448 protein-coding genes, 4 tRNA genes, 6 pseudogenes, 2 CRISPR repeat arrays and 1 riboswitch (2 of these 461 only partly in view) are annotated in these 461,373 nt (G+C 48.7%); of the genes and pseudogenes, 179 read left to right on the forward strand and 279 right to left on the reverse strand.

Annotation, left to right across the window (positions count from 1 at the left end; genetic code table 11):
- The 4 genes from AC56AD_RS11055 to AC56AD_RS11070 all read right to left on the reverse strand — a co-directional run.
- Positions 1 to 2,476, reverse strand: partial view of an NACHT domain-containing protein gene (locus AC56AD_RS11055; RefSeq protein ID WP_012508868.1) — the 5' portion only. 674 nt of this gene lie to the left of the window's left edge; 2,476 of the gene's 3,150 nt are visible here — the first part of the coding sequence; it begins with the start codon at positions 2,474 to 2,476; its stop codon lies beyond the left edge, outside the window.
- Complete coding sequence (locus tag AC56AD_RS11060; protein WP_012508869.1) at positions 2,473 to 2,769, reverse strand: type II toxin-antitoxin system RelE/ParE family toxin; 297 nt, start codon at positions 2,767 to 2,769, stop codon at positions 2,473 to 2,475. The genes AC56AD_RS11055 and AC56AD_RS11060 overlap by 4 nt, the downstream gene beginning before the upstream one ends.
- Positions 2,766 to 3,056, reverse strand: a complete 291-nt coding sequence (locus AC56AD_RS11065) for a type II toxin-antitoxin system Phd/YefM family antitoxin (protein WP_012508870.1) — start codon at positions 3,054 to 3,056, stop codon at positions 2,766 to 2,768. Before AC56AD_RS11065 ends, AC56AD_RS11060 begins: the two co-directional genes overlap by 4 nt.
- Positions 3,057 to 3,617: 561 nt before the next feature.
- The gene (locus tag AC56AD_RS11070) at positions 3,618 to 4,496 is read right to left on the reverse strand and encodes a DNA-methyltransferase (RefSeq protein WP_012508871.1); all 879 of its coding nucleotides are present in this window, start codon (positions 4,494 to 4,496) and stop codon (positions 3,618 to 3,620) included.
- Between the two features lie 249 nt (positions 4,497 to 4,745).
- Between AC56AD_RS11070 and AC56AD_RS11075 the strand changes: the two genes are divergently transcribed.
- Positions 4,746 to 4,928: a hypothetical protein gene (locus tag AC56AD_RS11075; RefSeq protein WP_011744783.1), complete on the forward strand. Its 183-nt coding sequence runs from the start codon at positions 4,746 to 4,748 to the stop codon at positions 4,926 to 4,928.
- Positions 4,929 to 4,930: 2 nt separating this feature from the next.
- On the opposite strand, the gene AC56AD_RS11080 is transcribed toward AC56AD_RS11075, so the two are convergent.
- Together AC56AD_RS11080 and purU are read right to left on the reverse strand one after the other, a co-directional pair.
- Positions 4,931 to 5,851: a cation diffusion facilitator family transporter gene (locus tag AC56AD_RS11080; protein WP_012508872.1), complete on the reverse strand. Its 921-nt coding sequence runs from the start codon at positions 5,849 to 5,851 to the stop codon at positions 4,931 to 4,933.
- Positions 5,852 to 5,896: 45 nt separating this feature from the next.
- Positions 5,897 to 6,763, reverse strand: a complete 867-nt coding sequence (gene purU, locus AC56AD_RS11085; RefSeq protein WP_012508873.1) for a formyltetrahydrofolate deformylase — start codon at positions 6,761 to 6,763, stop codon at positions 5,897 to 5,899.
- Positions 6,764 to 6,886: 123 nt separating this feature from the next.
- Between purU and AC56AD_RS11090 the strand changes: the two genes are divergently transcribed.
- From AC56AD_RS11090 to AC56AD_RS11115, 6 genes are all read left to right on the forward strand, one after another.
- The gene (locus AC56AD_RS11090; RefSeq protein WP_150085684.1) at positions 6,887 to 7,132 is read left to right on the forward strand and encodes a hypothetical protein; all 246 of its coding nucleotides are present in this window, start codon (positions 6,887 to 6,889) and stop codon (positions 7,130 to 7,132) included.
- Positions 7,132 to 7,758: a phosphatase PAP2 family protein gene (locus tag AC56AD_RS11095; protein ID WP_012508875.1), complete on the forward strand. Its 627-nt coding sequence runs from the start codon at positions 7,132 to 7,134 to the stop codon at positions 7,756 to 7,758. The genes AC56AD_RS11090 and AC56AD_RS11095 overlap by 1 nt, the downstream gene beginning before the upstream one ends.
- Positions 7,733 to 9,280 carry an ArnT family glycosyltransferase gene (locus AC56AD_RS11100; RefSeq protein ID WP_012508876.1) on the forward strand — a complete coding sequence of 516 codons (1,548 nt, stop codon included), beginning with the start codon at positions 7,733 to 7,735 and terminating at the stop codon, positions 9,278 to 9,280. Before AC56AD_RS11095 ends, AC56AD_RS11100 begins: the two co-directional genes overlap by 26 nt.
- A gap of 11 nt (positions 9,281 to 9,291) precedes the next feature.
- Positions 9,292 to 10,224: a glycosyltransferase family 2 protein gene (locus AC56AD_RS11105; RefSeq protein ID WP_041526854.1), complete on the forward strand. Its 933-nt coding sequence runs from the start codon at positions 9,292 to 9,294 to the stop codon at positions 10,222 to 10,224.
- Positions 10,211 to 11,104, forward strand: a complete 894-nt coding sequence (locus AC56AD_RS11110; RefSeq protein WP_012508878.1) for a lysylphosphatidylglycerol synthase transmembrane domain-containing protein — start codon at positions 10,211 to 10,213, stop codon at positions 11,102 to 11,104. Before AC56AD_RS11105 ends, AC56AD_RS11110 begins: the two co-directional genes overlap by 14 nt.
- Before the next feature lie 133 nt (positions 11,105 to 11,237).
- On the forward strand, positions 11,238 to 11,876 hold the full coding sequence (locus AC56AD_RS11115) for an outer membrane protein (RefSeq protein ID WP_012508879.1): 639 nt from the start codon (positions 11,238 to 11,240) through the stop codon (positions 11,874 to 11,876).
- Positions 11,877 to 11,945: 69 nt separating this feature from the next.
- Here the strand turns inward: AC56AD_RS11115 and recJ are convergent, their stop codons facing one another.
- Positions 11,946 to 13,667: a single-stranded-DNA-specific exonuclease RecJ gene (gene recJ, locus AC56AD_RS11120; RefSeq protein ID WP_012508880.1), complete on the reverse strand. Its 1,722-nt coding sequence runs from the start codon at positions 13,665 to 13,667 to the stop codon at positions 11,946 to 11,948.
- 194 nt (positions 13,668 to 13,861) lie between these two features.
- Between recJ and fbp the strand changes: the two genes are divergently transcribed.
- Positions 13,862 to 14,863 (forward strand): class 1 fructose-bisphosphatase, encoded by a 1,002-nt coding sequence (gene fbp, locus AC56AD_RS11125; RefSeq protein WP_012508881.1) that lies wholly within the window; start codon positions 13,862 to 13,864, stop codon positions 14,861 to 14,863.
- Between the two features lie 91 nt (positions 14,864 to 14,954).
- Here fbp and AC56AD_RS11130 read toward each other — a convergent pair whose 3' ends face one another.
- Positions 14,955 to 15,788 carry a TIGR00282 family metallophosphoesterase gene (locus AC56AD_RS11130; protein ID WP_012508882.1) on the reverse strand — a complete coding sequence of 278 codons (834 nt, stop codon included), beginning with the start codon at positions 15,786 to 15,788 and terminating at the stop codon, positions 14,955 to 14,957.
- A gap of 105 nt (positions 15,789 to 15,893) precedes the next feature.
- Entirely contained in the window at positions 15,894 to 17,135 is a 1,242-nt protein-coding gene (locus AC56AD_RS11135; RefSeq protein WP_012508883.1) for an RNA/DNA-binding domain-containing protein, read from the reverse strand.
- 351 nt (positions 17,136 to 17,486) lie between these two features.
- Here AC56AD_RS11135 and AC56AD_RS11140 point away from each other — a divergent pair, with 351 nt between their 5' ends.
- Positions 17,487 to 18,113, forward strand: coding sequence for a murein L,D-transpeptidase catalytic domain family protein (locus AC56AD_RS11140; protein WP_012508884.1), 627 nt, complete (start codon positions 17,487 to 17,489; stop codon positions 18,111 to 18,113).
- A gap of 253 nt (positions 18,114 to 18,366) precedes the next feature.
- Entirely contained in the window at positions 18,367 to 19,041 is a 675-nt protein-coding gene (locus AC56AD_RS11145) for a PEP-CTERM sorting domain-containing protein (protein ID WP_012508885.1), read from the forward strand.
- A gap of 107 nt (positions 19,042 to 19,148) precedes the next feature.
- Here the strand turns inward: AC56AD_RS11145 and AC56AD_RS11150 are convergent, their stop codons facing one another.
- From AC56AD_RS11150 to AC56AD_RS11180, 7 genes are all read right to left on the reverse strand, one after another.
- Positions 19,149 to 21,374: an NADP-dependent isocitrate dehydrogenase gene (locus tag AC56AD_RS11150; RefSeq protein ID WP_012508886.1), complete on the reverse strand. Its 2,226-nt coding sequence runs from the start codon at positions 21,372 to 21,374 to the stop codon at positions 19,149 to 19,151.
- Between the two features lie 388 nt (positions 21,375 to 21,762).
- Positions 21,763 to 22,629, reverse strand: a complete 867-nt coding sequence (locus AC56AD_RS11155) for an enoyl-ACP reductase (RefSeq protein ID WP_012508887.1) — start codon at positions 22,627 to 22,629, stop codon at positions 21,763 to 21,765.
- Positions 22,630 to 22,768: 139 nt separating this feature from the next.
- Positions 22,769 to 24,070 carry an ArsA family ATPase gene (locus AC56AD_RS11160; RefSeq protein ID WP_012508888.1) on the reverse strand — a complete coding sequence of 434 codons (1,302 nt, stop codon included), beginning with the start codon at positions 24,068 to 24,070 and terminating at the stop codon, positions 22,769 to 22,771.
- Positions 24,071 to 24,164: 94 nt separating this feature from the next.
- On the reverse strand, positions 24,165 to 24,749 hold the full coding sequence (gene aat, locus AC56AD_RS11165) for a leucyl/phenylalanyl-tRNA--protein transferase (RefSeq protein ID WP_012508889.1): 585 nt from the start codon (positions 24,747 to 24,749) through the stop codon (positions 24,165 to 24,167).
- A 26-nt stretch (positions 24,750 to 24,775) separates the two neighbouring features.
- On the reverse strand, positions 24,776 to 25,354 hold the full coding sequence (locus tag AC56AD_RS11170) for a nitroreductase family protein (protein ID WP_012508890.1): 579 nt from the start codon (positions 25,352 to 25,354) through the stop codon (positions 24,776 to 24,778).
- An 11-nt stretch (positions 25,355 to 25,365) separates the two neighbouring features.
- On the reverse strand, positions 25,366 to 26,397 hold the full coding sequence (locus tag AC56AD_RS11175; RefSeq protein WP_041526856.1) for a glycosyltransferase family protein: 1,032 nt from the start codon (positions 26,395 to 26,397) through the stop codon (positions 25,366 to 25,368).
- A gap of 44 nt (positions 26,398 to 26,441) precedes the next feature.
- Entirely contained in the window at positions 26,442 to 28,661 is a 2,220-nt protein-coding gene (locus AC56AD_RS11180) for an ATP-dependent helicase (protein WP_012508892.1), read from the reverse strand.
- Between the two features lie 222 nt (positions 28,662 to 28,883).
- On the opposite strand from AC56AD_RS11180, the gene AC56AD_RS11185 reads away from it, so the two are divergent.
- From AC56AD_RS11185 to dxs, 3 genes are all read left to right on the forward strand, one after another.
- Complete coding sequence (locus tag AC56AD_RS11185) at positions 28,884 to 30,326, forward strand: alpha-amylase family glycosyl hydrolase (RefSeq protein ID WP_012508893.1); 1,443 nt, start codon at positions 28,884 to 28,886, stop codon at positions 30,324 to 30,326.
- A gap of 78 nt (positions 30,327 to 30,404) precedes the next feature.
- Positions 30,405 to 30,830 carry a secondary thiamine-phosphate synthase enzyme YjbQ gene (locus tag AC56AD_RS11190; protein ID WP_012508894.1) on the forward strand — a complete coding sequence of 142 codons (426 nt, stop codon included), beginning with the start codon at positions 30,405 to 30,407 and terminating at the stop codon, positions 30,828 to 30,830.
- 96 nt (positions 30,831 to 30,926) lie between these two features.
- Positions 30,927 to 32,858, forward strand: a complete 1,932-nt coding sequence (gene dxs / locus AC56AD_RS11195) for a 1-deoxy-D-xylulose-5-phosphate synthase (protein WP_041526857.1) — start codon at positions 30,927 to 30,929, stop codon at positions 32,856 to 32,858.
- Here the strand turns inward: dxs and AC56AD_RS11200 are convergent.
- The 3 genes from AC56AD_RS11200 to AC56AD_RS11210 all read right to left on the reverse strand — a co-directional run bounded on the left by AC56AD_RS11200 (position 32,837) and on the right by AC56AD_RS11210 (position 36,458).
- Complete coding sequence (locus AC56AD_RS11200; RefSeq protein ID WP_012508896.1) at positions 32,837 to 33,313, reverse strand: phosphatidylglycerophosphatase A family protein; 477 nt, start codon at positions 33,311 to 33,313, stop codon at positions 32,837 to 32,839. The genes dxs and AC56AD_RS11200 overlap by 22 nt on opposite strands.
- Before the next feature lie 7 nt (positions 33,314 to 33,320).
- Positions 33,321 to 33,938, reverse strand: a complete 618-nt coding sequence (gene pgsA / locus AC56AD_RS11205; RefSeq protein WP_012508897.1) for a CDP-diacylglycerol--glycerol-3-phosphate 3-phosphatidyltransferase — start codon at positions 33,936 to 33,938, stop codon at positions 33,321 to 33,323.
- A gap of 138 nt (positions 33,939 to 34,076) precedes the next feature.
- Positions 34,077 to 36,458 carry an endonuclease MutS2 gene (locus AC56AD_RS11210; protein ID WP_012508898.1) on the reverse strand — a complete coding sequence of 794 codons (2,382 nt, stop codon included), beginning with the start codon at positions 36,456 to 36,458 and terminating at the stop codon, positions 34,077 to 34,079.
- Positions 36,459 to 36,794: 336 nt separating this feature from the next.
- Between AC56AD_RS11210 and AC56AD_RS11215 the strand changes: the two genes are divergently transcribed.
- The 5 genes from AC56AD_RS11215 to AC56AD_RS11235 all read left to right on the forward strand — a co-directional run bounded on the left by AC56AD_RS11215 (position 36,795) and on the right by AC56AD_RS11235 (position 41,767).
- Positions 36,795 to 37,193, forward strand: a complete 399-nt coding sequence (locus AC56AD_RS11215; protein WP_012508899.1) for an MbcA/ParS/Xre antitoxin family protein — start codon at positions 36,795 to 36,797, stop codon at positions 37,191 to 37,193.
- A gap of 13 nt (positions 37,194 to 37,206) precedes the next feature.
- Positions 37,207 to 37,920 carry an RES family NAD+ phosphorylase gene (locus AC56AD_RS11220; protein ID WP_012508900.1) on the forward strand — a complete coding sequence of 238 codons (714 nt, stop codon included), beginning with the start codon at positions 37,207 to 37,209 and terminating at the stop codon, positions 37,918 to 37,920.
- 51 nt (positions 37,921 to 37,971) lie between these two features.
- Complete coding sequence (locus AC56AD_RS11225) at positions 37,972 to 38,301, forward strand: helix-turn-helix domain-containing protein (protein ID WP_012508901.1); 330 nt, start codon at positions 37,972 to 37,974, stop codon at positions 38,299 to 38,301.
- A 4-nt stretch (positions 38,302 to 38,305) separates the two neighbouring features.
- Entirely contained in the window at positions 38,306 to 39,595 is a 1,290-nt protein-coding gene (locus AC56AD_RS11230; protein WP_012508902.1) for a type II toxin-antitoxin system HipA family toxin, read from the forward strand.
- Positions 39,596 to 40,045: 450 nt separating this feature from the next.
- The gene (locus AC56AD_RS11235) at positions 40,046 to 41,767 is read left to right on the forward strand and encodes an IS1634 family transposase (RefSeq protein WP_012508904.1); all 1,722 of its coding nucleotides are present in this window, start codon (positions 40,046 to 40,048) and stop codon (positions 41,765 to 41,767) included.
- A 42-nt stretch (positions 41,768 to 41,809) separates the two neighbouring features.
- On the opposite strand, the gene AC56AD_RS11240 is transcribed toward AC56AD_RS11235, so the two are convergent.
- From AC56AD_RS11240 to AC56AD_RS11250, 3 genes are read right to left on the reverse strand one after another with little or no spacing between them, the layout of a single operon-like run.
- Positions 41,810 to 42,307, reverse strand: a complete 498-nt coding sequence (locus AC56AD_RS11240) for a hypothetical protein (protein ID WP_012508905.1) — start codon at positions 42,305 to 42,307, stop codon at positions 41,810 to 41,812.
- Positions 42,304 to 43,323 (reverse strand): AAA family ATPase, encoded by a 1,020-nt coding sequence (locus AC56AD_RS11245; protein ID WP_012508906.1) that lies wholly within the window; start codon positions 43,321 to 43,323, stop codon positions 42,304 to 42,306. The genes AC56AD_RS11240 and AC56AD_RS11245 overlap by 4 nt, the downstream gene beginning before the upstream one ends.
- A complete protein-coding gene (locus AC56AD_RS11250) occupies positions 43,307 to 43,459 on the reverse strand; it encodes a hypothetical protein (protein ID WP_481859615.1) in 153 nt (50 codons plus the stop codon). The genes AC56AD_RS11245 and AC56AD_RS11250 overlap by 17 nt, the downstream gene beginning before the upstream one ends.
- 253 nt (positions 43,460 to 43,712) lie before the next feature.
- Between AC56AD_RS11250 and AC56AD_RS11255 the strand changes: the two genes are divergently transcribed.
- The 3 genes from AC56AD_RS11255 to AC56AD_RS11265 all read left to right on the forward strand — a co-directional run bounded on the left by AC56AD_RS11255 (position 43,713) and on the right by AC56AD_RS11265 (position 44,948).
- Positions 43,713 to 44,198, forward strand: a complete 486-nt coding sequence (locus tag AC56AD_RS11255; protein WP_049759933.1) for an ORF6N domain-containing protein — start codon at positions 43,713 to 43,715, stop codon at positions 44,196 to 44,198.
- Between the two features lie 137 nt (positions 44,199 to 44,335).
- Positions 44,336 to 44,506, forward strand: a complete 171-nt coding sequence (locus tag AC56AD_RS11260) for a hypothetical protein (protein ID WP_223293905.1) — start codon at positions 44,336 to 44,338, stop codon at positions 44,504 to 44,506.
- Between the two features lie 220 nt (positions 44,507 to 44,726).
- Positions 44,727 to 44,948: a type II toxin-antitoxin system HicB family antitoxin gene (locus tag AC56AD_RS11265; RefSeq protein WP_012508908.1), complete on the forward strand. Its 222-nt coding sequence runs from the start codon at positions 44,727 to 44,729 to the stop codon at positions 44,946 to 44,948.
- A gap of 130 nt (positions 44,949 to 45,078) precedes the next feature.
- On the opposite strand, the gene AC56AD_RS11270 is transcribed toward AC56AD_RS11265, so the two are convergent.
- The 5 genes from AC56AD_RS11270 to AC56AD_RS11290 all read right to left on the reverse strand — a co-directional run bounded on the left by AC56AD_RS11270 (position 45,079) and on the right by AC56AD_RS11290 (position 53,469).
- The gene (locus AC56AD_RS11270; RefSeq protein WP_012508909.1) at positions 45,079 to 46,452 is read right to left on the reverse strand and encodes a DUF4062 domain-containing protein; all 1,374 of its coding nucleotides are present in this window, start codon (positions 46,450 to 46,452) and stop codon (positions 45,079 to 45,081) included.
- Between the two features lie 195 nt (positions 46,453 to 46,647).
- A complete protein-coding gene (locus AC56AD_RS11275) occupies positions 46,648 to 47,424 on the reverse strand; it encodes a hypothetical protein (protein ID WP_049759934.1) in 777 nt (258 codons plus the stop codon).
- A gap of 146 nt (positions 47,425 to 47,570) precedes the next feature.
- Positions 47,571 to 50,198, reverse strand: coding sequence for a DEAD/DEAH box helicase (locus AC56AD_RS11280; protein ID WP_482229381.1), 2,628 nt, complete (start codon positions 50,196 to 50,198; stop codon positions 47,571 to 47,573).
- Positions 50,195 to 51,910, reverse strand: a complete 1,716-nt coding sequence (locus AC56AD_RS11285) for a site-specific DNA-methyltransferase (RefSeq protein ID WP_012508911.1) — start codon at positions 51,908 to 51,910, stop codon at positions 50,195 to 50,197. Before AC56AD_RS11285 ends, AC56AD_RS11280 begins: the two co-directional genes overlap by 4 nt.
- A 233-nt stretch (positions 51,911 to 52,143) precedes the next feature.
- The gene (locus AC56AD_RS11290; protein WP_012508912.1) at positions 52,144 to 53,469 is read right to left on the reverse strand and encodes a DUF8451 domain-containing protein; all 1,326 of its coding nucleotides are present in this window, start codon (positions 53,467 to 53,469) and stop codon (positions 52,144 to 52,146) included.
- A 343-nt stretch (positions 53,470 to 53,812) separates the two neighbouring features.
- Here AC56AD_RS11290 and AC56AD_RS11295 point away from each other — a divergent pair, with 343 nt between their 5' ends.
- On the forward strand, positions 53,813 to 54,136 hold the full coding sequence (locus AC56AD_RS11295) for a type II toxin-antitoxin system RelE/ParE family toxin (RefSeq protein WP_012508913.1): 324 nt from the start codon (positions 53,813 to 53,815) through the stop codon (positions 54,134 to 54,136).
- Complete coding sequence (locus AC56AD_RS11300; RefSeq protein ID WP_012508914.1) at positions 54,133 to 54,471, forward strand: helix-turn-helix domain-containing protein; 339 nt, start codon at positions 54,133 to 54,135, stop codon at positions 54,469 to 54,471. Before AC56AD_RS11295 ends, AC56AD_RS11300 begins: the two co-directional genes overlap by 4 nt.
- 61 nt (positions 54,472 to 54,532) lie before the next feature.
- On the opposite strand, the gene AC56AD_RS11305 is transcribed toward AC56AD_RS11300, so the two are convergent.
- Positions 54,533 to 54,748 (reverse strand): Fic family protein, encoded by a 216-nt coding sequence (locus AC56AD_RS11305; protein WP_499052161.1) that lies wholly within the window; start codon positions 54,746 to 54,748, stop codon positions 54,533 to 54,535.
- Positions 54,749 to 54,971: 223 nt separating this feature from the next.
- Positions 54,972 to 55,124, reverse strand: coding sequence for a hypothetical protein (locus tag AC56AD_RS11310; RefSeq protein WP_012508916.1), 153 nt, complete (start codon positions 55,122 to 55,124; stop codon positions 54,972 to 54,974).
- A gap of 78 nt (positions 55,125 to 55,202) precedes the next feature.
- On the opposite strand from AC56AD_RS11310, the gene AC56AD_RS11315 reads away from it, so the two are divergent.
- The 10 genes from AC56AD_RS11315 (at position 55,203) to AC56AD_RS11360 (ending at position 63,297) form a co-directional block, all read left to right on the forward strand.
- The gene (locus AC56AD_RS11315) at positions 55,203 to 55,583 is read left to right on the forward strand and encodes an antitoxin Xre/MbcA/ParS toxin-binding domain-containing protein (protein WP_012508917.1); all 381 of its coding nucleotides are present in this window, start codon (positions 55,203 to 55,205) and stop codon (positions 55,581 to 55,583) included.
- Entirely contained in the window at positions 55,543 to 56,277 is a 735-nt protein-coding gene (locus AC56AD_RS11320; protein WP_012508918.1) for an RES family NAD+ phosphorylase, read from the forward strand. Before AC56AD_RS11315 ends, AC56AD_RS11320 begins: the two co-directional genes overlap by 41 nt.
- Positions 56,278 to 56,423: 146 nt before the next feature.
- Positions 56,424 to 57,134 carry a pyridoxine 5'-phosphate synthase gene (locus AC56AD_RS11325; protein WP_012508919.1) on the forward strand — a complete coding sequence of 237 codons (711 nt, stop codon included), beginning with the start codon at positions 56,424 to 56,426 and terminating at the stop codon, positions 57,132 to 57,134.
- Positions 57,135 to 57,142: 8 nt separating this feature from the next.
- Positions 57,143 to 57,847: an RdgB/HAM1 family non-canonical purine NTP pyrophosphatase gene (gene rdgB / locus AC56AD_RS11330; RefSeq protein WP_012508920.1), complete on the forward strand. Its 705-nt coding sequence runs from the start codon at positions 57,143 to 57,145 to the stop codon at positions 57,845 to 57,847.
- A complete protein-coding gene (gene uppP / locus AC56AD_RS11335; RefSeq protein WP_012508921.1) occupies positions 57,844 to 58,692 on the forward strand; it encodes an undecaprenyl-diphosphatase UppP in 849 nt (282 codons plus the stop codon). Before rdgB ends, uppP begins: the two co-directional genes overlap by 4 nt.
- Before the next feature lie 109 nt (positions 58,693 to 58,801).
- Positions 58,802 to 59,662 (forward strand): PHP domain-containing protein, encoded by an 861-nt coding sequence (locus AC56AD_RS11340; RefSeq protein ID WP_012508922.1) that lies wholly within the window; start codon positions 58,802 to 58,804, stop codon positions 59,660 to 59,662.
- Between the two features lie 44 nt (positions 59,663 to 59,706).
- Complete coding sequence (locus tag AC56AD_RS11345; RefSeq protein ID WP_012508923.1) at positions 59,707 to 60,501, forward strand: MlaE family ABC transporter permease; 795 nt, start codon at positions 59,707 to 59,709, stop codon at positions 60,499 to 60,501.
- 4 nt (positions 60,502 to 60,505) lie between these two features.
- Complete coding sequence (locus AC56AD_RS11350) at positions 60,506 to 61,240, forward strand: ABC transporter ATP-binding protein (RefSeq protein ID WP_012508924.1); 735 nt, start codon at positions 60,506 to 60,508, stop codon at positions 61,238 to 61,240.
- A gap of 23 nt (positions 61,241 to 61,263) precedes the next feature.
- On the forward strand, positions 61,264 to 62,142 hold the full coding sequence (locus AC56AD_RS11355; protein ID WP_012508925.1) for an MlaD family protein: 879 nt from the start codon (positions 61,264 to 61,266) through the stop codon (positions 62,140 to 62,142).
- Positions 62,143 to 62,157: 15 nt separating this feature from the next.
- Positions 62,158 to 63,297 carry a serine hydrolase domain-containing protein gene (locus tag AC56AD_RS11360; protein ID WP_012508926.1) on the forward strand — a complete coding sequence of 380 codons (1,140 nt, stop codon included), beginning with the start codon at positions 62,158 to 62,160 and terminating at the stop codon, positions 63,295 to 63,297.
- A gap of 4 nt (positions 63,298 to 63,301) precedes the next feature.
- Here AC56AD_RS11360 and AC56AD_RS11365 read toward each other — a convergent pair whose 3' ends face one another.
- Positions 63,302 to 65,233, reverse strand: coding sequence for an FAD-dependent oxidoreductase (locus AC56AD_RS11365; RefSeq protein WP_012508927.1), 1,932 nt, complete (start codon positions 65,231 to 65,233; stop codon positions 63,302 to 63,304).
- A 105-nt stretch (positions 65,234 to 65,338) separates the two neighbouring features.
- Between AC56AD_RS11365 and queG the strand changes: the two genes are divergently transcribed.
- On the forward strand, positions 65,339 to 66,313 hold the full coding sequence (gene queG / locus AC56AD_RS11370) for a tRNA epoxyqueuosine(34) reductase QueG (protein WP_012508928.1): 975 nt from the start codon (positions 65,339 to 65,341) through the stop codon (positions 66,311 to 66,313).
- A 202-nt stretch (positions 66,314 to 66,515) separates the two neighbouring features.
- On the opposite strand, the gene AC56AD_RS11375 is transcribed toward queG, so the two are convergent.
- The 8 genes from AC56AD_RS11375 to AC56AD_RS11410 all read right to left on the reverse strand — a co-directional run bounded on the left by AC56AD_RS11375 (position 66,516) and on the right by AC56AD_RS11410 (position 74,952).
- Complete coding sequence (locus AC56AD_RS11375; RefSeq protein ID WP_012508929.1) at positions 66,516 to 67,598, reverse strand: ParA family protein; 1,083 nt, start codon at positions 67,596 to 67,598, stop codon at positions 66,516 to 66,518.
- Between the two features lie 23 nt (positions 67,599 to 67,621).
- Positions 67,622 to 69,199, reverse strand: a complete 1,578-nt coding sequence (gene purH / locus AC56AD_RS11380; RefSeq protein WP_012508930.1) for a bifunctional phosphoribosylaminoimidazolecarboxamide formyltransferase/IMP cyclohydrolase — start codon at positions 69,197 to 69,199, stop codon at positions 67,622 to 67,624.
- A 337-nt stretch (positions 69,200 to 69,536) separates the two neighbouring features.
- Complete coding sequence (locus tag AC56AD_RS11385) at positions 69,537 to 70,145, reverse strand: M15 family metallopeptidase (protein WP_012508931.1); 609 nt, start codon at positions 70,143 to 70,145, stop codon at positions 69,537 to 69,539.
- Between the two features lie 137 nt (positions 70,146 to 70,282).
- Complete coding sequence (locus AC56AD_RS11390) at positions 70,283 to 72,226, reverse strand: LamG-like jellyroll fold domain-containing protein (RefSeq protein WP_012508932.1); 1,944 nt, start codon at positions 72,224 to 72,226, stop codon at positions 70,283 to 70,285.
- A 70-nt stretch (positions 72,227 to 72,296) separates the two neighbouring features.
- Positions 72,297 to 72,770: a hypothetical protein gene (locus AC56AD_RS11395; RefSeq protein ID WP_012508933.1), complete on the reverse strand. Its 474-nt coding sequence runs from the start codon at positions 72,768 to 72,770 to the stop codon at positions 72,297 to 72,299.
- Between the two features lie 163 nt (positions 72,771 to 72,933).
- The gene (locus AC56AD_RS11400; protein WP_012508934.1) at positions 72,934 to 73,230 is read right to left on the reverse strand and encodes a nuclear transport factor 2 family protein; all 297 of its coding nucleotides are present in this window, start codon (positions 73,228 to 73,230) and stop codon (positions 72,934 to 72,936) included.
- A complete protein-coding gene (locus AC56AD_RS11405) occupies positions 73,205 to 73,807 on the reverse strand; it encodes a YiiX/YebB-like N1pC/P60 family cysteine hydrolase (protein ID WP_482229380.1) in 603 nt (200 codons plus the stop codon). Before AC56AD_RS11405 ends, AC56AD_RS11400 begins: the two co-directional genes overlap by 26 nt.
- 380 nt (positions 73,808 to 74,187) lie before the next feature.
- A complete protein-coding gene (locus AC56AD_RS11410; protein ID WP_012508936.1) occupies positions 74,188 to 74,952 on the reverse strand; it encodes an arylamine N-acetyltransferase family protein in 765 nt (254 codons plus the stop codon).
- A 354-nt stretch (positions 74,953 to 75,306) separates the two neighbouring features.
- Between AC56AD_RS11410 and AC56AD_RS11415 the strand changes: the two genes are divergently transcribed.
- Positions 75,307 to 75,834: a DinB family protein gene (locus AC56AD_RS11415; protein ID WP_041526538.1), complete on the forward strand. Its 528-nt coding sequence runs from the start codon at positions 75,307 to 75,309 to the stop codon at positions 75,832 to 75,834.
- Between the two features lie 25 nt (positions 75,835 to 75,859).
- Here AC56AD_RS11415 and AC56AD_RS11420 read toward each other — a convergent pair whose 3' ends face one another.
- The 9 genes from AC56AD_RS11420 to AC56AD_RS11460 all read right to left on the reverse strand — a co-directional run bounded on the left by AC56AD_RS11420 (position 75,860) and on the right by AC56AD_RS11460 (position 81,005).
- Positions 75,860 to 76,006, reverse strand: coding sequence for a hypothetical protein (locus tag AC56AD_RS11420; protein ID WP_012508938.1), 147 nt, complete (start codon positions 76,004 to 76,006; stop codon positions 75,860 to 75,862).
- Positions 76,003 to 76,314, reverse strand: a complete 312-nt coding sequence (locus tag AC56AD_RS11425) for a hypothetical protein (protein WP_012508939.1) — start codon at positions 76,312 to 76,314, stop codon at positions 76,003 to 76,005. Before AC56AD_RS11425 ends, AC56AD_RS11420 begins: the two co-directional genes overlap by 4 nt.
- Before the next feature lie 332 nt (positions 76,315 to 76,646).
- The gene (locus AC56AD_RS11430) at positions 76,647 to 77,843 is read right to left on the reverse strand and encodes a geranylgeranyl reductase family protein (RefSeq protein WP_012508940.1); all 1,197 of its coding nucleotides are present in this window, start codon (positions 77,841 to 77,843) and stop codon (positions 76,647 to 76,649) included.
- Between the two features lie 108 nt (positions 77,844 to 77,951).
- Complete coding sequence (locus AC56AD_RS11435) at positions 77,952 to 78,179, reverse strand: hypothetical protein (RefSeq protein ID WP_041526865.1); 228 nt, start codon at positions 78,177 to 78,179, stop codon at positions 77,952 to 77,954.
- 121 nt (positions 78,180 to 78,300) lie between these two features.
- Entirely contained in the window at positions 78,301 to 78,519 is a 219-nt protein-coding gene (locus AC56AD_RS11440; RefSeq protein ID WP_012508942.1) for a BrnA antitoxin family protein, read from the reverse strand.
- Positions 78,519 to 78,803, reverse strand: coding sequence for a BrnT family toxin (locus AC56AD_RS11445; RefSeq protein WP_012508943.1), 285 nt, complete (start codon positions 78,801 to 78,803; stop codon positions 78,519 to 78,521). The genes AC56AD_RS11440 and AC56AD_RS11445 overlap by 1 nt, the downstream gene beginning before the upstream one ends.
- Before the next feature lie 345 nt (positions 78,804 to 79,148).
- Entirely contained in the window at positions 79,149 to 79,463 is a 315-nt protein-coding gene (locus AC56AD_RS11450) for an addiction module antidote protein (RefSeq protein WP_012508944.1), read from the reverse strand.
- A gap of 266 nt (positions 79,464 to 79,729) precedes the next feature.
- Positions 79,730 to 80,269 carry a hypothetical protein gene (locus tag AC56AD_RS11455; protein ID WP_012508945.1) on the reverse strand — a complete coding sequence of 180 codons (540 nt, stop codon included), beginning with the start codon at positions 80,267 to 80,269 and terminating at the stop codon, positions 79,730 to 79,732.
- A 331-nt stretch (positions 80,270 to 80,600) separates the two neighbouring features.
- Positions 80,601 to 81,005, reverse strand: a complete 405-nt coding sequence (locus tag AC56AD_RS11460; protein WP_223293907.1) for an addiction module protein — start codon at positions 81,003 to 81,005, stop codon at positions 80,601 to 80,603.
- Between the two features lie 72 nt (positions 81,006 to 81,077).
- Between AC56AD_RS11460 and AC56AD_RS11465 the strand changes: the two genes are divergently transcribed.
- From AC56AD_RS11465 to nfo, 6 genes are all read left to right on the forward strand, one after another.
- The gene (locus tag AC56AD_RS11465; protein ID WP_012508948.1) at positions 81,078 to 81,263 is read left to right on the forward strand and encodes an ATP-binding region, ATPase-like protein; all 186 of its coding nucleotides are present in this window, start codon (positions 81,078 to 81,080) and stop codon (positions 81,261 to 81,263) included.
- A 63-nt stretch (positions 81,264 to 81,326) separates the two neighbouring features.
- Positions 81,327 to 81,707, forward strand: a complete 381-nt coding sequence (locus AC56AD_RS11470; RefSeq protein ID WP_041526866.1) for an STAS-like domain-containing protein — start codon at positions 81,327 to 81,329, stop codon at positions 81,705 to 81,707.
- Positions 81,708 to 81,719: 12 nt separating this feature from the next.
- Positions 81,720 to 82,322: a phosphoribosylglycinamide formyltransferase gene (gene purN, locus AC56AD_RS11475; protein WP_012508950.1), complete on the forward strand. Its 603-nt coding sequence runs from the start codon at positions 81,720 to 81,722 to the stop codon at positions 82,320 to 82,322.
- The gene (locus AC56AD_RS11480; protein ID WP_012508951.1) at positions 82,319 to 82,990 is read left to right on the forward strand and encodes a 7-carboxy-7-deazaguanine synthase QueE; all 672 of its coding nucleotides are present in this window, start codon (positions 82,319 to 82,321) and stop codon (positions 82,988 to 82,990) included. The genes purN and AC56AD_RS11480 overlap by 4 nt, the downstream gene beginning before the upstream one ends.
- A gap of 220 nt (positions 82,991 to 83,210) precedes the next feature.
- Positions 83,211 to 84,203, forward strand: a complete 993-nt coding sequence (locus AC56AD_RS11485; protein ID WP_041526539.1) for a glycosyltransferase family 2 protein — start codon at positions 83,211 to 83,213, stop codon at positions 84,201 to 84,203.
- 28 nt (positions 84,204 to 84,231) lie between these two features.
- Positions 84,232 to 85,074 (forward strand): deoxyribonuclease IV, encoded by an 843-nt coding sequence (nfo, locus tag AC56AD_RS11490; RefSeq protein WP_012508953.1) that lies wholly within the window; start codon positions 84,232 to 84,234, stop codon positions 85,072 to 85,074.
- 8 nt (positions 85,075 to 85,082) lie between these two features.
- Here the strand turns inward: nfo and AC56AD_RS11495 are convergent, their stop codons facing one another.
- The gene (locus AC56AD_RS11495) at positions 85,083 to 85,964 is read right to left on the reverse strand and encodes a cell division protein FtsX (protein ID WP_012508954.1); all 882 of its coding nucleotides are present in this window, start codon (positions 85,962 to 85,964) and stop codon (positions 85,083 to 85,085) included.
- A 96-nt stretch (positions 85,965 to 86,060) separates the two neighbouring features.
- On the opposite strand from AC56AD_RS11495, the gene AC56AD_RS11500 reads away from it, so the two are divergent.
- Positions 86,061 to 86,133 (forward strand) — tRNA-Ala (locus tag AC56AD_RS11500).
- Between the two features lie 70 nt (positions 86,134 to 86,203).
- On the opposite strand, the gene AC56AD_RS11505 is transcribed toward AC56AD_RS11500, so the two are convergent.
- Entirely contained in the window at positions 86,204 to 86,728 is a 525-nt protein-coding gene (locus AC56AD_RS11505) for a hypothetical protein (RefSeq protein WP_012508955.1), read from the reverse strand.
- 295 nt (positions 86,729 to 87,023) lie between these two features.
- Here AC56AD_RS11505 and purF point away from each other — a divergent pair, with 295 nt between their 5' ends.
- On the forward strand, positions 87,024 to 88,517 hold the full coding sequence (purF, locus tag AC56AD_RS11510; RefSeq protein ID WP_012508956.1) for an amidophosphoribosyltransferase: 1,494 nt from the start codon (positions 87,024 to 87,026) through the stop codon (positions 88,515 to 88,517).
- A 3-nt stretch (positions 88,518 to 88,520) separates the two neighbouring features.
- Here the strand turns inward: purF and AC56AD_RS11515 are convergent, their stop codons facing one another.
- The 8 genes from AC56AD_RS11515 to AC56AD_RS11550 form a co-directional block, all read right to left on the reverse strand.
- The gene (locus tag AC56AD_RS11515) at positions 88,521 to 88,955 is read right to left on the reverse strand and encodes a TraR/DksA family transcriptional regulator (RefSeq protein ID WP_012508957.1); all 435 of its coding nucleotides are present in this window, start codon (positions 88,953 to 88,955) and stop codon (positions 88,521 to 88,523) included.
- 74 nt (positions 88,956 to 89,029) lie between these two features.
- Positions 89,030 to 92,287 carry an isoleucine--tRNA ligase gene (gene ileS, locus AC56AD_RS11520; RefSeq protein WP_012508958.1) on the reverse strand — a complete coding sequence of 1,086 codons (3,258 nt, stop codon included), beginning with the start codon at positions 92,285 to 92,287 and terminating at the stop codon, positions 89,030 to 89,032.
- Positions 92,288 to 92,460: 173 nt separating this feature from the next.
- A complete protein-coding gene (locus tag AC56AD_RS11525) occupies positions 92,461 to 92,667 on the reverse strand; it encodes a hypothetical protein (RefSeq protein WP_012508959.1) in 207 nt (68 codons plus the stop codon).
- 145 nt (positions 92,668 to 92,812) lie between these two features.
- Positions 92,813 to 94,228, reverse strand: coding sequence for a mannose-1-phosphate guanylyltransferase/mannose-6-phosphate isomerase (locus AC56AD_RS11530; protein WP_012508960.1), 1,416 nt, complete (start codon positions 94,226 to 94,228; stop codon positions 92,813 to 92,815).
- Between the two features lie 22 nt (positions 94,229 to 94,250).
- Positions 94,251 to 95,228 carry a UDP-glucose 4-epimerase GalE gene (gene galE / locus AC56AD_RS11535; RefSeq protein WP_012508961.1) on the reverse strand — a complete coding sequence of 326 codons (978 nt, stop codon included), beginning with the start codon at positions 95,226 to 95,228 and terminating at the stop codon, positions 94,251 to 94,253.
- Positions 95,229 to 95,270: 42 nt separating this feature from the next.
- A complete protein-coding gene (gene rfbB, locus AC56AD_RS11540; protein ID WP_012508962.1) occupies positions 95,271 to 96,320 on the reverse strand; it encodes a dTDP-glucose 4,6-dehydratase in 1,050 nt (349 codons plus the stop codon).
- Positions 96,321 to 96,357: 37 nt separating this feature from the next.
- Entirely contained in the window at positions 96,358 to 97,236 is an 879-nt protein-coding gene (gene rfbD / locus AC56AD_RS11545; RefSeq protein WP_012508963.1) for a dTDP-4-dehydrorhamnose reductase, read from the reverse strand.
- A gap of 165 nt (positions 97,237 to 97,401) precedes the next feature.
- A complete protein-coding gene (locus AC56AD_RS11550) occupies positions 97,402 to 97,584 on the reverse strand; it encodes a hypothetical protein (RefSeq protein ID WP_190273993.1) in 183 nt (60 codons plus the stop codon).
- 382 nt (positions 97,585 to 97,966) lie between these two features.
- Between AC56AD_RS11550 and AC56AD_RS11555 the strand changes: the two genes are divergently transcribed.
- Entirely contained in the window at positions 97,967 to 98,554 is a 588-nt protein-coding gene (locus AC56AD_RS11555; protein WP_150085692.1) for a hypothetical protein, read from the forward strand.
- A 77-nt stretch (positions 98,555 to 98,631) separates the two neighbouring features.
- Here the strand turns inward: AC56AD_RS11555 and AC56AD_RS11560 are convergent, their stop codons facing one another.
- Positions 98,632 to 99,507, reverse strand: coding sequence for an Rpn family recombination-promoting nuclease/putative transposase (locus AC56AD_RS11560; RefSeq protein ID WP_041526541.1), 876 nt, complete (start codon positions 99,505 to 99,507; stop codon positions 98,632 to 98,634).
- 246 nt (positions 99,508 to 99,753) lie between these two features.
- Between AC56AD_RS11560 and AC56AD_RS11565 the strand changes: the two genes are divergently transcribed.
- Both AC56AD_RS11565 and AC56AD_RS11570 read left to right on the forward strand, forming a co-directional pair.
- Positions 99,754 to 99,897 carry a hypothetical protein gene (locus AC56AD_RS11565; RefSeq protein WP_190273994.1) on the forward strand — a complete coding sequence of 48 codons (144 nt, stop codon included), beginning with the start codon at positions 99,754 to 99,756 and terminating at the stop codon, positions 99,895 to 99,897.
- Position 99,898: 1 nt separating this feature from the next.
- Positions 99,899 to 101,368: a hypothetical protein gene (locus AC56AD_RS11570; protein ID WP_012508966.1), complete on the forward strand. Its 1,470-nt coding sequence runs from the start codon at positions 99,899 to 99,901 to the stop codon at positions 101,366 to 101,368.
- Between the two features lie 76 nt (positions 101,369 to 101,444).
- On the opposite strand, the gene AC56AD_RS11575 is transcribed toward AC56AD_RS11570, so the two are convergent.
- The gene (locus tag AC56AD_RS11575) at positions 101,445 to 101,996 is read right to left on the reverse strand and encodes a hypothetical protein (RefSeq protein WP_012508967.1); all 552 of its coding nucleotides are present in this window, start codon (positions 101,994 to 101,996) and stop codon (positions 101,445 to 101,447) included.
- A gap of 219 nt (positions 101,997 to 102,215) precedes the next feature.
- Here AC56AD_RS11575 and AC56AD_RS11580 point away from each other — a divergent pair.
- A protein-coding gene (locus AC56AD_RS11580) for an ISNCY-like element ISPph5 family transposase (RefSeq protein WP_150085532.1) occupies positions 102,216 to 103,696 on the forward strand; the annotation gives its coding sequence in 2 pieces (ribosomal slippage) (positions 102,216 to 102,678 and positions 102,678 to 103,696; 1,482 coding nt in all).
- 415 nt (positions 103,697 to 104,111) lie between these two features.
- On the opposite strand, the gene AC56AD_RS11585 is transcribed toward AC56AD_RS11580, so the two are convergent.
- From AC56AD_RS11585 to bchF, 40 genes are all read right to left on the reverse strand, one after another.
- The gene (locus AC56AD_RS11585) at positions 104,112 to 104,363 is read right to left on the reverse strand and encodes a hypothetical protein (RefSeq protein ID WP_012508968.1); all 252 of its coding nucleotides are present in this window, start codon (positions 104,361 to 104,363) and stop codon (positions 104,112 to 104,114) included.
- A gap of 172 nt (positions 104,364 to 104,535) precedes the next feature.
- Entirely contained in the window at positions 104,536 to 105,123 is a 588-nt protein-coding gene (rfbC, locus tag AC56AD_RS11590; RefSeq protein WP_041526867.1) for a dTDP-4-dehydrorhamnose 3,5-epimerase, read from the reverse strand.
- A gap of 126 nt (positions 105,124 to 105,249) precedes the next feature.
- Complete coding sequence (gene rfbA, locus AC56AD_RS11595) at positions 105,250 to 106,131, reverse strand: glucose-1-phosphate thymidylyltransferase RfbA (RefSeq protein ID WP_012508970.1); 882 nt, start codon at positions 106,129 to 106,131, stop codon at positions 105,250 to 105,252.
- A 117-nt stretch (positions 106,132 to 106,248) separates the two neighbouring features.
- A complete protein-coding gene (locus AC56AD_RS11600) occupies positions 106,249 to 106,461 on the reverse strand; it encodes a hypothetical protein (protein ID WP_041526542.1) in 213 nt (70 codons plus the stop codon).
- Positions 106,462 to 106,685: 224 nt separating this feature from the next.
- The gene (locus tag AC56AD_RS11605) at positions 106,686 to 107,690 is read right to left on the reverse strand and encodes an arsenic resistance protein (protein WP_012508973.1); all 1,005 of its coding nucleotides are present in this window, start codon (positions 107,688 to 107,690) and stop codon (positions 106,686 to 106,688) included.
- 386 nt (positions 107,691 to 108,076) lie between these two features.
- Positions 108,077 to 109,588, reverse strand: a complete 1,512-nt coding sequence (gene scpC, locus AC56AD_RS11610; RefSeq protein WP_012508974.1) for a succinyl-CoA:acetate CoA-transferase ScpC — start codon at positions 109,586 to 109,588, stop codon at positions 108,077 to 108,079.
- A 370-nt stretch (positions 109,589 to 109,958) separates the two neighbouring features.
- Positions 109,959 to 110,825, reverse strand: a complete 867-nt coding sequence (gene lgt / locus AC56AD_RS11615; RefSeq protein ID WP_012508975.1) for a prolipoprotein diacylglyceryl transferase — start codon at positions 110,823 to 110,825, stop codon at positions 109,959 to 109,961.
- Positions 110,826 to 110,898: 73 nt separating this feature from the next.
- Complete coding sequence (gene cobA / locus AC56AD_RS11620; RefSeq protein ID WP_012508976.1) at positions 110,899 to 111,954, reverse strand: uroporphyrinogen-III C-methyltransferase; 1,056 nt, start codon at positions 111,952 to 111,954, stop codon at positions 110,899 to 110,901.
- Between the two features lie 30 nt (positions 111,955 to 111,984).
- A complete protein-coding gene (locus AC56AD_RS11625) occupies positions 111,985 to 112,434 on the reverse strand; it encodes a precorrin-2 dehydrogenase/sirohydrochlorin ferrochelatase family protein (RefSeq protein WP_012508977.1) in 450 nt (149 codons plus the stop codon).
- A 49-nt stretch (positions 112,435 to 112,483) separates the two neighbouring features.
- On the reverse strand, positions 112,484 to 112,615 hold the full coding sequence (locus tag AC56AD_RS11630) for a hypothetical protein (RefSeq protein ID WP_012508978.1): 132 nt from the start codon (positions 112,613 to 112,615) through the stop codon (positions 112,484 to 112,486).
- Entirely contained in the window at positions 112,605 to 113,681 is a 1,077-nt protein-coding gene (gene nrfD / locus AC56AD_RS11635) for an NrfD/PsrC family molybdoenzyme membrane anchor subunit (RefSeq protein WP_012508979.1), read from the reverse strand. The genes AC56AD_RS11630 and nrfD overlap by 11 nt, the downstream gene beginning before the upstream one ends.
- A 9-nt stretch (positions 113,682 to 113,690) precedes the next feature.
- Positions 113,691 to 114,467 carry a sulfate reduction electron transfer complex DsrMKJOP subunit DsrO gene (dsrO, locus tag AC56AD_RS11640; protein WP_012508980.1) on the reverse strand — a complete coding sequence of 259 codons (777 nt, stop codon included), beginning with the start codon at positions 114,465 to 114,467 and terminating at the stop codon, positions 113,691 to 113,693.
- Positions 114,467 to 114,847 (reverse strand): sulfate reduction electron transfer complex DsrMKJOP subunit DsrJ, encoded by a 381-nt coding sequence (gene dsrJ / locus AC56AD_RS11645; protein ID WP_012508981.1) that lies wholly within the window; start codon positions 114,845 to 114,847, stop codon positions 114,467 to 114,469. The genes dsrO and dsrJ overlap by 1 nt, the downstream gene beginning before the upstream one ends.
- On the reverse strand, positions 114,840 to 116,492 hold the full coding sequence (gene dsrK, locus AC56AD_RS11650; RefSeq protein WP_012508982.1) for a sulfate reduction electron transfer complex DsrMKJOP subunit DsrK: 1,653 nt from the start codon (positions 116,490 to 116,492) through the stop codon (positions 114,840 to 114,842). The genes dsrJ and dsrK overlap by 8 nt, the downstream gene beginning before the upstream one ends.
- 2 nt (positions 116,493 to 116,494) lie before the next feature.
- Positions 116,495 to 117,490, reverse strand: a complete 996-nt coding sequence (gene dsrM, locus AC56AD_RS11655) for a sulfate reduction electron transfer complex DsrMKJOP subunit DsrM (protein WP_012508983.1) — start codon at positions 117,488 to 117,490, stop codon at positions 116,495 to 116,497.
- Positions 117,487 to 117,957, reverse strand: coding sequence for an RsbRD N-terminal domain-containing protein (locus AC56AD_RS11660; RefSeq protein ID WP_012508984.1), 471 nt, complete (start codon positions 117,955 to 117,957; stop codon positions 117,487 to 117,489). Before AC56AD_RS11660 ends, dsrM begins: the two co-directional genes overlap by 4 nt.
- A gap of 44 nt (positions 117,958 to 118,001) precedes the next feature.
- Positions 118,002 to 118,295 carry a sulfurtransferase complex subunit TusB gene (gene tusB, locus AC56AD_RS11665; protein ID WP_012508985.1) on the reverse strand — a complete coding sequence of 98 codons (294 nt, stop codon included), beginning with the start codon at positions 118,293 to 118,295 and terminating at the stop codon, positions 118,002 to 118,004.
- 35 nt (positions 118,296 to 118,330) lie between these two features.
- On the reverse strand, positions 118,331 to 118,720 hold the full coding sequence (tusC, locus tag AC56AD_RS11670; protein WP_012508986.1) for a sulfurtransferase complex subunit TusC: 390 nt from the start codon (positions 118,718 to 118,720) through the stop codon (positions 118,331 to 118,333).
- 4 nt (positions 118,721 to 118,724) lie between these two features.
- The gene (gene tusD, locus AC56AD_RS11675) at positions 118,725 to 119,084 is read right to left on the reverse strand and encodes a sulfurtransferase complex subunit TusD (RefSeq protein WP_012508987.1); all 360 of its coding nucleotides are present in this window, start codon (positions 119,082 to 119,084) and stop codon (positions 118,725 to 118,727) included.
- A gap of 47 nt (positions 119,085 to 119,131) precedes the next feature.
- Positions 119,132 to 119,509 carry a hypothetical protein gene (locus AC56AD_RS11680; RefSeq protein ID WP_012508988.1) on the reverse strand — a complete coding sequence of 126 codons (378 nt, stop codon included), beginning with the start codon at positions 119,507 to 119,509 and terminating at the stop codon, positions 119,132 to 119,134.
- Positions 119,510 to 119,556: 47 nt separating this feature from the next.
- Positions 119,557 to 121,293, reverse strand: coding sequence for an NAD(P)-binding protein (locus tag AC56AD_RS11685; RefSeq protein WP_012508989.1), 1,737 nt, complete (start codon positions 121,291 to 121,293; stop codon positions 119,557 to 119,559).
- Between the two features lie 15 nt (positions 121,294 to 121,308).
- Positions 121,309 to 122,388: a dissimilatory-type sulfite reductase subunit beta gene (dsrB, locus tag AC56AD_RS11690; protein ID WP_012508990.1), complete on the reverse strand. Its 1,080-nt coding sequence runs from the start codon at positions 122,386 to 122,388 to the stop codon at positions 121,309 to 121,311.
- Between the two features lie 88 nt (positions 122,389 to 122,476).
- Positions 122,477 to 123,730, reverse strand: a complete 1,254-nt coding sequence (gene dsrA / locus AC56AD_RS11695) for a dissimilatory-type sulfite reductase subunit alpha (RefSeq protein ID WP_012508991.1) — start codon at positions 123,728 to 123,730, stop codon at positions 122,477 to 122,479.
- A 55-nt stretch (positions 123,731 to 123,785) separates the two neighbouring features.
- Positions 123,786 to 124,121, reverse strand: coding sequence for a TusE/DsrC/DsvC family sulfur relay protein (locus tag AC56AD_RS11700; protein WP_012508992.1), 336 nt, complete (start codon positions 124,119 to 124,121; stop codon positions 123,786 to 123,788).
- 231 nt (positions 124,122 to 124,352) lie between these two features.
- Complete coding sequence (locus tag AC56AD_RS11705) at positions 124,353 to 125,747, reverse strand: cobyrinic acid a,c-diamide synthase CobB (protein WP_041526545.1); 1,395 nt, start codon at positions 125,745 to 125,747, stop codon at positions 124,353 to 124,355.
- Between the two features lie 106 nt (positions 125,748 to 125,853).
- Complete coding sequence (locus AC56AD_RS11710) at positions 125,854 to 126,087, reverse strand: sulfurtransferase TusA family protein (protein ID WP_012508994.1); 234 nt, start codon at positions 126,085 to 126,087, stop codon at positions 125,854 to 125,856.
- Between the two features lie 58 nt (positions 126,088 to 126,145).
- Positions 126,146 to 126,613, reverse strand: a complete 468-nt coding sequence (locus AC56AD_RS11715; RefSeq protein WP_012508995.1) for a rhodanese-like domain-containing protein — start codon at positions 126,611 to 126,613, stop codon at positions 126,146 to 126,148.
- 95 nt (positions 126,614 to 126,708) lie between these two features.
- Positions 126,709 to 127,218, reverse strand: a complete 510-nt coding sequence (dsrE2, locus tag AC56AD_RS11720; protein ID WP_012508996.1) for a sulfur carrier protein DsrE2 — start codon at positions 127,216 to 127,218, stop codon at positions 126,709 to 126,711.
- 158 nt (positions 127,219 to 127,376) lie between these two features.
- Entirely contained in the window at positions 127,377 to 127,790 is a 414-nt protein-coding gene (locus tag AC56AD_RS11725; RefSeq protein WP_012508997.1) for a DUF1634 domain-containing protein, read from the reverse strand.
- Between the two features lie 18 nt (positions 127,791 to 127,808).
- On the reverse strand, positions 127,809 to 128,765 hold the full coding sequence (locus tag AC56AD_RS11730) for a sulfite exporter TauE/SafE family protein (protein ID WP_012508998.1): 957 nt from the start codon (positions 128,763 to 128,765) through the stop codon (positions 127,809 to 127,811).
- A gap of 254 nt (positions 128,766 to 129,019) precedes the next feature.
- Positions 129,020 to 129,613, reverse strand: a complete 594-nt coding sequence (locus AC56AD_RS11735; protein WP_012508999.1) for a rhodanese-like domain-containing protein — start codon at positions 129,611 to 129,613, stop codon at positions 129,020 to 129,022.
- 98 nt (positions 129,614 to 129,711) lie between these two features.
- Positions 129,712 to 131,139, reverse strand: a complete 1,428-nt coding sequence (locus AC56AD_RS11740) for an OmpP1/FadL family transporter (protein WP_012509000.1) — start codon at positions 131,137 to 131,139, stop codon at positions 129,712 to 129,714.
- A 296-nt stretch (positions 131,140 to 131,435) separates the two neighbouring features.
- Positions 131,436 to 131,864, reverse strand: a complete 429-nt coding sequence (locus AC56AD_RS11745; RefSeq protein ID WP_012509001.1) for a HEPN domain-containing protein — start codon at positions 131,862 to 131,864, stop codon at positions 131,436 to 131,438.
- A 66-nt stretch (positions 131,865 to 131,930) separates the two neighbouring features.
- Positions 131,931 to 132,440: an LPS assembly lipoprotein LptE gene (lptE, locus tag AC56AD_RS11750; protein ID WP_012509002.1), complete on the reverse strand. Its 510-nt coding sequence runs from the start codon at positions 132,438 to 132,440 to the stop codon at positions 131,931 to 131,933.
- A gap of 14 nt (positions 132,441 to 132,454) precedes the next feature.
- The gene (locus AC56AD_RS11755) at positions 132,455 to 133,279 is read right to left on the reverse strand and encodes an SDR family NAD(P)-dependent oxidoreductase (RefSeq protein WP_012509003.1); all 825 of its coding nucleotides are present in this window, start codon (positions 133,277 to 133,279) and stop codon (positions 132,455 to 132,457) included.
- A 27-nt stretch (positions 133,280 to 133,306) separates the two neighbouring features.
- Positions 133,307 to 134,608: a RuBisCO large subunit C-terminal-like domain-containing protein gene (locus tag AC56AD_RS11760; RefSeq protein WP_012509004.1), complete on the reverse strand. Its 1,302-nt coding sequence runs from the start codon at positions 134,606 to 134,608 to the stop codon at positions 133,307 to 133,309.
- A 139-nt stretch (positions 134,609 to 134,747) separates the two neighbouring features.
- The gene (lsrF, locus tag AC56AD_RS11765; protein WP_012509005.1) at positions 134,748 to 135,629 is read right to left on the reverse strand and encodes a 3-hydroxy-5-phosphonooxypentane-2,4-dione thiolase; all 882 of its coding nucleotides are present in this window, start codon (positions 135,627 to 135,629) and stop codon (positions 134,748 to 134,750) included.
- Positions 135,630 to 135,682: 53 nt separating this feature from the next.
- Positions 135,683 to 137,803 carry a bifunctional aldolase/short-chain dehydrogenase gene (locus tag AC56AD_RS11770; RefSeq protein ID WP_012509006.1) on the reverse strand — a complete coding sequence of 707 codons (2,121 nt, stop codon included), beginning with the start codon at positions 137,801 to 137,803 and terminating at the stop codon, positions 135,683 to 135,685.
- A gap of 81 nt (positions 137,804 to 137,884) precedes the next feature.
- The gene (locus tag AC56AD_RS11775) at positions 137,885 to 138,103 is read right to left on the reverse strand and encodes a hypothetical protein (RefSeq protein WP_012509007.1); all 219 of its coding nucleotides are present in this window, start codon (positions 138,101 to 138,103) and stop codon (positions 137,885 to 137,887) included.
- Between the two features lie 41 nt (positions 138,104 to 138,144).
- Positions 138,145 to 138,618: a 2-vinyl bacteriochlorophyllide hydratase gene (gene bchF / locus AC56AD_RS11780; RefSeq protein WP_012509008.1), complete on the reverse strand. Its 474-nt coding sequence runs from the start codon at positions 138,616 to 138,618 to the stop codon at positions 138,145 to 138,147.
- Positions 138,619 to 138,695: 77 nt separating this feature from the next.
- Between bchF and AC56AD_RS11785 the strand changes: the two genes are divergently transcribed.
- Complete coding sequence (locus tag AC56AD_RS11785; RefSeq protein WP_481859624.1) at positions 138,696 to 138,860, forward strand: hypothetical protein; 165 nt, start codon at positions 138,696 to 138,698, stop codon at positions 138,858 to 138,860.
- Between the two features lie 113 nt (positions 138,861 to 138,973).
- Here AC56AD_RS11785 and AC56AD_RS11790 read toward each other — a convergent pair whose 3' ends face one another.
- The 6 genes from AC56AD_RS11790 to AC56AD_RS11815 form a co-directional block, all read right to left on the reverse strand.
- On the reverse strand, positions 138,974 to 141,301 hold the full coding sequence (locus AC56AD_RS11790; protein WP_012509009.1) for an SUMF1/EgtB/PvdO family nonheme iron enzyme: 2,328 nt from the start codon (positions 141,299 to 141,301) through the stop codon (positions 138,974 to 138,976).
- Positions 141,302 to 141,477: 176 nt separating this feature from the next.
- Entirely contained in the window at positions 141,478 to 141,702 is a 225-nt protein-coding gene (locus AC56AD_RS11795; protein WP_012509010.1) for an addiction module protein, read from the reverse strand.
- Between the two features lie 168 nt (positions 141,703 to 141,870).
- The gene (locus AC56AD_RS11800) at positions 141,871 to 142,005 is read right to left on the reverse strand and encodes an SUMF1/EgtB/PvdO family nonheme iron enzyme (protein WP_150085695.1); all 135 of its coding nucleotides are present in this window, start codon (positions 142,003 to 142,005) and stop codon (positions 141,871 to 141,873) included.
- Entirely contained in the window at positions 141,987 to 143,021 is a 1,035-nt protein-coding gene (locus AC56AD_RS11805) for an RNA-directed DNA polymerase (protein ID WP_012509011.1), read from the reverse strand. The genes AC56AD_RS11800 and AC56AD_RS11805 overlap by 19 nt, the downstream gene beginning before the upstream one ends.
- Positions 142,996 to 143,457, reverse strand: coding sequence for an HRDC domain-containing protein (locus tag AC56AD_RS11810; protein ID WP_012509012.1), 462 nt, complete (start codon positions 143,455 to 143,457; stop codon positions 142,996 to 142,998). The genes AC56AD_RS11805 and AC56AD_RS11810 overlap by 26 nt, the downstream gene beginning before the upstream one ends.
- 203 nt (positions 143,458 to 143,660) lie before the next feature.
- The gene (locus AC56AD_RS11815; protein ID WP_012509013.1) at positions 143,661 to 147,233 is read right to left on the reverse strand and encodes an SUMF1/EgtB/PvdO family nonheme iron enzyme; all 3,573 of its coding nucleotides are present in this window, start codon (positions 147,231 to 147,233) and stop codon (positions 143,661 to 143,663) included.
- A 182-nt stretch (positions 147,234 to 147,415) separates the two neighbouring features.
- Between AC56AD_RS11815 and AC56AD_RS11820 the strand changes: the two genes are divergently transcribed.
- The gene (locus AC56AD_RS11820) at positions 147,416 to 148,036 is read left to right on the forward strand and encodes a DUF4351 domain-containing protein (protein ID WP_012509014.1); all 621 of its coding nucleotides are present in this window, start codon (positions 147,416 to 147,418) and stop codon (positions 148,034 to 148,036) included.
- A gap of 310 nt (positions 148,037 to 148,346) precedes the next feature.
- Here AC56AD_RS11820 and AC56AD_RS11825 read toward each other — a convergent pair whose 3' ends face one another.
- From AC56AD_RS11825 to AC56AD_RS11835, 3 genes are all read right to left on the reverse strand, one after another.
- Positions 148,347 to 148,652, reverse strand: a complete 306-nt coding sequence (locus tag AC56AD_RS11825; RefSeq protein WP_083765330.1) for a formylglycine-generating enzyme family protein — start codon at positions 148,650 to 148,652, stop codon at positions 148,347 to 148,349.
- 150 nt (positions 148,653 to 148,802) lie between these two features.
- A protein-coding gene (locus AC56AD_RS11830; RefSeq protein ID WP_150085532.1) for an ISNCY-like element ISPph5 family transposase occupies positions 148,803 to 150,283 on the reverse strand; the annotation gives its coding sequence in 2 pieces (ribosomal slippage) (positions 148,803 to 149,821 and positions 149,821 to 150,283; 1,482 coding nt in all).
- Between the two features lie 191 nt (positions 150,284 to 150,474).
- Positions 150,475 to 153,858, reverse strand: a complete 3,384-nt coding sequence (locus tag AC56AD_RS11835; RefSeq protein WP_041526546.1) for an SUMF1/EgtB/PvdO family nonheme iron enzyme — start codon at positions 153,856 to 153,858, stop codon at positions 150,475 to 150,477.
- Between the two features lie 182 nt (positions 153,859 to 154,040).
- On the opposite strand from AC56AD_RS11835, the gene AC56AD_RS11840 reads away from it, so the two are divergent.
- Positions 154,041 to 154,646, forward strand: coding sequence for a DUF4351 domain-containing protein (locus AC56AD_RS11840; protein ID WP_012509015.1), 606 nt, complete (start codon positions 154,041 to 154,043; stop codon positions 154,644 to 154,646).
- A 247-nt stretch (positions 154,647 to 154,893) separates the two neighbouring features.
- On the opposite strand, the gene AC56AD_RS11845 is transcribed toward AC56AD_RS11840, so the two are convergent.
- A complete protein-coding gene (locus tag AC56AD_RS11845; RefSeq protein WP_012509016.1) occupies positions 154,894 to 158,454 on the reverse strand; it encodes an SUMF1/EgtB/PvdO family nonheme iron enzyme in 3,561 nt (1,186 codons plus the stop codon).
- 229 nt (positions 158,455 to 158,683) lie between these two features.
- Here AC56AD_RS11845 and recX point away from each other — a divergent pair, with 229 nt between their 5' ends.
- A complete protein-coding gene (gene recX, locus AC56AD_RS11850) occupies positions 158,684 to 159,166 on the forward strand; it encodes a recombination regulator RecX (protein WP_012509017.1) in 483 nt (160 codons plus the stop codon).
- Between the two features lie 21 nt (positions 159,167 to 159,187).
- On the opposite strand, the gene pyrH is transcribed toward recX, so the two are convergent.
- The 5 genes from pyrH to rplM form a co-directional block, all read right to left on the reverse strand.
- On the reverse strand, positions 159,188 to 159,898 hold the full coding sequence (pyrH, locus tag AC56AD_RS11855) for a UMP kinase (RefSeq protein ID WP_012509018.1): 711 nt from the start codon (positions 159,896 to 159,898) through the stop codon (positions 159,188 to 159,190).
- 88 nt (positions 159,899 to 159,986) lie between these two features.
- Positions 159,987 to 160,853, reverse strand: coding sequence for a translation elongation factor Ts (gene tsf, locus AC56AD_RS11860; RefSeq protein WP_012509019.1), 867 nt, complete (start codon positions 160,851 to 160,853; stop codon positions 159,987 to 159,989).
- Between the two features lie 33 nt (positions 160,854 to 160,886).
- Positions 160,887 to 161,654, reverse strand: coding sequence for a 30S ribosomal protein S2 (gene rpsB / locus AC56AD_RS11865; RefSeq protein ID WP_012509020.1), 768 nt, complete (start codon positions 161,652 to 161,654; stop codon positions 160,887 to 160,889).
- A 159-nt stretch (positions 161,655 to 161,813) separates the two neighbouring features.
- Positions 161,814 to 162,203: a 30S ribosomal protein S9 gene (gene rpsI / locus AC56AD_RS11870; protein WP_012509021.1), complete on the reverse strand. Its 390-nt coding sequence runs from the start codon at positions 162,201 to 162,203 to the stop codon at positions 161,814 to 161,816.
- 17 nt (positions 162,204 to 162,220) lie between these two features.
- Positions 162,221 to 162,670 (reverse strand): 50S ribosomal protein L13, encoded by a 450-nt coding sequence (gene rplM, locus AC56AD_RS11875; protein ID WP_012509022.1) that lies wholly within the window; start codon positions 162,668 to 162,670, stop codon positions 162,221 to 162,223.
- 153 nt (positions 162,671 to 162,823) lie between these two features.
- Here rplM and der point away from each other — a divergent pair, with 153 nt between their 5' ends.
- The 3 genes from der to AC56AD_RS11890 all read left to right on the forward strand — a co-directional run bounded on the left by der (position 162,824) and on the right by AC56AD_RS11890 (position 165,454).
- Entirely contained in the window at positions 162,824 to 164,137 is a 1,314-nt protein-coding gene (gene der, locus AC56AD_RS11880; protein WP_012509023.1) for a ribosome biogenesis GTPase Der, read from the forward strand.
- Positions 164,138 to 164,201: 64 nt separating this feature from the next.
- Positions 164,202 to 165,098: an Mrp/NBP35 family ATP-binding protein gene (locus AC56AD_RS11885; RefSeq protein WP_012509024.1), complete on the forward strand. Its 897-nt coding sequence runs from the start codon at positions 164,202 to 164,204 to the stop codon at positions 165,096 to 165,098.
- Positions 165,099 to 165,193: 95 nt separating this feature from the next.
- The gene (locus tag AC56AD_RS11890; RefSeq protein ID WP_012509025.1) at positions 165,194 to 165,454 is read left to right on the forward strand and encodes a NifU family protein; all 261 of its coding nucleotides are present in this window, start codon (positions 165,194 to 165,196) and stop codon (positions 165,452 to 165,454) included.
- A gap of 8 nt (positions 165,455 to 165,462) precedes the next feature.
- Here the strand turns inward: AC56AD_RS11890 and AC56AD_RS11895 are convergent, their stop codons facing one another.
- The 8 genes from AC56AD_RS11895 to uvrB all read right to left on the reverse strand — a co-directional run bounded on the left by AC56AD_RS11895 (position 165,463) and on the right by uvrB (position 176,283).
- Complete coding sequence (locus tag AC56AD_RS11895; RefSeq protein WP_012509026.1) at positions 165,463 to 167,940, reverse strand: DNA translocase FtsK; 2,478 nt, start codon at positions 167,938 to 167,940, stop codon at positions 165,463 to 165,465.
- 43 nt (positions 167,941 to 167,983) lie between these two features.
- Positions 167,984 to 169,081, reverse strand: coding sequence for a glycine cleavage system aminomethyltransferase GcvT (gene gcvT, locus AC56AD_RS11900; RefSeq protein ID WP_012509027.1), 1,098 nt, complete (start codon positions 169,079 to 169,081; stop codon positions 167,984 to 167,986).
- Positions 169,082 to 169,321: 240 nt separating this feature from the next.
- Positions 169,322 to 169,648: a putative signal transducing protein gene (locus AC56AD_RS11905; RefSeq protein ID WP_012509028.1), complete on the reverse strand. Its 327-nt coding sequence runs from the start codon at positions 169,646 to 169,648 to the stop codon at positions 169,322 to 169,324.
- Between the two features lie 68 nt (positions 169,649 to 169,716).
- On the reverse strand, positions 169,717 to 170,361 hold the full coding sequence (locus AC56AD_RS11910) for a TPM domain-containing protein (RefSeq protein WP_012509029.1): 645 nt from the start codon (positions 170,359 to 170,361) through the stop codon (positions 169,717 to 169,719).
- Positions 170,362 to 170,387: 26 nt separating this feature from the next.
- Positions 170,388 to 171,116 (reverse strand): TPM domain-containing protein, encoded by a 729-nt coding sequence (locus AC56AD_RS11915; RefSeq protein WP_223293910.1) that lies wholly within the window; start codon positions 171,114 to 171,116, stop codon positions 170,388 to 170,390.
- Positions 171,117 to 171,142: 26 nt separating this feature from the next.
- Positions 171,143 to 171,730, reverse strand: a complete 588-nt coding sequence (locus AC56AD_RS11920; RefSeq protein WP_041526547.1) for a LemA family protein — start codon at positions 171,728 to 171,730, stop codon at positions 171,143 to 171,145.
- 187 nt (positions 171,731 to 171,917) lie between these two features.
- Entirely contained in the window at positions 171,918 to 174,116 is a 2,199-nt protein-coding gene (locus AC56AD_RS11925; RefSeq protein WP_012509031.1) for a RelA/SpoT family protein, read from the reverse strand.
- 112 nt (positions 174,117 to 174,228) lie between these two features.
- Positions 174,229 to 176,283 carry an excinuclease ABC subunit UvrB gene (gene uvrB, locus AC56AD_RS11930; RefSeq protein WP_041526873.1) on the reverse strand — a complete coding sequence of 685 codons (2,055 nt, stop codon included), beginning with the start codon at positions 176,281 to 176,283 and terminating at the stop codon, positions 174,229 to 174,231.
- 274 nt (positions 176,284 to 176,557) lie between these two features.
- On the opposite strand from uvrB, the gene AC56AD_RS11935 reads away from it, so the two are divergent.
- From AC56AD_RS11935 to AC56AD_RS11965, 7 genes are all read left to right on the forward strand, one after another.
- Positions 176,558 to 179,503, forward strand: a complete 2,946-nt coding sequence (locus AC56AD_RS11935) for a M16 family metallopeptidase (RefSeq protein WP_012509034.1) — start codon at positions 176,558 to 176,560, stop codon at positions 179,501 to 179,503.
- A gap of 36 nt (positions 179,504 to 179,539) precedes the next feature.
- On the forward strand, positions 179,540 to 180,619 hold the full coding sequence (lptG, locus tag AC56AD_RS11940) for an LPS export ABC transporter permease LptG (RefSeq protein WP_012509035.1): 1,080 nt from the start codon (positions 179,540 to 179,542) through the stop codon (positions 180,617 to 180,619).
- 5 nt (positions 180,620 to 180,624) lie between these two features.
- Complete coding sequence (locus tag AC56AD_RS11945; protein ID WP_012509036.1) at positions 180,625 to 181,449, forward strand: SAM hydrolase/SAM-dependent halogenase family protein; 825 nt, start codon at positions 180,625 to 180,627, stop codon at positions 181,447 to 181,449.
- An 81-nt stretch (positions 181,450 to 181,530) separates the two neighbouring features.
- Positions 181,531 to 182,289: an MJ1433 family protein gene (locus tag AC56AD_RS11950; protein ID WP_012509037.1), complete on the forward strand. Its 759-nt coding sequence runs from the start codon at positions 181,531 to 181,533 to the stop codon at positions 182,287 to 182,289.
- Positions 182,290 to 182,394: 105 nt separating this feature from the next.
- Entirely contained in the window at positions 182,395 to 182,607 is a 213-nt protein-coding gene (locus tag AC56AD_RS11955; protein WP_150085699.1) for a hypothetical protein, read from the forward strand.
- 142 nt (positions 182,608 to 182,749) lie between these two features.
- Positions 182,750 to 182,881 (forward strand): hypothetical protein, encoded by a 132-nt coding sequence (locus tag AC56AD_RS11960; RefSeq protein ID WP_263053209.1) that lies wholly within the window; start codon positions 182,750 to 182,752, stop codon positions 182,879 to 182,881.
- Between the two features lie 264 nt (positions 182,882 to 183,145).
- Positions 183,146 to 183,379, forward strand: a complete 234-nt coding sequence (locus tag AC56AD_RS11965; RefSeq protein WP_012509038.1) for an addiction module protein — start codon at positions 183,146 to 183,148, stop codon at positions 183,377 to 183,379.
- A gap of 456 nt (positions 183,380 to 183,835) precedes the next feature.
- Here AC56AD_RS11965 and AC56AD_RS11970 read toward each other — a convergent pair whose 3' ends face one another.
- On the reverse strand, positions 183,836 to 184,072 hold the full coding sequence (locus tag AC56AD_RS11970; protein WP_273278436.1) for a hypothetical protein: 237 nt from the start codon (positions 184,070 to 184,072) through the stop codon (positions 183,836 to 183,838).
- Between the two features lie 349 nt (positions 184,073 to 184,421).
- On the opposite strand from AC56AD_RS11970, the gene AC56AD_RS11975 reads away from it, so the two are divergent.
- From AC56AD_RS11975 to AC56AD_RS11985, 3 genes are read left to right on the forward strand one after another with little or no spacing between them, the layout of a single operon-like run.
- Entirely contained in the window at positions 184,422 to 184,688 is a 267-nt protein-coding gene (locus AC56AD_RS11975) for a DUF4160 domain-containing protein (protein WP_012509040.1), read from the forward strand.
- Positions 184,689 to 184,698: 10 nt separating this feature from the next.
- Positions 184,699 to 184,941, forward strand: coding sequence for a DUF2442 domain-containing protein (locus tag AC56AD_RS11980; protein WP_012509041.1), 243 nt, complete (start codon positions 184,699 to 184,701; stop codon positions 184,939 to 184,941).
- 55 nt (positions 184,942 to 184,996) lie between these two features.
- The gene (locus AC56AD_RS11985; RefSeq protein ID WP_012509042.1) at positions 184,997 to 185,737 is read left to right on the forward strand and encodes a hypothetical protein; all 741 of its coding nucleotides are present in this window, start codon (positions 184,997 to 184,999) and stop codon (positions 185,735 to 185,737) included.
- A 164-nt stretch (positions 185,738 to 185,901) separates the two neighbouring features.
- On the opposite strand, the gene AC56AD_RS11990 is transcribed toward AC56AD_RS11985, so the two are convergent.
- Positions 185,902 to 187,203 carry a formylglycine-generating enzyme family protein gene (locus AC56AD_RS11990; protein WP_012509043.1) on the reverse strand — a complete coding sequence of 434 codons (1,302 nt, stop codon included), beginning with the start codon at positions 187,201 to 187,203 and terminating at the stop codon, positions 185,902 to 185,904.
- Positions 187,204 to 187,265: 62 nt separating this feature from the next.
- Positions 187,266 to 187,424, reverse strand: coding sequence for a hypothetical protein (locus AC56AD_RS11995; protein ID WP_190273995.1), 159 nt, complete (start codon positions 187,422 to 187,424; stop codon positions 187,266 to 187,268).
- Positions 187,425 to 187,525: 101 nt separating this feature from the next.
- Here AC56AD_RS11995 and AC56AD_RS12000 point away from each other — a divergent pair, with 101 nt between their 5' ends.
- Positions 187,526 to 188,488, forward strand: a complete 963-nt coding sequence (locus tag AC56AD_RS12000; protein ID WP_012509044.1) for a DUF4351 domain-containing protein — start codon at positions 187,526 to 187,528, stop codon at positions 188,486 to 188,488.
- A gap of 121 nt (positions 188,489 to 188,609) precedes the next feature.
- On the opposite strand, the gene AC56AD_RS12005 is transcribed toward AC56AD_RS12000, so the two are convergent.
- From AC56AD_RS12005 to clpP, 3 genes are all read right to left on the reverse strand, one after another.
- A complete protein-coding gene (locus AC56AD_RS12005) occupies positions 188,610 to 189,509 on the reverse strand; it encodes a sigma-70 family RNA polymerase sigma factor (RefSeq protein ID WP_012509045.1) in 900 nt (299 codons plus the stop codon).
- 171 nt (positions 189,510 to 189,680) lie between these two features.
- Complete coding sequence (locus tag AC56AD_RS12010) at positions 189,681 to 192,392, reverse strand: valine--tRNA ligase (RefSeq protein WP_012509046.1); 2,712 nt, start codon at positions 192,390 to 192,392, stop codon at positions 189,681 to 189,683.
- A gap of 17 nt (positions 192,393 to 192,409) precedes the next feature.
- Positions 192,410 to 193,087 carry an ATP-dependent Clp endopeptidase proteolytic subunit ClpP gene (gene clpP, locus AC56AD_RS12015; RefSeq protein WP_012509047.1) on the reverse strand — a complete coding sequence of 226 codons (678 nt, stop codon included), beginning with the start codon at positions 193,085 to 193,087 and terminating at the stop codon, positions 192,410 to 192,412.
- Between the two features lie 270 nt (positions 193,088 to 193,357).
- On the opposite strand from clpP, the gene thyX reads away from it, so the two are divergent.
- Entirely contained in the window at positions 193,358 to 194,008 is a 651-nt protein-coding gene (thyX, locus tag AC56AD_RS12020; protein ID WP_012509048.1) for an FAD-dependent thymidylate synthase, read from the forward strand.
- Here the strand turns inward: thyX and accD are convergent.
- Positions 194,005 to 194,844 carry an acetyl-CoA carboxylase, carboxyltransferase subunit beta gene (gene accD, locus AC56AD_RS12025; protein ID WP_012509049.1) on the reverse strand — a complete coding sequence of 280 codons (840 nt, stop codon included), beginning with the start codon at positions 194,842 to 194,844 and terminating at the stop codon, positions 194,005 to 194,007. The two genes, thyX and accD, sit on opposite strands and share 4 nt — an antisense overlap.
- A 185-nt stretch (positions 194,845 to 195,029) precedes the next feature.
- Between accD and AC56AD_RS12030 the strand changes: the two genes are divergently transcribed.
- The 3 genes from AC56AD_RS12030 to bshC all read left to right on the forward strand — a co-directional run bounded on the left by AC56AD_RS12030 (position 195,030) and on the right by bshC (position 200,277).
- Complete coding sequence (locus tag AC56AD_RS12030; RefSeq protein WP_012509050.1) at positions 195,030 to 197,714, forward strand: BamA/TamA family outer membrane protein; 2,685 nt, start codon at positions 195,030 to 195,032, stop codon at positions 197,712 to 197,714.
- A 69-nt stretch (positions 197,715 to 197,783) separates the two neighbouring features.
- Entirely contained in the window at positions 197,784 to 198,581 is a 798-nt protein-coding gene (gene surE / locus AC56AD_RS12035) for a 5'/3'-nucleotidase SurE (protein ID WP_012509051.1), read from the forward strand.
- 4 nt (positions 198,582 to 198,585) lie between these two features.
- Positions 198,586 to 200,277, forward strand: a complete 1,692-nt coding sequence (bshC, locus tag AC56AD_RS12040; RefSeq protein ID WP_012509052.1) for a bacillithiol biosynthesis cysteine-adding enzyme BshC — start codon at positions 198,586 to 198,588, stop codon at positions 200,275 to 200,277.
- Positions 200,278 to 200,289: 12 nt separating this feature from the next.
- Here bshC and AC56AD_RS12045 read toward each other — a convergent pair whose 3' ends face one another.
- Positions 200,290 to 200,610, reverse strand: a complete 321-nt coding sequence (locus tag AC56AD_RS12045) for a transcriptional regulator (RefSeq protein WP_012509053.1) — start codon at positions 200,608 to 200,610, stop codon at positions 200,290 to 200,292.
- Between the two features lie 53 nt (positions 200,611 to 200,663).
- Between AC56AD_RS12045 and AC56AD_RS12050 the strand changes: the two genes are divergently transcribed.
- On the forward strand, positions 200,664 to 201,062 hold the full coding sequence (locus AC56AD_RS12050) for a heme-binding domain-containing protein (RefSeq protein ID WP_012509054.1): 399 nt from the start codon (positions 200,664 to 200,666) through the stop codon (positions 201,060 to 201,062).
- Positions 201,063 to 201,086: 24 nt separating this feature from the next.
- Here the strand turns inward: AC56AD_RS12050 and AC56AD_RS12055 are convergent, their stop codons facing one another.
- From AC56AD_RS12055 to AC56AD_RS12065, 3 genes are read right to left on the reverse strand one after another with little or no spacing between them, the layout of a single operon-like run.
- Positions 201,087 to 201,824 (reverse strand): LOG family protein, encoded by a 738-nt coding sequence (locus AC56AD_RS12055; protein ID WP_012509055.1) that lies wholly within the window; start codon positions 201,822 to 201,824, stop codon positions 201,087 to 201,089.
- 25 nt (positions 201,825 to 201,849) lie between these two features.
- Entirely contained in the window at positions 201,850 to 202,413 is a 564-nt protein-coding gene (locus AC56AD_RS12060) for an aminodeoxychorismate/anthranilate synthase component II (protein WP_012509056.1), read from the reverse strand.
- A 20-nt stretch (positions 202,414 to 202,433) separates the two neighbouring features.
- Positions 202,434 to 203,684, reverse strand: a complete 1,251-nt coding sequence (locus tag AC56AD_RS12065) for a GlmU family protein (protein WP_012509057.1) — start codon at positions 203,682 to 203,684, stop codon at positions 202,434 to 202,436.
- Between the two features lie 296 nt (positions 203,685 to 203,980).
- Here AC56AD_RS12065 and AC56AD_RS12070 point away from each other — a divergent pair, with 296 nt between their 5' ends.
- Entirely contained in the window at positions 203,981 to 204,061 is an 81-nt protein-coding gene (locus tag AC56AD_RS12070) for a hypothetical protein (protein WP_499052212.1), read from the forward strand.
- A 30-nt stretch (positions 204,062 to 204,091) separates the two neighbouring features.
- Here the strand turns inward: AC56AD_RS12070 and AC56AD_RS12075 are convergent, their stop codons facing one another.
- The 5 genes and pseudogenes from AC56AD_RS12075 to AC56AD_RS12095 form a co-directional block, all read right to left on the reverse strand.
- Positions 204,092 to 204,355: a restriction endonuclease subunit S domain-containing protein gene (locus AC56AD_RS12075; RefSeq protein WP_012509058.1), complete on the reverse strand. Its 264-nt coding sequence runs from the start codon at positions 204,353 to 204,355 to the stop codon at positions 204,092 to 204,094.
- Positions 204,348 to 205,454 (reverse strand): PDDEXK nuclease domain-containing protein, encoded by a 1,107-nt coding sequence (locus AC56AD_RS12080; RefSeq protein WP_012509059.1) that lies wholly within the window; start codon positions 205,452 to 205,454, stop codon positions 204,348 to 204,350. The genes AC56AD_RS12075 and AC56AD_RS12080 overlap by 8 nt, the downstream gene beginning before the upstream one ends.
- Positions 205,451 to 205,744, reverse strand: coding sequence for an N-6 DNA methylase (locus AC56AD_RS12085; protein ID WP_499052167.1), 294 nt, complete (start codon positions 205,742 to 205,744; stop codon positions 205,451 to 205,453). Before AC56AD_RS12085 ends, AC56AD_RS12080 begins: the two co-directional genes overlap by 4 nt.
- Before the next feature lie 6 nt (positions 205,745 to 205,750).
- Positions 205,751 to 205,795 (reverse strand): annotated as a pseudogene (locus AC56AD_RS12090) (hypothetical protein); the annotation flags it as partial.
- A 363-nt stretch (positions 205,796 to 206,158) separates the two neighbouring features.
- Positions 206,159 to 207,145 (reverse strand): diacylglycerol/lipid kinase family protein, encoded by a 987-nt coding sequence (locus AC56AD_RS12095; protein WP_223294043.1) that lies wholly within the window; start codon positions 207,143 to 207,145, stop codon positions 206,159 to 206,161.
- Between the two features lie 442 nt (positions 207,146 to 207,587).
- Between AC56AD_RS12095 and AC56AD_RS12100 the strand changes: the two genes are divergently transcribed.
- A complete protein-coding gene (locus AC56AD_RS12100) occupies positions 207,588 to 208,091 on the forward strand; it encodes a helix-turn-helix transcriptional regulator (protein WP_012509061.1) in 504 nt (167 codons plus the stop codon).
- Positions 208,092 to 208,172: 81 nt separating this feature from the next.
- On the opposite strand, the gene AC56AD_RS12105 is transcribed toward AC56AD_RS12100, so the two are convergent.
- From AC56AD_RS12105 to recG, 3 genes are all read right to left on the reverse strand, one after another.
- Positions 208,173 to 209,555, reverse strand: a complete 1,383-nt coding sequence (locus AC56AD_RS12105; RefSeq protein WP_012509062.1) for an NAD-dependent succinate-semialdehyde dehydrogenase — start codon at positions 209,553 to 209,555, stop codon at positions 208,173 to 208,175.
- Positions 209,556 to 209,616: 61 nt separating this feature from the next.
- A complete protein-coding gene (gene rsgA / locus AC56AD_RS12110) occupies positions 209,617 to 210,576 on the reverse strand; it encodes a ribosome small subunit-dependent GTPase A (protein ID WP_012509063.1) in 960 nt (319 codons plus the stop codon).
- A 36-nt stretch (positions 210,577 to 210,612) separates the two neighbouring features.
- Positions 210,613 to 212,733 (reverse strand): ATP-dependent DNA helicase RecG, encoded by a 2,121-nt coding sequence (recG, locus tag AC56AD_RS12115; protein ID WP_012509064.1) that lies wholly within the window; start codon positions 212,731 to 212,733, stop codon positions 210,613 to 210,615.
- Positions 212,734 to 212,832: 99 nt separating this feature from the next.
- On the opposite strand from recG, the gene rpmE reads away from it, so the two are divergent.
- The 3 genes from rpmE to AC56AD_RS12130 all read left to right on the forward strand — a co-directional run bounded on the left by rpmE (position 212,833) and on the right by AC56AD_RS12130 (position 214,105).
- Complete coding sequence (gene rpmE / locus AC56AD_RS12120) at positions 212,833 to 213,060, forward strand: 50S ribosomal protein L31 (RefSeq protein WP_012509065.1); 228 nt, start codon at positions 212,833 to 212,835, stop codon at positions 213,058 to 213,060.
- 48 nt (positions 213,061 to 213,108) lie between these two features.
- The gene (gene frr / locus AC56AD_RS12125; protein ID WP_012509066.1) at positions 213,109 to 213,669 is read left to right on the forward strand and encodes a ribosome recycling factor; all 561 of its coding nucleotides are present in this window, start codon (positions 213,109 to 213,111) and stop codon (positions 213,667 to 213,669) included.
- 100 nt (positions 213,670 to 213,769) lie between these two features.
- On the forward strand, positions 213,770 to 214,105 hold the full coding sequence (locus tag AC56AD_RS12130; protein WP_150085701.1) for a zincin-like metallopeptidase domain-containing protein: 336 nt from the start codon (positions 213,770 to 213,772) through the stop codon (positions 214,103 to 214,105).
- Positions 214,106 to 214,159: 54 nt separating this feature from the next.
- Here the strand turns inward: AC56AD_RS12130 and tnpA are convergent, their stop codons facing one another.
- From tnpA to AC56AD_RS12150, 4 genes are all read right to left on the reverse strand, one after another.
- Entirely contained in the window at positions 214,160 to 214,603 is a 444-nt protein-coding gene (gene tnpA / locus AC56AD_RS12135; protein ID WP_012509068.1) for an IS200/IS605 family transposase, read from the reverse strand.
- Positions 214,604 to 215,054: 451 nt separating this feature from the next.
- Entirely contained in the window at positions 215,055 to 216,011 is a 957-nt protein-coding gene (locus tag AC56AD_RS12140) for a hypothetical protein (protein WP_012509069.1), read from the reverse strand.
- A 1,268-nt stretch (positions 216,012 to 217,279) separates the two neighbouring features.
- Positions 217,280 to 217,540, reverse strand: coding sequence for an ATP-binding protein (locus tag AC56AD_RS12145; RefSeq protein ID WP_223293912.1), 261 nt, complete (start codon positions 217,538 to 217,540; stop codon positions 217,280 to 217,282).
- Positions 217,509 to 217,664 carry a hypothetical protein gene (locus AC56AD_RS12150; protein WP_223293913.1) on the reverse strand — a complete coding sequence of 52 codons (156 nt, stop codon included), beginning with the start codon at positions 217,662 to 217,664 and terminating at the stop codon, positions 217,509 to 217,511. Before AC56AD_RS12150 ends, AC56AD_RS12145 begins: the two co-directional genes overlap by 32 nt.
- A 94-nt stretch (positions 217,665 to 217,758) precedes the next feature.
- Between AC56AD_RS12150 and AC56AD_RS12155 the strand changes: the two are divergent.
- From AC56AD_RS12155 to AC56AD_RS12165, 3 genes and pseudogenes are all read left to right on the forward strand, one after another.
- Positions 217,759 to 217,899, forward strand: a pseudogene (locus AC56AD_RS12155) (tyrosine-type recombinase/integrase); the annotation flags it as partial.
- Positions 217,900 to 218,042: 143 nt separating this feature from the next.
- Positions 218,043 to 218,336: a BrnT family toxin gene (locus AC56AD_RS12160; protein ID WP_012509071.1), complete on the forward strand. Its 294-nt coding sequence runs from the start codon at positions 218,043 to 218,045 to the stop codon at positions 218,334 to 218,336.
- Positions 218,317 to 218,613, forward strand: coding sequence for a BrnA antitoxin family protein (locus AC56AD_RS12165; RefSeq protein ID WP_012509072.1), 297 nt, complete (start codon positions 218,317 to 218,319; stop codon positions 218,611 to 218,613). Before AC56AD_RS12160 ends, AC56AD_RS12165 begins: the two co-directional genes overlap by 20 nt.
- Before the next feature lie 57 nt (positions 218,614 to 218,670).
- On the opposite strand, the gene bchY is transcribed toward AC56AD_RS12165, so the two are convergent.
- Both bchY and AC56AD_RS12175 read right to left on the reverse strand, forming a co-directional pair.
- Positions 218,671 to 219,906 carry a chlorophyllide a reductase subunit Y gene (gene bchY, locus AC56AD_RS12170; protein ID WP_012509073.1) on the reverse strand — a complete coding sequence of 412 codons (1,236 nt, stop codon included), beginning with the start codon at positions 219,904 to 219,906 and terminating at the stop codon, positions 218,671 to 218,673.
- On the reverse strand, positions 219,887 to 220,942 hold the full coding sequence (locus AC56AD_RS12175; protein WP_190273997.1) for an SPOR domain-containing protein: 1,056 nt from the start codon (positions 220,940 to 220,942) through the stop codon (positions 219,887 to 219,889). The genes bchY and AC56AD_RS12175 overlap by 20 nt, the downstream gene beginning before the upstream one ends.
- Positions 220,943 to 221,157: 215 nt before the next feature.
- Here AC56AD_RS12175 and xseA point away from each other — a divergent pair, with 215 nt between their 5' ends.
- Positions 221,158 to 222,366, forward strand: a complete 1,209-nt coding sequence (gene xseA, locus AC56AD_RS12180) for an exodeoxyribonuclease VII large subunit (protein WP_012509075.1) — start codon at positions 221,158 to 221,160, stop codon at positions 222,364 to 222,366.
- Here the strand turns inward: xseA and kdsB are convergent.
- From kdsB to AC56AD_RS12200, 4 genes are all read right to left on the reverse strand, one after another.
- The gene (kdsB, locus tag AC56AD_RS12185) at positions 222,344 to 223,087 is read right to left on the reverse strand and encodes a 3-deoxy-manno-octulosonate cytidylyltransferase (RefSeq protein ID WP_012509076.1); all 744 of its coding nucleotides are present in this window, start codon (positions 223,085 to 223,087) and stop codon (positions 222,344 to 222,346) included. The genes xseA and kdsB overlap by 23 nt on opposite strands.
- A gap of 16 nt (positions 223,088 to 223,103) precedes the next feature.
- Entirely contained in the window at positions 223,104 to 223,397 is a 294-nt protein-coding gene (locus AC56AD_RS12190; RefSeq protein ID WP_012509077.1) for a DUF167 domain-containing protein, read from the reverse strand.
- Between the two features lies 1 nt (position 223,398).
- Positions 223,399 to 223,686 carry an Asp-tRNA(Asn)/Glu-tRNA(Gln) amidotransferase subunit GatC gene (gatC, locus tag AC56AD_RS12195; RefSeq protein WP_012509078.1) on the reverse strand — a complete coding sequence of 96 codons (288 nt, stop codon included), beginning with the start codon at positions 223,684 to 223,686 and terminating at the stop codon, positions 223,399 to 223,401.
- A gap of 74 nt (positions 223,687 to 223,760) precedes the next feature.
- Positions 223,761 to 225,104: a citrate synthase gene (locus AC56AD_RS12200; protein ID WP_012509079.1), complete on the reverse strand. Its 1,344-nt coding sequence runs from the start codon at positions 225,102 to 225,104 to the stop codon at positions 223,761 to 223,763.
- A 150-nt stretch (positions 225,105 to 225,254) separates the two neighbouring features.
- Here AC56AD_RS12200 and AC56AD_RS12205 point away from each other — a divergent pair.
- A tRNA-Asp gene (locus AC56AD_RS12205) sits at positions 225,255 to 225,329 on the forward strand.
- 76 nt (positions 225,330 to 225,405) lie between these two features.
- On the opposite strand, the gene AC56AD_RS12210 is transcribed toward AC56AD_RS12205, so the two are convergent.
- The 3 genes from AC56AD_RS12210 to AC56AD_RS12220 all read right to left on the reverse strand — a co-directional run bounded on the left by AC56AD_RS12210 (position 225,406) and on the right by AC56AD_RS12220 (position 227,443).
- A complete protein-coding gene (locus tag AC56AD_RS12210) occupies positions 225,406 to 226,383 on the reverse strand; it encodes an OmpA family protein (RefSeq protein WP_482229255.1) in 978 nt (325 codons plus the stop codon).
- A 65-nt stretch (positions 226,384 to 226,448) separates the two neighbouring features.
- A complete protein-coding gene (locus AC56AD_RS12215; RefSeq protein WP_012509081.1) occupies positions 226,449 to 227,192 on the reverse strand; it encodes an NYN domain-containing protein in 744 nt (247 codons plus the stop codon).
- A gap of 44 nt (positions 227,193 to 227,236) precedes the next feature.
- On the reverse strand, positions 227,237 to 227,443 hold the full coding sequence (locus AC56AD_RS12220) for a heavy-metal-associated domain-containing protein (RefSeq protein ID WP_012509082.1): 207 nt from the start codon (positions 227,441 to 227,443) through the stop codon (positions 227,237 to 227,239).
- 167 nt (positions 227,444 to 227,610) lie between these two features.
- On the opposite strand from AC56AD_RS12220, the gene AC56AD_RS12225 reads away from it, so the two are divergent.
- The 5 genes from AC56AD_RS12225 (at position 227,611) to AC56AD_RS12245 (ending at position 233,385) form a co-directional block, all read left to right on the forward strand.
- Positions 227,611 to 228,210, forward strand: coding sequence for a tetratricopeptide repeat protein (locus AC56AD_RS12225; RefSeq protein ID WP_012509083.1), 600 nt, complete (start codon positions 227,611 to 227,613; stop codon positions 228,208 to 228,210).
- Positions 228,207 to 229,613, forward strand: a complete 1,407-nt coding sequence (locus tag AC56AD_RS12230; protein ID WP_012509084.1) for an isochorismate synthase — start codon at positions 228,207 to 228,209, stop codon at positions 229,611 to 229,613. Before AC56AD_RS12225 ends, AC56AD_RS12230 begins: the two co-directional genes overlap by 4 nt.
- The gene (gene menD, locus AC56AD_RS12235; RefSeq protein WP_012509085.1) at positions 229,610 to 231,391 is read left to right on the forward strand and encodes a 2-succinyl-5-enolpyruvyl-6-hydroxy-3-cyclohexene-1-carboxylic-acid synthase; all 1,782 of its coding nucleotides are present in this window, start codon (positions 229,610 to 229,612) and stop codon (positions 231,389 to 231,391) included. The genes AC56AD_RS12230 and menD overlap by 4 nt, the downstream gene beginning before the upstream one ends.
- Before the next feature lie 186 nt (positions 231,392 to 231,577).
- Positions 231,578 to 232,300 carry a DUF6345 domain-containing protein gene (locus AC56AD_RS12240; RefSeq protein ID WP_012509086.1) on the forward strand — a complete coding sequence of 241 codons (723 nt, stop codon included), beginning with the start codon at positions 231,578 to 231,580 and terminating at the stop codon, positions 232,298 to 232,300.
- Positions 232,301 to 232,317: 17 nt separating this feature from the next.
- Positions 232,318 to 233,385, forward strand: coding sequence for a hypothetical protein (locus AC56AD_RS12245; protein WP_012509087.1), 1,068 nt, complete (start codon positions 232,318 to 232,320; stop codon positions 233,383 to 233,385).
- Positions 233,386 to 233,578: 193 nt separating this feature from the next.
- Here the strand turns inward: AC56AD_RS12245 and AC56AD_RS12250 are convergent, their stop codons facing one another.
- Both AC56AD_RS12250 and AC56AD_RS12255 read right to left on the reverse strand, forming a co-directional pair.
- Positions 233,579 to 234,136 carry a transposase gene (locus AC56AD_RS12250; RefSeq protein WP_041526881.1) on the reverse strand — a complete coding sequence of 186 codons (558 nt, stop codon included), beginning with the start codon at positions 234,134 to 234,136 and terminating at the stop codon, positions 233,579 to 233,581.
- A gap of 390 nt (positions 234,137 to 234,526) precedes the next feature.
- A complete protein-coding gene (locus AC56AD_RS12255) occupies positions 234,527 to 237,682 on the reverse strand; it encodes an SUMF1/EgtB/PvdO family nonheme iron enzyme (RefSeq protein WP_049759937.1) in 3,156 nt (1,051 codons plus the stop codon).
- A gap of 230 nt (positions 237,683 to 237,912) precedes the next feature.
- Between AC56AD_RS12255 and AC56AD_RS12260 the strand changes: the two genes are divergently transcribed.
- Both AC56AD_RS12260 and AC56AD_RS12265 read left to right on the forward strand, forming a co-directional pair.
- On the forward strand, positions 237,913 to 238,173 hold the full coding sequence (locus AC56AD_RS12260; RefSeq protein ID WP_012509090.1) for a DUF4160 domain-containing protein: 261 nt from the start codon (positions 237,913 to 237,915) through the stop codon (positions 238,171 to 238,173).
- 19 nt (positions 238,174 to 238,192) lie between these two features.
- Positions 238,193 to 238,516: a DUF2442 domain-containing protein gene (locus AC56AD_RS12265; RefSeq protein WP_223293915.1), complete on the forward strand. Its 324-nt coding sequence runs from the start codon at positions 238,193 to 238,195 to the stop codon at positions 238,514 to 238,516.
- Between the two features lie 15 nt (positions 238,517 to 238,531).
- Here AC56AD_RS12265 and AC56AD_RS12270 read toward each other — a convergent pair whose 3' ends face one another.
- Both AC56AD_RS12270 and AC56AD_RS12275 read right to left on the reverse strand, forming a co-directional pair.
- Positions 238,532 to 241,267 (reverse strand): KGGVGR-motif variant AAA ATPase, encoded by a 2,736-nt coding sequence (locus AC56AD_RS12270; RefSeq protein ID WP_012509092.1) that lies wholly within the window; start codon positions 241,265 to 241,267, stop codon positions 238,532 to 238,534.
- Positions 241,264 to 241,920, reverse strand: coding sequence for a helix-turn-helix domain-containing protein (locus AC56AD_RS12275; RefSeq protein ID WP_012509093.1), 657 nt, complete (start codon positions 241,918 to 241,920; stop codon positions 241,264 to 241,266). Before AC56AD_RS12275 ends, AC56AD_RS12270 begins: the two co-directional genes overlap by 4 nt.
- Before the next feature lie 203 nt (positions 241,921 to 242,123).
- Between AC56AD_RS12275 and AC56AD_RS12280 the strand changes: the two genes are divergently transcribed.
- From AC56AD_RS12280 to menE, 5 genes are all read left to right on the forward strand, one after another.
- A complete protein-coding gene (locus tag AC56AD_RS12280; protein WP_273278341.1) occupies positions 242,124 to 242,258 on the forward strand; it encodes a hypothetical protein in 135 nt (44 codons plus the stop codon).
- Between the two features lie 243 nt (positions 242,259 to 242,501).
- The gene (gene menH / locus AC56AD_RS12285; RefSeq protein WP_012509094.1) at positions 242,502 to 243,335 is read left to right on the forward strand and encodes a 2-succinyl-6-hydroxy-2,4-cyclohexadiene-1-carboxylate synthase; all 834 of its coding nucleotides are present in this window, start codon (positions 242,502 to 242,504) and stop codon (positions 243,333 to 243,335) included.
- 1 nt (position 243,336) lies between these two features.
- Entirely contained in the window at positions 243,337 to 244,158 is an 822-nt protein-coding gene (gene menB, locus AC56AD_RS12290; protein WP_012509095.1) for a 1,4-dihydroxy-2-naphthoyl-CoA synthase, read from the forward strand.
- Positions 244,155 to 245,228 (forward strand): o-succinylbenzoate synthase, encoded by a 1,074-nt coding sequence (menC, locus tag AC56AD_RS12295; RefSeq protein ID WP_012509096.1) that lies wholly within the window; start codon positions 244,155 to 244,157, stop codon positions 245,226 to 245,228. The genes menB and menC overlap by 4 nt, the downstream gene beginning before the upstream one ends.
- Positions 245,216 to 246,658: an o-succinylbenzoate--CoA ligase gene (gene menE, locus AC56AD_RS12300; RefSeq protein WP_012509097.1), complete on the forward strand. Its 1,443-nt coding sequence runs from the start codon at positions 245,216 to 245,218 to the stop codon at positions 246,656 to 246,658. The genes menC and menE overlap by 13 nt, the downstream gene beginning before the upstream one ends.
- Here menE and AC56AD_RS12305 read toward each other — a convergent pair.
- The 4 genes from AC56AD_RS12305 to AC56AD_RS12320 form a co-directional block, all read right to left on the reverse strand.
- Positions 246,626 to 247,171: a hypothetical protein gene (locus AC56AD_RS12305; RefSeq protein WP_012509098.1), complete on the reverse strand. Its 546-nt coding sequence runs from the start codon at positions 247,169 to 247,171 to the stop codon at positions 246,626 to 246,628. The genes menE and AC56AD_RS12305 overlap by 33 nt on opposite strands.
- 6 nt (positions 247,172 to 247,177) lie before the next feature.
- Positions 247,178 to 247,924 (reverse strand): 4-hydroxy-tetrahydrodipicolinate reductase, encoded by a 747-nt coding sequence (dapB, locus tag AC56AD_RS12310; RefSeq protein ID WP_012509099.1) that lies wholly within the window; start codon positions 247,922 to 247,924, stop codon positions 247,178 to 247,180.
- Between the two features lie 62 nt (positions 247,925 to 247,986).
- Entirely contained in the window at positions 247,987 to 248,874 is an 888-nt protein-coding gene (locus tag AC56AD_RS12315; RefSeq protein ID WP_041526884.1) for a ParB/RepB/Spo0J family partition protein, read from the reverse strand.
- Between the two features lie 24 nt (positions 248,875 to 248,898).
- A complete protein-coding gene (locus AC56AD_RS12320) occupies positions 248,899 to 249,696 on the reverse strand; it encodes a ParA family protein (RefSeq protein WP_012509101.1) in 798 nt (265 codons plus the stop codon).
- A 435-nt stretch (positions 249,697 to 250,131) separates the two neighbouring features.
- On the opposite strand from AC56AD_RS12320, the gene mgtE reads away from it, so the two are divergent.
- The 3 genes from mgtE to AC56AD_RS12335 all read left to right on the forward strand — a co-directional run bounded on the left by mgtE (position 250,132) and on the right by AC56AD_RS12335 (position 253,536).
- Positions 250,132 to 251,514: a magnesium transporter gene (gene mgtE, locus AC56AD_RS12325; protein WP_012509102.1), complete on the forward strand. Its 1,383-nt coding sequence runs from the start codon at positions 250,132 to 250,134 to the stop codon at positions 251,512 to 251,514.
- Positions 251,515 to 251,529: 15 nt separating this feature from the next.
- Complete coding sequence (locus AC56AD_RS12330) at positions 251,530 to 253,203, forward strand: electron transfer flavoprotein-ubiquinone oxidoreductase (protein ID WP_012509103.1); 1,674 nt, start codon at positions 251,530 to 251,532, stop codon at positions 253,201 to 253,203.
- Positions 253,204 to 253,380: 177 nt separating this feature from the next.
- On the forward strand, positions 253,381 to 253,536 hold the full coding sequence (locus tag AC56AD_RS12335; RefSeq protein WP_190273998.1) for a hypothetical protein: 156 nt from the start codon (positions 253,381 to 253,383) through the stop codon (positions 253,534 to 253,536).
- Between the two features lie 27 nt (positions 253,537 to 253,563).
- On the opposite strand, the gene AC56AD_RS12340 is transcribed toward AC56AD_RS12335, so the two are convergent.
- The 3 genes from AC56AD_RS12340 to AC56AD_RS12350 form a co-directional block, all read right to left on the reverse strand.
- Positions 253,564 to 254,463 (reverse strand): Rpn family recombination-promoting nuclease/putative transposase, encoded by a 900-nt coding sequence (locus AC56AD_RS12340; protein ID WP_012509104.1) that lies wholly within the window; start codon positions 254,461 to 254,463, stop codon positions 253,564 to 253,566.
- Positions 254,464 to 254,607: 144 nt separating this feature from the next.
- Positions 254,608 to 255,486 carry an SDR family oxidoreductase gene (locus AC56AD_RS12345; RefSeq protein WP_012509105.1) on the reverse strand — a complete coding sequence of 293 codons (879 nt, stop codon included), beginning with the start codon at positions 255,484 to 255,486 and terminating at the stop codon, positions 254,608 to 254,610.
- Between the two features lie 26 nt (positions 255,487 to 255,512).
- On the reverse strand, positions 255,513 to 255,629 hold the full coding sequence (locus AC56AD_RS12350; RefSeq protein ID WP_083765333.1) for a CRISPR-associated endoribonuclease Cas6: 117 nt from the start codon (positions 255,627 to 255,629) through the stop codon (positions 255,513 to 255,515).
- A gap of 132 nt (positions 255,630 to 255,761) precedes the next feature.
- On the opposite strand from AC56AD_RS12350, the gene AC56AD_RS12355 reads away from it, so the two are divergent.
- Both AC56AD_RS12355 and AC56AD_RS12360 read left to right on the forward strand, forming a co-directional pair.
- A complete protein-coding gene (locus tag AC56AD_RS12355; protein WP_263053211.1) occupies positions 255,762 to 255,875 on the forward strand; it encodes a type II toxin-antitoxin system RelE/ParE family toxin in 114 nt (37 codons plus the stop codon).
- Positions 255,847 to 256,188, forward strand: a complete 342-nt coding sequence (locus tag AC56AD_RS12360; RefSeq protein WP_481859563.1) for a HigA family addiction module antitoxin — start codon at positions 255,847 to 255,849, stop codon at positions 256,186 to 256,188. The genes AC56AD_RS12355 and AC56AD_RS12360 overlap by 29 nt, the downstream gene beginning before the upstream one ends.
- A 4-nt stretch (positions 256,189 to 256,192) precedes the next feature.
- Here AC56AD_RS12360 and cas6 read toward each other — a convergent pair whose 3' ends face one another.
- The 11 genes from cas6 to cas2 form a co-directional block, all read right to left on the reverse strand.
- Entirely contained in the window at positions 256,193 to 256,987 is a 795-nt protein-coding gene (cas6, locus tag AC56AD_RS12365) for a CRISPR-associated endoribonuclease Cas6 (RefSeq protein ID WP_012509107.1), read from the reverse strand.
- Positions 256,988 to 256,999: 12 nt separating this feature from the next.
- Positions 257,000 to 258,505 carry a hypothetical protein gene (locus tag AC56AD_RS12370; protein WP_012509108.1) on the reverse strand — a complete coding sequence of 502 codons (1,506 nt, stop codon included), beginning with the start codon at positions 258,503 to 258,505 and terminating at the stop codon, positions 257,000 to 257,002.
- Entirely contained in the window at positions 258,478 to 259,776 is a 1,299-nt protein-coding gene (gene csm5 / locus AC56AD_RS12375; protein WP_012509109.1) for a type III-A CRISPR-associated RAMP protein Csm5, read from the reverse strand. The genes AC56AD_RS12370 and csm5 overlap by 28 nt, the downstream gene beginning before the upstream one ends.
- Positions 259,777 to 259,781: 5 nt before the next feature.
- Positions 259,782 to 260,846 carry a type III-A CRISPR-associated RAMP protein Csm4 gene (gene csm4, locus AC56AD_RS12380; protein ID WP_012509110.1) on the reverse strand — a complete coding sequence of 355 codons (1,065 nt, stop codon included), beginning with the start codon at positions 260,844 to 260,846 and terminating at the stop codon, positions 259,782 to 259,784.
- On the reverse strand, positions 260,843 to 261,700 hold the full coding sequence (gene csm3 / locus AC56AD_RS12385) for a type III-A CRISPR-associated RAMP protein Csm3 (RefSeq protein WP_012509111.1): 858 nt from the start codon (positions 261,698 to 261,700) through the stop codon (positions 260,843 to 260,845). Before csm3 ends, csm4 begins: the two co-directional genes overlap by 4 nt.
- Positions 261,701 to 261,715: 15 nt before the next feature.
- The gene (csm2, locus tag AC56AD_RS12390) at positions 261,716 to 262,135 is read right to left on the reverse strand and encodes a type III-A CRISPR-associated protein Csm2 (protein ID WP_012509112.1); all 420 of its coding nucleotides are present in this window, start codon (positions 262,133 to 262,135) and stop codon (positions 261,716 to 261,718) included.
- A 13-nt stretch (positions 262,136 to 262,148) separates the two neighbouring features.
- Positions 262,149 to 264,434: a type III-A CRISPR-associated protein Cas10/Csm1 gene (gene cas10, locus AC56AD_RS12395; protein WP_012509113.1), complete on the reverse strand. Its 2,286-nt coding sequence runs from the start codon at positions 264,432 to 264,434 to the stop codon at positions 262,149 to 262,151.
- 11 nt (positions 264,435 to 264,445) lie between these two features.
- Positions 264,446 to 264,607, reverse strand: a complete 162-nt coding sequence (locus tag AC56AD_RS12400) for a type III-B CRISPR-associated protein Cas10/Cmr2 (protein WP_083765335.1) — start codon at positions 264,605 to 264,607, stop codon at positions 264,446 to 264,448.
- Positions 264,608 to 264,874: 267 nt separating this feature from the next.
- Positions 264,875 to 265,270: a hypothetical protein gene (locus AC56AD_RS12405; protein ID WP_012509114.1), complete on the reverse strand. Its 396-nt coding sequence runs from the start codon at positions 265,268 to 265,270 to the stop codon at positions 264,875 to 264,877.
- A gap of 7 nt (positions 265,271 to 265,277) precedes the next feature.
- Entirely contained in the window at positions 265,278 to 265,850 is a 573-nt protein-coding gene (gene csx15, locus AC56AD_RS12410; RefSeq protein WP_012509115.1) for a CRISPR-associated protein Csx15, read from the reverse strand.
- Positions 265,851 to 265,886: 36 nt separating this feature from the next.
- Entirely contained in the window at positions 265,887 to 266,171 is a 285-nt protein-coding gene (gene cas2 / locus AC56AD_RS12415; RefSeq protein ID WP_012509116.1) for a CRISPR-associated endonuclease Cas2, read from the reverse strand.
- Between the two features lie 153 nt (positions 266,172 to 266,324).
- Between cas2 and cas1 the strand changes: the two genes are divergently transcribed.
- Positions 266,325 to 268,508 (forward strand): CRISPR-associated endonuclease Cas1, encoded by a 2,184-nt coding sequence (cas1, locus tag AC56AD_RS12420; protein ID WP_012509117.1) that lies wholly within the window; start codon positions 266,325 to 266,327, stop codon positions 268,506 to 268,508.
- 250 nt (positions 268,509 to 268,758) lie between these two features.
- Positions 268,759 to 270,802: direct repeats of the CRISPR family, unit length 35 nt; unit sequence CATCATATCTTATTGCACGCATAGCGGATTGAAAC.
- Positions 270,803 to 270,935: 133 nt separating this feature from the next.
- Positions 270,936 to 271,253: direct repeats of the CRISPR family, unit length 35 nt; unit sequence CATCATATCTTATTGCACGCATAGCGGATTGAAAC.
- Between the two features lie 607 nt (positions 271,254 to 271,860).
- On the opposite strand, the gene AC56AD_RS12425 is transcribed toward cas1, so the two are convergent.
- Complete coding sequence (locus AC56AD_RS12425; protein ID WP_012509118.1) at positions 271,861 to 273,051, reverse strand: Fic family protein; 1,191 nt, start codon at positions 273,049 to 273,051, stop codon at positions 271,861 to 271,863.
- Between the two features lie 618 nt (positions 273,052 to 273,669).
- On the opposite strand from AC56AD_RS12425, the gene mnmA reads away from it, so the two are divergent.
- The 3 genes from mnmA (at position 273,670) to metH (ending at position 279,249) form a co-directional block, all read left to right on the forward strand.
- Positions 273,670 to 274,755, forward strand: a complete 1,086-nt coding sequence (mnmA, locus tag AC56AD_RS12430) for a tRNA 2-thiouridine(34) synthase MnmA (RefSeq protein WP_012509119.1) — start codon at positions 273,670 to 273,672, stop codon at positions 274,753 to 274,755.
- Between the two features lie 15 nt (positions 274,756 to 274,770).
- Positions 274,771 to 275,448 carry an alpha/beta hydrolase gene (locus tag AC56AD_RS12435; RefSeq protein ID WP_012509120.1) on the forward strand — a complete coding sequence of 226 codons (678 nt, stop codon included), beginning with the start codon at positions 274,771 to 274,773 and terminating at the stop codon, positions 275,446 to 275,448.
- A gap of 78 nt (positions 275,449 to 275,526) precedes the next feature.
- Positions 275,527 to 279,249 (forward strand): methionine synthase, encoded by a 3,723-nt coding sequence (metH, locus tag AC56AD_RS12440; protein WP_012509121.1) that lies wholly within the window; start codon positions 275,527 to 275,529, stop codon positions 279,247 to 279,249.
- A 142-nt stretch (positions 279,250 to 279,391) separates the two neighbouring features.
- Here the strand turns inward: metH and AC56AD_RS12445 are convergent, their stop codons facing one another.
- From AC56AD_RS12445 to AC56AD_RS12460, 4 genes are all read right to left on the reverse strand, one after another.
- On the reverse strand, positions 279,392 to 279,934 hold the full coding sequence (locus tag AC56AD_RS12445; RefSeq protein WP_012509122.1) for an HD domain-containing protein: 543 nt from the start codon (positions 279,932 to 279,934) through the stop codon (positions 279,392 to 279,394).
- A gap of 245 nt (positions 279,935 to 280,179) precedes the next feature.
- Entirely contained in the window at positions 280,180 to 280,752 is a 573-nt protein-coding gene (locus AC56AD_RS12450; protein WP_012509123.1) for a hypothetical protein, read from the reverse strand.
- A 174-nt stretch (positions 280,753 to 280,926) separates the two neighbouring features.
- Complete coding sequence (locus tag AC56AD_RS12455; protein WP_041526550.1) at positions 280,927 to 281,670, reverse strand: hypothetical protein; 744 nt, start codon at positions 281,668 to 281,670, stop codon at positions 280,927 to 280,929.
- Between the two features lie 120 nt (positions 281,671 to 281,790).
- Positions 281,791 to 282,342 carry a discoidin domain-containing protein gene (locus AC56AD_RS12460; protein ID WP_012509125.1) on the reverse strand — a complete coding sequence of 184 codons (552 nt, stop codon included), beginning with the start codon at positions 282,340 to 282,342 and terminating at the stop codon, positions 281,791 to 281,793.
- A gap of 405 nt (positions 282,343 to 282,747) precedes the next feature.
- Here AC56AD_RS12460 and AC56AD_RS12465 point away from each other — a divergent pair, with 405 nt between their 5' ends.
- Positions 282,748 to 282,975 carry a hypothetical protein gene (locus AC56AD_RS12465; protein ID WP_012509126.1) on the forward strand — a complete coding sequence of 76 codons (228 nt, stop codon included), beginning with the start codon at positions 282,748 to 282,750 and terminating at the stop codon, positions 282,973 to 282,975.
- Positions 282,976 to 283,052: 77 nt separating this feature from the next.
- On the opposite strand, the gene AC56AD_RS12470 is transcribed toward AC56AD_RS12465, so the two are convergent.
- From AC56AD_RS12470 to AC56AD_RS12525, 12 genes are all read right to left on the reverse strand, one after another.
- A complete protein-coding gene (locus tag AC56AD_RS12470) occupies positions 283,053 to 283,526 on the reverse strand; it encodes an SRPBCC family protein (protein WP_012509127.1) in 474 nt (157 codons plus the stop codon).
- Positions 283,527 to 283,530: 4 nt separating this feature from the next.
- Positions 283,531 to 285,180 carry a L,D-transpeptidase family protein gene (locus AC56AD_RS12475; protein WP_012509128.1) on the reverse strand — a complete coding sequence of 550 codons (1,650 nt, stop codon included), beginning with the start codon at positions 285,178 to 285,180 and terminating at the stop codon, positions 283,531 to 283,533.
- 16 nt (positions 285,181 to 285,196) lie between these two features.
- Entirely contained in the window at positions 285,197 to 285,922 is a 726-nt protein-coding gene (locus AC56AD_RS12480; RefSeq protein WP_012509129.1) for a murein L,D-transpeptidase catalytic domain family protein, read from the reverse strand.
- Between the two features lie 200 nt (positions 285,923 to 286,122).
- On the reverse strand, positions 286,123 to 286,740 hold the full coding sequence (locus AC56AD_RS12485; RefSeq protein ID WP_012509130.1) for a hypothetical protein: 618 nt from the start codon (positions 286,738 to 286,740) through the stop codon (positions 286,123 to 286,125).
- A 23-nt stretch (positions 286,741 to 286,763) separates the two neighbouring features.
- Complete coding sequence (locus tag AC56AD_RS12490; protein WP_223293918.1) at positions 286,764 to 287,507, reverse strand: SIMPL domain-containing protein; 744 nt, start codon at positions 287,505 to 287,507, stop codon at positions 286,764 to 286,766.
- A 115-nt stretch (positions 287,508 to 287,622) separates the two neighbouring features.
- Positions 287,623 to 288,117 carry a hypothetical protein gene (locus tag AC56AD_RS12495; RefSeq protein ID WP_012509132.1) on the reverse strand — a complete coding sequence of 165 codons (495 nt, stop codon included), beginning with the start codon at positions 288,115 to 288,117 and terminating at the stop codon, positions 287,623 to 287,625.
- Positions 288,118 to 288,461: 344 nt separating this feature from the next.
- Entirely contained in the window at positions 288,462 to 288,896 is a 435-nt protein-coding gene (locus AC56AD_RS12500) for a C40 family peptidase (protein WP_223293919.1), read from the reverse strand.
- 438 nt (positions 288,897 to 289,334) lie between these two features.
- Complete coding sequence (locus AC56AD_RS12505) at positions 289,335 to 290,501, reverse strand: CapA family protein (RefSeq protein ID WP_012509134.1); 1,167 nt, start codon at positions 290,499 to 290,501, stop codon at positions 289,335 to 289,337.
- Positions 290,501 to 291,886 carry an SGNH/GDSL hydrolase family protein gene (locus AC56AD_RS12510; protein WP_012509135.1) on the reverse strand — a complete coding sequence of 462 codons (1,386 nt, stop codon included), beginning with the start codon at positions 291,884 to 291,886 and terminating at the stop codon, positions 290,501 to 290,503. The genes AC56AD_RS12505 and AC56AD_RS12510 overlap by 1 nt, the downstream gene beginning before the upstream one ends.
- A gap of 65 nt (positions 291,887 to 291,951) precedes the next feature.
- Positions 291,952 to 293,436: an MBOAT family O-acyltransferase gene (locus AC56AD_RS12515; protein ID WP_012509136.1), complete on the reverse strand. Its 1,485-nt coding sequence runs from the start codon at positions 293,434 to 293,436 to the stop codon at positions 291,952 to 291,954.
- Positions 293,417 to 294,829 (reverse strand): SGNH/GDSL hydrolase family protein, encoded by a 1,413-nt coding sequence (locus AC56AD_RS12520; protein WP_012509137.1) that lies wholly within the window; start codon positions 294,827 to 294,829, stop codon positions 293,417 to 293,419. The genes AC56AD_RS12515 and AC56AD_RS12520 overlap by 20 nt, the downstream gene beginning before the upstream one ends.
- 106 nt (positions 294,830 to 294,935) lie before the next feature.
- A complete protein-coding gene (locus tag AC56AD_RS12525; RefSeq protein ID WP_012509138.1) occupies positions 294,936 to 295,631 on the reverse strand; it encodes a YukJ family protein in 696 nt (231 codons plus the stop codon).
- A gap of 94 nt (positions 295,632 to 295,725) precedes the next feature.
- On the opposite strand from AC56AD_RS12525, the gene pgl reads away from it, so the two are divergent.
- Complete coding sequence (gene pgl, locus AC56AD_RS12530; protein WP_012509139.1) at positions 295,726 to 296,637, forward strand: 6-phosphogluconolactonase; 912 nt, start codon at positions 295,726 to 295,728, stop codon at positions 296,635 to 296,637.
- Here the strand turns inward: pgl and zwf are convergent.
- From zwf to AC56AD_RS12565, 7 genes are all read right to left on the reverse strand, one after another.
- A complete protein-coding gene (gene zwf, locus AC56AD_RS12535; protein ID WP_012509140.1) occupies positions 296,628 to 298,064 on the reverse strand; it encodes a glucose-6-phosphate dehydrogenase in 1,437 nt (478 codons plus the stop codon). The genes pgl and zwf overlap by 10 nt on opposite strands.
- Before the next feature lie 12 nt (positions 298,065 to 298,076).
- Positions 298,077 to 298,976 carry a phosphogluconate dehydrogenase (NAD(+)-dependent, decarboxylating) gene (gene gnd, locus AC56AD_RS12540; protein ID WP_012509141.1) on the reverse strand — a complete coding sequence of 300 codons (900 nt, stop codon included), beginning with the start codon at positions 298,974 to 298,976 and terminating at the stop codon, positions 298,077 to 298,079.
- A gap of 40 nt (positions 298,977 to 299,016) precedes the next feature.
- Positions 299,017 to 300,180, reverse strand: coding sequence for a glycosyltransferase family 4 protein (locus AC56AD_RS12545; protein WP_012509142.1), 1,164 nt, complete (start codon positions 300,178 to 300,180; stop codon positions 299,017 to 299,019).
- A 130-nt stretch (positions 300,181 to 300,310) separates the two neighbouring features.
- A complete protein-coding gene (locus AC56AD_RS12550) occupies positions 300,311 to 300,781 on the reverse strand; it encodes an aminoacyl-tRNA deacylase (RefSeq protein WP_012509143.1) in 471 nt (156 codons plus the stop codon).
- Between the two features lie 57 nt (positions 300,782 to 300,838).
- Positions 300,839 to 301,399 carry an outer membrane protein gene (locus tag AC56AD_RS12555; protein WP_012509144.1) on the reverse strand — a complete coding sequence of 187 codons (561 nt, stop codon included), beginning with the start codon at positions 301,397 to 301,399 and terminating at the stop codon, positions 300,839 to 300,841.
- Positions 301,400 to 301,471: 72 nt separating this feature from the next.
- Positions 301,472 to 302,260 carry a patatin-like phospholipase family protein gene (locus tag AC56AD_RS12560; RefSeq protein ID WP_012509145.1) on the reverse strand — a complete coding sequence of 263 codons (789 nt, stop codon included), beginning with the start codon at positions 302,258 to 302,260 and terminating at the stop codon, positions 301,472 to 301,474.
- Positions 302,257 to 303,648 carry an aldehyde dehydrogenase family protein gene (locus tag AC56AD_RS12565; RefSeq protein ID WP_012509146.1) on the reverse strand — a complete coding sequence of 464 codons (1,392 nt, stop codon included), beginning with the start codon at positions 303,646 to 303,648 and terminating at the stop codon, positions 302,257 to 302,259. Before AC56AD_RS12565 ends, AC56AD_RS12560 begins: the two co-directional genes overlap by 4 nt.
- A gap of 177 nt (positions 303,649 to 303,825) precedes the next feature.
- Here AC56AD_RS12565 and AC56AD_RS12570 point away from each other — a divergent pair, with 177 nt between their 5' ends.
- Together AC56AD_RS12570 and AC56AD_RS12575 are read left to right on the forward strand one after the other, a co-directional pair.
- Positions 303,826 to 304,581: a TerC family protein gene (locus tag AC56AD_RS12570; RefSeq protein WP_012509147.1), complete on the forward strand. Its 756-nt coding sequence runs from the start codon at positions 303,826 to 303,828 to the stop codon at positions 304,579 to 304,581.
- Positions 304,582 to 304,643: 62 nt separating this feature from the next.
- Complete coding sequence (locus tag AC56AD_RS12575) at positions 304,644 to 305,399, forward strand: universal stress protein (RefSeq protein WP_397234060.1); 756 nt, start codon at positions 304,644 to 304,646, stop codon at positions 305,397 to 305,399.
- Between the two features lie 83 nt (positions 305,400 to 305,482).
- On the opposite strand, the gene AC56AD_RS12580 is transcribed toward AC56AD_RS12575, so the two are convergent.
- The 3 genes from AC56AD_RS12580 to AC56AD_RS12590 form a co-directional block, all read right to left on the reverse strand.
- Entirely contained in the window at positions 305,483 to 306,292 is an 810-nt protein-coding gene (locus AC56AD_RS12580; protein ID WP_012509149.1) for a TrmH family RNA methyltransferase, read from the reverse strand.
- Positions 306,289 to 307,098, reverse strand: a complete 810-nt coding sequence (locus AC56AD_RS12585) for a hypothetical protein (protein ID WP_012509150.1) — start codon at positions 307,096 to 307,098, stop codon at positions 306,289 to 306,291. The genes AC56AD_RS12580 and AC56AD_RS12585 overlap by 4 nt, the downstream gene beginning before the upstream one ends.
- Positions 307,099 to 307,267: 169 nt before the next feature.
- Complete coding sequence (locus tag AC56AD_RS12590) at positions 307,268 to 307,933, reverse strand: class I SAM-dependent methyltransferase (protein ID WP_012509151.1); 666 nt, start codon at positions 307,931 to 307,933, stop codon at positions 307,268 to 307,270.
- 575 nt (positions 307,934 to 308,508) lie between these two features.
- On the opposite strand from AC56AD_RS12590, the gene AC56AD_RS12595 reads away from it, so the two are divergent.
- The 8 genes from AC56AD_RS12595 to AC56AD_RS12630 all read left to right on the forward strand — a co-directional run bounded on the left by AC56AD_RS12595 (position 308,509) and on the right by AC56AD_RS12630 (position 315,440).
- Positions 308,509 to 309,750: a peptidase U32 family protein gene (locus tag AC56AD_RS12595; protein WP_012509152.1), complete on the forward strand. Its 1,242-nt coding sequence runs from the start codon at positions 308,509 to 308,511 to the stop codon at positions 309,748 to 309,750.
- Positions 309,751 to 309,821: 71 nt separating this feature from the next.
- Positions 309,822 to 310,901 (forward strand): 4Fe-4S dicluster domain-containing protein, encoded by a 1,080-nt coding sequence (locus tag AC56AD_RS12600; RefSeq protein WP_012509153.1) that lies wholly within the window; start codon positions 309,822 to 309,824, stop codon positions 310,899 to 310,901.
- A 53-nt stretch (positions 310,902 to 310,954) separates the two neighbouring features.
- Complete coding sequence (locus AC56AD_RS12605; RefSeq protein WP_041526892.1) at positions 310,955 to 311,779, forward strand: FAD/NAD(P)-binding protein; 825 nt, start codon at positions 310,955 to 310,957, stop codon at positions 311,777 to 311,779.
- 1 nt (position 311,780) lies between these two features.
- On the forward strand, positions 311,781 to 312,557 hold the full coding sequence (locus AC56AD_RS12610) for an NADH-quinone oxidoreductase subunit B family protein (RefSeq protein ID WP_012509155.1): 777 nt from the start codon (positions 311,781 to 311,783) through the stop codon (positions 312,555 to 312,557).
- The gene (locus AC56AD_RS12615) at positions 312,547 to 313,821 is read left to right on the forward strand and encodes a Ni/Fe hydrogenase subunit alpha (RefSeq protein WP_012509156.1); all 1,275 of its coding nucleotides are present in this window, start codon (positions 312,547 to 312,549) and stop codon (positions 313,819 to 313,821) included. Before AC56AD_RS12610 ends, AC56AD_RS12615 begins: the two co-directional genes overlap by 11 nt.
- Before the next feature lie 340 nt (positions 313,822 to 314,161).
- Positions 314,162 to 314,668 (forward strand): methyltransferase family protein, encoded by a 507-nt coding sequence (locus AC56AD_RS12620; RefSeq protein ID WP_012509157.1) that lies wholly within the window; start codon positions 314,162 to 314,164, stop codon positions 314,666 to 314,668.
- A 240-nt stretch (positions 314,669 to 314,908) separates the two neighbouring features.
- The gene (locus AC56AD_RS12625) at positions 314,909 to 315,172 is read left to right on the forward strand and encodes a type II toxin-antitoxin system RelB/DinJ family antitoxin (protein WP_012509158.1); all 264 of its coding nucleotides are present in this window, start codon (positions 314,909 to 314,911) and stop codon (positions 315,170 to 315,172) included.
- Positions 315,159 to 315,440 carry a type II toxin-antitoxin system YafQ family toxin gene (locus tag AC56AD_RS12630; protein ID WP_012509159.1) on the forward strand — a complete coding sequence of 94 codons (282 nt, stop codon included), beginning with the start codon at positions 315,159 to 315,161 and terminating at the stop codon, positions 315,438 to 315,440. The genes AC56AD_RS12625 and AC56AD_RS12630 overlap by 14 nt, the downstream gene beginning before the upstream one ends.
- Before the next feature lie 404 nt (positions 315,441 to 315,844).
- On the opposite strand, the gene AC56AD_RS12635 is transcribed toward AC56AD_RS12630, so the two are convergent.
- The gene (locus AC56AD_RS12635) at positions 315,845 to 316,237 is read right to left on the reverse strand and encodes an IS1096 element passenger TnpR family protein (protein WP_012509160.1); all 393 of its coding nucleotides are present in this window, start codon (positions 316,235 to 316,237) and stop codon (positions 315,845 to 315,847) included.
- 287 nt (positions 316,238 to 316,524) lie between these two features.
- Here AC56AD_RS12635 and AC56AD_RS12640 point away from each other — a divergent pair, with 287 nt between their 5' ends.
- The 7 genes from AC56AD_RS12640 (at position 316,525) to AC56AD_RS12670 (ending at position 320,379) form a co-directional block, all read left to right on the forward strand.
- On the forward strand, positions 316,525 to 316,950 hold the full coding sequence (locus AC56AD_RS12640) for a type II toxin-antitoxin system TacA family antitoxin (protein ID WP_223293921.1): 426 nt from the start codon (positions 316,525 to 316,527) through the stop codon (positions 316,948 to 316,950).
- Positions 316,872 to 317,084 (forward strand): GNAT family N-acetyltransferase, encoded by a 213-nt coding sequence (locus AC56AD_RS12645; protein ID WP_223294047.1) that lies wholly within the window; start codon positions 316,872 to 316,874, stop codon positions 317,082 to 317,084. Before AC56AD_RS12640 ends, AC56AD_RS12645 begins: the two co-directional genes overlap by 79 nt.
- A 204-nt stretch (positions 317,085 to 317,288) precedes the next feature.
- Positions 317,289 to 317,519: a type II toxin-antitoxin system RelE/ParE family toxin gene (locus AC56AD_RS12650; RefSeq protein ID WP_041526552.1), complete on the forward strand. Its 231-nt coding sequence runs from the start codon at positions 317,289 to 317,291 to the stop codon at positions 317,517 to 317,519.
- A gap of 405 nt (positions 317,520 to 317,924) precedes the next feature.
- Positions 317,925 to 319,061: an AAA family ATPase gene (locus AC56AD_RS12655; protein ID WP_012509161.1), complete on the forward strand. Its 1,137-nt coding sequence runs from the start codon at positions 317,925 to 317,927 to the stop codon at positions 319,059 to 319,061.
- Complete coding sequence (locus AC56AD_RS12660) at positions 319,054 to 319,728, forward strand: DUF4276 family protein (protein WP_012509162.1); 675 nt, start codon at positions 319,054 to 319,056, stop codon at positions 319,726 to 319,728. Before AC56AD_RS12655 ends, AC56AD_RS12660 begins: the two co-directional genes overlap by 8 nt.
- A gap of 75 nt (positions 319,729 to 319,803) precedes the next feature.
- A complete protein-coding gene (locus AC56AD_RS12665; protein ID WP_499052214.1) occupies positions 319,804 to 319,953 on the forward strand; it encodes a DUF8612 domain-containing protein in 150 nt (49 codons plus the stop codon).
- Between the two features lie 24 nt (positions 319,954 to 319,977).
- Positions 319,978 to 320,379, forward strand: a complete 402-nt coding sequence (locus tag AC56AD_RS12670; RefSeq protein ID WP_498983717.1) for a DUF4143 domain-containing protein — start codon at positions 319,978 to 319,980, stop codon at positions 320,377 to 320,379.
- A 73-nt stretch (positions 320,380 to 320,452) separates the two neighbouring features.
- Here the strand turns inward: AC56AD_RS12670 and AC56AD_RS12675 are convergent, their stop codons facing one another.
- From AC56AD_RS12675 to AC56AD_RS12695, 5 genes and pseudogenes are all read right to left on the reverse strand, one after another.
- Positions 320,453 to 320,752 carry an antitoxin gene (locus AC56AD_RS12675; RefSeq protein ID WP_012509163.1) on the reverse strand — a complete coding sequence of 100 codons (300 nt, stop codon included), beginning with the start codon at positions 320,750 to 320,752 and terminating at the stop codon, positions 320,453 to 320,455.
- 128 nt (positions 320,753 to 320,880) lie between these two features.
- Positions 320,881 to 321,024 carry a hypothetical protein gene (locus AC56AD_RS12680; RefSeq protein ID WP_223293924.1) on the reverse strand — a complete coding sequence of 48 codons (144 nt, stop codon included), beginning with the start codon at positions 321,022 to 321,024 and terminating at the stop codon, positions 320,881 to 320,883.
- Between the two features lie 718 nt (positions 321,025 to 321,742).
- Positions 321,743 to 322,024, reverse strand: coding sequence for a DUF4143 domain-containing protein (locus AC56AD_RS12685; protein ID WP_498984673.1), 282 nt, complete (start codon positions 322,022 to 322,024; stop codon positions 321,743 to 321,745).
- 132 nt (positions 322,025 to 322,156) lie between these two features.
- Positions 322,157 to 322,357: pseudogene (locus AC56AD_RS12690) on the reverse strand (DUF4143 domain-containing protein); the annotation flags it as partial.
- A 10-nt stretch (positions 322,358 to 322,367) separates the two neighbouring features.
- Positions 322,368 to 322,691 (reverse strand): annotated as a pseudogene (locus tag AC56AD_RS12695) (AAA family ATPase); the annotation flags it as partial.
- 234 nt (positions 322,692 to 322,925) lie between these two features.
- Here AC56AD_RS12695 and AC56AD_RS12700 point away from each other — a divergent pair.
- Positions 322,926 to 323,117 (forward strand): hypothetical protein, encoded by a 192-nt coding sequence (locus AC56AD_RS12700; RefSeq protein WP_499052215.1) that lies wholly within the window; start codon positions 322,926 to 322,928, stop codon positions 323,115 to 323,117.
- Positions 323,118 to 323,145: 28 nt separating this feature from the next.
- Here AC56AD_RS12700 and AC56AD_RS12705 read toward each other — a convergent pair whose 3' ends face one another.
- The 11 genes and pseudogenes from AC56AD_RS12705 to AC56AD_RS12755 all read right to left on the reverse strand — a co-directional run bounded on the left by AC56AD_RS12705 (position 323,146) and on the right by AC56AD_RS12755 (position 326,684).
- On the reverse strand, positions 323,146 to 323,445 hold the full coding sequence (locus AC56AD_RS12705) for a BrnA antitoxin family protein (protein WP_012509164.1): 300 nt from the start codon (positions 323,443 to 323,445) through the stop codon (positions 323,146 to 323,148).
- Between the two features lie 58 nt (positions 323,446 to 323,503).
- Positions 323,504 to 323,644 carry a BrnT family toxin gene (locus AC56AD_RS12710; protein WP_499052171.1) on the reverse strand — a complete coding sequence of 47 codons (141 nt, stop codon included), beginning with the start codon at positions 323,642 to 323,644 and terminating at the stop codon, positions 323,504 to 323,506.
- Between the two features lie 186 nt (positions 323,645 to 323,830).
- Positions 323,831 to 324,238 carry a hypothetical protein gene (locus AC56AD_RS12715; protein ID WP_012509166.1) on the reverse strand — a complete coding sequence of 136 codons (408 nt, stop codon included), beginning with the start codon at positions 324,236 to 324,238 and terminating at the stop codon, positions 323,831 to 323,833.
- Positions 324,217 to 324,633: a hypothetical protein gene (locus AC56AD_RS12720; RefSeq protein WP_012509167.1), complete on the reverse strand. Its 417-nt coding sequence runs from the start codon at positions 324,631 to 324,633 to the stop codon at positions 324,217 to 324,219. Before AC56AD_RS12720 ends, AC56AD_RS12715 begins: the two co-directional genes overlap by 22 nt.
- 357 nt (positions 324,634 to 324,990) lie before the next feature.
- Positions 324,991 to 325,185 carry a PIN domain-containing protein gene (locus AC56AD_RS12725; RefSeq protein WP_498983721.1) on the reverse strand — a complete coding sequence of 65 codons (195 nt, stop codon included), beginning with the start codon at positions 325,183 to 325,185 and terminating at the stop codon, positions 324,991 to 324,993.
- Complete coding sequence (locus AC56AD_RS12730; protein WP_263053213.1) at positions 325,097 to 325,369, reverse strand: PIN domain-containing protein; 273 nt, start codon at positions 325,367 to 325,369, stop codon at positions 325,097 to 325,099. Before AC56AD_RS12730 ends, AC56AD_RS12725 begins: the two co-directional genes overlap by 89 nt.
- Complete coding sequence (locus tag AC56AD_RS12735; RefSeq protein ID WP_012509168.1) at positions 325,366 to 325,572, reverse strand: AbrB/MazE/SpoVT family DNA-binding domain-containing protein; 207 nt, start codon at positions 325,570 to 325,572, stop codon at positions 325,366 to 325,368. The genes AC56AD_RS12730 and AC56AD_RS12735 overlap by 4 nt, the downstream gene beginning before the upstream one ends.
- A gap of 215 nt (positions 325,573 to 325,787) precedes the next feature.
- The gene (locus AC56AD_RS12740) at positions 325,788 to 326,033 is read right to left on the reverse strand and encodes a hypothetical protein (RefSeq protein ID WP_041526553.1); all 246 of its coding nucleotides are present in this window, start codon (positions 326,031 to 326,033) and stop codon (positions 325,788 to 325,790) included.
- Positions 326,034 to 326,078: 45 nt separating this feature from the next.
- A pseudogene (locus AC56AD_RS12745) lies at positions 326,079 to 326,195 on the reverse strand (hypothetical protein); the annotation flags it as partial.
- Positions 326,196 to 326,208: 13 nt separating this feature from the next.
- Positions 326,209 to 326,490, reverse strand: a complete 282-nt coding sequence (locus AC56AD_RS12750) for a helix-turn-helix domain-containing protein (protein ID WP_012509169.1) — start codon at positions 326,488 to 326,490, stop codon at positions 326,209 to 326,211.
- A complete protein-coding gene (locus tag AC56AD_RS12755; RefSeq protein ID WP_083765337.1) occupies positions 326,487 to 326,684 on the reverse strand; it encodes a type II toxin-antitoxin system RelE/ParE family toxin in 198 nt (65 codons plus the stop codon). The genes AC56AD_RS12750 and AC56AD_RS12755 overlap by 4 nt, the downstream gene beginning before the upstream one ends.
- 313 nt (positions 326,685 to 326,997) lie before the next feature.
- Between AC56AD_RS12755 and AC56AD_RS12760 the strand changes: the two genes are divergently transcribed.
- A complete protein-coding gene (locus AC56AD_RS12760) occupies positions 326,998 to 327,471 on the forward strand; it encodes a PEGA domain-containing protein (protein WP_012509170.1) in 474 nt (157 codons plus the stop codon).
- A gap of 424 nt (positions 327,472 to 327,895) precedes the next feature.
- Here the strand turns inward: AC56AD_RS12760 and AC56AD_RS12765 are convergent, their stop codons facing one another.
- The 9 genes and pseudogenes from AC56AD_RS12765 to AC56AD_RS12805 all read right to left on the reverse strand — a co-directional run bounded on the left by AC56AD_RS12765 (position 327,896) and on the right by AC56AD_RS12805 (position 335,848).
- On the reverse strand, positions 327,896 to 329,299 hold the full coding sequence (locus tag AC56AD_RS12765; protein WP_498983727.1) for an IS1380-like element ISPph3 family transposase: 1,404 nt from the start codon (positions 329,297 to 329,299) through the stop codon (positions 327,896 to 327,898).
- Positions 329,300 to 329,421: 122 nt separating this feature from the next.
- Positions 329,422 to 329,736, reverse strand: a pseudogene (locus tag AC56AD_RS12770) (FKBP-type peptidyl-prolyl cis-trans isomerase); the annotation flags it as partial.
- Complete coding sequence (locus AC56AD_RS12775) at positions 329,718 to 330,152, reverse strand: AAA domain-containing protein (protein WP_041526555.1); 435 nt, start codon at positions 330,150 to 330,152, stop codon at positions 329,718 to 329,720. The pseudogene AC56AD_RS12770 and the gene AC56AD_RS12775, both read right to left, overlap by 19 nt.
- A gap of 145 nt (positions 330,153 to 330,297) precedes the next feature.
- Positions 330,298 to 331,062, reverse strand: coding sequence for a four helix bundle suffix domain-containing protein (locus AC56AD_RS12780; protein ID WP_012509172.1), 765 nt, complete (start codon positions 331,060 to 331,062; stop codon positions 330,298 to 330,300).
- A gap of 166 nt (positions 331,063 to 331,228) precedes the next feature.
- Positions 331,229 to 331,504: a cold-shock protein gene (locus AC56AD_RS12785; RefSeq protein WP_498983730.1), complete on the reverse strand. Its 276-nt coding sequence runs from the start codon at positions 331,502 to 331,504 to the stop codon at positions 331,229 to 331,231.
- 762 nt (positions 331,505 to 332,266) lie between these two features.
- On the reverse strand, positions 332,267 to 332,695 hold the full coding sequence (locus AC56AD_RS12790) for an FKBP-type peptidyl-prolyl cis-trans isomerase (protein WP_012509174.1): 429 nt from the start codon (positions 332,693 to 332,695) through the stop codon (positions 332,267 to 332,269).
- A gap of 137 nt (positions 332,696 to 332,832) precedes the next feature.
- A complete protein-coding gene (locus tag AC56AD_RS12795) occupies positions 332,833 to 333,909 on the reverse strand; it encodes a mechanosensitive ion channel family protein (protein ID WP_041526556.1) in 1,077 nt (358 codons plus the stop codon).
- Between the two features lie 57 nt (positions 333,910 to 333,966).
- Complete coding sequence (locus AC56AD_RS12800; RefSeq protein ID WP_012509176.1) at positions 333,967 to 335,160, reverse strand: protoporphyrinogen/coproporphyrinogen oxidase; 1,194 nt, start codon at positions 335,158 to 335,160, stop codon at positions 333,967 to 333,969.
- A 160-nt stretch (positions 335,161 to 335,320) separates the two neighbouring features.
- Complete coding sequence (locus tag AC56AD_RS12805) at positions 335,321 to 335,848, reverse strand: gamma carbonic anhydrase family protein (protein WP_041526557.1); 528 nt, start codon at positions 335,846 to 335,848, stop codon at positions 335,321 to 335,323.
- Between the two features lie 226 nt (positions 335,849 to 336,074).
- On the opposite strand from AC56AD_RS12805, the gene AC56AD_RS12810 reads away from it, so the two are divergent.
- The 8 genes from AC56AD_RS12810 to AC56AD_RS12845 all read left to right on the forward strand — a co-directional run bounded on the left by AC56AD_RS12810 (position 336,075) and on the right by AC56AD_RS12845 (position 342,295).
- A complete protein-coding gene (locus tag AC56AD_RS12810; RefSeq protein WP_012509178.1) occupies positions 336,075 to 336,332 on the forward strand; it encodes a bacteriochlorophyll c-binding family protein in 258 nt (85 codons plus the stop codon).
- A 342-nt stretch (positions 336,333 to 336,674) separates the two neighbouring features.
- Positions 336,675 to 337,205 carry a winged helix-turn-helix domain-containing protein gene (locus tag AC56AD_RS12815; RefSeq protein ID WP_012507847.1) on the forward strand — a complete coding sequence of 177 codons (531 nt, stop codon included), beginning with the start codon at positions 336,675 to 336,677 and terminating at the stop codon, positions 337,203 to 337,205.
- Positions 337,206 to 337,222: 17 nt separating this feature from the next.
- On the forward strand, positions 337,223 to 337,729 hold the full coding sequence (locus tag AC56AD_RS12820; protein ID WP_012509179.1) for a transposase: 507 nt from the start codon (positions 337,223 to 337,225) through the stop codon (positions 337,727 to 337,729).
- A gap of 54 nt (positions 337,730 to 337,783) precedes the next feature.
- On the forward strand, positions 337,784 to 338,788 hold the full coding sequence (locus tag AC56AD_RS12825) for a helix-turn-helix transcriptional regulator (RefSeq protein ID WP_083765338.1): 1,005 nt from the start codon (positions 337,784 to 337,786) through the stop codon (positions 338,786 to 338,788).
- A gap of 80 nt (positions 338,789 to 338,868) precedes the next feature.
- Positions 338,869 to 339,603: an LPS export ABC transporter ATP-binding protein gene (gene lptB / locus AC56AD_RS12830; RefSeq protein WP_012509181.1), complete on the forward strand. Its 735-nt coding sequence runs from the start codon at positions 338,869 to 338,871 to the stop codon at positions 339,601 to 339,603.
- Between the two features lie 36 nt (positions 339,604 to 339,639).
- Positions 339,640 to 341,067, forward strand: a complete 1,428-nt coding sequence (locus AC56AD_RS12835) for an HD domain-containing protein (protein ID WP_012509182.1) — start codon at positions 339,640 to 339,642, stop codon at positions 341,065 to 341,067.
- Positions 341,068 to 341,176: 109 nt separating this feature from the next.
- Positions 341,177 to 341,500, forward strand: coding sequence for a YtxH domain-containing protein (locus tag AC56AD_RS12840; RefSeq protein ID WP_012509183.1), 324 nt, complete (start codon positions 341,177 to 341,179; stop codon positions 341,498 to 341,500).
- 3 nt (positions 341,501 to 341,503) lie between these two features.
- Positions 341,504 to 342,295, forward strand: coding sequence for an alpha/beta fold hydrolase (locus tag AC56AD_RS12845; protein WP_012509184.1), 792 nt, complete (start codon positions 341,504 to 341,506; stop codon positions 342,293 to 342,295).
- A 21-nt stretch (positions 342,296 to 342,316) separates the two neighbouring features.
- Here AC56AD_RS12845 and aroA read toward each other — a convergent pair whose 3' ends face one another.
- The 4 genes from aroA to AC56AD_RS12865 all read right to left on the reverse strand — a co-directional run bounded on the left by aroA (position 342,317) and on the right by AC56AD_RS12865 (position 346,039).
- Positions 342,317 to 343,618 carry a 3-phosphoshikimate 1-carboxyvinyltransferase gene (gene aroA / locus AC56AD_RS12850; protein WP_012509185.1) on the reverse strand — a complete coding sequence of 434 codons (1,302 nt, stop codon included), beginning with the start codon at positions 343,616 to 343,618 and terminating at the stop codon, positions 342,317 to 342,319.
- An 81-nt stretch (positions 343,619 to 343,699) separates the two neighbouring features.
- A complete protein-coding gene (rpsU, locus tag AC56AD_RS12855) occupies positions 343,700 to 343,897 on the reverse strand; it encodes a 30S ribosomal protein S21 (protein WP_012509186.1) in 198 nt (65 codons plus the stop codon).
- A gap of 25 nt (positions 343,898 to 343,922) precedes the next feature.
- On the reverse strand, positions 343,923 to 344,483 hold the full coding sequence (locus AC56AD_RS12860; protein WP_273279128.1) for a hypothetical protein: 561 nt from the start codon (positions 344,481 to 344,483) through the stop codon (positions 343,923 to 343,925).
- Positions 344,484 to 344,665: 182 nt separating this feature from the next.
- Positions 344,666 to 346,039, reverse strand: coding sequence for a pyridoxal-phosphate dependent enzyme (locus AC56AD_RS12865; protein WP_012509188.1), 1,374 nt, complete (start codon positions 346,037 to 346,039; stop codon positions 344,666 to 344,668).
- Between the two features lie 205 nt (positions 346,040 to 346,244).
- Here AC56AD_RS12865 and alr point away from each other — a divergent pair, with 205 nt between their 5' ends.
- From alr to AC56AD_RS12885, 4 genes are all read left to right on the forward strand, one after another.
- On the forward strand, positions 346,245 to 347,393 hold the full coding sequence (alr, locus tag AC56AD_RS12870; protein WP_223293927.1) for an alanine racemase: 1,149 nt from the start codon (positions 346,245 to 346,247) through the stop codon (positions 347,391 to 347,393).
- Complete coding sequence (locus AC56AD_RS12875) at positions 347,390 to 347,908, forward strand: ComEA family DNA-binding protein (protein ID WP_012509190.1); 519 nt, start codon at positions 347,390 to 347,392, stop codon at positions 347,906 to 347,908. Before alr ends, AC56AD_RS12875 begins: the two co-directional genes overlap by 4 nt.
- Complete coding sequence (locus AC56AD_RS12880; RefSeq protein WP_012509191.1) at positions 347,908 to 348,792, forward strand: hypothetical protein; 885 nt, start codon at positions 347,908 to 347,910, stop codon at positions 348,790 to 348,792. The genes AC56AD_RS12875 and AC56AD_RS12880 overlap by 1 nt, the downstream gene beginning before the upstream one ends.
- A 215-nt stretch (positions 348,793 to 349,007) precedes the next feature.
- A complete protein-coding gene (locus AC56AD_RS12885; protein WP_012509192.1) occupies positions 349,008 to 350,465 on the forward strand; it encodes an AAA family ATPase in 1,458 nt (485 codons plus the stop codon).
- A 45-nt stretch (positions 350,466 to 350,510) separates the two neighbouring features.
- On the opposite strand, the gene AC56AD_RS12890 is transcribed toward AC56AD_RS12885, so the two are convergent.
- From AC56AD_RS12890 to AC56AD_RS12910, 5 genes are all read right to left on the reverse strand, one after another.
- Positions 350,511 to 350,717, reverse strand: coding sequence for an AbrB/MazE/SpoVT family DNA-binding domain-containing protein (locus AC56AD_RS12890; RefSeq protein ID WP_012509193.1), 207 nt, complete (start codon positions 350,715 to 350,717; stop codon positions 350,511 to 350,513).
- A gap of 194 nt (positions 350,718 to 350,911) precedes the next feature.
- Positions 350,912 to 351,937 carry an aspartate-semialdehyde dehydrogenase gene (locus AC56AD_RS12895; protein WP_012509194.1) on the reverse strand — a complete coding sequence of 342 codons (1,026 nt, stop codon included), beginning with the start codon at positions 351,935 to 351,937 and terminating at the stop codon, positions 350,912 to 350,914.
- Between the two features lie 6 nt (positions 351,938 to 351,943).
- On the reverse strand, positions 351,944 to 353,002 hold the full coding sequence (gene dusB / locus AC56AD_RS12900; RefSeq protein ID WP_012509195.1) for a tRNA dihydrouridine synthase DusB: 1,059 nt from the start codon (positions 353,000 to 353,002) through the stop codon (positions 351,944 to 351,946).
- 2 nt (positions 353,003 to 353,004) lie between these two features.
- Entirely contained in the window at positions 353,005 to 354,051 is a 1,047-nt protein-coding gene (recA, locus tag AC56AD_RS12905; protein WP_012509196.1) for a recombinase RecA, read from the reverse strand.
- A gap of 45 nt (positions 354,052 to 354,096) precedes the next feature.
- Positions 354,097 to 355,083 carry an SDR family oxidoreductase gene (locus tag AC56AD_RS12910; RefSeq protein WP_041526897.1) on the reverse strand — a complete coding sequence of 329 codons (987 nt, stop codon included), beginning with the start codon at positions 355,081 to 355,083 and terminating at the stop codon, positions 354,097 to 354,099.
- A gap of 422 nt (positions 355,084 to 355,505) precedes the next feature.
- Between AC56AD_RS12910 and AC56AD_RS12915 the strand changes: the two genes are divergently transcribed.
- Together AC56AD_RS12915 and tig are read left to right on the forward strand one after the other, a co-directional pair.
- Positions 355,506 to 356,792: a M16 family metallopeptidase gene (locus AC56AD_RS12915; protein ID WP_012509198.1), complete on the forward strand. Its 1,287-nt coding sequence runs from the start codon at positions 355,506 to 355,508 to the stop codon at positions 356,790 to 356,792.
- A 96-nt stretch (positions 356,793 to 356,888) separates the two neighbouring features.
- On the forward strand, positions 356,889 to 358,169 hold the full coding sequence (tig, locus tag AC56AD_RS12920; RefSeq protein WP_012509199.1) for a trigger factor: 1,281 nt from the start codon (positions 356,889 to 356,891) through the stop codon (positions 358,167 to 358,169).
- A gap of 78 nt (positions 358,170 to 358,247) precedes the next feature.
- Here tig and AC56AD_RS12925 read toward each other — a convergent pair whose 3' ends face one another.
- Together AC56AD_RS12925 and nadC are read right to left on the reverse strand one after the other, a co-directional pair.
- Positions 358,248 to 358,610: a holo-[acyl-carrier-protein] synthase gene (locus AC56AD_RS12925; RefSeq protein WP_012509200.1), complete on the reverse strand. Its 363-nt coding sequence runs from the start codon at positions 358,608 to 358,610 to the stop codon at positions 358,248 to 358,250.
- A 13-nt stretch (positions 358,611 to 358,623) separates the two neighbouring features.
- Entirely contained in the window at positions 358,624 to 359,502 is an 879-nt protein-coding gene (gene nadC / locus AC56AD_RS12930; protein WP_041526898.1) for a carboxylating nicotinate-nucleotide diphosphorylase, read from the reverse strand.
- Between the two features lie 321 nt (positions 359,503 to 359,823).
- Here nadC and AC56AD_RS12935 point away from each other — a divergent pair, with 321 nt between their 5' ends.
- From AC56AD_RS12935 to folK, 3 genes are all read left to right on the forward strand, one after another.
- Positions 359,824 to 360,159, forward strand: a complete 336-nt coding sequence (locus AC56AD_RS12935) for a YopX family protein (RefSeq protein WP_012509202.1) — start codon at positions 359,824 to 359,826, stop codon at positions 360,157 to 360,159.
- A 65-nt stretch (positions 360,160 to 360,224) separates the two neighbouring features.
- On the forward strand, positions 360,225 to 360,602 hold the full coding sequence (gene folB, locus AC56AD_RS12940) for a dihydroneopterin aldolase (protein WP_012509203.1): 378 nt from the start codon (positions 360,225 to 360,227) through the stop codon (positions 360,600 to 360,602).
- A 4-nt stretch (positions 360,603 to 360,606) separates the two neighbouring features.
- Positions 360,607 to 361,134, forward strand: coding sequence for a 2-amino-4-hydroxy-6-hydroxymethyldihydropteridine diphosphokinase (folK, locus tag AC56AD_RS12945; protein WP_012509204.1), 528 nt, complete (start codon positions 360,607 to 360,609; stop codon positions 361,132 to 361,134).
- Between the two features lie 54 nt (positions 361,135 to 361,188).
- On the opposite strand, the gene AC56AD_RS12950 is transcribed toward folK, so the two are convergent.
- From AC56AD_RS12950 to AC56AD_RS12970, 5 genes are all read right to left on the reverse strand, one after another.
- Positions 361,189 to 362,343: an ArsA family ATPase gene (locus AC56AD_RS12950; protein WP_012509205.1), complete on the reverse strand. Its 1,155-nt coding sequence runs from the start codon at positions 362,341 to 362,343 to the stop codon at positions 361,189 to 361,191.
- Positions 362,344 to 362,390: 47 nt separating this feature from the next.
- Positions 362,391 to 363,917, reverse strand: coding sequence for a hypothetical protein (locus AC56AD_RS12955; protein WP_012509206.1), 1,527 nt, complete (start codon positions 363,915 to 363,917; stop codon positions 362,391 to 362,393).
- 179 nt (positions 363,918 to 364,096) lie between these two features.
- Positions 364,097 to 364,339: a bacteriochlorophyll c-binding family protein gene (locus AC56AD_RS12960; protein ID WP_012509207.1), complete on the reverse strand. Its 243-nt coding sequence runs from the start codon at positions 364,337 to 364,339 to the stop codon at positions 364,097 to 364,099.
- Between the two features lie 148 nt (positions 364,340 to 364,487).
- A complete protein-coding gene (locus AC56AD_RS12965; RefSeq protein ID WP_012509208.1) occupies positions 364,488 to 364,907 on the reverse strand; it encodes a chlorosome protein C in 420 nt (139 codons plus the stop codon).
- 127 nt (positions 364,908 to 365,034) lie between these two features.
- Entirely contained in the window at positions 365,035 to 366,261 is a 1,227-nt protein-coding gene (locus AC56AD_RS12970) for a TRC40/GET3/ArsA family transport-energizing ATPase (protein WP_012509209.1), read from the reverse strand.
- Between the two features lie 216 nt (positions 366,262 to 366,477).
- Here AC56AD_RS12970 and AC56AD_RS12975 point away from each other — a divergent pair, with 216 nt between their 5' ends.
- From AC56AD_RS12975 to holA, 3 genes are all read left to right on the forward strand, one after another.
- A complete protein-coding gene (locus tag AC56AD_RS12975) occupies positions 366,478 to 367,284 on the forward strand; it encodes a dihydroorotate dehydrogenase electron transfer subunit (RefSeq protein ID WP_481859616.1) in 807 nt (268 codons plus the stop codon).
- Positions 367,285 to 367,359: 75 nt separating this feature from the next.
- On the forward strand, positions 367,360 to 367,836 hold the full coding sequence (locus AC56AD_RS12980; protein WP_012509211.1) for a single-stranded DNA-binding protein: 477 nt from the start codon (positions 367,360 to 367,362) through the stop codon (positions 367,834 to 367,836).
- Positions 367,837 to 367,986: 150 nt separating this feature from the next.
- Positions 367,987 to 369,027, forward strand: a complete 1,041-nt coding sequence (holA, locus tag AC56AD_RS12985) for a DNA polymerase III subunit delta (protein ID WP_012509212.1) — start codon at positions 367,987 to 367,989, stop codon at positions 369,025 to 369,027.
- A gap of 14 nt (positions 369,028 to 369,041) precedes the next feature.
- Here the strand turns inward: holA and AC56AD_RS12990 are convergent, their stop codons facing one another.
- A complete protein-coding gene (locus AC56AD_RS12990; RefSeq protein WP_041526901.1) occupies positions 369,042 to 370,034 on the reverse strand; it encodes an NAD-dependent epimerase/dehydratase family protein in 993 nt (330 codons plus the stop codon).
- A gap of 237 nt (positions 370,035 to 370,271) precedes the next feature.
- Here AC56AD_RS12990 and AC56AD_RS12995 point away from each other — a divergent pair, with 237 nt between their 5' ends.
- From AC56AD_RS12995 to bchE, 7 genes are all read left to right on the forward strand, one after another.
- The gene (locus tag AC56AD_RS12995) at positions 370,272 to 371,474 is read left to right on the forward strand and encodes an aminotransferase class I/II-fold pyridoxal phosphate-dependent enzyme (RefSeq protein ID WP_012509214.1); all 1,203 of its coding nucleotides are present in this window, start codon (positions 370,272 to 370,274) and stop codon (positions 371,472 to 371,474) included.
- A gap of 322 nt (positions 371,475 to 371,796) precedes the next feature.
- Positions 371,797 to 374,307, forward strand: a complete 2,511-nt coding sequence (locus AC56AD_RS13000; protein ID WP_012509215.1) for a TonB-dependent receptor — start codon at positions 371,797 to 371,799, stop codon at positions 374,305 to 374,307.
- A 152-nt stretch (positions 374,308 to 374,459) separates the two neighbouring features.
- Complete coding sequence (gene bchH / locus AC56AD_RS13005; protein WP_012509216.1) at positions 374,460 to 378,263, forward strand: magnesium chelatase subunit H; 3,804 nt, start codon at positions 374,460 to 374,462, stop codon at positions 378,261 to 378,263.
- A gap of 195 nt (positions 378,264 to 378,458) precedes the next feature.
- Positions 378,459 to 378,866 (forward strand): hypothetical protein, encoded by a 408-nt coding sequence (locus AC56AD_RS13010; RefSeq protein WP_012509217.1) that lies wholly within the window; start codon positions 378,459 to 378,461, stop codon positions 378,864 to 378,866.
- 134 nt (positions 378,867 to 379,000) lie between these two features.
- Complete coding sequence (locus AC56AD_RS13015; RefSeq protein WP_012509218.1) at positions 379,001 to 382,831, forward strand: magnesium chelatase subunit H; 3,831 nt, start codon at positions 379,001 to 379,003, stop codon at positions 382,829 to 382,831.
- A gap of 60 nt (positions 382,832 to 382,891) precedes the next feature.
- Entirely contained in the window at positions 382,892 to 383,590 is a 699-nt protein-coding gene (bchM, locus tag AC56AD_RS13020) for a magnesium protoporphyrin IX methyltransferase (RefSeq protein WP_012509219.1), read from the forward strand.
- 146 nt (positions 383,591 to 383,736) lie between these two features.
- Entirely contained in the window at positions 383,737 to 385,377 is a 1,641-nt protein-coding gene (gene bchE, locus AC56AD_RS13025; RefSeq protein WP_012509220.1) for a magnesium-protoporphyrin IX monomethyl ester anaerobic oxidative cyclase, read from the forward strand.
- 102 nt (positions 385,378 to 385,479) lie between these two features.
- Here the strand turns inward: bchE and AC56AD_RS13030 are convergent, their stop codons facing one another.
- From AC56AD_RS13030 to AC56AD_RS13055, 6 genes are all read right to left on the reverse strand, one after another.
- On the reverse strand, positions 385,480 to 385,761 hold the full coding sequence (locus tag AC56AD_RS13030) for a Txe/YoeB family addiction module toxin (protein WP_012509221.1): 282 nt from the start codon (positions 385,759 to 385,761) through the stop codon (positions 385,480 to 385,482).
- Positions 385,743 to 386,000 carry a hypothetical protein gene (locus tag AC56AD_RS13035; RefSeq protein ID WP_012509222.1) on the reverse strand — a complete coding sequence of 86 codons (258 nt, stop codon included), beginning with the start codon at positions 385,998 to 386,000 and terminating at the stop codon, positions 385,743 to 385,745. The genes AC56AD_RS13030 and AC56AD_RS13035 overlap by 19 nt, the downstream gene beginning before the upstream one ends.
- 165 nt (positions 386,001 to 386,165) lie before the next feature.
- Positions 386,166 to 387,806 (reverse strand): glycosyltransferase family 4 protein, encoded by a 1,641-nt coding sequence (locus AC56AD_RS13040; protein ID WP_012509224.1) that lies wholly within the window; start codon positions 387,804 to 387,806, stop codon positions 386,166 to 386,168.
- 62 nt (positions 387,807 to 387,868) lie between these two features.
- A complete protein-coding gene (locus AC56AD_RS13045; protein ID WP_150085712.1) occupies positions 387,869 to 388,984 on the reverse strand; it encodes an acyltransferase family protein in 1,116 nt (371 codons plus the stop codon).
- Between the two features lie 106 nt (positions 388,985 to 389,090).
- Positions 389,091 to 390,323 (reverse strand): glycosyltransferase, encoded by a 1,233-nt coding sequence (locus tag AC56AD_RS13050; RefSeq protein ID WP_012509226.1) that lies wholly within the window; start codon positions 390,321 to 390,323, stop codon positions 389,091 to 389,093.
- Between the two features lie 106 nt (positions 390,324 to 390,429).
- On the reverse strand, positions 390,430 to 391,035 hold the full coding sequence (locus AC56AD_RS13055) for a class I SAM-dependent methyltransferase (RefSeq protein ID WP_012509227.1): 606 nt from the start codon (positions 391,033 to 391,035) through the stop codon (positions 390,430 to 390,432).
- Positions 391,036 to 391,426: 391 nt separating this feature from the next.
- On the opposite strand from AC56AD_RS13055, the gene AC56AD_RS13060 reads away from it, so the two are divergent.
- The gene (locus tag AC56AD_RS13060; protein ID WP_012509228.1) at positions 391,427 to 393,148 is read left to right on the forward strand and encodes an IS1634 family transposase; all 1,722 of its coding nucleotides are present in this window, start codon (positions 391,427 to 391,429) and stop codon (positions 393,146 to 393,148) included.
- A gap of 61 nt (positions 393,149 to 393,209) precedes the next feature.
- Here the strand turns inward: AC56AD_RS13060 and AC56AD_RS13065 are convergent, their stop codons facing one another.
- The 4 genes from AC56AD_RS13065 to AC56AD_RS13080 form a co-directional block, all read right to left on the reverse strand.
- Positions 393,210 to 396,509, reverse strand: a complete 3,300-nt coding sequence (locus AC56AD_RS13065; protein WP_012509229.1) for a beta strand repeat-containing protein — start codon at positions 396,507 to 396,509, stop codon at positions 393,210 to 393,212.
- Between the two features lie 597 nt (positions 396,510 to 397,106).
- Complete coding sequence (locus AC56AD_RS13070; protein ID WP_012509230.1) at positions 397,107 to 403,022, reverse strand: hemolysin-type calcium-binding protein; 5,916 nt, start codon at positions 403,020 to 403,022, stop codon at positions 397,107 to 397,109.
- A gap of 432 nt (positions 403,023 to 403,454) precedes the next feature.
- Positions 403,455 to 404,384: an NAD-dependent epimerase/dehydratase family protein gene (locus AC56AD_RS13075; RefSeq protein WP_012509231.1), complete on the reverse strand. Its 930-nt coding sequence runs from the start codon at positions 404,382 to 404,384 to the stop codon at positions 403,455 to 403,457.
- Entirely contained in the window at positions 404,375 to 405,631 is a 1,257-nt protein-coding gene (locus AC56AD_RS13080) for a glycosyltransferase family 4 protein (protein WP_012509232.1), read from the reverse strand. The genes AC56AD_RS13075 and AC56AD_RS13080 overlap by 10 nt, the downstream gene beginning before the upstream one ends.
- A gap of 289 nt (positions 405,632 to 405,920) precedes the next feature.
- On the opposite strand from AC56AD_RS13080, the gene AC56AD_RS13085 reads away from it, so the two are divergent.
- On the forward strand, positions 405,921 to 408,791 hold the full coding sequence (locus tag AC56AD_RS13085; protein WP_012509233.1) for a class I SAM-dependent methyltransferase: 2,871 nt from the start codon (positions 405,921 to 405,923) through the stop codon (positions 408,789 to 408,791).
- Entirely contained in the window at positions 408,788 to 409,723 is a 936-nt protein-coding gene (locus AC56AD_RS13090) for a glycosyltransferase family 2 protein (RefSeq protein ID WP_012509234.1), read from the forward strand. Before AC56AD_RS13085 ends, AC56AD_RS13090 begins: the two co-directional genes overlap by 4 nt.
- A 104-nt stretch (positions 409,724 to 409,827) precedes the next feature.
- On the opposite strand, the gene AC56AD_RS13095 is transcribed toward AC56AD_RS13090, so the two are convergent.
- The gene (locus tag AC56AD_RS13095; RefSeq protein ID WP_012509235.1) at positions 409,828 to 410,733 is read right to left on the reverse strand and encodes a lysophospholipid acyltransferase family protein; all 906 of its coding nucleotides are present in this window, start codon (positions 410,731 to 410,733) and stop codon (positions 409,828 to 409,830) included.
- A 120-nt stretch (positions 410,734 to 410,853) separates the two neighbouring features.
- On the opposite strand from AC56AD_RS13095, the gene rfaE2 reads away from it, so the two are divergent.
- The 6 genes from rfaE2 to ptsP all read left to right on the forward strand — a co-directional run bounded on the left by rfaE2 (position 410,854) and on the right by ptsP (position 421,146).
- Positions 410,854 to 411,366: a D-glycero-beta-D-manno-heptose 1-phosphate adenylyltransferase gene (gene rfaE2 / locus AC56AD_RS13100; RefSeq protein ID WP_012509236.1), complete on the forward strand. Its 513-nt coding sequence runs from the start codon at positions 410,854 to 410,856 to the stop codon at positions 411,364 to 411,366.
- The gene (locus AC56AD_RS13105) at positions 411,353 to 415,888 is read left to right on the forward strand and encodes a translocation/assembly module TamB domain-containing protein (RefSeq protein WP_012509237.1); all 4,536 of its coding nucleotides are present in this window, start codon (positions 411,353 to 411,355) and stop codon (positions 415,886 to 415,888) included. The genes rfaE2 and AC56AD_RS13105 overlap by 14 nt, the downstream gene beginning before the upstream one ends.
- Before the next feature lie 63 nt (positions 415,889 to 415,951).
- Complete coding sequence (gene coaBC, locus AC56AD_RS13110) at positions 415,952 to 417,187, forward strand: bifunctional phosphopantothenoylcysteine decarboxylase/phosphopantothenate--cysteine ligase CoaBC (RefSeq protein WP_041526906.1); 1,236 nt, start codon at positions 415,952 to 415,954, stop codon at positions 417,185 to 417,187.
- A 14-nt stretch (positions 417,188 to 417,201) separates the two neighbouring features.
- Positions 417,202 to 417,813 (forward strand): uracil-DNA glycosylase, encoded by a 612-nt coding sequence (locus tag AC56AD_RS13115; protein WP_012509239.1) that lies wholly within the window; start codon positions 417,202 to 417,204, stop codon positions 417,811 to 417,813.
- Between the two features lie 15 nt (positions 417,814 to 417,828).
- Complete coding sequence (dnaB, locus tag AC56AD_RS13120) at positions 417,829 to 419,352, forward strand: replicative DNA helicase (RefSeq protein ID WP_012509240.1); 1,524 nt, start codon at positions 417,829 to 417,831, stop codon at positions 419,350 to 419,352.
- A gap of 9 nt (positions 419,353 to 419,361) precedes the next feature.
- Positions 419,362 to 421,146, forward strand: a complete 1,785-nt coding sequence (gene ptsP, locus AC56AD_RS13125; RefSeq protein ID WP_012509241.1) for a phosphoenolpyruvate--protein phosphotransferase — start codon at positions 419,362 to 419,364, stop codon at positions 421,144 to 421,146.
- On the opposite strand, the gene AC56AD_RS13130 is transcribed toward ptsP, so the two are convergent.
- Positions 421,143 to 423,260, reverse strand: a complete 2,118-nt coding sequence (locus AC56AD_RS13130) for a peptidylprolyl isomerase (RefSeq protein WP_012509242.1) — start codon at positions 423,258 to 423,260, stop codon at positions 421,143 to 421,145. The two genes, ptsP and AC56AD_RS13130, sit on opposite strands and share 4 nt — an antisense overlap.
- Positions 423,261 to 423,285: 25 nt before the next feature.
- Entirely contained in the window at positions 423,286 to 423,948 is a 663-nt protein-coding gene (locus AC56AD_RS13135; protein WP_012509243.1) for a protein-L-isoaspartate(D-aspartate) O-methyltransferase, read from the reverse strand.
- A 91-nt stretch (positions 423,949 to 424,039) separates the two neighbouring features.
- On the opposite strand from AC56AD_RS13135, the gene AC56AD_RS13140 reads away from it, so the two are divergent.
- Entirely contained in the window at positions 424,040 to 424,618 is a 579-nt protein-coding gene (locus AC56AD_RS13140; RefSeq protein WP_012509244.1) for a GIY-YIG nuclease family protein, read from the forward strand.
- A gap of 47 nt (positions 424,619 to 424,665) precedes the next feature.
- Here the strand turns inward: AC56AD_RS13140 and ftsY are convergent, their stop codons facing one another.
- Positions 424,666 to 425,619, reverse strand: a complete 954-nt coding sequence (gene ftsY, locus AC56AD_RS13145) for a signal recognition particle-docking protein FtsY (RefSeq protein WP_012509245.1) — start codon at positions 425,617 to 425,619, stop codon at positions 424,666 to 424,668.
- Positions 425,620 to 425,729: 110 nt separating this feature from the next.
- On the opposite strand from ftsY, the gene thiL reads away from it, so the two are divergent.
- The 5 genes from thiL to AC56AD_RS13170 all read left to right on the forward strand — a co-directional run bounded on the left by thiL (position 425,730) and on the right by AC56AD_RS13170 (position 430,266).
- Positions 425,730 to 426,797, forward strand: a complete 1,068-nt coding sequence (gene thiL, locus AC56AD_RS13150; RefSeq protein ID WP_041526563.1) for a thiamine-phosphate kinase — start codon at positions 425,730 to 425,732, stop codon at positions 426,795 to 426,797.
- Between the two features lie 105 nt (positions 426,798 to 426,902).
- A tRNA-Leu gene (locus AC56AD_RS13155) sits at positions 426,903 to 426,988 on the forward strand.
- Positions 426,989 to 427,067: 79 nt separating this feature from the next.
- Complete coding sequence (locus AC56AD_RS13160; protein WP_012509247.1) at positions 427,068 to 428,177, forward strand: AAA family ATPase; 1,110 nt, start codon at positions 427,068 to 427,070, stop codon at positions 428,175 to 428,177.
- Positions 428,111 to 428,863 (forward strand): DUF4276 family protein, encoded by a 753-nt coding sequence (locus tag AC56AD_RS13165; RefSeq protein ID WP_499052173.1) that lies wholly within the window; start codon positions 428,111 to 428,113, stop codon positions 428,861 to 428,863. Before AC56AD_RS13160 ends, AC56AD_RS13165 begins: the two co-directional genes overlap by 67 nt.
- 29 nt (positions 428,864 to 428,892) lie before the next feature.
- Positions 428,893 to 430,266, forward strand: a complete 1,374-nt coding sequence (locus tag AC56AD_RS13170) for a TrpB-like pyridoxal phosphate-dependent enzyme (protein WP_012509249.1) — start codon at positions 428,893 to 428,895, stop codon at positions 430,264 to 430,266.
- A 57-nt stretch (positions 430,267 to 430,323) separates the two neighbouring features.
- Here AC56AD_RS13170 and AC56AD_RS13175 read toward each other — a convergent pair whose 3' ends face one another.
- The gene (locus AC56AD_RS13175; protein WP_223293928.1) at positions 430,324 to 431,112 is read right to left on the reverse strand and encodes a Fic family protein; all 789 of its coding nucleotides are present in this window, start codon (positions 431,110 to 431,112) and stop codon (positions 430,324 to 430,326) included.
- A 197-nt stretch (positions 431,113 to 431,309) separates the two neighbouring features.
- A complete protein-coding gene (locus tag AC56AD_RS13180) occupies positions 431,310 to 433,850 on the reverse strand; it encodes an ATP-dependent Clp protease ATP-binding subunit (protein WP_012509251.1) in 2,541 nt (846 codons plus the stop codon).
- Positions 433,851 to 434,027: 177 nt separating this feature from the next.
- Here AC56AD_RS13180 and AC56AD_RS13185 point away from each other — a divergent pair, with 177 nt between their 5' ends.
- Complete coding sequence (locus AC56AD_RS13185; protein WP_012509252.1) at positions 434,028 to 434,492, forward strand: hypothetical protein; 465 nt, start codon at positions 434,028 to 434,030, stop codon at positions 434,490 to 434,492.
- Between the two features lie 214 nt (positions 434,493 to 434,706).
- Here the strand turns inward: AC56AD_RS13185 and AC56AD_RS13190 are convergent, their stop codons facing one another.
- The 9 genes from AC56AD_RS13190 to AC56AD_RS13230 form a co-directional block, all read right to left on the reverse strand.
- Positions 434,707 to 435,708, reverse strand: coding sequence for an LbtU family siderophore porin (locus AC56AD_RS13190; RefSeq protein ID WP_012509253.1), 1,002 nt, complete (start codon positions 435,706 to 435,708; stop codon positions 434,707 to 434,709).
- Between the two features lie 177 nt (positions 435,709 to 435,885).
- Positions 435,886 to 436,380 carry a Fur family transcriptional regulator gene (locus tag AC56AD_RS13195; protein WP_012509254.1) on the reverse strand — a complete coding sequence of 165 codons (495 nt, stop codon included), beginning with the start codon at positions 436,378 to 436,380 and terminating at the stop codon, positions 435,886 to 435,888.
- A 181-nt stretch (positions 436,381 to 436,561) separates the two neighbouring features.
- Positions 436,562 to 437,299 (reverse strand): anaerobic ribonucleoside-triphosphate reductase activating protein, encoded by a 738-nt coding sequence (locus AC56AD_RS13200; protein WP_012509255.1) that lies wholly within the window; start codon positions 437,297 to 437,299, stop codon positions 436,562 to 436,564.
- A complete protein-coding gene (locus AC56AD_RS13205) occupies positions 437,299 to 439,458 on the reverse strand; it encodes a ribonucleoside triphosphate reductase (protein WP_012509256.1) in 2,160 nt (719 codons plus the stop codon). The genes AC56AD_RS13200 and AC56AD_RS13205 overlap by 1 nt, the downstream gene beginning before the upstream one ends.
- A 41-nt stretch (positions 439,459 to 439,499) precedes the next feature.
- Entirely contained in the window at positions 439,500 to 439,637 is a 138-nt protein-coding gene (locus AC56AD_RS13210; RefSeq protein WP_012509257.1) for a hypothetical protein, read from the reverse strand.
- A gap of 133 nt (positions 439,638 to 439,770) precedes the next feature.
- Positions 439,771 to 439,962: riboswitch (cobalamin riboswitch) on the reverse strand.
- A gap of 301 nt (positions 439,963 to 440,263) precedes the next feature.
- Positions 440,264 to 441,088 (reverse strand): SDR family oxidoreductase, encoded by an 825-nt coding sequence (locus tag AC56AD_RS13215; RefSeq protein ID WP_012509258.1) that lies wholly within the window; start codon positions 441,086 to 441,088, stop codon positions 440,264 to 440,266.
- 98 nt (positions 441,089 to 441,186) lie between these two features.
- Positions 441,187 to 441,408, reverse strand: a complete 222-nt coding sequence (locus AC56AD_RS13220; RefSeq protein WP_041526907.1) for a cysteine-rich CWC family protein — start codon at positions 441,406 to 441,408, stop codon at positions 441,187 to 441,189.
- Positions 441,409 to 441,435: 27 nt separating this feature from the next.
- Positions 441,436 to 442,887, reverse strand: coding sequence for a glycerol kinase GlpK (glpK, locus tag AC56AD_RS13225; protein WP_012509260.1), 1,452 nt, complete (start codon positions 442,885 to 442,887; stop codon positions 441,436 to 441,438).
- A 286-nt stretch (positions 442,888 to 443,173) separates the two neighbouring features.
- A complete protein-coding gene (locus tag AC56AD_RS13230) occupies positions 443,174 to 443,893 on the reverse strand; it encodes a hypothetical protein (protein ID WP_012509261.1) in 720 nt (239 codons plus the stop codon).
- 448 nt (positions 443,894 to 444,341) lie between these two features.
- Here AC56AD_RS13230 and AC56AD_RS13235 point away from each other — a divergent pair, with 448 nt between their 5' ends.
- The 7 genes from AC56AD_RS13235 to AC56AD_RS13265 all read left to right on the forward strand — a co-directional run bounded on the left by AC56AD_RS13235 (position 444,342) and on the right by AC56AD_RS13265 (position 448,588).
- Positions 444,342 to 445,421, forward strand: coding sequence for a helix-turn-helix domain-containing protein (locus AC56AD_RS13235; protein ID WP_012509262.1), 1,080 nt, complete (start codon positions 444,342 to 444,344; stop codon positions 445,419 to 445,421).
- Positions 445,402 to 445,887, forward strand: a complete 486-nt coding sequence (locus AC56AD_RS13240; RefSeq protein WP_041526565.1) for a PIN domain-containing protein — start codon at positions 445,402 to 445,404, stop codon at positions 445,885 to 445,887. Before AC56AD_RS13235 ends, AC56AD_RS13240 begins: the two co-directional genes overlap by 20 nt.
- 112 nt (positions 445,888 to 445,999) lie before the next feature.
- Positions 446,000 to 446,794, forward strand: coding sequence for an ABC transporter ATP-binding protein (locus tag AC56AD_RS13245; protein WP_012509264.1), 795 nt, complete (start codon positions 446,000 to 446,002; stop codon positions 446,792 to 446,794).
- Entirely contained in the window at positions 446,791 to 447,576 is a 786-nt protein-coding gene (locus AC56AD_RS13250; protein WP_012509265.1) for an ABC transporter permease, read from the forward strand. Before AC56AD_RS13245 ends, AC56AD_RS13250 begins: the two co-directional genes overlap by 4 nt.
- 115 nt (positions 447,577 to 447,691) lie before the next feature.
- Positions 447,692 to 447,835: an addiction module protein gene (locus AC56AD_RS13255; RefSeq protein WP_190274000.1), complete on the forward strand. Its 144-nt coding sequence runs from the start codon at positions 447,692 to 447,694 to the stop codon at positions 447,833 to 447,835.
- A 238-nt stretch (positions 447,836 to 448,073) separates the two neighbouring features.
- Positions 448,074 to 448,292: an addiction module protein gene (locus AC56AD_RS13260; RefSeq protein WP_012509266.1), complete on the forward strand. Its 219-nt coding sequence runs from the start codon at positions 448,074 to 448,076 to the stop codon at positions 448,290 to 448,292.
- A complete protein-coding gene (locus AC56AD_RS13265; protein WP_012509267.1) occupies positions 448,289 to 448,588 on the forward strand; it encodes a type II toxin-antitoxin system RelE/ParE family toxin in 300 nt (99 codons plus the stop codon). The genes AC56AD_RS13260 and AC56AD_RS13265 overlap by 4 nt, the downstream gene beginning before the upstream one ends.
- 113 nt (positions 448,589 to 448,701) lie before the next feature.
- On the opposite strand, the gene AC56AD_RS13270 is transcribed toward AC56AD_RS13265, so the two are convergent.
- Positions 448,702 to 448,896, reverse strand: a complete 195-nt coding sequence (locus tag AC56AD_RS13270; protein ID WP_482229379.1) for an addiction module protein — start codon at positions 448,894 to 448,896, stop codon at positions 448,702 to 448,704.
- 147 nt (positions 448,897 to 449,043) lie between these two features.
- On the opposite strand from AC56AD_RS13270, the gene AC56AD_RS13275 reads away from it, so the two are divergent.
- Positions 449,044 to 449,328, forward strand: a complete 285-nt coding sequence (locus AC56AD_RS13275) for a hypothetical protein (protein WP_150085716.1) — start codon at positions 449,044 to 449,046, stop codon at positions 449,326 to 449,328.
- Here AC56AD_RS13275 and AC56AD_RS13280 read toward each other — a convergent pair.
- The 5 genes from AC56AD_RS13280 to AC56AD_RS13300 form a co-directional block, all read right to left on the reverse strand.
- Positions 449,291 to 449,797, reverse strand: a complete 507-nt coding sequence (locus AC56AD_RS13280; protein ID WP_012509269.1) for a hypothetical protein — start codon at positions 449,795 to 449,797, stop codon at positions 449,291 to 449,293. The genes AC56AD_RS13275 and AC56AD_RS13280 overlap by 38 nt on opposite strands.
- A gap of 2 nt (positions 449,798 to 449,799) precedes the next feature.
- Positions 449,800 to 450,861, reverse strand: a complete 1,062-nt coding sequence (locus AC56AD_RS13285; protein WP_012509270.1) for an AAA family ATPase — start codon at positions 450,859 to 450,861, stop codon at positions 449,800 to 449,802.
- Positions 450,862 to 450,958: 97 nt separating this feature from the next.
- Complete coding sequence (locus AC56AD_RS13290) at positions 450,959 to 451,696, reverse strand: TIGR03915 family putative DNA repair protein (RefSeq protein ID WP_012509271.1); 738 nt, start codon at positions 451,694 to 451,696, stop codon at positions 450,959 to 450,961.
- Positions 451,697 to 451,700: 4 nt separating this feature from the next.
- Positions 451,701 to 452,954 carry a putative DNA modification/repair radical SAM protein gene (locus AC56AD_RS13295; RefSeq protein WP_012509272.1) on the reverse strand — a complete coding sequence of 418 codons (1,254 nt, stop codon included), beginning with the start codon at positions 452,952 to 452,954 and terminating at the stop codon, positions 451,701 to 451,703.
- 85 nt (positions 452,955 to 453,039) lie between these two features.
- Complete coding sequence (locus AC56AD_RS13300) at positions 453,040 to 454,527, reverse strand: phytoene desaturase family protein (RefSeq protein ID WP_012509273.1); 1,488 nt, start codon at positions 454,525 to 454,527, stop codon at positions 453,040 to 453,042.
- Positions 454,528 to 454,548: 21 nt separating this feature from the next.
- Here AC56AD_RS13300 and AC56AD_RS13305 point away from each other — a divergent pair, with 21 nt between their 5' ends.
- Entirely contained in the window at positions 454,549 to 454,707 is a 159-nt protein-coding gene (locus AC56AD_RS13305; RefSeq protein ID WP_190274001.1) for a hypothetical protein, read from the forward strand.
- Here AC56AD_RS13305 and AC56AD_RS13310 read toward each other — a convergent pair.
- Both AC56AD_RS13310 and AC56AD_RS13315 read right to left on the reverse strand, forming a co-directional pair.
- Positions 454,699 to 454,772, reverse strand: a tRNA-Pro gene (locus tag AC56AD_RS13310). The two genes, AC56AD_RS13305 and AC56AD_RS13310, sit on opposite strands and share 9 nt — an antisense overlap.
- A gap of 330 nt (positions 454,773 to 455,102) precedes the next feature.
- Positions 455,103 to 455,783, reverse strand: coding sequence for a DedA family protein (locus AC56AD_RS13315; protein WP_012509274.1), 681 nt, complete (start codon positions 455,781 to 455,783; stop codon positions 455,103 to 455,105).
- A 170-nt stretch (positions 455,784 to 455,953) separates the two neighbouring features.
- Between AC56AD_RS13315 and AC56AD_RS13320 the strand changes: the two genes are divergently transcribed.
- The 5 genes from AC56AD_RS13320 to AC56AD_RS13340 all read left to right on the forward strand — a co-directional run.
- Positions 455,954 to 456,844: an alpha/beta fold hydrolase gene (locus AC56AD_RS13320; protein ID WP_012509275.1), complete on the forward strand. Its 891-nt coding sequence runs from the start codon at positions 455,954 to 455,956 to the stop codon at positions 456,842 to 456,844.
- Positions 456,845 to 456,935: 91 nt separating this feature from the next.
- Complete coding sequence (locus AC56AD_RS13325) at positions 456,936 to 459,203, forward strand: penicillin-binding protein 1A (protein ID WP_012509276.1); 2,268 nt, start codon at positions 456,936 to 456,938, stop codon at positions 459,201 to 459,203.
- A gap of 34 nt (positions 459,204 to 459,237) precedes the next feature.
- The gene (gene guaA, locus AC56AD_RS13330) at positions 459,238 to 460,779 is read left to right on the forward strand and encodes a glutamine-hydrolyzing GMP synthase (protein ID WP_012509277.1); all 1,542 of its coding nucleotides are present in this window, start codon (positions 459,238 to 459,240) and stop codon (positions 460,777 to 460,779) included.
- 54 nt (positions 460,780 to 460,833) lie between these two features.
- On the forward strand, positions 460,834 to 461,277 hold the full coding sequence (locus tag AC56AD_RS13335; protein ID WP_012509278.1) for a rhodanese-like domain-containing protein: 444 nt from the start codon (positions 460,834 to 460,836) through the stop codon (positions 461,275 to 461,277).
- On the forward strand, positions 461,244 to 461,373 hold the 5' portion of the coding sequence (locus tag AC56AD_RS13340) for a hypothetical protein (RefSeq protein WP_190274002.1). Its footprint extends 59 nt past the window's final position; 130 of the gene's 189 nt are visible here — the first part of the coding sequence; the start codon lies at positions 461,244 to 461,246; its stop codon lies beyond the right edge, outside the window. Before AC56AD_RS13335 ends, AC56AD_RS13340 begins: the two co-directional genes overlap by 34 nt.

Consider the following 461,373-nt stretch of genomic DNA (forward strand, 5'->3'; position numbering starts at 1 on the left):
ACTTGTTGGTAACCGTATATTTGGCAACGTAAAGGTCTGGCACTGTTTCCTGCTTCTCAGTCACGGAGAAGGTAAAGGTACCTCCCTCGATAAGGATGTATTGCGCATCGAGTTCATAGGGATTGTATCTGACAGAAATTGCCTTCACACTAACATTCACCTTACAGACGATGTCAGCGGTGATATCAGAGGCAATTTTAACCCCTGGAATTTCATAAGCAAGACGCAGAATATCGGCGTCTTTGGTGCAGTTAGCGTCAATGAACTTCTGTACAGCTTTGACAGCTTCCGGCTTACCGATGGTTTTCAAGCACTCCAAGAGATATCGCTGCCTATTTGGCGTTGTTGCCGGGTCAAGCAACTTCTTTTGCAAGGCGTCAACCTTCCTCTGGGGAGCCTCCTCAACAAGGGCAACAAGCAAGTCCTGCTGCTTTTGAGTCAAGTTTTCTGTAACCGGCGAATCAAAAAGCATCTGCATAAAGCTGTCGAACAGTTCCGCATCATCAACATGGCCGATAAAAAAGCGAAATACCTCCTGCCACCAGTCGTCACCAAAGCGGGTAACAAGCGTGTCAAGATAACCTGGCCGGTGCATGTTTTTCACAAGCTGCACACCCGCCAGGTACTCTCTGAATGATTTGTGCCGGAAAACATACTCTCGGTCACCATATTCCACGAGCACCCCGGCCCGATCAACAAGGTTACGGCAGAACTCCCCTGCGGGAAGCGAGTTGCAGAGGGTATCAAGCAGTTCCTGCATTTTTAACTGCATGTCAATTCTACCAACCTCGTCCTTTTTAAGCTCCTCCTGCATCCAGAGTGAGACCGGACTCAGAACGCGCCGGGCATCTTCTGCCCCAAGCAATGGGGATATTCCTCTACGCCGGTCACGATAATCGAGCATAAAATTCAATGCCGCATCATAGAGCTTCAACCGGCTACCCGGCATATATTCTCGCTCTTTCCAGAGCATGGCCATAATCTGCAACAGCAAGGGAATCCCTGCGAGTGTTTGCATACTTCTATTTTTTTCCTGTGCCAGAAACGCAATAAGAGCATCTGCTTTTTTCGTAGCCACATGTTCCTGCTGGCTTCGCCACGCCGCCTGATATCCTGCTGGAGGAATCTCTCCCAAGTATGCAGCCTTGAACCACTGCTGTAAAAATTGCGCCTGCTGCTCTTTTGTAAAATCCATGATATCAGCCCTCAAATGGCCAGCTTCAAGCTCAATGCCATCCCCTTTCCGATAACCCGTGCTTCGTGACGTCACAACAAAACGGGCATTGGTAAATCCACCAACCGTGCGGTCTATCCAGCCACAGACCGCTATCCGGTCGTGAACATCGCTGATTTCGTCGAGACCATCGAGAAGCACCAATGTTGACGGCTTGTCAAGCCAGCCGGAAAAGAGTGTTTCTTCAATCTTGAGAAAATGTTTTTCCGACCATGCCGCCAGGTTTTCCGATAATGACATGTAGCCGGTATCACTTTTCTTGAGTTCACGCAACGGAAGAAAAAAAACATTGACTGGTTCACGAAAGCCAAACTCCTGATAGCGTTTGTTATCGAAGCAGGAGAGTGCATAATATTTGAGCAAAGTTGTCTTTCCCGAACCGGGATCACCGATAACGAGCAGTAAAAGATTATGCTGAAAAACAAAGCTCATCACCTCTTCAGGGGTACTGTTGCGTTCATCCTTCTGCGGTTCGCACAAAGCCTCCCCTGCACGAAATCGCTCTTCGCACCGCGATGAACCTGAGAGAGTTAACGAAACGAAGGTGTCGGATAGTTTTACTGAAAAACTTTCAAGGGCGGGAGAGCCTGTCAGGGTGATATTTCCGAGTTGTTGTTTCAATGTGGATTGGTAGCGGAACAAATCAGCCGCAGCGTTGCGGGTATGCGAGCAAATACGATTGCCTGAAAAAACGACATCCGAATTTTTTTGAGCGAACCAGTTCTGAATCTGAAGGTCAAGATGTGTGACAAGATCGCTCTTGAACATGGAGAGATCATCATATTCCCACAAAAGAAGATAATTTTGCAATGTTTTCCGGAAAGTCTCAAGCTCTCCAACCTGCCGGGAAAATTCTGCCACCTTGCCTGCATCAGAAGTGTCAAGAGGATACTTTGCTCTGGAAAAATAGAGCATGACCTGTTTTTCATCGTTCATCAGGCGCTGTACCTCTTCAACTGCTCCTCCCGGCGCAACACCTGTATCGGTGCCAATCCTTGTCCAAAAAATAGCAATGGCAAAATGGCATTGATCTACGAACTGTCTGTTGAGAATTCCCTGCGTCCGTTCCCCGCTTTGAGGAGCAGCGCGTTCCTCCCACAATACAGGATCAAGTATGAGTTCAGACTCTGGATGTCGGTGATTCCAGCCCAATATTACCTCTTTGGCAATATCCCGCTCTTCTGCTACATCTGAAGGCGAAGCAACAAGAACTTTTATTTTGCGATACAATTTATCACTCATTCTTCCTCGAGCCCCATTAATCGTCTTGTATGATAAAGAGAGATAACAACAACCCGTGATACTTTTTCGTCTACTCTGTAAACAATCCGGTACTCTCCATGCAACAACTCACGAAGAGAATCTTCAGAAAATTCCGGAACAACTCTTCCGATATAAGGGAAATCAGCAAGTTTCATAACGGATTGCCTGACAGATTCCGCCCAATTTCTGGCTGCACCGGGTTTATCAACAGCAATAAACCGCACAACCTCTTCAATCTGAGAGGCCGCACGTTCTGAAAATTCGACGATCATCGCTTTTCAGCTTCGGCAATGATCTTTTCAAGCGAGGCAAAAACCTCCTTTGCTGGTACAGTGCGGTTGTTGCGATAATCTTCAAGCCCTTCGGTAACCGACTGCATAAATGCTATTTGATCAAGCATCTGTTGATATGATTCCGCATCAAGCAGCACAGCCGAACCTCTCCCTGTCCGCGTTAACAGCAGCGGTTGTTTGCTGACGCTCAGCTCCTCCATATACCGTTCGATATTGTTTCCGAAATCTGTTAATGGAGCAACGTTCCTGACTTGAATGGTATGCATGGCATTCACAAGAAGTAATAAGGTGACACTATCTTGTACAAGGTAACTCCATTCATACAAAAATCATTACCCGTTTTATGAGAAACAACCCAATCCCAGCGAGCGCAAAAGGTTACTGATATCGGCCTGCCGGGCTTGATGCTGTTTCACCTCTTCAAGCTTCGCTTACAATCTGCGCAAGTGGACTGCTCATTGTTTTTACTGGTTTCCGCTTTTGTCAAGCAATTTTCGGAGGCTGGATTGCCGAGGAGTTGAAGGCTACAAGCTTGTGCCAGTTGATAGCACCACTGTCGTCGCAATACTCGATACTGAATTGGCGGGTAAATTTATTGAGCATCCTGTCATAGGAGTCCTGAAACTCTTCGCTTTTTTCCTGGGCCTTGTGACCCAGCGGGTCGATAAGCTCGGTGTAGAGATTGGGATCTGAAGAGATAAACTCCCAAAAAGTCTGGCCGCAATATTTGAAATAGTCGCCCTGATCGGGGGTACTAACTCTGCCGTAACAGCAGCCATTAACGGCAACAACCTATTCTTTTCTGATGAAAGGTGCCGATGTTCTCTTCAACGTAGGTCAATACGTCGTTCAGGATAAGTGGTTTCATGCTCCTCCTTTTGTTCCAGCAGATAGAGTTCAACCGGTTTCAGCTCCGTTTTTACCATGTCGTAGTACTCTGGCACAATTTCAATGCCGATAGAGTTTCTTCTCATTCTTTGCGCTACCGCATTGGTTGTTCCTGACCCCATGAATGGATCGAGCACAGTATCTCCCTCTTTGGTAAAGAGCTTGATAAACCATTCCGGAAGCCCTTCAGGAAAGGCTGCGCTGTGTTTTTTGTTGTTGCATTCTGTGGCGAGGTGCAGCACGTTGGTCGGATAGGCCATCTCCCGATCCAGCCAGTTTGAGATATTTTTTCCGAACCCGCTGCCGACCTTCGATTCATCACGCGTTTTGTCGGTCTCACTCAGGTTTTTCAGGCGGGTTTTCGACCAATCGCCCATTGGCACCATAACGGCTTTCTGGTCCATATAAAAGTGCTTGCTTTTATTGAACTGGATCAACCGTTCCCAGGAATCCCTGAATCGGTTTGGCCATTTACCGGGATAACAGTTTTTTTTATGCCAGATAAATTCTTCTGTCCAGAACCAGCCCTGCTTCCTCATTTCAAGAATGAGTTCCATCACGTAGGTACTCCGTTCGCCATTGACAACCTTCTCCTTGATGTTCAGGACAAAGGTACCTGTTGGTTTCAGCACCCTCAGAAGCTGCAGGGATATCGGTAAAAACCACTCAACATAATCGTCCGGATGAAAGCCGCCATAGGTTTGTTTTCTCTGGTCAGCATAGGGCGGGGAGGTAAATATCAGGTCTACCGAATCATCCGGCAACGTTTTGAGCAGTTGTGTGCAGTCTCCAAGGTAGAGATCCGTTTTTGTTTCCATGCGTATAAGCTTTCAAAGTCGTAAGATGTTCATCTCTCGCAGTAGTTGTGTCGCATTCGATACTGCACTGGCTGAAACTTACATTATTTTTTTGATTTATCCGGTTGAGAGGCCACGCTGCTGCAACCCGATAAGGGTGCTGGGGCATGGAGCAACAACTTTTCTCCCGAAAAAATGAGCCCCTCATAAAAATGGGATAATTCCGTATACTCCCCTTTTTATGACACAACCAAAACGGGAGAAGCAACCATGGCAATGACTGTAGAGATCAAGAACAACAAGCTTTGTATTGAAATCGATCTTGAAACCCCTACCCCTTCGGCTTCTGGTAAGACCCTTGTTGTTGCAAGCACGCGCGGCAATGCAGTCACCACCGCAGAGGTGAATGGCAAGCCAATCATTATCGGTCTGAACGCCTATATCAAGCCTTAAGGCTAAAGGAGATTCCGGCACGCCTCTCCGGGATATTCGATTTCAACGGTTGAGTGATACAGTCCGTATCGCTCAACCAGCGCTCTGATAAGCTCCTTGAGTTGCATGTAAGCTTCGGCGTCGAGAAGGGCATCGACTTCGAGGTGGGCGGTAAAGACGGTATGAACACCGTCGAGTGACCAGATGTGGGCATGATGGACAGCATGAATATGCTCCATCGCTTCGATCTCTCTGGTAATGAGAGCGATATCAAGCTCATCGGGCACGGCCTGCAGAAAGACCGGCAGCATGGCTTTGAGGTTTTTAACCACACCGGAGAGAATGTAGAGCGTGATGATGACGGCAAGAAGCGGGTCGAGCACCGGAATATTCCAGAAGTAGAGCACAACGGCAACAACAAGCACGGCAACCCATCCGAGCATATCTTCGAGCAGGTGCAGGGCAACCACTTTTGCATTCAGACCACTCTCTTTCGAAAGTCTTGCCATGGCAATGCCGTTGACGATAACACCAATAATAGCCAGAAGAATCATCCCTCCGGCATCGGGTTTTTGTGGTTCAAGAATGCGGGGTATGGCGTGGGCAAGCACAAAGAGTGAACTGGTAAGCAGCACCACTGTACTGATGAGCGCTCCAAGCAGGGAGAAGCGTTTGTAGCCGTAGGAGTAGCGCGCGCTGCTCTTTTCTCCTGATTTTTCCTCAAAATACCATGCCTGGGCAAGAGCAAGGGAGTCGCCGAGATCGTGAACGGCATCGGCGAGGATTGCAGTGCTGCCGGTTAACAGTCCACCGACAATTTCAACCAGGGTAAAGCCCACATTGAGAAAAAAGGCCACCTTGATGTTTCCTGACGCATGATGATGATGGTGATGATGCGTCGAATCATGGGTATGCGCACACTCTCCCGATGTTGTGTTGCTCATAATGGCATTCAATTTTTCTATGACGTTGACCTCTCCCTGGCTCTTTCAATCAAACACAACCGTTTTTTTGCCGTTCACAAGAATTCGGTGCTCGGAGTGCAGACGAAGGGCTTGTGCAAGCACCAGCCGTTCAAGGTCGCGCCCTTTGCGGACAAGATCGTCCAGTGTATCCTTGTGGCTCACCCGCACAATGTCCTGCTCGATAATCGGTCCCTGATCGAGTTCTTCAGTCACGTAGTGGCTTGTGGCTCCGATGATTTTAACGCCCCGTTCATAGGCCTGCCGGTAGGGACTGCTGCCGACAAAGGCTGGCAGAAAGGAGTGATGAATGTTGATAATCTGACCCGGATAGCGGTCAACGAATTGTGATGACAGTATCTGCATATAGCGGGCAAGCACAATGGTGTCGATCGAGTGCTTTTCAAGAAGCTCTCTTTCCTGTAATTCAATCTCCTGCTTGCTGGCACTGCTGACAGGGAAACAATGATACGGGATTCCATGGTGTTCGGCAAGCGGAGCAAGATCGGGATGGTTTGAGATAATCAGCGCAATATCGATGGCGAACTCTCCGATACTGTTCCGCCAGAGAATCTCCTGGAGACAGTGATCGTAACGGGAGACAAATATTGCAATACGGGTTTTTCTACCGGTAAAACGAATTTTCCATATGGCGTTGAACTCTTTCGCCAGAGGCATAAAGGCCTCAACAAGCTCAGAGGGGGGAATCGAAAAGTTTTCAGTACTCCATGATACCCTGATAAAAAAAGTTTTTTCAACAGGATCCACATGCTCGTCGAGATCCAGAATATTGCCCCCCCGCTCATAGATAAAGTGTGAAATGCGGGAAACCAGACCGGGTCGGTCAGCACAGGAGAGAAGAAGAATCGCCACCGTATCTGATTTTTTCATCATCTTTATTTTGAATGAAAGAAGTTTGCATTTGCAAAAACAAGAAGTTGCAAAGAGGAAAAAATTTAATGTATTTTTTCGGCCAATCGTTGGTCAAAGATAACTCCTTGCGTGATGGCTGAAACTATGAAAGTTTTATTGAAAAAAGTACCGGTTTTCTGGATTGTTCTCAGCCTTACTGCACTTCTCTATCTCATCAATTTCAGTGTCAATGACATCTGGACAGAAAATGAGAGCTTTTATGCTGAATCGGTGCGGGAGATGGCTGAAAAGGGGAATTATCTTGAAATCAACAACAGTCGTTTTTACCAGCTTGCGGCTGTTGCCCTCCCTTGGCTTGACTTACAGCCTGATCTACAAAAAATAGTTTGATGATGAATCGTTCCCTGCAATGGAGTATCAGCTCTGCGACGGTTGCCCTGCTCTGTTTCGTCAGTTTTACCTCTGCGGATATTGAGACTGCGTTGTGGTTCCATGCGCTCGACAACACCGCGCTTTACACCCTCTTCAAAAAAATAACGCTCTTTGGCGATTCAACAGGCTACCTTGTCGGGGGGCTCTTGCTCTTTGTTGTTTTTCGCAACCGCAACCCGTTCAGGGCTTATGCGGGCCTTTTCCTCTTCTCTTCCGTCGCTCTTTCGGGTTTGAGTGCTGACCTTGTCAAATACCTTGCCGGTCGGGCAAGACCGAAACTCTATTTCAGTGAACAGCTCTACGGATTTGCCGCTTTCCATTGGGAACACGCATGGACCTCCTTTCCCTCCGGCCATTCTGCAACGGCGCTGAGTGTGGCTACGGTTCTTGCAACCCTTTACCCGCGCTGGCGCTTTGCCGCCCTCTTTGGCGCTCTCCTGATCGCTTTCAGTCGTATTTTTCTTGCCCAGCACTATGTCAGTGATGTTATAGCCGGCTCTTTTTTTGGTATTGTTTCAACAGTGCTGCTCTACCATCTTTATTTCAAAACAAAGTTTGATGACTCCTTACACAACAAAATCTGAAACCGGCTGGTTTCTGGCTGCGCTCATCATCCTGATCCTTGTCAGTTTTTTTCTGGGCCTTGGATCTGCTCCACTTTTTGACGTTGATGAGGGGGCTTTCAGCGAGGCTACGCGGGAGATGATGATCAGTAAAAATTATCTGACCACCTGGCTAAACGGCGCTCCCCGTTTTGACAAGCCGATTTTGATTTACTGGCTGCAACTGGCCTCCGTCAGGGTGTTCGGATTGAGTGAGTTTGCGTTCCGGCTCCCCTCTGCCCTGGCTGGCAGCGCATGGGCACTATCAATTTTTCTGTTTGTGCGAAAAGAAATCGGCAACCGCCAGGCCTTTCTTGCTGCGGCGATGATGGTGCTCTCGATGCAGGTGATGGTTATTGCCAAAGCGGCCATAGCAGACGGCCTCCTTAACTGCTTTCTTGCCATAACCATGTTCGGGCTGCTCCATCATTACAAAACAGGCTCGAAGCTCGCCCTGCACCTCTCCTTTGCTGCCGCTGGTTTCGGTATGCTTACGAAAGGGCCGATTGCCCTCATTATTCCCCTTGCCGTGACATTTCTTTTTTCACTGCAGGAGAGATCCTTGAAACAATGGTTGCGCATGATCGTCAACCCGACAGGGATCATACTCTTTCTCGCCATTGCCTTGCCCTGGTATCTGCTCGAATACCTTGATCAGGGAATGGCTTTTGTTGAAGGATTTTTCTTCAAGCACAATATCAGCCGTTTCAACTCCTCTTTCGAAGGGCACTCGGGCTCACTGTTCTACTATGTTCCGGTCATCATGCTCGGACTCATGCCCTTTACCGGTCTTTTCTTTACCCTGCTTTTCAACATCAAGCCACTGCTTTCCGACCGGATGAACCGTTTTCTTCTTATCTGGTTCGCCTTTGTCTTTCTCTTTTTCTCCCTCTCGGGCACCAAATTGCCGCACTACATGATCTACGGTTATACACCGCTCTTTATCCTTATGGCAAGGGTTGTGCCGATGAACCGTCATCCAAAAAGCCTTGCACTCTGGCCGCTGCTTTTGCTCGCCGCTTTTGCCTCCCTCCCGCTGCTCCTGCAGGTGGCATTGCAAAAAATCGACGACAGTTATATCAGGGCAATAGTCGAGGGGGGCGTGCTGCTTACAGACCAGAACTATCTGCTGATCATTGGGGCGGCCATGGCCGGAGTCTCTGCCATACCCTTCCTGCCCCGTTTTTCTCTTGAGGGGAAACTGGTTGCAACCGGTGTGATCTTTGCTCTTCTTATCAACCTCTATCTTATGCCCTTTGCTGGTAAACTCATGCAGGAACCCGTGAAGGAGGCTGCTCTGATGGCAAAAAAGAGGGGGTATAAAATTGTCATGTGGAAAACCTATAACCCCTCTTTTTTAGTATATTCGGAATCTTTTGTTGAAAAACGTATGCCTGAGCCGGGAGAAATTGCTCTGACAACCGTCAAAGAGCTTCGGACGTTTGATAATCCTGCCGTACTCTATCGTAAAAACGGTATTGTGCTGGTAAAATTGAGACCATGAATTCTGAGATCATGAAGTTATCGGTGGTCATACCGGTTATGAATGAGGCTGAGAACATCAAGCCGCTCTTTGCCGCTCTTGCCCTTTCCCTGGCAAATGTCGAGCATGAGATTGTTCTGGTTGATGATGGTTCTACCGACAACACCGTCGCCGAGATCCAGGCAAACGCTCCCGCCAATGCACAACTTGTTGTCCTGAATAAAAATTACGGTCAGACAACCGCAATGGCCGCCGGTATCGATCATGCACGCGGGGAACTGATAGCCACCATCGACGGTGATCTGCAGAACGATCCTTCGGATATTCCCATGATGATGCAGTACCTCTATGACCACGATCTTGATGTGGTTGCTGGCCGACGCGCCGGACGGCAGGATGGTATGATTCTGAGGAAAATACCGAGCAAGATCGCCAATGCGCTCATCAGAAACCTGACCAATGTGCACATCCACGACTATGGCTGTACACTGAAGGTGTTTAAAAAGGATGTTGCTAAAAATCTCGGTCTTTATGGTGAGCTGCACCGCTTTATACCGGTTCTGGTACAACTCTATGGTGCAAATATGGAAGAGGTTGATGTCCGCCATCATCCCAGGATATTTGGAAAATCGAAATACGGCATCGGGCGCACCTTCAAAGTGCTGAGCGACCTGCTCTTCATGCTTTTCTTCCAGAAATACAGCCAGAAACCGATGCATCTTTTCGGCACCCTTGGCTTTCTCTCCCTTTTTATTGGAATAGCGCTGAATCTTTACCTGCTGGCCCTGAAAATTATTGGTGAGGAGATTGGTGGTCGTCCGCTGCTCTCGCTTGGCATCATCATGACCTTTATCGGCATTCAGCTCATTACGACCGGCTTCATTGCTGAATTCATCATGCGCACCTATTACGAATCACAGAACAAGAAACCCTATATCATCAAAAAGATCGTTGGCAAACAGTAAAATCAACCCGAAAAAACTGCTGAAAACGCTTCTGCAGATCCTTGTCACCAGCGCGGCTCTTTATCTGGTACTGAGAAAGACCGATGTTGCCAAACTTGGGAGCATCATCCGAAATGCCAACCCCTGGTATCTTCTGCTCTCTCTCCTTTTTTTCAATATCTCAAAAGTTATCAATGCGGTGCGCCTGAACCGCTTTTTCAAGGCTATCGGCATTGAGCTTTCCGCGATGTACAGTCTTAAACTCTACTATCTCGGAATGTTCTATAACCTTTTTCTTCCGGGAGGTGTTGGCGGTGATGGCTACAAAATCTATGTGCTTCAGAAAAACCACGGCCTGAAAATGATCAATGTTTTTCATGCTGTTTTCTGGGATAGGGTATCGGGAATCATCGCGCTGATCTTTCTCTCACTCATCCTGCTGCAATCAAGCACGTTTGCCACGCACCTGCCCCAGTTTGTGCCCTATGCATGGGTAGTGCTCATTACCATCTACCCACTGACTCTCCTGCTGAACAAGCTCTTCTATAAGCAGTTTGTCGAGGTTTTTACCATCACCTCAATCGAATCGCTGCTGATTCAGATAGCCCAGGTTATCTCGGTCTTTTTTATCCTGAAAGCTCTTTCACAGAATGCACACATGATCGACTATCTGGCGATATTCCTGATATCAACGATTGCGACCATTATTCCAATAACGATCGGAGGAGCTGGAGCCCGGGAGATAACCTTCTTTTATCTGCTTGGATTTATACAGGTTGAAACTCACGCGGGTGTCGCGCTGTCGCTCATCTTCTTCGCTGTTTCTGCCCTTTCCTCACTTGCCGGAATTCTGACAAAAATCAGCCACGAAACAAGCGTTCCGGAAACACAGAAGAGCTGAGCCTAAAAAAACAGCTCTTCGGCTTCATTATGACGAAACCGCCCTTCTACCACATTAAATCTTTTTTCGTACATTTCCCTTCAGTCCGTACAAATATTTATCCTTCTCTGGTTAAAAAAAATCAAACCTCCTTATGAAGAAACATCTTGCCTTGTTGGGAGCAATTCTTGCTGCAGGCACTCTTGCAGCGCCCTCCTATGCCGCATCATCACCTTATGTCAGCGGCAATATCGGAGTCTCATCGTTCAATGATACCGCATTCAAAAGCCCTTCGACCAACGCTACCCTGGCTGAAATGACCTTCAAATCCGGTATCGACCTGCGGTGTGCTGCCGGACTCGATTTTGAGGATTACAGGATCGAGGCTGAACTCAGCTATCAGAAGGGCGACGTGAACAGAGGCACAGAACATGGAGGTACTGCCGATATGCAAGGCTTTAAATCAGTAACCTCCCTTATGGCAAATGGCTACTATGATTTCAATCCAGAAGGCATTAACCCATATCTCACTGGGGGCCTTGGCTGCAGCAGGGTAAATTTCGATAACGTAAAAGTCAAAGGCGCTCCCTATCCCGGACTTACCGAGCACCATACCGTACTTGGTTATCAGCTCGGTGCAGGCATTGGTATTCCAATAACGAGGGAAGTCACCGTTGATGCACAGTACCGTTATTCCGGACATAGCCGCATCAGCATGGAAAATCCTGATTTTCATTACGATTTCAAATCATCAGGCAGCAGTTTTCTGCTTGGTCTGAGGGTTGGACTGTAACATTAGCACCTGTTTGTTGCCAAAAAGCCGTCTCACCAACAATAGCGTGAAACGGCTTTTTTGGTTGGGTTAACTGCCAACATGCCGTTTGGTAAGCTCAAGATCCTTGAGTTTGATCTGCCATTGTTCACGGTTATTCCACATCCTTTTTTCTACCGAATAGACCATTGTAAATACCGGACGGGAGTGTTCCTTGAGTTCGGTGTAGATGTCAAGACGGTCAAAACCGATCACGTCGAAGGTGCGTCCATTTTTATCCCTGACGGTAAACTTGACATGCCTCTCCTTGAGAAGTCTTGGCTGACCATACGGAACAATTCCTTCTGAGAGAAAGAGCGGCTCACGATTACCATGACCGTAAGGTGCGAACTGTTCGAGCACATTGATAAACCGCGAAGTGATATCCTCAAGGGCAATTTTTGAATCAACCACCAGCTCCTTCTGGCGTTGACCTATGGAAAGAAGAGTGGAACAGACCTCGTTGAACTTTTTGCGGAATCCTGCAAAGTTCTCCGGGCGAAGGGTAATACCTGCTGCCTGATGATGCCCCCCAAACTGTTCGAGGTAGTCACCACACTCCTGCAGTGCCTCATAGATATTGAGCCCCTCAACGCTTCGTACCGAGCCCTTGATAAGACCGTTCATGCCACCAAGAATGACCGTCGGCAGATAATGTTTTTCAATCATTTTTGAAGCGACAATACCAAGGACTCCGATATGCCATGATTCATCATAGAGCACAATTGAGGAGCAATAGGAGGCAAAATGGCTGTCGAGCATCTTTTCTGCCTTCCCCATGATATCAGCATCAATTTCGCGGCGCAGCGAGTTTATACGGTCAAGTTCATCGACATGGCGCTGTGCATCAACCGACGTATCAGAAAGAAGCCATTCAACCGCCAAATGTGCAGAGTGCATTCTGCCTGCAGCATTGATACGTGGAGCAATACCAAATGCAATATGAAACATGCCCAGTTCTGCCGGAGCAATTTTCATGAGTGAAAACATCGCCATTAAATTGGTTCTGGGCTTTGTGCGCATTCTCTGCAATCCCTCTCGAACCAGCGTCCGGTTTTCCTGTTCAAGAGAGACCATATCGGCGGCCGTAGCAATGGCAACAAAATCAAGATATTTCTGCCAGCTCTCCGGTTCGGCGTGCACATGCTCGGCGATGGCCTGAATGAACTTGAATGCCACACCGCACCCGCATAACTCCCTGAAGGGATAGGTGCAGCCCGGAACCTTCGGGTTCAAAATAGCATAGGCCAGAGGAAGCACGTCCGGCTCGTGATGATCGCAGATAATGACATCAATACCATGAGCTGCACAGCGCAGTACCGCTTCATTCTCGTTTATACCGCAATCGACCGTGACAAGAAGCGTGACTTCCTGCTCAACAGCCGTATCGATGCCTTCCGCCGATAAACCATAGCCCTCCGTAAAACGGTCATTGATATAATAGGAAACCAGAGCCCCCTGCTCTTTCAGAAAGAGCAAAAGCAGCGCTGTCCCGGTTGTGCCATCAACATCATAATCACCATAAAGCATTATTTTTTCATGATCCCTGATGGCCTGCACAACGCGGTCAACCGCCTTGCGCATATGGAGCAAAAGATAGGGGGATGGAAGAGAGAGAATTGAGGAGCGAAAATAATCCCTTGCTTCGTCAAAGGTCTGAATACCGCGATTGAATAATGCTCTTGCAACGGGCAGACTCACATTGATTGCCTCCGAAAGAACAAGAACAGCCTGTTCATCAGGAGAGAGCAAATTCCAGCGGAATCGTTTCATGGGAGATTGAAAAAGTGCTAATGGAAATCACCAATTTAGAGAAGAGTTCACCATTTCCTGATAAAAAATGTTCAGACCACGATCTCCTGCTCTCTGCGCTTGAAAGAGGGTGTGAATATTTTTACATTAAACTTCAAAGTGAACGCTTAGTCCATCAGTCAATACATGAACACTAACAATCAGGAACACAGAACATGAGTAATCTGATCACCATTGAACGCCACATCCTCGAACAGCAGAAATTTTTCCCGGATGCACAGGGCGAGCTGACCGACCTTCTCAATGATGTGGCCTTTGCCGCAAAGCTGGTCAGGAGAGAAGTTGTGCGAGCAGGACTGGTCGATATTCTTGGTTTCACAGGAAGCACCAACGTCCAGGGTGAAGAGGTCAAAAAACTTGATCTGTTCGCCAATGAAAAAATCATCTCCGCCATCGGCCAGCATGGAAGGTTTGCCATTATGGGTTCCGAAGAAAATGAGGGCGTCATTATCCCGCCGAAAAATGAGAGCGGCAACTATGCCCTCCTGTTTGATCCCTTGGACGGCTCCTCAAACATCGATGTCAATGTCAGCGTGGGCACCATCTTCTCTATCTATAAACTGAAAGGTGATGATCCCGGCAAGGCAAGCCTCAGTGACTGCCTGCAGCATGGTTACGAACAGGTTGCTGCCGGTTATGTCATCTATGGTTCATCGGTCGTCATGGTCTACACCACCGGCCACGGGGTGCACGGCTTTACCTACGACCCGACCATCGGCGAGTTTCTCCTCTCTCACGAAAACATCATCACCCCGAAAAGCGGCAAATATTACTCGATCAACGAGGGCTCCTACGCGCAGTTCAACGAAGGGACAAAAAGATATCTCGACTATATCAAGGAGGAAGACCCTGCAACCAATCGTCCCTACAGCACCCGTTACATCGGTTCACTGGTTGCCGACTTCCACCGCAACCTTCTGACCGGCGGTGTCTTCGTCTATCCGCCAACCACAAAGCACCTCAAGGGAAAGCTCCGGCTCATGTACGAAGCCAATCCCCTTGCCTTCATCTGTGAACAGGCTGGTGGACGCGCAACAAACGGACGGGATCGCATCCTCGATATTCAGCCACTTGAACTCCATCAGCGCACTCCGCTCTATATCGGCAGCGTCGATGACGTTATTCTTGCAGAGGAATTTGAGCAGGGAATCAGGTAATATACGGTTTTTTGATACCCCGTAGGGGCATGGCATGCCATGCCCTTACGAATGCGGGGTATTAACGATTACCCATTATTTCGATCATCCATTATCCCTGTATTACACCACGGTCGAATTCCGGATAAAAAATCCGCTGGATACCTACCGTTTTTCCGCTTGCCACGTCCATTGAGAGCAGTACTCCTGAAAAATGGACATCATCTTCTGCGCACTCATATTTGTGGGGTGTCTGGTAGAGCATCCGGTCTGTTGCGGACTTGATCTGCATACCGATGACGGAGTTATGCGGCCCGGTCATGCCTGCGTCGGTGCAGTAACCTGTCCCTTTTGGCAGAATGCGTTCATCTGCCGTTGGCACATGAGTGTGAGTACCGATCACAGCCGACACCTTTCCGTCAAGATACCAGCCAAGCGCTATCTTTTCAGCGGTAGCCTCTGCGTGAATATCAACAAAAATATGACGCACCTTATCCTTGCCCTGCTCCTTGATCTGCTTGATCGCCCAGTCTGCTGTTCTGAAGGGGCAGTCAATGGAGTACATGAAGGTCCTGCCCTGAAGGTTGACCACAGCAATATCTCCCAGCCCGTTTGGCAGCTTGTAGATGGCGTAACCCTTGCCATAGGTGCCTTTGGGATAGTTCAGCGGACGCAACACCTGCGGATGCGTTTTCAGGGTATCAAAAAAGTTGAAATTGCTCCAGGTATGGTTGCCTCCGGTCACCACATTGACGCCAGCCTCAAGAAGCTGGTTGAGCGCTTCGAGGCTCATCCCCTTGCCATGATGGGCGTTTTCACCATTACAGACAACAAAATCAACATGATACTTGCTGATAAAACTCTTCAGCATCCGGCCTACCATCTGGAGACCCGGAGTGCCAACAACATCACCGATGAACATGACGTTCAGGGTTTTCTGTGCCATACCTCTTTCTTAACCTGTTCTATTTCTTAAAAACGACTGTGCGGGGAAGTTACACAAAACAACAATCACTCCACCATGGCTTTCAGCAAGAGAGAATTTATGCCCCTACTCGCCCGCTCTTTTCCGATAAAGTATCGTTTTCAAATAATCCTCTGTAGCCTCAAATACCGGTTCTGCCTGATTGAACGTACGCATCAGGGGAATAACCTTGGTGCGCACTCCCATACCTCTTGCATCAACATACCCATAGTCACGCAGAATTTCCATGATCAGGGTATTGCGTGGAGAGCGTTGTCCGGCAACCATTTTGCTGACCGTCATTGAATTCTGGAGTTTCCCCGGGCTGATAACCTCCAGTCGATCAGAGTAGTTTGTCACCTCAATATCGACCGACCTTGTCCAGTCACGGTGAGCCAGAGCATTGACGACTGTTTCTCGAATGGCTTCCCATGGATAAAACCAGCTCTTTTCCCGCCGCATATTCTTATCAATCCCCGATGCCTCCTGAGTGATAAAAGGTTCTATAAGAGAAGAAAATTTTTCAATCAGACCTTCATCAATCAACTCTTTTTGCCCCGATGCAGAGCGTTGCCATCGCCCGACCAACGGTGCATCAAGCACAACATCGAGCAATGCCTGGTACTCTTTATCATTCCCCCGAAAAGCCATCATTCGCAATCCTGCCTGTCGAAGAAAACGGCGGGGCTTTATGCCAAAGCAGATCAATCCTGCTATCGAACATACGCTGTTTCCCATGCCATCATCGGCCATCAATCCCAGACCGATAAGGCGTTCAACCCACTCACTATCGGTTTGTGGAATCTCAGGGTCCTTGATTATGTCTTGCAGATAATAGGTAAGCCTGCTTTTATCAATAGTAGACAATGAGGTGCCCGCAACTGGCAAAACCTCAACATGAAGCAACCCGCAACTTTCAAACAGGCGAAGTTGCTGTTCACGTGAAGCAAGTTCAGATCGGTCGCCCATGCGGATATAGACCTCTTCGCGGTTGTTGTGGCGCACCACGTAGGGTTTTGATATTCCGGCAGCAATCGTTATCACCCCGATTCGTAAACCCTTTTCCAGCTCAATCTCTTCATAGTAAGGAATGATTTGCGGGTGTACCTTGTCCCTGAATGCATTCAAAATCCACTCCTGGGCATGAGCACGCTGGAGGCCGGTAAACTCTCCATTATCCTCAACGCCAAGGAAAATCCGGCCACCCTGAACATTTGCAAAGGCAACAATCTCTTTTGCCAACTGCTCAGGCCGGATATCATCACGTTTAAATTCAACACCTGAATTCTCACCATTGGCAACCATTTCGAATAATTCAGCTTTCAGCATAAGTCACCTTACCATCCATACTTTGTTTTTCGTTGATTCAATACAGTTGTGCTGCTTTTTTCACTTGCTCCGTTGGTGCGTACCCATTCATCAATCTCATCCTTTTTGAACTTCCATAAACGCCCTCCCCAAGAACGTATTATCTGTTTAAACGGGTATTAAACTGAATTTTTCTGTCGTCTCAACCTGTTCTTATCCGGTTTTATCCGACTAAAACGGGATAAAACTACACTATAAAAAGCGGAATGTCAAAGGCAGATGCAGCAAGAGTTGCAGCAAGGGAATTGAAAAGTAGTATTTTCGGTATAGACGCAAGACACATCGCAGAGAACATACAAAAACGGATAAAAGATGAGCGCTCAACAAAAAAAAGCCTTTTATGGCGCTCTGGTGGCGCTCCTGCTTTTCGTTCTTGGTGGAACTGTATTGCTTTACCTCCCGGAAAAAGTATCTCCACAGGCTTACCGGGCGGCGATTGCGGCTCTCGAAACCTATCGAGCAGCTCATCCGGAAATGGGAATCCGATACCTTGCGGTGGTGGATTATTCGAAGCCCTCCTACATAAAGCGCATGGCGGTGATTGATCTTGTGAGTGGTGAGGAGTGGTTTTACCGGGTAGCGCATGGAAAAAATTCCGGCGACCTGTATGCAACCCGCTTTTCCAATACCCTTGATTCGGGTATGAGCAGTACCGGACTTTATAATGTGCTTGATGCGTACACGGGAGACCACGGAATGGCCGTGCGCCTTGAAGGGCTTGAACCAGCAAGAAACGGCAATGCATTCAGCCGCGATATTGTGCTGCATTCGGCTGATTATGTCTCACTGGGCTATATCATACTGAACCTCGTCACCTTGAACGGCCCGAGAATCGGCAGAAGCAATGGCTGCTTTGTGGTATCGCCCGGCGATATTGATGATGTGGCACAAAAACTCAGCCACAAGGGACTTCTTTATGCCTGGAGTAGCTCCTGGTAACTCACTCCCCATACACATCCCTGTTATCCCCGCACTTCTTTCCATCCCTTTCCAGTATATACGGCGCATATATTGCTCCTATACAAAACAAATGCATCATATAGTGCGCAGTTGATGTTTTTTCCATCTGAATACTTGGTACGAAATATATTTTTATATACATTCTCTATATATAAAGACACTACTCGCATATAATATATATGCGCCAGACACTACAACCCTATTGCCATTTAAACTTAAAAATCCCGAAAAAATGAAAACGATTCTTTATGCGATTATCGCAGTTGCAATCATGACAATGAGCGGGATGGCTCATGCAACAGAGGTGATTAATCTTCACATAGGCGGATCCTACTCAAACATTAAATCTATCGTGAAGGGTGTCCATAAATCAGAGGGGGGAGGTTCTATTGACCCATCTTATCTTAACGAAAGAGCGCTCAAATATCTCTACTGTGTTGATCTTTTTACTCCTGTCAATGTAAATGATAATTATCCTTATACCACCGTAAATAACTCAGCTATAATCCATGGCAATCCTGTAAAAAATGCAGGCAAGGTCGCTTATCTGTTAGGAAATTATGGCATTGGTGGACAGGGAGAGCAGGCAATAGCTCTTCAGGCCGCTATTTGGCATGTAGTTAATGAAACAGGAGTGTATGATCTGGATATTGAGTCATACGGATCCACCTCCAACATAGCAACTCTGTACAATAAATACATCAATGAAGCGACTACTAATTCCAGCGACGTGTCGAAATTCCTCTGGATCAATCCCGGAAAAGATGTAAAACATACAAACTACCAGGGTCTGGTTTCCAACAGCCCGAATCCCGAGCCAAGTACATATGTTCTTCTGTGTCTCGGCGGTTTGTTTGTAGCATTCCGCCTCAGGAAATCTTCAGGAACGTCAGCAGTTACCGTTTGAACTCTTAAAAAAAAGATGATTGCTGAATACCGAGAAAAAAGAAACAACAGAAAAGCCCTGAATAAACCGGGCTTTTCTGTTGTTTCAATGCTTTTGTAATCAGATAATCAGAGGACGTCAATAATAGCGTTAAAGGTGGCGCTGGGACGCATGGACTGTGTCGTCAGGGCTTCATCCGGGTTGTAATAGCCACCCATATCGACTGGTTTTCCCTGTGCGCCAATCAGCTCTTCGTTGATTTTTGCTTCATTGTCGCCAAGTTGCTGTGCAACAGCGGCAAAACGGCTCTGCAGTTCCTGATCTTCCTGCTGTGCGGCAAGCGCCTCTGCCCAGTAGAGTGCAAGGTAGAAGTGGCTTCCCCTGTTATCGATCTGGCCAACTTTACGGGCTGGTGACTTGTCGTTGTCGAGGAACTTGCCAATGGCCTGATCGAGAGTCTCGGCCAGAATCCTTGCCTTGTCGTTGCTGAACGATTGGGCCACATGCTCAAGCGATGCGGCAATTGCTGAAAATTCTCCGAGGGAGTCCCAGCGCAGATAGCCCTCTTTCTGGAACTGCTGCACATGTTTTGGAGCGGATCCGCCTGCACCGGTCTCAAACAGACCGCCACCGTTCATGAGAGGTACAACCGAAAGCATCTTGGCACTGGTGCCAAGCTCGATGATCGGGAAGAGATCGGTAAGATAATCGCGAAGCACGTTACCGGTGACCGAGATGGTATCCTTGCCTGCCCTGATTCTTTCAAGAGAGAAACGCATGGCCTCAACCGGAGTCAGGATACGGATATCGAGACCGGTGGTGTCGTGCTCCTTGAGATATTCTGTCACTTTATTGATGATCTCTGCATCATGAGCCCTCTTGCTGTCGAGCCAGAAAATTGCAGGCACTCCGGTTATTCTTGCCCTCTTGACGGCAAGTTTTACCCAATCCTTGACCGGAGCATCCTTTGCCTGGCACATCCTGAAAATGTCACCCACTTCAACAGCCTGTGCGAGCACGGTCTGGCCAGCAGCATCAACAACATTAATTGTCCCGTTTGCGGGCGCTACAAAGGTCTTGTTGTGTGAACCGTACTCTTCTGCCTGCTGAGCCATAAGCCCAACGTTTGGCACACTGCCGATGGTTGCCGGATTAAAGGCGCCATGTTGTTTACAATCCTCAATGATGGCCTGATACATGGTTGCATAGCAGCGGTCGGGAATCATGGCTTTCGTATCGTGAAGCTTGCCGTCAGGGCCCCACATCTTGCCGGAATCACGAACAACCACGGGCATGGATGCATCAACAATGATATCATTCGGAACATGAAGATTGGTGATACCCTTGTCGGAATCAACCATGGCAAGTGCCGGACGGTTGGCATAAACGGCATTGATATCAGCTTCAATTTCAGCTTTTTGTGCCTCAGGAAGTTTCTGGATTTTGGCATAGAGGTCACCAAGACCATTGTTCACATTCACGCCAAGCTCTTTGATAAGTGCGGCATGTTTTTCAAACACATCCTTATAAAAAACGGTAACGGCATGACCGAACATGATGGGATCAGAGACCTTCATCATGGTGGCTTTCAGATGCAGCGAAAGCAGCACACCGGTAGCTTTTGCATCGGCAATCTGCGCTTCAAAAAAGTTGCGGAGTGAGCGAACATTCATAACGGATGTATCAATAATCTCACCGGCAAGTAACGGAGTATTCTCTTTCAGAACGGTTGACTGACCTGCATTGTCGACAAACTCTATGGTAACTGCGGTTGCTTCGCCCACCGTAACAGACTTTTCACTGCCATAGAAATCACCGGCACTCATTGAGGCGACATGTGATTTGGAGTCGCTGCTCCATGCGCCCATCTTGTGCGGATTTTTCTGTGCAAAGGCTTTTACCGAAAGCGGCGCCCGACGATCGGAATTTCCCTCACGCAAAACCGGGTTTACAGCGCTGCCAAGAACCTTGGCAAACCTTGTCTGAAGCTCTTTTTCTGCTTCATTTGCAGGCGCTTCAGGATAATCAGGGATGTTGTAACCATGCTCCTGAAGCTCTTTGATAGCGGCTCTCAACTGGGGAATTGAGGCACTGATATTCGGCAGCTTGATGATATTTGCTTCGGGAGTCAGTGCAAGAGCACCCAGTTCAGCAAGGTAATCGGGTATTCTCTGGCTTTCAGTCAGATTTTCAGGAAAGTTTGCAATAATTCTTCCTGCAAGTGAGATATCCCTGGGCTCAAAATCAACGCCAGTACCCCTCGCAAATGCATTGAGAATGGGAAGGAGAGAGTAGGTCGCCAAAGCAGGAGCCTCATCGATCTTGGTATAGATAATTTTTGCTGTTTTTGCCATCTGTAATAGTGTCGTTTTAAGTATTTTTGGAAATTATTCGAAAAAGATACTCAGGAAAAAGAATCTCATGAAATCGCACAGAAGCGAGCGCCGCTCCAACTGAAACGAAAACGAAATATAACTGCTGTGAAAGCCTCCGACAAACATCTACACCGACCATACAAAAACGGACGCTGATAATCAATGCGCCCGAAGCGGGATGGTGAAAAGAGCCGTCAGGCGATAAAATACGTAATAGTACTGACCGTATTTTTCTGTGCATCACTCAGAATGCACAGAAAAACAGAGCGGCCATATCATCTTTAGAGGGAACCCGGACACTTGTCTGTCAAACAAACGAAAACAACGCTACGGCCTCATCCTCCTGCATACAGAAGGAAGGAGGAGGTCACTCATCGAGACCCACCCGTAATGCAAGCTCCTTGTCATTGAGCACCTCATGAGCAAGCTTGATCATGGGAATGGTCGCTCCCATCGAACTGTAACCGCCATCGTGGAACAGGTTCTGCATGGTGACCTTGCGGGAAAGATCACTGAGAATAGTCATGCAATATTCAGCACACTCTTCGGCAGAAGCATTTCCAAGAGGCGACATGAGGTCACTATACTCGTACATTTTTTCAAATCCAGGAATACCGCTTCCTGCCTTGGTATAGGTTGGACTCTGCGATATGGTGTTAATACGGATCGCCTGCCTTGCAAGCCTTGGTCCATAACTGCGGACAATGGATTCAAGCAGCGATTTGGCATCACCCATATCAGAGTAGGTCCAATAATTTCTCTGTGACGCGATATAGGAAAGAGAGAGAATACTGCCGCCCTTATTGATTGCCTCATTCTTCAAAGCATAAGAGACGAGCCGATGCAACGACAAAGCAGAAACATCAAGGGTTTTGATAAACCACTCATAGTTCAGATCTTCATAGGGCAACTGCTTGCGAATATTCTGTGACATCCCGATTGAATGGACAATAAAATCGACCGAACCCATTTTTTCCTTAAGTTCCTTGAAGCATGCATCGACGTCCTCATTTTTCGACGCATCACAAACAAACATCGGAGCATTACCGCATAGGGTCGAGAGTTCTTCAATATTGCCGAAACGCAACGCGGCCGCAACATTCGAGATGGCGATCTCTGCGCCCTCCCTGTAGGCATGAAGCGCAATCTGCCAGCCGATACTGCTTTCATCAAGCGGGCCGAATACGATTCCCTTCTTCCCTTTCAACAAACCATAGTGCGCTTTCTCGGGCATGATATAAGCTGATTCTTTAACAAAAATTGGGGTAAATTGCCGTTAATTCAATGTTTTAAACATTGAAGATACAAGATTCCCGTGAAAACTTAAACTCTTTCCCCTGAATTTTTCTTCCTGCGGCTGTTCCCCACTTTTACTACAGCTTCATTCGCCTCATTGAACGCAGTTTATCAAGCACATTTTTATTCACGCTCAACTCCTGCTCCTCTTTTTCAACAGGAATATCTCTGAATACCACGCGAAGAAGATTATCCTCCCGGATATACTCTTCCATTTCAAGACTGTAGAGCGCCCTTGGAAGAGTTATGATTCTTTGTGCCCTGTCTACAGTGACAACGATGTCCGTACCCATGCGGGTGACAAGCACCTCTTCGGCATCCTTGAGAAAGGGTACCTTGATACAAAGAACTTCGCGATGATCTTCCGTTGCTGCATTTTTTTTGCTCTCAATCCAGAAGTTCTTTCCGGAATAAAAAATCTTGTCAGGAAGCTGTTCGCCAAAAACCAGTTTGCTGATATCATGCAACGCATCCGGCCCGATCGGTTCTGTTCTCTGCAAATGACAGCGGAAGACCGGAGTAGGGTAAAAGGAGCTGTCGATCTCCATCAGATATTTACTGTGCAGATCGGCCCAGAACTCAAAATACTCGCCGACCGTTTTTGAGGTAGGCAAAATTTTGTTGATCACAATACCGTCAACATTGATACCGTAAAGATGCACGAAAGTATAGGCGCGCTTTGTTTCAAGAATGGAGAGCTTCTCAGGGTTCAGCACCAGTCGGAAAGTAACCTCGGGACTGAGAATAAACTTGTTGATATCCTCCATCTGCTTGAGAAGCACATTGACCTCATTAAAAAAGTCATCATCCGGGATGGATTTTCCGCTCAACGGACGAGCCAGTGACGACATACTTTTATAGAGCTTGAAAAACTGCTTGCCCATATTTCCGCCAATAATGATTTCAGGGTAGGCGAGCAGGCGAAGCGTATTCCCTGTAGGAGAGGTGTCGAGCACCACAGCATCCCACTTCCCTGATTGCGCCTCATCCAGCAGACGACTCAAGGCAAAAATTTCATCAAGACCTGGCTGGGTGGTCAGCTCGGTAGCCATACCGCTGTCAATACCCTTGTTTTTGTAAGAGGTAGAGACGAATTTCTGAAAACCGGACATGTTCTTTTTAAGCTCGTACACCGTATCAACTTCAAGACCGTAAAGATTTTCTTCGATCTTCTGGGGATCATTGCGACTGATACGAACATTAAAAACATCCGAAAGCGAATGAGCAGGATCGGATGACATGATCAGAACCTTTTTGTTCTGCCTTGCCAGTGCGACCGCTGTTGATGATGAAATGGTAGTTTTTCCGGTTCCCCCTTTTCCTGAATAAATGATAACTCTTGTCTGCGATTGATTTTCCGTTAAGTCCCTCGACAACATAAAAACTCCCCGGTTAAAGGTCAATAATCCAAAAAGGTCTCCCCTCTTCGGGAAGGTAAAACTATCGTTGCACAAAGTACGATTTTTCGCCTGCTTAGAGAAAAACAATCTTTTTTTGCAATGCATGAGCGAGTTGCCGCATATACTCCTCATGTTCAATCTCAACAGCGCCCAGCCTCTGGAGATGGGGGTTCATGATCTGGGCATCAAGCAACAGGTACCCTTTTTCTCTCAAATGGAAGACCAGATGGTCAAATGCAATTCGTGATGCATAAGAGCGGCGGGAAAACATCGACTCCCCAAAAAAAGCGCCACCAAGGGCAATACCATACAAACCTCCAACAAGCTCACCCTGATACCAGCTTTCAAAACTATGGGCAATACCGAGGCTGTGAAGCTTGGTATAAGCCTCAATAATCTCATCAGAAATCCAGGTCTCATGATCATTTTTTCGTGGCGCAGCACACCCTTTGATCACACCCGCAAACTCTTTGTCAAGAGTCACAGTGAACTCTTTTTTTCTGGTCAGGCGAAGAACATCACGCGAAGGGCGATAGGAGTCGAGACAAAAAACAGCCCTTTTGTACGGTTGACACCAGTACACTTTTTCATCCTCAGGGTCTGACATCGGGAAATAACCGCGCCGATACGCTCTGAGAAGTTCGTCAATACGGATCATAAGCCGTAAAATAACACCATAGGGGGTTAAAGAAAGTTCAGGAGAACATCATCAACCACTCTTTTTGGAACATGATGAAGAGCGTTCGCATCCCTGTAATAGCGAACCGAATCATCATCGCCCATCTGGTCAATAACAACCGTTTCGATGGGTTTTCCCAGAGCAATAACCATGAGAAGAGCAAACCTTTCCGGGATTTTCAGCAACTCTCTGATTTTTTGGCGATTGAGAGAGCCAAGAATGCATCCTCCCAAACCCGAAGCTGTTGCGCCAAGAAGGATGGTTTGGGCTGCGATGCCACTGTCGCAGGCAAAGTCACTGCTTATTGAGAGATCACCAAGCATGACAATATAGGCCTGGGGACGCTCACCCTCAGGCGGGCCTGACCAGTCAGCAAGGTAACCTGCCCAGGAAAGAGAGGGGTAGAGGGCCGTGGCGAGAGAAGGCTCACAAACAGCAATAAATTTCAGGGGCTGAAGATTTTTCGACGAAGGAACATAACAGGCCAGCTCCACAAGATCCCGCACAACATCTTCGGCAACCGGTGTTGCCCCGTCAAATCTCCGGTAACTCCGGCATTTTGTTACAAGCTCCCTGAAATGCATGATGATGCTTGTCAAGACTGATCCGCCCAGGCGGCATCAGTATATTTCGAAAGCTGATCCCACTGGCCACTGCCTATCCATTCAGCAATATAGTCGACCGTTCTGGCGTAGAGCAATGGCTCACGGCAGGGTTTCTGCAGCCACTCTGCAAGAAGAGCGCCATCAAGCGTATCCATCGCCATACCATACCCAAGTTCTACCAGACCAAGTGCATTGGATTGCTGTTCAATCTGACCATCGAGAGGCCTGAGCAACAGCTTTTTTCCAAGATGAAGCGCTTCACCAGGAAGCTCAAATCCGGCATTGCAGACAACGCCATTGCAATCCATAAGATCGGCGAGAAAACCTGCGCGGGAATACCCCCTGAAATGCAAATGGCCCTCATCACGATCCTCATGCACCTTCCCGTAGATATAAAACTCATACGCGCCAAATGGAGCCAGAAAGAGCTGAATGTCTTCAACCTCTTCAAAAGGAAGATAGACAAGAATTTTTTTCCCGATTACCGTCACACTCCGATGTGCATAGAGCGTAGCGGGAATAACCGGCGGGAAAATTGGCTGGTCAAAATGGCTCCAATGGAGACCTGCATTGTAGCGGGCAGGAGCAAAATTCAGGAGGATCTGTTTTTCAAAAAAAGTTCCCCGGCCCATTGGAATATCATATTTGAAAGCATATTGATGACCGAAACCTACAGAGGGAATATTTCTTGTTCTGGCCACCATTGAGGTAATCGGATCGAAATCAGTAATAATCAGCTCTGTCCCTTTGGTATCAAGCGTCACAATATCCGCCATCAGACGAACGAGGTCAAGCTGAAGCATCGTTTCGAAATAGTCCATCTTTCCCTTGTAGGTGACCAGTGTCATCCCCTTCATCACCCGGTATGGCTCAAATACCTCTACCTCTTTCAACTCCTCCTCTTTTCTGCCGCTGATAATCACCTCAACATCGTGACCATCCTCCTTGAGCTTTCGAACAAGCTCCCGGCTGCGACTGATATGACCATTTCCCGTACCCTGAACACCGAAAAGAATCTTCATACTGCGGAACATTTAGATGTGAAGTACAGGAACTCCGACACGGGTTACTGCTGAATCCTGAGATTGGCATACTGAACCATCAGCGTCTTCTCCCCTGCATTGCGAAACGTTATCCGGACTTTCTGCTTTGCGCCGCTACCCTGCACATCAAGCACAACTCCTGGACCAAAAACAGCATGATGCACCATCGTTCCCTCACGAAAAGCGGGCTGTGAAGACTTTGGCAATACCCCCGCAACAGCAGAGGAGGAGGTTGCCGTTTTTGACTGATACCCTCTTGAAGGAGATGAAAAACCGGAAGCCACTTTTTCCTTTGCCTGACGATCAGAAAGAAAATTACCACTCTCTGTCTGCACAATCGAGGCATCGATCTCACCAATAAACATCGATCTGAGGCAATGGTGCTGCTGCCCGTACTGATAACGGCTCTGCGCCCAGGAGAGAAATATCTTCTCCTGCGCCCTCGTCATTGCAACATAAAAAAGCCTTCGCTCCTCTTCAAGCTCTTCAGGCTCATAGCAGTGCAGGGGAAAAAGCCTCTCCTCAAGACCTGTAATAAAGACAACAGGAAACTCCAGGCCTTTGGCGGCATGTACCGTCATCAAAGAGACGTAATTATCCGATTCCTGTGTTTCATCATAATCAGAAGCAAGCGAGATATTCTCCAGAAAATCACCAAGAGAGCCTGTATCCGGATTGTGATCAGAAAAATCCCTTGCCATGGAGAGCAGCTCCTGAAGGTTTTCATAACGCACCAGCGATTCAGGAGTATTTTCTGTCTGCAAAAGAAGAGGAATGGAGGTCAGCGTAAAGAGTTCTGTCAAAACTTCGTACACCGTGCCATCTACCGCCACTTTTCTGAGCGTTTCAATAACAGCGCTGAATGAGCTGAGAGCATTGACAAGTCGCGGCTGAAAACCACCCTCACCTGAGTGCAGAATAGCTTCATAGAGGCTTATTTGACGATCTTCGGCAAATTCCCTGAGTTTGGCGATACTGACATCACCGATTTTTCGGGGCGGGAAATTGATAATCCTTAACAGCGATTCGCCATCACGGTCATTAAGAATAAAACGCAGGTAGGCGACCGCATCCTTGATCTCTTTGCGTTTGTAAAAGGAGACGCTGCCGAAAATCTTGTAAGGAATCTTGTGCTGACGCATGACATCTTCAAGCACCCTCGACTGGGCATTGGTACGGTAAAAAACCGCAAAGCTCCGAAATTCGAAGCCTTGCTTCAGACGCAGATTGCGAATCTGCTCCCCCACCCTTTCAGCCTCATTCCGCTCATTATAGGCCTCAATAAGCGTCAGGGGTTCACCCTCATTACGGTGTGAAATCAGCTCTTTTTTGATCTGCCGCAGGTTACAACTGATCACGTTGTTTGCTGCCTTGAGGATATTTCCCGTACTGCGATAATTCTCAACGAGCTTGAAGGTCAACGCATCATGGTAATCGTCCTGAAAGTTCAGGATATTGGAAATATCTGCGCCCCGCCAGGAATAGATCGATTGTGCATCATCACCAACTACAAAGATGTTGCGATGTTTTGCCCCAAGCATTTTTGCGACAAGATATTGTGCCCGATTGGTATCCTGATACTCGTCAATCATGATATAGCGGAAAGTCTCCTGCAACTCCTGGAGCACCTCGGGGTGCGCATTGAAGAGCTCAAGCGGCTTGATAAGCAGGTCATCAAAATCGAGGGCATTGTTCTCCTTCAGCTTTCTGGCATACAATTCATAGATCTGCGACGCCTTTTGCTGATTGTAGTCGCTGGCATTGCGATGAAACTCTGAAGGAAGAATAAAACTGTTTTTTGCCCGGCTGATAAGTCCCTGAACCGTATTGACGGGGACCGACTCAACAGAAATATTGAGTTCAGCCATCGACTGCCTGATCAGGCTTTTGCTGTCCTCACTGTCGAAAATTGAAAAGTTTTTGTCATAACCAATCAAATCAATGGAGTTGCGGAGAATACGCGCAAAAATAGAGTGGAAGGTACCAATCCACAGGCCACGGGAACTGCCTTGATGCAACAAGGTGTCAACACGGTGACGCATCTCACCTGCAGCCTTGTTGGTAAAGGTGAGTGCAAGTATATTTTGGGGAGAGACTCCCTCGTTTCTGATAAGATATGCAATACGGTAGGTAATCACCCTTGTCTTGCCGGAACCAGCTCCCGCCAGTACCATTACTGGCCCGGTCGTAGCGATTACGGCATTGCGCTGCACTTCATTGAGATCGTTTAAAAAATCCGTCAATACTTCTCGATACCTGTTAACAGTTAGAGCGCTCTATCCACCCTCGTCCATTCGGAGAACGCCAAAATCTCCAGTTGAATTTCGTACATCTTTGCCCCTTTTACAAATCAGAGCAAAACAAATCCTTTTGCCTCTTTTTTAATGAGTAGCCCACTCACTTTTGGCTTTCAGAGTTACTATATTTGAGCGCGATGTTATTGCCACCTAAACGATCAAAACTCAATGTTTCCTCTTGTTTACGAAATCAATACAAGAATCTGGCTACAAAAACTGAGCAGAGAGCATAACCGGCCTGTAACGCTTGGGAATATACCGGACTCAGCATTCAACTTCTTTACAAGCTGCAATTTTGACATGGTATGGCTGATGGGTGTATGGAAGCCAAGTCAGTACAGCAAGGCAATTGCAACAGCACACCCCGGTCTTCGAAGCTCGTTCCTTGAGCACATTGCTCTCATTGAGCCTGGCGATATTGCATCATCACCCTATTCCATTCCTTCATACACCGTCAATGACGCTCTGGGAGGAGAAGAGGAGCTGATTGTATTCCGCGAAAAACTTCGTGATTACGGCATCAAGCTTATGCTTGATTATGTGCCAAACCACCTTGCACTCGACAATGAATGGCTCCCGGAACACCCGGAATACTTTATTCCTGTATCCAAAGCTGAACAGAGCCAGGATCCCCGATCCGGTTTTGAATATATATGCGGAACATATCTGGCTTACGGCAAAGACCCTTATTACGACCCTTGGACAGACACACTTCAGCTCAACTATGCAAGAAAAGAGACCCGGGAAATGATGACGGAAAATCTTTTCAAAATCAGCACACTCTGTGATGCCGTCAGATGCGATATGGCCATGCTGATTCTGAAAAGTGTTTTTAATACCACCTGGAGCAACCTCGGTGGCGCCATGAAGGAGGAGTTCTGGTACAACGCAATCACTGCGGTCAAGCGCCGTCATCCCGACTTTATATTTCTTGCCGAATCTTACTGGAACAAGGAGTGGGAACTGCAGCAGCAAGGTTTTGACTTCACCTACGACAAACCCTTTTATGACTATATCAGCAGCTCCCCCGTCAATGTTGAAAAGCTTGATGGACACATGCAGGCACATTGGGAGTACCAGCGCCATCTCTGCCGCTTCCTTGAAAACCATGACGAACCAAGAGCTGCCGATAAAATCGGTCTCAACAACAAAGCTGCCGCTCTGGTGCTGCTGACTGCTCCGGGAATGCATCTTGTCCACCAGGATCAGATGGATGGCTTCCGGCAGAAAATTCCGGTTCAACTTATCCGGCAGGCTCCCGAACCTGATAACATCGACCTCTCTGTGCTCTATCAAAAGCTTTTTACGCTTCAGAAAAAAAAGGTATTTCAGGAAGGAGAAGTTGAGCAGCTTGAAATGCACAGTGCCAACAAATCAAACTGTCTGGGATTTCACCGTTTTACCGCCAATGAACACGCCTTTGTTCTGGCCAATTTCAGTGCAACCGGAATTGCCATAGAGTTCGAACATCCCTCGATTGATCATATCGCCATTGAAAGGCTGACCCTCCAAAGCACACTTGCTGACAAAAAAATCAGCGATATTCATTGTGCAGAGAACGTTACACGGGTCAATCTCTCTCCTCACGAAGGAATTGTCATCACCTGCTGAAAGCAAAACCAACGAGTAATAAAATCCCGTTCTGTCGGGAGAAAGATGTTTGAACGCAATTATTGACCTTTTACAGCAATGCGCATCATTACGCACACGATCAGGATACAAACCACAAAGCCCGTTGAAATCATCGACATAACCCCGGAAGTAACAACAGCTCTTGTATCATCAGGGCTGCAGCAGGGGCAGGTAACCATCATTAGCCAGCATACCACGGCCTTTATCAATATCAACGAAAAAGAGGAGCGACTCCTTGAAGATATGGAGACCTGGCTCAAGCGTCTGGTACCGAAAGATGGAAACTATCTCCACAATCTCAACCCGATTGATGGCCGCCACAATGCGCACTCCCACCTTCTCGGCCTCTTTATGAACAGCTCTGAAACCATTCCCTTCTCGGATGGAAAGTTGCTCCTCGGAGAGTGGCAGTCACTCTTCTTCGTTGAGCTTGACGGAGCACGCAAAGAGAGAAAGGTGCTCGTTCAGATATCAGGCATATAAAGGCCGTTAATGGCTCATTGCCCGGCATGGAACCGGGAAGCCTCAAGCATGGTTATCGTTAGCAAAAGTACAATGAACCCGAAGCCCGAAAACACCATGCCAGATTCCCTCCCGGTCACCATTTCCCAGCAGATGACTCTTCTTTCTGCAATCCGTTCGACTGACGATCTTAAAAAGTTAACCATCGCTGAGCTCCAGACGCTGGCAGATGAGTGCCGTAAAGAGGTCATCAAAATTGTCTCCCTCAATGGCGGCCATTTTGCATCAAGCCTTGGCGTTGTTGAGCTGACCGTGGCGCTGCATCATGTCTACAGCACTCCGCACGATAAAATCATCTGGGATGTCGGACACCAGGCTTACGTGCATAAAATCCTGACAGAAAGAAGAGAGCGGATGCAGACCAACCGGCAATTCGGAGGGTTGGCAGGTTTTCCAAAAAGATCGGAAAGTGCTCACGATGCCTTCGGAGTCGGTCACGCCTCAACCTCGATTTCCGCTGCCGCAGGAATCGCTGTGGCGAGTGATCTCGCGGGCGGCGATGAAAAGGTTATCGCGGTCATAGGAGACGGCAGCATGACCGGCGGCATGGCCTTCGAAGCGATGAACCATCTCGGAGACCTGAAAAGTGATGTGCTTGTCATTCTCAACGACAATCAGATGGCCATTTCCTCCAATACCGGTGCATTAAGGCACCATCTTGTCAACATAAGCCTGAACAAAACCTACAACAGAGCTCGAAAATTGGTCTGGAAATCACTTTCGCTCCTCAACAACGGACTGGGAGACAAGGCAAAAAAGGCCGTTCGTAAAATTGAGGACGGAGTCAAGGCTGCATTGACGCCCGGTGCATTTTTTGAGGCCCTTGGATTGAGATATTTTGGCCCGATTGATGGCCACAACATGGAACAACTCGTCAAGGCGCTCAAAGAGATGCAGACGCTTCCCAACCCCAAGCTGCTGCATGTGATCACGACAAAAGGTAAAGGGTTCAAGCCGGCAGAGGAAAACCAGAGCAAGTGGCACGCACACAATGGCGGGTTCGATACGACAACCGGCAAATTGCTCAAAACCGCTGATACTTCGCTTCCCCCGAAATATCAGGAGGTATTTGGCGAGGCACTGGTTGAGCTGGCCCTGAAAGACTCCACAATAACTGCTATTACTGCCGCCATGCCAAGCGGAACATCGCTCGACCTCTTCCAGAACGCCATCCCGAATCGTTTTTATGATGTCGGCATCGCCGAAGCACACGCGGTCACCTTTGCTGCGGGACTTGCCACACAAGGGTTCAAACCCGTCTTTGCCGTTTACTCAACCTTTCTGCAGCGTGCCTATGACCAGTTGATTCATGATGTGGCGCTTCAGAACCTGCACGTCGTTTTTGCCATTGACCGTGCAGGACTTGTCGGCGAAGATGGCCCGACCCATCACGGGGCATTCGATCTCTCCTGGCTTCATGCCGTACCGGGTCTTGTCATTATGGCTCCTGCGGATGAGCAAGAGCTGCGCGACATGCTCTATACCGCCCTCTATGAGGTGAAAGGCCCGGTTGCCATCCGTTATCCGAGAGGCAATGGAACGGGCATAACCCTCCACAAAAAATTCACCTCTTTGCCCATCGGCAAGGCCGTTATGGCGAGGGAGGGAAGCGGACTTGCACTGCTCTGCATGGGAACCATGACGGGAAAAGCCCTTGAAGTGGCCACCATACTGGAAAAAGAGGAGATCAATGCCACCGTCGTCAACATGCGCTTCCTCAAACCGCTCGACACCGAAGTGATCGAGGAACTGGCCTCCCGATCAACCCATTTTGTTGTTCTCGAGGAAAACAGCGCTATCGGTGGACTCGGCAGCGCCGTTATCGACCACATCAATAGCAAAGGGCTCAACCGCCCGGTACTGAAAATCGCCCTTCCCGATGCATTCGTAACGCATGGCAACATGAACGCCCTCTACAAGGAGATCGGCTTCGACACCCCAACCATGACGGAAAAAATCAGGCAGTTTTATAAAGAGGGCCAGAAATGAAAAAGAGAGAGAAGCAAAAGCAGAGCCCGTACGGAAAGATTGGCAAATAAACCGGCAAGCAGATCATCGAGCATGATCCCCCACCCACCCGGCAAGCGCTGGAGAGCGTCGACTGGCCCCGGTTTAGCGATATCAAAAAGACGGAAGAACGCCAGCGAGAGCAGAAGGGGCAGCGCCCCTTCCGGCAGGGCAACAAGCGCCAGCCACTGACCGGCAAGCTCGTCAATCGTAACAATTGATGGATCGTTTCCATACTGCTCCTCCATCACTCCGCCAGCCCATATGCCAACGCCACTGCAGAGCAGAACAAGGGAGAACAAGAGCAACGGATTGTGCAGTGCCGGAAGAAAATAATAGCAGAAAACGGCCACAACACTCGTAAAAGTCCCAGGCGCTACCGGAAAAAAGCCAATTCCGAAACAGGTCGAGAGAATTTTGGCAGTGAGGAGCTTCATCTTGTCATCACTCCTGGAGTGGCTTCTGAAAATATATTTTCCAGTTACTCACCAGATAGGATATGCCTGTATAAACAGTAAAAACGGTTACAGCAAGCATGACGAAATCAAGATAGCCGGAACCAAGAAAACCATTAATCATCACAGCAACACTCTTGCCGGAAAAAGCGGACTCTTTCATCAACATCAGCACCATGATCGCATAGACAAAAACATTCTGTACCACCGTTTTGTACTTTGCCTCCACGCTCGTCACAACAGGTTTGTTTTTATATTCAGCATAAATTCTCAACGCTGTGATGACAACATCACGAACTACAACCAGAACGACCATCCAGAGAACAAGATAACCCATCCAGACATAGAGAAGAAAAGCTGCAGTGATCAGCAATTTATCGGCAAGAGGATCAAGAAAAGCGCCGAGACGGGTTTCAACACCGTATTTCCTTGCATGATAACCATCATAGATATCAGTCAGGGAGGCTACGGCAAAAACAAGCACACCGAACAGTTTGAACCAGGGATCAACCTGCAGCAGCAGCACCACAAAAACCGGAACCAGCAAAATTCTCAAGGCAGTCAACTGGTTGGGTACAGTGAAATATGTTTGGTACTCTTCTTTCAACTCCTGCAGGATTATAGTGCGTTATCGGTTAAAAACCGGAAAATGATGTGAGCTGCGTTGCAACCCCTGTTGGGCACAAGATACGGTATTGAACGCTGTTTTTCAATGCATCTGCCCCGATCGGAAAGAAAATGGTTCTTACTCCAGCTCCACCACCGTCACTCCAGCCCCTCCTTCGCCCCACTCACCAAGACGAAAACTCTTGACCGCGCTGTGCTGCTGCAGGAACTCCGCCGTCCTCTGCCGGAGTGATCCGGTTCCCTTGCCATGAAGGATCATCGCTGAATGAATACGGTTAAGGCGCATCGTATCAATAAACCGGTCAATTTTCATGATCGCCTCATCACCACTGAGCCCCCGCAAATCAAGCTTTGTTGATTCAACACCTGAAGTCGTAGCCGACCAGGAGACCTTTTGCTGCCGGGGCAAAGGCTCCTTGTGAATTTTTTTAGCCTGAGTTTTTGATGTTTTCTCAAGATTTTTGAGCGATGTGGTCAACCTGAAATTACCGCACAGCACCACCACACTCTCCTGATTAACACTCTCAACCTCACCGGAGGTACTCGTATCAAGAATCCTGACCAGGTCACCCTCACGGATAGTCCGATCAAGAGGCACTGCCATTTCGGCTTCAGCCCGAAGAGAAAGCTCACTCTTTTCAGCCTCCTGCTTTTTCAATCCAAGTTTTTTTCTGGCCTCCTGCACGGCTTTTGCGTCAGTTGGTGTGCTCTTGACCTCCTGAACAATCTCTTTGATCTCTTTTCTGGCAGATTCCACCTCTTTCTGGAGTTCCCTTGAGGCGCCAAGTTTCAGATCCCTGCGCTTCCGCTCCATTCGAGCCTCCTCAGTGCGCAGGGAGAGTTCGCGTGCCGCAAGATCCGCCCGCTCTGCCTCAAGCTGCTGCTTCAGCAGGCGATTCTCCTCAAAGAGGCGGCTCAGGTCATCAAGCATCCGATCAAGCCCGATACGCTCATCCTGCATAAATCCCGATGCCCGCTCAACCATGGTTTCAGGAAACCCCATCCGCTTCATCATTGCAAAGGCAAAGCTGTTGCCCGGCAACCCCTTGACAAAACGGAAGGTAGGCACCAGCCCTGCCCGGTTGAACTCCATCGCGCCGTTGACCACTCCCTCGCGCTCATGGGCATAGGCCTTCAAATCGCCGAGATGGGTGGTCACAATGGTTTTGGTGCCTCGATTGAGCAGCTCCTCCATCACCGCACGGGCAATGGCTCCACCCTCCTCCACATCAGTTCCGGCGCAGAGCTCATCAATCAGCACCAGATCACTGCTCCCGGCAACATCAAGAATGGTTTTGATGGCGCCAAGATGGGAACTGAAGGTGGAAAGGTCATTCTCAATCGACTGATCGTCGCCAATCTCAATAAAAATATCGCCAAAAAGAGGAAAAACCGAGCTCTCGCTGCAGGGCAGCAGATAGCCGTGCACCAGCATACAACAGAGCAGACCGGCCGTCTTCATCGCCACCGATTTTCCACCCGCATTGGGGCCTGAAATCACAAGCACCCGGTCATCCTCATCCAGATCAAGATCGAGCGGCAAAACCTCTTTTTGATGATGCGAAATCAGGAGCCAGGGATGAAACCCCTTCACAATGCGCAGCGAATGCCCTTTGGCAATACCGGGAAGCACCGAGTTCGTTTCAACGGCAAAGCGTGCCCGTGCATACAAGGCATCAAACTCACCGAGGATAGTTTCATTATACCTTAGGTTTTCAATCTCGGGCCGCAGCTCTTCAGTCATCTCCTTCAGAATGCGCTCAATCTCCCTCCGCTCACTGATCTCCAGATCCTGAATGCGGTTACTGATCTCAAGCGTTTCGGCAGGCTCAATAAAAACCGTCTGCCCGCTCCCCGAATAATCCTGGATGTAGCCCGCTATCTTGTACTTGTACTCCACCCTGAGGCCAAGCGTCAGCCGCCCGTTCTTGATGGCTATCGTATCCTCCATCAGCCAGCCACTCTCCTGGCAACGCCTGAGCAGCCGCTCCATCTTCCGACGGATCAGCTCACGGCTGCCACTCAGCTCACGGCGGATCATCAGAAGCGCCTCGCTGGCCGTATCACGCACCCTCGACTGCTCATCAATAATCCGTCGGATAGAGGCCTGCAAACTCTTCTCAAGCCAGAGCCTGATGGTGAACTCATTCAGCAGCGGATAAACCTCACGGTTGAGGAACATGAACTTGCGCAACTGCACCGATGAAAAGAGCAGATGATGAATATCCTGCAACTCCTCCGGCTCAAGATAACTCTCAAGAATTTCCAGTTTTTTCAGGAGCGGGCGCGTATCCGGCAACCAGGAAAAAGGGAGCGCACTCCCCTCCTGCAGCAGATTGCGTAACTCAAGCACCCGTTCAAGCTCCGCTACCAGCGCTTCACGACCAACCTGCGGCACAGCCTCAAGAAGCCGGTCGCGCCCCATCGCGGAGAGGCAGAACTGCGTTGCGTAGTTGGCAACTTTATCAAATTCGAGTTTTTTCAGGCTAACGGCATTCATTGATACAATCTAATTCTATAATCCTTTACGGCAATTGCGCCACAACTCATCGACACACAAAAAAGAGAGAGCTGTTCATAAGCATCACGTTCAAAGCCAACATAATAAAATTATATAAAGTTGAACGGGTTCAGGGAATAAAAAAGCCGGGGAATGTTCCGGCTTTTCCCGTTGCGGTAACTCGTCCAATAATATTGTGTTGAGAGGTTGTCATATCCGGGAAATGAGAAGTCGTCAGGCAAACTGCCACAAAAAGCACTATTAAAACATTTTTTGTTCCAATAGAAACTACTCTTTATATTGGTTTCGTAGAGTTCAAAACAAAGGAGGGAAACAATGAACACGGTACTTGAGCGCCAGATCATCACGTCGAAAGATCGTGGAGCATTAGCCAAAATGGTGATGACGCTTTTCGACCACTGGAAGCTGACAACGGAAGATCAGGCCCTGCTTTTAGGGCTTGCGCCAGCCAACAGAGCCGCCTTGACTCGCTATCGCAAAGGCGAAGCAATCGGAACCAGTCGTGATCAGTATGAACGGGTCGGTCATTTGCTGGCCATCCACAAGAATCTGCGTATGCTTTTTCCGAAAAACCGCGATCTTGCCTATCGCTGGATCTCCACACGGAACAAAGCATTCGATAACCTCACCCCGGTAGAGGTCATCAAAGAGTGGGGTTTTGCCGGTCTTTTGATGGTGCGATTCTATCTTGACCGCGCCACAAGCGAAATGTAATCGGCTACATACCATGGATCACCTATTCACCCGTCTCGCGGTAGCCGATATTCATCACGACTTGCTGCGCAATATTGTATCCCTGAATGAATCAGAGAATCCTTTCGACGACCTGAGCAGCAACACGGAGGAGTGGGTTCTGGCTCGTCAGGTAGAATCCGACACCAGACCGCTGCCTTATCATTCGCACACTCCTGAGATCCATCGCCCCTTTGAAGAGGCCCTGTGGCTCAATGCTATACACTGGCAATTTAAATACCGGCAGACAAGCCGATTCTCTGATGGATCATTCGGAGTCTGGTATGGCAGCGATACGCTCCAGACATCAGTCCATGAATCGGCTTACCACTGGTTTCGGGGCTTACTCTGCGATGCCGGCTTTGAGCATGAAGAGGTTACCATTGAGCGCACACTCTACGCTGTGGCGTGCGATGCGATACTGCTTGATTTTCGCTCTGCCGCTGACAACTATCCAAATCTCCTTCATAAAACTGATTACACCTTCACCCAAGCTATCGGAACGAGAATTCACCGGGAAGGCCATCCCGGCCTGCTCACCTTCTCCGCTCGACACCAGGGAGGAATAAATTATGGCGTTCTGAACCCCAATGTTCTCTCCAATCCACGGCAGCAGAGCCAACTGAGCTATCGCCTTCATGGGCAAAGCATCACGGTAGAGGAAAAATCTGGAGTTCCCTGCATGGAAATCACGATTGATGCTTTCTGAAAAGCATAATATTGCCTATCATACAAATATCAAGTATCAAAAGACACTATTATGGCTTCAGATATAAACTCCTTTTCATCAGATGAATGGGAACTTCTCGTCGGAGATCAGTTCCGGGCCCTGCGTATCCGGGCTGATCTGGAACAGACCGAACTTGCTACCCTCGCATCCATCAGTGTTGGTGCGCTGAAAAATCTTGAAGGGGGCAAAGGTTCATCACTCAAAACAATCATCAAGGTTTCGAGAGTTCTTGGTCGAACTGACTGGCTGAACGCTTTGGCGCCAACGGTTTCAGTAAGCCCTATGCAACTCTTGAAAGGGCAACGCAAGGATAGGGTACGAAAAAAGGTTTCCCGCTCCCGCAAACCGAAAACGGAGTAAGAGCATGTACCACCCCGTCAAGCTCATCGAAGTCCGTGCCTGGGAGAAAACTGTTGGCGCCATTTCGCTTGATTCCGGAACCGGTTACTACGTTTTTGAATACGCACCCTCATGGCAGGTCGGAGGCATTGAGCTGGCACCGATGACCATGCCGGTAAAAGAGAGCATTCACATATTCCCGCTCCTTCCTGAAGCAACATTCCGGCGACTTCCAGCCATGCTGGCCGACGCCATTCCGGACGATTTCGGTAATGCCCTGATTGATGCTTATTTGGCAAAAGCCGGTATGCAAAAAGAGGCCATTACCCCCCTCGACCGTCTGGCATACATGGGCAAACGCGGCATGGGCGCACTCGAATTCAGGCCGGTTCGGGGCCCGCGCCATACCAAAGCCACCGCCGTTGAAATCTCAAAACTGGTTATCAGCTCCAGAGAGGCGCTTTCGGGCACCATTGATGGCGACAGGGATACGCAAGCGGCCATCATGAACCTCATTCAGGTCGGAACATCCGCAGGCGGAGCACGTGCCAAGGCGGTCATTGCCTGGAATCCCGAAACCAAAGAGATTCGCTCAGGGCAACTGCCTGCAGATCCCGGTTTTGAACAGTGGCTGCTCAAGCTTGACGGTGTTGGGGAAGGGGAGGATCTCAGCACAGGAAAAGGGTACGGGCGCATTGAATACGCATACTACCTGATGGCCCGTGCTGCCGGAATAACCATATCAGAATCCCGATTACTCGAAGAGAATGGCCGTGCCCACTTCATGACACGCCGTTTTGACCGTTCAAACGGCACAAAGCTGCATCTCCAGACACTCTGCGCCATGCAGCACCTCGACTACCGGCAGCGGGCCACCCACGATTACAGCCAATATTTTCAGACCATCAAAGCACTCAATCTGCCCTTGCACGAATTGGCCGAGGCATATCGCCGCATGATCTTTAACGTCCTTGCCGCAAATTGCGATGACCATACAAAAAACCACTCCTTCCTCATGGAGAAAACCGGAGAGTGGCATCTCGCACCAGCGTACGACCTGACCCACTCCTTCAACCCCAACGGAGAGTGGACATATCAGCACCTGATGTCGGTCAACGGCAAATTCCGCAACATGAACCGCAGCGATTTCCATGCCGTCGGCGACCGCTTTCTGGTACCCGATTACAAAGGAATAATCAGTAGTGTGAGTGCCGCCATAAAACGCTGGCCCGAATTTGCTGAAGCAGCAGGGTTGCCGATGAGAGAGGCTGAGCGGATTCAGAACGACTTTATTCCATCGGCTGAGCGGGGGTGATAGCATCAAACCCCGTTTCGAACAGAACTCCCTCTTTGGCGCTGCCATCTGATGGAAATTTTAAAAAACACACAAATTCTTCCCATCATTCAATATATTTGATACTTGTCGCCAGTCGCATTACAACAAAGAGTGAACGAAAAATGCTTGCACGTATCATTGTAAATTGATTTCGTGACATCCATCACAACGGGGTAAAGTAGATCCGCGCTCTTCGTCTCCGGGCTAACCTTGGAGCAGACTGAACTTGCTGAACTTTCATACATTTCGCCGATTGTCCCCCTCATCATTTCGACCAACCAGACCCTGTTTTTTAGCCCGAAGTTCCTTGACGTAAAATCGTATAACATATTGAATTTCGATAAATTGCAGGGAATTTACGTATTTTGTACCCATGTAAAATACATCAAGCCGCTTGTTTTATTTGGGTTTTAGTGATATACTAAACCCATGCACGTTGATATTATTCCAAATAGAAACTCTCGTCCCGCCATCTTGCTCCGTGAGTCTTGGCGTGAGAACGACAAAGTCATGAAACGCACCGTGGCTAATATTTCGAACTGGCCTCCGGAACAGGTTACTGCGTTACGACGGGTTTTGAAAAATGAACCGCTGGTCTCACCCAGTGAGGTATTTTCAATTGAACGCTCATTGCCTCATGGTCATGTTGAAGCTCTTCTTGAGATGATTCGTCTTATCGGTTTTGACAAAATGATCGCTGCCCGACGGACTCGTGAGCGTGATCTCGTTTTGGCAATGATCGTCGAACGCCTGATTGCGCCATCTTCAAAATTGGCCACTACGAGGTTATGGCATAGCACAACTCTTGCGCAGTTACTCAATGTTGAGGATGCTGATGAAGATGAATTGTATGCAGCCATGGACTGGTTGCTGGAACGCCAACCTGTTCTTGAAAAGAGATTTGCAAGCCGTCACCTTGGTGAAGGTCAACACGTATTTTATGATGTGAGCAATAGCTCTTATGAGGGCCATTGTTGTCCCCTGGCACGTTTAGGCCACGATAAACAGGGTCGGCGAGGCAAGCCAATTATTACCTACGGAGTACTGACCGATGTCAAGGGGCGTCCCATAGCTGTTGAGGTTTATCCGGGTAACACTGGTGATCCCAGTACCGTAGCAGACCAAGTGGAGAAGCTGAAAGAGCGTTTTGCCTTGCAGCGAGTGGTTCTGGTTGGAGATCGTGGTACATTGACTCAGACACAGATTGATATCCTGAAAACTCATCCCGGGATTGGGTGGATTTCAGCGTTGCGAAGTGAAAACATTCGCAAACTTGCAGCAAATAATCATTTGCAGTTGTCATTGTTTGATGAAAAAAATCTGGCAGAAATAACTTCGGCAGATTTCCCCGATGAACGCCTGATCGCCTGCTTCAACCCCCTGCTCTGTGATGAACGGAGGCGCAAGCGCCAGGAGTTATTGGATGCAACAGAAAACAAGCTACAAAAAATTGTTGATGAGGTTCATCGTCGCACGAAAACCCCGCTGAGTGCATCGGAAATTGGTCAAAAGGTTGGCAAGGTGATCAATGGGTATAAAATGGCCAAACACTTTGAGCTATCGATTGCTGACGGAGAGTTTTCCTTCAAGAGGAAAGCTGAATCGATCGCACAAGAAGCGGAGTTGGATGGCATCTATGTTATTCGCACCAGCGAAAGCCGACAGAACCTGTCGGCAGAGGATACCGTAAGAAGCTATAAGAATTTAGCAAAAGTTGAACAGGTTTTCCGCACCTTCAAAAGTATTGACCTGCAGGTACGGCCCATATACCATTATTATGCCGAACGTGTTCGTGCCCATATCTTTCTGTGCTTGCTGGTTTATTATGTTGAGTGGCACATGCGTCAAGCACTTGCTCCTTTGCTCTTCGATGATGAAGAACTTGCTCAGGACAGGAAAGAGCGCGATCCGATCAAGCCTGCAGTCTCATCCAAATCGGCAAAAAAGAAAAAAAGTACAAAAACAAACAAAGAGGGATTCCCCGTTCACAGTTTTCGCTCGCTTATCATGGAACTGGGCACTCGCAGTCGAAACCGGTGCAGACTGAAATCTGCTCCAGGAAGCCCTGTGATTTCCCAGGATACCGAACCAACACCACTTCAAACCCGTGCAATGGAATTGATTCGTTTGTACCCAGTAGATGGAAGTTGATTTCACGTCTTTTTGCTTTTTATATAATAGGTTATCATTTTTTTATACAGGGAACTTCGGTTTAGCCCTGCTTTCATTCAACACACTGATATCTGAGTATCGGATTGCCCAGATCTTCTGCTCTGCCGACAGTGATTGCCTGAACTTATCCGAAAGCTGTGGCAGCATGGAATCCGGAGCTTCCGGAATCACCAGATACATTTTCAAAGGGAGCTTTAAATGCTCAACCTTGTTCAGATTATCCGGTATAACTTTCAGAAGTTGCTCATGACGCCCGCAAAGCGCTGTAAACCAGACAGTGAGCGCATGAATCATTTTCAATCGAACTTCAGCAAAAAAAACATCTGATTGACGAGGAACGGAGCGCTTTGCTTCCACAAAAACAACCGCAGCACTGCCCAAGCCATAACGCACAATAAATTCGACTTTTGAAACATGGTCACCGAATTTCAGTTCAGTTAACACTTTTTCAAACTCGAAAACGTCATTTGGAGCAAAACGGCCAAAGGTCATCCCCGATTCAGTGATTGAGATACTCATCCCGCAGAGACCTCAAGCTCTTGATCAAAAAGGCGAATGGATTCATTAATGATTTCATTATCCGGAATGCCTTGCAGTAAATCTTCCTGATGCCAGCCTCCGTCCTGGTCAGCAAGAAATACCGGGATATGTATATTTTTTGATAAGGCTATCAAATAGAGCTTTTTCACCACAAAATAGGAGTGTGATGCAATAAAAAACTGAATTCCTGCATCAGAGAGTTGATAGACAATGTCGAGCAACTGACTGATCGCTGTTGGATGCAATGCTGACTCAGGCTCATCAATAAAAACAACAGAATCCGGGGTTAAAAAACGATTCCCAAGGAGCGTATCAAGAATGGCTATTTTTTTTATTCCCTCCGCCGTCGTATTCAGCGAAAAACGACTGTTTCCCTTTTTGTAGACCCATCGTTCAGCATCCGGCACATATTCAATCTTTCCCTGAAACATCCGCTCCAACTGCTGGCGTGAACGAGTAAAGCCGTTGAAAGTTCGCTCTCGCTGCGTCGGATTTTGAAGAGCAAGCACCAAATCGACATAGGTTGCATCAAAACCAAATGCCTTGTCTTGCAGACCTGACTTCAAAATGACCCTGGCAAGTGTCAACACCTCTTTAGGCGGTAAAAAAATAGAATTGGCCTCTCTTGGCGCCAAATTGTTGTGTAACGGCACTACCTTGCGACTGGCATCAGGGCCAAACTCGTAAGCCAGACTACAGTTATTCTGCATAGTAACGGAAACAGCAAGACGATTACCGACACCTTTTTGCACCAAATCACCTAACTTATCAGCCTGAAATGTCCAGTACAGCTTGTCACCCAGCACCTCGGAAAAGTCACGGGGATCTTCTCCCCTTCCGCTCTCTTCCTGTGCACGCATCGTTGCATACAGCGCCTTGAGAAGAAAGGTCTTTCCGCAGCTATTGGCGCCAAGCACCAGGTTGAGCTTCCCCAAACCCTCTCCCCGTAGAGACGATAACGGTCCGAAGTTTTTAATATCAAATGACGTAATCATCCTGTTGTTCTCTTGCTGATGTTGATGAATAGCTTACTGGCGTCAAACTCTCCGTATGCATGAACCATTGCTTCAGCTCAATCACGAAAGTGGAGATGGCCAGTCTATCGACCATTTCCAACCAAACGGTGAACATTGCGACACATGACTCAATGTAAAGAATATTTCTTGATTGATACTGCGCTTCACAGAGAGTCCCCCGCCACCCACGCAGATGGAATTCCGCGCCTTGCGTATCCCGGACTGAACCTGAAACAGACTGAACTTGCAGCCTTGGTAACCATCAGTGTTGCCGCACCTCGGGAACGCCGAGCCCCAGCTCAGAAAAAAACGAGGACAACGCACTAATCTGAGGCTACACACACCAATACAACTTGCGCATAAAAACAATGACCGATTTAGCATATCTCAACATCCAGAGCATGATTGTAACCATGCGAGGGGTTCAGGTAATGCTTGACAGGGATCTGGCCGTTATCTACGGGGTTGAAACCAAAGTGCTCAACCAGGCGGTCAAGCGCAACATGGAACGCTTTCCACAAGAGTTCAGATTTCAGCTTACCCAGAGTGAAGATCAGGAGCTGGCCGCAAAATGGGAGCAATTACACTTGAGGTCACAAGCTGTGACCTCAAGCAGGCATGGTGGCAGAAGATACCTTCCCATTGCCTTTACCGAACAGGGAGTCGCAATGCTGTCAGCCGTGCTCCACAGTGACACGGCTGTTAAAGTCAGTATCAAAATCATCAACGCCTTCTTTGAAATACGGCGTTTCATCCAGAACAACGCGCAAGTGTTTGCCCGGCTTGATTCTGTTGAGCAGCGTCAGCTTGTTTTTGAATCCGAAACAGAGAAAAAATTTGAAAAGGTATTTTAAGCAAACGATCTTCCGCTGTCTCCTGCACGATTTACACAAAAGCTATTTCAAAACAGCTTGCACTGGACATAGAAAAGCATAACCAGCAATACCCGACTGTCGTCATCAAATCTTTCAAAGAGGCTCATGACCGTTTTTTGAATATTGACGGAGCCGAGATTTACCATATTGGAGCATCTCTCAAAGATTTAGGGAAAAAGTGGTTCGCCTTTTCACGATTTGAAACCGGAGCACTTGAGATGCTTAAAAAGCTTGACAATAATAAAGATGAAGAAACTGAAAATGCACCCGCCAAACCTGACGGATGAGAATACTCTTGTGGCATGTTTCGATTCCGATCACACCGCTTTCTGATGCCCTATTACAAAGATGAAATAACACTCTTGGTCAAGGAGCGGCTAAGACTCAATCATCAGCTTTGCTGTTCATTATTTTTATTACCTTGTTACTACAACTTCATGGGGCGATTCAGGTTCCTACTTCTATAGAAAAGAAGCTCAATAATTTTCAAATCAAGCGGACAAATCCATGCAAAAGCAACTGACAGTCATTATCACACATGAAAAGGATGGGTATGCTTCCATTTGTCCCGAATTTGATATTGCAAGCCAAGGAGAGAGCATTGAAAACGCCCGCGATAATCTTCGTGAAGCCTTGGAGTTGTTCTTTGAAACCGCATCCAGTGAAGAGATCCGGACACGCTTGCATGAAAAGGTATATGTCACCCGGATGGGGGTTGCTGTTGGGTAAACTTCGCATCCTTTCGGGGAAACACAGATCTGCGCGATTCTTATGAACCCACGGCTTTGCCGAAGAGCGTCAACGAAGTAGACACATTGTCATGCAGACTGGCAGATATTGCTGCCTTATACCACTATCTTTATCCCGGCTTTCTCCCAACAACAATATCATACTTCCAGTCCAAAACAAGATTTTCCATAGCCGGAAAAATCGTCACCGGCATAAATCCCGCCTTTTCCATTTCCATCTTTAACATCACTGAAGGTAATGGATAATATGGTATTACGTGGACACATGGATTGATAGATTCCCCATAAATCGTAACAACAATTAAAGCCCTACAGACCGGATGAGTAAAAGCAGGGTCATTGTCATACATCAATCTTGTATGGAATTTTACGTTCCCAAGGCCCTCAATATTCCGAGGTTCTTCTCTCTCAGATCTTAATATCCATTCTTGTTTTCCCGCGATGTATCGCAACTCTTGGTATGTCTCTATATCATTTAAAGATCGGGTTTTTATATATTTCTTTGTATCAATGATAAGCAACCCTCCTGGTGCTAAAAGGTCGTAAAAATTATTCAGAGCAACATCCATATATCCCGAAACAGGTGGTATATGACAAAACGAATTCGCAGTATTAATAATTACATCAAAAAAACCAGAAGAAAATTTAGCATGATAAGATTTATTATCTGTCCAATTAAGCGGCTCTAACTCAATATGATCCGTCGATACCCCTATGCTATCACAATTATTTTTTGCTTTTTGAAGCATATAGCGGGAGCCATCAGTGCCATAAATATTATAGCCATTCTTTGTGAATGAAACATAGGTGTTGCCGGTACCACAAGCACAATCCAATATTTTTTTCCGTAGTATATTTCCCCGTGAGCCCTCATCATAGGCTTTTATTATAGATACAATAGTCTTAAATGGATCATCAAGCTCCCAATGATCTTTATACCAATGATCATACCAATATGCTAATTTGTCATACGCAGTTTCTCTATACTCCCCTATTAAACTATTTTTTCCCCTGTGTGTGTTTGTGTCTTTTTCTATTCGAAGAAGATCTCTAGCTAAAATCACCCCCAATTCCTCAGGTGTCACATACTTCTGGACAGAATACTTATTACTTAAATAATTAATTAATGCGTCCAAATCTGATTTGTTTTTTCCCGAGTCAACATGTTTTATTAACACAGGCTGTCTATCTGTATCTAAAATATAAATCAGAATAGGCTTTCCAAGCCTTTCAGCCTCCCTTATTTCCAATTCCGTAAATGAGTGACTATTGCAATCTGGACGTGAACCATAACGAGTACCTAAAAGAACAATCATTCGATCTGATTCTGCAATATTTTGGAAGCAAACATCAATAGGAGTATTTTCTGATGCGCCAAAAAACTCCATTCCGCGATATATCATTTCATTTCCACGCAATACCTCCATAACCGAGTTACGATATTCGATCATATCCTCATATGTACTTGAAAGAAATATCCTCATACTTCGTCATATTTTTGTTGTATTATTCAGAAATCTTAAATTAAATCGCTATAGGATACATTCCTCAAAGCTGTGCTTTGTGAAAGTATTCTTAAACATGACGTTATACCCCGTAGCTCTGCTGCGGGGTAGTTGATTATCAAGCAGCTATTTTCATTTTTATTGCCCAAACCCGGAATTCTATCGTTCAATTTTTTATGGCAAAAACAGTCTACCTACACCACTACCAAGCATTGCTGTGTTGGACACAAACGTCATAAGCTCGTTAAAAACCGTGATAATTTCATATAATTTTTTAATTATTTCAGTTTCTTTCCCTTGAAAATTATTACGCATATATAGAGAAATTGAATTTATTTTATAACATGAATTATATATCGCATGTTCTCCAAAAATATCTTTTTTATTATTAGTATCTTCGATAACTATACCAATTTGTTTTATATACTCTTGTTCATTGTTGATATTATATCCCCCATTTATATTATTAACATCTTTTATTGCTGAATTAACATTTCCCCATTTTATAGAATTAAAATATGGTGTACCATAAGATCTATCGAGCTGTTCAGAAGAGTAATCAAGTTCATTTAGTGCTGGAACTGATATTGCATTTCTATAATCGTCCCATGACCCATATTGTAAAAAGCTCATCATTGATTTTTCGATTCTACTAATATTTGTAATATGTCGACTATGATTTATATCAGGAATATCAGAAATCCTGCGTTTTAGTCCAGCAATCAAATTCTCAATAAAGATAAAATCTTTCATCACCGCAGTTAATTCTCTTTCATTTGATGCGTTTTTCCCAAAAACCTTTGAGCTGCCATAAATAATAAAATTAGAGTGGAAATAATTATCACTGTATCGAAATTCATCAATATTCGTCGTTTTTATTTTATTTGCTATACCCTTAAGGGCATCAGCATAGTTGAGCACTTTTAATTGCGTTGACTCGGTGTTTGGCATAGTTTTCTTCCTCCAATTAAGCATTATCTATTACCTCCAAAAAAACGAAAATTTAAATGGCGCACCACACGTATACAATCAGTTCATAGCAATACGACCAGAATAAAAATTATACACCGACAAACTACCGTTTCTGGACTTTATAATCAATCACTTTCTTTATTTTTGAACTTTACCTTCCCCCCAATCCCCGCCAAGTCCCGCCCCTTCGGCATCACAAACAGGCAGGTGCCATTGCTGCGCTTCTCCCACAACTCCCCCAAGGCGAGTTTCTCTCGTGAATCTTCATTGCTCCATGATGTCTCCGCTTTATATTCGACAACGAAAAAGCGCCCATCCTTGAGTTTGCAGACAAAGTCGGGGTAGAATTTGTCGGTGGATGTCTGGAGCCAGAAGGAGTGGAACTCGCGCCGTTCGATGTTGCGTACCCAGAATTCAACTTCGGGGAGTTGATCGATATAGATTGCGCACTCCTCCTCTTCGCCGTTCAGGGAGGCAATCTCTTTGTAGTAGTGCTTCTGGAACTTGAAGCTGCCCTTATATTTTGCATTGCAGGGGTATTCGTCGGGTTTGAATGTAAAGCATCGGGCTGGTGTCACCACAATCGGGGTTGCACATTCCGGCAGGAGAAATGCCTGATAAGCTTTCTGCCGCTCGGCTTTGCGCAGAGTATCTATTTTTGCAACAATCCTTTGGCGCAGGGTGTATTTGTCGTGGAAAAGCTCCTGAAGGGAGATAGTTCTCTCGTTCAGGAGATAGTGAATAACGCCGATGAGCCAAGGGCCGCTCTCTGACGGGAAGATATCAGCGCGGTTCGGGATGTTCCGGTCAATCCAGTGAACCAGCGTTGCCACACTTTCATCGTCATCTGGCTCCAGAAAAGAGATCTGATGGCGCAAATCCTTGAGGAATGACTTTGAGACCTTGCCGCGATCATCAACGTCAATGTCAATCACCTTACCGTCAAACTGCTTTGCTGCATAGTCTGACTCGGTGAAGGCGGGCGGGTATTTGGAGAGTCTCCACGGAATTTCAAGGAAATGGCTCTCCTCGAAGGGTTCAAACAGCTCACCCTGCTGCACGGAGAGGAGAGGAACCGAGAAGTCAATGCCGAGTTCAGCCGCTGTTTTTGGCTGTTCCGGCGGTATGCCACAGCTTTTGCGATAGAGCCTCTCGATAGTTGCCTTGGCTTCCGGCGTTGTGCAGCAATCAAGAATCGCGTACTTCTCAGGCTCTTCCATGATACCGACGAAGGTGCAGGTTTTGCTCGCCTCGTCGTAGGTGAATTTATTGGCAACGGTTTCGGGCAACCCTGCAAGGAGTGGCACTTCTGCGAGAGGTTCCGAGACCTTGAAGAAGAGGTCAAGCCTGCCCTGTTCCCCGGCTGGCATACGGGTTATCAGCTCTTTGGCCTCCTGCCGGTTGAAGCCGTTTTGAATCAGCGCATCTTCAAGGGCGTTGGCCGCCTCAACAAAGTTTTTCGATGCTGAAAAGGCATAAGCCATGTTCAGCTCTGCCCGCTGCTTCCGCTTTGCAAGGTGCAGCCGCATGATACGGCCGAGAATCTGTTCGACCGCCGTGGAGGAGCGCATCTCGGCAACGGAGCAAAGGACGTAGGCAAAGGGGCAGTCCCACCCCTCCCGCAATGCCTGCACGGTAATGATAAAGCGTACCTTGCAACTCGATGCCGCAAGGTCAAGATTTTCCAGCCCCTTGTCGGTTCCGGTAGCCCGGCGAATCTGCTCCGCCGGAATGTTAAAATCATCAATCAGGCACTGCTCAACAACCTCAACGGTGAGCGTCTCATGCGTCTGGCTTTTGGCCTGTGCCTGAATGAGCATGATCGGCCTGATGTACTCGCCTGTCGCCTGCTGCTCTTCAAGGGCAAGCTGTTCAAGATGCTTGCGGCAAGCGATGGCATCCGTCAGCAGCTCCTTCCAGTTTGGCCTTGTTTCGAGCCGGATGGGCATCTTGATCATCTGGGCCGCCTTCAGCTCTGCCGCCGAGACGGAGTAGAGGATGTTGCTTGGATTGTGCTCGGTGGCCGGTGTTGCTGTGAACTCAATGATGCAGGAGGGGTTGAAGCGGGCGAGCGTTTCAAAGGAGAGCTGCGTCCGGGAGTTGTGCGCTTCGTCAACAATCACAATTGGACGGTGCATTTTCAACAGATTGGCCAGCGACTGAATCGGCACGCCGTTGTCGTAGGCTTCAAGGGTTTGGGCGAGAGCGGTGTCGAGATCAGTGAAGTGCTCCATCAGAACGCCGGATTGCTCATAGACCTTTCGCCCCTCCGTTTCATCGACCCTGAAGGCCTGAATGGTGGAGACAATAATGGTGGCATTGTTGGCAAGCGTCGGACGAGTGACGTAGAGCGCCTCCGGCATGGTCAGCACCGCAACCGAGGGCATCGACTCCTCAACCGCCTGCCGGTAGGGGTGGTTCCGATCTTTCAGAGCATTACAGGTCTGCTCCTTGATGGTATTGGAGGGAACAAGCCAGAGAACAACCGGCGTTTCCGTGTGCATCAACTCTTTGGCCGCAATACCGATGGCATGGCTGGCAACAATGGTTTTGCCTCCGCCAGTGGGCATTCTGAGGCAGATATAGGGCAGCCCCGGAAGCTCCTTCACCTCCCGATAAGAAAGCGCCGCGCCAAAGGAGTGCCGGGTGACAGTGGCATAAGCCATCCCGGCACTCTCATCCTGCTGAAAGGCTGTAAAATAGTCGGAGAGGGCCGATAACGACCGCCACTGGTAATCCTTGAGGGTTATCATGAGCACCTCACTTCGTAGGGGATTTGGCGGAAAATGATATTCTCCCGGTTGAGATGCGATGAGCCAAGCAGGCAGCCATTGCCGTAGACAATTTTTGTGCCCTCATGTTTCGGCAACCGGCTTAACACAGAACGGGTAAGCACATTGCCGCCCTCATCCTCGTTATCGCCGAGAATTCCGTTGTAGAGCAGATAGACTGCGATATTGTTCAAGATGCCAAGAAACGGGGTTGAGAAATCGGTGGCCGGTGGCAGAGGCTCCCCGGTCGCAATGAAAAAGATGTGATGCGCCAGCTCCTTGAAGGTGACCGCCTTGTTGATGGAGCCGTCTGCGGAGAAGAGGGGTTCGCCGAGTTCGCAGAAGCGAAAACCGCCACCGAGGCCCTTCACTGATACATTCTTTATACTTTCATACCCTTCAGAAACTCGTCGGATACGTTCAGCCGTGATATCGCGGGCTATCTTCTCTTTCATTTCGATAAGAATAAATCGCCGGTTTTGACCATCACTTTTGTTCAATTTCAATACCGCATGACCTGATGTTCCCGAACCCGCAAAAGAGTCCAAAATCAGATCATCACCTGATGTTGTAAAACTGAACAGCTCTTCCAGTAATGTCGTTGGCTTTGGGAAATCAAAGGGGCGCTTATCGTAATGAAGAATGTCCTTGATTTCGTTGGTACCGACCCGTCCGTCGAGAGTAAAAAGACTGGAGAGCTTTGCTCTGTAATCTTTTACGTAGACCTTCAACTCGATCAGCTTCGTTTCATCATTGCCAAAAATGACACGTTTTTCGGATAACAACCTGTAATAGGTTTCTTGCGGAAATCTGTAACCCATCATGGGCTGCTTACATGGTAGCTCCGTTGTTGGGTGAATAATATCGTACCGATACCCCTCTTTACCAGGGTTATGAACGCTTTGACTTCCTGTGTATATCCCGTCTCCGTCAATGAATTTATACCTGTCAAAAGGCCACAAGTAATCTTTGTTTTCTCTAAACCACTTTGTATACGCTTCTTGGCGTTCTTTCTGATCTGGATATTGCTCCACGAAATCATCCCCGATTTGAAGAAGCTTCGTTTTTACCGCAAGATTTGGCGATTTCCAGACTGATGGGAGCTGACTCTTGTTTTTTGCGTAACAAAGAATGTATTCGTGCTCCATCGCAATATTGGTCGGGTTGTTGTCGGTGGCATTGTCCCAGATTATTGTTCCAACACGATTTCCAAGCCCAAAAATCTCATCAAAAAGCAGACGGAGATTCGCGTATTCTGTTTCATCAATACTTGCAAAAATCACTCCATCTTCTTTCAGGAATTCATGTAACATCATGAGACGCGGGTACATCATGCACAACCACTTGTCGTGGCGAGAAAGATCTTCCGCCTCTGCCCCGACAACCTTGTGAAGCCAATCTTTGATTTCAGGGTTGCTGACATTATCGTCATAGACCCATCCGGTACGTTTCCCGCTTTCATCACGCTCATCCACTCCGGTGTTATACGGCGGGTCGATATAGATGCACTTCACCTGCCCGGCATAGTATGGCAGCAATGCCTTCAAGGCCACAAGGTTATCCCCCTGCACCAGAAGATTTTTTGAATCAGGGTCACCAGCCGACAACTCCATATTCTGACGCAACAAATGAAACGGCACCTGCTTGTGGTGGTTTACAACAGCTTTTTTCCCAATCCAGTCAAGTGACGGCATTTATTTGATTCCCGTAAGGTTTTGTGGTAAACTATTCTGTTTCAGAACGTCTGGCAAATATCCACAGGTCTGCTGCACAGACTATTACTTTAAACATTCAGAACTATCAGCTATTTGATCGTTTCGTAAAACGCTTATAAAGTTCAACATTTTACGAGAACGTAAATACCTAATTTAATACGACTTAAAAAGATGTTATTACGTATTTCCTTTCTTAATTTTTCTTTCCCGTTCTATTTTACGAGAACCCACTGAGGAGTAGCCATGCTACCTTTATTGACAGTCACTTGATTCCTGCGAAGCTCTCCCATCAGATTGCCTATCTTATACATCTTCTGCTTATCACTCATCCAATCAGGCAGTTTATTCCAAAGGAGATCATTAATATCCTTGCGGTTCAATGAACCATGTTCGCCAATCGCTCTGCAGATCATATCAAGGTAGTACTGTTTGTCTAAAGCCCTGTTTTTACTGTATGATGCTTTTTTACCGATCTTCTGCGCCACCTTTTGAGAGATATAAAAATTCGGTTTGCGCCCTTCGATAAGGAATTTTGCTTTAAGCAGTTTTTCTTCATCGTTACTGAGTGAAAGCTTCTTTTGCACCTTGTCGAGCGCCATGATTTCGCTGAGAGTCAAGTCGCCGGTGCTGGCAAGCAGACGGGCATAGTCCATGTTCAGCACCTTGCCAGTGAGTTTCAATTTTACACGATTGCTTGAAAGCTCATAATCGGGCAACGGAAAAAACCGGGCACTCTGCAACAGAAACAACTTCCGGATTCCGCCGCCTGCCGTCTCCACCATCTTCAGGTTGAACATAGCCGTCGCTAAAAAGCGGTTCCGGTAATACTCCTCCGGGGCGTCTTCCATCACCACGCGCTTTACATCGCCAGGCGCAAAACTCCCGAGGTTGGTGAAGGTCAGCGTCTCGTCTCCTTCAATCACATTGATACGCCCAGCCAGAGAATAATCCTGATGGGCAAGGCAATTATTTACAGCCTCACGAATTGCATAAGGCTCATATTGATCAATCTCTTCAGGAAAGAGTGTGCCTTCAGGGAGATAGCGGTATTTCAGATTGCGGATTTTGGCATAGACCTTGTCAACAGCAAGCAGCATCGGCAAACCAAACAAGGCATAGTCACGGTCATTACCCAAATGATCTTTGAGTATCCAGCGGATTTTGACATCAGCAGGCAACAAAAAATGTTCAGCTTCATTGTTGCCCAGCAATATCAGGGCGGTACGGGTCAACTTTCCTTTGATGGATAATTTGGCCTTGTTCAAAAAGGTCGCATTGTCCCATGCGTCAACGTCAACCGCTTTATCAGGGAATTTGCTCTTGAAGTTGTTACGCGCGACCCGGAGAGCCTCGTCGTCCAGATCATCCAGCCCCGCATCGGGTACTATTGCCGCACTCCAATCCTCCAGAGTTGCCTGTGCACGGATGCGTTCGATCTCTTCCAGATTAAGCTCCTTGAATTCTACCACCTCGCTCTCAGCAGTTAAGGCAAGCAATGCGTCAAGTTTTGACGCAGAATCAAGATGCTGAATGTTCATACTGCTACCCTTGCTTCTTCTTTCAGAAATTCATGTACCATGGTAAGGAGAGGATCTGAAACATTACCCTGTGACAGCCTTGTTCGTTGTTGAAACTTCGGAAGTCATTTCTTGTTCAAGAATATAACTCAACCGTTACTATTACCGCAGTGCGGGCACTCCGTTTTACCGATTGCGCTGGAACCAAATCCCGCATTTGTTGAATAGAGAAACATTTGACAGAAGAGCCTGACAATGATCGGAAGCCCAAACGCGGACAATCTTGAGACGAGCGACCTTTACAATAAAAAGAAATTATTTTCATCGCCCCTTGAATGTTATAGCTTGTGAGCTATATTGACGAATGAGCTATCAAATTCTGTTTTTCAATAAATCCGTCCAGAAAGAGATTGAAGCCTGGCCAATCGGCATCAATGCGAGCTTTGTCCGGATTACAGAGCAAATCGTGATCTCTGGGCCAAATCTTGGGTTACCCTACACCCGACCATTTGGTGATGGATTGTTCGAAATTCGTGCAAGAGGTGCTGAGGGAATTGGACGAGCTTTTTTCTGTTGTCTGGTTGACCGGAAGGTTGTCATTTTGCATGGATTCATAAAAAAGAGACAGGCGACACCAATCAAAGAGTTGAAACTTGCCAGAAAACGGCTGAAGGAGATTACACCATGAGTGACAGCAACACCTATAATCCTGTAGCCTTTGACCCAAAAGCTTATGCGGCTCATAACAGCTCAAGCGACCCAAAGTTCAAAATAGCCTACGATGCACTTGAAGATGAGTTTGCGGCTCTCAGGGCACTTTTGCATGCCCGTACGCAGGCGGGCCTCACCCAGGCTGAAGTGGCTTCACGTATGGGAGTTTCGCAGCCTGTTCTGGCACGCATTGAGGCAAGCCTGGGCAAGCAGGATCACTCTCCATCACTCAATACCTTGCGCCGATATGCAAACGCATGCGGCATGAAACTGGTCATCCAGATGGTTTTGCCCAATACACCCGTTCCATAGGGAAATCTTCATCATTACACAGCTTCCGTTCCCCACACCGTTTGTAATGGAATATTCCGTCTCAGGACGTCTTTCGAATATCCGCCAGCAATCGCCTGCCTTTTTCGGTCAAGGTGTACTGTTGACGGGAACTGGTCGGTTTCTCCGAGACGGTCATCGCCAGAATATCCTCCTCCAAAAGTGGATTGACATATTTTTCCCTGAACTTGCTCCGGTCTTTCCACTCCATGATCGTCATCAATTGCTGAACTGTCGCAGGTTTTTCGCATGAACTCAAGACAATTTCGACTTGATGCCAACCTGGTGCCAACTTGGTGCCGACTTGGTGCCAACTTAGTCCCGATTTGACAGAAAACTGCTCCCGGCACTTTCTTCCATCAATTCTGCGATTCTATCAGGTCTGTAATCCTTTTAAAAAACTACGACGCCTCGCAACTCCCGCTGCAGCAACAGCCGAGTTTGCCGGTACGGGCTTTTTCGAGCGACTCTTTTCCTTTGCTTCAGGCAAACCAGGCAATGCCAAACGATCCGGCGGCATCGAACAGAGCGATATGAAAGAATTCATAGAGGATACTCAACTGAGAGCAAGAGAGAGTCAGAATACCGAGTGCCAGAGCAACATTCAGGAGTGAGGATGTTGATGGTACTTTCATAACGAACAATTATATTTTTCTACAGAAACAAATCGACTATATTATTTCCACAGAAATCATAAACGAAGATAGATACCCATGCAGCAATCCACACAGTTTCATCCGGAAAACAGGCAGGCTGTGCTTTCCAAGGCAGTGCGAAACACGGCACTCTATCTTGGTCTCCCGAACACAAAACTTTCCAGAATTCTCGGACTGAGCCCGGCAACAATCAGCCGTCTCAATACAGGAACTTTTTTACTTTCGACCGACAGAAAAGAGTGGGAATTTGCTGTGCTGCTGGTCAGGCTCTTCCGATCGCTAGATTCGATTGTGGGAGGATCATCAGAAGCGGCCAAAGTATGGCTGAACAGCGAAAACAAGGCACTTTCTGGCCGGAAGCCAGTTGAACTTATTGAAACAACGGAGGGACTTGTTCATGTCGTCACCTATCTGGACGCCTGCCGAGGTATTGTCTGAAGCCTGGAATCATCAGAGGACAATATGGAGAATCGTTGAGGCGCAGCACGTGGTCTCGACCATGAAAATTGTAGACTCACTTGCTGAACAGGCGCTGCTTGAAGAGATTCTTGAACAGGGAAAGCCGCCCGTACCAACTGAAACGGCAGGACTGCACTATCTTCTCTCAACGCCATTTCGTTATAAAACCCTCTACCCTAAAGGCTCACGGTTTCGGGCTCCAAGTGATCCCGGCGTTTTTTATGGGGCAGAACGGGTAAAAACTGCTGCGGCTGAAATTGGGTACCATCGCTGGCAATTTCTTCAGGATTCCTTGAATCTCGACAGGCTTCCGCCCGCTCAATTCACCGCGTTTTCTGTGCAAGTGAAGGGAATAATGGTCGATTTGCGACTGGCTCCTTTCAAGAAAGATACACTCTTCTGGACTGATCCAGGCAACTACAGCGCAACACAAGCATTTGCAAAAGTTGCACGGCAAGCATCTCTTTCAGCAATTCTCTACCACTCCGTCCGTGACCCCAAGCCTCATTGCTGCACCGCTGTGCTCACACCCGGAGCATTTGCTGCAAAAAATCCTGACAAACCTATGCAGACGCTGACGCTCACCATCCTCCAAAAGGAGGCCGTCTGGCAGGGACAAAGGATTCAATCTTTTGCATTCAATCCCGCATTCTGGGCCAACCCACTCATATAACCGAGGTATAAAGAATTGCCAGCTCAAGCTACCTCTCTGCAAAAATTGCCCATTGTATCATTTTTCATTACCTTCGCTTAAGAAAATAAAGCAGGAGAACCTGCAGAGAAAAGCTTCCGATTGCTGACCATTGACCTTTCGATACCATGAGATTAGCCGTTAATATTGATCATATCGCCACCCTGCGCAACGCTCGGGGCGAGCAGGAACCTGATCCGGTTGCCGCTGCCCTGCTTGCTGAAAAGTGTGGCGCTGCGGGCATTGTCTGCCACCTGCGTGAGGATCGTCGCCATATTAACGACCATGATCTTGCCCGACTCCGCGAAGCGGTGACCACAAAGCTTGATCTTGAGATGGCCATGACCCCGGAGCTGCAGCAGATAGCGCTGAAAACAAGGCCGGAGCTCATCACCCTTGTGCCTGAAAAAAGGGAGGAGCTTACGACTGAAGGCGGGTTTGACATTGTCCGCCACTATGCGGTACTGGCAGCATATCTGAAACCGTTCAATGCTGCGGGAATAGAGGTCAGTCTCTTTATCGAACCCGAGAAAAAAGCTATCGACCTTGCCAAACAGGCTGGGGCCGATCTGGTAGAGCTGCACACGGGCCTTTATGCCCTGAAAAAAGAGGGTGAGGCACAATCGAAAGAGCTGCAAAGAATCCGTGAGGCCGCCATACACGCCAGAAGCCTCGGGCTCAAGGTGGTTGCGGGCCACGGGCTTAATTATCTCAACATCGCTCCTTTCAGGGAGATTGAGGAGATTGAAGAGGTCAGTATCGGTCATGCCATTATTGCCCGTGCCGTACTGACAGGTCTTGAAGAGGCAATCAGGGAGATGCTTCGTATCATAAAATAGAACAACCCATGCCAGCAACTGCCGATAAAGAGATTACCATTGTTCTTGCCACCGCCAATCGGGACAAGGTCAAAGAGCTTCGTCCTCTGCTTGAAACAATCTCTCCCCTGTTCACTGTTCGGACACTCCATGAGCTTGGTGTGGATGTCGAGATTGAGGAAACAGAGGAGACGCTCGAAGGAAATGCCCTGCTCAAGGCAAGGGCGATTTTCGCCATTCTCTCTGAACGCTTCCCCTTTATGATTGCACTGGCAGACGATACCGGGCTGGAAGTGGATGGGCTTGATGGAGCGCCGGGTGTTTACTCTGCACGATTTGCTCCTGTGCCGGATGGCCAGAGTCCAACGTATAAAGACAATGTTGCTCACCTGCTGCACTGCATGAAGGGTATCGCCAACCGAGAGGCTCGTTTCAGAACCGTTATTGCGCTGAAAGGCGCTCTCCCGTCTGCGGAAGGATGCTTCCGGTTTGAACACACTGCTGAAGGAGTGGTTCCCGGCAGCATAACCCTTGAAGAACAGGGTGTTGAAGGGTTTGGTTATGATCCCCTTTTTCTGGTACACAACACCGGGAAAACCTATGCTGAAATGAGCACGACAGAAAAAAACAGGCTCAGTCACCGCGCCCTTGCCGTTCAGCATGCTGTAAACTACCTTAAGAACATTCTTCAGCAGAAAAGCGTTCTGCCAACCGATACAACGACACATCCATGACCCTCTTTGAAGCTATCGTTCTCGGTATCGTCCAGGGACTGACGGAGTTCCTTCCGATCAGCAGCACGGCACATCTGAGAATTATTCCTGCTCTTGCCGGATGGGAAGATCCCGGTGCCGCATTTACTGCCATCGTTCAGATCGGCACCCTCGTAGCTGTTCTTCTCTATTTCTGGAAAGATATTTTCATCATCGTCGCCGCTGTCATTGAGGGCATCGTACAGCGCAAACCGCTGGAAAACAGTGACGCCAAAATGGGGTGGATGATTGTTGCCGGAACGATACCGATTGTCATTTTTGGCAAACTCTTTGAAACGCAGATTGATACCACACTCCGCTCCCTTTACTGGATCAGCGGGTCACTTATCGGGCTGGCGATCATTCTCTTTCTGGCTGAAGGGAAAATAAAAAACCGGATCAAAAAAGAGCTTCCACTGAAAGCAATGGAAAATATCGGATGGAAAGAGGCTCTTCTGATCGGTCTGGCTCAAAGCATCGCCCTCATACCCGGCTCATCGCGTTCAGGGGTAACAATTACCGGCGGCCTTTTTTTAAATCTTGACCGTGCAACCGCTGCACGTTTTTCATTTCTACTTTCCCTGCCAGCGGTATTTGCCGCAGGACTCTACAAGCTCTATCAAACCTGGGATATTATTGTCGCATCTCCTGAACACATCACCAACATCCTCGTTGCAACCCTGGTGGCTGGTATTGTCGGCTATGCATCAATAGCCTTTCTTCTCAACTACCTGAAAAAACATACGACAACCATCTTCATTGCCTACCGGCTCGTGGCAGGTACAGCCATACTCTACCTTGTCGCTACGGGAGTCCTGCAACCCTAAAAAGAGGGAGTACACAACTCTTAAAAAATAATTAAGTTTTCTGCAGAAGCAGGCGGAAAATTTTTCTTATATATCAGTTAATCTAAATTAACAGTTTAATAATCCAACCGTGCCATACAGCTTATCCGGCGTAGGGCATAATGGTTTTGAAAAAGCAGATTTACATATACATACCAAATGTTCAGACGGGATCTTTACACCGGCGGAGATTGTTGAAAAAGCAGCACTCGTCGGGCTGAAGGCCATTAGTATTACTGATCATGATTCTGTTTTAGGTATTGACAAAGCAAAGCCATTAGCCTCAGAGAAAGGCATTGAGCTTATTCCTGGTGTAGAAATGAGCTCGACCTACAAGGGCAATGATATTCATATCCTTGGTTATTTTTTTGATTATCAGCATTCAGAGCTGAAAGAATATCTGGATCACTGCCGCCACCTGCGCACCGAACGGGCTGAGCGCATGGTGAGCAAACTCGCCAAAATGGGCGTAAAGATCGGTATTGAGCAGATCATTGTCAAGGCACAGAACGGCAGTGTCGGGCGACCGCATATTGCAGCGGTGCTGCAGGATGTCGGCTATGTAAAAAGCTTCAGCGAGGCATTCAGCAAATATCTCGGCTCACACAGCCCGGCATATGTCAAAAGCATTGAAACGCATCCAGCGGATGTCATAAAGCTCATCAACAAGGCCTCGGGCCTCTCTTTCCTTGCGCATCCGGCGCAGAATGTCTCTGATGAGACGCTGAAACAGTTGATTACGTTTGGCCTTGATGGCATTGAAATTGTTCATCCCTCTCACGATGCCTACCGCCAGAATTACTACCGTGAAATTGCGAATGAGTACTTTCTGCTCTTTTCAGGAGGTTCTGACTTTCATGGAATGCGTGAGCGCGATGAAGATATCTTCGGCAAGGTCACCATACCTTGCGAATGGGTAGCGAAAATGAAAAGCCGACTTTTACACGCATGAAAACAGGACAACAAGCGCTCAGCTCACCTCATCACACTCTTTTTATGCCATTATCCTTCATGCGCAATCTGGAAAAAAAGCTTGTCCTGCGACTGAAAGATTTTTTCCTCACCATGCAGGATTTTTTTCTCTTTTCGCTCAGGGCGTTTATGGCTATGCCGAAAATAAAGCGCTACTGGAGAGACTTTCTTGACCAGGCTGGCATCTGCGGTACCGACTCGATTCCCATTGTACTGGTCAGCGCCATTTCCATTGGGGCGCTTCTTGCCATCGAAGTTGGGAACCTGCTTGAAGATTTCGGCGCCAAAACAATGCTCGGACGCTCAACCGCCCTCTCCGTAATCCGCGAACTCGGACCGCTGCTGATGGGCCTCATGCTCTCCGCACGCTTCGGATCGAGAAATGGTGCTGAACTCGGCGCCATGCAGATATCGGAACAGATCGACGCCCTTCGTGCTTTCGGTACCGATCCCATTGCCAAACTGGTTATGCCGCGCCTTGTTGCTGCACTCATCATGTTTCTGCCACTGACCGCGCTTTCCGACTTTGCCGGACTGCAAAGCGCAGCCTACATGGCCGAGCACTACCACCGGATCGACCCTGGAATATTCTGGAACGCTGTTTATCCCCGGCTTGCACCAAAAGACTTTGTGGTCGGGTTTCTCAAAGCTCCTGTCTTCGCCATTATTATAACGCTGGTCAGCAGCTTCAACGGCTTTTCGGCAAGGGGAGGTACCGCTGGTGTCGGGCGTGCCACCATCAAAGGCATTGTTGTATCATCCGGGCTGGTACTGATTGCCAATTTCTACGTTTCAAAGATTGTGCTGGAAAACATGTAAGTGGATGATTGAATTACGAAATGTAAGCTTGAAATATGGCGAGAAAGAGATCCTCAAAAAGGTCTCCCTGACCGTCAAAGACAACACCATCAAGGCAATTCTTGGTCCCAGCGGCGTTGGAAAGAGCACCATTCTCAAGCTGATGCTCGGCCTCATCAAGCCCAACAGCGGTCAGGTTATTGTTGATGGCACCGATATAACCGGCATGAAAGAGAGTGCCCTTTACGCTATACGGCGCAAGATGGGGATGGTTTTCCAGGGAAATGCGCTCTTCGATTCGTTGACCATCAGCCAGAATCTGGGCTTCTTTCTTCGTGAAAACATGAAGCTTCCGGAAGAGGAGATAAGCCAAAGAGTTGCCGAGCAAATCCAGTTTGCGGGGCTGGAAGGGTATGAAGATCAACTGCCTGAAAGTTTGAGTGGAGGAATGCGCCGAAGGGTTGCCATCGGAAGGGCGATGATTTTCAAGCCACACATGATTCTTTTTGATGAACCAACCGCAGGACTTGATCCGGTCAGCTCAAAAAAAATCCTCTCGCTTATCAGTTCGCTGCGCCATAACAACAACCTTGGAGCCGTGATTGTTACCCATATTATTGATGATGTCTTTAATGTTGCCGACTCCGTTGCCGTACTCTATCAGGGTGAAATGATTTTCGACGATGTAACCGAAAAACTGCATGAGTCAAACCATCAGTTCATACGCTCAATTCTTTCCGATAAAATTCTTGAACTATAACATCACTTAAGACTTTCACCTGTATGAAAAATCCGAACGCTTTGAAATGGAGCGATCTGAAAACCGGCATATTTTTTGTTTTCGGCGTCTGTTTTGCCGCCTATATGGGACTGGTTATTGGGAAAAACAGCAACCTGTTTACCGGCGTGACGAACATTAAAATTCTTTCTAGTGATGTTCAAAGCCTCGCAGAGAACAACTTTGTCTCGGTTTCAGGCAAAAAAATCGGCACCGTTTCAAAAATGGACTTTGAGAGAAGAAATGGTACCCTTTTCGTCGTTGCCACGCTCAGACTGAAAAATGAGTTTGCCCACCTTGTTACCAAGGATGCCAGGGCGACCATCAAATCCCTCGGTATACTGGGCGACAAATATGTTGATATCAAAACAGGAAAAGCTGCAGCCGTTAACGATGGGGATTTTATCTCTCTTGAAACCGAGGACGGAATGGCAAACCTCACGGCCAGTGCGAACAACGCTTTTGTCAAAATCAATGAGCTCCTCGACCACCTGAACAGCGGCAAAGGAATGGCTGGAAGGCTTATTTCAGATGAAAAAATGGGCAGTGAACTTGCTGAAACAATTAACAGTCTGAAAACCACAACGGCAGAGCTCTCAACACTGACAAAGAAGGCCTCCCATGGCGATGGTCTCCTTCCAAGACTCCTTAATGACAAGGCATTGGCGGAAAACAGCAGCGAGACCATTGAACGTCTCAACCAGGCTGCGTTGAAAACCGAAACACTGATCACCAAGCTCAGCAATGACAACGGAACCCTTGGCCAGCTCTCTTCCAATCCGGCGCTCTACAACAACCTCTCCAGAACGCTTTCATCGCTTGATTCTGTCCTGGTTGACCTGAAAGCGAACCCGAAACGCTATGTCAAATTTTCGCTCTTTTAAACTGCCAATAACCCGATGCCCCGACTGCTCCGCTTTGTTATTGCATCATGCATACTCTTTGCAGGATCAGGCGGAGCGCTTCCATCAAAGAGCATGGCTTATGATTTCAAGCCGCTTGAAGCCGTCGTGCAAAAAGCCGTAAGCGATACGGTCTTTCCGGGAGCAAGCCTCGCCGTTCTTTACAAGGGAAAGGTTGTTTTTCATAACGCATTCGGAAGGATGACCTATGACCCGAAAAGCAGCCCGGTAGAGACGACAACCATGTACGATCTTGCCTCTCTGACCAAAGCTATTGTCACCACGAGCATTGCCATGCAGCTTGTTGATCGGGACTCACTCTCTATTCAAACTCCAGTATCCCGTTATCTGCCAGCTTTTGCACAGAAAGGCAAGGATGCAGTGACGATCGAGCAGCTCCTGCGCCATACCTCCGGATTACGGGCCCACACGTTTTATGCAAAAAGCTGCCGTACCCCCGAAGAGCTTTTCCGGGCCATTGAAGCCGATACGCTGCTCTCACAACCCGGCAAAACCACCCTCTACAGCGATCTCAACTTCATGCTTCTTGGCAGAATCATTGAGATGATAACCGGCAAAACCCTTGCCGCTAACTTTCATCGACGTTTTGCTGAGCCACTTGGCATGAGTTCGACCATGTTCACCCCACCACCATCGCAGAGCGGACGTATTGCACCGGTGGACAAGGATACGCTCTGGCCATTGGAGGCGCCAAGGCCCCTCGTCAACGATCAGAATGCTGCGCTGCTCGGAGGCGTTGCCGGTCATGCCGGACTCTTTTCAACCACAGGTGACCTCCTTGGCATGGTCTCTATGCTTATGGATGGAGGAAGCATCAATGGCCAAACGTACTTCCGAACAGCCACACTCAGGAAATTTCTCTCCCGAAACGGCTATCCAAGAGCGCTGGGATGGGATTTACGCTCTCCGGATGGTCACTCTTCAGCGGGAGACTACTTTTCCGCATCCTCGTACGGCCATCTTGGCTACACGGGAACCAGCATCTGGATTGATCCCGAAAAGGAGCTTGCAGTCATTCTGCTCAGCAACAGGGTCTATCCCACATCAGAAAACATCAAAATCCGCACTTTTCGCCCCTTGCTTCACAACACCGTTGTGCAATGCCTGGGGGATTAGTACGTCAGGCAAATAAACCCTTCATCGGCACAATCGGAAGCGGAATCGGCTTCAGCGACTCCTGACGGAAGATCAGGTTGGCAGCCATGCGCCCGGTAAAAGCCGCAGCCTCCATAAGAAAAACCGGCGCATCAACCTTTACCCAGTCTCCGGCAAGAAAGAGATTTGAAAAAGGCGTTTCAATGCCGGGACGACGGGCATGATCACCCGGAGCCCACCTTGAAAAGTTGGACTGCAGCATAAAGAGTTCGTGCAAGAGCTTCGCTTCGCGGGTTTCCGGAAACATGGTATGCAATTCCTGAAGCATCGTTGCCTTGATCTCCTCTTCCGGTCTGATATCCTTTGGAGCAATGGCATAGGCGTGCAGTTCAACGACAGTGCCACCATGCTTTTTTGCCCACGAAATGAAGGGCTCCTGAAAATGCGAATAGAGAGATATCGAGTCGGTATAGGTATAACCCGAAACCGTATAAAAAGGAAACTCCGCAGAATCAATCTTCCGGTCAATCCAGAGGCGGTAGACCGCATAGGGATCCGCCTCCCCGAGCGAAGCAACCTTCGACTCAAATTCAGGACGAGCCAATTGCGAAGCATGAACCAGCCCTCGGGTACCCCGCACATCGGAAGCGATAACGCAATAATCACATGCGAGAAGTTCACCCTCTCCTCCACCAACTATTCCTTCGCGCTTCACAACCAGTTTCTCTCCCTCAGGAAGCACCGCAAGTCTTGCAAGTGGAGCCTCGGGCGGCCCACTGACCGGAATACCTGATGCGTCGTAACGACCTGCATGGCAGGGACAGTAAAAGCCCCCGGTAAGAGCATCGGGAGTAACCGGGCAACCCATATGCGTACAGCGCCCGTCGAAGGCAAGATAACCGTTCCCTTTACGCCCAACCATGACCGGCACACCATCAACTGTAACAAACGCAGCAAAACCCTCTTGCGGAACCGCAGCAGCATCAAGAATTAAATAGAGGGCGCTACCACTATCCGGCGAATCCACCACAACCCCCTCAACCCTCTTCCCCTCAACCTTCAGCCTCCCTGCCGAACATCCCTTCCGGAGCGTCACCCCAAGCTCCTTCAGTTTAGCCTCAAGGGGATTGATGAGGGCGGTCATACAATCACGATTGGTAATTTTAAAAGAGAGCCCTTCCGGACTGCCCATAAAATAAAAATGAAAATAGCGAAGAGCCTCCGCCGCCGACAACACCTCCATACGGTTCATGGTCGCATCCGCAAAAGGGTGCAGCACCGTATCAACAAAAGCGGGAAGAGTCTCACCTTGACGGCAAAAGGTCATAAAATCGATAGCGTCATACTTCTGAAAGCTCTTTTTATACTCGTACCGGAACAACTCTATGGTCGAGAGCAACCCTTTGGAATTTTTCAGAAAAGAGATCAGATCCAGTCGGCGGGACTGACCGATAATAGCAAATACATTAAGCGGAAATAATTTCGGTGTCTGACCAAAAATCTCTTCCGGAGAATTTTTAAAAATCACCGGATATCCGGGAGAGGCCAGAAAAACATCCGGCTTGATGCCAGCAGAGGCAAAAAGCTCATTGAGATTGTAATACTGGTCAAAAAAGCCATGAAAGCCGTGCTCCACCGGAAAGCGTTCACCAAGAGCCTCAAGATCCCAGCCGGTAAGCTTGCCGCCCAGAGAGGCAGAAGACTCCACAAGCGTCACCGCAAAACCCTTGCGGGCCAGCTCAAGGGAAGCGGTAATACCAGCCAGACCCCCGCCAATAACCACCACCTTTTTTGACAGCTCAAGCCTCTCCTTCCCCTCCGCTCCTTCAGCCGACTGGAGATAAAACTCCTTTCTCGGCTGATAATAGCCAACCAAACCTGCGGTACCTGCCACGGCAACACCAGCGCCAATACCAGTGCGCTGCAGCATTTTTTTTATAAACTCACGTCGTTCCATACAATAAAGAGAACGTTAAAGCGAAAGGGAAATCAATTTTCTAACCTGTATATTTATTTAACGATAAATAGTTGTTTAAGCAAGCCTGCAAACCTTTATCCCGTAATGGCAGACCCTTCCACCACGCTTGCCCGCCAGATCCGCAAAGAAGCGGCGCGACTTGGATTTGCGGCCATCGGGTTTTCCGCTCCTGTACGGCAACCCATTGCTATGCAGCATGTTACCGATATGGTCCGTGAAAAACGGCATGGGGAGATGGGCTACATGGAAAAGCAGATGGAGGAACGGAGCAATCCTTCCCTGCTGTTTACAGGGTTGCACACCATCATCTCTACTGCCATCTGTTATAATTATCCTCTCAGCCATGATGATGGCCTGCCGAAAATCTCGAAATATGCACTCATCGACGACTACCACAGGGTTGTCAGGAATAAACTGGAGGCGCTTGTTGCAGCAATACAATTGCTTGTGGAAGAGCCTCTCCAGGCAAGAATCACGGTTGACAGCGCGCCACTTCTTGAAAAAGCGTGGGCCGAAGAGGCCGCTATCGGAAAAACCGGAAAAAACACCCTTCTGAAGGTGCCCTCTGCCGGGTCGTATGTTTTTCTTGGAGAAATTCTTGTTGACCGGGAGATTATCTCTACAAAACTTTCCTTGCCCAACTACTGTGGCAGTTGCAGTAATTGTCTTGAGCGCTGCCCTACCGGGGCATTGCTTGAACCGGGAAAAATTGATGCCTCAAGGTGCATCTCCTATCTGACAGTGGAGCTGAAACGGGATTTTACGGCTGAAGAGGCGGCGATGATCGGCGACTGGTTGTTTGGATGCGATCTCTGCCAGGAGGTCTGCCCCTATAACCGGCAGGCAAGCATCACCGCAAATGAATCATTTGTGTTGCGGCAGAATCTCATCGGCATCACAACAGAGGAGATATTGAACCTGACCAAATCAAGCTTCCGCGAACTCTTTTATGGCACCCCGATTTTCCGCATCGGCCTCAGGCGTTTGAAACGTAACGCCCTGGCTGTTGCGGATAATCTGAAAAAGGCGAAAGAAGACACGATACCTACCAATTTCTGAACAAGTTGAGTTCGAAACTTGTCCAGAATGAAAACAAATAGAAAAAACTAATAACGAATATCCAAGCGCACAGTCATTCCATAATTTCAACTTATGGCATGAATCTTCAGTATCTTGCCTTATTTTCTATGGAATCTATTTTTATAGAGTACTTATAATGACTCTTGCCTGTATGAATAGGAGTTATATGTTATGGAATTATTTACTCGATTATTGCGACAAGATCCCTGATATTTGGCCGTTGCTTGTCCAGTTGAGATTGATTAACATTCACACTTTTTCCATTCACACTTATGAGACCAGCATTTAAAGACATTATTGGTATTCCGAGTGTACTTGATACCACTGAAGCAGTATTTGCATCCACTATCTCAAATTGAAACATATTTGTAAACGCACGGCGACTTTGTGGCACACCTGCAGATACAGGATGGACACAAAATCTATTGGAATTATGAAGCCATACGTTCCAGATTTCTTCGCCAATTTCCCGAACAACTTGCCCGAAAGCACTGGCGGATTTTACATACTGTGTGAGTCTGTTACCGATATAGCAATAAATTTGAGGTAACGCCATAGTAAATCGTAGCGAGTTATTGAAAAACTCTGATTGTTGTGTACCAGCCTGCCTTGTAATACCAAAGAGAAGCGCCAATACTGCCCGAACAGCTCGTTTTGAAGAACCATCCGCTGAAAACGGAACAAGTACTCTTTGAGCCGCCGACATGGCAAGTTCAGTATAAATTGAAAAGCTTGGATTACAATCAATAAATACCGTTACATCTGCTTGATCCCAAGAATTTTTAACGTCATTTATCAAGTCTGAAATCCAGGAATGGACAATACGCCACGCATCTGCCGGGCCCGGCTGAGTTGCACCATAGACACGAGACGCTTGAATTTCTAGGGTTTCGTCTCCTGCAATCAAAAAGAGATTTACAGGAATCGCACTGTTATACTGTGAGATCTGTGTTAAATATTGAGCCCCGGTATTGGGGTTAACATACGGACTGACAATACGATCTTCGATATATGTTGAAATTGTACGTGACGGACTTAACTCTGATAAAAGCCGTTCTCCGTTGATCATTCCACCAAGCAGCATACCTGATGCATTAGCTTGAGGGCATAAATCGATAACAAGGATTTTCTTGTCCGCATGAGTGCGAGCATATTCACATGCGACTTGAAAAGTCAGATAACTCTTTCCAACACCACCCTTGTTGTTCCAAAAAGCATATACCGCCATAGGTTCACCCCAATAGTCATTTTTTTCCCAAACCATTACTTCTCCGACTTTTTGCTTTCTCAATGCTTGAAGTGACGCATTCCGGTAAAGACCATCGCAAGGTTGTTGGCATCGGCTGCTTCAATCACCTCGTTATCGCGAATGGAGCCACCAGGCTGAATGACTGCGGTAACACCAGCTTCGGCAGCGGCAAGCAGGCCATCAGCGAAGGGGAAAAACGCATCCGAAGCAACAACCGATCCATGCAGGTCGAGACTAACTTCAGAGGCCTTCCAACGTGCAATTTTGGAGGAGTCAACGCGCGACATCTGTCCAGCGCCGACGCCGTATGTCTGACGATTCTTGACATAGAGAATGGTGTTCGACTTGATATGCTTGCAGATTTTCCAGGCAAACATCAGGTCGGCAATCTCCTCTTCTGTCGGCTGCCGTTTGGTTACAACCGTCAGATCCTCTTTTGCAACGATTTTGCTGTCACGTTCCTGAACAAGCATCCCGAACGGGGTTGACTTGAACTCCCAGCCACCTTTGGGCAAAGCGTTCGTCTGCAGCACCAGCCTGCGATCTTTTTTCTTCATCAGCATCTCAAGCACGCCATCCTCAAAAGCGGGAGCAATGAGAATCTCGGTGAAAATTTCATTGACCGCCTTTGCTGCCTCCATATCGAGAGGACGGTTAAAGGAGATAATTCCACCAAAAGGAGCCTGGGTATCGGTTGAAAATGCCCTGCGGTAGGCTTCGGCAAGGGTCGGGGCCTGAGCGACACCACAGGGGTTGGTGTGTTTGACAATGACCACTGTCGGCTCCTCTCCACGGAACTCCTCAATCAGGGAGACTGCTGCAGCGATGTCGAGCATATTATTGTAGGAGAGCTCCTTGCCATGCAGCTTCTCGAAAAAGTCGCCAAAGGAGCGTGTTCCGTTCTCATCGGTCAGGCGGTAAAGCCCTGCGCTCTGGTGCGGATTTTCACCGTAACGCATATCGAGCTCACGCTCAAGAGTGACCGTCATCTTTGAGGCCGCACCCTGCTGCTCTCCTGCGACTGCTCCGGCAAGGTAAGAGGCAATGGCACGGTCATAACGGGAGGTGAGTTCAAATACTTTCAGGGCAAGCGTCAGACGGGTCGTTCTTTTTGTCGCACCGTTATGCTCACGCATCTCCTGCAGCACAAGAGCGTAGTCGGCACTATCGGTTACCACCGTTACCGATTCGTTGTTCTTGGCTGCACTGCGCAGCATGGATGGACCACCAATATCAATATTCTCTATAGCATCCTCGAAGGTTACATCCGGCCTTGCCACTGTAGCCTCGAAAGGATAAAGGTTGACGACAACAAGATCAATGAAGCTGATACCGTTCTCCGTAGCCTGTTTGACATGCTCCGGATTCTCCCTTACGGCAAGCAGTCCACCATGTATTTTCGGGTGCAGGGTTTTGACCCGTCCATCCATGATTTCCGGAAATCCGGTAATGGTGGAGATGGAGGATGCGCTGACTCCTGAATCCTGAAGCGACTTCAAGGTACCCCCTGTTGAGAAAATTTCAACGCCCATGCCACTCAACTCCCGGCAAAATTCAACAATACCGGTTTTATCAGATACAGAGACCAGCGCCCGCTTGATGACAGGATCAGACATTTGCAGAAAATTTATTTATTGATCGTTCGTTTTAAAGCTCTTCGGTAAAGCGGGAATTTAAGAAAAAATCTCCAATTATTTGAGGGCGATCTGCTCCGGGAGAAGCCGAAACCGCACAGAGATGCTTTCATAAAAGACGGGAAAGCCAGAGGTTGAGAGCATCATATTACGGAGTAAAATTTCGTGCTATCGCTCCTCTTCAGTTGCACCATGCGTGTGATGCTTTCCCCCCCAGGCGATGAAACCCGTCAACGTCCGGGGAGGTGATGCAAGATTCACGGAACAGAAAGTAACCTATCCCGCAACGAAAGGGAGTCGAGGGAATAAAAACAGCGGCCTATGCGTAAATTGGCAAGTTACCAGCCACGCGGGTTCTCAACTCGGCCAGCATCTCCGACTCCTTCATTTTAGACGCCCAGGCAGGGCGAAGCTGAAAGTGCGGCTCATCGACAATTGTTTTCCAGTTTCCTCCCCACTCTAATCCGAGGTCTGTGCCAATAACACCCACAGCCTTGTACTTTGGTGAATCACCGAGATACTTGTTTCCCTCAAAAACCCCGATATCAAATGCAATGCCGAAGTTGTGATTTGAGAAGCCCCCTTTGGCGTTGGTAACTTTATTCCCCGGCACCGTTCGACCTTGCGCGTACAAGGCATCTTGTTCTGCATAGGTCCTGAAACCACAGATTATCTTTATGCTAATTCCGCTCAAAGCGGCTTTCTGGACAAGAGCACGCGCTAATGGTTGTACCTGGGGCAACAGTGTTGCGATGACCTTTTCACTTCTTTGATCGACTGGGGCTATATCGGGCACTGGCGGAGCATCAGGAAGTGTGGGAGTGACAATATTCTTGTAAATGGCACTCCAGGTTTCCGGTCCAGCCTTGCCATCGGCATCAACACCCAAAACTTTTTGTACCTCGGTGATCAGCTCTTCGATTTTCATCTTTCCTCCTGTAACAGTTATGGAAGTGGGAAATGGAAACTGTGAGCGCTTGCCCCATTGAAACCAATCCGTAGCCGGAATAGAAATGAAGACGCTCAGTTCATCAATAATACGGCACAAAACAGACAAATACTACATCACACCGTAAAACGGTCGAAAAGCTTGAGACGCCAACCCTGCTGCCAGAGCACATCGTAGCGCGCCCGCAAGTCGGCATACTCCCAACCATGAACCCATAGTTCCAGCTCCTTCGTCTGACGCCACACGGCCGTTATCTTCGTTCCACCTGAGTTGCAGGTCGAAATGAACTTGAGCCTCCAGCCACCTGACCAGAGCTCGTCGTAGCGTGCCTTGAACTGTGCAAATGTTGCTCCGTATATCTGGTATTCACCCTCCTTCGAAGGCTCCCAGGCGGCCGTATAACTGAGCGTACCGTTGACGTCGATGACATCAATCAGTTTTAACCGCCAGCCCTGCGGCCACAACTCATCATAGCGTGCGCGGTAACTCGCATAAGAGGCATCATAGATCTGATACTCGCCGCCCGTTTTGGGGGCCCAAACAGCCGTGTAGCGGATTTGTCCACCAATCACATATCGCGTCAGGAGCTTTAATCGCCACCCCTTTGCCCACAGTTCGTCATAGCGTTTGCGGTAACTTGCATAAGAGGCGTCATAAATCTGATATTCGCCGCCACTGCCCGGGCGCCAAACGGCTGTATAAAGCGGTACATCGTTCACAACGACGATGCTGAGGCTGTAAAGACGCCAACCCTGCGGCCACAACTCGTCGTACCGTGCACGGTACTTCGCATAGGGCACGTCATACATCTGATACTCACCGGTAGTATTCGGCGTCCACGCTGCTGTATAGCGAACGGGCGACTTTGGTACCGGATTCCTGACCCATTGGCCCTTCTTGAGGTAACCCCGGATAACATGATGCCAGGTTGCACCACTGTCATCAGAATACTCATAGTTACAGAAAGGAAAAGCGATTGTTACAAAGTGAGAACGATCTGCCGTATGCTCCCCGAGGTTCGTCACTGCCTGATGCAGGTGCGGAGAGCCCGTTCCCGACCTGCCAACCGTCGCCAGATCCGTGCCATAACTCACGTGCTCTCCACTCTTCACTCCGCAGCTATTCTGCTGAAGATGCAGGTAGTCGCAGAATTCGGTAGCGCCCTGTTGAATGGTCACAAAATTGGACGGGCCCTGACTCGTGTTTGGCCCACCTTCCCAGACGTGCGCAACCGTTCCCGGGGAGGAGGCCCTGAAGGTATGGCCATTGATATCACCATCAGGAAACATGAAGTCATAACAGAATGCCGCATAGCCGGAATGGCTGATTGTCGGATCGCCGAAAGCTTGCGAGATAGTGACAATACGCCCTTGTTCAAACGGCAGACGCATGTGGCTCACCAGGCTCAACGGCAACAGCTTGCTGTCGGCTGCGTTGTCACGGCTATTTGAGACCGTTACGTTATGAGCCCCCGGAACACAGGTTACAGGTCGCTTCAACGTCGCTGGAACCGGTTCGCTCACTCCGTCGCCAAAAATAAACCCTGCCAGCAAATTCACCTCTTTTCCCGTCAGCGTTTTTGCCGCTGCAAGCAGCGCAACCTGAGATGTCGTCAGTGCCGCAGTGAACACCGCCACATCGTCTATGAAGCCGTAAAACTGTTGATGAATCTCGTCACTTCTTCCCAGACGGAGTGTGCCACTTGGTTTATTGGACGAGGGAACCGCCAGGGTTCCTTTCGACACGCCGTCAAGGTAAATGGTGAAAGTCGAACCTTTTCGGACAACCGCGATATGATGCCAGCTCTCCTGAAAACTGGAGGCAACAGGAATATCGAGCAAACCTGTGCCGATGCGGATTGAGAGCTTATTGTTCCCGCCACGGCCATCACCATTACCAATGAAATAGAGCCCGCTGCCATGAACGGCAAGCAGAGGGCCATCATAGGCGTTGACAAACTGCATCATGAATCGTACAGCGACAGTGTGGTCACTGGCAAAAAACTCGGAAAAGGCAACAGACGTATCAGCGCAGCCACCCCACGTCAAACTCAGTGCCATAGTTCACCTCCCCATGATTTAGTATTGAAATAATCGGCCAGACTTCATTGTTGCAGATTCTCATATCACGTCATTCTCCACAACCAAAAGAGATCCTCTTCTTCATCTCTGAACCACCACCCTTGCCAATTAGTTTTGCTGTGATGGTTACTGGTGCACATCCGGTATCATCAATCAGAATGCCATAACAATTGGTTCGATTCTTTTCAAAAAATCCAGGCTTAAATCTCTTTTTTTGAATCGACCGACCATTCATAACGATAACATCCAGAGATAGAGCCTCCGCATTTGATTGCCCATTCCCTGAGGCATGTACAAATACCTTTACCAGGGTTTGATTCGATGGACCCTCTGCAGAACCCTCACCGATAACCACATTCCGCAAAACAAAATCGGGATTATCAACTATGTTACCGGAAAATGTCGCTTTGTCAGAATAAAAAAGAGCAGCCTCAATTTTTGAAACCTTGTAGATGATCCCGGATTGAGCATTACTTTGCCCAGAGAGAAAAACAAACAGCATTGCAAGAAAAAGCACTTTCATTTTCAATCTTACCAATTTTCAAACCGCTGATTCATGCTCATTCCCTTGTATCTTCCTGACCTTTCATCGTGCAGTTATACCGTTACAGGAAAAAAGTTAACTGAATTATTAACTCATTATGAGCACCCATTCATATTTTCAGAAAAGAAAACAAGTGCAGTTGTCACTTATTCATACTTATCTGGATTTTCCAGTCTCCCTCTTCCTTGATCAGATCAAATGCCCCATCTTCAACGGTCGCATCACTATAGGTGACCTTATATTTAACTTTTGCCAGATCACCGGTTATACTTTCTTCAGTATCGATGGATTTGATTCCACCCTTGTTTTTGATGATACCGACTTGATGAGCCATCATTGAAGGTAATTTCGAACCAAAAGACTGTACGGACTGTTTTGAAAAGAGCTTTGTAGCATTCTCGACCTCTCCCTTTTCAACATATTGAAAAAAATTCTTCACCACCTTCGAGGGGCTTGGCTTGAACAGGCTGCATCCCACCATTGAAAGCATTACGATGATCAACAAGAGAGCGGGCATTCGTGTTTTTTGCCTTGCGATATGCCCACCAGACAAGTTCCGTACAATAAAGCTTATCGTGGTTCGTATTATTCATATCGTAATCATAACGAATCCCTTGTTTGAAAAAAGAAACTGCACAATCGACAGCTCTGGATGAAATCTTATCCTTACTTTTTGATAATCGATACAAAGCAAAACCGGATGTTCTTTCCGGTGATAAAAAATCGCCAAGAAGTTCCATTTTTACAAGCCCATCTTTTGACTCATTACTCTCCGGCAAAATATGGATGACAAAAATATGGCCATGCGACTTACAAATAATACCAACATGGGAATAACCAGATTTCGAATCAACAGATACAACAAAAGAACTGGCAATATTGATTCCTCGCTGAAAAATGATATCTCCATTGCTGAATTCACGTTCTGCATATAATATTTTTTTATCAACAGCCCGCTCTTGCTGATAAACAGAACCATTACAAAAAAACAGGATAGTCAAAAGTAAAGCCGACAAGAATAGTGATCGGTAAATCATGTCATAAAATCAGCTTTTGGAGATTACTGACTACTTGTGATTGCAATACAATAAACGATGCATCTATCTTGAAAAAGATAGCGCATGGCATTGAAAAAGCTCTGTACAGCGAAAATCAGTTCGATCTTCGGTTATCTTCTTCACTTTACAGATGAATAGAAACTAATCACAACGTTTAAGGCAAGTTGTTTCAGCTTTCTCATAGGGATCGATATAAAGCAACAAGAATCGTAACAACAAGGCATGTCAGCCAGAAACGCATTGTTCGGCAACAAATTACGTTAAAGATATGAAGATTGCGGGCAATAATGAAAAGGCATCTTGCGAAATGGCGTATAATCACACATCATCCCGACTCATCAGTACCGGAGGGAAAAGTGCTGCTGCAGTATCGCAGGAATCTCTTCATGCTTGAGTGTCCACCCCTTTGTTTTGCCTTCTGACACGGACTGGAAGCGGTCACCAAAAAGCACCTCCTTACCTGAAGGGTTCTGCAGAACGACCATCAGCCACTGGACAAAAATCGAGTCCGGATGGGTCGAGTTCATATAATTGGCCGGTTCAAAATCCACCCACTCCTGCGGACTGAGATTGAACTCATAGAGATTTTTCGAAGCGCCATCGATAAATGACTGCAAGAGATAGTCCCCTTCCAAGCTTAAGGTCAGTTTGAACGTATCGCAATCCTGTCTGATTTCCCGGTCAATCCAGTTCAGATTAACCGGTTCGCGTATGCCGTAGCTGCCGAAACCCAGGTCACAGAGCCATTGTTCGCCCCCTATGGCAGCAACAATCGCCATATGCGTCTTCGGACGACGGACAGGATAGGTCATCGGACGGGCCGCGACAAATTGATAAGAAAATCCCAACGCGTCAAGAGCCATGGCAAAGAGGCCATTCACCTCATAGCAGTACCCTCCCCGCTGCCGTTCAACAATTTTACGATAAATCTCTTCTGGTACAAGAGAGACAACTTTCCCCTGCTGAACGTCGAGGTTTTCAAATGGCACCGAAAAGAGCTGGCAGCGCATCATGCGTTTCAGTGTAGCAAAATCCGCAGAGGCATCACACTGAAAACCGATTCTGGAGAAATATGCCTGAAGATCAAAATTTTGAGCTTTCATAACGAAAAAAGTCACGAGCCCGTTCGGCTATGATGAAATTGCGATCACAACAATTTCTGGAAAGATACGATTTCGGTACACGAATCGTTGACTCAACACTCCAAAGTTCAACTGTAGCATTATTTCTTCAGCTCGCCCGGCAAAAATCGGCAGAGATCCACCATTCCATCTCAATAGCAGTATCACCACTGTGAGGGATAATTCGCTGCCCACCCTGAACGAGGAAACCTATTGGCAGGTAGTGCGGTTGTAGTGCGTACCGGTAAACGAGACCTGAGTAGCGAGGGTTGTTTATCCGGAAATGGTCGTGAACTCGTAAAGCATCTTAACTCTCCACAAATCACCTTCACACTTATGAACTGGAAAGAGCTTCTTGAAACACAACTCGAATCCGCCTTCAAGGTGGCAGAACGACTTGTCAGGCTTCTTGACGAAAAGGATCTCGCATGGAAACCAACCGACGGCAGCAACTGGATGACGACCGGGCAACTGCTCCTCCATATGGGGAAATCCTGCGGCGTTCCCATCAAAGGATTCGCTACAGGAGATTGGGATATGCCAGCCCATAGTGAGATGGACGAGAAGAAAGCTGAAAGGAAAATGCCGCCTCCGGCTGAAGAACTTAAGAGCGTCAGTACCATCGAGGAGGCCCTTAAACTTCTCACTCTCGACAAAGCCATTGCCTTTGAGACACTGAACCATTGCAGCGAAGAAGAGCTGGAATCAAAACGAACGCCAGCCCCGTGGGATCCGACCCCGATAAACCTCGGCTTGCGCATACTGCAGATGATCGATCATTTGAACCAGCACAAAGCACAGCTCTTCTACTACCTGAAGCTGCAAGGCAAACCGGTCAACACCTTCCATCTTTACGGCAAGTAGCAATACTTGCCGGATGGCAAGCCTGCTACATATTCCTGAGCAGACGGTCATAGAGGTCATGAGCTTGAGGATTGATCTGCCATTGTTCATAAGCTCTGTCTGCACGACACTGTACCTCTTCCGGTAATGCGTCATAGAGTTTCCAGAACTGTGCAGTCGTGACTGATTTCATCCGGGCACAATACCGCCTTTATGATTGAATGACATTGGTCTTGTTTTACCTGCCCGATGTTCGGCCAAAGCTTCACCTGCCATTTTTTCCAGCAAAGCCTGCGATTCATCCGTTGCCATCAGTGCATCCCATTGCTCATTATCAGCTTCTATCTCCGTGAGACTTTCTTGTTTGATGAGATCCTCACTCAAAATCTGAGCTTCAAGAAAACGGGCAAAATCGACCAGTTGCTCTACCCGACTGGATGGTAAAACACGCGCAATCCTGATTAACATCTGCTCATAATCCCTGTGCGTAACTGTATTCATAATCTCTCCCTGGTGGGATGCTATCTGATTCGAATATTATTTATTATGGAAATCCCGTTTCTCTTTTTAGAATGCCCGGGAAAAACAACACATCACCACAATACAAAACCAAACACAAAACAGCAAGTATTCAGCACGTAATCGCCGCATGAGTCGTTGAAAACTGGTTAAGCCAACAAGCACGATCAACCTTGCCAAATGGAAGGAAATCCCCAACCCCATCTAAACACTTGGCTGGAAACCACTATTCCTGCATGCCCGGCACCCGTAATACCCGCTTTGGACAGCAACGATAGATGAGAGACTGAATCTTCATGACATCGAGACGACCTTCACGAAAAAGGAGGTATTAATTTGAGCAAATCACGTTTTTTAAAATTATGACCGATGACCCCGGCTAACAAGTTTGCCCGTGTTTGTTTTTTAGCCGCAAACCTCATGAGCGACTCCAGTAGAAACTCATTATTCAGCAAAGGCTGAAGAGCATACCCAAGAGTAAACTCGTGAAATGAAAACTCTTTTCGCCAGAGCTTCTCGTAATACATTGAAGCCCGAATTTCCTCTTCATCCAGAGCCCTTGCAGCGGCCTCTGCAGCATACCGGCCACTTTTCAACGCATAATATATCCCTTCACCATTCAGAGGATCTACAAAACTGCCAGCATCCCCGGTGAGCAGCACATTACCACGACCTCTTTTTCCCTGAAAAGAGCCAAAAGGAAGAGGCCACCCTTTGAGTGTTCCCGGCTCCATAACAGCATGTTTCAACTTTGCCGATGCAAACGCATTCTCACCAACAAACCGCTCAAACAACTGCTTGAGACCGCGCTGATCTTTGAAACGGGTCATAAGGCCCACCCCGACATTGGCTCTCTGATTACCTAAAGGAAATATCCAGCCATAACCAGGAACCATGGACTTGTCGTAATGGAGTTCTATGGAATCCGTCAACCCCTCAACCTTTGAGTAATAGGCACGAATGGCAAACCCCTGATGCTTTTTCTCCTTGTTTGCCAGATGCAACCGGGAAGCTATTGGAGAATAGGCCCCGTCGGCAGCAATGACAACACGACCGAACCAGTCACCTCCGGAACTTCTTACACCTCTCGCTCTGTCACCTTCCATGATGATATCGGTAACGGTCGTATTTTCGAGAAGGGTGATCGAAGAGTGCTCTTTCACGCAGGCAATAAGGCAGTCATCAAATTCTTTTCTTGGAATAACATAGGTCGCACCAGTCAAACTCCCGGTTTGCAAGATTCTCCCCTGCAAAACAGTCCCGGCAGGAGAAAAGATGGTAACGCCTTTACATACCATCAATGGGCCCAGCCGAAGGCGAAGACGATCCATAACGCCCATCTCTTCAAGAAGAGTCGAAGAAGCTGCAGTGATACCGTCTCCGCAAACCTTCTCTCTTGGAAACGTCGCCTTGTCGAGCAGCAAAACACGGCACCCTTTTTGGGCAAGAAACAACGCAGACGAACATCCCGCAGGACCAGCGCCTGATATAACAACATCATAGGATTTCATAACTCACCTGTCTTCAATTTTCACCATATAGCCGACCCAGCCGAGCCCAAAGCTCGATCAGTCCTGATATCGTGCGATGCTCCACAATACCTGCAAGATATTCATTCGTCAGGAACCTTCGACAAGACGAGCTACTTGATTACCACAAATTGCGCAGTTTCCTTTGAGACGCAGATCACCGCTCACAACTGAACCGGAATAATCAACGATTCTGACAGCGTCACGACAATGCGAACAAAAGACGTTATCAAGTATCTCCTCCTGGAACTCTACAGGAATTTCCTCCCATAGTTTGGCAGCTTCCGGCGAAAATTGGGGAAATTGGAATATGGTCATGGGAAATAGTTCTTTACGGTATAACATGGCGTTAACCTGTCTGTGTGTGGTTGAGCCCGCCCGCTCATAGCGAAACTCGACGTTGAGCCAAGCCCGATAAGGTTGAACGCTATGTTAACGCTCACTCAGTCCAATTGAAATTTGGCTTTCTGTGTGTCAATACACAATCTCTCAGATAGAGATTTATCAATGACTGATAGGGAAGGCCCATTTCATCAGAAAGTGACTTGAAGTAGTCAACAACATCTTCACCAAGACGGATTGTTACGGGTTTTTTCAATTTTGCAGCAAACGGGTTTTTTTTACGCTGCATCTTTGAGAGATCGTATTCTTCTTTCATCAGTTACCCCTGTAGAATCTGGTTTCGCTTTTGGTTGCTTTTCGAGCTGAGATGATTCTGATCACTTCATCAGATTCTCTGTAGCAGTGGCAGACCATCAAAACTCTGGAGTGAACACTTCTTCCAAGCAGAAGGAAGCGATCCTCTTCGCCGGAATTTTTTTGATCAAAAAATTGATCAGCAAATTCGTCATAGAACACTGTTTTTGCTTCTTGAAAAGTTATGCCATGTTTCTCAGAATTGATCCTGGCTTTGTTGTCATCCCATTGAAATTCGATAGACATAATTGTAAATATAAATTATGTACAGAGGAAAAACAAAGCAAAAGGGTGAACTGTATCAGCCGTTTTCGCCAGTAGAAAGCTTTTCTTTTTTGGGTAAGTAAATTATTTTATTACCACATTTGCGGTAAAATAATACCTGTTGGCGGATGAAAATGAACGTTTCAAGCTGGTCAGGGCCGATGCCATCCGGATTTTTGAAGTGTTCGAGCAATTAACTCACTTCCAGCAAAAAATGGGGAAATGGCGTATGGTCATGGAGAATAGTTCTTTAAGGTATAACGGCGCGTAGCCACCGAGCCATCAAAAAAATCAGCCGAAGCGTAGCGAGCTGGTGGATTGCTATTGTCAGGCTGTTAATTTTGTTGTCTGTGCTGCTTCTGCATGCAATTTCAAACCCAAGGCACTTATTACTTTAAGAATGGTATCGAACCCCGGACTTCTTTCCCCGGAAAGAGCCTTATACAGACTTTCCCGAGACAAACCAGCATCCCGTGCCACCTGTGTCATACCTTTTGCCCTTGCAATGTCCCCCAATGCCTTTGTAATAAACGCTGTATCACCATTTGCCTCTTCAATGCACACTTCCAGATAAGCGGCCATTTCTTGAGGAGTACGAAGATGCTCGGATACATCATATTTTATTGTAACGGTCTTTGCCATATTTCACTCCTATCAATTCCTTCACCCTAAGATTGCCCAGCCAGGCACTCAATTCTTGCCTGAATGCGTGCACGTGCCCGAATATCTTGCAAACTGTCGATCAATCAATTGCCAAGAGAGGTTGGTTTTCTGAATTTCAATACCCCAATGTAGCCTATAAACAACACCTTATAAACAAGATTATGATGGTAAATAATGCCCAACGTGAAAGTAACCGGCGCTGCGCAGCTTTACGCGCAGCATCCAGTTGACTATAAGGTTCTGCGTCATCGCGTCAGAATCTTGGCGGTGATAATGGCAGGGTCGTTTTCATACCCACGATCAGCAAGTGATGTGACCTTTTGCTTGATGTCTTCGGGCGACCAAAATAGCCACTTCCTCTTTTCCATGAATTCGCGGATTGGCTCACTCTTTCCTTGGTAGACCTTGCCAGCAGCAAGACCGAGGGAAATTGTTGTTTTTGAGTTGGCCATGCCGCAAGCGATGAGGTCTTGGTACAACCTTGACAGAACGATCTTGCGATAGCGCTCAGAAGTAAAGAGCTTGTATCGGCCCTGAGGTACTTCATGTTCCTCATTCAGTTGTGCAAGTTTAACGCCAGGCGAATCAAGGAATGACTTTGCTTCAAGGGCAACCACTTTATTATTGGAGAAATGAAGCGCGAGCAAGTCAATCTCAGGGCGCGGAATTGAATGCTTCCCGATTTGCCGCTTTTCTTCTTTTGTGACATTCACCTTAAACGACCTACGCACCCAGTAACCCTCGGCTTCAAGCAGCGTGGCAATGATGCTCTCAAAGTGATCCATCTACGACTCCGTGACGCATAACAATAATTAGATTGATCCGACTAAACCGCAGATTATTGAATTGCAATCCATATAAGACGCCTATCAATAACCTCTTGAAATACAGTTAATCTTATGATGATAAATTAGTTATAGCACTGAACATATTTTATTTCAAAATTTTATATGGATCAGCGTATAAACGTCGTTTTACAACCCGCCAACAGGGCTCTGAACATCAGTTTGGACACAGTTTGAAACATGATTGTTCATCTATCACTTCAGTCGTTTTCGCCAGTAGAAAGGTCGTCGTTTTTGGTGAGCGCACGCAAGGATCAAAATCCGATCACTTTCATGATATAGCAGCCCGCGCTCGAAGAAGAACTTCTTTATCCGGTATCTCAACGACAATACCTTGCTCCAACTCATCAAGGCGACACTCCGCCTCTTCAGCCCACAAAGCATCGGCCTCAGCTTGTGTCAGTTCATCGAGGCTCTCAACTATCCACTTCGCGAGAGAAGCACGTTCGTTCAATTCCAGCTTCTGAATCTCGACTTCGATCTCTTTGATACCCATATCCATGCCATTAAAAGTATTTATCTTTGGAATAAAACTTACAGCAAAGGTACGGATAATTCCAGCAATAATGAGAAATATGGACAACCAAACTGGAGAATTGAGAGAACATGCAGACACACAGCCTCGAAAAGCGGAAAAGCTTGGAAATGGATGGACGTTATGATAAAATCTATCCATGTGCTGAACAGTTGACGGTTAACACACGCCCGGTACACGCCAACCATGACAAGTTCTCAAAACAAAAACTTGATGCAGGAAAAAATTGGTGACATACGTAATGATTTGAGCGGATTTACTGCGCTTGCTGCTCTTTCGGAGAAAGCCAAAGGAGTGTCACTGGAAAAAGTCGATCTTGATTTTCAGTCATGTAACTTTTTTGAGGCAAACATGGCGGCACCGTTCTATGCTGTTATGACAAGGTACTATGAGCAGTAACATAACGTTTAGATTATAGATACACACACTGAAATGCGGACAATTCGAGCAACAAGAGAGACTGTGATAAAAAAAGTCCCCATAAAAGTTATTGACATAATCGGCACTGATCTCTGCATAGCATCAGAAGATGGGCAGAAGGTGTTCGATAAAACAGTACCGTTGCTGAAAGCAGGTAAACATGTTGTTGTCTCTTTTGATGGGGTATCAATGTTTATTCCGCTTTTCATGAACGTAGCAATAGGACAACTCTACAGCATGTTCAGTGAAGGGGAAATTCGGGCACAGCTTGAAGTCAGCGGATTGGCCAGTGACGATATGGAAATTCTGCAACGGGTAGTGGAAAACGCAAAGAGGTATTATGCCAACCCGAAAGCGTACGATAAGGCTTGGGCAGCAATAACAGATCATACCAGTGACGCAGAAAATAACATCAGAAAATAATACTACATCCACATGACTACCAATAAAACCCGTATTGCGGTTTTCTGCTCCGGCGGAGGAAGCAATTTTAAGTCGATTTACCGCTCAATTGCGGAAAAGCCGCTCAATGCGGAAATCGTGCTCTGTCTTTCGAACCGTTCGCAGTGCGGAGCGATGGAGTTTGCACACGAACAGGGCATTGCGACGGTGCATATCACGGAAAAACAGTTCGACTCATTTGACGAGTTTGCTGACGCGATGGTAACGCGTCTCAAGGATGCGCAGATCGACGTTGTTCTGCTTGCGGGCTATATGCGGAAGGTGCCGGACGCGGTCGTCAGGGCGTTTCCGGAGAGGATGCTCAATATCCATCCTGCCCTGCTGCCGAAGTTCGGGGGTGAGGGGATGTATGGCATCCATGTGCACAGTGCGGTGATTGCGGCTGGCGAAAAAGAGAGCGGTGCGACGGTGCACTTTGTCAACGAGGAGTATGACAAGGGGAAGATCCTGCTGCAAAGAGCGGTACCGGTTTTACAGGGCGACACGCCGGAGATTCTTGCGGCGAGAGTGCTTGCATGTGAACACCAGCTTTACCCGGATGCCCTTGAAAAACTACTTGCGGAACAGCGCTCATGAGCGCCGGAACGCTGAATATCAGTGAGATTTTTCACTCTATCCAGGGGGAGTCATCCTTTGCGGGATGGCCCTGCGCTTTCATACGGCTTGCGGGGTGCGGTCACGGCTGCATTGGCTGCGATACCGCCTATGCTGAGCATGACGGGATCAAGCTTGGGATAGAGGTGGTTGTGCAAAGAGCGCTCGCTTTTCGGGCGCCTTTGATTGAGGTTACCGGGGGTGAGCCGCTTTTGCAGCCCGCCGTGTACAGCCTCATGCGGCAACTCTGCGATCTGGAGCAGAAGGTGCTGCTGGAGACCGGCGGCTTTCTCTCTGTTGCCGAAGTTGACTGCCGGGTGCATAAAATTATTGACCTGAAACCGCCATCATCGGGGGTCTGCGATCAGAACAATCCTGAAAACATTGAGCTTGCGCTTGCCGCTGTGCTCCCCCACCGCCAGAACTTTGAGTTCAAGATTGTTGTTGCCAGCAGGGAAGATTATGAGTGGGCAAGGGCGCTTTTGCAGGAACACGGTTTGATGGATTCTTTTACCATTATGATGGGTGTTTCGTTTGGGAAACTTGATCCGGCTGAACTTGCCGAATGGATGCTGCGCGACCGGCTCCGGGCGAGGATGCAGCTCCAGTTGCATAAATATATCTGGGATCCTTGCAGGCGGGGGGTATAAACGAGATGCATTTGGCTTTGGGCGGTTTCATCCTTACTTTTGTTACTGTTCGTTGTGCTTAATGATGCGGGGCGGGGGGTGGCATCGGCCGTATGTGTTTATTGTTTACGAAGAGGGGCGGGGACACTGGCCGAGGGTTTTATGTTTGTTATGCACAGAGAGGGGGGCGGGATGACCCCGCCCCTACGGTTCATTTTCATTGTCAATTATCCATTTTCATTTGATTTCTTTGTCTGTTATTGTTCCGCTCTTTAATGAACGGGAATCGCTTCCTGAACTTGTCGGGCAACTGTATGCTGCTTTGGGTGAGAATGAGATGCGGACTCTCTTTCCTGCGCCGTTCGGTTTTGAAATCATTCTGGTTGATGATGGTTCTACGGATGATTCATGCGCACTGATCGGCAGTATGATTGCTGAACGGCCGGAATTGCGCCTGATCTCGTTTCAGAGAAACTTTGGCAAAACAGCGGCACTTTCGGCGGGCTTCATGGCTGCAACGGGCGATTATGTCTGCACCATTGATGCCGATCTGCAGGATGACCCTTTTGCCATCAAGGAGATGATCAAAAAAGTGCAGGAGGGGTATGATCTGGTGAGTGGATGGAAACAGCAACGCAAGGATCCGCTCTCCAAAACCATCCCGTCGAAGCTTTTCAATACGGTAACGCGCCTTTTTACAGGGATCACCATTCACGATTTCAACTGCGGGTTGAAGGTTTACCGCAAAGAGGTGACCCGTCGGCTGGAGCTGCATGGCGATATGCACCGCTATATTCCGGTGCTGGCCAAATGGATGGGGTTCAGGATTGCCGAGCTGCCGGTAAGCCACCGTGCAAGAAAGTTCGGCACGACCAAATATGGCTCCTCACGCTTTTTTTCAGGGCTTTTCGACTTTTTATCGGTGCTTTTTATAACGCGCTATCTTCGCCGTCCCATGCATTTTTTTGGCATGGCGGGTCTCATAAGCTTTTTTTCCGGCTTTATCATCAGCCTCTACATTACGCTCGATAAAATCCTGCTGAACAAACCGGTCAGCAATCGCCCGATTCTTTTTCTCGGCATTTTGCTGCTCATTCTCGGGGTTCAGCTTTTTTCGACCGGGCTGCTTGGCGAGATGCTTTCAACATCCTCCTCCAGAGGGAGTTCATTCGCTGTCCGTGAAACCCTGAATCTCACTGCCGGACAGGCAAAAAAATTCGGCGCTGCCGACTAACTTTTCCTCATATTTTTTACTTCTGATTATGAAACGGGTTGGAGCACATGTCAGTACTGCCGGAGGGGTGGAAAATGCTCCCCTGCAGGCGACCAGCATCGGGGCAAAAGCTTTTGCACTCTTTACCAAAAATCAGCGGCAGTGGAAAGCACCGAAACTGACGACCTCCTCAATTGAGGCTTTCAAAAAAAACTGTGAGGCTGGAGGATTCCGCCCTGAACACATCCTGCCGCACGACAGCTATCTGATTAACCTCGGCAGCCCTGATCCTGAGAAGCTCCAGCGTGCACGTGAAGCTTTTATTGAGGAGATGCAACGGGCTGAAGAGCTTGGATTGCTGCTGCTGAACTTTCATCCGGGTAGCCATCTCAAGGAGATTGCGGAAGAGCGATGCCTGGAGCTGATTGCTGAATCCATCAACAGGGCGCTTGATGCAACCAAAACCGTTACTGCGGTGATTGAGAATACCGCCGGACAGGGCACCAATCTCGGCAACCGGTTTGAACAGTTGGCATTTCTTGTTGACCGGATTGAGGATAAAACGAGAGTTGGAGTCTGTCTCGACACCTGCCACCTCTTCGCCAGCGGCTACGACCTGCAAACAACCGCAGCAATTGAGTCAACCTTTATGGAGTTCGACCGGATTGTTGGCCTCCGCTACCTGCGCGGGATGCACCTGAATGACGCAATGCAGCCGCTCGGCAGCCGGATTGACCGTCATGCGGGTATCGGCAAGGGAACGATAGGGATGGATGCTTTCAGATGGATCATGAATAATCCTGCCTGTGAAGAGATTCCCCTGATCCTTGAAACACCGGATTCTGCCGCCTGGAGCGAAGAGATCAGCCTTCTCTACGCTCTTGAGCAGTAAGTTGTGGGCTATCGCTTTGAAGCTGCCCTGAGATATTTGTTCACCGAAAGTGCACTGCCAAAAATACCAAGGAGAAGGCCAAGCACGACCGTGGCGGGTAAAACGAGGAGCGCTGAGGGTTGCACCACCTCATACAGAAGAGGCTCATAGCGGAAGAGCAGTTGATCGGAGAGCAGCCAGAGCGCTCCTGCCGCAAGCAGTCCGGAAAGAAGACCCTGCAAAGCCCCTTCAATGATGTAGGGTGCGCCGATAAACCAGCCGGTTGCACCAACCAACCGCATGGTTCTGATCTTTTCCTGCCTTGAATACATGGCCAACCGGATGGTATAGCCGATAAGCACGATGGTTGCCAGTGCAATCAATATGCCTATGCCACCGGTCACAAGGGTAAAGAGGCGTGCATTCTGCTCGATCTGATCGAGGAATACCTGATTGTAGCGAATATCAACGTCTGGAGCTATTGCCTTGATTTCAGGCACAAGCAGCTTCAGACTGTCGGGACATGCATAGGCGGGCAAAAACTTCAGCCTGATGGAGCGCGGCAACGGGTTTGAGCCAAGAATCCTGACAATATCCTCGCCAAAATCATGAGCAAACGTTTTTGCGGCTTCATCCTTCGAGACATAAAAAGCCTCACTCACCCCCTTGACCATTTTTATCTGTCGAACAGCATCCATAGCCTGGGGATCGCTGATTGATTCACCGAGAAATATCTCAAGCTCTACACGACTCCTCAACTCCTGGATAACATCAAGAAAACTGAGAGAGACGGTACCGAACAGTGCGAGCAGCACAAGAGCAAAAAAACTAATCGTAACCGTAATAGCCGCAGGAAGTTTCGCCCTTCCAATACTCGAAAACCCTTCCCTGACGACAAACAAAAGTGACATAACAGTATATTTTGCATTGATAACAGTTTCCCATCAAAGAATCAGCAAAACAAGTTGCAAAAACAAGTTTTTTTTCTTTTAATTAGAGCTGGAAAAGGGGCTATAGCTCAGTTGGTAGAGCATTTGCATGGCATGCAAAGGGTCAGGAGTTCGAGTCTCCTTAGCTCCACATAAAGAAAACAGTTTAAGCGCAGTTATGATACTGCGCTTTTTTTGTTCTGGATCTCCCGCCAGCATCTTCAACTCTTCTTCCTGCCCACTTTCGCAATCAAAAAAATCAGACCCACAATCAGTGAAGCTGCAATACCTGCTGCAATATTGAAAAGAGCCGCAAGCAGCACAACCGGAATGGTAAAGCGAACCGCAAGACCAACAAAACCGGAAGTTGCAAGAAAAGTCAACGCAGTCAGCGTCGTAAAGAAAAAACTGGTCGCAAGGCTTCCGGCAAAAGAGATAAAGAGCTTCTCCCCCTTGCCTTCCGAAATATTCTGCCACCGCTCTATCTGTTTTTTACCTCCCGGTTCGAAGAGATTTTTTACCATCATGGCCACCAGGCCAAAAAGGATCAGCACAACAAACTGAATACCATACACCTGCCATTGTTCATTTTTCGACGGGTTGAATGGCCCCTCTCCAAGCCTGAATGAGGCAAGCTGGAGCATAAAAATTGATGTCCAGTAAAAAACGGTACCCCAAAGCAGGGTTACCGAAACCCATATTGCTACTCCTGGAGGAGTTGAAGACTTTTTTGTCGGTACTGCCATAACTGTTCCCTATTCAAATGAATTGTTTGAAAAGCCCCATCTTCCTTTGCTCGTTGTCGAAAATATAAACCTCTTCACGGATAAGACAATTCCCCAGGAAGAAAAACAAAAACAGATTAGTAACCTCTTTTTACTCCACGAGCAAAAGCTGATCAACGTTCAGAGCGGATTGAGCACAATGAAGCAGGAACAACTGCAACGAATATTTTCAATTTAGAGTTTGAATGGTTATGTTCATTCGCTATTGTGTACTTGTTGTTCTGCCAGTTTATTCAACGTCAAGATCCCATTGCTTATGTGTGGAGTTTTCGGTGTCTTTAATTCAAAAACTCCCGCGGAAGATACCTTCTATGGACTGTACTCACTGCAGCACAGGGGACAGGAAGCCGCAGGTATAGTCGTCGCAGAATACAATAAAATCAAAAAAAAGACCCTCTTCAAGCAGCACAAGGGGATGGGTCTGGTGGCAGAGGTTTTCAGGGATGAAACGGTGTTTGAACGGCTCGGAGGTTATGCCGCGATAGGTCATAACCGCTATTCGACCACTGGCTCGGCCTCATCGGCAAGCAACATTCAGCCCTTTTCCCTCACCTATCGCTCCGGAAGTCTCGCGATTGCCCATAACGGAAACCTCACCAACTCCCGCACACTGCGGCGTGAGCTGACGGAGCTCGGCGTTATCTTTCAGGCCTCTTCGGATACTGAAATCATCCCCCATCTGGCTGCACGAAGCCGTGAAAAAGAGCCGATACACCAGCTCTATGAGGCTTTGTTACAGGTGCAGGGCGCCTACTCGATGGTACTTTTGGCCAATAACCAGATGATCGCCGCCAGGGATCCCTATGGCTTCAGACCGCTCGCTCTCGGCAAAAAGGTTGATCCTCTCACCGGTGAGCTTGCCTATATTGTTGCCAGTGAAACCTGCGCCTTTGATATCATCCAGGCAGAATATATCCGGGATATTGAACCTGGCGAAATTCTCTTGATCGACCATCTGGCGGTCGCAAATGAAAAGCCAACCTCGCTTTTTCTTCCACCTTCAGAGCGCAAAGCCCGCTGTATTTTCGAATATGTTTACTTTGCCCGCCCAGACAGTTTTATTTTCAAGCATTCGGTTGACAAAATCAGACGCAATCTCGGAAAAAACCTTGCACGGGAATCCTCTATTCAGCACCAGCCCGGTGAAAAAGAACTGACCGTTGTCAGTGTTCCCGACTCATCCAATACCGCCGCACTCGGCTTTGTGCGGGAAAGCATTAAAATGGAACGACCGGCAAGGTTCGAGCACGGCCTTATCCGCAACCACTATGTCGGCAGAACCTTCATTCAGCCAGGTATTCACAGCCGTGACATCAAGGTGCGTTCCAAGTACAACATTGTGCGTGGCGTACTTCTCGACAGGCCAATCATTCTTGTCGATGACTCCATTGTACGCGGCACAACGGCAAAAATGCTCATCAAACTGATTCGTGAGGCCGACCCAAAGGCAATTCACCTGCACATCAGCTCCCCGCCTATCACCAATCCCTGCTTTTATGGTATGGATTTTCCGACCAAACGGCAGCTCCTCACCCACATGTTCGACAGTCTTGATAATGATGAGGAGGAGATTGAAAAAATCAGGGAATATATCGGCGTTGATTCGCTGAAATACCTTTCCATGCAGGGACTGATGAACAGCGTCCCTTCATTTGAGGGAGAAACCTGCAGCTACTGTACTGCATGTTTCAGTGGTGACTACCCTATCGAAGTCAGCGATGCGACAACCGATAAAGATGAGAACGACTGAGAGCTACTTTTTCCCCTGCTTGAACTCAATCCTCACCGAGGTATGCGGCACAGCCTCAAGCCTTTTTTTCGGAATAGGCTTGCCTGACTTGATACAGATACCATAGACCTTGTTCCGTATCCGGTCAAGAGCCTGGTCGATATAGCCAATGTATTTCTCATCCCGGGCAATAAACATGAAGCGCTGCTCACGATCCATGGTATCGGTACCGTGATCAGCCATGTGCATGGAATAGTTTGAATTTATGGAATCTTCAACGTTCTCGTCCGAGAGCGAGGAACGGAGAATATCCAGGTCACGAAGCACCTCTTCACGTCTTTTAAGCAACAACAGCCTGAAATGTTCGAGCTCTTCATCGGTTAAATAAGTTTTCGTCAGGACGGGTTCTTCCATAACCTCGTTGTCCTTTTTTGAAGCGCTATCGTTTTTCTTTGCCATAAGTAAACCTTGTTTAATGCTAACAGAATGCCTGCCAACAGAATGCCGTAAAAACAGTGCGTTAAATAATACTATTAACTATCATATTTTTCAAGCGATAACCAACAGATTTCACCATTGACCTTCTCCTCCTTCCCTTGAGGCAGAGAGAAAGGGTCAAATGCTGCAACAACAAGGGTTGTGGCAAGAGTTTCCGCCTTGATATAGGGTTCATTACCCTTCACCGCATCAAGTACTTTTTCCGAGCCCTGAAGAGAGAGCGCAATGCGGTCGGTAATGTCGAGGCCGCTCTCCTTGCGAAGCGCCTGGATTCGGCTGACCAGCTCTCGCGAAAGTCCCTGCATTTCAAGCTCTTCAGTCATCTCGGTATCCAGTGCGACCATAATGCCATTGGCTTCATCAGAGGCTACCAGCCACCCCTCGATATCTTCGTGCATGATCTCAACATCCTCACGCAGAAGTTCAAAAATCCTGCCATCAAGCTCAAGCGACAGTTGACCCTCTTTTTCAAGATGCGCAATCTGTTTATGGCTCATGACCCTGATCGCCTCGGCCAGCGCTTTCATCTCTTTGCCAAAACGGGGACCAAGGGTTTTGAAGTTGGGTTTTACCTTCTTGCTGATGACCGAGCCTTCCTCTTCGATATACTCTATCTTCTGGACATTGACCTCTTCCATGATGATAGCACCAACCAGTGCGTACTCTTCCCTTGCAGCAGCGTCACTGACTGCAAGCAGGATACGTTTGAGCGGCTGACGCACCTTGATCGAAGCCTTTTCGCGCATAGTCCGCACAAGCGAGGTGATAATCTGCGCTTTTTTCATGCGCTGTTCAAGCGGACGATCAATGGCCGAAAGATCAAGCAGCGGAAAATCGGCAAGATGAACAGACTCCGCAGAATCAAGTCCACTGACTCTGTTCAGGTTCAGGAAAATCCGCTCGGCAAGAAAGGGGGTAAAGGGAGCAAGCAATTTCGAAAGCGTCTCAAGAACACCGTAGAGCGTCTGATAGGCCGCAATCTTGTCTGGCCCCATGTCACTTTTCCAGAACCGTTTTCGTGAACGGCGGATATACCAGTTTGAAAGATCATCAACCGTAAAGTCGTTGATCAACCGCACTGCCCCGGTCAAATCATACTGCTCCATACGCATATGAACCGCATCAACAAGCGAGTTCAGGCAAGAGAGTACCCACCGGTCAAGCTCTGAACGCTCCTGAACGGGAATAATCGGCTCAGCGAAGGTAAAGCGATCAACATTGGCATAGAGCACAAAAAAATTATAGCTGTTGATGAAGGCGCGGAAAAACTTGCGCTGCTCCTCCTCAATCTCATCAGAATTAAACGATTTTGGCCTCCAGGGAGGGCTGGCCACAAGCAGGTACCAGCGAAGGGCATCGGCGCCATAGCGCTCCATCGTCTCAAAAGGATCAACCACATTCCCTTTCGACTTCGACATTTTCTGACCACTCTTGTCAAGAATATGGCCATTCACGATAAGATTTTTATACGCCGGTTTATCAAAAATCAGCGTTGCAATGGCGTGCAGGGTGTAGAACCACCCTCGGGTCTGATCGACCCCTTCAGCAATGAAATCAGCCGGAAAGGAGGCATCGAACTCTTCGCGATGCTCAAAAGGATAGTGCAGTTGAGCGAACGGCATGGAGCCGCTGTCGAACCAGACATCAACCAGCTCAGGCGTACGGTTGAAGCGTTTGCCATCCCTGATAAAATAAATCCTGTCCACAAAAGGCTTGTGCAGATCAAGCTCCACCGCTCCCCGATCGAGCGCATCTCCAAGCCTGCACTGTTCGTCCTCAATATCAATAAATCCCTCGCGCAGCTCTGCAACGGAACCAACAGCAAACATCTTGCCCGAAGCAGCATCGTCACCAATAGCAAAATCCTCCGAAACCCAGAGCGGCAGTGGCGACCCCCAGAAGCGCTCTCGTGAAAGCGCCCAGTCCTTGTTATCCTCAAGCCAGTTACCGAAACGCCCTGTACCAATCTCGGGAGGGCACCAGTTGATGGTTTTGTTGAGTTCCACCATACGGTTGGCAATGGCGGTCGTCCGGATATACCATGACTCCCGTGCATAATAGATCACCGGAACATCATAACGCCAGGAGTAAGGATAAGTGTGGGTGATCATCTCCTTGCGGTACAATTTTCCCGCATCCTTGAGCTGACGGATCACAAGCGGATCGGTATCCTTGAAAAACATGCCATCATAATCGCTCACCTCGGCCGTAAAGCAGCCGTTCCGGCCAACCGGCTGGAGCATCGGCAGATCATATTTTTTGGCAATCTCATAGTCATCAGCGCCGAAAGCCGGGGCAATATGCACAATACCGGTACCATCCTCGGTTGAAACAAAAGAACCTGAGGTAACGTACCAGCACTTTTTTTCAGGATGCATGTAGTCGAAAAGCGGCTCGTAGTCAAGCCCCTCCAGATCCCGACCTTTCAGTTCAGCAACAACCGTCCAGAGCGATTCTCCGGCATCATTCTTTTCGAGCAGCACCTGCAGGCGCGACTTGGCAAGAATCAGCGTCTCTCCGCTCTCACGATGGGAAACCTTTACATAATCAATATCGGAACCCACACAAAGGGCCACATTTGAAATCAATGTCCATGGTGTCGTTGTCCAGACCAGCAAGGAGTCAACAGAGTCCCTGAGCCTGAATTTTACATAAATGCTCGGATCAGTCACCTCTTTATAGCCAAGGGCAAGCTCATGAGAACTCAGCACCGTCTCCGACTTGGGATCCTGAGGAACAATTTTATAATCTTTGTAGATAAGTCCTTTATCGAAGATGGTTTTCAGCGCCCACCAGACCGACTCGATATAGTCATTGGTACAGGTAATATAAGGGTGCTCCATATCGACCCAGTAGCCCATCCGCTCGGTCAGCTTTCCCCACCCTTCGCGATTATCATCAATGTGATGGTAAACCAGCGCTTTAGCCTCAGCATTAAACTCGCCATCGCCATAGGCAACAACCTGCGCCTTATTCTTCAGGCCAAGCTTCTTCTCCACCGAAATCTCTACCGGCAATCCATGCGTATCCCAGCCAGCCTTGCGCGGCACCCGGTAACCCTGCATGGTTTTGTAGCGACAGACAACATCCTTTATGGTACGGCTGAATACATGGTGAACACCCGGCTTGCCGTTTACCGTTGGAGGACCTTCATAAAAAGAGTACAGCCGGTCTCCCGGTTTTTCTTCAAGGCACTTGTGAAAAATCCCGTGTTCATTCCAATATGCTAAAACCTCCGCCTCTACCGTACTGTAAGGCACATTTGAGGGATACTCGACAAATTTAACGTCCATAGTTCTTTCGAAATCATTCAATCAATAACCAGGCACAAGACCTGCAATTATATAAAAAAAAGTTACACGACAGGAAATGAGTATTAAAACAGCACAGGCAAGCCTTTCTGTAACGAAAAAGCTTGCCTGAAAACATGTATGAACAAAGCCCGGCGGCCAAACACTTTCAACGCCTACTTCTTGCCTCCAAGTGATGAATTTACACCTTCAAGAATCTGTTTTGCAACCAAAGTAAGAGAATCGAGGGCCTGAACAACAATCTTGCTCAGAGGATCAATTGTACTATCGATCAGGTTACCCACACCGACAAGGATCGTTGAAAGATCCCCTTTGACAACATCACCCTGACTCTGACCTGAATTTTTTGTTGGCTCAGCCATATACACTGATATTTAGGGTTACCGCAAACAAAACAATACTCTGAAAATGTAATATATTTAATCCTGCTTTCAAAGCAAATCAGGCAAAGCCCGGCAAATCATTCCCTGTGATTATTGCGACGTCAACAAAGCCAAAAGCCTCAGTTTACTGACGTCCATAGCGATCCTCAACCCGAACAATATCATCCTCTCCCAGATAGCTGCCCGACTGCACCTCGATCAATTCAAGCGGAATTTTTCCACTATTTTCAAGACGATGGAACTGTCCGATCGGAATATAGGTCGATTGATCCTCACAGAGCGTAATTTGTTTCTCCCCGATCGTTACCGTGGCGGTTCCCCTGACAACAATCCAGTGTTCTGCCCGATGATGATGTTTTTGCAACGACAGCGCCGCTCCAGGATTTACCGTAATGCGCTTGACCTTGAAGCGCTCTGAAAAATCAACAGTTTCATAGGTACCCCAGGGCCTGCAGACACGCCGGTGAATTTCAACCTCATCCCTCTCCCTTCTTTTCAGCTCTTCAACGAGTACCTTGACATCCTGGACACACTCCCTTGAAGCCACAAGCACGGCATCGGCTGTTTCAACAATGATATGACCATCAAGCCCGACGGCAGTAACCAGACGACTCGTAGCGTGGATATAGCAATTCTTCACATCATGTACCAGCACATCACCCCTTTTGACATTACCCGCATCATCACGCTCCTGCACATCCCAGAGTGCAGACCAGGCCCCTACATCATTCCATCCCGCATCAAGAGGCACAAGCGCAGCCCTCGTAGTTTTTTCCATCACCGCATAATCGATGGAGTCGGAAGGAGAGGCACAAAAAGCCTCGGCATCAAGCCTTAAAAAGTCAAGATCTGCAACCGCTTTCCCGAGCGCCTCCCTACATGCCGCAACAATGGCTGGCGCCTGCGCTTCAAGTTCGAGAAGATAGGCTTCAGCCTTGAAGAGAAAGATGCCACTGTTCCAGAAATAGTCACCCGAAGCCAGATAGTTTTCTGCCGTCTCCTTGTCAGGTTTTTCGACAAACTCATCAACAGCATAAACACCTTTTTCACCATCACTCTTCACAGAGGCCCTGATATAACCATAACCGGTTTCCGCTGAGAGCGGGAGAATACCAAAGGTGACCAGCTCCCCCTTTTCAGCAGCAACCTTACCGACAGAAACCGCGAGACCAAAGGCCTCCGAATCACGAATAACGTGATCCGCAGGCAAGAGCAGCATAATGGCTCCAGGATGTTTTTCAGCCACCAGCATTGCGGCTATGGCGGCTGCAGGAGCTGTATTTCTTCCTTTTGGTTCAAGAATAATCTCCCCGATATCAGTCTCTATTTCATGGAGTTGCTCGGCAACCAGAAAACGATGACTCTCATTGCAGATACAATAGACCGGCCCAATATCATCGGTTGCGGCAAGACGAAGCACCGTCTCCTGCAGCATGGTCTTCTCCCCGGCAAGTGAAAGGAGCTGTTTCGGGTATAATGCACGGGAAAGAGGCCACAATCTTGTACCCGATCCGCCACTGAGAATCACAGGAATAATCATGAAGAAAAAAGAGATTTGGATATTAACGGGTTACATACTTCTCATACATCTTCCACGTCGATGAAACAAGGGTATCGACATCGCTATACTTCGGCACCCAGCCGAGAAGCTCCAGAGCCTTGCCGGACGAGGCCACAAGCTCGGCTGGATCTCCAGGACGCCTCGGCGCCATCTCTGCAGGAACAGCGCTCCCGGTAATGGCACGGGCCCGTTCAACCATTTCAAGAACACTCACACCGATCTGGCTGCCAAGATTCACCGTCAGACTTTTGTCGTGCGTTCGAATATATTCAAAGGCCGTGACATGCGCCTCTGCCAGGTCACTCACATGCACATAGTCACGAATGCAGCTTCCGTCCCGTGTCGGGTAATCAGTGCCATAGATGGAGAGTTTCGGACGGATACCGGCAGCCACCTCCATCACAATCGGCAGAAGATTCTCCGGATTCAGCTCAAGTCCCTTGACCCGCCCCTCAACATCGTAACCAGCCGCATTGAAATAACGAATCGCAGCAAAACGCATCCCTTTAAGCTGGTCATACCAGCCAAGCAGACGCTCAATTTCAAGCTTGGTGAAGCCATAAAAATTTTCCGGCTCCTTTGGATGCACCTCATCAATCGGCAGATATTGGGGACTCCCATAGACAGCAGCCGAAGAGGAGAAGATAATCGGCGACAATCCCGCCTCAGAGGCCTGATTGAGGATATTGATCGTCCCGGCAATATTGGCTTCAGCATAGGCCTCCGGGTTCAGCATCGACTGACCGGCAGCTTTCAGGGCTGCAAGATGAACACATCCATCAAACCCTTCAGCCATCACAGCCCGCAACTGCTCGGGACGCATAATATCACCATAGACAAACCGGGCATCACCAAAAAGATTCTCCCTCAGTCCGCTCTGCAGATTATCAAACACCGTCACCTCATATCCGCGATCAAGAAAAGCTCTTGCAACATGGCTGCCAATATAGCCCGCGCCCCCGATAACCAGAATTCGCATAAAAAATACCCTTTCATTCAATGTTTATGGTGCAAACAACACTCAGCGGTTGCCATACATCTCTTCGTAATAACGCTGATACCCCCCTGAAGTCACATCGTCAAGCCACTCCGCATTCGAAAGATACCACTCAACCGTCAGTTCAAGCCCTTTTTCAAAGGAGATCGAAGGAACCCATCCCAATTCGCGCTGCAGTTTCGAGGAATCGATGGCATAGCGAAGATCATGGCCAGCCCGGTCAGTCACATAGGTAACAAGCTTTTCAGACTCTCCCGAAGGACGACCAAGCTTCCCATCCATAATCCGGCAAAGAAGCCTGATCAGGTCGATGTTGCTCCACTCGTTATGACCGCCGATATTGTAGGTTTCACCACTCTTCCCCTGATGAAATATAACATCAATCGCCTGCGCATGATCAACAACCCAGAGCCAGTCGCGAATGTTTTCACCCTTGCCATAAACCGGGAGGGGCTTGCGGTTGACGATATTATTGATAAAAAGCGGGATGAGCTTTTCCGGAAACTGGAATGAGCCGTAGTTGTTTGAACAGTTGCTGATCACCACCGGAATACCAAAAGTATCGTGATAGGCTCGTACAAAATGGTCGGAGGAGGCTTTCGAGGCAGAGTAGGGACTGTGGGGATCGTAAGAAGTCTCTTCGGTAAAGAGTCCCTCACTACCGAGAGAACCATAGACCTCATCGGTTGAAATGTGATAGAACCTCTTCCCCTCATAATCACTCTGCCAGGAGGCTCTGGCGGCATTGAGCAGATTGACCGTACCAAGCACATTGGTCACCACAAACTCCGTCGGATTGGCAATCGAGCGATCAACATGCGACTCGGCTGCAAGATGGATCACTCCATCAAACTGGTTCTCCTGAAACAACTGCAGCAGAAAATCGCCATCAGTGATATCCCCCCTGACAAACCGATAGTTCGGATTGCTCTCAACATCGCGAAGATTGGCAAGGTTTCCGGCATAAGTCAACTTGTCAAGATTGGTAATCGTATACGAGGGATAACTCTTCAGGAAATGGCGGACAACATGTGACCCGATAAAACCTGCCCCTCCTGTAATCAAAATATGCATAAGTGTAACTGTTTGGTTAGAGTTGCCAATCCCGCTCTCATCCTTTATTCGCTCCATGCTGCAACTTCTCAAGCATGGCAGCCAGCGATACCCGCCAGTACGGAATTTCAAGCTTCCACTCATCCTTTATAGCCGACTTGTTCAGAACGCTATAATGCGGTCTCTCGGCAATCTGGGGATACTGACTGCTTTCGACCGGCACCACCCTGCAGGGCAGTTCAGCCAACTCCATGATCGCCTGGGCAAAATCATACCAGGAGCAAACCCCTTCATTTGAATAATGATAGCGTCCTGCGTAGTGGTTATTCTTGTCGTACCGCTCAAGCATTGAAACAAGAGCGCCTGCAAGATCAGCCGCCCAGGTTGGCGTACCAATCTGGTCAGCCACAACGTTCAGCGTCGAACGCTCGGCGCCAAGACGCAACATCGTCTTGACAAAGTTGGCGCCATAGATCGAATAGAGCCATGAGGTACGGATAATCCAGTGAGAAGGCGCAATATCGCGGATACGCTCCTCCCCTTCCCATTTCGACACACCGTAAACACCAAGCGGAGTAGCGGGATCAGTTTCCCGATAAGGAATATGCGACTTGCCATTAAAAACATAATCAGTTGAAATGTGCACCAGAAGAGCATTGCGCTCCTTTGCACAGGCCGCAAGCACGGCAGCACCATCCCGGTTCACCCTGAATGCCGCATCAACATCCGACTCCGCCTTGTCCACAGCCGTATATGCCGCACAATTGATGATCACCTCTATCTCATGCTCACGGCAAAGCTCAGCAACACGCTCGGGAGAGGTAATATCGAGATCAGGAAGGTCATAGAAAAAAAAACGGTGGTTGTCAGAGCGGGTTGAGAGTTCCTGCAACTCAGAACCAAGCTGACCCCGACTGCCGGTAACAAGAATATTCATAAAAAAATGAAAGTTGAAGGTGACAATCAGAGCGCTGAAGCCTTGAGACAGCGTACTGTTACGAGTTCAACCCAAGACCGAGAATCAAGATATAAAAATGAGAGCGAAAAAGATACTCATTACTCCTTGGATATCGACCTCTTTCTCTGCCCTCCAGCTCCCTCATCAGCAGCGTAGCCATCGGTGATCTGGAACAAGAGAGGCGCTGAAGAGGCGAAGCGGATTGTTACGCTCTTCTGCAGTTGCGCACCAGTTCATGAACGCCACGCTTTCACGCCTGAGCACTATCCACATTGGCGGCCTCGCTTGCATCAGCAGAGCAACGAGATAGTAAAAGCGGTGCTCCACAATCACAAAAATATTAGCAGGAAAGAGTATTATTATCTTGTATTTATGCGTAACTTTAACTGTTATTTGACTCTATTGAGGAACAAAGGTCTGTACAGCTTAACGATGCCCATACTTTCAAAAAGAAAGATCCGGTTTGAATTGTCTTGTATGGTTTTAGGCTGATCGGTATAAATCGGGATGATACTGCCATTATATCTCATTTTAAAACAATTATTTAATTGGCTTATCGGAATAATTTTGAAGTCGTCTTATACAGAAAGGAGCGTCTGGTTTTTCCGAAATATGCTGATCGTCTCAACAATGTTAGACCACGATGAGGAAAATGTCACAAATGGATACAGAGAGCACACAAAACACTTCGCAGAACGAATCAAAGCACATGGAAACTCGCATTGAGGACTTGAAATGGGGTATTGGCTTGTTTGCAGGCGTATTGAGTTTGTTAGTCGCTGGTCTATCTATAATGGTCGGGTTGAATCTATCGTCTGAAAAGTCTTCTTTAGACACTTTGAAAAACGAACTCCGGACAGAGGTACGCGAATATCTTGGAAAATCCTCAAAACCAAATCTTGTTCTTATGGGAGTTGACGGACGGGAACTCCAAGGGGAAACGGTGGATGCATGGTTGGCGCCAAACGAAAAAGGTGCTCAGATACACTTTTCTTGGGTTATTAAAAACGTAGGCAAAGGACGTAGCGGTAAAATATTCGCGAGATTTTACTCTTCCAATGTGCTTTTTCCAGACCCAGATGTCGAAGGAACGGGGTACAAATTCTCCACATTTATTGAACCCAGTAAGTTCCAACCTTCCGAAGTGTTTGGAGGAGCTTCTGTTCTGTACACGGCAAATTTAGGTGTTGACGAATCGATGCAATCTCTTGATAGCAAACCAGAGATTCTTGTCAGGCTATTTTACGGTGATGGGCAGTCTGTTGATGCCAAATTCAGAGTAAGACAAAAGAAATGACTGTGTCTAACAAGGAAAATCCAACTGACGCGCAAAGACGGCTTAGCTTGGTCGTTAGAAGGAGTAAAAAGAAAGGTTCAATGGCGTAGCAGCTCTGCGTCTATCCCGGCAACAGCAGCAGCTTCTTCAGCACTCATTCCCTTTTCTACCAATCGGTTGGCAACTTCAAGTTTTCCTTCAATCCGTCCCTCCTCCTTGCCCTCCATCCGACCGAGACCATAGTTTGATTCTACAAGACTGGCCTCATAACGCAGGTCATCCTGATAACGGGCATAGGCTAACTGCTCTTCTTCCGGCATACTCATGAGGGAAAAAGATTGTTTTGCTTTCTGAATTCCCTTGGCTTTGAACTCATCCTTGATCTCTTCGTTTTTGAGAAAGTAGATCCACTCGTCAAGTGATGTTGTGGCCATCCGGTTAAAGTTATTGATCCTGATCAGGTAGTATTCAGGATAAATGTGGTTGATCTGACTCTTGCCGAACTGCTTCTGCTGGCTGATATTGAGTTGCAGTTTGTCATGGTCATGGGTCCCCGTGAAGCTGGTGGTACCATGATAGATGTAGTCGGTGCCGTGGCCGAGATCAAAGTAGAGGATATTGACAGAGATAACCTTGACCAGTTTGGCATAGGCTTCGCCCTCTTTTTGATGTTCAGTGATGACCCGTGAAGTGCCGTAAAGCATCCGCTGCAGATAATCAAGTTCCCGCTCAAACTGTACTTCAATAATGATAATTTCGCCCTTTCTGTTTTTTACCTTGAGGTCAACACGGTTGAATTTGTCGCTTCTCCTCTCCTTGTTGCTTTCGCTTTCGAGAATGTCAAGGACAAGAATGTCTTCGCCGAGAAGCTCGCTTAAAAAACCTTCAAGAATCTCAAAGTTGGCTTTGCTCCGCAGCAGGCGCTTCATTGCCCAGTCGAAAGTGATCAGTTTTCGGGATGATCGGGTACTCATGGCTTTACAGTTCACAGGTTACAAGTTGAGGAGAGGCGCATACCCCTCTCTTCTATAGTACGTTTTTTATTCTTGTACAAAAAAGCGTGTTCTCATTTATGCCATAGCAGCCGATGCTCCTGTTCTGCAGCGGAAGTTCCGTTTATCAAGAATGGAGTCCGGAATAGAAATCAACGGAAACCCTTAAAATAAAACAAGGTAGATCATTATGGCCGATACTGCTGCCTGAGGGAAGTTGCGACTGTTATGTGCATTGTCGATATTGAAGGCGGTGCACTCTCTGTTGCATTTGTTGAAGAGGCGGATGGTGACTTTTTCCTGATGACTCTGTTTTCAGAGAGAGAGCACAGAACGCACTTGAAAAAGAGACTCTTTGCCAGTCACTCATAGAATGAAATACTGCTGGATTGCCGTTATTGTTTCTGGAGCTGCGGCTGCGCGTCTATGGCTCCTTTTCAGCACTGAGCTGGTGCCGGGAATCAACGGAGCCTATTACCTCATACAGGTACGCGCATTACTGGAACGGCAAGAACTTGCGCTGCCTGATCTGCCACTCGTTTTTTACTTTGAGGCGCTCCTCGCCGGATTGCTGCAAAGGCTGACGGGTAATGGAATTAATGAAAGTGTACTTCTCGCGGTAAAACTTATCGATGGTATTCTCCCTGCGTTTGCAGCGTTACCGATCTTTTTCCTGCTTGAACGTTGGAACCTTAACGCTATGGCTCCACGCTGGATCTCCGCACTCGGGGCCTTGCTTGTGGTCATGTGCTTTCCTGCGCTAAGCGTGGTCGGAGATTTGCAGAAGCATTCACTCGCCCTTGCCTTGCTTGCCGCATTGCTCTGGCAGATTAATGCCTGGATGAAGAGGCCATCGGCAGCTCATCTCCTTGGAATTGGACTCTCTGGTGCACTGATTGCATTGACACATATTGCCGTATTTGGAGCAACAATGCTTTTGCTTGCAGGTATTTTTCTCGCATCCCTCTTCGTTCGAAAGCGATTTCCGTGGAAAGCACAGCATCCGCTGGTTGTTGCTGCCATCGTTGTTCTTGTCATGATTGTCGGGGCTGTTTGGTGGCGGTTCGATGCTCAACGTCTGTATCGCCTGTTCTCTGTGGTGTCTAACCTGGCAAACCTGGTGCAGAATGGGGCGTTCATGCCTGGGGCTACAGGCGTACCATCTCCAATAACCTCATACCTGCTCTGGTTTTTTGAGCTACTGGCGGCTTTTGGAATTGTGAGCATAATCTGGAGAAAACGCCAGCAGTTGCCGATTGAGGTTATCTCTATTGTTACAGGAGCCACGCTTTCCATCCTCGCTTTGACTATGCCGTTATTCTCTCAGGATATGGCTCTGCGGCTGGCGCTTATTGCTGTTTTGCCAGGTATACTGGTTCTCTGCTTCGCAATGCAACAGATCAGCAACCGCTGGTTACGTAACATTCTTGCGTTGGGAGTCGCACTTGTGCTTCTTCTGCCAAGTGGATCACTTGTAGTCAACGGCGGGCAGGCTATGCTCTCTTCAGCCGCTATGCAGGAACTGAAAAGCCTGTCGGCGCTTGTTCACTCACCGGCAAAAACATTGATCATTGCGCCCCACGGTCTTGAGTGGTGGACGGCATGGACATTAGGGACAAAAATCAGCAACCCTGACGCTGTTGAAATTTCAGACTGCCGCAACTATGCCGAAGTGTTCGTTATCGAACAAAAGCAATGGTTTCTCCACCGGATGCCACCACCACCACTCATCAGGAGTGCAAGGACAATACCTGCCGTCAGTGAGATTGTCCATGATGGAAAATATTTCAAACTTATCCGGGCGGATATAGCACACAACCTGACCCGGCAGGGCAAGGAATGACAAAGACAAAAAAAGAGGCCACTCATACCTTGCACTGCTTTTTTCGTGACCAGATTACCGGGCTGAAACCCCTGCGCTACTTCAAGGCCTTCAGCTTTGTGACCGCCATTTTTCCCGCCTCAATCAGCTTGTTCCGCACGGTTTCATTGTTGTTGTTGCCTGCTCCGATCTGGATGTAGTAACCATCGGCGAGAGTAGAGAGGCCACCGGTTGCAAAGAACGCTTCGTCTCCTACTCCCTCGACATCCTTTCTCATACCTTCGAAATTATCCTTCAGACTCTTGTAGATCGAAGCGGAAGTGATGCCCTGAGGCGGCATGAAGGCGTCCTGGGTCAGCACAACCTGCAGGAATTGCGTAGACTGGGTATCTACCGGGTTGTACAGGCAGAGTTTCTGGCCAACTACCTGATTGTCGGTTTTTTCTGCAGGCTTGACGGCCTCGCCGAGCATGGTTTCCGCATCCTTTGCTGTAATGAGATCACAGGGTTCGATGATTTTTGATGCCTGCTGCTGTACCGTGGCGTTTTCGCTGCCGGTTTCAGGTTGCCCGGGGGAATTGCCGCTGCATCCGGGCAACAGCAGGAACAGGCAGAGTGGAAGTATGCGGATGATGTGTGCAGGTCGCATGAGATCGAATAATAAAAAGTTTACGTAGTGGATGAACGAAAAACTGTTATGATATTATAAAATAATAGTTTATATTGTTATTTCATGGTCAAAGATATTTGACGGACCCTGAGCTAAAGCGTAATAATACCCCATTAGAAGCATTTTTGATAGAGAAAAGGTGTTGCAGGGTGCCCTCAAAGAGAAACAGACTCCAAACTTCGTTTTTTGAAATCCACTATGCGTAGCGTCATCAACCACCAAATGATGTTCGGTCGTACCGATATTTCTGCCATTGTTTTCGATCCGAAATCACGAGATGATATCCCAAAAATCTTGAGGGGCCTTCAGGGCATCTACACCGACGAGGAGTTGCGCAAGCGTGTTTTTGCCATCCTCGAAGAGGTTCGTCCTGAACGGAAAAAAGGAGAAGGAAAAGCTGACCCAAACACAGGGCGTCCCGGTATGGAGCAATGGGCAATTTTGGTACTGGGTGTCGTTCGACTGGGAATCAACGCTGATTACGATCGGCTTCATGAATTGGTCAATCACCACGATACGCTTCGCCAGATGCTTGGTCACAACGATTGGACTGATAAAACATCTTATGAACTCCAGACCATCAAAGATAATGTCCGACTGTTTACCCCCGAATTGCTTGATCGAATCAACCAGGAAATTGTCCGTGCAGGTCATACGTTAGTAAAAAAAAAGAGGAAGAAAATTTCCCTTTAATGGCCCGAGGTGATTCGTTTGTGGTGGAAACCAACGTTCACTTTCCTGCTGATACAAGCCAGTTGTTCGATGCCATTCGCAAAGCCATTGAGGTCTGTGCGAAATGGTCTTTTGATGAAGGATTAAGTCAATGGCGCCAATACGATCATAACATCCGGCATATCAAAAGAATGCGTCGTATTGTGCAACAGCTCAAGCACTCGACATCAAAAAAGCCGGAAAAGAAAGCTCTCAAAGATCAACAAATAAAGCAAGCACTCCTCGATTACCTTGCGGCAGTCGATTATCAGTTACAACGGGCAGTGCGTACCGGCGCAGAACTGGGTGGCTTAAATCCGTTGCGGCTCAGCCAGCTTAACGGCTATATTGCTCATGCTGAGGTACAAATGGGGCAAATTCGTCGTCGGATAAATGACGAGGTTATTCCGCATGCGGAGAAAGTCTTTTCAATTTTTCAGCCACACACCGAGTGGATCAGTAAAGGCAAGGCGGGAGTGCCGGTTGAGTTGGGATTACGGGTCTGTATTATCGAAGATCAGTATCGTTTTATCCTGCATCATCAGGTCATGGAAAAAGTTGTCGATAGCGACATCGCAGTGTCCATTATCGAAGAGACCAAGCAACGTTTTCCAAACTTGCGATCGATCAGCTACGACAAAGGCTTTCATAGCCCGGATAACCAACGCGACCTGAAAGCGCTTCTTGAAAAAGTTGTTATGCCGAAAAAAGGCAAGCTCTCAAAAATCGACAAAGCTCATGAATCCGAGCCGGAATTCAGGAGACTGCGACGGCAGCATTCGGCAGTTGAATCAGCAATCAACGCACTTGAGGTTCACGGCTTGGATATATGCCCTGATGATGGCATCAAAGGATTCAATCGCTATGTTGCCCTTGCAGTGCTGGCTCGCAACATTCATCGTTATGGAGCACTCTTGTACAAGCAGGATGCGAAGCGACATCGAGGGCCCTACAAAAAAGCTGCCTGAGTTCTCTCCCCAAAAAAAGAGTTTTTTACCAATTCGCAGGGAGAGATCCGTTCGTTATGACGCTTCCTGGAGCAAAATTCGGTAGTTTACCCATGGCGTGTCACGATCAGCACAAAAACGCCTTTTGTTGATCATTAAAAATGGTTTTTAATCCGGCGGGAGGTTGTCAAATTTTCAAAAAACAGGGGTTTTCTTTCTGGCACTACGTAACACTCCCCAATATCAAAACAGTTCAATATCCCGGTGCTTTTTTACAATGAGCAAGCGGTTTAAAAGTGGTTACAGGTTTTTGAAACGGATCCGAAAGCGTGTTATCATGTCCTTTGAGAACGCATTCAAACAGAAGAAATCGGCTATTGAAACCGTAACCTTCATGGCTGACAAAGAGCGAAAATGGTGTGGTTTCGTTCAGGCCTTACTGCACAGAGATATGATCCTTCTCTTTTGTGGCATCCTCAATAACCGGCACCCCGAAAAACATCTCTGTATCGCCAACACTTTTCGGCGCAATCACTTTATCCTTAAAATCAGCCCTTATTCTCATCATGAGGTCAGGATGAACCGTTATGGATACGGGCTCTTTGATGGTACGAAATCCATAAAAAATCGCCGCTATGATCTTTTCACGAAAAAAATCGCCGCTGCCCACCTCATAGCTCTTTCCCATTTTCCTCCCTGTTTTAATGCTGTAACGATTTTTAATTTACAAGTAAGCGGTCATACTCCATAACCAGCTCCGGGAAATATACCAAAAGCTGTTGGTTGCTAAGCTGAAATCAGACTGACTCCGAAAAGAGCATCTCTTCTCCCCTGACGGAGAAAGCTGGAATCTGCAAAAACTATTTCCGGGGATAGAGCTTGTCCTGCCGGAACGCTTCATACGCAAAGGTGTCAACTGAGGAGAAGGCAGGCTGTTCGGCATCTTTGCCAGAGACCCTGATCACTTCCGGCGGAAGCTGCCAGTCGACGGCGAGGGATGGATCGTTCCATCGAATACCGGCATCATGCGATGGCGTATAGTAGTTATCGCACTTGTAGGCAAAAACCGCCTCTTGGGAGAGCACAAGAAAGCCGTGGGCAAACCCTTTTGGAACCCAGAGCATTCGCTTCCGCTCGGTATCGAGCAGACAGGAGACGTGACGACCGTACCAGGGGGAACCAAGACGCAGATCGACAGCAACATCAAGCACACTGCCATAAAGGGCACGAACAAGCTTGGACTGCGTAAATGGCGGTTTCTGAAAATGAAGACCGCGAAGCACTCCGTACCCCGACTTCGACTCATTATCCTGCACAAAGGCAACATGACCGACATGCTGCTCAAAAAGATCCTGCCGGAACGATTCAAAAAAATAGCCCCGATCATCGCCAAAAACCTTCGGTTCAAATATCAGAACATCTGGTATGGCTGTTATAATCACTTGCATAAGCGCTTCAAAAAAAATTGAACCGGCAATCACACAAAAAATGTATCGGCAAAAGAGTCCTGTTTTTTTTCAGATAACAAATGAACGGCAGAAAAATACGAACCTGTATAGGAGCAAAGAAAGAACTCACTGTTTCTGAACAAGCAACTGCCGAAGATACTGGCCGTAATGACTTTTCATCAGAGGCTCGGATAACTGTAACAGCTCATCACCCGTTATCCAGCCATTTCGCCAGGCAATCTCTTCCGGACAGGCAATTTTAAGCCCCTGTCGTTTTTCAACGGTCTGGATAAAATTCCCTGCCTCCTGGAAAGATTCATGCGTGCCGGTATCCAGCCAGGCGAAACCGCGTCCCAGCATGGAGCACTTGAGCTCTTTCCGCCTCAGATACTCCTCATTGACCGAGGTGATTTCAAGCTCTCCCCGATCTGATGGACGTACCTGTTTTGCAATTTCAACGACATTGTTCGGATAAAAATAGAGTCCGACAACGGCATAATTTGATTTCGGCTTCTCCGGCTTTTCCTCCAGAGAGAGCACATTTCCTTCCGCATCAAGCTCCGCCACACCATAACGCTCCGGGTCACTGACATAGTAACCGAATATGGTTGCCTTTCGCTCTTGTTGTACGCTCTGAACCGCTGCCTCAAGCATGGGACTGAAAGCATAACCGAAAAAAATATTGTCTCCAAGGATCAGGGCGACGTCATTACTGCCAATAAAATCCTCACCAAGAATGAAGGCCTGGGCAAGTCCGTCAGGAGAGGGTTGCACAATATAGGAGAGCGAAATACCCCACTCATGACCATCTCCAAGCAGTTTCATGAACATCGACTGGTCTTCAGGAGTGGTGATAATGAGAATTTCCCTTATCCCCGACAGCATCAGTGTTGTCAGGGGATAATAGATCATCGGTTTGTCATAAACAGGAAGAAGCTGTTTTGATACTGCCCTGGTGACGGGATAGAGCCGTGTGCCAGAGCCCCCTGCGAGAATAATTCCTTTCATAACCGCCTTTTAGTGTTATAAGCCACCCAAGCACCTGCAACACAGATCAGTTGCAATCGAAGAAAAACAAGAGCTCTTTCCTGTCAAGAGTCTCAACTACAGGTCAGCAACATCCACTTACTCCTCATCCTCATCCAGAAGTTGTGTCTCCAGTCCTGTAATGAAGCCCATCATAAAGACTCTTTTAGCAATTTCAGGTATAATTTTGTCAAGATCATCAAGAGTAAACTGGTAATCAGCTTCAATGGCCTCATTCAGACTCTCCCTCGCATTTTCATACGTCTCTTCGGCCAATTCCCACAACCGCTCCACTGACTCGTTCTCGTCCATATCCCCTCCAGATAAAATCCCCCGAAGCGTGCAGCACTCCAGAGAGAATAACTGAACCTGTCAGCCAACGCTGCACTCGCCGACTCTCTTCAGTATAAATAAAATTCTTCGGATTAACTGTTTGAATTGTGCAATCATCCAGCCCAACATACCCAACCTGAAATAATTTTTTCCCCGGAAAACAGGCTTGGAGAGTTGAGTGGTGAATCATGGCGTTGCCCGGTTCAGCCTCCTTTGACAGATTCGGACGCCATGGCAGGGCTGGAAAGCGGGGCTCCGAAGAGGCGGTCGGTTAACTTTACATACCATGCCGCAGCCTGCACTTGAACGATATAGGCCAATGCAATCAACAGCGCAGCATCAGCGCCCTTTTCGCGGAACACACCAAGGGCAATCGCAAGCGCAATCGAGAGGTTCCTCATAACAGTACCATAAACAAAAGCAATGGCATCGCTTCGCTTGAACAGGCTCTTGCCAACGAGCGTACTGATGATAAAATTGATCGTATAGAGCAACACCAGCGGTAAAAGCAGATTCGGCAGCATTGCCGGGTTCGCAAAGATACTTTTTGCCTTGAGAGCTATGGATACAAACACAATACCGAGAACGCCCAACGTCGAAAAGGGAGGAAACTTTGGCTTGAAGCGCTGATTAAACTCCCGCTCTCCATAGCTCTTCACCAGCCAGCGTTGGGTAACGGTACCAAGCACCAACGGCAGGAAAACAATTAACCCGATTTGCATGAATACCTGTAACAGCGGGATTTCGACCACCGCACCCAGAAGCACATTGAGGTAGAGCGGCGCAAGCAGAGAACCTGCGATCAAACCAATCACCGTCATTTTGACCGCTGCAGGCACATTCCCTTTGGCAAAACCTGTCCAGGAGATGGTCATGCCGGAGGTAGGCAGCAGTGATGTCAGCAGCAGTGCAAGCCTGACCATGGGCTGATCGGCGAAAAACAACAGGCCAATTCCATAACCAATGGCGGGCATCACGAGAAAATTGAGAGCAAGCGTAACGCCCTGCAGTTTGTTGCCGCCAGGATTGAGAAGCTCTCGCACATTCATCGTAACCATCATAGGATAGACCATGAGAAAGGTAAGCGGAAGAATGGTCCAGCGCAGAAAAGCCGCGTCGGTCGCTAATCCGAACAACAGCCCGGCCAGCATGGCGAGAGGAATGCTCCAAACCAGATGTTTCTGGAGCAAAGAAAGTAATTTCCACATAATCAATGTCCTTTCCGGAAAATGAGTTATTGGTGTGACCACAGCAGAGTCACCCTTCGCAAAAGAGTTGCACTATAATTATTGTCATATGCTCATTAATATAAAAAATTAAAGCCGGTTGTCAAGCTTCGGCCAGAGGAATTCACCTCCTGACCGTAATTACCGGGTAACCTATCTCTAACTTATTTCAGAATAATACGTTGCTGACTCTCGCTGATTTTGCTTGCTCAATGCCCTGAAACGGTCAGTGCAAGCCCGGTTTGCCAGGCTTGCACTGCAGGAGGGGTTGTGTGCCGAAAAAAAAAGATGCCTGAAAAAGGGACTTTCTGCCAAAATCAGCCCGGCTCCGGCAAAGGGTATACTTCGTGCAAAAAAAACAGTTTGCCTTACATCTGGCCGGTAGTAAGGTATCGCTGATGCCAGCTTAATGCTTCGTCAAGCAGATGGGGGGTATGTTTCCCGAAAGAGTGCTCAAGTGCGCGTTTGTGGTAGTCCCGCAATGCTGGCTTGAAATTCGGGTGAGCACAGTTTTCAATAATCACTTTTGCTCGCTGGGTTGGAGAGAGGCCACGCAGATCAGCAAGTCCCTGCTCGGTCACCAGGATCTGAACATCGTGTTCCGTATGGTCGACGTGGGATACCATGGGCACAATGCAGGAAACCTGACCATCCTTTGCCTGGGATGGTGTCATGAATATGGAGATATAGGCATTGCGTGCAAAATCACCTGAGCCACCAATGCCATTCATGATAGCGCTGCCCATCACATGGGTCGAATTGACATTACCGTAAATATCAGCCTCGATCATACCGTTCATGGCAATGACCCCCAATCGACGAATAATTTCAGGATGGTTGCTGATCTCCTGTGGTCGCAGGATAATCTTGTCCTTGTATTCATCAAGATGGGCGTAGAGTTGTACCAGAGCCTTATCGCTCAAGGAGAATGCCGTCGCTGAAGCAGAAACTAACTTGCCGGAATGAAGAAGTTCGAGCATACCATCCTGCAGCACTTCGGTATAAGCGGTCATGTTCTCAAACGGCCCATGGTTCAGACCAGCCATGACAGCATTGGCAATATTGCCAACACCCGACTGTAACGGCAGAAGGTTCTTTGGGAGGCGTCCACGCTTCACCTCATGTTCAAGAAATTCGAGGATATGACCGGCAATCAGGCGAGATTTTTCATCAGGTGCCGAGAAATCAGAATTTCGATCAGGACTATAGGTTTCGATGATAGCGATAACTTTGTCAGGATCGCAATGCAGGTAGGGGTCACCGATCCGGTCATGCGGGTGTACCATCGGGATCGGTTGACGATTCGGGGGCAGATTGGTACCATAATAAATGTCATGCATTCCCTCCAGACGAGAGTCTTGCCATGAGTTCACTTCAAGGATCACCTTGTCGGCCTGTTCCAGCCAGGTTTTGTTATTACCAATCGAACTCGAAGGTATGAGGCGCCCATCTTCGAGAATACCCGCAACTTCAACAACAGCAATATTCAGTTTTCCGAGAAAGCCGAACCAGACGAACTGGGCTACATGAGAGAGGTGAATATCGATATACTCCATCTCTCCGGCATTAATACGCTTCCGGCAAGTAGGGTCTGATTGATAAGGAAGTCGCATTTCCACACCATCTACCTTGGCCAACGCTCCATCCAGTTCGGGTGCGGTGGATGCGCCGGTCCAAACTCCGATCCTGAATTTCTCTCCGGCGCTGTTGGCCGTTTCAATACGTTTGGCGAGCGCTAAAGGCACCGCCTTGGGATAACCTGAGCCGGTAAACCCGCTCATACCAACGTTGTCTCCGGAAGAGATAAGGGCTGCGGCCTCTTCCGCCGTCATGATCTTGCTTTGTAAAGCTTTACAATGGATGCGGGATACTTTGTTCATTTTCTGCACAACTCCATTCAAAATTTGTGACCGACAATATTGCAACTCATAACTGCAACCCGCATGTTACCCTCAAGGGCGCTGACCGAAACAAAAGCTGAACAGAGCACCAACACGCACCGCAGATCAGCGCTGGATTTACAGATGTGGAGAACATACCATTTATTTTGGGCAATAAAAAAGTGCCCGCCCGCGGCCTCGCTGGCGACTTTGTTCTCTCTCTTCCGCTGTGTATCGTTTTTTCAGAGATCTCTTCTTTGCACCAATCTGAGAACATTTTTCGTCATTAACAGGAACGGCAGCCCGCTCATCACTGTCGTTCCAAAGAATATTGTCACCCTGCAGCAGTGAACATGGCTCCCGTGCTCTTTCAGTATCGGCGATTGACGAATAACGAAATACCTGATGAAATGATAACCTTGAACAACAGGGCAAGGCCTGCGATCATCATGACACAGCAGAGGAGCTGACCCATGGAAAAGTTGAGAAAAACGAAGCCGAGCTGAATATCGGGCTCACGAAAAAACTCGATAAAAAAGCGAACAAATCCATAGCCAAAAAGGTATATCCCGGAAAGCGAACCCGGCAACGGCAATTTTTTTCGGAGTGTCCAGAGAAGCACAAAGAGCAGGATTCCCTCAAAAAATGCTTCATAGAGCTGCGAAGGATGGCGAAGTTCACTGGTGGGTGCAGAGGGGAAATACATGCCAATGGCTGCCTCCGTTACTCTGCCATAGAGTTCACCGTTGATAAAGTTTCCGATCCTCCCAAAGGTATAACCAAGCGGAATGGAGGGAATAAAAAGGTCGAGCGTTTGCAGAAAAGCTCTTTTTTGTGACCTTGCAAACAACCACATGGAGAGCATGACTCCAAGAAGTCCGCCATGATAGGACATACCGGTTATACCTGTAAAACGATAACCCTCGGCAGTTGCGGCAAAAGGAAGAAGCGTGCCGACGGGATCGGCAAGAAAGCTGTGCAGTCCGTAAAACAAAATGTAGCCGATCTTGCCACCGAGAACGACACCGGCCATAGCCCAGGTGAGGGCATCGCCGATGAATGGGGGATCAAAAGGGAGTTTTTCCGAGGAAAGACGATAACGAGTAAGCAGAAAAACAACGCCAAAAGCAATGATGTACATCATTCCATACCAGCGAAGAGGGAAATTACCGAGTGAGAAGAGAACCGGATCCATTTGCGATGGCAAATGCTGCCACCAGACGGTAAAGTTATCCATATAAACGGTTTTGAGATAAACGTTAAGAGGTCGTGACAGCAATTTCGGTCAAGGGGATCAAGAGTGATCCTGTTCAGACACTGAGCAGCTTCCTGTACTCGGCATAGATTTCCTGATCAGCCGCTGTTACCCTGATCCCTTGCGGCATGTTCTGGTAATGCTCTTTAAAATCCCGGACACAGGCTGTTGAGGAAAAGTAGACCTCATCAATGAAGTCAAGATCCGGGATCTCATCCTGCAAGCCATGATGAACGGATAGCAGCGGACTCTCCCCGATGCTCTCTGCTCCCTCAACCGGCTTGCATGGAAAATGCACGACCAGATAGGCGTCACTCCCATACATGGCACAATCCCCGCCCATAACGAGCACTTTTTGCTTTTTGGAAAACCAGTTCTCCCGGACAAACTGGTTGATCGTCTCGCCAACAATAAGCAGTGCCGGTGAATAAACCGCCTTCTCACTTTTTCTCAATTCACCGAGAGTTCCCGTAACAACTTTCTGGTTGTAACGTGTTGCATTCTGAACAATGGCAACCATGGTACCCTCACTCCGGCCCTTTGCAGCGACAGCATCAAGCACATCATGCACGGTCGATGCTACCATGTAGTAAACAAGGGTATCAGCATCCGGAACCTGGATTTTATTGACCGGGTGACCCGTACAAAAAGCAACAGAAGAGGAGACCTTTCTCATGGTCAGTGGAATTTCAGTGTACGCACTTGCGCCATGTGCGGCTGTAATACCGGGAATGATTTCATAGCCTATTCCGTGTTGCCTTAATACGTCGATCTCTTCGCCTCCACGACCAAAAATAAAGGGATCTCCACCCTTTAATCGGCAGACTGTTTTGCCTTGCAGGGCATGATGAATGATCTCTGCATTAATGGCATCCTGCTCAAAATGATGGCAGTCCTTTCTTTTGCCTGTGTAAATTTTCAGGGCATCAAACAGGGCGACAAGTTCAATGCTCACCAGATCATCATAGAGAATGACATCTGCTGTATGGAGAACTCTCTCAGCCTTTATGGTCAGTAATTCCGGATCACCAGGACCCGCGCCAATGATGTAGACGTACCCTCTTTTTTGAGGTTCAGCAACAGTGATACTGCTCTCTTCTCTTGATTTCATTACCTCGCCCTTCTGTCGATTATGATTTGTTTACAAATGAGCCTGTTCCAGCATGGATTTTATGATCTCCCGCCATTCTACAGACTTTTTAACATTTTCTCCATTGGAAGAGATGGCAATGGTCATCTCATCTTTTTTAATGACCGCCGGGGAGATAAAATCAGACAACTCCCTGTTATCGACAACATTGACCAAAATTCCACATTCAGCGGCATCCTGCTTGATCACCCTGTTCAACTCAAGATTGTTCGTACATGCATAGACGAGAAAAAAACCGGCAAGATCCGATTTTTCATACTCTTTATAGATCTCTTCAAATCCTGAACCTTTTAAATCCTCATGAATTTCAGGAGCAACAAGCGTAATGTTCCGTGAATACTGTTCAACCGTCTTTATTTTGTGCATGGCGATTTTACCGCCTCCCACAAAAAGAATTTTCTTGTCATCAATCCTGACGTTAATCGGCAAAAAAACTTTCATGGTTCCTCATATTTGACTGCTTGAGAAAAAAGATACGAACAACTCTCCCTCAGGATGCCCGCCTGCACTCCTGCTTGACAAGGGCAAGCCCTGCATCATGTTCTTTGCGGAGAAAGGTTATGTTTCTTCGACTGGAGAGAGAAGAGTCAGAGAGAACGATGAAATCCCGTTCATCGTTCATTTACCGCTTTGACAGAAACAGTCACCTTGAGAAGCATGGTAAAAAGAAGCAGACCAAAAGAGCAGACTCCAAGCGTGATGGAAAGTTCTGTTGATGTGGGAGTATAGGCTGCGATTCCACCCATTGGCGCATGAAGCAGGGCGACACTTTTTTCCATCCAGATGGCCAGCACCACTCCCGCAGCGGCGGCAGCAAGCCAATTGGTGGAACTGATCAATTTTGGTGCCAGCAATACCGCAATCGACGCTATCCCCAAAAGGAGTGAGAGGAGGAGAATGGGGGCCGCCTGACTTGTGCAGATAAAACAATTGATGCCCGAAAAAAGGAAATTGAGCGATCCTGCATAGACAAGGAACAGAACAAGCTGACTGGTTACCTCCTTTCCCGCATCAAAGGCGGCTGTTCTTTTCAGAATCAGCACAATCAGCAACAGCAGCGCTGAGCCGGCGGCAAAGGCAGAGAGAAGAAAACGGGGTGCAAGTAACGAAAGTGTGCCGGAATCAACCGGAAACGTTGATGAGGAGAGTCCCGTAACAACAGGAATGCTGATTGCAAAAGGAATGGAGAGGTAATTGAGGGATTTGACCCAGGTCGCTGCCGGAACATCCTTTCGTTCAGCGCCAAGAGTGGCCCAACTGCTTGCAAGGTTGATGAAAAGAAAAGCATTCAACAGGAGAAAAGCCCAGGAATAGAGTGAATGCGGAGTTGCATAGCGCAACAGATCGAAGATAAGATGCGGCTTGCCCATGTCAACAAACAAAAAAAGGAGGGCGGTCGCCGCTGCTGAAACTGCAAGAAATTGGGCAATGACCGCAATTTTTCCCAGTGGCTTGTAATCATGGAGGAAAAAAGGCAGCATCACCAAAACAGAGGAGGCTGAGAGGGCCGCCATAAAGGAGTATTGCATGAAGGAGAGCCCCAAACTGGCATCCACTCCCAGCCCGGTTACAGAAAGACCGAGTCGCATCTGCTGAGCATAGGCGGAGATGCCAAATGCAATAACCGACAGAAGGGAGATAATCCATATCCAGTAAGGTCGGTTTCCTTTCAAGGCTTTCTCAATCATGGGAAGTCATTAGATGATGTAAAAAACTGAAGGGAGTGTTCCCAGTTCAGGTTTTCTTTGCATGGTCTGATTGCTTGCAAGAAGCTTGCGAATCCCGGACTCGGGATCATTAAGGTCACCAAAAATCAGTGTTTTTTCAGGACACGCTTCAACACAGGCGGGCAAAGCCCCCTTCAGCAGACGTTCGGAACAGAAGTTGCACTTTTCGGCAACCCCCATCTCCCTTGTTGGATAACTCTCACTGATTGCCTTGAGGGCTGGCCTCGGTTCTCTCCAGTTAAAGCTGACAGCTCCATAGGGGCAGGATGCCATACAGGAACGGCAACCAATACAACGGTGATAATCAAATGCGACAATACCATCATTGCGTTTGAATACTGCCTCGGTCGGACATGAACGGACACAGGGTGGCTCGGCACAATGATTGCAAAGCGATGGAATGGTTCTGTTGCCTCTCTCTTTATCGGCAAACTCCTGGGGAGCCGTTGGAAAGAGTGTGCTGTACGGGCTTTTCTCTATCCACTTGATTTCATGCCGTGAATGGCCGAAGTCGGGGACATTATGGCTTTTGTGGCAGGCATCAACACACTTTTGACACCCTTCCCTGCATGTTCGCATATCAATCAGCATACCCCAGCGGGTAGTGCCGGTGCTCTTCCTGTCAGAGAAAACGGACGCATCCGTCTGTTCCATCGGTATATGCAGAAAAAGACCTGAAGCAGCTCCAATGCCTGCAAGGATTCCTGCTCCGGTTTTCTTGATAAATCCTCTTCTCTCTTCGTTCATCACGGTTTTTCTAAAGGGGATTGATGACAATTCCAGCAATTCGGCTTGGCGTCGGCATACATATGGCAGCTTATGCAAAAATATCGGTTTGTTCCATGACAGCCAAGACAGGTATCCAGACTCTTCTGAAATTTTCTGCCGTCGGGGGTAACATAAGGATGACTATCCCGAGCGCCGGTACGACGCCAATTGTCAAGAACCTGCATGTGACTGTTCCGCATATACTCCGTTGGGGCAATACAGACGGTACTGTCGATCGGGGCCGATGCAACGGCGTGCACCGAAACATTTTCCGCGTTTACGGTTGGCCGGAAAATCCAGAGTGCCGCAAGAATGAAAAGGGCCAGCACGGCAAAAAGAACTCTCTGATCTCTATTCATCATCATCCTCCTCCCCTTCGAAACCTGCCATAGGACTCTCCCTCAGGTCACTGCTTCTCTTTTTCTCCCCTTCCATGACAAGGGCGTTGCCTACCAGTTCGTGAAGACCATATACCGAAACTCCGGGGTTCCAGTATTTCATCAGTGTGGGAAGGCTGGCCCGGTCAATGGCACAGATGGTAACCAGGGTGTTTACATTATATTTTTCCTTGACCTGTTTGACTGCGCTCGCTCTTGGAAAACCTCCCCGCATCCTGATATCCATGAACTCTTCTGCATTCAGGCCACTTCCGGAACCACAACAGAAGGTCTGTTCCCTGATGGTATTTTCAGCCATTTCATGAAAAGTATTGCAGACGTTCCGCAGAACAGAGCGAGGCTCTTCAAACATACCCATGCCTCTTGCGACATTGCAGGAATCATGAAAGGTTGTGCGAAGATGATCGTTACGTTTCGGATCGAGCTTGAGTTTTTTATGATGAATCAAGTCAGCGGTAAACTCAGCAATATGCACCATTTTGGTCGCTGCAGCATTATGGAATTTTGTACCGGTGATTGGCGAAACCGGCACCTGGAGAAAATCTGCCGGACCGTTCATGGTACCCATATATTGATGCACCACACGCCACATGTGACCGCATTCACCCCCAAGAATCCATTTAACACCAAGTCGCTTCGCCTCATGGTACATTTTTGCGTTCAGCTTTTTCATCATCTCGTTGGAGGCAAACATGCCGAAATTACCTCCCTCCGATGCGTAGGTGCTGATGGTATAGTCGAGCCCGATGTGATGAAAAAGAAGCAGGTAACCCATCATGGTATAGACGCCGGGATCGCCGAAAACATCGCCGGATGGTGTTACAAAGAGGACTTCTGCACCCTTGCGATTAAAGGTGGGGTTTACTTTAACACCCGTGAGATCCTCGATATCTTCGACGAGAGACTTGATATTCTGCACGAAGGTGTGCGGTTCAATGCCGAGATGGTTCCCTGTGCGATTGCAATTGGAAACGGGAGCAAGAAGCCAGTTGTTGTTGACGCCGATCAGGTTCAGAAGTTCACGGCCCATCATCGTGATTTCGGCTGTATCAATGCCCATGGGGCAAAAAACAGAACAACGGCGGCACTCGGTACACTGATTGAAATACATGTGCCACTCTTTGATCACCTCAACCGTAAGCTTTCTTGATCCGGAAAAACCTTTCAGGATTTTCTCGGCCAGCGGAAAATCGTTACGATAGACCGAACGAATAAGCTCAGCCCTTAAAACCGGCATGTTTTTGGGATCTCCGGTACCAAGAAAAAAATGGCACTTGTCGGCACAGGCCCCGCAACGCACACAGGTGTCAAGAAATAGCTTGAAGGAGCGGAAGCGCTTCAGACGGCTTTTCAGCCCATCCCTGACGGTCTTCTCCCATCCTATGGGCAATTTCCAGTCTTCGTCTGTTGCCGCCCATTTGCGCGGATTTGCAAAACCGAGATCTTCGAGTATCTCCGGCTTGGCAGCAAAGCACCAGTTCCCGTCACGGAACTCAACGGGCAAATCCCACCACTCCTTGCCGGAATAGTCCTCCTTGAGAAGGGCTGGTTTTTTCTTTTCAAACTCCTGCTTGAGTTCGGACTGTTTTGTGACGTATTTAGACATAGTTATTGCTTTTCAACCGGTAGACCCGCTTTTTTCATTTTGTCCCGGAACTCATCCTCATACTCGGAATAGCTCCTGAATTTAATGTCAGGATTCCATGGATTGATGTGCCTTTTCTCCCTGCTGTTGTTACAGAGGTTGCGTGTCGGGCTTAAAAAGATTCCTCCCATATGCATGAGCTTGCTGAACGGAAAATAGATCGCCAGCATACACACCAGAAAAAGGTGCACTGAAAAGAGCATCCCGGTTTCACCAGGAAGAGTAAAATCAAAATCCATGAGCAACAACATCTGATCCTTTACCGGCATCACGTTAATTTTGGTAACATAGCGCATGAGCATCCCTGCAAGCGCAATGGCCATGATCAAAAAGAGCGGGAAAAAATCAGTCGGCAGCGAAATCAGACGCAGCTTGGCATCGCTCAACCTGCGGAAAACAAGAAACGTGATGGCGGCAAGAACAAGTGCATCAGTGAGATAAAATGCCGGAAGCGTAATATCGAAGAATCGATCAGCATTTTCAAGAACATCAGCAAACCCCGGAATGGTAGCAAAAAAGAACTTGGTATGCCGCAGAACAATAACCAGCAGCGACCAGTGAAACAACAGGCCTCCAAGCCATAACCATTTGGTTGAACCATAGGCAAGTTTCGGTCCTGCGTGCAGTTCTGCTTTCGTGTTCCTGAAAAGGGAGCGAAAAAGCAGCACTTCACCCAATACCCTGACAACTACCTGCCAAAGGTGTGACGGACTTTCAAATTTCTCCTGCCTGATCCAGTCAAGGGATTTTTCCTGTCCGCAGGTTGTGGGAATACGAAAAGGAACAGGCCTTATAAACCAGTTAACCAGGCGCAGAAGGAAACCGCCGATCAGTATCGTCAGAGAGGCAAGAGGAATGACAACAGCGAAAAGATATGCCTGTCCTAAATATTTGATACCGACATAGGGAATGAGGCAAAGAACGCCGACCATGACGAGGGGCATAATTACTTTTTTCATCCTTCAGCCCTCCGTAACTGCATAAAATGGTGACGTTTGTTCTCATCGACCTTAAGCTGTGCAATTTTTTCACGATGCATCATATAACAGTCAAATGCCTGAAGGGTGATCTCTTCAAGGCGGCACTGCAATGCATCCAGCTCACCCTGTTTCAACGATTTTTTCTGACCTCCTCTCACAGAGATCTCCTGAATCATTCTTTTCAGTTCAAAAAAAAGCGACAACGACCTTGAAGGCGGCAAATCCTGAACGGCAAGAATCCTTGAAACCTGTACCAGAGCTTCCGTGAGGAGCTCGCTGTTTTTTTCACAATGATCGAGAACCATCTCAAGAGCTTCCGAAAAAGCCTCCGCAACGGGTGAATGCGGAGCCATTTTTCCGGAAAATAACAGCAACTCACGCTTCACCCAGCCGTCAAGAATCTCCTTCCTGTTTTCCTGAAGCAGTTTAGCCCATTCTATAGTCATAAGGCACGGTAATAACGGTTTTCAAAGCTTGCCATACCCGCTTGTCAGAGCCAGTTGTTTACCTGGTGTTCCTCAACCAGTCCAACAAAACCCTCATAATCGATTAAGCCAATCCCACTGATAACATCCTCAATACCCCTTGCACTCAGGTCTGGCTGAAGGGCAAAGAGTGGATTATTTTTCTGAATCGTTTCAATCATCGGAGAAAACCTGTTGCCTGCCTGAACGGCATAAACAGCATCCTCAATGAAAAGAACAGGATCACCCGGCGCAAGAAACCTGAAGCAGGTCTCCATCGTGCAGGTTTCAAAAGGAGATTTGTTAATGGTATGTAGCATAGTAACGGATAATGTTTTATAAGTTCAGGGAGTGTTCAGTGATGAATAATGACATCCTGTTCTTTCATCAACATGCCGATCTCTTCAGCATTCATCACCTCGACATCAACAAGCAGGTCATCTTCACTCAGTCCCCTCTCTTCAAGTGAGTGCTGATCGACATAGAGTTTTTCTACATCATATCCATCAAGAGCCATGAAGGTGCGCGAAAAACCCTTGATACCGATAGCCGTTGTATCCTGACCTTTTTTAAGGGCATAGACCCCGTCACCAATGAAGACAACCGAGAGGTCTTGCTCATAGGCGGCCATGATCAGAATCATCTCCAGTCCCTCATACGTATAGATCGTGCCATGTGGCGCATGACGCAACACATGCATGATTTTTTTTACATTCTCGTTTCCCTCTAATTCCATGCTTCCCATAATTTTAGTCTCCAAAGGTTACCAGGCGGTCGTTACGGATGGCAATGTCGGTGAGCGTTCCAAGTCCGGTAATTAATCCTCCCTTAATGAGAAGATCATCATTTATTCCCCGACGTTTTGATGCCGCTATACAGGCAAGGATCTCGACGCCATGCTCCAGGCTTAATGCACTCCAGCGGGCGGCAATATTACGGTCATCCTGGGGTGGATCCATAAGCTTCGTAACATTGGTGACCCCATCATTGTAGAGAAATACAGCATCAACTGTATGTCCTTTTTTTATGGCTGCAGCGGCAAACTTGTACGCTGTATCTGATGCCTGATGGTTGTATGGCCCTTCTTTGAGCAGGATTCCTATTTTCACCCTATCTCCTTTCTTTTTTTAATGTTATAAACAAGTAACGACGCTGGTCACACAACCTGTTTCTCCGCCATGTCCTGCTTCAGGGCTTCATACAAAGGAGCCCAGGTAGCGGAGCTGGCAGCAAAAGGTTTCTCGATATACTGCGACAGATAGAGCGCATCGGCAGCGGCCTGCAGATTACCCTCTTTCAGGGCTGCCAATGCCTTTCTGCCGGCAACAGCAGTATCGTTTCCTGTCAGCAGAACCTGTTGCCAGTAATTCACAGCCTCATCGCGGTAAACAAAATTCCGGGGAAGAGCCTGGGCCTGTTTGAGAGTTGAAACCTCAATATTGTTTGGTCCAAACGTAACAGGCCACCCCTTCTCTGCCCAACTTCCGGAGTATGCAATTGCTTCCTGCACCTGATGGATTAAATCATCGTACATAACGTTGTTGCCTCCTTGATTTTCATGATTGTCTCTCACAAAAAGAGTCAAAGACCTTCTCCCATTCCCATCTGAATGTAACCGGAGGGACACACCAGTGCACAGATATGGCACCCGACACATTTTGAATAATTGGTATAGACCACCTCGCCAACAGGGTTATCCCTGAAACGGGTGACCGCCTCCTGGGGACAGAAAGAGAGACACTGTTTACAGTCAAAACAGAGTCCACAACTCATGCAACGCGCAGATTCCTGCTCGGCCTGCTCCTTTGTCAAAGCCTGAAGCAGCTCATCATGGTTGCCAACGACCTCTTCAAGTTCAACACTCTCTCTTTTGAGTTGATCAGAATGTTCAAAGTAAAGAATATCCTGTTTCTGTACCTTTGTCACCTCCTGATACCCCTGGTCGGAAAGCGCTTCACCTTTCAGGAAGGCATCAATCGAATTTGCAGCCTTGCGCCCATGACCGACCGCCGTCGTAATCAAATCAACGCGTATGGCATCGCCTCCACCAAAAACTTTTTCCTTTCCGGAAAGACGAAAATAACGATCAACCTTGAGCCAGGGACGGCCCTCTGTAACGCTTTCAAAACCTCGCATATCGGTTGTCTGTCCAATTGCAGCAACAACCATATCGGCCTCAAGCTGGAAGCTCTCTTCGGTATTGCGATAACGGAAAAAAGGTATCGGTGAATTCCATCCCTCCTCCCCTTTTACCTTTTTGATCATTCTGGAGCAAAACAACCCGCTCACGGCGTTGTCGGCAACAAGAACTTCGAGTGCGCCTGTTGTATAGTGAATTTGGGCGCCTTCCCTCACGGCATCATCAAACTCATCTGAAAAACAGGCCATCTCCTCCCTTGGCACTCCTGAAATCACAATGGCTTCCGAACCAAGACGGAGGGCCAGGCGGGCCACATCCATGGCTACGTTACCGTCACCGATAACAACCACCTTTTTACCAATTGAGATTGCATCTCCCTCGACCTCATATTTGGTCAGAAAGTCAATAGCGTTTGTCGCTCCCGCAGTATCGGCAAATCCTGGTATCGGCAATCCACGACCGACCTGGGCGCCAACTCCCATGAAAACGGCATCGTACTCTTTTTCCAGCTCCTCAAAAGAGATATCTCTTCCGACGCGAACCCCCATTTTTGTTTCGACACCAAGCTTTATGATGCGCTGTATCTCGGTTTCAAGAACTTTCCTGTCGACGCGATAGCCCATAATACCGTAGAGAACCATGCCACCAAGTTTTTCATTAGCATCGTAAATCGTTACGGCATGACCTTTTCGACGCAACTGATAGGCTGCGGAAAGCCCTGCAGGACCACCTCCGATAACCGCAACCCGTTTGCCGGTGTCGGACCCTGGAGCGGGAAGTTCAAGACCCGTTTCAATACCATAATTACCAATTGCCTGCTCAACAGCATTGATTCCAACACTTTCATCATGGTACTGACGATTACAGGCGCTTTCACAGGGATGCGGGCATATCCGGCCCATAACAGCAGGGAATGGATTGGCCTGAACCAACAGTTCCCATGCCGCTTTCCACGCATCATCAGATTTGTCAACACCCTTAAGCAGACGGTGATAGCCACGGATATCCTCTCCTGCCGGGCATTCAGCCGTGCATGGAGGAAGTTGCCGGACATACACAGGGCATTTATGACTATGATCTCCAAAAGCGACAATCTTGTCAACTCCCGTCAGTTCACTGAACGCAGGAAATTGGTAATTTATCGCAAAATCAAGATATGGATTTGATTCTACCTTCATGAATTTCTCCTTTATCTAAAAGCGAACATGAGCCGACTGATTGAACGTGCTTCTTGCATGACGGTAACTGTCAATCATGTCCTCATCAAAGGTAAGCCCGGTCTCTTCAAAAAAACGTTTCCAGCCAATCCGGTTAATCCATTCACCCACTCTTTCCCAGGGACGCCCGCCCTCTTTGTAAGCAGAAAGAATTTTACCGACCGCCTCAGTGACCTCAGGCCAACGGGGTGGATTATTCGGCAGATTATGGGCAACTATACTCATTGTTGATGGCTTTGATCGGGCATTGCTGTTTTTCCCGCCGACCCAGATTGCAAATTTGGAATGTTCCGGGTGGTTGATCTCCATGGAAGGACAGGCGCCAAAGCAGGCTCCGCAGCAAATACACTTGGCCTCATCAACCATCAGTGAGCGTTTGCCATTGACCATGGTCGGGCGTATGGCTGCAACCGGACAACGGGTAACGGCTTTTGGCAACTCACAAATCATCGACAGGTTATCGTGATTAATACGCGGCGGACGCGTGTGCTTCACAACGACCGCAATATCTGCCTGGCCACCACAGTTTATCGAACAGCAGGAGGTAGAGAGACGCACCTTGTTAGGCATCTCCATATGGCGGAACTCATGATAGAGAGAGTCCATCATTGATTTGACGACACCGGATGCATCGGTTGCCGGAATATCGCAATGAAGCCAACCTTGTGTATGAGAAACAGAAGAGACGCATGAGCCGGTTCCCCCAACAGGAAAACCCATCTCTTCAAGTTCCTTGATCATCAACTCAACATTTTCTTGCCGGGGTGTGAGGAACTCAACATTGTTCCGTATCGTGAAACGGAAATAGCCATCACAATATTTATCGGCAATATCACAAAGCCTGCGAACCATATCGACGGTATCCTGACGGGGAGTTCCCGCCCGAACGGTATAGATGGCATCGCCGCTTTCGGCCACATGCTTCAAAACGCCGGGTTTTGGAATTTCATGATATTTCCACTTTCCGTAGTTTTTCCGAACAACGGGATGGAGTGCCTCCTCATAACTGTGAGGCCCCGACTCAACGGTTTTCCACTTTTTTTCAGGACTGCTCATAAAATAGTATCCTTCCTTTGGGGCAGTTTACTGCCTTTTTATAGAGAATTGAATTTTTCGGCGCTTCAGCCGCAGCCAACCGGAATTATCAGTATTTCGCCTTGAAGTATGGATTATCACGCGGCCTTGTCACCATATTGATATCCACATCCATGCCCACACCCTCAAGAAACTGCTTGAGACCGACACGCTCAATGGTTTCACCAATTCTTTCGTGATCCAGTCCGTTATCATCCCACCAGTCGATAATTTGCTCTGTCAGCTCTGTAAACGCTTCAAGATCCTCTTCGCTCTCCATTTTCATGAACGGGACAATCATCGACCCCATATTGACACCGACCTTGAGGGTATTTTTGCCACCCATCAAAAGAGAGATACCCCGCTCCTTGCCGGGAGAAAGCGCTTTTGGCATAGCATTCAGGCAATGCATGCAACGCACGCAATCCCTGCTGTCGATAACCATCTCACCCTCTTTGAGCGCGATTGCCTTGGTTGGACAGAGATTGATAACCTGGTTAACAAGAGCGTCGATACCTTTCTCTGCAATCCATGCCTTTACCTCATCAGGCTCAACCTGAATGGCATCTTTCCATGTACCAATGACAGCCAGATCGGAACGCATGATCGAATTTGTGCAATCATTGGGGCATCCGGAGAACTTGAATTTGATTTTATAGTTCCACTCAGGACGATGAAGGGCTCCAACGAAATGCTTCAGAAGTTTCAAATGCACTTCAAGGTTGTTATAACAGGCATTTTCACAACGGGCTTGACCAATACAGGAAACCGCTGTACGCATACCCGCACCAGCGCCACCAAGATCCCATCCTGCCTGGTTCAGCTCATCGAAGCAAGCCTGAACCTTGTCCTGTTCAATTCCCTGCAGCATGATATCACCGGTCTGACCATGCAAGGCTATCACACCACTGCCATACTTCTCCCAGATATCACAAAGCTGACGCATCATGGTTGTGTTGTAGTGCAACCCTGGCGCAGGCTGAATACGCATGGTATGGAATTCGGTAGCCTCCGGAAATTTGTCTTTAATCATTGAATAACGAGTGATGACACCGGCGCCATATCCATCAACAGTAACAAGACCGCCTTTCCAGTAGCCCATCTTGGTGTTGTAGGAGTATTCAAGCTGATCCATCACACCCCGGAGCATTGGCTTCCGGGTTCTTTCGGCAAGTTCCTTGAAACCGCTGATAAAACTCGGCCAAGGACCTTTTTCCAATTCGTCAAGCATGGGTGTCGGGTGCAGAAATTGTTCATTCCCTGCCAGACCGGCATCATTGCCATTATTTACCTCTTGTGAAGCAGCATCTTTAGCACCTTCCATTAGTAACCTCCTTTGATTCACAGTAAATTCGGGTCAGCAACAAGCTTTCCGTCTCTTAAACGCAACCCGTGGGCTTTGGTAGTCCTGCAACCTTACAAGCCTGCAGACCCGGACCTTTCGGAAAGAGGCCATAGAGGAATTCAGAAGCAGCTTTTTTGTCCATATTATTTTCAGCAGCAATAGCCTTGGTAAGCACCTTGACAGCAGGAGCGATCTGATACTCATCATAATAACGACGGAGAAACCTTACAATATTCCAATGCTCTTCGGTCATGTCGATCTCCTCTCCTTCTGCCAATATCTTCGCGAGATCCTCCGACCAATCATCAAGGTTAATCAGATAACCGTTCTCATCAGTTTCATAACAGACGCCATTAAACTCAATTCCCATGGTTCTCTCCTTCAGTGATATTTTATAAAAAAACTATTTTCCCCTTCTCTTGATCACGAACAACAAAAAGCGTGCTTCGTGTAAAACAAGCACTTAACGCAACGGTATGGGTACATGATCATATAGTGATGTATGCTAACAGTTTGTCACTAATTTTCCAAACGAAGCAAGAATATTTCGGGATAAAAATCCGTTTTTTTTATGCTGATTTTGAGGTGGCCTTCACCCCTCTCAACGGCCGCTCTCCTTGAATGCTGATGCCAGAGAGAGAAACGTTTCAGCCCACTCCGGATTACCGATAACATGCAGGTGCGCAAACGATGCAAAAAGATTACGATAAAGAACCCCGTCACTCTCTCCGGTTATTCCGCTTCCCCGCGTAACATCAAACTGATAGGAACAGCCAGCGGGCGGCATAACAGGCCTTGCATAATGAAACTCATGAGCCCTGATCTGCGTACCCTTTCGAAACCAGGGGGAGTCCGTCCTGCTCCTGAGATCAAGATATCCATGCCCTGCAGGATGACGGGCAAAACCGATATCAATGGGCAGAATACCGGCAAGGGAGACCGTTTTCCCTCCATAAGAGGCATTCCGGCAAAGATAGATCAACCCTCCACACTCTGCATAAAGCGGCATACCAGCTTCCACCCGTTCGCGCACATCCCTCAAAAGTCCCCTGTTGGCGCTTAAAACATCAAAAAAAAGTTCCGGGAAGCCTCCCCCCAGATAGAGCGCATCAAGATCCGGCAAAGAACGCTCCTCCAGAGAGTTGATAAAAACCAGATCCGCTCCATTGTTCTTCAGTGCATCAAGGTTGTCAGGATAGTAAAATGAGAAGGCTGCGTCCAGGAATACGCCTATCCTCGCTCTTCCTGTACACCTCTTCCCAAAACAGTCAACCTTCCCCATCAGCATCGGTGGCGCCTGATAAAAAAGCGATTGAATTGCCTTCATGTCACAATAATGCGCTATCCGATCTGCTGCACCCCGAATAAACCTTTCGGCATCAGTAATCTCTCCGACTGTTGTCAGTCCAAGATGGCGTTCAGGAATAACCAGTTCCTTGTCATATGGAAGTGCACCCAACACGGGTACGTTGCAGTACTGCTCAATCGCTGCTTTCTGTTTTTCACCCTGACGTGAACTTGTTACCTGATTCAAGATCACACCGGCAATATGCACCTTCGGCGGCATTGCCTGCATACCCAGAACAAGCGCGGCGATCCCCCTGTTCATTTTTCTGCTGTCAACGACAAGCAAGACCGGTGTATCAAGCAATTGGGCAAGCCCGGCGCTACTGTCGGAACCATCGAGAGAGAGACCATCATGCAACCCATGATTACCTTCAACAAGAGCAAGGCAGTTCTCCCCAATACAACTCTTCCCCTGAAAAGAGGCAAGGCACCCGGCCCTCCCCATCAGGTAGGGATCAAGATTATAGCATTCGTTGCCGGAAGCAAGTTTATGCCACATTGGATCGATATAGTCCGGCCCCTTCTTGAAACTCCTGACAGAGACTCCCTGCGCTGAGAGATACGACGAAATACCGAGGCTGAGCATGGTCTTGCCGGCACTCTTGTGTGGAGCCGAAATCATCAAACGTGGCAAGTTTTCCAAATGCATTTCATCCCCTTGCGGCCCTCTAAAGAAGGACTCATGTTTAACCAGCTTCTTTATAAGACAGAACCAATCAACAAAACAAGAGAGTTACGCTCTTCTCATCCTCAGCTTATTTCTTCCTGATCATGAAGGTATGCACATTTGAGGCCTCGGTATGAGAAACAAGCTCATGACCGGTACGCTTTGCCCATGAAGCCATATCATTGACTGAACCAGGATCGGTAGCGGTCATTTTCAGTATCTCGCCACTGTTCAGTGAATCAATAGCTTTTTTTGTTTTCAGAATCGGCAGGGGACAATTCAGCCCTTCGCAATTCAGCTCGATGTTTGCAGTTTCACTCATATCAATGCTCCTGATTCTATATTGTTAGATCTCTTTTATTCCAATGCAAAACACACTTCTAAACCCCTGGTGACCGTTGATCGGCGCGAAGCTTTGCCATAAAGTAATCGTCTGCTTCTGCAGGCTCAACCATGCTCCCGGCACTGCTCCAGAGAGGTTCTTCATAATCATTCCACCCCCTCAATCCCGTCCGCAACGAAACCGCATGTTCATAACCAAGCAACTGCATGGAGTGCACCGCAAGAACACTGCGATACCCTGAACGGCAAACCACGATAATCTCCCGCATTCTGGCTTTAACCAGTTCCGGCACAGTTTCCTCATAATCCCATTCACAGGCAGATTCAAGAATACCCCTCGGAACATTTACAGACTCTCTGATATGCAGAAGAGCAAACTCATAAGGCTCACGTACATCAAGAATCAGCAAATCAGGATTCTCTCCAATGCGCTCAACCAGATCCCAGGGCATAATCTCTTTGACCCCAGGCAAACAGTTCCGAACAAGATCAAGATAACGCAACATATCTTTCTGTGGTCAGTTACCGTTACTCACTGCGGAGAGGCGTTTGGCGATTCAACACGCTGCGCACCGCCTTGACAGAATGCGTTCCTTTTTTTTCAGATAAAAAGCGAGATATTGGCATCGGCAGCATACTCGAGAAAAGTGGCCGCTCCACCATACTCAACACCATCAATAAACTGCTCCTTTTCAAATCCAAAAACCTCCATGGTCATCTGGCAGGCAATGAATCGAACACCAAACTCCTGACACATGCCCCTGAGTTGCTCAATTGTGGCAACACCTTTCTTTTTGAAGGTCTCCTTCATCAGCATGGTCGCCATGTTATCAAAACCGGGAACATTACCGGAAATGATGTTCGGCACCGGCCAGTTAAAAGACTGAAACTCCTTGCTGCCGAAGGGCATTTTCATGGGCATGGCAGGATTACTGTGAGGAGAGACCTTGGCGTCGATCTCTTTTTTCAGCAACGGCAGCCCATAAAAGGTAAAGAAAATAACCGCTTCCATATCCATGGCCGCAGCAGTTGAAGCAAGAATGAAGGGAGGATATGCCCAGTCAAGTGAGCCCTGTGATGCAATGATTGCAAGTTTTTTTGTGTCAGCCATGCTTATTCTCCTTGATTACGCTTTCCTGAAATTAATTACCTGTATTTAGCGAGATCTCTTCTTTGGAACCCGACAGAAGAACTATATATCCATATAACCATACAGTTGCAAAAAAAACTCATAAAAACATACAAAGCAAAGTCGAACCCTGTGCGAGGTCAATGACCCCCGGAGATTATCCCCGTAGCAGCAAAAACAAGAACCAATACCTGCAGCAGCGCAATCAAAGTATAAATACGATCTTTTTCCCTGAAAAACAGCGGTATAATGACGACAAGGCAGAGCATCGTTACCGATGAAAGGTAGATGATTGAGAGATAACTGAGAACATCACCCCGGCCCAATTGTGTAACCCAGTCCCATCCAGATGGCACCGGTACCGCTTTGTGCAATTCTGCCGCCCGAAGATGCCAGTTCATGGCTATTTCGGCAGGAGAAACGGCGGAAGGAAGCAATTGAAAAACATAGATCACATAACCCGCTGCAACAAAAATCATTCCCAAGGTCGAAGTCCATGAGAGGACATTGGCATAGGTCAACTGAATCCGGTTTGCGTGAAGTTGTTCTTTCATGGTAATAATTAATCGTCGTCAGATTCCGAATCCTTTTAAAAGCGCTCTCAATCCCGCTGCTGCAAGCAAAGTAATAACAAGGCGTCTGACAACACGGGTATGCACCTTTGTCAAAAGCTTTGCCCCAATTTTTGTGCCGATCATCATGCCGGCAACCGATGGAATTGCGATAAGAGGAAGTACCGCTCCCTTGTGCAGATAGACCCATGCTGCAGCGGTATCATTGATAGAAAGCACAAAAATACTGGTAGCAACCGAAACTCTCAGCGGAACGCCAAGAACAAGATTGAAGACCGGTACATTCGCCCATCCGGCACCCAGCCCGAACATTCCTGCCATAAATCCAATCACAACAAAAAGAAAGAGACCAATTGGCGTACGATGGATCTGCCAACTGACATCCTTACCAAGCTGTTCATCGTAATAGATGCCATAGATATGCAATATTTTGGACAGGTTATCCGGCTCTGTGATCTCAGGATATGCTGAATTTTTTGAAAGAAGCATGATTACTGAAATACCGAGAATTGCCGCTCCAAGAGACAATTGGACAATATTTTCCGGCATGGCCAAGCCAACCATCGCACCGGCTATTGAACTGATTGAAGCAATCAATGCCATGGAAAGAGCCAATTTGAGATTGGCAAGCCCTTTCTTGAGCAAGGGAGCCCCGGCTGAAAGAGCTCCGGAAAGCGCCACAAGCAATCCCGCACCCCGAACAAAGTCAATATGAAACGGGAAAAAACTGCTTACAATAGGAACAAACAGCACTCCCCCTCCAACGCCTCCAATAACGGCAACGATACCGAGAAAAAAAGAAAAGATAAACAGCGCGATCTCCCAAACCCACCATGCGGTCTCCACAACAGGCTCAGGTGGCACGGCAAAAACTGCTGTCGGAAAAAAGAGCAGCATCCCTGTCAGCATGACCGGTAATAAAAGAGAGGTGATTGATGAATGACCTTTTTGAATCATGGCTGTACACTCAATTTTTGAACGATAAACGTTTTTTTCATCAGATCACGCCAAAACGAAGGAAGATGGCCGAAAAAACACCAATTAAGTTACTGTATTGTTATATAATTGAAGATTGTTATTTTAAGAAAAGAAATTTGCTCTTCAAAAAAGAAAATGAGAACAAGAGCAAATCTCCTCTCTTTGCTGGTCAACATTCGTGCCGGATGGTGCAGAGCAGAAAGCTGCCCGGAACAACCCCTGGAACAACCCACTTACCGGGTGGAAAAGTATGCCCTCTCCTTGTTGAGAGAATAACCCCAAGGCAAACCCGCATTCTTCCATCCGTTTACCAGGCGGCGACCTTTGTTCACTCCCTCTTTTGCCATATCGCCCTCAAAACCATCATAGACAGAATAGACATTGGTATAACCAGCCTGACTCAGGAGATTGGCTGCGCCTGCACTGCGATCACCAGAGCGACAGATCAGAACAACAGCATCAGAATTTTTCAAGCCCCGCACTTGCAATGCCTCGGCAACCTTCAGGGTAAAGCTGGAGTTGGGATTCATCAGAAAGCGCTCTTTTTTACTGTCCCATGTTGAGTAGTCATCCTGCATGAAGGGAATATTGATATCTACCTGATCAGCAATGCCAACATATTCGGTTTCTGCTGCTGTACGTACATCAACAAATAAAACAGTGGCGGGGTTGTTGCCCTTCATCTCAAGAGCCTCTTTTGCCGAGAGATATTTACCCGATACAGTTTGCTTGGTTACCGGCAATTTGGCGGGATCAAAGGTATCCGCCTGGACTGCAGAACAGGAAAGCAAAAAAAGTGTTGCGAAGAGCAGCGTAATTTTTCTCATAATACAAGTTGAATTATTGTTAAACAATCTGTTGCCTTATCTGAAAATCTTCGTTTTGCTCCTTCCTGGAGCAGAAAGATGAGCACCCCTCCCCACCGTTACAATTGGTGTGCATAGTTCAGCGACCAGTTCATCTGGCTGTGACTGATGACCAGACCATCGGCATTGGTTGCCGTTACTTCCGGGACAAACACAAGTGCGGCGGAAACTGTTGATTTATCCGTCAACTTATAACCGAAACCACCGGTATAATGATTTTCGGTAATCGCAGGAAACATCGGATTAAGATAGCTGTCCGGAACAGGATTGGTCGAAAAACTTGCCCCTGCACGAAGTGCAAGCCGCTCCGATGCCTTATACTGCACACCGATTGAATAAATCCACTGATCATCCCAATTCTGGGTCATATCCACATCAAGTGTCTGTCCCTGAAACGGGCCGTTCGATGCAGAATTGTCGGCAATAAAAGTGGTGCTGAATTTGCTCATTGCCCATGACCAGTCCAGATATTTGACATCACCGACAATCATCCAGCGCTTTGCCGGATAGAGGGCAAGACCTGCCGCCCAGGTTTCCGGCCACCCAAAATTCTTGACCTTGATGGTGCCACTGACCGATACCGGATCGGATTGAGTGAATGCCGGCCCTGCTCCTGAAAAAGAGAGCGTCGCCCTTGAACTCTTCATATCAGAGAGCGCTATCCTTGAGTGATAAGTGGCCCCGATGGTCAGAAGATTGCTGAACTTGTGTGTAAATCCCGTCTTGAACCCCGATCCATACCCGACCGCCTCACCCATAAATGGAGTGCCATTGGAAAAGTCAAAACGAACATAATTAACGTCAGTAATCGCGCCAGAACTGATGAATGAACCGAGTGTATTAAACATGGAGCCACTGACCGAGCCACCCTGGCCCTGCATTGCCATCCCGGCAAAATGAGCGCCATCCATATCCATCTGCAGATCCATGCTTCCCCAGATAAGATCGAGTGATGCACCAATGGTCGTATTTGGAGTGAGATTCCAGGCAAGAGGAAACATCAGGCGACCGATACCAACTTCTGATCGAATAGCCTCGCCACTCAGAGGAACTGCTCCACTCATAGACATGGGCATCCCGTACTGGAAAAGGGGGGAATTTTTGCCATACTCCGTTCCCATCCCACCCTGGGCAAGAACAGCCACACCCCAGGCAATGCTGCCATCTTTTCTCATATAGGAAAGAGAGGGCATGTAGTATGCTGTTCCTTCAGACTTGTCTGACAAAGAGCCATACCCGACCGACACATCTGGGTGAAGCCCCCTGATACCAAGGCCAATCTCTTCCTGGCCATTTTTCATCATCCCAAGTGTCGCCGGATTATTCATCACGGCAGAGTTACCCGTATCAAAGGCCATACCAGCTCCACCGAGAGCATGTGATTTGGCGCCATACCCCTCAAGGTTCATGCCGTTCGTAGCAAATGCTGTTGATGACTCCAGGAGCGCGACCAGAAGAGTCGCACATACTACAAATTTTCTGGTCATATTACTTCTGATTGAGGGTTATGGCATACCCGACTTCATAGCAGCAAATAACCCGTAACGATACCATTGTCCGTAAAAAACGGCGAAGAACCGATAGCAGCCTGCAGAACTCAAATCTGGCAGGAAGGCAATCGTTTCGGGTTATAAAGGGAACAAAAGAAGTCGAGAATAACCTGGAATTAACTATATAGCCGTAAAAGCATATGACTATATAGTTAATTTAACCGGCTTTTTCAAGCACTGTTTTTCCAGGAAAAAAAAGGTGGCGCCGGGTTACCTGATGGCTCTTCCCCCTCTTACTGAACCAATTCAGCCAGTTCGGAACTCACACGCATCGACTTGCGGGCAGCCTCAATAGCCGTGATACCCTCCTCTTCATGAAAGAGCGCCCAGGGAAGCTGGTATGACGACTCGTTGCCATACCTCGCCAGCATCTTTTCATGGGAATCATATTTTTCAAAATCAGGCAAAATCTGTTCAATCAAGGCAGCAACCTCTTTGGTGACCGTACCTTCCATTATCAGTTGTGATAAATGCTTGCCCGGCTTATGGGTCAACGGTGAGACACCAAAAAGCATTAATACAGCAAGACCGGTATTTTCAAGAACAAGTATGGAGCCCGAAACACAGGCACGCCAGCGCCCGAGAGCGTAATCCTGCTCCGCCTCCTGCAAGAACCCGCGGGCGAGTTCAAGCCGATAGTCAATATCCTTATGCAATCCCATAAACAACCTCCCTTAATGATTCCTGACAACTGCAGGAGTTACTTGACAGGTAACGATTCAGACAGATCACCAGCCGGAAACCACCCTGTCAAAAATCTCATCAATAATCTGGTCAACACAAAATCGGAGCGCCTCCTGCTGGCCGACAGGGTCACCAGTACGATAATCGGAAAATCCGACAAATGATTGGGTAAACATCGCTGTTTTTTTCACCCGATCAACCATTGTAACCTGTACAACAAGCGTAACCCGATTCGTCATCGCCCGCTCGGTTATGCTCGAAAGCTGGCTCGGAGCATCAGAAAAGGAGATAAGGGCACCTTCCAGCAACGCATCGGCACGAGCCAGAGAGGGAGTAACGCGAAGAGGGCTTTGCGACTCGATTCGATTGACAAGAGAGCCGGTCAACTCCCCCCTGAGCTGCGCGATACCGGCTGCGCTGCGATCTTCAAACACCGGAATGGCAATCGTTTTCAGATGTGCAGGCAGCGATGAACCTGCAAAGCTGTAACAGCCCTGAAGGGTTGCCAGAACAAGAACAAACAGCGTGATTATCGGTGCAGCAGCTTTCAGCATGACGATCCTCAATATTAATAGGTTCGGCGGTCAATCCTGTTCATCATTTTACGGAAGGGATAGGTGAGGAGCAACCATTTTTTTCTTCTTCCACGAAGAGCGGAAAGATAGATACCGGTTTTGGAGTCGCTCCAGTCAGAAGCCAACTGTACCGCAAGCTTTGCGGCGACCGACGGCGACTGGGCAAAAATATCAAGAATGGTACTGAAGGTGGCCAACTGCCGGGAAAGTTCAGGTGTCGGGTTATCGGAACTGACCATCCCGGTACGCACCAGACCAGGATGGAGCAGCATGACAGAGATCCCGGTATGTTTATACTCCGCAGCAACCGCATAGGTAAAACGGGCTATGGCAGCCTTGGTGGAACCGTAGGCACTCATCCACGGTGTGTTTGAGCCACTGTCTGTGCCCGAACCAGCCATATTGATAATCTTGCCTGGAATATCTTCCCTGAGAAAATAGCTGATTGCCGCACGACAGCCATTATAGGTACCCTTAAGATTGGTATCAATAACCCTTCCCCATCGCTCAGGATCACTCTCTGTAATGTTCATGAAGGGATCAGAGATTCCCGCATTATTGATAAAACAGTCTATCCGGCCAAACCTCTTTGTCGCCGCATCAATCAGGCGCTCCATATCAGCAGCCGAAACAACATCACAGACACAGCCGAAGGCGCTGCCCGGAGGAAACTCCGCAACAGCCGCCTGAACATTGGCATTCGAAGAAGAGGTTATAACCACCTTTGCGCCCTGGCGCACAAACTCATGAGCTATCGCTTTACCGATTCCTCTGGTTGAACCGGTAATGACGGCAACCTTCTCATCCAGTCTCCCCATGAGCAGACCTCTTCTTTTTACTGATACTTACTTTTTTCTGTTTATCCCATCGACCATCACCTCAAGCTCAGGGCGGCCAACAGCATAAGTTTCAAGAGAGATACCCTGCTCAATAGCCTCCCATGCCTGACGGATACTCATGGCTCCGGCTCTGGGGCCCATAGGATGGCCAAAAATCCCCCGACCCGGTACAAAACCAAAATCGACACTCCCCACTTTCCGGTAGACGGTTTCAAGCGTAAGCGCTGAATCACTGCCTCCTGGAACGGGAAGCGAACGCCTGATATGACCAAACTCCTGCAGACACTCGGCAATATTGTCCTTTACCTCCTCTTCAGGGGTCATCATCCTGCTGCCAAAACCGGGCATAATAATCGAATCAAGACCGGCAAGGCGCTGAAGTTTGGTCATAACCCTTGAATGGACACCATATTTTTCCATCCTGCTGAAAGCCGCAATAAAGGGAAAATGGCCAATAAGTGGCACCTTCGTATGCCGGGCAAGCATTCTGACAGCGCTGAGTCCAACCGGCAGAGCATTGATCAGCAAAGCATTCGCTCCATTGCTGACGGCAATGTCGTGCTGCTCAAGAAGTCGGTCAACCTCATCCGTAACATTTGCAAGATAAATTTTTGGCTCTCCGGTCTCCTTTTCCGCCCGAGCTCTTGCCTCTCCCAGTACTCGGGATCGCTCAATCAGGGAAGACCAGTCAACATCGGCAAGCATTTCGTCATCCTTGGCAATATCAAGCCCTCCAAGCCAGCTCTGATAGGCAATCTCGGCAAAATTGGCTGGACTGAGTCCGATATTTGGCTTCACTACTCCGAAAAAAATCGGGCGGTCATAGGCCTGAAGAAGATCACGAATACCATCAATACCAAATTTGGGGCCATCAAAAGCCCTCAGATAAGCCTCCGGAAAACCGATATCAAGCAGCTTCACCACCGGCACACCGGGAGTAAAAAAAACTCCCTCCCCACAAACAGCGGTGAGCAGATTCGGCAGCTTGGCGCCAAAATTCCGATGCGGGTGGGCAATAGTGACGCGGCATGCATGAATAGGGCCTGTTTCGAAATGCACGACCGGATAGCTGAGAGCCTCAAGCTCCCCCTCTATCGTCAGACTGATCACCCTGGCGGCATACTTTGGACGAAAATCTTCATCATGATCAACACGTTTCCACTGTGCTGTCGATTGTTCACTGCAGAAATGGGCAAGCGCCGTCTCTATATCTCCCACACACTCCAGGTAGTAATCCAGCGTCAGGTAGTCAGCCATATCGAGCTGCTCCCTTGATGCAAAGAAACCTTTTATATCCTCAGTATTCATAGAAAAACGTCATACCCCCCCCCGCTATTCCGGCCTGCCGGATGCTGCAAAAGGGTGCCCATTAAGAAAATCGAACGCTACTAAGACTACCACAGCAGGCGCTCAAGCCTGCTGCAGCGATGATCATTACTCCCTGCAATTATCCTTCAGCCTTTATGGTATTGAAATAGTCGAAGGCATCCTGCGGACTCATCTGCTCATGAACAACCTTGTTGACCGCTTTCATCATCGCAAGGGGAGCATCACTCTGGAAAATATTGCGCCCCATATCAACACCTGATGCGCCTTCATCAATTGCACGGCGAGACATCGTAAGCGCTTCGAGTTCAGGAAGCTTCTTTCCACCGGCCATCACAATCGGCACCGGACATGAAGCGGTGATGGTATCGAAATCTTCAGGCACATAATAGGTTTTAACAATCTGGGCGCCAAGCTCGGCAGCCATCCTGCAGGCCAGTCTGAAATATTTGGCATCGCGCACCATATCCTTGCCAACCGCAGTCACCGCCATGGTTGGAATGCCATAACGCAGCCCCATATCAACAAGCCTTGTCATATTGTGAATCGAGCGGGTCTCAAATTCACCGCCAATAAATATCTGGAGGGTGATTGCCACAACGTTCATACGAATGGCATCCTCAATATCAACAGCAAGCTCTTCATCAGAGAGCTCCTTGAGAATACTCGGGCCTCCGCTGCAGCGCATGACGACCGCCTTGGTAAGAGTTGGAGGAACCGTGGTACGCAAAATACCACGGGTCAGCATAATTGCATCGGCGTAAGGCATGAGCGGAACAATATTGACATCAGGACGCTCCAGACCAGTAGTCGGGCCCTGGAAATAGCCATGATCGATAGCAAGCATCACCGTTTTTCCGGTATCTGGCCGGAAAATCCTCGACAGGCGGTTTTTCATTCCCCAATCAAGAGAGTGTGCCCCCTTAAGAAAAAATCCATAGTTATTGACCGGCGTATCGAGATAATACTCTTTGGCCTGCTTGTCTTTATCGTATTCCGCCATGATGATGGTTCTCCTCTTTTCAGTTGTTTTTATTATACCTCTTCTCTCTTCATTCAGCGAAGCGCGGCTGCAATATTACCGCCATCCACTGTAGTAATTGAACCGGTCGTCCTGATTTCAAGCGCAAGATGAACAAATGCCTCGGCAACATCCTCTGCCGTTACCTCAAGCTGCAGCAGGTTTCCGGCCATATACTCCCTCTCACTCAAGCCACGTGCCGCTGAGCGGGCTTTGATCATCTCCGCGGTAAGCAGACCACTGCGAATGCGGTCAGCATTGATACCATTTGAACGAATACCATCGCGACCGTGATCAAGCGCATATTGCCGTACAAGAAACATGGTCGCCGCTTTCGCCAGACCGTAAGGGCCAAAGTCCGGACCTGGATTGACAGCCTGTTTTGAAACATTGAACAACAGCACACCGCCCGTACCCTGAAGTTTCATCACCCTGACAGCCTCCTGGGCAATGGAGTGGTGTGAAAAAAAGTTTATTTCAAAACTTTTGCGCAGCAACTCATCAGAGACCTCACCGATGCGCCCCTGGATGGCAGCTCCCACATTGGAGACAATAATGTCCACGCCTCCAAACCGGCGACAGGCGACATCGAAAGCTGCACGAACATCTGAGCGTGAAGTTACGTCACAGGTGAGGGTAAGAACATTGCCGCCAAACTCCTCCGCTGCACGATCGAGCGCTTCACGAGTCAGATCAAGAAGCACCAGCTCGGCCCCTCTCTGACGGAAAGCTTTAGCCGTTGCCAGACCAATACCACTTGCCGCCCCGGTAACCATAACAATTTTACCGGCAAAAACATCATGCGTAACCTTGGTCATCTTGGCCTGCTCCATATCCCAATACTCGATCTCAAAAGCTTCACGATCGCTGATGGATTCAAAGGTGCCAACCGATTCAGCATCAAGAATGGCCAGAGCAGTACCCGTTGCAATATCGGCATTAACTGCAGCCGATTCCGCATTCCTGCCAAGGCCAAACAGCCCGAGACCGGGAACAAGCACCACTCTTGGCAGTGGATCAAGCATGGTTACCTTCATATCGGCAGCAGCCTGCTGCTGGGTATTGAAATAGTCGATATACTCCCGACAATAACGCTGCACAGCCTCATGCACCGCAACCTTGAATCCTGCAATATCCCCCGCATCGGGAGCAGGAACAACAAGCGGCCTGTTTTTCGTCCGGACAATAAAATCAGGGGTCATGGAACCCTTCTGACTCATGGCAGCAAGATCAGCGCTGTTCACATAGTCAAGAATGGCGGGAGAAGTACGGAAATCAAGAATAAACTGATGGTACTCACGCGTACCCGGCGCCTTTTCATCAACACAGGCGCCCCTGATGACAGGAGCCACCACCTCAACCGGGGCAATCTCTGCTGGCAAGATGACGGATGGAAAGGTCTTTCTTCCGGCTGCGGCAATCCGCTCTTCAAGCGTACTGACCGCATCAATCATTCGGCAATAGGCCTCCCTCGCCGTAGCGCCAAACGTTACCAGACCATGCTTCTGCAACACAAGCCCCTTCATCTCCGGGTTTTGCTCATAAACCAGAGCTGCCGAACGGGCAAGGCCAAGGCCAGGCTTGATATAGGGCACAGAACCAAAGCTCTCACCAAGAGTCTCACGGCAGAGCCTTTCGCCATCGGGCTGATTGCTGAGGGTGAGCAGGGCAAACGAATGAGTATGAAAAATAAAGCGATGCGGCAGAAAAGCGTGAAGGAGAGTCTCAATTGAAGGAGTCAACCGATGCTCGGCCATATGATCAGTCAAACTGAACATATTCAGGAGCAGGAGATGCTTGAACTCTTTGGTTGAAAAACGCCGAAGAGCCTCTTCACTCATCAGATCGTTGCGGCTGAAAAGCTCCCCCAGCTTACGCAACGGCACCAGCCGGAGTGGCGTGTAATCACAACCGGTAACACGGCTCAAATCAACACCGCTCGCCTTGATCAACAGCACTTCAGCCCGGTTGCCAACCATATCAACCAGCTCACATTTCACGGAAGTATTCCCCCCGCCATGCATCACCAGCGAACTTTCGCTGCCAAGCAGACGGGAGGCATAGACCAGCTCTGCAAGTTCTGTCTGTACCCCGGTTGAGCTGCACTGCTCTTTGACGGAGCACTGAAGATCTGCGTCATTCCATAGGTTCTGCATAAAATATCAAACTTCTCACGCCGAAAGTCGGCATGTATGGTTGAAAAATAACGATAGCAAAAAAAGAGAACTCCCCCGGCCTCACTGTCTGCCTTTTTTTTTCTTCTCATGCCACCCCTCAATCAAAAAGCCGGAACCGTAAATAAGCAGAAAACCGGGGATTACCATGCCAAGAAAAGAGATCTTGTCGCCAATGTCCTGCAACTGACCCGAAGACCAGATCATCCATACGAGGAGATACCAAGCTGGGCCAACAAACAGAAACATGGTATTCCAGAGCTTTCTAAAATGGTATTTCATGATGATATTGAGCGTCTTGACAGAAAGAGAGAGATATCCGGTCAGATCTGACCATCAATCCGCAGCTTCCGTTCATTGAGTTTTTCAAGAATAATCCTGATCAGATACTGCAGCGCATTGAGCACATAGGTAAAATAGGCGAGAAAGGCTTCCCAGATAAGAACATGCTCAGGATAACCAAGGTAGGCCATGACAAAATAGAGCAGATGAAACGCCGCCGCAATCGTGCTCCCGATATCTTCCCACAGAAACTCTTTTGAATAAACCCATTTATCGAAAACCTCCTTCTCAAAAAACATACCAGTGATGAAAAGCAGGGCAAAAAAAAGCGTTTTAAAAAGAATAACCACACTGACCCAGTAAAAACTGGTGACAAACAAACCGTTTGCATACAGGGCTGTAGTGGTAACTCCACCGACAAAAAAGAGGAATTGGATCGGGGCAAGAATAATCTGAATATCGGTCCAAACAGAAGCATTTCTTTTGACAAGCTGTTCCGGAGTATAACGGGCCATCTTCTTTTACTCTTAACTGATAAAAAAAATATTTGTGGACATCACGAATGCCAGACCGACACGCTCACCATGGACGCATGGAATATAGTAAAATTGAAGAGAGAGAAAAAGCCCCCGAAAAAGGGAGTATTGCATGGCAGAGTGGAATTGTGATAATTGAGCGGCATGGTGCACTTTTCTTTTGCCATTCACTGCCGAAAGAGCTCCAATCGTCGGACCACCTTCGGTGGTCGTTTCTGTAGTCGGTTGTTACCGAAAATCATGGCGCACGGCAGTTCGTCCCTCACTGCCGTTCACCACGATTTTGTAACTGCCCTCTCGCTCAAAAACAAAGACGGAATGAGCTGCCAACTGACTACGGGACGAAAACCGGGCGGAAGCCCACGTTGCTGCGCCGGTTGCCGGGGGCGCAGCTGCCCCGATACGCCGACCGACAGTACTCGGCATCGTAGCGCCAGCACCCGCCACGAAGCACACGGAGCGAAAGCTTTTTTTCCTCCCACCAACTATCCGTCCATTCCCATACGTTACCAGCCATGTCGTACAGCCCTTCGGGTGTTGCTCCATCGGGGTAACTGCCAACCGGTGTTGTTGCCCCAACAGTACTATTGTAATTGGCCAATCGAACAGAGATATCTCCTTCTTCTTCCGGCCAGGGATAATCTCGAACTTTCTGCGGAGTCGTTTGCCGTATTCCTCCTGCAGCCCACTCCCACTCAATTTCCGTTGGGAGCCTATAACGCATAGTACTCCCTTCAAGCATTGAAAGCCACAGACAGTATGCACGGGCAGCATACCAAGTTACACCAACCACGGGTTGATTATTACCCTTAAATTTTGCTTCCCCATCGAAACTTGATCGAAACAAAGCGGCAAGGTCGTTTTTACCCTCATAAAGATAATCTCCCAACTGTGGCCACCAGAGGTTTCGTTTTGCAATTGCCTTAAGCTCTTCCCTGATAGATGAGACCGATACAGAAACGCCTTGAGACGAACCATCTGACTGCAAAAATTGTATAAAATCACGATAACGTTGGTTGGTCACGGGATACTTGGCAAAATAAATATCAGACACTTGTTCCTCCTTCTCTGTTGCGGAATAAAGGTAACTCCCACCCGGGATCAGGATATACTCTGCATTCTGTTCATTCGTATTTCGAAACAATTGCTGGCGATTTTCAACCTTCACAATCGGTAGCGTTGTCGAAAGTAGCCTGAAAGGAATCTCAGGCATACGTTGCATTACGGGCGGTGGTTGGGGATGTGAATTAAGGAGTGCAGCAAGCAAACGAGGATAGTCGCGTTCATCTTCTACCGGGGTGCTTAAATCAACATAAAATTTACCTTTCAACCATGATGGAGCGCTTTCATCCCAGCTCCCTTTCGCAAGTACTGGAATAAATTTTCTATGATTTTTTGTTGTAAAAACCTCGGCAGTCATAATGTCGCCCTCATACCCGGCGCCACCATCACGTTTATCGCATTTACTACGATACTTTGGGGTGCAAATAATCAGCACATAATCATTATTGCGGATCTCCTTTTCCATAAAATCCGGAAGCTGATCTCCCGGCACGGCATGCCATTGATCAAGAATAGTTTCAACACCACTGTGACGAAGGCGAGTTGCAAGATCGGCAACCCATTTTTTATGATTATCGTCTTCCCAGGAATAAGCTATAAAAGCTTTTGGTGCACTCAATTTTGATAAGAGATCTTTATCATAACCCGTGCCAAGGCGGCGAGGAAGCACAAAGCTCCCTGTATATGATGGAGAAGGATAGAGACTGGTATCGAGCGTCCATTTCTCACCGGGTTTGTCCTCATAGCGTATCGGAAAAATCGTTACCCCGCTGTTTTCGAAGGTGACATACATTGCTGTGTTTGGCCACTGTCGGGTCTGATATGAGGCCCCTGCAGCAAGCTTCAAGTAACCACCATTGGCTGACACAATACCTTTAACCGCAACCTGATGGAAATGCCCTTGAAGCAGGAGATCAACCGACTCTTCAAGAACAGCCTCAATGTTTGATTGCTCAAAAGGGCTTAACCAGTCGAGAGGATGATGAATCAAGGCAACTTTGAGATCGGCTGCTTCAAACTGCTTCCTTGCCGCATCAAGACATCGGCAACCAATGAAGAGCTTCTCATGATCATGATCGTCAATACAGAAGAGCGCACTGTTCAGGGGCAGAACGGCAAGACGGAGTCCGTTGATCGTTACGAGTTCTACCGGACTGCATGTTGTGTTTGTCGGGAACGAGCGGATGGCTTTGAAATAGTCGTTATACCATGACGAGAATGCTTGAAACTTATCTCTCAATTGTGGAAAAGTCGATTCAGGATCAAAGTACTCGTCGGCTTCTTCAGCATTATCAAGATGGCGGTGACTCCATTTCCCCATTTTGCGGTCAACATCATGGTTGCCGGGAATGATGAAAAGGCGATCGCGATTGAGAGCGGCGGCTTCGAGCAGATCATCGAAAAATTTCGTGGCAGCATCATACTCGTTGGCCTTTCCGTTTTGCGCAATATCACCAGTTGCAAAAATCAGGTCAGGAACATGCCCTTCTTCACGGAATCGCCTGACCGATTCAACAAGAGCACGAAGTATAACCACCTGATCATAAGGAGCACCATTGCTCAGATGGAAATCCGAAACATGCAGCCAGGTAAGAGCCATGTGATGAAATTGAAAGAATTAACCGCAACGAAAATGAAGTGGCTGCAATATAGTGTATTCTTTAGGAAATGGGCAAGTAATGGCAGGATGCACTGTAGATCATGCCGAAAATGTGGGCGGCACCAAAAGCCCAAGTTAACGGAGATTTGGATGTTATGAAGAGAGAACGAGAATATTCATCTCTGATTGATCCTTGCAAAAACATCTTCTGCTGATGAAGCTTTGATTTCACCACGGTCTAAAGCCTCAAATCGAGATTCGACCTCTTCTGCCCACGCAGCATCTACGGCATTGCGTGCGGCACAATCAAAACTCTGAAAAAGTTTTTCGATAAGTTCAGCCCTCTCTACAGGAAGCAAATCAAGAGCATCTTTGAAAATACGTTCTGCAACTGCTGTCATATGTTTATCCTGAAAATTATCCTGAAAAAAAATGCCCGTCATCTTCGAAACGGCTATCCGGCTCGTCCTACCAATGCCGGGCATGGGTGGTGGCTCTTTTTGCCCTGATGCTTACAGGGGCGGGGTCATCAATCTGTTCAGAGGCAGTCATCCGACTTTGCTTTTGAGCTACGGGACGAAAACCGGGCGGAAGCCCACGTTGTTGTTCCGGTTGTCGGGGGTGTTGTTGTTCCGATACGCCGACCGACAGTTCTCGGCATCGTTGTTCCAGCTCCCGCCACGAATTACACGGTTCGAACCCACGACTGATGCCCGTTTTCTTCAATGGCCACCATTGCAGAGTACACATTTTTTCTGAATTCTCTTGCATTGGCGTATTCAGTACAAGCGACCATTGGCATCGCATGGTTTGCAAACTCTTTTTGTGACCATCGCCCTGTTTGCAGGTAACCTTCATAAAGCCAGGATTTCTGGATAAAGCGTTTTTTGCTTCGTCGGGCAAGGCGCACAGAGCCCGGAAAGAGCAGATAGCCCAAAAAGGGCAACCCTTTTCTACTTTCGTTCAAACAAAAGGGTTTGAGCTGAAGCCGCAACTCCCTTGCAAGATAGTCCTGAAGGCGGTATCCAGCTTCGAGCAATGCCTCTTTATCATGATGCCATAACACCATATCGTCCATATAGCGGACATAGGCTGGAATGCACAGTCTTTGTTTGACATAATAATCGGCGACCAACAAATAGTGGTTGGCAAAATACTGGCTGGTCAGGTTGCCAATCGGAACACTTTTACCGGCTTCGGTAGCGTAGCTGTCAATTATGTTGTCGAACATCAACAGCACATTCTTGTCTTTGAACATGCGATAAAGCTGCTGTTTCAGAATTGAGTGGTCAATGCTCTCAAAATATTTGCGAACATCAAGTTTCAAGAACCAACGGAAGTGGCGATGATACTCCCTTGCCTTGTCGAGCGCCGCATAGGTACCTTTTCCGGGGCGGCTGGCAAAACTGGTGACAATCTGCTGCTTTTCGAACGAGGCATGGCAGACATTCATCAAGGCATGGTGCAGAACCCGCTGCGAAAAAGGGGTGGCGCAAATCAGCCGTTTTTTGGGATCGTAAATAGTGAAGGTGTGATACCCTCCCGTTTCGACTTCTCCCGAAAAGAGTTGCTGTTGCAGCCGTTGCAAATTTTGCGGCAACTGCTTCTTATAGGCGCCTACATAGTGTTTGGAAACTTTGCCTTTTTGCGCCTTGTAGAATGCCTCATAGAGATTCTTCAGATCAGCAATCTCTTCAAGCAACTGCCCCTGACGTTTCATTGGTTTCCGGCTTATCCATGAAATAGTGAGCAAAACGCTCAACTTTCTTTTCACCAATACCCTTTATACCAAGCATGCTCTTGATGGTGATCTCTTCAAGTTTTGCAAGCTCCGCAAGCTCTTCGTCGGTAAAGACGATAAAAGCGGCAACACCTTCCGTTATCGCCACTTTTTTCCGTATTGCACGCAGATGCGAAAATTTGCGGAATGTTGGCTCATCAAGCATCTCACGGTAATCAACCTTTGCCTTGCTCCCGTGTGCCGGGTTGAATGTTTGCTCAATGTAACGCACACAAAAACACCAGTTGGCTCCATTATCGTTGCTGATCAGCTTATGCTGGATTTCCAGAACTTTATGCGCCTTCAGAAAGGTGTTCATCTCCTGCAAAGCGCCCCCGCTGTCACCGATGGATATGGTAAAGAGTTTTATCTGCATAAGCGTATAGCGGCTGATTTGATAACCCTGGAAGAGATACTCGCTTTTTCAAAAATATCGTCGGACCACCTGCGGTGGTCATTTCTGTTGTCGGTGGTTACCGAAAATCGTGGCGCACGGCAGTTCGTCCCTCACTGCCGTTCACCACGATTTTGTAACTGACCTCTCGCTCAAAAACAAAGTCGGAATGAGCTGCCAACTGACTACGGGACGAAAACCGGGCGGAAGCCCACGCCGCTGCGCCGGCGACCGGGGGTGTTGCCGTTCCGATACGCCGACCGACAGCGCACGGCACCGTAGTTCCAGCTCCCGCCACGAATCACACGGTCCGAACCTACCGAATCATTGCACCATTCCCATACATTACCTGCCATATCGTACAAACCTTCCGGAGTTGCTCCTTCGGGGTAACGGTTAACGGGTGTTGTATATCCAACATTCATACCAAAGTTGGCCAACGTTGGTGTTGGTTCACCCTTCTCATCTGACCAGGGATACTCCCGAACTTTCTGCGGTATCGGTTCCCGTTTTCCACCTGCCGCCCACTCCCGCTGGATGTCGTTTGGCAAGCGATAAGAGTCAGGCTTGCCTGCACACAGTGAGAGCCAAAAACAGTAGGCTTGAGCAGCATACCATGTAATACCAACGACAGGCTGTTCGGCGCCGCTGAATTTTCGATCTTCATCATAGGTTGAACGACACAAAGCTGCAAGGTCGTTTTTACCCTCTTTGAAAAAATTTGCAACAGTTGAATGCTCTGTATTGTTTAATGCAATTTTGAACAGCTCTTCCTGTAATGCTACCGATTCCTCAAGTGCTGCAATAAAAGAGCGATAGAGTTTGTTTGTTACCGGATACTTGGCGACATAGAGTTCCGGCACACTCACAATTTCTTCTGTCACCGAATAAATATAGCTTCCTCCCGGTATCAGGATGTACTCTGAGTTTTCTTCATTGGAATTCCGGAAAGAGAGAGGATTTCCGCTGACACTCTTTTCAATGTTTCGCTCAAGCGCTTTGCCGCCGAAAGCAAGAATCACCTCCTCCGCTCGATCAGCTACATCATCGTTTTTTGCAAGTTTTCCTGCTCTGAACTGATAAAGGGTATTGAGTGCTTCGGGATTCCCAATTGTCTTCAGGCAGTCGAGAATCACCTGCTGTCGGCGTAGTGTTGTTTCGGAATCCAGAAGCTTTTTACATAACGTATCAATCTTTCTTTTTTCCTTCGGGGTTTCCTCTATGATGGTTTGCAACAGCTCTTGTTTTGACTGAATCACCTCTTCACTCACTACATCGAAGAAGTTTTGCATAAAGGTATTGAAGCTCTCTGCATCAATCTGACCAAAAAAGAAGCGGATGGGTTCTTCCCAAAAGGGTTCGCTGAAATGCTCAATCAGTTTCTGTAAGGAGAGATCCATTACAGGATTTTTCATGAGCTGAAAACCGGTCAGATATTCGCGGAATGACTTGTGACGAAAGGCATAATCAGTCTGACCATATCTCACCAACAAACCGGCACGATCAATCAGGTCGTCACTGAATGCCTTTGCTTTTGGCGGCTTCTGCTTCTTTGGTATCTTGTTTAATTCTTTCTGCATTCTTGTCTTCATAACTTCCTGATCGGCTTCGTCCTTTTTCAGCTCCTCCTGCATCCAGAGTGCAACTGGAGCGAGAACTCCAATGGCATCTGCTTCGGGAAGCTTCGGGACTATGTTTCGCCGCTTGTACTGATAACCAAGGAGATAATCCAGTGCTTTTTTATAGAGAGTAGCCCGGCTTTCCGGCAAGGTATCGTCCTCGTTCCAGAGCATGGCCATAATCTGCAACATTAACGGTATTCCGGCCAGCTTCAGTAAACTTTTATTTTCATCCTTGTTCAAAAATTTGATAACAGCACTTGCTTTATCGAGGGCTTTTTCTTTCTGACGGTTCTCCCATTCCGGATCTTCAGTGTCTCCACTGTCGGTTGGAATTTTGCTGAGAAAGACTTCAGTAAACCAGTTTTGTAAAAATGTTTTTTGTTGTACAGGCTTGAAATCAAGGATATCAGCTCTCTTTAAAGGAATTTGAATCTCAATGTCATCAACGGGACGGTAGCCTGTCGGGCGTGAGGTGACAACAAAGCAGGCTTTGGGAAAGTCAGTAATGGTATTCTTGATCCATTCACACACCTCTTTTCTCTCTTCCAGCTCACTGATTTCATCGAGCCCATCAAGTAAAACCAATGATTTTTTTTGACAGAGCGATTCGAAAATCAATGTTTCTAAATTTTCCGGTCTCTCTTTCTCTGACGATGGAACAGTATGCGCCCATGCCAGAATATTGACAGGAAGTGCTGAATAACCAGTATCTCCTTTTTTCAAGTCGCGTAATTGGAGATAAAAAACCATGACCGGTTCGGGAAAACCAAAATCTTTACATCGCTCTTTGTCGATGCATGAGAGTGCATAATGCTGGAGCAGGGTTGTTTTGCCTTGACCAGGATCACCAATGACAAGCAAAAGGCGATTTTTTTTAAATGCCGCACGCATAACGGCTTCTGCAGTAAAACCGTCTACCTCTTTTTGCCTGTCATACACTTTTGTTTCGGGAGAATAACGCTCTTCACTCTGCCATGTATCAGAAAGACTCAACGAAACAAATATTTGGCTTACTTTTGCTGAAAAGCCTTGAACCGCTGTTGGAAGCACGTGATCCAATGCCGCTATAAGAAATTCCTGATAACTCGTCCCATATTTATTTTCCGGATGTCCATTTGTTTCAGTTGTAACGACCGGGTCTGGTGCGGCGGAATTCCGCAGGCGCAGAATCTCGAAACTTCTGGTTGCCTCTTTGGTTTTGTAAAAAACGTTGGGATCATCCGACCATTGAGAACTCTTTTCATAATAGCAGATTGGATAAACCTCTATTTTTTTGCCATCAAACCGGCAATACATGGCATTTTTTGAGCTATTAGCGCTGAAGTATGCAGCCCCCGAACCAAGCTCTACCAGTTCACCGAAATTCACTTCTGTCTGATGCAAGTGACCATTCAAGAGAATGTCAACCTGTGAGGACAAAACATTCTTGAGTGCAATGCTCTCGAGTGTATGGAGCACAAAAAACGGATGATGTATCATCGCAATCACAAGCGAGAGGTCACCTTTTTTCCTCTCCGATTCGAGTTGCTCTATAAGTGGGTTAAGACAAAAACGACCAATACAGAGTTTTCCAATGTCTTTACTGGCATCTTCACAAAACAGGGCGCTGTTGATAAGCAGCAGTTTAAGCGAAACTTCATCATCATTTTTTCTGAGCGTGTAAGGAATTAGTTCACAAGTTGATTTGTCGGGAAAAGTTCTTTCAGGTTTAACAGCCTCGAAATAATCATTATACCATTCAGAAAAGGCCTGAAGCTTCAGAAAATGATAACGCTTACTTTTCTCAAAGTAGTTATTAATATCTACTTCTGTTTGAAAGGTGGGTGGAACAAGCCCTTGATCTCGCTCAACATCATGGTTGCCTGGAACAATAAACAAGCGCTCCCTGCCTTGCCCTGCAGCTTGAAGCAGTTTGTCAAAAAATTTGGTAGCGGGAGCATCGTCACCGCCTTTAAAAATCGCAACATCTCCCTTTCCTGCGATATCACCTGTAGCAAAAATCAGATCCGGTTTCCACTCTGTTGTTTGCCGAAATCGTTCAACAGATTCAACCAGCGCTTTAAGCACCTGATTAACGTCATAGGATCCGAGAGGGCTCAAGTGGAAATCCGAAACATGCAGCCAGGTAAGAGCCATGTGATTGAATTGAATGAATTAACTGCGACGAAGATGAAGCGCCTGCAATATAGTGTATTCTTTGGGGATCGGGAAAGTAATGGGTATCCCTGTAATGGAGGTCGAGGGGGCTGGGAACCTGAACTATTTTGTTTTGATGGGCATCATGGATATACTACAAACGGCCTGTAGCAAGTTTGGCGGTGTTGGCTGATGAAAACAAGCAGTGGAAACCCACCTCTTATGGTTTTTCTGTACTGGGATGCCGCCATACGCTGGAGTTTCCGGTAGCCAAGCTGACCGATTATGAGGAAAAACTGGATGAGCTGCTGGCGTCGGAAAACGCTTTTGGATGGATTACGGCAGCACACATCCTGACCCAAAAAACCAGAGCAGAGGATCAGGAACGGTACAACGCCAAACTCCGCCTGCTACGAATACTGTATGAACGGCATTGGGATAAACAACGGGTGATCAATTTATTCAATGTCATTGACTGGTTAATGCAACTGCCAGAATGGTTGAACAGTCAGGTCTGGCAAGAACTTGAAACAATCGAGGAGAGGGAAAAAGTGCAATACATCACCAGCATAGAACGAATTGGCATCGCCAAAGGCATAGCAAAGGGCGAAGCCAGGTTACTGAAAAGGCAGCTTGAACGCCGCTTTGGCCTGTTGCCCAAGTGGGCATCTGAGCGGTTAGAACGCGCTAAAGAGGAGGAATTGGAAGCCTGGAGTGAAACGATTCTCACAGCCCCGACCCTGGAGGCCGTTTTCAAAGATGCAGACCCTCATAACAAATTTACAGTCTCCGAAAAACTGTAGAATACACGCAGTGTGTTTTTTTGGAAAAAAGATTGGGATGATGAAAGAGGGAATGATCCATCACTCTGTTCAGAGGCATTCATCCGGCTTCGCTGTGTTATCTGCATAAGCGTATAGCGGCTGATTTGATAACCATGGAAGAGATATTCACTTTTTCAAAAATATCGTCGGACCACCTGCGGTGGTCGTTTCTGTAGTCGGTGGTTACCGAAAATCATGGCGCACGGCAGTTCGTCCCTCACTGCCGTTCACCACGATTTTGTAACTGCCCTCTCGCTCAAAAACAAAGTCGGAATGAGCTGCCAACTGACTACGGGACGAAAACCGGGCGGAAGACCACGTAGCTGCGCCGGTAGTCGGGGGTGTTGCTGCCCCGAGCCGCCGACCGACAGACCTCGGCCGCGTAGTCCCAGCCCCCGCCACGAACAACACGGCGCGAACCCGTTTCATTCCACAAATTATCTGTCCACTCCCAAACATTACCGGCCATATCGTACAGCCCTTCGGGGGTTACTCCTTCTGGATAACTGCCAACGGGTGTTGTTTCTCCGACATTGTAATTAGTGCCAGAAAGAAAACCCCTGTTTTTTGAAAATTTGACAACCTCCCGCCGGATTAAAAACCATTTTTAATGATCAACAAAAGGCGTTTTTGTGCTGATCGTGACACGCCATGGGTAAACTACCGAATTTTGCTCCAGGAAGCGTCATAACGAACGGATCTCTCCCTGCGAATTGGTAAAAAACTCTTTTTTTGGGGAGAGAACTCAGGCAGCTTTTTTGTAGGGCCCTCGATGTCGCTTCGCATCCTGCTTGTACAAGAGTGCTCCATAACGATGAATGTTGCGAGCCAGCACTGCAAGGGCAACATAGCGATTGAATCCTTTGATGCCATCATCAGGGCATATATCCAAGCCGTGAACCTCAAGTGCGTTGATTGCTGATTCAACTGCCGAATGCTGCCGTCGCAGTCTCCTGAATTCCGGCTCGGATTCATGAGCTTTGTCGATTTTTGAGAGCTTGCCTTTTTTCGGCATAACAACTTTTTCAAGAAGCGCTTTCAGGTCGCGTTGGTTATCCGGGCTATGAAAGCCTTTGTCGTAGCTGATCGATCGCAAGTTTGGAAAACGTTGCTTGGTCTCTTCGATAATGGACACTGCGATGTCGCTATCGACAACTTTTTCCATGACCTGATGATGCAGGATAAAACGATACTGATCTTCGATAATACAGACCCGTAATCCCAACTCAACCGGCACTCCCGCCTTGCCTTTACTGATCCACTCGGTGTGTGGCTGAAAAATTGAAAAGACTTTCTCCGCATGCGGAATAACCTCGTCATTTATCCGACGACGAATTTGCCCCATTTGTACCTCAGCATGAGCAATATAGCCGTTAAGCTGGCTGAGCCGCAACGGATTTAAGCCACCCAGTTCTGCGCCGGTACGCACTGCCCGTTGTAACTGATAATCGACTGCCGCAAGGTAATCGAGGAGTGCTTGCTTTATTTGTTGATCTTTGAGAGCTTTCTTTTCCGGCTTTTTTGATGTCGAGTGCTTGAGCTGTTGCACAATACGACGCATTCTTTTGATATGCCGGATGTTATGATCGTATTGGCGCCATTGACTTAATCCTTCATCAAAAGACCATTTCGCACAGACCTCAATGGCTTTGCGAATGGCATCGAACAACTGGCTTGTATCAGCAGGAAAGTGAACGTTGGTTTCCACCACAAACGAATCACCTCGGGCCATTAAAGGGAAATTTTCTTCCTCTTTTTTTTTACTAACGTATGACCTGCACGGACAATTTCCTGGTTGATTCGATCAAGCAATTCGGGGGTAAACAGTCGGACATTATCTTTGATGGTCTGGAGTTCATAAGATGTTTTATCAGTCCAATCGTTGTGACCAAGCATCTGGCGAAGCGTATCGTGGTGATTGACCAATTCATGAAGCCGATCGTAATCAGCGTTGATTCCCAGTCGAACGACACCCAGTACCAAAATTGCCCATTGCTCCATACCGGGACGCCCTGTGTTTGGGTCAGCTTTTCCTTCTCCTTTTTTCCGTTCAGGACGAACCTCTTCGAGGATGGCAAAAACACGCTTGCGCAACTCCTCGTCGGTGTAGATGCCCTGAAGGCCCCTCAAGATTTTTGGGATATCATCTCGTGATTTCGGATCGAAAACAATGGCAGAAATATCGGTACGACCGAACATCATTTGGTGGTTGATGACGCTACGCATAGTGGATTTCAAAAAACGAAGTTTGGAGTCTGTTTCTCTTTGAGGGCACCCTGCAACACCTTTTCTCTATCAAAAATGCTTCTAATGGGGTATTATTACGCTTTAGCTCAGGGTCCGTCAAATATCTTTGACCATGAAATAACAATATAAACTATTATTTTATAATATCATAACAGTTTTTCGTTCATCCACTAATTATAGTTGAGCAGTGTCGCGCTTGGCCCGCCCTTTTCGTCTGCCCAAGGATAATCTCGAACTTTCTGCACAGCTTCACCCTGCCGTCCCCCTGCGGCCCACTCCCACTCAACTTCCGTCGGCAGGCGGTAAGAGTCTGGTCTATCCTCAAGCTGCGAGAGCCAGAGACAGTAGGCCTGGGCGGCGTACCAAGGAATACCAACAACCGGCTGTTCGTCACCACCGAATTTCCGATCTTCATCATTCTCCGAACGAAACAATGCAGCAAGGTCGTTTTTACCCTTTTTGAGCCATGGGGCAAAATCCGTACCCCATCGGTCATTTTGTGCAATGTCTTTTATTTTTTTCTGTAGTGCGGTCTCTTTCCCAAGTGCAGCAATAAATGAGCGGTAGAGTTTATTGGTTACTGGGCACTTGGCAAAATAGAGATCTTCTACACGTTTTTCTTCGTTTGTTTTCGAGAAAAGGTAACTCCCTTTCCTTATCAGGATGTACTGCACGCCATCTTCATATGTATTGCTGATGATACGGGGCCGTTGTTTTGGCTGGCTGTCATGGTTTGTTTTCTCTTTTTCTCTCGGCGGAAGATTACGCTTGATACCAGCTCTCCGTTCAAGTTGGATAATAAGCCCATCAGCTTTATCAAGTACCCGCTGTTTCAGGTTATTATCAGGTTCTTGCATTTTTTTGGCTCGCTCGTGAAAATTCCGAACAGCATCAAGTGCAGCAGACTTATTGATAACCTCAAGACAATCAAGCACATGCCACTGTACTCCCAGTGAAAGTTTACTGTCTTTGAGCTTTCGGCATAACGCCCCGGTTGAGCACTCCCTGGATTCCCGGATCAAGGTTTTCATCAACTGCAACTTTCGTTGCAACACATCGGTCGTTATTTCCGGATTGAACAACTGATTCATAAAGCCGTCAAAAATATCCGCATCGATCTGGGCGAAATAAAACCGCAGCGTTTCATCCCATTCCCACTTACGGTCATCATAATGCTGAACGATCGAGCGGATAAACGCATCCGATTTGCTGCAACGCAGCATCTCCAAACTTGCCAGATATTCCTGAAACGTCTTGTGCCAGAATCGGAATGCCTTCCCGTTCGGTTTCAGAATTCCACTTCTGTTTACCATAAAACCGAAAAACGTGTCAAGCCCGACTGTTGTATTGATCGATTGAAAACGGCTTTCCATAATCTCTTTCATTTCGCCCTCAGAAAGATCGAGACAGGTTTTTTTTTGCATGGTATAGGCAAGAAGTCCGAGAACCGTTGCTGACTGTTCCGGATCGATACCATACGATATCTGCCGGGCGTTATCCCTGCCATGAAGCAGATACACGATGACAACACGATACAAGGCTATTCTGGAATCAGGTTTAAAATCCCGCAGCTTGTAGAGCAAAGCCATAAGCTTCAACAGCAGAGGAATACCTGCAATCTGCTGCAAACCCTTTTTCTTCTTTTCCGTTTCCTCGCTGTTCATCTCTTCGCTCTTATCGCCTTCTTGAGGATAGAGATATGCATATAGTTCCCTTGCCTTATCGTCCGGAGGGGTAGTATCGTGTATCGTGAAGCCCCGCTCCTTTTCAAATTTCGAAGCAGCCCTGAACCACTTCAATAAAAAGTCCCATTGCTGGTCAGGCTCAAGATCATCCAGAGCAGCCCGCCTGTGACTTTGAATGAGTTCAACGCCATCACTGGTCACATATCCGGTTTTGCGTGTGGTTACAATAAAAAAACGATTGGGATAGGCATGACCTTCTTCGTCAATCCATTGGCAGATGGCTTTCCGTTTTTCAAGTTCAGTGACCTCGTCAAGACCGTCAAGCAAAACAAGAACCCTCTCCGTTTCACCCATCCCCCGCCACCATGTTTCCGCTTCATCGGCAGCAAGAGATAACGACCTGTTAAGCTCAACAATCTGCGCAGCCAACCGCACAGGTTTATTGTGGGCATCAAAATTCAGTTTGCGCAATTCAAGAAACAGAACCCGGACGCTGGCAGCTTCGGGAAAAAGTCGCCCATGATCACCTTCGAGGCAGAGCATCGCATAATGCTGCAGTAACGTGGTCTTGCCAGAGCCTGGATCGCCGATCAGAAGCAGAACATTGGTACGGGCATTCCCATGAAATATTTCCTGAAGCAGTGCATCCTGTGACATTTTTTTCGTTTCAACGGAATGCCCTTTATCATGAGCATCCACTTTGCCGTACAGCTCACTGATGTGAAGATCGATAAACACATCCTCAAGTGGAATCTCGATATCCTGATAATTGTCGAGCCCGCGTGATGCAACTATTCCGAACTGGTTCCTCAATGATTCACGGTAGCGCTCGTAGCTATTTATCTCTGGTCGCCCTGAAGCAGTAACCATACCGTTATCACAAGCGATCAAAGGTAGCGAGCTGACTTGCTGATCAGCATTACGCCCCGGAACAGGAAACTGTTTCGTATATGATGGTAACGGATAAAGACTGGTATCAAGTGTCCAGACTTCACGAGGAGTACCCTCATAACGGATGGGGAAAATCGTTACCCCGCTTCCGTCGAAAGTTGCATACATGGAGGACTTTGACCATTGCCCTTTCTGGTATGCAGCTCCTGCAGCAAGCTTCAGATATCCGCCATTTTCGGCAACAATGCTTTTCGTTGAGGTTTGATGGTAATGCCCCTGAAGCAAAAGATCGACTGACTCTTCAAGCTTTGCTTCGATATTTGACTGCTCTATCGGACTCAACCAGTCGAGAGGGTGATGAATCATGGCAACTTTGAGATCGGCTGCTTCAAACTGCTTCTTTGCAGCATCGAAACAGCGGCAACCAATGAAGAGCTTTGCATGGTCATGATCGTCAATGCAGAAGAGGGCACTGTTCAGGGGCAGAACGGCAAGACGGAGTCCGTTGATCGTTACGAGTTCTACCGAACTGCATGTTGTGTTTGTCGGGAACGAGCGGATGGTTTTGAAATAGTCGTTATACCATGACGAGAATGCCTGAAATTTATCCCTCAGTTGTGGAAAAGTTGAGTCAGGATCAAAGTACTCGTCGGCATCTTCAGCGTTATCGAGATTGCGATGGCTCCACTTGCCCATCTTGCGGTCAACATCATGGTTACCGGGTATTATGAAAAGGCGATCACGATTGAGCCCAGCAGCTTCAAGCAGGTCATCACAAAATATTGTGGCCGCGTCATACTCTTTTGCCTTTCCGTTCTGCGCAATATCACCGGTTGCAAAGATGAGATCCGGGACTTGCTCCCCTTTTTCGCGGAACTGCCTGACTGAAGAGACAAGGGATCGAAGAATAACCTCCTGACTGTAAGGGCCTTTGTCACTCAGGTGGAAATCCGAAACATGCAGCCAGGTAAGAGCCATGTGATTGAATTGAATGAATTAACCGCGACGAAGATGAAGCGCCTGCAATATAGTGTATTCTTTGGGGATCGGGAAAGTAATGGGTATCCCTGCAATGGAGGTCGAGGGGGCTGGGAACCTGAACTATTTTGTTTTAAGGGGCATCATGGATATACTACAAACGGCCTGTAGCAAGTTTGGCGGTGCTGGCCGATGAAAACAAGCAGTGGAAACCCACCTCTTATGGTTTTGCCGTGCTGGGATGCCGCCATACGCTGGAGTTCCCGGTTGCCAAGCTGACCGATTATGAAGACAAACTCGATGAGCTGCTGGCATCAAATAACGCTTTTGGATGGATTACGGCGGCACACATCCTGACACAAAAAACCAGAACGCAGGATCAGGAACGGTACAACGCAAAACTCAGCTTACTGCGAATACTGTACGAACGGCATCGGAATATACAGCGCGTTATCAATTTATTCAATGTCATTGACTGGCTGATGCAACTGCCGGAGTGGTTGAACAGCGAGGTCTGGCAAGAACTTGAAACAATCGAGGAGAGGGAAAAAGTGCAATACATTACCAGCGTAGAACGAATTGGCATAGCCAAAGGCATGGCTAAAGGACGTGTTGAGGGTAAATCCAGCCTACTGAAAAGGCAACTTGAACGCCGCTTTGGCGTGTTGCCCAAATGGGCATCAGATCAGTTAGAGAATGCCAAAGAGGAGGAACTGGAAGCCTGGAGTGAAACGATTCTCACAGCCCCGACCCTGGAGGCCGTTTTCAGAGAGGCTGACCCCTCATAACAAATTTACTGTCTCCGGAAAACTGTAGAATACACGCAGTATATTTTTTGGAAAAAAGACCGGGATGATGGAAGAGGGAATGGACCATCATTCTGTTCAGAGGCATTCATCCGGCTTCGCTGTGTTATCTGCATAAGCGTATAGCGGCTGATTTGATAACCCTGAAAGAGATACTCGCTTTTTCAAAAATATCGTCGGACCACCTGCGGTGGGTTTTGTTGATTGTGCGGAATGAGCTGCCAACTGACTACGGGACGAAAACAGGGCGGAAGCCAACGTAGTTATACCGGTAGTCGGGGGTGTTGAAGTACCGATACGCCGACCGACAGAACTCGGCATCGTAGTACCAGCTCCCGCCACGAATAACACGGTTCGAACAAGTCTCTTCATTGTACCAACTATCCGTCCATTCCCATACGTTTCCAGCCATATCGTACAGCCCTTCGGGTGTTGCTCCTTCGGGATAACTGCCGACTGGTGTGGTTGCGCCGACATTGCCATCATAGTTGAGCAATTTCGAGTCAGGTTCTCGCTTCTCGTCTGCCCAGGGATACTTTCGAACTTTCTTTCCGATTGTTCCCTGCCTGCCTCCTGCGGCCCACTCCCACTCAACTTCCGTCGGCAAACGGTAAGAATCTGGTTTATCTTCACACTGCGAAAGCCAGAGGCAGTAGGCTTGAGCGGCATACCAGGTAATGCCAACAACCGGCTGATCGTCACCACCGAATTTCCGGTCTTCATCATTCTCCGAACAAAATAATGCCGCAAGGTCGTTTTCACCTTTGTTGAAATAGCCGGAAAATCCTGCATCCCAACTGTTGTTTTTTGCAATTTTCTTCAGCTCTTCCTGTAATTTTGATGATTCCCCAAGCGCAGCAATAAATGAACGGTAGAGTTTATTGGTTACCGGATATTTTGCGAAATAGAGATCCTTTTCTGCATTCTTCTGCTTTTTTGTCTCCGAGTCAAGGTAACTCCCCTTCTTTATCAGGATGTACTCGGCATTGTGTTCGTTGGGGTTGCGGAACGATATTGGCCGGTTTTCAAAATTGATGATCTGCGATGTAATCGTTTTCGGCGCTGCTTTTTCCATATTACCCGATTGAGCTGTTTTATCTTTCAGCTCTTGCAGAGTATACATCACCTCATCAGCACGATCGGCAACATCCTTGTTTTTTGCAAGATCTCTGGTTTTGAACTGTTCCAAAGTTTTGATGGCAGCAGATTTGCCGATGGTTTTCAGGCAGTCGAGAATCACCCGCTGACGACTTGCCGTATTTGTGGCGACAAGCAGTTTTGTGCAAAGTGCATCAACCTTTTTCAGGGGCGCCTCTTCTATGAGCGTCTGCAACAACCATTGCTGCTTGGGAGTCAGCTCGTCACTGACTGGCGAGTCAAAGAGCTTTTTCATGAAAAGATTGAAGATCTCTTCATCTCCCTGTGCAATAAAAAAACGGATCGGTTCATCCCACCAATCGTTGCCAAAGCCTGCAATCAGGTTTCCAAGATACCTGGTTGAACGCACTTTGGTAACGAGTTGAACTCCTGCCAAATATTCACGAAATGATTTATGGCGAAAGAGGTAATCGTGTGCTCCCGTCTCCACCAGCAAGCCTGACCGTTTAACCAGATAGTCGCAAAAATCATCAACCGAGGGCGGCTTATCCTGTTTATCAAGTTGCTCCTTCATCTTTTTGTGCATCTCTACCCTCGAAGCCTCATCCTTTTTGAGCTTTTCCTGCATCCAGAGCGAAAGCGGAGCAAGCACCTGTCGGGCACGTAGCGCTGAAAGAAGTGGGACAATCCCTCGGCGCTTGTCGCGGAATTCAAGCAGATAATCGAGTGATGCCTCATAGAGCTTTACACGACTGTCCGGCATATACTCTCTATCCTTCCACAGAATTGCCATGATCTGCAGAATCATTGGAATAGCCGCAAGCTGCCGCAGTCCCTTGTTCTTCTCCGCGTTAAGATGCTCAACAATGGTGATGGTTCGCGCCTCAGCCTCTTTTTGCTGCTTTTCCTGCCACTCCGCTTCCTCAAATCCCTTTTCACAAGGCTCTTTCAAAAATGCTGCCTTGAACCAATTTCTCAAAAACCGCTCCTGCTGTTCCGAAGTGAAATCCTGCACGTCGGCCCGTTCATAATCTGCCGCAAGCTCAACTCCTTCATCTTTGCGGTACCCCGTCGCTCGTGATGTGACCACAAAACAGGCGACAGTAAAGGTATTCAAGGCCGCATCAATCCACTTGCATACCTCAATTCGCTCTTGCGTGTTGCTGATTTCATCAAGACCGTCAAGCAGGACAAGTGAGGTTCCACTTTGCAACCAATCAACAAAACACTCTTTCTTGATGGCATGATGTTGCATGACAGACCAGCTTGCAAGGTTTGCCGGCAAGGTGTCGTAGTGACCTGCATGACTTGAAAGCTCTCTCAGTGGCAGATAAAAAACGTTGACCGGATCGGAAAAACCAAGCCTCGCAGAGTCTTCAAGTGCACGAAGGGCATAATATTTGAGAAGTGTTGTTTTGCCAGAGCCGGGATCACCGATAACGAGAAGCATTCGGCAGCCTCTCCGATCGCGAAATGCCCGCTTCATGATCTCATCGGGAGAAAAGATATGCTCACCCCCTTGCCAAAAACTCTTTTCAGGAACTGAATTGCCTTTATCCTGCCTGTCGGACATGCGCAGAGGGACAAAGGTATCGTCATTCAGGTTGACTTTGACGCTCTCGACACCCGGCAAACCAAGCATACGAATATAACCGAGCTCCTCTTTGAGAGTCGCCTGATAACGCTCTTTGCAGGGATGATGGAGTTTATCAGATTCTGGTGACTCGGCAGATGTACCTTTTGATAAAAAGAACGTTCCGGTATACAAGGGCGAAGGAAAGACGCTGGTATCAAGTGTCCACTTTTCATTTGGACTATCCTCATAGCGAATTGGAAAAATGGTCACCCGATTACCCTCGAAGGTAACATACATGGCGCTGTTTGGCCACTTACGTGTCTGATAAGCTGCGCCAGCAGCAAGCTTGATGAACCCACCATTAGCAGAAGCAATGCTTTCCGCATCGATCTCATGGCAGTGACCATGCAGCAGCAAATCAACCGATTCGCCAAGAGCCGCTTTTATGTTGCGTCGCTCCACCTGGCTTAACCAATCGAGAGGATGGTGAATCAAGGCAATGGTAAGTTCTGCTGCTGCCTGCCTCTTTAACTGCTCCCTCGCATTATCAAGGCAGAGACGCCCTATGAAAAGCTGTGCAACATCACGATCGTCAATGCTGAAGAGTGCACTGTTCAGGGGCAAAACAGCAATACGACAGTTGTTGATTGTGAGAATTTCTACAGGGCTGCATGTGGTGTTTGTGGGAAACGACCGGATACCGCTGAAATAGCTGTTATACCAGGATGAAAATGCCTGGAATTTCTGCGTCAGGTGAGGAGTCGGCGTCTGAGGATCGAAGTACTCATCAACGTCATCCTTCGTATTGAAGGTTCGCTCAAGCCCCTTGCCCATCTTGCGGTCAACATCATGGTTACCGGGTATTATGAAAAGGCGATCACGATTGAGCCCCGCAGCTTCGAGCAGATCATCGAAAAATTTTGTGGCCGCATCATACTCTTTTGCCTTTCCGTTCTGCGCAATATCACCGGTTGCAAAGATGAGATCCGGGACTTGCTCCCCTTTTTCGCGGAACTGCCTGACTGAAGAGACAAGGGATCGAAGAATAACCTCCTGACTGTAAGGGCCTTTGTCACTCAGGTGGAAATCCGAAACATGCAGCCAGGTAAGAGCCATGTGATTGAATTGAATGGGTTAACTGCGACGAAGATGAAGCGCCTGCAATATAGTGTATTCTTTGGGGATCGGGAAAGTAATGGGGCAAGCACAGGGTATAGTGTGATTTTCGCAACGGCAGCAACCTCGGGACATGAGGTAAGCGCCCTTGATTTTCTGATTAACATGATATGGTTATATTTGCCGGGGAAGCTGCCCCGACAAACCGAAGTCTCTCCTGGTTCTGATTATGACCGACAACAATGCGCCTGGCGCGATGACATTTGCCCTTAAACTGCTTGGACTGCGCAGCCACAGTAAGGATGAACTGAAACGGAAACTGCTGAAAAAGGGATATTCTGCTGAGGGTATCGAACCGGTAATTGAAAAATTGAGCCGGATGGGAGCGCTTGACGATCATGCTTTCGGCATGGAAGTGATCAGAAGCAGGTCAAGAAGAAAGCCCTCTGGAAGGTTAAAGATTGTTGCGGAACTCAGGAAAAAGGGTGTTGCTGAAACCATTATCAGCGAGCTCCTCAAGGAGTATGACAGCGTTGCGCTTTGCCATCGGGCGGCAGAAAAAAAATTGGCCTCATTGCGTGAGATGAGTGAAGCGGATCGGAAAAGAAAACTTGAAGTCTTCCTTTCCAACCGGGGGTTTGAGTGGCAGGAGATTCAATCGGCGCTCAGGTTGCTCGTTCTACCCGGCGCCGATGATGATGAACCCTGTTAAGCCACCCTGTCAAAGCGGGTATCACCCATGAACCAAAGAACCAACCTTCTCTCCGCGCAGCAGTCTGCTCAAATTCCCTTTTTCGTTCATGTTCATGACTACAATGGGCAGCGTGTTTTCACTGCAGAGGGTGATTGCTGTCATATCCATAACCCTGAGGTTTTTTCGGATCACATCCTGATAGGATATATCCGCAAAAAACTCTGCATGGGAATTTTTTTCGGGATCGGAATCGTAGACTCCCTGAACCCGTGTGCCTTTGACAATAATATCGGCCTCAATTTCGATGGCCCTCAGTGAAGCTGCCGTGTCGGTGGTAAAGTAGGGGTTTCCTGTGCCTGCGCCGAAAATAACAACCCGCCCCTTTTCAAGATGACGGACTGCCCTGCGCCGGATAAAGGGTTCTGCCATCTGCTCCATTTTTATGGCTGTCTGAAGTCGGGTAAAGACTCCTTTTCGTTCAAGGGCATCCTGAAATGCAAGGGCATTGATAACCGTTGCGAGCATCCCCATGTAGTCGGCCTGTACGCGATCCATATTAGCCGCTGCTTCGGACATGCCACGAAATATATTGCCTCCGCCAATCACCAGTGCAATCTGGGCGCCCATCTCGCGAGCCTCCTTGATTTCCTCTGCATACCGTTCAAGCATCGCGGAATTAATGCCATAGCCGTCCTCTCCGGCAAGTGCTTCGCCACTCAGTTTCAGCAAGATGCGCTTGTAGTGGAGCATATCCTTATCCTCAGGAAGAAAGGTTTAAAAAAACAAAACCATCATTCTATGTACAAAAAAAAAGCCTCGCAACAACGAGGCTTTTTTTTTACTCTCCCAACTTGCAGCGGACAAATCCGATCACATCAACCTTTACTTGATGCTTTTTTCGGAACTCATTGAGCACGTCAGATACCTTGACGGTGCTGTCCTTGATGAAGAACTGCTCGCTGAGCACAACGTCCTGATAATACTTTTCAAGTCTGCCAAGAACAATCTTGTCGACAAACGCCTCTTTCTTTCCCTGTTCGAGAGCCTGCTGACGATAAATTTCCGCCTCTTTTGCGATGTAATCGGCTGGAACAAAGGAGCGGTCAACAACAATCGGAGCTGCTGCGGCGACCTGCATGGCAAGATCCCTGGCCAGTTCGCGAACAGCATCGGGCTGATCGGTAGCAAGATGAATGATTGCGCCAAGCTGTGCACCGGGATGAACATAGGATTCGACCACACCGTCACCTGCGTCAATATAGACCAGACGTTTGAGGCTGATCTTTTCGCCAAGCTTGCCGGTCATGGTTTTGATGGCATCATCAACCGTTTCGCCGCCATACGCTTCGCCAAGTGTCAGCGTCATTAAGGCTTCAGGTGATGAGATGCACTTTGCAAGGGCAAGCTCACCAAGGGCAACCGTAAAATTGGTAAAGTCCTCACCGCGGGCAACAAAGTCGGTCTCACAGTTCAGTTCAAGAATAATACCGGCCTTATGGTCGGCGGTCATTTTAATTTCGACCATACCCTCTCTGGCATCCCTGTCTGCACGCTTCGCAGCAAGTGCAGCGCCTTTCTTGCGCAGATAATCGATAGCCTGCTGCATATCCCCTCCAGTTTCATCAAGGGCTTTTTTGCAGTCCATCATGCCTGCACCTGTTATATCACGAAGATTTTTTACATCTTTTGCTGAAATCTGGCTCATTGAAATTTCACTCTTATTGATTATAGACACGGATTATTCGCTGATCTCTTCCTTTTCGACGTCGATATCGCCATCCTCTTCCTCTTCATCCATACCGGCAAGCACTTCATTTTCCACTTTCAGCGCCCGTGCGTTGATGACGGTATCGGCAACAGCCTTGACCATCAACTGAATGGAGCGGATTGCATCGTCATTGGCTGGAATGACGAAATCAACCAGTTCAGGATCGCAGTTGGTATCGACCATGGCAATGATGGGAATACCGAGTGAGCGGGCTTCCTTGATGGCAATATGCTCTTTCTTGATGTCAACGATGAAGAGCGCGGCTGGAAGCCTTGTCATGGTGGCAATACCACCGAGAATCCTCATGAGCTTCTCTTTTTCACGGCCCAGCATCAGGCGTTCTTTCTTGGTAATCATATCATACGTTCCATCCGTCGCCATCCGGTCGATGGAGTTCATGCGCCGGATACTCTGCCGAATGGTCTGGAAGTTGGTAAGCATACCACCCAGCCAACGCTCGCAAACGTAAGGCATCCCTGCACGCTCTGCCTGTTCGGCAATAATGTGTTTGGCCTGTTTTTTGGTACCGACAAACATGATCTCCCTGCCTGTCTGTGCAATTGCTTCAAGCGCCTTCAGTGCCTCATCGGCAAGAACGACGGTTTTCTGCAGATCGATAATATGAACGCCGTTTTTTTCCATGAAAATGTACGGCTTCATTTTTGGGCACCAGCGACGTGCAAGGTGACCGAAATGGACTCCTGCGCGGAGCATCTCTTCAAGCTGAAAATGTGACATACGTGCTTTTTTGTGATTTAGTTGTTCCTCTATCATGCCTGTACTGCCCGGTATCCGGCGCAAGGCGCCGAACACTTCCGGAGAGCTTCATCTGAACGATTTTCAGAATAGCATGATATGCGAAGTTGTATCTTTGAAATAAAACGAAATAACACCGGATTAACGTTTCGAGAACTGGAAGCGTTTGCGGGCCTTTTTGCGTCCGAATTTTTTCCGCTCAACCATACGGGGATCCCTTGTCAGAAGCTTCTCTGTTTTGAGGATAACACGGGCGGTTTCATCAAATTCGGTAAGTGCACGAGCAATGGCAAGGCTGACTGCGCCGGACTGACCACTTACACCGCCACCCTGAACATTGATCTTGATATCAAACTCTTCCGCTCTTTCGGTAATAACGAGAGGCCGAAGGGCTTGCTGGCGCTTGAATTCATCCTTGAAATACTCTTCAATCGGCAGTTTGTTGACAATAACCCGGCCTTTTCCCGGAATCATAAAAGCTCGAGCCACCGAGGTTTTACGGCGGCCTACTGTATCGATAACCTCTTTCATTCCCTATGCTTTAATATTTAGTTTACCTTCATTTCAACAGGAGCCTGCGAAGCATGCGGGTGCTCGGAACCGGCATAAACCTTGAGTTTTCTGAACAACTGACGGCCGAGATTGTTGTGCGGCAACATTCCCCACACAGCATTTTCAATAATCCTTTCAGGTCTTTTTTTCAGAAGGTCCTTGACATGGTCAATCTTGACACCACCCGGATACTGGGAATGCGAGAAGTAGCTCTTCTGCTCCTCTTTTTTGCCGGTTAGGGCAACTTTTTCGGCATTGGTTACCACAATGAAATCACCGGTATCGATATGCGGCGTAAACTGTGGCTTATGCTTGCCCCTGAGGACCTTTGCAATTTCAGAAGCCATTCTGCCCAATACCTGACCCTCGGCATCAACAACGTACCACTTCCTGTCGACCTCTGCAGGCTTTGCCGAATATGTTTTAAAACTTAACGTCTTACTCATGCTCTTACTATAGATTAACTGGACTTTTCCGAAAAATAAAGTTTATCAATGTAAATTATTCCACTTAATTCTACAAATTATACCTTATATCTGTTACAGGGAATTCCCTGGCAGAGCTCTGCCATTTTTTTTACCAAGACCGTATCTGTTCTTATGAAGCCTTTAATCGCTCTGGTGGGCCGGCCTAACGTCGGCAAATCAACCCTGTTCAACCGAATTCTGCGCCAACGAAGCGCCATTGTAGATCCTACCCCCGGTGTAACGAGAGATCGGCACATCGCAGAGGGAGAGTGGCAAGGCAAGCAATTTCTCCTGATGGATACCGGAGGCTATAATGCCGATGGCGACACCATCAGCATGGCAATGCTTGAGCAGACGCTGATGGCTATTCGTGATGCCGATATTGTTATCTTTTTGACCGATGTACGTGCCGGACTCTCCTACGAGGATCTTGAACTCGGAAGATTGCTGCAGCGAACCTTCCAGCACAAGCAGCTTTTCTTTGTGGTAAACAAGGTCGAAACCCCGCAACTCTCTTTGGACGCAGAGTCGTTCATCAAAACCGGTTTCACCGCCCCCTATTTTATTTCAGCAAGAGATGGAAGCGGAGTTGCCGATATGCTTGACGACATCCTTGAGTCGTTACCTGAAACAGAAAAACAGCTTCAGGAAAAAGAGAGCGCCATCCAGCTTGCCGTTGTCGGAAGGCCAAATGTCGGGAAATCAAGTTTTGTCAACTCCCTGCTCGGCTCAAACCGCCTCATTGTATCCAACATACCCGGCACAACACGGGATGCTATCGACAGCCGCTTCATACGCAAGCAGCAGGAGTTCATTCTCATTGATACGGCAGGACTGAGAAAACGGACAAAAATCGATGCTGGTATTGAGTACTACAGCTCGCTGAGAACGGAGAAGGCCATTGAGCGCTGCGACGTTGCACTCGTCATGCTTGATGCTGCGCCAGGCATTGAGAAGCAGGATATGAAAATCATCAATATGGCAGTTGAGCGCAAAAAAGGGGCGCTCCTGTTGATCAATAAATGGGATCTGATTGAAAAGGATTCAAAAACAAGCAAGATCTACGAAGAGACCCTGCGTTCCAACATGGGCAACCTCTCCTATGTCCCCGTCCTCTTTATTTCGGCGCTCACCAAAAAGAACCTTTACCGGGCAATAGACACGGCTCAGCAAATCAGCCAAAACCGCTCCCGTAAAATCAGCACCAGCGTGCTCAACAAATTCCTTGAGGAGGCGCTTTCACATACACACCCTTCCACAAAATCGGGCAAAGAGCTCAAGATCAAGTACATGACCCAGATCAACGCCGCATGGCCGGTCTTTGCCTTTTTCTGCAATGATCCTCTCCTGGTTCAGGCCAATTTCAGGAAGTTTCTTGAAAACAAGCTTCGCGAACATTTCAGCCTGGAGGGAGTACCCATTTCCATGCGTTTTATGCAAAAATGAACGCATCTATCAGAACCAAACCATATCATTTCTCTATTTTCTGTAATTTTCAAACGAACACGCTATGACAACAAATCATGATGAATCAACACATGCGTCCTGCAGCCATAATCAAGGCAATGGAGAAGCTGCACATGCATCCTGCGGCCATCATCACTGCGAGCATGAACGTCCGCTGCAGCAGGTAAAACACATTATTGCCGTCGCATCAGGGAAGGGAGGAGTTGGAAAATCAACCTTCGCCGTAAACCTCTCCATTGCACTTGCCCAGACAGGAGCAAAAGTTGGCCTGATTGACGCTGATCTTTACGGCCCGAGCATTCCAACCATGTTCGGACTGCTCGATGCCAAACCGGAAGTAACTGAAAAACATCTTGTCCCACTGGAAAAATGGGGTGTCAAACTGATGTCCATCGGTTTTCTGATCGAAACCGATACGGCGGTTATCTGGCGCGGCCCAATGGTTTCGAACGCCATCAAGCAGTTTATCAGTGAGGTAGATTGGAGCGAGCTCGATTACCTGATCTTCGATCTTCCTCCCGGCACCGGAGATATCCAGATCACAATCGCCCAGACCGTTCCCCTGACTGGCGCCATTATTGTTACAACACCGCAGGATGTAGCCATTGCTGATGTATCGAAGGCTGTCAGCATGTTCCGCAAGGTCAATGTGCCGATTCTTGGAGTGGTTGAAAACATGAGCTATTACGAACTGCCGGATGGAACAAAAGACTATATTTTCGGACATCATGGAGGAGAGATATTTGCCCGTACCCAGGGACTTTCCTTCCTCGGCTCCATTCCGATCGATCGTGCTGTACGCGAGGGTGGAGACAACGGAACACCCTATATGCTCAGCCATCCCGATTCGGCGACATCAAAAGCCATCAATCAAGCCACAATGGAGGTTGCACGCAGGATTTCCATCACCGAAGCGGAACGGGGAAATAAACAATCATAAATTTCGTATTGTTTTTTTCCGCAAGAGGTTTGATATTAGATTTCGTAAAGATGATAACGGCCCTTTTTTTCACTCAATTGTAAACCAATTATACCATGAGCTCCACCAAGGATTACCTTCCAAACAGCGATGCGCTTTACGACAGGGTTATTGCAGCACTTGAAACCGTACGTCCCTATCTGCAGGTTGACGGAGGAGATTGCCAGATTGTCGGCATTACCAAAGATATGACCGTTGATGTAAAACTGCTTGGCGCATGTGGTTCATGCCCCATGAGCACCCTTACCCTGCGTGCCGGTGTCGAACAAGCTATCAAAAAAGCAGTTCCGGAAATTGTACGCGTTGAATCAGTGTAACAAACTCATCAGTCAAGATTACGCAATAAAAGTTCCAGGGAGTCTTCATTCTGAATGAGGACTTCTCTGGCTTTACTTCCGTCTGCCTCACTGACAATCCCGCTGAATTCAAGCTGATCCATCACTCGCCCTGCGCGGCTGAATCCCAATCTGAGACGCCTTTGCAGCAGCGATACACTCGCCTGCTGGTGCGTCACCACAAGCCTTGCCGCCTCCTCAAACATACTGTCCTTGCCATCTTTTTCCTGATACCCCGATGATGATATCCCGTTACCTTTGTTGATATCAGGGGAGGGAAGCACATACATGTTCTTCAGCGCATGTTGTGAACCGATAAAGGAGGTAATCTCTTCAACCTCACCCGACGAGACGTAAGGCCCCTGAATACGCATCGATTTTGGCTGATTGGATGGCTGATAAAGCATGTCGCCATTACCAAGAAGCTGTTCAGCCCCTGAGCCATCGAGAATGGTGCGTGAATCAACCCTGCTTGCCACCTGAAAAGCGATCCTGGCAGGAAAGTTTGCCTTGATGATACCGGTAATGACATCGACCGATGGCCTCTGAGTCGCCACAATCAGATGAATACCGACGGCACGGGCAAGCTGGGCTATCCTGATGATGGGCTCTTCAACTTCCCGTCCTGCCGTTATCATGAGATCGGCAAGCTCATCAATGACCACAACAATGTAGGGCAGAGCCTCCTCGGGGATACGGCGATTATGGTCTCCAATATTGCGAACACCTGCTTTTTCAAGGGTCTCGTAACGGATCTCCATCTCTTTGACAACACACTTCAGCGCATAGACCGCCTTCTGGGGATCCGTGATAATCTGCTCCTCAATGCCGGGAAAACGCATGAGAAAATGGTTTTTCAGATGCTGATACTGAAATAGCTCAACCCGTTTTGGATCGATCAGCACAAATTTGACCTTGTCGGGACTGCAGGCATAGAGCAGGCTTGAGATAATGACATTGATGCAGACCGACTTTCCGGCTCCGGTAGCGCCAGCAATCAGGAGATGCGGCATGGTGGCAAGATCGGCAATATAGACCTCATTGGCGATAGTTTTACCGAGCACAATCGGCAGCATCATGGTGCTGTTCTTGAATTTTTCAACCTGCAGCACCGACCGGAGCCAGACCGTTTTCGGCTTGCCGTTGGGAATCTCCACACCAACAGCATTCTTTCCCGGAATCGGTGCAATAATCCGGATACCTCTTGCCGACAGCGCCATGGCAAGGTCATTTTCAAGGGATTTGACCCGACTGACCTTGACATCCGGTTCAAGTTCGAGTTCAAAAAGGGTCACACGAGGCCCAACCGTTGTTGAAATCCTCTTCACCTCAATCTTGTAGATCTTGAGTTTCTCAAGCAGTTTCCGCTTGCTTTCGTCGAGATGCTGCTGATCGATCTGATCATTGTCATCGGGGACTTTTTCCAGCAAGTCGATCGACGGGAAACGATAAGGCTCCCTGTCCTTGGTCTGCACTTTCAGACGACGCTCATCAAGATCAGCCTCTTTTTCACGGACAGCCTGGTGAATGATCATCTCCGGCTCTCCGGGAATCTTCGACTGCAGCGCCAATGGAGTTCTCTCAGCAGCAGAGGGCTCCGGCAAAGGAGGTTCCGGCAGCAAAAGCTCTTCCTGAAACACCGGGGTAACCAGTGGAACAGCAGAGGCTGATACAAAAGGTTCGGATTCAGGCTCCTGCTTCAGTGTCTGTTTTTTCAACTCCTCTTTTTTCTGAGCCTCCTTTTTCAGTGCAAGCTTTCTCTTTTCCTCTCTTTTCTCCTCTCTCTTTTTCTCTTTCAGCTTCTGCAGTTCAGCCTTTTTCTTACGCTTCTCAGCACGCTTTGCCCTGAAAGCAGCAAACGACCTGACACTGCTTTTGACGGCAGCGAGCACCAGCCTCATACCTTCAGCCAGCGCAGTCTGCCCCATGTAGAGAGTCAAAACCAGAGCAATAACGGAGAGAAGAACAAGCGCTGCGGTAAAACCAATCACGACAGAAAGAAACTCCGCAAGCATCCGCCCGATTGCTCCAGCCATCATATCGCTGAACGGCGCAGAGGTAAGGCCGAACATCGTTGCGATATCAAGTGAAAAGGCGAGGCTGTAGAGAGAAAAAAGAATGGCTGGTTTCAGGCTTTTCGCCCGCAGAAGCAACCATCCCCATAAAAAAATGGCTGTTAACGGTAGAATTACCGAATAGCCAAGAAATGAACGGATAAAGAACGCGGAGATCCTTGCTCCGAATAATCCGAATGGATTGTGAATGCTTTCAGCCACATCTCTGGCAGATCTACTGAAAATATCGTGCCATGCAAGGGTACCAAAACTTGCCTCATCATCCGGATGAAAACTCAGAAGGGCCGCAATCAAAAAGAGAGCCAGCAACATAAGTACCAGACCGCCGATCTCTTTTTGCAGCGCCTTCATGTCGAGAGGAGTCCCCTTGACACCTTTGTTGTTATTTTTCATTTTCACCTGTGCAGTCACTCCTGTAATACCTATGGGGTTGCATTCAACTCAAAGAGGTTGTAACAAACGGCAACCTCCTGATCACACCCGTATGAAGGCTTCCGCGAACCTCAACCAGAATTGGAGTACCCGGCTTCAGGTACTCACGCACCACATTGCAGGTACCAACCGGCTCCTGGAGTGTCGGCGAAAGTGTCCCGCTGCAAACCCAGCCAATCTCCTGGCGGTCACTGTTGTAAAGCTTGAAATGCTGGCGGGGAAGAACGCGGCCATCAAGGCTGAAACCAGCAACTCCCCGCTTCAGATTACCTTCAACCTGCTGGCACGCCTCCTTGCCCATAAAATGTCCTTTACCCATTTTTACCACCCATTTCAAACGCGCTTCAAGCGGGTTCGTATCCTGGTCAATCTCGTGGCCATACAGTGAGTACCCCATCTCAAGGCGGAGTGTGTCGCGTGCACCCAGTCCTATGGGCTGAATGCCGCTCTCTTTACCCGCTTCAAACAGCGCCTCCCATAACGGCAGAGCCATCGCATTCGGCAAACAGATCTCAACTCCCTTCTCACCCGTATAACCTGTTCCGGCAATCATCACCTCCGTTCCCTGGAACAGAACCTTACAGAAGCGGAATGCCCCAAGCGCAGGAACATCAAGCGCAGGAAAGACCGTTGCAAGAATATTCAGGGCAAGCGGACCCTGCAGGGCAATCAAAGAAAGTTGATCGGTATGATCCTCAAGCACAACCCCTTCAAATGCTGCGATATGCTGCTGCAGCCATTCAAAATCTTTTTGGGCATTACTTGCATTGACAATAAGAAAAAACGTTTCGCTGTCGATGCGGTAGATAATCAGGTCATCAACAATGCCGCCATGAGGATAGAGCATGAGATTGTACTGCGCCTGACCATCCTCCGCGTTGTCGAGGTCGTTGGTCGTCATGTACTGAAGAAACTCTTTTGCCCGTGCACCCCTGACATAAAAGTTGCCCATATGCGACACATCAAAAAGCCCGGCCGCACTGCGGACAGCATGATGCTCAGCAATAATTCCCCTGTATTGTACCGGCATCAGGTAACCACCGAAATCGATAATTTTAGCTCCGGCTTCTTCATGCCAGGAGTACAATGCTGTTTTTTTCATAACGACCCTTCACGAAAGTTATTGAGTGGAGTTACAACTGACTGTAAAAAAACATTTAAACAGGAAAATCAAAGCTTTTTTTCCAATGGGCTGAATTTTCCATTGCAGATCAGCTCCATGCGCTCACCCGTCACAGCCAATATAAGAATACTGATTTCTTGCAGAAGAGGTTGGAAAAACATTTTTTAGCAGCAATGCTGAATAGATATCGGATTACATGATGTTCAACCCAACGGGCTGTCATGTTTCGTAACGTTGTTTCCCGCACTGCCAGCATGAACTGAACTGACCTTCAATCGTTTCGCCACAATCCGGACAAACCCATTGACTGAGAGTTTCAGCCTGAGAACTTCGCCAAGCCTCTATCAACTCAAGGGCTTTGGGGTAGTCCGCATCATTGAAAATCCAGAGTGCCGGGAGGCACTCCTGAGGCGAAAGTTCACCCACTGCAATAAAAAGATGTTCATTGCGGATGACACAGGCTACCTCTTCCTTTTCGAGCAGGCTCTTCAGCACATAAACCTCGCCCGATTCGCTCATCGTATTTGGTGCAAACAAGTATTTCATAGGTTACTCCCCAAGGATTACAATACCTGAAGTAATCCTCAGCCCAATACACTTGTTGTTTCGGTACTTCACTTACCCCGGCCAATAATCACCTCATTGCCAAGCTCATTACGATCTCCGGCTTTCAGGGGAAAATGGGCGGCAAGAATTGCAGCGCACCGGTCAACGGCTCCCGCTATTGCTGCGGCCTGGGCCTTGCTTTTGATCCCTCCAACAATGGTATCGACAATCTCCTGCCAGACCGCCTTGTCAACTTTGGCATTAATGCCTTTATCGGCAATCACACGAACATGATGCTCAAACAGTGAAATATAGATGAGAATGCCGGTATGATCAACGGTCTGGTTAATATCCTTCTGATAAAAGGCGTTGATGGCAGCCTCTTCGACCTCCTCCTTCATATCCGATGCCGTGACAAAGAGACGTTTGAGAAGAGGAATTCGTTTGAGCAGTTCGTGAAGCACGATAAACGAAAGGCCAAAGAGTTCAAGAAAAAACCACATACTCTCGTGCCCGGTAAAAAAGGCCACGGCAACACCAAGGAGTATCGCCAGAAGCGAACTGCCGATCATGCTTGCAAGAGGATAGTGATAACTTGACGGAACGACCATAACCACAATTTCACCTGAGGTGCGCATTTCAGCTTCCGCTATTCGCGCCTCAATCTGAAGCCGTTCTGCCGCTGCAAGAAATTTTTCTGCCGGATCTTTCATAAGCTGTTCTCTTTTTTTCACTGCTTCTACCAATCACCTGACGCTCCACCGCCGCCGAAACCACCGCCGCCGCCGCCAAAGCCACCTCCACCGCTTCCACCACCAAAGCCGCCACCATAGAAGCCACCACCAAGACCGCCGTTTGCCATTGGGCCGCCTCTGTGGCCACGAAAAATCTGGCTGATCAGATATATAAGAAAGAGAATACTGAAGAGGAGGGGAAATGAAGTTTTATCCTTTTTCTTCACTGGCTTTGCCTTGTACTCTCCATGAACAGCCGCAATAATGGCATCGACCCCTCGGGTAAATCCGGCATCGAACTGCCTGGACTTGAAGGCTGGAACAATCTCGTCATTGATAATTCGTCCTGCAAGAAGATCGGTCAACCTTCCCTCCAAACCATAGCCAACCTCAATGCGCACCTTTCGATCATCGCGTGAAACAATGAGTAGTACACCGTTGTCGGTACCCTTCTGGCCAATCTTCCATGCCTCGACCGCCCGTATCGAAAAATTTTCGATGGGGTCGCCCTGAAGCGATGGAATGGTCAGAATAACAATCTGCGTTGACTCGGCAGCCTCAAACTGCTGAAGCTTTGCTTCAAGCTCCGCCTTTACCGGTGCGGAGATCATGGAGCCATAATCGTTGACCCGTCCTGAAAGAGCCGGCACCTGAATTGCCGTATGGCCGTTGAGCGGCACAAACTGAATCAGTGCAACCATCAAAAAGAGCAGAACCCTCAGAACGGATCTCATGAATTGATTCATAACAGTTAACAGAATCAGAATTTAACAGCAGGCACCGCTTTGGCAGCTTCATCGGCCTTGAAGTACTCCTTGGCTTTCAGCTTCAGCGCCAGACTGTTGGTCAACGAGTTCGGAAACTTCCTTATCGAGAAGTTGAACACTTCTACCGCCCCGTTATAACGCTGACGGGCAACGCTGATACGGTTTTCGGTTCCCTCAAGCTGATTCTGAAGATCGCGGAAGTTCTGGTTAGCCTTGAGTTCAGGATACCGCTCTACCGCCACCAGCAGACGCGACAGGCTTGAGGAGAGACCACCCTGGGCGCTGGTGAATTTTGCCATCGCCGCCGGATCGCTGAGCATAGCGGGAGTAAGCTGAATCGAACTCGCTTTTGCCCTCGCTTCCACCACTGCCGTCAGGGTCTCCTTTTCAAAATTTGCTGCTCCCTTGACCGTTGCTACAAGATTTGGCACCAGATCACCCCTGCGCTGCAACTGGGACTCAAGATCACCCCATGCGCGGTTTACAGCCTCTTCATTCTGCTGAATGGTGTTGTACCCGCACCCGGAAAGGGTACTGAAAAAAAGAAACAGTGCAATAAGCCTTGCCATGGTCACCTTCATAATGTTCTCCTTGATGTTTGTTCTGTCAGTTTAAATAAATGCAAAAAAAATATACCATCTTTCCGTTTTCGATTGTCATCCGCTCCCCCCCCTCTGCAGCACTTTCCCCAGGCAGCCAATCTGGGGAGCCGGGGACTGGAACATCTTATCCAAGATGAAGTTCCAGTGCCATACTCCTCCAAACCTTTCAGCTTACAAGCCGTTCGACCGTAAATATTCCCTGCACCTTTTTCAGTTTGTCCATAAGGGTATTCAGTTTTTCCGCATTGCGAACGTAGATCATCATGGTACCGACAAACATCCCGTCATGCGCGTTCAGCGAAATGGTACGGATATTGGTATCGAATTTTGAGATGACCGTTGTAAGCTGATTCATGATGCCGAGACGGTCTTCTCCAACAATCTTGATACCGGCAAGAAAATCGGTCTCAACTTTTCTGTTCCACGAAACCGAGACAATGCGCTCGCTTTTCAGCAGATTCTCATTACTGACATTGACGCAGTTTTTACGATGTATCTTGACCCCCTCAGCGGTAACAAAGCCGATCACCTCATCACCGGGAACAGGCTGGCAGCAATTCGCATAGGCATAGGCGATATTGTTCATACCTGCAATAACAACATCGTCCTTTTTAGCCGGAACACCCTCCGCATCCAGTTCGTGACGCGCTTTCTGCAGATAATCTTCAACCTCACGCGCCTCTTCAGTGAGTGTTTTTGCTGTCGGCTCCTCCTTGCGGGAATTGTTGGCCCGCTCAATAACCTCTTCACCATTGATCTGCTGGCTCGCAAGAGCGCTGAAGAAATCTGCTGGCGTTTTAAGGCCATACCCTTTAACATGCTGGATGATGTCGCTGTCCGATAAAAGCTTTTTGGTACCAGCAACCATCTTCTCCCACATACCCCGCCCTTTCTCGACCTGCAGACGGCGCTCCTCATTGATGGCTGAACGTATCTTCAGCTTGGCCCGCTGGGTTATGACCACCTTAAGCCAGTCAGGTTTCGGCTTCTGGTTTTTCGAGGTGATAATTTCGACCCGATCACCCGATTTAAGCTGCGCATTCAAGCGAACGATCTTGCCATTCACCTTGGCCCCGATACAGCCGTTGCCAACCTCCGTATGAATGGCATAGGCAAAATCGATCGGTGTAGCCCCCGCAGGCATGGTTTTCATATCTCCTTTCGGAGTAAAAACATAGATTTCGTCGTGGTAGAGGTTAAGTTTGAACCCCTCCATAAAAGAGGCCGCCGAATCAGCATCCTTGATCAGCTCTCTGGCCCAGCGAAGAAACGAATCGATGTTGACATCATCGCGCGATATCTTCTCCTTGTATCGCCAGTGAGCCGCAACGCCGAGTTCTGCAAACTCATGCATACGCTTCGTGCGAATCTGCAACTCAACCATATGACCCTTCGGGCCGATAATGGCCGAATGAAGGGACTGGTATCCGTTATGCTTCGGTACCGAGATATAGTCCTTGAAATACTGCGGAACCGGAGGATATTGCTGTGTAATAAAACCGTAAACCGAAAAGCAGTCAGCGATACGCTCGGTATCAATAATCACCCTGATACCATAGAGATCATGAATATCTTCAAAGCTCTTGTTCTTGTTGCGCATCTTGTTGTAGATCGAAAAGAGATGCTTTGCCCGTCCCTGCACCTCCACCTTGAACTCCTGCTGCTCAAGATCATCTTTGATGGGAGCAATCATCTTTCCGAGATAGTTGACCCGGTCACCTTTACCCATACGGATTTTCTGCTGGAGAAATTCGTACATCTCCGGATCGATGAATCGGAGGGCAAGGTTTTCAAACTCGACCTTCATCTTTCCAAGACCAAAGCGGTGCGCAAGAGGTGCATATATGTCCCGCGTTTCAAGCGCAATCTTCAACCGTCTGTGCTCAGGAAGCGATTCAAGTGTTCTCATGTTGTGCAGCCGATCGCAGAACTTGATCAGAATAACGCGGATATCCTTGACCATCGAGAGCAGCATCTTGCGAAAGCCCTCTGCCTGGGTCGTCTCCCGGTTGATCATGATACCGGAAATCTTGGTCAGCCCTTCAACAATATCAGCAACTTCAACGCCCAGCTCAGCAACAATATCCTCATAGGTATAGCCGCTGTCTTCAATGACATCATGCAATAAGGCTGCCGCTACAGAGACGCCATCAAGAGGAAGTTCCTTGAGCAGAATGGTGGCAACTTCAACAGGATGGTAGAAAAAGGGTTCACCTGAAGCCCGTTTTTCTCCCTCGTGTGCCCGATAGCACATAAAAAAAGCACGCTGAATCAGCGATTCATCAAAATTTTTGAGATTCTTGCGAGAAAGCTGAAGTATCTCGTGAAGCTTTTTGTAATGATCTTTCCCTATCTGTGCTAACATTGCAGATGAACTCTGGTGAACAACATATGAAAAAGGTAACGGACGACAACCGATGCACTATTATATAATGTATTTATGCATAACAACACAAACAGCAGCACCCCGGAAAAAATTATTCTCCTGCCGGTAATCGCTCCAGAGCCTGTTCCAGCTTTGTGATTTCATCACGCAGATAAGCTGCCTTTTCATACTCCATCTGAACAGCAGCTTCCTGCATTTCAAGGCGGAGTTCCGCTGCGAGGGCATAACCCGCTTCAGGAGTCAGTGTATCAATATGACCGGAAAGCACCCTCTCAGGTTTCGGCTCAAGACCGAAGCGCTTTCTCCGGTAACGCTCCTCGGCATCAGCCACACCGGTGGTGTCGAGAATCTGGTCAACCGATTTGATGATTGAACGGGGAGTAATGCCGTGCTCTTCGTTGTAGCGTTGCTGGATGGTACGACGCCGGGCAGTTTCATCAAGCACTTCACGAATGGAACGGGTTACCACATCGGCATAGAGCACAACCAGACCATCAACGTTGCGGGCGGCCCTGCCTGCGATCTGCATAAGCGAACGGGTATTGCGCAAAAAGCCCTCCTTGTCGGCATCAAGAATCGCAACAAGAGAAACTTCCGGAAGATCAAGCCCTTCACGAAGAAGGTTGACCCCGACAAGCACGTCAATGTCCCCTACCCTGAGCTCACGAAGAATCTGCATCCGCTCCAGACTCTTGATCTCCGAATGCAGATAACGCGAACGAATACCTGTCTTTCTGAAAAAGTCATGCAGATCTTCCGACATTCTTTTGGTCAGCGTCATGACCAGAACCTTATTGCCCTTGGCGGTATGAATACGGATTTCGGCCAGAAGGTTGTCGATCTGGCCTGTAACAGGACGAACCTCCACCGGAGGATCAAGCAGACCGGTAGGACGGACAAGCTGCTCCACCACCACACCACCCGAGCGCAGCAGTTCATGTTCACTCGGAGTAGCGCTGACACAGATAACCTGCGACGCCATCTCCTCAAACTCCTCGAAACGCAGCGGACGATTATCGAGAGCGGAAGGCAACCGGAAACCATGCTCAACCAAAATGGTTTTACGGGAACGGTCTCCCCCATACATCCCCCGTATCTGCGGCAGCGTCACATGGGATTCATCAATGATGACCAGAAAGTCCGAAGGAAAATAGTCAAGCAGACAACAGGGGCGCTCACCGGGAGGGCGAGCCGAAAGATGCCTTGAATAATTTTCAATACCGGAACAGTAGCCAAGCTCCTTCATCATCTCAAGGTCATAACGGGTACGTTCTTCAATCCTGCGAGCCTCAAGAAGACGATTTTCAGAACGAAAATAGTTCAGCCTCTCGGCAAGCTCATTTTCAATAGCGAGCATGGCAACCTTAAGCTTCTCCTCGTCAGCAACAAACTGGCGGGCCGGATAGATGAAGGCATAATCCTCAACCCCAAGCACCTCTCCGCTATGAATATCAAAGGTCTGAATACTTTCAATCTCGGAGCCAAAAAACTCGATGCGCAGAGCAAGCTCCTCATGTGCAGGGACAAGATCGATAATATCCCCCCTCACACGAAACTTCCCCGAACTCGGCTGCACATCATCACGAATGTAATGGAGAGAAATCAGCTCCTTCAAAAAAAGATCCCGATCCTTCTCCATTCCGGAACGCAGTTCCACAATCTGCGCTTTCCAGTCTTCAGGAGAGCCCAGACCATAAATACAACTGACAGAACTCACCACAATCACATCCTTCCTGCCACTGAGCAGGGAGCTGGTCGCCTTGAGCCGAAGCCGTTCAATTTCGTCGTTGATACGCAGATCTTTGGCGATATACTTGTCGAGAGAGGGGAGATAGGCTTCAGGCTGATAAAAATCGTAATAACTGATAAAATACTCGACCGCATTGTCGGGGAAAAACTGTTTGAGTTCCCCATACAACTGGGCAGCAAGCGTCTTGTTATGGCTCATCACCAGAACCGGCCTGTCGAAACGGGCAATAACGTTCGAAATGGTAAAGGTCTTGCCCGAGCCAGTGACACCAAGCAACGTCTGGTAGGGGTTCCCCGACCTTACACCGTCGCAAAGCGCCTCGATGGCTTTCGGCTGATCGCCGGCAGGACTGTAAGGACTGACAATTTTATATATTCCGCTTCCGTTCACCTCCATAAACAACTCTCCAAACTTGATAATTATTTTCACTCCTTCCATTGCAGCAACTAAAAGAACTATTTATGCTATTTGTTAGTTCTTCCACAATGATTATCTACCGTAATAGCTAATGGACTTCCCTCTTGTACAAGCCCCTCTTGAACAACAGGCCTTTCAGGGGATTTTACAGCTCTCGTACACCCTTAGCCTGCGTGGACTGTTTATTTTCAGAAAGGCGGGTGAAGGCGGTTGCAATTATCCGCTTTAAATACCATTATTATCTTTATTTCTGATGACCGATACCTACACGACCGCCATAAAACGCCGTATCCCCATATTCACCATCGGGATACTTTTTTTGCATCTAATTTCCTGTAAGCCCATGATCAACGAAGAGAGACCCTATCCATACACAACCGTTCCCGGAGACTCACTCCACACCAGAATCTACACGCTCAAAAACGGCCTGACCGTCTACATGAGCCCTTACCTCGACGAACCAAGAATATACACCTCCATTGCAGTCCGCGCAGGAAGCAAGAATGACCCCGCAGAGACAACCGGTCTTGCGCACTATCTCGAGCATATGCTCTTCAAGGGGACCGATTCAATCGGCTCGCTTGACTATGAAAAAGAGCATGTCGAGCTTGAAAAAATTTCCGAACTCTACGAACAATACCGAACAACAACAGACACGGAAAAACGCGCCGCAATCTACAAGGATATCGACAGCATCTCCAACGTTGCCGCAAGCTATACGGTGCCTAATGAATATGACAAAATTTTAAACTCCATCGGCGCCCAGGGCACCAATGCCTACACCTGGGTCGAACAGACCGTCTATGTCAACGACATCCCGTCGAACAAACTTGACCAGTGGCTTACCATGGAGGCGGAACGGTTCCGCAATCCGGTCATGAGACTGTTTCATACCGAACTCGAAACCGTCTATGAAGAGAAAAACATGACCATGGACAGTGACAGCCGGAAAATATGGGAAAATCTCTTTGCCGGACTCTTCAAAAAACACACCTATGGCACCCAGACCACCATCGGCAAAGCGGAGCATCTGAAAAATCCCTCCATAAAGAACGTCATCAACTACTACCGGACTTACTATGTGCCAAACAACATGGCGCTCTGCATCGCCGGTGATTTTGATCCGGATGCAACCATAAAACTGATCGATCAGAAATTTTCAGTCCTGCAACCCAAAGAGGTTCCGCACTTTACACCCGCAGTGGAAGAGGCAATAACGGAGCCCTCCATCATCAAGGTAAAAGGGCCGGAATCGGAAGAGCTGGTCATCGGATTCCGGTTCGATGGAATCAACAGTTCCGAAGCCGATTACCTCACCCTTGCCGACAAGGTGTTGTTCAACCAGACTGCCGGACTGATTGATCTGAACCTGAACCAGCAGCAGAAAGTACTCGATGCCGGTTCAATGCTCGTCATGATGAAAGATTATTCCACCCATATTCTGAGTGGAAAACCAAGAGAGGGGCAGAGCCTTGAACAGGTAAAGGAGATGCTGCTCGCACAGCTTGAACTGCTCAAAGAGGGGAAATTTCCCGACTGGCTGCTTGAAGCTGCAATCAATGACCTGAAAATTGAACAACTGAAACTCTACGAAAGCAACCGCGGTCGTGTTGAAGCCTATGTTGACGCCTTTGTCTGGGGTATGACCTGGCCCGACCACGTCAGCCAGATAGAACGGCTCGAAAAAATCACCAAAAAAGAGCTTGTCGACTTTGTCCGCAACCATTACAGCTCGAACTATATCGCCGTTTTCAAGGAGCATGGCACCCCGAAAAGCGAAACAAAAATCCAGAAACCACCGATCACACCCCTGAAAGTTAATCGGGACACCTCATCGCAATTTGCCGAGAAACTGCTGGCCCTGAAATCAGAAAAAACCGAGCCACTCTTTCTCGACTATAAAAAAGATATTGGCTTCTTTGATGTCAATCCTTCCATCAAACTGCACTATCTGCAGAACAAGGAAAACGAGCTTTTCTCGCTCTATTATGTCTTCGACATAGGAAAAAACAACAGCAAAAAGATCGAACTCGCACTCGACTACCTCTCCTATCTCGGCACCTCAAAACTCACGCCAAAAGAGTTCAGCCAGGAGCTCTATAAAATCGGTGCAAGCTTCTCGGCATTTACCTCCGACGACTACGTCTACCTGAAGCTCTCCGGACTGGAAAAGAACTCCGCTGCAGCCATTCGACTGCTTGAAAATCTTCTCGTTGATGCCAGACCCGACCAGGAGGCGCTTGAAAAGCTCAAAGAGGGCACACTCAAAGAGCGTACCGACGCCAAGCTCTCCAAAAAGAAGATCCTCTTTGAGGCCATGACCAGTTATGGCAAATACGGTCCATCCTCTCCTTTCACCAACATCCTGAGCAACAAGGAACTTGAGCAGGTCACTTCACAAGAGCTGCTGGGAGAGGTGCACGATCTGTTGCAATACCGCCATCGGGTACTTTATTACGGCCCAGCCTCTTCACAAGAGGTGCTCAGCGAACTGCGCTCCGTACGCCATTACCCCGAATCAATGAAGACCCCGCCGGTCGCCGACCTGTTCCGTGATCTCGAACAGCAGAGCAATCTCGTCTATGTCGTCGATTACGATATGACCCAGGCAGAGGTTATCCTTTTAACAAGAGATGAGTTGTACAACCCATCCATTCTCCCCCTCTCCACCCTCTTCAACGAATATTATGGTGGAGGAATGTCATCGGTGGTTTTCCAGGAGCTGCGCGAAGCCAAAGCGCTCGCCTACTCGGTCTTTTCCGTCTACAAAACACCGAAACAGAAGGACGAGCATAACTACATTGTCAGCTATATCGGCACCCAGGCCGACAAGCTCCCCGAAGCGCTCGACGGCATCAGCATCCTGATGAACAAGCTGCCGAAATCACCCGAACTCTTTGCATCGGCATTGAACGGCATTCAGCAGAAAATTTCAACCGAACGGCTGACAAGAACAGAGATCCTCTTCAATTACGAAGAGGCCGTACGACTCGGGCACGACCATGATATCAGAACAGACATCTACCGCGAAACAGCCCGGATGAGCCTCGCCGATATCGAACAATTTCACAGTGCCCATTTCAGAAACCAAAAACATGTCATGCTGGTGCTTGGCAAGAAAAAAGATCTTGACATGACAACCCTGAAAAAATACGGAACGGTAAAAGAGCTGACGCTGAAAGATATTTTCGGCTATTAACAGCTTTGCAGCAACCACCCGACAGGGTTTTTGACTATGAAAATTCTTAACAAGTATATACTGGGGCAGTTTGCAAAGGCATTTCTTTTTACATCAATAGCCTTTGCCTGCCTCTTTATTCTCATCAACATGGTTGAAAAACTGGATGAGTTCATCGACAAGAAGCTTGGCCTGTGGCAGATTGTCCATTATTACCTGCTCTCAATACCCTCCATTCTTCTGGTCGTCTCTCCCGTGAGCGCTCTGCTCTCCTCAATCCTTGTCGCAGGGAAGCTCTCCTTTTCAGGTGAACTTCCGGCAATACGCTCCGCCGGTGTCAGTATGCGCCAACTGCTGACACCCTTTATAACCGGAGGAGTGCTGATTCTGCTCTTCAATCTTCTCAATGCAGGATGGATCTCCCCATCAACATTTGCCGAAAAGAACCATTTTGAACAGCGCTATTTGAAAAGAAATCCAGCCCAGCCCCAGGAAAACCGCAACATCCACATCCTCGAACCGGGAAACCGTATGCTCTCCATTGGAACCCTTGATCCTGACCAGGCAGAAATCAGCGCCGTCTCCATCGAGGAGTTCAGCGGCGCACGCCTCAAATCCCGAACCGATGCCGACAGTATGCGCTACAACCAGAAAACAGGCGAATGGATACTGCTGAATGCCGCAAAACGCAGTTTCACCGGAAAAGATGAAACCTTTCATCTCACCCCTGTAACATCAGTAAAACTTGCCCTTTCGCCCCGCTCTCTGTCGGAACTCAACCTCCAGCCGGATGAAATGAACCTCATCCGCCACTACCGCTACCTCACAGAAAAAGAGGGAGCCGGTTTCGCCGGACTGGAACGATCGACAGTAAAATTTCACAACAAAATCGCACTCCCCTTCGCCTCGCTCATCATCATCCTCATCGGAGTCCCCCTTTCCGCGAAAAAAAAACGGGGCGGACTCGCATCTGAAATAAGCATCACCCTTTTTGCAGGATTTCTCTTTATGGGAGTGCAAAAGACCATCGCCATCGCCGGATACCAGGGAATGATCAACCCCATGCTCGCCGCATGGCTGCCAAATATCCTCTTTTTGGGCATCGGCTACGCCATCTATAAAACCGCTATCGACTGAACCTCATGCAGACCGGACACCCCCCTGTCATCGTCCTGATGACCGATTTCGGCCTCGCCGACACCTATATCGGCCAAATGAAAGGTGTCATCCTCTCCCTTGCGCCATCAGCACAGATTATCGACCTCACCCACGCCATAAGCGCCCAGAACATTGCGCAAGGCGCCTTCCAGCTCGGCAAGTCAGCCCCCTTTTTCCCTGAAGGAGCAATCTTTGTCGCAGTCGTCGATCCGGGAGTCGGCACCTCACGCAAGGCAATTGCCGTACAATGCGGAAAACAGAGCTTTCTTGCCCCCGACAACGGCCTGCTCACCGCCCTCTTCCAGACCGGGAAGGTCACTCAATGTGTCACCATCACCAATGAACGCTATATGCTTCCTTCCCGCAGCTCAACCTTTCATGGGCGCGACATATTTTCACCAGCAGCCGCACATCTCGCCTCCGGCGTTGCGCTCCGGGAGCTTGGCTCAAAGATGGAGCTGGCGGAATGCACCAAAATCCCGTTACCGGGATGCGAAAGCGGAGACAACGGCGCATCATGGGAGGGAACAATCATCTGCACCGACCACTTCGGCAACCTCATAACCTCACTCGACGCGGAAGTGCTTGACCGCTCAAAAGAGTGGCTGATAGGCGCCGGAAACCATCAACTGCCCATCTGCCGCACCTATGGAGAAGTTGCCGACCAGCAGCCACTCGCCTATACCGGAAGCAGCGGCATGATCGAAATCGCCATCAGAAACGGCAACGCAGCAGAGAGACTCGGGCTGAGGGATGGAGATGCGGTGAGGGCTTCCGCAGCATCCTCCATGCCATTCTCTCCTCGGTGAACGGTAAACTGTTTTTGCCTGTTTGGTTAGGGTGCACGGGTATTTCAGGTTGTTTGGTCAGGATTAACATAACGGCTCTTCATGTTACAAAAACTGTTTATGAACAAGGTGTGGACGGTCTTCACCCTCTTCACCATTTCGCTGGCCCTGTATGGTATTGACTTCAGCATTTACGGCAACCTGAGGGAGATATCAGCCAGCTTTCTCGGCAATCTCGCCTTCCTGCCCATATACATCATCGTCGTCACGCTCCTCTTCGAAAGGGTGCTTCGGGAAAGAGAGCGCAAATCGGTCATGAGAAAACTGAACATGGTCATCGGCGTCTTTTTCAGTGAATTCGGCAACCACCTGCTGAAAGAGCTGTCGGTACACGTAGTCGAAAGCGAAGAGCTGAAACAGCGCCTGCATATGAACGGATCATGGAAAAAACAGGATTTTGACGAGGCGCTCGACTATCTGCGCCAAAACAACCAGAAGATCAGCATCGACAGCGACGCCCTCCCCAGCCTGAAACAGTTCATGACCGGAAAACGAAGCTTCCTTTTGAGCCTGCTGGAAAACCAGAATCTGCTTGAGCATGAAAATTTTACCGACCTGCTTTGGGCAGCGTTTCATATCACGGAAGAGCTTGAGGCCCGCAAATCGTTCGATCGTATTCCTCCAAGCGACAAAGAGCACATCAATGGCGACATAAGACGCGTTTTCGGTCATCTGATCAGGGAATGGATCCTCTATATGCAGCATCTCAAGGAAGACTACCCCTATCTTTTCTCTCTGGCCGTTCGTCTCAATCCCATGATAGACTCGCCGGATCCGGTGGTGTATTCCGAACACTCCTGAAGAGGTATAACAACTGTAGCCCGGTACGGCTCCATCCTGCTTGCATAAGCTCAGAAAAAGAGTCCAGAATCACAACCGAATAAAATCGAATCACAAGGAACACCTATGACTACATCAAGTACACAAGCACCGCTTTCAGCTCAGCAGCAACAAGCTCAAAATCCGGCTCCAAACCCAACACCAACAGCATTGGCAACACAACCCGTTGTGGTACAACAGGTTCGACCACCGTTTCCGACACGCAAAATTATTTGCGATTCTGTTGTAAAACCTACAACGCCAAGTGCTAAAATATTGAATGAGGAAAACAAGAGATGATGTTGGGTCTACCAACGCACTATGTCATGGTATTAACATCGGCGGTGAGTACCTGCCTGTGAGATAATTATCCGCAGGAACAGGTAACCGCAGAACACTCCTGACGTACGATTTCTCACCAGTACGCATTGATGAAGTAATTGTGGAGAGCACAACCGGATGGGCAGGAAACGTGAAACGCCAGCGACACATCGGCGATTTCACCCAATGGAAACAGCACGACGCCTACCAGGCAGCATTCGACCGCCTCTTGCGGGATTTGAAAGCTGTGTAATGTCTCTGATAACTTACACTTGTGAGAGCTGTCCACTGATACCCACCTTTACACAATGCACTTGTTTTATGCCGAGCTGGAGCCCGGTGTCCACAGGGGTGCGGGATTTGAGAGCTGGATAAATGCCCATATTTCATCAGTTCTGACCTTTTCTGCAGCGGCACTGTTTTTTATGTTTTGCTGAATTATCTGTACCGGTTTCGTACTTTTCGGGATAAGTTAACCTCGCAAGTGTTTCATAAAAAGTAGAATACCTTATCCAACATGAGCACAATTTCTATTGCCGACATTCTTGAGCTTCCAGTGCAAGAGCGCATTCGTCTCGTTGAGCTGATCTGGGATAGCGTTGCTGCACTGCCTGAAGCAGTGGAAATCTCGCCTGCGCTCAAGGCTGAGCTTGAAGTACGCCTTGCGGAGTTCGAAGCAAACCCTGAAGCTGGCTATTCCTGGGATCAAGTGAAGTCACATCTTAAAGAGGGTTCATGGCGTACCGTCTGAAATTCTCTGCACGAGCTTTGCGTGAAACTGGCGAAGCTCAAGAGTGGTATGAATTGCAGAGCCCCGGCCTTGGTGCTGAATTTATGGCCGGGAGTTACAGCTAAAACGGCTTGAGCAAGCTCCGTTACTTTATTCCGAAGTTATCCCAAATGTCCGCTGCGCTCTCCTTCCCCGATTTCCTTACGGTTTATTTTATGTAGTGTAGAGTAATTTTGTGCATATTTTGGCAGTGTTACATGATGCTCGAAATCCGGGTTGTTGGCCTCAAAAACGGTAGCCATCAGCCATGATTATCATTCGTTCTTTTCGGAAATTATTTCGTTGTTGATGATCTCATGAATGTTGATAACACCTATAACCCCATACGCCTTAACCCTGCTGAAGCGCCTGCGGGATGATACTGGTCATCCAGATGGTTAAACCAAACGCGCAGTAATCACATTTTTAGAATCCACATTATTCCAAATTCAAACGTTGTTCCGCTTCGCCCTGTGGAGCTCGTTCAAGCGGCTCACCTTTCCATGCTCCCGCAGTATGCTCAAAAAGCTCTGATGCCCGCCCAGCTCCATATCGCCCGCGTACAAATAACAAGAAATCCAATACCTCTTGAGCTAATGATTCTGTAAGAAGCTCGGCTTCATGTCTCAGTTTTTCGATAACGGTCACCCGCGCCACATCGGCGATTTCACCCAATGGAAACAGCACGACGCCTGTCAGGCAGCATTCGACAGCCTCTTGCGGGATTTGAAGGCTTGACAGAGGATCATTTCGTTAATACCACCGATATGATCCCGTTGGATGAATAATAAAATGAATAATCCGGAGCAAGCATGACGAAGCTTCTGCTTTTTACTCATCCCGGAACACTTCGTTTCCAGGAGTCGAGGGTAAACCCATGGCGGCAAGGCCAATGCTCATATACTTGTTGACAGGGCTAACCGGGAACATCGGAGCCGTGTATGCAAAAACAATCACAGGAAAACGTACATTTCCGATATAATAATTGCCCTGTTCAATGAACCGATAATCAACAAGAGGTGCTATGCCAACAATAGCAATGTTCTATGGAATTATTATCAGAATGTATTGCTCACCGGGTGAGCATAATCCTCCTCATATCCACGCTTATTATCAGGAATTCAAGGCGATTATTGATATAAAAAACTGTGAATTGTCGGAGGGCAAGCTGCCGTCAAAACAACTGAAGCTTGCTTTGGCTTGGGCCGAAATTCATAAAGAAGAACTGTTGGCAGATTGGGAGCTGGCTTCGAATGGCGAGCTTCCGTTTCCCATCAAACCGTTACAATAAGGAGATTGTCATGTACCCTTCAGTGATAAGCGTAAGTCCGTTAAACGATTACAAGTTGTTGCTTGTGTTTGAAACCAGTGAAAAAAGAATTTTTGATGTAGCTCCCTACCTCAATACCGGTAAATTTGCAGAACTGCGAAACCCATCGGTATTTCATACGGTAACGGTCAAGTTCGACACGATAGAGTGGTCAAACCAGTTGGATATCGATCCGGAATTTTTGTACGAAAAAAGCGTAAAAGCTGAAGCCTGACATCTGGTTCTTTACGGATACCCCAAGAAGCAATAAACTCAAAACAGGTGGCCCGATGAAGAAAAACCGTTTGTTTCAGGCGAAGAGGTTCACTCTTTTTCTGCTTGTATCCTACCTCTTTTCAGCCTGTGTTGCCCAGAGTCCGGCGCTTGAGCAGGCTGACCTGCAGAAGGCATACCAGAGCGCCATCGTTGATGCGGAAAGAGCCGATCCATCAGAGATATCGAACAATCTGGTTGCGATTGTTCCCTCAAACGAGAGGCTGATATGGAAGAACAGGGATGATGCCAAAAATGCCATGCTGCTTGTTGTCACCTGGACAAACTATAACGGCTATGACAGTATCGTCGGGCAATCGCTCAATCTGTCGAGAGAGGTTTGGGTTACAACCGCGCCGGAGGTGAAGAATTTTTGTAAGGGGCTGAAAGAGAACCGGTCGTTGCGACTGGAGCAGCTTTTGGGGCTTCCACCGAGGGCGGGCAAAACGAGGTTTGTGGAGATGTGGGTCAAGCCGGGCGATCTTTTCAGGCCGAGCGCCGACCCGGAGATCAGTGACCGTGAAGCGGAAACAGAGTTCAGGACATCCAATAAATTTGTGACGGTGAGTGCCGACTATGTCAAGTGGTACAATGAGTTGAAGATGCAATCATACGGAACCAACGGCTATCCGTGGACCAGACTGGGTTATACCTATGACTGGGGAGATCGCCGCCGTCACATCGGGTTAAGTGAATTTGTGATCATGCCGGGCGCCACCGTCGAGATCAATGCGGTTGCACCAACGTCTGACTATTAACGAAATTATGCTCCAATCGTCGGCCCACCTGCGGTGGGCGATTCTGTAGTCGGTTGTTACCAGAACATTTTGGCGTGCGGCGGTTCGTCCCTCACCCCCGCTCACCAAAATGTTGGTACTGCCCTCTCGCTCACAAAGCAAAGACGGAATGAGCTGCCAACTGACTACGGGACGAAAACCGGGCGGAAGCCCACGAAGTTGCTCCGGCCGCCGGGGGTGTAGCCGCGCCGAGACGCCGACCGACAGTACTCGGCATCGTAGTTCCAGCTCCCGCCACGAAGAACACGGTTCGAACCGGTTTCAGGCGCTGGCCCACCGGGGTTTTCAACAAGCCCTTTTGCCTTGCATTCGTCATAGTATGTACCGCTATAGACATCATCGCACCACTCCCAGACATTGCCGTGCATATTGTACAGGCCCCAAGCATTGGGCTCAAAACTCTCTACCGCAACCGTCCTGGCGCGGTATTGGCCTTTCCGGTTCTTGTTGTAGGGATAGTTACCGTCATAGTTGGCCTGTGCTGTTGTGATATTTCCACCCGTATTGAACGCTGTTCTGCTTCCTGCTCGGCAGGCATATTCCCACTCTGCCTCGGTTGGCAGACGATACCACTTGCCTGTTTTTTCGGAGAGCCATCGGCAATATTCAACGGCATCATTCCAGCTCACATGCACCACCGGATGGTTCTCCTCACTTTTGGTGCGTACCTTGCCAGAGACTCCATGACGCCAATTCACCCCTTTTGTGAGTACGGCTTCGCTTCCATTCCAAACATAGCTATCCCCCGCTTTTTCTGCATCTGTCCGATAGCCTGATTCAGCGATAAAGCGTCTGAACTCGGCAACGGTCACCTCATATTTGCTCATATAAAAGTCATTCACTTTTACCTGATGCTGCGTTTCATCGCTCTCGTGGCCAACTTCCGTTTCAGGGCTCCCCATGGTAAATTCACTTCCGCGTATCAGCACAAAATTGGCTGGCGACTGCATGGAGGAGAGGCCCGGGAATGCTGCGCTGAATACCGTAAGCCCGCCAAAGCAGATTCCCGTAAAGCAGAAAAGGCTGGCGGCTAACAACCTGCGCCGTTTGGAGCGGGCGCTGGCCAGGTAGAGCGCTTCGACATTTACGGGTTTGGTGCCTGCGGCACTGCTTTTCGCTGCTGTATTGCGCTTGCCTTTGCCGGAGAGCAGGGCAAGGAGGCTCAATATGAGGGAGAGAAACCAGCTCAAAAATGCCAATCCCATGAGCCAGATGCCACTGGTGGATGCTTCCGTTCCTTCCGCACCTGAAAAAAACTTTAAACCAAGAGCATAGAGCACTGGCACAACGAAGCTGAGCGTGAGGATCACCCGTGCCAGTTTGTCGAGCTGTTTGGGCTGCTCAATGAGATCTGAAACAAAGGCTTTTTCAAGCTCTTCGTCACGGTTTGACCGGGAAGCGGTTTGCTGCGGGGTAGAGTCATCCATATTCAGTTCCGGTTTGGTGTGTATGATACATTACCGTTATGGCATGTGCCGGAATTTACTGTTTATGCAGGTGTTACCCATATACTTTGCACAATAAAGCCGTAAAACGTAAAGTAGAGCAGCGCTATTTTGTGCCGCGCAGAAAAACGCTTGCCGATTGCCTCATCATCTCCGAATAGCATTACCGTAATGATGTGAAGGTACAGGGTAGCTAAATGCATTTTGTTTTAAGCGCCATCCCCTCTATATTTGATTTGATAACGGCTTGGAATGACTCATACCGATTTTTTCTGATTGATACGTTGCCCGAATAAGAGATCGAATGGAAAACTCGAACGATCATTACGACAGCCCGTGGAAGGAGGCCATTGAGCATTACTTCGAGGAGTTTATGACCTTTTATTTCCCGGATGCTTATGCACAAATTGACTGGTCGAGAGAGCATGTTTTTCTTGATCAGGAGTTGCGGGCGGTGGTGCAGGATGCTGAGCTGGGTACACGCTTTGTTGACCGGCTGGTCAGGGTGACCGAGCTTTGTGGCAATGAAAGCTGGATATATATCCACATTGAAGTGCAGGGCACAAAGCAGCCGGAGTTTGCCGAACGGATGTTTGTCTACAACTACCGGATTTTCGACCGTTACAAAAGGCCTGTTGCAAGTTTGGCGGTGCTGGCCGATGAAAACAAGCAGTGGAAACCCACCTCTTATGGTTTTGCCGTGCTGGGATGCCACCATACGCTGGAGTTCCCGGTTGCCAAGCTGACCGATTATGAAGACAAACTCGATGAGCTGCTGGCATCAAATAACGCTTTTGGATGGATTACGGCGGCACACATCCTGACACAAAAAACCAGAACGCAGGATCAGGAACGGTACAACGCAAAACTCAGCTTACTACGAATACTGTACGAACGGCATCGGAATAAACAGCGCGTTATCAATTTATTCAATGTCATTGACTGGCTGATGCAACTGCCGGAGTGGTTGAACAGCGAGGTCTGGCAAGAACTTGAAAAAATCGAGGAGAGGGAAAAAGTGCAATACATTACCAGCGTAGAACGAATTGGCATAGCCAAGGGTATAGCCAAAGGCCGTGTTGAGGGCCGTGTTGAGGGCGAATCAAGGTTATTGAAAAGGCAGCTTGAGCGCCGCTTTGGACTGTTGCCCGAGTGGGCATCAGAGCGGTTAGGAAGCGCCAAAGAGGAAGAGCTTGAAGCCTGGAGTGAAGCGGTTCTTACTGCCCCGACGCTTGATGCTGTTTTCGGGAAAACTGACCTATCATAACTCTACAGCCGCTGGACAGTGTACTCGTCAACAAAAAAAAGCACCGGGTTTTTGCCGATGCTTTTTTGCTGAGAGGGTTGTACCTCCATGAATCTTTGGAAGTCAAATTCTTTTTTGACAATCAGCTTCCAATGTACTCCTTCAGAATCTTGCTGTATGCCGACTGGCGGAGCCTGCGGATTGCCTTCTCCTTGATCTGGCGAACGCGTTCACGGGTAAGACGGAACTTTTCGCCGATCTCTTCGAGGGTGAGGGGGTTATCCATGCCAATCCCAAAGTAGGACTTGATGACATCGGCTTCTCTTGGAGCAAGGACGGAGAGAGAGCGCTCGACCTCAAGGGTAAGTGAGTCGCGGTTCAGGCCGTAATCGGGCAGATGGCCGTCGTTCTGCAACACATCGAGCAGTCGGTTATCATCACCCTGTGCAAACGGGGCATCGACGGAAACATGACGTCCTGCAATTTTCAGGGTATCGGCAACGTCCTGCGAATCCATTTCAAGCAGGGTGGCAAGCTCCCTGGTGTTGGGGTCGCGTTCAAATTCCTGTTCGAGCTGGCTGTATGCCTTGCTGATTTTGTTGAGCGTTCCTACCCGGTTCAGGGGAAGCCTTACAATTCGTGACTGTTCGGCCAGAGCCTGGAGAATGGACTGGCGGATCCACCATACGGCATAGGAGATAAACTTGAAGCCACGGGTTTCATCAAAGCGCTTTGCGGCCTTGATAAGACCAAGATTCCCTTCATTGATCAGGTCTCCGAGGGTTAACCCCTGATTCTGATACTGTTTGGCGACAGAAACAACAAAGCGCAGGTTACCCTTGATCAGCTTGTCGAGAGCGCGTTTCGCCCTCTTGTATTCGGTCGTATCGACAGGCATATCAAAACCCTCCTTGATCGCCTTCGTCAGTTTGACCTCATCTTCGGCTGTCAACAGGTCATATTTTCCTATCTCCTGCAGGTAACGGTCAAGCGAGAGACTCTCTCGATTGGTTATCTGTTTGCTTATTTTGAGTTGCCTCATCTATTACGTCTCCTTGAGAACTTCAGCATTTTAAACCTTCCCCTGCAATTTGCATGACAAACAGGAAAAGTCGGAAGATATCACTTCAGAATGATTAAACCAAAAAAAGTTATTTTCTTCTCACCACGATCCGCCATACCTCCACAAACAGCCTCAGTACTTCACCCTTCGTCAGTCGCTGAGAACAGCGAGATTACTTTTGAGTTTTTCGAGGGTTTCCCCGGCCTCTCTGAGCTTTTCACGCTCTTTTGCAATAACATCGGCAGGCGCGTGGTCAGCAAATCCTCCGTTCGACAATTTTTTCTGAAGCGAGAGAACATAGGAGGAAACATTAGCGATCTCTTTCTGAAGGCGTTCACACTCTTTGTCAAACGATATCAACCCTTCAAGCAGCACAAATAGTTCATTCCCCTCGACCACGGAACCTGCAGCATGTGGTGGACGCTCACCGCCATCCATGAGTTGCGGATTACATTGAGCCAGCGCAGCAACCAGCGCCAGATTGGTTTGCAGAAGTAGCCGGTCACCCTCATTGGTCGGTCTGAGAAGAACCTCTGCCCTGCTTCCATGAGGAACACCAAAGAGTGATCGGAGGCTTCTGATTTCGGTAACGACTTTCTGTATCAGGGAAAAACCACGGAGATCAATCCCTGCAAGTGCACTGTCGGAAAGGGGCATCGGCGAGAGGGCAATGCTCTCTTCCGCCGAACGCTGAAGCACCTGATGCCATATCTCGTCGGTAATGAAGGGCATAACCGGATGCAACGCTTTCAGGGTACCCTCAAGCACATAAACTGCAAGGCAAACCGTCTGTTGAGCATCCTCTCGTGTCAACTCTCCTGAAAGCCTGACTTTGAGAGCTTCCAGATACCAGTCGCAATAGTCGCGCCAGAAGAAGTCATAGAGATTCTTGACAATATCGTTGACCCTGAACTGCGTGAATGCGGTGTGATAGCGTTCCAACATGCCATGATATCCTGCAAGGAGCCACTGACCAGCCAGATCAGCAGTTACTGAGGAGGGATCAAAGTTGAGATAAACGGCCGCAAACTCTTCGTGGTCGCGGAAATACTTTTCGCGCTGCATGAAGACAAGCCGGGAGGCGTTCCATATCTTGGTGGCAAAATTCCGCCCGAGTTCGCACTTTTCCTCACCGAACAAAACATCCTGCCCGAGAGGAGCGATATAGATAATGGTGAAGCGCAGGGCATCGGTGCCGTAGGTATCCATCACCTTGATCGGGTCGGGTGAATTACCAAGTGACTTGGAAAGCTTGCGCCCCTTCATGTCACGGATAATGCTGGTAAAATAGACGTTGCGGAAAGGAACCGCCCCCTTGAAATAGAGCCCTGCCATCACCATTCTGGCGACCCAGAAAAAGATGATGTCCGGCCCGGTTACCAGTGTGTCGGTTGGATAAAAGGCTCTGAGATCGTCATTATCACTCTGTTTCTCTGTCCATCCGAGCGTTGTCAGAGGCCAGAGCCATGAAGAGAACCAGGTGTCGAGCACATCATCATCCTGCACCAGTTTGTCGGTACCGGCAAGATGACAGGCCTCTTCGTATGATGCGGCAACCCATACCTTACCCTCACTGTCGTACCAGGCAGGAATGCGGTGTCCCCACCAGAGCTGACGGGAGATGCACCAGTCACGGATATTGCCCATCCAGTGACGGTAGGTGTTGATCCAGTGCGGGGGGTGAAAGCGTATTTCGCCATCATTAACAACCTGCAGGGCCTCTTCGGCCAGCGGTTTCATTTTGACAAACCACTGCTCGGAAAGATAGGGTTCAACCACCACGTCAGCCCGTTCGGAGTAGCCGACATTGTGTTCATACTCTTCAACCCGGACAAGGTTACCAAGCTCTTCGAGATCCTTGAGAATTTTTTCGCGTGCAACAAAGCGGTCCATCCCGCCATACCCGAACTCATCGGTCATTTTGCCATCTTTGCCGACAACGGACAAAATGGGAAGATTGTGGCGTTTGGCCACCTCATAGTCGTTGGCATCGTGTGCCGGAGTGATTTTCAGCGCACCGGTACCAAACTCAATGTCAACGTAATCGTCCGCAATAATGGGAATATAACGCCCCGCAACCGGCACAATGGCAAGCTCGCCCACCAGATCGGTGTAACGGGGATCAGCGGGGTTGACGGCAATAGCAACATCGGCCAGAATAGTTTCAGCCCTGACGGTTGCGATGGTGATAAATCGTCCGGGGTGGCTGACAAGGGCATATTGAATGTAGACCAGACTGTCCTTGCGCGACTTCATGATCACCTCTTCATCAGAGAGCGCCGTCTGTGAAACGGGGCACCAGTTGATGATACGGGTACCACGATAGATCAGTCCGTCACGGTAGAGCGTGATGAAGGCGTTGATGACCGCTTTTGAGGCGCCCTCATCCATGGTAAAGAGGTTGCGCCGCCAGTCACAGGAGATACCGAGCCGACGGAGCTGCCGGAGAATAAGGTCACCATACTCCTCCCTCCATTGCCAGACATGGCCGAGAAACTCTTTGCGTCCAAGATCGTGGCGGGTAATTCCCTCTTTTTTCAGCTTGCGCTCCACCACCGTCTGCGTTGCAATGCCTGCATGGTCGGTACCGGGAAGCCAGAGGGCCTCTTTGCCCGTCATGCGGCTGTAGCGGATAAAAATATCCTGCAGGGTATGGTTCAGCACATGGCCAAGCGTCAGGCTTCCGGTCACATTGGGAGGAGGCATGAGCACGGTATAGGGCTCCTTGCCCGTTTCGAGTACGCGGGAGCTTTCGGCATGGAAACTGCCAAGCTCCTCCCAGTGCGCACTTCCCCACCGCTCTTCGACGTCGTGATGATTGTAAATTTTTTCCAGATTGAATACTTCGGTCTGATCGCTCATGATAACATCGTTGCGGGTTAGTCCTTCTTTTCGGGTGCGGGACGTTTCTCAAAAATAGCATCAATAATGCCGTAATCGAGCGCCTCCGGTGCGTTCATCCAGCGATCACGTTCTGAATCCTCCCTGATCTGCTTCACATCCTTGCCGGTATGTTTGGCAAGCAGCTCTTCAAGCAGGGTACGAATCTTCTCGATTTCACGCGCCTGAATAACAATATCACTCTCCTGACCCTGCGCACCGCCGGATGGCTGATGAATCATGATTCGTGAATGGGGAAGCGATGCCCTTTTGCCTTTGGCTCCGCTGGCAAGCAGAAATGCGCCCATACTGGCGGCCATCCCGACGCAAACCGTCGAAACCTCCGGACGGATATACTGCATCGTATCGTAGATTCCGAGACCGGCAGAGACACTGCCACCCGGAGAGTTCACATAGATGTAGATATCACGCTCAGGATCTTCCGACTCAAGAAAAATAAGCTGGGCCATGATGAGCCCGGCCACATGTTCGTCTATCCCGCTGCCAAGAAAAATGATCCGTTCACGCAAAAGCCGTGAAAAAATATCGAAAGCCCGCTCGCCGCGCCCTGAAGTTTCTATAACCATAGGCACAAGAGAGTTGGTAATTCCCTGCTCTATTGCCCCTGAATACATTTTTCTTGCATGGTGCTCAAAACCAAAATTAATATTTGCCATAACTGCCCTGTCGTTTGAGTTTGGTAAGTCATTGTACAACCACAAAGAGGTCGGATCAGCGTTGCTGTTGATACAGCCTGGAATCCACACTCCTGATTACGAATGGTTAAAATACGCAGTGCTAACAACAATTCAAGAATTCAGTTCCCAATTAGCAAAAAAGATGCTCTCTGCCAAAGCGGAAGAAGAGGAAAATGAATCCATTTCAAAATGAATCTGTTAATTCTATATTGTTTGTTGTCAAAAAAAACAACAAAACCATTAAGGAACATGCAGGTACGGCTCATCTCGGTCACCTCTCCACTGATCAAGGTTGAGGGTCAGCCGCTCTCCCCGGAAGGGCTTATCGCATACTGCGCAAGAGTATCGAGCCCTCATCAGGAGACTCCCGATTATGAAAAGCTGCTCGCTTACTGTATAGCGCACAAGCACTGGAGTGTCTTTGAAATGGTGGACATGACGGTGGAAATTGTGACATCAAGAGCCATTTCGCCGCAGATTCTGCGCCATAGAAGTTTTCAGTTCCAGGAGTTCTCACAACGGTATGCCAAAGCCCAGGAGATTGAGCGATACCAGCCAAGACGTCAGGACAGCAAAAACCGGCAGCACTCGCTGAATGATCTTGATGAAGCCACAAAAGAGTGGTTTGATAAGGCACAGGAACGTGTTGCCCAAATGACGCTTGAAACGTACAATGAAGCTCTTGAAAAGGGAATCGCCAAAGAGTGTGCACGAGTACTCCTGCCGATGGCAACGCAGACAAAACTTTATATGAAGGGCTCTGTCAGAAGCTGGATCCACTATCTGGAGGTGCGAACCGATAAAAGCACACAGCAGGAACACCAGGAAATTGCCCTTGCCATCAAAAAAATTTTCATGGAACAATTCCCTGTTACGGCAACCGCGCTTGCCTGGCGCTAAACCTTCAGCATGGAAAACAGAGTGACCAGCTCATTTTTCAGATCACGGCGATGAATAACACGATCGAGAAAGCCCTGTTCCAGCAAAAATTCGGCTCGCTGAAACCCTTCCGGCAGATCCCTTTTGATGGTATCGCGGATCACTCTTGGACCGGCAAACCCGATAAGGGCTTTCGGCTCACTGATATTGATATCGCCAAGCATGGCAAAAGAGGCGCTGATACCACCCATGGTCGGGTCGGTCATCAGTGAAACAAACGGCAGTTTTCTTTCGCTCAGCCGGGTAAGTCGCGCAGCAGTTTTGGCCATCTGCATGAGACTGAAGGCGCCCTCCATCATCCGGGCTCCGCCTGACTGGGAAATCACAAGAAGAGGAGCGTCCAGCTCAAGCGACTTGTCGACGGCTCGCGCTATTTTTTCACCGACAACAGAGCCCATGGAACCACCGATAAAACCAAAATCCATCGCTGATACAACAAGGGGGCGGCCTCCACTCTCTCCATGAGCATTACGGCAGGCTTCCGTTTTTCCACTTTTTTCAATGGTATCATGCACCCTGTCGGGATATTTTTTGGTATCGACAAAGCCAAGAGGATCGGCTGACCGCAGATGATCATCAAACTCGACATACTTGTCGTCGTCGAAGAGGATCGAAAAATATTTATAGGGAGATATTCTGAAATGGTGACCGCATTCCGCACAGGTAAAGAAATGATCTTCAAACTGTTTTTTATGAAGCATCGCTCCACACTCTTCACATTTCCACCACAACCCTTCCGGCATATCACGTTTGTCGGTTGGACGTATTGATGGTTTTACCCGTTTAAACCATGCCATTATTCAAAATAAGATGTAAAGGTTATACATTAAAGCTGAAGATATGAAGTCCACAGGAGATTCTCAAAAGCAGTTGCCAGAAACAACCCTTATCACAGGCTTATGAACCAGGAGCATCACCATTGCTGAACCTCAGATCCGTTTTGTACCTTGCAGCTCTGATAGCTGCCCTTTTGCCGGAAATAATGGCGCCTTCACCGGTTTTGGCTTCGCCAGCCTCCCCTGCCCTTGTCTATCCCGACACTTTGAAGCTTCCCGTGCGCCGTTTTGCACTGCATCACGCCATGAGAGCAGCAAGAAAAAGCGTCGGGCTTGCCTTGTCAGGAGGCGGCGCCAACGCTCTTTCACAGATAGGGCTCCTCAAAGCTCTTGATGAAGAGAGGGTTCCTGTTGATTTTATTGCCGGCACAAGCATGGGTGCCATTATTGGAGCGCTCTACAGTTGCGGATACAGCCCGGATGAACTTGAAACGCTTGCCCATAGCCTGAACTGGCAATCCATGGTCACGCTCCAGAAAGATTACAGCCGCTCCAACATCTTTCTTGAACAGCAAAAAATCCGTGACCGCGCCTCAATCGCTATCCGCTTCGACAAGCTGAAACTTCTGATGCCCAAGTCGCTTAATTCCGCTCAGCCGCTCACAAAAACTCTCGACCTTCTGGTTTTAAACGCCCTTTATAAAACGTCAGGGGATTTCTCTACCCTTCCTGTCAATTTCAGGGCTGTTGCGACCGATCTGGTTTCAGGAAAACGGATCACCCTCACCACAGGCTCACTCTCTGAAGCAATACGGGCAAGCAGCACCGTTCCGATTCTCTTTGAACCGATTCTCCGTGATGGCTATCAACTCGTTGATGGCGGACTCGTTGCAAATCTTCCGGTCGATGAACTCAACACGGTCAACGTGCAATACAAAGTTGCCGTCGATACACACGGAAGCATGTACGCAACCGGCGGAGAACTTGATCTGCCCTGGAAGGCGGCCGATCAGACGATGACCATTCTGACCATGCAGCAATATCCTGCACAGTTGGCAAAAGCAAACATCATCATCACTCCTGACCTCGAGAACCATAAGGCAACCGATTTTTCAGATATCAAGGCTCTTGTTGATGCCGGTTATACCAAAGGGAAAATTTCAGCAAGCATTATCAAACGCAGTATAGAGAACAAAACTCCACACGGCACTGCAATCGGGAAGTATGCAAAAAGCCTTCTGTTTGCTGGAGAGGGCCCCGAATTCCGGGAACACTACCTTCTTGTGTCATCCATTATTCACCATGCAACGGATCTCAATCAGAGCCTTCAGGAACTCCTCGAAACGGATCTCTTCACCAGCGTCTATGCCGAACTGGACAGCCGACGCCAGACAGTTCTCTTCCACCTTGCACCGCTTCCGGCAATACGGACGGTAACTGTCAGCGGAGGGCCCGCCGAAGCACTTGCATCCGAAGAGATCGACACCTGCTTCAAGCCAATAGTAAACCGACTCTACACCAATGAGGCTGGCACAAGGGCTCTTGAAGCGCTGGTAAAAAAATACCGGGAAAAAGGGTACAGCCTTGTCACCATCAACAGCACAGCAATAGAGAGTGGCAAACTCCAGGTAAACGTTTCATCGGGAAAAGTGGATGGTATCGACATACGCCGGGACAAAAATATCACCGGCATCACTCCTGTAGAGCGCGAAATCAAAATCGATACCACGCAATCGCTCAGCATCCAAAATGCCGAAGAGTCTGTCGATAATCTTTACGACACCGGCTCCTTCAGCAATGTCTCCATCTCAACAGAATCACCCGCGACATTGCATCCCGACGAGCGTACGCTCCTGAGATTTTCTCTTGAGGAAAAACCATCGTCAGTACTTCGGCTCGGGTTGCGCTATGATGAAACAAACAATGCCCAGTTTCTTCTTGATGTCAGAAACGAAAATCTCGCAGGGACAACAAGCTCAATCGGTGGCTGGCTGAAAGCAGGAAGAAAGAACAACCTCGTCAACATGGAGTTCAATATGCCACGCATAGGCCCCTCCCATTTGACGATCTCCTCACGCCTTTTTTATGACCAGCATCTGTTCGAACAGTGCAATACCGCAGGCGAAACAATAAATTACGGAATCCAGAAATATGGCTTCAGTCCGGCTTTCGGTGTGAGAATCCGAAAAAACGGACAATTTATAGCCGACATGACCCTGCAAAATGCACAATCCTATGCTGAAAAACATAACGACACCCTGCTGAAGACAGCAACAACCAACATGCTCTCTGTGGGAGCACAGTTTACCCTTGACTCAAGAGACAACCCACTGATTCCCTCCACGGGAAGCTATACCAACATCAGATATTCGATGACTCCGATACTGCTCGACAATCACGATATATTCTGGCAGGTATCGGGTAACCACGAAGAAAATATCCATCTCGGAAAGAAAACGACACTGCAACTCACGGGCCTTTTCGGACTGAGCAGCAGCAACATGCCACTGTCAGAGAAATTCTTCCTTGGAGGGCCGGGAACAACCTACAGTCAGCGCTTCATCGGCTTGAAAGAAAACTATCTTCCCTGCAATAACATGGCTGCTGCCGGAATGCATCTGCGCTACAAGCCCTCATTCGCCATTCTCTTTCCGGCATCACTGCTCCTGCACTACAATGTCGGGAATATCTGGGAAGAGCAGAACGATATCTCCCTGGCGCACCTTATTCATGGCTATGGAAGCAGCATCATATGGGAAACCCCTCTTGGCCCGGCAAGATTTACGGTTTCAAAAACGGTTCCATTTCCCGAAAAAGATCCCATTAAAGAAACAGCATCATTACAATTTTCAGATACCATTTTTTATTTCAGTATCGGTCACAACTTTTGAGCCAAACTTTTATGTATTTTTACGCGCCTGAAGTTACAGGTACCACACATCAGAATCAGAAACACGCTTATGAAAAACGAACCAGAAAACGTCGATACAGCACAAAAACCTCATATACTGGTTTGTAATGATGATGGCATCGAGGGTGAGGGGATTCATGTTCTGGCAGCCGCAATGAAAAAAATCGGCAGGGTTACGGTTGTTGCGCCTGCCGAACCACACAGCGGCATGAGTCATGCCATGACCCTCGGCGTTCCGCTGCGCATCAAAAAATTCATGAAAAACAACCGATTTTTCGGATACACGGTATCAGGAACCCCTGTTGACTGCATCAAGGTTGCACTGAGCCATATCCTGCCCTCAAAACCAGACCTTATTGTTTCAGGTATCAATTACGGCAGCAACACCGCAACAAATACCCTCTATTCCGGCACCATCGGAGCCGCTCTTGAAGGCGCTATTCAGGGAATCACTTCACTGGCCTTTTCGCTGACCACCTATGAACATGCCGATTTTACCTATGCAGGAAAATTTGCACGCAAACTGGCAAAAAAAGTGCTTCTTGAAGGGCTGCCGCCCGACACCATTCTTTCCGTCAATATTCCAAATGTTCCGGAATCCGGGATCACCGGCATCGTAATTACCGAACAGGGACGTTCACGCTGGGAAGAGGATGCCATTGAACGAAACGATATGTTCGGCAACCCCTACTACTGGTTGAATGGAACCCTGCGCCTGCTTGATGAGAGCTTGCGCAAAGATGAATTTGCCATACGGCAAAACTATGTAACCGTCACACCTCTCTCCTGTGATCTGACCAACCATCCGTTTATCGGAACCCTTGAACAATGGAACCTGCAAAAGTAAAAGAGTGAATACCTATCTGCTTGAATACAAACATATCCTGACACCCAAAAAAGGATTTTCGAAGCTTTTCCGTGACTATACATCGGAAAGCTCAGAACGCTCGGAATTGATCGCTGCCTGTTTTCACCTCGATTACCAGAAAGAGGCTGATTACTATCGGCAACTTGGACTGCTCGGATCGAGAACGTTTGAGAGGGAGAGCCTTGTGCGACTGCTTTCGAGGCAAAACACCCGCTACGGCGCGACCGCGCTTCACCTCCGGGAGATTGAAAAACTGCGATCCCCTCGATGCATGGCCATCGTTACCGGTCAGCAACTCGGCCTTTTTACCGGTCCGATCTATACCATCTACAAAGCTCTGACCGCCATTATTTTTGCAAAACGACAAAAAGCGCTCTTTCCTGAATACGATTTTGTACCGATTTTCTGGCTTGAGGGTGAAGACCATGACTATGACGAATCGGCCCAAACCGCAATTTTTTCTGAAAATCAGGTCGTTCATTTCAAGGAAGAGCCATACCGGCGTCTGCCAAACCAGATGGTTGCCAACAGTTGCTTCGGAGAAGAGATCAGCCGCACCGTTGAAGAGTATCTTCGACTGCTGCCAGAGACGACCTACAAAAAAGAGGTCTCGGAGATGCTCAGAGAGTTTTATTATCCGGGCAATACCTTTGAGATGAGCTTTGCATGCACCATGATGCGTCTCTTCAGGGAGCAACCCTTGATTCTGCTTTCAAGCCAGGATCCCGATTTCAAGCAACTTTCATCCAGGATTTTTTTACGGGAGCTCTCATCTTCACCGGCCTCCTCCTACAATGTGGTTGCACAAAGCTCCTGCCTCGAAAATCTCGGCTATACAGCACAAACAAAACCGAGAACCGTCAATCTTTTTCACGTCAACCATCTTGGCCAGCGCCAGAAAATTGAACACCCTTCAGAAGACTCTTTTTCAATTCTGCCCGACAAACAGCGTTATTCAAAACACCAATTCCTTGAACTCTGTCAGGATCACCCTGAACAGTTCAGCCCCAACGTCGTTCTCCGACCGATTATCCAGGACTTCGTCCTGCCGACCTTTGCCTGTATTGCCGGACCTGGTGAGATCAGCTACCTTGCGCAATACCGAAAAAACTACGAGCACTTTGGCATCAGCATGCCCTTTATCATTCCGAGGGGGAGTTTTACGCTGGTCGAACCGAAAATAAGCCGGATCATGGACAAACTGCTCCAGGTTATCGGAAAACCAGGTGTTTCACGCAAACAAATTTACCATGCCGTCTTCGGCGACCTTCAGCAATTGAAAAAAAATGCGGTTGGCGTCACGGAAAACCCGCAGCTTGAGACTTTGTTCGAAGAGACAAAAACAGAGATCCGTCGGGCGTTGGCCGCCCTCGGGCCCTTGCTTTCCAAAATTGATCCCACTCTTGAACCACTTCTGGCAGCATCAACGGTACAGTCAGCAAAAATTATCGAAAATATTGAACAGAAAACCTGGAAAGCGAGCAGACGCAAACATGAAGAGCTTCTTGAGCAAATCCTGAAAGCAGAAACTGCCCTTTTTCCGGACGGATTACCCCAGGAGCGACTGATCAATATTTTTTATTTTCTCAATAAATACGGCACAGAGCTGATTGACACCCTGAAAAATCTGTTGAACGGTCACGCAACTGAAGCGCATATTATCGTGGAACTATAGAAATCACAAGCTTTAATCACCACCGCACACAACATGTTCACCCTCCTCTTGCAGCAGACGACAGCAGTTGCAGACAATCCGATGAAGATCATTGGAGGAGGCATCTTCAAGGATTTTCTGAACTGCAATATCAATCTCCTTGCGGTAGTTTATGCTTTTCAGCAATTGCATGCCCCGTTTTTTATGAATATACTGGGAGACAGCAGCAGGCGTAACGCCAAGCTTTTTCGCCGCCTGCGACTGGGTCAACCCCGTTTTCACCAATTCAATAGCAAGATCAGCCCTGATTTGAGGAAGATGATACCATACGGCTTTTTCACAAGGAAATATCACAATAACACTTTTTTAAGATTAACAGGAATTGCGTTCAGCACTTCAGGGTAATAATGACTTTTTCGCTCAAATCCACAACAAGCTGGGCTCTGCTTGTACTGATACTCATGCAGTTCACGCCACTGAAACGCATCAACCCACCGACCGTTTCGGCCATTCAAGCACCTGATAACGTCAAAATCGCCCTGAAAAAGAGCTGTTATGACTGCCATTCCAACGAAACCCGCTGGCCCGCCCTTGCCTGGATAGCTCCAGCATCATGGTTAGCCTCCGGCATCGTCACTTCAGGCCGGAATGCCCTGAATTTTTCAACATGGAACAACAAAAAGAGGGCAAAAATCCGAAAAACACTATCCGAAGGCTCTGCTCACCAGCAGCTCTACTATCTCTTGAGACCGGAACGACAACTGACGGCTACGGAAACCGGCACGATCCTGCAATGGCTGAAATGAAACTTGAAGAACAACGATTCAACATTAAAAATTCAGGGAATAACCATCCGGATAAAATCTCTTGATAATTGCTATCACCTCGTCCGGACTATCTTCCAGATAAATGAATCCAAGATCATCAGCATGGATATAGCCCTTATCACGGCACATGCTCTCCTCAATCCAGCGATAAAACCCCTCCCAGTAACTTCTTCCGACCAATATAACAGGAAAGCGCTCACTCTTCCCGGTCTGTATCAACGTAATAGCCTCCATCACCTCATCAAGTGTACCAAAACCACCTGGCAAAGCGATGAATGCCTGGGCATATTTCATGAACATCACTTTGCGCACAAAAAAATACTGAAAACTGACCAATTTATCATGATCAATGTATTTGTTCGGCTGCTGCTGGTTTGGAAGCTTGATATTGAAACCGATTGATACCCCGCCAGCGCCTTGTGCTCCCTTGTTCGCTGCCGCCATAACACCCGGCCCACCTCCGGTTATCACCGAAAAACCTTCAGCAGCAAGGAGACTCCCAAGCCTCTCGGCAAGAAGATATTCAGCACTCTCCGCTGGCACCCGCGTAGAACCAAAAACAGCTACCGCCGGAGCTGCATCAGACATCATCTCAAAGCCACTGACAAACTCCGCCATGATCTTGAACACCCGCCATCCATCAGCCATGAAATCAGTTTCCCGGCTCGAACCCGAAGAGGGCATCAGACCCTTGCCTGACCCCTCCTCCTCTCTTTCTGAAGAACGGCGATAAATGTCCATAGGTTCAACCTCGCTCAATCACATGCTACAGTTTCAGAAAATTCCTGATAATTTTTTTCCCCTCACTGGTCATGATTGATTCAGGGTGAAACTGCACTCCATAGAGCAAAAACTCCTCCGAATCCATCCCCATGATGACCCCCTCCTCAGTCCATGCACGGATGACCAAAGAGTCGGGCAGCGTCTCACGCTCCACAATGAGAGAGTGATATCTGGTAGCCACAAAGGGGTTGTCAACTCCGCTGAAAATCCCGTGACTGTCATGGTAAACCTGTGAGGTCTTGCCATGCATGATAGAGGCGGCCCGCACCACCCTTCCCCCCAAAGCAGCGCCGATCGACTGATGACCCAGACAAACACCGAGAAGGGGGATCTTCCCCTTGACGGCATGAATCAGCGGCACCGATACACCAGCATCATCGGGAGTACCGGGACCCGGTGAAATGACAATCTTTTCCGGTGAAAGGGCAACAATCTCAGCAACAGAAAGCTCATCATTGCGGTAGACCTCAACACAGCCCCCCGACTCTCCGATATACTGAACAAGATTATAGGTAAAAGAGTCATAATTGTCGATAACAAGAATCATACCTCTCCATGCTTAATAATTTAGACAAACAACCGGGATGCGCTCTCCACGCTGGCAACAAACCGGAACATCGCTTCATAGGCACGGCTCATCACAACCTGACGACGCTCCATAACCCTTCTTGCTGTTTCGACGGCTTTTTCAACATCATACGGCACGATCCCATCAATGCCGCCCCAGGAAAAAGAGGGCACCTCCCTCGGCGGAAATCCAGAACCAAATATGTTCGAACCTGTACCAACAATCGTTCCGGTATTAAACATCGAATTGATGGAACTCTTGCTGTGTTCACCCATCATCAGACCGAGAAACTGCAGGCCGGTCATCTGCAACTGGCCATTGCGCAACACCTTTACCCGACCATAATTGTTCTTGAGGTCACTGGTGTTGGTACCGGCGCCAAGATTGCACCAGGAGGAAATATAGGAGTGTCCCAAAAAACCATCATGCTGCTTGTTGACAAAGGGCTCAATCAATGCATCTTCAATTTCACCGCCAACCCGCGATGCCGTACCCACAGCAACGTTACTGTACAGTTTTGCACCAATCTTCACCCTCGACCAGGGCGCAAGAAAAACATTCTGCATCAACACCGCCTGCGGATCAACAATCGCGCCAGCCCCGACGGCTATAAACCCGTCATCGGCATCAAGAACCGCACCTGCCCGAACAACAGCTTCAGAACCAACATAGATATTTGAACGATTGACAAGGGCTACAGAAGAGTGGACATCCCCCAGAATATGACCAAGTTCAAGCGTTTCCGCATCCCGCAAAAGCTCATCAGGATGGAACGCAATCATATCCCAGATATCACGGATAACCGTGAAACCCGTTACCGACTCTGTAACAAGCTCTCCGGCAAGCGCTGAGGTATCAAGAAGATCAGGCATCAGGCCGTTGTTATCGGTAATCAGGGAGCTGTCTACCCGTGCAAACAGCAGATCATCACCCTGCATATACGCTCTTCCCGGATCGATCCCACCCTCTGTGATTACCCTGCACGCCGCATCATCAAAAACAATACGACCGTTGACCAATAACAGATCCCTCTCTTCAAGCCGGTTAACCACTGCGTCAGGATGCTGTTCAGCATACACCGAAGCAAGATAACGTCGAAGATGCCAGGCAAGCTTCACCTCACCCCTCAACGAGTACTCAAGCTTCTCCCTGAGAGAGCGAAATCCGGTATAAAGAGCATAAACCGGTTTAAGATTGACGAGAGGCCTCAGCTCCAGAACCCTGGTATCTTCAAATACGATAACCTGCATTTTATAAGTGGCGTAATTTAAAATCAATAACTGATAGCGGTGTCAGTTTTCTCATTGACGTTTATCATAACGATTATGGCCGTTTCCTTCAGGCAACCGGGATAAAGGTTGACCCAAAAAACCGGAAGCTCTCTAAACAGTCAAAAGCTGACGTTCTGGACAAGATAAGAATAATCGAAAAAGATTTACAGTTTGATGCCGCAACTGTGTTCAACCGAAAAGGTTGCCAATATCAAACCAACTGATATTCAGAGGCATTTTTGTTGACATTTACCGATGAAAAAGTCTCACCACTGGTGCGACAATTGTCATGGACTCATAATTTGATTATTCTCGGACAGGGTAAGCGTCAAGAAGAGCGTGAGTTTTATCTGTAAATATCAAATAAATAACATCTAAATCCTCAATTATGTTTTTTGTATAAAACGCTGTAACTCAATAACAAAGAATGGATTGTGTGATAAATGAACACCTCGATATGCACCTTTTCTTCCGATGATTAATGATGACTTATCATATAGGAAAGAGTTTGTCAAGCCTATCTTTCCATTTGTTCCAAAAACAACATAAAGACCTTTTCCATCTCGATAATTTTGTAATGCCTTTCCATATTCAAGTTTTATAAGCTCCCCAAGCTTACATCCCCGCCACCCACTCAATCCCTCACTCATCGCCACCTCCCAATTCAGCTTCAATCTGTTCGATACTCGGCAGGGATGACTGATATTCTGCGGGCAGGTTTTTGGTAATCATGTATTCACTGACACCAATCGGCTTGTGAATATCCTTGAGTGCGTATTCGACCACCACGTCATTTTTTGACTTGCAAATGATGATGCCTATGGTGGGGTTATCCTGTTCGGTTTTCAGGATACCATCAACTGCCGAGACATAAAAATTCAGTTTTCCGGCAAACTCCGGCTTGAACTTTACCGCTTTGAGTTCAATCACCACAAAACAGTGCAGACGGGTATGGTAGAACAGGAGGTCAATATAATAGTCGTCGCCACCGACTACGAGCTTGTACTGCCGCCCGATATATGAAAAGCCTGCGCCAAATTCCAGTAAAAATCGGGTAACATGCTCAATCAAGGCATCTTCAAGCTCTTTTTCGTCGTGCTTTTTTCGCAGTAAAAGAAAATCGAAATTATAGGGGTCTTTGAGAATTTGCTGGGCCAAATCCGATTGCGGGGCTGGCAGGGTTGCCTTAAAGTTGGTGATTGCCTTACCTTCGCGCTGGTAGAGGCGGCTTTCGATATGGTGGGTTAATACAGCCCGCGACCAATTATTCTGAATGGTTTGCTGCACATAAAAGAGCGCTTCATCTTGCTCCTTGATCTTGCTGATGATGACAAGATTGTGACTCCACGGTATTTGGGCAACAAGCTGCTGCCCAAATAGTGAGTTTTCAAATTGGGCAACAGGCTGTTGCCCAATTGCAGATTGGTTCAATTGCGTAGCAGCCTGCTTCGCAATTGCATTCGTTCCTGACCAGAACCGATACCACTGGCGCATATATTTCAGGTTGCGCACGGAGAACCCTTTCATATCGGGAAATTCGGACTGCAAATCGCGGCTTATCTGCCCGAGAATGCCGTCACCCCAGGCCGAGGCCTGTTGACGGGCAATAATGCGTTCAGCCAAATCCCAGTACAACTGAAGCATAGTCTGATTGACCGAAACCGCAGCTTTGAGTTGTGCCGATTGAATCCGGTTTTTGAGTTCCTTGATAAACTCCCTGTACTCTGTTGTGTTGAGCGGTGTGTTCATATTTTTATCCTCGCCAGATTCTCCGCAATTGCCTTGTTCAGCTCAGCTTCTTCCAACAACTGGGCCTCAAATTCAGCCTTCAATGAGACGAAACGTTCTGCAAAATCAAAATCATCCTCTTCTTCAGCGAGACCAACATAGCGCCCCGGTGTGAGCACGTAATCGAGTTCGTGCACTCGTTCCAACGGGACGGAGGCACAAAAGCCTTTGCTATCCTCATACTCACCTTCGCCTGCCTGAAGTATGGCGTACATCTCCTCGAAAGAGTCGGAGATGTATTTAAGGAACATGAGCCCAAGCACGATATGTTTGTATTCGGCGGCGTCAATGTTTTTGCGCAGCTTGTCGGCGGCTTTCCAAAGCGGCTTGCTTTTTTAAAAAATGTTATCTGAAGCGAAATTTTGTTCCAGAATTCTTCATGAACAGGATCGGGGTTGCTGAATGATCTTAACGGAAAATGTACGTGATAATATACATATATGCTTTGATTTACAGCGGTTTTGGGGAGGGGTGTTTTTTTCGATTATCCGGCGTTTCTGTTGGTATGTGGGTGCATGCGGGTTTATGAGGGCGGGGAGACCCCGCCCTTACGAGGTGGATCGAGGGTGGATCCGGGGGTGGATCGGGGTTCCGGGGTTACGGGGGTGGATCGAGGGTACGGGGGTGGATCGGGCCTTGACGGTGGCGTAGGCAGGGATAACTGCTTATGGTTCAGCTTCGGGCAGCAGATCGCAAAGGAGACGAATACCGTCGGGAAGAACCGAAATACCGACCTTGCCGAGAATGTTATCATAGACCTCTCCATCCATATGCATCACCTCTGGCGCCATCAACGTCAGGGTTACAGCCTTCGCCTTGCAGTAGAGAATTTTCGGATCGTTGATATGGGTTCCATTAAGGTATTTGAGTACAAAACGAAAAAATTCGTACCTCCGAATATCTTTGAGAATACAGATATCAAGCAAACCATCCGACAACTCGGCATGGGGCGAAATGATGAATTTTCCCCCTTCGATCTTTCCGTTTGAAACCGTAAAGGCGAACACCGGCTCATGAAGCTCCAGCACCGAATCTTCGAGGGTAATGGTGATATGCATATTCAGGGAGGAATAACCGGCAAGCACACTGAAAAGCGCATACACGTAGCCAAGTTCTCCTTTCAACCAGGGGAGACGCTTAACAGCCTTTGCAACTCTTCCGGTAAAACCAATACCAAGAGAGTTGACAAAATAGCGGTGATTGGCAACACCGAATGAGACACTCCCGAGATCAACCTTTTTACTCGTCCCTTCGAAAAGATGAGCGATACCCTTGTGATGTTCCTTTCGGGGATTAAGCGTCTTGATAAAATCATTTGCCGAGCCGATCGGCAAAATTCCGACCGTACGTTCCTCTCCCGCAACGGCATTGACCACTTCATGAAGGGTACCATCCCCGCCACAAGCAATAAGACAACTGCTCTCCCTGATCCCGGAACGGGCAATCTCTCCGGCATGTCCGGCATAGTCCGTAGTGGCCATTATGGAATCATTCCTGTCGGCAACAAGCGCCTTCAGCCACTCCGCCTTGCGTGAAGCCCGGCCTTTATCTGCCGCAGGATTAAAAATAAAAAGGTAGCGGGAACTGTTGTTCATCATCCTGAAAACGAAAAAAAGGAATCGTGTGCTCTCTTGCTCATGGCGCATTACCATCACAGACAAGATACGGGTATTCTTTGAACCCGCAACAAACGCTACATGAAGGAGTCAATCAAGAAGTGAATGGAGTATTAAGCGGGCAAAACAGAATAAAATATTCCTCCCGAAACGCAGATAATTTACTTTTGCACTGTAATTTTAAAAAAAATAACGTGTTTTGTTATAGAAATACGAATAATTATTGCTTTTTTAATAAAAAAAAACAATATTACTTCCCGTAACACGTCAGACATACCAGTCTGGATGAACGAGCCTCCATCCCCCTCCCGGCTGGAAGCGGTTACGGAAAAAGAAGCTGATTGCAATGAGGTGAGCTGGGAGGAACCCTCGAATAATAAAGGGCAATATTCTCGAAGCTGTTTAGAGAATTTGTCGGTTGAACGATTTGGAACAGCGTAAAGATGTTACCATAAAAATAACCAGGATGATAAATACTATGAACGCACAAGCAGAACAGACTACAAAAAGCGTCGTTGATTATGAAAAGGAAATTGGAGCCCTTCGGACAAGAATCGCTAACCAGGATTTGGAACTGACAAGAGTTTCCACGGCAATCGCAGAAAAGACCAATGCGTTGCGTAATCTTCTTGACCAGATTCATGCTCTTGAAATTGATACTGCAGTGAAAAGATCGATGACCGATTCATGCCTGAGCCTTATTGAAACCGAGACCATTGAAAAGCGTCTGAACATAGAGCTGACCGAGTCTGACTCCGTCTTTTTGTCAAAACTTCAGAAAAAACATGCAAACCTCAACCAGCGTGAGCTGAGAATAAGCCTGCTTGTCAAGCTGAACTACGACACCAAGGAGATTGGACGCTCTGTAGGTATCTCAACCAGAGGAATGGAAAGCATCCGTTACAGAATGCACAAAAAGCTGGGCCTTGGAAAACATCAGTCAATCAAGACCTATCTTTCAGATCTCGCTGTTGCTTTTTAAGCTTTAGCGAACGCTCCGGGTATACAATCAAAAGCCTCTGCTTCGAGAAAAGCAGGGGCTTTTGTGCGTTCTACCTCCCCGTCACCCACCGATAATGCAAAACCCTTTGATGTTGACAAATTCCCTGATACCGTAGCTTGAAAGTTCGCGACCATATCCCGACTCTTTAACGCCACCGAAGGGCAGGCGCGGATCGGATTTTACCATGCCATTGATAAAACAGTTCCCGACATCGAGCTGGTCAGCAATGGCAAGGGCCCGCTCAGTGTTGCCGGAAAAAACGGCTGAACCCAGCCCATAAGGGGTATCGTTGGCAATCATAACCGCTTCCTGATCATCCCGTACCTCAATAAGGGTTGCAACCGGCCCGAAGGTCTCTTCACTATAGACTGCTATCCCTTTGTGCACACCGGAGAGAATGGTGGGCGGGTAAAAAAAGCCTCTGCCGGAAGGTATTTCTCCACCACAAAGCAATCGCGCACCTTGGGCAACGCTCCGTGAGACCTGGTCGTGAAGCTGATCACGAAGATCAGAACGCGCAATCGGCCCCACCTCAACCGCCGGATCGAAGGGGTCGCCCATTACCGCCGACTTCATGCGATGCAGAAGACGGGCTTCAAACTGCTCCATGACGGCGGTATGCACAATAAAGCGCTTGGCCGCAATACAGCTCTGGCCGCTGTTCAGAAGCCGTGCTGCACTGCACTGATCAACCGCAAGGGCAAGATCAGCATCATCAAGCACGATATAAGGATCACTGCCTCCAAGCTCAAGCACGCTTTTTTTCAGGGCACGTCCCGCTTTGGTTGCAACAGCCCGGCCCGCAGCGGTACTTCCCGTCACCGATACCGCTCCAACAGCAGGATGATCAATCATGAAGCCACTCAGACGATCCACATCGTCAAGAGCAATATGCACGGTACGGAAAAGATTTTCAGGAAAACCTGCCTCCCGGAAGAGCTTCTCAATGGCAATGGCCGAACCGGTCACATTGGGAGAGTGTTTGACAATAATGCCGTTACCTGCCATGATGGCTGGCGCTGCAAACCGGAAAACCTGCCAGAAAGGAAAATTCCACGGCATGATGCCAAGAACCAGACCAAACGGCTCAAATTTCACCACTCCCCGTGCCCCGCCATCAAGAATGCTCTCTTCCGGCTTTAAAAAAAGTGAGGCCTGTTCAGCGTAAAAATCGCAGACCCAGGAGCACTTCACCACTTCGGCCACCGCCTGCGCAAGGGGTTTGCCCATTTCACGACTGATCAGCGCTGCATGATGCTCTTTCTGGTCGCGGAGAAGCGCTGCAAGACGCTTCATCAGCAGAGTGCGCTCCTGCATGGAAACCCCTCTCCATGCAAGGAAATCACCATGAGTGCGGTTGATAATCGCTTCAATCTCAGAGGATGACATGGTCTGATATTCGGCAAGCACCTCTTCAGTGGCCGGATTGATGGTTGAAATCATTGGTCAGAATGGTTTATGATGGCAAAAACTATAGATATTCAGGGGAGTTACTGCAAGAGAGTCAACTGTCGCGGTCAATACTCTCGTAAATGGCAAGATAACTCTCATAACGCTCAGGATCAATATGGCCCGACTTGACAGCCTTCTGAATTCCGCACTCCGGCTCTACCGTATGGGTACAGGAAGAGTAGGCGCACTCCGGCATATGAGGAAGAAACTCCTTGAAATAGAATCGCAGATTTTCGCGCGTAATCCCTGAGAGATTGAACTCCCTTATCCCCGGCGTATCGATGATGTAGCCGCCACGGGGAAGGGCAAGCATGATCGCACTGCTTGTGGTATGAAGACCTTTTCCGGTCTTCTCATTCGTTTCACCGGTTCGAAGCAGCTCCTCTCCAAAAATTTGATTGATCAGGGTTGACTTGCCGACCCCCGAGTGACCACTTAAAGCAGAGAGCTTGCCGGCAAGAACCTTGCGGAGCGCTTTCATCCCGCTTTGCTCTTCGGCGCTCGTGTAGAGAATCCGGTAATCAAGGATGCGATAGGGCTCCATCAGCTCCCTGGTCTCCTGCGACTCTTCAAGATCCATCTTGTTGACCACAATAACCGTCTTCAACTGTTCGGATTCAGCAAAGACAAGGTAACGGTCGATAAGACGGGTACTGAGAGGAGGATCAAAGGCAGAGACAACAACAACGAGTTGATCAATATTGGCGGCAATGACCTGTACCTTCTCCTTGCTGCGGTTCCGGCGGAGATCCCTTTTTCGTGTCAGGGCACTCCGCCGACGCTCCACGAGGGTAATAACCGCTTCAAAGAATTCCGTACCCGTTTCCGTCTCCTTCAGCACCACCCGGTCACCAACGGCAACGAGAGAAGAAAAATCATTCTCCGTCTTCGTTCCGGGGAACGTCCGGCACCTGAATACCTTGCCCCCATCGGTAATAACCATATAGGTTGAACCGGTAACTTCAACAACCATCCCTTTCATCACCTCACCAGCCACTCTTTTACGCTCCATGTTCACACTGTACGCTCCCCTTCATTATCAAAAAAATTACCCGATATCAGCCAGAGTAAACCGGTCATGGTATTGACGGACATAACACTCTCGTATCATGACATGCTCCGCACTCCGCAACTGGCCATCCTCTTCAACAATCCTGAATGCCGCCGCACGGGCCGACTGCATGATATCAAAATCCTTGTTGAGATCAGCAACTCTTAATCCACTCAGTGTTCCGGACTGTTCTTTTCCGAGAATATTTCCAGCCCCCCTTATTTTTGCATCAATTTCAGAAATAAGAAAGCCGTCCGTTGTGGACTCCATGGCCGAAAGCCTTTCGCGGGCATCCGCACTCATTTTGGCATAGAGCAGAAAACAGGTTGAACGATGCTCGCCCCGGCCAACCCTTCCCCTGAGCTGATGCAATTGGGCAAGGCCGAAACGTTCGGCATGTTCAATCACCATGACCGTGGCATTCGGCACATCTACACCAACCTCAATCACCGTCGTTCCCACCAGCAGATCAATCTCTCCGCGCCGGAACTGCTCCATCACGCTCTCCTTTTCATCCGGGCTCAGTTGACCATGAATCAACCCAGAACGAAGATCCGCAAAAAGAGTGGAAGAGAGCTCCTGATAACTTTCAACCGCAGCTTTCAGATCCATTTTTTCCGACTCCTCAACAAGAGGGTAGACAATATAACCCTGCCGTCCCTTCGCAATCTCAGCCCGGAGAAAATCATAAACCTTCCCCTTCTCCTCTTCAGAGCGCACAATAGTCCTGACCGGTATCCGCCCGACAGGCATCTGGCGGATAACCGAAACATCAAGATCACCAAAAACACCCATGGTAAGGGTTCTCGGTATCGGTGTCGCCGTCATCAGCAGCACATGCGGGTGTATCGCCTTCTCCTGAAAAGCTTTGCGCTGTAATACCCCGAAGCGGTGCTGTTCATCAATAATAACAAGACCAAGAGTGGCGTAGCTCACCCCCGGCTCAATCATGGCATGAGTGCCCACCGCGATATGCAACTCGCCCGAACCGAGCGCCGCCAGTACCTCCTGACGCTCTTTTTTCCTCTGCCTGCCGGTCACGAGACCAACCTGCAGGCCGAGTGGATTGAACAAGCGCTTCATGACCAGATAGTGCTGCACCGCCAGAATTTCAGTAGGCGCCATAAAAGCTGCCTGCAATCCGTTATCGACAGCAAGAGCCATGGCAAACATGGCCACAATGGTTTTTCCCGAACCAACGTCACCCTGCAACAGGCGATTCATCGGACTCCCGCTTCTGAGATCCCGATAGATCTCGCGAACCGCCGTTTTCTGCGCCTCGGTCAATGCAAAGGGCAGAGTTGCATAGAGCTTTTGGGTGACCTCACCGGAATGGGTGAACTTGACCGCAGCCCGGTTCCGCCTGATTTCACTGTGGCGCAGGGCAAAGAGAAGCTGGGCATAAAACAGTTCCGTCCACTTCATCCGGTAACGGGCCCTTGCGAGCTGTTCATGCGAGGAGGGAAAGTGCATTTCACGATAAGCCTCCGCAAGCGGCAACAGATTGTTATCGGCAAGCATGGAGGAGGTGAGATTTTCCTCTTTACCCGGAGTACACAGCTCAAAAGCACGGGCAATAAGGGTACGCAACGACTTTGAACCAAGACCCGCCTGCTTCATCGCCTCGTTTGTCGGGTAGAGCGGAATAATTTTACCGGTATTGTAGAGTTCAAAATCGCTGCACTCCCCATTGCGAGACTCAATAAGGTCAGGAGTGAGACGATCATAATCGGGATGCTGCATCTGCGCATGATGGCCGAAATAGCTCACCTTTCCATGAACAGCAAGCGAATCTCCCTGAACAACGCTGCGGGAAAAATAGCGAACACCCCTGAACCAGGTCAGTTCAAGCACACCCGTCTGGTCACCAAGCCATGCCTTGAAACGCGCCCGACCGGGAGAGTCTCCGTCAAGCTGCGTTTTGATCACCGTACCAACAACCGTCACCGTCTCACCATCCGCAAGGCTACTGATGCTCTTCATGGCGCTCCGGTCGAGATAACGACGAGGAAAATAATCGAACAGGTCATCAAGGGTCACCATACCGGCCTCCCTGAGAATTGCTCCCTTTTTTGTGCCAACTCCTTTCAGGTAGGCAATTGACGTGGCGCCAGTCATCTTAATGGTTGTAACTCGATTGAAATTCTTGTATATTTGCACCTTTACTATTTTATTGCCGTCCATATCACTTATTGTACGATAAAGTCAACGAAAGTCATGAAACAAGATATTCATCCAAAGTATAAGGAAGTCACCGTCAACTGCGCCAACTGCGGCAACTCCTTCGTCACCCGCTCAACCCGTCCAACCATCAAGGTTGACATCTGCAACAACTGCCACCCCTTCTATACCGGAAAGCAGACCCTTGTCGATACCGCCGGACGCGTCGAACGCTTCAACAAGCGCTTTGCAAAATCAACAGCCGCACAGGCCAGCGCTCAATAAAAGAGGACGCACGTTTCAGCAAACCAACACTAATCCATCGGAACCGCTATGAGTGTCAGGGAGGTCTATCAGAAAATTGAGCCCAGGATGAAAAAAACCATCGAGGCATTTCAGCATGAAATCGCTTCGATCAGAACAGGAAAGGCAACAACCGCACTGCTCGACCGTGTCAAGGTGGAAGCCTATGGCCAGCAAATGCCGCTGAAACAGGTCGGCAACATCAGTGTTCTGGATGTTCACACGCTTATTGTTCAGATCTGGGACAAATCCATGGTATCGGCTACCGAAAGAGCTATCCGCGACGCCAACCTCGGACTCAACCCTGCCGCCGACGGCCAGAATATCAGAGTCAGCATTCCTCCGCTCACCGAAGAGCGCCGGAAAGAGTTTGTCAAACTCACCAAAAAATTTGGAGAGGACTCAAAAGTATCCCTTCGCAACCTTCGCCGCGACATGATTCAGGAGATTGAAAAACTTGAAAAATCGAAAGCAATCAGCGAAGACGACAAGAACAAGGGCAAAAAGGATGCAGACGAAATGCTCCACAAATTTGAAAAACAGCTTACCGAACTGATCGTCCATAAAGAGAAAGAGATCATGGAGGTGTAGGCTTCTGGCGGAAAAGAGTCTTCAGTTCAGCGAAAAGCCGGGTTCATCCCCGGCTTTTTTGCGTTTTTATGGGCGGCTTTTACCACTTGAGCGGGGAAATTTGCCAGAGTTACAGGCATTCAGAAACAGCGAAAGCTATTACGCTACCGCCACCCATGAAATCACGCACTGGACTCGGCACCCGTCATGCCTTGACCGGAGTTTTGACCAAAAGCGTTTTGGGGATTCCGGTTATGCGATGGAAGAGCTTGTTGCCGAAATCGGCGCAGCGTTTCTTTGCCCCGATCTGGAAATTACCTTGGTGCAGCGGGAGGATCATGCTGCCTATATCGCTTCATGGCTGAAGGCATTGAGGAACGACAAGAAGGCGATTTTTACTGCGGCGTCCCATGCACAACGCGCTACGGATTATCTGTACAGTTTGCAGCAGACATAGCGGCCAGATAAAGAATCCCCGCCGCAAGCAGCGGGGTATTGAAGATTTCCTCTGCTAAAACATTGACAACTGATAATCACTGTAGCGCTTCTGATACGTACCGCCCTGCCCTTTGACATACTTGCCTATCATGTCTTCATTTCCATGCTTTCCTACCGTTCCAGCATAATACCCATCCGTCCACATCTCGCCACCCCACAACAGTTTTTTTACTTTGGGACAGCGCCTGAACACTTCTCGAGCAGAAATACTCTTTATCATCGTCACGACTTTCGTGACGATGTACGTTGGCACTGATTGCAAAAAAAAATGCACATGATCTTTATCTGTACCAATTTCCAAGAACTTGATCTGATAACGATTCTCTATCTCTAAACACACATCTTTCAGGACTTCATCCACCTCATCATCAAAAATCACGCGTCTATACTTTGCTGGCAGCACTATGTGATACATCAGAACGGTGACATTATGGCTCTTGTGAATATATTCGCTCAAGCCAACTAATATACATCATGTCACGCCGCAAGCGGCGGGGAATATGACCCGTAGAGATTTAATCTCTCAGTGTTAAATGAAGCTCTTCGCTACGAAATATTATTTTTAAAAATATTAACACCAAAATCGAATGCAAGCCATAGCTTTCCATTGTATGGGTAATTGTTCATTGAGTTTACAAATCCCAACCACCGACTATTCCAAAATTGAGTCTCGGTAAAAATTATGGAATGACTTTCAGTTAAGCGCTTTACGCTGTATCGGAAGGCCTGAAAAGCAAAATTCAGTTGCACAAGGTGACTAATCGATTATTTCGTGACTCTTCGAAAGCTACAGGACAAGAATACTCTTTTTTTCCGCAGAAAACTGGTTATGCAAATCTAAATGGTGCAGTAAATTAAAATCAGCAAAGAGCCTAATTTTCCAACCCCCTTAATACTATCTTATTGTTTCATGGTGTGGTCGCGTTTTGCTTCATAGCATCATCCACATGGGTATAAATTGCATTAAATATATCTCTATTTGCATGAAAATAATTATGTTCAGCTATATATGTGATTAATATATGATTATCATCGTTATTATGATTCCAAATACATTCAAAATGATTGTTATATTCAGTTTTTGTAAATTCATCTGTTATTTTATAAACGCCTGATTTTGAACCTACTTCTCGAATAAAATAATAACCTATCAACACCTCATTACCTTGCCTGTGATATGCAAAATAAGGCATATCACTGTAAAGCATGATAGTTATATTTCCAGTTAATCTGTCAATATTTTTTTTATTATCTATTAGTTTTCCTATTTTATCAGCTATAGCGAAAGAAAATTTTATATCTCTCATCATCTCAAAGTATCGAACTTGTTGACTTTGACCATTCATTGTTTCTTCAGACGTCAATAAATTTATAACAACAGACCTTGGATCAAGAATAAGTATTTTTATAGTAGTTCCTTCTTTTAATTTTTGTAAAATAGCATCTTCTATACCGTTATACTCAGACCGCTTTTTGACATATTTTTCTATGGTATGGAGAACAGATCGTCCAGCAAAAAACAACTCGTCATTTTTTTCATTAATCCATTTTTCATATCCATGATAACCAGAGCGTTGTTGCGCAACAAGCCGCATACCCATTAAATTACAATCTTTCAAACCGTCTAGAATATTCTTCTGTATATATTCAACAGTTTCTTCCACCAATTTTTTTCTTAATACGGTTTCATGTATTAGCTCAAGCGTAGTAACTGAAAATAAAACAATTCCAACCTCTTTAATAATAGCAGTAAACGATTCATCCCATCCCCATACAGCACCTAAAATACTTAGTCCTATAAAAAACAAACCAGATATCAATAATGAATAAGTAATAAGTCCGATTAGGAAATTTCTATTTTTCATTTTTTAGGCCTATTTATAGGTTCATGCGAAAGGTTTTCGTGATTTATTATCTTTTTTTTAAATACTTAAAAAAATGAATTCTTTTGTCTAATTGCCCTTATTTTTTCCGTTTCATGAGCAGATACCTAAATAACAAAACAAAAACTGCATTATTTTTTTATAATTTAACCTAAGCCTTTTTGAGGTAATATATAAAGAGCCATAAAGAACAACAACTTAATCCAAATTGCTTTATTGTTCTTATTGAACGCCTGCTTTCAATCTCTTGCGTAAATTCCTCTAAATAATTTTCTAATCCTTTATGTGTAAAACTCAACGTACATAAAATAATAAAATGAATATAAGTAGATAAATCGCCATTTACTGTATGGTGAAGTATAGAAGATAATATTAGTAACAAAGCAATAAAAAAAATTATTGACATGTCAATTATATTAATATTTTTTTATCTGCATATCATTGGTGTTCAGTTATTGAAAATATAATTCCCAGTAATATATTATAAAATAACGTTTTATAGGTATTTATTGGCGTGATCGACTTCAGAAAATCTCAAATATTTAGACCACAAACAAAAACAAGTAGTGATTAAAGTAAGAAATATAATTCTTGATAAAAAAGGATAATGTCTTGAGACAGATATAGCTACACAATATTTGTTTAATCTAAATACTGATAGCTCAAAGTACTGGTAACTTATTATTATTTAAAGGAATAAAATATTTAACAAACATACACTCACAATTAAATAAATAAAAAATCAATATAAATTGAGGATTAAAACTTCTAATAAGACATAAATAAATTCCATAAATATATATCTTGCTCTTCAAATAGAAAAAATTAATATTTATTTGATTTTCTACACTTTTTGGGATCCGTCTATATGGTTTGTGATTTAATAAATATATATCTTAAAACAAGTTAAGAGTCGCGTATCCCAGCCTAAATTGATCACATCTGTAACTTATTTAATTTAATCGATTTATAACCGGACAGTAGTGTCTGCATATCTTAAAGTGTAAGTATTTTTTATGAGTTTAAATAATGGACATAATGTATCATTTTGTCTAATTTTATATTATTTCCTTTTTTAAGTCCATAGACTCCCGCTTCTGGTAATTCATCCCATTTTGAGTAACGTCCTCCGCCACCTCCACCACCCTCCTCCCACAACCATAAAGGACACCTATATCGCATCATTGTAGTCGGAAATTAAAAATCAACCAATTTCGAAAATTAGCAATCACCCAAGCATCTGCTTCAGATTACGTCATTTTACAAAGATTTCCTACTCTTTTTTTTAAGTGATAGTTGCTTTTTTTTACGATTGGATCTCCTTCCAGCGATTGTTGTTGTTCGAAGATGGTTGTCCGGTGTTCCAGCCAGTAGCTCTTTCCGGTCAGTTTGATGACTTCGTATTTGTAGAGCAGCCGATCAAGCAACGCCGTCGCAAGAACCTCGTCACCAAGCATCTCTGCCCACTCTTTCGGGCTTTTATTGGTCGTAATGATGAATGATTTGTTCATGAAGCTGGTTGACAAGCTGGAACAGGCCGTCTGCAACACTTTTTTCAAGCGGGAACATCATAATGTCTTCGATAACCAGCAGATGCGCACTCAACAATCGCTTGTACTCTCTTGCAGCTGCCACTGTAATCTCTTTGAACCTGATGGTCTGGATGAGAGGTCATCCATGGTGCGGAACAGGGCGTGATAACCGAGTTTCAGTGCTTCATGGCAGAGTCCATCCGCACATGTTGCGTCATGCTTGCGGTTTCGCTTTGGCAGATCAAGGGGCAGACACAAGGCTCATTCAGGACTATCCTGGACACCGGAACATACAGCACACCGTCATTTACACGGCGTCAAAATCCGGCAAGGTTTGAAAAGTTGTGGCGGTAAGAGCCACCGCAGCCCGCTTTTTCTTGATTAACAGTTTTTGATGAGACTGATAAGCAAAGGAGCGCGGTGAATTAAGAGTTGCATTTGCATATGCAAAATGATATGCATATTTTGTGGGGGACGACGGATGAAGTTTGATGGATTCGACTGGGATAGCGGTAATCGCGCTAAATGTCAAAAGCACGGAGTCTCGATTGCTGAAATCGAAAGCCTGTTTTTAGGAACGCCATTAGTGGCACCGGACGTTCTTCATTCGAGCAACGAACAGAGATTCCGTGCTGTAGGGCGGACAATCAAAAAGCGTTATTTGTTTATCGTTTTCACATTGAGGAACAAAGGCGAAACGCTCCTCATCAGGCCGATTAGTGCGCGGTATATGCACACAAAGGAGATAAAAGCTCATGAAAAAGAAATTCCCTGATTTTAAGACTGACGACGAAGCCGAAGCCTTCGTAGAGAGTGCCGACTTGAGCGAGTATGATTTTTCAGGAATGGTGCCAATGCGTTTTGAATTGAAACGCAAGGATACGTCAATAAGTCTCCGTCTACCTGAAGAGTTGCTCAACGAGGTGCGCATGAATGCAAAGCGCCTTGGCATTCCGTATCAACGCTTCATGCGGTTGGCAATTGAACGAGCAGTGAAGCCGAGTAAACACCCGCAGCACACAGACGGTACTACAAAGGATCAACAGTTTTAGAGACTCAATTTCTCTTGCCTTAAGGCAATTAAAGCCGCACGCCCCTAATGCCGTCGATCATGCAAAATAGTCCTTCATCTTCCGGAACACCTCTTTTTTGCCGAGCAGGCCACCGATCATGCCGAGCACGGTTGCGGCTCCGGCAGCGAAGAAGAGTGGGCGGGCGGAGATGTTGTTGGTGTAATAGATTGCCGGTATTCCCCGCTCCTTGGCAAAACTGTCGAGAGAGGTGGTGCCGATCACCAGATCGGGTTCATAATCAATAACCGCCTGCATATCCTCTTCAAGATATTTTCGGTATCGGATTTCAGTACCAAGCATGGTAAGCACCTTGTGCTCCTCCTCACCAAGCGCCATCCGTGCAATGGAGGTTGAGGCATAGGGCACCTCAAGACCAGCCTCAAGCAGAAGACGAACCAGCGGAAGCTCATTGCCTTCATAACCGGCAACAATCACCTTCCCCTTCAACTGGCTGAACTGCGAAAGCACCGCTCGGGTTTTCTCTGCCTCCTCTTCGGCGACAGCCTGAACCGTCACGGGATCAAGATCAAGAGCCTCTCCGATTCGGCGAATCCATTGCGCCGTTGCATTCGCCCCGATCGGGTTTCCTTTGACAATCTTCATCCCCTTCCCTTCAAGCAGCGATACGGTTCTCTCATAAAAGGGATGGAGCACCGCACAAGCCTCAGCCTGACCGGCCTCGATATAGTCTTCAAGCGCCGTGCCGGGCAGCGTTATGACCGACTCGACACCTATTTTCTGGAGAACAGCGCCTATGGTCATGGCATCAACCGGGAAAATCTCGCCGAGCACAACGAGTGATTTGACCTTTTTCGGGCCTTCAAAGCGGGCAAATCGCTTCAGCAACGTCGCCACGGCAACATCCTTTGCCTCCGGATGTGTCCTGATCTGGAAGGCAGGCAAACGCACCAGCAGAACCTCTGCATTGCCAGCCTTCCGGGGAAGCAGCTCCTCGGCAATTCCGGCAGTTTCAGCCACACAGGTACTGACCACAGGAATAAAGCGCACCGCCGGGTCACGGGCAATTTCCTCGATGGTGCGACGCACATCATCAATCATGGTTCCGCCTGAAATCTGCACATTCATCAATTCAGGCGAAATGATCGATTTGCGTGCGGCATAAAAATGCGAAACAAAGGTGAGCCCATAGAGGCACCCCTGATCGGCAACCAGGCAAACCTGAACACCGTCAATTCTTGTCAGTACCCTCAGTCCGCCGAATGCCGGACACATCGACTGGGGATGCAACGTGTTACAACCCTTTTTCTCCATGAAGCACAACCCTTTTTATGACATGTTGGATATAAGCATTGGTGGCATTTTTTTCAGCCATCTGCCCGATACGCTCTACGGCTGCATTGCGGTCTGAAAAAGCGCCTGTAACAAGTCTGTAATATTTTATTCCCTTCTCATATGCTGGCCAGACAAAAACCGTGATGCCTTCTGAACGATAACGCGCCACCTCTTTGCGGATAGTCTCCTCTTTGCGAAAGGTAACCAGAACGATGGTATAACTTTCCTGGGCAAGAACCAGAGAGTCATTTGCCACCTCCCTTCCGGAAGAAGGAGGCGAAACAGAGAGTTCCCGGTGCGGTGCGGTGCTTCTGTGAACAACTGCTGCCAGCTTCTCGCTGTGATCGGCAACTCTTTCTATTCGTACAGGTTGCGGCTCTGCAGACCGGGAAACAATGGTTTTTGGTTTCATGACAGAGAAGACGCCAAACAGCAAAGCGACAAGAACAAAAAGCGAAAGAGGGATGATGTAACGAAGCTTTTTTCCTGTTTTCCCCTCTTTCTTGTCTTGAGTTGGTTCGAGCTGCGGCAGAACCACCTCCTGCAAATCCTGATACTCCCTGTTCAAAAGCTCCTCCAGAGAGCGTTCAGGCACAAAGCTATAGAGTCCCTGCTCAAGAGCAAACCGGCCGATTCCGTTCAGGCGGATCTCTCTCTGCTGCTGAGCCGCACCGGAAAAGAGGGAGGCAAGGGCCCCGGTAAATCGTTCAGCATCTGTCGGATTCATTGAAAGCTTCGTCACCGCCAGACGAACGGTATCATCAGCGCCCGATAGCTGGCGGCTGAAGGTGAGCCTGTCAGAGGGTGGAGTATAAATAATGGCTGATGCTGTATTTTTTTTTTCTGCAGGATGATGCGTCACCGTAAAAGAGCCAAGCCCCTTGAGCGAAAGCTTCCGCACAGCAAGGAGTTCAGCCACCATGGCCGATGAAAAGTCAATCAAAAAAGAGCTGGCAACCTGCCTCTCAACGTCAAGCAACCCTGCAAGCTCTCCTACACAATCATGATTTGTCATAACAGCACCCATCCCCCGATCGAACGGCTAACCGCCCACGGTTAATAAAAATCGAATATAACACTTCCCCTCTGAAAACCCCCTCTCCCGGCCATTTCAAGCCTCGCTCACCCTCAGCGAGAGAAGAGGCTCAAGATGGATACCATTTTTTTTCAAACCAGATTTATCTATACTGTAAGGATTGCGAATGTTCAACAAACTCCCCCCCACAGGTTATGAGTGCAGAGATTCTTTCGGTCAGTGAACTGACGCAACAGATCAAAACAAGGCTTGAAACTCATTTTCCACAGGTCAGACTCAAGGGAGAGATCTCCAACTGCAAGCGACATGGTTCGGGCCACATCTATCTGACACTGAAAGATGAGGGGGCCCAGATTCCGGCAGTTGTCTGGAAAACGACTGCCAGCCGCATGGCGGTTGCACTGAAGGATGGCATGGACGTTATTGCCGAAGGGCGTCTTGAGGTCTATCCCCCATCAGGCCGCTATCAGCTCATCTGTACCTCAGTCACTGAAGCAGGTCAGGGCGCCCTGCAGCAGGCTTTTGCCGAGCTTCTGCAGAAACTTGCAAAAGCAGGTTATTTCAATGCTGAAAGAAAAAGAGCAATTCCGGCCATCCCGGAAATCATCGGCCTCATCACCTCATCTACAGGAGCAGTAATCGAAGATATGAGCAAGGTGTTCGAGCGCAGATTCCCGGCGGCACAACTCCTTCTCTATCCGGTCAAGGTGCAGGGCAACAGTGCAGCGGAAGAGGTTGCTGCCGCAATAGCCTGGTTCAACAGCACAAAAAAAAGAGCGCACCGACCTGATATCATCATTATTGCAAGAGGCGGCGGTTCACTGGAGGATCTGCAGGCCTTCAATGGAGAGATTGTTGCCAATGCCCTCTATAACTCGAAAATCCCGGTCATCAGCGCCATCGGCCACGAAACCGATCTGACCATTGCCGACATGGTAGCCGACCTGCGGGCCGGAACGCCCTCCATTGCCGCCGAACTTGCCGTCCCCGACAGGCAGGAGCTGCTCCGCCATATCAGCAATCTCCAGTCGCGACAGGATCGGCTCCTGCAGGCAAAGCTTGAAGGCACAGAACGTCAGCTCTCTTCAATCTGCAGCAGTTACGCCTTCAACCGGCCACCTCTTCAGATGTTGCAGTTTCATGAGCGGCTCGACTCGCTCGTCAGCCAGATGTCACGAGCCATCACCAACCTCTTCAGCCAGCGGGTACAGCACTACGCCGCAGTCAAACAGCAGTTGAACACGCTTGATTACCGTAAAACCCTTGAACGGGGATATGTGCTTGTCAAAAAAGAGGGGAAATTCATGACTGGTTCGCAGAAACTAAAAGCTTCCGACAACGTGGAGCTGCTGTTTCATGACGGAATGCTGCCAGCAGTGATCAGCCCGGCAAAGAGCTCCTGATAATACGACGCACCTGCTCAAGATCTTCAACCGTATTGACACCCGGATTGTCAACAAGCGTTGTGACGCACTGAATGCGAAAACCGTTCTCAAGAAGCCGGAGCTGCTCAAGCGATTCTGCTTCTTCAAGCATGGAGGGAGGAAGTGAAGCAAATTTCTGAAGCACATCGGCACTGAAGGCATAGAGCCCGATGTGACGGTAAACAATGGTTGTGGGTCGCATATTGCGCTGAAACGGTATCGCACTGCGCGAAAAATAGAGGGCGAACCCCTTTGCATCCATAACCACCTTCACCTGATGCGGATCCTCGATCTGCACATGATCATCTGGACGCAGGGGCAAAACAAGGGTGGAACAATCGGGAGGATTTTCGGAAAAGAAGGGCTCAAGGGCCAGATCAATATTTTCGGGGCTGATGAGTGGCTCATCTCCCTGCAGATTGACAAAAACATCCCCTTCGATATGGCGGGCAGCTTCGGCAATCCGCTCGGTACCGCAACTCGCTGTGGGAGAGGTCATGACAACCTCAGCCCCGCACGCATCAAGAACAGCGGCTATCTCGCGGCTGTCGGTAGCAACAACAACCTTTTCAGCCAAACGGGATTTGAGCGCCTGTCGCCAGGTTCGCACAATCAGCGGTTCACCTTCGAGATCGGCCAGCATCTTGCGGTCGAGACGACTCGAATCGAGCCTTGCGGGAATAAGTATAACAGCTTTCATGAGCAGTCAGGAGTAATCAACCAAAGGGTTCAAGAACGAGGGCTGCAGCTTTGGAACTGATCCCTTCAACCATCACTGTTTTTGTCCGCGAACTCTGGCCTGAGAGGATATGAACCCGCGATGGAGGAATGCGAAAGAGCTTTGAAAAGAGTTCACAACACTCCCTGTTGGCTGCGTCATCGACTGGCGCAGCCTTCAGGTTCACCTTTAAACCACCGTTATAGAGGCCACAAACCCTGCTTTTGGACGATCGGGGCTGTGCCTTGACAACAAAGACTGCACTGCCATTTTTTTCGCGAAGCTCTATCACCCTATCCGATCACTTTCGGCACCTTGAAAAAGCGATCCTGCCGGTCAGGAGCATTCAGCAATACGGCTGTTGAGGAGAGCGGCTGATGCTCAACATCCTCGCGCAGCACATTGACCGCATCATGAATAGTGCTCAGAGGCAGAACACCTTCGGTATCAACTTCATTGAGCTTTTCAACATAGTGCAGGATATTGTTGAGCTCGCTGGTCATCGTCAGCATCTCATCATCGCTGAACTTCAGCTTGGCCAACTCGGCGATATAGGTAACATCTTTGGTGGTAACCGACATAACAAACTACGTAAAATTAGAAAAACACCTTTTTCAACTGCATTTCTGCAAAAAAGCAGGTTTTACAGCTTGACCTACAACCTGCAGAGTACCGCTTTCTGCTCATCAAAATGGTTTTTTGGACGCAGGTCAATCGGAACAAAATTCCTTTCTGCTTCGCCAAGATAGATCTGCCGGGGTCTTGCAATTTTCTGCTCCGAATCCTTGACATGCTCAGTCCACTGTGCAAGCCATCCGGGAATCCTGCCGATAGCAAAAAGGACCGGAAACATATCCAGCGGAAATCCCATCGCCTGATAAATCAAACCGGAATAAAAGTCAACATTGGGATAGAGCTTCCGATTAATAAAATACTCGTCTTCAAGTGCAATACGCTCAAGTTCAAGAGCAATATCAAGCAGCGGACTGCGCCCGGTCTCTTCAAAAACCTGAAAGGCAATATCCTTGATAATTTTTGCCCTTGGGTCATAATTTTTATAAACCCTGTGACCAAATCCCATCAAACGACCTTCACCCTCCTTGACCGATTTTATGAAGTCAGGAATTTTGTCAATTGAGCCGATTTTGAGCAACATGTGAATAACAGCCTCGTTGGCCCCGCCGTGCAGCGGACCATAAAGCGCCGCACAGCCAGCGGCTATTGCGGTATAAGGATCGACGCCAGAACTGCCAACCGCACGAACCGCATTGGTTGAACAGTTCTGCTCATGGTCTGCATGAAGAATAAACAGAACATCGAGAGCATGTTCAAGAATCGGATTCGGCTCGTAATGATGTTCGGTCATTTTGAACATCATGGAGAGGAAATTGGCCGTATAGCTCAGCTCATTGTCAGGAAGAACGTAGGGAAAGCCCAGACTGTGACGGAAACTCATGGCCGCGAGAGTAGGTATTTTGCCAATAAGGCGGCGTACCTGAAGTTTGCGCGACTCTTCACTGTTGATATCCTTCGCGTCACTGTAAAAGGTCGAAAGTGCGCCGACCGTACCAACCAGAATACCCATCGGATGTGCATCATAACGGAATCCATCCATAAACTTGATAATATTGGAATGGGTCATGGTATGATTCCGAATATTGTAGGTCCATTCTGCCAGCCTCTCCTTGTCCGGCAACTCTCCCTTGATCAAAAGATATCCGGTTTCCAGAAAAGAACTCTTCTCTGCAAGCTGCTCAATGGGATAACCGCGATAACGCAAAATCCCCTTGTCACCATCAATGTAGGTGATGCGGCTTTTGCAGGATGCTGTATTTAAAAAACCCGGATCATAGCCCAACACCCCGAAATCTTCATCTGATATCTTGATCTGACGAAGATCCATCGTATTCAGACAACCGTTTTCAAGCGGAAGCTCATAAGCTTTTCCCGTCCGGTTATCCGTAACGGTGAGCGAATTTCTGGAATCGATAACGGCCATAATGGTCACAGTCTTGATGGTTGAATGCCTTTAAGAAAAAAAGGATTACGGGAATGCCCCCCACTTTTCTGTCGTTTAATATAAACAGAAATAAATGAAAATAGTTTTTGGATATTACAGGGAGTCTGCCTACATTTACAACTTCTTAATGGAGCTGTAGCTCAGTTTGGTTAGAGCGCCTGCCTGTCACGCAGGAGGTCGCGGGTTCGAACCCCGTCAGCTCCGCAAAAGAATAAAAAAGGCACTGCAATGCGGTGCCTTTTTTATTTTCCCCCTCCCGGATTTCTTGCCATTCAAAACACTATCTCGGCACCAGTTCAACACGGCGATTTTTAGCCCTTCCTGCCTCCGTGCTATTCGACGCAACAGGAGCAAGATAGGCCGCCCCATTTGCCGTAAGGCGAAGCGCTGAAATACCAAAATCCTTGACAAGAGAGGCGGCAACGGCTTCAGCCCTGCGCTTGGAGAGCACGGTATTAGCCTCATACCCGCCAACATTATCGGTATGCCCCACAACATGCAGTCTCAATGTCGGCTGTTTGTTCAGAAGTATCGCAATTTCCTTCAGCGCAGGACGAGACTCAGGTTTGATATCCCATTTATTGGGGTCAAAATAGATGCCATAGAGAGCAACCTTGCCAACAGCGCTCAATGACTGCGACATTTCAGCAGCAGTGACCGTCACCATTTTCTGCACCATGGGCTGAGTTTCAATAATATCGACAGCAAGGTAGGCGCCGCGTTTTGCCTTATACACCGCATCACTCTTCCCCCACTCCACAGCAGTCAAATGAACATAGACATCTCCTTCCGGACGCTTCTTTTTAGCGCTGGCGACACAGATACCCGCCTTTTCGGCCGCAAAAAAGATATAGTTGCTGCGATTGGTCTGAATATCCATAGAGCCAAAGGGGGCAAGATAATTGGTCCAGCGAACGGCTGCAGGATCTTTCTTTGAGTCGTAGAGGATAACAAACCCTCTTGCTGTCAGCTCATTGAGGTAGTTCCTGAAAACTTCAAGAGAGCCGGTATCACCAGCCGCTTCATACCAGATCCGCGTCAAACGCCCTTCCGGTTTCAGGGGCAGGGTAACATACTCCCGTTTTTTACTCTCAAAGCTATAACGGCTGAAGGTTGAGGTCTGCAGCTCATACTCATCAAAACGCTTTGCCTGGTACCCCACAATTTCCGAGCCAGCAAAGCGGCGCAACAAGGGATGATCTTTGGAACCGGCAAGATCAGCGGCGACAGCATCTTTGCACGACAGAAAAGCTATCATGAATAAAAAAAACAAAATGAGCCTGGGTGATTTCATGGGGAATACTCCTGTGGGTTAGTGGTGAATCAAACTTTTTTGCGCTTGTCGCGCACATAAATAGCTTTCGATTGCCCATCGCCAGCAATGCGTTCCTCAATATCGAAAAGTTTTGTCGCGGCCAGCAACTCTCCAAGCCTGATATAGCCATAATTACGCGGATCGAACTCGGGTGACTGTTTTGCAATATTACTTCCGGTCGTTGCAAGATGCGCCCAGCCGCTTTCGTCCGAAGAAGCCTCAACGGCATTCCTCAGCAAGCGAACCAGACGGGCATCCCGCTTGAGTTCCGTCATCGTTTTCTTTGCGATCGACTCATTTTCATTGATTTTTGCCCGCAACACCTCGATATAGATGAATTTGTCACAGGCAGAAACAAATGCCGACGGAGTCTTTTTCTCTCCAAACCCGTAAACAAACAGCCCCGACTCCCTTATGCGTGAAGCAAGTTTTGTAAAATCACTGTCGCTTGAGACAATGCAGAAACCGTGAAACCTTCCCGTATACAAAAGATCCATGGCATCAATGATCATGGCGCTATCGGTAGCATTTTTGCCTTTGGTATAGCCGAACTGCTGAATGGGCTGAATGGAATACTCCAGCAGCACCTCCTTCCAGCTTCTCAAAGCCGTCGATGTCCAATCGCCATATATTCTTTTGACGCTCGACGTTCCATACTTCGCGACCTCAGCCAAAAGACCTTCGATAATGGTCGCCTGTGTATTATCGGCATCAATCAACACCGCGAGCCGCTCCGTTTTTTCTATTGCCATGGCACCTTCCGCTCTTTTGTTCTTTCCAAAAAAGGCAAACAGCCTCAGCTTTTCACCGTGAAACCCTGCCCCTCAATCACCGCAGTCACCAAGGCAAGGCTCACCACTTCCGGTTCATATTCCACAACAACAGAGCCCTTGAGGAATGAAACTTCCGCAGCACTGATCCCTTCTACCTCTTCAAGCGCCTCTTTGACAAGCAGCTCACAACCGCCGCAATGCATACCGCTGACCTGCAGTTCGTTTTTCATGGATATTTACCTGATAAAATCATTTACATTATCATCTCCGGATGCGCAGCCACTTTCAGCGCAACAACTCACCAAGGAAGAAGTTACGTACACTACCGGCAATTTTAAAATATTTCCGTCAAATGAGGATTGGAAGATCATTCCTTGAGTGGTTATATTGAGATACTATGAAACATGCACAAACACATTCAAAAGCAGGCATATCATGCCTTTTTGTGATCATTCTCCTGGCAGGAATGACCATACTCACTTCATGCAACCGCACCCAGAACGAGATCGACAACCTGCAGCAGCAGGTCTGGAAAAACCCGGATAATGCCACCGACTATCTGCGTCTCGGCAACGCCTATGCACGCTCCAAACGCTACAGCGAAGCCACCGATACCTACAAGAGGGCGCTTGCCATCAATCCCGGACTTGACGAAGCCCTGCACGCACTTGGCGCCGTAGCCTTCAACCAGAAAAAATATGCTGACGCTCTGGGATATTTTCAGAAGCACCTCGATCGCTCACCAAAAGACTCGCTGAGACTCTACGATCTCGGCAACGTCACCATGCAATTGGGACAGTTCGAAAAGGCAGCTACCCTTTACAGTCAAGCCATAGAGAACAGTGATGCATTTACCGATGCCCACTACAACCTTGCCGTCTGCTATCTGCGCACAGGACGCAGAGCCGAAGCCGAGGCGATTTATGAATGGCTTCTTGTGAAAAACAACTATCTTGCCCTCTCTCTGCAGAAACATCTCAAAAAAGAGGCCCGGTGATTATCCCTTCAGAGGAACCTTTATCCATAGAAAAGGCCGTTTCAAGCCTTGCGTCGGCATTAGCCCTGTATGGTGACAAGCATGTTGAGCCCGATCAACGGGAGCAACACCTGCTTGTAACATTCCGTCAGCCACTGCAACCGACTGAACCTGATGAATGGCTCAGCTCTCAGAGCGTTTATCCCAGACTCTTCTGGATGAACCGGGAAAGAGATTTTTCCGTAGCCGGTATCGGAATTGCCGACTCCATTGCCTGTGAAGGAGCAGGAAATAATGGAGACAATTTCCGGCAATTCGCCCTTTCTGTCAAAGACAAAAATCCCGATGCCCGTTATTTCGGCGGCTTCCGTTTCAACAACGAGGAAAAACAGGATCCCATCTGGCAACCCTTCTCCTCCTTCTCCTTTGTCCTTCCGCTTCTCCAGTTAACCTTTGAAAACGGCGCCTTCGCCCTCTCATGCCACCTCTGGGTTGAAATCGGCGATGACATCCATAAAAAAATCAGCGCCCTAACCGACCTGCTCGACCGTGTTGTAACCGACACAAACAGCACAGTCATGAAACTTCCGGAGCTGCTGCACCTCAGCTATAATCCGGATGAAAAAGAGTGGATGGAAGAGTGCCGGAAAGCGCTGCTGACCTTTGAGTCCGGCGAGATGGAAAAGATCATGCTGGCACGGCAGACCACGCTCGAATTCACAAGCATCTTTTCACCGCTCCTTTTTCTGCTGCACTACCCCTACAAGCAGAACACCATCTTCCGGTTCTACTTTGAACCCGCCCCAAACCACGCCTTTTTCAGCTTTACCCCTGAACGGCTCTACCGCCGGGACGGCAATATGCTGCTCACGGAGGCTCTGGCTGGCACCTGTTCAAAAGAGTCCATCAACGGCGATGACCACCTCGCCTCTGAAGTACTTCTGAACTCGGAAAAAGATATCCGTGAACATAACTTTGTCAGGGAGATGATCTATCAGGAGCTGCAAAAGATATGCAGCAATATTGATATGGAAAAAGAGGTCAACGTCCTGCAACTGAATCGTCTTGCACACCTCTACACCCGCTGTACCGCCCAACTGAAACCCGAATTCGAGTACGACAGCGCCATCCTGCAACTGCTCCACCCCACTCCCGCTGTAGGCGGAGTGCCCAAGGCTCCGGCCATGCAGCATATCATGGAGCTGGAACCCTTCAGCCGTGGCTGGTACGCCGCTCCAATTGGCTGGGTAAGCCGGGACGCAGCAGAATTTTGTGTCGGAATCCGTTCAGCCCTTGTCCATGGCCGTTTTGCCTACCTCTACTCCGGGGCCGGCTTGGTAAAAGGATCAAATCCCTTTGCTGAATGGGAAGAGGTTGACCAGAAAATCGGGGACATTCTGGCCATATCCCGGCAAGAGGCATGAACAACCGCCAGATAAACTCACTCTGGAGCAGCATCATCATTGAAGAGCTGATCCGTCAGGGCGCTGATTTTTTCTGCATCTCGCCAGGCTCACGCTCAACGCCCCTCACCGTTGCCATTGCAAGAAACCCGAAAGCGCGATGGAAAATGTTTGCCGATGAACGCTCAGCCGCCTTTTTTGCCCTCGGTTACGGACGGGCAACTGCCAGGCCAGCCGTACTCATCTGCACCTCCGGCACCGCTGTCGCAAACTACTTCCCTGCCATTGTTGAGGCATCGATGGACTTTCAGCCGATTCTCGTGCTTTCCGCCGACCGCCCCTTCGAGCTGCTCGAATGCGGAGCAAACCAGACCATCCGCCAGGAAAACATCTTCGGAAGTTATACCCGCTGGCATATGCAACTGCCTGTGCCATCGAAGGAGATTCCCCTCAAGGCACTGCTCTCCACCATTGCCCATGCCGTAGTAAAAACCATTGGATCGCCCGCTGGGCCCGTCCATCTCAACCAGCCCTTCCGGGAACCGCTTGAACCGGAAATACCTGACCTGAAAGATGCATGGGCAGCGCCCCTGCAAGAGTGGCTGGAAAACGGAAAACCATCAGGAAAATCGGCGCTTCCTGAAAAAGAGCCTGATGCCGAAACGTTGTCCTTGCTGCGCGAAGCCCTCGCAGTGGCAAAAGAGCCCCTGATCATTGCCGGAAACATGCAGAAACCCGAAGAGGCTGAAGCAGTTGAACAGCTTGCCCTTGAACTGCAGATACCACTTTACACCGACTTCTCATCGGGGCTGCGACTGAAAAGCACCACCCGTCCCTGGCAACTGGCCTTTGCATCGCCACACTTCACCCGCCACTTCAAGCCCGATCTGGTACTCCATTTTGGAGGCCATATCATCGCAAAACAGCCGGCAGCAGCCATCAGAGAGTGGAAGCCAAAGCACTACATTGTCGTAAAAAACCACGCCAACCGCCTCTCGCCCGACCATAATGTAACCCTCAGCATCGAAGCCTCCATTGCCTCGACCGCAGCCAAACTCAAGGGATGCCGCACACTTTCATCCGGCATAATAAACGCCGCAACCGAAGAGTTCTTCAGGCGGGCTGAAGAAGAGATTGACGCCGAATGCATAGGCAACAAACCGGTCACCGAAATTTCAGCCGCACGACTCGTTTCGCGTCTCATTACCGCCCAACAACGGCTCTTCCTCTCGAACAGCATGCCCGTCAGGGATATGGACAACTTCGCCTGCAGCAGCCACCCTCACGCCATCCGAAGCGCCATCAACCGGGGAGCAAGCGGCATAGACGGCATCATCTCCACCGCAGCAGGCTTTGCTGAGGGAGATGGCAAAAGCACAACACTGATCATCGGCGATATCGCCTTCCTGCACGACCTCAACGCCCTCTCGCTGCTCGGCGCCATGACCGTACCCCTGCAGATCATCGTCCTGAACAACAACGGCGGCGGCATCTTCTCCTTCCTTCCTATTGCAGAGTACCGTGACCTTATGGAAACCCATTTTGCCACACCACAAAACTACAGCATCCGTTCAGCCGCCGAAACCTTCGGGCTCGACTACGCCTGCCCGCAAACCAACCAGGAATTTACCCGCTGCTACCTCGAAGCAACCGGCAGCCCCCGGAGCATCATCATAGAGCTGCGCAGTAACCGGGCAGAAAATCTTCACCACCACCGCGCCCTGCAGGCGAGAATCGAAACCCTGACCAACCACCTCTATCAAGGTTTTATTGAAAAGATTTCTGAACAGCCGAATTAAATAGCGTTATAACAGTAACCCAACTGTACAAACCGCATCCAAGGCAAGGATTCAGGATAAACGCGTGCAAATACCCGTGTATATTTTTGTAATTTTCCTGTTCACACTCCAAAGAAAGTGATCTACATCAGTATTTGTTTTTCCATCAGAAACTCTTGACGCACACCAGAAACAGGGAGATTTATTATGGACAAAAAACATCTTGTTGCTCGCAGAAAAAAGCTCTTTTTCTGTCTGCTTCTCCTGCTCTTCACCTCTTCGCCTCTCCGGACAGCATCTGCGGTTGATCACTGGGAGGGTGGATATGTCGGCAGTAAAACCGAAGGCGATGCCACAACTCCGGTATGGAACTTTATCAATAATTTCAGCTATGATCAGTATTACTGGGCTGAACCCTTTCAATTTACATCCTCCAACAATGAACGGGTCGACAAAATGGACTTTTCCTACTTTGTCGGTCACGGCAGCCCATGGCAAATCAAATGCCAGTCAACCTGGGTTGACCTGACAACTGCGGGCTCAACAACGCATAAGGGGTGGGGTGATTACAATGCGGAATTTGTTACCCTGCACGCCTGCAATGTTGTCGCAAGCCCTCTGGAAGTTGCCGACTGGTATTCTGCCTGGACCGGCGGTACCGGTGTCTTCGACGGCGTTCACCAGGTCTGCGGTTTCCGTACCACAGCATCGATGTCCTGTGATCAGGATATTTCAGCCTATTTCGGCAGCCGCATAAAATCAGGGGCAGCCGTCTGGCAGGCATGGTTTGATGCCATCTCGCTTTACGGCGACGGAAGTGAACGAGGTGCGGCAGTAATGTATCCTCCCTGTGAGGGTGATTCGTATGCAACCTTCAGCGCTGATCCACCCGCGACTCATACCTGGCTTAAAATCTGGTATCAATACTAATTGAGAGGAGACTAATCATGAAAAAAATGACATCCATTGTTGCCCTCATAACGATGACTCTTGCTCTGGGAACGAACGTTTCTGCCGAAGAACTCACACGGAAAAACCCTCTCCCCGATCAAAGCTTCCTGCATCTGGCAGCGAGGAGTAATAACTATATCGGCAACAAAGAGCTGATAACCTATCAGGCAGTTCCCGTCAAAATGCTCAATCAGAGCGATGCGCAAGAACTATTGGGACGAATCATGAAGAGTTCGCGTGAAAACAACAGCTCTTTTGAAAACGTTCAGCAACTGACTGGTCGCTTTATCTTTACCTCCGCAAACGATCCTTCTGCGGTCTTTGACATCGATCAACAGAACGGCAGCTTTCTGCTGAACTTCGGTCTCGGAAAATATGCAGCCGAAGAGTCAACAAGCAACCTCCCTTCAGTGCAGGCGGCTCCGGAACTGGCCAGAAAATACCTTTCAGAAACAGGCAATATGCCAAAAAAGAGCAAAGAGATGCTCGTGGCACATGTTGGCGGTCTCGACATGAGTGTTTCGAAAGAGGGGAAAAGTACCGGCGCCTACAAAAAGCTGGTTACGGTGCAATTCAGCCGCAAGTTGAATGGTCTGCCTGTCCAGGGGCCTGGCTCGCGAATAGTGATGCATCTGGGTGAAAATGGCAACCTGACCGGTATGATCCGTAACTGGCCTGAAGTGGAAGCACGAAAAATTCAACCAGCCGAACTGAAAAGCAATGAGCTCATCCGGAAGGATATCCAGAATCAGCTCTGCATGTTGACCGGACATTCGGAAAAAAACACCGCTCAAAAATCAACCCTCGTGCTCTTTGATGATGGCAGAGGCGTTATCGAACCAGCACTCTTCGTTACTGCCAAAGCTCTCTATCAGGGCCCGAATAATCGTGAAGTCATAGAGATCCCTGTTGATTTCTACGTCCCGCTTCTCAGAAAACCGAAAGCCTACTATCCATTCATGCAATCCCTCGACTCCAAAATCCCCGGAATCGACAAACAGCAAAAACCATCAGAAACCATTCTTTCTCCCAAAACCGGAGAAGGACAATCAGATATGCGATAACCATTATCACACAGCGTAGGGGCACGGCATGCCGTGCCCCCGTGCCGTTACCCCCCACAATGCCGTGCCCCTACACGTTTCACAATGCCACCACCATCCGGGTGCGGCATGGAAGCCAACACACCATATCCCCGCATCGTAGGGGCACGGCATGCCGTGCCCCCGTGCCGTTACCCCCCACAATGCCGTGCCCCTACGACGAATACAATTGATCGATTTCCCAATGCAGAGGATTATTGCGGATGTATTCCCTGATTCTTTGCAAGGTGGGTTCATCACGGATCAGGTGTTCCCAATAATTGCGTTGCCAGACAACACCTTTCGCGGACGTTTGAGAAAGATCGTTAATCCCTTTGGTCACCGCCGATTTGAATGAACGAATCACCGTCGGAATTGACCCGGAAACCGGCACCCCGAATTGTTCGAATGCCGTTGTCGTTGTCGCCATCGCAGGGTCACGGCATGCCGTGACCCTGCGGGTTGCATCATCATTGTCCCCAACCCGCAAAATACCGTGAACATGATTAGGCATGACAATCCATTCATCCAATTCAATATGGGAAAAATGATCCGGAATGGCCGACCAACAGGCAGCAGCAATTTCTCCCTGTACAGTGAGCCGCATCACATCATGCTCAATGGCCCCAAACAGACAAAATCGATTATGCGTACAGATGGTAATGAAATAAAACCCGGATTGGCCGTAATCGTACTGTTGCAAACGGATGCTATGCCGATGATGATCCTGCATTATGCCCCCCCATTTGTTTGATTCGCCGTTCGTTATACGGGTACGCCCGATTTGCATGACACCAACGCATTGTGTGTCCCGCATCGCGAGGGCACGGCATGCCGTGCCCTCACACGTTTCACAATACCACCACCATCCGGGTGCGGCATGACCCCAACACACCGTGTGTCCCGCATCGTGAGGGCACGGCATGCCGTGCCCCTACACGTCACCAATGCCACCGCCATCCGGGGTGCGGCATGGAACCCGACACACCGTATGTCCCGCGCATCGTAGGGGCACGGCATGCCGTGCCCCTACAATCAAAAAAAAATTCCATTCTCACCATGTGAGCCTGCCTTTTTGCGGGGGCTCTTTTTTCAGAGATTCAGAGATCAGATTGCCAGATTTTCAGGAAGAAAAAGGACTGGAACGAATCACTCGAAAACCAAGGCTGACGTACCAGCTCCACGGATCGTTGATGAGCCGGGAGGAGCAGCGCAGAGCATCAGCATTACTGCTATAATACGACGAACCACGCTGAGCTAGCCACTCATTTTCTTTATCATACCAGTTGCCCATCCACTCCCAGACGTTGCCAGCCATATCATACAGCCCTTCCGGGGTAGCTCCTTCAGGATAGTTGCCAACCGGTGTCGTTGTGCCTATGTTTTTATTATAGTTCGCAAGTGTTGAGTTGGGCTTTCCCTTCGCTTCAGACCACGGATAAGAACGTACTTTCTGCCCAGTTGTTCCTTGCTTTCCACCCGCTGCCCACTCCCACGCCATTTCATCAGGAAGACGGTAACATGTCTTATCACCTTCAAGCAAGGAAAGCCAGAGGCAATAAGCTCTGGCAGCATACCAGGTAACCCCAACCACCGGCTGATCCTCTCCATCGTATTTGCGATCTTCATCATACTTTGAACGAAAGAGTGCCGCAAGATCACTTTTACCGTTATTGTAATAGCCGCCAAAATCCGTTCCCCACCTGTTATCATTTGCGATAGCATCCAGTTCAGTGGTGAATGCTGAATACAAAACCGGCATCTCTTTTGCCTGCAACCATGCAATGAAGATGCGGTAAAGCTTGTTGGTTACCGGATACTTGGCGAAGTAAGTATCTGACACATCCACGATTTCGTCTGTAACTGAATACCGGTAGTTTCCGCCCGGTATCAGGATGTACTCCGCATTCTGTTCATTGGGATTTCGGAACGATGCCGGTTTTCCGCTGATGCTCTTTTCAGCTTTTGAAGTTAGCGATTGACCTCCAAGTGCCAGAATCACCTCCTCAGTCCGATTGATAACGTCCCGGTTCTCTCCGGCAAGTTTTTTCTCCCGGAACTGCTGCAACGCATCAAGCGCTACCGGTTTATTGATAGCTTTGAGGCAGTCAAGAATCACCCGCTGCCGACCGCCTGTTGTAGTCGGTTCAAGCAGCTTGTTGCACAATGCGTCAATTTTTTTTCCTTTAGCCTCTTCAATGATTGTTTGCAATAACAACTGCTGCTTTGGTGTCATCTCGTCACTCCATGGCGAATCAAACAGCTTTTGCATGAAGGCATCAAAAACTTTGGCATCAACTGATGCTATAAAAAAGCGGAGTGGTTCCTCCCACCAGTCATCACCAAAATTCGCAACAAGTGTGTTCAGATACTCATAGGGACGATCTTCCTTGAGCTGAACTCCTGCGAGATATTCACGGAATGATTTATGACGGAAGAGGTACTCCTTGCCGCCAGTCTCGACCAACAAACCTGCACGATTGACCAGATAGTCGCAAAAAACTTTTGCGGTTGGAGGAGTATCCAGCGTGTCAAGCCACTCCTTCATTTCACTGTGCATTTCTGTTTTTGCCGCTTCATCTTTTTTGAGCGTATCCTGCATCCAGAATGAAACCGGCCCAAGCACCTGCCGGGCATGAGTTGCCGAGAGCAGCGGTTTAATATCCCGGCGTTTGTCGCGGAATTCAAGCAGATAGTTGAGCGCTGCATCGTAGAGTTCAACACGGCTTTCCGGCATGTACTCCCTCTCCTTCCACAAAATAGCCATGATCTGCAGAATCATGGGTATGGCGGCCAGTTGGCGCAGCCCCTTGTTCTTCTCGACCTTGAGATGCGCAACAATGGTGGTGGTGCGTTTTTCGGCCTCCTTTTTTTGTTTCTCCTGCCACAACTCCTCGTGAACTCCTTTTTCACAAGGCTCTTTCAGAAATGCAGCCGTGAACCAGTTTCGTAAAAACCGCTCCTGCTGCTCCGGGGTAAAGTCCTGTACATCGGCACGTTCATAATCTGAGGCAAGCTCAATACCCTCATCTTTGCGGTACCCTGTCGCCCGTGATGTCACCACAAACCAGGCCTTGCTGAAGCCGCTGAAGGCGTTGTCAATCCACCGGCACACCTCTTTTCGCTCTTCGATGTTGCTGATTTCATCAAGACCGTCAAGCAACACCAGCGAGCTGCCGTGGTTCAGCCAGTCATTGAAAACCTTTGCATCAATGGATTGGTGATGCTTTTCTGACCAGGCAGCAAGGGTTGCTGGCAGATTTTCAGTGCAACGACCCTCCTTGTCGCGGACAAGATCACGCAAGGGCAGGTAGAATACATTGAGTGGAGCGCTGAATCCAAGCTTCGCGAAATCCTCAAGCGCACAAAGGGCATAATACTTGAGAAGCGTTGTTTTGCCAGCACCAGGGTCACCGATAACGAGCAGCATCCGGCGACCTCTCCGGTCGTGGAAGGCCTGCTTCATGATCTCGTCAGGATAGAGAATATGTTCACCTCCCTGCAACTCGCTCTCTTTTGAAAAAAGCCCACCTCTTGCATAACTGTCGGAGAGTCGCAAGGGCACAAAGGTGTCGTTGTTCAGGTTGACCTTGATGCTCTCAACACCCGGAAGCCCAAGCATACGAATGTAACCCAACTCCTCTTTAAGGATAGTCTGGTAACACTCTGCGCACTCTTCATGTTTTTTGTCAACGGATTGAGAAGTTTCCTTGCCTGCTTCAGGTGCCGATGGGGTTGCATGAAAAGCAAGGCGCAGATCGGAGAGCGCTTTGGCCGCCTTTTCCCTGAACTCCTCAAGGCTGTTGAACTCGGCATAAACACGATGCACTTTCGAATCCGGCCCCATATTCTTTGCCCTCTCACGGAAGGCGTTCAGCTTCTTGCGATTCAAGGCTTTGAGTTCAAACTCGGACTCAATGACTTTGTGCTCATTCCCCATGAGGAACAACAGAATGGGCCGACCGAGACGTACCGCTTCGTTGAATTCCAGTTCAGTGATTGAAACACTACGAGGATTACGAGTGGGACATTTTGGCATCTGGCCAAGCTTCTTTGCGATGATTCCAATATAGACGGCACTATCCCGAACCATCTGTAGCGAAGAGTCGATCACATCCACGCCAGACTTGGCTGAATCATGCTCCATCACCACAGCTTTAAACCCCGCGCCATCGATAATGTTGATCAGCGCAGCACGATGCTCCTTCAGGTCGGTGAAGGTGCTCGAAACCATAACTCCCTTATAATCAAGCGGCATAGTGGATGTTTCGTTTGGCATCAAATTTGGGAAAGGTTGTTAACTGCTTGCACCTGTCAATCAAAACGAAATCAGTCCCGTTCACTTCTCACGCAGCAATACCGGCTGTTCCACAGCAACAAATATTCCGGTCTAATAAATTACTCTCGCATGTTGCAGATAATAGCTATCTTACCCTTACATAGCTGGCTCCTGTAGTCATACACTCCATCCATGATTCAATATGTGATTTTAAAGATTACATTGAAAGTGTGCCTGAAATCTCCCGATTTTTTGGAATCATCATAAGAATGTTTCATCAGGAGCACAATCCTCCTCATTTTCATGCGGAATTTCAGGGTAAGAAAGCTGTTTTTGATTTTCAGGGGAACATTTTGCGTGGTGATCTCGGTTCAAAAACCGCAGTAAAACTGGTAAGAGAGTGGGTTGACCTCAGAGTTGCTGAACTTGAAACAGACTGGCGTTTGGCAATGACAGGTCAGGAAATCAAGAAGATTGAACCTTTAGACTGATTTTTTGCCGATGTGGAACATGAACGACATTGTGCGTATCACCTGTAAAGAGGGGTATATTTACCATATCATCTTTGATAACGGCATAAATGGCGACGTTGATTTTTCCGAATACCTCTCAACTGGCCCTGTTTTTGAGCCGTTGAAGGAGATAACCTTTTTCCGGAAAGCATCAATTGAGGGAGGTACCATATCATGGCCAAATGGTGCCGACATTGCGCCTGAAACGCTCTACGATAAAATCATACAAGCTCAAAGCAATATCAATCCTGGGCGATTTCTTCCGCAGCCTTCGTATCATTTTCGAGAAGAAATACAAGATCCTCTTTCGCTTCAGGGATAAAACGGGTGGCGAATTTCACGACCTCTTCTTTTTTTCTGCGAGAAGCATCTTCTGAAGATGCTCAACAACCGCCTGAGCATCACTATACTCTCCGGTGCTGCGGGCACGCTCACGCGATGCAAGCCCTCGGACAATGAACTCCGATGTGTCTGCAAGAATGGTACGAATAGCTTCGGTCAGTTTATCGGAGCTCTGTTGCGCTGACTCAGTCAAGTCAAGCAGAAATGCGGTGGCTTCTGGATTGATGCGGCCATAGGTCAGAACTTCTGCAAAATGACCCTCCTGAAGAGCGCGAAAGAGTGCACGGGCAAAGAAGAATTCAAGGAAACTGCGATGCGAAAAACGATAATAACCATCCGCGCTGCGCACAAGGAACGAGGCGGTACGCAGTTCAAGGTCAACCCGCTCACTATCGAGGCTGCGGGCAAGTCCCCCTTCATGATGCAGCAGCACGGCGAGGTCGGTGTAGTGGATCTGGTTGCGTGGCCTGCTCCAAAGCTCACAGGCCATGCGCTCAAGCAGGTCACGCATATGCTCGACGTTTACCTCCCCCTGGCTCAGCCGAATGGTGTTCAGCCAGCGGGTGGTGTAGGTCAGGTAGAGTGACCCGGTGGTTACTTTTTCGCCCTGTTTTATCAAATCGGGAAGAGAGGCGACAATCATGTCGAGCAACTGGGGTGTTGAAGCGATATCCTGGAGGCCATATCTCTCTTCGATAAACCGCCGTGCCTGATCACCCTCAACAATGCCGAGGCGCTTTTGGAGGTACTCTGCAATCTGCTCCTTTGTGAAAACGGGCAACATATCGAGCGTAGCGTCGAAAGCTCGTGCAGCTTTACCCAGAGCTGAATCCGCTTCGAAGAGCTTGTCGCCACCCTGCACGGCTTGCCTGGCGCTGCTGTTGTCGCGGAAGAAGTGGCTGCGAGAGGTGATGAGCACCCGGTTGGCACGTGGGTTACGACCGGAACTTGCTGTCGGACGCACCAGTTGGCGGAACTGCTCTTCGACACTGCGCCCAGCCTGGGCAACGCCCATTTCATCGAAACTGTCGAGCAGGAGCACTACCCGGCCCGCTTCGAGCAGGTGCAGCACAATCTCCGGATTGAGCACGGTGCGCAGTTCGGCTTCGAGATGTTCACGGATAAGGCTTTCGAGCGAAATTGCATTTGGAAACTGGCGCAGGTTGATTTCGACCGGAATCGGACTTTCGGAATTATTTTCGCAGTTGCGGGCAAGTTCGTAGGCAAACCGCTCAACCAATGTGCTTTTACCGGTACCGTAATCGCCGAGCACAAGCCACAATCGACTTCCCGCTCCCGAAACCCATTCAAGAGCGTGAGGTAACATCAATACCGTTTTTTCGTCGGGCTGCTTTTCAAGAATCAGATATTGATCGACATAGTTACTGGCAAGAGCGCTTGCTTCGTAGCGCTGACGGATGCGGGCAAGGTAAGGTGAAAAATCGAAGAGGCTGCGTTCCAGTTCATCAAAAGTAAGCGCCTGAATGCCCTGTTCTCGCGCAAAACTACGGGCCGCCGGGCTGAAGTCGCGTGCGGCAACCACCATGCCACGAGCCTGCATCTGGCTGGCAGTCGGGCCATCGAGCCAGGTTTTGAAGATCTGTACGGTCTCTTTCGGGATGACGCTTTGATGATCTTTGCATTCCACAAGGTAGAGTTCTTCACGCCCGAAATCGGCACGCTTGCGAGCGACAAGATCAACCCGGTTGCTGTCGATCAACTGTTCCCGTTCAACGCTATAACCAAGCAGACGCAAAAGGTGAGCAACACGCTCTTCAAAGCTCTTGCCTTGCTCATGACGATCTTTGTTACGGCGGACGACCAGATCGGGACGGGCATCGTCGCTGCGGCGGGCCGACTCGCTCTCGGCGATAACCTGTTGGCGTACCTTGTCAATTCGGCGTTCCAGATCGTTATAGGCTTTGGCTACCGGAGTTTCCGGGCGTGTTGCTGCGTAAAGTTCTTCGGTGAAAAGCAGACGGGAATCAAAAGGGATGGTGTCCAGCTCAGAGAGTGTCAGACCAAAGGACTCTTTCCAAATCTCTTGGCCTTGGGCACGCAAATCTGAAATATCCGGAATCGGCGATGCAACCAGCAAGCGGGTAAGGCGCGGCAGCGTACCCCGTGCAGCAATACGCCCCTCGCTTGCCGAATGAAGGGCTTGCCAGACATGGGCGAGGCCCCTGGTATTCTGCCTGCCGTAGTTGCCAACAAGAACGGTGGCATGTGGCAGCAGGGCGGCAAGCAGACCACCGATGTCGGTGATACCGGTTCGAGAGTCAAGTAACACTGTTTCAAATCCAGCCTTGCCGAAAGCATCAAGGATACCGCGAAAGAGTGCGAGGCCGATGTCGAGGTCACGAACCAGAAAATCATCCCAGCGGATGCTCTGAAAAAGCCCGGCAAAGTCCTTGTTATCGCCATAGGCAGGCAAGATGAAGAGACGATCCTGTTCCGGCGTCTGGCAAGCGAGTTTCAGAAGTTTGCCGAAATCAGCTTTGTTCGATGCTTTTCCGGATTCCTGCCATGCAATCATCCATTCAAAAAAACCCTCTTTGACAGGTTTTGATGGCGTCAGCCCTGGAATGTTGTGCAGTCCTGGCGCTTCGATATCGAGATCCCACAACAACGTTTTGCCACGCCGAGCGCAAAGAACACCAATATTGGCGGCAAGCAGGCTGCGCCCGACGCCGCCCTTGTAACTGTAGAAGGTGACGGTGAATGGAGTCATGCGGCAATCAGTTTTCCAATTTTCACGTGCGACTGAATCGTAGCGTCTGTTGAGAGTAACCCGCGAAAACCTGTCACAGGTGCTGCCATCTTTGGTGCGCTTGCTGCATGCTTCCGCCCGATATCAGTGAGTTGCAAAAGAATATCACGACCCTGTTTCCGTTTGGTTACAAGCCCGCAAGATTCGAGATTCCCAATAAGCTGTGTGACCCGACCCGCACTGACTCCCAGTTTTTTTATAAGGTCCAGTTGAGGGAGTTCACGATTTCCTGTTTCGAGAAGCGATTGCAGAATTTCGGGAACATGGCGGCGCCTGAGCAGCACTTCAGGATCAGCGTAAGCGAGGTTAAGGCGTCTCGATTCAAGCATATCGCTCGCTTCCAGCCATCGAAACCTGTACTCTTCAGGAAGCGATGCCGATGAATTCAGACCGTCAAGAGCGCTATGGATAAGACGTTGAAGTTCAGATATACCTTCGCGATCGTTGGGTCGTGCAATTGCATCTGCTGACCAGACCGAGATCAGCAGATTTGCCATATCCAACGCTTTTTCATCCCATTTTTCAAGCTTTTTGATGGCCTCAAGGAGGTCGGAAGGCATCGCACGATCGACAAAAAGAAGCGGATCGCTTGCGTGTAGAGAGAGTATGTTCATGACGACTTCCTAAATGATTCTAAACCTTTCCGCATAGAATAATTTAACATTATTTAGAAAAGAAAAAATCCCGTTTTTATGCTAATTGAAAACAATCAACCTCAAATCCGACTCTTTCTTTGCTATGGAAATTTTTGCAGCCCAATCCAAATATCCTTTTGGCATTCCTGTAACGTCGACAGGAATACCTTGAGGATTGCTGAGTGGAACCGCACGATGGTATTTCAGCCAACCGCGAGTCGGCACAAGCGGGCAAGAGCCTGCCTGTAACTTTCAGCATTTATGAATTCAGCTACCTTTTCCATGCATGGGGTTCACCTGTTATTGAAGCTCCCTGAAAAAACCTGAAGATATTGATGCAATTTTTCGGAGATGTCACACAGCAACACAAAACATAAACCACTGCTGAGTTGTGGTTGCGAAGTCAGATTATCAATTGCAGGTTACGAAGTTTTTTCTCTGCAGGCAATTTTCTTTTTCACCTGCAAAGAGCTTTTTGCACGTCGACAGGGTTCATATATTAATCCAAAATCCTTCCTAATGACCACCGTAAACAGGTACAGCAATCTGTCAACAACATTATGAGCATAACAACCACCACCCCCAAGAGTGAGACCCCACTTGACGCGGAAAGCGTAAGGGATTCTTCCCTTCCCCGCATTCTCTTTCTGCACGGCTTTCTGGGCTCGGGCGGCGACTGGGTTCCATTTGCCCAGCAGCTTGACAAGGAGTACTGCTGCATTCTGGTTGATCTGCCCGGACACGGGGAGAGCGAAATAGAGGCAAATGGTGACCCCGACCTCTTTTTTACCGAAACGGTTGACCTTCTGGCGGAGGAGCTGAGCCGCTCGGCAACTCCCGAACCCTGCTTTCTTGTCGGTTATTCGATGGGTGGCAGAATTGCTCTTTCTCTGGCGCTGCGCTACCCGGAACTCTTTGAAAAAGTCATTATTGTCTCGGCTTCGCCCGGCCTCAGAACTGAAGCGGAGCGCCGGAGCCGCAGGGAGAGCGATGAAGGCATTGCGCGGAAAATCGAGCGGAACTTTGAGGGGTTTATCAAGGAGTGGTATGAGCAGCCGCTCTTCTCCACACTCAAAAATCACCCGATATTCCAGGAGATCGAGAGCGAAAGGATAATCAATAATCCCGGAAACCTCGCCTCGGCGCTCAGGCTGCTCGGCACGGGATGCCAGCCCTCCGTTTGGGAGGAACTGCAAAATAACAGGGTGCCAATACAATTTTTTGTGGGTGAAAAAGACCTTAAATTCGTTGAGATTAACCGCCAAATGGTTAATTTGTGCCCTGAGTCCGAACTTGAGATCTTTCCCGGCTGCGGACACACCCTGCACATCGAAAACCGGGAGCTGTTTCTTGACTGCCTGACAAGATTTTTCAACAAGCATCAACTATCCTGATATGAGCGCTGTTAACTGGATACCATCCGGCGATTTTACCGATATCCTTTACCATAAATCGGAAGGCATAGCCAAAATCACCATCAACCGTCCGGAAGTGCGCAACGCATTTCGTCCGCAGACAGTTGACGAGATGATTGCCGCCCTGTCGGACGCACGAAACGACAATTCGATTGGTGTAGTCATTCTGACCGGCCAGGGAGAGAAGGCGTTCTGCTCGGGGGGCGACCAGAAAATACGTGGTCAGGCGGGCTATGCTGATGCCAAAGGGGTCAATCGCCTGAATGTTCTCGATTTCCAGCGCGATATCCGCACCTGCCCGAAACCGGTCATCGCCATGGTTGCGGGCTATGCTATCGGTGGCGGTCATGTGCTGCACATGCTCTGCGACCTTACCATTGCCGCCGACAACGCCATTTTCGGCCAGACCGGCCCGAAAGTCGGTTCGTTTGACGGAGGATGGGGAGCAAGCTATATGGCCCGGCTTGTGGGCCAGAAGAAGGCTCGCGAAATATGGTTCCTCTGCCGCCAGTACAATGCCTCTGAGGCCGTTGCGATGGGGCTGGTGAACACGGTTGTACCGCTTGAGCGGCTCGAAGAAGAGACCGTACAGTGGTGTCGCGAAATTCTTGCCAACTCTCCGCTCGCCATACGCTGCCTCAAATCTGCCCTCAATGCCGATTGTGACGGCCAGTCCGGTTTGCAGGAACTTGCAGGAAATGCCACGATGCTCTACTACATGAGTGAAGAGGGACAGGAGGGCAGAAATGCCTTTGTCGAAAAACGGAAACCTGATTTCAGCAAATTTCCAAAGAGACCTTGAAAGCATCACATCTCGTCATCTACCGCTATGCCATCCCTTTTACGGAACCAATCACCGTAAAGGGGCATAGGCTTGTGCAACGGGAAGGAATTGCGGTTGCACTGAAAAGCGAAGAAGGGGGCCACACCGCCTGGGGGGAGATTGCGCCGCTTCCTGGCCTGCACCGTGAAACGCTGCAATCAGCCGAAGCACAACTGGTCGGGGTTCTTTCAAGACACGATTTTGCTGCACCAGGCATTTTGCCTGAAGAGCTCTTCCCTTCCGTACGGACAGGGCTGGAGATGGTCATGATCAACCTTGAGGCCCTCACATCAGGAGTGCCTCCCCTGTTGTCGCTGAATGGTCATGTCGCCGCGCAGGTTCCACTCAATGCCCTGCTCTTCGGCGATACGGAGCTGATCATGCAGCGGGCAGAAAAGTACTTCGCCCTTGGATACCGAACCTTCAAGCTCAAGGTTACAGCGGGTGATACGGCAAACGCCATCAGAAGCATCAATGCCCTGCACCGCGCCTACGGAGAGCGTATCACGTTGCGACTTGATGCCAATCAGACACTCACCCTCGATGAAGCGCTCGAGTTTGCACGACATCTCCCGCGAAACAGCATTGCCTATATCGAAGAGCCGCTGAAAGAGGCTGAACTTATCGGCGAGTTCTTCGCTAAAACAGCCATTCAGACCGCGCTCGATGAAACCCTCTGGCAAAAGCCGGATCTGCTTTTTCAAATTCCGGAGGCATCACTTGCCGCGCTGATACTGAAGCCAAACCGCCTGGGCGGCATCAGTGCCACGCGACAACTTGCCCGCTACGCCCGAAAACATAATCTGCTTGCTGTTTTCAGCTCAGCCTTCGAAAGCGGCATCAGTCTGAGCTTTTACACCTTGCTTGCGGCATCAACTGCCGTAAAACCGGCAGCATGTGGCCTCGACACCTTCCGTTACCTTGAGCATGACCTGCTTGAAGCCCCTTTTGGCGCTGAAAATGCCCTGCTTGATCCCCGAAAACTCTACCGGGAGGGGGCGAACGTCCGGGAGAGAAGCCTCAAGCGAGTTTCACTATGGACATTATAAGCCGGGCGGCAGAGCGTTTCGGCAACTCGCCGGCAGTGATCATGGCTGGCAAAACCATCTCTTTCATTGAGTACAACAGGCGGGCCCGGCAGATTGCAGAGAGCCTCTTCTCAAGAGGAGCTCGTCGGGGAGATATCGTTGCAATTGCCGCGCCAAACAGCCCGGAGATGACCCTGCTGCTGGCAGGAGTGCTGAAAGCGGGGATGATCGCCGCCCCACTGAACGAGCGCTTTCCGGAAGAGCGGCTCAGAAAAACGGTTGAAAAACTCCGTCCCCGTCTGCTGGTAACCTCTTCGCAAAAGAGCCTCACCGACGTCGCAAGCAGCGTAACGGTTACCTCACTCCTTGATGAAGCCGCAGAGAGCACAACGCCGGAAGCTGTTGAAGCGCCCGACGGGATGGATCGGCCTGTCACCATTATCCACACTTCTGCAAGCTCGGGAGAGGCAAAAGCGGTCGTACACAGTTTTGCAAACCACTGGTACAACGCTCTCGGTTCCCATGAAAATCTCCCCTTCGGGCCAGGAGATTGCTGGCTGCTTTCCTTGCCGCTCTGCCACATCGGAGGTTACTCACTCCTCTTCCGCTCGCTCATCTTCGGCGGAAGCCTTGCCATTGCTGCGCCTGGTGAAGCTCTCGACCAATCCCTGCTGAACTTCCCGCTCCTCACGCACCTCTCTCTTGTGCCAACACAGCTTTACCGCCTGCTTGCCGACCAGAAAAGCACGACCCTCCTTCGCAAACTGAAAGCCGTTCTGCTCGGCGGCAGCGCTGTGCCAAAATCGCTGATCGAAGAGGCTCTCCGCCAGAAAATTCATCTCTCTATCAGCTACGGCTCTACGGAGATGGGCTCACAAATTGCAACCAGCCCTGCCTCACTCTCCACAATCGAGCAGAACAGTTGCAAAATACTGCCTTACCGGGAGCTGCGTGTTGCACAGGATGGTGAGCTGCTGGTCAAAGGGCCCTGCCTGTTTCAGGGATACTTGCGCAATGGCATCATTCAGCCTCAAACCGATGATGAGGGGTGGTTCCATACCGCCGATATCGGCACGTTATCCGAAAAGGGTGAGGTCACTGTACTTGGCCGAAAGGACAACATGTTCATCTCCGGAGGGGAGAACATCCACCCCGAAGAGATCGAAAAAGCGCTGATGATGATTGAAGGAATCCGGGAGGCTCTTGTTGTCCCCATTCCGGACAAGGAGTATGGCCAGCGGCCAGTGGCGTTCATCAAGACGATTGCAGGGAAAAAAACCGATGAGCAGAGCATAACCGAGGCCATGCACTCGCTGATTGGAAAACTGAAAACCCCCATCCGCTATTTTCCTGCAGAGCAGTGGGTCACCCTGCCAGGCTCACAGAAAATCGACAGGGGGTGGTACAGAAAATTGGCCTCACCCCCGTCTGGCGCTCCTTTTGAGTCTTAAGACCGCATATGCTCCCCCAAGACCGGCAAGGGGAGCATAAAAAGCGCCGGAGAAGAGCATGTTCATCAGGATATCCGTAAAACTCAATGAAACCGGAGCAAGGGCAAGCTTCTCAGCCATAACCAGCGCCTTCACCTGCTCCTGAAGTTCAGGTTTACCCTTCGCCATTTCAGTCACCCAGTCAACAACAAGGGCAAGGCTCTCGGTTCCTGGCCGGTAATTGAAAAATTCCATCAGCATAAAGGTAACAGCCTCGGAGAGAACGCCTCCCGCCAGACCGGCGCCACATCCCAGAAAAAAAGCCTCACGATAACTCAACCGTACCTGAAAACGCAGAATAGTCTGATGCAGCGCAATCGTACCGGCAAGAAAAATACCGGCAAAAAGAAAGACATTCACCATCGTCAGATAGGGCACCGTCGTCGTCAGAATAATGATGGCGGCGCCAAGCAGAACGGTGTAGAGTTTTCCGTCCAACGGCAAAAGCGTACGATTCACATTTTCAACAGCCATATCACCTCAGGAAAACGTTTCATTTAAAAAATCATCCATCGTATAAAATCCCGGTGCAGTTGTATGGCGCCGGGCAAGCCAGATGGCAGCTTCAACCGCACCGGCAGCAAACCCGGAGCGACTTTTAGCCGTATGAGAGATCACAATTTCATCAGCATCCGAATCAATGAAGGCGGAGTGCTTGCCAAAAACAGAACCAAGCCGCAGAGAGGCAACCTGCAGCTCATCCGGCGCAAGCTTTTTATCATCCGAGAGCTGCCGCACAACACTCTTTTTCCGGCTGTTGGCTGAAAGAATCATGTCAGCCGCCCGCAAAGCCGTACCACTCGGAAAATCAGCCTTGGCGGTATGATGCTGTTCAGCAAAGGCAATATCAAACTGCCCGAAGGGGGCGATGAGCCGTGCTGCTTCACGCACGGTGCGCAAAAAGATGTTGACACCAAGCGAAAAGTTTGCCGAATAGAGCAGTGAAGCGCCTGCATCAGAAACTTTCACCTCTATCTCATCGCGGAGATCATCCCATCCGGTGGTACCCACAACAATCGGCACACCCGACTCAAGCATGGCTGGCAGATTGGCAAAAAAAGCCTCCCTGACCGTAAAATCGATAATGGCGTCACTTCCCTGAAAAAGGTCAGGGGTAATGGCGGTATTGATATCAAGAACAGCCGCAGTTTCATGACAGCCCGACTGGGCAATCACCAAAGCGACCTGCTGTCCCATTCTTCCGTTTCCTACAAGGGTAAACCTCATGACTATTGTTTCTTGCTTATGATTGGACTTTTTTTCAATGCAGATGTTTCAGAGGGGAAGATTCAATCGCGGCGCATCAGTTCAAGAAGTCTGTCGAGATCATCATTTGAACAATACGGAATATGAATCTCTCCCTTGCCTCCCTTTTTCTCAACAATACGAACCTTGCTGACCAGTTTCTCCCTCAGATGAGACTCAACTTCGGCAAGACGTGAAGAGCGCTCCGAAGAGGGCGATTGGGGAGTTTTTGACTGCTCCCTCGACATGCGGTTCACCAGCTCCTCTGTCTGGCGAACGGAGAGCTGCTGAGTGATAATCTTTTTCCAGGCATCCAACTGCTCCTGTTCTCCGGGAAGGTTGATCAATGCCCGTGCATGTCCTGATGAGATTTCACGACTTCTGATACTATCCTGAATCTGGAGCGGAAGCTTGAGGAGGCGAAGAAAATTTGTGACCGTCGAGCGGTTTTTACCCACCTTCTGCGCAATCTCCTCCTGGGTCAGGTTACACTTCGTCGTCAGGCTTTTCAGGGCAAGCGCTACCTCAATGGCATTGAGATCCTCTCGCTGAATATTCTCGATAAGCGCAAGTTCAAGCTTGGTCGAATCATCATGAGCATCAATAACATAGGCCGGAATAAACCTGAACCCTGCCAGTGTGACCGCCCTGAGCCGCCGCTCTCCACTGATAAGCTGATAGCCATCACCATCCCGGCAAACCGTAACCGGCTGGATAACACCATTTTCAATGATGGAATTTTTCAGCTCCTCAAGAGCCGTTTCGTCAAACTCCTTGCGGGGCTGAAAAGGGTTGACCGTTATTTTATCTACAGGAAGACTGCCAATAGAACCAACCTCGGCTGGCTCCTCGGCCTCATCTTTCGAAACAGAAACAAACTCCTCTTCATGAAAAAGGGCTTTCAGACCACGTCCCAATACTTTTTTTGGCATATCACCCATCAGCTTACCGGTCAGCTACGGCTGACGAACTTTAAATTTGTCAATATTGCCATCCCTCTCAAAAATCTCCTGAGCGAGATCGAGATAGTCTTTCGATCCTATGCACTGGGCATCATACAGCAGAGCAGGCTTGCCGTGGCTCGGCGCCTCCGAAAGCCTTACATTCCGCCGGATATAGGTCTTGTAAACCTTCTCCTTGAAAAACTTCTTCACCTCCTCGGCCACTTGGGATGCCAGACGAAGCCGGGCGTCATACATGGTCACCAGCACCCCTTCAATCTCCAGTTTCGGATTGAGATGCTTGCGAACGATACTGATGGTATTGAGCAGCTTGCCCAGACCCTCAAGAGCATAATATTCAGCCTGAACAGGAATAAGCACAGAATCAGCCGCCGTAAGCGAGTTCAGCGTGATCAACCCCAGAGAGGGAGGACAGTCGATAATAATATAATCGTAAAGATCGCGAACACCCTTGAGCGCCTTCTGCATCACATACTCGCGCTCCCTCATGTTCACCAGCTCAACCTCCATCCCGACCAGGTTGACATTGGAAGGAAGCACATCAAGATACTCCAGACTGGAAGACTTGATGGCATCCTGTATGTTGCCACCCTTTACCATCACCTGGTAGAAGGTGTTGTCAATCTCATCACCAATTTCAAGCCCGAAACCAGAGGTAGCATTGGCCTGCGGATCGATATCAATAAGCAACGTCCTGAACTCGGAGATAGCAATCGAAGCCGCTATATTGACGGAAGTGGTTGTCTTTCCAACCCCACCCTTCTGGTTTGCAATCGCAATAACTCTGCCCATGTACTAACCAGGGAAATTTACAGCAGTTGAAGTTTAATTATCATTTCTACATTATAATACTTACGTGAACCATTACAAATTATAATCTTGCTTCATGGAGCGGCTCGAAAAACAATTCTATGAAAAATCGACCCTTGAACTGGCTGAACTGCTGCCCCATACATGAGCGTTTCGGTCACGAATTCTTTCTCGAAAATGCTCTACCGCCCTCTCCGGAGATGATTGGCACTTCAACAAGAGTGGGCATTTCAAGAAGCAGGGAGCTTCCCTGGCGAAAATTCATACGCAACAACCCCCATATTTCTCAAGGAAAGGTTACGCAACTGTTAAAAAACGAGAGCTGCATATTGGAAAGTTTAAAAAAATAACTCTTTTTGAGTCTGAGTCCCTCTGTGTCAGGAAGCTGCCATAACTCACACTAAACCCGCTCCGCTTATGATCGGAACTCCACTTTTGCCAGAAATCAGGGAGCTGATCGAACAGCGAAACTTCAGCGCACTGCAGAGAATTTTCAACGACTGGCTGCCGGTTGACCTCGCCGAACTCATCTCCGATCTCCCTGAAAACGAGCAAGCGGTTCTTTTCCGGCTGCTCCCGAAAGGACTGGCAACAGAAACCTTTGAATACCTTGACTTCGACTCCCAGCAGAACCTTCTGACTGCGCTCACCAAAAAACATGTCACCCATATCCTCAACAGCATGTCGGCCGATGACCGAACAGCGCTGCTTGAAGAGCTGCCAGGAACGGTTGTACAAGAGTTGCTGAAACTCCTCTCCTTCAAAGAGTTCAAAATAGCCAAAACCCTGCTGGCCTATGCCGAAGGAAGCGTCGGGCGCCTCATGTCTCCCGACTACCTCAGCGTCAAAAAAGATTGGGATATCAACCAGGTGCTCGACTATATCCGCACCTTTGGACATGATAGCGAAACCCTGAACGTCATCTACGTCGTCGATGACATTGGCAAGCTCAAGGGCGAACTCCTCGCAAGAACGCTCCTGCTCTCCGCGCCCGAAAAAACAGTGAGTGAAATTATCGCCGAAGACAAACTCATCACCCTCACGGCATCACAAGACCAGGCAGACGCCCTCGAAGCCTTCAAGCGATACGACAGCGTTGCGCTGCCGGTGGTCGATTCCAACGGCTACCTGATCGGAGTCGTGACGGTTGACGACATGCTTGACGTTGCAGAAGAGGAGGAGACCGAAGACATACAGAAATTCGGCGGTATCGAAGCCCTCGAAGAGCCCTACATCGACCTGCCAATACCCCAGTTGATCAAAAAACGGGCCGTCTGGCTGGTCATTCTTTTTGTCGGCGAGATGTTGACCGCTTCGGCCATGGCATTTTTCGAGGACGAGATGGCAAAAGCCATTGTTCTGGCCACCTTCATACCACTCATCATGTCAAGCGGAGGCAACTCCGGCTCCCAGGCAGCATCGCTCATCATCCGCTCCCTCTCACTTGGTGAAATAACCATCCGTGACTGGTGGAAGGTGATGCGCCGCGAACTGGTATCAGGGCTGGCGCTTGGCTGTATTCTTGGCACAATCGGAGTCTTCAGGGTGATCATCTGGGCCTCGGTTTTAGGGCATCTCGACACCAAGTGGCTCTACATCGGCTTTACCATAGGCATTTCACTGGTCGGCATTGTCATGTTCGGAACACTCACCGGCTCAATGCTCCCCCTGCTGCTCAAACGGCTCGGCCTTGACCCGGCAGTCTCCTCGGCGCCTTTTGTGGCAACGCTTGTCGATGTAACCGGAATCGTCATCTACTTCAGCGTCGCATCGCTTCTGTTGGGCGGAATACTTCTTTGAAAACCAGTTTGCCCTATGCAACAAGAACGAGAATCCATCGAATTTGACATCGTTTTCGTCGGCGCCGGTCCGGCAAACCTTGCATCAGCCATCCAGCTCCAGCGGCTGATCAGGCAGCACAACCGCCAATCGGCAAACCCTCTCGAAGCCACCATAGCGCTCATCGACAAGGGACGCTACCCAGGCGCTCACCTGCTCTCCGGCGCCCTGCTTGACCCGAAAGCCCTCGAAGAATTTATGCCAGACTACCGGGAGCAGGGCTGCCCGATTGAAGCCACCGTCTCAAAGGAGAGCCTCTGGCTGCTGCAAAGCAAGAGAAAATTCCCCGTCCCCTTTGTTCCCGAACGGTTCAGCAACAAAGGAGCCCTGCTCGTCTCGCTCAGCCGCCTCGGCGCATGGATGGCGGAAAAAGCCGAAGAGGAGGAAATCCAACTCTTCGACAACACCGCAGCTTCAGCCCCCTTTATCGAAAACGGCAGGCTTGCCGGCATCATTACCGACGACAAGGGACTCGATAAAAAAAGCAATCAGAAGCCCGGCTATGAACCCGGTCTGCTGCTCAAAAGCAAGGTCACCGTTATCGGCGAAGGCTCCGACGGCTCACTCTTCCGCCAGCTCTCTGCACACTTTCCGACCGGCAGCCTTCCGCAGCGCTACGAAACCGGAGTAAAAGAGACCTGGCAAATACCCGAAGGGCGGGTCATAGCAGGAGAGGTACACCACACCTTCGGCTTCCCTTTTGAGTCGGACGTCTACGGTGGCGGCTGGCTCTACGCCTTCTCTCCAACACTCGTCTCCGTCGGATGCATCTCCTCGGTGGGGCCTGAATCGCCGATATGCGACCCCCACCTCAACCTGCAGCGCTTCAAACTCCATCCGCTGATGGCCAACATCCTCAAATTTGGAACCATGGTTGAGGCGGGTGCAAGAACCATCAGCTCCGGCGGCCTCGATGCCATGCCACCGCTCAGCGGCCCCGGCTTTCTCATCACCGGCGAATCGGCCGGAATGGTGAACATGCAGCGCCACAAAGGAATACACCTCGCCATGAAATCCGGTCTCCTTGCCGCCGAAACCCTCTTCGAAGCGCTGCTGCACAACGATTTCTCCACCGAACGACTCAACCATTATGAGGAGCGGTTCAAAAGCTCATGGGCATACGAAGAGCTGCACGCCGCCCGGAACTACCGGACAGCCTTCGACAAAGGGCTCTACCCCGGACTCCTTCAGGCAGGCCTCCAGCTCAGCTTTCCCGGCCTCAATCTGAAAAAAAACCAGACAAGCCTGCCAGGCCTCGAACCCATTCCGGTCCCCGGCATGAAAAAAAGAGAGAACGCCAATTCCGCAATCCCGGAATTCAGGGCAGACGGCATCCGGACATTCAGCAAAGAGAGGAGCCTCTACCACTCCGGTGTCATGCACGAAGAGAACCAGCCCTGCCACCTCCATATCAAACCCGAAGATATCGCAGAAATCTGCCTCAAAAAGTGCCTTGTAGAGTTCGGCAACCCCTGCCAGCACTTCTGCCCCGCAGCCGTCTACGAAATCACCACCGAACCCCTCCCGGCGCTCAGGCTCAACCCCTCCAACTGCCTCCACTGCAAAACCTGCGAAGTAGCCGACCCCTACGCCATCATCACCTGGACAACACCCGAAGGCGGCGGCGGCCCCGGCTACAAGCTGAGCTAACCAATCTTTAGAATCTTTGGGGACGTTGTTGACTACGTGTACTTACGATCAAAACAGATAGCGATTCATCTCTTCAACAACAGTCATCGAGAGAGATACTCTTTGCAGCGGCTTTGGTACTGAATGCAAAAAATCTTTTATCTTTATTGAGAACAGCCCATAAGGGTACGCCGTGGCGTGCACCAACGAAACACCGCCGTCACCATACGAGAACAAAGCATCATGCGCCTGACAACAGAACAAATCAACACCACCTGCTGCGCCGTGGCGGGAGAGGGTGCGCTCGTCTGGCTCTATGGCTCACGGCTTGACGACACGCGTACCGGAGTATAAAGTGAACTGAGAGATAATATTTATTCTTCAATTGCGTAGCAACTCTACTGGTATCCCGGCAACCGCTGCGGCTTCTTCAGCGCTCATTCCCTTCTCCACCAATCGGTTGGCAACTTCAAGTTTCCCTTTCTCAATCCCCTGTTCAATTCCTATCTCAATACCTTCTTCCTTCCCTTCCATACGACCAAGTCCATAGTTTGACTCTACCAGACTGGCCTCATACCGCAGGTCATCCTGGTAACGAGCATAAGCCAACTGCTCTTTTTCGGTCAAACTCAGGAGGGAAAAAGACTTTTTTGCTTTCTGGATCCCTTTTGCCTTGAACTCATCCTTAATATCTTCGTTCTTGAGAAAATAGATCCATTCGTCAAGCGATGTTGTTGCAATACGGTTAAAGTTGTTGATCCTTATCAGGTAGTATTCCGGGTAAATATTGTTTATCTGAATCTTGCCGTACTGCTTCTGTTGCCGGATATCAAGTTCCAGTTTGTCATGGTCATGGATTCCTGTGAAGGTTGTGGTACCATGATAGATGTAATCACTGCCGTGGCCAAAATCAAAGTAAAGGATGTTGACCGAGATAACCTTCACCAGGGTTGCATAGGCCTGGCTCTCTTTCTGATGCTCGGTGATAACTCGCGATGTGCCGTAAAGCATCCGTTGCAGATAATCAAGTTCCCGTTCAAACTGCACTTCGATAATGATAAGCTCGCCCTTGCAGTTTTTTACCTTGAGATCAACACGGTTGTATTTGTCGCGTCTACTCTCCTTATTGCTTTCACTCTCCAGAATTTCAAGGATGAAAATATCTTCGCCCAACAGCTCGCTTAAAAAACCTTCAAGTATCTCAAAGTTGGCTTTGCTGCGCAACAACCGCTTCATTGCCCAGTCAAAGGTGATCAATTTTCGGGGTAATCGGGCGCTCATGGGTTCCATTCCATTATTCGTTTGCCTATAGAAAAAGCGTAGTATATCAGAAATATTTTGTTTGTGCAAACGACTTATCAGTCACCGTGACAGCACAAATTGATTGCGTTGTTTGCCTCTATATTCTGCAATTCCCCTTTCAGCTCAGCTTCCCATCACCCCACACTGCATGAAGAAATCACGCAACCGATGCGTGCCATAGAGCGGAGCGATAAAGTCCACCCGGCTGAGTGTCGTTGCAAAGAGCGCCACATCATGCACATCGCGATTGAAGAGACCAACAGCCGCAACCAGCCCGTCAGCCGCCCAGAGTGGAAGCGGAAAAACAATAGGTTTGGTCTGGGCAATTTCCATAGCGAGATCAACCATTTCGAGATAGGTGAACACTTCAGGCCCGCCCACGGAAACCTCTTTTGCCGTTCCATCGACCGCATCAACGCACACCTTTGCAAGGTCAGCGCCGTGAATGGGATTCGAACGCTGGTAACCATCCCCCACCATCAGCATGAACCCTTTGCGTGCCCGCGCAACAAACTGCCCGATCTCCGAATAGTAGCCAGTCGGACGAATAATGGCCGACTCAATATTCGCAGCCTTCAACTCCCTGACAAACTTCTCATGAGCCTGCACATTCGGAATATTCATCATCCGATGCGCATCAAAAACCGAGACATAGACAAACTTCTTCACCTTCGCCTTCAGCGCCACATCCAGAAGATTCATGTTCGCCTGATAATCCACCTCAAAGATAGTATGGACAAAATCAGGCTTGATCATCCCAAGCGACGAAAAAACAACATCGATACCATCACATGCCGCAGCAATGGTTTCCGGTTTCGTGGCATCACCCACGATAACCTCGTCAACCAGATCCTTGATAGCCGGCGCGAAATAAGGGCCGGGTTGGGCGACCTTGTCAGGGTTACGCACCAGGGCACGCACCCAATAGCCACGATTTTTGAACTCCTGCACTGCATAACGACCAAGATAACCGGTCGAACCGGCCACAAGTACTCTCTTCATGGTAATGGCAAAAAAATTGAAAAATATTATTGAACCGACTCCATCAGCTCCTCCTCTTCTCCATGAAGCCTAAAATACGGCTTTACCATTCCAAAACCCATCGAGTTCTTTTCGCCAAAACCGCACGCATACCCAACCTCCATCAGCTCACGGGGAGCCCTCAGCCTGATTTCAGGATTCTTTCTACTATCTCAGGTTCTTCCTGATATCCGCTTGCATGAATAACGGGAATCCATTAACTTTTTGAAACTCCTCCAGGGAATCGACTGGAAGCATTGAAGGGTGATTTTGCAGGTTTCCACAGCATTCGAATCAATGATCAGTGGCGAATTGTCTTCAGATGGCAGGATTCCGGAGCACATGAAGTTCAGATCATTGATTACCACTAACCAGTTTCTGCAAAAAAATAACATGATACCCTCAAACAGAGTGGCAACACATCCCGGAATTATATTACTGAAAGAGTTTATCGAGCCTCTGGGTCTCTCCCAGAAAGCGCTCTCGGCGCATATCGGCATCCCGGTGCAACGAATCAACGAGATCGTCTGTGGTAAGAGAGGGGTGTCACCAAATACTGCTTGGCTTCTTGCCGGGGCGTTCAACACATCACCCGAGTTCTGGCTTAACCTTCAAGCAACTCACGACTTGTCTCTGCACAAACCAAAGCGCCATGTGCAGCCAATGCTGAAAGTAAGCGCGTAACCACTCAAGCTTCATCAACCTTCACCATTCCAAAACCCATCGAGTTCTTTTCGCCAAAACCGCACGCATACCCAACCTCCATCAGCTCCCGTGGAGCCCTCAGCCTGAACGGTGCAAGCGTCCCCTTGATCTTCGTCTCATCAGAACGCCCCTCCTTCAGCGTAATCAGCTTCTGAACCTTCCCCTGCATCCGCTCCACATAAGCCTCATCAATAGCAAAACCAAACTGCCCGCTCTCGCACACAAACGACCGCCCATGCAGCACCTGATACTTCCGGCAAAGATTTTCAAGCAGCACCCGTTCAAACTCCGGATCACCGGGATACAAATACTGCGGATAGTGATCAGCCTCCCCCTTTGTGGTGCAAACCAGAGGTGAAAGCATCACAAACTCCATATCATCACTCAACTCCGGCTGATCAAGCTTTCGCACCGTCTCTACCCGAAACCGTTCATTGCCGACCCAGACATAGGGCTCCTGCAACAAACCAATCACCAGATGCTCGACAAACTCCTCCTTCGGAGAAGAGATCGTAACATGCAGCAACGCGTCAGCGGTACTCATCGTCCCGTTCTCATGCATCACCCACTTGTGCCGATTGCCCGGATAGAGCGGCGAAAAGGTAAAGAGCTTGAACGCCCTGTTCTGAAGCCGGTATCCCTGATCATGCAACCGTTCGGCATACTCGCTTGAGCTTTTATCGACGATGTTGTAGATCAGGGAGGAGATGAGATGGCTGTTGTTTATTGGAAGCGTGACCGTACGCTTGCGGTGGGAGAGTTCGAGGGTTATGCGCATTTCTAAATATTATTAATCAACAAAACCTGTATGATCTTTTCTAAGAGAACCGTCATCATTAAATGATGTACAAAAAGCATATTGAATCAAGTCATTTTTGAAAGATTCATTCTTTTCAAAAATTATTTCAATCAATTGTTTAACTAAAGCTTGAGCTTTCATTATGTTCGAATTCTGGACACCTGGTTTATCATGAACAAAACCGTCTCTCCATAGATTTAAATTCGCAATTTTATCATTTAACAAAGGTAATTCTATTTTTTTGGATAGTTCATACCGTACCATTTTTTGATCGATTTTTTTTTCTAAATATCCACTAAAACACAATCTCCTTATATCTTTTGACGGATATTTATCCACATCAGGGTCGTAAAAGGCATACTTTTGATGTTTTGTAATATATGCATCCAACAACATTTCAACACATTGGTAATAACGCAAAACTGCATCATGATAACCACTTGGATCGTTATTAACAACATAAGCCCCTCTTCTTACAGCCGACAAATACCTATCCAATATATAATCATAAAAGAAAACAGATGCATATCTGCTTTTTTTATTCGGTATTTCGTCGAATTCTTGTAAATTTTTCAAATGCGATTTCTGATATTCCGGAATGAATTCAGAGCAACTAATCGCAGCATTATAAGCATAGCGATCCCAATACATATAACACTCTGAAACATGCTTCATTCTCTTAACTCTTGATCTTTCTAAATCAAGATCTAGCTTTTCTGGTTTATCTAATCCACAAGGAGATAGCTTATTCTCAATGTTCAAATAAATACAATATGCCGCTTGGTAATTATGATATCTAAAAAGTTCTTTTGCTTGATTTAATAGCTGTATACTAAAAATATCATAGGGATTGTCAAGTTTATTGAGGAACTCAGTGCAAAGAACAGGTTTGCCATTTTCATATTTCTCAAAGTCAATATAGAACGTATCAATTCCAAGTATTGACGATGCTAAAAACCCGCCTCCAACCATCGATTTTTTCCCACCTGTAATATCAATACATATCTTCTTTCCTTTCCACTCCTCAGCATCATAAATCCCTTTTATAGCTGTAAAAACAGTATGTGGCTCTGAACTATTAACAGCTTCACACTCAACTTTTTTTGAAGTATATGCAAATATATATTCCGCTAGAACATCTTTTTTTTGTCCAGTGCCGTCTGAAGCGTAAAGGAGTATAATATTATCTGCATTCATAGCAGAAATAGAAAGCATAAGTGGCTGGAGTACCGTCCCAACAAGTAGAATATGCAAGTCGTATTTTAGGTCACACAAACTATCCAATGCTTGCTTTATTTTTAATGCACTTACAGAATAAGAAAAGAGGCTGTCAGGATCGATTTTCTCACCGTTACATTCGCACTTCAAATTATGAGAAAAGTAATACTCTTCCTTTTTTTGATCACTTGCACTTTTATAACTTGTAAATGCCTGCGAGGCATAAACTACGTCTTGAATATCTTTTCTTTTCATGGTTTTATGTCCAGCTTTATCCATCCAAGCGGCAGTACTGCTTCACTGCTTGAAGAGATCACTTTACGACTTTTTGGGCGTGTATGAGGCATGGGTTTCATTGGTTGAAAAAGAGCATTAACTAGTTCAGTTAAGACAGTCTCTTCTAAAATTCCATCTGGAGTTTTACTAATAAGCCCTGTTCCAAATCCAATACGAGCATTTGCTATTCGTTTTCCGTCGTAAAACTTTTTTATTTTTTCTATGTTATTAGCATTTTCTGTTATTTGTGACAAATATTTTGTTTCCAAATCCCATATATTTTTGGAAAATGAATCAAGCACATGAATTAGGTTTTCTATACTTTTAAATGGGGTATTCGCTGGGTTCTTGTTTAAGATAATGTCAAATTCCGTTTCTCCGTTGAAGCACTCAAGATCTTCATCGCTCTTAAAATTCAAAGCAACAATCTTTACTAAATCCGACTGACCTCTGGAAATATTTTCATCTTTAATGGTCAAATCAATAACTTTTTTTCCTTTACTATCGAGTTTATATGACGATATAACAACACCGGTTTTTAACCGAAATCTATTAGTTAGGGATTCATCTATGTCATAGAATCTGGTGTCGCCAATTTGCAACTTTATTTTACCGAACTCAATTATCCTTCCTTCGCCTTCTTCAGTCTTCGGCAGAACTGTTTCTTCGCGAATGTTTCGGGAAACAATAGAAACAGTTTCATCTTTAATACTTTGGATATCCAACTCTCTACTATCAGTCACAGATATAAAACGAAAACTATCTATTAAGCTTTTATCATAATCTCGAATTTCATTTTCGAATTCTTCCCACTTTAAAAACACTTTATTCTTAAAATGTTCATAAATACAGGCTACTCGAATAAAGCCTTTTATAGTGGAACCTGGAATAAAAGCCCGTAACATACCATCCCTAACAAACTGCTTATTATTAGTAGATCCGACAATAGCTTTAAAAACTCCAGCGTCAATCAGTTCTCTGTGTGTTTCTGGGTTGTTAATGTTATAGAGATTGTGTGTCTGCAAAAATTTCTGAAAATCAAAATCCTTAAATTTACGACGGTTGATTAGTCCATCTATTTCTTCTAAGTATACCTCGAATTTCCCTTTGGAAAGCAGGTATTTACCTAGTCTCATATGATCGATTGCGTATGCAGAGTAATTGTCACGACGAACAAATCCTTGTCCATAGTCAATATCTTTTCCTTTGATATGAACAGGAGTAACCGCCGTAAGACGAATTGTACGACGTTCGATCTTATCCTCATAGGTCATAGCTATTAAATAGAAAATGGTATTGTAAAAGGAAGTCCATATCGATAAATATCATGATGATTTTCGGGAAGTTCATCAGGTGAGATATTGATCAATCCACCTTCAACATTTCTGTAAAATATTGAACCTTCCGAAAACATGTAAACTGTTTTTCGCTTCATCTGGCAAAAACTTGAATTAGAAAAAAACCATCCTTTACGAATTATTAAATTATATACGAAACAATCATTTTCACTTAACGCTTTAGGTGCAAGCAAAGAAAATAAATATTGACCTTCACTTTGATGATTTAGCACGTTGCTCCATAAAGTAATAGCTTTGGTATGCTGATTACTTTCACAAACTTTTTTAGGCCATGCAGACTCATCCCCACCAATCAGTATTGGTTCGTATCGTAAGCAGAATTTACCATAACCAGTTGAACGTCGCCCGCCCAAGCCTGAGATTCCTATAAGCCTCAGCGCCTCAACAAACCATTCCCATGAGAGAGATTTCGAGTTAAAGTCTACAAAAAAAAACGGATAAACTCTTTCACCATAAAACAATTGCCCAGTATGGTATATTTGGGTAGCATCTGTTTCACGGTCTTGTATATGTTGCACTTTTGTATGTATTTTTGAAAAGGGCGGCGATTTTGGAGGAGGTTCATTATCGTAACTAACGAAATAACCTTTGATATCATCACTGCTAAGGGATTTTTTCTGCCATTTATGAAAATCCTCTAAATGAACCCATTTAAGTTTTTTAAAGTCTTTTTTATACTTATTTACACTTGAATCACAAGCAAAAAAATCAGGTTCTATTAAAGGTTTTGGGAGAAAATAATCCACACCTTTTACAACTCCGAATGATGAAATTCGAAATGGCGGCGTTGGTGAATTAAATTCCTGAAGAAAATTTTTGAGGCTAAAATCAGATATTAAGTGTTCAATCGCAGCAAGCTGGTTAATTATACCACTAAAGAGAGTATCTGAGTGACACGTTTCATCTACATCTTCAATACCAAAACCGGCAATGGATGACCCAAAATGAACAGCGTGGTCAAATTGCAGTTCGACAAGATATTTCATAGCTCTTGCAATTTGAATTCTTTATCGTTAACATGTTCTATCACTTTTTCCAACCCTTTGAAAATAACTCCATTTTCTTCGGGAAATTGGGTTGTTGAACCACTTTCTTTCACTTTTTGGTAAAAGAAATCAGTTAGCTCAAAACTAACTTGACCATACCCTCGTGAAGTATTTCCTCCTAAACCTTCTCTTTCAACCGCTCTGAGCAGCAATAAAATATTTTTTACATCCGTCTGAACTTTTGTTTTATCACTATTTTTTATTCCAGTAACGCATCCTTCACCTTCAACACGATAAACAATTTCAAAATTAAACTTTGCTCCGACTGGAACACGCTCAATTGTTCGAGGTGTTGCTGCTGCATGAACTCTATCTAAAACATTTTCCATTTTTGCTTCCATGATAAGTAAAGCATCTAGCTTTAAATCATTTGGATTTGACAGTTTAGCATCTCGAACCAAGATTCTTGCAGGATGATTTTTATTTCCATTCTCTCCAGTTGAACCAAAGAGGCGACATACGTCACAGTTAGTTGCTCCCGGTGTTTTATGGTTAGAAATCAACATTTCATGTTCGCTATCGCTACAGACATGTTGCCATATATTATTATTCTTTACAACAAGACGATTGTATGTTATAACGCCTTTACTTACCTCAATTTTCTCCATCAGGGATCGCATCTTACCTTTTAGAGAACTCCCGGGAATGTAGGGTTCAAAGGTTATAGGATGTTTTATAACAGGGGTATCAATACCACCTATTTCGACAGTATCTGCACTTGCTCCGATATGCATACCGGTTTTAGCAATAATGGTTCCTTTTAAAACGATGTGCCCAAATAATCCTTTTGACATATTTATCCTCCAAATTTATTCTTTTGCGTAAGCCTTGTGATAGGCAATAATTGATTCAAAAAAATTTACAAAACGAGTAAAATCATTATTCTTTTTTACAGTCTTGATAACAGGCCGTAAAATGTCTAACAAATTTTGCATAGCGATCTTTTCTGATCCGTGTAAACGCCCCACAGCATTTGCAAGTTGAGGTCTCAGCATTTGTAGTTCCGCATATTCCCCTGCTGGGAAAAGATCGTTATCCTTAAGATCAACAACTTTATTTTGTATATTTTTTATTGCAGAAAAAAACCGTCTTAACTGATGTGTTTTTACCTTCTGCAGATCTCTTGCAATAACATTTGCATACTCAATGGCATCATCAATTGTCAATCCTTCGTACAAGGAGCTATTAAACTTTGAAGTTGCTTCCTTAATTTCTTGAATTGTTTTCATATTGTTATCCTCTTTACTTATTGCGTTGAAGTTGTTCAAACCAGTTAAGCGTCAATGTCATACGCTTAATAGATTTTTCTCTTTCATGCTTAATTGATGAAAACAAAATACTTCGCAAGCTTTGAATACCTGCTTGCTTGTGAGTATCTTTGTTATCTATATATTGTTTTTCTAAACGTGAAAATATGTAACGCAAGCGAGGCAAGTATAAAGTCCCTTCAGCGACCCAAACTCTTGCTACTTCAAACAGCTTGTAAATAAATCCTTTTGAAACAGCTTCGAGTTTGATGGTATCAATCTGATTGCCGGTTATATGCTTCTCCGTTAATACTACTAAGTTTTCAAGTAATCCAAAAAAAGTTGGATCGTTCCAGTCAATGATTCGAACTGTTTGGTTGTTATAAAATTCATAACCCTTATCAACATGATCTAAGGCAAGCAAAAAAGGTGTGAAGCAGTTTTTTTGCACTTTTGCATGTTTTGCAACACTTTCTGCCTCACCTGATTTTATTGCCATTTGGTAAAGTGGGAATTTTGGCTGGTGCAGAGTGAGACCGCCGGATATTCCTTGTCCTCCGCTAATGATCTTTTTAGTTGTATCAAACATTCCACCTGTGAATAAGGCAAAGCAGCGTTGAATATCGAAGGCAAGTTCCGTTGTTTCATCCCATGCACCGAGAATAAATAGATCGTCACCTCCTGCGTAAATCACTGAGACATTGCGTCCTTTATTTTCTTCGGCTGCATTCTTTTCCGTGTAATTTTTCCCGACAATGTCAGTTGGAGAAAGTCTGCTGCCTAAATGTCCTGCGCATATTTGATTGAGGTACACCTTAAAAAAGAGGTTCAGCATTCTTGATTTTGTTGAAAGCGCGGCAAAGCTTTCAATATTGCGAAACAAGTCACCCATGTTATCGACATCCATTCGCAATGCACCAATCAGATCTGCACCGCAGGAACTTGCAGCTAAACCCTCAAACGTCGCTGTATCAGTATCCTTGGCTTGTCTTTCTTCAACATTTGTATGCGATTCATTTCCTAACTTTTTAGTATAGGCAGTAAGATCACCATACTTTCGGACATAATTAGAGTACAGTAAGGTTCTCGAACTCTCTCGTTCTGTCCAAGAATTGATGCACCAAATTGCATCTGAATTGTGAATCAACTTCGAACTGACAACATAATAACAAAATGAGAGCTTCGTTGGTGTCGATTTCATAGTCGGAAGCTGAACAAACCCGCTTCTATCGTCCTTTGCTATTTTTCTCCGACAGACATACTTTGTACCAATTAGCTTGTCACCCAAACGATATTGCCTGTAACAGCTTTCTGAAACCCAGGTTTTTGTCATATCGGGATTATGCTCCGGCATTTTTTCGCCACTTCCTAAATCACGCATTTCTTTATTTGGCAAATCGTCCCGTCTGGTAATCTGGCACTCAGTCTGCAAGTTAACTTGCTCTGGCATCTCAGGTTTGAAAAGCTTATCAAGTTGGCGTAAAAATTTCCGAGATTTCTGCCTATCTAAATTATCAGATTGTTCTTGTCTTAACTTTTTAAAAATCCCTTTGTCTTTCAGCTTCTCTTCGTTGAATACCAATGCATCCATTGCAATAAAAAACTTCCCTGAAAATTCCTGTAAAGCCCATTTATTAAGTACCTCTCTATAGCCATCAATAGCTTTTACATTTCCGGCTATGTTCGGCAGTAACAGGCTAAAGCCGCCCCCACCAGAGTAGATAATAGCATACCGCTCTGAACCACATGCATGTAAAATCTCATACACTATGTGTTCTGTGAGCAACTCAAGCATGAAGGAACGAGCTCGAAGTGTCTTGAGTGCTCCTTTTGAGGAAATGGTGTATACTGTATCCTGAATGCCGGAAAAATCGGCACTTACAAGCAGAAATGGATTATCCTTTAGTTCATTGTTTAAGCAATTTTGAATAGCTGCTGCGGTCTTAAAAAGATCATAGACAGGGATAGTATTGTCGATATCGGTTGCGACAAAGGATCCGAACCGTTCAAGTGAAGCAAGACAATTTCCGATAACATCTAACGTTACATTATTGAAATAGTCAATAGAATCAAGTGTGGGATAATTGATATCAAAAGCAGAAAGCTCTTTTGGCTCAAAATATCTATCCCCACCAAAGACGGATTTCAGCGGAGCGAGTTTCAACTCCGTCGCTGTAACGCCTGCAAGTGAAAATGCTTCTGCAAATGCACTGATAGCAATCTTTTTTTCTTTGAGAAGCTTTATTCCAAGTTCTACAATATTGTGTCCAGTTGGCACCATCTGAGTTGGTTTTATGCAATTCTTGTGTTATTGGATACGGACAAAGAGAGATTCCTGCATATTTTTTCAGCAACCGCGCTGCCAGCAAACAGGTCATGCGTCTTTCGTGCTTGCGCAATGAATGTTTGCGGTGAACCTATGGTAAAGAGAAAAAGGTACTGCGTACTTGACATAACGATGGCGTTAAGGTGTACTTCAGTAAAGCAAGGCGACTACATACAGGAGCGTTGGAGGGAGCTATACCGGCAACCCGACAAAGCTTTGTTACGAGAGTTCAGTCGGTCAGAGTACAGAATCGTGCGTTATCAGGGGGTAAATCAATAACTCGAAGCATTAACACGCTTTATATGTACTGTTTTTTTCTCGTTTATCAATACAGAAAAATGTATTTATCGTAAATCAGCAAAAATAATAACGGGAATCAGAACTAAAGTTTCCGGCTATACATCAAACTGTTCAATCTCTTCAGGTGTGCAGGGAATGAGAAGCTGGTCATTATCGTCATTATCTGAGGCTTGCAAGCTCTCAATGTCCTGCCAGAATTTTTTTGTATTCAGGTGATCGAGTTTGTACCGCCCGGTAATCGAAGGCTTCATTTTGATGGTGCCGAGAATGCCCTGCAGTTCTGCCCTCGTTATATCCTTGCGACGCACAACCATGAGCGGAACAATTTTACGGTTATCTTTGGTACACTGCAAAACAACCGAGACAATCTGGTTCAGCCGTTTTTTCTCTTTTTTCTGCTTCAACAATTGTCGCAATGCCTGAAAAGCTGAGAATGCACCTATGATACCAATGATATCGGCAACCAGTCCTATTGCTGTATAAGTGTCCATATTGACTTCACCGTTTATCCCTTGATTTGTGTCGCACTTCACGGAGGTTCATGATTTCGGCAACTTCGAATTTTTCGTTGGATACCGTCGAGGCCGGGCGAAGACGAACCACATCGGGGAAATAGCCGAGACGGCCATGCAGTTCCGCAAGCACTACCGACCAGACGGCAGAGTACCCCGCAGCAATAACCACGATGGGTGTTGATTGCCACTCTTCCGGCGACAAGGCTACTTTTTCAACTGCCTTTTCGATGGTTGAAACGAAGTTGTGATCTTCAGCAACATTACCCAACGATACATTGATTATTTCCGGCGATGGCCAGTGCATCATTTTGCCAATATCCTTATGCTGACCTGGCAGCACCGGATGACCGGAAAAATTGATGATCAGTTGACGAGTCCCCTCCGAAATCCCCCCGCTGAATCGCCGTGCCATGCCACGCCACACACCCCGCATCAATCGAAAAAGCCAGGGAATGTTTTTTGTTACAAGGTATTCCAGAAGCTCAATTATCGAGACAAGGCCTGCCGTGAACCAAAAAACGACCAACAGGTTGTTTTGCGTAAAGAATTCGTTCATAAACACGCCCTCAGTTGGAGGGTGGACGGGGGTAATTCATGAAATAATAAAGGGGCTCTCAACTGCGAAGTCGCGGTTGCCGTCGATATCGACTCGTTCGACGCAGTTCCGGCAGAGCACGTAGTAACGAACGGAGTCGATCGGATGTTTGGGGTCGAGGAGTTTTTGCAGGCGCATGCGCATTTTGGCGTACTCCTCATCAGAGACAAAGCATTCGAAGACGCTGTACTGCACCGCCAACCCATATCCTTCAAGGAGTTTATGGATTTTCGTCCGTCGCCGGTCGTTTTCGATATCGTAGGTTACAAGAATAAACTGCATCACAAAGAGCACCACTTTACTTTTACAAACCAGCCAAATAATACGTAATTTATCGAGAAATAAAGTTTTAATTCTTCGAATTCATCGCTTCTACGGCAGCATCAATGCGTTTTCTACCAATGCCGGTTCAACCCCTCTAACCCGGAGCAACCTATGGGATGGCTTTACAATCAGATGGCTTTGCCTGAAACACTTTTTCAGGCCTGGAACAAGGTGGTTTCGAACGACGGAATGGCCGGGTACGACAAACAGTCAATTACCGATTATTCGTGGCGCATCGAGGAGCATCTTGCCGATCTTGGCAGGCAGCTCTTGACCAACACCTATGAGCCGCAGCCGCTCCTGAAACTCGTCATGCTGAAACCCACCGGAAAGTTGCGCACCCTCCTGATTCCTACGGTGATGGAGCGGGTTGCGCAAACCGCAGCGGCGATCGTGCTGACCCCTCTGGTGGAGTCGGAACTGGGAGCCAATACCTTCGCCTACCGGCCGGGGTTGTCGCGCATGACGGCGGCCCGTGAAATCGAGAGGCTGCGAAACCTTGGTTATAACTGGGTGGTCGATGCCGATATCAGCAGCTTTTTCGATACCGTTGACCACCCGTTACTCTTTCAGCGCTTTCGTGAACTCTGTGATGACGAGGAGCTGCTCACGCTGATTGCGCGATGGCTGACCGCAGAAATTGTTGATGGCCAGAACCCAAAGGTGAAGAACACCATCGGCCTGCCGCAGGGCTGCCCCATTTCGCCGATGCTTGCAAACCTCTATCTGGATAAATTTGATGAGCGCATGGAGCAGGAGGGGTTCAAACTGGTGCGCTTTGCCGATGATTTTCTCATTCTTTGCAAGTCAAAACCAAAAGCAGAAGCGGCCCTCCAGCTTTCGGAAAGTGCGCTGGCGGAGCTGAAACTGCAACTCAACAACGAAAAGACCCGGATCACCACCTTTGCGGAGGGGTTCAAATACCTTGGCTACCTCTTCATCCGTTCGCTGGTGTTGCCCACCAAAATGCACCCGGATGAGTGGTACGACAAACTGGGCAAGCTGAAACTCCGCAAAGCTCCGAAAAGCCTGCTGCACCCTGAGGAAAGTGATGATGAGGAGTACGAACTGCAAACCGGTGACTCCGACGCCATAACGGTGACCAAAGAGACGCTGCTTCAGACCGAGTTTGGTGAAAAGCTGCTGCAAAGCCTTGAAAAACAGCAGATTGATGTAGACAAATTCCTTGAGAAAACGGCCAAAGAGGATGCCCTGCGGCAAAAAGAGAAGCACGAAGCGCTCAACAAACTCTACTCCCCGCTGCTCAATACCCTCTACCTGCAGGAACAGGGCAGCATATTGCGTAAGGATGGTGAACGGTTCAGCGTTGAAAAAGAGGGCAAGCAACTCAACGACATCATTGTCCGCCGGGTAGAGCAGATTCTGGTGCTCGGCAACATCACGCTCACCACACCGGCTATGCAATACTGCATGAAAAGCAACATTCCCATCACCTTTGTTTCGCAACATGGCAGCTACTTTGGTCGGCTCGAAGCCACCACAGCCGACAACTCCGCGCTCGAACGCTTTCAGTACCTCCGCTCACTCGATGAACCCTTTGCCCTCGGAATTGCCAGCGCTATTGTAGAGGCAAAAATCAGAAACTCGCGCACCATGATCCAGAAACGCAAAGCCATGGCGTGGGAAAGTAACGGAGAGCTGAAAGAAAAATTCGATGCGTCCCTCTTGCTGATGACCTCGCTTGCCGAACATACCAAAAGCTGTGACAATATGGAGGCGCTCCGGGGGATCGAAGGCAAAGCCGCCGCACTCTACTTTGAACTCTTCGGCCTCCTCTTCAAAAAAGAGCTTCCCTTTTATACCAGTGCATTCCGCAGGGTGCGGCGTCCGCCAACCGACCCGGTCAACAGCCTGCTCAGTTTCGGCTATACCCTGCTGCACAACAACATCTTCTCCCTCGTGCGCATGAAGGGAATGAACCCCTACCTCGGCTTTCTGCACGCCGAAGACAAAGGCAACCCGGCGCTGATCAACGACCTCGTCGAAGAGTTCAGAACCATTATCGACTCCATGACGCTCTACACCCTCAACAAGGGAGTTTTGCGGAACAAGGATTTTTATTATCGTAAGGACAAGGCGGGATGCTTTCTCACTGATGAGGCCCGGAAAAAGTTTCTGGAACTCTTTGAACAGCGAATGTGGGCAGAGTCGCTCGACCCGCAAAGTGGCAAAAGCCTGAATATCCGGCGGCATATTGAGTCGCAGGTGGTCAAAATCAGCGAAGTGCTTGCCGGGACGAGGGCTGTTTATGAACCCTGGCGGTCAGAATGGTAACACCGGAGGATAATTTCAGAAAAGGGCCAAAGCAAGTGAAAAATGCCTTATCGTTTTATGCAATATCGGGTTAGAGGGATACGCGGATAAATGTATCCTCCGGATATTGCATAACTCGCAATTATTTGATAACATGCAGACTGTCGATCAATCAGGAATCAGTACATTGTCCCTTGACATGACTGAAAAATACCAAACCTCCGGTTTTTGCGCCAGCAGCCCTTATCCGGCGCAGCTTTCCAGAGGTAGACATCATATCTTATTGCACGCATAGCGGATTGAAACTATTCATTGATTGCCAGAGTGTAACATTCTTTGTTTCCTCATCATATCTTATTGCACGCATAGCGGATTGAAACTTTTCAGCTCGTCATCACTGATCTCAAACCACTGATCATCATATCTTATTGCACGCATAGCGGATTGAAACAAAGGAATGCAACAGATAAGCTACCAATAACGGCCCCATCATATCTTATTGCACGCATAGCGGATTGAAACTAATGCAATAAGTGCTGGAGCCGGAAAAGATAGTTAGCCATCATATCTTATTGCACGCATAGCGGATTGAAACATCCTTTAGCACCTCTAAAGGGCTATTCCACGCTGACATCATATCTTATTGCACGCATAGCGGATTGAAACATACCAGAAAAGCAGCGCCACCGGCACGTGTGATGTCTTCATCATATCTTATTGCACGCATAGCGGATTGAAACCTTACTCAGACTTTCATCTGCTGAATAAGCAGAATAATCATCATATCTTATTGCACGCATAGCGGATTGAAACCTCTATTATATGCATAGGTGCTTGTCCCTCTGATAAACATCATATCTTATTGCACGCATAGCGGATTGAAACTTTCTTGTTTTTGCCCGCCACCATTACTGTGATAGCTACATCATATCTTATTGCACGCATAGCGGATTGAAACAGCAGGTTCATATACATCCCGATCACTGTTTTCAGACATCATATCTTATTGCACGCATAGCGGATTGAAACTAAAATAACAAAACAAACGCTCCGGCAATTGCCAGCACATCATATCTTATTGCACGCATAGCGGATTGAAACTTGGTTCTCGACCAGATCATAGACGATCTTGAGCACATCATATCTTATTGCACGCATAGCGGATTGAAACAAGAGCTTTGACCTCATTCATCAGATCAAACAGCAACATCATATCTTATTGCACGCATAGCGGATTGAAACCATGGTGACGGGGTTATAGAGTTGAGCGCGGTATAAACATCATATCTTATTGCACGCATAGCGGATTGAAACCTGCGCATCGACAAGCGCATCCGGAAAGGCCTGCCAGCATCATATCTTATTGCACGCATAGCGGATTGAAACGAATTTCTCGATCATTAAATGGCCAGTCATAATACATCATATCTTATTGCACGCATAGCGGATTGAAACTGGATAATTTTTGTTCCATTTGAGTAAATTGTTTTCATCATATCTTATTGCACGCATAGCGGATTGAAACGCCAAAAACATTGCATCTTTCTGCTCTTCGGTAACGATACATCATATCTTATTGCACGCATAGCGGATTGAAACGAGCTCATTGATAACTGTCGCGAGGGCTTGCTCGAGCATCATATCTTATTGCACGCATAGCGGATTGAAACTCAGATTAAAGTTGTTTATGCAACGTTTTTTGCAATTCATCATATCTTATTGCACGCATAGCGGATTGAAACGTTTTGAAAAGCAGCCGTGTCTATGATGGTTGTCTCATCATATCTTATTGCACGCATAGCGGATTGAAACTCAGTGAAAATCATCAGTACTGCATTCTTGTGTTTCATCATATCTTATTGCACGCATAGCGGATTGAAACCCACATCCGTTGATTGATGCAATTATCCATTGTGACATCATATCTTATTGCACGCATAGCGGATTGAAACTTTAAGGACATCCCCGCCAAGCCTATTTTGATAGAAATCATCATATCTTATTGCACGCATAGCGGATTGAAACCCGTTTAAGTTTTTGCCCTTCCCTTTTTTGCTTCTGCATCATATCTTATTGCACGCATAGCGGATTGAAACTAAGCAACAAATCGGCCTCCATTACTTCCTGCTGCTCATCATATCTTATTGCACGCATAGCGGATTGAAACTGTTCCCGCGGAAGCGATTACCACCGACGTGCTTCCAGCATCATATCTTATTGCACGCATAGCGGATTGAAACCAACATACTTTCTTTTCTGTCAGGCAAGCAAAGCAGTTCCATCATATCTTATTGCACGCATAGCGGATTGAAAATACGAAGGGCACCCACAAGGGATGCACCTACTATTATTTGCTTTGCGGCCTCGGAGGGGACTCCTACATTATATGGCACGAATACCGGATGGAAATTCTCCGTACGGGCACGGCATGCCGTGCCCCTACACGCACATCATATCTTATTGCACGCATAGCGGATTGAAACCAAAGGATTACTCCCCCAGCAAGAACCCAACGAAGCATCATATCTTATTGCACGCATAGCGGATTGAAACCCAACAACCTCGAATGCTTGCGATACAACCGGCATCATCATATCTTATTGCACGCATAGCGGATTGAAACTGATGAATCCCATGCCTTCGATAAACAGGAGCCCTACATCATATCTTATTGCACGCATAGCGGATTGAAACAACTCACCGACTTGTTCCCCATACAATTCAAGTAAGGCATCATATCTTATTGCACGCATAGCGGATTGAAACTGGGATGGGGCGGGATGACCCCGCCCCTGCGGGGCACCATTTCACATGCCACGCTTTGCGGTTTGCGACGGAACGGGCACGGCATGCCGTGCCCCTACATGCACATCATTTTTTATTGCATTACATATTGGATGGGGCGGGATGACCCCGCCCCTACGGGGCACCATATCACATGGCACGCTTTGCGGTTTGCGACGGTACGGGCACGGCATGCCGTGCCCCTACACGCACATCATATCTTATTGCATTACATATTGGATTGAAACTGGGATGGGGCGGGATGACCCCGCCCCTACGGGCACCATATCACATGCCACGCTTTGCGGTTTGGGACGGAATGGGCACGGCATGCCGTGCCCCTACATGCACATCATATCTTATTGCATACATATTGTGGGGGGGCGGGATGACCCCGCCCCTACGGGGCACCATATCACATGGCACGCTTTGCGGATTGCGACGGAATGGGCATGGCATGCCGTGCCCCTACACCCATCACCGCCCCTACACGCATCATATCTTATGGCACGCATGGCGGATGGAAATTCTCCGTACGGACATGGCATGATCGTCAATACCTGTCGAGCCGTCGCGGGAAATTTCGGTTCTATAACGAAGGGAAGAGGTTCGGAAACAAGAGTTCAACCGCATTGAGAGGGAAACGAAGTGAGAGGGCGCCTTTTGGGGTATCTGACCCAAGTATGCCGTTTTCGGTTAATGATGAAAGCAATGCTCGGGCTGTTCTCTCTTTCAGTCCGGTGATTCGGCTTGCCTCTCCACGGGGAATCTCGCCTTTAAGCAAGATCATTTCAAGAATGGCGAATGCTTCAGGCTTCCATTCCTGCCTGTCACAATAGTTTTTCAGCCTTTTGGCAAGAGAATCAAGCTCAAAGAGGCTTTCCATAAAGGTTACCTGATCAAGAGAGATCTTCAGGAACCAGGTGATAAAGGTATTGAGTGCTTTGAGAGAGAGGTTGCCGCGCCCGTCAAGATCGCCCTGGCGAGGCATATCGGCATGATCCATCATGCTCATGTAATCCAGACGGCTTTCGAACCCCCTTGCAAGACCTCGCGACACCGACCAGAGGCCATGAGCGCCAATACCGGCCTGAAGCGCCATTGCGTGGCTCATGAGACGACTGACACGACCATTGCCGTCAGGAAAGGGATGGATATAATTGAACCGATGATGCGCTGCCGCCATAGCCGCCAGGCGCATTCCTTTTCCAAGTGAGCAGAAGTTATAACGCTTTTCAAAATATGCCATAAATGAATCAACGGTACTGCTTTCCGGAGGAAGATGCCGACCGACAGAGACGTCATGTATCGGTTCACTTCTGAAGACTCCCGGAACGATAAGTATTTTGACCTCTTTTCGTTCCAGATAGCGCATTGATTCCGGAAGATCCTTATAAAACTCCCTGTGCAACCAGCGGATAAATTGGCTTGAAGCTGCGTCTGCAAGTGTTCCGGAGGCATGCATGGCATCAATCTCACGCTGTACACGGATATGGGCAACTGCCTCTATCTGGAGATTTCGTCTCTCGTTGTTTGTATTGAACTGGTTCTGGAGCGCCTCTTCTATGTCGCGTGGTTTGGTGTTGTGTCCCTCAATAAGATTGGAGTAGTAGCAATTCATGACTCTAACCAGATCAGCCAGACTTGCTGCAGTTTCGGGATGAAGGCGGTTCCCTAATTTTTCGGCTGAAGCGGACACTCCGGCAATAAGATCAACAATCGCTGGGTTCAGCGAGTCCGGAAGGCATGGCTCGATTCGAGGCGGGGTTTCAGTGATCATTATTTTGCCGGTTATAAAATAATTTTGTCTCTTTCATTATAATCTTTTATAAAGAATAATCTACAGAATTTGCCGATGTTTTTGCCGATGTTTTTTACCATTCTGCACTGCTGAAGCGTAGTCACAGCGGATAATCACGAAAACAAAACGTCAGATTATATTGGCACTTTTTTACGTATTCGTTATTACTATTGCTTAATAATCATCGGATAATAATTAATAAATTTGGGCTGCTATGGCGAACAATCCTTTCTACCTCAGGGTACATCATATCTTATTGCATTACATATTGGATTGAAAACGGGGAGGGGGCGGGATGACCCCGCCCCTACGGGCATCATATCACATGGCGTGCTTTGCGGTTTGCGACGGGATGGGAAATCATGCGGGGTTCGGGGAGGATGCCATTTGAACGATGGCTGCAATTTCCCTACATTCTGACTGATATTAATTGAAGGAATGCTCTGTAACCAACTTAAAACAGCTCATCACTCGCCGTCTGGGCTGTTTATCGAAATCGGACAAAGAGGCTGTCGAAGGTGCCATAAAACGGTTGCTGGCAGCCGATTGATGACCATATTTCACGGAAATCGCCAGCATTATAAATTCAGGTAATTCATGAGCGTACAGAAAAAAGTGGTTGTCGGGATCTCGGGTGGGGTTGATTCTGCCGTTTCGGCATGTCTGCTGGTCGAGCAGGGCTATGCGGTGACGGGGTTGAACATTCGGGTGCTTGACGCGCCTGATGAGAGCCCTTCGCTGAGGCCTTCGCCGCTGGTGATCAGTGACCATCCTGATTTTCAGATTCCGGTGTTGAGCCTGAACCTGAGCCGGAAGTTCCGCGATGAGGTTATTGGTTATTTTCATGAGGATTATCTTGGCGGGAGGACGCCCAACCCCTGCATGGTCTGCAACAAGAAGATCAAGTGGTTTGGCCTCTTTGAGGGGCTGCGGCTGCTTGATGCTGATTTTGTTGCGACGGGCCATTTTGCGGCCACCTCTTTCAGTGAGGGAAGATATCGCCTCTATAAAGGGGCAGATCCGGAAAAGGATCAGAGTTATTTTCTCTGGATGCTTTCGCAGGGTGACCTGGCCAGAACCCTTTTTCCGCTTGGAGAGTTGACCAAACCGGAGGTGCGTGCGCTGGCCCGCTCTTTTGGGGTTAGGGCGGCTGAAAAGAGGGAGAGTCAGGAGATCTGTTTTGTGCCGCAGGATGATTATTGCGGCTACCTTGCCAGCGCTATCCCCGGCCTGGCCGAACGGGTGGCGGATGGCGATATTGTGGATGAGTCGGGCCGGGTTATTGGTAAGCACCGGGGATATCCCTTCTATACTATTGGCCAGCGCCGGGGGCTTGGTGTTTCGGCCAAAGAGCCGCTCTATGTGACGGCGCTCGACACGGAGCAGAACCGGATTGAGGTTGGAAAAAAGTCTTCGCTGGAGTGCAGCTCGCTTGTTGCGTCCGGGATAAACTTGATCGGTATGGAGAGGCCCAACATCCCGATTGAGGCTTATGGAAAAATCCGTTATCGTGACCGGGAGACTCCCTGCACGCTTGAGCCGTTCGGTGAAAACTCGGCAACGGTTTCGTTCAGCACACCAAAAAGCGCCGTGGCGAAGGGGCAGGCGGCAGTTTTTTACCGCGATCGTGAAGTGCTCGGCGGCGGCTTTATTACGCAGGTCATGCAGGAATCACATCAGTAACCATATTGTACTATCATGCTTCAACGACACCACCTTTCGCTTACCTATCTGGATCTTCCACCGGCAAGGCCGGAAGATGCCCCGCTTATGATTATGCTGCATGGTTATGGCAGCAATGAAAGGGATCTGATTCAGCTTGCTCCTTCGCTGAGGCCGGAGTTCCGTTATGTCAGTGCACGGGCGCCGCAGAAGATGGATTTTGGCATGTTCGGCTGGTTCCCGATCGAGTTTACCCCGACGGGTATCAGTGTGGATTATGTGGCGGCTCAACAGGCTCTTGATCAGTTTATCACCTTCATTGTTGAAATTATTGCCGAGTACCGACCTGCCGGGAACAAGGTTTTTTTGATGGGGTTCAGCCAGGGATCGGTGATGAGCTATTTGACGGCTTTTCATGCTCCGGAGCTGTTGCATGGCGTTATTGCCTGTTCAGGGCAGTTGCCTGAAAAAACGGTGCCGCATGAGAGCCTGAAGCCTGCGTTGCGCAAACTCCCCTTTCTGGTGATGCATGGCATCTATGATGATGTGCTGCCGATTGCCAAGGGGCGGGCTGCACATGCGTGGCTGCAGGAGCATATTGAGGATTTAACGTATCGTGAGTACCCGATTGCTCACCAGATTGCCGACAGTGGCATTGAGCTGATCTGCTCCTGGCTTGAAAAGAGAGTGCCGGAAGCTTCGGAAAAAGAGTAATCACCCGGGCTTTTGCCGTATATTCTTTTTTTTTAACCACCGCCCTGCTTTAACGAAGTTCAGACGAATAAAAAACGAATGAAGGACACACTACTCAACAGCCTCGAAGAGCGCATTCTTGTGCTCGACGGTGCGATGGGCACCATGATTCAGCGCCATAAGCTGAAGGAGGCTGATTACCGGGGTACCCGGTTTGCCAACCACTCGCATCCGCTTATCGGGAACAATGATATTCTGGTGCTGACCCGCCCGGATATCATCTATGCGCTCCACTGCGATTTTCTTGAAGCGGGTTCTGATATTATCGAAACCAATACCTTCAATGCCAACCCGATCTCACAGGCGGACTATAGCGCCTCTGATCTGGTGAAGGAGCTGAATGTTGAGGCTGCCCGACTTGCAAGGAGGGCGGCGGATGAGTATACGGCCCGCAACCCTGATAAACCGCGTTTTGTTGCCGGTTCAATCGGCCCGACCAACAAGACGCTTTCGCTCTCTCCGGATGTGAATAATCCCGGCTTCCGGGCCGTCACCTTCCAGGAGGTTGTTGATAACTACACTCTGCAGCTTGAGGGGCTTATGGAGGGTGGCGTTGACCTGCTGCTGGTTGAAACGGTCTTCGATACCCTGAACTGCAAGGCTGCGCTCTTTTCGATTGAGGAGTTTTTCAACCGTACCGGTGTGCGCATACCGGTCATGGTATCGGGAACGGTTGTGGACGCCAGTGGCCGCACCCTCTCCGGCCAGACTACGGAGGCTTTCTGGATCTCTATCGCCCACATGCCTGACCTGCTCTCTATCGGGCTCAATTGTGCGCTTGGTTCGAAACAGATGCGCCCCTTCATTGAGGCGCTTGCCGGAATTGCCGAGAGCTATGTGAGCGTCTATCCCAATGCCGGCCTGCCGAACGAGTTTGGGGAGTATGATGACTCTCCGGAATATATGGCCGGGCAGATTGCCGGTTTTGCCACCTCCGGCTTTGTCAATATTGTTGGCGGCTGCTGTGGAACAACTCCGCAGCATATCAAGGCTATTGCCGAGGCGGTCGAAAAGCTGCAACCGCGCAGGCGTCCGGTTAAAAAGCATGAGCTGCAGCTCTCCGGACTTGAGCCGCTCTTTGTTAACCGCACAACGGGCTTCATCAATGTCGGTGAACGCACCAATGTGACTGGATCGAAAAAATTTTCCCGCCTTATCAAGGAGAGCAAGTATGATGAAGCGCTCTCGATTGCCCGCCAGCAGGTGGAGAGTGGCGCCCAGGTTATTGATGTCAATGTGGATGAGGGGATGCTCGACTCCGAGGTTGTGATGAGGGAGTTTCTCAACCTGATCGGTTCTGAGCCGGAAATTTCACGCGTGCCGGTGATGATCGACAGTTCGAAATGGTCAGTTATCGAGAGTGGTCTGCGCTGCGTTCAGGGAAAGAGCATTGTGAACTCCATCAGCCTCAAGGAGGGTGAAGCTCTCTTTATCGAGAGGGCCCGCAAGGTGTTGCAGTATGGCGCCGCCACGGTGGTGATGGCCTTCGACGAGGAGGGACAGGCGGACAGTTATCAGCGTCGCATCGAGATCTGCAAACGCGCCTACGATATCCTGACCCAGCAGGTCGGCTTCCCTCCCGAGGATATTATTTTCGATCCCAACGTGCTGACGGTGGCTACGGGTATTGACGAGCACAATAATTACGCAGTTGATTTTATCGAGACGGTACGATGGATCAAGGAGAATCTGCCCCATGCGAAGGTTTCGGGTGGTATCAGCAATGTCTCCTTCTCCTTCCGGGGCAATGAAACCGTACGGGAGGCGATGCACGCCGCATTCCTCTACCATGCTATTCAGGCGGGGCTCGACATGGGGATCGTCAACGCCGGCCAGCTTGCCATCTATGAGGATATTGAGCCTGAGCTGCTGCTTCGGGTTGAGGATGTGCTGCTGAACCGCCGGGCGGATGCTACGGAACGGCTTGTCAGCTTTGCTGAAACCATTCAGAGTGGCGGTGAAAAAATCGAGGCAAAGGCGGCTGAATGGCGGAGCCTGCCGGTTGAAGAGCGGCTGCGCCATGCATTGATCAAGGGAATTGTTGAGCATATTGAAGAGGATACCGAAGAGGCCCGCCAGCTCTACCCGAGTCCGCTCCAGGTGATTGAGGGGCCGCTGATGAACGGGATGAACGCCATCGGCGACCTTTTTGCCGAGGGGAAGATGTTTCTGCCGCAGGTGGTCAAGAGCGCCCGCGTCATGAAGCGTTCGGTTGCCGTGCTTCTGCCCTACATTGCAGCGGAGAAGGCGCTGAACAAGGATACCCGTGCGGCGGCCAAGGTGCTGCTTGCAACGGTGAAGGGTGACGTGCATGATATCGGCAAGAATATTGTGGCTGTTGTGCTCGCCTGCAATAATTATGATGTTGTCGATATCGGCGTCATGATGCCGTGCGACAAGATTCTTGAAGCGGTGGAGCGTGAAAAGGCTGATCTGCTTGGTTTGAGCGGCCTCATCACCCCTTCGCTGGATGAGATGGTGCATGTTGCCAGCGAGATGGAGCGGCTTGGCATGACAATCCCGCTCCTTATCGGTGGCGCCACCACATCGAGGATGCATACGGCCGTGAAAATTGCTCCGGTCTATTCGGGCGCGGTTGTTCAGGTGCTCGATGCTTCCCGGAGTGTTCCGGTAGTCAACAGTCTGCTCAATCCGGCGCTCAGCCCCGACTACATTGCCGGGCTCAAGGCGGAGCAGGCCGGACTGCGGGAGAGCCATGCGTCACGCGCTGCCGGTAAAAAATATCTCACGCTTCAGGAGGCACGCAACAACCGCCTGGCACTTCAGGGCAGCATCTGCAAGCCGCTGCAACCGGGAATTACCCTGTTTGAACATGTTACCGCAGGAGAGCTTCGCCCCTATATCGACTGGACTCCCTTTTTCATGACCTGGGAGCTGCATGGCCGCTACCCGCAGATTCTTGACGACCCAAAGTACGGCAGCGAAGCAAAAAAGCTCTTTGATGACGCCAACAGCCTGCTCGACCGGATTGAACAGGAGCAACTGCTTGGCCTGAAAGGTGTTGCCGGACTCTTCCCTGCCAACAGCTCGGGGGATGATATTGAGGTCTACTCAGACGAGAGCCGCACCAGCCTGCTTGCGATACTGCACACGCTCCGCCAGCAGCAGGAGAAGGGTGAGCCGAATCTGGCGCTGGCGGACTTTATCGCCCCTGTTGGCTCGGGACTGGAAGATTACATCGGGGCGTTTGCCGTCACTGCCGGGCTCGGTATTGAAAAGGGACTCAGGGAGTTCAGCGATCAGCAGGACGACTACCACCGCATCATGATGCAGGCGCTTGCCGACCGTCTGGCTGAGGCCTTTGCGGAGATGCTGCACGAGCGTGTTCGCCGTGAGCTTTGGGGCTATGAGTGCGCTGAAAAGAGAGATGGCGACAAAGGATGTGCCTGTCATCCCGCCCCCCAGTGCCAGCCACACCCGATCCATGAGCTGCTTGCCGAGAAGTACCAGGGCATCCGCCCCGCTCCGGGCTATCCTGCCTGCCCGGATCACACGGAGAAGGCGGAGCTGTTCACCCTGTTGAATGCCGAAACCAATACAGGCATCACGCTCACGGAAACCTTCGCCATGAAACCGGCAGCTTCGGTCTGCGGCCTCTACTTTGCCCACCCGCAGGCAAAGTATTTCATGCTCGGGAAAATCGGGCGGGATCAGGTTGAGGAGTACGCGGAGCGCAAGGGAATGAGCATCAAGGAAACGGAAAAGTGGCTTGCCCCTGCCTTGAATTACGATCCGGAATAAAAATCCGGAACTCACCATCCTCAACACCTGCAGCAGTTCTACCATGCATCATTGCTGCGGGTGTTGAGTGACTGAGCTCACAATCTCTCAAGAGGCAGCATCCGTTCCATCCAGCGCCAACAGATATCCACGCCCGTACTCTCTACCACTTCATCATGGGCAACGGGCTGAGCGGATGGGTTTTGAGCCTTGCGAGGGTAAGTCGGCCAAGCATTGCATGGAATCCTGCGTTGGGATAGGCGTCAAGCACATCCGAAACAAAATCATCCGGCAGACGGAACCGGAGCAGTCCGCCCGAAACATCGATCCAGTCGGCTTTTCTGAAGGGTTCTACCAGCCATGAAGGATTTGCCTGATAGCGGGTAATCTTGTGATGCTCTCCGATCATGGCCTCTATTTCTTTGCACCATGACGCTTTAAAATTCTTTTCAAGATAACTCAGTGCCAGCAGTTGCGAGGGACGCAGGTAGTCGAAGCTCTTCTCTGTCCATATCCCGAGATCATGAAAAAGAGCGGCAATGGCAATTTTATCTTCAGCAGCCTTGCTTTCGCCAGCAGCAAGGGCTGAGCAAAAATTGAAGAGGCGCATACAGTGGTTGCGATAGGCGTCATAATCGGCACCAAGCACGGGGCGGTAAGCTGGAAGCAATTCGTCAATCAGGGGAGATTCATGGACAACATTCATTTGGTATGGGGTTCAACTGTATTTACAAACGCTCTGAACCGTTTCCCACCCCTTTCATGGGGATGAAACGGTTGATTACGGACTTCATCTGACCCGCAACATAGAACATAAGAGTGGAAAGCATGAGAACTATTTTTACTCCGTAAGGGAGAGGGATAAAAAAAGGCCCCGCATTGATACGGAGCCTTTCTGCCGACAACGGGGTTAACAAAAGAGCCCGTCAGCACAAGGAGAAGCGCTACAGCTCAGAAATAGTAGTGTGCGCCGAAAGCTACCGTTGTTCCATCAAGGTTGATATCAAGATCGTTACTGCCCAGATCAGAATTGACATGATGCCACTTGTAACCGACTTCGAAATTCACGCCAAGCTCAGGAAACTCGGTGAAATTAAACTCGGCGCCAAAAAGCGGCTCAGCAGTCCAGACTGAGGTATCAGGAAGAGACATGCTGCTGCCAATGTTTCCATCAATACTGCCAAGCCCTCCCTCAACACCGACGTAAAAACGGCTGTTGGTTTTTACAACCGGAGCATAGAGGATCTTTGCGGTGCCGAGCAGCAAATCACCCTTGCCCAACTCACTGCTGCCCATCTCGACACTGGCTCTGCCATAGAACAGATTTAATTCTCCGGCAACATTGTTATCAAACCAATAACGACCACTCACACCCTGAAGAAAACTGCCTGCAACAACACCCTGGTAACCAAGACCGAATTTTCCGCAATTTGGTGCCTCCGGCTGAGAAGTGGCTGCTGATACTGTGCCTGCACCAAACACGAGAGCAAGAGCTGCTGCTGCGATTGCTTTTCTGATTTTCATAATGGTTCTCCGTTTTTTTTCTTTGTAGATAAAAGTGCCTTAATCCAGCCGGGCGCCTCCTGCTCCGGCTGAATAACTCATGTTTATTCACACTGAAAATATACGATTCCTATTTATTATTCAAAAAGAACACGTTAAAATAGCACGTAGAAACACATAGCAATACACGTTTTCTTAGTTATCGCTTTGACCCGGCATTGGCATCGCCATCTCTTTTTCCAGATCTACTTCTTGAATGGTATAGCCCGACGGCACCTCAAATTTTGAGGCTGGAACCGCTACATTCTCCTCTATTTTTTGTGCCTTGACGGAAATACCTCCCATTTGGGTACTGAGTGAGATTTTTTTATAGAGTACCCCATAAACCCTCTGATCCTTTCTCTCTTTGTTAAACGAGACAGAATATTTTGTACCGGTAACACCAGCCACTACTTCGGTACCCTCTTCGCGATAGTCGAAATCCCGTTTCATCTGTTCGACATCAAACGTCTTCGCCATCTGCATGGCCATCTCCTGGGCCTGTCTCATATCCGTTTTGGTTGCCACTTTGCTGGTCTCGTCCTTGCCATTGACAATTTTTTCAACTTCGTACGAGATGACATAATTGCCATCAGTGATATCCACCTTTTTTTCATGCGACTTCATGCCCATGATATTCGAGTCCGTGACGGTCTCCCTTGCTTCCCTGCGCCCGTAATCGTCGAAATAAAGGGTTGAGAGACTCGTTATTCCCATGATCACCATCGGTTCATAGGTAACAATGCCTGATTGCAGGTCGTAACGCTTTGGCGTTGAATTGAATAACGATTGAGTCGAACCTCCTGGTTCTGGCGCATCTGATTTTTTGGAGCAGCCGGAAACGAGGGGCAATGCAGAGAGAATCAAGAGAGGTAGCGTTCTTTTCAGGGTTAATTTCATGGGTATACATGCTGTTATGTTAAAAAAACCTGTCATTCAAACAAGAAAAGCAGAGCCGCAGATATGGTTCAGGAATCAGAGATCCGGGAGTGTTCACGAAACCGGCTTCAATAATCGCCCTTACCGGAGAGGCCGAAATGGCCGGAATGGCCGGCTGCCGAAAATTCTGACCTCTGAGACGGCATAAAGCCGATCACCGCCATGTCCCGACACCCTGAGATACCTGGCTTTTGCTGGTGTAAACCGCAACGGGACATAATGGCGACTGCCTCTTTCGGTACTGACCGTTTCCATACCCCATCCAATTTCACCAAGTTGACTGTTCAGGAATAACATTCTTGAAAAATATCGGCCGTCAAGTGATGCTTCTATCAGATAGTCGTCGTTGTTGTCTACCTGCATGACAATCCTGTCAACGTAGTACACTGAACCAAGGTCAATTTCGAATGAGACGCGCGGATCAGACCAGAAAACACAATCCGGACCGTCGAATGTAGATGCCTGGTCAGGCATGTAGCCATCAATGAGCATTTGAGCGTCATTGGTATACTCTCCCTCACCGGTGACGCCAACCGGATCAATCGGTGATGCCTGCAGGCGGGGAGAGGCAATGAGTGCAAAAGAGAGTAACGCTATCCCTTTAATTATTTTTCCAAAAGCATGGTGTTGCATGAGAAGCCTCCATTGAAATTGACTTAAGCATGTATCCATTCCGCGTTTTGACTAAAAATAAAATACTTTTCCTCAAAATCCTTCTTCGAATTTTTTCTGCAGAAAAAGTACCAAACCCTTCACAAGGGCGCAGCAGCCTAACGAATCAACCGGTTAGCAGATAGAGGTTGCTCCTCTGTTTTTTATCTGTCGGATGAAAGTTACCGGAAAATGATCTCCCTGCCGGATTTAATGCTTGAATTGATGGAATACTTTGTACTTTGCGGTATAAAGAAGTTGGGCTGATAACCGGACGGGTTATGAGCATTGCGCAACAGAAGTTTACTCTGTCGTCGTCTCTCTGTTGACTTCGAAACAAATTTTCACAAACATATACTTTAAATAAACCTGTAAATAATAATCAACATGTCAAACGAATCAATCAACGATTTCTCAGTTGCTTTAAACAACATTTTGAAGACTGTCGGATCTCTTGCCCAGCAGCAGCTTGAATTGATAAACCTCGGATTCAAGGCCGCAGGTGAGGTTATTGAGCCTCTTGTCAAAACATCTTCTGATCTTGTTGGCAATGTTTTGAACACCGTCGGTCAGATTGTCCAGAACATCACCTGTGCTCTTACGCCCAAGAAATAACGCTTTGTTATTTTCTGAGAAAGCACCGTATGCATTTGCATGGGGCGCTTTTTCTGTTTGGGGCAAAACAGCTCAATTCAGAGGGCAATGAAGCTCTGCTGCAGGTTCGCGAGGTAGCGTTCTATCATGCCGGTAAATTCCATAACCACCAGCGGGGAGATCATGAATTCCAGAAAGGAGGGAAAATCAACCGTCAGGTCACCTTTGGTTGAAATAGAGACCGTTGTGCCCCCCCCCTCTTTTGGCTGTATCGTCCACTCACCCTGAACAATGGCATTGCCAACACCCGGAACCGGCGTCCATGCAACATGCATGGTGAGGGGATCGGCCGTATAGTGGCAGGCATAGATCGTCTGCTGCAGGGTGTAACCACCGATAGCTATTTTTTCCATCTCCCAGCGAAAAGCGTTTCCGCCAAGATCGAGAAGCTGATCTACTTTGGGGAAATGAGAGGCAGAACGGGGAACATCAGCAAGCAGTGCAAAAACTTTTTCGGGAGTACAGGGGGTATCAAACCCTCTTTGCATGTTGATTACGACAGTAAATGCCATGGTGTTACAAGCCGCAGCTTTCCGTTTTGTATTGAGGAAGAGGTTTGTTCAGTGCTTTCAGTAATCGTTCGTCACGGTTGTAAACATCGTCACGGAAAAAGAGCTCATCACCCTCAGGCGTAACTGTCAGGTAAAGGAGATAGACCGGAATCCGTTTGGGAAGGAGTACAGTTTTTGTTTTTCCACTCTTGATTGCGGAAAGTATCTTTACTTTGCTCCATCGGACGCTGTCCTGCAAGACCAGGGTTGCAAGGTCAACAGGATTTTCTACTCTGACACACCCTGAACTGAAGAGTCTTTTACTCGCTGCAAAAAGCTCTTTGTTTGGCGTATCGTGCAGATAGACAATGTAGCGATTGGGAAGCAGGAACTTGATTCTGCCCAATGCGCCGTGATCTCCGGAACTCTGCTGGAGGCGATAGGGAAAGTTCCCTCCCGAGTATTGCGACCAGTTAACCGATACAGGATCAATGACCGCTCCGTTCCGATCAATAATGGTCAACCTTTTACGGTTCAGATATGAATTGCTTTTACGCAAAGCGGGTAACGCATCCTTTGCAAGAATGGTTGGCGGAATGACCCACCTGGGATTCAGGATAACATATTGCATATCCGCCTTGAAGAGCGGAGTTTCACGCGGAGGTTTTCCCGTAATAACGCGTGTTTCCCACTTGTCTTGACCATTTTCGATATACTGCAGGGTAAAGCGCGGAATGTTCACCATAATGGCTGTCGGTTCAAGATCACGCAAAAACCATCGATACCGTTCGAGATTGAGACGAATCTCATCAATTCGGCGCTCCACCGGTATATTCATGACACGGAGGGTAGTTGCTCCAACCACGCCATCGGCGACCATACCGTTCCGCTTCTGAAAGTGCTTGACGGCTTCGACCACCTCTCTGTTGTAAACAGTTGAAGTATCCGTATTCAGAACAGCAATATCACCCGATACCCGGAGTCGCTGACGCAACAGCATGACCCGCTTCCCCCTTGCTCCCTCTTGCAGCTTCGGACCCTCCGCCAAAACTGGCCAGCCGCCGGCACGCGCAATGGTGCGATAGCGTACAAGCCCTTTTCGAAGCTGCTCATATTTGGGATGCTGTAATCGAAGTTCTTTCAAAGCGTCAGCGATATGGCCAGAGGCAATGGCGTGATGGAGCTTGTTCTCAACAATACTCCCGTTCCTCGTTTGACGACTGTTCCAGTGGGTATCAAGAGTTTCGGGATCAACCCTCCCATAGCGGAGATGAACTGCAAGAGAGAGAAGGGAGTTGGTCATCAGAACATCGTAACAGGCTGCCTGATCAGAGGTCACTTCTGACTTGCCGGATAGGGCCCTGATCTCCCTGATTCGGTAGTCTGCCGGATCAAGACCATCATTGGCAGCCTCCCCAATTGCCGTAATCAGCTCATCAATCATTGCCTTATTTGTCCATACAGGCTGAAACCCCCTTGCAGCATAGAGCCGTTCAACAGGGTCTGGTTGAGTGGTCTGGCGAAGTTGATGGAGAAAACGACCTCGTATCTTCTCGGCTACGGCAGGCTGAAACTCTTTCTGCGGCTGTAGCTGTTCCTGCGGCACAGGAGCAGGTTTGACCGGTACAGGTGGTAGCGGACTAAAGGCAAGGCAGAAAAGAAGAATACCAATCATATGTTAACTCTATCAGTTATGAAACATGGCCAGAAACAGGCTTCCGACGGGCAAGATCAGGAGCAGCAAGAGGGGATTTATCTGCATGCTCTTTGCCACCGTGGTAGATAAAAAGGCAGCTTCCTCCTTTGATAAGGTCAATAACCTGTTGAAAACTCTCAAAGGAGATTGCAGGACACCCTTCACTTCTGCCAAGACGCCCGTTCTTTTTGATAAAATCGTAAGAAACGTAGTCAGCGCCATGAATGACAATACTCCTTGACTCAGCCTTGTCGTTAACCCCCTGCTCCAAACCCTGAAGCCTGAGCGAATAGCCATTCTTCCCATCATAGGTATCCCCTGTTGTATAAAAGCCGAGACTGCTCTGATGGGAACCTGGAATATTTGAAAAACTTTGCGGATAGATATCGCCACTGCCTTTGCCATGCGCAACAAGGCCTGAGTAGAGCAGTTGGCCGCGCTTGACATCAATAACAAAAAGGCGTTGATCAACTGAAGGACGGTTAAAATCGATGACCGTCAGAATACCATCACGGTTTACCTTTCCCTGCTCCTTGAGAGCAGTATAACCGGCAAGGGCAAGATCAAGCACTTTCGAATTGATCTTGTCTCTGAGCTCAGGAAATTGGGCGAATATGGAACTGGTTTTCTGAAAAGGATTGATATCAAAAGCAAACGAGTGTCCGGCTACGGGAAACGCCGTCATAACCATCATAAAAAGCACAATCAGCAATCGATTCATAAGCTAACAGGTATACGGTGTTAAACCAGCAGGGTCATTGAGAAATGAGCTGGCAAATTACATATTATAACAGAATGTTATCAACGAATATCAATCTGTACACGCTTTCCAACGAGAAGGACAGGAGTCTTTTCACTCGTACGTTCGAGGCAAAACAGGGCCAAAAAGAGCAGGGAAGATACGTTTTATTACCGGAACAGTCAAATCATGGGCTCCCCTGCTGCACCTTCTGCACAGTCAGAAGAGGGCTCAGAGGAGTGCTGAAACTGAACGGAAGCTTCGGAGATTTTCCTGAAAAGCCTTATGTGCAAGAGATGTTGCGGCCAGTTCAGCAAAAAGGTTGCGAGCGCCTCCCACATTGAAACCCAGGCTGCAATGGTAAGTCCTTCGGCAAGAACGGTGTGAAGAAAAGAGGGACTGCCCCCAACGGCAAAGAGGAGGTTGACCCACAAAGAGAAGCCGAGAAGGATCATGCCAAGAATGAGAAGAGTCAGGGCTGTTCTCAGCGTCTTGTTCATTGCTGCAAGCTCAAGTTCACGCTGGTAGATGAAAAATTTACGAACACTGGTGCGTACCCGCTGTCTGAATTCATCAGAGGGATAATTATCGAACATAAAACGGATTACAAACTTGACCCGGCCTATTTCACGCACGCACTCCGTAAGATAGAAGGCTAAATCTTCGTCAAGATCTTTTTTATGGTAAGGAGCGGTTTTGTCGAAATTCTCATAGAGATCCTCGACACGAGGTGCGGCGACATCGATAATAACGGAACCATCCGCACTCTGTTGATACCGATCGATAATTCTCTTTTTCACAGCAGGTACCCTTCTCCCCGCAATTATTTAGTGGCCGGAGCCGGAACAAAACGCCAGCGGGAATTGACGGTGACAACAATATCCTGCTCAGAGGGGGCGATTTCAGTCGGAGCTGGCGCCGCCGGAGCAGCCCTTAATGCCATAGCATCCATGACCGGTCTGCCGCCATAGAGTGGCTGACTGACGCTGACCTCAATCAACTGGCCAAGATGCCCGCCTGCGGCCCGGGCCATGATTTCTCCATCCCTGCGGGCATTACTGACCGCAGCAGCCAGAGCCTGCTGACGCAGCGCTTCGTAACTGCCTGATGAAAAAGTGATACCCTGCACCTCATCGGCTCCAGCCTGTACGGCAGCATCAATGGCCCTGCCGATCAAGCCCAGCGTACGCACCTTCACCATGATCGTATGGCGTGCACTGTAGCCTTTCAGCAAACTCTTTCCCAGCGACTGATTCCACTCCCAGAGAGGAGAGACCGTATAACTTGCTGTTGGCGCATCTTCAAGAGGAACAGCCGCAGCCCTGAGTGCAGCCTGCACACGACGATACTTTTCGGCAGTCTCGGCAGCAGCCTTGTCGGCACTTTTAGCATCCGTTTTAACGACAACCCCGAATTCCGCAATATCAGGCTTTACCGAAACGGTACCAGAAGCTGACACCAGAACCTGACTCTCCTCAGAACAAGCTGTTGAGGAGATACCTGCTGTTATGAAAAACAGCCAGAGTGTAAAAAAAATCGGTCGTTTTTTCATTGATCCCTTTTTCATCTCTCCTTTACGGCTTCTGCACAGTCCATTCCCCGTCGGAGCCAACCGACAGAGGATTGACTGAACAACAACGAACAGCTTCCAGAGCGGCCTGTTGAAGCAGAAACTCTTGTTGTTAATTCTGGTATAATTCTTTCACCTGGAACAGAAGGTACCAACCAATAATGGCTCCAATGATACCGCTGATAATGCCACTGAAAGAAAGAATACTTCCAATCAAACTGACGATACTTGCATAAAAGAGCAATCTCCAGGCAGCTTTGGTCCGTTTGAATAATCCAGGAACGGCCATAACTTCAATGATAATCGAAATAACCGAAATGACGAGTGCAAGAATTGCACCAAACCCCCAGCTAAATCCGTAACCGTAACCTCCCATCATCGCAAAGGGAGCCAAAAAGGCGGTGAGACCCAAAGCTGCAAAAATAATGGGCAACGCCAGAACCACAAAAACAATAACCAGATAGGGTGACACATTAACAAGAAACTCCTTCACTTCTATCGGCAGGGCAAATGGCGCTTTTTGCACCATGTACTCATCAAGCAGTGCCTCAAGCTGAGACAACACTCCCTTTACATCCGACTTTTCCTGAGATCTATTTTCTGACATAACGTTTTATGATTAGATTGGTTAATAAAAATACAATCCGGTTTCCGCTACCATTCTGTCGAGTAAAAGCCCATGATATCCTTGTAGGCAACTGCTGCAGCACAGGCCGTAACAGGAATGGTTACCAGATATTATCCGTAAGCAACGACAGGGATGGATGGTAAATGAACCACATACATGAGCCCTGGAGCGACTTACGAAAAAAAGCCTGCCTGCCTCGCCGATAATGTATCTTTCAAGTTACAAAAGAGATCGAAACAGGCCAACCGTTAACATCCGAAAACCACTCACAGTGGTAAAGAACACTGTCATTAGTAGAGTCACCTCTTCCGAATCGAATAAAATCAGGAGGGGTTTATCGTCTCGACCTTATCGGATAAAACCGGCGCCGTAACCGGAAGTTTATTTACTGACAATTCCAGAATGCGCACAGCTCCGGCAAACTGTTTCTCATAGAAATTCTGCTTGAGCTGTTCTTCGACAACCCCCCTTGATAGTGATGAATGAACAAAGGTATTTGCACCGATAAAGATCCCAACATGGTTAATGCCTCTGCCTCTTGTCTGAAAAAAGACCAGATCTCCGGGCTGAAGTTGATCTTTGTCAACTTTTGTACCAATGGCAGACATCTCCCTTGATGTACGCGGAAGACGCATATTGAAGACCTTGTCGTACATAAACCCCACAAAACCGGAACAGTCAAATCCTGCAGGAGTCTGACCACCCCAACGGTATCGTGTACCAAAATATTTGGTGACATCATTAAAAAATGTCTTCATATGCCCAAAGGTCTGATGCGGCTGAGAGGGTGGCTGCACCGTCTGTGCTGTTACGGGCACTTCTGCAGAGAGTTCACAAAAGGCCGTTGCAGGAAGAGTCAATTGAAATGCCAATGCTGAGAAGAAAACGAATGCACGACAGGTGCGGGTAATTTTTTTCAACGGAAAACTCACGCGAAAAGGAGATGAGAGAGTTTGCTGTATGGGCATAGGCACAGTTTTTCATGGTTTATCGTAGAGACCGCACAGAAAAAGAGATGGATACATTTTATTAAAAATTATGGCTAAGTCCAAATATGTTGCACAACACACGCCTCCGGAGGGAACGAATAAGCACGGGAGCTGCACCATCTTCTCCGGTTAACCGGTAACAGCGCCTGAACCATCAACCGAAGAAGAAGTTACAGGTACTCGCTGAGGAGGTTTTATAGCTCTCGTTTACCGTACATGCGGCTTGTACGTTGACGCTTTCGTAAAGTTGAAAAAGCCATTCTCACCGAAATTGACCGGTAATTCAGGTAAATCTGATGCAGTAAGCGCCTTGATTTGCTCATTCGCCCGATTCTGTTCATCGATTACAGGGCCTCCATCATCAAGCTGTTTTATTGAGATTACCCTGCCATCAATAAACGTACCATCTCGTTTAATGCGTAGCTTAAAGAGTGGCGCAATACCGTTGAGACCCTTCAGATTAAATTGACGATATGTACAAAAGTTCCCCATTGAATAGGCGATAAATCGCCCCTTGTAACAATCAATTGCACGTGTCACGTGCGGCCCGTGACCCAGTACGACATCTGCACCGGCATCAATGGCGATGCGGGCAAATTCATAAACATTTCCCCTGTTCTCTCCATAAAAAATTTCTTTGTTTTTTGTAACGTGGGAGTGTGCGGATCCTTCTGCTCCTCCATGAAAAGAGACAATGACAACGTCACACATTTTTTTCAGTTTCGTAACAATCTGCCGCACGAGATTATAGTCGTTAATCTGCAGGCAGCCCCTCGTCGGAGCAAAGGCAGTCAAACCGATTCTGACCCCCTTTACCGTAACCGTGTCCCATGGACATTTTTCTAACCCTGCGAAATAAAAACCCCTCTCTCTGAGAACCTTGCAGGTATTATCGCGCCCTTCAGAACCAAAATCATTGGTATGATTGTTTGCCAATGAAAACATGTCCACTCCAGCCTCCCTGAACTGCTCAAGACAAGATTCTGGCTGACGGAAGGCAAAACATTTGGCCGGATCTGAGCATTGCTTGACCTTTCCTCCGCTATTTAAAACAGGGCCTTCCAGATTGGCAAACGTAAGATCCGCATCGTTAAGGATGGTGTAGAGTGGCTGTAACAGCCGTTTATGCTTTGGTGGAAGATAATCAGATGAGGGATAAGTGGATCCCATCATTATATCCCCTACAGCCACGATGGTCAGCGTTGCATCCCCGGTGATGAGCGCTTTTTTCCTGACGTTAACGATCTCCGGCGCTGCCAGAAGTTGCTTGTCTGACACTCTGGATGTTGCCGTGTGCAATGGTATGACCAATGACAGGAGTACTATGGGCAGGAAGAGTGACTTCCAGAACGAGCCCTTGCAAATATTAACCATTATTTTTCCATAATTTTAAGTAATGCAGAAAGGAACATATCAGCCTGAAGTTCATATCCCGCCCGACTGAAATGGATCAGGTCCGGACGGAAAAGTCCATAGGTCTGAAACGGTGCAAGGCCTGCTTCGCCTCCCACAATACCGTAGAGATCCCATGAACTGATCTGCTCCTCATTACTGATCTTTACCAGCTCATCCCTGACTCGCCCGATTTCCGGGTTGATTGTTGTTCGATGGTAACAAGATGGGGGCGGAGTCGTGATAATAAAAAGAGCCGCCGGAGATATACGTTTAAGGTGCGTGATCATTACCCTGACCTGCAAACCAAATTCCTCGGCATTCAATTTCTGGTTCTGGGCCTCATTGGTTCCGAGAGAGATGATATAACAATCTGCATTCAGTGCGCCAATCTGTTCAAAGAAAAGAGGTGAGCGATTATAAGAGGCAAATTCAGCGCCGTTAACTCCAATCGAATGATAAATAACTCCCTTCGCATCTCGCTTTTCGAATGAAACTCCATAAAACTGAAATGCCGTGGAATCAGGAACTTCTCTGGAAAGCGCAATCGAACTGGCTTTCATACCAAAAACGATCTGCTTACCGACCTGCGCACTCGCTGGCACAATCCCCTCCATTTGCCCTTCCTCTCCATTATAGCGTATTTTTAGTGCGCTGCTATTTTTTCCGGTAAACAAGCGTAAACTGTCGAATGTATCTCCCTTTCCTGGTTTCAATCCGATTTCAAGAACAAAATCAGAAGAGTCACTTTGCAATCCATAGCCGCAAATCCCGCACTCCACAGGATTGTTAACCAACGAGATGCGCCCTGCTGACCACACCTTGTCTGATAATGACCATATGTCGGAGGGTGCATTTGTTCTGGCCAACTGCCAGGGAAAGAGGATTCCCCGGCCAGCATTGCCATAACGGCTCTGCAATCCCTTTCTCATGACGCTGGTCATCATGTCAGCCTGGATATGTGAATCACCAAGATGAACAATACTGACAACCTTTTTTTCTGATACAACAGCCAACTTCAGTTTCTCTGATAAGACATTCAGATGCTCAGGGTTGGTAATCCGATTACGTTCACTGTTGATGAAAGCGTAACGAAGCGTATCCGGCATAGTCTGAATTTGGATACGTGAACGATAGGTACGGCTTCTGTGTGTTGCTCCTGCTCGACGCCTCCTGTGAGCTGCAGCTTTTGAGCCTTTTCTGCCTTTCACTGCCACGGAGTGCCGCTTGCCGGTGTGTGCTGTAACATGCCTTTTGTGTACAGCAGTTACTGCGTGCCTTTTGTGCACGGGTTTCGTACTGCCATTTTGCGATGTCATGACAAGAAGAAAAAAAAGAACGATCAAAAATGGTGGCAATACTTTCATAGTAAATTGTATTCGCGTTGGTTATCAATGACGACCCCTCTTTGGCCCCTGATCCTTTCAACATATCAAAACTGGAGGTATATCGGCATGACGGGCTCTGCTGTTTTAAAAAATGCATATACGGCGACAAATGCAATAAAAACGAGGATGGCACCAACAAGGGGCATTCTCTCCAATCCTGACTTGACCATTTCCGTTATGCTGGCCGGGAGAAAATGCAGAACAAAGCCAAGGGCTATCATGATGAGGACAGAGCTGTAATTATCAATAAACGGTGTAAGCGCATCAAATGAGAAATCGAATGCTATCTGCTGCATCATCTGAAATGCAAGATCAAAACTTGAGGCACGAAAAAATATCCAGCCCAGACAGACAACATGAAAGGTCAGGATTATGGATAAGATACGGCCCCACCAGGAACTGCTCTTGTCCTCCTTTTTGGTCAGACCACTCCATAACTTGTGCACAGCAAGCGCCCCTCCATGCAATCCACCCCACACAATGAAATTCCAGCTTGCTCCATGCCACAAGCCACCAAGCAACATCGTGATAAAGAGGTTTATATAGGTACGGAAAGTCCCATGGCGGTTACCGCCAAGAGGGATGTAGAGATAGTCACGGAGCCAGCTTGAGAGGGAGATATGCCACCTTCGCCAGAACTCGGTAATTGAAGCGCTTTGGTAAGGCGAATTAAAGTTATCAGGGATGGTAATGCCAAGCCATTTGGCTATACCTATGGCCACATCACTATAGCCACTGAAATCGCAGTAGATGACAAGAGCATAACCATAGACAGCAAGCAAACACTCCATTCCCGTATGCAGGGAGGGTGCATCAAAAATATAGTTAACAAAATTGATGGTTATATAATCGGATATAACGACTTTTTTAAACAATCCTGTAACTATAAGATAGAACCCTTCGGTGAAATCACGCCCGGTCACCACATAGGGCTTTTTAAGTTGGGGAATAAAGTCGCTTGCTCTGACTATCGGACCCATGACCAACTTCGGGAAAAAGGAGAGAAAGAGCAGGTAATTCAGAAACTTCTTTTCCGGCTCGATTTTCCCGTGATACACATCAATGGTATAACTGAGGTTTTCAAACGTATAAAATGAAATCCCAACAGGCAGAAGAATGTTGAGAGGATTAAAACCTGCATTAAAGGAGTTATTGCATATCTCAAGAAAAAAATTCGTGTACTTGAAATAAAAAAGAAGACCCAGATTACTCACAATACTCAATGCAAGCAGAGATCGTTTTGCTGCGAAATTTTTCTGTTTGTAAATAAGATTTGAGAGGAAAAAATCGATAACAGCCGAAATGATAACAAGCAACACGAAACTCCCACTTGCTTTATAGAAGAAATAAAGTGAAAACAGTGAGAGGATCAACGTACGGATAGTATATTTTTCCCTGAACAGATAGTAGAAAAGAATTAAGAGAAAAAAGAAGTACACAAAAAAACCGTTGTTGAAAAGCAGCGGATTTTGAGGATCATAGAGAAGCTGTCGGATAACGGCAGCGCCATCAATTATAAAAAAATCCATAATTATACATTGATTTCCCGTGGAGTTTCTGATAATCCTTCATGAACGCATGAAAAAAGTGTTGACCAAGGATGGTGGCTCCGCGTGGCGAAGCATGGATATAATCCTTTGCAGCAAGTCGTTCACTACCCTCTGCCCATTTGACGATTGTCCCGTTTCCTCCCATTGTCTGGTAAAGGTTGAAAAACGGAATTTTGTTTTCAAATGCGAGAGTTGCCTGCGTTTTCAGGAGCGCATCCAACCCTTCGGCCGTCCTCCATTCCGACCCATAACGAAATGCCCTGTCAGTACAGCTTACCATTAAAAACTCGGCATTCGGAAGATGTTGCCTGAGTTTTTTCAGTGCAGGATCCATCCCCTGGAAATAGTAATCGAAGTTTTTATCGTGTGGCCTGAACATCATATTGACACCATACTGAATGACGATGAGATCATAGGTGCCATTTTGAGATATCTCGTCAATAAACTCCTCCTCAAACCCTCTTAGTTCGAAACCACTGATCCCCCTGAATGAAAAATTATCGATCATCACTCCATATTCCGGTTCACAGCTTACACCGTAGAGAGCAACTCTTTTTGATGGCACCGAAAGCTCTACTGATTTTCGGGGTGATTTGTCAAGAAGAATTCTGTTAAACAGATGTGGCGCTGCAATCGGTAAGCTCTCATTGTTCACCATGATAACCGTATTGGAGTCGGCTGGACCACATAGCAGCCATTTTTCCAGTACCTGAGAAGAATCCTTGACGGTATTGTCTTTCAGAAAGAGTTTGCCTCCTGCAGAATAAAAAACATGACCCGAGAAAAAAAGAGGGTCTTTAAATGATCTGGTTTTAAAATTGTCATCCTGCCAGAAACCCGTCGATCTTGCGGTGGCACTGATTCTGTACCCGGCAGTAACCGATTTACAGGAGACAAATCCAACTCCACGGTTTCCTGAAAATTGATTCTGCATCAACTCCCGAACGGTCTGTGTAATCAGATCACCTTCAATCAGCGAATCCCCAAACCACGCAATCCTGAGCTTGACTTTTTCTCCCCTGTTGAGTGCCTCAAGTTTTTGCATCATTTTTGGAAGCACAGGTCGAGTGGTGTCTGCCTTAAAATCAACAATCACACCAGGAAGAAGATACTGATTGAACGACAAGCTGTCAGGATGAGCGTGGTTCAGTGCCGCCAGAGAATCAGAAGCATCAGTCTTGCTGGCATACTTGAGGGTTGGCGCTACCGATTCCTGAGGAGGTATAACAGATATTTTGATATCGGACAGGATATCAACCTTGCTGAATAGAGGCCAATAAGAGGAAAGCTGACTTGAAAAGCATGACGCAATAAGTAAAAGAAAAAAAGAGATGGCGGTAAATAGAACTACCTTTTTATTGTGGTTTTGCATTGAAGAGCAATCAATTATTACAGGTTATTCTGTTCAAGAGTTCCAGGAACCCTTTTCTGTATTTCTGGGGGCGTTCAGAATAACCTGAGGGAATTTCTTTTTCTTTTCAATTTTCATTTTTTGCTCTCCTCACTTCTTTGTCCGCAGGCCTGAAACAAAAGCTGTCCGGGAAAAAACTCTGGGTTTTGAATTTGCATAAAAATGCAGCAACACTCTTGTCACGCCGCTGTACAACAACTGCTCCATCCTGCCATATTCCGTTTTCCTGATACCATCGACTCTGGGGAGGATCGCCCTGATTCTGGTGAATATTGTGCACACCATGTCCTCTCCTGAATGGCTCTCCAAAAATAAAGAGCTTTCTCGAATGTACAAGAAGAGGTTCAAGATCACGGAATGCGGCTGGCCCCGTGCCATATTTCCATAAAGCGTACAGCGCCCCTTCCGCAATGGTGGCGGTATTTGCGGAATCCGGCAATGCCTCAATACACTTGCCGGTCGGCTGAAGTTCCGGACTGCGATAGTAATCGAGGGCGCCCGAATCCGGTTCTGAATCAAGCGGATGCCACCCTTCACGGAGATGCAGGAGCGATTGCAACGCATCGGAGCCCAGTTCAACAACACGCCAATGCATTCCATCAGCATCCTTTTTGCTGTCGAGGTCAACAGGACAGCGAAAAATTCTTGCTCCTGCACGAACCTTGAGATTGCAATGATAGTACTCCGTTCCACTGAACGGACGATCGCAATAATAGTTATGCAGTGTACCAACCAGAACACCATAACCGTCGTAAAGTGGCATGAATAAAGCTCGTTGCGCTGTTGAAAAGTCCTGCTGCCGAAAAAGGAGAGTGCAAGTTACGCAACAGCTTAGTTGAAGCCAAGCAGAATTGCGCATGAAGGAACCTTTCCGGCAGTTCCTGCGGTTCATTGAGAACAATTCAGGAACGCCACTTCACTTGACCACCAGGAACCCTCTTTTGGTAGCATTGATGCAACCCATGAAGCAAGCAGATCGAAAATTCTTTTTCAGCGGCAGTGAACAGGAGATAACCGAACATGCAGCCGCGCTGATTGTTGCCGAAGCGTATCGTGCCCTTGCCGATCATGGACGCTTTTCGCTTGTCCTTGCCGGTGGTAACTCTCCCAGACTCCTCTATCAACAACTTGCACATGGGGTTTCCACAGAGATCCTTGAGCGCTATGCACTTGCAATGCCCGACGGGAGTTCGGAATGCAAGCAATCTCTGCACTTCCTGCCGCAGAAGACATGGCTTTTCCAGGGAGATGAACGGTGCCTCCCTCCTGACCATCCCGACAGCAATTACCGGATGATCAGGGAGACTCTTTTGGGGCAATCAGGGATTGCCGGGAATCATCTTTTTCGAATGGCTGGCGAAATGGCTGACCCTGATGCTGCTGCCAGGGAATATGAAGCTGCCATCCACAGCTTTTTCTTTTCCGAAAAGAGCTTGTCGCCTCAGCAGTTGCCACCCTTTGACCTTATCCTGCTTGGCCTCGGCGAAGATGGCCATACCGCTTCACTTTTTCCCGACAACCCTGAAGCGCTTCAGGAAAGCGGAAAATGGGTGGTTGCCCTCAATGCTCCGCAGGCAAAGCCACCGGGAATGCGCCTGACCCTGACCCTGCCGGTCATCAACCATGCACGGAACATACTCTTTTTTACCCCTGGCAATAAAAAGGGAGAACTGGCAAAAACAATCTTTCTTGAAGAGGAGCAAAGCGTTCCGGCCAGTCTCGTTAAACCTGAACAGGGTCGACTCTACTGGTTTGCTGCTCAACTGTAGATACCCTGCACCGATTCCGGACCCCAGGAAAAGAGCGAATAGGATTCCGGTGGTTGAGTGCCAACAGCCTCCCTGATGGAATCAATAATCGCCCAGGAGTATTCGACACTGTCCTGACGGATAAAGTTCATCTGTTCACCTGCCATGGCATCAAGCAGCAGGCGGTGATAAGGAGTTGCGCCAACCTCATCAAACGAAGTCTTGTAATCGAATTTCATGAAGACGGGATCGGTAATCACCGCTTCGCCCGGTCGTTTTGCCCCGAACTTGAGGGCAATGGTCTCTTCCGGCTGGATGCGCAGTATCACCTGATTGGCTGTATAACTACAGCTTTCGGCTGGACCAAAATAGTTCTGGGGAGGACACTTGAAGGTAATGACAATCTCGGTCACCGTTTCGGCAAGATTCTTGCCCGCCTTGACAAAAAAGGGAACATCCTTCCATCGCCAGTTATCGACAAAAAATTTTATCGCAGCAAAGGTCTCAACGGTTGAGTCGGGAGCAACATTTTTTTCAGAACGGTAGCCATCATACTGGCCAAGAACAATGGATTGCGCTGCATGTTCTGGCGTGAAGGGACGAATTGAACGGAGCAGCTTCGCTTTTTCATCGCGCACCGATTCGGCTGAAAAATCGACAGGCGGCTCCATGGCAACTGATGCAAGAAGCTGCAGTGCGTGATTTTGCATGATGTCGCGCAGCAGACCAGCCCCCTCATAGAAGGAGCCGCGATCACGGATACCGAACTTTTCAGCAATGGTAATGGAGACATTTGCAATATAATGGCGGTTCCAGAGGGGTTCAAAAATCCCGTTTGAAAAGCGGAAGACCATGATGTTCTGTACCGTCTCCTTGCCGAGGTAGTGATCGATACGGAAAATCCGCTCTTCGTGGAAAACCTCTCCAATAACCGTATTGAGTTCACGCGCCGTCTGCAGATTCCTTCCGTAGGGCTTTTCAACAATGATTTTCCGCCACCCAGGGAGGGAAACATCTTTTTCTCCAAGTCTAACATACTGCAGGTTCCTGACAATGATCGGCGCAAGAACGGGCGGGGTTGCCAGATAGAAGAGGATATTCCGGCAGGTGGCGGAATCTGCCTCACCGCTCATAATCGCTTTTTGCAGGGCATGATACTCTTCTCTCTCGGCAAAATCAACCCCTACATAAAAGAGCCGGGCAGAGAAACGGGCATAAGCCGCTTCATCGCGCAGAAGATCAGGCAATACAGCGACCATCTTTTCACGTACCAGTGAGCGGAACTCTTTATGAGAAAGAGCTGCTCGCCCAACACCAAGAATGCGGTACTCATCGGGAAGATGCCCCCAAAGAGCAAGTTCATAAAATGATGGGAAAAGCTTGCGCGCGGCAAGGTCGCTGTGTGCACCAAAAATGACAATGGTACAATTATCGGGTTTTTCCTGCATGGTTGTGCCCGGTTATGGCTTGATAATGAAGGCGTGTCCTCCGAACTCATGACGCAATGCAGCAACTGCCCTGTCGGATAGATTTTCATCGGAACGTGAACGGTAACGGCTGAAAAGAGAGGCTGCAATCACCGGAATCGAGACCTCATGTTCAAGAGCAGCCTCAACCGTCCAGCGCCCCTCTCCTGAATCGGCAATTGATCCCTTGAGATAAGCCAGGTTGGGATCCTTCTGCAGCGCCTGTACCATCAACTCCATCAGCCAGCCACGGATCACCGAACCATGAGCCCAGACACGGGAAACCTCTTCAAGATCAAAATCATAACGGCTTGCATCAAGCAGATTGAACCCTTCGCCCATAGCCTGCATCATGCCATATTCAATACCATTATGAACCATTTTGGCAAAGTGGCCGGAACCTGAACGACCCATATAGCCATAGCCATTTTCCACACAGAGCGCCTTCAGCAAGGGCTCAAGAGCGTCATAAGCCGCTTTTTCGCCACCAACCATAATGCAGGCGCCATGCCGTGCCCCTTCCAGACCTCCGCTTGTACCGGCATCAAGAAAGTTGACCCCATCCTGCCCGAGCCGGGAAGCCCTCCGTTCAGAATCCTTGTAGTGTGAATTACCGCCATCAACAACACTATCGCCACGCTCAAGCAGGGGAAGAAGCTGCTCAATCGTACGGTCAACCGGATCTCCGGCAGGCACCATCAGCCAAATCAGACGAGGAGCATCGAGCATACCGGCAAGCTCCTGCAAAGAGGCGGCAGCAACCGCGCCTTTTGCAGCCAGGTCAGCAACCCTCTCTTCCATCAAATCATAAACAACAAGATCATGACCACACTCAAGCAGATGCTCCGCCATATTGAACCCCATTTTCCCCAAACCAACCATCCCTGCTTTCATAACACTCCATCAACATTATCAGGCACAATAGCCATCCCGCTCATCCCTCAAAACTCAATACTCGCTCCTCAGCACTCCTTTTTGCTCGATCCACCAGCTCCTGATAGCGGTCAATCACGAAACCGTTCACTGCAGACCATGACTGCATCTCCGCATAGGCCAAGCCACAAGCTCTCAACTCCCGGTAGCGGAGAGAATCACCGAGCAGTGCAAGACATTTGCCGTAAAAATCATCAACACACCCTTCATGAACAACAAATCCAGCAGCAGAACGGTCAGCAATATCACGACAACCACCAACATCAGAAACAATGACCGGAAGGCCCGAGGCAAGAGCTTCGAGCGCAACATTGCAAAAAGCCTCTGTTGTTGAAGGAAACAGAAAAATATCACCGGATGCATAGGCTTCAGGCAGCTCTTCCCCGGTCAAATAACTGGTAAAAACAGCTTCGGGCATTCTGCGCTTCATCTCCTCCTCTTCAGGACCGGAGCCAATCATGACAAAGCGAACCTGGTCGGCATATTCACCCTGCATAAAGCGATCGTAGACGCTCATGACAACTTCAATATCCTTGTAGAGCACAAAACGACCGGCATAGACAATAACCGTTCGCCCTGTTGCATTCCACTCCGATCGCAGTTTTTCGGAACGACGGAATGGATCAAAAAGCTCCTTGTCAACTCCTCTCGACCAGATTTCGATGTTTCGGATAGCATAACCCGCCAGTTTGTGCCGCACACTCTCATTTGGAGCCAGCACCATATTACAATTGTTGTAAAACCAGGTCAGATATTTCCATGCATGTTTAACGGCGAACCCAAGCCGGTAGTAGCTGAAGTAGGAGGGGAAATCGGTATGAAATGCCGAGGCCACCGGAATGTTCTTGTTTCTGGCATAAAGAAGAAACTTTCTGCCGATAATGTCAGGTGTCGAAATGTGCACGATATCCGGTGCAAACGCGTCAAGCTGACGGCGGGTCTCGTTGGTAAAAAAGCCAAGTTTATAGTCTGGATAAAGGGGGATCGGCACAGAAGGCATTCTGCGAACGGTTAAACCACTGTGATTATCCCCTTTTGTCACATCCGGAGACCAGACTGCTACCCTGTGACCTTTTTTCCTGAATGAAGAGACCAGTTGATAGATGGATTTTACAGCACCGTCCTTGTCTCTGACATACGTCCCGGCGTATAAGGCAATCTTCATAAGAGAGAAATATACAGACTATATCGATTCAGTTTCCTGAGTGCCAAGAGCCTGAATAAATTTCCGGTTCGGCAACAGGTTTGAACCAAAGGTAACATTTCCCCGGAAAAACCCATCACATCCCTCGCATTCACTTCACCCCCAGAGAGAGCTTCGCAACAATGGGATGAACCAATCTTTTGTAACTTTCATAGGACAACCGTAACAGCTCGGTATGGGCTCCGGCATTGAAAGCAATTTCATCATCATCCTCAAGTTCTTCCGAAACATAGACATCCATACCATAGAGGTTGCCGAAAGGGGGCATGGCGCCGGGTTCGCATTCCGGAAAAAGTCCGGAAAATTCTTTCTCGTCTGCAAGTTCAACGTCCCGGGTACCTGTCAGTTCACGCAAAAGCTCAAAATCGAGCTGACGGGAAGCCGGCAAAACAACCATCGCCATTTTTCCGGCAATGGTGACAATGACGGTTTTAGCGAGCTCTTTTCCGGGAACATGAGCCGCTGCGGCTATTTCCTGAGCCGTATAGGCTGCAGAGTGGCTGACCACGAAATACCTGACGGCATGGCTGTCAAGAAACTCCCTCAATTTACGGATAGGCATGGCAACCTCACTTGATTAAACAGTTACAAGATGTCAAAACAGTCAAAAAGCCTCACTTCAAAACCCTGCTCTCAGACCAAGGAGCACGTTGTGATTATCGATAGTGTACTTCTTGTGCTCTGCAAGCTCAGGATCGTTGGCGACAAGATAGCGATACTGCACCTCAAGGGTTACGAGGGGCGCAACATCAAACCCGGCTCCGGCACCAATCTGCCAGGCAAAGACCATGTCATCGACATTGCCGCCAATGCCATCATCCTCTTTCACATTGGCCAAGCCAACTCCCGCAGAGATAAAGGGTTTGAGCGGAGCAACAGGCAAATCCAGATCAAAAGAGAGATTGCCCATGTATGTTGTCATCACCAGAGAGCGGAGACTCTTTGAAACTCCACTGTTCTGTCTACCCAATTCCGCTTCAATGCGATAGGGGCCATTATCAAGCCCAACCGCACCCGCAAGCATATACCCTGTGTCATAAGAGAGTGGTGTGATTTCAGAATCAGAGAGCATGGATACAGCAAAGCGACCGCTCAGATAAGGTTTCGCCGCAAAAGCAGATGAAACTGAAGATGACAGCGCTACAAACCCGGCCAAAAGAGCTACTGCTGCTTTTTTCATAACGGACTCTCTTTTTTTCTTTTTCCGGAAAGATAATCGTCTCTTTTTAACTCATATTAACAAAATAACACTTTACTCCAACTCGACCAAGCCGGAGGCGTTCCTCATTCCTGCCACCCATTCTTTCAGCACGGGTAAGGATGCCTGGTAACCCGCCTCAATGAGATCAGGAATCTGGTCGAAATCGATGAGATTGAATTTCGACAGATTTGGCGAAATAGATAAATCTGCATCGGCTATCTGTATGGCTGTTGTATTGGTAAGCGAACTGTAAAATGCGTTCAGCAAAATTCCGATAATATTTTCAGGTTTTTTGAAAACATGAAAGGCCAGAAGATCAACACTGACAATCGATTCCGCACCATTTTCCACAAGTGGGGAGACGGGAACATTTTCCACAAGCATACCATCGACAAGGAGCGCACCGGAATAATCAACTGGTCTGAAAATACCGGGAATACAACTGCTTGCCATCACCGCAGCAGCCACATTCCCTTCGCTGAAAACAACTTTTTTGCCGGTTCCAATATCGGTTGCGACCATAAAAAGCGGGATCAAGGCGTCTTTGATATCTTTCTCTCCGAGCAGCTCAGTTACAATACCGCCAAATTTTTTATTCGTCAGGATACCGTACTGCGAAAGCGACAGACTCGACAGATCAAACCAGTCCATAGAAAAGGCAATATCGCGAATATCCTGCCAGCTTTTGCCAAAAGCATAGAGCGAAGCAATAAAGGCGCCAATACTGGTGCCACTGACCATGGATACCGAAATCTGCAATTCAGCCAGCGCCCTCAGCACACCAACATGAGCGGCACCGAGGACAGCTCCTCCCCCGAGTGCAAGAGCAGTTTTTTTCATCTCTGGAAAAAGGTAACAAGGCGTTTAAGGAGTCCGAATTTTGTACTGCTGTACGGAGGGTAACGCAAATCGGGATCGGGATAGAGCGAGCGGTGCATGAGCGTGCGCTGAAAGGAAAAGGTATCAAACCCCGCCTTGCCATGATAGGCCCCAAATCCACTGTGGCCAAGCCCGCCGAAAGGAAGGTTATGAAGCGCCGCCTGGAAGAGGAGGTCGTTGATACAGACTCCGCCTGAACGGGAGTGGCGCACGACCCGTTCCTGTACAGCACGATCGGAAGAGAACAGATAGAGTGCAAGCGGCTCCTTTCCATTGCGGATGATTTCAAGCGCATCTGCAAGATCCGAATAGGCAATGACCGGCAGCAGGGGAGCAAAAATTTCCGACTGCATAACGGGAGAGGCTGGCGTCACTCCACGAAGAATGGTGGGGGCAATGTAGCGCTCTGCCTGGTCGCACCCTCCTCCACTCCAGACTGATGAACCGTCAAGCAGTTTTTCAACCCGCATGAAGTGATCCATCGTGACAATACGGGGATAATCGGGACTCAACCGGGGGTCATCACCGTAAAAATCGGTGATGGCTTCCTGCATGTAACGCAGCAACTCCGCTTCCCGTTTTTCGTTTACCAGAACATAATCAGGCGCAAGACAGGTTTGCCCTCCGTTTAAAAACTTGGCCCAGACAATTCTGCGAGCTGCCACCCTGAGGTCACTGCTCTCTTCAACAATACAGGGACACTTTCCCCCAAGTTCGAGGGTCAATGGAGTCAAATGCTTCGCTGCGGCAAGCATGACCTCCCGGCCAATCGCAAGACTGCCTGTATAGAAAATGTACCCGAATCGCTCAGCAAGCAGAGCCTTTGCCACCTCTGCACCACCCTCAATCACCCTGACAGCGCTCCGGTCAAGATAGCGACCCAACCCCTCGGCAATCAGTGCTGAACTGTGAGGAGCGAGTTCCGATGGTTTGATGACAGCACAGTTACCGGCAGCAAGTGCGCTGACAAGAGGTGCAAGAGAGAGGTTGATGGGATAGTTCCATGCCCCGATAATAAGCACGACTCCATAGGGCTCATGGTAACATGAACCTTTTGCGGGCTGATAGATGAGCGGAATGGAAACCCGGAGAGGCTTCATCCATGATTTGAGATGCTTCAGTGCGAAGCGGATTTCGCCACGAAGATACCCCGTCTCGGTCAGAAAGGTCTCCGCCTCAGACTTCCTGAAATCATCATGCACGGCTGCAGCAATCTCCTTTTCACGATCGAGGAGAAAGGTTTCAAGTGCAAGAAGCTGAGAACGCCTCCACGGAAGGTCACGGGTTACACCGCTCTCAAAGGTCTCTCTCAATACCGCCAACTCAGGAAAAGAGCTCTCTTTTTGCATGGAGGAGGGGGTAAAATCATCCAACAAAAATATTACAGCTACAACGTAACGAAAAAACGAGTACCATCTTGCCAAAACCTTTTTACAGCTTCTGAATTTTTGCCGGGCACAATCTGTTCAGTACATTAAGTTTCACATTATTTTGGATAAAAAACAGTTACCCTAATATCACCCCTTATGGAATGGATCACGCAGCCGGAAGCCTGGATTGCCCTGGCGACATTAACGGCTCTGGAAATTGTACTCGGCATCGACAATATTATTTTTATTTCAATTATCGTCGGTCGGCTCCCGGAACAGCAGCGAAGCAAAGGCAGAATTATCGGACTTGGGCTCGCCATGCTGACCAGAATTGCCCTTCTGCTCTCCATTACCTGGGTTATGAGCCTGACAACAGGCCTTTTCACCCTGCTTGATCACCATGTTTCAGGACGCGACCTGATCCTGATTGGCGGAGGACTCTTTCTGCTTGCAAAAAGCACACAGGAGATTCACCAGAGTCTTGAGGGCTCGGAAGAGGAAAAAAAAGGCAGTTCCAATGGAAGCTTCATCCTTACCATGTTGCAGATTGCCATTATCGACGTTGTCTTTTCGCTTGACTCGGTCATCACAGCCGTTGGACTGGCAAAAAATATCGAGGTGATGATCATCGCCATCATGATCTCGATCGGCATCATGATGGTTGCCTCAAAATCGATCAGCGATTTTGTTGATGAGCATCCAACCATCAAGATGCTTGCCCTGAGCTTTCTCATTCTTGTCGGCGTCACCCTGCTGGCCGAAGGGGCCGGTTTTGAGATTCCAAAGGGATACATCTATTTTTCCATGGCTTTTTCCATCTCGGTTGAAATGCTCAATATCCGACTGCGCAAAAAAGCTCCGAAGCCAGTCCGTCTGCATCCAACCATGAATATTGACGGAGATGGCGCCTGAACACTCTTGTCATCCGCCATATCGCCGTTGCCCTCGACGGTTCACCGCACAGCATCGCCGCACTGTCAGCCGGAGCCGAACTGGCCCGGCTGTTCCATGCTGATCTGGTTGGCATTTTTGTTGAAGATATCAATCTGCTGCGGATGGCAGAACTGCCCTGCAGCCATGAAAACAGCGCCGAACCTGAAAATATTGAGCAGGTGCAGCTTGAACGCTCACTGAAACGACAGGCAAGAGAGGCTGAAAGCACCTTACAGCGCATTGCCGGAGAGCTCATGGTAGAGCACTCGTTCAGGGTATGCCGGGGATTGGTGCCCGCAGAGGTGATTCTCGCTGCACATGAAGCCGACCTCCTTCTCCTCGGTCGCAAAGGCCGGTCACCCTCCTGCCGCAAAGGACTCGGCTCAACAGCAAGAAAGGCTCTTGCTGAAGGAAAACGGCCGCTCCTCTTCATGCGTACCGGTTTTACTGCAAAAGAGTGGCCACTTCTGGTACTCTATGATGGCTCCAAAGGAGCACAACAGGCTCTCGGCGCCGCCCTCGACCTCGCACAACCGGGCATCATGCTCAATGTGCTGATCCTTGGAGAAACCCCGGAAGAGGCGCAGATGATGGAGCATGAACTTTCCTCCAGCATGATGGTTCCTGATACCGATCTTGCATACTATCACCTCCCTCTCCATGACGAAAAAACGCTGGCCCAGTATATCCGCATGGCCGATTCAGGCCTGCATGTCCTGAGCGACCGGATGCGCCTGCCGACAGAAACCGTGCACAACCTCATCAATGAGATTGATTCTCCTGTGCTGCTGGTGTAGTGCGCGGTTATTCCACACCATCAGACGCAATTTTCCCGTTACAACCGGATGAATTATAAGGCGTTGAAGAACTTCTCACACTTTCATGAAAGCACCAGACGCTCCATAAGGATGGCGGCGGAGACTGCGGCGTTGAGCGATTCAACCCGCACGCTTCTGCCGCTGTGGGGTATGCGCACCAGCCGATCGGCCAGCGCTTTTACGGGTTCACTGATGCCGTTGGCTTCGTTGCCGATCACGAGCACCTGTTTTGCGGGCCAGGAGCTGAACTCACGAAAATCCTTTCCTTCAAGGGATGAAGAGGTAATGGAATAGCCCTGTTTCTTAAACCAGAGGAGTTCACGCTCAAGTCGATCAACACCATAATGGCGGATGGCATAGATGCTTCCGGCACAAGAGCGGACTGCCTTGGCGTTATAGCGGTCGGCTGTTCCGGTGCTGCAAATGAGGGCATCAGCTCCGAACCAGACCGCTGTTCTGAGAATGGTACCTACATTGCCCGGATCCTGAACATCATCAAGCGCAACGATGAGTGATTTGTCGGACGTTGCAGAAACCGCTTCTGCAGCAGGCTCAACCGGACGCTGCTGACGGAAAACACCGAAAATCCCCTGCGACGTTGCGGTTTCGGAAAGCTGGGCGCACTCTTTTTCGCCTATGGAAAAGAGCTTTCCCTTCCAGGGTTGAGCAAAACGGGCGACCTCCGCTTCTCCCTCCCTGACAAGCAGAGCGACAAGCATCTCCTCACTTGGCAGGTTGAGGCAGAGCTCCCTGACCGTACGGAGCCCTTCGGCAAGAAAGAGGCGCTCCTGATCCCTGAACTTTTTCTGATGAAGTTTAACGTACTTCTGAAGCTTCGCTTTGCTTAAGGGCGTGGTTGCAACGGGTTTCATGTGTGCGATCCCGCTCTTTTCAGACTTGCAATCATCGATTTCGGATCGTGGGAAAAATCCGCTGGAGGCACACCAACACCCTTTGAAAGAGCGGCGCCGTCCAGTTCAATGGAAAAGCCTTTATCCCCGCTCTCCGAAGCCTCCTCTGAACCACTCATACTGCGCCGGATATAGTCGTCAAAACTCTCACTTTCCATGGAATAACCCTCGATAATGCATGACTTCCGGCTGGCAGCTCCGCCTGAAGAGGCCTGTTCATCAATCATGCAGGTAATCCTGAGCATGACCTCCTGTCGTGAAAGAGTACCCAGACCCGCTTTTTGCACAAGGGAGCTGAAAGAGGCTTCATCTATCTTTTCCATCAGTTGCAGCAGTTTTTCAAGCCCCCCGTACATCCCGGCATGGAGCCGAATTGCCTCTTCAATCGAGAGGCTAACCGGAGCAGCCGGGGAAGCGCTCTTATCACTCAGGTGTTCCCGATGAGCGGGTGACATACTGTTTCCTTTCGGGCGCATCACTTTTTTCCCCCCGATAAACTCCTCATCAACATCATACTCCTTCAACCGATCCTGCATGATGCCTTCGCGCTTCTGCATCGCGCGCCGCATGGAAACCGAGTCAATCTCCCTCCGCTCCACCAGCAGCAGGCGTACAACGACCGCAATACCGGTCAAAGCCGCGACAACAATAAAGCAGAAGAGTATAAGCTCCAGCCGCAGCCCGAAAAGCAGAACAACCAGCACCTCGGCGAAAATGAGCCCGGCAAAAAGCGCCAGCAGCAATTTCAGAAAAAAACGGTCATTCATAATCCCTGCTTCTCTTTTATATCGTTATGGAGTAACTGACTCAAGAACAGAAAGAGAGGAGCATCCTGATTGCAGAAGAGTGCCCGCAGTTTCTGATGTTGATCATGCACAGCAAATGTAAGCCTTCCTGATGAAACAGGTGCAACAGAATATGGCATATACCTCACGCTCAACTCATTGGATTGGTAATAATCGCTTGTCGCATTCCCTGTGGGCGCCGCTCGAAAACAACCACACTGTCGTAACAGGCAATGCAATCCGTAGATTTGGTAAATGTTGAAACCGGAAGAATCTCTCTCGAATGAACAGCGTTCAGCTCGTCCATTTTATGCTTTGCATATTCGATAAAGGTGTTCGGAAGCTCTAATCCACCGCCATATTCAGGCCAATAGCAGGTGTGGGTATCCTCCACCATATAGATTCCGTTAGGTTGCACCCTATCGTACATCAACTCGAATGAGGAGACCATATGATGCATCATGTGACTTCCGTCATCAAGAACAATGTCAACCCAGGGGTACTTATTGAATATCTGCTGGATCAGGGCGGGATCATCCTGGCTGCCTATAAATATTTCGACTCCATCCGATTCATGTACCTTGCATTCCGGATCAATGTCAATACCGATGATCTTTGCCTCCTTGCCAAAGTACTCTTTCCACATTGCGAGCGATCCGCCACCAAAAACGCCGATTTCAATCATGACGGGCGCCTTGCCTCTGAATCTTGAGAAATGCCGCTCATAAATATCGAAATAGTGAAGCCATTTATGCAATCGCTTCGCTGAATTACCAAGGAAATACTTGTGCAGGAAGCCATCTCCGGAATAAGTCATCGTCTTGAAATTGACACTGTGGAAGAATCAAGAACAGGGTATGCAGATGTTTTTCAGAGCCGATAAAGCTGATCCAAGCGACTCCTCCTGAAACATAAATCAAACAGACCCATAAATCCAATTCAGTACCGGATTTCCCTTCCATCTTGAACACGTCATCAGCTCAATACAATGAACCCTCAAAAAAAATGAACTTAACAAACCAAACACCATATCGAAGGGAGAGTCCATTGAAGGATCAAAAAAAAGCGGCAGTAGAGAGCCACTGCCGGTAAAATTTGTACGCGAAAAACGTTACAAATCAAGAGATTCCTAAAAAAAGAGCCACAACCCTACACTTCACACACGGTATTAAAGTACAAAATAAATATCGTATTGACGTAATAAAAAAGAGCCGGGTTCAGAATCGCCTCTTTCCTGATTGACGATTTTCATTTTCATTGCAGATAAAATGGCAAATCTCTCTTCAGAATTTCCGAAAGATTGTTATCGTTAAAGGCAACCCACAGGTTCCACTCTGTTAGATGGCAACTGATTTTCAGGAGCCCTTGGGAAAATGAAACAGTAACGCGTACATGCTGGAAAAAAAGGTTGAACTGATTGCGCCTGCCGGCGACATGACCGGATTGCTTACTGCACTGAAGGCGGGAGCGGATGCGGTTTACTTCGGAGCCGAGGGCTATAACATGCGTGCAGGGAGCAGCAATTTCACTCCTGCTGATTTTCCTGCCATCAAGGCTCTCTGCAAGGAATACAATGCGAAAAAATACCTCGCACTGAATACCATTGTCTATGACAATGAACTGAAAAAGATGACGCAGACCATCGCCGTAGCAAAAAGGGTGGGAATTGACGCCATCATTTGCTCGGACATGGCGGTAATTGAGGCCTGCAGGAAAGCTGGAATACCCTTTCATATCTCGACACAGGCATCGGTCAGCAGTTACAGCGCTGTAAAATTCTATGCCGCTCTCGGGGCAAAAATGATTGTACTCGCAAGAGAGCTTACCATTGAACAGGTACGCCATATTACGAATAGCATAAAGGCAGACGGGCTGGATGTGCAGATTGAATGCTTTGTTCACGGCGCCATGTGCGTTGCCGTATCGGGGCGTTGTTTCATGTCACAGGATCTGTTCGGCCGCTCGGCAAACCGTGGTCAGTGTGTGCAGCCGTGCCGTCGGGAGTATCTCATTACCGATCCGGAAGAGAAGGAGGAACTTGTGCTTGGAACAGATTATGTGATGAGTCCAAAGGATCTCTGTACGGTGGAATTTATTGATGTGCTGATGGATGCGGGAATAACCGCCTTCAAAATCGAAGGGAGAAGCCGCAGCCCGGAATATGTGCATACGGCCACAACAGCATACCGCAGCTCGATCGACTTCTGCACCACCCGCCGCAACGACCCGGAATTCAGAAATGAGTACAGCAAACTGACAACACAGCTCAAGGAGGAGCTTGCAACCGTTTACAACCGTGGATTTTCGAAAGGCTTTTATTTTGGCAAGCCTCTTGAAGAGTGGGTGAGGGAGTACGGTTCACTGGCCAAAGAGAAAAAGAGCTATATCGGTGAGGTACAGAAATATTATCCAAAAGTGGAGGTTGCCGAGATCCATATCCTGGCTCGCGGCCTTAAAAGCGGCGACAAACTCTCCATCCAGGGGGCAAAAACCGGTGTCGTCACCGCCTTTGCCGACTCCTTTTTAACCAATGACCGACCCGATCTCGATGCCATCAAAGGCGACAATGTTACCTTGCGGTGTGCCAAGGTAAGGAAACATGACAAGGTTTATCTTCTTGAAAAAAGAGCGTAAACCGAACGATTTTACGTACCTTTACCAGTGCAATGCTCTTTTGCAGGATGAGAGAAACCGGAGCTTGAGCGATGATCTACAAAGTCATTTCCAAAGAGGAGTTCACAAAGTTTATAGGGGCCCTGGTCGAAAACAACCGCTCTTTCGGGCCCAGGGAGGTTGATAGAGATCACCGTGGCAATCCTGTTTACCAGTTCCAGCCGGTACAGTCGGCCCGTGATATCGCCTTCGACTATACCGCCACGGCATCGTCGGCGAAGCATTTTTTTCTTCCTTTCCGCGAAGAGTTGTCGCGTTTTCTTTTTCGCGGGGATGACTGGGAACAGCAGATTGCCTACGAAGCAACACCGATAGTGCTCATCGGTCTGAGAGCATGTGACATCAGCGCCCTGAACATTCTTGACGACGTCCTGCTCAACGGCCATTTTCCATCACCCTACTATCTGGCCAAACGCAAAAACACCTTTGTTATCGGCATGGATCATCTGCCCCTGCCGGACTGTTTCTGCAAATCGATGAACCATCATACGGTCACGACCGGCTTCAACCTCTTCTGTTCGGATATTGGCGACCACTACTACCTCTCGATCAATTCGTCAAAAGCATTTAATTTTCTCAAGGAGTTCGAGACCCGCGACCCAAATTATGACGATAATTGCGCCCTTGTTGAGCGGCGCAAACAGATACAGAATGGTTTTGAAACTGAAATTGATGTCACGGGGCTTCCAACCATTCTCGACATTGAGTTCGACTCCACCGTCTGGGAAAAATGGGGCAATAAATGCCTGAACTGCGGAAGCTGCGCCATGGTGTGCCCCTCCTGCTACTGCTACTCGGTCACGGAATCATTCGACACCAGCCTGAAAGTGGCTTCACGCGAAAAAAAGCTTTACTCCTGCAATCTTGTTGATTTCGCAGTTGTTGCCGGCGGACACAATTTTCGTCCGAAGAACGGCGACCGACTGAAATATCGCTATTATCACCAGCACCGGGGATTTGCCGAAAACGCCAATCAGCAGATCTGTGTGGGATGCAATCGGTGCGGCAGGGCATGCCTTGCCGGGATCAACCCGAAAGAAGTGATCAACGACCTCAGAATGGAGAAAGAATCATGCATGATCTGCGTTTCGTCATCCCCTGCCAGGACATAAACCGGGAGGACTTCGCCTCATCGGCACCTGATTTCAACCGGCGGTCGGAGGTATTGAAAACCGACTTTGGCTACAAGTGCTCCGTTACCAATATCGTTCGTCTCACCGAACAGGAGAAGCTTTTTCAGCTCCGCATTATCGATCCTGTCGAGCGCTCCCTCTTCAGGTTCAGGCCCGGCCAGTTTCTCATGCTCGAAGTGCCCGGCTATGGTGATGTGCCGATCTCGATTTCAAGCTCCAACAGCAATCATGAGTTTCTGGAACTCTGCATCCGCAAGGCGGGCCATGTGACCTCTGCCCTTTTCACGCTCACAGAGGGTGCCCATGTTGCCATAAGGGGCCCTTTTGGATCGGCATTTCCGATGGATGAGATGAGCGGCCATAACGTTCTGCTGGTTGCCGGAGGGCTCGGCATTGCGCCGCTCCGTGCACCGCTCTACTGGATCAATGAACACCGCGACCGATTTCTTGACGTTAACCTGCTCTATGGTGCAAAAGAGCCCTCGCAGCTTCTCTTCACGTGGCAGTTCGACGAGTGGAAGATGATCAACCATATCAACCTGCACACCATTGTTGAACATGGCGACAGCGGATGGAAGGGAAAAAAGGGCATGATCACTGATCTCTTCAACGATATTTCAATTGATCCCGCCAAAACGTGGGCCATCGTCTGCGGCCCGCCGGTCATGTTCAAGTTTGTCTGCGGTTATCTTGACCGGCTTGGCATACCCATGAACCGCATGTTCGTTTCGCTGGAAAGGCGGATGCACTGCGGCATGGGAAAATGCTGCCGATGCATGGTTGGCTCCACCTTTACCTGTATTGACGGCCCGGTTTTCGATTACTGGACGGTCATGAATCTCAAGGAGGCCATTTAGAATGGGAGAACTAATCGCTCACCAGGGAGTCTCCTTTGAAAGGCTGAAAATAGCCTCCTTCGACTTCACCTGCTGTGAAGGATGCCAGTTGCAACTGGCCAACCGGGAATCAACACTTGCGGATTTTCTCAATCTTCTTGATATCAGAAATTTCCGGGAGCTCTCGTCGGAACAGCACGACGATTACGACATCGCCCTCATTGAGGGAAGCATCAGCCGCCAGGATGAGGTCGAGCGACTGCTGAAAATACGGCAGCAGGCAAAAATCCTTGTGGCATTCGGCACCTGCGCCTGCTTCGGCGGGATCAACAGCCTGAAAAACCGCTTTCCCGCCAGGGAGATGATTGATGCGGTTTATCCCGGAATGCCGATTGAAACCCTTCCGGTACGCAAGATCAGCGATGTGGTCAAGGTTGACCTCTCCATACCCGGATGTCCGGTTGACAAGAGGGAGGTGGAGCGGATTGTGGTAAGCCTTGTTCGTGGCTCGCAGATTACGCTCCCGAAATACCCGGTTTGTGTGGAATGCAAGGCACAACTCAACACCTGCCTCTTCGAACTTGGCGAAATCTGCCTCGGACCCATCACCCGCGCCGGATGCAATGCCGTTTGTACAACCGGAAAAACGCCCTGCCTCGGATGCCGGGGCCCGTCAGAGGAGATCAACATGCCAGCCTTTCTTGATCTTGTCAGGCAAAGAGGGCTGAGCTTCGACGACCTGCAGGAAAAACTGGCTTTTTATAACGCATTTGAAGCATTCCAAAGCCATGAAGCGTGACTACGCGATTGCTATCCATCACCTCTCACGGGTTGAAGGGCACGCAGACATCAGGATAACCGTCAGGAAGGGCCAACTGGTCGAAGCCCAATGGGCCATTGTTGAAACCCCAAGGTTTTTTGAGGTAATGATCAAAGGGATGAGCGCCGAACGAGTGCCCTTTCTGACCTCAAGGATCTGCGGCATCTGCTCGATCAGCCACGCCCTTGCAAGTATCAGGGCGCTTGAACGAGCCATGGCGATAGCACCGCCGGTTGCTGCCGAAAAAACAAGGCTGCTGGCCATGCACGGTGAAACCCTGCAAAGCCATGCCCTGCACCTCTTTTTTCTCATCGCACCGGATTTTGCCAACAGCGCCAGCGTTCTGCCGCTGATGGAGTCACACCCCGATCTGGTAAGGGCAGGGCTGCAGCTCAAGGAGCTTGGCAACGAAATCAGCGCCATAACTGCGGGACGATGCACCCACCCGGTCAGCCTTGTGGTGGGAGGGCTCAGCAAGGCCCCCGACAAGGAGAAGCTTCTCAACCTTCGTACCATGATTCAGGAGAGAAAGCCTGCGCTCGCCACGGCATCTGCTTTTTTCCGCTCCCTCGTCATGCCTGATTTCACGCGCGAAACCGAATTTATCTCATTGCGCAATGGCTCAAGCTACCCCTCAATCGGCGGCAGCCTGGTATCGAGCGACGGTGTCAAGCGGGAAGAGAATGACTATCTCTTGATGACCAATGAGTACACAATGGATTTTTCCACCTCAAAATTCACCCGGCTGAGCCGTGAATCCTCGGTTGCCGGAGCGCTGGCACGCTTCAACAACAACCATGATCTGCTGCATCCTGGCGCAAAGGAGGCTGCGGAAAGCCTGGGGCTCAAGCCGATCTGCCACAACCCCTTCATGACGAACATCGCCCAGCTTGTAGAGTGTGTTCATATTCTTGAGGATGCTGAACAGCTCATCAACTCGCTGCTCGACATGGAGCTTCGGGAGATAAAAACACCATATGTACCCCAGGCCGGAGCCGCCACGGGAGCGGTTGAAGCGCCACGCGGAATTCTCTATCACCATATGGAAACCGATGCTGCGGGAAAAGTGGTCAAGGCAAACTGCATCATCCCCACTACCCAGAATAATGGCAACATCCACCATGATCTGCGTGCACTCACCGAGCAGGGGCTCAGGGAGGGGAAAAGCGACAGGGAGATTGAAAAGCTCGCCACCATGCTGGTGCGCTCCTACGACCCCTGCATTTCATGCTCGGTGCATTAGGGGGGCTTGCCGTTACCTGTTGCACCCTGCCGGTCAGTTCGGCAAGCCCGTTTCTCTGAAGCGGATCTCCGACATCAATAAATCACGTTGTCGATACTGTTCGGTATAAACGTACAGGCACATCGAGAATCCCGCAGGCGCTGATGAGTTTTTTTCTATTTTATTCAACCAGATCAGCCTGATACACACGTTGAGCAAGTCTGCCCTGTATGTCGATAAGGAGAAGCAGTGTCTTTTTCGGAGAGATCATGGTACAAGTTTCAAATGAAAGCGATGTCCGGTTAAAGCCATCAACGTTATTGAAAGGTAATTATTAAACCCAATTTTTTCCGCTCGAACAATGACCCCCGATAAACCAATACAGAACCGGATGCCACCTGGAAAGCGAGGCGAACACCTTGTGGTGATGCAGTTCCTGCTGATGGCCGCATTTATCCTGACCCCGGTACTGCCTGATCAGAGCGCAACCGAGCTCTTCGCCAATACCGTTCTGCTCCGGTGGGCCTTGCTGATCATCTGCTGGAGCGCGGCAATCCTGCTGGGCGGCCTCGGCTCACACCACATCAAGGAGTTTCTTTCCCCCCTTCCCTATCCGGTCGATCACAACCGGCTGGTGACAACAGGCGTTTACGGCATGGTGCGCCATCCGCTTTACAGCAGCCAGCTCTTCGCTGCATTAGGATGGTCTGTTTTCAGCATAAGCCTTTCACACCTGCTGCTGCTCGTCGTCGCCATTCTCTTTTTCAGCTACAAAGCATCTAAAGAAGAGCGGTGGCTGACCCAGATGCATCCGGAATACGCCGACTACGCAAAAAAAGTAAAGACGTTTATCCCGTGGATCTACTGAAGGTCACCTCCATGTAGTGACGGTAACGCTCAATCCTTCACGCAACGAACGGAAAACAGGAAAAGCAAGAGGATAGGGAGCGTTGGGAACACTATCAATTGACCGGCGCTGCCACCTGCCTGATCTACCGGAAGAGTGAGGTTTCAGTCGTTCCGGAAAAAATATTCTGGAAATAACGCCGCCATTCCGCTACATTGTAGCTACACCAAAGAAGAACGAAAGTTAAAACGAGGAAAAGAGATGATTGCAAACACTGTTGTGAGGGCGCGAATCGACGAAAAAACCAAAGCTGAAGCCACCGCAGTACTGGCTGCCATAGGGCTCACCCTGTCCGATGCCGTGCGCCTTATGCTGATGCGGGTTGCCGCTGAAAAAGCACTGCCATTTGATCCGCTCATTCCGAATGCCGAGACGATAGAAGCTATTATGGAGTCGCAACGAGGAGAGCTTATCGCCGTTGGTTCCAGAGAAGAATTATTCAGGGTGCTTAATGAGGAGGATTGAGCTATCCCGGAAATTCAGGCATGACTATCGAAGAGAAAAATCAGGAATGTATGGGAAATCCCTTGATGCTCTATTAAATGGAATCCTTGATCTCCTCGAGTCCGATGAGGTCTTGCCGCCCAATGCCGTCGATCATGCGCTTATGGGAAAATTCACAGGGTACCGCGATTGCCATATCAAGCCTGATCTTATTTTGATCTACCGCAAAACAGGCGACGACGTTCTTGAGCTGGTTCGTCTTGGATCACACAGTGAACTCGGATTATAATGTCAACTCCCTGGCGTCCGAAACCGTCAACCCAACCCGGCCAAAATACCTATCCCGCTCATCCTCAAGAAGCCTCGCGTAAACCTCCGTCTGCGTGATTGAGCTTGTGGCAAAGATAGTCACTCACCACCTTCAATGGCATCCCCGCAGAGAGGCACAGCGTGGCAAATGTGTGCCTGGTGCAATTGAAACTTATCGGCTTTGCGATTTCCTCCCGCTTGCACCATAGATGCCCAATCAGCTACCCAAAGAAGCCTCAAATTCCGCGTATCTCGCATGTTCTCGTATTTTTTATCGCCTGGCGCTTCGCTCAGTTGCCCAATGAAGCGCGAACTTTTTTGTTCTCTTCATGCAAGAAAAAGATGCTGCGGAATTGGGTCAGTTGCAGTGCCTGGTTAGCTGCTTTATTCTTCATAATCCGGATATTGCTCAGGATTAACTCCCGTTGACTCAACTATAAACGGATATTTTTTATTTTTTTCTTCAACTATTTTCTTTCGTGACTTCTTTATCTCAAATAACCAGTTGTCTCCGAAATCAAAAAGATAGTATAATTTATATCCCGTCATTGGATATATTTCATTCAGTTTAGTTTTCCTGGAAACTGAATAAGCCTTATTTCCAGGCTTCTTACCAACGTAAAATTCGTATAAATGATCGTCATCAAAATCTACGATCTTTTGAATATAGTTATGTAACTGCCGCAGCGAAAAGTCCTCTTTGACCTCTACGGTTTTAGACCAAGGGATGTCACTCTCATCATACGGAAACGAAATATGTAATTTGTAAACTTCCATTTGCTCCTCTTTTTATAACCCGTTAACGTCTGGATTTGCAATGTGCCGACAGTTCCACGTCAGAAGATAATCAACTCCATTGACTGTGGCAATTGCAATGCGGAGCGGATGACGTTGGACATTACGAGCCAAACCTTTTCGCCACCTGCATCACTCTCAGAGGTACTCTCTTTTCTGCCGCTTGCACCCGGAGAAACAAAAAACCCGTGAGGCACGGTTCCTTGTGAATAGTTTATGTTTTGAAATTCATATACTCCGGTAAATTGCCGTACAAAAAAAGAGTCATCATGAAAACGGACGTAAACGAACAGAGCAAAACTGTCAAGTCTGCTGCCCGAAAAGATGCAAAGCAAAGCAGTGAGAGCAAAGCCCGTCTTGAAGCGAGAATCTCCAGGGCAACCCATACCCGGATAAAACTTGCCGCAGATATTCAGGGGAGAACAGTAACCGATTTTGTCGTTCATGCAGCACTCGATGCTGCCACAAAGGCAATCGAAAAAAATTTTATCGTTCAGTTATCAGTGGAAGGACAAGAGGCTTTCGCCGAAGCCCTGCTGAATCCACCAGAACCTAATGACGCTCTTCGACGAGCCTTCGAAAGGCATTCAGCACTTACAGGCAGGAACGACTCGCCATCGATAAAAGCTATCAGGGAGAGGGACTTGGCAACACGCTCATTGCAGACGCACTGGTACGCTCATCAAGTTCTTTGATGGCTGTTTATGCCTTGCTGATCGATGCAAAAGACGAGAGCGCAGCGACGTTTTACCTGCACCATGGATTCATTCCCTGCATCGGTGCACCTCATACATTGTTTCTGCCATCAGGCACACTCAGGAAACTCTGACTGCTCATCAGCAGCAACCATCAACTTACGCGCCGAACCTTTTCCCCACGCCAGCCTCGGTCTCAGAGGCACTGTTTTTCTTGCTGGCAGAAGTTTTATCGGCTGTTTTTATACTCGATGATAAAATCAGCCGAATCATGCCCTACAAAACCAGAACACTTGAGCGCTTTTTCCTCCAAGCGAGTCAACAATTCCCTACATGACGTGGAAGTATCTGGGTTGCTAAAGGTTGCACGAGCGGCAAGGGTCTTTCTGGACGGCGCATGTCTACTGAAATCGATGCCCGAGATTGGCCGCCCAATGGAGGATGACACTCGCAGACGCGAACAGCTTCCCTCTTTTGGTGCTGGCACTTTTGTGCTTCGCTATATGTGGGACAAACAGGATACGGTTGTTATTATTCGTGTCTGGCACAGCAAAGAGATCAGAATTTAGAGCCTTAAAAGCCCACTATCTTCATCTGAATCCATCGGGCGAAATGGCACTTCTGATTCTTTCACAAAAGATTAAGCAGTTGTGTGCGTCCCATCATCTCGCTCAAAATTAAACGATTATCGAAGCTTTTCGTTACTTTTCCTTTCGGATGAGCAAAAGAACCTGAATACCGGGCCGCTCACGACTTTTCGGCTTACATCGGACCGAAAAAAACACCGGAACCGCCATTTTACCGTTCCTGAACCCAATGCTGAAAGCCATTTCGCCACATATTCACGAACTGATGCCAATGCGCCTCAACGTGCCTGCCAACGAACGACCCGAACCCTTCCCTTTTCGGCAGGTCGGCACTCATGATATCGGCAACTCTTCTTACTATGAACAACACCTCCAACAACATTCGATATGAAAGGAGCAATCAGAAAAATAAGCATCAACGGGTATAAGTCGATTCGTGAGTTGAAGGAGTTTGAACTCCGTGATCTGAACATCATCATCGGGGCCAATGGCTCCGGAAAAAGCAACCTCGTGCAGGTTTTTCAGTTGCTGATGGCGATGTCCGGCAAAGGGATGCAAAAGTTTATTCTTGAAAATGGAGGGGCCGACAATTTTCTTCATAATGGCCCCAGGAACACTCCCGCAATATCGATGGAGTTTGAATTCGAGTCTCATAGCGATTACAGACAAGGATCGAACTACTACCGTTTTGACTTGACCCCTACTGTTGACGATACCTTTCTTGTCATTGAAGAACGGAAATATGTTACAACGAATTGGCGACCTTATGGCAGTCCATCACTTGAAAGCCGACTGGAGGACGAGCAGGAAGAGCCATCTGCTACGGGAGGACATGGGGTAGGCTATTTTGTTTATCGATCCATAGCCAACTGGATGGTCTATCACTTCCATGACACCAGTTCATCGGCCCCTATGCGCCGCTACCAGATCATCGAAAACAATGCTAAGCTCGGAAGCGACGGCGGCAATATCGCCCCGTTTCTGCTGAAATTGAAAACCGGCAACAAGTTCCCTGCCCCTTCATATTATAAAGAGATTATCAATACCGTCCGGCTGGTCATGCCTTTTTTTGACGATTTCCGTCTTGACGTACTCAAAATGGGCGAAGCGGAAAAAGTCAAACTCAGTTGGCAACAGAAAGGCTCCGATTTTCCAATGCAGCCCTATCACCTCTCCGATGGCTCCATTCGGTTCATCTGCCTCGCCACTGCATTGTTGAATCCATTTCCGCCTTCCGTCATTGTCATTGACGAACCGGAACTTGGCCTGCATCCGGAGGCCATAAGGATTCTCGGAGAACTGATTCGTGATGCGGCAAAACGAACGCAGATCATTGTCGCGACGCAGTCCCCCCTGCTGCTCGATCAGTTTTCCATCGAAGATATCGTGGTGGTAAACCGCAGAGAGGGACAATCTGTTTTTGAACGATTGCATCGTGCCGATTTCGATGAATGGCTGGAAAATTATTCTGTCGGTGAGCTCTGGTCACGGAATATCATTGCTGGAGGCACCTGCCATGAATGATTATGCCGAAGTAATTGTGCTTGCAGAAGGGCCAACAGAACAACTCTTTGTCAAACGGTTGTTGGCGCCATATCTGGCGCATCAAGGCGTGTTTCTTACACCTGTCATTTTGAATAAGCCTGGTGAAAAAGGTGGCGATGTCAAATTTGCACGCGCCCGTAATGACATCGAGAAACATCTGAAACAAAGAAAGAATACCTGGATAACATTATTGGTCGATTACTACGGCATTGGCAGCGATTGGCCCGGATACGCGGAATCAAAAAAGCAGACGCAACATACCCGTAAGGCCCAGATCATGAACCAGGCTACGGCTGAAGAGGTCGATACCCTGTTCTCAGACCTCAATTCCGCCCAGCGTTTCATTCCTTATCTCTCCATGTATGAGATCGAAGCCCTCTACTTCAGTGACCCGCCTGGTCTTGCCGAACAGTCTGGAGTGCCGCAAAAAGCAATCGAGCAGATTCTGGCCACATGCGGCGAGCCGGAGAACATCAACGATCACTCAACAACCGCTCCTTCAAAAAGGCTGGAAAAACTCTCGAGCCGGTTCAAAAAAACCACAACCGGCATTGCCATAGCCACTGCCATAGGCATCCCTAAAATGCGGGAATCATGCCCGTTATTCAATAACTGGGTAACAAAACTCGAAAATCTCTCGCACTGACAACTCCGAAAACCGACGTTTTACCTGCAACGTGATGTACGGGACCTCGCCAATGTCGGCGACGAAAGTGCATTCCTGAGATTTCTCCGCTCCTGTGCGGCACGCACCGGCCAGATGCTCAATATCCTGGATCTTTGCCGCCAGAGCGACATCAACCATACGACCGGAAAACGATGGCTCTCGATTCTTGAAAATTCAGGCATCATCTACCTGCTCGAACCGTGACACACCAATATCAACAAAAGAGTGGTGAAAACTCCGAAACTGTACTTCCTCGATACGGGGCTTGCGGCGTGGCTGACCGAGTGGACATCACCTGAAACGCTGGAAGCTGGAGCTATGTCAGGAGCCATTCTTGAAAGCTGGGTGGTATCGGACATCAAAAGCTGGTGGCATAACGGCAAGCTTGCCCCAATCTATTACTATCGCGACAAGGATGCCAAAGAGGTCGATCTGCTCATTCATCAGAACGGCACACTCTATCCTGTAGAAATAAAAAAATTGGCAACTCCGGGAAAAGAGGCCATTCGCCATTTTCAGGTACTTCAAACCCTGAAACAACCGATCGGGCAGGGATGCATCATCTCGCTTGCCCCCATATACCTCCCGATCACATCAACCATCGATAACGTCCCTGCAGGAATGGTGTAAACCGGAGTCAGGAATACAGGGCATAATCCCTATTTGAATCGCGAACCTCGTCGAGGCTCCACAGGGTAAATCATCAGCGCCTGTTTTGCACCTCTTTTGCTGTTCCATCCACCAGTGTTCCGTTAATGAACTTGTGAATAATACTTGCTACATAAGTCTGGTACGGCAAACCTTCTTTGATGGCCTTTCTTTGTAACTCAGTGAGGTCTCTTTCAGAAATCCGAATATTCAGCCTCTTATCTTTTTTCAAAGAATTACCAGCATACTCAGCCAACTCTTTTCTTCTTTTTGAAAGATCGGGAACAGGAACCCATTCACCTTTTTCAAAGCTATCCAGTATTTCCTTATCTTCTTTGGTCAGTTTAGCCATCATGATTTTCTCCAAAATATTGCTGATTGGCCTTGCTGCTCGAGATAATGGTTTTCAGAAACAACTCTTCCTCATTACTCAACTTAAGGTACAAGATATGCGTAATTGGTCACGCTCAATACCATGATTCGTTATTCAGGGTATACCTCCTGGTTGGGATGGAGATAGTCGTCCAATATCACCCCTTTCAACAAAAAAACCACATCCTCGAAACAGATTCCCCGTGATGCTTTGAGTACCACGCTCTTTTCCGTGTTCCAATTGATTCTTTTCATTTTTTCAATTTATCACAATGTGTGCAGTTTGGCAATGCTATACCGAGGTTTCGGGCAAGGTCAAGCGATGAAAACAAGGAGCGGGTCTTGTGTTTTAGCATGCAATCGGTAAAATCTCAAAACACAAGAGATATCCATTTTTTACTACGACGCTGACCTCCGCAACATTATGGCCGAATACAAGCCCAGAGCCGGAGCCGCCACCGGTGCTGTAGAAGCTCCGAGAGGCGTCCTCTACCACCAATGGAAATGGACGATGACGGCAAGCGGACTGCATCATTCCGACAACCCAGAACAACGCCAATATCCATTACGACCTGAAGGCGCTTGCCGCCGAGGCCATGAAGGAAGGGAAAACCAACCGCGAGACTGAAAAGCTCTGTGTCATGCTGGTGATGTCATACGACCCCTGCATTTCATGTTCGGTACACTGAGGGGGGACATACCCTGGGAGCGCCGGGCTCCAGCCCGGCCCCCTCCCGATAGAATTCGGAACGGCATTATAACGATGGCAGTACCCCCATCTGCATCAGTCTCACAGGTCGCATCCTTATTTTCGGCTGTTTTTATACTCGATGATAAAATCAGCCGAAAAACGCTATAGCCGATACCAGTTTCCACCACTGTCAGAATCTGAAGCGCTGCAGCATCCTGCCGGTCAGTTCATAAACCACGTCACCGTGACTACTCTGAACGAGGACAGCTTCGGTGCAAGGCATCAATCGCCCGCCCATAGCCGTGAGATGGGTACGGCATAGAGCCTGTCACCAAATCCTGCAACAGATTCGCCATCGTAGAGCACCACACCTGCTGCAAAGTTATTTTGCACGGCGTCTTTCAGCTTGCGCAGGCCCTTGAAATCATCGCCGGTTACGGTTGAAGCCGCCTTGACCTCCACTCCTGCCACAAGCCCTTCGGATTCCAGCACCACATCGACTTCGACCTGATCCTTGTCACGGAAATGGCTGAAGGCGACAGCTTCTTCATGCCAACTGGCCAATCGTCGCAACTCCTGATAAACGAATGTTTCCAGCAGCCTGCCAAACAGTGGGCGATCCCCCCACAGTGAGTTACCGTTCAATCCAAGCAAGGCGCAGGCCAGTCCAGTGTCGCCTACATGCAGCTTGGGTGTCTTTACCAGCCGCTTCATCCGGTTCCTGTGCCATGAAGGCAATTCGTCCACCAGAAAAATCCGGGACAAGAGCGTCAGATATTCGCGAATCGTCTGGCGGCTGATCTGAAACGGCGCAGCCAGCTCGGAGACATTCACCAGGCACGCGGTTTGTCCAGCGGCCAGCCAGAGAATCCGCAAGTTTCGGCACCAGCAGCACATTGGCCGACCCCGTCAGGATGAAGCGACCGGGCAACCGGCGGGTATCCACCGCAGCCTTGAGCGAGGTAAACAGTTCCGGTACCCGCTGCACCTCGTCCAGCACCGCCCGTTCCGGCAAATCGGCCACATAACCGATCGGATCGGTCTGGGCCGCCGCCCGCTGGACATCATCATCAAAAGTGAAATAGGCAAAACCGGCCTCATCGCCCACCAGTCGGGCCAGCGTGGTCTTGCCGCACTGCCGCAGGCCGTGGAGTAGAACCACCGGCGTATCTGCCAGAGCTTCCACGATGCGCGGGCGCAGAAAACGGGGATGGATGGTCTCTTCACTCATGACGGCTATCTGTAATTCAATCTTCGGCCAATTGCAAGATTCAGTTCGTCTGATTGTCGGCGATGATACGTCAAGTTGTCAATATAGATAACAATAATCACATCGCCACATCCCCGTTCATGTATCAGAAGAAGAAAACGCTACGCTCATTACCCGTTCTGAGCCGATGCTGTTATTGGCATTTGCATTACGAGGTACTATCGCGACAAAGACGCAAAAGAGGTCGATCTGCTCATTCATCAGAACGGCACACTCTATCCGGTCGAAATAAAAATATCGGCTAATCCGGGAAAAGAGGCCATTCGCCACTTTGAAGTGCTTCAAACACTGAAACAACCGATCGGGCAGGGATGCATCATCTCGCTTGCCCCCATGTATCTCCCGATCACATCAACCATCGATAGCGTTCCTGCAGGAATGGTGTAACCCGGTGACCTCAGGGTTCGGTCACATTTCACGCGCTACGGGAATGGCGCGTGACGTACTTACGAAGCACACCATCCATTCGCGATTGCCACCCTTCACCGGTTGACTTGAAGTAGGCGATGACCTCGGGGCTATAGCGCACCGACACAAGCAGCTTCTTGTTTTCAGACCTCGGACGACCACGCAGTGCGCGGATTGGCACCATCGCCTTCAGTTGCTTTGGCGTGAGTGGCTGCGCGTCAGGATCACTTTTAGCTGCCGCAGTAATGGCCTTGTCCTCTTCCGCAGTGGGCATGAGGATAGTTGAACGCTTAGAGATTTTCGACATAGTGTTTCACCTCTCGACGATTGGCGCGGCGCAGGCTGATGACCCTTCGCACTTCGCCTCAGTCTACAAATGCCACGCAGTACAGGATTTCGGTTTGCGGAGCGAGCGCAATCATTCGCGACTCGCCGTACTCAAACCGTTCATCAAACCAGACCAGTGCGGCTTCCCAGTCGAGGTCGCCTGCCATAGCCAGAGACACACCGTGCTTCGCTTGGTTGGCTGCGTCCTTGGCGGGATCGAACTCGACTCTCATAACTTTAATGTAGCTACAATTAATGAGATTGTCAAACGAACCGTGCGGCGATCTTCTATGGGGCCTAACGCCCACCTCACAGGAACCTAAAGCATAGCGAAGCGGCGCTTTTGGTTCCTGTGCAGGTGTTTGTTATAAGTTTGATCGGTAAATGTATGAGTCTTCTATGAAATGACCGTTAATTGTATTCCTAGAAAACCTAATACCAGAAATTCCATCGCCTGTACCTATAGCAAACTTCAAAAGTTGAACAACTTGATTCGCTGTATTTGTAACACCAATGTCATTCAAAGATATTACTTCCTCTTCTTTCGATGCAGAACTGTTCGCACTAACTACTTTTTTGTAGTACTCACGTGGCCCTAGTGAATCGACCAAAGGCGAAGCAATTATTAGTTTCCAAGCTTTATCTTCTGAAAAATAAAGCCAAAACGCGCTCTTTATCTCAGCCTGCTCGGCATCAAGTCTTTCTACTAGCTTGGCACCGGCTTTTATCATAGAGTCTGAAAGACTCTCTGTTACCAAAATGTCTTTAGCCATGCCAATATTCCTGATTGATTGTCTGTAATTGCTTCATAGAGATCTTTTGCTTTTCTTTCTTCGACTCTACTTTCGTATCTCGCCTTTTCATTCCAATCTTTTGCGACAGCCCAGTTAAGTTGAAAATTCCCGTCTTCCTGTTCTTTTTCACTCAGCTTTTGCTTTAAACCTGCGACACCCAGCAAATCTGTTAGTTTATGGCTGTAACTATTTTTAGCTAACTCTAAATTTGGGAAATCGTACTGCTGCACCTGCTTCGCAATGCATACTTTTATGGCACATTCCAGCGAATATCCAGCAAGGTAATACGCCCCCTGGTAACTTTCAGCATCGAGGAGAGCCTTAGCCTCCTTTATCCTGATTTCAACGAGCTCTTCTAAATCATTTTTGTTCATATGAGCATTGGTCTCATTTTGATTCACTTATAACAACATTTAGACTGATCTGCCTGATTCAGGAAAAGCAGAAAGCTGCATTCTGTATAAAACATCTTAAATATCGTATTCACAGGTCAGACAATTGATTATTTATAAATAATTTAAACGCATCAACAATCATTTAACCCTGCCGGTTTATACAGATCGGTCTAAACCGGAAAGAAGCATATCAGCAGGGCTTTTTACACCACGACCACCTTTGTTCAAAACATGGGTATACATCATTGTGGCGCTTACATCTTTACGCCCCATTCCGGAATAGTGCGAACCATAATTTTATCCCTGCAGCCGGTGTCCATCTTTATTGTCAGGCGACTATCTCTCTTTTTCGAAATATTTCACTCTCTTCAAACCCTTGAAATGCTGATCCTGTGTCCAGAGCGTACAATTGTATTTCGAGGAAGTGGTATAAATTATACTGTCAGCTAACGCTAATTTGTTGTCTTTGAAGATCTTCGCGGAATAAATTGCCAGATCTGCGTCGAGTTCGATCACTCCTCCTTGTCTCATATGAGCGAGGGCCAGTTAAAGCTTGATCTTCGTTTGTTTCGCTCAATAATTTCTTGAAAACTTCATAAAGGGTAATTGATGGAACAACAAGGGATGAGATATCTTCTATCGCTCCAGCAACAGAATCACCAACGTTACTGCCAGCAAAGTATTCCAACCAGCATGAAGAGTCAACAACACTCATATTCTCTCTTCTTCTCTTTTGATCTCGGTGTTAATACCCTTAAAGATACCTTTGAGCGATTTCATTGGTTGGATTGGTACAAGTTCAATCCGACTCCCATAGGTGATGATCTCCATCGTTGTTCCGGCACGAAGGCCAATATCTTCTCTTATTTCTTTGGGTATAACAACCTGAAACTTACTTGAAACAGCAACAGTATTCATTAAGTATCTCCATGGGTCACAATAATACGATTAATTGAGTTCATCAAGGCTTTTTACTCCGTGAGCACTTTTGTTCAAAACATGGGTATGCATCATCGTGGTGCATGCATTCCTATGTAAGAAGAATACACCAGATTTTCAAGTATTTGAAGATCATAATAACGCTCATCAACTTTCAAACAATCAGTACGATGCAAAGATGAGCCTCTCATACCTCACTCCCCCATCGCCTCAATTAACCTTTCCCTTGCAAACTGGCTGAGGCGGACTATGCCAAGGTGTCGGGCGAGTTCCACCTGGTCACCATTGGTTGATAGCAGTTTATCAATTGCCCTGATCTCTTCAGTGCAAATGTATTCGACTTTGCGCATTTCATCAAGGATGCTTTCGAGATCGCCTTCGATATCGATATCGCCGTCGGGATCATCATCGGAACGGGCAAAAAAATTGGTTGGTGGCATCTGCTTCGGGTCGCTGGCGATGATAACCTGTTTACCGCGTGCGAGGGAGCCTACCGCGTCCCAGACGGTAATCTGCGATGCTTCGTCGAAGATGACGACGTCGAACAGCGCCTGATCGGCAGGCAGATACTGGGCGACGGGAGCAGCATTTTGAACAGGTATGAGTCAAAACCCGCTAATGAAAACTAACGTGTGGCTTTACTCCCAAAACAGCTCCAACACGACGCAAAAATGCCAGACTGACGTTTCTGTACGCTCCTGATTCCAACCGGGAAATCGCAGCTTGTGACGTATGTGCCTGACGTGCAAGCTCTTTTTGAGTCATACCGGCAATCATGCGGAGATGGATAATCTTTTTTGCGACATCAAATTCCTCTTCGAGAGCATCATACTCTTTTTTGAACTCTTCATCCTTGAGATTCTCTGCAAGCAGGTCATCAAAATTAGTTGTCTTCATTGCATCATCTCCTCTATAAAAATCTTGCGTAATTTTTGAGCCTTTTCAATTTCGCCATGATCTGTTTTCATCTCCTTTTTTATGTAGCCTGATGTTGCCACATACAGGGTGCCCCTATGATGGAAGTAGAATATTCTGCAAATATCAGTGCCAACTTTGACACGCAATTCTTTAAGACCATCGGTGCCCGCCAATGTTTTTGAATGCGGCTCAGCAAGCCTGTAGCCGCATCAATTAGCCGCTCTCGGGCATGCTTTTGCAAAGCAAGCACTCGAAAAAAGAAAAAACGACCGGGAGATTGAAAAACTGTGCGAAATGATGGTTCACTCTTACGATCCCCGCAATTCATGCCCGGTTGAGTGAGGAACTTCACAGAAATTATTACATAACATAATTTCAACAAAATACAGAATAAAGCCTTGTACTATACAGATTCTTCTTACATTGTCTTACGCGAATACTTGCGTTTGCGTAAAGTATCCTTCTAACATTAAAAAAAAAAGAACGATGAAAAAGAACACATTTATTTCGTTACTACTATTGGTTGGACTTGGACCTGTGTTAACAGGTTGTGCAACGATTATGGATGGGTCAAAACAAAAAATCGGTTTTTCCAGCAATCCAACAGGTGCTGCAGTTAGCGTTGATGGCAAAACATTAGGGAACACTCCTTTAACTGAAGATTTGTCGACAAAGGATATCCATACCGTAAAGATGGATTTGGTTGGTTACCACCCATACGAAATGACACTAACCAAGAAAACAAATAGCTGGGTATGGGGTAACATTATTTTCGGTGGTTTTATCGGATTAGGCATCGATGCTATCACAGGCGGACTGTATAGATTAACCCCTGAACAAGTAAATGCAGACCTGAAAGTAAAAGGACTCTCATCATCTGACATAAAGGATAAAACTCTTTATGTTACAGTGACACTGCAGCCAGATGCTTCCTGGCAGAAAATTGGCGTTATGAACTGATACGCAAACCCGGCTTTTTCAATAACAGCCAAATTGCGCCACCTACCGAAAGATAGTGCTCTAAACCAGCAAAAAGGCGGAAAAGTGTAGTTACTGTTCCGCCTTTTATGGCAGCAATCATTTAGATGCGTGATAACTTAAACCTAAACTGAGCGATTCGTAAAACAGCAACCCATCCAACGTCAGAAATACAGAAAAGAAAAACAATTGAGACAAATTATAGCCAAACAGCCTGAAGAATCCTGATTTTATACCAAAAAAGATTATTCCAGACCCAATTGCTTGTCCATTTTCTGAACAGCAAGGCACTCATTTTAAAAATATTGTGACAATCTGAGCGAAATAGCTGTGGTAGGTTCTTTTTGGGCGCAACCTCCCCTCCAATGCTAATTGGCATAGGCATTCTATTGCCGTAACGCGTTGTTTAACACATCAAAACAGTAACGTTTAAACAGCGCTCAAAGAGTTTATCGAATTGCAGCCGATGAAAGCAGTCCGTTGGAACTTTCATCATAAGCTTTTTGCCATTACGAACAATTTTGGCTGCGGTATCAATAAGCTGCCGACGAAATGTATCTGCATAAACTGTTGTAGCAATAACTGATGAGCTGACATCTGCTTTGAAGCTCTCGAACAGATTATTACCAAGCAGCATGAGAAAGTACCATGCTGCATTAGCATAAAAATACTTGAAGGGTAATTGTTCTTCGCCAAAGTTTTTGATGGCACGGTTGGCCAATTCATCATTGCCACGCTGGTGATAGTTTCCGAGAATATCGTGAGCGAAAAGAAGATTCTCGGCACCGGCTTGATAGAGAAGTTCGTCAATCAAACAACAACCCATACCAATGTTGGTGACGATGACGCTATCAGTACCCAGTCCAGGTACGACAAGTTGCCGGTCATGCTGAATCATACGACTATAAATCGTCCGACGGGCCAAATCCCAAGTTTCTTGTTGACACATAAACTCGGTATACTCCCATATCTCCTTTTTATTGTGCGAGTTAAAGTTAGACCAATTGGCGTTCTCCTCCGCAGCTTTTTTTACATTGTCGTAAAGCTTTCCGCCGCATATATAACCAACATGCAACGACTCACAGGTTTTGAACAACTTCTGATCGTAGAAGCCGGAATCCATTCGAATAATGATCGGTACGTTAACACGATACTCCTTTCTGATCGTAGCAACAATATGACGTATCATCATTTCAACCGTTTGACCATGATTTGAATGATCTGAGCCAACACGGAAAACAGCATCAACAAAGTACCTGCCCCAATTCATTTGTACGGGATGAAAACCGTTGACTTTCTTGTACGTTGGTTCAACACCTTCTCGTTTCAGAGCATCATTATTATCCATCACCATAGAATCAATACCCAGTTCAATAACTGCGGGCTGATCAATTTTCAGACGCCACAAAAAAATCTTTTGCAATAAATAACGGAACAGCTTGACTTGATGAAAAGAGAAAATTCCAAAAAATCTCTTGACTGCATGAGACGATGCCAAGTGCTCTGGCTTACAGCCAATCAGCGGAGCATAGCTCCTTTCTTTTTTGAGCTGGTCGAACTGCGTCAGGTGACGGCTGGTACCATCCATAAAAAAGCACAACAATTGAAGAAGCAGATCAACAACCGGGACGCCTTTTTTGTTTTTTCGCATGGCACAAAACATTTCATCCATAATCGGCATGAGCTGAATACTCTGCAGATAGGTGGCGAACAATGTCAGCCCAGCACGGTTGGTAATACAATCATTGGTTGTCCCGACAGAACTGATGTGATGGTCTTTTTTGCGGCTATTTTTTGTACCTTTCGACATAGAGCTTCCTTATTTTTCTGTTTGTGTTGCATTACAAGTGGTAATTTCCCGTTACACATTTTAATATAACACTTTAACCGTAAATATGGGAGCTTTTTTTATAACAAATCGCTCAGTTTAGGTTAAAGAATCTCGACAAGCTCGATTTCAAAGGTGAGATCCTGGCCTGCGAGGGGGTGATTGGCATCAAGCGTGACTGAGGTATCACTCAAGTCAACCACCATAACCACGGCATGCTGGTTGTCGGGAAGCCCGACCTGAAGCTGCTAGACGATTTCAAGTTCCATATCGGCAGGAAACCGCTCACGATCAACATCGGTTACCAGCTCTTTACTGTGCTCTCCATATGCCTCAACGGCAGGGATAACGGAAGTCCTTTTCTCTCCGGGGGCCATATCGAGTACTGCAGCATCGAATCCTATGATAACCTGCCCACCCCTTCGATTATCCGCTCTCTTGCAAATTGGCTGAGACGGGCTATGCCGAGGTTTTCAAGCACGTTCTGGCGGATTTTGTCGCGCAATGCCAGAGCTATGGCCGATTCGAAAGGAGAATCGAAATCCCCCATGGATCCATGAACGGCTGCTCCGAGTACAGATGGCCCTCGTTCGGCGTATTCGAGAAAATGTTTCAGGTCGATAACGGCTCTTGCCGATGTTCGGGAGAGATCAATGCGGTCAGGACTGAGCGTTGAAAAGACGATCATCTCTGATCGAGCCCGTGTAAGCGCCACATTGAGGCGCCGTTCTCCACCGTCACGGTTGAGCGGGCCGAAATTTATGGTAGTGTGACCCGACTGGTCAGGGCCGTAGGTGACGCTGAACAAAATGATATGGCGCTCGTCCCCCTGCACGGTTTCGAGGTTCTTGACAAAAAACGGTTCGAGGGTATGCTCGCCCCGATCATTTCATCGAGAATGCTTTCGAGATCGCCTTCGAGATCGATATCTTCGTCGGGATCGTCACCGGCAAAAGGAGCTTTCCCGCCACGCAGAACAATCAGAGCTTCACAACCCCTCGGCACGCGGGATAGCCGCTGCAGCCCCAAAACTGTTTGCCATCGTTTATTCCGGCCTTGGCCGTCCGCAACACCATGGGCTTGCCACATTGCGGGCATGAGGGAATGGAACCAGCAGGTTCGAGTGAACCGGAGTGCTCCTCCTGCTGCCGTTTACGCTCTACCAGGCGGGCTACAGCAAGTTGCTCACTATAGCCCCCGCCCTCAATAAACGCCTTTTCCAGCGCAGCAATCTGCTGGTCGAGCAGGTAATTCGCCTGATTGATAAGGCAGATAATCGCATTGGAGCGAATGGCAGCATCATCATGCTCCAGCCATGGCGCATAGAGCTCCCACCGCTCCTGATCACCAATATCGGTCAGATCGGAGTGATCAGGAGAGCTTTGCCTGAACCGTTTCGGCACATCGCGAACGGCATACGCGTCCTGGCTTGAAGGCGGCCATTGAGGAAGGTGCCGGTGGCGCAGATAGTCCTCAAAATCAAGCAGAAGCTCCTCAAGGCTGGCCCGTGCAACATTAATCAACCGCGGTTCTGTTTGTGAGGAGGTTGCCGCAGCACGGCTCCCCTCAGCAATGTTCTGCCTACCGGAACGGGCCGCCTGGATCATCTGATCCACTGTACGCGATCGGGAATCAATGAACTTCTCGCAAAACCAGTAAGTGGCGTCATATATCAGAGTGGCCGTTTGAAAACTGGCGCTCTTACGATAGCCGCCACTCGGTCGCAGCTTTTTCACAGGGTTCATGCTGAGAAAATCACAATTTTAAATATAACGCTAACGAGTAGCGCCCCGTGCCACCTTACGGAACCTGAAAACACCAAAGCGCATCATTCTGAGGATGCACTGGAACGGACGGTTAAGCATAGCGTTACGCAATCAATGCGGTTCGTTCCTCATAGCATCTATGGTTCTATTTCAGCAACTGAATATTTCCAGCAGCCACTTTACCATTCTTTTCAACCATATCATATTTGACTTTATCGGCTTCATTTAAGGTAGCAAGCCCAGACTTTTCAAGTTCGTTGATATGCACAAATACATCCGCTCCGCCATTATCAGGGATAATAAAACCAAAGCCTTTCATTTTATTAAACCATTTCACCGTACCGGTATCAGCCATCACAGGGGTGGTCATGAGAATGGACAGAGCAAACACAATCCCATAAATTTGTTTCAGATTTTTCATAATGAAACTCCTAAGATTAGCTCCCAAATTAATGTTGTTTGGCATGTATGGGAGTAAAACAGACCAAACCAAATGATTTGTAGCGACTTTGCAGGCGAAGCATGGTTGGCTTATTTATCTGGATATCGGGTGGCCTACGATAAAAGCGTTTGCACACCCTCGGCTTTTTTCATCTCAAATTCTTCTCCAGCAAAATACCGTATCGCGATCTCTTGGCGACGATTGGGAGTGTGTCTAACGACCAAGCGCTCACCAGCGCATGCGCATTAGCGCGAAACGTCCGTGTGCAGCACGCATTGCCACGCATGGCTTTAACCGGCACCATATCTTCAATAAAAGCTTCTGGAGCAATACGTTATTTGTGCTGCCAAGTAACAGCAGCAAAAAGAATTCCTGCCTGATTGTCCATTAACCGCTAACTCCCAATCAGCAGAATGGACGGCTTCTTTCTGTACAAGACAACCTCACAATCATAATGAAAGAGCAGTCAACTCATTATTTAAGCCTGCCGGTTTATAATGACAAGTATAAACCCACAATAAACACGGACGCCCTCTTAAAAGGGAAAAAAGAGTGCCCGGGCAAAAATAGCAGTTTTTCAAGTAAATGTCTGTTATAATCACGCTCGGAGCACTGAATTGATCAGTCGGATCCATCCAATCTTACCGATCCGACCGATCAATCATAATCTACAAAAAAACGGCGGAAAAGCTTTTTGCTGTTCCGCCTTTTATGGCAGCAATCATTTAGATGCGTGATAACTTAAAGAATCTCGACAAGCTCGATTTCAAAGGTGAGATCCTGGCCTGCGAGGGGGTGATTGGCATCAAGCGTGACTGAGGTATCACTCAAGTCAACCACCATAACCACGGCATGCTGGTTGTCGGGAAGCCCGACCTGAAGCTGCTGGCCGATTTCAAGTTCCATATCGGCAGGAAACCGCTCACGATCAACATCGGTTACCAGCTCTTTACTGTGCTCTCCATATGCCTCCACGGCAGGGATCACGGAAGTCCTTTTCTCTCCGGGGGCCATATCGAGTACTGCTGTATCGAATCCGATGATAACCTGCCCACCCCCAATTGTAAACTCCAGTGGTTCACGGTCAACTGATGTGTCGAACATCGTACCGTCATCAAGCGTTCCGGTATAATGAACCCTGACGGTATCTCCCTGTTTTGCCTGCGCCATGCACTCCTCCTTTTTAACTGATCAAAAACATTTACTTTAATAAAATCCAAATCCTTACCAATCCCCTATCAAAAGGGCGCGACAACGATCAGAATAGTTTGCGAAACTATGGAAAAAACGGCAAAAATCACATTTTTTTATGTTTCAGGAGCCATTTTACCCTTATCCATCTCCATCGTCAGTTTCGGCAACCATCCGGGATAGTTACTCTTGATGAACTCGATCAACTGTTCACGCACCAGACAGCGCAGTTCCCAGACGTTGGAGGAGTTGGCTGCACTCACAAGCACCCGTATCTCGACCGATTTTTCGGTGATATTGGTTATGTGGAGTTGCGCCACGCGGCCATCCCAGAGAGGAGTTGATGCCAAAACCCGTTCGAGCTCATGGCGGAGCGTTTCGGGATTAACGGTATAATCCGTATAGAAAAACACGGTACCAAGCAGCTCTGCCGAGGTGCGTGACCAGTTCTCAAAGGGACGATCAATAAACCAGTTGATGGGCACAATAAGGCGGCGCTGATCCCAGAGCTGAACAACAACATAGGTCAGGGTAATCTCTTCAATTCTCCCCCACTCGTTTTCAACAACGACCACATCATCGATGCTGATCGGCTGCGTTATGGCAATCTGGATTCCGGAGATAAGGGTTGTGAGGCTTTTTTGGGCTGCAAAGCCAATAATCACGCTGGCAATACCTGCAGAGGCAAGAATGCTTAACCCAACCTGACGAACCGTATCAAAGGTCATCAGCACACTGGAAACAGCAAGAAGCAGAAGAAGCACATTGAGAATCTTGCGGGCGAGGCTGACATGGGTGGATATTTTTCTTGCAGATTCGTTTTCCCGGACTTTTGCCGCGTAACGTTGCAGGATCAATTGCTCAAAAACCCTGAACAGTCGCATGAAAAACCAGGCGATACCGATAATGGCAATAATGAGGAGGAGGTGCCGGAGAATATCCCTTGTATCCTCAGGGAAGGGTATTGCATGGAGAAGCATGGCCAAAGCCACAAGAGAGAGAAGCAAACGGAATGGCCAAGCCATGAGTTCCAAAGGAACACTGGCGCCTCTGATCGAAAAACGGATGGCCGCCAGTGCTCTGCTGAAAAGCGAATTTGCCGCCAGATAACCAATCAGGGCAACCAGAACCACCAGTGCCGGTATCAGGTAACCACCCTGAACCAAATCCCAAAAATTCTGGATGATCTCCATACGCATACAACAGTAAGCTCACTCCGAGTCAAATGACCCGGAGATTTCCACAATATCCTATCCTTTCAGTCGGGCAAATTCACTTTTTGAACGACTCACGCAATCTTCAATAGCCATACCGCCAAAATAATTACCGGTCAGAAGCAGGCTCTTGTTTCCCTTCAACAGTGCGTCCGTTTTTTCAAGCCACTCATGATGGCCAAGCCGAAGCGTAGGCACGGTATTCTGTTTTGATTCGGTATGCTCTATCTTCGAAAATCCAATACCAAGCACCTCTGTGATGCGGCTTCTTTTCGTCTTTTCATCCAGACCCGGCTTGAAATGGAAAACAAAACCACGATAGTTATCGTCTGGTACGGTATCGCGCGATACGACTGAAAAGAAAACGTCGTTGGGTGCAATAAGAGCTGCAACAGGTTTGAGCTTGACATTCTCCTTGCGGACAATGACCCCTACAGAATCAACATCAGCAGCCTTGAGCTGGCCAAGATGGTTTGCGATATCGGGCTGAATACCTTTCAATAGCTTTGAGGTGACCGAAGAGGGTGTTGCAAAAACAAGTGTTTTGGCTGAATACTCTCCACCTCCGGCACTCCTGATTTCATAGAGGCCATCTTTATACACCACTGAATTGACATCCTGACTGGTAAAAACATTCAGGCCGCTTTTTGCGGAAATCGCCCGCGCAACACTCTGCAAACCGTTGGTGAAGGTATAGTTCTTCAGCATATCCTTTCTCTTCTCCCGGCTTTTAAACATCATATCGGCAGGAAAATCGTCCGTTTTCTGTGATGGGACAGCATTGAAGAAATGGCTGATCACCTCCCGGTAGTTGCGTTCTCCCACAATTTTTGAATAATAGGAGCTGACGCTCAATCCGGTTTTCTTCAGTTTGAAGAGGTTCGGGACGGAAACAAGCAGTTCCAGAATGTGAAGCTGGGAAACAATAGATTTGATTTTTCCATTGACAAAGAGGGTAAAGGGCACCTTGGCACGGGGAATGATCGAATCCTTCAGGCCACACCCTTCAACAATATCGAGCAGATTCTGGTATGAGCTGTAACAGGTATGAGCGCCAAGTTCCATCCAGAAATTCTTGCCGTGAGCGTTGTACTGAGGGGAGGCAAAAGAGCCGCCGATCGTATCATTTTTTTCAAGCAGCGTGGTTTTCATGCCAGCCTGCACACAATAATAAGCAAGGCTGAGGCCGCTTATGCCACCGCCGATAACAACAACATCGTTTTGCATCATAAAAGAAAAAAGAGTTTCGTGAGATGCGTTTAAAAAAAACAGGAAAGGCCGGGGCAGCATGAAAAGCACCGCGCCTGTCGGAAAGAATCAATAACTTCTGGCCCAATTTAGTGAAATCGGAGAAGAAGACCGCTGGAAAAGTTCAGAAGGAGTTCCACGATTATGGCTGCGGCTCCTCTGCCCGATAGTTTTGCGAGTAGCGCACATAGTTTTCCGGTGACTCCTCAATATTGCGTCGTTCAGCATCAGTTATCGGGCGCATCACTTTAGCGGGAACACCGGCAACGAGCATTCCTGAAGGCACCGTAAACCCCTGCCTGACCAGTGATCCGGCGGCGACAATCGACCAGGGCTCAACAACACAGTCATCAAGCAGCACTGCGCCCATGCCGATCAGCACATAGTCCTTCACCGTGCAGGCATGAAGAACGGCTCCATGACCAATGGTGACACAGTTGCCGATGTTCAATGGGCCGGTATCGTGTGTAACATGCAGCGTTGCATTATCCTGCACACTGGTTTTCTCACCGATGCGGATAGGACAGACATCACCCCGCACCACCGCATTGAACCAGACACTTGAATAAGCGCCAATATGCACGTCACCAATGACGAATGCACCGTCCGTCATGAAAACCGTTTCATGCAGCGTTGGCCAGAGCCCCCTGTAAGGCATTACTTTTCCCATCAAATTCTGTAATTTTTGATCTGTTAGAGATACGCATTCAACCACCCACAGCATAGTAACGCACTCGTGGCTTCTACTGGATAATGAGCCGTCAACACACAGTACTTGAACCGCCTGGTTGCTATTCCTGCAGGAAGGAACCAAGGGAAGATAAAATATTTTTTTTTCATGACCGGATTTATTAGATTGGCTTAATAGTGTAATTAACCCTGAAAATCAAGCGGCCATGAGCAAACTATCTGGAGTATTTACCAATGGGGCGGAGTGTTACGGAAGATTCGTTGAGGTCTTCATTGACGGGCACTGGTGGGTAGTCGGAGACGCTCTTGAGAATATCGGAAAGACGACGAAGCGGTTGTTGGTCAATGCCTATCCCTTCATTTACGGTGGAGCTGGATCATCATCTGTTTTCAAGGGTTCTTCGCCCAAGGCGGCAGGTTATGCCAAGCCAACCAAGGATATTGAACAACGGTTCAGGGATTGAGAAGAGAACGATAAACTCTCCTTTTCCGGTATTGATGGGGATCTTTTAAAAAAACGAGGCGTTTGTCCTCGTTTTTTTAATTTCACGGATGTATTTCTGGCTGGTCGCGCTTTTCATGCTGCGAGTATCGTCGGGTTCATTCCCTTTAACCCTGTTTATCCTTCTGCCCCCTCTCTTCTCGCCTCCCATTTCCTTGACAAGCCCCTCTTTTTCCTGAATTTTATTAGATTGAGCTGATTTTTTGCATGATAATTCCATTTTGCAATCAAGATAATCATAATGTATTTTCTGTTTGTGCCAATTATTGCTCATAATTTGACAACAAACAGGAGGATACTGAATATGGCTCGACCAGCAGTAATCACGGACGAAATGGAATGCTTGGCTAAAAAGATTGTAAAAGAAGCACATACCGCTCGAGAACTGAGAGCTGGCTTGAGTATTCTTATCCCTAAAACTTGTGATATCACCTACTCTGAAACGGCAGAACTTCTTGGTATTAGTGTACCCACTGTAGTGCGCATCCATCGAGATATTAGCAATCAAGCTGCTGGAAATGCGACTCCTAAGGGTAGCTGGGGAGGAAGAAGGAGGCAAACGCTTAGTATAGATGAGGAGGCCCAATTTCTTGCTGAATGGGTAGAGAATGCAGAACAAGGTGGCGTCCTGATTGTTCCACCAATTCATGCAGCACTGGAACGACGACTGGGAAGAGCAGTTGCACTGTCTACAGTTTACAGAATGTTGGCACGTCATGGTTGGCGTAAGGTAGAACCAGATACGTGTCATCCAAAACAAAATATCGAGGCACAGGAAGAATTTAAAAAAAACTCCCAGAGACACTGGTACAAGCCGCCAAGCAAAATGTACTAAATCTGCCTTTGCGCTTGATGTTTCAGGATGAGGCTCGGTTCGGAAGGATAAGTGATCCTCGAAAATGCTGGGCTCCAGCGCCTCTTCGTCCTATCGTAAAGTTAGCTCTTGTAAGAGAGTATGTCTATGCATACGCAGCAGTATCTCCGCAAGATGGTGTGATTGATTGGATGTTGGGCGGCAAAATGGACACAGTGAGTATGGGCGCATTTCTCAGGCAGGTCTCTCATAAACATCCTGAAGAGTTTGTCATGATGGTTGTGGATGGAGCGCCTTCTCATCGTGCAGAGCATTTAAGGGTTCCAAAGAACATGGTACTTGTAAAGCTTCCACCGTATTCACCGGAATTAAATCCTGTTGAGCACCTTTGGGATGAATTGCGAGAGAAGGAATTTGCTAATCGGGTATTTGAGACACTTGGAGCTGTTATCGCACAAGCAGCGAGAAGACTGAAAAAAATGGAAGAACATCCTGACGGACTTCGGTCTTTAACTGGTTGGGATTGGATATTAAAATCAATTTGATTGCAATTTGGAATAAGATCGTCGTATTGAATCAATGAGTTGAAATTGGCTGGCATGAAATCGACTATAGCAAAAAGCAGATTCGACTGGTGCAGTTGTCCTGAAAACTCTTTTATGGAACTGGATCATTCAGGGCAAAACGTAGAAAAAAGTCCGCACAAGATTCCGAAAGAGATCGGTTATGGATGGTTTCAGGCAATGCATTTGCCGTTGAACATGGTTGTTCGCAAAAGCCATATTCAGTTCCGGCATGAAGTAGCAGGAAGGCTCTTCCCTGCCCTGACGGCTGTTGAGCAGTTTACCGAACCGGTGCTGTGTGTGCAGTCCGCAAGGAAAGGGCGTGTGATTCTTTCGGTTAACCGGAATGGAGATGAGTGTATCATCGACCATAACAACTGTGCATTTCACCATATTGCATTTCGTGACCACGCCACGAAACTCGACACCAGCGAAAATCTTGAAATCGTCTCTCTTCTTATCGGCGATTCCGTGTTGATTGAACTGCTTGGAAATGAGTGTGTTTCGACCCTTTTTTCAGGACTGCAAGTCACTTCGATACCGGCGTTATCCATTAAAAAGATTCCTCTGCATATTAACGTGCTGCTCCATTCGAGCATACCTGATCATCTGACAGGAAATATTGCCAAACTGTATGCGCAGGCTAAAGTACTGGAATATCTTTGTGCCATCATTGCATATCTGGGCTATGCTTCCGAACGGCAGTCGCCGGAATCGGAACAACAGAAAAAAATCCGGCAGATTCATAATGATCTTCTTCAACTGGAAGGAAAGGTACCTGCCCTTAATGAACTTGCGAAACAGTATGATCTCCCGCTCCGACTGCTGAAAGAGGGGTTCATGAAAATATATGGCAAGTCACTTTTCAGCTACATCTCTGAAGTACGCCTTAACGAAGCTCACTCGACCCTTTCAGGCACCAGCGTTCCTATGAAAATCATAGCGAAAAATCTTGGCTACTCGCATGTAAACCACTTTATCAGTGCATTCGGAAAACAATTTGGCTATTCACCCGGGAGTTTGAGGAAGAAAATGCGATAAATAACTTTATTTTGCGGCAGAACAATCCCTGCAATAAAAAAGGGAAACCCCGCAATCGACCATTTTTTTTGGGCATCGGCATGAAAGCAACACTGAGCTGTAACAAGCTAAAGAAGATCTACAATAAACGCGAAGTTGTCAAAAGCTCATCTATTGAGGTAAAACAGGGAGAAATAGTTGGGCTTCTTGGACCAAACGGTGCAGGAAAAACCACGACCTTTTACATGATTGTGGGGCTGGTTCGGCCTGATGGTGGTGATGTCTTTCTCGATTCAGCAAACATCACCCAACTGCCTATGTACAAACGGGCACGTCTTGGTATCGGCTACCTCCCCCAGGAAGCATCGGTCTTCCGAAACATGACGGTCGAACAAAACATCTTGAGCGTGCTTGAATTCACCTCCCTCTCCAAAGCAGAACGCAAGGAGAGAACCAGCATCATGCTTGAGGAGCTGAACATTACGGCTATCCGTAAAAGCATGGGTTATGCGCTCTCCGGTGGCGAACGCCGACGCACGGAAATAGCAAGGGCCCTTGCGCTCAATCCCAAATTCATTCTGCTCGACGAACCCTTCGCCGGAGTTGACCCGATTGCTGTTGAAGATATCCAGCAAATTGTTGAAGGGCTTGCCAAACGCGACATCGGTGTACTTATCACCGACCATAACGTCCACGAAACCCTCTCCATTACTCATCACGCCTACCTCCTCTTTGACGGAAGCATCTTCATGCACGGCACCCCTGAAGAGATCGCTTCCAATCCAGAGGTCAGAAAAATGTACCTCGGAGAAAAATTCACCCTCGAACGGTATTAAAGCAACGCCCATCAATTTGCTAACAGCCATAGCCCCATGATAGCCGAACACCTGCTTTTTCAGTCCGACGGCGGATTTATCCGCATCCCGATCTGGGGTCATATTCCGCTCAGCGGAGCGCTGAAAAAAATATTGTCACACCCCTCGTTTCTTCGCCTGAAGGGTATACGGCAGCTCTCTTTTTCGCAGCAGGTCTACCCTGGAGCAACACATACGCGCTTTGAGCACTCCATTGGGGTCTATCATCTGATGAAACTGATTCTGCAGCGTATGTTGACGAGCCCTCTTGCGCTCAGCCTTCAGGATGAGCACTTCAGATTTGACGACCACAACTGCCGGGTGCTGCTTTCGGCCTCTCTTTTGCACGATATCGGCCACTTTCCCCATGCCCATATCATCGAAGAGCAGATTCCCCTTTATGCAGGCAAGGCGGTGTTTTCACATCATGAGGAGCTTTGCCGGCACTTCATTTATGAGCAGAACCCCGGAGTTCCAACAATCGCAGAAATTCTGCAGGTAGAATGGAAGGTATCGCCCGAAGCGGTTATAGCGCTGATCACAGGCAGTTCCGGCACCTGCTTCAGCAAGCTGATCAGCGGCACGCTTGACCCTGACAAGATGGATTACCTCATGCGTGACGCTCATCACTGCAACATTCCTTACGGGAGCATTGATATCGAACGGCTGATTGAGTCCTTCGTACCTGATCCACAACGAGCGCGCTTTGCCATCACTGAAAAAGGTATTGCTCCTCTTGAGAGTCTGCTCTTTGCAAAATACATGATGATGCGCAATGTTTACTGGCACCATACGAGCAGGGCTCTCTCGGCGATGCTCCGCAGGCTTCTGCAGGATATTGCAAGTGAAGGGATGCTCTCTCCGGATGCTTTGCGCGATCTTTTTTACGGTAATGCAGATGACAGGGTACTCCATGAGCTGAAACAGTTGCTGCCGGAAAAGGAGCATCCTCTCTCTGCCCTGCTTGATGACATTCTCATGCGGCGGGTCTACAAGAGGGCAATAACGGTGCAGCCCTACCTACCGGAAACAGCAAGAGAGGATGAGCGCTGGTTTGTCTATAACAGTGACAGCGGAATGCGCCGCGCCAGGGAGCTGGAAATCTGCCAGTTCCTGAACAAGCGCTACCATCTCAGCCTCCACGGTCATGAGGTACTCATTGATCCACCCTCAAAGAAAGATATTTTCGATTACGCAGATCTGCGAGAGCTTCGGGTCTACCCTACCCGATCGGAACATATCCACTACGCACTGCAGTGTGAATCCGAGTATATCCGGTTTGACGATCTGCATGAATCGGTTTTCCAGTCTGACTTTATTCTCGCTTTTGAGCGCTATACCAAAAAGTTCAGGCTGCTCTGCCGCCCTGACCTGGTCGAGCGCATCGTCGAGTCACGTGAAGCAATCATGTGCCTTCTTGCAAACGATATTGACCTCTTTCGATAGAAGGTTCCGGCAAACAGCCTGCTTCCGCAGAAAGCAAAAATCCAAAAAAGGAAATGAGCATTCTGTACTTTATCTTTATATTAATCAGCAACCAAAACACTATTGCACTATGGAACAGCAGGACAAGTTTTACAAGGGACTCTTCTTCGGCGCCGTGCTTGGCGCAACTGCCGGTACCATTATGGGATTGCTTTTCGCTCCGCATAAAGGAAGAGAGACCCAGCAGATTATTTCGGGGACAGTCAAACATGCGTTCGACAAGGCCTCCGATCTTTACCAGAGCAGTGAGCAAGATGGCGTTTACAGCAACGAGGCGAAAACTCGCTCTCAGGAGATCATCGATACCGCCCGTGACGAAGCAAAAAAAATTCTCAATGAGGCCAACAGCATTATCCGTGAGATCAAAGGATATCCCAAAAGCAAGGAAAACTGATTGATGCTCACATTCCGCAGCGTAAACCTGAGTGAGGAGAGCATTGAAAAAGATGCCATCCTGTTGTTGCACGCCTTTCCGCTCTCTTCCGCCATGTGGCAACCCCAGCTTGATGCTCTTGGCAATGCCGGTTATGCGGTCATCGCGCCGAACGCCTATGGTATCGAAGGCTCCGTGGAGAGGCTGGATTGGACGTTTACCGATTACAGCCATGAACTGGCAAAACTTCTTGCATCACTGAGGGTTAAGCGTGTAACCGTTGTCGGTCTGTCGATGGGTGGATATCAGGCTTTTGAGTTTTTCCGACTTTACCCCGACAAAACCGTATCGCTGGTTCTGTGCGACACCAGGGCTGAAGCCGATACTCCCGCAGCCAGTTCGGCGCGGAAAGAGTTCATCAGGGCAGTAGAAACTGATGGGGCCGGAGAGGCAGAAAGGCGCATGGTGCCGAACTATTTTACCCCCGAAACCGGCGCCATGAACAGAGAGCTTGTTGCAGAGGTTTCTGCAATGATACGAGATCAGTCCGCCACGGTCATAAACAGTGCCATGCAGGCCATTCTGTTACGTTCCGATGCAACCCCGCTCCTTGCCACCATCCACTGCCCGGTTCTCGTGCTGAACGGAAAGGAGGACAAGCTCACCACACCGGAAACAGCCGAAAGCATACACTCCCTTATTCCGCACTCAAAGCTCCATCTTCTCGCCGGTGCCGGGCATATCTCAAATATGGAGCAACCTGAGGCATTTAACCGTGCGCTGCTTGCCCATATCGAGGAGGTCAGGCGCTCCTGACCTCACTCCTCTTCTTCCTGCTCAAACCTGAAGGCTGTCAAGCAGGTCAAAAAAGTTCGGAAACGAAACACCTACCACATCAATATCAGAGAGATCAATAGGGCAACCTGTAGCCTTGCCCGCAATGGCAAAGCTCATGGCAATCCTGTGATCATCAAAACTGTCGATCACCACCGTTCCTGACGGGGTTATCCTGCGCCCCTTGACCACGAAACCGTCTGGATACTGCTCACAATCAAAACCAAGACGCTGAAGATTGACCACAAGAGCATCGATCCGGTCACTCTCTTTCGTTCTTAGCTCGGCAGCATTATGCAGCTCAAACCGGCCTGAAGCAAAGGCAGAAAGAACCGCAAGCATCGGTATTTCATCAATGATAAAGGCAACAAGTTGCGGGTCAGTGATCAGAAGGGGTTCAAGAGCCGCATGGTTTTCGACAAGAATGTCCCCGATTGTTTCGCCACCGATCACCCGCTGGTTTTCAATCGTCAAACAAGCCCCGGCATCAGTCAGAATATTGAGAAACGCCGCACGTGTCGGATTGAGACAAACATCCCTGATGATAATTTCCGAACCTCGGGCAAGCAGACCAAGTGCAACGATAAAGCAGGCGGCGGAAGGATCTGCAGGAATATAGAAGGGTTTTGCCGCAACTGTTTTTCTGCCCGGCACCACAATAACCCGTTCGCCATCCTGCTCAAAACTGTCGAGACCGAGCATCACTTCGGTATGGTCACGCGAACGCACGGACTCAATAATCCTCGATTCTCCGTCAGCATGAAGAGCGGCAAAAGCCACCAGTGACTTCACCTGCGCAGAAGGAACCGGTAAACGGTAGTTGATCGGCTTCAGCTCTTTGCTTCCCTTGATGCAAATCGGCGCTGTTCCGGAAGGCGAAAGCTGCAGATCGGCGCCCATCTGCCGCAAAGGGTCGGCCACCCTTTTCATGGGCCGCTTCATCAATGAACTGTCGCCAATCAACTCGCTGGCAAAGGGCTGGGCAGCAAGAATGCCGGCAAACATGCGCATGGTACTTCCTGAATTATTGCACATCAGCGGAGCAGAGGGTGGCTGAAAACTCCATAACCCTTTTGATTCGATTATGACCTGCCGGACAGTGCGACCATCAGCACCTTCAAGCAGCTCCTGCCGAAGCGTGATACCGGCATCTTTCAGCACACCAAGGGTTGACTGATTATCAAATCCGCCGGAAAAATTCATAATCTCTGTAGTGCCTTCCGACAACGCACCGATAAGCGCCGCACGATGGGAGATCGATTTATCGGGCGGTAATGCTGTTACTTCACCTTTGAACACTCTCATGAGTCGCTGGATTGGTGTTGACAAAAAAAAAGCAACTCCCGTGAAGGAGCTGCCTGAGCATAACTGTTTCGACCGGAATGATCATGAATTGCGTTCTTCATTTGCCCTCTGCGCCCTGCGCCTGCTTCTCGAACGCTTCAAACGACCATCCACCGAAGGTTTAACAAAGTATGCGTTTGCACGAAACTCCTTTAAAACACCTGCACGCTCGTACTTCTTCTTGAAGCGTTTCAGCATTTTATCGATCGATTCATTATCATTTATCTGCACACTAACCAATGTAAATTCACCCCCTTTTAAAAGATCAACGTCTAAGCTTTAGTTTAATGAGATCTGTAACACTTTCTGAATTTTTTCCATTCGCAGGGTTCATCTGCACATTTTCAAGGAGCTGTTTTTTGCCACTTTTGCAAAATTCAACAATAATGACAAAGGCACCGCTTCCTGTCGCCTGTTTTTCTCTGACCACCCCAACCTCTCCAAGGGCCTGATGGTAGAGCGCATCTCCCTTGGCGTAGATACCATGCGGGGAGTAGACCTGGCACTCTTCGACCTTCAGCTCACCCGGACTGACCTCCCGATCAATCTGTATCTGCCACTCCTTGAGCAAATAGACCTGATTACAGTCGGAACAGCGAATCCAGTACTGGTTTTCGGCTGCAGGCGGCAGCTCTCCCGTTCCATTCTTGCCCCCTTTGGGCTTTTTGACAGCAACAGCCGTCAGCAAATCATCATCTTTCGGCTTGTCACTCGGCATCCATTCGCCGACAAAGACCTTCTCTGTAATCTGACCGCATCCTTCACAGAAGCAAGCCTTGATCTTACCCTCCAAAATGAACTGCCTTTTTTTGGACTCTACCTTCATAGCATATTGCTGGTTGTTAACCCGGCTCAGAGCCGTCTGGATTTTCGCTTCTCTCCTCCCCGAAATTGTTTCCGGCTTCATGGCGCAATATAGTGCATCGCACCTGAAAAAAAAGAGGAATGTTCAGGAGTGCTTAATTAAGGAAATCCCTTCAAAAAAACAACCAGATAATGCAACAGCGCTCACTTATGGGTCAATGCATCAATAAGATCTGATTTTGTAAGCAATTGCAAGCGTCCATCAGACAAACTTATCAGCACTCCGGATGCACTTTGCTGCAGTTTATCGGATAATTCCGAAATCGTTGCATCAAGCCGACATACCGGAAAAGGCCTCTCCATAAAACCGACAACCTTTGCATTCATGGCATCATCGTTTTCTATAAGAATGGAGAGGATCTTGTTTTCACTGATACTGCCAATCGGAGCGTTATAGGATACGATCGGAAGCTGGGAGACATCGCTCTGCTTCATCATCTCAAAGACTTCGGCAAGCGTATTTTCCGGATAGGCAAAAATCAGATCCCTGCGTACCTTCAAGTGCAGGATATCTTCAGCCGTAATCTGCTCAAGAGCCGATTTTACCTTACGATAAAAGCCGTGCTTACGCATCCACTCATCACGATACATCTTGCTCAGATAATAGCCGCCAAAATCATTCATCACCGCAACCACACAGTCGTCCGGGCCATATGATGCTCCAGCCCGAAGCGCGGCAGCCATCGCTGCACCCGATGCACCTCCACCGAAAACAGCCTCCATCCGCAAGAGCTCCCTGGCACAGTTGAAAGCATCATAATCGCTCACCTGTACCACATCATCAAGAACCGATGGATCCCAGAAAGCCGATGGCTGCCGGGAGCCAAGTTCCTCAAGTTCGGAGAGAGCCGGATCTCCGGGCATACCATCCCTGAAGAGAGAGGCATAAATTGAACCCTGCGATTCAACACCGATAATCTGAATTTTCGGGTTCTTTGCTTTCAGAAACGCACCGATACCAAAAACCATGGCGCCCGAAACCATTGGCACAAAAACATGGGTAACCCGCCCCTCTGTCTGGCGATAAATCTCGCTGCCGGTAGCTTCTCTGTGCACCTTCAGACTGAGAGGGTTCTTGTACATTCCGGTGAAAAAAGAGTTGCTGATACTTCTTTCCAGGCTTTCAGCCACATTCATGCAACTGCGCTCTTCTCCGGGCAAAGCATCCGAAGGGGTAATGACCAGTTCTGCACCAAGAGCACGAAGCATATGCTGCTTCTCCTGCGATATTTTATCAGGAGCTGCCAGCAGCAGTTTGTAACCGCGACTCACTCCAGCCATGGCAAGGGCAATACCACTGTTACCAAAAGTCCAGTCCACAAGAGTCATGCCCGGATGGATCAGCTTGCGCTCTTCAGCATCCCTGACAATGGCCGAAGCCACCCGGTAATAGTGCGAGCAGGCCGGATTCATGTACTCAAGTTTAGCCATGACCTTCGGGCTGATCTGGCGGGCCATCTGCTTTACAGAAACCATCGGTGTTTCTGTGGCAAGCCCGAATATATCGTGGTTCGACATGGTAGTAGCTGAGAAATGAATTAAAATGAACAACGCAGCCTGATAACGTTGAATCCTGAAAATAGAGAGACAATAAGCGCCATTCAGGTTTGAAAATCATAGACAAAATATGTTTTTTTACAGGAAGTTCCGCAAGCAGAGGAGACGGAATGAGCAGGAACGGAGTTTTATGACAATACGGCAACAGCAAAACAAGAAGCGCATTATGGATGCAATACAATCGAATTTTTCAGCAGGGATTGCCCTTGCTGAAAACATGACAGAAGCGCTTGTCTCCCTTGACAACCTTGCCTGGAACACAAGCCTTATCCGCAAGAGAGTGGGTGGAAGTGCACGTATTATGGGCATCGTCAAGGCAAATGCCTACGGCCATAACGTGCACCGGGTTGCCGAAACACTTGAAAAATCGGGAGTCAGGGATTTCGGTGTTGCGAACATCCATGAAGCCATTGAACTGAAAACCGGCGGTGCACTGAAAAAGCCGGCAAACATTCTCGCCTTCTCCTCTCCGCTTCCCTCCCATATTCCCTTTTTTTTGCACCATGACATCGAAATGACTCTCTGCGACAGCCTGACACTTCAGAGTGCAGAAGAGATTGCGGCTGCAGAGAACAAAACCATTGCCGTACAGCTCAAAGTGGATACCGGTATGGGCCGACTCGGCACTCCTCCGGCAGTTGCCATGGAACTCCTCCGGCAAATTGACCACTCGCCGCACCTTGAGCTGAAAGGGATCTACACCCATTTTGCCGACAGCTCTACAGCCGAAGGCACAACCAAACAGCTTGACGCCTTTAAAACACTCACGGCGGAATACGAACATGCCTCAAGCAAAACCGTCTGCAAACATGCGGCCAACAGCGGTGCAATCCTCTCTGCGCCAGAATCCTGGCTCGACATGGTGCGACCCGGCATCCTGCTTTATGGTTACCATCCGACCAAAAACAGCCCTTGCCGTCTCGATGTCAGACCGGTCATGCAGTTCGAGGCTAAGGTGATTTTTGTCAAAAAGGTCCCTGCCGGAACCACCATCAGTTATAATCGAACCTGGACTGCCAATGAGCCTCGCTCCATCGCAACCATAGCCGCAGGCTACGCCGATGGTTATACAAGAGCCCTGTCAGGTCGCGCCACCGTCATGATCAACGGGAACACCTACCCGCAGGTCGGCATCGTCACCATGGATCAGATCATGGTTGACCTCGGCACCCGGCACGATGTCAAAACTGGAGACACCGCCACGCTCTTTGGCTGGGAGGGCATCGGGGCCGACAGCCTTGCCGGGCTTGCAGGTACCATCAGCTACGAAATGCTCTGTTCGGTTTCTGCCAGGGTAAAACGTATCTTCATATGAACCCACTCGAAAAACTGGCGCTGAAACTCAGCCTCACCAAGGCGGAGATCTCTTTGGTCTCCATTCTTCTGGGCTTTCTGCTGCTTGGAGGCATCCTGAAGGGAATCCGTTCGGCAGAAGAGGTTGATCTTCTGGTCAAAAAAGCTGAAACTGCCCGATATGATGAAAAGGAGGTAGACAGCCTCATCGCCCTTGCCAATGTGCAGCAGGCAACCGTCAAAGAGGATGTTTTGCAGGAAAGTGAGTCAGAGCATGATGATGCTTCACCTGAACAGAGAACCGAAGGGCACCGCTCTTCAGGCAAAAAAGTCTTTAACGGCACCATCGCTTTCAATAAAGCCAGCAGCCGGGAGTTACAGAAAATTCCCGGAATCGGACCCGTCATGGCCGAAAGACTGATTGCATTCAGAAAAACAAAAGGGGGAAAAGTGCAGCAATTCCAGGAATTTCTTGAAGTCAAGGGTATCGGCAAAAAAAAGCTTGAATCCCTCAAAAAATATTTCATACTCGACTAATGAGCAAGAGCCTGATCGCCTGCGCCATCGACGCCAGGGAGTGCGCCATTGTACGGCTGAAAACAGCCGGTGGCGGCAGCTACAGCCTGAGCGGCTGCAAAACACTGCCATTCGGCCTTGATGACCTTGCCTCAGGCAATGGAAAGCGACTGCTGAAAAAGCTCGACAGCCACCTCAACGTGTGGCCTGATGAAGAGCTGGCACTTTGTTTCGGGCCGAAAAATTACCTCCCCCTTCCAGCCTCTTTTCCCGCCCATGCAGACACCGAAAAGTGCAAAGAGTACTGCAAAATTGAAGCCGGTTACTTTCTGAACCAGCCCGAAGAGTACCATTGCGACTCTACCGATTATGGCGTCAGCCAGAACGGGCTCCATAAAAAAAAAATATTGCTCTTCTATCCTGCCGAGCCTTGCAGAAGAGCCACAGAACACTTCGCAACCACGCGCCGTATCCTCTTCAGCGGCACTCCGCAGCCCCCTCTGCTCCACCTCTCGAAATTCGCCGGAGAGAGACAGGTAATCCTTGAAATTGAAAACAACTATCTCCTCTTCAGAGTATCAGGGGAGGGCCGGATAGAAACATTCTCATGTCATCAGGTAAAAAACCGCAAAGAGAGCGAATACTTCACCATCAAAGCGCTTGTTGAAAACCCGATCTGCCGGGAAACCGAAGTGCAGCTTTTTGGCTCACTGGCCGACAAAACCATGATGAGGCTAATCCAGAAAGAGACGTCGATGAAACTGAAACCACTCAGCATCCCGCCATCAATCCCCATCAGTAACCTGAAAAAATTTTCCACCTCCTCAGCAATTGCGGTAAAGGCCATCAGCACCGCACTGATGGCTCTCGATGAACAAAAGCGGTTTACACTTTTTTCTGACTGAGCATCCCGGAAATTCTGGACAGCAGTGCCTGCCAGGATTCAGGTTCCGGTGAAAAAGATTGCCACTTTGGCCAGATAGAGAACGCTATATCTGGCCAAAGTGGCCAAATTTCACGACATTTGGCCGGATATAAATTTTTATATTTGGCCAAATCAAGCCCATTTCACTATCTTTGGCCAGATAGATAACTAAATCCAGGGCAAGAAACTCTTGTTATGAGCAAAAAAAACATCTCTGGCCGCAAGGATGAATTACTGATTCTGGAGCGGGTATTGCTCTCTCCGGAGCCTGAGTTTATGGTGATTTATGGCCGCAGAAGAGTCGGAAAAACCTGGCTGGTCAGGGAATTTTTTGGCGAGATGATCTGCTTTGAACTCACCGGTATGCACAAGGCATCGCTGGAGGAGCAGTTGACAAATTTCGCCCAATCTCTGGCCAAAGCCACCGGTATAACTGTTGAACTCAAGAGACCCTCATCCTGGTCAGAAGCGTTCAGCCAGTTGGAGCGCTTTCTGGAATCTTCTTTTCAGCGAAAAAATGGCAAGAAACAGGTTCTTTTTCTGGATGAATTGCCCTGGCTCAACACTCCCCGCTCAAAATTTCTGTCGGCCCTGGAGCATTTCTGGAACAGTTTTGGCTCCCGCCAGAGGAATTTGATTCTTATTGTTTGCGGTTCTGCGGCATCATGGATGTTGCAGCATATTGTACGCGCAAAGGGTGGGCTTCATAACCGGCTTACCCGTCAAATCCGCCTTCTTCCCTTTACACTTCCGGAAACAGAGGAGTTTCTGCTCAAAAGGGGAATCAAGCTCACCCGTTATCAAATTGTTGAACTCTCTATGGCAATGGGTGGGGTGCCCTTTTACCTGATGCAGGCAGAGCCGGGATTGTCGGCTGCACAAATTATTGATCGGGTCTGTTTTTCACCGACAGGTCTTCTGCGTCATGAATATGAGAAGCTTTATGCCTCGCTTTTTGATGAGAGTGAACTGCACATGACGATTGTAGCTTTGCTGAGCAAAAAACGTTCAGGTTTAACCCGTAATGAGATACTCACCTTTGCAAAAATTACGACTGGTGGACGACTTACCCATATTCTTGAAGAGCTGGAAGAGTCCGGATTTATCGAGTCGCGGATTCCTTTTGGCAAAAAAGGGCAGGATTCACTCTACTGGCTGGCTGACGAGTTCACCCTCTTTTACTTTTCATGGATCAAGCCTCTTGGCAAAAAAAAGGTCGATGCGGGATACTGGCTGTCGCGTCAAAGTGATCCGGCACGAAACGCGTGGGCTGGTTTTGCCTTTGAAACCGTTTGCCTCAAGCATGTCCGGGCATTAAAGGCGGCCCTGGGCATTGCCATGGTCGAAACCAGCGAAGGCCCGTGGCGTTACCAGCCAACCGGAGAGTCATCATTACCTGGCGTGCTGATTGATCTGCTCCTTGACCGGCGTGATGCCTCCATCAATCTTTGTGAGATGAAATTTTCACAGTCAGAATTTACCATCGACGACGCATACGCAAAAAAACTCCGTCAGAAAATAACTGTTTTTCGTGAGGTAACAGGAACAAGAAAAAACATCTTTCTCACCATGGTCACAACCTACGGCATCACCGATAACGCCTGGTCGCAGGAGCTGCATCCCGACAACCTTACGCTTGACGCGCTTTTCTGAGATCTTCGACGAGGATTTGCAACCAACACGAAGAATCCACAATGATCATGCTCTCCCTTCTTCTCTCTCAAAATCAGTATTGATACCTCTAACAAAGCCACGAAGATCAGAGATTTCACGATCCGGGATAAGCTCTATTCTCCCTTGATATGCAACAACCTGTAATTTCTGACCCGGACGAAGGTGCATGGATTCTCTCAAGTGCCGGGGAATAACAACCTGAAATGTAGGTGACACTGTAACGGCTTGCATAACGACTCCTGTCGGTAATTTTAGAATAGTACATAAGATCATGCATCACACTCTTTCAATCCAGGAAAGAAATTACTTGCAGAGAAAAAAGAGCTGGCAACGATCAATCCGTTACTTTCGCCAGGCGTTCTTTTGATTGACAATAACCTCAGCCATCAGCAAAGCACTGATGGCTTTAGACGAGCAACAAGAATCTACGCTTTTTTCTGATTGACAATCACTTCTGCAATCTGCACGGCATTGGTGGCGGCACCTTTGCGGAGGTTGTCGGCGACAATCCACATATTGAGAGTCTGGGGATGCCAGTAGTCACGGCGGATTCTGCCAACAAAAACATCGTCGCGCTCGTATGAGGTGAGCGGCATGGGGTAGATGCGTGCTGAAGGGTCGTCCTGCAGGATAATGCCGGGTGAGGTGCGAAGGAGTTCACGCACGTCGTCGATATCAAATTCATGCTCAAGCTCGATGTTGAGCGATTCGCCGTGGCCGCCGTAGACCGGAATGCGCACAGTGGTGGGAGAGATGCTCATGCTCTTGTCGCCCATGATTTTGCGGGTCTCGTTGACCATCTTCATCTCCTCCTTGGTGTAGCCGTTATCGGTGAAGGCATCGATCTGCGGCACGGCGTTGAAGGCGATCTGGTGAAAATGGGTGAACTGCTCCTGGCTCTCTCCCGCCAACTCGCTTTCAAGGGCGTCGCGTCCGATCTTTCCTTTTCCGGTGACTGACTGGTAGGTCGAAACCACTACCCGTTTGACACCGAAGCGGTCATGCAGCGGCTTGAGCACTACGACCATCTGGATGGTTGAACAGTTGGGATTGGCAATGATCCGTTCCGGGGTGCCGTCTGCCCTGAAAATGGCTTCGGGATTGACCTCAGGCACAACCAGAGGCACATCGGGCTCCATGCGGAATGCCGATGAATTGTCGATGACAACCGCTCCTTCAGCGGCCGCAACGACTGCCCACTCTTTACTCGCTGTTGCGCCTGCGGAAAAAAGGGCGATATCAACTCCCTCGAATGCTTCGGCAGAGGGCTCGCGAATAATGAACTCTTTGCCCCTGAAGGTCACCACCTGACCGACACTTCTTGATGAAGCGAGCGGAACAAGCTCGGTTACAGGAAAATTTCTCTCTTCAAGAACCTTGATCATCGTGCGACCGACCAGACCGGTTGCACCAAGTACCGCCACTCGGCAGCGAGAATCCTGACTACTCATATTTTATTATATATTATTGGCTTGATAATTCAGTAAAAGTTTATCGGAATGGTCATTGAGGTACTCTGTGCCCTCAAGAATCTTTCCCTCCATCACATATCCTTCGCACTCCTGCTTGTAGGCAAGAAGAATATCGATAACCTGCTCCCACCCATCTTCGCGTACCAGTTTGTTGCGTACCCGCGACACCATCGGCAGCCCTTTCAGATAAGTTGAATAGTGGCGGCGCATTTCCAGAACCCCATATTTTTCGCCTTTGAACTGCACGGAGAGCTTCAAATGCTCTATGGCAACATCAATCCTTGCCCGAAAATCGGGCGGCGGCATCGGCTTGCCGGTTTTCAGCAACTCTTTTGCGGCCTCAAAGATAAAGGGGTTGCCTATGGAACCGCGACCAATCATCACTCCATCTGCACCGGTCTCGGCAAACATGGCAAGAGCATCTTCAGCCGACCAGATATCGCCATTGGCAATAACCGGAATGCGTGCCTGCTCCTTTACTTGACGAATCCACTCCCGGTTCGCCCTCCCCTTGAACATCTCACTCCTCGTACGACCATGCAACGCCAGAGCCTGAATACCAACATCCTCAAGGCGTGGCAGAATATCCAAAATATTAATCGATTCAAGATCCCAACCAATCCGTGTCTTGACGGTCACCGGAATGGAAACCGCCTTGACAACCGCTTCGGAAATGGCGGTCATCTTCTCCGGTTCCCTGAGCAGCGCCGCGCCTGCACCCTTTCCGGCAACCTTCTTGGTCGGGCATCCAAAATTAATGTCGAGATAGTCCGGGCAATACCCTTCAGCAATGACCGCAGCATCAACCATCGACTCGATGCTGCTTCCAAAAATCTGGATGGCAAAGGGTCTCTCAACCTCATCTGTTTTCAGCTTGCGGAGCGACTTTTCAACTCCCCTGCGCAGCGCTTCGGCACTGATGAACTCGGTATAAACTATATCAGCCCCGTGACGCTTGCAGAGTTGGCGGAATGCCCGGTCGGTCACATCCTCCATCGGCGCAAGAATAACCGGCCGGTCAATCTCAATGGTTCCTATTTTCATGCCTACCCGTTAATAATCTCTGCAGGCCCGCTCATCAGCTCTTTGACCTGCGCCTGAATTTTACTGTAAAGCGCCGAATCTTCACGCAACGCCTTCTTGACGGTCTCACGTCCCTGACCAAGCTTGTCGGTGCCATAACTGAACCATGAACCGGCTTTTTTCACCACACCGAACTCAACGGCCAGATCAATCAATTCACCCATGGCCGAGATGCCCTCACCATACAGAATATCGAACTCAGCCGTACGGAAGGGAGGGGCAACCTTGTTTTTGACCACCTTCACCCTCGTACGGTTCCCGGTAATCTCCTCACCATCCTTGATCTGGGCAATTTTACGAATATCGAGACGCACCGACGAATAAAATTTCAGTGCCTTGCCGCCGGTCGTTGTTTCAGGGTTGCCATAGACGACCCCAATTTTATCGCGAAGCTGGTTGATGAAAATACAGACGCAGCTCGATTTTGAGATGGCGCCGGTGAGTTTGCGTAGCGCCTGGCTCATAAGCCGCGCCTGAAGACCCATCACACTGTCACCCATCTCGCCTTCAAGCTCAGCTTGGGGCACCAGAGCCGCAACAGAATCGACCACCACCACATCGATGGCATTGCTCCTGACCAGTGTTTCCACAATTGAAAGCGCCTGCTCGCCCGATTCCGGCTGGCTGATGAGCAGGGCGTTGATATCGACACCGAGTTTTCGGGCATAGGTAGGATCGAAGGCATGTTCAGCATCAACGATAGCCGCAATTCCCCCCTCTTTCTGTGCCTCAGCAATAACATGGAGGGCAAGGGTGGTTTTTCCGGAAGATTCCGGCCCGTAAATTTCAGTGACCCTGCCGCGAGGCAAGCCGCCAACACCGAGTGCAAAATCAAGCGTCATCGATCCGGTTGAAATCGACTGCACCTTCATTCCTGCGGAATCATCACCAAGGCGCATGATCGCACCCTTGCCAAACTGTTTTTCAAGGGCTTCGACAGCCAGGTTCAGTTGCTTGAGTTTCGCCGGATCAACGGTAACGGTTTTTTTTTCGATTTTCTGAGTGTCCATGGTAGCTGCATGTAAAAAAGTTGGAGAAAGAGTAGAGCCTTTGGCTCAGAGCAGAGTCTTGAGCGTTTCGGACAGCTCGCGGTAACACAAACCAAGCTCCTGCTCTGAGCGGGTATTACTGAACGCAAGAATCCTTGAGGCGATACGAATGCTCTCGAGGCTGATAAAGGAGGGACGGTTCGAGAGCATCGACCAAAGCTCTCCGCCAAGACCGGCAAGCAGACCAAGAGCATCCGGCACCATAAATGCCCGGCCACTGCTGCTGCCAGAAAGAGTCCCTATGCGGGCAAAAAGCTCCCGGAAGGTCAGATTGCTGCCAACCACAACATAACGCTCCCCTGAACGCCCTTTTTCCCAAGCCGCCAGGTGAGCATCAGCGACATCGCGGACATCAACAAAACCGGTGCCTCCCGAAGGGAAGAAGGGCAGCTTTCCCTGATAGACAAGGCGCAATACCTCGTTCGAAGAACTGACCGAAGCGGGATTCCGGCGGTCAACACCAATAACCACACCAGGATTAACCATGACCACTTCAAGGCCCTCTGCAACTCCGCGCAGCCCCTCAAGTTCAGCAAGATGCTTCGACTCCATATAACCATTCCGTCGCTGCCACTCCTGAAAGGTGGATGACTCACTGGCTGGCGAACCATCCTCGGAGGCGCCGATGGCGGCAATGGAGCTGGTCAAAACAAGCCTGCGCACCTTATGGTGCAGGGAGGCATTGACCACATTTCTTGTCCCGACCACATTGGCCTCATAGAGCGCATTTCGGGAGTGTCTGGTATAGGAGATAAGTCCCGCACAATGAAAGACCGTTTCCGCTCCCCTGAAAGCCTCAAGAAGGGCAAGAGGATCAAGCATATCCGCCCGAACAATCTCGACAGGCAAGCTCTCCAGAAAAGAGCAATCCGAGCTTTTCCGGGCAATCACCCTGCAGCGACGCTCTCCGGGAAAGCGTGCAAGCAGCGCAAGAAGAATCTGGGAACCGATATATCCGGTAGCCCCGGTTATGACAATTGATGAGTTAGGCATGAAACGGTGAAAATAAAAAAAGAGCCCGGCTGCAAAGATGTAAACAACAGCGAGAGCTTCACTGTTCGCAAAAATAAGAATTTCGCGGCTATTGTTTTCTTCTATTTTCGCAATGCGGCAAGAACGGATGGTGATGGCGGAATGATGGCTGTAGGCAGAACAACGATTCCGGGCAAAATAAGGAGCTTTCATTCCTCCCTGGAATAGAGAACATCGGATTCATGTACCGCCAGAAAACTATCCATCCATGTTATCATATTTTTTTTCACATCATCGAATAGGAAGAGCAGTTGCTCACGTTTTCATGTGCGCTCTACCCCCGAAAATATTCCCCCCTTAAAACCCTTATACTTTCCTTATCTTGGTTTTCAGGCAATATGCGGGAATTTCATCGAACCAGCTTATCAGTAAATTATTCAGTAATGAAGCAAGAATCGTCCAGCCGTCAGCCATCTCCCTTTTCAGAAGCTTCAGTCCAGCAGGGTGTTCTGACGAACGGGTTGAGGATTATCACGGATACCGTCCCTTTTGTAAAGAGCGTAACGCTCGGTATACAGATTGATGCCGGGTCACGCGACGACCCCAAAGAGTCTCCGGGGCTGGCACATTTCATTGAGCACGCTCTTTTTAAAGGTACAAAGCGGCGCACCTACATCGACATCGCCAGAAATATTGAAAAGCACGGTGGCTATCTCGATGCCTATACCACCAAGGAGCAGACCTGCATCTACCTTCGCTGCCTGCCGGAACACCTTGAACCCTCTTTCGACCTTCTCTCCGATCTTGTCTGCGACCCGGTGTTTCCTCCTGAAGAGATCGAAAAAGAGAAAGAGGTTGTTATCGAAGAGATCAGCAGCGTCAACGACACCCCTGAAGAGCTTATTTTTGAGGAGTTTGACCTGCGTTCGTTTCCCCGCCACCCTCTCGGCACACCAATCCTTGGCACGGAAAAAAGCGTTGAAGCGTTCAGTGATGAGAACCTGAAAAACTTTATGCGGCAGCACTACATTCCGCAAAAGATGCTGATCACGGCTACCGGAATGGTGCATCACGACGAGATCATGCTGCTTGGAGAGCGATTTCTTGGCAAGCTCAGGGAGCCATCAGGCAATCAGTATGTTCGCCAGCCTTTCCTCGCAGAGGATTACACCCCCTTTACCCTGACACTGAAAAAACGGGTCTGCCAGGCGCAGATTGTGCTCGGTACGGCCATAGCCCGCCACGACCCTCTCTTTTACAGCCTGATGGTGCTCAACTCCATGCTCGGTAACGGCATGAGCTCCCTGCTCAATCTGGAACTTCGCGAAAAACGGGGACTGGCTTACAACGTCTACTCATCGATCACCTTTTTCGACGATCTGACCGCGATGAACATCTATGCCGGCACCGACAGCAATAAAACAAAGGTGACCCTTGAACTCATCAGGGAGTTGCTCCAGAGTGATGCACTCAAACAGCCCGATCCGGAAGAGGTTCTGGCGGCAAAGAGGAAACTGCTCGGTTCGCATATCATGGGAATGGAAAAAATGACGCGAAGAATGTCGCAAACGGCTTCTGACCTCTCCTATTTCGGACGTTATATTGAGCCTGAGGAAAAAACTGCGGCTCTGGAGGCGGTCACTGCCGAGGATATCGCCGAAGCGGCCACACGGATGCTCCATGATGCGCCATACTCAACACTGGTCTACAAACCGGGAAAGCAGGGCTGAGGGCAGCGAAGCGCTGTTTTCAAACACAAGAATTAATTCGTATCTTGTGGACTTTTAATTTTTCACCATTACTCATCAAATTAACCCACAAGAGCCTTGCAAAAGAATATCAAGAACGTCAGCGAAACCGAACAGGAACTGGAAATCATTCTTTCCGCTGAAGAATTCGGTACCGAATATAACCAGGAACTGGAAGAGGCAAAAAGAAACATTCAGATCAAGGGATTCAGAAAAGGACATGCTCCTGCAAGCTTGATTAAAAAATTGGCAGGCCCTTCCATTGAGGCAACAGTAGCCGAAAAAATGGCATCCAAATATTTCGGAGAGATTGCTGATGCTGAAAAGATAAAACCGGCAAGCCGCGCACAGATCATCGACGTCGCCTTTGCACCCGAGGAGCTGAAAATCACGCTCGCCTACGAAATTCATCCTGAATTCGAAGTAAAGGATTTCAGTGGATATACCTTCACGCAAAACCGCTATGTGATCACCGATGAGGATATTACTCGCGAAATAAACCTTATTCTCAAGGGGCACGGCACCCTCAACACGGTCGATGAGGCCGCGTTGTCTACCGATACGGTGATCGGCGATGTCTACAAGCTTAATGAAGCAGGCGAAACCGATGATGATCAGAAGACCGACAATCATCATTTCACCCTTGAGTACCTTCCTGAGGAGAACCCGTTTCGCAAAGCGCTTACAGGGAAAAAAGCGGGAGAGAGCGTTGATATTGAAAACGATGAAAAGGAGTCTGCACAGCCATCCCGCTTCCGTGTTGTCATCAGCGAAATCAAACGGCTTGAACTGCCGGAACTTACCGATGAGCTGGTCAAGGAGATTACAGGTGGTCGCTTTGAATCCGTGACCGACTTCACTGCGGACGTTCGTATCCAGCTTGAGCAGCACTTTCTTCTTAAATCCGATGAAGAGCTTCTCGAATCGCTCTCGGCCAAACTGATCGAAGAGAACCCGGTGCCTGCACCAAACTCCATGATTGCCTCGTTCTCAAAAATGCTGCTTGAAAATGCCAAACGCCAGATGGGTGGCAGCTTCCCGAAAGGATTCGACGATGAGCAGTTCCGGCTTGCGATGAAACCCAATGCTGAAAAACATGCGCAATGGCTGATGATCAGTCAGAAAATTGCCGAAGATGCAACTCTTTCGGTTTCGGACGATGATATAAAGGCTTATGCAGATAAAGAGGCTGAAAAAAGCGAGTCCATGGATGCTGAAGAGATCCTGAAAACCTATCTGTCACCCGAGTTCCGTGATTACATCACCGACACGATCCTCAAGGAAAAAATCTACAACATTATCAAGTCAAAAGTAACCATCACTGAGGAAGAGAAATCCATTCCTGTTCGCCAGGAGTAATTTTCCAGGTAATTGCAGATCAGAGGCAGGAGTTCATGAATAAGGAACTCCTGCTTTTTTTATGCCCTGTTGTTCCCGCTACACCCACTCTATCAACGCTGTGGCAATAGCTGCATGACGGTCGTGGGCAATAGAGATTTTTATGGCGCCACAGGCAGGAAAGCACCCGGCATCAGCAGGCTGCACAAAGGGACGACCCTGTTTATCATTGAGTATTGCAAAGCTCTTCCAGTGCACACCAGAGGAAAAACCCGTTCCAAGCGCCTTGACGACCGCCTCCTTTGCCGCGAACCGTCCGGCAATACTCGCTATAACCTGCGGTTTCTGCAGGCAGAGCGTAATTTCCTCTTCGGAAAGAAAGCGCTGGAGAAACTTCACCCCATAGCGGTTATATGCTTTTTCAATCCGGTCAAGATCAACAATGTCTACTCCAATCTCCATGGTTCTTATTCGTTCAGGCCAAAGCAATCGTCATTGAAAGATCAAGAGCCTTGACACTGTGCGTCAGCTCTCCTACAGAGATAAAGTCTACACCCGTTTCAGCAACTTCCAGAACATTGTGCAGGGTGATATTTCCTGAGGCTTCAAGAAGAGGAGTGAAACCGGAACTCTTCACAAAGAGGACAGCCTCTTTCAGCAGCTCGGGAGTAAAGTTATCGAGAAGGATAATATCCGGCAAACAGGGCAGAGCTTCCCGCAACTCCTCCATGGAACGAACCTCCGTTTCGATCTTCACCTCAAGCTTCCCCTCTTTGCGGTAAAGTTGGGCACGACGGATCGCATTGGCAATACCTCCGGAGGCATCAATATGGTTATCCTTGATGAGAATCATGTCGAACAGGCCAAAACGGTGGTTTTTTCCTCCGCCGATCCTGACCGCCTCTTTGTCGAAATAACGAAGTCCGGGAGCCGTTTTTCGGGTATCAAGAATTTCAGCCCCTGTATGGCGAATACAATCAACATAGAGCCGTGTTCTGGTTGCAATCCCCGACATGCGCTGCATGAAATTAAGCGCTGTACGTTCGCCAATGAGCAGCGGAGCGAGCTTTCCTTGCACCTCAAGAATCAAGTCACCGCGCTGAAGGGTTTCCCCATCATGGTGATGCAATACGACGGAGAGCTTATTGTCACAGGCAGCAAAAACCTGAACGGCAACATCGGCCCCTCCAAGGATACCATCCTCCTTGGCCCTGATAACGGCGCTTCCCCCCTGAGAAGGATCAATGGTAGCAAGGGTCGTCACATCCCCCTTGTAACGATCCTCCTCAAGAGCAAGCATAATGGCCCTTGCACGACACCCTTCATAAAACTCGTCACGAGCCCTGTTTTTCATGATTGCCATTCCCGAATACATTGAAAAAAAATCAAAACGCCATCCCAAGGTAGTGAATTTTATACTCTTTCGGGAAGATGACACCCCATCCCCCCACCTGATTCAACAATCAGCGCTCCCCTCTCCCGGTAATCGCTGAAGCAGACGAAGCTCTTCCAAAACAAAAAGCGAGAAATCCCCCTGGGTAGAGCGATAAAATGGCTTGTTGTAGAACGAGATAGAGAATTGCTATATTACCGTGCAGACGGTATGGGCAGGTATCGGCTTATGCAATATTATCGAAGCACTGCCCGGTTTCGAGTTTTTTTTTTGAAGAGAACCATGGATATTAAAAAAATAAAATTTAAAGCGCTCTTTCAGGATATCTCCTCACTTCAGGATATCTGGCAGTTCTCTACAGTAAATACCCATGATGTTGATTTTATCAAGTTCAGGCAGCGCTCCGAGTGGTTGCAGTATACCGGACTGGATGACAAGGATGGGCATGAGATTTTCGAAGGGGATTTGCTGGAATGGGACAAGATTATTCTGGAAGTTGTTTTTGAGGCTGGCAGTTTCAGAGTCCTGAATGAGGGCGACTCCGATATGCTTTTGTGGTTTTGTTTGCCCGATTGCAAGGTTATCGGCAATAAATACGAAAAAAAGGTCAAGCACTGAACAACAGCTCAGATACGCTTTTCAGAACCAATATCCAGCGATATTTCATTCACTCCGGGATTTTTATGACACCGTATGCTCACTCATGCGTCAGGCTGGTAAACATGGTTTTCTATGCCCATCACGGCGTTCTCAAGGAAGAGCACACCGTAGGAGGAAAATATGAAGTGGATGCGGCGCTCTCTTTCGACTTCACCGATGCAGCACAAAACGATGACATCACAAAAACCATCGATTACGGCGCAGTGTACAAAAAGATTCAGGAGGCCCTGACCCTCAGGAAGTTCTTTCTTATCGAGGCTGTCGCCTATGAAATAGCTCACGATCTCCTCCGGGATTTTCCTCTTCTTGAAAAAGTCGCCATCAATGTCCGCAAACGCAACCCGCCCGTTGATGGTATCTGCGATTATGCTGAAGCCGATTACGCCACATCCCGCTGCTGAAGTTATGCCTATGCACAAGGTCTTTATCGGGATAGGATCCAATATTGGAGAGCGCCTCCACCACCTTCAGGAGGCCGTTGACCGGATTGCCCTTCTTGCCGGAACAGAGGTGAGAGGCGTCTCAGCAATCTATATGACCGAACCAGTCGGCGAGAGCGAACAGAACCGCTTCTTTAACGGGGTAGTTGAACTTGAAACATCACTTGCACCCGAAGAGCTGCGCCGACAATGTAAAACAATTGAGCAGGAACTTGGAAGACCGGATGCCTATCCGCGCTGGAGCCCGAGAGTCATTGACCTCGACATTCTGCTCTACGACGACCTCTCTCTCCTCACCGAAACACTCACCATACCGCACCCCGAATTGCATTGTCGCAACTTTGTCCTTATCCCTCTGCTCGACCTTGCCAATCCCCTGCATCCCGCAATGCACAAGACCATTCTGCAGCTACTCTCCGGCTGCAGCGACCGCTCGGTATTGATAAAATTAAAAGAGGGAATCAGGATAAAAAAAAGACGGAATGCCCGGTAAAGCACTCCGTCTGTTCGTAATCACGATGATCCTGAAAAAGCCGGTCTGACCTTCTCAGTTGGCGAAGGTGATATTCAGGTTCCCTTCAGAAAAGTCAGCGCCCTCCGTCTTGCGTCCAACAAGGACATTGGGCAGAATAATGCTTTTGCGGAAATTATTGATGTCCACCAGCAGCTCATCACCCTTGATGTTCACATTAAGCTTCTTCACCTCAACGTTCGGCAGGTAAAGACTCAGGACATATTTGCCATCAACTTTCTCCAGCATCTGGGTTTTGTCATCAACGTAGAGAATTTCTGCTGGATTACGCTCACCAAACATCTCCTGACTCAACTGATAGAGCCTCTCCGTATTGATAATTTCTGCCGTAGACTGCTTCACCCTGAAAATCGGTACCGGATAGAAGCAATTTTCAATCACTTTTAGATATTTGCTCTGAATATCGATAAGGCTCTGCAGATAACTGTCCGTTGAACTTGAGGGAAGAATCTTGTTGACAACGGCGGCATCAAGCTTGTAACCGAAAAGATTAAGATAGGTCTGCACACGCAAGGCCTCCTTGATAACCATGTTCTCAGGATTAAGAACCACGCGGAAGGTGGTTATTGATTTATCCTGAAGCATGGCATGAAGCTCTTTCATATGCGAGTTCACCTCCGGCATAAGCTTGAAGATATTTTTCTTCGGCATAAACTTGTTGAGGAGTGGAGCCGCAAAACCGATGGCTTTTGAATGCCATCCGCCAATTTTATCGGCATACCATCCATACGATTCAGGCATTCCAAGCAAACGCATGGTCTCTCCTGTCGGGGCAGCATCAACAACCACCACATCATAATCACCTGACTTGGCAGCTTTCCAGATATAGCGCAAACTGATCATCTCCTCCATACCCGGCATGATTGCAAGCTCTTCGGCGACAACCTCATTGGCTCCATCATGCATTAAAATCGATGAGAAATAGGAATAGAGTTCAGTCCAGTTCTCCCTTATTTCGGCAAGAACATTCACCTCCATGGCAAAGAGATTCTTTTCAACCTCAACCGGCGTGGAAGAGAGTTCGGTACTCAATGCGTCGGCAAGGCTGTGAGCCACATCGGTACTCATAATCAAAACCCTCTGTCCTCTTCGTGCAATTGCGGTTGCAGACGACGCTGAAACGGTAGTCTTGCCTACCCCTCCTTTACCCAAGTAAAGAATAATTCTCATGTTGATAATAAAACTATTGAGTGAACTTGATCTTGACTGAACACTTTTTATCGATGAGTTGCGCCTTCATTATCGGCGTCATGGCCAGTATGGTGACCGTTACCTGATTCCTTTTTTCCCTGAGTATCATCATCAGAGTGCGATACCGGGGTGAGCCTTTCCGATGGTTGCGCATTGTCCGAATCCGACTTGATCCTGATTCTGGTTTTTGAAACACCCCCTGCTGTTCCTGGAGAATCATCCATACTCATCATGTTTTTCACAAGTGGAGGGACATCCTCATCAAGAGATTTGATGGTAATACTTTTGCGCTTCGGGGCAGCATCACCTTCATGATCACCAGCACTCCCTGCACCCACTCCCGATGCAGCAGAAACCCTCTTGCCCGATTCAGCGGAAAAGGGCTCACTGCTGAAACAATCATCGTTGGAGGTCGCACGATCATCACTTGTTATATGAATGCTCCTTTTTTTAAACGCAGGCTCTTCATCATCCCCACTATCACGTCGCTGATGTGGTGAGGCATCATGCATTCCCCCCTGAGGCGCTTTCGAGGTGGGGCGTTGTGTTCTCTTTTTCGATGAATCGCCAAAACTCGAAGAGAGGCGCAACAGCTTTCCAACCGATCCGATAACCCCATCATTTTTGACCGCAGTTTTAACAATATTGATAACAAAACGCTCTGCCTGTGGATTATCTGCAATACTGATGAGCAGTTCATTAAGCGCAGTCAACATACCGGGAACATGCTGCAGGTCATTTTTAACCTGGTCACGAATTTTGAACGGAGCATCACCAATCATCTCCTTGATCGAACCGGCAATTCTTTTCAGTGAAGCCGGATCCGTAGGAAGTATATTTTCAATGCCTTTAAACATTTCAGCCGGAGAAAATCCTTCCGGCGCTGCCCCGCCTGCCTGCGAACCCCCGGGCACCCCTCTGCCCTGCTTCTGCCCGCTTTCATCTGGATGGTAACCGATAGAAGCCTTGTATTGTTCAAGAAGATCCTGACCATAACCGATATGACTCTCCTGTCGGGAAGGATCAGGAGCATTCAGGCGAAGAGAGATAACCTGAGGCACACAGATACCCCTTACGTCCTGCAAAATATGAAGCGAAACGTCGTCAGGAAGAATTTTCCGGTAATCAAGGCCAAAACGCTCTTCGATAATGGATTCAACAACCGTATGAAGCCTGGTAATCAATTCAGCTTCCCTCAGTTCGACCATATCAAAAATAACATAGACCGGCTCCTTCTCCTCACGGCGAACCTTGAAATTCAGCGTCGCGAAATCATGATCCTTATTCCGACTGTTTACACTGACAGAACCAAGATTAAAGCGGTCGAGATAGTCTTTGTTCGAACCTCTCGCCCAGAAATAAACAGCCTTATCACTATAAATCAGGTAATCCTGAAAGGCAATATTACCAACACGCTCCTGATGTGATTCATAAAAAACCCCTTCAAAAAATGCAATCGGATTCTCACCGGCATGCATGAGCCCCTTCTGAAAAAACTCAGTTACATCACTCTGTTCGGTCTGCGCCGAGATATACAACGATATATTAGCCATTACCCATACCCGTTCACTTGATACTGATTAGCACACTGACCTTAAATCTATGAAAATTTTACAATAAACAGAAATAACCCGACAACGCGGAGAGCAACCTGATTTATGATCAAAACAAAAAAGGCAGTGAAAGCTTTAACCTTTTCACTGCCTGGGCAAAGAGCATAATCTCGTTATACTTACTCTGCGAACTTTGATTCAACAGCTTTCGAAGGAACAGCATAACCTGAAACTTCAGGTGAAGAACCACGAAGGCTGGTGCCTCCGCCTGTGCTGCCATAAGCATTGCGGTTGATTCTCATGGTGCCTTTGCCCAATGAATCAAACAACATTCCTACAGTTTCCCAATGCCCCTCAACCATTACTTCGAAAATACGCCCGGCTGCTGCCAGGATATCGGTAAAAACGCCACCACCACTCATAATTCCTCCTTGGAATTTAATTGTTGGAAAAATACCAAAACTTAAGTTTAGAACTCTTGTCCCAATTTAATAGTAATAAACAAAAAAACACAAAAAAAAGTTTTTTCTGCCCACTTCGTAACGAAGTACGTCAACAACGCAGATTACCCTATTTCCTCACCTGACCCTTCTGAAAGGAACCCGCAAAATTCTTGACAACTTCAGAAGCAGACACCCCCGCATCACCCACGGCCGTTGCTGCATTTGTGGTCGCATTTTCAACGGTTTCGACGGCATTGACATACAACTCGCTTGCTGTTCTTGATGCATCCTTAACGGTAATGGCAACCCGATCAATGGTCTCGCCGACAACTCCGCCGGTGCTGCCGATCAGATTCCCGATGCCCGAAGCGTCAATAACAGCGCCCACAGTACCGGTCACCGTATCAAAGACATTTCCGGCAAGATTCAAGCCACCAACAATAGCGCTCTCGCCAGTCAAAAGCACACTCTCAGCAAGAAACGTGAGGCGATCAGTAAACTCAAGTTCCTTAAAATCCTTACGCAGTTTCTGGTACGATTCCGACATAATCAATCTCCATGGAAGTGAGGCCGCGAAAACGGAGCCCCGGTTATGATTGAAAACAATACTAAATTATTCTGTCGGAATTTAAACATAAATATCGATCTAAACAAGTGTTCCCCATGAAGCATCTCTATCCCCTGTCATAAGCTTTCTGTTCTTTTTGCAGGCGGCTCTGCTCGTGACGATCAAGATCAAAGGGTATATGAAGCCATTTGTCCTTAAATACCGCATCGCCCGGTTCAAGCCCGGTCAGGCTGATCGGAAGGGTGATGATTTTACGCTGGTTGCCGATCTGTACAAACAACTCGTCGCCTGTTACCCATACATCAATATCGACAGGGTTGGCGAACATCAGCTTCAACTGTACCTCATAGACATTGCCGTTACGGACAAATTTGATCGGTGGTTCGTCATACATCATATCAGACGGATCGCTGTCGCCGTACATATCTTTGGCAAACATCTCCAGGGACTTCAGACCGACAATTTCCTGCTCGTACATCCTCAGTTTTTTCACCGGAAGGGGAGAAAAGCCCTCTTCAATCTCTCCGAGGTACTTCTGTTGAATCGCTTTCCAGTTCTCCAGATATCCACTGTCCTCTTTGGTATCAAGTAACCTGTTGACAAGAACCATATCCACCTTGAAACCGTAAAGATTCAGATAGGTCAAGGCACGCATGGTCTCCTTGATCGACATCTTCTCCGCATTCATAACAAGGCGTACCGTCGATTTTTTATTATTCGTAAGAATTTCACGAATGTCTTCAAGCTCATCAAAAACCTGATCAACCGACTCAATGGCATCTGCCGGAGGCACAAAAAAAGCAATTTTATCCGACATCCTTGAAAGAGGCTTGCTGAGCGGCTTGATAAGATACTTGTTAACATTCTTCACCGCCTTCATGCCCCAGGCAAGCGTATCGGGAAGAGAGAGGAGGCGCAGGGTTTCACCCGTCGGGGCGGTATCAAGCACCAGCACATCATAGAGACCGGAGGCTTTGTAGCGCTTGATTCTCAAAAGAGAGAACAGCTCTTCCATGCCGGGAAGAATGGTCATTTCATCAGCCATAACACCTGAAACGCCCTGAGCCATGAAAATCTTGGAGTAGTATTTCTGTACAGACTGCCAATTCTGCTTCAGGTCAACATAAGGATTCACCTCAATGGCATGAAGATTCTCCTTTATCTTTGTCGGTTCAGCGCCAAGAGGCAGGTTAAAGGAATCCGAAAGACTATGTGCGGGGTCGGTTGAAAGAACAAGGGTACGATAGCCCAGTTGCGACAAACGGACAGCCGTAGCCGCAGAAACGCTGGTTTTCCCTACCCCGCCTTTACCTGTAAAAGTTAAAATACGCATAAACCAGACATTGGATGTTATGACCACTGAGGAAAAATCAGAAAAAGTCAAAGATATAACTCTGAGCTGACTCTACAAAAGAATCTAACATACACACTTCAGCCAAGGTTTAAAATTTTAAACTTTTTAAACTCGATCGAACAACTTGCAAATGAACGTTCAGCTCACTTAATTGGAGTTCTCAAGTAACAAGATATTACCATCTCCTATCCCTTGATGAGCATCGTCATGCCCGAAACAAACTCCATCACTGATACACGTGCAACCGTAGTCGAGACCCGCCGCATCAGTCACGATGTCACGGTCATCACTCTTGATTGTCCGGCAATTGCCGCATCCGCAAAGCCCGGAAATTTTGTCAACATCAAGGTCAGCGACACAACGCTGCCATTGCTCAGACGGCCATTTTCGATACACAACGTGCGAGGAGGACTCATCGACATCATGGTTAAAGCCGCAGGGCGCGGCAGTGCACTTTTTTGCGACAGTACAAAAGGCTCAACCATGATGGTTCTCGGGCCACTCGGAACCTGTTTCGACATAAGTGGGAATAAATTCAATACCGCCATTCTTGTTTCAGGAGGCATCGGCACCGCTCCCATGCTCTTTCTTGAAAAAGAACTGAAAGCTAAGGGCATAAAGGTGATTAACCTGATTGGTGGCCGAACAAAAGAGGAGTTACTCGCCCAAGAACTTTCAAACTGTCGGCTTGCAACAGATGACGGTTCAGCAGGATTCCGGGGAACTGTAGTCGAACTGCTCCGTGAAGAGTTACCCGCACTCAAACAGGATGGCGCTCTCAAGGTTTTCTCATGCGGACCAAATCCAATGCTGAAAGCAGTTGCCGCATTCTGCCGCGAGCAGAGTCTGAGATGTGATATCTCACTTGAATCGGTTATGGGCTGCGGTATAGGGATCTGTTACGGCTGCAGCGTCGAAGTCAAAAAACCCGATGGGGGACTCCGCACCATCCTGCTCTGTCAGGAGGGCCCTGTCATTGATGCCGAACTGCTTGCGGTATAAAAAAGATAATTTTATCTTTACAAGAGCTCTGAACGGTATTCCCGAAAGCTTTTTTTCAACAAACTACCAACTACCATGGCAAAAGGACTTAACAAAGTAATGCTGATCGGCCACCTCGGCAACGATCCCGAAATGAAAGTCACTACCTCCGGCCAGTCGAGGGTTACTTTTACTCTGGCAACCAATGAAAACTTCAAAGACAACAACGGCAATCTGCAGGAGAGAACAGAATGGCACCGGATCGTCGTTTGGGCCAAACTTGCTGAAATATGCAGTCAATACCTGAAAAAGGGACGACAAGTTTACGTCGAAGGGCGTCTGCAGACCAGAAGCTGGGACGATCCCAAAAACGGCGAAAAAAGATATACAACCGAGATTGTCTGTTCCGACATGCAGATGCTCGGCGGAGCGCGGGAACAGGGAGGCGGAACGAGCTCTGAAAGCAGCTCCCAGGGTTACGAGCGCCAGCAAAGCCCTCATGACTATCCATCGCCACCAACCCACCCGTCAGTACCCATGCTTGAAAATGACAAGGATGACCTGCCATTCTGAAGCGTTTTAAGTTGTCAGTTTTCAGTTTTCAGTTGTCAGCAATTACTGATAACTGAGGACTGATTACTGATAACTGACAACTGACAACTGATTACTGATGACCACCAAAAGCGCTCCTGCGGCTCACCCGATAACACGTTACTATCAACGATGGATGCACTGAAAAAAAATATTCTTGCCGGAAACATTGCACCGGTTTACCTCTTTTATGGCACCGAAAGCTATCTCAAGGAAGAGTTTGCCGACCTTATCAAAACGGCTGTTTTTCCATCCGAAAGCGATGCGGCCTGCAATACCCATATCCTTTACGCTCCCGACCTCACACCAGGTGAACTGATATCAAAAGCCTCGGAATACCCGATGTTCACCCCAAAACAACTGATCATTGTCCGGCAGTTTGAAAAAATCAAGAAGCCCCCGACCAGAGAGTTGCAGAAACAACACGAAGAAAAATTCAGCCGTTACCTGACCAATCCGGCTGAGTTTACCGTCCTGATACTCGATGCTGGCCAGATTGAGAAAAAAGAGATTGAAAAACCACCTTTCAGCACGCTGAAAAAATACCGCCACGACTTCCCGGCCATCAAAACTCCGGAACTCTTCGCTTCCAACAGAGCCAAAGCTTCCGGATGGAGCTTTGAGCCCGATGCCCTCAAAGCCTTTACCGCCTATATTGAGCCATCAGCGCGGGAAATATGCCACGAAATTGAAAAAATCATCCTGTACGCCTCTGCCAGGGGAGCTGAAAAACGGATCACAGCATCCGACGTCCTCGACAGTGTCGGCGTATCACGCACCTACAACGTCTTTGAACTTGAAAAAGCCCTGGCAGAACGAAGTCTGAGGCTCTGCAGCGGCATATCGCTCATGATCATGGAGCAGGAAGGACAGAAAGAGGGGCTCGGTAACATCGTCCGTTTTCTTGCCACCTTTTATATCCGCCTCTGGAAGCTCTCGCTTCCGGAGGTACGGCAACTTCCCCAGGCAGAAATCGCAAAAATCCTCGGCATGTTTGGCAAACAGGAGTACTTCGTCAAAAACTACCTTGCCTACACCCGCTCATTTTCACTTCAGGATACCGAGCGAGCCATCACCGCCCTCAAAGAGACCGATGCCGCACTCAAAGGGCTGCTCCCCTACCCCGACGAAAAATACCTGCTCCTGCGGCTCATGCAAAAACTGCTCGGATAAATTGAGCCCCGCCATCACAACCACCCCTTGCGGCGATACCAGGAGATCGTTTTTGCAATACCTTCGCCGAGGGTTGTGCTGGCTGTAAAACCAAGATCCATTTCAGCCTGAGCGGAGGAACAGACCCAGTAATCCTGCACCAGTTCATAAGCCTTGTCACGATTGATGAGCGCAACCTTTCCACGTAAAGAGCCCACCGCACCCATGAACGCGCCAAGCAGAAAGAGGAGTGGCTGCGGCAACGAAAAGCGGTAGATCTTCCGAAAACCAAGCGCCGGTTGCACGGCAGCAATAAACTCATCCCACGAGTACGAACGGGATGACGTGATATAATAAATAGCTCCCACAGCCCGTTCCGAACGAGCCGCCATCATCAGGCCACAAACAAGATCATCAACATAAACAAGACTGAAACGCTGCCTTGCCACATTTCCCGCCGACACCAGTACCCCTTTGGAGAGCATCTGAAACACCTGCAGAACATCACGGTCACCCGGCCCGTAGACCGCAGGAGGGCGTACGATGGTAATCGGAATATCCCCCGCACTTTCCAGGCAGAGCCTCTCCGCCCGCAGCTTGCTGCGCCCATATGCACTAACCGGAGAGGGGAGGTCACACTCCTTCATACCACATATCCCTTCTGAAGCCGGACCGGCAACCGCAAGAGTCGAGACCAGGAGAAAACGCTTCAGACCGGGGTTATGCTCCCTCACCGCCGCAAGCAGATTCTCTACCGGCAACACATTACCCGCATCATAACCCGCCTCGTCAAGAGCCTTCGTCACCCCGGCAAGATGGACAATCCGGTCAACACCCCGAACCGCACGCCCAAGAGCCTCCATGTCGCCAAAACTGCCCCGTACAACCTCTACCCCATCAGGCAAAGCACTCTCATTACTCTCAGGGCGAAGATAGACCCTCACCCTCTCATCCTCTGCGGCAAGATAGCGCAACAATCGAGCGCCAATAAAACCGGTTGAACCCGTCACCAATACTGTTTCACCCATATCCCCCATAACTCCATTTATTCAACAACATACTCTGCTTTTCATCCTGAAGAGTCTGCTGCAGCAAAAAAACCAGCCACTGTTTTAACAAAAAACTAAAATTTTTGATACATTTCGGTTTCTGAGCAAAATCCGCTTACTTGAAAACCGGTCACCCTCGAAGGAAAGAGAAGAGATGACCGTAAAAACAAGAAATCCCGGCTTTTTCTGTTATAGCCGAAGTAAAATTGCATTCCTGTGGATAAAACGAAAGACTTGTTTAAAAAGTGCATTGAATATACCATTGCCGACGAGGTAAAGGCGCAAGGCGTCTATCCCTTTTTTCACCCGATAGACGAAAATGAGGGCCCTGTTGTCTCCTTTGGAGGGCGAAAGCTTGTCATGGCTGGCTCAAACAACTATCTTGGCCTCACCGCCGACCCAAGGGTAAAGGCAGCTTCGATCAACGCCATCAACAAGTACGGCACCAGTTGCAGCGGATCACGCTACATGACCGGCACGGTAAACCTGCACGTCGAGCTAGAAGAGAAGCTGGCTGACTTTTTTGAAAAAGAGCGCTGTCTGCTCTTCAGTACCGGCTATCAAACCGGTCAGGGCATCATCCCGACACTGGTCCAGCGCGGTGAATACATTGTCTCCGACCGCGACAACCATGCGAGCCTTGTTGCTGCCTCCATCATGGCACAGGGAGCAGGAGCAAACCTGGTACGTTACAACCACAACAACATGGAAGATCTGGAGCGGGTACTCCAGACCATTCCGGAAACTGCAGGCCGCCTTATTGTCTCTGATGGTGTTTTTTCGGTATCCGGAGAGATCGTCGATCTTCCAAACCTGGTAAAACTGGCAAAAAAATATAACGCCCGCATTCTCATTGACGACGCCCACGCAGTCGGTGTAATCGGTAAAAATGGAAAAGGAACCCCCTCAGAATTTAACCTTGTCAATGAGGTCGATCTGATCATGGGAACCTTCTCGAAAACCTTTGGTTCGCTCGGAGGCTACGTTGTTGGCGATCGCAGTGTCATCAACTACATCAAGCACAACGCCTCATCACTGATTTTCAGCGCTTCACCCACCCCCGCAAGTGTAGCTGCAGTTCTCGCCACCCTTGAGATTATCCAAACTGAACCGGAACTCATGGAACGGCTCATCACCAATACCGATTACGTCCGCCAGGCACTGATCAAAGCTGGATTTACCCTGATGCCATCACGCACAGCCATTGTTACCGTACTGATCAGCGACCAGATAAAAACCCTTCTCTTCTGGAAAAAGCTCTTTGATGCAGGTGTATACGTTAACGCCTTCATCCGCCCGGGCGTCATGCCTGGGCACGAAGCGCTCCGTACCAGTTTCATGGCAACCCACCAGCAGGCCCATCTCGACAAAGTGATCACCGAATTCTGCACCATAGGTAAAGAGCTTGGCGTTATCTGACCGATAAAGCCGAATCACACAATAAATAAGGCGCACCATCTCAAACTCCCCGGCAACCACCGGGGAGTTGTCATTTAACACACTATTACGCCATCACATCACCAATCAAGACCCATTGCAGCAATATGTTGCATTATTGCATTTTTTTTAATAACTTCGATGTGACGCGTTATGTATATGCTGATGAGGAGAAGCCTTTTTACTCCCATCATGTTTTGATTGCTGAGGCTGAGTGATGATGATTATGAACTTCTGAACAAGATAAAAAAGTTTCTAACCCTGTTTTTTTGTCCGTATCATTATAACCACACAACACACAACCATGAAAACAAAACATGCGAACATGTATCGCATTTTCCGTTTTGTTCTTTCAGCGTTCTGCCTCATGGCAATGCTGGTACCTCTCCCCTCCTACGGAGCTGATACCGGCACGGTAAAAGGCAGGGTCATCGACAAGGCAGACGGAGAGGGAGTTTATGGCGCGTCAGTCACTATTGCCGGTACCACTATCGGCACGGCAACCGACATGAACGGCAACTTCATCCTTCAGAACGTACCTGCAAAATCACAGAAAATCTCCGTATCCATAGTCGGTTACGCCCCGACGAGCCAGATAGTTACTGTCGGCACCGGCCAGACAGCCAGTATAAGTCTGCAGCTTGGCCAGACCACCGTTATGGCATCGGAAGTCATTGTCGGCGCGGCGCTCTACAAGCAGGACAGGCTTGAAGTTCCGGTGACTGCCAACGTGGTTTCTGCCGAAAAAATCAAACAGGAACCTAACCCGACCCTCGATCAGGTAGTTGAGGACATCCCTGGCGTTGTTGTTACCCGTGCAGGAGGACAAACAACCTCCACCCTGCAGATCCGCGGATCCAACACTTATCAGGGCGGTGCAATCGGCACCCGCGTGCAGGGCTTCTATGACGGGTTCCCGCTCAACAGCCCGGAAACCGGTGAAGTTGTATGGTCTTCGGTCAACATGAACGCAGCCGACAAGGTCGAGGTGCTCAAAGGTTCAGCAGCAACCCTCTACGGATCGGGCGCCATGGGCGGCGTGGTTAACGTGTTCGGCCACCTTCCGGAAACCCTTGAAGTGAAAGCCGGATCAAGCGCAGGCTTTTACGATGCGCCTCCTTCCGGTGACAAGAGCGTTTACCGCGACGGCTACACCCCGTGGTTCTGGAACAGCTATTTAGGCATCGGCAACAAGAGCGGCAAGCTCAGCTACAGCCTCCTCTACTCGCACAGCGAGGACGACGGTTACCGCCAGAATGCACAGACCCTGCTGAACGACGTCAAGCTGAAAGCGCGCTACGACATCGATGCAAAACAGTACCTGCAGCTCAGCGCCTTTTATAACGAAACGGAGGGCGGCTACGCATACACATGGCCTTATGACGCGACAGTTGCAACCGGAACATTCATCCCTCACCCTGAACTTGCCTACGATGTTTATGTGAACGCCCGATTCCCTGCAGCAGGGCCTTACACGAAATACGATGTCTATACAGACGATCTCATCAAGCGGAAGAACGCTCTGGCGGGCCTGAACTACGTAAACTTGCTGAGCGACAACCTCACCCTTGACACTCGGCTCTACTACACTCGCAACGCAACCACTTACGAGTATAACAATACGCCGGCAAATCAGATGTATGCAACCGGCGCCACCCGCTATCCGGGTGAATTCAATGAAACCAGCTCGAACCGGTACGGAGCAGGTGCAAAACTTGACTGGAGAGTAAGCGACAGCCATCGCCTTCTTTTCGGTCTTGACGGCAACATTATTGACGTTCAGTCAACGCAGTACACAGGGGAAATTCCCTCGGCACACCCTTTAAGCAATAGTGACCTCAACGATATACAGGAAAAAAACTTTGCCGCATTCGTGCAGGACGAGTGGAAACTCACTGACAAGCTGACTGCCCTGCTCTCCCTGCGGTATGACTGGAGCGGTATCGATGCTGATGAGGTTACGTATGTTGACTACACAACTCCTGCTCCAGGTTTTCCTCCATCATATCCGAATACGCCAACTGAATCAATTGAAAACCCGTCGGTCGATGCCATCAGCCCTCGTATCGCGCTCAACTACAAGGCCACGGACGACATGAGCTTCCGCGCATCGTGGGGTACAAGCTTCCGCGCACCGACGCTTGCAGAACGGTTTGTCCGAGATGCCGGAATCCTTAAAGGCGTACCGAACCCGGCGCTCGACAAGGAGACCATGACCGCCTACGAGATCGGCGTCTACAAGCAGTTCGGCGACAAGGTCTCGCTCGACGTGGCCGCATTCCTCAACGATTACGACAACCTGATCGAATCGGTCAAGCTGCAGGGGACAACATTCGAATTCCAGAACATCACGAAGGCCCGTATCTGGGGCATCGAGACCAACCTGAACATCCGCCCGAATCCTTCGTGGAACGTCAATCTGGCTTACACCTACATGAACGCCAAAAACACCGACTACAAGCCAAGCACCCCTGCGGTTGCCATCGACTCCAATCCCGATCCGGAATGGCTGCCCATGCGGCCGGAACATACCGCATCAGTTGGCGTAACATGGAAACCCGTCAACAGGCTCGCACTGAACCTGAACGGACGCTATGTCGGCGAGTACAAGGCCGTGAATCTCTATACAAATACCGAAGGCAACAACTACCCCGGCGACTTTATCGTCTTCAACGCCGGCGCGAAGTACAAAATCACCGACAACATCGGAGCTACATTCCTCTGTAACAACATCGGCAACGTGCAGTATGAAGAAGCCGAATGGTTCCGTGCTCCGGGACGCAGCTTTGTTGCAGGAATGGATTTCACCTTCTAAAGAGATCCGTCAGCACAAGGCCATCTAAACCAGAAGCCAGCCCCTCCTCGCGAGGGGTTGGCTTTTTTAATTCGTTAGCATACATCAAAGGATTTTATTACATTTTGCAATCCTGTTAAAACCACATCAAACGCACATCTTTTTGTAATTCTATGCACGATAAAATCAGAATTGCCGCTATTGTCGGGATGGAGCAATGCAACCAGCGGGTATGGCGCGAGGTGACTGCAAAAATCGCGGCACATGCAGAATTGACCCAATGGACCGATCAGGATCTCGAACATCAGAACCCTGAGGCTGCCGAAGCCATCCGCAATGCCGACTGTATTTTTACCACCCTGATCCAGTTCAAGGGACAGGCAGACTGGCTGCAGGAGCAGATCGAACAATCGAAGGTGAAGACTATCTTTGCCTATGAGTCGATGCCGGAAGTCATGCAGATGACCAAAATAGGCAATTACGTGGTCTCGGGAGATGGCAGCGGCATGCCCGATATTGTCAAGAAAGTTGCAAAAATGCTGGTGAAAGGGCGCGACGAGGATGCGCTCTACGGCTACATGAAGCTGCTGAAAATCATGCGCACCATGTTGCCGCTGATCCCCAAAAAGGCAAAGGACTTCAAGAACTGGATGCAGGTCTACACCTACTGGATGAACCCGACCACCGACAATCTGGCATCGATGTTCAACTACATCATAGCCGAATACTTCGAAGTTGAGGTCAAAGTCGAGAAGGTGCAGGAGGTGCCAACCATGGGCTTCTACCACCCGGATGCTCCGGAATACCAGAAAGATCTGCACCATTACGAAAAATGGCTCCACAAACGCAATAAAAATTCAGCAAAACAGCGTAACATCGGGATGCTCTTTTTCCGCAAACACCTGCTGCAGGAAAAAGAGTATATCGACAATGCCATCCGGGCCATCGAAGCCAAGGGTCTCAACCCCCTGCCGGTCTTTGTAATGGGTGTTGAAGGCCACGTTGCCGCCAGAGAGTGGTTTACACACAACAACATCGACATGCTCGTCAACATGATGGGCTTCGGTTTTGTGGGCGGCCCTGCAGGAGCAACCACACCAGGCGCATCATCAGCCGCACGTGACGAGATTCTGGGGAAAATCAACGCCCCCTACGTTGTCTCCCAGCCGCTCTTTATCCAGGATTTCGCATCATGGAAATCGCAAGGTGTTATCCCGCTTCAGTCAGCCATGACCTACTCGCTGCCTGAAATGGACGGCGCCGTCTGCCCGGTTGTACTCGGAGCCATCAAGGATGGGCGACTGCAAACCGTTCCGGATCGCCTTGAAAGGCTGGCCGGTTTTGCCAAAAAATTTTCCGACCTTCGCCAGGTACCCAACCGCGATAAAAAAGTTGCCCTCGTCGTCTACGACTATCCTCCAGGCATGGGCAAAAAAGCCAGCGCCGCCCTGCTTGATGTACCAAAAAGCATTTACAACATCATCACAACGCTACGCTCCGAAGGGTATGATGTCGGCGAACTGCCGGAATCACCTGAAGCGCTGCTGGCCATGCTCGACAAGGCAACCGATTACGAAATCCAGGCACATGAACAGGAGTGCTTTGCCATTGACCGTGAAGTGTTCAACAGCATCACCAGCTCAAGAGAGCGCGAGCGCATTGAAGGACGCTGGAGCGGCTTCCCGGGCGACATTGCGCCAATCAAGCCCGACAAGCTCTTTATCGGCGGCATCACCCTCGGCAATATCTTTATCGGCGTTCAGCCGCGCCTTGGCATACAGGGTGACCCCATGCGCCTCCTCTTCGACAAAGAGAACACACCGCACCATCAGTACATCGCCTTCTACCGCTGGATCAGCCGCATCTTCCAGGCAAACGCCCTGGTGCACATCGGCATGCACGGCACGGCAGAATGGATGCCCGGCCTTCAGCTCGGCGTCACCGGCGACTGCTGGTCAGACGCACTGCTCGGTGAAGTGCCCCACTTCTATATCTACCCGATCAACAACCCGAGCGAAGCCAATATTGCCAAACGCCGCGGCTACGCCACCATGATTTCGCACAACATCCCCCCACTCGCACGGGCAGGACTCTACAAAGAGCTTCCAGCCTTCAAGGAGATGCTGAACGACTACCGCGAACGCGGACTTGAAAAGATGGTGGATGTAGAGACCGAAGAGGTTATCATCACCAAAGCAGAGCAGCTCAACCTTACCGATGACTGCCCTCGTGTTGAGGGAGAGAGCTTCCCGGACTATATCAGCCGCCTCTATACCTACATGATGGAGCTTGAAGGACGCCTGATTTCAAACTCGCTGCACGTCTTTGGCGAAACACCGAAACTGGAAACCCAGGTCACCACCATCACCGAGTACCTCAAGGTGCGCGGCAACGAAAAATCACTGCCATCAATCATCATGCAGGCCATCGGTGAAGATAACACCTATGGCGATTATGCCACTCTGGCCACCCGTGCCCGCAAGGGAGAACCACAAGCCCTTAAAACACGGGAAACGGTTGACGAACATACCAGAGCCTTTATCGAAAAGAGTATTTTCGGCCAGACCAATCCGGCAACCGTATTCAGCACCATGACCGGTGGCGGAAAGGCGACAAAGGAGATGGCAGAGGCCATCAACAGCGCACTGCAGGATGGTGTAGCCCTGAAACGCGCACTCGAAGACAACCGCAACGAAATGAAGGGATTCCTTCGTGCCCTTTGCGGCGAGTACATTCCCTCAGGCTCCGGCGGCGATCTGGTGCGTGACGGAGCAGGTATTCTGCCAACCGGACGCAACATTCACGCCATCGACCCCTGGCGCATCCCTTCAGAACTGGCCTTCAAACGCGGCAAACAGATTGCCGACAGCATCCTCAGCCGTCACGTAGAGGAGAACAACGGCCAGTACCCGGAGACCATTGCACAGGTACTCTGGGGTCTCGATACCATCAAGAGCAAAGGTGAAGCCGTTGCCGTCATCATCCACCTCATGGGCGCCGAACCAGCCTACGACGCACAGGGCAAAATCAGCCACTACCGCCTCGTACCGCTTGAAAAACTTGGTCGCCCAAGAATTGATGTCTTGATCCAGATCAGCTCCATCTTCCGCGACACCTTTGGAGTGCTCGTCGATCATCTCGACAAACTGGTCAAGGAGGCTGCAAAAGCCATTGAGCCGCACGAGATGAACCATATCAAAAAGCATGTGGACGCAGCCCTGAAAGAGGGAAAAGATTTCGAAAGCGCCACATCGCGACTCTTCACCCAGGCACCCGGAGCATACGGCTCACAGGTCGAAGAGCTGGTGGAAGATTCAGCATGGGAGTCGGAAGAGGATCTCGACAACATGTTCATCAAACGCACCGGCTTTGCCTATGGCGGCAACCGCTACGGCGACCAGCAGACCGATATCCTCAAAGGGCTCCTCAGCACCGTTGACCGCGTCGTACAGCAGGTCGATTCGGCTGAGTTCGGCATTACCGATATTGATCGCTACTTCTCCTCTTCAGGAGCGCTGCAACTCTCGGCACGACGCCGCAACCCGAAAGGGGACAATGTCAAACTCAACTACGTCGAGACCTTTACAGCCGATGTGAAGATTGACGATGCCGACAAAGCGCTGAAAGTAGAGTTCCGCAGCAAACTGCTCAACCCGAAATGGTTCGAAACCATGCTCGACCAGGGGCACAGCGGAGCCGCTGAAATCAGCAACCGCTTCACCTACATGCTTGGCTGGGACGCCGTCACCAAAGGTGTTGACGACTGGGTTTACAAAGAGGCTGCCGAAACCTATGCCATGGATCCGAAGATGCGTGAGCGACTCATGAAGGTCAATCCGAAGGCCTTCAAAAACATCGTCGGGCGTATGCTCGAAGCAAGCGGACGCGGCATGTGGAGCGCCGACCCCGACATGATCGAAAAACTGCAGGAGATCTATTCAGACCTCGAAGACCGCCTTGAAGGCATCGAGATTTAACGGTTACGACACAGAACGCTTCTTTCAAGAAAAAAGCACGGCTCGCCCCCGTGCTTTTTTCTTGACCCCTGTCGGAAACAGATCCCGCCACACGGGGAAAGAGAGCTGGCAAAAATCTCATCAGAAATACGACAATCCATCTCCCCGGTTTTCTTATTGCCAATCCATTTGGTATATTTCAGCAAAACCATTCAGATGAACCAAAGAAAATGCAACCTGATTCGCTGTGCCTGTCGCTCTCTTGAGGTACTGCTCTTCTTTGTGATTTCTGTCGTTGGTTTTAACCTCTTTGCAAAAACCACCTCCTTCAACACCAAAACCAAGGCCAGGTCACTCTCCGGCAACCCGGTAGCCCCCCGTGAGCTCTCACTCTCCGGGATAGCGCCGCACGGCAACCTGAATCGCCTCTACAGCCTGTTTCCTTCACCAAGGCAGCAACAGCCCGCTGCATCTACCCTTTCCGTTGCTACCCATGCAACTCTCCTGCACCACCAACCTCTCCCTTTATCCTGTTGCAACCGGGAGCAGAACCATCAGCCCATCACCTCCCCACTCTCCACACCCGGTAACCTCTTCCAGCAAAACCCCATCCTGCTGATTTGATACCCCTCTCCTTACCCTGATCAGGAAAGCTTTTGGCGGGAAAGCAGCAGATTCAGCTCCGGCGATTCCGAAATGCCAAAGCGCAATCGGAAACGACTGGCAATCATCACCTATTTATTGAGGGGTTACCATCTATGCATTTTGTGTTCCTTACCATGGAGGCCACCAACAACAGCGCACTGAAAGCCGCTGCGGGTGAGCTGAACAGGAAATATAAGGTCGGACTGGAGGTTTCCGTCTTCAGTCTCGGACTTCATAACAGCAAACAGCTCTGGGAAACGCTGGAACAGACTCTTCCGGTTGCCGATTTCCTCTTCGGTTCAATGCTCTTCAGTGAAGAAATTGTCAGACCACTCGAAAAACTGCTCGACACACTGAGCTGCCCGATCTGCATCATTACCAGCAATCCGGCCCTCGTCACCCGGACACGAGTGGGAAAATTTTCACTCCGCAAGCCAAAAAACGAGGAGCCAAAAGAGAGCAGCATCTTCAAACAATGGGCGTCAAAACTGATGCCAAAGCAGAGCCACGGAGAGAGCCAGCGGCAACTTGCACTGGTCAGAAGTGTCGGCCAGCTGATGAAACACATCCCCGGCAAAGCGCGTGACATACACACCTTCATTGCCGCCCACCAGTTCTGGCTGAACGGTTCACAGGAAAATATGGAGCGCTTCCTCTCCCTTCTCATCGAGCGCTACTCTCCAGGCTGGAAAGGCAAACTGCCCCAGGAAGAGCCCCTTTTCTATCCTGATGCCGCCATCTGCCATCCGGAGGCCTCCGAACCCTTTTTCTCTGCCCGGCAATTTCTTGAATGGCAGCGCAAAAACAGACCAAACCCCGACCAAAAAGCGGTCATCATTCTTGCCATGCGCTCGACCGTGCTGAGCAAAAACATGGCCCATCTGAACGCGCTGGTGCAGGCGTTTGAATCAAAAGGAATCAACAGTTCGATTGCCTACAGCGGCGGTCTCGATTTCCGGCCTGCCCTTGAACGCTTTTTCAACCCCGACACCCCCGGCTCACTCAAGCCATCTCTGCTGATCAACGCCACCGGCTTTTCACTCGTTGGCGGCCCTGCAGAAAACCGGGCTCCCGAAGCGGTCGAAGTGCTCAAACAACTCGATGTTCCCTGTCTGAATCTGATCCCTCTCTCCTTTCAGCCCATTGAACAGTGGCGAGAGAGCAACCTCGGCCTCACACCGCTGCAAACCGCACTGAGTGTGGCCGTAACCGAACTGGACGGCTCCATTGAACCACACATCTATGCCGGCACCGAAAGCGGAAGTGAGCGAACGATAGCGCTTGAAGGTGAGCTGCGTGTCATAACCAGCCGGGTAGAGCGACTCCTCCGGCTCCAGGAGAGAGCGCCTTCCGAAAAGAAAATTGCCATTATCCTCTTCAATTTTCCACCCAACCTCGGCAATGCCGGCACAGCAGCATACCTCAATGTTTTCGAGAGCCTGCACCGACTGCTTGCAGAGATGAAAACAGCAGGTTACCGGGTTGATCTGCCCGAAACAAGCGAGGCACTCCGGGAACGGCTGCTTGAAGGCAACCGCCTCATCTATGGCACCGACGGCAATGTTGAAGCACATCTGCCAGTCGAGGAGTACCGCAAACGCTTCCCTGCCTACGAAGCCATCGAGCCATTCTGGGGCGATGCTCCGGGTGAAATCCTCAATGACCGCACCCGTTTTCATATTCTCGGCTGCTCACTCGGCAACATCTTTATCGGCCAGCAGCCCAGTTTTGGATACGAACGCGACCCGATGCGCCTGCTCATGGCAAAAGATGCCGCGCCAAACCACGCCTTTGCCGCCTTCTACACCTGGATAGAGCAATGCTTCGATGCCGACGCCGTACTCCACTTCGGCACACACGGCGCCCTCGAATTCATGCCCGGCAAACAGGTGGGACTCTCAAGCTCATGCTGGCCAAAACGGTTGATCGGCAGCCTCCCGAACTTTTACTGCTACTGCGTCAATAACCCAAGCGAAGGAACAATCGCCAAACGCCGAGGCTTCGCCACCCTCATCAGCTACCTCTCGCCACCGCTTGAACATGCCGGACTCTACAAAAACCTGCGCAAACTCAAAGAGCTGATAGCCGGATTCCGAAACCTTCCTTCAGAAGAGCTGCTCGAAGAGATCAAAGAACTTGCTGCAGCAACCGAAATTGACGGAAACAGCGAAGAGAGGCCCGCCGAGGAGTATATCGCGAAGCTCAACAACGAGCTCTACATGATTGAGGAGCGCATGATTCCACTCGGACTGCACATCATGGGCCAGGCGCCAACACCCGAAAGCGTCAGCGACCATCTGGCCCTGCTTGCAGCACACCGTCGGCCCGAGCTTGACGGAAAATCCCTGCCCGAGCTGCTCTGCCACCACCTCGGCTACGATTACGAGGAGCTGCTCGATACCCTTGGCAGTGACAGGAAAGCGCAGGAGCGATGGCAGCGGGTATCGGCAATAAACCGTGAAGCCGTCAAACGTTTTACCGGACACTTCGACCCGGAAAAAAGTCCCGGTCTGGCAATCGCAACCCTGCTCGAAGGGAGCCTTGTCGTCAGGATGGCCGCAGCCAACGACTATCTGCATCGAGAAGCAGGCACAAAGGCGACAGAGCTCCATCGTCTCTGGCACTTCCTCAACACCGTCCTCGTCAATCTTGCTGAAAACCATGAACTGCAGGCCGTACTCCACGCCCTTGAAGGAAAGTATACCCCCCCATCGCCAGGCAACGACCTTGTCCGAAACCCCGACATTGTCCCGACAGGCCGAAATATTCACGCTCTTGATCCCTACAGCATCCCCTCATCCTTTGCCCGGCAGGCAGGAAAACTATCGGCTGAAGAGCTGCTGCTGCACTATCGCACCGAGAGTGGAGAGAACCCGGAATCCATAGCCCTCATCCTCTGGGGAACCGATAACCTGAAAAGCGATGGCGAAGGAGTTGCCCAGGCACTCGCCCTCATGGGCGCAAGGGTCAAAAGCGACGAACTGGGCAAAATCGCTGATGTAGAACTGATACCCCTGGCCGAGCTGGGCCGCCCCCGCATTGACGTGGTCATGACCATCAGCGGTATTTTCCGCGACCTCCTCTCCCTGCAAGTCAAACTGCTTGACCGGGCAGCCCGTATGGCCGCTGCGGCGGAGGAACCCGACGAAATGAACTTTATCAAAAAACATGTCCGCCAGGAGATGACCCAGAGAGGCTGCACCCTTGATGAAGCCTCAAACAGAGTCTATTCAAACGCACCCGGAAGTTACGGCGCCAATGTAAACCACCTGGTCGAAAGCAGCACATGGGAAGAGGAGAGCCAGCTTGCCGATGCTTTTGTCAGCCGAAAGAGCTTCGCCGTAACTCCTTCCGGCCAGTGGGAAGAGTGCCCCGAAGCTCTCCGTTCCGCACTGAAGCATGTCACCCTCACCTTCCAGAATATCGACAGTTACGAAATCGGTATTTCTGATATTGATCATTATTATGAGTATCTTGGCGGAGTTTCAAAAACTGTAGAACAGCTCAGCCAGGCAAAACCAAGGGTAATGGTTGGCGATATCGACGGCACAGGAAAAAAACAGCGAATCTGTTCACTCGAAAAGATGGTCTCCCTTGAAGCACGCACCAAACTGCTCAATCCGAAATGGTACGACGCAATGCTTGAACATGGCTATGAAGGAGTGCGGGAGATAGAATCACATCTCAGCAACACCTATGGATGGAGTGCAACAGCATCAGCAGTCAAAAAATGGACCTACGACCAGTTCAATGAAACCTTCCTGCAAGACAAGGCCATGCTTGAACGGCTTCGGGAACTCAACCCCCACGCAACCATCTCCATGACAAAACGATTGCTCGAAGCACACTCCCGAGGATTCTGGGAAGCCGATACCGCCACCATTGAAGAGCTGCAGGAGCTCTACGCCGATCTTGAAACAAGAATTGAAGGGGTGCAGCAGTAAGCGCCCGGCTTGAAGATATTTTTTACACAGTCAACCACGCAACCGTCAAACCAGTACACTATGAGCAGCTCATCTTTCAATGCTGAAGAACACAAGAAAATGCTCCGTTCCTATTTCAATGGCCAGGGCTTTCAGCGATGGGCATCGATCTACGGCGACGACAAACTCTCCTCCGTACGCAACACCGTGCGTCAGGGCCATGCCGTCATGATGGACAAGGCATTCGACTGGCTGCAGCAGCTCGGACTACCCAAAGGAGCCTCGATACTTGATGCCGGATGCGGCACAGGGCTCTTCAGCATCCGCCTCGCAAAAGCGGGGTACAAGGTAACGTCGGTCGATATTGCCTCGCAGATGGTCAACAAGGCAAAAGAGGAGGCCACCAGGCAAGGGGTAGAGAAAAACATCACCTTTGAGGTCAACACCCTTGAATCAGTAAGCGGCACCTACGATGCCGTCGTCTGCTTTGACGTCCTGATCCACTACCCGGCAGAGGGATTTTCACAGGCATTCCGCAACCTCGCCAGCCTGACAAAAGGATCGGTTATTTTCACCTATGCCCCCTACAACAAAATCCTTGCACTGCAGCACTGGATTGGCGGCTATTTCCCGAAAAAAGAGCGCCGCACCACCATTCAGATGATCCGCGACGAAGAGATGCAAAACGCCATGAAAAAAACAGGCATGAAGGTAAAAACCCGAGAAAAGATCAGCTTCGGATTTTATCATACCATGCTGATGAACGCGTCACACAACTGAGGGTGCAAAAAAGAAAACCCTATGAAAATTGTATAGAATAATTGTAAATTAATGGTTCAGGGATTTTTGAAGCCAATACAGGAGTTCCCTGTTGTTTCACGCTGCAATCCCTATTTTGTAAAAACATATCCGGAGGATGGAAACCGATGAAAATATTGATGGTTCAGCCAAATTATCATTCAGGTGGAGCCGAAATTGCCGGTAACTGGACGCCAAGCTGGGTCGCCTATATCGGTGGGGCCCTGAAACAGGCAGGATTTGATCAGGTGCGCTTTGTTGATGCCATGTGCGATAACCTTGATAACGACCAGATAGAAGAGGTCATCCGCAAAAACAAGCCGGATGTCGTCATGGCAACCAATATCACCCCATCGATCTTCAAGGCACAGGAGATCATGAAGATTGCCAAAAAGGTAGACCCGAAAATCAGGACCATCATGGGCGGCATTCACTCAACCTTCATGTACCCGCAGGTACTGAGCGAAGCGCCAGAAACCGACTACGTTGTCCGCGGTGAAGGCGAAGAGGTGACCGTCAACCTCATCCGCGAAATCGCCGCAGGAACCGACCGGCAGAACCGGGGTGACATTACCGGTATCGCCTATCTCGACGACGAAGGCAACGTCTTTGCAACACCTGCGCATCCCGTCATCGAAGATCTCGACACCCTCTCCCCCGACTGGAGCCTCTACGAGTGGGACAAATACATCTACACCCCTCTCAACTGCCGCCTCGCGGTACCGAACTTTGCCAGAGGATGTCCTTTTACCTGCACCTTCTGCTCACAGTGGCAGTTCTGGCGTCGTTACAGAGCCCGCAGCCCGAAACTCTTTGTCGATGAAATCGAAGTACTCGTCAAACAGCATAAAGTAGGCTTTTTCATCCTTGCCGACGAAGAGCCAACCATCAACAAGCAGAAGTTCGTCTCGCTCTGCCAAGAACTTATCGACCGCAAGCTCGATGTCACCTGGGGTATCAACACCCGCGTGACCGACATCATGCGTGATGCCGACCTGCTCCCCTTCTTCCGCAAGGCCGGTCTCGTACACGTTTCACTCGGCACCGAAGCGGCCAGCCAGATGAACCTCAACCGCTTCCGCAAAGAGACCACCATCGAGGAGAACAAGCTCGCCATCAAGCTGCTCCAGAAAAACGGCATTGTTGCCGAAGCGCAGTTCGTCATGGGACTTGAGCACGAAACCCCGGAGACCATCGAAGAGACCTACCAGCTCTGCAAGGACTGGGATCCCGACATGGCCAACTGGACCATCTACACCCCATGGCCCTTCTCCGATCTCTTCAAAGAGCTTGGCGACAGGGTAGAGGTACGCGACTACTCCAAGTACAACTTCGTCACACCGATCATCAAGCCCGACAACATGGAGCGTGAAGAGGTGCTGAAAGGGGTACTGAAATCATACGCACGCTTCTACGCACGCAAGACCTTCTTCAGCTACCCCTGGATCAAGGATCCCTACGTACGCAAATACATGCTTGGCTGCCTCAAAGCCTTTGCCCAGACCACCATTACCAAGCGCTTCTACGACATCGACCGTGTCAAGACCAAGAACCGCAAGATCGAAATCGACCTCGGCTTCGACAAATCAAGGATTCTGACACAGGAGGAGGTCAAAAACCTCAAGGAGCTGCGCCCCGAAATGGTTGCCGACATGAGCTTTGGCTTGAAAGAGGCTGGTTACCAGCGTGAACACGACGAACACAACTGGGACGAATTCGACGAGAGCACCATCAAGGATCGGAACTCTTCAACCGTCCGCAACTGCTGAACAGATAGTGAAGTTGTGAGGCCTCGAAAAGCCTCGAACCCGTAATAAAAATAGCCCTGCAGCAATGTGGGGCTATTCTTTTTTTATTATTATCAGTACTTGCTATGAGTCACCATAATGACCTCTGAGGGAAAGTACCTGCACAGTTACTACTGCATCAATGATTTTGTAGATGATTCGATCCTTCTTATTCACTCTTCTCGACCAATAGCCCGAAAAATCACCCTTCAGTCGTTCAGCCTTACCTGTACCCGTGGTTGGATGCTCTGAAAGTTCAAACAAAATTTTTTCAATCTTTCTGAGGGTAGACTTATCCCCAATTTTATGCAAAATTCTCAGCTCTTCCTTTGCTTCCGGTGTTAGTATTACAGTATACTTGCCCATATATTTTTCGGGTCTTTAATCTCAGTAAACCTTCCAGCCGCAATATCCTCCTCACCTCTTTTCAATACCTCCAGCAACCTCGTATTGTCTGAGTCGTTATCCTTCACCGTAACTTTTTTCCCAGGCACAATCTCAACAGTCTCACTCTTGTTGAACCGCACCACAACTTTTTCCCTCGTTGCCATCTCCAGATATTTCCTGAGGTTCCTGCGTAACTCTGTTGTGCTGATCGCTATCATGATTCTCTCTCCTGCATTTCGTTACCGTATATCGTACAAAGTATACTCATTTTTCCGCCAAAAACAGCAAAGAGCTGCGCCCCAGGGATGGTTGCCTCCTCATCAGTCCGTAACACTGCTGAACGGGGATGGTGCATCCACTCTGCCCACTGCCCGCACCCATCCTTACGCCGGCCTCACCCTCACTACATCAAACTTCCAGAGCCACTGCAACGCTCTCACCCCGGCAGATGTTGCAAGTCCGGCAGCTCCAAGCAGTTCATTGACGCTTGGCAGTGAGCCCTTTTCCAGTTCAGCCAGCAGCGCCATCAGCGACTCCTTCGGAAGCAGAACCGCATCAAAAGCATAACCGACCATCGAAAGGGTGAGCAGGTCATGCAACCGTGTATGGGCGCCCGGCAGCATCTCTACAATCCAGCTCCCGCCCAGCGTCTGGGTGGAAAAATGGGCAAAGCGGGCAAAGGGATCCGCCCGTGTCGGCCACGGCTCAACAGCGCTGCCAGCAGCTTCCGTACGAATACGCCCCAACGTATCAGCAAGCGCCGCATAACGATGCAGAATCACCGACCAATCATACCCTTCACGCGCCCTCTTCAGGCCTGCAGCCCCCATTGCTCGCCGTTTCTCACCATCCAGAGCCAGGGTCAACAGCGCCCGGGCGAGAGCCGTCGGTTCAACCACCGTCGCCATGCTTGTTCGCCCGATATAAAAATCATAAGTATCCATCCCCAGCGCGTGACGTACCGCCAAATCACGCCCCACACCTGCAGGAGGCAGAATGGTCGCCACCCGAAAACCATCAACTCCGTCACGCACCGTATCCTTGTAGCCATCCCAGTCACTCACCACCACCGGCAAACCTGCCGCCATCGCCTCCACCGGTGTCAAACCAAACGTCTCCTGAATATTATCCGAAACCGAGACAAAAACATCCGCCCCCTGCCATGCCTGCCGGTAACGCGGCTCATCCTGCCCATCCACCAACAAGAATCGCACTGAAGGCGCCAGAAGCTTCTGCGCCTTGATATAGGCCCCTTTTATCGCGTCATTAGGAAAAACACCCGCCTCGATACAGGTAACCGGCACCTGCTGTGCAACTTTTTCCAGCGCCTGATAGAGAGGCGCCTGATTAGCCTTGGCATGAAAGGAGAGACGACCGGCAAAAAGAAAAACGCACTCCCCATCTCTAAACCCAAGGGTTTGCCGTGCAGCTTCGCGTCCGCCAGACTCAGGAGCAAAGGCTGACACATCAACACCAAGTGGAATAATGGGAAGCTCTACCTGCACAAAACGGCTTGCTCCCGTCTGCTCACGCCACCACTCCCGCACTTCAGCCTGCAACGTGCTTACCAGGGTATGCGCTGCCCGGGAAGTACAGATCAGCGCATCCCACGGCTTGAAGGGCGGAAGCACAAGATTGGCAATCTGGTCCATCGCTATGCCGGAGCTGAGGGTATGGGTCACCCCCATCAGACTGTAGGCATCCGGACGCCAGAGATTTCGTGCAGCAGCAAACTCTGTGGGAGGAGGCGCCGGATAATAAAGAGCGCTAACTGAATCGACGCCCCGCCAGTTGGCAAAATCGTGCCACCGCAACTCACCCGAAAAACCATCCCCCCTGAGTTGCCTCACCATGCTCTCTGCTGTTTTTGCATCCGGCGCCACCCCATGAAGCAGGCCTGAAGGCCAGGTACGCGCAACACCGCGCATAAAAGCCTTCCCGGCGCTCTGACGACCCATAATTTTCTTCGCCGTCGAATAGGCATCACCCGCAAAATATATGGCAAAATTGTTTTGCTGCATCATACACTACGTTTACGATTCACTAAATCCAGGCCAGCAATTCAACGTTACCAATCACCTGAGGCTCACAGTTCAGGAGCAATCGAAGAGTCCGGTTTCTTGTGAACAAAATAGCGCTTAAAACTGAGTACAGGCCGTTCAAGAAAATAGAAAGAGAGCACCGCGATCATGAAGGTGATCAGAGAGCCAGCAATCGTTATCGTTAAACGGTTATATCCCAAACTCTTTATTATGCAAAATACGGGATGGTGCCAAAGATACAATCCGTATGATACAGAGCCAATCCAAACCAGCCATTTCCTTGAAAAAAAGAGCGCAAACGCCCCCTCTTTATTGGTGACTATTTCAAGGATCAACACGGCTGTGAAGATTTCGACGGCAAAGAATCCTATGTAATACATGTTCTGATTGCGCCAATCAGCATTGCATACAAACAGGGATAAACAAAAACAAGAAAACAAGGCAGTAATAAAAAGCTGTTTTCTAAACCGCGCAATACCATTTTTTCCAGCAAGCTCCAGACTTAAAAAAAGCCCAAGCGCACATCCGGCAATCAGGGCGTCAGCTCTCGTATCAAGTCCGTTATACAAGCGTTCAACCGGTGCACCAATAAATGAGAGATAGATCCTGAATAGCGAGGATGAGACTGCAAGAGCAACCGTTATAGCAAAAACAGTCTTTCTGTTCTTCAGCAAAGCAAGCATCAACAACAACATAAGCGGCCAAAGGATATAAAACTGTTCCTCAATGGATAATGACCATGTATGGCCAAGAAAATCAGGAGGATGCACAGAAAAAGCGCGCGCCCAGTTCGAAAGATAAGCTAATGAGATAAGGGCATCGATGTAGTTACTTTTTGCCTTTGCTTCGTCAAGGAAGAACAAGCTGTACAAGCAAAAGGTAACTAATAACAGAAGCAACGCCGGTGCAAGACGCAACACCCTTCTCGCATAAAAGTTTTTCAGTGAAACAGAGCCATATCGCTCATATTCACGTACCAAAATAGTTGTAATCAAGAATCCGCTGAGTACAAAAAAGATATCGACACCAATAAAACCACCCACAAAACAGGGTACCTCCGCATGAAACAACATCACAAAAAGGATGGCAACTCCACGAAGACCATCAAGTTGAGGAGAATAGTGCATGTATGATTGGCTGATCAACGAAGTGCGACTCATCCTGAGATCCCCATAAATAAAGCTCCCCGCCACAAACGACGGAGCACTGTTTTTTTAAAAGAAACTTTACAAACCTTCACCGCAGTTCAAACAAGACTCATTCTGTTCAAGCCAGTGATTGCACCCACTCCAACTGCCGTGGCAGGCAGACCATATTCAGGTCATAATTGCTCCGGGCAAAAGCACGGGCATTGGCCCCAAGCCTCGCCCTTGCCCGAGGATCATCGAGCAGCGAACACACCGCATCAGTCAGAGCCTCCACATCAAAAAAATCAATGAGCAACCCCGTCTCATCATGCATGATCGCCTCCTGAACCGGCCGCGTATTACTGGCCACAATGGCACAGCCAGCACTCATCGCCTCCAGCAAACTCCATGAAAGCACAAACGGGTAAGTGAGATAGAGATGAACCGTCGAGAGCTGCAACAGCGTAACAAACTCCCGATACGGAAGCTGACCCAGAAAATGAACCCGCCCCCAGTCACCGTCACTGATCAGCGGGCGCACCTCACTGGCGAAAATCTCTTTCCACGTTCCTCCCCCTTCCGGCATCCCGCCATAACTGACCCCATCGCCCCCAACAATCAGTACCCTCGCCTCCGGCCTCCGTTTCAGAAGCGCAGGCAGAGCACGCATAAAAATATGATAACCCCGATAGGGCTCAAGGTTACGATTGACAAAGGTGATCACTTCATCCTCCCGGGTCAGGGATATCTTTCCGTTGATGGTTACCCTGACAGCCGGATTTGGCGCTACAGCATTGGTATCAATGCCGTCATGCACCACCGTTATTCTGGAGCGAAACGGTTCCGGAAAGGTACTTGCCTGCCAGTGAGTAGGAGAGATGGCGGCATCCGCAGACTCAAAATGGAGCAGGTTATTGAGGTTCTTCAGACGCAGTCGGCAGGTAACACCATCATCAGGTAACTGAAATTCAGGATCAAAACCGGTATCGGCTCCCTCGGCAAGGTAAAAAAACTCGCAATAGATGCCAAGAGCAGCGGCTGGCCACACCTCTTTCAAAAACATACTCTCACCCCAGCCAGGATGAGCAATGATGACCTCAGGGCTGAACCCCTCCCTTTTCAGTTGCATTGCCGCCCGGAAACAGGCCTCGGCGCGAATGGTCTTGGTCTCGAAATCGCACAACCAGGGATGTATCGTTGGTGTGCTGCTTCGAGTCGCTTTATAGGTGAAGATCTCCACCCCGCGCCACAATTTTTCGCCATTGAGATTTCGCATCGTCAATGCCAATACCCTGTGCCCCCCTGCAACAAGTGCAGGAGCAAGAAATTTGAACTGAGCAGGGAAATTCTGGTGAATAAAAAGAATGTTCATGATGTGATCAAGCTACTGCAACCCACAATGAGCGGTTAACCATGTTGGAGCCTCTCCCGAAAGCACTTTTCATCTCCGCAAACCCGCATCTTCGTTGTCGCTCACCTCAGTACCGGGGAAAATGTTCTGCCGTCAAAGAGCGAAGATGAGCTTCATCAGCAACGGCAACTGTTGCAAGAGCCCACAGATCGTAAAATGGATGCAAACGCCTGATTGACGCTACCGCAGCAAAACCTGCGGCCTTGAGGGTACCAATCAAAACTTTTTGTGTAAATCCGCACCGGTGTGACATATAGGTGTTTCCTGCTGCCATTGAGGCGCGATGGCCATACAGAATATCAAGCGGCGCAATTGCTCCGGCTGGAGAGGTATAAGCAGGATCAAGCAGTTTATCCTCGGCAACAAGAGCCGCAACCGACTGCAGGTCAGGGCAGGTAATGACCGAAAAACCATCCGGCTTGAGCACCCGCATGAACTCTCCAAGAGCCAGTGGCACTTCGTGTGGATAGAGATGCTCAATATTGTGACTGGAGAATATTGCATCAACCGAACCATCAGCAACTGCCGAAATATCCGTCATGGTACCGATGATGTCTGGTTTCACCGCGCTATCGATATCAAGCCGCAACTCCCTCCAATCCGGAGTATTAAACCCTCTTGTTGTCCGCTCTTTATGCTTGGGGCCGCAGCCAATATGGAGAAAGGTACGCAAGGTATGTACGATTAATGATAAAGCAATTGTTTTACCGGTAAAGTCCGCAATATAGATTTTTTTCTTTTCACAACAGCAGTTCGCCCAACAGCATCCGTACCAACGGAACAGATGGGGTAAAAAAAAGCCCCCCGGCGCTCACGAGGCACCGGGGGGCTTTTATAATCTTTCTTCATTCCTTCCTGAGTCTGATTTACCGAGGTAAACCAGTCTCGGGGAACGAGGCTGCCAACTGAAGCATCCTGCCTTTCGGCTTAGACCGAAGTTCCTTGACGTAAAATCGTATAACATATTGAATTTCGATAAATTGCAGGGAATTTACGTATTTTGTACCCATGTAAAATACATCAAGCCGCTTGTTTTATTTGGGTTTTAGTGATATACTAAACCCATGCACGTTGATATTATTCCAAATAGAAACTCTCGTCCCGCCATCTTGCTCCGTGAGTCTTGGCGTGAGAACGACAAAGTCATGAAACGCACCGTGGCTAATATTTCGAACTGGCCTCCGGAACAGGTTACTGCGTTACGACGGGTTTTGAAAAATGAACCGCTGGTCTCACCCAGTGAGGTATTTTCAATTGAACGCTCATTGCCTCATGGTCATGTTGAAGCTCTTCTTGAGATGATTCGTCTTATCGGTCTTGACAAAATGATCGCTGCCCGACGGACTCGTGAGCGTGATCTCGTTTTGGCAATGATCGTCGAACGCCTGATTGCGCCATCTTCAAAATTGGCCACTACGAGGTTATGGCATAGCACAACTCTTGCGCAGTTACTCAATGTTGAGGATGCTGATGAAGATGAATTGTATGCAGCCATGGACTGGTTGCTGGAACGCCAACCTGTTCTTGAAAAGAGATTTGCAAGCCGTCACCTTGGTGAAGGTCAACACGTATTTTATGATGTGAGCAATAGCTCTTATGAGGGCCATTGTTGTCCCCTGGCACGTTTAGGCCACGATAAACAGGGTCGGCGAGGCAAGCCAATTATTACCTACGGAGTACTGACCGATGTCAAGGGGCGTCCCATAGCTGTTGAGGTTTATCCGGGTAACACTGGTGATCCCAGTACCGTAGCAGACCAAGTGGAGAAGCTGAAAGAGCGTTTTGCCTTGCAGCGAGTGGTTCTGGTTGGAGATCGTGGTACATTGACTCAGACACAGATTGATATCCTGAAAACTCATCCCGGGATTGGGTGGATTTCAGCGTTGCGAAGTGAAAACATTCGCAAACTTGCAGCAAATAATCATTTGCAGTTGTCATTGTTTGATGAAAAAAATCTGGCAGAAATAACTTCGGCAGATTTCCCCGATGAACGCCTGATCGCCTGCTTCAACCCCCTGCTCTGTGATGAACGGAGGCGCAAGCGCCAGGAGTTATTGGATGCAACAGAAAACAAGCTACAAAAAATTGTTGATGAGGTTCATCGTCGCACGAAAACCCCGCTGAGTGCATCGGAAATTGGTCAAAAGGTTGGCAAGGTGATCAATGGGTATAAAATGGCCAAACACTTTGAGCTATCGATTGCTGACGGAGAGTTTTCCTTCAAGAGGAAAGCTGAATCGATCGCACAAGAAGCGGAGTTGGATGGCATCTATGTTATTCGCACCAGCGAAAGCCGACAGAACCTGTCGGCAGAGGATACCGTAAGAAGCTATAAGAATTTAGCAAAAGTTGAACAGGTTTTCCGCACCTTCAAAAGTATTGACCTGCAGGTACGGCCCATATACCATTATTATGCCGAACGTGTTCGTGCCCATATCTTTCTGTGCTTGCTGGTTTATTATGTTGAGTGGCACATGCGTCAAGCACTTGCTCCTTTGCTCTTCGATGATGAAGAACTTGCTCAGGACAGGAAAGAGCGCGATCCGATCAAGCCTGCAGTCTCATCCAAATCGGCAAAAAAGAAAAAAAGTACAAAAACAAACAAAGAGGGATTCCCCGTTCACAGTTTTCGCTCGCTTATCATGGAACTGGGCACTCGCAGTCGAAACCGGTGCAGACTGAAATCTGCTCCAGGAAGCCCTGTGATTTCCCAGGATACCGAACCAACACCACTTCAAACCCGTGCAATGGAATTGATTCGTTTGTACCCAGTAGATGGAAGTTGATTTCACGTCTTTTTGCTTTTTATATAATAGGTTATCATTTTTTTATACAGGGAACTTCGGCTTAGATGAAGTCAGCCAATGCCAAAGCTGGAGTGTTAACAAATACACCAACCAACTCCACTTCACCTGCTGTCAAGGTATTCCCTGTTGCATCTGTGTTGGTTATACGCAAGACGACAGAACCGGTTGAATCATTATCGAGGACCAGCAGCACACTGTCTGCAGGAGTCAGAACGCTATCAAGGTTCGCGATAACACCATTCAATGCACCACCAGCACCCAGCAACTGAGCCTCAAGAGCAGCGTAGTTAGTCGTCAAGTTAGAAGCAGTAGATGCAAGCACATTTGTAAATGCCGCGCTTCCAACTCCGGTTTGAGCGATGAATACGACACCGACAGTGCTAAGAGGGTCAACCAATCCAGCAGCAAACGTCGCAGAAGTGATAACATCAATACCAGTGATGCCATCAGCGTTCGTACCCAGACCGTTCAACAGTGCACCATTGTAATTAAACTTGTCTGTGCCGGAAGCAAAGCCTGTGATCAAATCAGCATGAGCAACAGCGATAACATCAGATACCACAGTATCCTTCACCTGAACTAAAGGCGCAACACCAGTCTCAGTCAAGCTGATGGTGTCAATACCAGCACCACCGTCAACGACATCCTGACCTTCACCGGCAGAGATCGTGTCGTTTCCTGCATTACCGTTAATGGTGTCGGCTCCACGTCCGTCAGTGATGGCGTCACTGTTCTGCGTACCCTGAATCGTCAAGTCAGCGAGGTCACCATTTTCAACCGTAATCACTGCACCACCGGTAGCAAGGTTTGCGTCCGTATCCAATACCGCAGAAGCGTCGAGAGTAAAGCCTGTTGTATTGTCTGTCCATGCGTCAGCGATCGTGATGGTCATGGCTCCCTCAGCACCTCCGTCGTTTGCCGTTGCACCTTCAAGCACCACAAGTTTGTCGAAAGCGCCTGCAGCCAATGTTGCTGCGCTACCAGCATAGCCAGTGTTGATATCGACCAAACCATCAGCATTACCAGCGTTTGTTGAGCTGATGACGTGTGCATCGTTTTCATCCGCGGTGTAGACACGCACCTCAACCTGTGCGCTCTGTGCGGCTGACGTGACCATGTTCAGGATGCTCCCGCCTTTGGCTGCAACCTGGATATCCATGTTTACAAACTGAATATCGGTATCATCGTCTTTGTTTTCGATGTTCAGCACGGTTGCGACCCTATGTGTATGTGTATCAATCAACAGGGCGCCACCTATCGTCTGCGCGGCGCCACCAAAACTATCCGGGTTAACCGTTGGAGCAATCGTGAAGTTGTTACCGATCAGGAGATCAAGCCGGTTATTCTGCTCACCGATCATGCGGATGGTATCCACATTCGTGTTGCCTGCGCCAGTGCCAACCTGTTCGTCGATGGTAATCATCAAGTCACCGTTAGCCGCTGTTGTATCAACAAGAATTGTTTCGATACTGTCGAGCTTCACAAAGAGATCATCGTTGATAACCGTTGATGGGCTCACACCGGCTTTGTTATTTGTGCCGAGGTCATAGTTGCCATCAACAATCATTGTATCGCGACCTTCGCCTCCATCAACAGAGCCTTCAATCCGCGCAACGCCTGTACCGGTTACGGTGATCCTGAGGGTATCATTGTCTGAACCTAACAAGATCTCTGCACCATCGGCAATCAATACAGAAGTATCCGTTGCAAGAGTAACCTTATCTTCTCCTGCCTCAGTGGTGATTGATGCTGTTGCTGCAAGATGATGGGCAGTAACGGAGTCATTGCCCGATCCGGTGTTGAGGTGGCCCGCAAAGGTTACGGCAGGGCCATAGTCACCACCATCATTACTTGTCCAAAACGCAGTCAACACCCGGTCAACAAGCACGGTATCATCATTACTGCCTGTGGTGAATACTGCCGATGCGTCGGCGGCAGCATTGGAGATATTGACGGCAATTTTGCCCTGTGCTGCGCTACCATCAAGCACAAAACCCTTAACACTCCCTACAGAAGCGAGGATAACGGTTCCGGTTCCAATGCCTGTAACCGTAATTTTTTTAAGGCCTGCAACCGAGTCCGGGGTAAACCCATTGTCATGCTCGATAATGTTGTTATTCTTATTCCAATCCTCACCAATGAACAGGTCGCCCAATGCAGTAATGGTCAATTCCAGAGAATTGACAGTAACCCCTGATGGAAAAGTATTTACATCTAAAAGATCAATGGCTGGATCACCGCACGCCCACAGAACGATATTACGCCACTGCCATTCGGTATAACCACTAAGAGTAAGATTATGGGCATAGAAGTCGCATATCAACAGTCTCAGGAGAAATTCAGTTGGCGGCACACCCCTCCAACTGAACGTTATATCTGGAAGGCCCTGAGTGTTGGAAACCGAAAGATTGTTCGCACTGGCAGGAAGATTATCAATAACGAAACCACCAGAAGAGACTCCGGTAACATTAACAGTTGTAAGTGCTTGATCGGCATGTTGCAAATCAAGTCCGCTGAGATAGCTGGTAGCACCGAACTCAACTTCCAGAGTCTTGATATTGTTCAACTCGGGAGCAATAACATAACCTGCATCCGCGTTCGGATTAACAAGCACAGCGGTCAATGTGGCTTCATCACCAAGCCCGGTAAGCTGATCAGAATTTTGCAGGGTGTTGAGCGTTCCGGCAGGGTTGGAGGTAAAATGGTAAGCGCTTTTATTATCCTGGGCAGTGGTCAACGCGTAGCTTTCTACGGGTGTTCCCATACGATTCTCAAAACGGCCATTTGTAATATAGTGCTGTGCTGCGAAATCATTTGCCGCATCACCAGACAGATGAAGGAGATCATAAATCCAGTGCTGTAAATCAGCATTCGCTGCAAGATACGCTGCAGCATCAAAAGTGATGGTACGATCCTCGTGAACCCCATACTGCATGTAATGCTTCGCTGCCGTAACCGCATCAGCATCGGTGACGCCATCAGCGCCAAGCCAGTTCATCAAGTCAGGGTTTGAGGCAAGATACTCCCACGCATCAAAGGTGATGGTACGATCCTCGTGATATCCATGCTCGATGTAATGTTTTGTCGCCGTTGTCGCGTCAGCATGGGTAAAACCATCAGCGCCAAGCCAGTTCATCAAGTCCGGATTTGAGGCAAGATACTCCCATGCATTAAAGGTGATCGTACGTCCCTCACTCCGTGCGTAATTGTTGTAATGCTGCGCTGCCGTATCAGAGTCAGCATCGGTAAGGCCATCAGCGCCGAGCCAATCCATCAAATCGGCATACGAGGCAAGATATTGCCAACTGTCAAGCGAACCAGCAACAATTGAGGTAACCATGAGAGATCTCCTGAAGTATTTGAAAAATATACGTATTCCCAAAAATTAATTAATTTATCGCACCAATGCACATATTTATTTCTCATAAATTAAAAATCAGAAGTCTACTCTTGCTGGACACTCAAGTGCCCCAAGGCCAAATTTCCAGAACTACATCAAGACTCCTATGCACACTTCTACGACATCGACAAGATCTAAACCTGGAACCGCAAGTTCGAGATAGAGTTCGGCTTCGACAAATCAAGTATTCTGAAACAAGACGAGGTCAAGAACCAAAGAGCTGCACCCCTGGGATGGTTGCCTCCTCAACCCTGCGCAAATGCTGAACGGTGATGGTTCATGAAAGCCATTCCCGTGATTGCACCCACACCACAATTGCACAGCCCGCACTTATGGCCTCCAGCCGACTCCATAAAGAACGAAACGGTTCCGGAAAGAGAGACATTGAATTTTAAAAGAGTCCCATAAAAAAAGCCCCCCGGCGCTCGCGAGGCACCGGGGGGCTTTTATAATCTTTCTGCATTCCCGAGACTGGCTTACTGAAGTAAACCAGTCTCGGGGAACGAGGCTGCCAACTGAAGCATCCTGCCTTTCGGCTTAGATGAAGTCAGCCGCTGCCAAAGCTGGAGTGTCAACAAATACACCAACCAACTCCACCTCATTTGCTGACAAGGTGTCCAATGTTGCATCTGTGTTGGTTATACGCAAGACGACAGAACCAACACCATTATCGAGTACCAGCAGCGCACTGTCTGCAGGAGTCAGAACAGCATCAAGGCCGACAATAGTACCGTTCAATGCACCACCAGCACCCAGCAACTGAGCCTCAAGAGCAGCGTAGTTAGTCGTCAAGTTAGAAGCAGTAGATGCAAGCACATTTGCAAATACCGCGCTTCCAACTCCGGTTTGAGCGATGAATACGACACCGGCAGTGCTAAGAGGGTCACCCAATCCAGCAGCAAATGTCGCAGCAGTGATAACATCAGTACCTGCAATGCCATCAGCGTTTGTACCCAGACCGTTCAACAATGCACCATTGTAATCAAACTTGTCTGTGCCGGAAGCGAAACCTGTGATCAGGTCAGCATTGACAAGAGAGATAACATCAGAACTCACCGTATCCTTAACCTGAACTGAAGGAGCAACACCAGACTCAGTCAAGTTGATGGTGTCAATACCAGCGCCACCGTCAACAACGTCCTGACCTTCACCGGCAAGAATCAAGTCAGCACCAAGGCCACCATAAATCGTGTCGTGACCAGCACCGCCATCCAGAGTGTTCGCTGCATCGCTGCCCGTGAGAACATCGTGGTAGTTTGAACCCGTCACGTTTTCGAAGTTGCTGATGGTATCGCCCTGGGCATCACCACCGGAAACAACGTTTGTTGCAAGGTTCACCGTTACCGCCGCGAGGCTCAGGCTGTAGTTCACGGTATCGATTCCCTCACCGCCGTCAAGAACGTCAGCGCCAATCAAACCGGAGATGTTGTCATTACCGGTACCACCGTTGATGGTATCAGCAGCGCCGATAACCGAACGAGCCACGGTTTCAGTAGCCACACTCGGATCAGGCTGAACAAATCCCAGATCTCCAGGGACCGTGCTTAAATTCATTGTCGTCTGTTGACCCGCATAAGTACCAGCAAGGATATTTACTATCATCGGATCGAACGGAGCACCTGTTGGCAAACCTGTTACAGTTACAGTAAGAGTCGCTGTAGGTGTAGTACCTGAAATTACTGATACAGCGGTACATCCAGCTGCTGATACTGCTGCGTCAAAAGCTGTTTTACCAGGGAGATAGGTAATTACAACTTCATTTGGTAATGATTGTTCTTTTACGGTCGCGATTTGGTAACTGGTACCTTCCCATTGAACTTCAACAGTCTCAGTATCATTATCAAAAGGGTTAAGACTCCCAGTACGTGAAACCGTCAAGGTCTGTATCTGTGGCGTGTTGTCACCGGCATTGTTCGTCGTAGCTGTTACCGTGTAGTCTGTACCAGCAACTGCACCGGTCAAACGAAGCTTGTCAGCAGCAGCAACAGCAGTAGCAGAACCAAACTGCGTACCTGCCGTTGTGATGCTATCTGCCAAACCGTCTGATCCAGCACCATCATATGCTGCAATCGCAGTTGCAACTGCGGCACCGTTTACTCCGTCCGTACCGATTGTTGCAATAATGGATTGACCGTTATGCGTAACCGTAATCACATCCCCGGCATCATACGTTGCTGCAAAGGTTACAACTTCCAGCTCTGGCTGATTTGTTACTTCGTCACCAACGATGATGTCGTTACCGGCCCAGCCATTAATGGTGTCTGTTCCACGTCCGCCGATGATGGTATCGCTGTTTTGTGTACCATGGATCAGCAATGTAGCGGTATCTCCATACTCAACAGAGATTGCTGCACCACCAGTAGAGAGGTTTGCGTCAGTATCGAGCACTGCCGAGGCGTCTACGGTAAAGGTACTGCCAGTCCAGCGATCGGCGATCGCAATGGTCATGGCTCCCTCAGCGCCACCGTCGTTTGCCGTTGCACCTTCAACCAAAACGAGTTTGTCGAAAGCGCCTGCTGCCAGGGTAGCTGCGCTGCCAACATAGCCGGTGTTGATATCAACATTTCCATCACCGGTACCAGTGTTACTGGAGCTGATGACATGTGCATCGTTTTCATCAGCGGTATAAACACGAACTTCAACCGTAGCCGTCTGTGAGCCGGAGTTGACCATGTTCATAATGGTACCACCTTTGGCTGCAACCTGGATATCCATGTTTACAAACTGAATATCGGTATCATCGTCTTTGCTCTCGATGTTTAATGTGGTCTGGGCAAGGTGTGCATTCAGATCAATCAGCAATGCACCACCAGCAATGTTCTGGGTGTTGACCGTTGAACCAACCGTGAAGTTGTTACCGATCAGAAGATCAAGCCGGTTATCCTGGTTACCGATCATGCGGATGGTATCCACATTCGTGTTGCCTGCGCCGGTACCTGCCTGCTCGTCGATGGTAATCGTCAAATCGCCGTTTCCACCGTTGTTAGCTGTTGCCGTGTCAACCAGAATCGTTTCGATGCTGTCAAGATTCATAAAGACATCATCGTTGACAATCATTGAAGGGCTGACACCTGCGTTGTCGTTTGTGCCGAGGTCATCGTTGCCATCAACAATCAGCGTATCGCGACCGTCGCCAGCGCTGACAGTGTCGGCACGGTTCAATGCAGATACCGTGTCATCCGAACGAACATCATCCAGACGCATGTCGATGATGTCTGTACCGGAACCTGTTGCAATGTTGTAGTTGTTGTCGACATCCACGCGCAGGGTTACGTTTGCAGCAGTTACTGCTGTACCTGCAGCATTGTTGACGCGGATAGTGTCAGCATTGACGTTGTTGACCTCAATGCCTGCGCCGGCAGCAGCGCCAGAGTTCAGGGTGAAGGAGGTAACAGCGGTGGAAGAGACATCACCTGCAACAAGTGGAGCACGGGTTGCGCGGAAGTTAAAATCACCAAAACCATTCATGTCTACTGAGTGCGCATTGGCATCAGAGAAGGTGAGGGTGAAGTTCTCAACCAGCGTTGTATCATCGTCGGTTGTTGAAGCTGCGTTACCAACGGTATCGGTAGCAACATGCGAATCAACATTCAAAGAGAGGTCGAATGCTTCTGCGGCATTGATGGTCAATGCTGCGGCATCGTTCAGGTCACGCGCACCATCATAGTTAATGTTCAGGTAAACGTCTGTAGCTGGCGCATTCGTGGTAATCGCGCCGGTTACCTGTACACCACCCGTAAGCGTGTCCTGATCCGTTGTGCTGATTGCCAGAACGCTGTCATCAACAAGAGCGCCACCGGTGACACCGGTTGCTTCGAATGCTGAAAGTGTCAAAGCTACGCCTTCACGCATGTTGTTCAACGTGAATGTGGTCTTGGTACCAGCCTCGTAGCTTTCGGTTGCCGGACCCGTTTCCAGCCATTTTTCCTGTGAGGCAAGGTTAATGGTTGCCAATGCTGCATCAAAACGCATAACGTCTGTCGTGATTGCGCCATCTGTAGCGTTGTTGTCATTTACAGCATGGAAACCGTTCGTGTGCTGTACAATGGTATCAGCCGTATCGGTATCCTCGATCTGGTTCGCTACCGTCAAATTCAGGATTTGGGTACCGATAATGTTGACGTTGAGGTCTGTCTGTGAACCAGCCATCGTTGTATCCTGATCCGCCATCGTGGTAAGAACATCAACATTGACATCATCAAGTGCCGTCACGTTCATGGTTTCAGCACCACGAAGCTCTGCATCACGCCCTACAATAGTAAATGCAGAACGGGTTGTCTCTGTCGGAGCGGAAGACATGGTATCGGCAATACCGGCATCAGACTCTGTGAAGTTGATCACGTCGTTTGCACCAGCGCCCAAATCAACGATAGCGCCGAGACGATCAATAACACCAAGCGAGGAGACTTCATCGGTGTATGCGTTACCGGAGTCGCCATGTGTAGCATCGACAAGGGTCTGTACATCTGCATCGGTATCTCCGGCAAGAATAGTAGCATAATCTGTCAAACCAGCGCTTACCGTATCGTTATCAGCTCCGGTATCAACCAAAGCGCCTTCAGCAACCATGGTAAAGATGACTGCATCTGTGCCTGTACCCGTGTTTACAATTGCGCCGATCTTCTTCTGCTGGTCATTTTTGTTACCGTCAGTCAGGGTAATGTTGTCCCAGTCGGAACCGCTTGTCAAGCTTGTTACTGTAACAGAGTCGTTGCCATCGCCGGTCACAATCGAAGCTGCTGTTACATCGTCAAAACCGGTGTTGTTTGATTCGTCCTTGTCATGAGCTGTCACCAGCAATGATGCGGCTGTTACGCTATCGTTACCGGTACCGGTATCAATCTGCGATACACCTTCGACGTCGGCGGAACCCATTTCACAACCACGGATAGCAACAACGTCGTTACCAGAGCCGGTGGAGATATCGCCTGCAAGCACACCGTAAGTGTGAATCTGGTCATTGCCGGATCCTGACGTGACTTTCAGATCTTCGTCTGCACGGAATGCGTAGAGTGTCGAAGGGTTACCATCGGAAGGCGTTTGAACACCAAGTTTCAGGTTGCCGGTCATGGTACCTGCGTTCACGGTCAGCACTACTCCGGCATCCTGCTTGGTGGTATCGAGGCCATCAATCATGACGTTGGCTGCGCCGGAAATGTTCACAGTTTCCAGATCGTTTGTCGAGATACCATCGTTGCCTGGAGATAAGGGAAGGAGTTTGTCTTTGACGATATCAACACGGTGGTTCGCGACGATGTTGATGGTCTCCAGACCATTTGCCGTCAGTTGGTTGATTTCAAGGGAACCCGCAGCACCGACTGAAGCGCCGGCTGTAATGCTCAGTGTCTGGGTTGTTGTGCCAGAGGGTAAATCATTTTGCAGATCTTCGCGTGTGTTAGCGCCGATCGTCAGCGCATCAACGTCGTTCGTGGCGTTCGATGCCATGTTGATGGTTTCGTAGTAGAAACCAAGGTCAGCATCATTATCGCCACCCTCGTTCAGCGTCACTTTGTGAACACGAACATTGTTCACACCGAAGGCCAGAACGTCTGACGTTCCTGTGAGAACCTCTTCTCTTGTAGTGAAGTCAACGGTTCCGGAACGGGTTGCATCGTTCAGGGTAATTGTTGATACCGTAGCGCTCAATTCAGTATGCTTGACAGAGGCATTGGTTGCCGTGATGCGTGTAACATTCAATGTCTGCAGCAAATCTGCATCAGCGAGAATCAATTCTGTAACATCATCACTCGTCCAGGCAACATTAACTGTAGTAATGCCATTGAGTGTTGGCTGAATCATGGCCTCCTCTGAAGTGAAATCAGTCTGTGTGCCAATTTCAACATTCAGCGTAGGGTTGGTGCCGATACCTGTCAAGACGTCGTTGTCTGAAAGTGTCGTCAGGTAGCCTGTGCCGGGAACCAGCTTTGGCGCCGAGTTGAACACATTGGCTGTTGCGGTATCATCATCAGTCGTAAGCGTGAAGCTGTTATCGAGTCTCAGGAGACGACCAGGAGTGCCGGCTGCAATTTCCGCACGACCGAACTGAATGTAGTGTTTGGCCGCTGCATCATAATTGGTAGCGCCAAGCCAATCTCTCAAATCAGCATTTGCTGCAAGATAGGCTGCAGAGTCAAAGGTGCCCATTGAACGTCCCTCAGCCGCACCGTTCGTAATATAGTGCTGTGCTGCCTTGATTGCGTCAGCATCGGTAATGCCGTCAGCACCAAGCCAGTTCATAAGATCAATGTTCGATGCAAGATATTCCCATGCATCAAAGACAATTGAACGATTTTCTGCACTGGCATGCATGTTATAATGCCATGCAGCATTCGTAGAATCAGCCGCATTCAGCACGCCATCAAGCAGCGCCCAGCCCCTCAGGTCACCGTAGGAGGCAAAATACTCCCAGCTTTCCAATGAACCTGTCGTAATTGAAGGAGGAATTAATGACATAGTTTTATCTGTTTATTTATTTATGTAGAACAATGAAATTTAATGCTATGGAAACCGAAATTCCTGCTTTTTGCCGCCCAAAACACACCAACCAGCCTATACGCGCCAGAAACCGCACCTTACCCTCATGCTAACCAAAATCCCTGTTTGAGCAACATTCACCCGGATAATGTATAAATTAAAAAGTAAAGAAAAAAAGAAACGGGGAAAAAAACGAATTAGCCCCTGATTCAATGTTCACTCTCCAAGCAACCATTCCACCCGGCAGGAGCAACCGGGCCGCTCTTCAAATGCCACAAAAATATCCATCTAATTTCAACAATAGTAAATATACTGCTCTTGAACAAGAGTTTGTCAATAAAATAGCATTTTCATGGTTTTTTATAGACGGCAGTTATTAAAAAAAGGGCACTCGATACTCATCTATCACTCTTATCGGTGACAATTCTTTTGGTTACTGAACATTGCACGAATCCCTTCTTCAAGATGAAGCTGCGCCCGCCAGCCCAGTTTTTGTTCTGCTTTTGAAATGTCGAGGAGGCAGCAGTCCGGCAGCGTTTGATTTTCAGGCAGTTCTTCACTCTGAATAGGCAAGTCAGAACCGCTTATTGTACGTATCAGAGCAAGAATTTCCATGACGGATGTTTTTTTTCCGCTGCCGATGTTGAAAATATCAAAGGGTGCGGGATTTTTCAAGGCCAGAACAAGGGCTTGTGCTACATCTGATACGTGAACATAGTCCCGAATGTTTTCAGGGTTTCCCAGCAGTCGCAACGGCAGCCCCATGGTGGCTCTTGAAACAGCAGTACCAATTAACCCCTGCATTCTCAGAGGCGGGAGCAGCGCTCCATAGGCATTTGCAACGCGCAGTATGGTTGCACGCAAAATCCCTTTTTCAGCAGCCGCATGCAGATAGTGTTCAATGGCCAGTTTCTGGATTCCATAGATGAGCGAGGGGGTGCAGGGATCCTCCTCTTTTGATGGATGGTGATCGAGGGTGCTGCCATAGACGGCGCCGCCGCTGCTGATATAAATGACATGGGGGCAGCGACCGGTTTTTTCGATTGCCTGTATTAACTGGAGTGATGGAAGCAGATTGACGACGGCGTCAGCCACAAGGTCTTTGCCTCTCATGAGGGGTGTGCTTTCATGCGCCAGATGCATGATCACATCCTGACCGTTCACCAGAGCATCACAAACCGCACCATCCGATAAATCGCCCTTGATGCAGTTCTCTTGTGCGCTGTTGTCTGGCAGAGTGTTCCTGTACAGAAGTGTCAGTTGATGCTCTCCGGCCTGCCTGAGAGCTGTTTGTGCTGCAGAACCAATAAGACCTGCTGCTCCGGTTATTGCTATACGCATAGGGTCTGCTCAAGTTCTGTCTCAATTTGTGAGACCATTTTTTCAAACGTAAACGCTGAGGCCCGCCCGGTTGCGGCTCGAGAGAGTTGCGCACGGAGTTGATCGTTTCTGATCATTTCGACAACCTGGCGCTTCAGGCTTCCGGCATTCCCGGCTTCAAAGAGCAGCCCGGTTTGCCGATGCCCGACAATTTCAACATTTCCTCCTGCTGCGGAAGCAACGGTGGGGATTCCGGCTTCGAGCGCAAGGATCAGGGTGAGGGAAAAGGGTTCGTAGAGTGAGGGAAAGAGGTAGATATCGAATTGCTGGAAAAGATCAAACAACCCGGTCTCCGGTACCGGCTGACGAAAGATCAGTGACTGCTCAAGCCCCAACCGGGCGGCAAGATCGTCAAGGCGCTTTTTATAGCTCTTGTCCTGTGTGTCGCCAACAATGGTCAGGGTAACCCGTTGCTGGCGGCAGGCACGCTGAATGCCGGCAAGCGCTTCGAGAGCGGTATGCACTCCCTTGATATCAACAATTCGACCGGCAAAGAGAAGGCGGACTTCACCCTCTTTGACAAAGGTTGTCCGATCCTTGCGTTGGGCTTCGGGTTTATGCAGAAAATGCACTCCGTGATAACAGATGGCGCTCCCCTCCTGAAAGGCGCATGAGGCGTCTTCGTAGAGATGCATCATAAATTTGCTTGCAAAAATTGCACGTCCCTTGATGCTCATGACGGTGTTGCTGCTTTTTTTCTTTAAACCGCCAGGGAGCATTCGGTTGATGATTCGAGTGATAACTTTTTTTTTAAAGACCTCTCTGGAAAAGTACTTGCCTATGAATTCGGGATTAAGAAACAGCAGCATCCAGTTGTCGGTCAGCAGGTAGAGTTTCGGAAGTGCGCTCTGTTGAATCAGATCAAGAAAACCATGATTGAAAAAATAGAGGTTCCAGACAAAGAGCAAATCGGGTTCTGCCTCCTCAACAAGCTTGCAAAACTGCTCTTCATTATGTCGTTCCCATTGGCCCCGTTCTTCGAGTGATGCTTCGAAAGGCTTATAGATTGCCCCTTCAGTTGCAAAGAGTTTCAGCGTCCTGATGACCCGTTGTCCCCTGATTTCCTCATGACCTCCTCCATAACTGCTGGTCAGAACGGTAATGTCGTGCCCGCGAGCGTGCAGCGCCGATGCCATGTCAAAGCAGAGGCGTTCATATCCTCCAATCACGTTGGGCGGGTAGAGATTGCTGATGAAGAGAATTTTCATTGGCACAGAGAGGGACAGAGAGATGATTTCACCCGTGAGTTTGTTACCGGTGAATATATAAAATGAGAGCTTTCAGAACAATGGAATTGCATCTGATACTCTTCCCGTTTTGCGGCAGAAAATTTTTCGGTTCATTGTTCTCTCTTTAATGTTTTGGTTTGTATTTTCTGCAACTGCATCTGTTGCTGAAAGAGGGAAATAACCGGAGTCGGGATAAGGTTCGGTGACTGGCCGTTTACGGCGCTGGCGGATGTGATCGTCATATTATTTTAAAGCGTTAGCCAACATCATGGAAGAGATTCTTTCACAAGCTTCACTGCTGCAACCACACCATCTCCAACTGCCGCTGAGCTGGGCCGGGCACATCCCTTTGGCCTTCTGGCTGATTGATGTAACAAGGCCTGCTCTTTTTGTTGAACTCGGCACGCATACGGCCAACTCCTATTTTGCTTTTTGCCAGAGTGTGCAACAGCACCATCTCTCTACGCGATGCTACGCCGTTGATACCTGGAGAGGCGATGAACATGCGGGCTTTTACTGCGATGAGGTGCATCAGATGGTGGAGGCTTATAACCAGACACACTACCACGCCTTTTCGTCGCTGATGAGAATGACTTTTGATGAGGCGCTCCCCTTTTTCAATGATGGATCAATCGACCTGCTTCATATTGATGGTCTGCACTCCTATGAGGCTGTCCGTCACGATTTTGATTGCTGGCTGCCGAAAATGTCGGAGAGGGGGGTGGTGCTGTTTCATGATATCAATGTCAGGGAGAGGGGATTCGGGGTCTGGAAGCTTTGGGATGAGCTTTCGGCTCTTTATCCGAATTTCTCTTTTGAGCATTCGCATGGTCTCGGGCTCCTCTTTACCGGAACAAGAGAGTCTGAGAGGATGCGCAGGGTGCTCGAGGAGTGGGCGTCGGATGAGAGGGGCGTTCTGGTCAGGAATTTTTTTGCTACGACAGGTGAGCGCATTGTGCTGGGTTATCGTACCTCTGAGCTGACAGAGAAGCTGAAGCAACTTAGCCGTGACCATGAACAGCTTACTCGTGACCTTGAGGAGCGGGAGAAGCAGATCACAACTCTGGACAGCAATCTGCATCTGCTGGAAGCCCAATTTACGACTTTGAAAAACGATTATAACCGGGTCATCCGCTCAAGCGCATGGAAAATGACTAAACCCGTTCGAAAACTATCGAAATCGTTTAAAAAGCGATCACGAAAAGTGCGAAATGTGCTTTTTACATTCCTTGCCAAGCACTCTCTTACAGCGGGTTACCTCTCGAAGCTTGACCCCCTTTTTCATCTGCGGCGGTTATGCCAAACATTGTACAAAGATGTGACTGCCCGGAAAATTGTCGTTATTGATGCTTTAACCCCCACACCAGACCAGGATTCCGGATCGATCGATACGTTCCTCTCCATGCAGGCGCTGGTCGAACTTGGCTATGATGTCACCTTTATACCCGCAAACCTTCTCTACCGGGAGAGGTACACTGATGATCTGGCATCGCTCGGCGTTCATTGCCTCGACAATCGCAATATCAGTTCCATTACCGATTTTTTTGTCGTTGCCGGACAATATTTTGAGCTGGTGATGCTTTACAGGGTGAACGTTGCTGATGCTCACCTTCCCGCTGTACGTAAACATGCTCCACAGGCCAAAGTCATTTTTAATACGGTTGACCTGCATTTTTTGCGTGAAGAGCGGAGTGCCGAGCTGGAAAATTCCAGCCAGCTCAGGAAGAGGGCAAAAAAAACAAAGGCGCAGGAGTTCGCGCTGATGCGCGCTGCCGACGCAACCATTGTTCTGAGTTCTGCAGAACTTGAACTTGTCCTGAAAACGGATCCTTCTGTGAAGGCTTATCTCCTTCCCTTTTTTCGTGATCAGCCGGGCCGCACTCTTCCTTTTGCAGAACGGCGCAATATTGTCTTTATCGGCAGCTTTGAACACCGGCCAAACGTCGATGCTATAACTTATTTTATCAGTGCAGTATGGCCTCTTGTACGCCGAAATATTGCTGATGCTGACCTGCTGATCCTTGGCAGCAATCCCTCTGAGGAGGTTTATGCGGCGGCGCAGGGTGACCCCCGGATAACGGTCGTTGGCTTTGTACCTGATTTGGGTGATTATTTTCATTCCTGTCGTCTCTCTGTTGCACCGCTCAGGACAGGAGCCGGCATTAAAGGGAAAATTGTCACAAGCGCCAGTTTCGGCGTGCCTTGTGTAGCAACCTCCCTCGCTGTAGAAGGAATGGGGCTGACTGCGGGCAGAGAAATTCTCGTTGCCGATGGAGATGAGTCTTTTGCTGACGCAGTCGTCAGGCTTTATACTGATGCGTCGTTATGGCAGGAAATCAGTGATCATGCTCTTGTTTTTATGGAGCAACAATTTTCCTGCGCTGCAGGAAAAGAGAGACTGAAGGCGTTTCTCGCTTCCCTGCTTTCCGTGAAGGAGGTGCAACAAGCCTCTGAAGCGCTCTCCCCACACTCTGTTGCATTTGCGTCAAACGATGCATCGTGTAACGCTCTCTCTCTTCCTTCCCCGGTAGCAAACGATTCTGACAAAAGAATGAGGATTGTTGTGGAGGTACCCTCTTTTGAGAGGGGCTCTCTTGAAAACCCGCTGCTCGATATGGTGCTTGCTTTTGATAAAGCGCTCTTCGAGTGTGCAATTCTTACACCAGGAACAATGGGTGACTTCAGCGCAAAAGCAGAATCAGCAGGAATTACGGTTGTACAACTCCCGAAAATCAAGAGCGCTTTTGCCTATAACCGTTTTTTGAAAAAATATTGTCCGCAGTTGTCGATATCGCAAGGTTCGTATCTGGGGTATCCGTTTTTTGAGGCCTTGTCGATACCAAATATCACGCTTCTTGATGATGCCTTCGTGAGTGACTGGCAGCGGAATGATTTTCCCGGATTCAAGCCCTGTGTTGATACCTATGTTGCTGCTTCACGAAAAAAGGCTGACTCTGCAGAAAAGATCCTTGGCATTCCTGGCGAAAAAGTTGTTGTAGTTCCCAATGGGGTAACTGTTTGCGAAAATGAGGGGAGCGAGAGTCAGAACGCAGACCACCACGATTCATTTAAGGATGTTGTAGCGCAATACGAGAAGTTGATGATCAATGTGATTCACAATAATCATGTCCCGATATGACGCACATGGATAACCCGTCAATCAGTGTTGTGCTGCCGTTGTACAACCATGCTCACTACATTGCTTCAACGTTGCAAAGTGTTTTGGAGCAAACTTCTCCTGTTGATGAAATCATTCTGATTGATGACGGTTCAACCGATAACGGCTTCAGCATAGCATATAAAATGCTGAGAGATGAGCCAAGGGCAACACTGTTGCAGCAAGAAAACTGCGGCGCTGAGAAGACGTTGAACAGGGCAATAGGGCTGTCGCAAAGTGAATTTATTGCGGTGCTTAATACCGATGATCTTTTTTTGCCAACCAAAATAGAGCGCTGCCGGAACATTATCTGCAATCATCCGGAAGTTGATTTTGTCTGCGGCGGAATCGGCATCATTGACGAAAAGGGTGGGCGGCTCTCTGACGGTGAAACCGTTGAATGGCTGCAAAGGGCATCAGCATTCCAGAAAAAGTGCAGGACTCTTGATCTGGCTTTTTTGAATGAAAATTCGGTGACATCGACGTCGAATATGTTTTTTTCGCGTGAACTGTGGAGAAAGTGCCAGGGATTTCAGCCGTTGCGCTATTGCCATGATCTGGATTTTCTTTTGACTGCACTCTGCCATCACTGCGTCATGATCGACATGGAGCAGACGCATATCCTTTACAGGGTACACCGAAAGAACACCATCAAGGAGGATCTCCTGAAGGTACGCCTTGAAGTGGCTGCTGTGATGGCCAATACCATGAAAACAAACAGTGCCCGATTACTTGATGCTGAGCGCCTCTCTTCCGACCTCCCGCTGATTTCAGAAATACTGAGGTCAAAAAACAATGCTGCACTGCTCGCGACGCTCCAACTGCTGCGCAACAACTGTTCTGACCGTCACGATTTTTATACGCTGCTCAAGAATCCAAAAACCTCGGAGTGTCTGATACAACAGTTTATGTAGACGTATGGAACCATCCGGAAACGGACGCATTCCTGCAAATCAGAGCGGATGATGGTATCCGTAATATTTCAGAATAGAGCGTTGCGTTCATCAAAAGATTTCGTTTACAACTCCATCCTTTTCCACCGGTTGTGCAGCCAGAACCACTCTTCAGGGTATTGATAGATAGAGCGCTCAAGTACTTTGGTGTATCGGCGGGCAAGTTCTTCGGCGTCCTCTTTGCTGGTACCGAGATCGCTGTATCCAATCTCTTCATAATCGACCTTATAGCGGCCATCTCCCGTTCTGCGGCACATGGCAGCAAAAAGCGGTACCCCTGCTTTAAGGGCAAGCCAGGCGGGCCCGAGAAAAACGGAGGTTCGACGTCCAAGGAACCCGGTAATAAAGGAGCCCCCGGGTGCAGACTGGTCGCCAAGCATGACAAGAATCTCTCCCCGGCGGAGCGTTCTCAGCCCCTCGCGAAGAGCCTGCCCGTTGTAGATGACCCGGTTGCCTTGCATGGTTCGCCAGGCGTTGATCTGGCTGTCAATCCGGGAGTTTTTCAACGGTTTTACTACGATGGTCAGAGGAGCAACCAGCAGGCCGGAACAGAGACCGAGCAGCTCCCAGTTGCCAAAGTGGGCTGAAACGAGTACTCCTCCTTTTTTATTGCCAGTGGTTTTTGCAAGAAAATCAGCAGCATCAACGTTGAGGAGATGGCGTGCATCGTCCGCTGTTTTGATCATGGGAAGACGAAGCATTTCAATAATATTTTCAGCCTGGTTGCGATAAACCCTGGAGGCAATGGCTTTGATTTCCGCGCTGCTTTTTTCGGGAAAGGTGAGCGCAAGATTCCCGGTCACAAGGGAGCGCCTTGTTTGAAGGATGTAAAAAACAAAATCACCGAGGAGATGGGCTATGGCGGTTGAGCGTTTGCGACTGATGTTTCTGACAAGCGCTCCAAGCATCATGATGAGCCAATAGAGGGCTTTCTGTGAAAATTCCCCGTTGTTTCTCCCTCTTCGCTGCATAACAATGATCTCTGTTTTACCATGCGGACAATCGAAGAGTATACGCTAAATTGGAAAAAAATATCAGATATTTATCTTTTACAGCACTTGCCGTTCACGGCTGCAGATAACGTGACCATCATGACAGGATCCAGCAAGGTAATGAGCCCATGTGAGGCGCTTGAAAGAGTGCGGGCATGGCAGGCCTCGGGAAAAAAGGTTGTTTTTTCCAATGGCTGTTTTGATCTCCTTCATGCCGGGCATGTCGAGTATCTGACGGCGGCAAGGAAACTTGGCGATGTGCTGGTCATTGGCCTCAACAGCGACGCTTCGGTTCGTCGGCTCAAGGGGCCGAGTCGCCCGGTCTGCTGCGAAACCGACCGCGCTACGGTGCTCTCGGCCCTGGAGGTTGTTGATCTGCTCACCCTCTTTGATGAGGATACGCCTGAAGAGCTGATTGGCACGCTGCTGCCTGATATTCTGGTCAAGGGAGCCGACTGGGCCGTCGAGCGTATTGCTGGAGCGCGGGCGGTGCTTGAACATGGCGGGGCGGTGTTGACGCTTCCCTTGCTCGAAGGACGATCAACAAGCGGGATAATCGAAAAAATCATCCAGCTCTCCTCTCAATCGGCGCACTGCAGTGGAACAATTTAAACACTATAGCCTCAGAGTGCTGACAGCGTTTTCGGCACTTCTGCTTCTGCTGACGCTCACTTCGCTTATTGTGCTGAACAGCGGCATGGTTGACCGGTTTGCCAGGGAGCGGGTTATCGCTCTTTTTAATGAAAAATTTTATGGGCGCCTTGAGTTGCAGGAGCTGCACCTGAAGTTTCCAAACCATGTTACCCTTGTCAATCCGCGCGTTTATGGCCCGGGGGAGAGGCTGGCAGCTCTGGAAGCAAGGAGGATTTCACTCAAATTCAACATTCTTTCGCTCCTTCAGCCTGAAATCAGAAAAATATCTGTCCGTCGCCTGACGGCTGATTCCCTGAATGCACGGGTTGTTGAGGGAAAGAACGGGAAACTCAATCTTGAACTTGCGTTCAAATCCCGTGACCCTGATTCGACAAAGGGGCCACTCGATCGCATTTTCTGCAAAAACCTGCGCATCACCAACGGAAACCTCTCCTGGTACGGAGCGCAGGGCCGTTCAGGGAGTTTGCCGCTTGAGGTGAAGAGTATAACGGCTGAGCTCTCTTCCTTTACGGTCAAGAAAAAATTTCTGAACGGAACAATTGAAAAACTGCAGCTCGATATCCCCCGGCAGCATCTTTTTCTCCGACAGGCTTCAGGTAAATTTCTCTTTTCTGAAACCCGTTCGGAGCTGCTTGGCTTGAAGGTTGCTGCTAACAGAAGCCATGCGAAGCTCTCGGCCACGATTGATCATTTCAACATTTTTTCACCGCAAAGGAAAAAAGAGCTTGCCCTTGCCTCTTCGTTTCTCAATGTTGAGGAGCTTGCCTTGCAAAGCGATGACCTGAAGCTCTTCTACCCGCCTCTTGTTCTGCCTTCCGGGCTCTATACCTTCAAGGGAAATGCGCGGGGAAAAAAGGAGCATGTTGAGCTCCTCGATGCGCTTCTGACGCTCGACAAAAGCCGCCTGGCCGTCAAGGGTGAGTTGCTGAACCTCTACAACAGGAGCGCCTTTGCTTATGCGCTGCAATGCGACAGCTCAAAAATTGCGGCGCCTCTTGTTGAGTCGTTCCTGAAAGAGGCGCCCCTGAAGGAGATTGCCCACAAAATCGGCGACATTACCTTTCTTGGCAATGCAAAGGGTACCCTGCAAGCGGTCAAGGGGGAGATGACCACTCTCTCCCGGCTCGGAGAGCTCTCGCTGAGTGGCGAGGCCTCAGGGGTGGCGCCGGATGCTTTCACCACCAAAGGCACCTTTGCGTTGAAAGGGTGCAAGCCGCACCTCTTCCTGCAACCGGAGAGCGGAAAAAGCCTGCTGAACACCTCGGGCAGTTTTGAGGCTCAAGGAAGCAGCCGGGAGATCAGCCAGTTGGCGCTTGATATGCAACTGACGGACTCTTTCTGGCTGAATCAGCCCATTAAAGAGGGCTCCATCGTGGCAAAGTATGAGCGCCGGTTGCTCAATAGCTCTCTCTTTTTGCGTAATAATCTGACCACGCTCAATCTTGAGGGTGAGATCAACTGGAAGGAGGGGGTGCCGCACTACCAGGCTTCCGGTAAAAGCACAGCGCTTGATCTGTCGAAACTCTTTGCTCAAAAGGTGGTTACAACCGACCTGAACAGCCATTTTGCGGTGCAGGGGTCAGGATTTGATCCTGAGATGCTCAATATTGCAACCACGTTGCAGTTTTCACCCTCTTCCATTAACACGCTCCAACTGAAAGATCGTTCGAAAGTCTCTGTTGCCATTGTTCAGAATGCCACCTCTTCGCAAACGAGCATCAGAAGCGATTTTCTTGATCTGCTTGCTGAGGGGGATTATAGCTTTAAAGAGCTGATGGCTTTTGGTGATGTTGCCATGTCAGCCCTCAGACGGGAGATAGCGACACAAAATATCTGGCAGGCAGCTCCTCCTCTGCCTGTTACCGGAATAGAGAGGCTCCGGAAGGCTTTCACGGTCAAATACAGCGTCACGGCAAAGGATATCTCACCATTGGTGCTGCTCTTTCCTGTTCAGGGGCTTACCTTGCAGGGAAGCGCTGAGGGAATTGCTTCATACCGTAATGGCCAGTGTTCAATCGGCAGCACAATAAACCTCCGCAGGTTGCTCTCCCATGAGGATATGGCGGTTGAAAATCTCTCCATGAAGGCCGATCTGGTTTGCCAGGGCAACGGGGTTCCGAAAGCCTCTGTAACCGGCAGGGCTTCCTCTATCACCATCGCCGGTAAAAAAGCTGGTGAAACGACCTTTTCCGGCCTCTACACGCCATCGTCTCTTGCAGGTACCATTGAGCTTGCCATACCCGATCCTCTGCAAAGACTCTCAACAACATTTACCGTAACAAGAGGAAACCTCAACTATGACCTCCTCTTTTCGCGCCTCTCCCTGAAAGATCATACCGGTATCTGGCAGGCGGAGGAGAACTCACATCTCCTGATCGGAAAAAACGCTGCCCGCTTCAACCGTTTCACCATCGCCAAAGGTCAGCAGCGGGCCGTATTGGATGGCGAACTGAGCAACGTCCAGCCGGGCAGTTTTCAGTGCACGTTGTCTCATATGGAACTGAATGAACTGCAGCGATTTGCCCTTGATCCCTCTCTCGACAAACTTTCCGGAACCATCAATGGCTCTCTGCTGGTCAGTGGAAGCCCTGAGGCAAAAACAAGCAAGCTTACCCTGAACGGGCAGAATATCCGTTATGAAGAGATCATGATCGGTACCCTGCAGGCAACAATCATCCATAGCGGAAAGCAGCTTCGTTTCGACTTGCAAAGCCACATCCCGAAAGGTGACAGCAGCAGCGGAGAGGTAAAACCCTCCATGAACACTCTTGAAGGCAGCGGAACCATTCCTCTTGCCATCGGCTACTATCCCCTCTCTTTTCGTCTGACGGAACAGGCGCCCATCAGTGCATCGTTTCGTTCTGACAATCTTTCGGCACAGTTTCTTGAGTACCTGCTCCCCTTCTTTGAATCGGCAGAGGGTATTGTGCCGACAACACTCAAAATCGAGGGCAGAACACCGAAACCGGAGATCTATCTGAGCAGCCGCCTGAGCAATACCTTGATTAAAATAGCGCCCACGCAGGTCTCCTACCGCCTCAACGGCGAGATTTATGTCACCCCGAAAGCTGTTGAACTGCGCGAAATGACGCTGCATGACAACGGCAGTGGAGCGGGTGTCATCAATGGAGTGGTGCGACTTGAACAACTCAAACCAACGGGGCTGGAGCTCACGGGCCGATTGAACAGGCTCCTCCTGTACAATAAAAAAGACAAGGGAGATGAGACCTCGTTCGGCACCATCACCGGTTCTACCCGTAATATTGTGCTTCGCGGCACGCTCTCCGAACCCGTTATCGAAGGTGAGCTGAGGATTGATGCCGCTGATTTCTCACTCTACCGAACGGGAGCAAATGAGGGGACAAAGTATGTGGGTGTTGAAAAGTTTATTGAATTTATACCCCGATACCCTTCAGCAGCAGCTTTGGAGAGCAAAAACGGGACAAGAACAGCAGAACCTGCAGAGTTTTATCACTCTCTGATCGATATCCTGCAGATAAAAAACCTGCGGCTCAGCAGTAGTGAACCACTCAAGTATACGGTTATTTTTGATCGCCTCAGAGGCGAACAGCTTGAATCGTCCATCAACAACCTCTCACTGATGGTGAGTAAATACAACCAGCGCTATCAGCTCTTTGGTTCGGTCAATATTATTGGCGGCAAATACAAATTTTCCAACTCGAACTTTGATTTGCAGGATGGAGGAAGAATAAGCTGGAACAGTGTCGATATCCGGAACGGCGTGATGGATAATCTCTATGGCAGTAAATATGTAACCGCATCAAACCAGCAGAGCGGTGATCGCGATAATGTAAAACTGCTGCTTGCCATTACCGGTACACTGAATGAGCCTCAGATCGCCATGGGCTACTACCTTAATGAGCAGTCGCTGCCCTTTGCATCGCTCAACATGATCGGCGGGCAGACGAGCCAGATCGACCAGAACGCGGAGCTGAATGTTATCTCTCTGCTGCTCTCCAAACAGTGGTATGTCCGGCCGGGCAGCAGCCTGCAAAGCGGAAATCTTGCCGTTTCAACCGCTGGCCTCTCAGCCGGTACCGGAATTTTGTCGTCAAGGATTTCACGCTTCATTCAGGATATCGGTGGACTTGAAAGTTTCAATGTCAATGTTGGCGTCGATAAACGCGGCGCCTTGAGCGGACTCGACCTTTACCTTGCTCTCAGTGTTCCGGGTACGGGCGGAAAAGTGCGCTTTATCGGGACGGGAAGCTCTCCCGTCAGCGGGGAGTCAACTACTGCAGATTATTACGGTACGGCTCAGAAGATTGAGTACCGTATTACTCCAAAAGTCTCTCTTGAGGCCTCCCGTTCTTATGGGCAGAATGTCAGTACAACTTCGAACAGCAATCTGCAGAAGCCTGCCGAGACCTGGGGAGTGAGCCTCTCCTACAAAGAGCGTTTCCAAACCTGGGATCAATTCTGGAAACGCATCTTCCCCTCTTCCGACAAGAAGAGATAAATTCCTTTCGGTTTTTGTAAATTGGCGGAAAGAACCATTCAGCAACAAACTCCGGGGGTAACCATCTTGAGGGGAAAAAACATCATCGTTGGCATTTGCGGAGGCATTGCTGCCTATAAAATACCGCAATTGGTCAGGCTGTTAAAAAAACAGGGGGCCAACGTCAGGGTGGCGCTGACGGAGGGTGGCGCCCGTTTTGTGAGTGAACTCGCACTTGCAACCGTTTCGGAAGAGAGGGTCTATCGCAAAATCCTGCCCCCGCTGGAGGAGGAGGGGATGGATTTCACGCGCCATATCTCTCTTGGGGAGTGGGCCGATGCCCTTGTTATCGCACCGGCTACGGCAAATACGCTTGCAAGGCTTAGTGCAGGTCTTTGCGACGATATGCTTGCCGCTCTTTTTCTGACGCTTCGTCCAGCCAAACCGGTGCTGATTTTTCCGGCCATGGATGGCCAGATGTTTCTGTCACCCTCGGTACAGCGGAATATAGCAACCCTTGCAGCCCAGGGCTGCCTTGTCACCAACCCTGAAAGCGGTGAGCTTGCCTCAGGGCAGTGTGGCGTTGGCCGAATGCCCGAGCCCGAGGCCATCCTTGCCGCTCTTGAGGCGGCGCTGCACAACTCCGGAAGCTCTCCGCTTCAGGGAAAATCGGTCGTGATCACAGCAGGGCCAACTCGCGAAAAAATTGATGGCGTCCGTTTCATCTCCAACTACTCTTCGGGAAAAATGGGTTTTGCCATCGCTCGTGCTGCCGAAAAACGCGGAGCCCTCGTCACGCTCATTACCGGACCGGTTCATCTTCCTGCACCTCCCGGCGTAGAGCGTCTTGATGTTGAAAGCGCTCTGGAAATGAACGCTGCTGCCGAAGTTTTTTTCGGAAAATGCGACCTCTTTATCGGCGCGGCTGCCGTCTCCGACTATCGCCCCGCAACACCCATTGAGGGAAAAATTAAAAAGGGTGCTGAGAATATTGAGCTGACCCTTGTTAAAAATCCGGATATCCTTGCCGGATTTGGTCGGCAGAAAAGCTCCGCTCAGCTTGCGGTGGGATTTGCCCTTGAAACCCGCACAGGCCTGGATAATGCACGCAAAAAACTGGCAGAAAAAAATCTTGACCTTATTGCCTTTAATTACTTCGATCGCAAAAATTCGGGTTTTGATGTCGATACAAATATTCTTACCCTGATAGGATGCGATGGGATGACAACGGAGCTCCCTCTGCTGACCAAAGATGCTGCTGCTGAAAAACTTCTTGACGCCATAGAACAGCTTTGCCTCGAAAGAGCCCTTAACCTCTGAAATAATTGATCGTCATGCCACCTGTTTCATGTGTAGAAGAGCCAGCTTCATCATCGCAGGAGCTTGCTCTGCTCTTCGAAACTGCCAGGAAATGCAGAAAGTGCCAGCTTGCTGAAACAAGACTGAACTTTGTTTTTGGTGAGGGAGACCCTGCAGCAAAACTTGCCGTTATCGGCGAGGCTCCAGGAGCCGAAGAGGACGCTTCAGGCAGGCCCTTTGTTGGACGTTCAGGCCAGCTCCTCGATAAAATCCTGCAGGCTGCCGGATTCAATCGGCCAGAGGTCTATATTTGCAATATCCTGAAATGCCGCCCCCCCGGAAACCGTAACCCTTTACCGGATGAGATTGAGAACTGTATCCCCTGGCTTTTGGAACAGTTGCAGATAGTCAATCCAAAAGTGATTCTGATTCTCGGCAAGGTTGCGGCAAACACCATTTTTGAAAACAAGCTCTCTCTGGGCTCCATGAGAGGAAAGGCAATAAAATGGAAGGGGTATGACTGTTTTATTACCTATCATCCGGCGGCTTTGCTGCGTAACCCTGAGTGGAAAAGGGGATGCTGGGATGACATTCAATTGATGATGCGCCATTATGCGACAATCTGCTGCCAGAATAACTGTACCTGAACATTATCATAAACCATGATCAAGAAAGCGCCGCCTGCCATAGATTTCAGCAAGGATATCGATTTCAGCAAGGAGAGCCGTTTGCCTCCCTACTCAACGGAAATTGAGCAGGAGGTTCTTGCCTGTATTCTGCTTGAAGATGAGCCGATTGAACAGGTGATCCAGATTTTCGGCGATAACGGTGAGGAGGTCTTTTATGAGCGGCGCCACCAGATTATTTTCAAGGCGATGATGCAGCTCTACCATAAACGGCAGGCTCTCGACATTATTACAGTCAGCGAGGAGTTGCTGAAAATGAACGAGCTTGAGCCCGTCGGCGGACGCCACTACCTGGCTGAACTTTCGGGCAAGGTAATCAGCGCTGCAAATATTGAATATTATGCGCGTCTGGCAAAGGAGAAGTACCTGTACCGGCGCATGATCTCCATTTCGGCTAAAATTTCCGGTGTAGCCTACAGCTCATCGATGGATATTTTCGATCTTGTCGAACATGCCTCACAGCAGTTTTTCAATATCTCCCAGGCTGGTATCAAAAAGAAGGCATCGCTGATCAAGGAACTGATCAAAAATGGTATCCATATGCTTGAGAGCCTCAGGGCATCTCAATCTTCCGTCACTGGCGTTGGATCGGGATTTTCCGAGCTTGATCAGCTTACAGCCGGATTTCAGCCCTCCGACATGATTATCATTGCAGCAAGACCTTCGGCGGGAAAAACGGCGCTGGCGCTTGCTGTCGCCCGTAATGCTGCCGTGGATTTCGACACCCCGGTGCTTTTTTTCAGTCTTGAAATGGCTGAGGTACAGTTGGCCATCAGGCTTATGTGTGCTGAAGCCTATGTTGAGTCGCAGCTTGTCCGAACGGGCCGGATAACGCCTGAGATGATGGGCCGAATCATCAACAGCATGGACAAGCTCAATGAAGCGAAGCTTTTTATTGACGATACCGCCGGTATCTCCATTATGGAACTTGCCGCAAAAACCCGCAGGATGAAGCAGGAACACAATATTGGCATGGTTGTTGTTGATTACCTGCAGTTGGTCACACCGGTCAGGGATGGCAGAACAAACCGCGAACAGGAGATTGCACAGATATCCCGCTCGCTGAAGGCGCTGGCAAAGGAGCTGAATATTCCCGTCATCGCCCTGGCACAGCTCAACCGTTCTGTCGAACAGCGCTCAGGAGACCGCAGGCCTCAGCTCAGTGACCTCAGGGAGTCGGGCTCTATTGAACAGGATGCTGATGTGGTCATGTTCCTTTCCAGACCGGAAATGTATGGCAAACAGACTTTCGAGGATGGCTCATCGACAAAAGATGTGGTCGAAATAGTCATCGGCAAGCAGCGAAATGGCCCGATCGGAGATATACGATTGTTGTTCCTGAAAAATTATGGCCGTTTTCAATCCACAGCCAACAGCTATGTTACCGGTGGCGAAGGATCGACAGCTTCCGGAAATCAGGATCATCATACAGCCGCATTGCCGGAAGCAGGAAAATCAGTTATCACCCAGTTTATCTCTCAAGACGACGCACCTTTTTAAGCCGCCATTATGCCTGAAAATAAAGAACAACTGAACTCCGGATGCGAAACACCAAAGGAGGAGCCCACTGTGAAAAGTACCGAAACGACCTACACCGGAATTGGCGCATCGAGAGGAATTGCTGTCGGAGAGTGCTACAGCTTCGTCAAGGAGGAGAGTAATCATGAAATCAGGGAGCTGAATGACAAAAACACGGGTGAGGAGATTGAGCGTTTTCTCTCTGCCCTGCACCGGTCGGCACATGAACTGAAGAAAATTGAGCAGGTAACGATAAGAAAACTGGGAAAGGGCTACTCCAATCTCTTTGAGGCCCAGATCATGATACTGCAAGACCCGGTGCTGATTGATGCCATTGCCGGACGTATTCAATCAGAACACAAACCGGCGCATTTGGTCATTGAGGAGGAGTTCGATCAGTATCTTGAAAAATTCAAAAATTCCGACGACCTGATTTTCCAGGATCGGGCTGATGATCTGCACGATATCAAAAACCGGATTATCAGAAACCTGCACGTCAGAAAACTGCATTCATGGATACCTGAAGGGGTAATTGTTGCTTCAAACACTCTCTCCCCTGCTGATATCATTCTTTTAAGCCGCAGCAATATCAAGGGATTTATCACCGATACAGGGGGGAAAACTTCGCATATCGCCCTGATATGCCGCTCTCTGAACATTCCCATCATTGTCGGGCTTGGCAATATCTCCCAGAAGGTATCGACCGGAATGCCGATGATCATTGATGGAACGACGGGAACCGTGATTACGAATCCTGAGGAAGAGACTCTTGCTCGCTACCTCAGAAAAAATGAGGAGGCTCAAAAAAGTGATGCCGACAGCTCCCTGATGGCCGCGCTTCCTGCTACAACAAAGTGCGGTGTCAGAATCACCTTTTATGCCAATATTGACTTCAAGGAGGAGTTGCAGGCTCTGACTGCTGCCGGCGCTGAGGGAGTGGGGCTGTTCAGAAGCGAAAATCTCTTTACCGAGGGAACAAAAGTTCCCAAGGAGTCTGAACAGTACCATTATTACCGGGAAATGGCTGAGGAGATTGCTCCGATGCCTCTTGATATCCGCCTCTTTGATATTGGGGGTGACAAGCTGATGTACTCTCCGGTCAAGGAACAAAATCCGAACCTCGGCTGGAGGGGTATCCGGATCCTGATTGATCTGCCGGAAATACTTGATGCACAGATCCGGGCTGTCATCCGGGCTAATGTCCATGGAAACCTTGATATCCTCATTCCCATGATCATCTCGGTCGATGAGGTACTTAAAGTAAGGGCAATTGTCGATCGCCACTATGCGGAGCTTTCCAGTGAGTGTAATTCGCAGGTTGAAAAACCGGGTATCGGCGCAATGATCGAGGTACCTGCGGCGGTCGAACTCATTGATGAAATAACGCGGTGTGTTGACTTCATCAGTATCGGCACCAATGACCTGACGCAGTACACGCTTGCCGTGGACCGCAACAACGTTATCGTGCAGGATCTCTTTGAAAAATTTCATCCGGCGATTGTCCGCCAACTGCACCGGGTGATAGCAGTTGCCCACAAAAACCATTGCAAGGCGATGATTTGCGGCGATATGGGTTCCGACCATCTCGCCCTGCCTTTTCTGCTGGGCTGTGGACTCAGAAAATTCAGTGTTGTCGCTTCGGATATTCCGAAACTCAAATCACTGGTGTCGCGCTACTCCATTGCTGAAACGGAAGCACTCGCACGCGAGTGCCTCACGTTTGGCAGCTCAGCCGAAATCAAAGCCTGCATGGAGGCTTTCGAGGCAGCTCATTAATTCGAGATTCGGCCCCAGGGATCGATAACTTTCTTGCGCAATGATGCAATATACTCCGCAAAGAGCTGCTCCTGTTTTGCCCGGAGCAGTTGGGGGGCTATAGCGCTTTTTTCAGCCTTTCTGTTCAGCCCTGCGGGAACTGTTTTACTCGACAACAACACAAGCGCGGCACCATCGCTGGTTTTCAGTGGAGCCGAGAGCTTTCCGGGAACAAGAGCCGACATGCCTTCCACCAGGGAACGGTCAACACCATAGCCGGGGATTGCGCCGTTGCTCCACCGGATACTGTCGGCCACCACAACCTTCACTCCGGCATGGGATGCCGCTATCTTTTCAAGCGTCACTCCAGGCACCGCTGCCATTGCTGCAAGTTTTTTCTCCAGCAGAGCCTCCTTTTTCTTCCGCACCAATTCGGCTGTAATCCTTGCTTTCAGCTCCTTGTCAAGCAGACGATATCCGGTATCATTCTTGCCGGTCAGACGCATGACATAAAAACCTTTTTCCGTTTCAAGAACATCCGAAAGGTCACCCTCTTTTGCCTTGAATGCAAATGTTGTCACCGCTTCTCTGTAGCCAATCTGGGGAATCGGCATATGCTTGTTGAAGTCGCCGGTCTTGCCGATGGGCAGCTTTGCGCTGGCAGCGCTCTTGTCGAAGCCCTTCTCAGTGGCATTAATCTGAAATGCCGTTGCAAGACGCCGTCCGCTGTCGACCGTCTCCGTCGATGGCCTGATGTTGCGCACAATCTCGGAGCAGAGGGCGGCTTGCGTATCAAAACCGGTCACCTTGATAATATGCAGGCCAAACTGGGTCTGAACAGGTCCGATGACCGAACCGGGACGCGCACCAAAAACTGCTGCCGCGAATTGCGGTACCATCCGCTCCTTGCTGAACCATCCGATATCGCCTCCATTAAGTGCGCTGACAGGGTCGGCAGAATATTTTTTCGCCAGAGCATCAAAAGGAGTACCTGCCTGAAGCTGTTTGAAAATAAGCGCTGAAAGCTGGCTCACTCGCGCGACATCTTCACGACTGGCCGGGTTGAAGTGCAAGAGAATGTGCGACGCCCTCGCAACCAGCGGAGCGGATGCGGAAATTTGCCGGATCTTGATCAGACGGTATTCACCCCGGTCGGCTATCGGACCAACAATGGTTCCCGGCTTGAAATTTGGGGAATTAAAAAAGACATCACCTGCTGCCGGTGAAAAATCGGCACGGCTGTACACTTTATTGATCCCTGCAGGACGATCACTCTGCACTTTGACATAGTCGCTGTCATTGACCGATGCGGAAAACTCGGCACGAATGGTTTCAAGTTCAGTGCGAACAGCAAGACTGTCTTTTGATGAAGGAATCAGAGGGAAGAAGACAAAATCTGCTTTTCTTGAATAAAATTGCTTTAAAAGCTCTTTATGTTCGTCGTAATACTTTTTGATCTCTTCTTCCTTTACCGGAAAGTTACTGTCAGGCCCCGCAAAGCTCAGGGGAAAGGGGATAAAGGAGGCTGAAAAGAGGGAATACTGCCGATTGACAATATCGTCAAGCTCCCTGTCGGTGACATGGACAAAGGTCTGAAGAGCCCTGAGCAGCTTGTTCACCTCAAGTTCACGACGGACAATTTTTTCGATCTGCAGCCATAACTCCTTGTTGCGAGGGTCACGACGGATACTTTCGAGTTTGGCTCGATCAACGGCTCCTGTGGCTGGATTGGTGAAATTCTGGCGAATCACCTGGGGGGGGTTGGTGGCGCTGCCCAGGGCATCAACGACCTCCTGATCCTGAACGGTGATACCAAATTTTTTGAGCTGCTGGTCGAGGAGGGTCTGTTCAACCACCGTATTCCATGCCTGCTCCTGAAACTCGAGTTCGTTCTCCGGCATCACTTCAGCTCCCGGATTGCTTCTCCGGAAATTCTCGGTTACCGCCTTGTATATCTCCTCATACTGGCTGTAGGGAATAACCTTCCCGTTGACCTCACCGGCCTGATTCTGTTTCGTACCGCTGTTTCCGGTAAAATCCATACCCCATTCGAAGACAATCAGCGCAAGAAACGCTGCCAACAGGGTGTAGAGTATAATATGAGTTTTATCCCGCAAGCTGGACATTACAGCCATAAATCATCCCTTCTTTAAGATTTTGTTAAAAAACAGTGTCGTCCCAACCTTCCCTGCCAACCAGCGGCACAAACACAAAGCGCTCAAAAAGTTCTCTTTTGAACTCGCCCTCCTCTCTCTTGATAACCGTCATCTGCTGTGCATCACTGCCGCCAACAGGGATAATCATACAGCCGTTTTCGGCAAGCTGCTGCAGAAGCGACTCCGGCGCTTTCGGAGCGCCTGCCGTTACCACAATGCCATCAAAAGGGGCCTCATCCTTCCAGCCAAGCGTTCCGTCGCCAAAACGGCAGGCTATATGCAGACCAAGCCTCGAAAACCGCTGTTGCGCACGCTCATACAAAGCAACTATCCGTTCTACACTAAAAACAGAATATCCGAGGGCATCAAGAATTGCTGCCTGATAACCCGATCCTGTACCAATTTCAAGCACCTTGCCCGAGGGAGAACGCTCAACAAGCAAGCTGGTCATGAAGGCAACCGTATAGGGCTGGGAAATGGTTTGCCCGAACCCGACAGGATAAGCGCCATCATTGTAGGCTGCATCCCAGGCTTCGACTTCAAAAAAGAGATGACGCGGCACCTCCAGAAACGCTTTGAGCACCCGCTGGTTAGTGATACCATAGCGTTTCAGGGTTTCAACCATCTCCCTGCGCCTGAAGTCCAGAAGTTTTTTCCCCTCTTGCATCGATAAAAAGAGAACCCGTTGAATTGTATCTTGCAATCCACCAGACAACCTTCCTGAATGGCTAATATTGCATCAAAAAGAACAAAAAACAATGTCCACAGAGCAGTTTACCATTTTTGGCAGTAAATACCGCTCAGGCTCCTATATCCTCCTGATCCATCTCTCATGCACGCTGCATCTTGCATTCGGCAGGTTTCAGCAGGGAAAACCCTTCACCTTGCCAGAGGGCGACTATCTTTATATCGGTTCCGCTTTGGGCAACAATCAGAATGGGTCTCCGCTTGCAAGGCGACTTATCCGCCATGCATCACGATCAGGGGGAAAAGCGCCCCATGCCATCCAGGCTGCAATGATTAAACTCTTTTCTGAAGGGCATTTCACCGGAAATGGCGCCATTGAAGCCACAGACAAAAAACTGCGCTGGCATATCGACTATCTTCTTGATCACAAAGAGGCGGAAATCGACCATGTCGTCATTATCCGCAACCCGCTGAGAGTGGAGGAACGGCTGGCGGAGTTTCTTGAATCCCTCCCTGAAACCGCTCTCATTGCGCCGCGCCTTGGTGCACAGGATACCCGAAACAGCTCTCACCTTTTGCGGATCACCAATCGTGAACGGATACTTGAACTGCTCCGGCAATCTCTGCCGGAAATGGTGTGCAGCGGGTAACGAACGCTGAAATGAAGGGGTCCCTGCACTGCCATCTGGTGAGCTGTTTATTTGAGTTCCCGTCCCAGAAGTGCTTTGACAAACTCTGCACGATCGAAGAGCTGAAGGTCGTCGATTTTTTCACCGACTCCAATATATTTGACCGGCAGCTTCAGTTCACGTGAAATAGAGAGCACAATCCCGCCTTTGGCCGTTCCATCAAGTTTGGTCACCACAAGACCGGTCACCTTGACAAATTTCGTAAACTCCCTTGCCTGCAGCACGGCGTTCTGGCCGGTGGTACCATCGAGCACCAGCAGCACCTCATGCGGAGCTTCAGGAATCCTTTTTTTGGCAACCCGCATGATTTTGGCAAGCTCTTCCATCAGGTGGCTCTTGTTATGCAGCCGCCCTGCGGTATCAACCAGCACAACATCAGCATTTCGCGATACCGCAGCGCTGACGGCATCGTAGACCACCGAGGCTGGATCGGAACCCTGTGCCTGGCCAATCATGGGAACCCCTGCCCTGTCGGCCCATATCTGAAGCTGTTCGTAGGCTGCGGCCCTGAAGGTATCGGCTGCCGCGATAATGACTTTTTTGCCTGCCTTATCATAATTATGAGCCAGCTTGGCAACACTGGTGGTCTTTCCCGCGCCATTTACTCCAACAATTAAAATAACATACGGTTTTGCCGGAAGAGGCGCATCAAAATCGAGCGGATGCTCCTCTCCTGTCTCTTCAAGCAGTTGCTGAATCTCCTCCATCAGCATTCTGTTGAGCTCCTCTTCCGAGCGATAGGTCTCCTGTTTTGCCCGTTCCGTAATGGCATCAACAATTCCGAGTGTGGTCTCGACACCCACATCGGCTGCAACAAGAATGGTTTCAAGCTCTTCAAGAAAGTCGTCGTCGATCTCCGTTTTCCCTTTGGTAATGACGGCAAGCTTTTCGCGAAAGGTGTCGCGGGTTTTTTCGAGCCCTTCCTTCAGTCTTGAAATTTTGAATTTGTCAAAAAAACCCATAAAAAGCGGATATTGTCTTTCTGTTATTGAGAATCAAACCCTTGCTGCGTCACGTTTCGATAGAACGAACCACAGCACAGGTCATAATGAATTTTAATTTACGTAAAAATATGTCATATACAGCTATTTCCGGAATCGGAGAGTTCGGCCTGATAGATAAAATTGCCACCCTTGCCAACAGCACCCTTCCTGCCGTGCCGGAACTCCTGACGGGAATAGGAGATGACTGCGCGGTTTTCCAGCCTTCGGCTGAACTGCTGCAGGTGGCGACAACCGATATGCTTGCTGATCAGGTGCACTTCGATCTCCTGACAACCCCGCTGAAACACCTTGGAAGCAAGGCTATCAGCGTCAATGTCTCCGATATCTGCGCCATGAATGCCCTTCCCCGCTATGCGCTCATCTCTCTTGCCATTCCGGCCTCATTCTCCATTGCCATGATTGAAGAGCTCTACCAGGGCATGAGCCATGCAGCAAGAGAGTACGGCCTGGCCATTGCCGGGGGAGATACCTCTTCATCACGCTCGGGTCTGGTTATTGCAATCTCCATGATGGGAGAGGTTTCACGCGAGCAGCTTGTGCACCGCAGCGGCGCAAAACCGGGAGAGCTGCTCTGCATCACCGGCGCTCTTGGTGGCGCAACGGCTGGTCTCAAACTCCTCATGCGCGAAAAGGAGATTATGCTGAACCATATCGAAAACAATGAGAGCTACAGCAGAAGCGCCATGGCTGACCTGAAAGAGTACAGCGAATCGATACAGCAGCAGTTGCTCCCCCTTGCCCGCCTCGATATTGTCCGGTTTTTCCATGCGCACCATATCCGCCCCACGTCGATGATCGACATTTCCGATGGTCTCAGCTCCGATTTGCAGCATCTCTGCCGACGCTCGAAGATCGGCGCCATGATTCAGGAGGCCCGTATTCCAATCCTCGGAAGTACGCGCCGGATTGCCGATGAACTGCAGGATGATGCCCTGACCTGGGCATTGACGGGGGGCGAAGATTACCAGTTGCTCTTCACCATCCCGAAAGAGGAGTATCCGGCCATTGCCGATAACAAAACGATCGCAGTTATCGGCGAAACCACCGATGTGGAGGAAGGTGTGCAACTGAGCGATATTTACGGGATGAAAATTGATCTCTCCTCAATCAGGGGATTCGACCATTTCAGCTCGTAACGGCCTCCATCTGATGGAAAAAAGGGTGTGCGGGAAAGATTTATTTTTTTTGGGAAACCGTTCGAAGATGGTAAATTGTTCGTCCTTTCATGTTAACAACGGTATGCCGAAGTGGCGGAACTGGTAGACGCCCGGGACTTAAAATCCCGTGTTCAGCAATGGACGTACGGGTTCGATTCCCGTCTTCGGCACTAATCTTTCCTTTTTTTCCTTGTATTTGCAGTTATTAATCTTTTGTATAAGGCATCTATCTTTTAAAGAGACAAGCCTGTGACAACACTCGGACGTATAAATCTTGAGGGATTCAAGTCCATCAAGAAGACGGATATTGAGCTGCATAATCTTAATGTTCTTATTGGTGCGAACGGGGCAGGCAAAAGTAACATCATTTCGTTCTTCAAAATGCTCAACGAAATGATGGGAGGACGCCTCCAGGAGTATATTGGTGCCTCTGGACGAGCTCAATCCCTTTTACACTTCGGGCCGAAAATAACACCACAGATCACAGCCCAACTTGAATTTACAGCAGATAACGGAATTGATACCTATACCATGCAACTCTTCCATGCCCCGGGAGATACGCTTTTTTTTGCCGAAGAATCCGTGAGTTTCCAACGAACCGGTCATCCATCGCCAAAAAAAGTCAGCTACGGTACAGGACATCAAGAGTCACGAATTGGTGAGTTTACGGAAAAAAATCAAGATCAAATATCCAAAACACTACGCTTTTTTCTAAACCGTTGCAGGGTATTTCATTTCCACGATACGTCATCAACGGCGCGGATACGCCAGTTCTGCTACATCAACCATAATCACTTTCTGATGCCTGACGCAGGCAACCTGGCTGCGTTACTTTACAGGTTTCGTCATGACAATAATTCATCGTATAGACAAATTGTAAGTACAATTCGTTTAATTGCACCATTTTTCGACGATTTCGACCTTGAACCCTCTGGCCCGGGAAATACTGAAGTTATTCTTAACTGGCGAGAAAAAGGGTCAGATCAGGTATTTGGACCCCATCAACTTTCGGACGGAACTTTGCGGGCAATCTGCCTTGTCACCTTGCTTCTTCAGCCAGAAAATGAGCTTCCAGGCCTTGTTATTGTGGATGAGCCGGAACTCGGACTTCATCCATACGCCCTCAATATTATTGCCGCGTTATTTAAAAAGGCATCTCATTACACTCAAGTACTCATCAGCACACAATCAACCACGTTCCTCAACAACTTTGATAGTGAAGATGTAATTGTGGTAAGCCGAAATGGTAAAGGATCACAATTTGAGCGGCTTGATCCAGCAATACTGCAAGCATGGCTGGAAGAATACAGCCTTGGGGAGATTTGGGAAAAGAATATTATTGGCGGGGGACCACACTGATGGTACGTCTCTACATTTTCGCAGAAGGACAAACAGAGCAAACCTTTGCAACAAATGTACTCAGACCACATCTTGCCCACTTCGGAGTGTACATGCAAGCTGCGATACTTATTGCACACGCAAAGAAAAAGGGTATTGTCCATCGGGGCGGCGGGTTAGGTCCCTGTTATCTTCCCATGAAAAACGATATTCTGAGATTGACTGCCCAGGAAAAAGCTCAGAATGTTTTTTTTACAACCATGATCGACCTTTATGCAATTACCTCTGATTTTCCTGGGTTGAGTGAAGCCGAAAAGCTGCGTCATTTACCCTTTCAGCGTACAGAAGCACTTGAACGCACGTTTGCCAATGATATTGGCGATCCTCGTTTTATTCCATATATCCAGTTACATGAATATGAGGCATATCTGTTTTCCGATCCTGAACAGCTTGCTTTCTTTTATGACCATCATCACAAAGAAATATCAGCACTTAAAGCCATAGCTGCAGGGAAATCAACGCCGGAATTGATTAATGATGGGGCACATTCCGCTCCGAGTAAACGCATCATTGCCGAACTTCCTGACTATGAAAATGCTAAATCTGTTGTGGGACCACAGGTAGCCGAACTAATCGGATTGAAGGTCATTCGAAGCAAATGCTCACACTTCAATGCATGGCTCTCAAGACTCGAACAACTTTGCTGAATAATAGCTAACAACAAACCAGAACAATCATGAGTTCGGAATTCACGAAGATCCTGCTGAACGAGGATGAGATGCCTCGCCAATGGTACAATATTCAGGCTGACCTGCCTGTTCCGCTGCCGCCACCTTTGGGGCCGGATGGGAATCCGATAGGCCCTGACGCCCTTGCAAAGGTTTTTCCGATGAACCTTATTGAGCAGGAGATGAGCACGGAACGGTGGATCGATATTCCGCAGGAGATTCAGGCTATCCTGAAAATCTGGCGTCCCTCTCCACTCTACCGGGCCCACCGACTTGAGGCCGCATTAAAAACTCCGGCAAAGATTTTTTACAAAAACGAAGGGGTCTCTCCGGCAGGGAGTCACAAACCCAATACCGCCGTGGCACAGGCCTGGTACAACAAGGAATTTGGCATCAAGCATCTCATCACGGAAACCGGCGCGGGTCAGTGGGGAAGCGCACTTGCCATGAGCTGCAAGCTTGTCGGTATCGACTGCAAGGTCTTTATGGTACGTATCAGCTTCGATCAGAAGCCGTTCCGCAAAATCATGATGAAAACCTGGGGAGCCGACTGTATTGCAAGCCCCAGCACAGAGACTGCTGTTGGACGCAGGATTCTTGCCGCCATGCCCGATACACCGGGAAGCCTTGCCATTGCCATCAGCGAAGCTATCGAGCAGGCTGTCGAGCATGATGACACGCGTTATGCACTTGGCAGCGTTTTAAACCACGTGATGCTGCACCAGACCATTATCGGCCTTGAGGCCCGCAAACAGCTCGACAAGGTGGGGCTTTATCCCGATATCGTCATCGGTTGTGCCGGCGGAGGCTCAAACTTTGCCGGAATAAGCTTTCCGTTTATTTGTGACAAGATTCATGGCCGTGAGGTTCAGGTGATTGCAACAGAGCCTGAAGCCTGCCCGACGCTCACCAGAGGCCCCTATGTTTACGATAACGGCGATGAGGCTCAAATGACACCGCTGCTGGCGATGCACAGCCTCGGCCACGGCTTTATTCCTCCAGCGATTCATGCCGGGGGGTTACGCTATCACGGCATGGCCCCGCTGGTCAGCCATGTCAAGCAGCTTGGATTAATTGAGGCGACCTCCCTTGGCCAGACTGAATGTTATGAGGCAGCCATGCTTTTCGCCCATACTGAGGGGTTCATACCTGCTCCGGAAACAGCACATGCTATAGCCCAGACCATCCGCGAAGCCAAAAAAGCAACCGAGGAAGGAAAGGAGAAGGTTATTCTCATGAACTGGTCGGGTCATGGATTGATGGATCTGCAGGGTTATGACGCTTTCATGTCCGGAAAACTGAGTGATTACGCACTTCCTGAAGAGCTCCTGCAGCGCTCACTTCTTGCAGTGAAAGATCATCCGCCTGCTCCGCAAGCGTAAAAGCAAATTCCCCGTTACTCTCGTTGTTTTGCAAAAAAGCACAGGGTAACGGGTTGTCTAAAACAGCAAAGAAAATCCTTTATCCTTTTGCTTAAACTTTTTTATCTCGGACTTATAGAACTTAATCTGTTGACTACAAATAAAATCCCTGAATATTGAAATATCCTCAAGCTCTTCGGTTTTATTTAATGCGTCAATATATTCAGCTCTATCCTCTGTAAAAATTTTAATTAAAGGCTCTTGATGATACATTTGTATGTAATTCATCATTAATCTTGATGTCCGCCCATTTCCGTCCCCAAAAGGATGAATATTAACCAAATTATAATGAATATCAGCAGATAGCTTTAAAATCTCATTATCAGAAACTTTATAGAGTCTTTGGTTAACATTGTCAATAAGTTTAAGCAACAAATTTTCAACCTTGGAAAAATCAGGAAAATATTTTCTGTCTACATAGACTTGAGCCTTTCGAAAATCTCCCAATGAAGTATCAAATGTCCCTGACATTGTATTGACCAATCCACCAGTATGTTTCATGACAAGTCCCGCAACTTGTTTTATCAAATCAATACTTATCTTTTGTTTCTGCTTTGAAATCTCTTTAAGAAACATAAATGCTGCATAATGGTCTTTAACCATCATGTGGTCAGTCAATGGTTTTCCTTTTGCTGTAATATCATTCTCCAACAATAATTTAGTATCATTCTCAGTTAATGAACAGCCTTCAATTTTGGTGGAATTATACACAATCGAAATCATTGAAAACTTTTCATAATCAATGGCCTCTGATAATCCCATTTCAAGATATCTCTTTTTTATTATCTCTAATTCTTCCCACATCATACTTCTTCGTCATATTCTACCGTTGATATCAGCTCATCTTCGGCGAGTTCATGAAAGCTGAAATTCATCTACCAAACCGTTGATTTTTGAAATTATAACCCATCCAGGTCTGGTCTGCTTTTCCCTTTGGGAACACTACCCTTATTCAAGCAGTGTTCCCGGGCAAGAGAATAAAACCGACTGAAAAAAGAGATGATTTACTCCTTTTTCGCCAGCCCTTCTCCTTCATTGACCGGAACCGCCCCATCAAGAAAGGTGAGGACATTCTCCGTTTCATCGAGAGCAATACGGATGACGCTTCCTTCGATAAATCGCCCTTTGAGCATCTCTTCGGCAAGGGGATCTTCGACATACTTCTGCAGAGCCCTTTTCAGAGGACGGGCGCCATATTTCTGGTCATAGCCTTTATCGACAAGGAACTCCTTGGCTTTTTCATCAATTTCAACCTCGATACCCATGTCATGCAGCCTTTTGAAGAGCTTGCCGGCAGTAATGTCGATGATTTTGAAAATATGCTGTTTTTCAAGCGGATGAAAGACAATAATGTCATCAATACGATTGAGAAACTCGGGGTTGAAAACCCGTTTGAGAGCATCCTCAATGGTTGATTTCATCGCCTTGTAATTTCCGGTTGCATCATCAGGCGCGGTAAAGCCCATGCCGGATCCTGCTCCGAAACTCTTGATGTCTTTGGCTCCGATATTCGAGGTCATGATGATGACGGTGTTGCGGAAATCGACCTTTCTTCCCATGCCGTCTGTCAAAACCCCTTCATCAAGCACCTGGAGCAAGATGTTGAAGACATCAGGATGCGCTTTTTCAATCTCATCAATAAGCACAACCGAGTAGGGCTTGCGGCGCACTTTTTCGGTCAGTTGACCGCCCTCTTCATAGCCAACATAGCCCGGAGGCGCTCCAACAAGACGACTGACGGAGAATTTTTCCATATACTCGCTCATGTCGGCGCGAATCAGTGCATCTTCGGTGTCGAACATATAACGGGTGAGCGCTTTGGCAAGCTCCGTCTTGCCGACACCGGTAGGACCAAGAAAAATAAAGGAGCCGATCGGACGTGAGGGATCTTTCAACCCTGCACGTGTACGCTGTATCGCCTTGGTGATCTTTTTGATAGCCTCGTCCTGACCAATAACCTCTTTTGTAAGATCGGCCTCCATGGAGAGCAGCTTTTTGGATTCCGACTGTGCAACCCTTGCCACCGGAATACCGGTCATCATGGCAATCACAGAGGTAATATCAGCCTCGGTGACATCATAAACGCTTTCGGCTGCCCTGTCCTCCCACTCCTGTTTGGCCAGGTCAAGGGCATCAATCAGGTGTTTCTCCTTATCACGCAGCCGCGCTGCTTCCTCAAAATTCTGCATTTTCACGACCTGGTTCTTCTCCGCCTTGATCTCCTCAATGGATTTTTCAAGTTCAAGAATCTCCGCAGGCACATGGATGTTGCTCAAATGCACCCTTGCGCCAGCCTCATCCATGACATCAATGGCCTTGTCGGGCAAGAAACGGTCGGTAATATAGCGCTCGGAAAGCTTGACCGCCTTCTCGATGGAGTCTCCCGAATAGTTGACATGGTGATGAACCTCATACTTCGACTTGATGTTGTTGAGGATCTGGATGGTCTCGTCAACCGAGGTGGGCTCAACCATGATTTTCTGGAATCTCCGGTCAAGGGCGCCATCTTTTTCTATAAACTGACGGTATTCGTCAAGCGTGGTTGCTCCAATACACTGCAATTCACCGCGGGCAAGCGCCGGTTTGAAAATATTGCTTGCGTCAAGGGAACCGGAAGCGCCCCCGGCACCAACAATGGTGTGCAACTCATCGATAAAGAGAATCACATCACGCGACCGCTCCAGCTCGTTCATAAGCGCTTTCATACGCTCCTCGAACTGACCCCGGTATTTGGTGCCGGCAACAAGAGCTGCCAGATCGAGGGCAACTACCCTCTTGTCGTAGAGAACCCTCGATACCTTGCGCTGTACAATCTTGAGGGCAAGACCTTCGGCAATAGCCGTTTTGCCTACGCCTGGTTCTCCAATAAGTACCGGATTGTTCTTTTTACGGCGGCTCAACACCTGGGCAACACGCTCAATCTCCTTTTCACGACCGATGATCGGGTCAAGCTTGTCATCAAGGGCAAGACGGGTAAGGTCACGGCCAAAATTATCGAGTACGGGAGTCTTGGTTCTCTCGCCTTTTCTCTGTTCCGGCCTTTTGGAGGGGCGTTCAGTTCCTCCTGACGAATAGGAACCCTCCATAGGGGGCTCTTCCGACTCACTCCTGCTGCTGGTGATGCTCAGGAGTTCATCGCGGACAAGGTCATAGGTCACACCAAACTGTTCGAGAATCTGGGCGGCGATATTATCATCCCCTTTCATGATCGAGAGCAGCAGATGCTCGGTGCCGATAACATTCGACTTGCAGATTTTTGCTTCGAGATAGGTGATTTTCAGCACCTTCTCAGCCTGCTTGGTCAGGGGAACATTGCCCATCTGCGCCTCGGCAACCCGTTGATGGGTGCTTTCCTCTATTTTCAGTTTGAGGCCAAAAAGGTCTATCTTGAGATTTTTTAATATTCTGGCACCGATACCCTCTCCCTCCTTGATGAGGCCAAGGAGAAGATGCTCAGTACCAATATAGTCATGACCCAACCGGAGAGCTTCCTCCCGGCTGAGGCGGATGACATCCTGTACTCTATTCGAAAAGTTTCCTTCCATTCTTGTCTCTATCGGTAAAATTGTTGTGAATACCCCGTTTCATCATCTCCTGATACGCACACGGCAAAATATAACAGCGAAAAAATAATCCTTAAAGATAGCTACTTTATCACAATTCCATAAAAAAGAGAAAACCCGGGCACTGGATTAAAGGTTCTCTACCCTCAAGGATCAGCCATGAATGTTCAATACATCCTTATTGACGACAACAATGCGGAACACCGCGACCTCTCGATTTACCGTACCGGACGAATAAACCGGGTACGGCTTCAGGACAAAGCGTACACAATTTACAGCACAATTGAGCTTGATGCGCACGACTATGCGGCGATTTTCCATTACGGCATCGTAGAGGCTATGAATGAGCTGCATTTCATCTCTGAATCGGGAAACGGGCTTGACAGTTGGGACGAGGCCTTTCTGCATCACAGCGCACTCAGCGCCCTGCTGCGCATTATCAGAAGGTGCAGCGAGGGCATCGATCCCCAAAAAAAAGAGACCATCCTGCTCGGATGGCAAAATCAACCGGTTGGCGTGGCCTGGCTGCGATTGATTGATCCGGTTAAAACCGCCGCTTTTCTTCGGAAGTTCGATACGTTTATCGTGGAAAGCGAAGGATATGATCTGGAATTTATCCTGTAGCGAAAAATAAAATCCTGCCCGAATTGACATATACGGATCCGGGCAGGATAACGTACTCTTCATGAAAGAAACCAGGCATGTGCAAAGTCATCGAAAAAAGGTCGTTTTGGTTTGAGCAGACGCAACACCTCTACCACCTCACCCGGATAAAAGCCCATTCAAAAAACCTAACGGAACCATCATCTCACTCCCTGTGATTATGTTATCGTGTATTTCAAAAGCCCATAGCAAGCTGAACCGTCACAGCATCGCTGTTGCTCCCGTCATCATTGCTGTTGTGAAGGTATTCGAGAGCCAGTGTCGCTTTTTCAGAGAGATCACAGGCAAGTGTTGCTCCATACTGCTTTTCAACATTAAAATCTTCAGCTCCGGCATAGCGCAAGGCAAGATGGAGGGATTCGGCAAGATCATAGCCTGCCTCAACATTATATGTCGCAGGCTTTAATCCCAACCGCTCCCCATCGACAAAGCGCTTTGCGGCAGCGAGATATTCACTCCTGACCTCAACACTGCCAAACCGGAAACGACTGAATAGACTATAGCCGCCTACATAATCAGCCGTTGTAAAGTGAGCCATCTCAAAATCATCCTGGAGCGTATCGGTATCCCCCATATTGCTGCAGTACGAACCACCGATTTCATATGCAAACCGCTCGCTTGCCTCGCCGGCAATGGCAAGAGCCCCGACAAAAGTATTGATTTCATCCTTCCCCGCTTTTTGCAGATCGCCCTTAAAGAGAGTGAGCGAAGCCGAGACACCCCCTCCTTCATACCCTGTCTGCAGCGATGCGTGATGTTTGGTCTCGCCCAACTCGAGCGTTGTCGGATCCGAAATCATCCCTGTGGCAAAATTTCCAAACGACTGCGTAAAACGACCCGCCTTTACAAAAAAAGGAGAGTCATCGCGCTTCATTTTCATGCTGGCCTCATCAACAAGAATACGATCATCGCCATGCTGTTCGTAGAGAAGAGTGGTGCGGGCACTCAGCCAGTCCGTCGCCTTTGCCTCAACCCCCAACTCGATTGTCGCAAGAGAAAGATCCGATGAGCTCTCCCCGTCAGCATCCTGATATGCGCCTTCTACCTCCAGCAGACCGGAAAAAGAGAGCCCTTTGACAAGAGCGGTACCTTGACCGCTCTCTTCGACAGCAAAAAGAGAGGAAGAAGAAAGAAGAGCAATGCAGATAAAAGCCGTGGATTTCAAAAAGAGGTTCATAAACAGATGATTGGAGTTATCAGGAAACAGTTTTTCGACTTATTTAGATCGATTATAAATAATCTTTTTTAATTTAAAGGTTTGAATCGGGGACAACGCCTCATGAAATCGGCATCGTGCTTGGTTATCCCTACCTATCTGCGTGCCGCATAAAAAAAATCAGGATTCCTCCTCTGATCACTTCTGTTTCAGGCTCTCTTCAACACAGTCGCCAACACATTTTCCGAAAACCTGGAGAGTGAAGCTGCCCAGCTCAAAGCCATTTTCCCTGCACACCTTTTCGAGCAGTTCGGAGACTCCACAGTCTGAAACCTCAACAATATTGCCGCATTTTTCACAGATGATATGCAGATGGTTGGTCGCCCCATAGGATTTTTCATAATGGGCGTGCTTGTGGCCAAGATCAATTTTGGAAACCAGATTAAATTTAAACAGCAGGTTAAGGGTATGATAGACGGTGGCGCGCGAAATGCCTACCTGCTTCTTTTTAAGGCTGATAAAAATCTCGTCGGCGTCAAGATGAGTATTTGATTGATAGAGTTCTCGCAATACGGCAATGCGTTCCGTTGTACAACGCAGCCCTTGCTCTTTCATAAATGACTTGAAAAGGCTTTCGGCTTGTTTCGTTTTGTCGCTCGTCTCTTTCTTCGTTTGTGGCGATATATCAGTCATAACAGGGCTCTCATCGATATAATGAATGGTCAATGCGGCAACCGCAACAGATCAAGTTCCCTTTTTTTATCGGCATTGCAAAAAAAAACAGCCGTAACGGCAGCAGCAACGGTCATGTGCATGGCATAGGCTTCCGGGCTCCAGAGCCATACCAATCAAAAACGCGCGCGCTGTTTCAGCGTCATAAGCCGAAACTGCAGATCACGCAGTTGAAACGGGAAGCCAGAGCATGAAGCTCTCCATCGCTGAATACCCCTGCCGCAAGTGGCCTGAGCGTTCTGTCCGGCCTGAATCGCTGAAGAACAAGACGGTTTCCCGACACAGCCGCCATAGCATCAACATCTTCAGAAGCATGAATCCCCTTCAGAAGGGTACTCCGGAAAACCACATCGATACCGGAACTCAGAAGAAGCGAGCATGAGCGCTCAATACACTTCATCATCGCGCCGGAACAGGGAATCCCGATAACCTCCTCATAGCGCCGGGACTGTAACGGCGCCTTGATATCGAGAGCGACACAGTCAACGAGCCGCTCCCGGAGAAGCAGGTCGATCATATCCGGATAGGAGCCGTTGGTATCAAGCTTGACAAGCAGACCGAGCTTCCTGAACGTCCGGAGCGATTCCGGAAGGGACTCATGCATGGCCGGTTCTCCCCCGGTCACAACAACCGCATCAAGGCAGGAGCGATTACGTTCGACAAGCCGGACCACGTCATGAAACGGAATCTGATGGTTCCCGCCGCTTCTCACCGGATCGACCAGTTCAGGATTGTGGCAGTAGGGACAGCGGAAATTGCATCCAACGGTAAAAATCACCGCAGCTATAAGCCCGGGATAATCGATAAAACTCTGGGGGATATAGCCTCCTACGGGAAGTTCCTGTCTCACTCCCTCGCTTTTAAACGGATGTTTTTGCATCAATGACCCTCCTCTGCACACAGCGACTCTTCCTCGACCATCCCCACAGCAAACAGCTTTCTATCGAAAAACTCGCTCTGTTTTCCCGGATTCCACTGGCGGACAGGCCTGAGATAACCGACAATTCGCGTATAGACGGTGCAACGTCGCTCGATGCCCGATACTGCACATTTGGGACAGCATTCATGCTCGCCGAACAGATATCCGTGTGTCGGACAGATACTGAATGTCGGGGAGAGCGTTATGTAGGGCAAGGTAAAATTATCGGTCACCCTCTTCACAAAACGCTTGACACCCTCGGGGGGAAGCTCGCGTTCGCCGATAAAGGCATGGAATACCGTTCCTCCCGTATAACGCGACTGCAACTCATCCTGAAGCCTGAGCGCTTCGAAAAGATCGTCAGTATAACCGACCGGCAGTTGCGTCGAATTGGTATAATAAGGCTCCGCGCCGTTCTTCACAGCAGATTCGTTGGCCGTAACGATATCCGGGTAACGGGATTTATCGATGCGTGCAAGACGATAAGCTGTACTTTCGGCTGGAGTGGCTTCGAGATTGTAGATAGTGCCGCTCTCCTCCTGGAAAACCGCCAGTTTTTCCCGCATGAAATCCATCACCTGAAGGGCGAATCGGCGACCCTCTGGCTCGGCTATCGTGCAACCGAGAAAGTTCAGGCAGCACTCGTTCATGCCGGTGATACCGATGGTCGAAAAGTGATTGTCCCAGTAGCGGCCGTTTTTCTGGCGGAGATTGCGCAGATAAAAACGGGAGTAGGGATAGAGTCCCTCCTCGGTAAGACGCTCGACAACTTTCCGTTTGATTTCAAGACTGCTTTTGGCCAGTTCCATTGTATGCGAAAGCCGTTCGAACAACTCAGCCTCCCCTTTCGACTCGTAACCGATTCTCGGCAGGTTCATGGTCACGACACCGACAGAACCGGTCAAAGGGTTCGACCCGAACAGACCCCCGCCCTTTTTCTGCAGTTCGCGCTTGTCGAGCCGGAGTCGGCAGCACATGCTGCGCACATCATCAGGGTTCATCGACGAGTTCACGAAGTTAGAAAAGTAGGGAATTCCGTAACGCGCCGTCATTTTCCATATCCCGTCATAGAGCGGGTTCTCCCAGTCGAAATCCTTCGTGATGTTATAGGTCGGGATGGGAAAGGAAAAAACAGCGCCGTTCGCATCGCCTTCGAGCATCACATCGGCATAGGCGCGATTGAACAGATCCATCTCGTGCTGAAAATCGTCGTATGTGCAATCCATCAGCTTGCCGCCTATAATGACAGCCCTGTCTTTCAGCATTGCAGGCACCCTGAGATCGAGGGTCAGATTGGTAAAGGGAGTCTGAAACCCAACCCTGGTCGGCACGTTCATATTGAAAAAGAACTCCTGCAGACACTGCCTCACCCCGTCATAATCGAGTCGGTCGTATCTGATGAAGGGGGCAAGCAGGGTATCGAAGTTCGAAAACGCCTGCGCGCCGGCGGCCTCCCCCTGCATGGTATAGAAAAAGTTGACGATCTGGCCGAGCGCCGAGCGCAGGTGCCTTGCCGGCTTGCTTGCCGCGTGCCCCTCAACGCCCATAAAACCGCTGATCAGAAGATCCTCAAGATCCCAGCCGACGCAATAGACACTCAGGAACCCCAGATCGTGGATATGCATGAGCCCTGAGGTATGCGCATCGCTGATCTCTGGAGGGTAAATGCGATTCAGCCAGTACTGGGCACTGACAATAGTCGAGATATGCTGATTGAGCCCCTGCAACGACCAGGAGGAGTTGGCGCTCTCCCTCACCCTCCAGTCTTCGATATCGAGATAGCTGTCGACAACGTCAATATTGCTGAACATCTCTTTCGCATCTCGCATATACTGATGCTGGTGCCGGTAGATGATATAGGCTTTAGCCGCATCGAACTCCCGATGCAGAAAAAGGGTTTTTTCCACCATATCCTGCATCTCTTCAACCGAAGGAACATTGCCATTCATCGCGCTCTCAAGCTCCCTGATGGCATCCCTGGCAATGCCCGCAGCTTTCGTACGATCAGCCTTTCCAACGGCCCGCAATGCACGAAAAACAGCATATACAATCTTTTCAGCATCGAACGGCACTTTACGTCCGTCACGCTTGATCATTTCCTGAAAAACAGTGGCATCCATGGTAACTATCTTATTGCTGATTAATAAAAACGTTTTCCCTGTCAGCGGCTGAGCGCCATCTGAACGCAAAAAGAGAGCTGCCACCCGAGCAGGGCGTAGCGTTCAGGAAATGCGCCGAACATAAAGATCATGCCTCTGGAGGCGCCGATACGAGGATAACCAAGTGTGTTTGTAAGCATACGTCTGTGGTGTATTGACCAACCGTTTTGTATGCTTACGCGGGGAAAAGAATAGTAAGAGGGATAAGAGCCTGCAGGAAGAAGAGCCTGAAGCTGTAATCGCTCATAAATGCTCTGGTCCGCGAAAGCATGTTACAAGAAAAGAAGCGGGACAGGTCTCCTGGCTTGCCGGTTGTGCAGCACCTTCCCATTCCGCATCAAACGGAACAGTGGTATAACGCTGCACAACACGTGATCGGCTTTACAGTTGCGCGTCAGCTCACGATTTTCACGTGATTCCCTATTAAACCCCTTGTAATGGGGTATCCTGCTTCATCAGTAAAAAAAGAACAGTTCAACCGAATCTAAAAAAATAATTCAATAACCGTCAATGATTTTAACGCTGTTTGAATAAAGAGCCTTTAGCATTCCTGTACACGAATGGAGCGTCTGAGAAGAGCCTTTTCACTCCACAGCCCAATCACCATAGCGATCTGTTCCATACCACAGCAAGGATACTCCTGCCGTAAGGCACCCGGCGCGGATTCGGCCAGTGCACTAACGATACTGACCTCTGTTTCCGTGAGGAGCTCGAAACGCTCAATTTCGAGCGGGTGCAAGAGATTTATTGGCAGGCAGCCATTTTTTTATCCCAATTGCACAACCGGGTCGGGATAGAGAAAATGATAGTGCAATGCACTGATCAGCTTCTCACTGTTCACCACTTTATAGGGTGCTGTTTCGACGGATTGGGAAAGGGGAATTGCTGGTAACCCGGCAATTTCAGCCGCCCTGCCGTAGTACTCCTTTCTCAGGGGATGAAGCGGGCTGCAAGCGTTGAAGACCTCGCCCCACTGTTTCAAACGAATGATTTCCGTGATGATCCTGATGCAATCGTCACGATGAATGAGGTTCATGGGCTGATCGGGATGCGCAATCTCTGCCATAGTGGCAAGATACTTTGCCGGATTACGGTCATAACCGATAAGACCGCCAAAACGCAGTACCGTTGTCTGAAAAGCGCTCTCCTGCATCAGCATCTCCTCGACAAGGAGCAGCGCCTGACCGGCAAGAGATTCAGGATCAACAGCATCCTCTTCGGTAACCTCCCGGTTGAGAGCCGGATAAACCGACGTGGAGCTGACCAGCAGCACAGAACGCACCGGTGACTGACCAAGTGCATCGATCAGTGAGGAAAACTGCTCAATATGGTACTCAACAATATCGTCGCGCCGCAGAGGGGGGATGTTAACAATAAGGGTATCACTTTGCAGAAAAGCAACAATATCGTCGCCGTTCACCTCCGGGTCAAGCCGTACAAGCCAGGGCTCAACGCCTGCATCATGAAGGGCTTCAAGCTTCTCCTCCCTCGTGGTCGATCCCTTGACCGAATAGCCCTCTTTAACGAGCGCTTGTGCAAGCGGCAGCCCGAGCCAGCCGCACCCGAGTATCGTGATTGTTTCCTTTTTCATGGCACATGTTTTGCTGTTACAGTTTCAATGACCTAATGTACATGATCAGTGACTGCATATCAACTGAATTCACATTGAGTTTCAAGCCTGTCAGAAGATCAGGGGCTTTCGCCCGAACCGGCCTGCTCAATAAGACGATCGAGGCAGGCGCTGCAAACACATGTTTCGTAACGACCGGCAAGATACTCTGTCACTTCTGCCGGAACCTTCCTGCTGGCACACCAGCATGTTGACGAAAGCGCACAGGTAAACAGCTCCCCGCATATCGGGCAGGTTACCGTTTTACCGCTTCCGACACCTTGTTCGATGGAATGTGTCATAATCATTCAATGGTCAATATTGTTGCATTATGTCGTGATCGTCTGGCGAAGCGCTTTCTGCCACTCCATAAGGAGCAGCTCTCTTGCCTCGGGCTTCATTGTGGGCATATATCTGCGTTCTACCTGCTGCAATGCTTGCAGCTCCGCGCCTGACTGCCATATGCCGGTCTGCAATCCGGCAAGGAAGGCGGCCCCGAGAGAGGTCGATTCAATATTCTGTGGTACCAGAACCGGGATATCAAGCAGATCAGCCTGAAACTGCATCAGAAAAGCGTTACTCACCGCTCCCCCGTCAACCATGAGCGCTTTCGGAAAGATTCCGGTATCAGCAACCATCGCCCTGAAAACATCGCATGACTGCAAGGCAATCGATTCAAGCGCTGCACGAACAATATGGTTTCTGTTTGTCCCTCGCGTCAGCCCGACAAGAGTGCCCCGCGCCTCCATATTCCAGTGCGGTGCACCAAGACCGACAAAGGCTGGAACCATAGAGACCCCTCCATTGCTCCCGACCTCCCGTGCCATCGCTTCAGATTCGGCGGCATGATGAATAAGCTGCAACCCGTCGCGCAGCCACTGAATCACCGCTCCGCCAATAAAAACCGATCCCTCAAGCGCGTAACAGGGTTTGCCTGCGGCATTGAGAGCAAGCGTTGTGAGCAGACCATGCTGTGACTGAATAAAGGTGTCACCTGTGTTCATCACCATGAAGCAGCCGGTACCATAGGTATTCTTGACGCTCCCCGGCTCAAAACAGCATTGCCCGAAAAGTGCAGACTGCTGATCGCCGGCAATTGCGGCAATCGGTAGACCGTCAAGCTCCTTCAGGGCCGTTACCCTGCCGAAATCATCCATGGAGTTTCTCACTTCCGGCAGCAAGGATTTCGGGATGGCAAAAATATCGAGCAGCTCATCATCCCACCGCTTCTCCCTGATATTGAACAGCAGCGTTCGGGAGGCATTGGTGAAATCGGTAGCATGTACCGCTCCGTTGGTCAGTTTCCAGAGCAGCCAACTGTCAACGGTACCGAAAAGAAGGGTTTCGGGATTCAGATCAGCATAGTGGTCAAGAATCCAGCGGATTTTGGTGGCGCTGAAATAGGCATCGAGTGGAAGACCGGTTTTGGCGGTGATCAGCTCTCGTTGCGCAGCATACCGCTGGCACAGCTCGCTCGTCCGTCGGCATTGCCAGACAATGGCATGATGCACCGGGTTGCCCGTGTTTTTGTCCCAAAGAATGGTGGTTTCGCGCTGGTTGGTGATACCGATGGCGGTGATAGGCTGTGCAGCGTGCGCCCTCAGCTCCCTGACGCACTGCACAACACTCTGCCAGATCTCTTCTGGATCGTGCTCCACCCACCCCGCCTGGGGGTAGAACTGGGTTAACTCACGGTACGTCTTCACTATGAGTTGACCCTCACGCTCATAGAGTGCACAGGTGGTGCCTGTGGTGCCCTGATCTATTGCCAGAATTGCCATGGCTCTCTGTTTTGCTGACGCGTTAACGGGTTACAACAGCTCCTGCAACAGCCTCCCCTCTTGAGTACAAAGTAGCAATTCGAAAAGAAAACTCCTTGCAGCATCATCACAGAACAAGGGTAAGGGGAAACCGCTCTTTCACCTGCCTTTTGGCGAAATAACGCAGCATCTTGTATTAAGATGGCACATATTAATACAAAAATTGAATTAAAGTGGTAGATTTACTGCCAAACCTGACGGCTGGTCAACATCCCCTTTTACATGGTCAACCAGATTGAACGACTTATCAATGAGAGATGATCACCCGGTAATCGTGAATATCGAGACGAATCAAAACCGGAGCGCCAAACGGCTTACCCTTCGGCCCCTTCGGGGTTACCCGCCTTATTGACGGATAAACAAGTCCTGTACTGTTTTTTGCGTGCTGCAACACAACATTGGATGCGATAGCAAGCGGGCTAATGATTTGTGCCGTATAATCGTGCTGAATCAGGAGGCCGGTCTGGAGGTCAAACCTGAACTGCTGCACCCGGCTGTGTGTGGGAATCGCGTCCGGGAACTGTGCCTCCAGAAATCCCGGCTCAAGCTCCTTCCAGAGGATCTCCTCACTCATCAGCAAAGCCGGAAGAGTAAAATAATTCCATGACGCGTAGTTGGCGAAATAGCTCATATCAAGGTCATCCCACCAGAAGAGCCTTCTGCCGATTTTGAAATAATCCCGAGCATTCCGGCGATCTGCAATGACCTTGCCCTGTTCATCCTCCAGACGGACATCGAGACCATCAAGAACTCCCCTGACAGCAGGGTTGCGCCCGATCGGGGTCAAAGAGGTAAATGGCCGGTGAGCATCGAGAACCATTTTGGCATGATGGAAAAACGGTCGCCCTTTCAGGGTAAACGCAAGTCCGGAAGCGCTCATCTCGACCTCAACCCGTTTTGCGTTCTGCCAGAGCTCACGCCCACCATAGGCCGCAATTGCCTTTTCTGCTGTTACTTTCAGGGTCATAATCGGAGTATCTGGTTTTATTCATGCCGTATAAGGTGCCATCAACTTCATGAGAAAGATGATTGATCATGCGTGAACGAAGAGTGATTGAGTATTCCGGGGAAAGTGTGCCGGGTATACCGGGCGAAAGTGTGCTCATCCATTGTCTTCGAGTGAACTGATCCGTTTGATGGCGCTTGTGTGGAACATTTTCTGTGGGTAGAAGGTGATGATGCCTTGTATCTCTTAAGCAACACATTACATAAGGACAAGATATTCGTAAAATCCACAGCAAACAAATGAACTGGGATGTTTGTTACTTTAGAATAATGGGTGCAACTTTTCAAGTAGCTTCAGATCTGAGTCATCATTACCATTTGGAAAAACGAGCCCTGCTGTATAGATTGAGTTTAAATTATTTTAAGATTTGCACGCATTTTAAACCGAGCCTACGATAAAGCAGGGCACCATGATTGAACACCGTATACGACAGGCTCGTCAGGCGGCAGGGCTGACATTGGCTGCATTGGGAGCGAAAATTGGGGTCACCCACACCGCTATCCAAAAGTATGAGAAGGGCATCATTACCCCGTCATCGTCGATATTGTTGAAACTTGCTCAGGCCTGCGGAGTACGCACTGAATATTTTTTCCGTTCGCATACCGTTGAATTGGTCAATCCTGAGTTCCGCAAGTTATCAACCTTTGGAAAAACAGCACAAGAAGAGCTGACCATCAAAGTCATTGATCTGGTTGAAAAGCGGGTAGAACTTCTTGGTTCATTTCCAGACTCCCCTATCCCTGCATTCGAGCTTCCTGCTGGCCTTCCGGAACACATAGAAAACCTTGACCAGATCGAAGCGATTGCTGACCAGGTACGCAACGCATGGATGCTCGGCATGGATCCGATACCGGATGTATGCGACACATTTGAAGCTTGCGGGCTTCTGGTCATCGTTGTCAACAATATTCATCCTGGATTTTCAGGTTTAAAAGCTACAGCCCGAACAAATGATGGCCGAACCTATCCCATTATTGTGGTGTCAGCACGCTGGCCGGGAGATCGGCAACGTTTTACACTGGCGCATGAATTGGCTCATCTCTTGCTCTCAGGTCGTCTTGCTGATAACCTTGATGAGGAAAAAGCCTGCAACCGTTTTGCCGGAGCTTTCCTTGCTCCTGCCGTTGCCGTAACCCGCCTGCTTGGTCAGCACCGTGACGCCTTGGAATGGAAAGAGATCTACACCCTCAAGCACGAATTCGGGCTCTCTATGGCTGGGTGGCTTATGCGTGCAAAACAATGCGATGTTATAACTGAAGCGCTTTACCGTTCAATGACGATACGGTTTTCAGCAAAAGGATGGCGCAAACTTGAACCGGAAGAGCCCGTACCACAGGAAAACCCGAAACTCTTTGAACAACTGGTCTACCGTGCACTCGGTGAACACTGCATCCCGGAATCCAAAGCCGCCGAATTGCTTGGTATCCCGATGATGTCGTTTTACAAACAACGCCAACTCGAAACAGCGGATGATGCTCCTCATCAGTGACGCAAACATTCTGATCGACATGGAGTCCGGTGATCTCCTGGAGAGACTGTTTCAACTTCCAATTCGTATTGCAATACCGGATATACTCTACAGGGAGGAGATAGAACCCGGCACCCCGGGACTTGAATTAATTGGATTATGCCTGCTTGAAATTACAGGAGAATATGTTGCATACGCCGTAAATCTTTTAAAAAAATACGGAAAAGGCCCAAGTCACAACGATTATCTTGCTCTGGCTTTAGCAAAACAAGAAGGCTGCCCATTGCTCACTGGCGATAAACAGTTAAGGAAAGTTGCTTTATCAGAAGAGGTTTCGACAATGGGGACAATTTGGTTACTCCGAACTATGGTGGAACACAACATAGTAACCGTACAGCAAACCCTTGATGCAATAGAGAAAATGAGAACAGCCGGTCGCAGACTTCCCTGGTCAGAAGCAGAAAGAATCTTGCTCAATCTGCTTTGAGCGTCTCTCTGCACGGCTCCGCCTTCCGGTGACAAATTACGTCATGACTTTTTAATGAGCGCTTTAACCTTTCTGAAAATGAGAAGTTATTTCCATTTACCCTGATCGTTCTATGAACATGCATCAGCAACACAAATCCGGCACCGACCCTTATGTTGAGTTCATTGATGTCGGGGTAACAAAGCTGAGCCCTGCAGGTACAACGATGCTCATTCTTGACCAAATATCGTTTACTGCCCGAAAGGGGGAGATAACCGGAATAATCGGAGCTTCAGGAAGCGGTAAAAGCACCCTGATTCGACTGTGCAACCGCCTTGACGATCCTTCAGTGGGTACGATTCTCCTGAATGGGCAAAATATTGCAACCATAGACCCGCTGCTGCTGCGTCGAAAAGTTGCCATGGTGCTGCAAAAGCCCTTCATGTTTGAAGGCACACTTCTTGAGAACCTGCAACGCCCCTTCCTTTTTCGGGGTGTGGTTCCACCTTCAGCCGAAAGCCTCGAAATTGCCCGGGTTCTTGATCTCGTTCAACTCCCTGCGAAGATGCTGGATCGGGATGCCCGCTCCCTTTCCGGTGGTGAACAACAGAGAGTCAATCTGGCTCGTGCGCTTGTCAACCATCCAGAGGTACTTTTGCTCGATGAACCCACCAGCGCCCTCGATCGCCCTTCAACGGCACATCTGGCCAGCACACTGAGCAACATCTGCCACCATGAACATCTCGCCATTCTTGTGGTGACCCACGACCTCTATCTTGCTGAACATATCGTCAATCACCTGATCTACCTCGAAGCGGGCCACATTGTGGAACAGGGCATTTGCACAAAGATGCTCGCAATGCCCCAGACAACTGCATTCAGCAATTTTCTGACACAACCTGAGAGAGCACAACCATCTTCCTCATGAACAATCCGAACATCATTCCTCTGGATGTGATCCAATTGGTCTACGCTTACGCGCTGATTCTGCTTGCGCTGGCCCTTGCACGCCTGCAGCAGATTGGCCACGAAAAACAGCTTCTCTGGAGTTCAATGCGTATGCTCTTGCAACTCATCGCTGTCGGCTACCTGCTGCATCTGCTCTTTGCCATCAATTCTCCCCTGCCGGTGGTGCTCATGCTGTTCGCGATGGCCGGTTTTTCGCTCCAGGTTGCGGGATCGCGGATTAAAAAACGAATGCCGAATTTCTATCGTGTAGTAGGAAGTTCCATTATCATTGGCTGCGGAGGGGTAACCTTCTATTTCTGTCTCCTCGTAGTCGGCTACTCGCCCTGGTTCGATCCCCGCTATCTCATCCCTCTGGCAGGGATGATTTTCGGTAACGCCATGAACGGTGCAAGCCTTGCTGCCGAACGGCTCTCTGCAGAAATGCATGAACGGCGTGAAGAGATTGAATGCGCACTCTCTCTTGGAGCCACCTCCCGGCAATCCTCCCAGGAGGCTATCCGAAATGCCTACAGTGCGGCTTTGCGCCCAACCATCAACACGATGGCCGCCACCGGAATCGTAGCCCTCCCCGGTATGATGACCGGCCAGATTCTTTCAGGGACAGAACCCATCATCGCCGTGCGCTACCAGATTGCCATACTCTGCGCCATAACCGGAGCTGTAGCCGTGACCTCATTTTTGATTGTGCAGCAAGGCTACCGCCGCTTCTTTACCGACGCCCATCAACTGAAGCGGGAGTGATGTGGGGGAGCGTTTCGGATCAAGCTGATTGTGAATTTTGCAACAAACTCTTATCTATTTGAAAAGGAAGGGCTATGATCACGACAGAGAGGCATGAGCACTATGGGAAATCGACTTGAATTGCTTGAAGGAAGCGCTGAAACTTTCAGCCGCTGAACGTGCAGCTTTTGCCCAGCTTTTGCTCGCCAGTCTTGACGAAGATGCCGAAATTGAGGAGGCATGGGCACTTGAAAACCGAACAAAGGATGACCGAGATTGAAAATGGCACAACCTTGGTTATTCCTCTGGCTGATGCACTTGCACAGGTTCGCGCAGCACTGAAATGAAAACTCGTCAGAATTTACCATCTCTGTGACTCAAGCCTTTACGATTAAGATATTTTCCATTGATGTTCGTACATTGTGTGTATTAAGGCTCGCTCCGAAGCTTATTGCTTTCGCAGATAAAACGGCACAATGGCGGGACTTTTAGGATAAAAAAAATTTGATCTCCATGTTATGCAAAACACCATTGAAATTACGCACCTCTCCAGAGTGGAAAAATTGAGGATCATGGAAGCTATCTGGGACGATCTGACGCATGAAGAGGAATCACTGGTATCTCCTGACTGGCATAAGCAGGCTTTGCAGGAAACAGAACATCGACTGGCAACAGGGCAAGAACAGTCTGTAGATTGGCAAAAGGCGAAAATCGAACTCCGAAAACGATTCGAATGAAAATCAGACTACTCTCTTCCGCACTGGGTGATTTGACTGACGGGAGGTTCTTCTATGAAAAACAGGGCGAAGGATTGGGAGAGTACTTCTTTGATTCTCTCTTCTCTGATATTGATTCCTTGACGCTATATGGCGGGGTTCATCCTGCAATTTTTGGCTATTACCGGATGTTATCCAAAAGATTTCCTTATGCCATTTACTACAAACTTGTGGAGGATGGTTCGGTTGCTGTCGTCTGGAGAGTTCTGGACTTGCGTGGTGATCCAAAAAAAATCAGAAAGTCACTGACCAGGTAATTTTGCTGGAGAGATGAAGACTTTAAGCTGGTAGAGCCATTGTCAACCATTTCACGTTGGTCACGCCCGGATGAGTTTGTCAATATTTTGACGGAGGTGGCGTAAAGAGTGCTTCATTGATAAAACCGTTTCCTCAGATTGTTGAGAACTACATCTCCAGGAATAGCGCGAACCTTTCCAGAACGCAGCTCTTCAAGCTGGCGTTGTGCCTCTTCTGCCCAAGTTTTCTCAATATCAGGTTCACCATGATTGAGGCTTTTCAGCAAGTAATCCACTATCAGCGCCCGATCTTCAACAGGCAGTGACATTACTTCAGTTATCAGTTCTTGAGTGTTCATCGCTTCGTATCTGTTGCTTGGTTAAGTGTATGCAATTCTGAATCACTACACTGCTGAATGTAAACAATCCGAATCAGGAACCAGTTTATCACCGGATAATTACAACGAAATGGCACATTGAGTCACCCTCAAGAAGCAATTCTCCCCATCGTTGCAGCCATTCACGATCGGCACTGCCTTTTGGCAGTGTCTTGCGACTATGCAGCCATTGCCCGCAATACAGAGGATTATCCGCAGCCGTTCGGGCCGCTGAAAAGAATATTGGTTGCTATCGTTTCGCTCTGCTTGCTTGTGATATTTGCAGCTCTTGCATGGCAACGAGGGATATTTTTTGCCCTTGAAGGGATGCTGTTCAACCTGAAAATCAACATACTCTCCATTCAAGCAATTCCATCCGGGTAGTTTCAACAACACGCGAATGCGCATCTATTGGTTTGAGTAGCTTCCTGATTTTTTGTTGGATATTAGCCGGATCAATTGCACGAGGGAAGAGTTTTGAATGTTGTTTTGGTTGCTCAAGGTGCAGGATAACATGCAACTTCTGACATCCCAGCACGGCAATCGCGATTATCTTTTCATGACTATCGTTGGCGTTTACCTTCGCCGGAAGTAGGGCGGCTAAAGTATCATAAACTTTCCGGGCAATTTCTTCAGACAATTCAGAGGGTTTTGTTCGGCGATGTACACGATAATCTTTTACCTCAATCAACCAGAGTGAATAAGAGGGATCAAGTGCAAGAAGGTCTACGGCTTTGATACCTTCCCACATTTTTGAAAATTGATTTCGATAAAAAGACCAATCATCATACCGGCTGACTTTCCAACCATCCGGAAAGTCAAAAATCAAGCCATCAACATTATATTGCTGCATCTTCAGAACCCATCTTCAGAACCCATCTTCAGAAACCTGTCTGATTGCTGCAACTCTTCATCAAGAGCAGTGATGTCACCCACATCATCAGTACTGCTTCCTTGTTGAACAACAACTCCATCAGATGTTTCATGGAGGCCAAAAAAACGGCTTTCTACCTCTTTGTATGCAAGAGTTGATAACAGTATTTCTATTTCTCGCAGAAGAAAAAGACTATGGGTAGCAATAAAAATCTGAATACCTGAAACGCTTAAATCAAGAATACTTTTAGCAACACCTTTAATGATATTTGGATTAAGATTTGCTTCGGGCTCATCCCAGAAGAGATAGCCTTTATCGAGAAGCGCTCCTGTTGCAACTAATCTTGATAACATACCAAGCTTACGATACCCTTCAGCAAGCAAGGGAATTTCAATACGACCATTGATACTTTTTAAATAAAAGCGACCGTTCTTGTCGAGTTCAATCTGGCCGCCCATGGCAGCTTCAAGAGGCTCAAGTAATTCCCGGATTCTCTTCTCTTTCGCCCCTTTTTGCAACAATGCGCCAAGAAGTATGCACGTATCTCTCCAGGTCTCTTCAAATTCGAGATAATGCCCTTCATATACTGATACAAAATTGGGATAAATCGTCAATAATTCACTTGTGGGCAAGTAAACAGGAGAGATATCAAGCCACGTATCAGGGAGTTTTTCTATGCTGACCTCAGACTTGCTCTGTGTCGCAAAGCTGAATGCAATATCAAAAACGGATTGAGTAAACGAGATATTAATATCACACCGTTCTCGGCCCTGCTTTCTTCTGGCTAACCGTCCAAGTTGCTCTGGCCTGAAAACGTTGACAAGTTTTTCAGCCAATTGTATTTGATAAAGTGACTTGGTTGGCGATAAAGAGTTTGATTTTCTTTTTGCCTCTGCACTCACGGCTAAGACAGAATAAAGGATTTTCAGCAAATGTGTTTTCCCTGTACCGTTCTCGCCGATAATCACATTGAGATTGCGGCCAAACTTGAAATCTGCTTCCGGAAAGACCGTAAGATTTTTAATCGATAGCTGTTGTATCACCTTTTCTTTTCCCGGAAATATTGTGTATCCCTCTCTTCTTCCACAAAATGTAATAAAAAAAAGCGTATAAGGCTTACTCGTGGTTTTGCATAAGAGTTCACTCCTCCTGCTTCTCGGTCAGATATTTCCAGTATTTCATGGGCATGTTGGATTTCTGGAGGCGGGGGTTTTTGCGGTCGGGGATGGCGATGGTTTTGAAGAATGCCTGCCAGAGGGCCTGTACCTTTTTTTCGTCGTCTGAGAGGGCGGGGGCGGTGAACTGTTCGATGGTACCGAACTGGAGTGTGCCCTGATTCCAGCGGGCGGCGGTGCGGCGACGGACGTCGTAGAGGAACCAGTGCTGCGCCCGGAGCCTGCGGCTGAAGTGCCAGGCGAGGGGATGGATGATGTTATGGTCGGGCTCCATTTTTGCGAGGTACGCTCCGTCCTGGAGTTTTTCGAAGCGCAGGAGCCCTTTCATGCGGTGGAGTTCCCTGCCTGCTTTTTTGGCAACAGCGACAATGTCGCGCACCGATGGATGGGTGAGGTAGCCGTTGACCTTGTCTCCGTGGATGAAGGCGAGTGCAAGATAGTGGAGCAGGCTGCTTTCCATCTCCTCTTTTTCGGCAAGCATGAAGGAGTAGAGCGTATGGGCGGCGTCGGGGGCCTGTTTGCGGAGCCGGAAAAAGAGATCTTCGGCCTGGGTGGTATCGGTGCCGATAAAGAAGCCATCTTCGAAGAGGGTGTCCTGGCGCTCTGCGAGGGCAACCTGTTCCGGGTCAGGTTCCTCTTCAAGAATCCAGGCAATTGCGGAGAGAAGGCCGTCGGCGGTGCCGTCGTAGAGGTATCGGTTCATGGTTTCAGGAAAAAATACCGGGAAGAACCAGTTGTGTTGAAAGTGCCGGTGCCGGGCTTTCGCCAAGGAGCAGTTGCTGGCGGAGAAGAGCGGCTGGCCGGTCGGGTTTTTCGAAACTTCTGCCTGAACAGGTGATGAAATATTTTGCCCGTTTCATGACCACTCCGATCTTTTTCATCCCTTCCGGGGTGATGGCTGAAAAGCGGCGGGCGGCGATGATGCGGCGGGCCGATACGACGCCGATACCCGGTACGCGCAGCAGGGTTCCGTAGTCGGCGCGGTTGATCTCGATCGGGAAAAATTCCGGATGGCGCAGGGCCCATGCGGTCTTGGGATCAAATGATTCATCAAGATTCGGGGCCTCGTCCGACAGGATCTCTTCGGCGGAAAATCCGTAGAAGCGCAGGAGCCAGTCGGCCTGGTAGAGCCGGTGTTCACGCAACAGCGGGGGTGCGGCAAGCACGGGGAGGCGGTTGTCGTCACTGACCGGTACATAGGCGGAGTAGTAGACCCGCTTGAGGTTCATTTTTTTGTAGAGCCCCTGTGAAAGGCAGAGGATCTGGAAGTCGTTTTCAGGGCTAGCGCCGATGATCATCTGGGTGCTCTGGCCTGCCGGAGCGAAACGGGGAGCACGGCGGCTCGCTTTGCGCTCGACAAGGCTGGAGGCTATCTCCCGGCCAATCAAGGCCATCGGTGCAAGAATTGCATCCTTGTGCTTCTGTGGAGCAAGTCGCTGGAGGGATGTTTGCGACGGCAGCTCGATATTGACGCTGATACGGTCGGCATAGAGCCCGGCTTTGCGCACCAGTTCGCTGCTGCTTCCGGGAATGATTTTCATGTGGATATAGCCGCCGAAGTGCTCTTCGGTACGCAGGATTTCAGCAACCCTGACCATCCGTTCCATGGTATGGTCGGGACTCACCATGACGGCTGAGCTTAAAAACAGTCCTTCGATATAGTTGCGGCGATAGAAATCAAGGGTGAGGTCAACCACTTCCCGTGCTGTAAAGGAGGCGCGTTCAACGGAATTGGAGGATCGGTTCACGCAGTAGGCGCAGTCGTAACGGCAGTCGTTGGAGAGCAGAATTTTCAGGAGCGAAATGCAGCGGCCATCATCCGACCAGGAGTGGCAGATGCCGCCGTTTGAGGTATTGCCGGTTCCACAGGCAGGCCCTTCACGCTTGCTCCCGCTGGAGGCGCATGAAGCGTCGTAACGCGCCGCGCCGGAAAGAATCTGTAGTTTCGACAAGGTTTCCATGAGGGGAAATATAGTGAAGAAAGAACGAACGAAAGAGGGCGCTCACTGGAGAATTGCCTTGCCGGAAAATTAATTTTTCACTCCGTTATGGTTGCTGAAGCCCCACTTTTGTATGCCGCTGCATGAGAAGCTCGATGGTACGCCGGGCGCCGGTCACCACACCGGGAAGCGACTGACCGGGAAAGATGGAGTCTCCAACAAAAAACAGATTGTCGAAGCGGGTGAGCGGCCCGCGAACCTTGAAGAGCGAGGTCTGGGGATAGCCTCCAACGCAACCCTGAAAACGTCCGGTATAACGCTCCCAGGTAACCGGTGTTGCGGCCGTTATACTGTGGATGGCATCGCGGGCGGCGGGAAACTGCTCTGTCAGAACATCGAGTACCCGTGCAGTATAGGCACTCTTCAGCTCCCTGTAGGCAGCCTCTCCTCTCTTTTTTGCCTCAAACCACCGCTCCGGCGAGGTATGGGTCGAAACCGTTACTGCACAAAGGGCTTCAGGGGCACGACCGGATTCTTCAGTGGGTGAAACTGAAACAAAAATGGAGTTACCTTCAGCCAGTTCCCCACTGCTGCCGATAATCTGCACATGACGGGATGATAAGGCGCTGAAGAGGGCTGGTTCCATGCCAAGATAGAGGGTGAAGGCGCTCCAGAGGAGGCTCTCCCTCTTTTCCTCCTGAGGCTCCCCTTCTGATGCAAGGAAGCGATCAAGGGAGTCCGGTGTGAGGTTGGCAAGCACATAATCAGCGGCAAGAGCGCTGCCATCCGAGGTTTCAAGGCCAAACACCTGCCCTCTTACCGAATCAATCCGAATAACCTGTTTACGGTAAAGAACAGCTCCACCGTTCTCTTCAATGGAGGCTGCAAGCAACCTGGAAACGGTTCCAATTCCTCCTTTGACATGATATGCGCCTGCAACCGGCAGATCAAGGGCTATGGCGGCGTTGATGGCATTGGCGTACTCTGAGGTGGTCTGCACCGAGACCAGAAGCTGGGCGTCAATAAAACGCACAAAATCGGGATCCGTATCGAGGCCGTGCGAAGCAAGCCATTCACGGGCTGTTTTTCTGGCAAATGGCAGCAGATGCCGGGTTCCGGAAAATCCGGCAAGAGCTTTACGGGCAAGACGGGCAAGATCACCAACTCCCTTGACTGGCCAGGAAAGCCCCCCTTCAGAGAAATGCCAGAGCAGTTTTGCCAATGCGTTCTGTTCTGCCCAGAATGGCGCCGAGTGGGGAAAACGCTCAAGAATGTCAAAGCGATTCGGCTGAAGATCGAGATGAAGGGCACCATGGCGATATTGCCAGGCAACCGGTTCCGGCTCAACAGGCCAGGTAATGCCAAGCTCTTTACCGAGATTCTCCATCGGAGCGCCTGCATGAAAGCCGCAACCAATCGTTGCCCCGGCATCAAAACAGTAGCCGTTTCGGGAAAAGGTTGCTGCGCAGCCACCGGGATAGTCCTGTGCTTCAAGTACGGTAACCATGGCACCCTTACGCGCAAGCAGTGCGCCTGCGGCAAGTCCGCCTATCCCGGCTCCAATGACAACAATATTCAGATCCTGCAGTTTCATGGCACATCCTTTGGTTTATCCTTGCAGGTAGAAGTAACCGCAGGAGTCCCCAGGAAGTTCTTCAGAAAAAACGGAGCTGACGCAGTGGCTGCAACATCGCTCCTCTTTGAGAAGCAGAGAGAGTTGCGTTTCGGGTATTTCGTGCAGGAGAAGAAAATGCAGGTAAGAGAGTCGGCGTAGCGGGATTTGAACCCACGACCCCTTCCACCCCAAGGAAGTGCGCTACCAGGCTGCGCTATACGCCGATATGATCCGGAAAGAGGATGTAATTATAAAAAATTCTCTGGATTAACATAATTTTATTTCAAAAATCCGCACTCTTTTTCTCTTTCATGAAAAGGGATTCCCGCTCTATTCCACTCTGCCGTTATCAGGTATCAACACTCTGTGCAGAATTCCACAAGAGTGTACAAATTCCGGCAACAGGCACAACAAGCGTTACAAAACCCGGAAAGAAGTAAACAACTTATTTCTTAATAACAAGTTAAGCAACATATCGAAGTACAGCACAGAACCACCATCAGACAAGCTGAAGGAGGAAATAAACAATGCACCAACAAGTTATCAACATTCCATTAACAATTCGGAGTATCCTGTTTCCGGCCAAACCGATGCTTCAGATACTCAATAAAGGGTGGCATAATGGAGATGATAATAATGGCAATAATCAGCAGCTTGAAATTCTGCTGAACGAAGGGAAGCTGGCCAAAAAAGTAGCCACTGTAGCTGAAAACCCCGACCCAAAGCGCCGCGCCAACAATATTGAAGAGAAGAAAGCGGCTGTAGTGCATGGCGCCAATACCTGCCACAAAAGGAGCAAAGGTTCTGATAATGGGAATAAAACGGGCAATGATAATGGTCTTGCCACCATATTTCTGAAAAAATTGGTTGGTCTTGACAAGGTGCCGGGGATTAAAGAGGCTGGATTTTTGATAACTGAACACTTTTGGTCCGAGCTTGTGGCCAATCTGGTAGTTGAGGCTGTCGCCAAGTACGGCCGCAAAAAAGAAGAGAAGAAAGAGATAATGGGGGTCGAGTGATGAGCCGGGCATGGAGGCCAGGGAGCCGGCAGCAAAAAGCAGAGAATCGCCAGGCAGAAAGGGGGTGACGACAAGTCCGGTTTCGCAGAAGATGATGATAAAAAGAATCGCGTAAAGCCAGAGGCCGTACTGCGCGGCAAGTACCTGAAGGTGAGTATCGATATGGAGAATAAAATCGACCAGAGAAGCGAGCAGACTGGTAAGGGAATAGTCCATGGCATTACTTTAATAATAAAAAACCTCTGCTGTTAGCCGAGTGCAATGTACTCATTGAGCACCAGAGTCGCAAAACCTGACTCACCGCCAGGGTTGAGGGATGACTGAAGAAAAGTTTTATTGTTATATATTAAGTTTCTGTTTTGTGACAAGAAACCAATGCAACTCCCATGAGTTATTTTACGTCCAAGCGTTGCCGTCTGTACTACCATGATAGTGCAGAATCTGATCCTTCAAGTCAGGAAAAGCCTGTGGTGCTCTTTGTAAACGGGTGGGCTGTCTCCTCCCGTTACTGGACACCGCTGGTCGAGAGGCTCTCGGCGAAGTACCGCTGCATTACCTATGACCAGAGCGGGACGGGAAAAACGGTCATCAAGGGCTACAACCCGACCTTTACCATTCAGGGCTTTACCGATGAGGCTGCCGAGCTTATTGAACATCTTGGACTCCATAACTCAAGAAAACTGCATATTGTCGGCCATTCGATGGGCGGCATGGTCGCAACTGAACTCTGCCTGCGCTACCGGGATGCCCTGCTGTCGGCCACCATCATTGCCTGCGGCATCTTTGAGGAGACCGCGCTCACCTCTCTTGGCCTCTTTTTTCTGGGAGGATTGATTGATGTCTCCATGAATTTTCGCAACGTCTTTCAGCATGAGCCTCTGAAAAGCCTTTTTATCAAACGGGCGGCCACAAAAGCAATCAGCAAGGAGTACCACGATGTTCTTATCGAAGACTTCACGCAATCCGACAAGGAAGCAACCAATGCTGTGGGCAGGTTCTCGATCGACAGGGAGGTTTTGAGAAGGTATACCCGTCACGTGCTGCTGATCTCTTCACCAATGCTCTGCTGTGTCGGTATGGCCGATCAAACCATTCCTCCCGAGGGTACCCTCACGCTCTACGAAAGACGCAAGGCCGTCTCTTCTGCTCCGACCAGCCTGGCAAAGTTTATGGATCTTGGCCATCTGCCCATGCTTGAAGACACTGCCCGATTTGCGAATGAACTTGAAAAACATTTTGAATTTGCGGAACAATTTCATAAAAAGAGTCCGCAATAAATTGCAGGCCACCATTGACAGAAAATCTGATCTTTCGTCCGCAACGCTGCTGGCGTGGCTGCAAGTGTAAACCTTAACATTAATCGCTACTGTGAGTAAACTATTGAACAAGACCTTTTTTTTTCTTTTTATATCGTTCGTTACCATAACGCTGATATCCCCGGAGATCTCTGCAAAAGGCTCTTTTCTGGGTCTGCCAAGCCTTGAGGAACTTGAAAATCCCAACCCGGAACTGGCCTCTCTTGTCTATTCCGAGGATGGTGTGCTGCTCCATAAATTTTTTGTAAAAAACCGAACCTTCGTTCCGCTGAGATCAATTCCATTGTCTACCCGTTATGCCCTGATTGCAACCGAAGATGTCGCTTTTTACAACCACTGGGGAGTCGATCTGAGACGGTTTGTTTTGGCAATGGGTGAAAATATCATCAAGGGGCGAACCCGCTGGCAGGGGGCAAGCACCATTACCCAGCAGCTTGCCAAAAATCTCTACCTAACCAGGGAGAGAACCATAAGCCGAAAATTCAAGGAGTTGATTACCGCAATTGAACTCGAAAAGACCTATACAAAAGACGAGATTCTTGCACTCTATCTCAACACCGTCTATTTCGGTGCCGGGGCGTACGGCATTGAGGCCGCAGCCCATACTTATTTTGGAAAACCCGCTTCTCTCCTTACGCTGCCGGAGAGTGCAACGCTGATAGCAACACTGAAGAACCCGACAGCCTATAACCCTGCAAAGTATCCGTCAAGCGCAGCCAGCCGGCGAAACCTGATCCTCTCTTTGATGGAAAAGGTTAAATTCATTACGCCCCAACAGGCAGCCAAAGCACAAAGAACCCCATTGGTGGTAAGATATACTCCGATAGACCACCAGGGTAGAGCTCCCTATTTTACCGAGTATATCCGCCAGACGCTGAAACCATCGCCGACAGTCGGAAACATTGACCTTTTCCGTGACGGAATGACGATACGAACAACACTCGACAGCCGCATGCAAAACTATGCCCAGCAGGCCTCCGCCGAACATCTGGCTGAACTGCAGGCTACATTTGACCGCTCATGGGTATGGCCGGAATCGCTGAAGAACCAGATGATCATGGAGAGCGAACGGTTCAAGGGATTGAAAGAGAATGGTCTCTCGAATCAGCAGGCGATGGCAAAGATCAAAGCAGACAAGGTTTGGGTGAAGGAGCTGCTGAGGGATAAAACCAGAATACAGGTGGCATTGGTGGCCATTGATCCGAGCAACGGTCATGTCAAGGCGTGGGTTGGAGGAAACAGGTTCTCACCCGATGAATACAGGTATCAATACGACCATGTCTGGCAGGCCAAGCGACAACCCGGCTCAACATTCAAGCCTTTTGTCTATGCCGCAGCCATCGATAAAGGATTGCCTGCAAACTTTCAGGTCCTCGACCAACCCCTCACGTTTACTTCAGGAAACGGCGTTTGGTCGCCGAGAAATTCCGACGGTTCGTCAGGCGGCATGACGACGTTGCGTTCGGCATTGATCCACTCATTAAACCAGGTTACGGTCAGGCTTGCCTATGAACAACTGTCGGTAGCGGAAATCATCAGCTATGCGAAAAGAATGGGTATCACCTCCCCCCTTGCTTCAAATCTCTCGCTCGTTCTTGGAACGTCGGCAGTGTCACCACTGGAACTGGCTGGAGCCTTTTCAACCTTTGCGAATAACGGGATCTGGCATGAACCGGTCTCAATCCTGAAACTTGAAGACAAGCACAACCGTCCCATTTCGGAATACATTCCAAACCACCGTATTGCCATCGACTCCACCTCCAATTTTGTGATGGTCTCGATGCTCAGGGATGTGATCAACAGGGGTACAGGCGCTGCAGTCCGATCCCGTTATGGCTTTAACATTGAGGCGGCGGGCAAAACCGGCACAACCCAGAGTATGAGAGATGCCTGGTTTGCGGGTTTCACACCACAACTTGTAGCTGTTGTATGGACTGGATTTGATGATGAGCGCATCAAGTTTACCTCCATGGAATATGGTCAGGGCGCTCGGGCAGCGCTTCCCATATGGGCCGGCTTTATGAAACGCTGTTACAGTGATCCCTCTCTGCAACTCGATAATCGCTCTTTTCATATACCCGAGACCATTATTGCCGTACCGATTTCCCCGCAGACCAATACACCTTCTGATCTGCTCGGCAGTAATGTCTATATGGAGTATTATACGCCAAAGGGCTTCCAGTACTATCAGTCCCATCCTGTACAACCAAACAATGGAAGCTCCCCTTCTGCAGAGGGAGAGAACTCTGATTCCGGAAACCACGACGGATCACCTCATCTGCAGATGCCTTTTCCAGCAAAAGAAGAGAGTGTTTTCTGATATCCCGTTCATTTAACGTACAACTGTTTTTTTTATGCAATCAGTCCTGGTTCTTGATTTTGGATCACAATACACGCAGTTAATTGCCCGTCGTATACGTGAACTGGGTATTTATTCTGAAATTCTTCCCTACAATACCACACCGGAGAGTATCAGGGAACACAACCCAAAGGCAATCATCCTTTCAGGTGGGCCAACCAGCGTTTACGATGCATCAGCCATTCTGCCTGATGATGGCATCTTTTCTCTCGGGATTCCCATGCTTGGCATCTGCTACGGACTGCAGGTTATCGCCAAACATTTCGGAGGAGAGGTAGCCAGTTCATCCAAGCATGAATTTGGCCGTGCAAAAATTATGGTTGCCCAGGACAATGAGCCTGAAAGCCCTCTCTTCCACGATATTCCGGATTCTGATGTCTGGATGAGCCACGGCGACAAAGTAATGCAGCTTCCTGAAGGGTTCAGGGTAACGGCCAGCAGCGAGAACTCGGAGATGTGTGCCTTTGAAAGTTTCGGAAGCAAGGGCGCCCTGAAGATCTACGCATTGCAGTTTCACCCTGAGGTGCAGCACACCCTCTATGGCAAACAGCTTCTCTCGAACTTTCTGATTACGATTGCCGGCATCACGCCTGACTGGTCGTCGAAAAGCTTTATCGAACACCAGCTTGAAGAGATCAGCCGCAAAGCAGGCAAAGAGACGGTCATCTGCGGTATCAGCGGAGGCGTTGATTCAACCGTAGCAGCCGTCATGGTCGGCAAGGCAATCGGCAAACAACTGCACTGCGTCTTTGTCGATAACGGCCTGCTGAGAAAAAATGAAGCAGAAAAGGTAATGACCTTTCTCTCAACTCTTGGCCTCAGGGTTACTCTGGTCGATGCTTCCGATCTCTTCCTGAAACGACTCAAAACGGTAGCCTCTCCGGAAAAGAAGCGCAAAATCATTGGTCGCACCTTTATCCAGGTCTTCGAAGAGCAGATGGAGCAGGAAAAATTTCTGGTGCAGGGCACGCTCTACCCTGATGTCATTGAAAGCGTCAGCGTCAAAGGCCCTTCGGAAACCATCAAGTCGCACCACAATGTGGGTGGACTGCCGAAACGGATGAAGCTCAAGCTTATCGAACCGCTTCGGGAGCTCTTCAAGGATGAGGTGCGTGCTGTTGGCCGCGAACTGGGCATTGCCGAGGATATTTTGATGCGCCACCCCTTCCCCGGCCCAGGTCTTGCCGTCAGGGTACTCGGGTCAGTCACCAAAGAACGGCTCGACATTTTGCGGGATGCCGACGAAATCTTTATTGAAGAGCTGAAATCAACCGGACTCTACCAGAAGGTATGGCAGGCATTCGCCGTGCTGCTTCCGGTACAGTCGGTCGGTGTGATGGGCGACAAGCGCACCTATGAAAATGTTCTGGCACTGCGGGCTGTGGAATCGTCTGACGGCATGACCGCCGACTGGGCTCAACTGCCGCATGATTTTCTGGCCCGCGTTTCAAACCGCATCATCAACGAAGTACGCGGCATCAATCGAGTGGCCTACGATATCTCATCGAAACCACCGGCAACCATTGAATGGGAATAACAGCACCGATCTGAATCCGTTTTTTTTCATAGCATAACCACCTCTCCAAGCACCATGTCGGGAAAGCCATTACGGAGGAAGCTGATCGCTTCGGTTCTCTTGCTTTCAAGCCTTTCGCCTGCCGCATCACCACTCCATGCGGCAGCATCGGCAACGATGGCGAAAGAAGAAACAGGCGAACTCGATCTCTCGGCGACCAAAGCCCTTTTTGACACTCAATCGGCCTTTTTTGTCGATGCACGTTCCGAATACGCTTATGACATTTCGCATATCAAAGGAGCCCGCTCTCTTACAATGAGCCGGTTTGACGAGCAGTTTCCTGAATTCAGTCAAAACAAAAGTGCTGAAACCCTTATTGTGGTCTATTGCATTGGGCCCCGTTGCGGCAATGCCCGGCATGTTGCTGAAAAGCTGAAGAAAAACGGTTACAAGAATGTCAAAGTTTTTTCAGGCGGTCTGCTTGAATGGTTTCATGCAGGATTCCCGATGGAAGGTTGAGCTGCTTTGAAGTTACCCTTGGCAAGCGTGCCACCGTCGGTATCACCGGCTGGCTTACGGCATCAGCACACCATGAGGGTGCTCCGCTGGCCATCC

It is taken from the genome of Pelodictyon clathratiforme, from assembly GCF_982375515.1.

Coding starts and splice junctions, on each gene's coding strand:
- AC56AD_RS11060 (WP_012508869.1), bottom strand. CDS start 2,769: ATGATCGTCGAATTTTCAGAACGTGCGGCCTCTCAGATTGAAGAGGTT.
- AC56AD_RS11065 (WP_012508870.1), bottom strand. CDS start 3,056: ATGCATACCATTCAAGTCAGGAACGTTGCTCCATTAACAGATTTCGGA.
- AC56AD_RS11070 (WP_012508871.1), bottom strand. CDS start 4,496: ATGGAAACAAAAACGGATCTCTACCTTGGAGACTGCACACAACTGCTC.
- AC56AD_RS11075 (WP_011744783.1), top strand. CDS start 4,746: ATGGCAATGACTGTAGAGATCAAGAACAACAAGCTTTGTATTGAAATC.
- AC56AD_RS11080 (WP_012508872.1), bottom strand. CDS start 5,851: ATGAGCAACACAACATCGGGAGAGTGTGCGCATACCCATGATTCGACG.
- purU (WP_012508873.1), bottom strand. CDS start 6,763: ATGATGAAAAAATCAGATACGGTGGCGATTCTTCTTCTCTCCTGTGCT.
- AC56AD_RS11090 (WP_150085684.1), top strand. CDS start 6,887: ATGAAAGTTTTATTGAAAAAAGTACCGGTTTTCTGGATTGTTCTCAGC.
- AC56AD_RS11095 (WP_012508875.1), top strand. CDS start 7,132: ATGATGAATCGTTCCCTGCAATGGAGTATCAGCTCTGCGACGGTTGCC.
- AC56AD_RS11100 (WP_012508876.1), top strand. CDS start 7,733: ATGACTCCTTACACAACAAAATCTGAAACCGGCTGGTTTCTGGCTGCG.
- AC56AD_RS11105 (WP_041526854.1), top strand. CDS start 9,292: ATGAAGTTATCGGTGGTCATACCGGTTATGAATGAGGCTGAGAACATC.
- AC56AD_RS11115 (WP_012508879.1), top strand. CDS start 11,238: ATGAAGAAACATCTTGCCTTGTTGGGAGCAATTCTTGCTGCAGGCACT.
- recJ (WP_012508880.1), bottom strand. CDS start 13,667: ATGAAACGATTCCGCTGGAATTTGCTCTCTCCTGATGAACAGGCTGTT.
- fbp (WP_012508881.1), top strand. CDS start 13,862: ATGAGTAATCTGATCACCATTGAACGCCACATCCTCGAACAGCAGAAA.
- AC56AD_RS11130 (WP_012508882.1), bottom strand. CDS start 15,788: ATGGCACAGAAAACCCTGAACGTCATGTTCATCGGTGATGTTGTTGGC.
- AC56AD_RS11135 (WP_012508883.1), bottom strand. CDS start 17,135: ATGCTGAAAGCTGAATTATTCGAAATGGTTGCCAATGGTGAGAATTCA.
- AC56AD_RS11140 (WP_012508884.1), top strand. CDS start 17,487: ATGAGCGCTCAACAAAAAAAAGCCTTTTATGGCGCTCTGGTGGCGCTC.
- AC56AD_RS11145 (WP_012508885.1), top strand. CDS start 18,367: ATGAAAACGATTCTTTATGCGATTATCGCAGTTGCAATCATGACAATG.
- AC56AD_RS11150 (WP_012508886.1), bottom strand. CDS start 21,374: ATGGCAAAAACAGCAAAAATTATCTATACCAAGATCGATGAGGCTCCT.
- AC56AD_RS11155 (WP_012508887.1), bottom strand. CDS start 22,629: ATGCCCGAGAAAGCGCACTATGGTTTGTTGAAAGGGAAGAAGGGAATC.
- AC56AD_RS11160 (WP_012508888.1), bottom strand. CDS start 24,070: ATGTTGTCGAGGGACTTAACGGAAAATCAATCGCAGACAAGAGTTATC.
- aat (WP_012508889.1), bottom strand. CDS start 24,749: ATGATCCGTATTGACGAACTTCTCAGAGCGTATCGGCGCGGTTATTTC.
- AC56AD_RS11170 (WP_012508890.1), bottom strand. CDS start 25,354: ATGCATTTCAGGGAGCTTGTAACAAAATGCCGGAGTTACCGGAGATTT.
- AC56AD_RS11175 (WP_041526856.1), bottom strand. CDS start 26,397: ATGAAGATTCTTTTCGGTGTTCAGGGTACGGGAAATGGTCATATCAGT.
- AC56AD_RS11185 (WP_012508893.1), top strand. CDS start 28,884: ATGTTTCCTCTTGTTTACGAAATCAATACAAGAATCTGGCTACAAAAA.
- AC56AD_RS11190 (WP_012508894.1), top strand. CDS start 30,405: ATGCGCATCATTACGCACACGATCAGGATACAAACCACAAAGCCCGTT.
- dxs (WP_041526857.1), top strand. CDS start 30,927: ATGCCAGATTCCCTCCCGGTCACCATTTCCCAGCAGATGACTCTTCTT.
- AC56AD_RS11200 (WP_012508896.1), bottom strand. CDS start 33,313: ATGAAGCTCCTCACTGCCAAAATTCTCTCGACCTGTTTCGGAATTGGC.
- AC56AD_RS11210 (WP_012508898.1), bottom strand. CDS start 36,458: ATGAATGCCGTTAGCCTGAAAAAACTCGAATTTGATAAAGTTGCCAAC.
- AC56AD_RS11215 (WP_012508899.1), top strand. CDS start 36,795: ATGAACACGGTACTTGAGCGCCAGATCATCACGTCGAAAGATCGTGGA.
- AC56AD_RS11220 (WP_012508900.1), top strand. CDS start 37,207: ATGGATCACCTATTCACCCGTCTCGCGGTAGCCGATATTCATCACGAC.
- AC56AD_RS11225 (WP_012508901.1), top strand. CDS start 37,972: ATGGCTTCAGATATAAACTCCTTTTCATCAGATGAATGGGAACTTCTC.
- AC56AD_RS11230 (WP_012508902.1), top strand. CDS start 38,306: ATGTACCACCCCGTCAAGCTCATCGAAGTCCGTGCCTGGGAGAAAACT.
- AC56AD_RS11235 (WP_012508904.1), top strand. CDS start 40,046: ATGCACGTTGATATTATTCCAAATAGAAACTCTCGTCCCGCCATCTTG.
- AC56AD_RS11240 (WP_012508905.1), bottom strand. CDS start 42,307: ATGAGTATCTCAATCACTGAATCGGGGATGACCTTTGGCCGTTTTGCT.
- AC56AD_RS11245 (WP_012508906.1), bottom strand. CDS start 43,323: ATGATTACGTCATTTGATATTAAAAACTTCGGACCGTTATCGTCTCTA.
- AC56AD_RS11250 (WP_481859615.1), bottom strand. CDS start 43,459: ATGTTCACCGTTTGGTTGGAAATGGTCGATAGACTGGCCATCTCCACT.
- AC56AD_RS11255 (WP_049759933.1), top strand. CDS start 43,713: ATGACCGATTTAGCATATCTCAACATCCAGAGCATGATTGTAACCATG.
- AC56AD_RS11265 (WP_012508908.1), top strand. CDS start 44,727: ATGCAAAAGCAACTGACAGTCATTATCACACATGAAAAGGATGGGTAT.
- AC56AD_RS11270 (WP_012508909.1), bottom strand. CDS start 46,452: ATGAGGATATTTCTTTCAAGTACATATGAGGATATGATCGAATATCGT.
- AC56AD_RS11275 (WP_049759934.1), bottom strand. CDS start 47,424: ATGCCAAACACCGAGTCAACGCAATTAAAAGTGCTCAACTATGCTGAT.
- AC56AD_RS11280 (WP_482229381.1), bottom strand. CDS start 50,198: ATGATAACCCTCAAGGATTACCAGTGGCGGTCGTTATCGGCCCTCTCC.
- AC56AD_RS11285 (WP_012508911.1), bottom strand. CDS start 51,910: ATGCCGTCACTTGACTGGATTGGGAAAAAAGCTGTTGTAAACCACCAC.
- AC56AD_RS11290 (WP_012508912.1), bottom strand. CDS start 53,469: ATGAACATTCAGCATCTTGATTCTGCGTCAAAACTTGACGCATTGCTT.
- AC56AD_RS11295 (WP_012508913.1), top strand. CDS start 53,813: ATGAGCTATCAAATTCTGTTTTTCAATAAATCCGTCCAGAAAGAGATT.
- AC56AD_RS11300 (WP_012508914.1), top strand. CDS start 54,133: ATGAGTGACAGCAACACCTATAATCCTGTAGCCTTTGACCCAAAAGCT.
- AC56AD_RS11310 (WP_012508916.1), bottom strand. CDS start 55,124: ATGAAAGTACCATCAACATCCTCACTCCTGAATGTTGCTCTGGCACTC.
- AC56AD_RS11315 (WP_012508917.1), top strand. CDS start 55,203: ATGCAGCAATCCACACAGTTTCATCCGGAAAACAGGCAGGCTGTGCTT.
- AC56AD_RS11320 (WP_012508918.1), top strand. CDS start 55,543: ATGTCGTCACCTATCTGGACGCCTGCCGAGGTATTGTCTGAAGCCTGG.
- AC56AD_RS11325 (WP_012508919.1), top strand. CDS start 56,424: ATGAGATTAGCCGTTAATATTGATCATATCGCCACCCTGCGCAACGCT.
- rdgB (WP_012508920.1), top strand. CDS start 57,143: ATGCCAGCAACTGCCGATAAAGAGATTACCATTGTTCTTGCCACCGCC.
- uppP (WP_012508921.1), top strand. CDS start 57,844: ATGACCCTCTTTGAAGCTATCGTTCTCGGTATCGTCCAGGGACTGACG.
- AC56AD_RS11345 (WP_012508923.1), top strand. CDS start 59,707: ATGCCATTATCCTTCATGCGCAATCTGGAAAAAAAGCTTGTCCTGCGA.
- AC56AD_RS11350 (WP_012508924.1), top strand. CDS start 60,506: ATGATTGAATTACGAAATGTAAGCTTGAAATATGGCGAGAAAGAGATC.
- AC56AD_RS11355 (WP_012508925.1), top strand. CDS start 61,264: ATGAAAAATCCGAACGCTTTGAAATGGAGCGATCTGAAAACCGGCATA.
- AC56AD_RS11360 (WP_012508926.1), top strand. CDS start 62,158: ATGCCCCGACTGCTCCGCTTTGTTATTGCATCATGCATACTCTTTGCA.
- AC56AD_RS11365 (WP_012508927.1), bottom strand. CDS start 65,233: ATGGAACGACGTGAGTTTATAAAAAAAATGCTGCAGCGCACTGGTATT.
- queG (WP_012508928.1), top strand. CDS start 65,339: ATGGCAGACCCTTCCACCACGCTTGCCCGCCAGATCCGCAAAGAAGCG.
- AC56AD_RS11375 (WP_012508929.1), bottom strand. CDS start 67,598: ATGGTTTGGGAAAAAAATGACTATTGGGGTGAACCTATGGCGGTATAT.
- purH (WP_012508930.1), bottom strand. CDS start 69,199: ATGTCTGATCCTGTCATCAAGCGGGCGCTGGTCTCTGTATCTGATAAA.
- AC56AD_RS11385 (WP_012508931.1), bottom strand. CDS start 70,145: ATGAAAATCGAAGAGCTGATCACCGAGGTACAAAAAGTTTTGGGTGTT.
- AC56AD_RS11390 (WP_012508932.1), bottom strand. CDS start 72,226: ATGGCACTGAGTTTGACGTGGGGTGGCTGCGCTGATACGTCTGTTGCC.
- AC56AD_RS11395 (WP_012508933.1), bottom strand. CDS start 72,770: ATGAAAGTGCTTTTTCTTGCAATGCTGTTTGTTTTTCTCTCTGGGCAA.
- AC56AD_RS11410 (WP_012508936.1), bottom strand. CDS start 74,952: ATGAAAGCTCAAAATTTTGATCTTCAGGCATATTTCTCCAGAATCGGT.
- AC56AD_RS11415 (WP_041526538.1), top strand. CDS start 75,307: ATGAACTGGAAAGAGCTTCTTGAAACACAACTCGAATCCGCCTTCAAG.
- AC56AD_RS11420 (WP_012508938.1), bottom strand. CDS start 76,006: ATGAAATCAGTCACGACTGCACAGTTCTGGAAACTCTATGACGCATTA.
- AC56AD_RS11425 (WP_012508939.1), bottom strand. CDS start 76,314: ATGAATACAGTTACGCACAGGGATTATGAGCAGATGTTAATCAGGATT.
- AC56AD_RS11430 (WP_012508940.1), bottom strand. CDS start 77,843: ATGAAATCCTATGATGTTGTTATATCAGGCGCTGGTCCTGCGGGATGT.
- AC56AD_RS11435 (WP_041526865.1), bottom strand. CDS start 78,179: ATGACCATATTCCAATTTCCCCAATTTTCGCCGGAAGCTGCCAAACTA.
- AC56AD_RS11440 (WP_012508942.1), bottom strand. CDS start 78,519: ATGAAAGAAGAATACGATCTCTCAAAGATGCAGCGTAAAAAAAACCCG.
- AC56AD_RS11445 (WP_012508943.1), bottom strand. CDS start 78,803: ATGTCTATCGAATTTCAATGGGATGACAACAAAGCCAGGATCAATTCT.
- AC56AD_RS11450 (WP_012508944.1), bottom strand. CDS start 79,463: ATGGCAAAGACCGTTACAATAAAATATGATGTATCCGAGCATCTTCGT.
- AC56AD_RS11455 (WP_012508945.1), bottom strand. CDS start 80,269: ATGGATCACTTTGAGAGCATCATTGCCACGCTGCTTGAAGCCGAGGGT.
- AC56AD_RS11460 (WP_223293907.1), bottom strand. CDS start 81,005: ATGGATAGATTTTATCATAACGTCCATCCATTTCCAAGCTTTTCCGCT.
- AC56AD_RS11465 (WP_012508948.1), top strand. CDS start 81,078: ATGCAGGAAAAAATTGGTGACATACGTAATGATTTGAGCGGATTTACT.
- purN (WP_012508950.1), top strand. CDS start 81,720: ATGACTACCAATAAAACCCGTATTGCGGTTTTCTGCTCCGGCGGAGGA.
- AC56AD_RS11480 (WP_012508951.1), top strand. CDS start 82,319: ATGAGCGCCGGAACGCTGAATATCAGTGAGATTTTTCACTCTATCCAG.
- nfo (WP_012508953.1), top strand. CDS start 84,232: ATGAAACGGGTTGGAGCACATGTCAGTACTGCCGGAGGGGTGGAAAAT.
- AC56AD_RS11495 (WP_012508954.1), bottom strand. CDS start 85,964: ATGTCACTTTTGTTTGTCGTCAGGGAAGGGTTTTCGAGTATTGGAAGG.
- AC56AD_RS11505 (WP_012508955.1), bottom strand. CDS start 86,728: ATGGCAGTACCGACAAAAAAGTCTTCAACTCCTCCAGGAGTAGCAATA.
- purF (WP_012508956.1), top strand. CDS start 87,024: ATGTGTGGAGTTTTCGGTGTCTTTAATTCAAAAACTCCCGCGGAAGAT.
- AC56AD_RS11515 (WP_012508957.1), bottom strand. CDS start 88,955: ATGGCAAAGAAAAACGATAGCGCTTCAAAAAAGGACAACGAGGTTATG.
- ileS (WP_012508958.1), bottom strand. CDS start 92,287: ATGGACGTTAAATTTGTCGAGTATCCCTCAAATGTGCCTTACAGTACG.
- AC56AD_RS11525 (WP_012508959.1), bottom strand. CDS start 92,667: ATGGCTGAGCCAACAAAAAATTCAGGTCAGAGTCAGGGTGATGTTGTC.
- AC56AD_RS11530 (WP_012508960.1), bottom strand. CDS start 94,228: ATGATTATTCCTGTGATTCTCAGTGGCGGATCGGGTACAAGATTGTGG.
- galE (WP_012508961.1), bottom strand. CDS start 95,228: ATGCGAATTCTGGTTATCGGGGGCGCGGGCTATATTGGCAGCCATGTT.
- rfbB (WP_012508962.1), bottom strand. CDS start 96,320: ATGCATATTTTGATTACAGGAGGGGCAGGTTTTATCGGGTCACATGTT.
- rfbD (WP_012508963.1), bottom strand. CDS start 97,236: ATGAATATTCTTGTTACCGGCAGTCGGGGTCAGCTTGGTTCTGAGTTG.
- AC56AD_RS11555 (WP_150085692.1), top strand. CDS start 97,967: ATGGAAACTCGCATTGAGGACTTGAAATGGGGTATTGGCTTGTTTGCA.
- AC56AD_RS11560 (WP_041526541.1), bottom strand. CDS start 99,507: ATGAGTACCCGATCATCCCGAAAACTGATCACTTTCGACTGGGCAATG.
- AC56AD_RS11565 (WP_190273994.1), top strand. CDS start 99,754: ATGTGCATTGTCGATATTGAAGGCGGTGCACTCTCTGTTGCATTTGTT.
- AC56AD_RS11570 (WP_012508966.1), top strand. CDS start 99,899: ATGAAATACTGCTGGATTGCCGTTATTGTTTCTGGAGCTGCGGCTGCG.
- AC56AD_RS11575 (WP_012508967.1), bottom strand. CDS start 101,996: ATGCGACCTGCACACATCATCCGCATACTTCCACTCTGCCTGTTCCTG.
- AC56AD_RS11585 (WP_012508968.1), bottom strand. CDS start 104,363: ATGGGAAAGAGCTATGAGGTGGGCAGCGGCGATTTTTTTCGTGAAAAG.
- rfbC (WP_041526867.1), bottom strand. CDS start 105,123: ATGCAAGTGATTATAACAGCCATACCAGATGTTCTGATATTTGAACCG.
- rfbA (WP_012508970.1), bottom strand. CDS start 106,131: ATGAAAGGAATTATTCTCGCAGGGGGCTCTGGCACACGGCTCTATCCC.
- AC56AD_RS11600 (WP_041526542.1), bottom strand. CDS start 106,461: ATGGACGAGAACGAGTCAGTGGAGCGGTTGTGGGAATTGGCCGAAGAG.
- AC56AD_RS11605 (WP_012508973.1), bottom strand. CDS start 107,690: ATGTGGAAATTACTTTCTTTGCTCCAGAAACATCTGGTTTGGAGCATT.
- scpC (WP_012508974.1), bottom strand. CDS start 109,588: ATGAACAAAGTATCCCGCATCCATTGTAAAGCTTTACAAAGCAAGATC.
- lgt (WP_012508975.1), bottom strand. CDS start 110,825: ATGGATAACTTTACCGTCTGGTGGCAGCATTTGCCATCGCAAATGGAT.
- cobA (WP_012508976.1), bottom strand. CDS start 111,954: ATGAAATCAAGAGAAGAGAGCAGTATCACTGTTGCTGAACCTCAAAAA.
- AC56AD_RS11625 (WP_012508977.1), bottom strand. CDS start 112,434: ATGAAAGTTTTTTTGCCGATTAACGTCAGGATTGATGACAAGAAAATT.
- AC56AD_RS11630 (WP_012508978.1), bottom strand. CDS start 112,615: ATGAACGATGAACGGGATTTCATCGTTCTCTCTGACTCTTCTCTCTCC.
- nrfD (WP_012508979.1), bottom strand. CDS start 113,681: ATGATTGAGAAAGCCTTGAAAGGAAACCGACCTTACTGGATATGGATT.
- dsrO (WP_012508980.1), bottom strand. CDS start 114,467: ATGAACGAAGAGAGAAGAGGATTTATCAAGAAAACCGGAGCAGGAATC.
- dsrJ (WP_012508981.1), bottom strand. CDS start 114,847: ATGAATAGAGATCAGAGAGTTCTTTTTGCCGTGCTGGCCCTTTTCATT.
- dsrK (WP_012508982.1), bottom strand. CDS start 116,492: ATGTCTAAATACGTCACAAAACAGTCCGAACTCAAGCAGGAGTTTGAA.
- dsrM (WP_012508983.1), bottom strand. CDS start 117,490: ATGAAAAAAGTAATTATGCCCCTCGTCATGGTCGGCGTTCTTTGCCTC.
- AC56AD_RS11660 (WP_012508984.1), bottom strand. CDS start 117,957: ATGACTATAGAATGGGCTAAACTGCTTCAGGAAAACAGGAAGGAGATT.
- tusB (WP_012508985.1), bottom strand. CDS start 118,295: ATGCTACATACCATTAACAAATCTCCTTTTGAAACCTGCACGATGGAG.
- tusC (WP_012508986.1), bottom strand. CDS start 118,720: ATGGGAAGCATGGAATTAGAGGGAAACGAGAATGTAAAAAAAATCATG.
- AC56AD_RS11680 (WP_012508988.1), bottom strand. CDS start 119,509: ATGTACGATGATTTAATCCATCAGGTGCAGGAAGCAATTGCATACTCC.
- AC56AD_RS11685 (WP_012508989.1), bottom strand. CDS start 121,293: ATGAAGGTAGAATCAAATCCATATCTTGATTTTGCGATAAATTACCAA.
- dsrB (WP_012508990.1), bottom strand. CDS start 122,388: ATGAGCAGTCCTGAAAAAAAGTGGAAAACCGTTGAGTCGGGGCCTCAC.
- dsrA (WP_012508991.1), bottom strand. CDS start 123,730: ATGGAAGGTGCTAAAGATGCTGCTTCACAAGAGGTAAATAATGGCAAT.
- AC56AD_RS11700 (WP_012508992.1), bottom strand. CDS start 124,121: ATGGGAATTGAGTTTAATGGCGTCTGTTATGAAACTGATGAGAACGGT.
- AC56AD_RS11705 (WP_041526545.1), bottom strand. CDS start 125,747: ATGCATTTGGAAAACTTGCCACGTTTGATGATTTCGGCTCCACACAAG.
- AC56AD_RS11710 (WP_012508994.1), bottom strand. CDS start 126,087: ATGAGTGAAACTGCAAACATCGAGCTGAATTGCGAAGGGCTGAATTGT.
- AC56AD_RS11715 (WP_012508995.1), bottom strand. CDS start 126,613: ATGTTGCGTTATCTTGATCTTGTTCGGAACTGTTTGCCTGGGGTCAAA.
- dsrE2 (WP_012508996.1), bottom strand. CDS start 127,218: ATGGCTGACACAAAAAAACTTGCAATCATTGCATCACAGGGCTCACTT.
- AC56AD_RS11725 (WP_012508997.1), bottom strand. CDS start 127,790: ATGAAAGAACAACTTCACGCAAACCGGATTCAGTTGACCTATGCCAAT.
- AC56AD_RS11730 (WP_012508998.1), bottom strand. CDS start 128,765: ATGATTCAAAAAGGTCATTCATCAATCACCTCTCTTTTATTACCGGTC.
- AC56AD_RS11735 (WP_012508999.1), bottom strand. CDS start 129,613: ATGAGAAAAATTACGCTGCTCTTCGCAACACTTTTTTTGCTTTCCTGT.
- AC56AD_RS11740 (WP_012509000.1), bottom strand. CDS start 131,139: ATGACCAGAAAATTTGTAGTATGTGCGACTCTTCTGGTCGCGCTCCTG.
- AC56AD_RS11745 (WP_012509001.1), bottom strand. CDS start 131,864: ATGGGATTGCATAAGGATATTGACTATCGGCTTGAACTCGCCCGCGGG.
- lptE (WP_012509002.1), bottom strand. CDS start 132,440: ATGCTGAAAGCTGCTGCACCGATAATCACGCTGTTTGTTCTTGTTCTG.
- AC56AD_RS11755 (WP_012509003.1), bottom strand. CDS start 133,279: ATGGGGAGACTGGATGAGAAGGTTGCCGTCATTACCGGTTCAACCAGA.
- AC56AD_RS11760 (WP_012509004.1), bottom strand. CDS start 134,608: ATGAATACTGAGGATATAAAAGGTTTCTTTGCATCAAGGGAGCAGCTC.
- lsrF (WP_012509005.1), bottom strand. CDS start 135,629: ATGGCGGAATACGATAAAGACAAGCAGGCCAAAGAGTATTATCTCGAT.
- AC56AD_RS11770 (WP_012509006.1), bottom strand. CDS start 137,803: ATGCAGAACCTATGGAATGACGCAGATCTTCAGTGCTCCGTCAAAGAG.
- AC56AD_RS11775 (WP_012509007.1), bottom strand. CDS start 138,103: ATGAAATACCATTTTAGAAAGCTCTGGAATACCATGTTTCTGTTTGTT.
- bchF (WP_012509008.1), bottom strand. CDS start 138,618: ATGGCCCGTTATACTCCGGAACAGCTTGTCAAAAGAAATGCTTCTGTT.
- AC56AD_RS11785 (WP_481859624.1), top strand. CDS start 138,696: ATGGAATATAGTAAAATTGAAGAGAGAGAAAAAGCCCCCGAAAAAGGG.
- AC56AD_RS11790 (WP_012509009.1), bottom strand. CDS start 141,301: ATGGCTCTTACCTGGCTGCATGTTTCGGATTTCCATCTGAGCAATGGT.
- AC56AD_RS11795 (WP_012509010.1), bottom strand. CDS start 141,702: ATGACAGCAGTTGCAGAACGTATTTTCAAAGATGCTCTTGATTTGCTT.
- AC56AD_RS11805 (WP_012509011.1), bottom strand. CDS start 143,021: ATGAAACGTCAGGGGCAGTTGCTTGAAGAGATTGCTGATCTGAAGAAT.
- AC56AD_RS11810 (WP_012509012.1), bottom strand. CDS start 143,457: ATGCAGATAAAACTCTTTACCATATCCATCGGTGACAGCGGGGGCGCT.
- AC56AD_RS11815 (WP_012509013.1), bottom strand. CDS start 147,233: ATGGCTCTTACCTGGCTGCATGTTTCGGATTTCCACTTGAGCCCTCTC.
- AC56AD_RS11835 (WP_041526546.1), bottom strand. CDS start 153,858: ATGGCTCTTACCTGGCTGCATGTTTCGGATTTCCACCTGAGTGACAAA.
- AC56AD_RS11845 (WP_012509016.1), bottom strand. CDS start 158,454: ATGGCTCTTACCTGGCTGCATGTTTCGGATTTCCACCTGAGTGACAAA.
- recX (WP_012509017.1), top strand. CDS start 158,684: ATGACCGACAACAATGCGCCTGGCGCGATGACATTTGCCCTTAAACTG.
- pyrH (WP_012509018.1), bottom strand. CDS start 159,898: ATGCTCCACTACAAGCGCATCTTGCTGAAACTGAGTGGCGAAGCACTT.
- tsf (WP_012509019.1), bottom strand. CDS start 160,853: ATGAGCCAGATTTCAGCAAAAGATGTAAAAAATCTTCGTGATATAACA.
- rpsB (WP_012509020.1), bottom strand. CDS start 161,654: ATGTCACATTTTCAGCTTGAAGAGATGCTCCGCGCAGGAGTCCATTTC.
- rpsI (WP_012509021.1), bottom strand. CDS start 162,203: ATGAAAGAGGTTATCGATACAGTAGGCCGCCGTAAAACCTCGGTGGCT.
- rplM (WP_012509022.1), bottom strand. CDS start 162,670: ATGAGTAAGACGTTAAGTTTTAAAACATATTCGGCAAAGCCTGCAGAG.
- der (WP_012509023.1), top strand. CDS start 162,824: ATGAAGCCTTTAATCGCTCTGGTGGGCCGGCCTAACGTCGGCAAATCA.
- AC56AD_RS11885 (WP_012509024.1), top strand. CDS start 164,202: ATGACAACAAATCATGATGAATCAACACATGCGTCCTGCAGCCATAAT.
- AC56AD_RS11890 (WP_012509025.1), top strand. CDS start 165,194: ATGAGCTCCACCAAGGATTACCTTCCAAACAGCGATGCGCTTTACGAC.
- AC56AD_RS11895 (WP_012509026.1), bottom strand. CDS start 167,940: ATGAAAAATAACAACAAAGGTGTCAAGGGGACTCCTCTCGACATGAAG.
- gcvT (WP_012509027.1), bottom strand. CDS start 169,081: ATGAAAAAAACAGCATTGTACTCCTGGCATGAAGAAGCCGGAGCTAAA.
- AC56AD_RS11905 (WP_012509028.1), bottom strand. CDS start 169,648: ATGAAATACTTGTTTGCACCAAATACGATGAGCGAATCGGGCGAGGTT.
- AC56AD_RS11910 (WP_012509029.1), bottom strand. CDS start 170,361: ATGAAAGATCCGGCAGAAAAATTTCTTGCAGCGGCAGAACGGCTTCAG.
- AC56AD_RS11915 (WP_223293910.1), bottom strand. CDS start 171,116: ATGAGATCCGTTCTGAGGGTTCTGCTCTTTTTGATGGTTGCACTGATT.
- AC56AD_RS11920 (WP_041526547.1), bottom strand. CDS start 171,730: ATGAAGGTGACCATGGCAAGGCTTATTGCACTGTTTCTTTTTTTCAGT.
- AC56AD_RS11925 (WP_012509031.1), bottom strand. CDS start 174,116: ATGTTAGCACAGATAGGGAAAGATCATTACAAAAAGCTTCACGAGATA.
- uvrB (WP_041526873.1), bottom strand. CDS start 176,283: ATGGAGGTGAACGGAAGCGGAATATATAAAATTGTCAGTCCTTACAGT.
- AC56AD_RS11935 (WP_012509034.1), top strand. CDS start 176,558: ATGACCGATACCTACACGACCGCCATAAAACGCCGTATCCCCATATTC.
- lptG (WP_012509035.1), top strand. CDS start 179,540: ATGAAAATTCTTAACAAGTATATACTGGGGCAGTTTGCAAAGGCATTT.
- AC56AD_RS11945 (WP_012509036.1), top strand. CDS start 180,625: ATGCAGACCGGACACCCCCCTGTCATCGTCCTGATGACCGATTTCGGC.
- AC56AD_RS11950 (WP_012509037.1), top strand. CDS start 181,531: ATGTTACAAAAACTGTTTATGAACAAGGTGTGGACGGTCTTCACCCTC.
- AC56AD_RS11955 (WP_150085699.1), top strand. CDS start 182,395: ATGACTACATCAAGTACACAAGCACCGCTTTCAGCTCAGCAGCAACAA.
- AC56AD_RS11965 (WP_012509038.1), top strand. CDS start 183,146: ATGAGCACAATTTCTATTGCCGACATTCTTGAGCTTCCAGTGCAAGAG.
- AC56AD_RS11975 (WP_012509040.1), top strand. CDS start 184,422: ATGCCAACAATAGCAATGTTCTATGGAATTATTATCAGAATGTATTGC.
- AC56AD_RS11980 (WP_012509041.1), top strand. CDS start 184,699: ATGTACCCTTCAGTGATAAGCGTAAGTCCGTTAAACGATTACAAGTTG.
- AC56AD_RS11985 (WP_012509042.1), top strand. CDS start 184,997: ATGAAGAAAAACCGTTTGTTTCAGGCGAAGAGGTTCACTCTTTTTCTG.
- AC56AD_RS11990 (WP_012509043.1), bottom strand. CDS start 187,203: ATGGATGACTCTACCCCGCAGCAAACCGCTTCCCGGTCAAACCGTGAC.
- AC56AD_RS11995 (WP_190273995.1), bottom strand. CDS start 187,424: ATGCATTTAGCTACCCTGTACCTTCACATCATTACGGTAATGCTATTC.
- AC56AD_RS12000 (WP_012509044.1), top strand. CDS start 187,526: ATGGAAAACTCGAACGATCATTACGACAGCCCGTGGAAGGAGGCCATT.
- AC56AD_RS12005 (WP_012509045.1), bottom strand. CDS start 189,509: ATGAGGCAACTCAAAATAAGCAAACAGATAACCAATCGAGAGAGTCTC.
- AC56AD_RS12010 (WP_012509046.1), bottom strand. CDS start 192,392: ATGAGCGATCAGACCGAAGTATTCAATCTGGAAAAAATTTACAATCAT.
- clpP (WP_012509047.1), bottom strand. CDS start 193,087: ATGGCAAATATTAATTTTGGTTTTGAGCACCATGCAAGAAAAATGTAT.
- thyX (WP_012509048.1), top strand. CDS start 193,358: ATGCAGGTACGGCTCATCTCGGTCACCTCTCCACTGATCAAGGTTGAG.
- accD (WP_012509049.1), bottom strand. CDS start 194,844: ATGGCATGGTTTAAACGGGTAAAACCATCAATACGTCCAACCGACAAA.
- AC56AD_RS12030 (WP_012509050.1), top strand. CDS start 195,030: ATGGCGCCTTCACCGGTTTTGGCTTCGCCAGCCTCCCCTGCCCTTGTC.
- surE (WP_012509051.1), top strand. CDS start 197,784: ATGAAAAACGAACCAGAAAACGTCGATACAGCACAAAAACCTCATATA.
- AC56AD_RS12050 (WP_012509054.1), top strand. CDS start 200,664: ATGACTTTTTCGCTCAAATCCACAACAAGCTGGGCTCTGCTTGTACTG.
- AC56AD_RS12055 (WP_012509055.1), bottom strand. CDS start 201,824: ATGGACATTTATCGCCGTTCTTCAGAAAGAGAGGAGGAGGGGTCAGGC.
- AC56AD_RS12060 (WP_012509056.1), bottom strand. CDS start 202,413: ATGATTCTTGTTATCGACAATTATGACTCTTTTACCTATAATCTTGTT.
- AC56AD_RS12065 (WP_012509057.1), bottom strand. CDS start 203,684: ATGCAGGTTATCGTATTTGAAGATACCAGGGTTCTGGAGCTGAGGCCT.
- AC56AD_RS12075 (WP_012509058.1), bottom strand. CDS start 204,355: ATGAGTGAGGGATTGAGTGGGTGGCGGGGATGTAAGCTTGGGGAGCTT.
- AC56AD_RS12080 (WP_012509059.1), bottom strand. CDS start 205,454: ATGAACACACCGCTCAACACAACAGAGTACAGGGAGTTTATCAAGGAA.
- AC56AD_RS12085 (WP_499052167.1), bottom strand. CDS start 205,744: ATGTTCCTTAAATACATCTCCGACTCTTTCGAGGAGATGTACGCCATA.
- AC56AD_RS12095 (WP_223294043.1), bottom strand. CDS start 207,145: ATGGTAATGCGCCATGAGCAAGAGAGCACACGATTCCTTTTTTTCGTT.
- AC56AD_RS12100 (WP_012509061.1), top strand. CDS start 207,588: ATGAACGCACAAGCAGAACAGACTACAAAAAGCGTCGTTGATTATGAA.
- AC56AD_RS12105 (WP_012509062.1), bottom strand. CDS start 209,555: ATGATTTCAACCATCAATCCGGCCACTGAAGAGGTGCTTGCCGAATAT.
- rsgA (WP_012509063.1), bottom strand. CDS start 210,576: ATGGAGCGTAAAAGAGTGGCTGGTGAGGTGATGAAAGGGATGGTTGTT.
- recG (WP_012509064.1), bottom strand. CDS start 212,733: ATGACTGGCGCCACGTCAATTGCCTACCTGAAAGGAGTTGGCACAAAA.
- rpmE (WP_012509065.1), top strand. CDS start 212,833: ATGAAACAAGATATTCATCCAAAGTATAAGGAAGTCACCGTCAACTGC.
- frr (WP_012509066.1), top strand. CDS start 213,109: ATGAGTGTCAGGGAGGTCTATCAGAAAATTGAGCCCAGGATGAAAAAA.
- AC56AD_RS12140 (WP_012509069.1), bottom strand. CDS start 216,011: ATGAAAAATAGAAATTTCCTAATCGGACTTATTACTTATTCATTATTG.
- AC56AD_RS12145 (WP_223293912.1), bottom strand. CDS start 217,540: ATGAACAAATCATTCATCATTACGACCAATAAAAGCCCGAAAGAGTGG.
- AC56AD_RS12160 (WP_012509071.1), top strand. CDS start 218,043: ATGAAGTTTGATGGATTCGACTGGGATAGCGGTAATCGCGCTAAATGT.
- AC56AD_RS12165 (WP_012509072.1), top strand. CDS start 218,317: ATGAAAAAGAAATTCCCTGATTTTAAGACTGACGACGAAGCCGAAGCC.
- bchY (WP_012509073.1), bottom strand. CDS start 219,906: ATGGAGAAAAAGGGTTGTAACACGTTGCATCCCCAGTCGATGTGTCCG.
- AC56AD_RS12175 (WP_190273997.1), bottom strand. CDS start 220,942: ATGACAAATCATGATTGTGTAGGAGAGCTTGCAGGGTTGCTTGACGTT.
- xseA (WP_012509075.1), top strand. CDS start 221,158: ATGAGTGCAGAGATTCTTTCGGTCAGTGAACTGACGCAACAGATCAAA.
- kdsB (WP_012509076.1), bottom strand. CDS start 223,087: ATGAAAGCTGTTATACTTATTCCCGCAAGGCTCGATTCGAGTCGTCTC.
- gatC (WP_012509078.1), bottom strand. CDS start 223,686: ATGTCGGTTACCACCAAAGATGTTACCTATATCGCCGAGTTGGCCAAG.
- AC56AD_RS12200 (WP_012509079.1), bottom strand. CDS start 225,104: ATGGCCGTTATCGATTCCAGAAATTCGCTCACCGTTACGGATAACCGG.
- AC56AD_RS12210 (WP_482229255.1), bottom strand. CDS start 226,383: ATGATAGCTTTTCTGTCGTGCAAAGATGCTGTCGCCGCTGATCTTGCC.
- AC56AD_RS12215 (WP_012509081.1), bottom strand. CDS start 227,192: ATGGCAATAGAAAAAACGGAGCGGCTCGCGGTGTTGATTGATGCCGAT.
- AC56AD_RS12220 (WP_012509082.1), bottom strand. CDS start 227,443: ATGAAAAACGAACTGCAGGTCAGCGGTATGCATTGCGGCGGTTGTGAG.
- AC56AD_RS12225 (WP_012509083.1), top strand. CDS start 227,611: ATGAAACATGCACAAACACATTCAAAAGCAGGCATATCATGCCTTTTT.
- menD (WP_012509085.1), top strand. CDS start 229,610: ATGAACAACCGCCAGATAAACTCACTCTGGAGCAGCATCATCATTGAA.
- AC56AD_RS12240 (WP_012509086.1), top strand. CDS start 231,578: ATGGACAAAAAACATCTTGTTGCTCGCAGAAAAAAGCTCTTTTTCTGT.
- AC56AD_RS12245 (WP_012509087.1), top strand. CDS start 232,318: ATGAAAAAAATGACATCCATTGTTGCCCTCATAACGATGACTCTTGCT.
- AC56AD_RS12250 (WP_041526881.1), bottom strand. CDS start 234,136: ATGCAGGATCATCATCGGCATAGCATCCGTTTGCAACAGTACGATTAC.
- AC56AD_RS12255 (WP_049759937.1), bottom strand. CDS start 237,682: ATGCCAAACGAAACATCCACTATGCCGCTTGATTATAAGGGAGTTATG.
- AC56AD_RS12265 (WP_223293915.1), top strand. CDS start 238,193: ATGAACGACATTGTGCGTATCACCTGTAAAGAGGGGTATATTTACCAT.
- AC56AD_RS12270 (WP_012509092.1), bottom strand. CDS start 241,267: ATGACTCCATTCACCGTCACCTTCTACAGTTACAAGGGCGGCGTCGGG.
- AC56AD_RS12275 (WP_012509093.1), bottom strand. CDS start 241,920: ATGAACATACTCTCTCTACACGCAAGCGATCCGCTTCTTTTTGTCGAT.
- menH (WP_012509094.1), top strand. CDS start 242,502: ATGAGCATAACAACCACCACCCCCAAGAGTGAGACCCCACTTGACGCG.
- menB (WP_012509095.1), top strand. CDS start 243,337: ATGAGCGCTGTTAACTGGATACCATCCGGCGATTTTACCGATATCCTT.
- menE (WP_012509097.1), top strand. CDS start 245,216: ATGGACATTATAAGCCGGGCGGCAGAGCGTTTCGGCAACTCGCCGGCA.
- AC56AD_RS12305 (WP_012509098.1), bottom strand. CDS start 247,171: ATGGCTGTTGAAAATGTGAATCGTACGCTTTTGCCGTTGGACGGAAAA.
- dapB (WP_012509099.1), bottom strand. CDS start 247,924: ATGAGGTTTACCCTTGTAGGAAACGGAAGAATGGGACAGCAGGTCGCT.
- AC56AD_RS12315 (WP_041526884.1), bottom strand. CDS start 248,874: ATGCCAAAAAAAGTATTGGGACGTGGTCTGAAAGCCCTTTTTCATGAA.
- AC56AD_RS12320 (WP_012509101.1), bottom strand. CDS start 249,696: ATGGGCAGAGTTATTGCGATTGCAAACCAGAAGGGTGGGGTTGGAAAG.
- mgtE (WP_012509102.1), top strand. CDS start 250,132: ATGATCGGAACTCCACTTTTGCCAGAAATCAGGGAGCTGATCGAACAG.
- AC56AD_RS12330 (WP_012509103.1), top strand. CDS start 251,530: ATGCAACAAGAACGAGAATCCATCGAATTTGACATCGTTTTCGTCGGC.
- AC56AD_RS12340 (WP_012509104.1), bottom strand. CDS start 254,463: ATGAGCGCCCGATTACCCCGAAAATTGATCACCTTTGACTGGGCAATG.
- AC56AD_RS12345 (WP_012509105.1), bottom strand. CDS start 255,486: ATGAAGAGAGTACTTGTGGCCGGTTCGACCGGTTATCTTGGTCGTTAT.
- AC56AD_RS12350 (WP_083765333.1), bottom strand. CDS start 255,629: ATGGAGGTTGGGTATGCGTGCGGTTTTGGCGAAAAGAACTCGATGGGT.
- AC56AD_RS12360 (WP_481859563.1), top strand. CDS start 255,847: ATGAAGTTCAGATCATTGATTACCACTAACCAGTTTCTGCAAAAAAAT.
- cas6 (WP_012509107.1), bottom strand. CDS start 256,987: ATGCGCATAACCCTCGAACTCTCCCACCGCAAGCGTACGGTCACGCTT.
- AC56AD_RS12370 (WP_012509108.1), bottom strand. CDS start 258,505: ATGGATAAAGCTGGACATAAAACCATGAAAAGAAAAGATATTCAAGAC.
- csm5 (WP_012509109.1), bottom strand. CDS start 259,776: ATGACCTATGAGGATAAGATCGAACGTCGTACAATTCGTCTTACGGCG.
- csm4 (WP_012509110.1), bottom strand. CDS start 260,846: ATGAAATATCTTGTCGAACTGCAATTTGACCACGCTGTTCATTTTGGG.
- csm3 (WP_012509111.1), bottom strand. CDS start 261,700: ATGTCAAAAGGATTATTTGGGCACATCGTTTTAAAAGGAACCATTATT.
- csm2 (WP_012509112.1), bottom strand. CDS start 262,135: ATGAAAACAATTCAAGAAATTAAGGAAGCAACTTCAAAGTTTAATAGC.
- cas10 (WP_012509113.1), bottom strand. CDS start 264,434: ATGGTGCCAACTGGACACAATATTGTAGAACTTGGAATAAAGCTTCTC.
- AC56AD_RS12400 (WP_083765335.1), bottom strand. CDS start 264,607: ATGTCAAGTACGCAGTACCTTTTTCTCTTTACCATAGGTTCACCGCAA.
- AC56AD_RS12405 (WP_012509114.1), bottom strand. CDS start 265,270: ATGGACACTTATACAGCAATAGGACTGGTTGCCGATATCATTGGTATC.
- csx15 (WP_012509115.1), bottom strand. CDS start 265,850: ATGAACGAATTCTTTACGCAAAACAACCTGTTGGTCGTTTTTTGGTTC.
- cas2 (WP_012509116.1), bottom strand. CDS start 266,171: ATGCAGTTTATTCTTGTAACCTACGATATCGAAAACGACCGGCGACGG.
- cas1 (WP_012509117.1), top strand. CDS start 266,325: ATGGGATGGCTTTACAATCAGATGGCTTTGCCTGAAACACTTTTTCAG.
- AC56AD_RS12425 (WP_012509118.1), bottom strand. CDS start 273,051: ATGATCACTGAAACCCCGCCTCGAATCGAGCCATGCCTTCCGGACTCG.
- mnmA (WP_012509119.1), top strand. CDS start 273,670: ATGAGCGTACAGAAAAAAGTGGTTGTCGGGATCTCGGGTGGGGTTGAT.
- AC56AD_RS12435 (WP_012509120.1), top strand. CDS start 274,771: ATGCTTCAACGACACCACCTTTCGCTTACCTATCTGGATCTTCCACCG.
- metH (WP_012509121.1), top strand. CDS start 275,527: ATGAAGGACACACTACTCAACAGCCTCGAAGAGCGCATTCTTGTGCTC.
- AC56AD_RS12445 (WP_012509122.1), bottom strand. CDS start 279,934: ATGAATGTTGTCCATGAATCTCCCCTGATTGACGAATTGCTTCCAGCT.
- AC56AD_RS12450 (WP_012509123.1), bottom strand. CDS start 280,752: ATGAAAATCAGAAAAGCAATCGCAGCAGCAGCTCTTGCTCTCGTGTTT.
- AC56AD_RS12455 (WP_041526550.1), bottom strand. CDS start 281,670: ATGAAATTAACCCTGAAAAGAACGCTACCTCTCTTGATTCTCTCTGCA.
- AC56AD_RS12460 (WP_012509125.1), bottom strand. CDS start 282,342: ATGCAACACCATGCTTTTGGAAAAATAATTAAAGGGATAGCGTTACTC.
- AC56AD_RS12465 (WP_012509126.1), top strand. CDS start 282,748: ATGTCAAACGAATCAATCAACGATTTCTCAGTTGCTTTAAACAACATT.
- AC56AD_RS12470 (WP_012509127.1), bottom strand. CDS start 283,526: ATGGCATTTACTGTCGTAATCAACATGCAAAGAGGGTTTGATACCCCC.
- AC56AD_RS12475 (WP_012509128.1), bottom strand. CDS start 285,180: ATGATTGGTATTCTTCTTTTCTGCCTTGCCTTTAGTCCGCTACCACCT.
- AC56AD_RS12480 (WP_012509129.1), bottom strand. CDS start 285,922: ATGAATCGATTGCTGATTGTGCTTTTTATGATGGTTATGACGGCGTTT.
- AC56AD_RS12490 (WP_223293918.1), bottom strand. CDS start 287,507: ATGAAAAAGGGATCAATGAAAAAACGACCGATTTTTTTTACACTCTGG.
- AC56AD_RS12495 (WP_012509132.1), bottom strand. CDS start 288,117: ATGTCAGAAAATAGATCTCAGGAAAAGTCGGATGTAAAGGGAGTGTTG.
- AC56AD_RS12500 (WP_223293919.1), bottom strand. CDS start 288,896: ATGAAGACATTTTTTAATGATGTCACCAAATATTTTGGTACACGATAC.
- AC56AD_RS12505 (WP_012509134.1), bottom strand. CDS start 290,501: ATGGTTAATATTTGCAAGGGCTCGTTCTGGAAGTCACTCTTCCTGCCC.
- AC56AD_RS12510 (WP_012509135.1), bottom strand. CDS start 291,886: ATGAAAGTATTGCCACCATTTTTGATCGTTCTTTTTTTTCTTCTTGTC.
- AC56AD_RS12515 (WP_012509136.1), bottom strand. CDS start 293,436: ATGGATTTTTTTATAATTGATGGCGCTGCCGTTATCCGACAGCTTCTC.
- AC56AD_RS12520 (WP_012509137.1), bottom strand. CDS start 294,829: ATGCAAAACCACAATAAAAAGGTAGTTCTATTTACCGCCATCTCTTTT.
- AC56AD_RS12525 (WP_012509138.1), bottom strand. CDS start 295,631: ATGCCACTTTACGACGGTTATGGTGTTCTGGTTGGTACACTGCATAAC.
- pgl (WP_012509139.1), top strand. CDS start 295,726: ATGAAGGAACCTTTCCGGCAGTTCCTGCGGTTCATTGAGAACAATTCA.
- zwf (WP_012509140.1), bottom strand. CDS start 298,064: ATGCAGGAAAAACCCGATAATTGTACCATTGTCATTTTTGGTGCACAC.
- gnd (WP_012509141.1), bottom strand. CDS start 298,976: ATGAAAGCAGGGATGGTTGGTTTGGGGAAAATGGGGTTCAATATGGCG.
- AC56AD_RS12545 (WP_012509142.1), bottom strand. CDS start 300,180: ATGAAGATTGCCTTATACGCCGGGACGTATGTCAGAGACAAGGACGGT.
- AC56AD_RS12550 (WP_012509143.1), bottom strand. CDS start 300,781: ATGCCTATCCGTAAATTGAGGGAGTTTCTTGACAGCCATGCCGTCAGG.
- AC56AD_RS12555 (WP_012509144.1), bottom strand. CDS start 301,399: ATGAAAAAAGCAGCAGTAGCTCTTTTGGCCGGGTTTGTAGCGCTGTCA.
- AC56AD_RS12560 (WP_012509145.1), bottom strand. CDS start 302,260: ATGAAAAAAACTGCTCTTGCACTCGGGGGAGGAGCTGTCCTCGGTGCC.
- AC56AD_RS12565 (WP_012509146.1), bottom strand. CDS start 303,648: ATGCAAAAAGAGAGCTCTTTTCCTGAGTTGGCGGTATTGAGAGAGACC.
- AC56AD_RS12570 (WP_012509147.1), top strand. CDS start 303,826: ATGGAATGGATCACGCAGCCGGAAGCCTGGATTGCCCTGGCGACATTA.
- AC56AD_RS12580 (WP_012509149.1), bottom strand. CDS start 306,292: ATGAAACCCGTTGCAACCACGCCCTTAAGCAAAGCGAAGCTTCAGAAG.
- AC56AD_RS12585 (WP_012509150.1), bottom strand. CDS start 307,098: ATGAATGACCGTTTTTTTCTGAAATTGCTGCTGGCGCTTTTTGCCGGG.
- AC56AD_RS12590 (WP_012509151.1), bottom strand. CDS start 307,933: ATGACTTATTCCGGAGATGGCTTCCTGCACAAGTATTTCCTTGGTAAT.
- AC56AD_RS12595 (WP_012509152.1), top strand. CDS start 308,509: ATGCTGGAAAAAAAGGTTGAACTGATTGCGCCTGCCGGCGACATGACC.
- AC56AD_RS12600 (WP_012509153.1), top strand. CDS start 309,822: ATGATCTACAAAGTCATTTCCAAAGAGGAGTTCACAAAGTTTATAGGG.
- AC56AD_RS12610 (WP_012509155.1), top strand. CDS start 311,781: ATGGGAGAACTAATCGCTCACCAGGGAGTCTCCTTTGAAAGGCTGAAA.
- AC56AD_RS12615 (WP_012509156.1), top strand. CDS start 312,547: ATGAAGCGTGACTACGCGATTGCTATCCATCACCTCTCACGGGTTGAA.
- AC56AD_RS12620 (WP_012509157.1), top strand. CDS start 314,162: ATGACCCCCGATAAACCAATACAGAACCGGATGCCACCTGGAAAGCGA.
- AC56AD_RS12625 (WP_012509158.1), top strand. CDS start 314,909: ATGATTGCAAACACTGTTGTGAGGGCGCGAATCGACGAAAAAACCAAA.
- AC56AD_RS12630 (WP_012509159.1), top strand. CDS start 315,159: ATGAGGAGGATTGAGCTATCCCGGAAATTCAGGCATGACTATCGAAGA.
- AC56AD_RS12635 (WP_012509160.1), bottom strand. CDS start 316,237: ATGGAAGTTTACAAATTACATATTTCGTTTCCGTATGATGAGAGTGAC.
- AC56AD_RS12640 (WP_223293921.1), top strand. CDS start 316,525: ATGAAAACGGACGTAAACGAACAGAGCAAAACTGTCAAGTCTGCTGCC.
- AC56AD_RS12655 (WP_012509161.1), top strand. CDS start 317,925: ATGAAAGGAGCAATCAGAAAAATAAGCATCAACGGGTATAAGTCGATT.
- AC56AD_RS12660 (WP_012509162.1), top strand. CDS start 319,054: ATGAATGATTATGCCGAAGTAATTGTGCTTGCAGAAGGGCCAACAGAA.
- AC56AD_RS12675 (WP_012509163.1), bottom strand. CDS start 320,752: ATGATGGCTAAACTGACCAAAGAAGATAAGGAAATACTGGATAGCTTT.
- AC56AD_RS12680 (WP_223293924.1), bottom strand. CDS start 321,024: ATGAAAAGAATCAATTGGAACACGGAAAAGAGCGTGGTACTCAAAGCA.
- AC56AD_RS12705 (WP_012509164.1), bottom strand. CDS start 323,445: ATGTCGAAAATCTCTAAGCGTTCAACTATCCTCATGCCCACTGCGGAA.
- AC56AD_RS12715 (WP_012509166.1), bottom strand. CDS start 324,238: ATGGCTAAAGACATTTTGGTAACAGAGAGTCTTTCAGACTCTATGATA.
- AC56AD_RS12720 (WP_012509167.1), bottom strand. CDS start 324,633: ATGAACAAAAATGATTTAGAAGAGCTCGTTGAAATCAGGATAAAGGAG.
- AC56AD_RS12725 (WP_498983721.1), bottom strand. CDS start 325,185: ATGAGACAAGGAGGAGTGATCGAACTCGACGCAGATCTGGCAATTTAT.
- AC56AD_RS12730 (WP_263053213.1), bottom strand. CDS start 325,369: ATGAGTGTTGTTGACTCTTCATGCTGGTTGGAATACTTTGCTGGCAGT.
- AC56AD_RS12735 (WP_012509168.1), bottom strand. CDS start 325,572: ATGAATACTGTTGCTGTTTCAAGTAAGTTTCAGGTTGTTATACCCAAA.
- AC56AD_RS12740 (WP_041526553.1), bottom strand. CDS start 326,033: ATGCCACCAACCAATTTTTTTGCCCGTTCCGATGATGATCCCGACGGC.
- AC56AD_RS12750 (WP_012509169.1), bottom strand. CDS start 326,490: ATGAAGACAACTAATTTTGATGACCTGCTTGCAGAGAATCTCAAGGAT.
- AC56AD_RS12760 (WP_012509170.1), top strand. CDS start 326,998: ATGAAAAAGAACACATTTATTTCGTTACTACTATTGGTTGGACTTGGA.
- AC56AD_RS12765 (WP_498983727.1), bottom strand. CDS start 329,299: ATGTCGAAAGGTACAAAAAATAGCCGCAAAAAAGACCATCACATCAGT.
- AC56AD_RS12780 (WP_012509172.1), bottom strand. CDS start 331,062: ATGAACCCTGTGAAAAAGCTGCGACCGAGTGGCGGCTATCGTAAGAGC.
- AC56AD_RS12785 (WP_498983730.1), bottom strand. CDS start 331,504: ATGAAAAATCTGAAACAAATTTATGGGATTGTGTTTGCTCTGTCCATT.
- AC56AD_RS12790 (WP_012509174.1), bottom strand. CDS start 332,695: ATGGCGCAGGCAAAACAGGGAGATACCGTCAGGGTTCATTATACCGGA.
- AC56AD_RS12795 (WP_041526556.1), bottom strand. CDS start 333,909: ATGGAGATCATCCAGAATTTTTGGGATTTGGTTCAGGGTGGTTACCTG.
- AC56AD_RS12800 (WP_012509176.1), bottom strand. CDS start 335,160: ATGATGCAAAACGATGTTGTTGTTATCGGCGGTGGCATAAGCGGCCTC.
- AC56AD_RS12805 (WP_041526557.1), bottom strand. CDS start 335,848: ATGGGAAAAGTAATGCCTTACAGGGGGCTCTGGCCAACGCTGCATGAA.
- AC56AD_RS12810 (WP_012509178.1), top strand. CDS start 336,075: ATGAGCAAACTATCTGGAGTATTTACCAATGGGGCGGAGTGTTACGGA.
- AC56AD_RS12815 (WP_012507847.1), top strand. CDS start 336,675: ATGGCTCGACCAGCAGTAATCACGGACGAAATGGAATGCTTGGCTAAA.
- AC56AD_RS12820 (WP_012509179.1), top strand. CDS start 337,223: ATGTTTCAGGATGAGGCTCGGTTCGGAAGGATAAGTGATCCTCGAAAA.
- AC56AD_RS12825 (WP_083765338.1), top strand. CDS start 337,784: ATGAAATCGACTATAGCAAAAAGCAGATTCGACTGGTGCAGTTGTCCT.
- lptB (WP_012509181.1), top strand. CDS start 338,869: ATGAAAGCAACACTGAGCTGTAACAAGCTAAAGAAGATCTACAATAAA.
- AC56AD_RS12835 (WP_012509182.1), top strand. CDS start 339,640: ATGATAGCCGAACACCTGCTTTTTCAGTCCGACGGCGGATTTATCCGC.
- AC56AD_RS12840 (WP_012509183.1), top strand. CDS start 341,177: ATGGAACAGCAGGACAAGTTTTACAAGGGACTCTTCTTCGGCGCCGTG.
- AC56AD_RS12845 (WP_012509184.1), top strand. CDS start 341,504: ATGCTCACATTCCGCAGCGTAAACCTGAGTGAGGAGAGCATTGAAAAA.
- aroA (WP_012509185.1), bottom strand. CDS start 343,618: ATGAGAGTGTTCAAAGGTGAAGTAACAGCATTACCGCCCGATAAATCG.
- AC56AD_RS12860 (WP_273279128.1), bottom strand. CDS start 344,483: ATGAAGGTAGAGTCCAAAAAAAGGCAGTTCATTTTGGAGGGTAAGATC.
- AC56AD_RS12865 (WP_012509188.1), bottom strand. CDS start 346,039: ATGTCGAACCACGATATATTCGGGCTTGCCACAGAAACACCGATGGTT.
- alr (WP_223293927.1), top strand. CDS start 346,245: ATGGATGCAATACAATCGAATTTTTCAGCAGGGATTGCCCTTGCTGAA.
- AC56AD_RS12875 (WP_012509190.1), top strand. CDS start 347,390: ATGAACCCACTCGAAAAACTGGCGCTGAAACTCAGCCTCACCAAGGCG.
- AC56AD_RS12880 (WP_012509191.1), top strand. CDS start 347,908: ATGAGCAAGAGCCTGATCGCCTGCGCCATCGACGCCAGGGAGTGCGCC.
- AC56AD_RS12885 (WP_012509192.1), top strand. CDS start 349,008: ATGAGCAAAAAAAACATCTCTGGCCGCAAGGATGAATTACTGATTCTG.
- AC56AD_RS12890 (WP_012509193.1), bottom strand. CDS start 350,717: ATGCAAGCCGTTACAGTGTCACCTACATTTCAGGTTGTTATTCCCCGG.
- AC56AD_RS12895 (WP_012509194.1), bottom strand. CDS start 351,937: ATGAGTAGTCAGGATTCTCGCTGCCGAGTGGCGGTACTTGGTGCAACC.
- dusB (WP_012509195.1), bottom strand. CDS start 353,002: ATGAAAATAGGAACCATTGAGATTGACCGGCCGGTTATTCTTGCGCCG.
- recA (WP_012509196.1), bottom strand. CDS start 354,051: ATGGACACTCAGAAAATCGAAAAAAAAACCGTTACCGTTGATCCGGCG.
- AC56AD_RS12910 (WP_041526897.1), bottom strand. CDS start 355,083: ATGCCTAACTCATCAATTGTCATAACCGGGGCTACCGGATATATCGGT.
- AC56AD_RS12915 (WP_012509198.1), top strand. CDS start 355,506: ATGAAGCAAGAATCGTCCAGCCGTCAGCCATCTCCCTTTTCAGAAGCT.
- AC56AD_RS12925 (WP_012509200.1), bottom strand. CDS start 358,610: ATGGAGATTGGAGTAGACATTGTTGATCTTGACCGGATTGAAAAAGCA.
- nadC (WP_041526898.1), bottom strand. CDS start 359,502: ATGAAAAACAGGGCTCGTGACGAGTTTTATGAAGGGTGTCGTGCAAGG.
- AC56AD_RS12935 (WP_012509202.1), top strand. CDS start 359,824: ATGGATATTAAAAAAATAAAATTTAAAGCGCTCTTTCAGGATATCTCC.
- folB (WP_012509203.1), top strand. CDS start 360,225: ATGACACCGTATGCTCACTCATGCGTCAGGCTGGTAAACATGGTTTTC.
- folK (WP_012509204.1), top strand. CDS start 360,607: ATGCCTATGCACAAGGTCTTTATCGGGATAGGATCCAATATTGGAGAG.
- AC56AD_RS12950 (WP_012509205.1), bottom strand. CDS start 362,343: ATGAGAATTATTCTTTACTTGGGTAAAGGAGGGGTAGGCAAGACTACC.
- AC56AD_RS12955 (WP_012509206.1), bottom strand. CDS start 363,917: ATGGCTAATATATCGTTGTATATCTCGGCGCAGACCGAACAGAGTGAT.
- AC56AD_RS12960 (WP_012509207.1), bottom strand. CDS start 364,339: ATGAGTGGTGGTGGCGTTTTTACCGATATCCTGGCAGCAGCCGGGCGT.
- AC56AD_RS12965 (WP_012509208.1), bottom strand. CDS start 364,907: ATGTCGGAATCGTACCAGAAACTGCGTAAGGATTTTAAGGAACTTGAG.
- AC56AD_RS12970 (WP_012509209.1), bottom strand. CDS start 366,261: ATGCGTATTTTAACTTTTACAGGTAAAGGCGGGGTAGGGAAAACCAGC.
- AC56AD_RS12975 (WP_481859616.1), top strand. CDS start 366,478: ATGAGCATCGTCATGCCCGAAACAAACTCCATCACTGATACACGTGCA.
- AC56AD_RS12980 (WP_012509211.1), top strand. CDS start 367,360: ATGGCAAAAGGACTTAACAAAGTAATGCTGATCGGCCACCTCGGCAAC.
- holA (WP_012509212.1), top strand. CDS start 367,987: ATGGATGCACTGAAAAAAAATATTCTTGCCGGAAACATTGCACCGGTT.
- AC56AD_RS12990 (WP_041526901.1), bottom strand. CDS start 370,034: ATGGGTGAAACAGTATTGGTGACGGGTTCAACCGGTTTTATTGGCGCT.
- AC56AD_RS13000 (WP_012509215.1), top strand. CDS start 371,797: ATGAAAACAAAACATGCGAACATGTATCGCATTTTCCGTTTTGTTCTT.
- bchH (WP_012509216.1), top strand. CDS start 374,460: ATGCACGATAAAATCAGAATTGCCGCTATTGTCGGGATGGAGCAATGC.
- AC56AD_RS13010 (WP_012509217.1), top strand. CDS start 378,459: ATGAACCAAAGAAAATGCAACCTGATTCGCTGTGCCTGTCGCTCTCTT.
- AC56AD_RS13015 (WP_012509218.1), top strand. CDS start 379,001: ATGCATTTTGTGTTCCTTACCATGGAGGCCACCAACAACAGCGCACTG.
- bchM (WP_012509219.1), top strand. CDS start 382,892: ATGAGCAGCTCATCTTTCAATGCTGAAGAACACAAGAAAATGCTCCGT.
- bchE (WP_012509220.1), top strand. CDS start 383,737: ATGAAAATATTGATGGTTCAGCCAAATTATCATTCAGGTGGAGCCGAA.
- AC56AD_RS13030 (WP_012509221.1), bottom strand. CDS start 385,761: ATGGGCAAGTATACTGTAATACTAACACCGGAAGCAAAGGAAGAGCTG.
- AC56AD_RS13035 (WP_012509222.1), bottom strand. CDS start 386,000: ATGATAGCGATCAGCACAACAGAGTTACGCAGGAACCTCAGGAAATAT.
- AC56AD_RS13040 (WP_012509224.1), bottom strand. CDS start 387,806: ATGATGCAGCAAAACAATTTTGCCATATATTTTGCGGGTGATGCCTAT.
- AC56AD_RS13045 (WP_150085712.1), bottom strand. CDS start 388,984: ATGAGTCGCACTTCGTTGATCAGCCAATCATACATGCACTATTCTCCT.
- AC56AD_RS13050 (WP_012509226.1), bottom strand. CDS start 390,323: ATGAACATTCTTTTTATTCACCAGAATTTCCCTGCTCAGTTCAAATTT.
- AC56AD_RS13060 (WP_012509228.1), top strand. CDS start 391,427: ATGCACGTTGATATTATTCCAAATAGAAACTCTCGTCCCGCCATCTTG.
- AC56AD_RS13065 (WP_012509229.1), bottom strand. CDS start 396,509: ATGGTTACCTCAATTGTTGCTGGTTCGCTTGACAGTTGGCAATATCTT.
- AC56AD_RS13070 (WP_012509230.1), bottom strand. CDS start 403,022: ATGTCATTAATTCCTCCTTCAATTACGACAGGTTCATTGGAAAGCTGG.
- AC56AD_RS13075 (WP_012509231.1), bottom strand. CDS start 404,384: ATGCGTATAGCAATAACCGGAGCAGCAGGTCTTATTGGTTCTGCAGCA.
- AC56AD_RS13080 (WP_012509232.1), bottom strand. CDS start 405,631: ATGAAAATTCTCTTCATCAGCAATCTCTACCCGCCCAACGTGATTGGA.
- AC56AD_RS13085 (WP_012509233.1), top strand. CDS start 405,921: ATGGAAGAGATTCTTTCACAAGCTTCACTGCTGCAACCACACCATCTC.
- AC56AD_RS13090 (WP_012509234.1), top strand. CDS start 408,788: ATGACGCACATGGATAACCCGTCAATCAGTGTTGTGCTGCCGTTGTAC.
- AC56AD_RS13095 (WP_012509235.1), bottom strand. CDS start 410,733: ATGCAGCGAAGAGGGAGAAACAACGGGGAATTTTCACAGAAAGCCCTC.
- rfaE2 (WP_012509236.1), top strand. CDS start 410,854: ATGACAGGATCCAGCAAGGTAATGAGCCCATGTGAGGCGCTTGAAAGA.
- AC56AD_RS13115 (WP_012509239.1), top strand. CDS start 417,202: ATGCCACCTGTTTCATGTGTAGAAGAGCCAGCTTCATCATCGCAGGAG.
- dnaB (WP_012509240.1), top strand. CDS start 417,829: ATGATCAAGAAAGCGCCGCCTGCCATAGATTTCAGCAAGGATATCGAT.
- ptsP (WP_012509241.1), top strand. CDS start 419,362: ATGCCTGAAAATAAAGAACAACTGAACTCCGGATGCGAAACACCAAAG.
- AC56AD_RS13130 (WP_012509242.1), bottom strand. CDS start 423,260: ATGGCTGTAATGTCCAGCTTGCGGGATAAAACTCATATTATACTCTAC.
- AC56AD_RS13135 (WP_012509243.1), bottom strand. CDS start 423,948: ATGCAAGAGGGGAAAAAACTTCTGGACTTCAGGCGCAGGGAGATGGTT.
- AC56AD_RS13140 (WP_012509244.1), top strand. CDS start 424,040: ATGTCCACAGAGCAGTTTACCATTTTTGGCAGTAAATACCGCTCAGGC.
- ftsY (WP_012509245.1), bottom strand. CDS start 425,619: ATGGGTTTTTTTGACAAATTCAAAATTTCAAGACTGAAGGAAGGGCTC.
- thiL (WP_041526563.1), top strand. CDS start 425,730: ATGTCATATACAGCTATTTCCGGAATCGGAGAGTTCGGCCTGATAGAT.
- AC56AD_RS13165 (WP_499052173.1), top strand. CDS start 428,111: ATGGCTGGAAGAATACAGCCTTGGGGAGATTTGGGAAAAGAATATTAT.
- AC56AD_RS13170 (WP_012509249.1), top strand. CDS start 428,893: ATGAGTTCGGAATTCACGAAGATCCTGCTGAACGAGGATGAGATGCCT.
- AC56AD_RS13175 (WP_223293928.1), bottom strand. CDS start 431,112: ATGATGTGGGAAGAATTAGAGATAATAAAAAAGAGATATCTTGAAATG.
- AC56AD_RS13180 (WP_012509251.1), bottom strand. CDS start 433,850: ATGGAAGGAAACTTTTCGAATAGAGTACAGGATGTCATCCGCCTCAGC.
- AC56AD_RS13185 (WP_012509252.1), top strand. CDS start 434,028: ATGAATGTTCAATACATCCTTATTGACGACAACAATGCGGAACACCGC.
- AC56AD_RS13190 (WP_012509253.1), bottom strand. CDS start 435,708: ATGAACCTCTTTTTGAAATCCACGGCTTTTATCTGCATTGCTCTTCTT.
- AC56AD_RS13195 (WP_012509254.1), bottom strand. CDS start 436,380: ATGACTGATATATCGCCACAAACGAAGAAAGAGACGAGCGACAAAACG.
- AC56AD_RS13200 (WP_012509255.1), bottom strand. CDS start 437,299: ATGCAAAAACATCCGTTTAAAAGCGAGGGAGTGAGACAGGAACTTCCC.
- AC56AD_RS13205 (WP_012509256.1), bottom strand. CDS start 439,458: ATGGATGCCACTGTTTTTCAGGAAATGATCAAGCGTGACGGACGTAAA.
- AC56AD_RS13210 (WP_012509257.1), bottom strand. CDS start 439,637: ATGCTTACAAACACACTTGGTTATCCTCGTATCGGCGCCTCCAGAGGC.
- AC56AD_RS13215 (WP_012509258.1), bottom strand. CDS start 441,088: ATGAAAAAGGAAACAATCACGATACTCGGGTGCGGCTGGCTCGGGCTG.
- AC56AD_RS13220 (WP_041526907.1), bottom strand. CDS start 441,408: ATGACACATTCCATCGAACAAGGTGTCGGAAGCGGTAAAACGGTAACC.
- glpK (WP_012509260.1), bottom strand. CDS start 442,887: ATGGCAATTCTGGCAATAGATCAGGGCACCACAGGCACCACCTGTGCA.
- AC56AD_RS13230 (WP_012509261.1), bottom strand. CDS start 443,893: ATGACCCTGAAAGTAACAGCAGAAAAGGCAATTGCGGCCTATGGTGGG.
- AC56AD_RS13235 (WP_012509262.1), top strand. CDS start 444,342: ATGATTGAACACCGTATACGACAGGCTCGTCAGGCGGCAGGGCTGACA.
- AC56AD_RS13240 (WP_041526565.1), top strand. CDS start 445,402: ATGATGCTCCTCATCAGTGACGCAAACATTCTGATCGACATGGAGTCC.
- AC56AD_RS13245 (WP_012509264.1), top strand. CDS start 446,000: ATGAACATGCATCAGCAACACAAATCCGGCACCGACCCTTATGTTGAG.
- AC56AD_RS13250 (WP_012509265.1), top strand. CDS start 446,791: ATGAACAATCCGAACATCATTCCTCTGGATGTGATCCAATTGGTCTAC.
- AC56AD_RS13260 (WP_012509266.1), top strand. CDS start 448,074: ATGCAAAACACCATTGAAATTACGCACCTCTCCAGAGTGGAAAAATTG.
- AC56AD_RS13265 (WP_012509267.1), top strand. CDS start 448,289: ATGAAAATCAGACTACTCTCTTCCGCACTGGGTGATTTGACTGACGGG.
- AC56AD_RS13270 (WP_482229379.1), bottom strand. CDS start 448,896: ATGTCACTGCCTGTTGAAGATCGGGCGCTGATAGTGGATTACTTGCTG.
- AC56AD_RS13280 (WP_012509269.1), bottom strand. CDS start 449,797: ATGCAGCAATATAATGTTGATGGCTTGATTTTTGACTTTCCGGATGGT.
- AC56AD_RS13290 (WP_012509271.1), bottom strand. CDS start 451,696: ATGAACCGATACCTCTACGACGGCACCGCCGACGGCCTTCTCTCCGCA.
- AC56AD_RS13295 (WP_012509272.1), bottom strand. CDS start 452,954: ATGGAAACCTTGTCGAAACTACAGATTCTTTCCGGCGCGGCGCGTTAC.
- AC56AD_RS13300 (WP_012509273.1), bottom strand. CDS start 454,527: ATGAAACTGCAGGATCTGAATATTGTTGTCATTGGAGCCGGGATAGGC.
- AC56AD_RS13315 (WP_012509274.1), bottom strand. CDS start 455,783: ATGGACTATTCCCTTACCAGTCTGCTCGCTTCTCTGGTCGATTTTATT.
- AC56AD_RS13320 (WP_012509275.1), top strand. CDS start 455,954: ATGAGTTATTTTACGTCCAAGCGTTGCCGTCTGTACTACCATGATAGT.
- guaA (WP_012509277.1), top strand. CDS start 459,238: ATGCAATCAGTCCTGGTTCTTGATTTTGGATCACAATACACGCAGTTA.
- AC56AD_RS13335 (WP_012509278.1), top strand. CDS start 460,834: ATGTCGGGAAAGCCATTACGGAGGAAGCTGATCGCTTCGGTTCTCTTG.